The sequence below is a fragment of the Halosimplex rarum genome, assembly GCF_047715405.1.
GTDB classification, from domain to species: Archaea; Halobacteriota; Halobacteria; order Halobacteriales; family Haloarculaceae; genus Halosimplex; species Halosimplex rarum.
Window position 1 is genome coordinate 2790568 of the sequence record NZ_CP180412.1, and the last position, 449003, is coordinate 3239570.

Annotated in this window: 433 protein-coding genes, 1 tRNA gene and 1 pseudogene (2 of these 435 only partly in view); 234 read left to right on the forward strand and 201 right to left on the reverse strand. The window is 69.0% G+C overall.

What is annotated here, in order from left to right:
• From ACMGFH_RS13345 to ACMGFH_RS13355, 3 genes are all read left to right on the forward strand, one after another.
• Positions 1–73, forward strand: partial view of a glycoside hydrolase 43 family protein gene (locus tag ACMGFH_RS13345; protein WP_415378934.1) — the 3' portion only. It extends 1478 nt beyond the left edge of the window; the window shows 73 of its 1551 coding nt (coding positions 1479–1551); the start codon falls outside the window, past its left edge; its stop codon occupies positions 71–73.
• 96 nt (positions 74–169) lie between these two features.
• Positions 170–622, forward strand: a complete 453-nt coding sequence (locus tag ACMGFH_RS13350; RefSeq protein ID WP_415378935.1) for a DUF5814 domain-containing protein — start codon at positions 170–172, stop codon at positions 620–622.
• 151 nt (positions 623–773) lie between these two features.
• Positions 774–1019 (forward strand): UPF0175 family protein, encoded by a 246-nt coding sequence (locus tag ACMGFH_RS13355; RefSeq protein WP_415378936.1) that lies wholly within the window; start codon positions 774–776, stop codon positions 1017–1019.
• Between the two features lie 217 nt (positions 1020–1236).
• Here the strand turns inward: ACMGFH_RS13355 and ACMGFH_RS13360 are convergent, their stop codons facing one another.
• The 3 genes from ACMGFH_RS13360 to ACMGFH_RS13370 all read right to left on the reverse strand — a co-directional run bounded on the left by ACMGFH_RS13360 (position 1237) and on the right by ACMGFH_RS13370 (position 3540).
• The gene (locus ACMGFH_RS13360; RefSeq protein WP_415378937.1) at positions 1237–1674 is read right to left on the reverse strand and encodes a CopG family transcriptional regulator; all 438 of its coding nucleotides are present in this window, start codon (positions 1672–1674) and stop codon (positions 1237–1239) included.
• A gap of 297 nt (positions 1675–1971) precedes the next feature.
• On the reverse strand, positions 1972–2601 hold the full coding sequence (locus tag ACMGFH_RS13365; RefSeq protein ID WP_415378938.1) for an RPA family protein: 630 nt from the start codon (positions 2599–2601) through the stop codon (positions 1972–1974).
• Positions 2602–3540 carry a replication factor A gene (locus ACMGFH_RS13370; RefSeq protein ID WP_415378939.1) on the reverse strand — a complete coding sequence of 313 codons (939 nt, stop codon included), beginning with the start codon at positions 3538–3540 and terminating at the stop codon, positions 2602–2604.
• Between the two features lie 563 nt (positions 3541–4103).
• Between ACMGFH_RS13370 and ACMGFH_RS13375 the strand changes: the two genes are divergently transcribed.
• The gene (locus ACMGFH_RS13375; protein WP_415378940.1) at positions 4104–4385 is read left to right on the forward strand and encodes a hypothetical protein; all 282 of its coding nucleotides are present in this window, start codon (positions 4104–4106) and stop codon (positions 4383–4385) included.
• 50 nt (positions 4386–4435) lie between these two features.
• Positions 4436–5164 carry a helix-turn-helix domain-containing protein gene (locus ACMGFH_RS13380; RefSeq protein WP_415378941.1) on the forward strand — a complete coding sequence of 243 codons (729 nt, stop codon included), beginning with the start codon at positions 4436–4438 and terminating at the stop codon, positions 5162–5164.
• Positions 5165–5213: 49 nt separating this feature from the next.
• Here the strand turns inward: ACMGFH_RS13380 and ACMGFH_RS13385 are convergent, their stop codons facing one another.
• Together ACMGFH_RS13385 and ACMGFH_RS13390 are read right to left on the reverse strand one after the other, a co-directional pair.
• Positions 5214–5573 (reverse strand): hypothetical protein, encoded by a 360-nt coding sequence (locus ACMGFH_RS13385; protein WP_415378942.1) that lies wholly within the window; start codon positions 5571–5573, stop codon positions 5214–5216.
• Positions 5563–5943, reverse strand: a complete 381-nt coding sequence (locus ACMGFH_RS13390; protein WP_415378943.1) for a MarR family transcriptional regulator — start codon at positions 5941–5943, stop codon at positions 5563–5565. The genes ACMGFH_RS13385 and ACMGFH_RS13390 overlap by 11 nt, the downstream gene beginning before the upstream one ends.
• A gap of 187 nt (positions 5944–6130) precedes the next feature.
• Here ACMGFH_RS13390 and ACMGFH_RS13395 point away from each other — a divergent pair, with 187 nt between their 5' ends.
• Positions 6131–6943, forward strand: coding sequence for an alpha/beta fold hydrolase (locus tag ACMGFH_RS13395; RefSeq protein ID WP_415378944.1), 813 nt, complete (start codon positions 6131–6133; stop codon positions 6941–6943).
• Between the two features lie 66 nt (positions 6944–7009).
• Positions 7010–8023, forward strand: coding sequence for a mannose-1-phosphate guanylyltransferase (locus ACMGFH_RS13400; RefSeq protein ID WP_415378945.1), 1014 nt, complete (start codon positions 7010–7012; stop codon positions 8021–8023).
• 33 nt (positions 8024–8056) lie between these two features.
• On the opposite strand, the gene ACMGFH_RS13405 is transcribed toward ACMGFH_RS13400, so the two are convergent.
• On the reverse strand, positions 8057–9196 hold the full coding sequence (locus ACMGFH_RS13405; RefSeq protein ID WP_415378946.1) for a hypothetical protein: 1140 nt from the start codon (positions 9194–9196) through the stop codon (positions 8057–8059).
• A gap of 212 nt (positions 9197–9408) precedes the next feature.
• Complete coding sequence (locus ACMGFH_RS13410) at positions 9409–9744, reverse strand: hypothetical protein (RefSeq protein WP_415378947.1); 336 nt, start codon at positions 9742–9744, stop codon at positions 9409–9411.
• Positions 9745–9890: 146 nt separating this feature from the next.
• On the opposite strand from ACMGFH_RS13410, the gene ACMGFH_RS13415 reads away from it, so the two are divergent.
• Complete coding sequence (locus ACMGFH_RS13415; protein ID WP_415378948.1) at positions 9891–10121, forward strand: hypothetical protein; 231 nt, start codon at positions 9891–9893, stop codon at positions 10119–10121.
• A 30-nt stretch (positions 10122–10151) separates the two neighbouring features.
• Here ACMGFH_RS13415 and ACMGFH_RS13420 read toward each other — a convergent pair whose 3' ends face one another.
• The 4 genes from ACMGFH_RS13420 to ACMGFH_RS13435 form a co-directional block, all read right to left on the reverse strand.
• Positions 10152–10937, reverse strand: coding sequence for an SDR family oxidoreductase (locus tag ACMGFH_RS13420; protein WP_415378949.1), 786 nt, complete (start codon positions 10935–10937; stop codon positions 10152–10154).
• 58 nt (positions 10938–10995) lie between these two features.
• Complete coding sequence (locus ACMGFH_RS13425) at positions 10996–12756, reverse strand: lipopolysaccharide biosynthesis protein (RefSeq protein ID WP_415378950.1); 1761 nt, start codon at positions 12754–12756, stop codon at positions 10996–10998.
• Between the two features lie 102 nt (positions 12757–12858).
• Complete coding sequence (locus ACMGFH_RS13430; RefSeq protein ID WP_415378951.1) at positions 12859–13323, reverse strand: TRAM domain-containing protein; 465 nt, start codon at positions 13321–13323, stop codon at positions 12859–12861.
• A 110-nt stretch (positions 13324–13433) separates the two neighbouring features.
• Entirely contained in the window at positions 13434–13727 is a 294-nt protein-coding gene (locus ACMGFH_RS13435; RefSeq protein WP_415378952.1) for a hypothetical protein, read from the reverse strand.
• Positions 13728–13925: 198 nt separating this feature from the next.
• Between ACMGFH_RS13435 and ACMGFH_RS13440 the strand changes: the two genes are divergently transcribed.
• Positions 13926–14945, forward strand: coding sequence for an NADP-dependent oxidoreductase (locus ACMGFH_RS13440; protein ID WP_415378953.1), 1020 nt, complete (start codon positions 13926–13928; stop codon positions 14943–14945).
• A gap of 46 nt (positions 14946–14991) precedes the next feature.
• On the opposite strand, the gene ACMGFH_RS13445 is transcribed toward ACMGFH_RS13440, so the two are convergent.
• Together ACMGFH_RS13445 and ACMGFH_RS13450 are read right to left on the reverse strand one after the other, a co-directional pair.
• Entirely contained in the window at positions 14992–15846 is an 855-nt protein-coding gene (locus ACMGFH_RS13445; RefSeq protein ID WP_415378954.1) for a hypothetical protein, read from the reverse strand.
• 215 nt (positions 15847–16061) lie between these two features.
• Positions 16062–17432 carry an ATP-binding protein gene (locus tag ACMGFH_RS13450; protein WP_415378955.1) on the reverse strand — a complete coding sequence of 457 codons (1371 nt, stop codon included), beginning with the start codon at positions 17430–17432 and terminating at the stop codon, positions 16062–16064.
• Positions 17433–17564: 132 nt separating this feature from the next.
• On the opposite strand from ACMGFH_RS13450, the gene ACMGFH_RS13455 reads away from it, so the two are divergent.
• Positions 17565–17789 (forward strand): hypothetical protein, encoded by a 225-nt coding sequence (locus tag ACMGFH_RS13455; RefSeq protein ID WP_415378956.1) that lies wholly within the window; start codon positions 17565–17567, stop codon positions 17787–17789.
• A 65-nt stretch (positions 17790–17854) separates the two neighbouring features.
• Positions 17855–18994: a thiolase family protein gene (locus ACMGFH_RS13460; protein WP_415378957.1), complete on the forward strand. Its 1140-nt coding sequence runs from the start codon at positions 17855–17857 to the stop codon at positions 18992–18994.
• A gap of 107 nt (positions 18995–19101) precedes the next feature.
• On the opposite strand, the gene ACMGFH_RS13465 is transcribed toward ACMGFH_RS13460, so the two are convergent.
• On the reverse strand, positions 19102–19485 hold the full coding sequence (locus ACMGFH_RS13465; protein WP_415378958.1) for a DUF4260 family protein: 384 nt from the start codon (positions 19483–19485) through the stop codon (positions 19102–19104).
• Positions 19486–19539: 54 nt separating this feature from the next.
• Positions 19540–21399, reverse strand: a complete 1860-nt coding sequence (locus ACMGFH_RS13470) for a cation:proton antiporter (RefSeq protein ID WP_415378959.1) — start codon at positions 21397–21399, stop codon at positions 19540–19542.
• Between the two features lie 195 nt (positions 21400–21594).
• Here ACMGFH_RS13470 and ACMGFH_RS13475 point away from each other — a divergent pair, with 195 nt between their 5' ends.
• Entirely contained in the window at positions 21595–23403 is a 1809-nt protein-coding gene (locus ACMGFH_RS13475) for a formate/nitrite transporter family protein (protein ID WP_415378960.1), read from the forward strand.
• Between the two features lie 35 nt (positions 23404–23438).
• On the opposite strand, the gene ACMGFH_RS13480 is transcribed toward ACMGFH_RS13475, so the two are convergent.
• The 3 genes from ACMGFH_RS13480 to ACMGFH_RS13490 all read right to left on the reverse strand — a co-directional run bounded on the left by ACMGFH_RS13480 (position 23439) and on the right by ACMGFH_RS13490 (position 26974).
• Positions 23439–25613 (reverse strand): amino acid permease, encoded by a 2175-nt coding sequence (locus ACMGFH_RS13480; protein ID WP_415378961.1) that lies wholly within the window; start codon positions 25611–25613, stop codon positions 23439–23441.
• A gap of 314 nt (positions 25614–25927) precedes the next feature.
• On the reverse strand, positions 25928–26209 hold the full coding sequence (locus ACMGFH_RS13485) for a hypothetical protein (protein WP_415378962.1): 282 nt from the start codon (positions 26207–26209) through the stop codon (positions 25928–25930).
• A 432-nt stretch (positions 26210–26641) separates the two neighbouring features.
• Positions 26642–26974 carry a hypothetical protein gene (locus tag ACMGFH_RS13490; protein WP_415378963.1) on the reverse strand — a complete coding sequence of 111 codons (333 nt, stop codon included), beginning with the start codon at positions 26972–26974 and terminating at the stop codon, positions 26642–26644.
• 236 nt (positions 26975–27210) lie between these two features.
• Here ACMGFH_RS13490 and ACMGFH_RS13495 point away from each other — a divergent pair, with 236 nt between their 5' ends.
• The gene (locus ACMGFH_RS13495; protein WP_415378964.1) at positions 27211–31071 is read left to right on the forward strand and encodes a PAS domain S-box protein; all 3861 of its coding nucleotides are present in this window, start codon (positions 27211–27213) and stop codon (positions 31069–31071) included.
• Between the two features lie 30 nt (positions 31072–31101).
• On the opposite strand, the gene ACMGFH_RS13500 is transcribed toward ACMGFH_RS13495, so the two are convergent.
• Both ACMGFH_RS13500 and ACMGFH_RS13505 read right to left on the reverse strand, forming a co-directional pair.
• A complete protein-coding gene (locus tag ACMGFH_RS13500; RefSeq protein WP_415378965.1) occupies positions 31102–32013 on the reverse strand; it encodes an MBL fold metallo-hydrolase in 912 nt (303 codons plus the stop codon).
• Positions 32014–32083: 70 nt separating this feature from the next.
• Entirely contained in the window at positions 32084–32935 is an 852-nt protein-coding gene (locus ACMGFH_RS13505) for an alpha/beta fold hydrolase (protein ID WP_415378966.1), read from the reverse strand.
• Positions 32936–33569: 634 nt separating this feature from the next.
• On the opposite strand from ACMGFH_RS13505, the gene serS reads away from it, so the two are divergent.
• Positions 33570–34952: a serine--tRNA ligase gene (gene serS / locus ACMGFH_RS13510; RefSeq protein WP_415378967.1), complete on the forward strand. Its 1383-nt coding sequence runs from the start codon at positions 33570–33572 to the stop codon at positions 34950–34952.
• An 82-nt stretch (positions 34953–35034) separates the two neighbouring features.
• Here the strand turns inward: serS and ACMGFH_RS13515 are convergent, their stop codons facing one another.
• The 3 genes from ACMGFH_RS13515 to ACMGFH_RS13525 form a co-directional block, all read right to left on the reverse strand.
• Positions 35035–35187, reverse strand: a complete 153-nt coding sequence (locus ACMGFH_RS13515) for a hypothetical protein (protein WP_415378968.1) — start codon at positions 35185–35187, stop codon at positions 35035–35037.
• A 130-nt stretch (positions 35188–35317) separates the two neighbouring features.
• Entirely contained in the window at positions 35318–35653 is a 336-nt protein-coding gene (locus tag ACMGFH_RS13520; protein WP_415378969.1) for a nuclear transport factor 2 family protein, read from the reverse strand.
• A 68-nt stretch (positions 35654–35721) separates the two neighbouring features.
• On the reverse strand, positions 35722–37161 hold the full coding sequence (locus tag ACMGFH_RS13525; protein WP_415378970.1) for a redoxin domain-containing protein: 1440 nt from the start codon (positions 37159–37161) through the stop codon (positions 35722–35724).
• A gap of 213 nt (positions 37162–37374) precedes the next feature.
• Between ACMGFH_RS13525 and ACMGFH_RS13530 the strand changes: the two genes are divergently transcribed.
• The gene (locus ACMGFH_RS13530) at positions 37375–37884 is read left to right on the forward strand and encodes a DUF367 family protein (protein WP_415378971.1); all 510 of its coding nucleotides are present in this window, start codon (positions 37375–37377) and stop codon (positions 37882–37884) included.
• A 55-nt stretch (positions 37885–37939) separates the two neighbouring features.
• On the opposite strand, the gene ACMGFH_RS13535 is transcribed toward ACMGFH_RS13530, so the two are convergent.
• Together ACMGFH_RS13535 and ACMGFH_RS13540 are read right to left on the reverse strand one after the other, a co-directional pair.
• Positions 37940–38749 carry a DUF4870 domain-containing protein gene (locus tag ACMGFH_RS13535; RefSeq protein ID WP_415378972.1) on the reverse strand — a complete coding sequence of 270 codons (810 nt, stop codon included), beginning with the start codon at positions 38747–38749 and terminating at the stop codon, positions 37940–37942.
• Entirely contained in the window at positions 38746–38982 is a 237-nt protein-coding gene (locus tag ACMGFH_RS13540; RefSeq protein WP_415378973.1) for a hypothetical protein, read from the reverse strand. The genes ACMGFH_RS13535 and ACMGFH_RS13540 overlap by 4 nt, the downstream gene beginning before the upstream one ends.
• A gap of 36 nt (positions 38983–39018) precedes the next feature.
• Between ACMGFH_RS13540 and ACMGFH_RS13545 the strand changes: the two genes are divergently transcribed.
• Positions 39019–40086: a TrmB family transcriptional regulator gene (locus ACMGFH_RS13545; RefSeq protein WP_415378974.1), complete on the forward strand. Its 1068-nt coding sequence runs from the start codon at positions 39019–39021 to the stop codon at positions 40084–40086.
• Positions 40087–40122: 36 nt separating this feature from the next.
• Here the strand turns inward: ACMGFH_RS13545 and ACMGFH_RS13550 are convergent, their stop codons facing one another.
• Positions 40123–41199, reverse strand: a complete 1077-nt coding sequence (locus tag ACMGFH_RS13550) for a hypothetical protein (protein WP_415378975.1) — start codon at positions 41197–41199, stop codon at positions 40123–40125.
• A 131-nt stretch (positions 41200–41330) separates the two neighbouring features.
• On the opposite strand from ACMGFH_RS13550, the gene ACMGFH_RS13555 reads away from it, so the two are divergent.
• A complete protein-coding gene (locus ACMGFH_RS13555; RefSeq protein ID WP_415378976.1) occupies positions 41331–41480 on the forward strand; it encodes a 50S ribosomal protein L40e in 150 nt (49 codons plus the stop codon).
• 111 nt (positions 41481–41591) lie between these two features.
• Here the strand turns inward: ACMGFH_RS13555 and ACMGFH_RS13560 are convergent, their stop codons facing one another.
• Positions 41592–42203 (reverse strand): MBL fold metallo-hydrolase, encoded by a 612-nt coding sequence (locus tag ACMGFH_RS13560; RefSeq protein WP_415378977.1) that lies wholly within the window; start codon positions 42201–42203, stop codon positions 41592–41594.
• Positions 42204–42351: 148 nt separating this feature from the next.
• Here ACMGFH_RS13560 and ACMGFH_RS13565 point away from each other — a divergent pair, with 148 nt between their 5' ends.
• The 6 genes from ACMGFH_RS13565 (at position 42352) to ACMGFH_RS13590 (ending at position 49177) form a co-directional block, all read left to right on the forward strand.
• Positions 42352–43494, forward strand: a complete 1143-nt coding sequence (locus ACMGFH_RS13565; RefSeq protein WP_415378978.1) for a BMP family lipoprotein — start codon at positions 42352–42354, stop codon at positions 43492–43494.
• Positions 43495–43658: 164 nt separating this feature from the next.
• Positions 43659–45191 (forward strand): ABC transporter ATP-binding protein, encoded by a 1533-nt coding sequence (locus ACMGFH_RS13570; protein WP_415383251.1) that lies wholly within the window; start codon positions 43659–43661, stop codon positions 45189–45191.
• Positions 45192–45414: 223 nt separating this feature from the next.
• Positions 45415–46596, forward strand: a complete 1182-nt coding sequence (locus ACMGFH_RS13575; protein ID WP_415383253.1) for an ABC transporter permease — start codon at positions 45415–45417, stop codon at positions 46594–46596.
• On the forward strand, positions 46589–47758 hold the full coding sequence (locus ACMGFH_RS13580; protein ID WP_415378979.1) for an ABC transporter permease: 1170 nt from the start codon (positions 46589–46591) through the stop codon (positions 47756–47758). The genes ACMGFH_RS13575 and ACMGFH_RS13580 overlap by 8 nt, the downstream gene beginning before the upstream one ends.
• 138 nt (positions 47759–47896) lie before the next feature.
• Positions 47897–48226 carry a hypothetical protein gene (locus ACMGFH_RS13585; protein ID WP_415378980.1) on the forward strand — a complete coding sequence of 110 codons (330 nt, stop codon included), beginning with the start codon at positions 47897–47899 and terminating at the stop codon, positions 48224–48226.
• A 138-nt stretch (positions 48227–48364) separates the two neighbouring features.
• Positions 48365–49177, forward strand: a complete 813-nt coding sequence (locus tag ACMGFH_RS13590; protein WP_415378981.1) for an aldo/keto reductase — start codon at positions 48365–48367, stop codon at positions 49175–49177.
• A 102-nt stretch (positions 49178–49279) separates the two neighbouring features.
• On the opposite strand, the gene ACMGFH_RS13595 is transcribed toward ACMGFH_RS13590, so the two are convergent.
• Positions 49280–50422: a Vms1/Ankzf1 family peptidyl-tRNA hydrolase gene (locus ACMGFH_RS13595; RefSeq protein WP_415378982.1), complete on the reverse strand. Its 1143-nt coding sequence runs from the start codon at positions 50420–50422 to the stop codon at positions 49280–49282.
• A gap of 219 nt (positions 50423–50641) precedes the next feature.
• The gene (locus tag ACMGFH_RS13600) at positions 50642–52573 is read right to left on the reverse strand and encodes a S9 family peptidase (protein ID WP_415378983.1); all 1932 of its coding nucleotides are present in this window, start codon (positions 52571–52573) and stop codon (positions 50642–50644) included.
• Between the two features lie 338 nt (positions 52574–52911).
• Here ACMGFH_RS13600 and ACMGFH_RS13605 point away from each other — a divergent pair, with 338 nt between their 5' ends.
• A complete protein-coding gene (locus ACMGFH_RS13605) occupies positions 52912–53196 on the forward strand; it encodes a HalOD1 output domain-containing protein (RefSeq protein WP_415378984.1) in 285 nt (94 codons plus the stop codon).
• Positions 53197–53270: 74 nt separating this feature from the next.
• Here the strand turns inward: ACMGFH_RS13605 and ACMGFH_RS13610 are convergent, their stop codons facing one another.
• Both ACMGFH_RS13610 and ACMGFH_RS13615 read right to left on the reverse strand, forming a co-directional pair.
• A complete protein-coding gene (locus ACMGFH_RS13610; protein ID WP_415378985.1) occupies positions 53271–55670 on the reverse strand; it encodes a response regulator in 2400 nt (799 codons plus the stop codon).
• A 79-nt stretch (positions 55671–55749) separates the two neighbouring features.
• Complete coding sequence (locus ACMGFH_RS13615; RefSeq protein ID WP_415378986.1) at positions 55750–56178, reverse strand: GIY-YIG nuclease family protein; 429 nt, start codon at positions 56176–56178, stop codon at positions 55750–55752.
• 89 nt (positions 56179–56267) lie between these two features.
• Between ACMGFH_RS13615 and ACMGFH_RS13620 the strand changes: the two genes are divergently transcribed.
• On the forward strand, positions 56268–56837 hold the full coding sequence (locus ACMGFH_RS13620; protein WP_415378987.1) for a rhomboid family intramembrane serine protease: 570 nt from the start codon (positions 56268–56270) through the stop codon (positions 56835–56837).
• Between the two features lie 42 nt (positions 56838–56879).
• Here the strand turns inward: ACMGFH_RS13620 and ACMGFH_RS13625 are convergent, their stop codons facing one another.
• Genes ACMGFH_RS13625 through ACMGFH_RS13645 form a run of 5 tightly spaced genes read right to left on the reverse strand, consistent with a single transcriptional unit; the run spans position 56880 to position 61852 of the window.
• Positions 56880–57083 (reverse strand): hypothetical protein, encoded by a 204-nt coding sequence (locus tag ACMGFH_RS13625; RefSeq protein ID WP_415378988.1) that lies wholly within the window; start codon positions 57081–57083, stop codon positions 56880–56882.
• A gap of 2 nt (positions 57084–57085) precedes the next feature.
• The gene (locus ACMGFH_RS13630) at positions 57086–58288 is read right to left on the reverse strand and encodes an ABC transporter ATP-binding protein (protein ID WP_415378989.1); all 1203 of its coding nucleotides are present in this window, start codon (positions 58286–58288) and stop codon (positions 57086–57088) included.
• A gap of 3 nt (positions 58289–58291) precedes the next feature.
• Positions 58292–59242 (reverse strand): carbohydrate ABC transporter permease, encoded by a 951-nt coding sequence (locus ACMGFH_RS13635; protein WP_415378990.1) that lies wholly within the window; start codon positions 59240–59242, stop codon positions 58292–58294.
• The gene (locus ACMGFH_RS13640) at positions 59242–60219 is read right to left on the reverse strand and encodes a carbohydrate ABC transporter permease (protein ID WP_415378991.1); all 978 of its coding nucleotides are present in this window, start codon (positions 60217–60219) and stop codon (positions 59242–59244) included. Before ACMGFH_RS13640 ends, ACMGFH_RS13635 begins: the two co-directional genes overlap by 1 nt.
• A gap of 1 nt (position 60220) precedes the next feature.
• Entirely contained in the window at positions 60221–61852 is a 1632-nt protein-coding gene (locus ACMGFH_RS13645) for an extracellular solute-binding protein (RefSeq protein WP_415378992.1), read from the reverse strand.
• A 136-nt stretch (positions 61853–61988) separates the two neighbouring features.
• Between ACMGFH_RS13645 and ACMGFH_RS13650 the strand changes: the two genes are divergently transcribed.
• The 3 genes from ACMGFH_RS13650 to ACMGFH_RS13660 all read left to right on the forward strand — a co-directional run bounded on the left by ACMGFH_RS13650 (position 61989) and on the right by ACMGFH_RS13660 (position 64187).
• Positions 61989–62684 (forward strand): glycerophosphodiester phosphodiesterase, encoded by a 696-nt coding sequence (locus tag ACMGFH_RS13650; protein WP_415378993.1) that lies wholly within the window; start codon positions 61989–61991, stop codon positions 62682–62684.
• Between the two features lie 147 nt (positions 62685–62831).
• On the forward strand, positions 62832–63764 hold the full coding sequence (locus tag ACMGFH_RS13655; protein ID WP_415378994.1) for a hypothetical protein: 933 nt from the start codon (positions 62832–62834) through the stop codon (positions 63762–63764).
• A gap of 21 nt (positions 63765–63785) precedes the next feature.
• The gene (locus tag ACMGFH_RS13660; RefSeq protein ID WP_415378995.1) at positions 63786–64187 is read left to right on the forward strand and encodes a universal stress protein; all 402 of its coding nucleotides are present in this window, start codon (positions 63786–63788) and stop codon (positions 64185–64187) included.
• A gap of 29 nt (positions 64188–64216) precedes the next feature.
• Here the strand turns inward: ACMGFH_RS13660 and ACMGFH_RS13665 are convergent, their stop codons facing one another.
• Positions 64217–65344 carry an ORC1-type DNA replication protein gene (locus ACMGFH_RS13665; protein WP_415378996.1) on the reverse strand — a complete coding sequence of 376 codons (1128 nt, stop codon included), beginning with the start codon at positions 65342–65344 and terminating at the stop codon, positions 64217–64219.
• Positions 65345–65680: 336 nt separating this feature from the next.
• Here ACMGFH_RS13665 and ACMGFH_RS13670 point away from each other — a divergent pair, with 336 nt between their 5' ends.
• Complete coding sequence (locus ACMGFH_RS13670; protein WP_415378997.1) at positions 65681–66283, forward strand: 8-oxo-dGTP diphosphatase; 603 nt, start codon at positions 65681–65683, stop codon at positions 66281–66283.
• 75 nt (positions 66284–66358) lie between these two features.
• On the opposite strand, the gene ACMGFH_RS13675 is transcribed toward ACMGFH_RS13670, so the two are convergent.
• Complete coding sequence (locus ACMGFH_RS13675; protein ID WP_415378998.1) at positions 66359–66703, reverse strand: hypothetical protein; 345 nt, start codon at positions 66701–66703, stop codon at positions 66359–66361.
• A gap of 93 nt (positions 66704–66796) precedes the next feature.
• Between ACMGFH_RS13675 and ACMGFH_RS13680 the strand changes: the two genes are divergently transcribed.
• The 3 genes from ACMGFH_RS13680 (at position 66797) to ileS (ending at position 71395) form a co-directional block, all read left to right on the forward strand.
• Positions 66797–67114 carry a hypothetical protein gene (locus ACMGFH_RS13680; RefSeq protein WP_415378999.1) on the forward strand — a complete coding sequence of 106 codons (318 nt, stop codon included), beginning with the start codon at positions 66797–66799 and terminating at the stop codon, positions 67112–67114.
• A gap of 230 nt (positions 67115–67344) precedes the next feature.
• Complete coding sequence (locus tag ACMGFH_RS13685) at positions 67345–68061, forward strand: lysostaphin resistance A-like protein (RefSeq protein WP_415379000.1); 717 nt, start codon at positions 67345–67347, stop codon at positions 68059–68061.
• Between the two features lie 61 nt (positions 68062–68122).
• Complete coding sequence (gene ileS / locus ACMGFH_RS13690; RefSeq protein ID WP_415379001.1) at positions 68123–71395, forward strand: isoleucine--tRNA ligase; 3273 nt, start codon at positions 68123–68125, stop codon at positions 71393–71395.
• 39 nt (positions 71396–71434) lie between these two features.
• Here ileS and ACMGFH_RS13695 read toward each other — a convergent pair whose 3' ends face one another.
• Together ACMGFH_RS13695 and ACMGFH_RS13700 are read right to left on the reverse strand one after the other, a co-directional pair.
• Entirely contained in the window at positions 71435–71812 is a 378-nt protein-coding gene (locus tag ACMGFH_RS13695) for a hypothetical protein (RefSeq protein ID WP_415379002.1), read from the reverse strand.
• 1 nt (position 71813) lies between these two features.
• Positions 71814–73340 carry an aldehyde dehydrogenase family protein gene (locus ACMGFH_RS13700; protein WP_415379003.1) on the reverse strand — a complete coding sequence of 509 codons (1527 nt, stop codon included), beginning with the start codon at positions 73338–73340 and terminating at the stop codon, positions 71814–71816.
• 442 nt (positions 73341–73782) lie between these two features.
• Here ACMGFH_RS13700 and ACMGFH_RS13705 point away from each other — a divergent pair, with 442 nt between their 5' ends.
• Together ACMGFH_RS13705 and ACMGFH_RS13710 are read left to right on the forward strand one after the other, a co-directional pair.
• On the forward strand, positions 73783–75030 hold the full coding sequence (locus tag ACMGFH_RS13705; RefSeq protein WP_415379004.1) for an MFS transporter: 1248 nt from the start codon (positions 73783–73785) through the stop codon (positions 75028–75030).
• A gap of 459 nt (positions 75031–75489) precedes the next feature.
• Positions 75490–75771, forward strand: a complete 282-nt coding sequence (locus ACMGFH_RS13710) for a hypothetical protein (protein ID WP_415379005.1) — start codon at positions 75490–75492, stop codon at positions 75769–75771.
• A 21-nt stretch (positions 75772–75792) separates the two neighbouring features.
• On the opposite strand, the gene rimI is transcribed toward ACMGFH_RS13710, so the two are convergent.
• Both rimI and ACMGFH_RS13720 read right to left on the reverse strand, forming a co-directional pair.
• A complete protein-coding gene (gene rimI, locus ACMGFH_RS13715) occupies positions 75793–76311 on the reverse strand; it encodes a ribosomal protein S18-alanine N-acetyltransferase (protein WP_415379006.1) in 519 nt (172 codons plus the stop codon).
• Positions 76312–76640: 329 nt separating this feature from the next.
• Positions 76641–78605, reverse strand: a complete 1965-nt coding sequence (locus tag ACMGFH_RS13720) for an aconitate hydratase (protein WP_415379007.1) — start codon at positions 78603–78605, stop codon at positions 76641–76643.
• An 80-nt stretch (positions 78606–78685) separates the two neighbouring features.
• Here ACMGFH_RS13720 and ACMGFH_RS13725 point away from each other — a divergent pair, with 80 nt between their 5' ends.
• From ACMGFH_RS13725 to ACMGFH_RS13735, 3 genes are all read left to right on the forward strand, one after another.
• Positions 78686–79357: a deoxyuridine 5'-triphosphate nucleotidohydrolase gene (locus ACMGFH_RS13725; RefSeq protein WP_415379008.1), complete on the forward strand. Its 672-nt coding sequence runs from the start codon at positions 78686–78688 to the stop codon at positions 79355–79357.
• Between the two features lie 379 nt (positions 79358–79736).
• Positions 79737–80024 (forward strand): HalOD1 output domain-containing protein, encoded by a 288-nt coding sequence (locus tag ACMGFH_RS13730; RefSeq protein WP_415379009.1) that lies wholly within the window; start codon positions 79737–79739, stop codon positions 80022–80024.
• A gap of 90 nt (positions 80025–80114) precedes the next feature.
• On the forward strand, positions 80115–80501 hold the full coding sequence (locus ACMGFH_RS13735) for a methylglyoxal synthase (RefSeq protein WP_415379010.1): 387 nt from the start codon (positions 80115–80117) through the stop codon (positions 80499–80501).
• A 1-nt stretch (position 80502) separates the two neighbouring features.
• Here ACMGFH_RS13735 and ACMGFH_RS13740 read toward each other — a convergent pair whose 3' ends face one another.
• Positions 80503–82032 carry a hypothetical protein gene (locus tag ACMGFH_RS13740; protein ID WP_415379011.1) on the reverse strand — a complete coding sequence of 510 codons (1530 nt, stop codon included), beginning with the start codon at positions 82030–82032 and terminating at the stop codon, positions 80503–80505.
• 368 nt (positions 82033–82400) lie between these two features.
• Between ACMGFH_RS13740 and ACMGFH_RS13745 the strand changes: the two genes are divergently transcribed.
• On the forward strand, positions 82401–83357 hold the full coding sequence (locus ACMGFH_RS13745) for an aminopeptidase (protein ID WP_415379012.1): 957 nt from the start codon (positions 82401–82403) through the stop codon (positions 83355–83357).
• A gap of 6 nt (positions 83358–83363) precedes the next feature.
• On the opposite strand, the gene ACMGFH_RS13750 is transcribed toward ACMGFH_RS13745, so the two are convergent.
• Positions 83364–84365 carry a CPBP family intramembrane glutamic endopeptidase gene (locus ACMGFH_RS13750; RefSeq protein WP_415379013.1) on the reverse strand — a complete coding sequence of 334 codons (1002 nt, stop codon included), beginning with the start codon at positions 84363–84365 and terminating at the stop codon, positions 83364–83366.
• Between the two features lie 201 nt (positions 84366–84566).
• Here ACMGFH_RS13750 and ACMGFH_RS13755 point away from each other — a divergent pair, with 201 nt between their 5' ends.
• From ACMGFH_RS13755 to ACMGFH_RS13765, 3 genes are all read left to right on the forward strand, one after another.
• Entirely contained in the window at positions 84567–85220 is a 654-nt protein-coding gene (locus tag ACMGFH_RS13755; RefSeq protein WP_415379014.1) for an HVO_0476 family zinc finger protein, read from the forward strand.
• A 1-nt stretch (position 85221) separates the two neighbouring features.
• Positions 85222–85848, forward strand: a complete 627-nt coding sequence (locus ACMGFH_RS13760) for a protein-L-isoaspartate(D-aspartate) O-methyltransferase (protein ID WP_415379015.1) — start codon at positions 85222–85224, stop codon at positions 85846–85848.
• A gap of 83 nt (positions 85849–85931) precedes the next feature.
• A complete protein-coding gene (locus ACMGFH_RS13765; RefSeq protein WP_415379016.1) occupies positions 85932–86678 on the forward strand; it encodes a protein-L-isoaspartate O-methyltransferase family protein in 747 nt (248 codons plus the stop codon).
• Between the two features lie 20 nt (positions 86679–86698).
• On the opposite strand, the gene ACMGFH_RS13770 is transcribed toward ACMGFH_RS13765, so the two are convergent.
• Entirely contained in the window at positions 86699–87148 is a 450-nt protein-coding gene (locus tag ACMGFH_RS13770) for a carboxypeptidase regulatory-like domain-containing protein (protein ID WP_415379017.1), read from the reverse strand.
• A 166-nt stretch (positions 87149–87314) separates the two neighbouring features.
• Here ACMGFH_RS13770 and ACMGFH_RS13775 point away from each other — a divergent pair, with 166 nt between their 5' ends.
• Together ACMGFH_RS13775 and crcB are read left to right on the forward strand one after the other, a co-directional pair.
• A complete protein-coding gene (locus ACMGFH_RS13775; protein WP_415379018.1) occupies positions 87315–87707 on the forward strand; it encodes a fluoride efflux transporter FluC in 393 nt (130 codons plus the stop codon).
• Complete coding sequence (crcB, locus tag ACMGFH_RS13780) at positions 87704–88051, forward strand: fluoride efflux transporter CrcB (protein ID WP_415379019.1); 348 nt, start codon at positions 87704–87706, stop codon at positions 88049–88051. Before ACMGFH_RS13775 ends, crcB begins: the two co-directional genes overlap by 4 nt.
• A gap of 48 nt (positions 88052–88099) precedes the next feature.
• Here crcB and ACMGFH_RS13785 read toward each other — a convergent pair whose 3' ends face one another.
• Entirely contained in the window at positions 88100–89416 is a 1317-nt protein-coding gene (locus ACMGFH_RS13785; RefSeq protein WP_415379020.1) for a PQQ-binding-like beta-propeller repeat protein, read from the reverse strand.
• Positions 89417–89573: 157 nt separating this feature from the next.
• On the opposite strand from ACMGFH_RS13785, the gene ACMGFH_RS13790 reads away from it, so the two are divergent.
• The 6 genes from ACMGFH_RS13790 to ACMGFH_RS13815 all read left to right on the forward strand — a co-directional run bounded on the left by ACMGFH_RS13790 (position 89574) and on the right by ACMGFH_RS13815 (position 93653).
• Positions 89574–89750, forward strand: a complete 177-nt coding sequence (locus ACMGFH_RS13790) for an HVO_0416 family zinc finger protein (RefSeq protein WP_415379021.1) — start codon at positions 89574–89576, stop codon at positions 89748–89750.
• Positions 89751–90358: 608 nt separating this feature from the next.
• Positions 90359–90709 carry a winged helix-turn-helix domain-containing protein gene (locus tag ACMGFH_RS13795; RefSeq protein WP_274322473.1) on the forward strand — a complete coding sequence of 117 codons (351 nt, stop codon included), beginning with the start codon at positions 90359–90361 and terminating at the stop codon, positions 90707–90709.
• Positions 90710–90811: 102 nt separating this feature from the next.
• Positions 90812–91111: a hypothetical protein gene (locus ACMGFH_RS13800; protein ID WP_415379022.1), complete on the forward strand. Its 300-nt coding sequence runs from the start codon at positions 90812–90814 to the stop codon at positions 91109–91111.
• 102 nt (positions 91112–91213) lie between these two features.
• On the forward strand, positions 91214–93070 hold the full coding sequence (locus ACMGFH_RS13805) for a UvrD-helicase domain-containing protein (protein ID WP_415379023.1): 1857 nt from the start codon (positions 91214–91216) through the stop codon (positions 93068–93070).
• 86 nt (positions 93071–93156) lie between these two features.
• A complete protein-coding gene (locus ACMGFH_RS13810; protein ID WP_415379024.1) occupies positions 93157–93306 on the forward strand; it encodes a hypothetical protein in 150 nt (49 codons plus the stop codon).
• Positions 93307–93407: 101 nt separating this feature from the next.
• On the forward strand, positions 93408–93653 hold the full coding sequence (locus tag ACMGFH_RS13815; RefSeq protein ID WP_415379025.1) for a PRC-barrel domain containing protein: 246 nt from the start codon (positions 93408–93410) through the stop codon (positions 93651–93653).
• 63 nt (positions 93654–93716) lie between these two features.
• Here the strand turns inward: ACMGFH_RS13815 and ACMGFH_RS13820 are convergent, their stop codons facing one another.
• Entirely contained in the window at positions 93717–94742 is a 1026-nt protein-coding gene (locus tag ACMGFH_RS13820; RefSeq protein ID WP_415379026.1) for a lysylphosphatidylglycerol synthase transmembrane domain-containing protein, read from the reverse strand.
• Between the two features lie 2 nt (positions 94743–94744).
• Positions 94745–96298 (reverse strand): sulfatase, encoded by a 1554-nt coding sequence (locus ACMGFH_RS13825; protein WP_415379027.1) that lies wholly within the window; start codon positions 96296–96298, stop codon positions 94745–94747.
• Between the two features lie 260 nt (positions 96299–96558).
• On the opposite strand from ACMGFH_RS13825, the gene ACMGFH_RS13830 reads away from it, so the two are divergent.
• Complete coding sequence (locus ACMGFH_RS13830; RefSeq protein ID WP_415379028.1) at positions 96559–97605, forward strand: presenilin family intramembrane aspartyl protease PSH; 1047 nt, start codon at positions 96559–96561, stop codon at positions 97603–97605.
• Positions 97606–97695: 90 nt separating this feature from the next.
• Here the strand turns inward: ACMGFH_RS13830 and ACMGFH_RS13835 are convergent, their stop codons facing one another.
• Positions 97696–98070, reverse strand: a complete 375-nt coding sequence (locus tag ACMGFH_RS13835; RefSeq protein ID WP_415379029.1) for a NifU family protein — start codon at positions 98068–98070, stop codon at positions 97696–97698.
• A gap of 203 nt (positions 98071–98273) precedes the next feature.
• Between ACMGFH_RS13835 and ACMGFH_RS13840 the strand changes: the two genes are divergently transcribed.
• Genes ACMGFH_RS13840 through ACMGFH_RS13850 form a run of 3 tightly spaced genes read left to right on the forward strand, consistent with a single transcriptional unit; the run spans position 98274 to position 101178 of the window.
• On the forward strand, positions 98274–99452 hold the full coding sequence (locus ACMGFH_RS13840; RefSeq protein ID WP_415379030.1) for a metal ABC transporter solute-binding protein, Zn/Mn family: 1179 nt from the start codon (positions 98274–98276) through the stop codon (positions 99450–99452).
• Positions 99449–100186, forward strand: a complete 738-nt coding sequence (locus ACMGFH_RS13845; RefSeq protein ID WP_415379031.1) for a metal ABC transporter ATP-binding protein — start codon at positions 99449–99451, stop codon at positions 100184–100186. Before ACMGFH_RS13840 ends, ACMGFH_RS13845 begins: the two co-directional genes overlap by 4 nt.
• A 2-nt stretch (positions 100187–100188) precedes the next feature.
• Positions 100189–101178, forward strand: coding sequence for a metal ABC transporter permease (locus ACMGFH_RS13850; protein ID WP_415379032.1), 990 nt, complete (start codon positions 100189–100191; stop codon positions 101176–101178).
• Positions 101179–101225: 47 nt separating this feature from the next.
• On the opposite strand, the gene ACMGFH_RS13855 is transcribed toward ACMGFH_RS13850, so the two are convergent.
• The gene (locus tag ACMGFH_RS13855; RefSeq protein WP_415379033.1) at positions 101226–101564 is read right to left on the reverse strand and encodes a cupin domain-containing protein; all 339 of its coding nucleotides are present in this window, start codon (positions 101562–101564) and stop codon (positions 101226–101228) included.
• Positions 101565–102352: 788 nt separating this feature from the next.
• Between ACMGFH_RS13855 and ACMGFH_RS13860 the strand changes: the two genes are divergently transcribed.
• The 6 genes from ACMGFH_RS13860 (at position 102353) to ACMGFH_RS13885 (ending at position 108803) form a co-directional block, all read left to right on the forward strand.
• Positions 102353–102784, forward strand: a complete 432-nt coding sequence (locus ACMGFH_RS13860) for an HIT family protein (RefSeq protein WP_415379034.1) — start codon at positions 102353–102355, stop codon at positions 102782–102784.
• 145 nt (positions 102785–102929) lie between these two features.
• On the forward strand, positions 102930–103685 hold the full coding sequence (locus ACMGFH_RS13865) for a ParA family protein (RefSeq protein WP_415379035.1): 756 nt from the start codon (positions 102930–102932) through the stop codon (positions 103683–103685).
• Between the two features lie 254 nt (positions 103686–103939).
• Positions 103940–106099, forward strand: a complete 2160-nt coding sequence (nasA, locus tag ACMGFH_RS13870; RefSeq protein WP_415379036.1) for an assimilatory nitrate reductase NasA — start codon at positions 103940–103942, stop codon at positions 106097–106099.
• A 1-nt stretch (position 106100) separates the two neighbouring features.
• Complete coding sequence (locus tag ACMGFH_RS13875) at positions 106101–106673, forward strand: molybdenum cofactor guanylyltransferase (RefSeq protein WP_415379037.1); 573 nt, start codon at positions 106101–106103, stop codon at positions 106671–106673.
• Between the two features lie 208 nt (positions 106674–106881).
• Complete coding sequence (locus ACMGFH_RS13880) at positions 106882–108648, forward strand: nitrite/sulfite reductase (RefSeq protein ID WP_415379038.1); 1767 nt, start codon at positions 106882–106884, stop codon at positions 108646–108648.
• A gap of 2 nt (positions 108649–108650) precedes the next feature.
• Positions 108651–108803, forward strand: a complete 153-nt coding sequence (locus ACMGFH_RS13885; protein WP_415379039.1) for a hypothetical protein — start codon at positions 108651–108653, stop codon at positions 108801–108803.
• 53 nt (positions 108804–108856) lie between these two features.
• On the opposite strand, the gene ACMGFH_RS13890 is transcribed toward ACMGFH_RS13885, so the two are convergent.
• Positions 108857–109189 (reverse strand): hypothetical protein, encoded by a 333-nt coding sequence (locus ACMGFH_RS13890; protein WP_415379040.1) that lies wholly within the window; start codon positions 109187–109189, stop codon positions 108857–108859.
• Positions 109190–109436: 247 nt separating this feature from the next.
• Here ACMGFH_RS13890 and ACMGFH_RS13895 point away from each other — a divergent pair, with 247 nt between their 5' ends.
• The 8 genes from ACMGFH_RS13895 to ACMGFH_RS13930 all read left to right on the forward strand — a co-directional run bounded on the left by ACMGFH_RS13895 (position 109437) and on the right by ACMGFH_RS13930 (position 115720).
• Positions 109437–110243, forward strand: a complete 807-nt coding sequence (locus ACMGFH_RS13895) for an alpha/beta fold hydrolase (protein WP_415379041.1) — start codon at positions 109437–109439, stop codon at positions 110241–110243.
• A 62-nt stretch (positions 110244–110305) separates the two neighbouring features.
• On the forward strand, positions 110306–110794 hold the full coding sequence (locus ACMGFH_RS13900; protein WP_415379042.1) for a TM2 domain-containing protein: 489 nt from the start codon (positions 110306–110308) through the stop codon (positions 110792–110794).
• Between the two features lie 4 nt (positions 110795–110798).
• Positions 110799–111329, forward strand: a complete 531-nt coding sequence (locus ACMGFH_RS13905; protein WP_415379043.1) for a DUF2085 domain-containing protein — start codon at positions 110799–110801, stop codon at positions 111327–111329.
• A 50-nt stretch (positions 111330–111379) separates the two neighbouring features.
• Positions 111380–112123 (forward strand): type 1 glutamine amidotransferase, encoded by a 744-nt coding sequence (locus tag ACMGFH_RS13910; protein WP_415379044.1) that lies wholly within the window; start codon positions 111380–111382, stop codon positions 112121–112123.
• A 70-nt stretch (positions 112124–112193) separates the two neighbouring features.
• On the forward strand, positions 112194–112763 hold the full coding sequence (locus ACMGFH_RS13915) for a dihydrofolate reductase family protein (protein WP_415379045.1): 570 nt from the start codon (positions 112194–112196) through the stop codon (positions 112761–112763).
• Positions 112764–112804: 41 nt separating this feature from the next.
• Positions 112805–113974 carry an acyl-CoA dehydrogenase family protein gene (locus ACMGFH_RS13920; RefSeq protein WP_415379046.1) on the forward strand — a complete coding sequence of 390 codons (1170 nt, stop codon included), beginning with the start codon at positions 112805–112807 and terminating at the stop codon, positions 113972–113974.
• Positions 113975–114067: 93 nt separating this feature from the next.
• Positions 114068–114592 (forward strand): hypothetical protein, encoded by a 525-nt coding sequence (locus ACMGFH_RS13925; RefSeq protein WP_415379047.1) that lies wholly within the window; start codon positions 114068–114070, stop codon positions 114590–114592.
• Positions 114593–114742: 150 nt separating this feature from the next.
• Positions 114743–115720 (forward strand): phosphotransferase, encoded by a 978-nt coding sequence (locus ACMGFH_RS13930; protein ID WP_415379048.1) that lies wholly within the window; start codon positions 114743–114745, stop codon positions 115718–115720.
• 51 nt (positions 115721–115771) lie between these two features.
• Here the strand turns inward: ACMGFH_RS13930 and ACMGFH_RS13935 are convergent, their stop codons facing one another.
• From ACMGFH_RS13935 to ACMGFH_RS13960, 6 genes are all read right to left on the reverse strand, one after another.
• Positions 115772–116239: a cupin domain-containing protein gene (locus tag ACMGFH_RS13935; RefSeq protein ID WP_415379049.1), complete on the reverse strand. Its 468-nt coding sequence runs from the start codon at positions 116237–116239 to the stop codon at positions 115772–115774.
• Positions 116240–116303: 64 nt separating this feature from the next.
• Positions 116304–116468, reverse strand: a complete 165-nt coding sequence (locus ACMGFH_RS13940) for a DUF6757 family protein (RefSeq protein ID WP_006882760.1) — start codon at positions 116466–116468, stop codon at positions 116304–116306.
• Positions 116469–116578: 110 nt separating this feature from the next.
• Positions 116579–117391: a PHP domain-containing protein gene (locus ACMGFH_RS13945; RefSeq protein WP_415379050.1), complete on the reverse strand. Its 813-nt coding sequence runs from the start codon at positions 117389–117391 to the stop codon at positions 116579–116581.
• A gap of 72 nt (positions 117392–117463) precedes the next feature.
• Positions 117464–117874 carry a hypothetical protein gene (locus tag ACMGFH_RS13950; RefSeq protein ID WP_415379051.1) on the reverse strand — a complete coding sequence of 137 codons (411 nt, stop codon included), beginning with the start codon at positions 117872–117874 and terminating at the stop codon, positions 117464–117466.
• Positions 117875–117877: 3 nt separating this feature from the next.
• A complete protein-coding gene (locus tag ACMGFH_RS13955) occupies positions 117878–118564 on the reverse strand; it encodes an RAD55 family ATPase (protein WP_415379052.1) in 687 nt (228 codons plus the stop codon).
• Positions 118565–118670: 106 nt separating this feature from the next.
• Positions 118671–118985 carry a hypothetical protein gene (locus ACMGFH_RS13960; protein WP_415379053.1) on the reverse strand — a complete coding sequence of 105 codons (315 nt, stop codon included), beginning with the start codon at positions 118983–118985 and terminating at the stop codon, positions 118671–118673.
• Between the two features lie 109 nt (positions 118986–119094).
• On the opposite strand from ACMGFH_RS13960, the gene ACMGFH_RS13965 reads away from it, so the two are divergent.
• Entirely contained in the window at positions 119095–119949 is an 855-nt protein-coding gene (locus tag ACMGFH_RS13965; RefSeq protein WP_415379054.1) for a DUF4097 family beta strand repeat-containing protein, read from the forward strand.
• 64 nt (positions 119950–120013) lie between these two features.
• Here the strand turns inward: ACMGFH_RS13965 and ACMGFH_RS13970 are convergent, their stop codons facing one another.
• Entirely contained in the window at positions 120014–120925 is a 912-nt protein-coding gene (locus tag ACMGFH_RS13970) for an acyltransferase (RefSeq protein WP_415379055.1), read from the reverse strand.
• A 133-nt stretch (positions 120926–121058) separates the two neighbouring features.
• On the opposite strand from ACMGFH_RS13970, the gene ACMGFH_RS13975 reads away from it, so the two are divergent.
• From ACMGFH_RS13975 to ACMGFH_RS13990, 4 genes are all read left to right on the forward strand, one after another.
• Positions 121059–122198 carry a lysostaphin resistance A-like protein gene (locus ACMGFH_RS13975; protein WP_415379056.1) on the forward strand — a complete coding sequence of 380 codons (1140 nt, stop codon included), beginning with the start codon at positions 121059–121061 and terminating at the stop codon, positions 122196–122198.
• A 118-nt stretch (positions 122199–122316) separates the two neighbouring features.
• A complete protein-coding gene (locus tag ACMGFH_RS13980; RefSeq protein ID WP_415379057.1) occupies positions 122317–124578 on the forward strand; it encodes a CocE/NonD family hydrolase in 2262 nt (753 codons plus the stop codon).
• Positions 124579–124673: 95 nt separating this feature from the next.
• A complete protein-coding gene (locus ACMGFH_RS13985; protein WP_415379058.1) occupies positions 124674–124925 on the forward strand; it encodes a hypothetical protein in 252 nt (83 codons plus the stop codon).
• Positions 124926–125003: 78 nt separating this feature from the next.
• A complete protein-coding gene (locus ACMGFH_RS13990) occupies positions 125004–126068 on the forward strand; it encodes an aldo/keto reductase (protein WP_415379059.1) in 1065 nt (354 codons plus the stop codon).
• A gap of 374 nt (positions 126069–126442) precedes the next feature.
• Here ACMGFH_RS13990 and ACMGFH_RS13995 read toward each other — a convergent pair whose 3' ends face one another.
• Complete coding sequence (locus ACMGFH_RS13995; RefSeq protein WP_415379060.1) at positions 126443–127276, reverse strand: hypothetical protein; 834 nt, start codon at positions 127274–127276, stop codon at positions 126443–126445.
• Between the two features lie 212 nt (positions 127277–127488).
• On the opposite strand from ACMGFH_RS13995, the gene ACMGFH_RS14000 reads away from it, so the two are divergent.
• From ACMGFH_RS14000 to ACMGFH_RS14010, 3 genes are all read left to right on the forward strand, one after another.
• Positions 127489–129009, forward strand: coding sequence for a PGF-CTERM sorting domain-containing protein (locus tag ACMGFH_RS14000; RefSeq protein WP_415379061.1), 1521 nt, complete (start codon positions 127489–127491; stop codon positions 129007–129009).
• A gap of 267 nt (positions 129010–129276) precedes the next feature.
• A complete protein-coding gene (locus ACMGFH_RS14005) occupies positions 129277–130812 on the forward strand; it encodes a PGF-CTERM sorting domain-containing protein (RefSeq protein WP_415379062.1) in 1536 nt (511 codons plus the stop codon).
• Positions 130813–130912: 100 nt separating this feature from the next.
• Positions 130913–132475 carry a hypothetical protein gene (locus ACMGFH_RS14010; protein ID WP_415379063.1) on the forward strand — a complete coding sequence of 521 codons (1563 nt, stop codon included), beginning with the start codon at positions 130913–130915 and terminating at the stop codon, positions 132473–132475.
• A gap of 26 nt (positions 132476–132501) precedes the next feature.
• Here ACMGFH_RS14010 and ACMGFH_RS14015 read toward each other — a convergent pair whose 3' ends face one another.
• Positions 132502–134133: an amidohydrolase gene (locus ACMGFH_RS14015; RefSeq protein ID WP_415379064.1), complete on the reverse strand. Its 1632-nt coding sequence runs from the start codon at positions 134131–134133 to the stop codon at positions 132502–132504.
• Positions 134134–134244: 111 nt separating this feature from the next.
• On the opposite strand from ACMGFH_RS14015, the gene hmgA reads away from it, so the two are divergent.
• From hmgA to ACMGFH_RS14030, 3 genes are all read left to right on the forward strand, one after another.
• Positions 134245–135492 (forward strand): hydroxymethylglutaryl-CoA reductase (NADPH), encoded by a 1248-nt coding sequence (hmgA, locus tag ACMGFH_RS14020; protein WP_415379065.1) that lies wholly within the window; start codon positions 134245–134247, stop codon positions 135490–135492.
• A gap of 156 nt (positions 135493–135648) precedes the next feature.
• Complete coding sequence (locus tag ACMGFH_RS14025) at positions 135649–135822, forward strand: hypothetical protein (protein WP_415379066.1); 174 nt, start codon at positions 135649–135651, stop codon at positions 135820–135822.
• 134 nt (positions 135823–135956) lie between these two features.
• Positions 135957–136340 carry a hypothetical protein gene (locus ACMGFH_RS14030; RefSeq protein ID WP_415379067.1) on the forward strand — a complete coding sequence of 128 codons (384 nt, stop codon included), beginning with the start codon at positions 135957–135959 and terminating at the stop codon, positions 136338–136340.
• Between the two features lie 38 nt (positions 136341–136378).
• On the opposite strand, the gene ACMGFH_RS14035 is transcribed toward ACMGFH_RS14030, so the two are convergent.
• Both ACMGFH_RS14035 and ACMGFH_RS14040 read right to left on the reverse strand, forming a co-directional pair.
• A complete protein-coding gene (locus ACMGFH_RS14035) occupies positions 136379–136753 on the reverse strand; it encodes a hypothetical protein (RefSeq protein WP_415379068.1) in 375 nt (124 codons plus the stop codon).
• Positions 136754–136823: 70 nt separating this feature from the next.
• Positions 136824–137345, reverse strand: coding sequence for a DUF5817 domain-containing protein (locus tag ACMGFH_RS14040; RefSeq protein WP_415379069.1), 522 nt, complete (start codon positions 137343–137345; stop codon positions 136824–136826).
• A 117-nt stretch (positions 137346–137462) separates the two neighbouring features.
• Between ACMGFH_RS14040 and ACMGFH_RS14045 the strand changes: the two genes are divergently transcribed.
• Entirely contained in the window at positions 137463–139148 is a 1686-nt protein-coding gene (locus ACMGFH_RS14045; RefSeq protein ID WP_415379070.1) for a GAF domain-containing protein, read from the forward strand.
• Here the strand turns inward: ACMGFH_RS14045 and ACMGFH_RS14050 are convergent.
• Positions 139128–139868 carry a uracil-DNA glycosylase gene (locus ACMGFH_RS14050; RefSeq protein WP_415379071.1) on the reverse strand — a complete coding sequence of 247 codons (741 nt, stop codon included), beginning with the start codon at positions 139866–139868 and terminating at the stop codon, positions 139128–139130. The two genes, ACMGFH_RS14045 and ACMGFH_RS14050, sit on opposite strands and share 21 nt — an antisense overlap.
• 6 nt (positions 139869–139874) lie before the next feature.
• Positions 139875–140444: a metal-dependent hydrolase gene (locus tag ACMGFH_RS14055; RefSeq protein ID WP_415379072.1), complete on the reverse strand. Its 570-nt coding sequence runs from the start codon at positions 140442–140444 to the stop codon at positions 139875–139877.
• Between the two features lie 176 nt (positions 140445–140620).
• Here ACMGFH_RS14055 and ACMGFH_RS14060 point away from each other — a divergent pair, with 176 nt between their 5' ends.
• The 9 genes from ACMGFH_RS14060 to ACMGFH_RS14100 all read left to right on the forward strand — a co-directional run bounded on the left by ACMGFH_RS14060 (position 140621) and on the right by ACMGFH_RS14100 (position 148698).
• Complete coding sequence (locus tag ACMGFH_RS14060; protein ID WP_415379073.1) at positions 140621–141193, forward strand: DUF5810 domain-containing protein; 573 nt, start codon at positions 140621–140623, stop codon at positions 141191–141193.
• 24 nt (positions 141194–141217) lie between these two features.
• The gene (locus ACMGFH_RS14065) at positions 141218–141682 is read left to right on the forward strand and encodes a DUF5809 family protein (protein ID WP_415379074.1); all 465 of its coding nucleotides are present in this window, start codon (positions 141218–141220) and stop codon (positions 141680–141682) included.
• A gap of 69 nt (positions 141683–141751) precedes the next feature.
• Positions 141752–142207, forward strand: coding sequence for a hypothetical protein (locus tag ACMGFH_RS14070; protein ID WP_415379075.1), 456 nt, complete (start codon positions 141752–141754; stop codon positions 142205–142207).
• Entirely contained in the window at positions 142204–142797 is a 594-nt protein-coding gene (locus tag ACMGFH_RS14075) for an NUDIX hydrolase (RefSeq protein ID WP_415379076.1), read from the forward strand. The genes ACMGFH_RS14070 and ACMGFH_RS14075 overlap by 4 nt, the downstream gene beginning before the upstream one ends.
• The gene (locus ACMGFH_RS14080; RefSeq protein WP_415379077.1) at positions 142794–143360 is read left to right on the forward strand and encodes an NUDIX hydrolase; all 567 of its coding nucleotides are present in this window, start codon (positions 142794–142796) and stop codon (positions 143358–143360) included. The genes ACMGFH_RS14075 and ACMGFH_RS14080 overlap by 4 nt, the downstream gene beginning before the upstream one ends.
• Positions 143357–143959 (forward strand): NUDIX hydrolase, encoded by a 603-nt coding sequence (locus ACMGFH_RS14085; RefSeq protein WP_415379078.1) that lies wholly within the window; start codon positions 143357–143359, stop codon positions 143957–143959. Before ACMGFH_RS14080 ends, ACMGFH_RS14085 begins: the two co-directional genes overlap by 4 nt.
• Before the next feature lie 62 nt (positions 143960–144021).
• Positions 144022–144384, forward strand: a complete 363-nt coding sequence (locus tag ACMGFH_RS14090) for a rhodanese-like domain-containing protein (RefSeq protein ID WP_415379079.1) — start codon at positions 144022–144024, stop codon at positions 144382–144384.
• Positions 144385–144680: 296 nt separating this feature from the next.
• The gene (locus ACMGFH_RS14095) at positions 144681–147818 is read left to right on the forward strand and encodes a glycoside hydrolase family 2 TIM barrel-domain containing protein (RefSeq protein ID WP_415379080.1); all 3138 of its coding nucleotides are present in this window, start codon (positions 144681–144683) and stop codon (positions 147816–147818) included.
• 133 nt (positions 147819–147951) lie between these two features.
• Entirely contained in the window at positions 147952–148698 is a 747-nt protein-coding gene (locus ACMGFH_RS14100) for an MBL fold metallo-hydrolase (protein WP_415379081.1), read from the forward strand.
• Between the two features lie 6 nt (positions 148699–148704).
• On the opposite strand, the gene ACMGFH_RS14105 is transcribed toward ACMGFH_RS14100, so the two are convergent.
• Both ACMGFH_RS14105 and ACMGFH_RS14110 read right to left on the reverse strand, forming a co-directional pair.
• The gene (locus ACMGFH_RS14105; protein WP_415379082.1) at positions 148705–149028 is read right to left on the reverse strand and encodes a hypothetical protein; all 324 of its coding nucleotides are present in this window, start codon (positions 149026–149028) and stop codon (positions 148705–148707) included.
• Positions 149029–149131: 103 nt separating this feature from the next.
• Positions 149132–150511 carry an NUDIX domain-containing protein gene (locus ACMGFH_RS14110; protein WP_415379083.1) on the reverse strand — a complete coding sequence of 460 codons (1380 nt, stop codon included), beginning with the start codon at positions 150509–150511 and terminating at the stop codon, positions 149132–149134.
• Positions 150512–150598: 87 nt separating this feature from the next.
• On the opposite strand from ACMGFH_RS14110, the gene ACMGFH_RS14115 reads away from it, so the two are divergent.
• Positions 150599–151087 (forward strand): metallophosphoesterase family protein, encoded by a 489-nt coding sequence (locus ACMGFH_RS14115; RefSeq protein WP_415379084.1) that lies wholly within the window; start codon positions 150599–150601, stop codon positions 151085–151087.
• Between the two features lie 51 nt (positions 151088–151138).
• Here ACMGFH_RS14115 and ACMGFH_RS14120 read toward each other — a convergent pair whose 3' ends face one another.
• The 3 genes from ACMGFH_RS14120 to ACMGFH_RS14130 form a co-directional block, all read right to left on the reverse strand.
• Positions 151139–151471 carry a hypothetical protein gene (locus tag ACMGFH_RS14120; protein ID WP_415379085.1) on the reverse strand — a complete coding sequence of 111 codons (333 nt, stop codon included), beginning with the start codon at positions 151469–151471 and terminating at the stop codon, positions 151139–151141.
• Positions 151472–151534: 63 nt separating this feature from the next.
• Positions 151535–152200, reverse strand: a complete 666-nt coding sequence (locus tag ACMGFH_RS14125) for a helix-turn-helix domain-containing protein (RefSeq protein WP_415379086.1) — start codon at positions 152198–152200, stop codon at positions 151535–151537.
• 89 nt (positions 152201–152289) lie between these two features.
• Positions 152290–153123, reverse strand: coding sequence for an inositol monophosphatase family protein (locus ACMGFH_RS14130; protein ID WP_415379087.1), 834 nt, complete (start codon positions 153121–153123; stop codon positions 152290–152292).
• A gap of 162 nt (positions 153124–153285) precedes the next feature.
• On the opposite strand from ACMGFH_RS14130, the gene ACMGFH_RS14135 reads away from it, so the two are divergent.
• Together ACMGFH_RS14135 and ACMGFH_RS14140 are read left to right on the forward strand one after the other, a co-directional pair.
• Positions 153286–154128, forward strand: coding sequence for a coenzyme F420-0:L-glutamate ligase (locus ACMGFH_RS14135; protein WP_415379088.1), 843 nt, complete (start codon positions 153286–153288; stop codon positions 154126–154128).
• Positions 154125–155087, forward strand: a complete 963-nt coding sequence (locus ACMGFH_RS14140; protein ID WP_415379089.1) for a 5,10-methylenetetrahydromethanopterin reductase — start codon at positions 154125–154127, stop codon at positions 155085–155087. The genes ACMGFH_RS14135 and ACMGFH_RS14140 overlap by 4 nt, the downstream gene beginning before the upstream one ends.
• A 30-nt stretch (positions 155088–155117) precedes the next feature.
• Here ACMGFH_RS14140 and ACMGFH_RS14145 read toward each other — a convergent pair whose 3' ends face one another.
• Positions 155118–155339: a hypothetical protein gene (locus ACMGFH_RS14145; protein ID WP_415379090.1), complete on the reverse strand. Its 222-nt coding sequence runs from the start codon at positions 155337–155339 to the stop codon at positions 155118–155120.
• 217 nt (positions 155340–155556) lie between these two features.
• On the opposite strand from ACMGFH_RS14145, the gene ACMGFH_RS14150 reads away from it, so the two are divergent.
• Both ACMGFH_RS14150 and ACMGFH_RS14155 read left to right on the forward strand, forming a co-directional pair.
• On the forward strand, positions 155557–156966 hold the full coding sequence (locus ACMGFH_RS14150; protein WP_415379091.1) for a signal recognition particle protein Srp54: 1410 nt from the start codon (positions 155557–155559) through the stop codon (positions 156964–156966).
• Positions 156967–157082: 116 nt separating this feature from the next.
• Positions 157083–159203, forward strand: a complete 2121-nt coding sequence (locus ACMGFH_RS14155) for a CheF family chemotaxis protein (RefSeq protein ID WP_415379092.1) — start codon at positions 157083–157085, stop codon at positions 159201–159203.
• Between the two features lie 68 nt (positions 159204–159271).
• On the opposite strand, the gene ACMGFH_RS14160 is transcribed toward ACMGFH_RS14155, so the two are convergent.
• Positions 159272–159631 carry a hypothetical protein gene (locus ACMGFH_RS14160; RefSeq protein WP_415379093.1) on the reverse strand — a complete coding sequence of 120 codons (360 nt, stop codon included), beginning with the start codon at positions 159629–159631 and terminating at the stop codon, positions 159272–159274.
• 208 nt (positions 159632–159839) lie between these two features.
• On the opposite strand from ACMGFH_RS14160, the gene ACMGFH_RS14165 reads away from it, so the two are divergent.
• The 9 genes from ACMGFH_RS14165 to ACMGFH_RS14205 all read left to right on the forward strand — a co-directional run bounded on the left by ACMGFH_RS14165 (position 159840) and on the right by ACMGFH_RS14205 (position 167748).
• Positions 159840–160184, forward strand: coding sequence for a helix-turn-helix domain-containing protein (locus tag ACMGFH_RS14165; RefSeq protein WP_415379094.1), 345 nt, complete (start codon positions 159840–159842; stop codon positions 160182–160184).
• A gap of 1 nt (position 160185) precedes the next feature.
• Positions 160186–160581: a hypothetical protein gene (locus ACMGFH_RS14170; RefSeq protein WP_415379095.1), complete on the forward strand. Its 396-nt coding sequence runs from the start codon at positions 160186–160188 to the stop codon at positions 160579–160581.
• A gap of 108 nt (positions 160582–160689) precedes the next feature.
• On the forward strand, positions 160690–161472 hold the full coding sequence (locus tag ACMGFH_RS14175; protein WP_415379096.1) for an MBL fold metallo-hydrolase: 783 nt from the start codon (positions 160690–160692) through the stop codon (positions 161470–161472).
• Between the two features lie 130 nt (positions 161473–161602).
• On the forward strand, positions 161603–162592 hold the full coding sequence (sppA, locus tag ACMGFH_RS14180; protein ID WP_415383255.1) for a signal peptide peptidase SppA: 990 nt from the start codon (positions 161603–161605) through the stop codon (positions 162590–162592).
• Positions 162593–162714: 122 nt separating this feature from the next.
• On the forward strand, positions 162715–163803 hold the full coding sequence (locus tag ACMGFH_RS14185; RefSeq protein WP_415379097.1) for a mannonate dehydratase: 1089 nt from the start codon (positions 162715–162717) through the stop codon (positions 163801–163803).
• 114 nt (positions 163804–163917) lie between these two features.
• Complete coding sequence (locus tag ACMGFH_RS14190; protein WP_415379098.1) at positions 163918–165066, forward strand: DUF373 family protein; 1149 nt, start codon at positions 163918–163920, stop codon at positions 165064–165066.
• A 601-nt stretch (positions 165067–165667) separates the two neighbouring features.
• Entirely contained in the window at positions 165668–166402 is a 735-nt protein-coding gene (locus ACMGFH_RS14195) for a diphthine--ammonia ligase (RefSeq protein ID WP_415379099.1), read from the forward strand.
• Between the two features lie 138 nt (positions 166403–166540).
• A complete protein-coding gene (locus ACMGFH_RS14200; RefSeq protein WP_415379100.1) occupies positions 166541–166807 on the forward strand; it encodes a hypothetical protein in 267 nt (88 codons plus the stop codon).
• Between the two features lie 299 nt (positions 166808–167106).
• Positions 167107–167748 (forward strand): ThuA domain-containing protein, encoded by a 642-nt coding sequence (locus ACMGFH_RS14205; protein WP_415379101.1) that lies wholly within the window; start codon positions 167107–167109, stop codon positions 167746–167748.
• A gap of 76 nt (positions 167749–167824) precedes the next feature.
• Here the strand turns inward: ACMGFH_RS14205 and ACMGFH_RS14210 are convergent, their stop codons facing one another.
• The gene (locus ACMGFH_RS14210) at positions 167825–168787 is read right to left on the reverse strand and encodes a hypothetical protein (protein WP_415379102.1); all 963 of its coding nucleotides are present in this window, start codon (positions 168785–168787) and stop codon (positions 167825–167827) included.
• Between the two features lie 96 nt (positions 168788–168883).
• A complete protein-coding gene (locus ACMGFH_RS14215) occupies positions 168884–170326 on the reverse strand; it encodes an MATE family efflux transporter (protein WP_415383257.1) in 1443 nt (480 codons plus the stop codon).
• Positions 170327–170526: 200 nt separating this feature from the next.
• Between ACMGFH_RS14215 and ACMGFH_RS14220 the strand changes: the two genes are divergently transcribed.
• The gene (locus ACMGFH_RS14220) at positions 170527–171504 is read left to right on the forward strand and encodes an AEC family transporter (protein ID WP_415379103.1); all 978 of its coding nucleotides are present in this window, start codon (positions 170527–170529) and stop codon (positions 171502–171504) included.
• A 13-nt stretch (positions 171505–171517) separates the two neighbouring features.
• On the opposite strand, the gene ACMGFH_RS14225 is transcribed toward ACMGFH_RS14220, so the two are convergent.
• Complete coding sequence (locus ACMGFH_RS14225; protein WP_415379104.1) at positions 171518–172750, reverse strand: MBL fold metallo-hydrolase; 1233 nt, start codon at positions 172748–172750, stop codon at positions 171518–171520.
• Between the two features lie 145 nt (positions 172751–172895).
• On the opposite strand from ACMGFH_RS14225, the gene ACMGFH_RS14230 reads away from it, so the two are divergent.
• Positions 172896–174788 carry a histidine kinase N-terminal 7TM domain-containing protein gene (locus tag ACMGFH_RS14230; protein WP_415379105.1) on the forward strand — a complete coding sequence of 631 codons (1893 nt, stop codon included), beginning with the start codon at positions 172896–172898 and terminating at the stop codon, positions 174786–174788.
• A 45-nt stretch (positions 174789–174833) separates the two neighbouring features.
• Here the strand turns inward: ACMGFH_RS14230 and ACMGFH_RS14235 are convergent, their stop codons facing one another.
• The gene (locus tag ACMGFH_RS14235; RefSeq protein WP_415379106.1) at positions 174834–176783 is read right to left on the reverse strand and encodes an ABC transporter ATP-binding protein; all 1950 of its coding nucleotides are present in this window, start codon (positions 176781–176783) and stop codon (positions 174834–174836) included.
• 123 nt (positions 176784–176906) lie between these two features.
• On the opposite strand from ACMGFH_RS14235, the gene ACMGFH_RS14240 reads away from it, so the two are divergent.
• A complete protein-coding gene (locus ACMGFH_RS14240) occupies positions 176907–177257 on the forward strand; it encodes a hypothetical protein (protein ID WP_415379107.1) in 351 nt (116 codons plus the stop codon).
• A gap of 31 nt (positions 177258–177288) precedes the next feature.
• Here ACMGFH_RS14240 and ACMGFH_RS14245 read toward each other — a convergent pair whose 3' ends face one another.
• A complete protein-coding gene (locus ACMGFH_RS14245) occupies positions 177289–179235 on the reverse strand; it encodes an ABC transporter ATP-binding protein (protein WP_415379108.1) in 1947 nt (648 codons plus the stop codon).
• 126 nt (positions 179236–179361) lie between these two features.
• On the opposite strand from ACMGFH_RS14245, the gene ACMGFH_RS14250 reads away from it, so the two are divergent.
• On the forward strand, positions 179362–180003 hold the full coding sequence (locus ACMGFH_RS14250) for a TetR/AcrR family transcriptional regulator (protein WP_415379109.1): 642 nt from the start codon (positions 179362–179364) through the stop codon (positions 180001–180003).
• A 34-nt stretch (positions 180004–180037) separates the two neighbouring features.
• Positions 180038–180343 (forward strand): cupin domain-containing protein, encoded by a 306-nt coding sequence (locus ACMGFH_RS14255; protein WP_415379110.1) that lies wholly within the window; start codon positions 180038–180040, stop codon positions 180341–180343.
• A 434-nt stretch (positions 180344–180777) separates the two neighbouring features.
• Here the strand turns inward: ACMGFH_RS14255 and ACMGFH_RS14260 are convergent, their stop codons facing one another.
• Together ACMGFH_RS14260 and ACMGFH_RS14265 are read right to left on the reverse strand one after the other, a co-directional pair.
• Positions 180778–181779, reverse strand: a complete 1002-nt coding sequence (locus ACMGFH_RS14260) for an ornithine cyclodeaminase family protein (RefSeq protein WP_415379111.1) — start codon at positions 181777–181779, stop codon at positions 180778–180780.
• A gap of 113 nt (positions 181780–181892) precedes the next feature.
• On the reverse strand, positions 181893–182108 hold the full coding sequence (locus tag ACMGFH_RS14265; protein ID WP_415379112.1) for a hypothetical protein: 216 nt from the start codon (positions 182106–182108) through the stop codon (positions 181893–181895).
• A gap of 490 nt (positions 182109–182598) precedes the next feature.
• Between ACMGFH_RS14265 and ACMGFH_RS14270 the strand changes: the two genes are divergently transcribed.
• Positions 182599–182769 carry a hypothetical protein gene (locus ACMGFH_RS14270; protein WP_274322374.1) on the forward strand — a complete coding sequence of 57 codons (171 nt, stop codon included), beginning with the start codon at positions 182599–182601 and terminating at the stop codon, positions 182767–182769.
• Positions 182770–182988: 219 nt separating this feature from the next.
• Here ACMGFH_RS14270 and ACMGFH_RS14275 read toward each other — a convergent pair whose 3' ends face one another.
• Entirely contained in the window at positions 182989–183417 is a 429-nt protein-coding gene (locus ACMGFH_RS14275) for a DUF3054 domain-containing protein (RefSeq protein WP_415379113.1), read from the reverse strand.
• Between the two features lie 151 nt (positions 183418–183568).
• Here ACMGFH_RS14275 and ACMGFH_RS14280 point away from each other — a divergent pair, with 151 nt between their 5' ends.
• Positions 183569–184240 (forward strand): GNAT family N-acetyltransferase, encoded by a 672-nt coding sequence (locus ACMGFH_RS14280; RefSeq protein WP_415379114.1) that lies wholly within the window; start codon positions 183569–183571, stop codon positions 184238–184240.
• Between the two features lie 30 nt (positions 184241–184270).
• On the opposite strand, the gene ACMGFH_RS14285 is transcribed toward ACMGFH_RS14280, so the two are convergent.
• Positions 184271–185197 carry a hypothetical protein gene (locus ACMGFH_RS14285; RefSeq protein WP_415379115.1) on the reverse strand — a complete coding sequence of 309 codons (927 nt, stop codon included), beginning with the start codon at positions 185195–185197 and terminating at the stop codon, positions 184271–184273.
• Between the two features lie 107 nt (positions 185198–185304).
• On the opposite strand from ACMGFH_RS14285, the gene ACMGFH_RS14290 reads away from it, so the two are divergent.
• The gene (locus ACMGFH_RS14290; protein WP_415379116.1) at positions 185305–186819 is read left to right on the forward strand and encodes a hypothetical protein; all 1515 of its coding nucleotides are present in this window, start codon (positions 185305–185307) and stop codon (positions 186817–186819) included.
• Positions 186820–186911: 92 nt separating this feature from the next.
• On the forward strand, positions 186912–188141 hold the full coding sequence (locus ACMGFH_RS14295) for a hypothetical protein (RefSeq protein WP_415379117.1): 1230 nt from the start codon (positions 186912–186914) through the stop codon (positions 188139–188141).
• Between the two features lie 315 nt (positions 188142–188456).
• On the opposite strand, the gene ACMGFH_RS14300 is transcribed toward ACMGFH_RS14295, so the two are convergent.
• From ACMGFH_RS14300 to ACMGFH_RS14320, 5 genes are all read right to left on the reverse strand, one after another.
• Positions 188457–188738 (reverse strand): hypothetical protein, encoded by a 282-nt coding sequence (locus ACMGFH_RS14300; RefSeq protein WP_415379118.1) that lies wholly within the window; start codon positions 188736–188738, stop codon positions 188457–188459.
• A gap of 90 nt (positions 188739–188828) precedes the next feature.
• Positions 188829–189905: a class I SAM-dependent methyltransferase gene (locus tag ACMGFH_RS14305; protein WP_415379119.1), complete on the reverse strand. Its 1077-nt coding sequence runs from the start codon at positions 189903–189905 to the stop codon at positions 188829–188831.
• 90 nt (positions 189906–189995) lie between these two features.
• Complete coding sequence (locus ACMGFH_RS14310) at positions 189996–190556, reverse strand: SHOCT domain-containing protein (RefSeq protein ID WP_415379120.1); 561 nt, start codon at positions 190554–190556, stop codon at positions 189996–189998.
• A gap of 72 nt (positions 190557–190628) precedes the next feature.
• A complete protein-coding gene (locus tag ACMGFH_RS14315) occupies positions 190629–191771 on the reverse strand; it encodes a 60S ribosomal export protein NMD3 (RefSeq protein ID WP_415379121.1) in 1143 nt (380 codons plus the stop codon).
• A 97-nt stretch (positions 191772–191868) separates the two neighbouring features.
• On the reverse strand, positions 191869–192300 hold the full coding sequence (locus tag ACMGFH_RS14320; protein ID WP_415379122.1) for a hypothetical protein: 432 nt from the start codon (positions 192298–192300) through the stop codon (positions 191869–191871).
• Between the two features lie 157 nt (positions 192301–192457).
• Here ACMGFH_RS14320 and htpX point away from each other — a divergent pair, with 157 nt between their 5' ends.
• The 8 genes from htpX (at position 192458) to ACMGFH_RS14360 (ending at position 199025) form a co-directional block, all read left to right on the forward strand.
• Positions 192458–193339, forward strand: a complete 882-nt coding sequence (gene htpX / locus ACMGFH_RS14325; RefSeq protein WP_415379123.1) for a zinc metalloprotease HtpX — start codon at positions 192458–192460, stop codon at positions 193337–193339.
• A 92-nt stretch (positions 193340–193431) separates the two neighbouring features.
• The gene (locus tag ACMGFH_RS14330; RefSeq protein ID WP_415379124.1) at positions 193432–194307 is read left to right on the forward strand and encodes a M48 family metalloprotease; all 876 of its coding nucleotides are present in this window, start codon (positions 193432–193434) and stop codon (positions 194305–194307) included.
• A 61-nt stretch (positions 194308–194368) separates the two neighbouring features.
• Complete coding sequence (locus ACMGFH_RS14335; RefSeq protein WP_415379125.1) at positions 194369–195175, forward strand: aldo/keto reductase; 807 nt, start codon at positions 194369–194371, stop codon at positions 195173–195175.
• A gap of 60 nt (positions 195176–195235) precedes the next feature.
• Positions 195236–195841 (forward strand): PspA-associated protein PspAB, encoded by a 606-nt coding sequence (gene pspAB, locus ACMGFH_RS14340; protein WP_415379126.1) that lies wholly within the window; start codon positions 195236–195238, stop codon positions 195839–195841.
• Positions 195842–195872: 31 nt separating this feature from the next.
• Positions 195873–196325, forward strand: a complete 453-nt coding sequence (locus ACMGFH_RS14345) for a hypothetical protein (RefSeq protein ID WP_415379127.1) — start codon at positions 195873–195875, stop codon at positions 196323–196325.
• Between the two features lie 164 nt (positions 196326–196489).
• Complete coding sequence (gene radA, locus ACMGFH_RS14350) at positions 196490–197536, forward strand: DNA repair and recombination protein RadA (RefSeq protein ID WP_415379128.1); 1047 nt, start codon at positions 196490–196492, stop codon at positions 197534–197536.
• A 118-nt stretch (positions 197537–197654) separates the two neighbouring features.
• Positions 197655–198743, forward strand: a complete 1089-nt coding sequence (locus ACMGFH_RS14355; protein WP_415379129.1) for an ATP-binding protein — start codon at positions 197655–197657, stop codon at positions 198741–198743.
• 42 nt (positions 198744–198785) lie between these two features.
• On the forward strand, positions 198786–199025 hold the full coding sequence (locus ACMGFH_RS14360; protein ID WP_415379130.1) for a glutaredoxin family protein: 240 nt from the start codon (positions 198786–198788) through the stop codon (positions 199023–199025).
• 9 nt (positions 199026–199034) lie between these two features.
• On the opposite strand, the gene ACMGFH_RS14365 is transcribed toward ACMGFH_RS14360, so the two are convergent.
• Both ACMGFH_RS14365 and msrB read right to left on the reverse strand, forming a co-directional pair.
• The gene (locus tag ACMGFH_RS14365; protein ID WP_415379131.1) at positions 199035–199817 is read right to left on the reverse strand and encodes a hypothetical protein; all 783 of its coding nucleotides are present in this window, start codon (positions 199815–199817) and stop codon (positions 199035–199037) included.
• Positions 199818–200180: 363 nt separating this feature from the next.
• On the reverse strand, positions 200181–200588 hold the full coding sequence (gene msrB, locus ACMGFH_RS14370) for a peptide-methionine (R)-S-oxide reductase MsrB (RefSeq protein WP_415379132.1): 408 nt from the start codon (positions 200586–200588) through the stop codon (positions 200181–200183).
• 119 nt (positions 200589–200707) lie between these two features.
• Here msrB and ACMGFH_RS14375 point away from each other — a divergent pair, with 119 nt between their 5' ends.
• A complete protein-coding gene (locus ACMGFH_RS14375; protein ID WP_415379133.1) occupies positions 200708–201262 on the forward strand; it encodes a CBS domain-containing protein in 555 nt (184 codons plus the stop codon).
• 144 nt (positions 201263–201406) lie between these two features.
• Here the strand turns inward: ACMGFH_RS14375 and ACMGFH_RS14380 are convergent, their stop codons facing one another.
• Complete coding sequence (locus ACMGFH_RS14380; protein WP_415379134.1) at positions 201407–202066, reverse strand: DUF502 domain-containing protein; 660 nt, start codon at positions 202064–202066, stop codon at positions 201407–201409.
• Positions 202067–202273: 207 nt separating this feature from the next.
• Positions 202274–203308, reverse strand: a complete 1035-nt coding sequence (locus tag ACMGFH_RS14385) for a proline dehydrogenase family protein (RefSeq protein WP_415379135.1) — start codon at positions 203306–203308, stop codon at positions 202274–202276.
• Between the two features lie 141 nt (positions 203309–203449).
• On the opposite strand from ACMGFH_RS14385, the gene ACMGFH_RS14390 reads away from it, so the two are divergent.
• The 11 genes from ACMGFH_RS14390 (at position 203450) to ACMGFH_RS14440 (ending at position 214470) form a co-directional block, all read left to right on the forward strand.
• Positions 203450–203995: a CDP-2,3-bis-(O-geranylgeranyl)-sn-glycerol synthase gene (locus ACMGFH_RS14390; protein WP_415379136.1), complete on the forward strand. Its 546-nt coding sequence runs from the start codon at positions 203450–203452 to the stop codon at positions 203993–203995.
• 244 nt (positions 203996–204239) lie between these two features.
• On the forward strand, positions 204240–204677 hold the full coding sequence (locus ACMGFH_RS14395; protein ID WP_415379137.1) for a hypothetical protein: 438 nt from the start codon (positions 204240–204242) through the stop codon (positions 204675–204677).
• 105 nt (positions 204678–204782) lie between these two features.
• Positions 204783–206129, forward strand: a complete 1347-nt coding sequence (gene hemC / locus ACMGFH_RS14400; protein ID WP_415379138.1) for a hydroxymethylbilane synthase — start codon at positions 204783–204785, stop codon at positions 206127–206129.
• Positions 206126–206929: a uroporphyrinogen-III C-methyltransferase gene (gene cobA / locus ACMGFH_RS14405; RefSeq protein ID WP_415379139.1), complete on the forward strand. Its 804-nt coding sequence runs from the start codon at positions 206126–206128 to the stop codon at positions 206927–206929. Before hemC ends, cobA begins: the two co-directional genes overlap by 4 nt.
• Complete coding sequence (locus tag ACMGFH_RS14410) at positions 206926–207699, forward strand: uroporphyrinogen-III synthase (protein WP_415379140.1); 774 nt, start codon at positions 206926–206928, stop codon at positions 207697–207699. Before cobA ends, ACMGFH_RS14410 begins: the two co-directional genes overlap by 4 nt.
• Before the next feature lie 130 nt (positions 207700–207829).
• Positions 207830–208972, forward strand: coding sequence for an extracellular solute-binding protein (locus tag ACMGFH_RS14415; protein WP_415379141.1), 1143 nt, complete (start codon positions 207830–207832; stop codon positions 208970–208972).
• Positions 208973–208976: 4 nt separating this feature from the next.
• Entirely contained in the window at positions 208977–209948 is a 972-nt protein-coding gene (locus ACMGFH_RS14420; RefSeq protein ID WP_415379142.1) for an ABC transporter permease, read from the forward strand.
• 119 nt (positions 209949–210067) lie between these two features.
• The gene (locus ACMGFH_RS14425) at positions 210068–210895 is read left to right on the forward strand and encodes an ABC transporter permease (protein WP_415383258.1); all 828 of its coding nucleotides are present in this window, start codon (positions 210068–210070) and stop codon (positions 210893–210895) included.
• Between the two features lie 4 nt (positions 210896–210899).
• Positions 210900–211919, forward strand: coding sequence for an ABC transporter ATP-binding protein (locus ACMGFH_RS14430; RefSeq protein ID WP_415379143.1), 1020 nt, complete (start codon positions 210900–210902; stop codon positions 211917–211919).
• Entirely contained in the window at positions 211916–212965 is a 1050-nt protein-coding gene (locus ACMGFH_RS14435) for a metallophosphoesterase family protein (protein ID WP_415379144.1), read from the forward strand. The genes ACMGFH_RS14430 and ACMGFH_RS14435 overlap by 4 nt, the downstream gene beginning before the upstream one ends.
• A 77-nt stretch (positions 212966–213042) precedes the next feature.
• Positions 213043–214470 (forward strand): DHH family phosphoesterase, encoded by a 1428-nt coding sequence (locus ACMGFH_RS14440; RefSeq protein ID WP_415379145.1) that lies wholly within the window; start codon positions 213043–213045, stop codon positions 214468–214470.
• Positions 214471–214951: 481 nt separating this feature from the next.
• Here the strand turns inward: ACMGFH_RS14440 and ACMGFH_RS14445 are convergent, their stop codons facing one another.
• Positions 214952–216235: an AGE family epimerase/isomerase gene (locus ACMGFH_RS14445; protein WP_415379146.1), complete on the reverse strand. Its 1284-nt coding sequence runs from the start codon at positions 216233–216235 to the stop codon at positions 214952–214954.
• Between the two features lie 127 nt (positions 216236–216362).
• Between ACMGFH_RS14445 and ACMGFH_RS14450 the strand changes: the two genes are divergently transcribed.
• A complete protein-coding gene (locus ACMGFH_RS14450) occupies positions 216363–217436 on the forward strand; it encodes a Gfo/Idh/MocA family protein (RefSeq protein ID WP_415379147.1) in 1074 nt (357 codons plus the stop codon).
• 43 nt (positions 217437–217479) lie between these two features.
• Entirely contained in the window at positions 217480–218277 is a 798-nt protein-coding gene (locus tag ACMGFH_RS14455) for an IclR family transcriptional regulator (RefSeq protein ID WP_415379148.1), read from the forward strand.
• A gap of 31 nt (positions 218278–218308) precedes the next feature.
• Here the strand turns inward: ACMGFH_RS14455 and ACMGFH_RS14460 are convergent, their stop codons facing one another.
• The 3 genes from ACMGFH_RS14460 to ACMGFH_RS14470 form a co-directional block, all read right to left on the reverse strand.
• Positions 218309–220324, reverse strand: a complete 2016-nt coding sequence (locus ACMGFH_RS14460; RefSeq protein ID WP_415379149.1) for an ABC transporter substrate-binding protein — start codon at positions 220322–220324, stop codon at positions 218309–218311.
• A gap of 79 nt (positions 220325–220403) precedes the next feature.
• Positions 220404–221420, reverse strand: coding sequence for an ABC transporter permease (locus ACMGFH_RS14465; protein WP_415379150.1), 1017 nt, complete (start codon positions 221418–221420; stop codon positions 220404–220406).
• Positions 221407–222438, reverse strand: a complete 1032-nt coding sequence (locus ACMGFH_RS14470; protein WP_415379151.1) for an ABC transporter permease — start codon at positions 222436–222438, stop codon at positions 221407–221409. The genes ACMGFH_RS14465 and ACMGFH_RS14470 overlap by 14 nt, the downstream gene beginning before the upstream one ends.
• Positions 222439–222577: 139 nt before the next feature.
• Here ACMGFH_RS14470 and ACMGFH_RS14475 point away from each other — a divergent pair, with 139 nt between their 5' ends.
• Both ACMGFH_RS14475 and ACMGFH_RS14480 read left to right on the forward strand, forming a co-directional pair.
• Positions 222578–223657, forward strand: coding sequence for an ABC transporter ATP-binding protein (locus ACMGFH_RS14475; protein WP_415379152.1), 1080 nt, complete (start codon positions 222578–222580; stop codon positions 223655–223657).
• Positions 223650–224774 (forward strand): ABC transporter ATP-binding protein, encoded by a 1125-nt coding sequence (locus ACMGFH_RS14480; RefSeq protein WP_415379153.1) that lies wholly within the window; start codon positions 223650–223652, stop codon positions 224772–224774. Before ACMGFH_RS14475 ends, ACMGFH_RS14480 begins: the two co-directional genes overlap by 8 nt.
• 61 nt (positions 224775–224835) lie before the next feature.
• Here ACMGFH_RS14480 and ACMGFH_RS14485 read toward each other — a convergent pair whose 3' ends face one another.
• Positions 224836–227352: a beta-mannosidase gene (locus ACMGFH_RS14485; protein ID WP_415379154.1), complete on the reverse strand. Its 2517-nt coding sequence runs from the start codon at positions 227350–227352 to the stop codon at positions 224836–224838.
• Positions 227353–227656: 304 nt separating this feature from the next.
• On the opposite strand from ACMGFH_RS14485, the gene ACMGFH_RS14490 reads away from it, so the two are divergent.
• From ACMGFH_RS14490 to ACMGFH_RS14530, 9 genes are all read left to right on the forward strand, one after another.
• A complete protein-coding gene (locus ACMGFH_RS14490) occupies positions 227657–227947 on the forward strand; it encodes a hypothetical protein (RefSeq protein ID WP_415379155.1) in 291 nt (96 codons plus the stop codon).
• 32 nt (positions 227948–227979) lie between these two features.
• Positions 227980–228210 carry a hypothetical protein gene (locus ACMGFH_RS14495; protein WP_415379156.1) on the forward strand — a complete coding sequence of 77 codons (231 nt, stop codon included), beginning with the start codon at positions 227980–227982 and terminating at the stop codon, positions 228208–228210.
• 1290 nt (positions 228211–229500) lie between these two features.
• Positions 229501–229728, forward strand: coding sequence for a hypothetical protein (locus ACMGFH_RS14500; RefSeq protein WP_415379157.1), 228 nt, complete (start codon positions 229501–229503; stop codon positions 229726–229728).
• Between the two features lie 289 nt (positions 229729–230017).
• Complete coding sequence (locus ACMGFH_RS14505) at positions 230018–230296, forward strand: hypothetical protein (RefSeq protein WP_415379158.1); 279 nt, start codon at positions 230018–230020, stop codon at positions 230294–230296.
• A gap of 119 nt (positions 230297–230415) precedes the next feature.
• The gene (locus ACMGFH_RS14510; RefSeq protein WP_415379159.1) at positions 230416–230739 is read left to right on the forward strand and encodes a DUF5783 family protein; all 324 of its coding nucleotides are present in this window, start codon (positions 230416–230418) and stop codon (positions 230737–230739) included.
• A 127-nt stretch (positions 230740–230866) separates the two neighbouring features.
• Positions 230867–231787, forward strand: a complete 921-nt coding sequence (locus ACMGFH_RS14515; protein WP_415379160.1) for a metal-dependent hydrolase — start codon at positions 230867–230869, stop codon at positions 231785–231787.
• A 441-nt stretch (positions 231788–232228) separates the two neighbouring features.
• Entirely contained in the window at positions 232229–232516 is a 288-nt protein-coding gene (eif1A, locus tag ACMGFH_RS14520; protein WP_274322323.1) for a translation initiation factor eIF-1A, read from the forward strand.
• A 69-nt stretch (positions 232517–232585) separates the two neighbouring features.
• Positions 232586–233458 (forward strand): serine/threonine-protein kinase Rio1, encoded by an 873-nt coding sequence (rio1, locus tag ACMGFH_RS14525; RefSeq protein ID WP_415379161.1) that lies wholly within the window; start codon positions 232586–232588, stop codon positions 233456–233458.
• Between the two features lie 306 nt (positions 233459–233764).
• On the forward strand, positions 233765–237052 hold the full coding sequence (locus ACMGFH_RS14530; protein ID WP_415379162.1) for a PKD domain-containing protein: 3288 nt from the start codon (positions 233765–233767) through the stop codon (positions 237050–237052).
• A 42-nt stretch (positions 237053–237094) separates the two neighbouring features.
• Here the strand turns inward: ACMGFH_RS14530 and ACMGFH_RS14535 are convergent, their stop codons facing one another.
• The 4 genes from ACMGFH_RS14535 to ACMGFH_RS14550 all read right to left on the reverse strand — a co-directional run bounded on the left by ACMGFH_RS14535 (position 237095) and on the right by ACMGFH_RS14550 (position 241812).
• Positions 237095–238882 carry a PQQ-binding-like beta-propeller repeat protein gene (locus ACMGFH_RS14535; protein ID WP_415379163.1) on the reverse strand — a complete coding sequence of 596 codons (1788 nt, stop codon included), beginning with the start codon at positions 238880–238882 and terminating at the stop codon, positions 237095–237097.
• Entirely contained in the window at positions 238879–240144 is a 1266-nt protein-coding gene (locus ACMGFH_RS14540) for a PQQ-binding-like beta-propeller repeat protein (protein WP_415379164.1), read from the reverse strand. Before ACMGFH_RS14540 ends, ACMGFH_RS14535 begins: the two co-directional genes overlap by 4 nt.
• Positions 240145–240231: 87 nt before the next feature.
• Positions 240232–241017: an SAM-dependent methyltransferase gene (locus ACMGFH_RS14545; protein ID WP_415379165.1), complete on the reverse strand. Its 786-nt coding sequence runs from the start codon at positions 241015–241017 to the stop codon at positions 240232–240234.
• A 90-nt stretch (positions 241018–241107) separates the two neighbouring features.
• On the reverse strand, positions 241108–241812 hold the full coding sequence (locus ACMGFH_RS14550) for a PGF-CTERM sorting domain-containing protein (RefSeq protein WP_415379166.1): 705 nt from the start codon (positions 241810–241812) through the stop codon (positions 241108–241110).
• Positions 241813–241975: 163 nt separating this feature from the next.
• Between ACMGFH_RS14550 and ACMGFH_RS14555 the strand changes: the two genes are divergently transcribed.
• Both ACMGFH_RS14555 and ACMGFH_RS14560 read left to right on the forward strand, forming a co-directional pair.
• Positions 241976–242719, forward strand: coding sequence for a DNA polymerase sliding clamp (locus tag ACMGFH_RS14555; protein WP_415379167.1), 744 nt, complete (start codon positions 241976–241978; stop codon positions 242717–242719).
• Between the two features lie 358 nt (positions 242720–243077).
• On the forward strand, positions 243078–244088 hold the full coding sequence (locus ACMGFH_RS14560) for an AI-2E family transporter (RefSeq protein ID WP_415379168.1): 1011 nt from the start codon (positions 243078–243080) through the stop codon (positions 244086–244088).
• A 53-nt stretch (positions 244089–244141) separates the two neighbouring features.
• Here the strand turns inward: ACMGFH_RS14560 and ACMGFH_RS14565 are convergent, their stop codons facing one another.
• The gene (locus tag ACMGFH_RS14565) at positions 244142–247405 is read right to left on the reverse strand and encodes a methyl-accepting chemotaxis protein (protein ID WP_415379169.1); all 3264 of its coding nucleotides are present in this window, start codon (positions 247403–247405) and stop codon (positions 244142–244144) included.
• Positions 247406–247622: 217 nt separating this feature from the next.
• On the opposite strand from ACMGFH_RS14565, the gene ACMGFH_RS14570 reads away from it, so the two are divergent.
• The 8 genes from ACMGFH_RS14570 (at position 247623) to ACMGFH_RS14605 (ending at position 255736) form a co-directional block, all read left to right on the forward strand.
• Positions 247623–249428: a TraB/GumN family protein gene (locus ACMGFH_RS14570; RefSeq protein ID WP_415379170.1), complete on the forward strand. Its 1806-nt coding sequence runs from the start codon at positions 247623–247625 to the stop codon at positions 249426–249428.
• A gap of 68 nt (positions 249429–249496) precedes the next feature.
• Positions 249497–250108: a metalloprotease gene (locus tag ACMGFH_RS14575; RefSeq protein WP_415383260.1), complete on the forward strand. Its 612-nt coding sequence runs from the start codon at positions 249497–249499 to the stop codon at positions 250106–250108.
• Between the two features lie 442 nt (positions 250109–250550).
• Positions 250551–250958 carry a pyridoxamine 5'-phosphate oxidase family protein gene (locus ACMGFH_RS14580; protein ID WP_415379171.1) on the forward strand — a complete coding sequence of 136 codons (408 nt, stop codon included), beginning with the start codon at positions 250551–250553 and terminating at the stop codon, positions 250956–250958.
• 94 nt (positions 250959–251052) lie between these two features.
• Positions 251053–252270 (forward strand): enhanced intracellular survival protein Eis, encoded by a 1218-nt coding sequence (gene eis / locus ACMGFH_RS14585; protein ID WP_415379172.1) that lies wholly within the window; start codon positions 251053–251055, stop codon positions 252268–252270.
• 50 nt (positions 252271–252320) lie between these two features.
• Complete coding sequence (gene eis, locus ACMGFH_RS14590; RefSeq protein ID WP_415379173.1) at positions 252321–253547, forward strand: enhanced intracellular survival protein Eis; 1227 nt, start codon at positions 252321–252323, stop codon at positions 253545–253547.
• Positions 253548–253620: 73 nt separating this feature from the next.
• A complete protein-coding gene (locus ACMGFH_RS14595; protein WP_415379174.1) occupies positions 253621–254313 on the forward strand; it encodes a DUF502 domain-containing protein in 693 nt (230 codons plus the stop codon).
• A gap of 98 nt (positions 254314–254411) precedes the next feature.
• Positions 254412–254891 (forward strand): peroxiredoxin family protein, encoded by a 480-nt coding sequence (locus ACMGFH_RS14600; RefSeq protein ID WP_415379175.1) that lies wholly within the window; start codon positions 254412–254414, stop codon positions 254889–254891.
• 68 nt (positions 254892–254959) lie between these two features.
• Positions 254960–255736 (forward strand): SDR family NAD(P)-dependent oxidoreductase, encoded by a 777-nt coding sequence (locus tag ACMGFH_RS14605; protein WP_415379176.1) that lies wholly within the window; start codon positions 254960–254962, stop codon positions 255734–255736.
• An 18-nt stretch (positions 255737–255754) separates the two neighbouring features.
• Here ACMGFH_RS14605 and ACMGFH_RS14610 read toward each other — a convergent pair whose 3' ends face one another.
• On the reverse strand, positions 255755–256096 hold the full coding sequence (locus tag ACMGFH_RS14610) for an SgcJ/EcaC family oxidoreductase (protein ID WP_415379177.1): 342 nt from the start codon (positions 256094–256096) through the stop codon (positions 255755–255757).
• 103 nt (positions 256097–256199) lie between these two features.
• On the opposite strand from ACMGFH_RS14610, the gene purM reads away from it, so the two are divergent.
• Positions 256200–257216 carry a phosphoribosylformylglycinamidine cyclo-ligase gene (purM, locus tag ACMGFH_RS14615; protein WP_415379178.1) on the forward strand — a complete coding sequence of 339 codons (1017 nt, stop codon included), beginning with the start codon at positions 256200–256202 and terminating at the stop codon, positions 257214–257216.
• A 514-nt stretch (positions 257217–257730) separates the two neighbouring features.
• Here purM and ACMGFH_RS14620 read toward each other — a convergent pair.
• The gene (locus ACMGFH_RS14620) at positions 257731–258231 is read right to left on the reverse strand and encodes a hypothetical protein (RefSeq protein ID WP_415379179.1); all 501 of its coding nucleotides are present in this window, start codon (positions 258229–258231) and stop codon (positions 257731–257733) included.
• Between the two features lie 48 nt (positions 258232–258279).
• On the opposite strand from ACMGFH_RS14620, the gene ACMGFH_RS14625 reads away from it, so the two are divergent.
• Together ACMGFH_RS14625 and ACMGFH_RS14630 are read left to right on the forward strand one after the other, a co-directional pair.
• Positions 258280–258693 (forward strand): SCP2 sterol-binding domain-containing protein, encoded by a 414-nt coding sequence (locus tag ACMGFH_RS14625; protein ID WP_415379180.1) that lies wholly within the window; start codon positions 258280–258282, stop codon positions 258691–258693.
• Positions 258694–258771: 78 nt separating this feature from the next.
• Positions 258772–258960 (forward strand): hypothetical protein, encoded by a 189-nt coding sequence (locus tag ACMGFH_RS14630; RefSeq protein WP_415379181.1) that lies wholly within the window; start codon positions 258772–258774, stop codon positions 258958–258960.
• Positions 258961–258982: 22 nt separating this feature from the next.
• On the opposite strand, the gene ACMGFH_RS14635 is transcribed toward ACMGFH_RS14630, so the two are convergent.
• The 4 genes from ACMGFH_RS14635 to ACMGFH_RS14650 all read right to left on the reverse strand — a co-directional run bounded on the left by ACMGFH_RS14635 (position 258983) and on the right by ACMGFH_RS14650 (position 262822).
• Positions 258983–259447, reverse strand: coding sequence for a hypothetical protein (locus tag ACMGFH_RS14635; protein WP_415379182.1), 465 nt, complete (start codon positions 259445–259447; stop codon positions 258983–258985).
• A gap of 64 nt (positions 259448–259511) precedes the next feature.
• Complete coding sequence (locus ACMGFH_RS14640; RefSeq protein WP_415379183.1) at positions 259512–259937, reverse strand: hypothetical protein; 426 nt, start codon at positions 259935–259937, stop codon at positions 259512–259514.
• A 78-nt stretch (positions 259938–260015) separates the two neighbouring features.
• The gene (locus tag ACMGFH_RS14645) at positions 260016–261995 is read right to left on the reverse strand and encodes a DUF460 domain-containing protein (protein WP_415379184.1); all 1980 of its coding nucleotides are present in this window, start codon (positions 261993–261995) and stop codon (positions 260016–260018) included.
• 131 nt (positions 261996–262126) lie between these two features.
• Positions 262127–262822, reverse strand: a complete 696-nt coding sequence (locus ACMGFH_RS14650) for a class I SAM-dependent methyltransferase (RefSeq protein WP_415379185.1) — start codon at positions 262820–262822, stop codon at positions 262127–262129.
• 160 nt (positions 262823–262982) lie between these two features.
• Between ACMGFH_RS14650 and ACMGFH_RS14655 the strand changes: the two genes are divergently transcribed.
• A complete protein-coding gene (locus ACMGFH_RS14655) occupies positions 262983–263375 on the forward strand; it encodes a VOC family protein (RefSeq protein WP_415379186.1) in 393 nt (130 codons plus the stop codon).
• 1 nt (position 263376) lies between these two features.
• Here the strand turns inward: ACMGFH_RS14655 and ACMGFH_RS14660 are convergent, their stop codons facing one another.
• Positions 263377–263742, reverse strand: coding sequence for a hypothetical protein (locus ACMGFH_RS14660; RefSeq protein WP_415379187.1), 366 nt, complete (start codon positions 263740–263742; stop codon positions 263377–263379).
• Positions 263743–263896: 154 nt separating this feature from the next.
• On the opposite strand from ACMGFH_RS14660, the gene ACMGFH_RS14665 reads away from it, so the two are divergent.
• Positions 263897–264868: an aldo/keto reductase gene (locus ACMGFH_RS14665; RefSeq protein WP_415379188.1), complete on the forward strand. Its 972-nt coding sequence runs from the start codon at positions 263897–263899 to the stop codon at positions 264866–264868.
• Between the two features lie 27 nt (positions 264869–264895).
• On the opposite strand, the gene ACMGFH_RS14670 is transcribed toward ACMGFH_RS14665, so the two are convergent.
• On the reverse strand, positions 264896–266350 hold the full coding sequence (locus tag ACMGFH_RS14670; RefSeq protein ID WP_415379189.1) for an FAD-dependent oxidoreductase: 1455 nt from the start codon (positions 266348–266350) through the stop codon (positions 264896–264898).
• Positions 266351–266602: 252 nt separating this feature from the next.
• Between ACMGFH_RS14670 and ACMGFH_RS14675 the strand changes: the two genes are divergently transcribed.
• On the forward strand, positions 266603–267577 hold the full coding sequence (locus ACMGFH_RS14675) for an SDR family NAD(P)-dependent oxidoreductase (RefSeq protein WP_415379190.1): 975 nt from the start codon (positions 266603–266605) through the stop codon (positions 267575–267577).
• A 2-nt stretch (positions 267578–267579) separates the two neighbouring features.
• On the opposite strand, the gene ACMGFH_RS14680 is transcribed toward ACMGFH_RS14675, so the two are convergent.
• The 4 genes from ACMGFH_RS14680 to rnz all read right to left on the reverse strand — a co-directional run bounded on the left by ACMGFH_RS14680 (position 267580) and on the right by rnz (position 271017).
• Positions 267580–268491 carry a PhzF family phenazine biosynthesis protein gene (locus ACMGFH_RS14680; RefSeq protein WP_415379191.1) on the reverse strand — a complete coding sequence of 304 codons (912 nt, stop codon included), beginning with the start codon at positions 268489–268491 and terminating at the stop codon, positions 267580–267582.
• 86 nt (positions 268492–268577) lie between these two features.
• The gene (locus ACMGFH_RS14685) at positions 268578–269123 is read right to left on the reverse strand and encodes a hypothetical protein (RefSeq protein ID WP_415379192.1); all 546 of its coding nucleotides are present in this window, start codon (positions 269121–269123) and stop codon (positions 268578–268580) included.
• Between the two features lie 64 nt (positions 269124–269187).
• Positions 269188–269985 carry a class I SAM-dependent methyltransferase gene (locus ACMGFH_RS14690; RefSeq protein ID WP_415379193.1) on the reverse strand — a complete coding sequence of 266 codons (798 nt, stop codon included), beginning with the start codon at positions 269983–269985 and terminating at the stop codon, positions 269188–269190.
• 108 nt (positions 269986–270093) lie between these two features.
• Positions 270094–271017, reverse strand: coding sequence for a ribonuclease Z (gene rnz, locus ACMGFH_RS14695; RefSeq protein WP_415379194.1), 924 nt, complete (start codon positions 271015–271017; stop codon positions 270094–270096).
• Between the two features lie 357 nt (positions 271018–271374).
• Between rnz and ACMGFH_RS14700 the strand changes: the two genes are divergently transcribed.
• Positions 271375–272517: a DUF4382 domain-containing protein gene (locus ACMGFH_RS14700; protein WP_415379195.1), complete on the forward strand. Its 1143-nt coding sequence runs from the start codon at positions 271375–271377 to the stop codon at positions 272515–272517.
• Between the two features lie 45 nt (positions 272518–272562).
• Here the strand turns inward: ACMGFH_RS14700 and ACMGFH_RS14705 are convergent, their stop codons facing one another.
• The gene (locus tag ACMGFH_RS14705) at positions 272563–273090 is read right to left on the reverse strand and encodes a hypothetical protein (protein WP_415379196.1); all 528 of its coding nucleotides are present in this window, start codon (positions 273088–273090) and stop codon (positions 272563–272565) included.
• 206 nt (positions 273091–273296) lie between these two features.
• Between ACMGFH_RS14705 and alaS the strand changes: the two genes are divergently transcribed.
• From alaS to ACMGFH_RS14720, 3 genes are all read left to right on the forward strand, one after another.
• The gene (gene alaS / locus ACMGFH_RS14710) at positions 273297–276074 is read left to right on the forward strand and encodes an alanine--tRNA ligase (protein WP_415379197.1); all 2778 of its coding nucleotides are present in this window, start codon (positions 273297–273299) and stop codon (positions 276072–276074) included.
• A 135-nt stretch (positions 276075–276209) separates the two neighbouring features.
• Complete coding sequence (locus ACMGFH_RS14715; RefSeq protein WP_415379198.1) at positions 276210–276905, forward strand: hypothetical protein; 696 nt, start codon at positions 276210–276212, stop codon at positions 276903–276905.
• Positions 276906–276965: 60 nt separating this feature from the next.
• On the forward strand, positions 276966–277220 hold the full coding sequence (locus ACMGFH_RS14720) for a hypothetical protein (protein WP_415379199.1): 255 nt from the start codon (positions 276966–276968) through the stop codon (positions 277218–277220).
• 31 nt (positions 277221–277251) lie between these two features.
• On the opposite strand, the gene ACMGFH_RS14725 is transcribed toward ACMGFH_RS14720, so the two are convergent.
• The 3 genes from ACMGFH_RS14725 to ACMGFH_RS14735 form a co-directional block, all read right to left on the reverse strand.
• Positions 277252–277530 carry a ubiquitin-like small modifier protein 1 gene (locus ACMGFH_RS14725; RefSeq protein WP_415379200.1) on the reverse strand — a complete coding sequence of 93 codons (279 nt, stop codon included), beginning with the start codon at positions 277528–277530 and terminating at the stop codon, positions 277252–277254.
• A 90-nt stretch (positions 277531–277620) separates the two neighbouring features.
• Positions 277621–279501, reverse strand: a complete 1881-nt coding sequence (locus tag ACMGFH_RS14730) for a potassium transporter TrkA (protein ID WP_415379201.1) — start codon at positions 279499–279501, stop codon at positions 277621–277623.
• Positions 279498–280757, reverse strand: a complete 1260-nt coding sequence (locus tag ACMGFH_RS14735; protein WP_415379202.1) for a potassium channel family protein — start codon at positions 280755–280757, stop codon at positions 279498–279500. The genes ACMGFH_RS14730 and ACMGFH_RS14735 overlap by 4 nt, the downstream gene beginning before the upstream one ends.
• A gap of 166 nt (positions 280758–280923) precedes the next feature.
• Between ACMGFH_RS14735 and ACMGFH_RS14740 the strand changes: the two genes are divergently transcribed.
• A complete protein-coding gene (locus ACMGFH_RS14740) occupies positions 280924–282126 on the forward strand; it encodes an NAD-binding protein (protein WP_415379203.1) in 1203 nt (400 codons plus the stop codon).
• 39 nt (positions 282127–282165) lie between these two features.
• On the opposite strand, the gene ACMGFH_RS14745 is transcribed toward ACMGFH_RS14740, so the two are convergent.
• Positions 282166–283701: an HPP family protein gene (locus ACMGFH_RS14745; protein WP_415379204.1), complete on the reverse strand. Its 1536-nt coding sequence runs from the start codon at positions 283699–283701 to the stop codon at positions 282166–282168.
• A gap of 329 nt (positions 283702–284030) precedes the next feature.
• Here ACMGFH_RS14745 and ACMGFH_RS14750 point away from each other — a divergent pair, with 329 nt between their 5' ends.
• Positions 284031–284354 carry a hypothetical protein gene (locus ACMGFH_RS14750; RefSeq protein ID WP_415379205.1) on the forward strand — a complete coding sequence of 108 codons (324 nt, stop codon included), beginning with the start codon at positions 284031–284033 and terminating at the stop codon, positions 284352–284354.
• Positions 284355–284475: 121 nt separating this feature from the next.
• Here ACMGFH_RS14750 and ACMGFH_RS14755 read toward each other — a convergent pair whose 3' ends face one another.
• Both ACMGFH_RS14755 and ACMGFH_RS14760 read right to left on the reverse strand, forming a co-directional pair.
• Positions 284476–285201, reverse strand: a complete 726-nt coding sequence (locus ACMGFH_RS14755; protein WP_415379206.1) for a nucleoside phosphorylase — start codon at positions 285199–285201, stop codon at positions 284476–284478.
• A gap of 469 nt (positions 285202–285670) precedes the next feature.
• Positions 285671–286513, reverse strand: coding sequence for a DUF63 family protein (locus ACMGFH_RS14760; RefSeq protein WP_415379207.1), 843 nt, complete (start codon positions 286511–286513; stop codon positions 285671–285673).
• A gap of 142 nt (positions 286514–286655) precedes the next feature.
• Between ACMGFH_RS14760 and deoC the strand changes: the two genes are divergently transcribed.
• From deoC to ACMGFH_RS14775, 3 genes are all read left to right on the forward strand, one after another.
• Positions 286656–287345 (forward strand): deoxyribose-phosphate aldolase, encoded by a 690-nt coding sequence (deoC, locus tag ACMGFH_RS14765; protein ID WP_415379208.1) that lies wholly within the window; start codon positions 286656–286658, stop codon positions 287343–287345.
• Between the two features lie 535 nt (positions 287346–287880).
• Positions 287881–289140 (forward strand): tRNA (N(6)-L-threonylcarbamoyladenosine(37)-C(2))-methylthiotransferase, encoded by a 1260-nt coding sequence (locus ACMGFH_RS14770; RefSeq protein ID WP_415379209.1) that lies wholly within the window; start codon positions 287881–287883, stop codon positions 289138–289140.
• Between the two features lie 47 nt (positions 289141–289187).
• A complete protein-coding gene (locus ACMGFH_RS14775; protein WP_415379210.1) occupies positions 289188–289979 on the forward strand; it encodes an alpha/beta hydrolase in 792 nt (263 codons plus the stop codon).
• Between the two features lie 11 nt (positions 289980–289990).
• Here ACMGFH_RS14775 and ACMGFH_RS14780 read toward each other — a convergent pair whose 3' ends face one another.
• Complete coding sequence (locus ACMGFH_RS14780; protein ID WP_415379211.1) at positions 289991–291400, reverse strand: dihydrolipoyl dehydrogenase family protein; 1410 nt, start codon at positions 291398–291400, stop codon at positions 289991–289993.
• 157 nt (positions 291401–291557) lie between these two features.
• On the opposite strand from ACMGFH_RS14780, the gene ACMGFH_RS14785 reads away from it, so the two are divergent.
• The gene (locus tag ACMGFH_RS14785; RefSeq protein WP_415379212.1) at positions 291558–293420 is read left to right on the forward strand and encodes a glycoside hydrolase family 15 protein; all 1863 of its coding nucleotides are present in this window, start codon (positions 291558–291560) and stop codon (positions 293418–293420) included.
• Between the two features lie 33 nt (positions 293421–293453).
• Here ACMGFH_RS14785 and ACMGFH_RS14790 read toward each other — a convergent pair whose 3' ends face one another.
• From ACMGFH_RS14790 to ACMGFH_RS14805, 4 genes are all read right to left on the reverse strand, one after another.
• The gene (locus ACMGFH_RS14790) at positions 293454–294854 is read right to left on the reverse strand and encodes a carotenoid oxygenase family protein (protein WP_415379213.1); all 1401 of its coding nucleotides are present in this window, start codon (positions 294852–294854) and stop codon (positions 293454–293456) included.
• 59 nt (positions 294855–294913) lie between these two features.
• Positions 294914–295852, reverse strand: a complete 939-nt coding sequence (locus tag ACMGFH_RS14795; RefSeq protein WP_415379214.1) for a cation diffusion facilitator family transporter — start codon at positions 295850–295852, stop codon at positions 294914–294916.
• Positions 295853–295926: 74 nt separating this feature from the next.
• Positions 295927–297276 (reverse strand): erythromycin esterase family protein, encoded by a 1350-nt coding sequence (locus ACMGFH_RS14800; RefSeq protein ID WP_415379215.1) that lies wholly within the window; start codon positions 297274–297276, stop codon positions 295927–295929.
• Between the two features lie 116 nt (positions 297277–297392).
• Positions 297393–297944 (reverse strand): HIT family protein, encoded by a 552-nt coding sequence (locus ACMGFH_RS14805; protein ID WP_415379216.1) that lies wholly within the window; start codon positions 297942–297944, stop codon positions 297393–297395.
• 130 nt (positions 297945–298074) lie between these two features.
• Here ACMGFH_RS14805 and ACMGFH_RS14810 point away from each other — a divergent pair, with 130 nt between their 5' ends.
• A complete protein-coding gene (locus tag ACMGFH_RS14810) occupies positions 298075–298272 on the forward strand; it encodes a hypothetical protein (protein WP_415379217.1) in 198 nt (65 codons plus the stop codon).
• On the opposite strand, the gene ACMGFH_RS14815 is transcribed toward ACMGFH_RS14810, so the two are convergent.
• Positions 298267–298758: a GNAT family N-acetyltransferase gene (locus tag ACMGFH_RS14815; protein WP_415379218.1), complete on the reverse strand. Its 492-nt coding sequence runs from the start codon at positions 298756–298758 to the stop codon at positions 298267–298269. The two genes, ACMGFH_RS14810 and ACMGFH_RS14815, sit on opposite strands and share 6 nt — an antisense overlap.
• A gap of 110 nt (positions 298759–298868) precedes the next feature.
• Here ACMGFH_RS14815 and ACMGFH_RS14820 point away from each other — a divergent pair, with 110 nt between their 5' ends.
• Positions 298869–299111 carry a hypothetical protein gene (locus tag ACMGFH_RS14820; protein ID WP_415379219.1) on the forward strand — a complete coding sequence of 81 codons (243 nt, stop codon included), beginning with the start codon at positions 298869–298871 and terminating at the stop codon, positions 299109–299111.
• Positions 299112–299256: 145 nt separating this feature from the next.
• On the opposite strand, the gene ACMGFH_RS14825 is transcribed toward ACMGFH_RS14820, so the two are convergent.
• Positions 299257–299664, reverse strand: coding sequence for a universal stress protein (locus tag ACMGFH_RS14825; RefSeq protein ID WP_415379220.1), 408 nt, complete (start codon positions 299662–299664; stop codon positions 299257–299259).
• Positions 299665–299833: 169 nt separating this feature from the next.
• Between ACMGFH_RS14825 and ACMGFH_RS14830 the strand changes: the two genes are divergently transcribed.
• Positions 299834–300532: a DUF2270 domain-containing protein gene (locus ACMGFH_RS14830; RefSeq protein WP_415379221.1), complete on the forward strand. Its 699-nt coding sequence runs from the start codon at positions 299834–299836 to the stop codon at positions 300530–300532.
• A gap of 85 nt (positions 300533–300617) precedes the next feature.
• On the opposite strand, the gene map is transcribed toward ACMGFH_RS14830, so the two are convergent.
• The 3 genes from map to ACMGFH_RS14845 form a co-directional block, all read right to left on the reverse strand.
• Entirely contained in the window at positions 300618–301514 is an 897-nt protein-coding gene (gene map / locus ACMGFH_RS14835) for a type II methionyl aminopeptidase (RefSeq protein ID WP_415379222.1), read from the reverse strand.
• Positions 301515–301609: 95 nt separating this feature from the next.
• A complete protein-coding gene (locus ACMGFH_RS14840) occupies positions 301610–302563 on the reverse strand; it encodes an isoaspartyl peptidase/L-asparaginase (protein WP_415379223.1) in 954 nt (317 codons plus the stop codon).
• Between the two features lie 68 nt (positions 302564–302631).
• A complete protein-coding gene (locus ACMGFH_RS14845) occupies positions 302632–304800 on the reverse strand; it encodes an ATP-binding protein (protein WP_415379224.1) in 2169 nt (722 codons plus the stop codon).
• A gap of 204 nt (positions 304801–305004) precedes the next feature.
• Between ACMGFH_RS14845 and icd the strand changes: the two genes are divergently transcribed.
• A complete protein-coding gene (gene icd, locus ACMGFH_RS14850; RefSeq protein WP_415379225.1) occupies positions 305005–306282 on the forward strand; it encodes an NADP-dependent isocitrate dehydrogenase in 1278 nt (425 codons plus the stop codon).
• A gap of 121 nt (positions 306283–306403) precedes the next feature.
• Here icd and ACMGFH_RS14855 read toward each other — a convergent pair whose 3' ends face one another.
• Positions 306404–308551, reverse strand: coding sequence for an NHL repeat-containing protein (locus ACMGFH_RS14855; RefSeq protein ID WP_415379226.1), 2148 nt, complete (start codon positions 308549–308551; stop codon positions 306404–306406).
• Positions 308552–308704: 153 nt separating this feature from the next.
• Between ACMGFH_RS14855 and ACMGFH_RS14860 the strand changes: the two genes are divergently transcribed.
• The 3 genes from ACMGFH_RS14860 to ACMGFH_RS14870 all read left to right on the forward strand — a co-directional run bounded on the left by ACMGFH_RS14860 (position 308705) and on the right by ACMGFH_RS14870 (position 311547).
• Positions 308705–309922, forward strand: a complete 1218-nt coding sequence (locus ACMGFH_RS14860) for a hypothetical protein (RefSeq protein ID WP_415379227.1) — start codon at positions 308705–308707, stop codon at positions 309920–309922.
• Positions 309923–310030: 108 nt separating this feature from the next.
• The gene (locus ACMGFH_RS14865; RefSeq protein ID WP_415379228.1) at positions 310031–310681 is read left to right on the forward strand and encodes a PH domain-containing protein; all 651 of its coding nucleotides are present in this window, start codon (positions 310031–310033) and stop codon (positions 310679–310681) included.
• Positions 310678–311547, forward strand: a complete 870-nt coding sequence (locus tag ACMGFH_RS14870) for a PH domain-containing protein (RefSeq protein WP_415379229.1) — start codon at positions 310678–310680, stop codon at positions 311545–311547. Before ACMGFH_RS14865 ends, ACMGFH_RS14870 begins: the two co-directional genes overlap by 4 nt.
• A 21-nt stretch (positions 311548–311568) precedes the next feature.
• Here ACMGFH_RS14870 and ACMGFH_RS14875 read toward each other — a convergent pair whose 3' ends face one another.
• The 3 genes from ACMGFH_RS14875 to ACMGFH_RS14885 form a co-directional block, all read right to left on the reverse strand.
• Complete coding sequence (locus ACMGFH_RS14875) at positions 311569–311823, reverse strand: hypothetical protein (protein ID WP_415379230.1); 255 nt, start codon at positions 311821–311823, stop codon at positions 311569–311571.
• 285 nt (positions 311824–312108) lie between these two features.
• On the reverse strand, positions 312109–313047 hold the full coding sequence (locus tag ACMGFH_RS14880) for a branched-chain amino acid transaminase (protein ID WP_415379231.1): 939 nt from the start codon (positions 313045–313047) through the stop codon (positions 312109–312111).
• Positions 313048–313239: 192 nt separating this feature from the next.
• The gene (locus ACMGFH_RS14885; protein WP_415379232.1) at positions 313240–315225 is read right to left on the reverse strand and encodes a response regulator; all 1986 of its coding nucleotides are present in this window, start codon (positions 315223–315225) and stop codon (positions 313240–313242) included.
• 864 nt (positions 315226–316089) lie between these two features.
• Between ACMGFH_RS14885 and ACMGFH_RS14890 the strand changes: the two genes are divergently transcribed.
• Entirely contained in the window at positions 316090–316854 is a 765-nt protein-coding gene (locus ACMGFH_RS14890) for an IclR family transcriptional regulator (protein ID WP_415379233.1), read from the forward strand.
• 517 nt (positions 316855–317371) lie between these two features.
• Entirely contained in the window at positions 317372–317773 is a 402-nt protein-coding gene (locus ACMGFH_RS14895) for a PGF-CTERM sorting domain-containing protein (RefSeq protein ID WP_415379234.1), read from the forward strand.
• A 613-nt stretch (positions 317774–318386) separates the two neighbouring features.
• On the opposite strand, the gene ACMGFH_RS14900 is transcribed toward ACMGFH_RS14895, so the two are convergent.
• The 6 genes from ACMGFH_RS14900 to twy1 all read right to left on the reverse strand — a co-directional run bounded on the left by ACMGFH_RS14900 (position 318387) and on the right by twy1 (position 323435).
• Positions 318387–318812, reverse strand: a complete 426-nt coding sequence (locus ACMGFH_RS14900) for a plastocyanin/azurin family copper-binding protein (RefSeq protein ID WP_415379235.1) — start codon at positions 318810–318812, stop codon at positions 318387–318389.
• 67 nt (positions 318813–318879) lie between these two features.
• Positions 318880–319548, reverse strand: coding sequence for a 3,4-dihydroxy-2-butanone-4-phosphate synthase (ribB, locus tag ACMGFH_RS14905; protein ID WP_415383262.1), 669 nt, complete (start codon positions 319546–319548; stop codon positions 318880–318882).
• A gap of 1 nt (position 319549) precedes the next feature.
• Positions 319550–320257, reverse strand: a complete 708-nt coding sequence (locus tag ACMGFH_RS14910; RefSeq protein ID WP_415379236.1) for a DUF120 domain-containing protein — start codon at positions 320255–320257, stop codon at positions 319550–319552.
• A gap of 206 nt (positions 320258–320463) precedes the next feature.
• The gene (locus tag ACMGFH_RS14915) at positions 320464–322047 is read right to left on the reverse strand and encodes a methyl-accepting chemotaxis protein (protein ID WP_415379237.1); all 1584 of its coding nucleotides are present in this window, start codon (positions 322045–322047) and stop codon (positions 320464–320466) included.
• A complete protein-coding gene (locus ACMGFH_RS14920; RefSeq protein WP_415379238.1) occupies positions 322040–322336 on the reverse strand; it encodes a hypothetical protein in 297 nt (98 codons plus the stop codon). The genes ACMGFH_RS14915 and ACMGFH_RS14920 overlap by 8 nt, the downstream gene beginning before the upstream one ends.
• A gap of 118 nt (positions 322337–322454) precedes the next feature.
• Complete coding sequence (twy1, locus tag ACMGFH_RS14925; protein WP_415379239.1) at positions 322455–323435, reverse strand: 4-demethylwyosine synthase TYW1; 981 nt, start codon at positions 323433–323435, stop codon at positions 322455–322457.
• A 105-nt stretch (positions 323436–323540) separates the two neighbouring features.
• Here twy1 and ACMGFH_RS14930 point away from each other — a divergent pair, with 105 nt between their 5' ends.
• Together ACMGFH_RS14930 and ACMGFH_RS14935 are read left to right on the forward strand one after the other, a co-directional pair.
• The gene (locus ACMGFH_RS14930) at positions 323541–323960 is read left to right on the forward strand and encodes a DUF6069 family protein (RefSeq protein WP_415379240.1); all 420 of its coding nucleotides are present in this window, start codon (positions 323541–323543) and stop codon (positions 323958–323960) included.
• On the forward strand, positions 323957–325318 hold the full coding sequence (locus tag ACMGFH_RS14935; protein WP_415379241.1) for a nitroreductase/quinone reductase family protein: 1362 nt from the start codon (positions 323957–323959) through the stop codon (positions 325316–325318). Before ACMGFH_RS14930 ends, ACMGFH_RS14935 begins: the two co-directional genes overlap by 4 nt.
• A gap of 169 nt (positions 325319–325487) precedes the next feature.
• Here the strand turns inward: ACMGFH_RS14935 and ACMGFH_RS14940 are convergent, their stop codons facing one another.
• The 10 genes from ACMGFH_RS14940 to ACMGFH_RS14985 form a co-directional block, all read right to left on the reverse strand.
• Complete coding sequence (locus tag ACMGFH_RS14940; RefSeq protein ID WP_415379242.1) at positions 325488–325724, reverse strand: hypothetical protein; 237 nt, start codon at positions 325722–325724, stop codon at positions 325488–325490.
• A gap of 104 nt (positions 325725–325828) precedes the next feature.
• Entirely contained in the window at positions 325829–326326 is a 498-nt protein-coding gene (locus ACMGFH_RS14945) for an HTH domain-containing protein (protein ID WP_415379243.1), read from the reverse strand.
• A gap of 188 nt (positions 326327–326514) precedes the next feature.
• The gene (ppk1, locus tag ACMGFH_RS14950; RefSeq protein ID WP_415383264.1) at positions 326515–329217 is read right to left on the reverse strand and encodes a polyphosphate kinase 1; all 2703 of its coding nucleotides are present in this window, start codon (positions 329215–329217) and stop codon (positions 326515–326517) included.
• Between the two features lie 188 nt (positions 329218–329405).
• Entirely contained in the window at positions 329406–330143 is a 738-nt protein-coding gene (locus tag ACMGFH_RS14955) for a metallophosphoesterase family protein (protein WP_415379244.1), read from the reverse strand.
• Between the two features lie 175 nt (positions 330144–330318).
• Complete coding sequence (locus ACMGFH_RS14960) at positions 330319–331107, reverse strand: inositol monophosphatase family protein (RefSeq protein WP_415379245.1); 789 nt, start codon at positions 331105–331107, stop codon at positions 330319–330321.
• Positions 331104–332699 carry an ABC transporter ATP-binding protein gene (locus ACMGFH_RS14965; RefSeq protein WP_415379246.1) on the reverse strand — a complete coding sequence of 532 codons (1596 nt, stop codon included), beginning with the start codon at positions 332697–332699 and terminating at the stop codon, positions 331104–331106. Before ACMGFH_RS14965 ends, ACMGFH_RS14960 begins: the two co-directional genes overlap by 4 nt.
• Positions 332696–333883, reverse strand: coding sequence for an ABC transporter ATP-binding protein (locus ACMGFH_RS14970; RefSeq protein ID WP_415379247.1), 1188 nt, complete (start codon positions 333881–333883; stop codon positions 332696–332698). The genes ACMGFH_RS14965 and ACMGFH_RS14970 overlap by 4 nt, the downstream gene beginning before the upstream one ends.
• Complete coding sequence (locus tag ACMGFH_RS14975) at positions 333880–335349, reverse strand: ABC transporter permease (protein WP_415379248.1); 1470 nt, start codon at positions 335347–335349, stop codon at positions 333880–333882. Before ACMGFH_RS14975 ends, ACMGFH_RS14970 begins: the two co-directional genes overlap by 4 nt.
• 1 nt (position 335350) lies before the next feature.
• The gene (locus ACMGFH_RS14980) at positions 335351–336370 is read right to left on the reverse strand and encodes an ABC transporter permease (RefSeq protein WP_415379249.1); all 1020 of its coding nucleotides are present in this window, start codon (positions 336368–336370) and stop codon (positions 335351–335353) included.
• 185 nt (positions 336371–336555) lie between these two features.
• Positions 336556–338493, reverse strand: coding sequence for an ABC transporter substrate-binding protein (locus ACMGFH_RS14985; RefSeq protein WP_415379250.1), 1938 nt, complete (start codon positions 338491–338493; stop codon positions 336556–336558).
• 146 nt (positions 338494–338639) lie between these two features.
• Here ACMGFH_RS14985 and ACMGFH_RS14990 point away from each other — a divergent pair, with 146 nt between their 5' ends.
• The 8 genes from ACMGFH_RS14990 to ACMGFH_RS15025 all read left to right on the forward strand — a co-directional run bounded on the left by ACMGFH_RS14990 (position 338640) and on the right by ACMGFH_RS15025 (position 346932).
• The gene (locus ACMGFH_RS14990; protein WP_415379251.1) at positions 338640–339125 is read left to right on the forward strand and encodes a hypothetical protein; all 486 of its coding nucleotides are present in this window, start codon (positions 338640–338642) and stop codon (positions 339123–339125) included.
• The gene (locus ACMGFH_RS14995; protein WP_415379252.1) at positions 339122–340117 is read left to right on the forward strand and encodes a metallophosphoesterase family protein; all 996 of its coding nucleotides are present in this window, start codon (positions 339122–339124) and stop codon (positions 340115–340117) included. Before ACMGFH_RS14990 ends, ACMGFH_RS14995 begins: the two co-directional genes overlap by 4 nt.
• Before the next feature lie 170 nt (positions 340118–340287).
• On the forward strand, positions 340288–341520 hold the full coding sequence (locus ACMGFH_RS15000; RefSeq protein ID WP_415379253.1) for a phosphate ABC transporter substrate-binding protein: 1233 nt from the start codon (positions 340288–340290) through the stop codon (positions 341518–341520).
• A 59-nt stretch (positions 341521–341579) separates the two neighbouring features.
• On the forward strand, positions 341580–342710 hold the full coding sequence (gene pstC / locus ACMGFH_RS15005) for a phosphate ABC transporter permease subunit PstC (RefSeq protein WP_415379254.1): 1131 nt from the start codon (positions 341580–341582) through the stop codon (positions 342708–342710).
• Positions 342710–344281: a phosphate ABC transporter permease PstA gene (gene pstA, locus ACMGFH_RS15010; RefSeq protein WP_415379255.1), complete on the forward strand. Its 1572-nt coding sequence runs from the start codon at positions 342710–342712 to the stop codon at positions 344279–344281. The genes pstC and pstA overlap by 1 nt, the downstream gene beginning before the upstream one ends.
• On the forward strand, positions 344278–345195 hold the full coding sequence (gene pstB / locus ACMGFH_RS15015) for a phosphate ABC transporter ATP-binding protein PstB (RefSeq protein ID WP_415379256.1): 918 nt from the start codon (positions 344278–344280) through the stop codon (positions 345193–345195). The genes pstA and pstB overlap by 4 nt, the downstream gene beginning before the upstream one ends.
• A 5-nt stretch (positions 345196–345200) precedes the next feature.
• Positions 345201–345872, forward strand: a complete 672-nt coding sequence (gene phoU, locus ACMGFH_RS15020; RefSeq protein ID WP_415379257.1) for a phosphate signaling complex protein PhoU — start codon at positions 345201–345203, stop codon at positions 345870–345872.
• A gap of 31 nt (positions 345873–345903) precedes the next feature.
• Positions 345904–346932 carry an AbrB/MazE/SpoVT family DNA-binding domain-containing protein gene (locus ACMGFH_RS15025; protein ID WP_415379258.1) on the forward strand — a complete coding sequence of 343 codons (1029 nt, stop codon included), beginning with the start codon at positions 345904–345906 and terminating at the stop codon, positions 346930–346932.
• 36 nt (positions 346933–346968) lie between these two features.
• Here the strand turns inward: ACMGFH_RS15025 and ACMGFH_RS15030 are convergent, their stop codons facing one another.
• The 4 genes from ACMGFH_RS15030 to ACMGFH_RS15045 form a co-directional block, all read right to left on the reverse strand.
• Positions 346969–348090 carry a halo transducer protein gene (locus ACMGFH_RS15030; RefSeq protein WP_415379259.1) on the reverse strand — a complete coding sequence of 374 codons (1122 nt, stop codon included), beginning with the start codon at positions 348088–348090 and terminating at the stop codon, positions 346969–346971.
• A gap of 519 nt (positions 348091–348609) precedes the next feature.
• Positions 348610–350373 (reverse strand): arginine--tRNA ligase, encoded by a 1764-nt coding sequence (argS, locus tag ACMGFH_RS15035; protein WP_415379260.1) that lies wholly within the window; start codon positions 350371–350373, stop codon positions 348610–348612.
• A gap of 120 nt (positions 350374–350493) precedes the next feature.
• Positions 350494–351162 (reverse strand): AIM24 family protein, encoded by a 669-nt coding sequence (locus ACMGFH_RS15040; RefSeq protein WP_415379261.1) that lies wholly within the window; start codon positions 351160–351162, stop codon positions 350494–350496.
• 77 nt (positions 351163–351239) lie between these two features.
• A complete protein-coding gene (locus tag ACMGFH_RS15045) occupies positions 351240–352043 on the reverse strand; it encodes a MinD/ParA family ATP-binding protein (RefSeq protein ID WP_415379262.1) in 804 nt (267 codons plus the stop codon).
• A gap of 282 nt (positions 352044–352325) precedes the next feature.
• Here ACMGFH_RS15045 and prf1 point away from each other — a divergent pair, with 282 nt between their 5' ends.
• Complete coding sequence (gene prf1, locus ACMGFH_RS15050) at positions 352326–353570, forward strand: peptide chain release factor aRF-1 (RefSeq protein WP_415379263.1); 1245 nt, start codon at positions 352326–352328, stop codon at positions 353568–353570.
• 384 nt (positions 353571–353954) lie between these two features.
• On the opposite strand, the gene ACMGFH_RS15055 is transcribed toward prf1, so the two are convergent.
• The 14 genes from ACMGFH_RS15055 to ahaH form a co-directional block, all read right to left on the reverse strand.
• Positions 353955–354347: a DUF6276 family protein gene (locus ACMGFH_RS15055; RefSeq protein WP_415379264.1), complete on the reverse strand. Its 393-nt coding sequence runs from the start codon at positions 354345–354347 to the stop codon at positions 353955–353957.
• Positions 354348–354446: 99 nt separating this feature from the next.
• On the reverse strand, positions 354447–355136 hold the full coding sequence (locus ACMGFH_RS15060) for a V-type ATP synthase subunit D (RefSeq protein ID WP_415379265.1): 690 nt from the start codon (positions 355134–355136) through the stop codon (positions 354447–354449).
• A 240-nt stretch (positions 355137–355376) separates the two neighbouring features.
• Entirely contained in the window at positions 355377–356411 is a 1035-nt protein-coding gene (locus ACMGFH_RS15065; protein WP_415379266.1) for a Brp/Blh family beta-carotene 15,15'-dioxygenase, read from the reverse strand.
• A complete protein-coding gene (locus ACMGFH_RS15070) occupies positions 356402–357124 on the reverse strand; it encodes a lycopene cyclase domain-containing protein (RefSeq protein ID WP_415379267.1) in 723 nt (240 codons plus the stop codon). Before ACMGFH_RS15070 ends, ACMGFH_RS15065 begins: the two co-directional genes overlap by 10 nt.
• Positions 357125–357229: 105 nt before the next feature.
• The gene (locus tag ACMGFH_RS15075) at positions 357230–358012 is read right to left on the reverse strand and encodes a bacteriorhodopsin (protein WP_415379268.1); all 783 of its coding nucleotides are present in this window, start codon (positions 358010–358012) and stop codon (positions 357230–357232) included.
• Positions 358013–358219: 207 nt separating this feature from the next.
• Positions 358220–360214: a bacterio-opsin activator domain-containing protein gene (locus tag ACMGFH_RS15080; protein ID WP_415379269.1), complete on the reverse strand. Its 1995-nt coding sequence runs from the start codon at positions 360212–360214 to the stop codon at positions 358220–358222.
• A gap of 145 nt (positions 360215–360359) precedes the next feature.
• Entirely contained in the window at positions 360360–361775 is a 1416-nt protein-coding gene (locus ACMGFH_RS15085; RefSeq protein ID WP_415379270.1) for an ATP synthase subunit B, read from the reverse strand.
• Between the two features lie 2 nt (positions 361776–361777).
• Complete coding sequence (locus ACMGFH_RS15090; RefSeq protein ID WP_415379271.1) at positions 361778–363544, reverse strand: V-type ATP synthase subunit A; 1767 nt, start codon at positions 363542–363544, stop codon at positions 361778–361780.
• Between the two features lies 1 nt (position 363545).
• Positions 363546–363869: a V-type ATP synthase subunit F gene (locus ACMGFH_RS15095; RefSeq protein ID WP_415379272.1), complete on the reverse strand. Its 324-nt coding sequence runs from the start codon at positions 363867–363869 to the stop codon at positions 363546–363548.
• Positions 363866–364924, reverse strand: a complete 1059-nt coding sequence (locus ACMGFH_RS15100; protein ID WP_415379273.1) for a V-type ATP synthase subunit C — start codon at positions 364922–364924, stop codon at positions 363866–363868. Before ACMGFH_RS15100 ends, ACMGFH_RS15095 begins: the two co-directional genes overlap by 4 nt.
• Complete coding sequence (locus ACMGFH_RS15105) at positions 364921–365502, reverse strand: V-type ATP synthase subunit E (RefSeq protein ID WP_415379274.1); 582 nt, start codon at positions 365500–365502, stop codon at positions 364921–364923. The genes ACMGFH_RS15100 and ACMGFH_RS15105 overlap by 4 nt, the downstream gene beginning before the upstream one ends.
• 23 nt (positions 365503–365525) lie before the next feature.
• Positions 365526–365780: a hypothetical protein gene (locus ACMGFH_RS15110; RefSeq protein ID WP_415379275.1), complete on the reverse strand. Its 255-nt coding sequence runs from the start codon at positions 365778–365780 to the stop codon at positions 365526–365528.
• A gap of 181 nt (positions 365781–365961) precedes the next feature.
• Positions 365962–368196 (reverse strand): V-type ATP synthase subunit I, encoded by a 2235-nt coding sequence (locus tag ACMGFH_RS15115; RefSeq protein ID WP_415379276.1) that lies wholly within the window; start codon positions 368194–368196, stop codon positions 365962–365964.
• On the reverse strand, positions 368183–368515 hold the full coding sequence (gene ahaH, locus ACMGFH_RS15120) for an ATP synthase archaeal subunit H (protein ID WP_415379277.1): 333 nt from the start codon (positions 368513–368515) through the stop codon (positions 368183–368185). Before ahaH ends, ACMGFH_RS15115 begins: the two co-directional genes overlap by 14 nt.
• A gap of 228 nt (positions 368516–368743) precedes the next feature.
• Here ahaH and ACMGFH_RS15125 point away from each other — a divergent pair, with 228 nt between their 5' ends.
• Complete coding sequence (locus ACMGFH_RS15125; RefSeq protein ID WP_415379278.1) at positions 368744–369361, forward strand: methyltransferase domain-containing protein; 618 nt, start codon at positions 368744–368746, stop codon at positions 369359–369361.
• A 363-nt stretch (positions 369362–369724) separates the two neighbouring features.
• Here ACMGFH_RS15125 and ACMGFH_RS15130 read toward each other — a convergent pair whose 3' ends face one another.
• Positions 369725–371053, reverse strand: coding sequence for a hypothetical protein (locus ACMGFH_RS15130; RefSeq protein WP_415379279.1), 1329 nt, complete (start codon positions 371051–371053; stop codon positions 369725–369727).
• Between the two features lie 145 nt (positions 371054–371198).
• Between ACMGFH_RS15130 and ACMGFH_RS15135 the strand changes: the two genes are divergently transcribed.
• The 3 genes from ACMGFH_RS15135 to ACMGFH_RS15145 all read left to right on the forward strand — a co-directional run bounded on the left by ACMGFH_RS15135 (position 371199) and on the right by ACMGFH_RS15145 (position 374399).
• Positions 371199–372557, forward strand: a complete 1359-nt coding sequence (locus ACMGFH_RS15135) for a helix-turn-helix transcriptional regulator (protein ID WP_415379280.1) — start codon at positions 371199–371201, stop codon at positions 372555–372557.
• Positions 372558–372657: 100 nt separating this feature from the next.
• Positions 372658–373449, forward strand: coding sequence for an electron transfer flavoprotein subunit beta/FixA family protein (locus ACMGFH_RS15140; protein WP_415379281.1), 792 nt, complete (start codon positions 372658–372660; stop codon positions 373447–373449).
• Entirely contained in the window at positions 373446–374399 is a 954-nt protein-coding gene (locus tag ACMGFH_RS15145) for an electron transfer flavoprotein subunit alpha/FixB family protein (RefSeq protein WP_415379282.1), read from the forward strand. The genes ACMGFH_RS15140 and ACMGFH_RS15145 overlap by 4 nt, the downstream gene beginning before the upstream one ends.
• 247 nt (positions 374400–374646) lie before the next feature.
• Here the strand turns inward: ACMGFH_RS15145 and ACMGFH_RS15150 are convergent, their stop codons facing one another.
• A complete protein-coding gene (locus ACMGFH_RS15150; protein WP_415379283.1) occupies positions 374647–375861 on the reverse strand; it encodes a hypothetical protein in 1215 nt (404 codons plus the stop codon).
• A gap of 232 nt (positions 375862–376093) precedes the next feature.
• Between ACMGFH_RS15150 and ACMGFH_RS15155 the strand changes: the two genes are divergently transcribed.
• Positions 376094–376753, forward strand: coding sequence for an HAD family hydrolase (locus ACMGFH_RS15155; RefSeq protein ID WP_415379284.1), 660 nt, complete (start codon positions 376094–376096; stop codon positions 376751–376753).
• Positions 376754–376856: 103 nt separating this feature from the next.
• Positions 376857–377699, forward strand: a complete 843-nt coding sequence (locus ACMGFH_RS15160) for a polyprenyl synthetase family protein (RefSeq protein WP_415379285.1) — start codon at positions 376857–376859, stop codon at positions 377697–377699.
• A gap of 33 nt (positions 377700–377732) precedes the next feature.
• Here ACMGFH_RS15160 and ACMGFH_RS15165 read toward each other — a convergent pair whose 3' ends face one another.
• Together ACMGFH_RS15165 and ACMGFH_RS15170 are read right to left on the reverse strand one after the other, a co-directional pair.
• Positions 377733–377921 carry a hypothetical protein gene (locus ACMGFH_RS15165; RefSeq protein ID WP_415379286.1) on the reverse strand — a complete coding sequence of 63 codons (189 nt, stop codon included), beginning with the start codon at positions 377919–377921 and terminating at the stop codon, positions 377733–377735.
• Positions 377922–378010: 89 nt separating this feature from the next.
• Positions 378011–379387 (reverse strand): hypothetical protein, encoded by a 1377-nt coding sequence (locus ACMGFH_RS15170; protein WP_415379287.1) that lies wholly within the window; start codon positions 379385–379387, stop codon positions 378011–378013.
• A 146-nt stretch (positions 379388–379533) separates the two neighbouring features.
• Here ACMGFH_RS15170 and ACMGFH_RS15175 point away from each other — a divergent pair, with 146 nt between their 5' ends.
• From ACMGFH_RS15175 to ACMGFH_RS15190, 4 genes are all read left to right on the forward strand, one after another.
• Positions 379534–379926 (forward strand): hypothetical protein, encoded by a 393-nt coding sequence (locus ACMGFH_RS15175; protein WP_415379288.1) that lies wholly within the window; start codon positions 379534–379536, stop codon positions 379924–379926.
• A 214-nt stretch (positions 379927–380140) separates the two neighbouring features.
• Positions 380141–381811: a thermosome subunit beta gene (thsB, locus tag ACMGFH_RS15180; RefSeq protein ID WP_415379289.1), complete on the forward strand. Its 1671-nt coding sequence runs from the start codon at positions 380141–380143 to the stop codon at positions 381809–381811.
• Between the two features lie 308 nt (positions 381812–382119).
• Positions 382120–382284, forward strand: coding sequence for a hypothetical protein (locus ACMGFH_RS15185; protein WP_415379290.1), 165 nt, complete (start codon positions 382120–382122; stop codon positions 382282–382284).
• 94 nt (positions 382285–382378) lie between these two features.
• Positions 382379–383293: a DMT family transporter gene (locus tag ACMGFH_RS15190; RefSeq protein ID WP_415379291.1), complete on the forward strand. Its 915-nt coding sequence runs from the start codon at positions 382379–382381 to the stop codon at positions 383291–383293.
• A 56-nt stretch (positions 383294–383349) separates the two neighbouring features.
• On the opposite strand, the gene ACMGFH_RS15195 is transcribed toward ACMGFH_RS15190, so the two are convergent.
• Both ACMGFH_RS15195 and ACMGFH_RS15200 read right to left on the reverse strand, forming a co-directional pair.
• On the reverse strand, positions 383350–384399 hold the full coding sequence (locus ACMGFH_RS15195) for an AAA family ATPase (protein ID WP_415379292.1): 1050 nt from the start codon (positions 384397–384399) through the stop codon (positions 383350–383352).
• A 71-nt stretch (positions 384400–384470) separates the two neighbouring features.
• The gene (locus ACMGFH_RS15200) at positions 384471–386132 is read right to left on the reverse strand and encodes a sulfatase-like hydrolase/transferase (RefSeq protein ID WP_415379293.1); all 1662 of its coding nucleotides are present in this window, start codon (positions 386130–386132) and stop codon (positions 384471–384473) included.
• 120 nt (positions 386133–386252) lie between these two features.
• Here ACMGFH_RS15200 and ACMGFH_RS15205 point away from each other — a divergent pair, with 120 nt between their 5' ends.
• From ACMGFH_RS15205 to ACMGFH_RS15215, 3 genes are all read left to right on the forward strand, one after another.
• The gene (locus ACMGFH_RS15205; protein WP_415379294.1) at positions 386253–387818 is read left to right on the forward strand and encodes a hypothetical protein; all 1566 of its coding nucleotides are present in this window, start codon (positions 386253–386255) and stop codon (positions 387816–387818) included.
• Between the two features lie 99 nt (positions 387819–387917).
• Entirely contained in the window at positions 387918–388214 is a 297-nt protein-coding gene (locus ACMGFH_RS15210; RefSeq protein ID WP_415379295.1) for a CPCC family cysteine-rich protein, read from the forward strand.
• A gap of 76 nt (positions 388215–388290) precedes the next feature.
• Positions 388291–389772 carry an aryl-sulfate sulfotransferase gene (locus ACMGFH_RS15215; protein WP_415379296.1) on the forward strand — a complete coding sequence of 494 codons (1482 nt, stop codon included), beginning with the start codon at positions 388291–388293 and terminating at the stop codon, positions 389770–389772.
• A 48-nt stretch (positions 389773–389820) separates the two neighbouring features.
• On the opposite strand, the gene ACMGFH_RS15220 is transcribed toward ACMGFH_RS15215, so the two are convergent.
• Positions 389821–390108 (reverse strand): hypothetical protein, encoded by a 288-nt coding sequence (locus ACMGFH_RS15220; protein ID WP_415379297.1) that lies wholly within the window; start codon positions 390106–390108, stop codon positions 389821–389823.
• A gap of 109 nt (positions 390109–390217) precedes the next feature.
• Positions 390218–390898 (reverse strand): class I SAM-dependent methyltransferase, encoded by a 681-nt coding sequence (locus tag ACMGFH_RS15225; protein WP_415379298.1) that lies wholly within the window; start codon positions 390896–390898, stop codon positions 390218–390220.
• A gap of 168 nt (positions 390899–391066) precedes the next feature.
• Between ACMGFH_RS15225 and ACMGFH_RS15230 the strand changes: the two genes are divergently transcribed.
• Positions 391067–391285 (forward strand): hypothetical protein, encoded by a 219-nt coding sequence (locus ACMGFH_RS15230; protein ID WP_415379299.1) that lies wholly within the window; start codon positions 391067–391069, stop codon positions 391283–391285.
• Between the two features lie 54 nt (positions 391286–391339).
• On the opposite strand, the gene ACMGFH_RS15235 is transcribed toward ACMGFH_RS15230, so the two are convergent.
• The 5 genes from ACMGFH_RS15235 to ACMGFH_RS15255 form a co-directional block, all read right to left on the reverse strand.
• Complete coding sequence (locus tag ACMGFH_RS15235; protein ID WP_415379300.1) at positions 391340–392449, reverse strand: iron transporter; 1110 nt, start codon at positions 392447–392449, stop codon at positions 391340–391342.
• A gap of 130 nt (positions 392450–392579) precedes the next feature.
• Positions 392580–393893, reverse strand: coding sequence for a Tat pathway signal protein (locus tag ACMGFH_RS15240; RefSeq protein WP_415379301.1), 1314 nt, complete (start codon positions 393891–393893; stop codon positions 392580–392582).
• A 91-nt stretch (positions 393894–393984) separates the two neighbouring features.
• The gene (locus tag ACMGFH_RS15245; protein WP_415379302.1) at positions 393985–394497 is read right to left on the reverse strand and encodes a winged helix-turn-helix transcriptional regulator; all 513 of its coding nucleotides are present in this window, start codon (positions 394495–394497) and stop codon (positions 393985–393987) included.
• Entirely contained in the window at positions 394494–394832 is a 339-nt protein-coding gene (locus ACMGFH_RS15250) for a hypothetical protein (RefSeq protein WP_415379303.1), read from the reverse strand. The genes ACMGFH_RS15245 and ACMGFH_RS15250 overlap by 4 nt, the downstream gene beginning before the upstream one ends.
• A 73-nt stretch (positions 394833–394905) precedes the next feature.
• Entirely contained in the window at positions 394906–396393 is a 1488-nt protein-coding gene (locus ACMGFH_RS15255; protein ID WP_415379304.1) for a hypothetical protein, read from the reverse strand.
• Between the two features lie 104 nt (positions 396394–396497).
• Here ACMGFH_RS15255 and ACMGFH_RS15260 point away from each other — a divergent pair, with 104 nt between their 5' ends.
• On the forward strand, positions 396498–397721 hold the full coding sequence (locus tag ACMGFH_RS15260; protein ID WP_415379305.1) for a PQQ-binding-like beta-propeller repeat protein: 1224 nt from the start codon (positions 396498–396500) through the stop codon (positions 397719–397721).
• 21 nt (positions 397722–397742) lie between these two features.
• On the opposite strand, the gene ACMGFH_RS15265 is transcribed toward ACMGFH_RS15260, so the two are convergent.
• Positions 397743–398594, reverse strand: coding sequence for a ZIP family metal transporter (locus tag ACMGFH_RS15265; RefSeq protein WP_415379306.1), 852 nt, complete (start codon positions 398592–398594; stop codon positions 397743–397745).
• Between the two features lie 110 nt (positions 398595–398704).
• Here ACMGFH_RS15265 and ACMGFH_RS15270 point away from each other — a divergent pair, with 110 nt between their 5' ends.
• Positions 398705–399361 carry a rubrerythrin family protein gene (locus ACMGFH_RS15270; RefSeq protein WP_415379307.1) on the forward strand — a complete coding sequence of 219 codons (657 nt, stop codon included), beginning with the start codon at positions 398705–398707 and terminating at the stop codon, positions 399359–399361.
• Between the two features lie 95 nt (positions 399362–399456).
• The gene (locus ACMGFH_RS15275) at positions 399457–400758 is read left to right on the forward strand and encodes a glycosyltransferase (RefSeq protein WP_415379308.1); all 1302 of its coding nucleotides are present in this window, start codon (positions 399457–399459) and stop codon (positions 400756–400758) included.
• 31 nt (positions 400759–400789) lie between these two features.
• Here the strand turns inward: ACMGFH_RS15275 and ACMGFH_RS15280 are convergent, their stop codons facing one another.
• Complete coding sequence (locus ACMGFH_RS15280) at positions 400790–403123, reverse strand: xanthine dehydrogenase family protein molybdopterin-binding subunit (protein WP_415379309.1); 2334 nt, start codon at positions 403121–403123, stop codon at positions 400790–400792.
• Between the two features lie 142 nt (positions 403124–403265).
• Between ACMGFH_RS15280 and ACMGFH_RS15285 the strand changes: the two genes are divergently transcribed.
• Positions 403266–403490: a hypothetical protein gene (locus tag ACMGFH_RS15285; RefSeq protein ID WP_415379310.1), complete on the forward strand. Its 225-nt coding sequence runs from the start codon at positions 403266–403268 to the stop codon at positions 403488–403490.
• Between the two features lie 90 nt (positions 403491–403580).
• On the opposite strand, the gene ACMGFH_RS15290 is transcribed toward ACMGFH_RS15285, so the two are convergent.
• Together ACMGFH_RS15290 and ACMGFH_RS15295 are read right to left on the reverse strand one after the other, a co-directional pair.
• Positions 403581–404090: a 2'-5' RNA ligase family protein gene (locus ACMGFH_RS15290; protein ID WP_415379311.1), complete on the reverse strand. Its 510-nt coding sequence runs from the start codon at positions 404088–404090 to the stop codon at positions 403581–403583.
• Between the two features lie 95 nt (positions 404091–404185).
• Positions 404186–404368 (reverse strand): hypothetical protein, encoded by a 183-nt coding sequence (locus ACMGFH_RS15295; RefSeq protein ID WP_415379312.1) that lies wholly within the window; start codon positions 404366–404368, stop codon positions 404186–404188.
• Positions 404369–404527: 159 nt separating this feature from the next.
• Between ACMGFH_RS15295 and ACMGFH_RS15300 the strand changes: the two genes are divergently transcribed.
• From ACMGFH_RS15300 to ACMGFH_RS15365, 14 genes are all read left to right on the forward strand, one after another.
• Complete coding sequence (locus ACMGFH_RS15300) at positions 404528–405661, forward strand: helix-turn-helix transcriptional regulator (RefSeq protein ID WP_415379313.1); 1134 nt, start codon at positions 404528–404530, stop codon at positions 405659–405661.
• 154 nt (positions 405662–405815) lie between these two features.
• Positions 405816–406850 carry a hypothetical protein gene (locus tag ACMGFH_RS15305; RefSeq protein ID WP_415379314.1) on the forward strand — a complete coding sequence of 345 codons (1035 nt, stop codon included), beginning with the start codon at positions 405816–405818 and terminating at the stop codon, positions 406848–406850.
• A 395-nt stretch (positions 406851–407245) separates the two neighbouring features.
• Positions 407246–408505: an argininosuccinate synthase gene (locus ACMGFH_RS15310; protein WP_415379315.1), complete on the forward strand. Its 1260-nt coding sequence runs from the start codon at positions 407246–407248 to the stop codon at positions 408503–408505.
• A gap of 1 nt (position 408506) precedes the next feature.
• Positions 408507–410012, forward strand: a complete 1506-nt coding sequence (argH, locus tag ACMGFH_RS15315; protein ID WP_415379316.1) for an argininosuccinate lyase — start codon at positions 408507–408509, stop codon at positions 410010–410012.
• 216 nt (positions 410013–410228) lie between these two features.
• On the forward strand, positions 410229–410393 hold the full coding sequence (gene lysW / locus ACMGFH_RS15320) for a lysine biosynthesis protein LysW (RefSeq protein WP_123535776.1): 165 nt from the start codon (positions 410229–410231) through the stop codon (positions 410391–410393).
• Positions 410394–410395: 2 nt separating this feature from the next.
• Positions 410396–411295 carry a lysine biosynthesis protein LysX gene (lysX, locus tag ACMGFH_RS15325; RefSeq protein WP_415383266.1) on the forward strand — a complete coding sequence of 300 codons (900 nt, stop codon included), beginning with the start codon at positions 410396–410398 and terminating at the stop codon, positions 411293–411295.
• Complete coding sequence (gene argC / locus ACMGFH_RS15330; RefSeq protein ID WP_415379317.1) at positions 411292–412338, forward strand: N-acetyl-gamma-glutamyl-phosphate reductase; 1047 nt, start codon at positions 411292–411294, stop codon at positions 412336–412338. Before lysX ends, argC begins: the two co-directional genes overlap by 4 nt.
• A gap of 14 nt (positions 412339–412352) precedes the next feature.
• Complete coding sequence (locus ACMGFH_RS15335; protein WP_415379318.1) at positions 412353–413213, forward strand: acetylglutamate/acetylaminoadipate kinase; 861 nt, start codon at positions 412353–412355, stop codon at positions 413211–413213.
• The gene (locus ACMGFH_RS15340) at positions 413210–414343 is read left to right on the forward strand and encodes an aspartate aminotransferase family protein (protein ID WP_415379319.1); all 1134 of its coding nucleotides are present in this window, start codon (positions 413210–413212) and stop codon (positions 414341–414343) included. The genes ACMGFH_RS15335 and ACMGFH_RS15340 overlap by 4 nt, the downstream gene beginning before the upstream one ends.
• Positions 414336–415421, forward strand: a complete 1086-nt coding sequence (locus ACMGFH_RS15345; protein ID WP_415379320.1) for a [LysW]-lysine hydrolase — start codon at positions 414336–414338, stop codon at positions 415419–415421. Before ACMGFH_RS15340 ends, ACMGFH_RS15345 begins: the two co-directional genes overlap by 8 nt.
• Complete coding sequence (gene argF, locus ACMGFH_RS15350; protein ID WP_415379321.1) at positions 415418–416308, forward strand: ornithine carbamoyltransferase; 891 nt, start codon at positions 415418–415420, stop codon at positions 416306–416308. Before ACMGFH_RS15345 ends, argF begins: the two co-directional genes overlap by 4 nt.
• A gap of 611 nt (positions 416309–416919) precedes the next feature.
• The gene (locus tag ACMGFH_RS15355) at positions 416920–417198 is read left to right on the forward strand and encodes a hypothetical protein (RefSeq protein ID WP_415379322.1); all 279 of its coding nucleotides are present in this window, start codon (positions 416920–416922) and stop codon (positions 417196–417198) included.
• A gap of 103 nt (positions 417199–417301) precedes the next feature.
• Positions 417302–417535 (forward strand): hypothetical protein, encoded by a 234-nt coding sequence (locus ACMGFH_RS15360; RefSeq protein WP_415379323.1) that lies wholly within the window; start codon positions 417302–417304, stop codon positions 417533–417535.
• 79 nt (positions 417536–417614) lie between these two features.
• Complete coding sequence (locus ACMGFH_RS15365; RefSeq protein ID WP_415379324.1) at positions 417615–418004, forward strand: helix-turn-helix domain-containing protein; 390 nt, start codon at positions 417615–417617, stop codon at positions 418002–418004.
• Positions 418005–418430: 426 nt separating this feature from the next.
• Here ACMGFH_RS15365 and thrC read toward each other — a convergent pair whose 3' ends face one another.
• Complete coding sequence (gene thrC / locus ACMGFH_RS15370) at positions 418431–419711, reverse strand: threonine synthase (protein WP_415379325.1); 1281 nt, start codon at positions 419709–419711, stop codon at positions 418431–418433.
• 138 nt (positions 419712–419849) lie between these two features.
• Here thrC and ACMGFH_RS15375 point away from each other — a divergent pair.
• A tRNA-Arg gene (locus ACMGFH_RS15375) sits at positions 419850–419924 on the forward strand.
• A 284-nt stretch (positions 419925–420208) separates the two neighbouring features.
• Positions 420209–420964, forward strand: a complete 756-nt coding sequence (locus tag ACMGFH_RS15380) for a hypothetical protein (RefSeq protein WP_415379326.1) — start codon at positions 420209–420211, stop codon at positions 420962–420964.
• A gap of 39 nt (positions 420965–421003) precedes the next feature.
• On the opposite strand, the gene ACMGFH_RS15385 is transcribed toward ACMGFH_RS15380, so the two are convergent.
• Positions 421004–422467, reverse strand: coding sequence for a hypothetical protein (locus tag ACMGFH_RS15385; protein ID WP_415379327.1), 1464 nt, complete (start codon positions 422465–422467; stop codon positions 421004–421006).
• Between the two features lie 468 nt (positions 422468–422935).
• Complete coding sequence (locus ACMGFH_RS15390; RefSeq protein ID WP_415379328.1) at positions 422936–423709, reverse strand: creatininase family protein; 774 nt, start codon at positions 423707–423709, stop codon at positions 422936–422938.
• A 125-nt stretch (positions 423710–423834) separates the two neighbouring features.
• Between ACMGFH_RS15390 and ACMGFH_RS15395 the strand changes: the two genes are divergently transcribed.
• The 4 genes from ACMGFH_RS15395 to ACMGFH_RS15410 all read left to right on the forward strand — a co-directional run bounded on the left by ACMGFH_RS15395 (position 423835) and on the right by ACMGFH_RS15410 (position 427374).
• Positions 423835–424581, forward strand: coding sequence for a class I SAM-dependent methyltransferase (locus tag ACMGFH_RS15395; protein WP_415379329.1), 747 nt, complete (start codon positions 423835–423837; stop codon positions 424579–424581).
• 165 nt (positions 424582–424746) lie between these two features.
• Complete coding sequence (locus ACMGFH_RS15400) at positions 424747–425304, forward strand: (2Fe-2S)-binding protein (protein WP_415379330.1); 558 nt, start codon at positions 424747–424749, stop codon at positions 425302–425304.
• A 1-nt stretch (position 425305) separates the two neighbouring features.
• Positions 425306–426223: an FAD binding domain-containing protein gene (locus ACMGFH_RS15405; RefSeq protein WP_415379331.1), complete on the forward strand. Its 918-nt coding sequence runs from the start codon at positions 425306–425308 to the stop codon at positions 426221–426223.
• Positions 426220–427374 (forward strand): XdhC family protein, encoded by a 1155-nt coding sequence (locus tag ACMGFH_RS15410; RefSeq protein ID WP_415379332.1) that lies wholly within the window; start codon positions 426220–426222, stop codon positions 427372–427374. The genes ACMGFH_RS15405 and ACMGFH_RS15410 overlap by 4 nt, the downstream gene beginning before the upstream one ends.
• A gap of 12 nt (positions 427375–427386) precedes the next feature.
• Here the strand turns inward: ACMGFH_RS15410 and ACMGFH_RS15415 are convergent, their stop codons facing one another.
• Entirely contained in the window at positions 427387–428328 is a 942-nt protein-coding gene (locus tag ACMGFH_RS15415) for a hypothetical protein (protein ID WP_415379333.1), read from the reverse strand.
• A gap of 480 nt (positions 428329–428808) precedes the next feature.
• On the opposite strand from ACMGFH_RS15415, the gene ACMGFH_RS15420 reads away from it, so the two are divergent.
• The 4 genes from ACMGFH_RS15420 (at position 428809) to ACMGFH_RS15435 (ending at position 434407) form a co-directional block, all read left to right on the forward strand.
• Complete coding sequence (locus ACMGFH_RS15420; RefSeq protein ID WP_415379334.1) at positions 428809–430437, forward strand: DUF255 domain-containing protein; 1629 nt, start codon at positions 428809–428811, stop codon at positions 430435–430437.
• A 70-nt stretch (positions 430438–430507) separates the two neighbouring features.
• Complete coding sequence (locus ACMGFH_RS15425; protein WP_415379335.1) at positions 430508–431311, forward strand: TrmB family transcriptional regulator; 804 nt, start codon at positions 430508–430510, stop codon at positions 431309–431311.
• Between the two features lie 88 nt (positions 431312–431399).
• Positions 431400–432464, forward strand: coding sequence for a metallophosphoesterase family protein (locus ACMGFH_RS15430; protein WP_415379336.1), 1065 nt, complete (start codon positions 431400–431402; stop codon positions 432462–432464).
• Entirely contained in the window at positions 432461–434407 is a 1947-nt protein-coding gene (locus ACMGFH_RS15435) for an ATP-binding protein (RefSeq protein ID WP_415379337.1), read from the forward strand. Before ACMGFH_RS15430 ends, ACMGFH_RS15435 begins: the two co-directional genes overlap by 4 nt.
• 32 nt (positions 434408–434439) lie before the next feature.
• On the opposite strand, the pseudogene ACMGFH_RS15440 reads toward ACMGFH_RS15435, so the two are convergent.
• The 4 genes and pseudogenes from ACMGFH_RS15440 to ACMGFH_RS15455 all read right to left on the reverse strand — a co-directional run.
• Positions 434440–434676, reverse strand: a pseudogene (locus ACMGFH_RS15440) (type II toxin-antitoxin system HicA family toxin); the annotation flags it as partial.
• 1 nt (position 434677) lies between these two features.
• Entirely contained in the window at positions 434678–434962 is a 285-nt protein-coding gene (locus tag ACMGFH_RS15445; RefSeq protein WP_415379338.1) for a type II toxin-antitoxin system HicB family antitoxin, read from the reverse strand.
• A 68-nt stretch (positions 434963–435030) separates the two neighbouring features.
• Positions 435031–436899, reverse strand: coding sequence for an ATP-binding protein (locus ACMGFH_RS15450; protein ID WP_415379339.1), 1869 nt, complete (start codon positions 436897–436899; stop codon positions 435031–435033).
• Positions 436900–437156: 257 nt separating this feature from the next.
• The gene (locus tag ACMGFH_RS15455) at positions 437157–437369 is read right to left on the reverse strand and encodes a hypothetical protein (RefSeq protein ID WP_415379340.1); all 213 of its coding nucleotides are present in this window, start codon (positions 437367–437369) and stop codon (positions 437157–437159) included.
• Between the two features lie 136 nt (positions 437370–437505).
• Between ACMGFH_RS15455 and ACMGFH_RS15460 the strand changes: the two genes are divergently transcribed.
• Both ACMGFH_RS15460 and ACMGFH_RS15465 read left to right on the forward strand, forming a co-directional pair.
• Entirely contained in the window at positions 437506–438312 is an 807-nt protein-coding gene (locus tag ACMGFH_RS15460) for an endonuclease/exonuclease/phosphatase family protein (protein ID WP_415379341.1), read from the forward strand.
• A gap of 94 nt (positions 438313–438406) precedes the next feature.
• On the forward strand, positions 438407–438766 hold the full coding sequence (locus ACMGFH_RS15465; protein ID WP_415379342.1) for a hypothetical protein: 360 nt from the start codon (positions 438407–438409) through the stop codon (positions 438764–438766).
• Between the two features lie 27 nt (positions 438767–438793).
• Here the strand turns inward: ACMGFH_RS15465 and ACMGFH_RS15470 are convergent, their stop codons facing one another.
• The 10 genes from ACMGFH_RS15470 to ACMGFH_RS15515 all read right to left on the reverse strand — a co-directional run.
• Positions 438794–439177 (reverse strand): hypothetical protein, encoded by a 384-nt coding sequence (locus ACMGFH_RS15470; protein WP_415379343.1) that lies wholly within the window; start codon positions 439175–439177, stop codon positions 438794–438796.
• Positions 439178–439297: 120 nt separating this feature from the next.
• Complete coding sequence (locus tag ACMGFH_RS15475) at positions 439298–440203, reverse strand: ABC transporter permease (RefSeq protein WP_415379344.1); 906 nt, start codon at positions 440201–440203, stop codon at positions 439298–439300.
• Positions 440200–441240, reverse strand: a complete 1041-nt coding sequence (locus ACMGFH_RS15480; RefSeq protein WP_415379345.1) for an ATP-binding cassette domain-containing protein — start codon at positions 441238–441240, stop codon at positions 440200–440202. Before ACMGFH_RS15480 ends, ACMGFH_RS15475 begins: the two co-directional genes overlap by 4 nt.
• A 37-nt stretch (positions 441241–441277) precedes the next feature.
• A complete protein-coding gene (locus tag ACMGFH_RS15485; RefSeq protein ID WP_415379346.1) occupies positions 441278–441985 on the reverse strand; it encodes a helix-turn-helix domain-containing protein in 708 nt (235 codons plus the stop codon).
• Positions 441986–442049: 64 nt separating this feature from the next.
• Positions 442050–442862 carry a hypothetical protein gene (locus tag ACMGFH_RS15490; RefSeq protein WP_415379347.1) on the reverse strand — a complete coding sequence of 271 codons (813 nt, stop codon included), beginning with the start codon at positions 442860–442862 and terminating at the stop codon, positions 442050–442052.
• Between the two features lie 116 nt (positions 442863–442978).
• Positions 442979–444007 (reverse strand): lipid II:glycine glycyltransferase FemX, encoded by a 1029-nt coding sequence (locus tag ACMGFH_RS15495; protein ID WP_415379348.1) that lies wholly within the window; start codon positions 444005–444007, stop codon positions 442979–442981.
• Complete coding sequence (locus ACMGFH_RS15500; protein WP_415379349.1) at positions 444004–445197, reverse strand: GNAT family N-acetyltransferase; 1194 nt, start codon at positions 445195–445197, stop codon at positions 444004–444006. Before ACMGFH_RS15500 ends, ACMGFH_RS15495 begins: the two co-directional genes overlap by 4 nt.
• Positions 445190–446821, reverse strand: coding sequence for an alkaline phosphatase family protein (locus ACMGFH_RS15505; protein WP_415379350.1), 1632 nt, complete (start codon positions 446819–446821; stop codon positions 445190–445192). Before ACMGFH_RS15505 ends, ACMGFH_RS15500 begins: the two co-directional genes overlap by 8 nt.
• Before the next feature lie 301 nt (positions 446822–447122).
• Positions 447123–448511, reverse strand: coding sequence for a hemolysin family protein (locus tag ACMGFH_RS15510; RefSeq protein WP_415379351.1), 1389 nt, complete (start codon positions 448509–448511; stop codon positions 447123–447125).
• 262 nt (positions 448512–448773) lie between these two features.
• Positions 448774–449003, reverse strand: partial view of a DNA double-strand break repair nuclease NurA gene (locus ACMGFH_RS15515; RefSeq protein WP_415379352.1) — the 3' end only. It continues 1027 nt past the right edge of the window; 230 of the gene's 1257 nt are visible here — the last part of the coding sequence; its start codon lies off the right edge, out of view; the stop codon is at positions 448774–448776.

Below are 449003 nucleotides of genomic sequence, written 5' to 3' on the forward strand. Positions count from 1 at the left end.
GTTCGCAGTTCGGCCGGACGGCGCCGAAGCGACGGATGGATACTGCGACTTCGACTCCTTCCGGATCGAGTAGGTGTCGGCGGAGACGGCCGGCCGAACACCCCGCTCGCCCAGCGTCGGTCGCCGTCCGAGACGCTTTTCACGCCCTGGCGCCTCTCGGTAGATAGCCGTGGCCATCACGGACAAGATCTACGTCAAGAATCACCAGCAGATCGCCTCGCAGCTAGAGACGTCGTTCCCCAAGGGCGCGTTCAAGGGGGCGACGATGGACATGCTGTTCCAGGCGGAGAACCTCGCGAAGCTCGACGACGCGACCCAGGACCGCGTGCTCGACTTTGCGACAGACTTCATGGACTGCGCTTGCGAGGCCAACCCCCACTGTGGCCACCCCGAGGAGAAGTTCGTTAGCTACCTCCTCGAACTCCGCGCACAGGGCCTGGGCCCCGACGCCATCGTCGACGTGATGGGCGACGACTACATGCTCTACGCCTATCCGGGCGACGTGCTCTCCTTCCTCGACGGCGCCGTCCGCACGCTCGAAGCGGTCGAGACGCTAGCCGACGTCGACGGCCGGGACGGCGCCGCGAGCGACGCCCGGCGGAAGCGCGAAGAACTCCTGTAGCAGTATCGGGAACGCACTCGAATCGGAGTCTCTGTCGCCCGTACTATCGGTTTCGAGGTAGGATTGCTATCCAGTACAGACCGCGCCGGCGTGTATCGTAGTGAAGCGAACCGGCCAAACACTCAATGATCGGGTCATCAAATCCGTACGTATGTCTACTATCGAGATCGACGATGAAGTGTACGAGGCGATGCAGATCCCCGAACGGGAGCGTCCGCAGGTGATGAAGCGAGAGTTAGCTGTTTCACTGTATGCGCGTGATATTCTCTCGTTCGGTAAGGCACGCGCGTTAGCAGAGGTGTCCAAACGAGAGCTTCAAGAGCTACTCGGTAAGCGCGAGATCCCACGTCACTACACCGAAGTCGAACTCGCTGAAGATCTCGAATATGCCGAGTAACGAGGTTGTGGTCTCGGCTACGCCACTTCGGTATTGTTCACCGATATATGGCTGACTCCGCGTGAGCGGCCATTTGACACCCCGATACGCAAGAGTCACTCCACTATCGCCGTGACCATGTCGTGGAACGGCTCGTTCCGCGGTGGATGGCTAGACGCTGTTACTCTGGATAAAACGGAAGAGAAGAGCGCAAAGGGAGAGGTGCCGGTCGAGGGAATCAGACCGACTCTTCGAAGTTGCCCAGCCGGTAGGACGCTTCCTCGTCGTCCTCGCCGCCGTCGAGGTCTTCGAGCTGGACGACGTCTTCCTGGTCGTGCTCGTCGAGCTGCTGGCGGAGCTTCGTCACGTAGCGCTTGTGCTCTTCGAGCTGTTCGCGGAGGTGCTCGGCCTCGAGTTCGAGGCGCTCGTGTTCGCGGACGAAGCTCTTGGGCACCTCGACTTTCGGCGGGAAGCTCTCGGTGTCGCTGCTGCTCGCGCTCGACTCGTTCAGTTGGTGCTCCGGCACCACCTCGACCTGCCCGTCGTGCGCAACGAGCATGTCGACGTAGTCCCGGAAGACCGCCGACAGCGAGAGATCCCGCTCGTCGGCGATCTCGCGGAGCGTCTCGAACTTGTCCTCGCTCACGCGAAAGGAGATCGTCTTGTTCTTACTCATTGTCCACCACTCGAAGCGCATCCCACTTAATCATTTGTCAGACGCTGGCACGAGCGGCGTCCGACGTGAAATAAATCGATAGACGGCCTGAATCGTGCGTTTCTCAACTTGGGTGAGTATCAAATATGATAATGTAACCGGGTGTAGCGACCGATCCAGTCACCCGTCGGCGGATCGACGGGCGTTCCTGTTATTTCAAACGAAAAAATTGTCGCGATGTAGCGCGTGGTGGTGGACTGCATATCGGACCGATCGAAGCGGTCGGGCAGTCGCCCACCGTCGAGAGTGCGAGCGCTCTCAGGCGTCGCCGGCTTCGGCCGCGACGGCTTCCTCGTCTTCGAGGCTTTCGAGGGCCTCGACGACCTGGCGGCGGTAGTTCTCCACCGGGAGGTCGTACTCCTCGGCGGCCATCGCGACGTACTCGTCGACGGCGGCGCCGTCGCCCTCGTCGCTCGTCTGCTCCTTGTAGTGGCGGATCCGTTCGAGCGTCCGCTCGGCCGTCTCGACGACCCAGCGGTCCCGCGTGGCGGCGTCGACTTCGGTGATCGACTCCGGCCGGACGGAGACGTTCACTTCACCGTCGTCGGTCTCGTAGGTTCGCGGCTTGCCGACGACCGAGATGTAGGCCGGCGGCTCCAGCTCGCGCAGCATCGACGCCGCGTCGGGCTGGTACTGGCCGGCGTACATGTAGTAGCGGTCGCCGTTGGGGTCGATGACCTGGCCCTGCCAGTACTCGCTGTCGTCGCCGACGTCCTCGGTCTCCATGAGCGTCCCGACGATGAACACGCGGTTGGCCCGCTCGCCCGTCGGGAGCAGCAGGTAGACCGGCGCTCGCTCGTCGTCGCTCTCCTTGAACGTGTAGTGCGCGTCGTTGAACTCGCCCGCGAACACGCGGCGGGCGACCTCGCGCGTTGGTGTCGTCGCCATTTAGATCGACCTCGCTTTGATCAGCACGGCCTCTGCATCCGTCGGCTCGGAGAGTCGCTCCACGTCGTCGACCAGCACGTAGCGGCGGAACGTCGGCCCGGTGATGCGGTAGTACTTCCCGAGCAGGTCCGCGCGCATCTCGTCGGCGACGACAGACGTGTCCAGCGCGTCCATCGCCATCTCCTGGGCCTCTTCGAGCGTGATGCCCGTCAGGTCCTCGGTGGCCTCCTTGTTGAAGAGGACCTCGTGGACCTCCTCGCCGTCGTCGAGCACGCCCTTGATCCGCAGGTCGAACTCGCCCTCGACCTCGCCGTGCTCGTTGCAGCGGCCGTTCTGGAGGACGCGCGTGCAGTCCTCCTCGGGACAGCGCTTGATGAGCCCCGACCCGGACTGGATGTCGACGAGCGCGCCCTCGACGGTCACGTCGTCGCTCCCGACTTCGATGTCCTCGTCGCGCTCCTCGATCACCGTCGTCCGGTTGAGCTTGACCGAGAAGCGGCCCTCGTACTCGTCGGTGACGACGTTCCGCAGGTGGTAGACGTTGCCCTCCTCCAGGTCCGGGAGGTCGGACTTCGACCACTTCGTGAACTTGATCGTGCCCGTCTCGTCGCCGAGCAGGCCGACCTGTGCGACCGCGTCGGAGGTCGCGTCCCAGAGTTCGGTCACCTTCGCCGTCAGATCGACCCACTCTTCGGGCGCGTCGACGTCGGCGATCTCGACCTGCTCGTTGCCCGAGCCGCCGCCACCGCCGAGCTCGTCGCGCTCCATCCCCGCCTCGTCGAGGTAGGTGTTGGTGACGCTCCGGCGGGCCTCCGAGAGGGGGACCTTGTACTCGTTGACCAGCGTGTCGAGACGTTCCTCCACGTCGTCGACGGAAATGTCGAGCTGGTCTGAGAACTGTTCGTGTATCTCTGTCGCTTGTGTACGCAAATCCGTCATCTGTGTCGTTCCTGTCTCCACGTTGTTTTCGGTGGGAGACAGTCGTCTCTTGGTCGCCCCCGTATATAAACACTCGGCCAGCGGAGTGAAAGTGAAAAATCGAGGGATAGCGGCGGTGTGGATAGTGTACTGGTGAGCAGTGCGGTGCGGTGGCGCGCGCTGTCGCGAGTTTCATCTCGCGACAGCATCGTGCGAGGGATGAGGAGCGCAGGGAGCGAAGCGACCGAGCACCGCAGTCGGTTGGGGAGGAGTGAGGCACGGTGCTGTGCGGTCGGGTGGAATGAAAGGGGCGAGGCGTTCGAGAGACGAGGCGACGCAAGCACTGCAGGAGCGAACGGAGTGAGCGACGAAGCGCGCAGCGAGTGTCACGCGAGGCGGAGCCGAGCGTGACCTCGATAGACGAGCGAAGCGAGTCTATCGGTGCGCAGTCCTCGAACGCCTCGGGGCTTCCACGCTGTTCGAGGCGTCGTCGGCCACTTCGGCACTCACCGCTCCACCTCTCCCAGATCTACCAACTCGAAGGCCGACGGGACTTTGACCCACCGACTCCAACCCACGGACAGATGGCGGACGACCGCATCGAGCGCATCCTCCGGGAAAAACTCCGGTCGGCGGGCAAGCAGGTCGGCGAGGCCAAACGCGCGTACAGACGCGCCAAACGGGCCACGCAGGCCGACCTGCCGTTCGGCGACGACGGCCGCGCGAAGATCGTCTGTCGCCGCTACGCCGAGCGCCGCGCGGTGGAACTCGACCCCGAGTACAAGCCGGGCTGTTTCGACCCGCAGTCACAGGACTGTCAGGGCTGCGTCGAGGACATCCGCGCGGGCGAAATCGAGACGTGGTGAGTACGCTGTTTTCGACGGACACTTGACATCCCCGCTCGAGACCGAATCGTATGGCCCTCCGCGCCGAGTACGAGATCGGCTGCGACGCCCTCCCCCTAGTTGACGTGGCGGCGAGCGTTCCCGACGCCGATATCGAACTCGCGATCAGTCCGGGGATGAGCGAGCGGCCGCGCTTCACCGCCCACGTCCGCGGGAGCGACGAGACGGTCGCGGCGGTCGAGGCGGAGTTCCAGCGGACGCCGTTCGTCGGCGAGTACACGCTCGTCGTCCGCGACGACGAGGCCAGCCGCTACTCGATCCGGCCGGGAACGAGTATGGCCGAGCAACTCGGCGACCACCTCGACGATCTCGACGACCTGCGGGCGCTCTACGAGACGCCGACCCACATCGAACGCATCCGCGCGACGCCGACCGGGTGGGTCCAGTCGGGTCGCTTCGCCGACCGCGCCGCGTTCGACGAACTGCGGACGTTCTGGCAGCGCAACGTCCCGTTCCGCCTCCGCAAGCTCACCCGCGTCGGTGACGACGCGGACGACCGGTTCGCCGGAGCCGGTGGAGACTCGAACGGCGACAGCCTGACCGGCCCCCAGCACGACGCCGTCCGGACCGCCTACGAGATGGGGTACTTCGAGATCCCGCGGACGGCGTCGCTCGAAGACGTGGCCGCCGAACTCGGCATCTCCGCCTCCTCGTGTTCCGAGCGTCTCCGGCGTGCCCAGACCCATCTCGTCGAAACACACGTTGAGGCGGAACCGCGGCCTGTCGAACAGTCACGGTGAACGCTGCCGTCCAACACATCGCCGTCACTCGCCGTCAGTGACGGACGGCTCAGGATTCCGCAGGCACGTCACCGGAAAGGTACGAGACGCTCCGTTCGACGACCCGTTGGGTGAACGAATCGGTAACTGAACCCTGCGCACTCGCTACTGCATCGTGTTTGACCGTCGCCAGCACCCACGGCGAACAGTACGACGTGCGCTCGGGGTCGGACCCCACGGCCCAGTCCCCGTCGGTGATTTCGATGTTGTCCGGGAGATCACTCAGCGTCAGCCCCGCACAGACGTATTCCTCACCGGCGTACGGGACGGCGTCGGCGGCCAGCACCAGCCACGGTCTCGGGTCTCCACCCGCGTTGTACGGATCCGGCGCCCAGAACACGTCCCCGGCGGCGAACCTGTCAGGACTCATCGCGGTGCTCGCGAGGGTCGACGGCGTGGTCCCGCCAGGCTGCCATCTCCGGGGTCTCGTCGCCCGCTTCTCGACTCGCTAGCGCGGCTGCGGACTGACCGGCGGCTGCGTCCACGCTTCGCTCGTGGTCACTGACGCGCCAGTAGTGCCCCCGGTGGTCGACGCGGCCTCGCTCGCGTAACCGGACGAGCGTCGGCCCGACGGACCCCGCTTTCACGTCCGTCGCGTCCGCGATCTCGCTCTGCGTGTACGCCTTGTCAGGGTTATCCCGGAGAAACGCGAGGATCGCCGCCGCGTTCGTGCCCGGCGTCGGCCCGTCTTCCTCCCCGTCGGCACCCAGTTGCTCGAACCGGTCCGTGCTGATCGGCATAACGGAAATACCGTATCAAACGTATTCAATGTATTGTGTATCGATCGTATCGAACGTACTCTCGAACGCAGGCGAGAGAGGGTACGCGCGACTCGGCGTCGAAAACGGTGACACGGCGACTGGGAATAAAAAGGGCCGCACCACTGAGAGTCAACGATAGTCGCTCCGTCCGATACCATCGATCTCCATGCAGACGACACAGACCGCAGACGGCACCGAGATCGAGTACGAAATCCACGGCGACGGCCAGCCGCTAATCTGCCTCCACGGTGGGATGGCGCCGCGGGAGTACTGGCAACCCGTAATCCCCCACTTCGAGGAGTACGCCGTCGTCGTCCCGCAGCGACCGGGCTTCGGCACCTGCCTCGACAGTCTCGACGAGACCGGTCCCGAGGAGGTCCTGACCCGCGAGGTCGAATACGTCCGCGCGCTCGTCGACGCCGTCGACGGCACCCCGATCCTACTCGGCCACTCGTTCGGCGCGCTCACGGCCATCGAGACGGCGCGAGCGCTCTCGGCCGACGGGGAGCGCGCGGTCGAGGCCGTCGCCGCCTACGAGCCCGCGATTCTCCCCGAGGACTTCGCCGAGCACGCCGACCTGGCCGACCGCATGCAAGACCGGCTCGACGCAGGCGACCGCGAGGGGTCGATGAAGCTCTACGTCGAGCAGGTCGTCTGCGCCGGCGAGGTCGACGACCTGGACGCCTGGCTCGCAGACTGGCCGGTCTGGCCCGAGTGTGTCGACCTCGTCGAAGCGGTGATTCGGATGAACCGCGCCGTCGAGCGACACGAACTGCCCGAGCGGCTCGACGCGGGCCTGCCGGTGCTCGTGCTCACGGGCACCGAGGGCCCGCAGTTCCTCCGCGACAGCGCCCGTGCGGTCCACGAGGCGCTCCCGTCGAGTCGGCTCGTCGACTTCGACGGCGTGAGCCACAGCGGCCCCAGCGAAGCGCCGGCCCGCACCGCAGACGAACTGCGCGCGTTCCTCGACGCACGCTGACGGCGGCCGCGCGACGGCCCCCCGGAAGCCGCCGGCTATTTTGCCGCGCCGCTCGACCGCGCACACATGACCGACACCGTCGTCGCCGTCGTCCTCGCCGGCGGCACCGGCACCCGGCTATACCCCGCGAGTCGGAGCGACCGCCCGAAGCAGTTCCTCTCGTTCGGTAGCGACCAGTCGCTGCTCGCCGACACGGTCGACCGCGCCGGCTTCGCCGACGAGGTGTACGTCCTCACCAGACCCGACCTGGCCGACCAGGTCCGCGAGCACGCCCCGAACGCGGGCGTTCTCACCGAACCCGAGCCGAAAGACACCGGGCCGGCGCTGGCCTACGCGGCCCACCGCATCCGCGAGCAGGTGGGCGACTGCACGCTCGTCTGCCTCCCCAGCGACCACCACGTCGAGGGGGACTTCGCCGAGACCATGACCGACGCCGCAGCGGTCGCGGCCGAGACCGACTCGCTGGTGACTGTCGGCGTCGAACCCACCCGTCCCGAGACGGGCTACGGCTACGTCAAACCCGGCGACGAGCGGGAGACCGATAGCGGACGCACCTACTACCCCGTCGAGAAGTTCACGGAGAAACCCGACCAGGGCGCGGCCATGCGCTACCGCCACCACGGCTACTACTGGAACGCCGGGATGTTCGCCTGGACGCCCGACGCCTTCCTCCGCGAAGCGGCCGAGACGGACCTCGCCCCCCTCGTGGAAGCCATGGACGACGGCGATCCCGAGCGCGGGTTCGACGCCGTCGACCCGGTCAGCGTCGACTACGCCGTCATGGAGGCGACCGAGAACGCCGCGCTGGTCCCCGCGACCTTCGAGTGGGACGACCTCGGCGCGTGGGACGCCATCGAGCGCGTCCTCGACGCCGACGCGGACGGGAACGTGACCCTCGGCGACGCGCTGACCATCGACGCCGAGAACACCGTCGTCGCGACCGACGGCCACGTCAGCGTCGTCGGCGTCGACGACCTCGTCGTGGCCTCCTACGGCGATCGCACGCTCGTCGTCCCGAAACGGCAGGCCCAGCGAGTACGGGAAGTCGTCTCTGAACTGACGGACGACGACCTGTTCTGAACGGCGACCGAACCGTCGCCGGCCCGTTCTGCGTCAGGCAGGTTCCAGTCCGTCGACCAACCGGCGGAAGCCCTCGCCGTCGAGCGCTCTCGACGCGCCGGCGACGACGACGTATGTGACCCCGTTCTCGGTCCAGACCGCTTCCCACGCCCCGCGGTCCTCGGTCAGCGCCGCGTAGTGGACGGTCGTATCCCGCAGCGCAACGGACTCGCGCACTGCCGCGGGCTGGTCGGCCGGTTCGGGCGGCAACTCGGGCGCGAGCGCGCTGTCCGGGGCCGCCGCGGTGATCCAGAGGTGGTCGCTCCCGGTCGCTTCGTGGCGGTAGACCGCCTCGACGGCGTCGGCCCCGGGGAACGCCACCACCGAATCGAGGGCGAACTCTCCGCCGACGTCACGCTCGCTACCGTCACTCTCGCCGGGAACGAGCAGTTGCGGCTCCGCGTCGCCCAGCGCCGCGGGCGAGCACGGGACGCACTCGTGGTACGGCCGCGCGATGCCGTGGTCCCACAGCCCGTGAGGCACGCCGACCGACTCGAACCGATAGCGGGCCCAGTAGCTCAGCCGATGGAACGGGACCTGCCGAACGGCCGTGGCCCCCGAGTCCCGCGACGCAGGGTCAGTCGCCGGTTCCAGCCCGTCGAGCAGGGATTCGAGTTCCTCGTCGGTGAACTCGCCGGCGAGAACCGATACCTCGATCTGCGTGCGCGCCCGCTGGACGCAGGCGCCGCGGTTGTCCTTGTAGTCGGTCCCGAGGAAGCCGACCGCGTCGCCCGCGTCGACGGGTGTCGGGTCCTCGGTGCCCCACAGCGGCGCGATACTCGCCGCTGGCGGCGCCCAGTCGTAGAGGAACTCCTTGATCCGCAGTCGGCGGCCCTCTCCCTCGACCACTGCCCGGAGCGCGCACGGGTTCCCGTCGCTCCACGGCGTCTGTCCCAATTCCTCGGCGTCGACGCCTTCGGGCCGACCCGGCGGCTGCTCCGGCCGGAACGTGGTCTCGACGACCGCGCAATCGTCGGGCAGCCAGCCCGGTTCGAAGACGACGAAGTTCGCGCCGGCCTGTGCGTCGGTGAACGTCGTCTCCCGCGGTGGCAAGGCCGCCTCCGTGTCGGTCAGCCGGATCCACTCGCCCGCGGTTCGCCAGTCCGTCCCGCCGCTCGGCCGCTCGTTCGACATGACCGATCACCGGAGTGCCACCGTCAAAACGGTTCGCTGAACGGCATTTTTGTAAGCACGTCGACGATACGACGGGTCGAACGTGTTCAGGATAGGGTGTAGACGTACCGCTCTGTCTCAGGCTGTAGTCCTCGCAGGACTCCGTCGGACCAGTTCGGATGGATCGGTCCATCCCCGGACCCTGTGGTAGTCGTAGCTGAGGTATTGTCGCGTCAGTTCAGCCGCTCGACACGGATGCCTCCACAGGATCGGCAGGTGTTGATGTCGCTGTCGGGAGCGTAATACTTCTCGCCACACGACTGACACCGGTGACTGATCTTTCCCGTCCCTCGGTCGGGAACGGATCGTGTTCGGTCGTCTTCGGTCCCGCCGTCCCGTCCGAGAAGTGCATAGAGGAGAATGCCGAGAAATCCACCGAAGAGAGCGACGAGTCCCCAAAGAACCGCGCTTTGCGAGCTGTTCTCGGCTGCGTCGACGAAGACCCAGACCGTTCCGATGAGTCCGACGACAAGTATCAAGAATGCTAGGAAAATGAACCCGTTTGCCATGGTTCGGAATCTGTGTGTGAATATAAATGTCTTCTCGTAGACAGCAGTCTTATCGAGATCACGCGACTGTCAGGTCACAGGACTGGACACGATTCGTCGCGACCGCCGGAACGCTCATACGGCCCGGGGGACAACCGACTGCCAGCATGGACCCCGCAGTCCGGTTCTGGTTGCTGATCCTCGCCATGGCCGGGACGCTCTCGGGCGTCGCGCTGCTCGTCGTCTCCGCGTTCCTGCCCGGCGCGATCCTCGGCGAGGCCGGGACCGTCGGCTACGTCGTCTCCATCTTCGTCGCGCTCGCCTCGCTCGGCCTGCTCGTCTGGTCGCTGAGCGCCGGCGGCGACTCCTCGACCGGCGGCTCGCCCGGAACCCGCTGAAAACCGTCGAGACCGCAGTCGTCGATCGCCTCAGCTCCGCATCGACCCGCCGTCGATTGGCAGCGCCGTCCCGTTCACGAAGCTCGCCCGCGGGCTCGCCAGGAACGCCACCACGTCGCCGAGTTCCTGCGGGTCGCCGATCCGCCTCAGCGGGACGGACGACCCCTTGTCTTCCAGCCCCTCTTCGTAGCTGTCGTAGTCGCCGCGCTCGACGCCGTCCTCGATGAGTTCCTCGATGCGCGCGGTCTCGTGAGCGCCCGGCAGGACCGCGTTGACCCGCACCTCCGGCGCGAACTCCCGCGCCTGGGTCTTGACCATCCCGATGACCGCCCGGCGGACCGCGTTCGAGAGGACGAGGTCGTCGATGACCTCCCGGACCGACCGCGAGGTGATCGCCGTGACCGACCCCTGGTCGGACTCCTTGAGGTAGGGGTAGGCGAAGCGCGTCGTCCAGACCGCAGACATGACGAGCGTGTCGTAGGCACCGTACCAGTCTTCGTCGTCCATCTCCAGGAAGGCCCCGCTGGGCGGCCCGCCCGCGCTCATGACGACCTGGTCGATGCCATCGAAGGAATCGGCGACCTCCTCGACGTAGGCCTCGACTTCCGCCCGGTCGGTCAGGTCGACCTGGACCGCGAGCACGTCGCCGTCACCCAGGGCTTCGAGTTCCTCGGCCGCGGATTCGAGATGCGATTCCGTCCGGCCGCAGATAGCCACGTCCGCGCCCTCGCGGGCGAGCGACTTCGCGCTCGCGAGGCCGAGACCGCTCGAACTGGCCGTCGTCAGTGCCGCGCTGCCGTCGAGTTGCAGGTCCATACGCGTGTGGTCGGCGTCGAGGGTCAAAGAACCGGGAGGTTCCGGATCGTCTGGCGGGTCACGACCGGGCCAGCACGGCGCGATATCGCTCGGCGAGAGTCCCGGCGAGGCGGTGCTCTGCCGGCGTGAACCCGAGGGACCACAGCGTCGCCGCGTACGCGCCCAGCCCCACTGTCACGCCGACGACCGGCGCGGCGGGCCCCGAGAGGAGGGCCTTCGCACTCCAGGCGATCACTCCGAGGGGCACTGCGGCCGCCAGCGGCTTCCCGTGGAGCCACGTGAACGGCTGGAGGCGCTCGAAGTGGTACAGCACGGCGACTTCCAGCCCGTTGTTCAGCGTCAGCATGAGCACGTAGCTCGCGACCAGGCCGGACAGACCGAAGCGGATCGTCAGCGGCACGGCGACCGCGGCCAGCAGGAGCGTGATACAGACGTTGACGACGAGATACGCCCGCTGGTTGTCGGTCATCATCAGGAGGATGCCGACGCTCCCGACCGCGCAGGCGCCGAACTGCGCGAGGACGAACCCGACGAGCAGCGGCGCGTAGGGCACGAACGCGGGGCCGAACAGCGACATGACCGTCTCGCGGTAGACGATCACCGGGATCGCCAGGCCGACGACGCCGACGAGGACGAGCCGACTGGTGACGTGGTAGAACCGCGACAGCGCCGCGCGGTGGTCGTCCTCGTGGAGCGCGGCGGCCACGGGCGGGACGAACTGGTTGAGGCCGATGAGCGGCAGGCGCACGAGCGACCCGACGACCATCCCGACCGCGAACACGCCGCCCGCCACGTCCGTCAGGTACAGCGCGATGAGCGGGTAGAAGCCCAGCCGCTGGATCGTGGTGGCGATCCCCCCGAGGAACAGCGGGATCGTGTACCCCACGTAGCGCCGCCAGACCTCCCGCAGGTCGAATCCCTCGTCGCCGCCCGCGGTTTCGGCACTGTTGCCGTCCGCGGTTGCGACGTCGCCGTTCCCCCTCGCGCCGTCGAGCACGCCGCTGACGCGCAGGCCGAGCCCGCGCTCGCGGACCAGCCACGCGGTCGCGCCGAGCGCGACGAGGCCGGAGACGGCGACCACACCGACCGCCACGGCCACGAGGTCGCCGTAGACGACGGTCCCAACGACCCCGACGAGCAACTGTGCGACGGGGAACCCGACCCGGAGCGCGAGGTTCAGCGGGACGACTTCCTCCAGGCCGCGCAGGACCTCGGTGGCGGTGAACAGCCACACCGTCGCCGGGAGGCCGAGCGCGAACACGCGCAGGACCGTCGTGAACAGCGGCCGCTGGTCCGTTATTCGGGTGATCGCCGGCGCGCCGAGAAAGAGCGCAACTCCGAACAGCGCCGCGACGGTCCCCAGCAGGAGGCCCGCGACGGTCACGAGCGCGTCGCGCTCGGCCGCCGACTCGGCGTTCGGGAGGAATCGACTGAGCCCGCTGCGGAACCCCAGCGCGACGTGGAGCAGGAACTGCTGGAGCCGGCGCGCGACGGCGAAGACGCCGTACGACCCGGCGGCGAAGCCGTTGGTCAACACCGCGGTGAACGCGACGGTCAGCCCGCGCTGGACGAGGATGCTCGGCACCGAGACCGTCGCGCCGTGCGCGACCCGCTCCAGCGCGTCGTCGAGCTGCGCTTCCACCGGGTCGACGGGACCGCTCCCCGCGTCCGTCGACTCGTCCCGCTCCTCGCCCGAGCGAGCGGTCGAGTCGCCGGCCGCACCATCGGGCGCCTCGGATCGGCCGCTCTCCGACGGGTCGGCGGTCGCGTCGCCGTCGTCCGAGCCGGCGCCCTCGGACGCAGCGGGGTCGGGAACCACGACGCTACGTTGGCGGATCCGACGGCATAAAAGCGCTGAAAGCAGCGAGCGAAACGAACGGCGTCGAGACTGTCCAGGCGGAGGGGCCGGACGCGGTCCGGGTTACGAGCCCCAGAAGTTGTCGCGGCTGCCGAGGCGCTGGCGGTCGCTCTCCTCCTCGTCGGCCTCGCCGTCCGCCTCGTCGGCGTCGGGGTCGTCGGCCTCGCCATCGCCATCGGCGTCGTCTCCCGGTTCGTCCGGGAGGCGTTCGATCTCCTCGGCGCGGGCGTGGTTCGAGCGGACCTTGTTGATCTTCACCTTCGCGCGGGCCGGCGGCAGGACGCCGTCGACCATGATGATGAAGCCGTCCTCGGTGCGGCCGACGCCGGCGCCGCTCTCGTGGATGTCCTCCACGGTCACCTCGACCTCCTGGCCGGGCTGGACGGGTTGGCTCTTCAGGTCCTCGATCGGCTGATTGTAATGGTTACACCACTCGGCGCCGCCGCGGTCGCCGTAGTGCGTACAGCCCATCCCCTCGATGCGCTCCTGGAAACTGGGGCACTCGTCCGCGAGTGGACAGTCGGGCATGGAGTGAGTTACCGCTGGGGCGAATTAAACGCTTGCGCTCTGGCCGGCAGCGTCCGTCGGGCGCCCGAACTGCTCGCCGAGCACGCGCTGACGGGCCGGGCACCCCCGACTCAGCCGTCTGGACGGACGTCCTCGCCGGCCCCGTCGGGGTCGAGACCCAGCGTGTTCGACGTCTCGACGGTCTCGATCCCGCCGGTTTCGCAGACCGCGCCGACCCGCTCCTGGTCGACCGCCACCCGGAGCGTCCGGAACTCCAGTTCCTCCTCGACGGTCGCGCCGGCCTCGCGGACCGCCGACGCCACGTCCTCGACGGCCGCCTCGTCGGCGACCTCCAGCAAGAGCGTGACCGGTTCGCCCTCCATCGGGTCGTCGCGGATCGTCCGAACCGCCGGTGAGAGGTACATCACCGCGTCCGTTCGACCGTCACCGACGAAACCCTGACGGTCGCAGGCCCGACGGTCACGAGCCAGATGGTCACCGCAGTCGCCGCGGTCGCCGCGGTCGCTGTGGTCGTCGCAGTGGCGACCCCGCGGAAACTCCTCGCCCGTTTCTCGGGCGTCGAAGTCACCGGACTCTTCGGGCCGACCGCCGTACGGCTATGCATGCGAGACGAGAATCGGCAGTTCCGCCTGGCGAAGCGCCCCGAGGGGAAACCGGACCGCGACACCTTCGAACTGGTCGAGACCGACGTGCCCGAACCCGGACCGGGCGAGGCACTCGTCCGAACTCGCTATCTCTCGGTCGACCCGTACATGCGCGACCGGATGAACGCCGGCGAGTCCTACGCCGACCCGTGGGAGGTCGGCGACCCGCTCCGGGCGGGCGCCGTCGGCGAGGTCGTCGAGTCCAGCGGCGCCGGCTTCGAGGAGGGCGACGTCGTCGTCGGTAACCTGGAGTGGGCCGACTACACCACCGCACCGGGGACCGAACTCACCGCGGTCGACCCCGACGTGGCCCCCGTCTCGACGGCGCTCGGCGTGCTCGGCATGCCCGGCCGGACGGCCTACTTCGGCGTCCGCGAAGTGGCCGACGTGAAACCCGGCGACACGTTCGTCGTCACGGGCGCGGCGGGCGCCGTCGGCTCCGTCGCCGGCCAGATCGCCAAACTCGCCGGCGCCCGCGTCGTCGGCTTCGCCGGCTCCGACGAGAAGGTCGCGTTCCTCGAAGACGACCTGGGCTTCGACGCCGGGATCAACTACAAGACGACCGACGACTACCGCGCCGCGCTCGACGAGGCGGCGCCCGACGGCGTCGACGCCTACTTCGACAACGTTGGCGGACCCATCACCGACGCCGTGTTCGACCGGCTGAACGTCGACGCGCGCGTCGCGATCTGCGGGCAGATCGCCCACTACAACGCCACCGAGCGGCCGACCGGCCCGCGTAAGCTCCCGGCGCTCATCAGCAAACGCGCCCGCGTCGAGGGGTTCCTCGTCGGCGACTTCGCGCCCCGCTTCGCGCAGGCGACCAAGCAGCTCGGCGAGTGGATCGCCAGCGGCGAGATCGACTACCGCGAGACCGTCACCGACGGGCTGGAGAACGCCCCCGACGCCTTCCTCGGGCTGTTCGAGGGCGAGAACATCGGCAAACAGCTCGTGAAGGTCAGCGACGCCGACGAGTAACGCTCCCGCCGATCGGTCACCGCGCGGGTGCGCTTCTGCCTGTTCGTTACCGTGCAGCGCCCTCCCGGGCAGTCGCGGCCCAGGCCGGTTCCTCGACGTCGGTCGCGCCCACGTCCGAGAGCGCGTACGTGAACGACATGACGTAGGACGCGCCGTCTTCGTCGACGCCCTCGGCCTCCCAGCCTTCAGACCGCACGAGCCCGTCCTCGTCGACGAGGACGGTGAAGCGGAACTCCGTCCAGGTGAAGTTACCGTCGGCCGCGGCCTGGTTGGTGAGCCACGTCGGCTCCTGGGTCCTGACGTAGCGAGTCACCGTCACGCCCTCGTGGGTCTCGGTTCCCTCGTTCGCGAACTCCGCCAGGTCGTCCGCGTCGGCGACGTTGGTCGTCATCGCGGCCGACGCGGTCGGCCTGAACTCACCGTCCGCGACCGAGTACGTCGCGTCGTCGCCCTCGCCGTTGCGCTGGTAGGTCCGGCCGTCGGCGTGGTACGTCTCGTAATCCATCGTGACGGCGTCCGCGGACGCCATCCGCGCGGAGAAGCGGGTCCGGTCGCGGTCGTAGTCGACGGCCCAGGTGTAGGTCGTGTCGCTGGTCACGACGCCGCCCTCGGTGGCTCGCATCTGCCAGTAAGACGTGTAACTCCCGGCCTCGACGAGCAGCGCGGTGCGGTTCTCGGCGACGTAAGCGTCGTCGCTCCCGCCGTCCCCGCCCGCCGACGCTCCTTCATCGCCCGAAGCGCCGCCGGCCGCATCACCGTCAGCCACATCCCCATCCGTCCTATCACCGGTACCGGCGCCTGCTGCCGGGTCACCGTCGCCGCCGAGGCTCGGACCGCTCGCGCATCCGGCGAACAGCACGAGCATCGCCACTACTACCCACGTCGTCGACTGTCGAGACATGACACGTGTATGACCACCAAGTATATAGCGCGACCGGAAAAACCGCGCTGGCGCAAGCGGATGGGCCCGAGCGACGGGGGACAGCCGCGTGGCCGAATCGGCCGCGTCAGTGGTCGTGACTGTGGTCGTGGCCGCCATCAGAGCAAGCTCTGATGAGGTTCGCCTCGCTTCGCTCGGCTCACCGCCGTCGGAGGCCGCGCTCGACCCGTCGTCGTTCAGTGGTCGTGACTGTGGTCGTGGCCGCCGTCTGAAGCGGCGCTCGACCCGCCGTCGCTCGCGCCCGCGATGTCGCCGCCGGCGACGAGGGCGTCGTGATCGCCGTCGATCATGTCCATGTTCTTGAGGTTGTCCCGCTCCTCGAAGTCCTCGACGGCGTCGAGGAGGTCCTGCTGGGTGAGCGTGGTGCGCTCCTCGGTCAGCGCGTCGAGGACGGCCTCTCGGAGTACCAGCCGGAGGTCGCTGCCGGTCAGTCCCTCGGTCTTCTGTGCGACTTCCATCGGGTCGAAGTCGAGGATCTCCATCTCGCGAGTGACGACCCGGAGGATGTCCGAACGCATCTGGTCGTCCGGCTTCGGGAAGTTGACGATCTCGTCGAAGCGGCGCCAGGCCGCGGCGTCGAGCTGGTCGGGGTGGTTCGTCGCGCCGATGAGCAGCACCTCGTGCTCGATGAGGCTCACCTCGTCGATGCTCTTCAGGAGGGTGTTGACGGCGCGCTTGATCGCGGCGTGCTCGTCGCTGGCGCGGGTCTTCGCGACGAAGTCGAACTCGTCCATGAAGAGGATACACGGCGAGAGGCGCGTGGCGACCTCGAACACCTTCTCGACGTTCTTCGCGGTCTCGCCGAGGTACTGGGAGGTGATCATCGACAGCTTCACCTCGACGAACGGCAGGTCGAGTTCGCTCGCGAGGGCGCGGGCGATCGAGGTCTTCCCGGTGCCCGGCGGCCCGACGAAGAGGAGCTTGCCGATCTCCCGGAGGCCGATCTGGGCGAGGTAGTCGCGGTGCTCGATGGCCTTGACGATCTTGTGGATCTCCCCCTCCTGGTCGGCCGTGAGCACGAGGTCGTCCATGGTCATCTCGACCTCCTCGGGCGCGCGGATGTCGACGAGGTCGAGCATCTCCTGTTCGTCCTCGTCGTCCTCGTCGAAGTACTCCTCGAGGAGGTTGTCGATCCAGACGCGGTCGGCGCGGATCGGGCGGTTCTCCTCGCGGGCGAACTCGTAGTCGGCCCCCTCGAACTCCTCCGCGAAGACGCTCGCGAGGACTGGGTTCTCGTTCAGATGGTCGGCGTCCACGCGGTCGAGGTACCACTCCCTGGCCATGTCCTCGTCCGTGAAGGTGATCGTCCCCGAGAAGTCGTCGCGGTCGGTGAACATCAGGCCCGAGATCGCCTCCCACGGTTGCTGGACGTCCGTCGCCTGTCGGGCGGTCGTCGTCGTGGCCGACAGCGGCCGCTCTATCTCCCCATCGTTCCAGAAGACCGCCCGGTAATCGGGCGGCAGATCGTCGGCGTCGAGGTCGCGGTGTTCGCTGTACACCTGCGTCGTCAACACGAACTCCACGACCGCTAGCTCCGGATCGCTCATTCCCACCTAGATTCGCCTTTCGACGGTATAAGTCTCGCGAACTAGACCGAGCGGCGCCCGTCGAACCGCCGCCAGCGACGGGATCCCCCACACCAGACTTATGTCGGACGCGAAACCACACGTCGGACGGATATGGACGAAGTACTCGAAGTTGCGGAAGTCGCGGCCGACTTCGGGCTGGGCGGCGTCGTCAAGTGGTTGCTCGGCCTCGTCGGAGTCCTCCTGATACTCGGCGGCGCAGGCCTGTGGCTGTTGACCGACATGGGTCTGTTCGTGGTCCCCGCGGCGCTGATGGCGGTCGGCCTCCTCCTGGTCGTCGCGCCGGTCGTCCTCCTGTTCGCCGCCGAACTGTTCTGACAAACTCCGGACGACGCGTCCGACGTTTGTGAGGGTTTAACAGAGTTCGGACCCTCCCTCCACCCATGACGGACAGGACACCGGTTATCGTTCAGGCTCGCCGGACGGCGCAGGGGAAAGAGGACGGCGCGTTCGCGGACGTCCGCAGCGAGGACCTGTCGGTCCCGCTGATAAACGAGATGCTCGCCGACACGGGTCTGGCGAGCGAACGGGTCGACGACCTGCTGTGGGGGTGCGCCCAGCAGCGCGGCGAACAGGGCAACAACATGGCCCGCGTGATCGCGCTGCTCTCGGACCTCGGCGAGGAGGTCCCGGCGGCGACGATCAACCGCTGGTGCGCTTCCTCGGCGGAGGCGATCATGCGCGGCGCCGACGCCATCGCGGCGGGCCAGCGCGACTGCGTCATCGCCGGCGGCGTCGAGTCGATGACGCGCGTCGACCTCGGCGAGAACACCCACAACGTCCACCCGCGGCTCGCCGAACTGTACAACATCGGCGAGCTCCAGATGGGGATGACCGCCGAGAAGGTCGCCGAGGAGTTCGACGTCTCCCGAGAGGAACAGGACGAGTACGCCCTCCGTAGCCAGCAGCGGGCCGCCGAGGCGACGGACTCGGGCCGCTTCGACGACGAGATCGTCCCCATCGAGACCGAGGAGGGGACCGTCGACGAGGACGAGGGCATCCGCCGAGACACCTCCATGGAGAAACTGGCCCAGCTTCCGACCGTCTTCAAGAGCGAGGGGACGATCACGCCGGGCAACGCCTCGCAGATATCCGACGGCGCATCGGGGACGATGATCACCTCCCGGGCGTTCGCCGACGAGCACGGCCTCGACGTGCTCGCCGAGGTCGGGAACCACATGGTCGCCGGCGTCGACCCCACCATCATGGGCGTCGGCCCGGTCCCGGCGGTCCGGAAGCTCTGCGAGCGGACCGGTCGCGACCCCGACGACTTCGACCTCGTGGAGCTCAACGAGGCGTTCGCGAGTCAGGCGCTCTACTGCCAGCGCGAACTCGGCTTCGACGACGACAGCTACAACGTCAACGGCGGCGCCATCGCCATCGGCCACCCGCTGGGCGCCTCCGGCGCGCGCCTGCCCGTGACGCTGATCCACGAGATGAACCGCCGCGGCGACGACCTCGGACTCGCGACGGAGTGCGTCGGCTTCGGCCAGGGTGCGGCTATCGAACTGCGAGTGCCGTAGCGCGGAATCAGGGTACCGCGAGTCGCGAAGCGACTCGCGCTTTTTGCCCCATCTTTTTGGCCAAGTGGTACCCGCAGCGGCGCGAGCGGCCGGCTTTTCCGCCCGAGTCACTCGTCCGTCCTGAGCCGCGCGACCGGTGCGGGCTGGGCGCTCAGGTGCGTCCGTTCGAAGCCGGTCGAGTACTTCAGACCGAATCCGAAGAACCGGTCGGCACCGATGTGAGCGGCCCACACCGCGGCGGCCGCAACCACGAGCGGGGCGTCGGCCCAGTAGGCCACGCCGCCGACCGCGAGCGGGAGGGTGTACGTGTGGACGACGTTGTACGAGACGCTCCCGACGCGCGGGCCGGCCAGATACCCCAGCATCGAGAGGTCCGGCGCGAGCGCGAGAAGGGCCAACAGCCACAGCGGCGCGTCAAGTGCGCCGAAGAGCGCGAGCGACGCTACCAGCGCTGCTAGTCCCTCGACCCGGAGGTAGTGTCTCGGCTCCATGCCGGTCTATTGGTCGGGTCGGTGAAAAAGGCGGTTCCGGGGCTGGCCGACCGATCAGTCGGGGTTGACGAGTTTCATCCCGTCGGTGACCGCCTTGGTACGGCCGAGCAGCGTCACGTAGTCGCCACGTTCGATGACGGTATCGGCCGTCGGGACCTCGCCGGACTCGGGGTCGTCCTTGCTGAGCAGCGCGATGAGACACCCGTCGGGGAGCATCGGGCCGACCTCGCGGACGGTCTTGCCGACGAGTTCGTCGTTCGTGATTTCGATCTCCTGGACGTCGCCGGAGCGGCCCACGTCGGTCATCCAGTGGGCGATGGCGGGACGTTCGATCTGGTTGTCGATGGCCCACGCGGTCGCCATCGACGCGGAGATGGTCCGGACCCCCAGTTCCTCGAAGGCGTCGACGTTGTCCGGGTTGTTCACTCGTGCGATGACGGTCTCCACGTCGAACTTCGAGTTGACGAGCTGTGAGACGAGCAGGTTGGCGTCGTCGTCACCGGTGGCGGCGACGACAGTCTTGGCGTTGCTCGCGCCGGCCTCACGGAGCAGTTCGGTGTCCGTTCCGTCACCGATGACGGTCCTGTATCCCTCGTTGCGAACTCGCTGGCCGACCGACTGGTCTTCCTCGATGATCACGACGTTCTCTCCCCTGGCTTCGAGGCGTTCGGCGAGCGACCGGCCCACCTTCCCGCCTCCGACGATGATGACTCTCATTGGTATCACGTTCAGGTATTGTGCGATGTATCGCGCGAGACCGCCCTCGAAGACGGCCGTCAGCAGGATGGCGAGGAAGACGGTCCCGAGCAGGATGTTCGCCTCCTGCGCGAGACCGGCGTCCTGTAGTTGCACTGCGAACAGCGTCGCGACCGACGCCGGGATGATGCCCCGTGGACCGACCAGACTCATGAACGTCCGCTCCTGACGGGTGAACTTGCTGCCGGTCGTCGACAGGAAGACGAGGATGGGACGGACGACGAGCGCGATGGCCACGACGACGATCAGTCCTTCGAAGCCGACCTCGATGAGTGCGGCGGGTTCGAGCAACGCGGCGAGTCCGATGAACACGAACGCGAGGACGAGCAGCGTCACGTCGCCCTTGAACGCCTCTATCTCGTCTTCGTACGGGATGTCCGCGTTGCCGAGCAGGAAGCCGGCGGTCGCCGTCGCGGCGACGCCCGCCTCGGTCGCCTCGAAATTCGCGGCGGAGAACGCGACGAGCGCACCGGCGAGGACCAGCAGTCGGGCGTTGCGCGGCGCGTCGCCCGGCGAGAGGTCCACGTACCGGAGCAGGTAGTAGACGATGCCGGCGACGATCACGCCGAACAGCAGCCCCACGCCGAGGCGAACGACGAACCCCCGGACCAGGTCACCCCCCGCGGTCGCGGGATTGACGGTCTGGAAGAAGACGACCGCGAGGATCGCCGCCGTCACGTCGTTGACGATCCCTTCGACCTCCAGGGCCGTCGCCACCTGGTCGCGGACCGGGACGATCTTGAGGATCGGCGTGACGACCGTCGGCCCGGTCGCGACCAGCAGCGACCCGATGACCAGCGAGAGGTTCCAGGAGACGCCGAACGCGAACCTGACGGCGATGGCGGTCCCGGCGAGCGCGATCAGCGCACCGATTGTCACGAGCCGGAGCGCCGCCTGCGGCGCCGCCCGGATGCGTTCGATCCGCAGGTGGAACGCCCCCTCGAAGACGATGATCGCGACCGCGAACCCGACGATCGTCGGCATCGCGGTCCCGAACGTCTCCGCGGTGACGATCTGGAGTCCCGGTTGCCCCACCACCAGCCCCGCCGCGATGTAGAAGACGATCGCCGGGATCTGTAGCCTGTCGGCGAGTATCTGCGAGAGTACGCCGATACCGATGATACCGGCGACCAACAGGAGCAGCGGGCTCTCGGCCATGTATCTGCGGTACCGGAGGCAGGACGTAAAAGTACACGGTCTGCGGTCTCGATAGCCGGCGTCGCGATCGAGCCCTCGCGGGGTTCGCGGGCGTCATCGTGTTCGCCGAGACGGGCGCGGAGACGCCCCGCTCGGCCGCCGTGAGGCGGGCGCGGAGACAAACCTCTTAGTTCCTCGGTGACGCGGGTGTGGACGATGGCCGATTCCGAACTCGAACCGCAGGCTGGGAAGCCACCGGAGGAGTCGGACAACGGGGTCCCCGAGTCGGGGGAAGTCGTCCCCGGTCGGTTCTCCTCCGACGAGGTGTTCCAGCGGGTCGTCGCGGACGCCGACCACGAGATCACGTCGAGCTCGCGCGAACTCTTCTTCAGCGGGCTCGCCGGCGGGTTCGCGATCACGATCACCTTCCTGCTGTACGCCTCGATGTCCGCGGCGACCGAGTCGAAGATCGCCGCCGTGTTGCTCTACCCGCTCGGGTTCATCTACATCATCATCGGCGGCTACCAGCTCTACACGGAGAACACGCTCCCGCCCGTGGCGCTGACGCTGGAACGACTCGCCAGCGTCCCGGCCCTGTTTCGCCACTGGCTGATCGTCCTCGCCGGGAACTTCGCCGGCGGCGCTATCGGCGCCGTGGTGCTGGCCTACGGCGGCGTCTTCGAACCGGCTGCCGCGGAGTACGCTCTCGGACTGGCCGAGAACGGCGTCGAAACGCCGGTCACCGCCCTCTTCTTCAAGGCCGCGTTCGCCGGGCTGATCGTCGCCGGCGTGGTGTGGATGGACTTCGCCGCCCGCGAGACCATCTCGCGGCTCGCGATCGTCTACATCGCCTTCCTCGCGATCCCGCTGGGCAACCTCTTCCACGTCGTCGTCTCCTTCACCGAGGTCGTCTACACGATGCTCGCGGGCGACCTCGCGCTGACCACCGGCCTCTTCGAGTTCGTGATCCCGGTGCTGGTGGGCAACACGCTCGGCGGCATCCTGCTGGTCACCGTCGTCAACTACTACCAGACCAGCGAGCGCCGGCTCGAGGTCGACCAGTTCGAGAACGTCCGCCGGCTGTCGTTCCGGGAGATGCTGCTGGGCAACCTCGCGGGCCGCTCCTACGTCCCGCTGGTCGACACGCTGGAGGACTTCGTCCGCGACCCGGACTCCTACCGGATACTCGTCCCCATCTCGAACCCGCGGACGGAGGCGCCGCTCGTCGAGTTCGCCTGCGCGCTCGCCAGCACCCGCGAGAAGGGGACCGTCCACGCCGTCCACATCGTCCAGACGCCGACGGGGATGGCGCTCGACGAGAGCGGGAACCGCGACCGGATCACGCGCTCGTCGGAGCGGTTGCTGGACGGGCTGGAGGAGTCGGTCGCCCGGGACGACGTGGCCTTCGAGACGTCGACCATCGTCTCCTCGCGCTCGTTCGAGGAGGTGTTCGACCGGGCGCGGCGCACCCGGCCGGACCTCGTGGTGATGGGCTGGGGGGACGGACGGCTCTGGAACGCTGCCCGCGCCGAGCGCCCCCTCGACGAGCTGACCAATCGCCTCCCCTGTGACTTCCTCGTCGTCAAGGACCGCGGGCTGGACTGTTCGCGGGTTCTGCTGCCGACCGCCGGCGGCCCGGACTCCGATCTCAGCGCGGAGATCGCGAACGCCCTCCAGACGACGGTCGGCGCCGAGGTGTCGGTGTTGCACGTCGTCGACGACCCGAGCGAGCGCGAGTCCGGCGAGCGGTTCATCGCCGAGTGGGCAGACGACCACGACCTTGGAGGCGCGAGGATCGTCACAGACGAATCCGGCGACGTCGAGGCGGCGATCGAGCGCGAAGCCGCCGACCACACGCTCGTGCTCATCGGCGCGACCGAACGCGGGATGCTCGCGCGACTCGTCACGGAGTCGCTCCACCTCGACATCGTCAACGACGTCGAGGCGTCGGTGATGCTCGCTGAACGGCCCAGCGACCGCCCGCTCGCGGAGCGGCTGTTCGGTCGCGGGCGCCGCGAGAAGTAGACGGGTCGCGGCCGGGACCGGCGGCGAACGCCGCCTCAGAACACGACCCGTTCGAGCAGCCGGCGGAGGAATCCGGGCTGGCTGGACTCGTGCGGGTGGACGGATATCTCCGTACAGACGGCGGGCTCAGCGGAGCTCCGGTCGAACAGCGCACCGCGGAGCCGGTGGTCCGCGCCGCGACGGATACGGATGTCCGGCGACGACGACCCGCCGTCGGAGGCCGTCGATTCCGCGTCGCGGATCGGCACCGACAGCAGTTCGCCCAGTTGTTCGCGGTACTCCTCGATCGTCCGCTCGCGCTGTTCTGGCCCCTCGCCGGTCTCGGGGAACCCGATGCTCACTTCGCTGTCGTTCTGGCTCGCGATCGCTTCGGCCACGGCGACCTGGTCGGGATTGAACGGCCCGCCGTCGCCCACGAGCTCGACGTGTTTCGGCCGGTCGTACCCCTTGTTGTCGACGAGCAGGACGTCGCAGGGGGCGTGGCGGACGACCCAGTCGATGGGGTCGCCGACCAGCCGCGAGCGCAGCCGCAGGCGCTCGTGTTCCGCGAGGATCGTGTCGACTCGCCGGTGCTCGGCGAAGTTGACGATGGCGTGTTTCGTGTCGTGGCTGACGATCTCGCCGACGTCGACGTCCACGTCGAGGTCGACGGCGAGGTCGTCGGTCTGCTCCTCGAACTGGACTTCGGCCGGCGACTGGACCTCCGTAGCGGTCTCCAGCGGCGCCTGGTCGGGCACTTCCTCGAACCAGACGACGACGACGCGGCCGTCGTGCGGGCGGACGAGGTCGGCGGCCATCTGGAGCAGCGCCGCTTCGCGCTCGCGGCTCACCTCGGAGGTGAGCGCCACGAGCACCTCGTAGGTCTCGCCGCTGATGGCGTCCTCGGTCTCGGTGAGGACGTCATCGCCGACCCGACGACGAACGACGTCGGTCGCGGCGCCTTCTCGCTCGATACGCGGGCGGGCGTAGGCGAAGTACCAGACGGCGCTCCCGATGGTGATGACGACCGCGCCGGCGATGGCGATCCGCCCCATCTGCGTGATGAGCACGAGCCCCCCGAGGACGCCGAATATCTGGGTCCACGGGTACAGCGGTGACTCGAAGCTCGGCTCGTATTCGATGTCGCCCTTGCGGAAGGCGACGATGGTGAGGTTGATCAGGATGAAGACGAGAATCTGGAACGCGCTGGCGAGCTTGGCGATGTCGAGGATCGGCACGAACGCGATGAGCGTCAGCAACACCGCGCCCGTGAGCGTGATCGAGGTCGACGGCGTGCCGAAGCGCTCGCTGACGGCGGCGAGCGACTCCGGGACGAGCCCGTCGCGGGCCATCGCGAAGGGGTACCGCGACGACGATAGGATCCCGGCGTTGGCCGTCGAGATCAGCGCGAGAACGGCGGCGACGATGACCGCGCCGACGCCGAGCGCGCCGACGGTCTCCCGCGCGGCGTCGGCGACCGGGACGTCCGAACCGGCGACGACGCCCGCGTCGGTGACGCCGACCATGATGGCGACGATGAGGACGTACAGCAGCGTCGTGAAGGCCAGCGACCCGAGGATCCCGAGCGGGATGTTCCGGTCGGGGTCCTCGATCTCCTCGGCGATGCTCGCGACCTTCGTCACCCCGGCGTAGGACACGAACACGAGCCCCGTGGCGGCGAGCAGCCCGCCCACGCCGTCCGTCATGAACGGCTGGAAGTTGGTCTGCTGGACGCTGGAGGCGCTCCCGGCGACGAACCACGACAGCGCCGCGAGCATGATGGTGACGATTATCACCTGCAGCGTGCCGGTCTGTTTCGCGCCGAAGAGGTTGACGAGGATGAGGACCGCGGCGAGCCCGAGCGCGACGGGCTTGACCGGCAGGTCGAAGACGATGAGGAGGTACGGGACGCCGCCGACGAGCGCGAGGCCACCCTTGAACGCGAGCGCGAACCACGTCCCCACGCCCGCGATGGTACCGAGCAGCGGGCCCATGCCGCGCTCGATGTAGATGTACGTACCGCCAGCCTCGGGCATGGCGGTCGCCATCTCGGACTTCGAGAGCGCCGCCGGCAGGACGAACACGCCGGCGAGCAGATACGCGAGGATCACGGACGGCCCGGCGATGTCCAGCGCCAGCGCCGGGAGGATGAAGATGCCACTCCCGATCATCGCGCCGATACTGATCGCGAGCACCGTCGGGAGTCCGAGGTCCCGTTCCAGCGACTTCATCGGGCGATAGAACCGCCGTGTGGACTCCTGAGTCGGGTTTCACCCGCTCCCGACGGACCGGTCGGTCCGTCGTCTCCGGAAGCGGGGGCCCTGCGCTGGGACCGAAAACGGCGAGAGTCGGAACTGGTGGCGACAGTCACAGTGGTATCTCGTCCTAGCCCAGCGAACGAGTCGAAATAAACGTACGGATCTCCGCGAGGGACGAGTCAGTGGCCACAGCCGCCGATCATCGCTCCTCGGACGGACGGGATCGGCACCCGGAACCGCGTATCGTCGGGAACTGCGAATCGCCTCCCGTTCCCTCTCGCGAGCGGTCACTCCGCCGTCGATTCGTCGCCTCCGGACTCCCCATCGGAGGGGCCTCGGTTCTCGGACGCCTCGGTGGCGTCCCCGTCTCCGCGGGCCCGGTAGTACGCGTAGAACTCGTGGTCCGGGCAGTGTCCGTAGACGATCCCGTCGTACGGGCCCTCGATCCCGGCGTTCGTGGTCGACGTCTCGACGACGACCACACCGCCCGGGACGACCACCCGTGCGTCGGCGGAACAGCCCTCGTAGGGACACGCCGTTCGCTTGACGACCGGCTCGGCGTCAGTCACTTCGGCCTCTCGAACGTGGTGCTGTCGGTACTGCTGTGGTCCTCGATTCCGTGATGTCTCCGTCGTGACGTAGCATTGTGTCTCCTCGAACGCGCGGCCACCGGGTGCCGGTCCAGCGGATTCGGGAGTGAGCCACCGGACGAACGCGCAGCTGTGTCCAAGTGATACGTCACCTGGAGGCAAAAAGGTCGCGTCGTTGTCGAGGCGGTCGCTACAGCGTTACGTCCCAGTCGTGTTCGCACTCCGGACAGCAGAACACGACCCGGAGTCCCGTGTCGGGGTTGTGGGTCCTGTCCGCCACCTCGCCCTCCGCCGATCGGCAGTTCGGGCAGAGAGCGTTCACGGTCCTGGCCGGCGACGGCGTTTCGGGGGTGTGGGACGACGGAGTCGCGGTGGATCGCGGCTGACCGCCGAGAGCGTCGGCATGGACGCTCAGTCCGACGGCGTCGGCACGGTCCCGACCCGTTCGACGCGGTTCGCTGCCGGGTCGTAGTCGATCACGCCGTGGTCCTCCACCCGGGGCAGGTGGACGTGGTGGAGCGAGACGGCCACTCGCTCGACCGCGCCCACAGGCGGGGACGCGTCGTCCTCCTCCCGGGCGGCGACCGCCTCGGCGAGGTCTCCCAGCGCGACCGGCGCCGCCCGCTCCGCGAGTTCGGCCAGCGCGAGCCGGCGGCGCCCGTCAGCCAGCAGGTCGTAGCGCGCTTCCGCGGTCAGTTTTCCCTCGATTTCCCCACCGTCGACGTCGTGCGTTGTCTGTGACATAGATCGGGTCTCCCGGCATCGTCCGCGTACACAGGGAAAGTATCTGCCCACCGGTAAGGGATCGCTAGAAGTGATTAGGTTCGGTACCGGTTGCAGATGGTCGCCGACTAGCTACGTTTCGGCGCCCGATGGCCCGGATCGACAGCGGGGTACATCCCAGGTTCGTACCGGGCGCGTTTCGCTTTGAGACTCCGCCGGCGGAAGGTTGTAGTTGCCCCCGGACGAGAGTTGGGACGATGGAATCGCACGGGTTGACGGAGAGTCTCAGGGAGACGCTCGCGGTGTTCGACGGGGGTGTGGAACCGCGGACGACGAGCGAGGTGGCCGAGGCGCTCGACCTCGGTCGGCGGAGCACGTACGACCGGCTGGATCGCCTGGTCGAGCAGGGCCGACTCCGAACCAAGAAAGTCGGGGCGAGCGCACGCGTGTGGTGGCGCGTGCCCGGGGACGGGAGCCCGACCGCCGAACCCGACTGGCCGGCGGCGGCCGAATCGCTCGTCTCGGACGTGCTCAACCGGGCGGAGGTGGGGGTGTTCGTCCTCGACGAGAACTACGACGTGGTCTGGCTCAACGACGCGACGGAGCGCTACTTCGGCATCGATCGGGATCGGGTGATCGGTCGCGACAAGCGCGACGTCGTCGACCAGCTGATCGCACCGTCGGTCGACGACTCGGAGGGGTTCGCCGAGCGACTGCTGGCGACGTACGACGGGGACACCGGCGAAGAGCGCTTCGAGTGCCGCACCACGGTCGGGGACGGCCGCACGGAGCGCTGGCTGGAACACCGGAGCAACCCGATCGAGACGGGCGCCTATGCGGGTGGCCGGGTCGAACTCTACTTCGACGTGACCGAGCGCAAGCGCTCGGAGCAGGCCTACATCGCCCAGCGCGACCAGTTCGAATCGCTGGTCGGCGCCGTCGAGGAGTACGCAATCTTCCGCCTCGACCCGGAGGGTCGCGTCCGGACCTGGAACGCGGGCGCCGAGCGCCTGAAGGGGTACGAGACCGACGAGGTCGTCGGCGAACACGTCTCGACGTTCTACACGGAGGCCGACCGGGAAGCTGGCGTCCCGGAAGCGAACCTCGAGACCGCCGCGGAGAACGGGTGGGTCGAGGACGAGGGGTGGCGAGTCCGCGCCGACGGCACCCGGTTCTGGGCGAACGTCTCGATCACGTCGATCCGCGACGACGAGGGCGACCTCCTCGGGTACGCGAAGGTCACTCGAGACATGACCGAGCGCCGCGAGTTCGAGCGGGAACTCGAACGCGAGCGGGACCTGCTCGAACGCGCCCTCGACGCCATCCCGGCGGGTGTAGCCGTCGTCGACGAGGAGGGCGACCCCCTCCGGATGAACGAGCAGGCGCGCCGGTACCTCGGTGCGCTCGACGGACCGGAACCGGACCCGCTCCCCGAGGCCACGGTCTTCGACGAGGACGGCGACCCCGTTCCCCCGGGCGAGCGGCCGTACGACCGCGCGCGTCGGACCGGCGAGACCGTCGGCGACTGGATCGGGCGGTTCGACCTGCCCGGCGTCGGGGAGCGATGGCTCTCGGTCAACGCCGTCCCGCTGGCGGACGCCGACGGCGACGTCGAGCGCGTCGTCGTCTCGGCCGAGGACATCACGCAACTCAAAGAGCAGGCGCGCCTGCTCGAACGCAGCCGCGACGACCTCGAACACGAGCTGAACGAGGTGCTCGACCGCGTCGACGACGGCTTCATCGCGCTCGACGACGAGTGGCGGTTCACGTACGTCAACGATCAGGCCGCGGACCTGCTCGACCGTCCGCAGCGGGCGCTGGTCGGCCGGAACGTCTGGGACGAGTTCCCGGAAACCGCCGACTCGCGCTTCAGGACGGAGTACGAACGGGCCCGCGAGACGAACGAGTCCGTCTCCTTCGAGGCGTACTTCTCGCCCCTGGAGAACTGGTTCGACGTGACGGCCTACCCTTCCGAGAGCGGCCTGTCCGTGTACTTCCGCGACGTGACCGAGCGCAAGGCACGCGAGCGCGGCCTCGAACGCTACGAGACCATCGTCGAGACCGTCGACGACGGCATCTACGCGCTCGACGACGAGAACCGGTACGTCGTCGTGAACGACGCCTTCTGCGAGATGGTCGGCTACGAGCGCGACGAGCTGCTGGGCGCGGAGGCGAGCGTGCTCTACGACGACGAGTACGCCCCCGTCGTCGAGGAGCGCGCCGCGGCGGTCGCCGAGGGCGAGCGGGAGGTCGCGACCATCGAGTTCGAACTCGTCCGGAAGGACGGGTCGCGCGTCCCCGTCGAGACGCGCTACGAGCCGCTCTCCCAGGGCGACGGGTACGGTCGTTGCGGCGTCGTCCGTGACATCTCCGAGCGCATCGAGCGCGAGCGCGAGCTCCAGCGGCGGATCCGCCAGCAGCAGGTCGTCACCGACCTCGGCCAGCACGCCCTCGGAGACCGCGACCTGGACTCGCTGATGGCCGAGGCCGCCGAGCGGGTCGCGACGACGCTCGCCACCGACTACTGCGAGGTGCTCGACCTCGACGCCGACGGGGAGGAGCTCCTGCTCCGCCAGGGCGTCGGCTGGGAGGAGGGGCTCGTCGACTCGGCAGCGGTCTCCGCGACCGACGACGACTCCCAGGCGGCCTACACGCTCCGGTCGGGCGACCCCGTGGTCGTCGAGGACCTGACGACCGAGACGCGCTTCGGCGAGCGGGACCTCCTCGCCGACCACGGCGTCCGGAGCGGGATCAGCGTCGTCATCGGCCCGCCGGAGGACCCCTGGGGGATCCTCGGGACGCACGACACCGAGGCGACCGCGTTCTCGGAGCGGGACGTCAACTTCGTCCAGTCGGTCGCGACCATCCTCGCGACGGCGATCAACCGCCACCGCTACGAGGACGCGCTCGTCCGCCAGCGCGAGCAGCTGGCGGCGCTCAACAGCCTCAACGAGGCCGTCCGCGAGATCACCGGCGCGGTCCTCGACCAGTCGACGCGCGACGAGATCGAGCGGACCGTCTGCGAGCACCTCGCGGCCACCGACTCCTACGAGTTCGCCTGGATCGGCGACGTCGAGACGGGGTCGCAGACGGTCGCCGTCCGGACCGAGGCGGGCGCCGAGGGCTACCTCGACGACGTGACCGTCTCGATCGACCCAGACGACGAGCGCAGTCAGGGGCCCACCGGGCGCGCTATCCGGACGGGGGAGGTCCAGACGATCCAGCACATCCAGACCGACCCGCGCTACGAGCCGTGGCGCGAGGCTGCCGACGAGCACGGCTTCGCTTCCTCGGCGGCGATCCCGATCGGCTACCAGGGGACGACCTACGGCGTATTGAACGTCTACGCGGGTCGACCGAACGCCTTCGAGGGCCAAGAACGGACCGTGCTTGGCCAGCTCGGCGAGGTGATCGGTCACGCCATCGCCGCGACCGACCGCAAGCAGGCCCTGTTGAGCGACGAGGTCGTCGAACTGGAGTTCGGCATCACCGACCTCTTCGAGACCCTCGACGTCGAGGACAGCCCCGGCGGACGGTTCACCTTCGAGCACGTCGTCACCCTCGGCCACGACGAGTTCCTCGTCTACGGCGAGGCGTCGGCCGAGGCCGTCCCGACGCTCGAAGCGCTGGTCGACCGGCTCCCCCACTGGGCCGCGGTCTCGTTCACCGACGACGAGGGGGACACGCGGTTCGAACTCCGGATGGACGAGCCGCCGGTGCTCTCGACGCTGGCGTCGCTCGGCGGGTCCGTCGAACGGGCCGCCGTCGAGGACGGCGACTACCGCATGACGCTGCACCTCTCGCCGAGTGCGGACGTGCGGCGGGTCATCGACGCCGTCCAGGACGCGTACCCGTCGGCGACGATGCTGCGCCGACAGCAGGTGACCAAAGACGGGAGCCAGTCGCGGCCGACCGACGCGCTCCTCTCGGGGCTCACCGACCGCCAGCAGACGACCCTCGAAGCCGCCTACCACGCCGGCTTCTTCGAGTGGCCCCGCGACGCCTCCGGCGAGGACGTCGCCGAGTCGCTGCAGGTCTCCCCGCCCACGTTCCACCAGCACCTCCGCAAGGCCGAGGGCAAGGTCTTCGGCGCGCTGTTCGAGGCCGCAGACGGCTGAGCCCGCCCGGCGAGCGAGGGAGTCCCGCGCTCACTCCGCGCGGTCGAGCGCCGTCAGGACGCCCCGGACGTTCATCGCCACTTCCGCGTCGGCCTTCTCCGTCCCCCACAGCTCCCGCTCGGCGTCGGCCTCGCCGACGAAGTACTCGATCACCGCCTCGTCGTCGCCGCGCTTCGCTCGTTCCTCGGTGACCGCCGCGACCCACGAGTCGAGCACCTCGGCGTAGCGGTCGAGCTTCTCGCCAGTCTCGGTCGGGCCGAAGTGCGGGTAACAGAGGACCTCCGGGTCGAGCGACCGGATCGTCTCGACGTCGTCCCGGCACTGCTCCGGGTCGAAGTTCGGCGGCGGGCTCGTCGGGAACAGCTCGTCGACGGTCGGCGAGTAGATGCCCGCCGCGTCGGCGACGAACACCGCGTCGTTCGCGGGGTCGTGGAAGACGACCTGGTGGGGCGCGTGCCCCGGGGCGTGGGACACGTCGAGCGAGTGGTCGCCCAGATCGATGCTGTCGCCGTCCGCGATCTCGGTGATCCGCGACTCGGGAACGGGCTCGGGCTCCGTGTACGCCCGGATCTGGTTGCCGACGGCGCGTTTGGTCCCCTCCCAGAGGCGCTCGGGGTCGACCAGGTGGGGGGCGCCGATCCCGTGGACGTACACCTCGGCGTTCGGGCACGCCTCGACGAGGAAGCCCGCGCCGCCGGCGTGGTCGAGGTGGACGTGCGTCACCGCGATCACTTCGATATCAGCGGGCGCGAGGCCGGCCGCGTCGACGGCGTCGAGCACGCGCTCGTAGTCGGTCCCGATCCCGGTGTCGACGAGCGCAGGCCGCTCGGCGTCGAGGACGTACACCGCGCCGTACTCGGCCACGCCGTACATCCCGGTGTCGACGTACGAGAGGTCCGTGCACTCGCCGACCGTCGCCTCGAACACGTCGCCGATTGCCATACCCGATCCGCGGGCGGCGCGGACTAAATGGTTCGCGTCGCCGGGCCGTTGGGCACCGAGCGCCACTGGGCTACCGTGCGGCGGCGTCGAGGATCGCGCCGCGGTTGTTGACGTACGCCGAGTAGTGGGCGTCGTCGGAGAGGTAGAGGTCGGCGTCGGGCAGCAGGTCGCCGAACGCCCGCGCGAGGTCGACGCCGACGGTCGCGTCCGCGCGGCCGTGCCAGAGGTCGACCGGGAGCGGACACTCGCCGGCGTCGAACCCCCAGTCGTTGCCGACCAGCGGCAGGTCGTGGGCGGGCCCGCGCGACCCCATGCGGAAGGACTCCGCGCTGTCGTTCACGAGCGTCTCGCCCGTCGGTCCGTCGAAGACCGCACGGTCTTCCGGGGGCGATCCGGCCACCAGCGCGGTCCGGAACTGCGACCGGGCGTTCGCGGCCAGCCACGCCGACGACGCGAACGCCGCCTGCGAGAAGCCGGGCACGAACCGCGTCGCCGACAGCACCGCCTCGTTGAACGGGTCCGCGCTCGCCCGCGTCTCCGGTGGCGTGACGGAGCTCACCAGCGAGACGCCGCGGACCCGCTCGGGGACGGCGTCGGCGCAGGCCATCGCGTGCGGCCCGCCCCCGGAGAACCCGACGACCCCGAAGCGGTCGATGCCCAGGCGGTCGGCGAGCGCGCACGCGTCTTCCGGCCAGTCCAGTAACCGGCGGCCGGCCTGGAAGTCCGACGCGCCGAATCCCGGCCGGTCCGGTGCGACAACGCGAACGCCGCGTTCGGCGGCCTCCTCGTCACAGAGCGACCACATCAGTCGCGACCCGATGACGCCGTGGAAGGCGAAGACCGGCGTCCCCCCGGGATCGCCGTATTCCGCGTACGAGAGGGCGCGACCGTCCGAGAGTTCGATCGTCGACGGCTCGTCCATGTGTATGCGTTGTTGGACGCTGGACACTAACGCGTGTCGCTCCGGAGTGTGTGGGTTCTTGTAAGAGATCGGATAGGTAGTATCTGTGCCCGTACCGCTTCGACTACATCGACCGCAAACAGCGTGAAAGCCCCCGTCCGCTCCGGTCGAGGAGCTTGCTCCGCGTGGTTCGAGAGAGCGAAGCTCTCTCGTCATCTGCTCACGGGCGGCCTCGCCGCCCGTTCGCAGGTTCGTGGGACTCGGAGAGTCCCACGCTCATCACGAAAGACGGCGAAGCCGTCTTTCGAACGACTTCGCTCGCTCCAGTGCTTGCGGCGCTCGTCTTCCCGGAGCGGACGGCCCCTTTCATTCCCACCCGTGTCGGCTGGTCATCAGTCTGTGCGGGTGGGAATGAAAGGGGTCGCTCGCTCGTCGCCGCCCCGGCGACGTCAGCACTGGAACGAGCGGAGCGAGTGAAGCGCGCAGCGAGCCGCGGCGGTACGAGCGTGCGGGGGCTTTCACGCTGTTTGCGGTTCCACTTCGAGCAGCGGTCGCGGTCTCGCTCAGAGAGGCCACGAGTCCGCCCACGACACCACCCGACACGCACTCACAAAGGACCGACACGCCTACGTTCGGCCGTCGAGAAGCCGCGACCATGTTAAGCAGGCAGTTCGTCCGGGAGAATCCCGAGACGGTCCGCGACGCCATCGAGCGCAAGGGCGTCACGGGCGTCGACCTGGACGAGATCCTCGAGATCGACGAGGAGTGGCGCGAACTCAAGGCCCGCGGCGACGGCCTCCGACACGAGCGAAACGAGGTCTCCAGCACGATCGGCGACCTGAAACAGGACGGGAAAGAGGAGGAGGCCCAGGAGGCCATCGAGCGCTCCCAGGAACTCAAAGACGAACTCCAGGAGGTCGAGGACCGCGCGGACGAACTGGAGGATGAACTGGAGGAGCGCCTCCTGACGATCCCGAACGTCCCCCACGACTCCGTGCCGACCGGCGAGGACGAGAGCGACAACGTCGAGCGCTACCGCGAGGGGTTCGACGACCTGCGGGTCGACCCCGACGACGTGGTCCCCCACTACGACCTCGGCGAGGAACTCGACATCCTCGACTTCGAACGCGGCGCGAAAGTTTCTGGAGGTGGGTTCCAGTTCGTCAAGGGCGACGGCGCGAAACTAGAGCGGGCGCTCATCCAGTTCTTCCTCGACGTCCACGAGGAGCAAGAGTACGTCGAGGTCGCGCCGCCGATCCCGGTCAACTCCGCGTCGATGCGCGGGACCGGCCAGCTCCCGAAGTTCGCCGAGGACGCCTACCGCGTCGAGGCCCGCCAGGACGACGACTACGACGACGACGACCTGTGGCTGCTGCCCACTGCGGAGGTACCCGTCACGAACATGTACCGCGACGAGATCCTGCTGGACGACGACCTGCCCGTGAAACACCAGGCCTTCTCCCCCAATTTCCGCCGCGAGGCCGGCGAGCACGGCACGGAGACCCGCGGCTACGTCCGCGTCCACCAGTTCAACAAGGTCGAACTCGTCAACTTCGTCCGCCCGGAAGAGAGCTACGACCGCCTCGAAGGACTCCTGAGCGAAGCCGAGGAGGTCCTCCAGCGCCTCGGCCTACCCTACCGCGTGCTCGACATGTGCACCGGCGACATGGGCTTCACCCAGGCCAAGAAGTACGACATCGAGGTGTGGGCGCCGGCCGACGACATGGAGGAAGGGCCGGACGTAGGTGGCCGCTGGCTGGAGGTCTCCAGCGTCTCGAACTTCGAGGACTTCCAGGCACGGCGGGCGGGCCTGCGCTACCGGCCCGAGCGCCACGAGGGCGCCGAGTACCTCCACACGCTCAACGGCAGCGGCGTCGCCGTCCCGCGCGTGATGGTCGCCGTCATGGAGTACTACCAGAACGACGACGGCACCGTCACCGTCCCCGAGGCCCTGCGGCCGTACATGAACGGCCAGGAAGTCATCGAGGGCCACGAACCCGTCGGCGAGAGCGCCGTCGGCGCCGGCGACAAGGAGTAGCGGCGCTCCCGGCGCCGGTGTCCCTTCTCGACACTCGACGGCGACTCGATTTTCGACGGCGACCCGACGCGGTCGACGGCTGTCAGGGCTCGCCCGAGTACCCCTCGCGGAGGAACCGGCCCTCGGTCTCGTAGTGGCTGAGCACCTCGTCGAGGAACTCCTCGCGGGTCACGTCCGACTCGCAGTGCCGGTCGATGCGCTCTACGAGTTCGTCCGAGAGTTCGATGGTCGCCATCGCGCCCACTTCGGGTTCCTCGCTGAAAAGATGATCACGCGATGGACCGATGACAGGTCGCCGGCGGAGCCAGCGGCCGACCGCGTCCGTCTACCCCGGCGGTGCCTCACCGATCCCCGTCACCGTGCCGTCAGTCGGTGTACGTCTCGATACGGCGGATCGTCCCGTCGGTGAGCGAGAACACGTCGACGAACCCGGTGATCTCGGTTCCGTCGGCGGCGAGCAAGCGGCCGCGAACTGCGACGGAGCCGTCCTCGGACTCGAACACCGCGTCGATGGGGTGACTCGTCTCTTTCTGCGGGCGCTCCTCGCGCATGAACTGGACGAACCGCTCGCGCCCCTCCAGCGTCATATCCGGCCGGTCGTGGACGAACCCGGGAGCCAGCAAGTCCGCGAGCGTCTCGTAGTCGTGCTCGTCGAGCGCGCGGTAGTACGCGTGCGCCCGCTCGACGGCGCGGTCGGTCATACCCGGACTTGGCGGGGCCGGGGCAAGAACGCGGTGGTCGGGACGTCGCGCACGGCATCGCTCAGCGGTTATCGACCGGGGATGTCCCAGTCGGCGCGCCCGTCATCGTCGTCGTCCTCCTCGTCGTCGACTTCGGTCGGGTCCACGAGGTCGAGTTCCTCGACGTCGTCCTCTCCGTCCGATTCGGCGCCGTCGACACCCTCGTCCTGTCCCCCAGGTGCCTCGCCCTCGTCGCCCGTGACGGTGCTCTCGGCGGGCGCCTCCGCGGATCCGCTCCGAGAGTCCGCTCGGGCGTCTGCGTCCGACTCGTCGCCGTCCGCCGCGTCCTCGACGGCATCCAGGTCCATCTCCAGGTCGCCCTCCACGGTGTCCCCTTCGACACTGGAGCGGCCGGCCCCGCTGTCCATGTCGGCGTCGTCGACCGCCTTGACGTCCATCTCCAGGTCGCCGTCGACCGCGTCCGACTGGTCGCTCGCGTCGTCGTACGCGGCGTCCTCGCCGGCGACGGCGTCGTCGAGCGCGGCGTCGTCAAGTCCGAGGTCGGTGTCGACCGCGTCGGCGTCGTCGGCCTGCCAGTCGTAGCCGTCGTCCTCGGTCGGGTGGACGACGGCCGACTCGCCGAGTTCGACCCCGTTGTCGGTGAGCGCGAACGCGTCGGGGTCGGGCGGTTCCGAGAGGTCGGAGGCGGCGTCGAGGAGGCGCTCGGCGTCGTCGCGGTACTCCGAACCCTGTTTGCCGCGGCCGCTGGCGAAGGCGTCGGCCGAGTCTGCAAGCCACTTCGCCGCGTGCGAGAGCGTGTCCGCCTTCTCCTCGGTGCGGTCGACGACGGTCTCGAAGTCGTCGGTCTCGGCGAACCGGACCGCCGTGTCGAAGTGGTCGGCGGCTGTCGTGAACGCCGGTTCGGCCGCCTCGAACCCGCTCCGGGCGTCCATCCACTCGCGGTCCTCGTACTCGGCCATCGCCTCCGTGAACGCCTCGCGACCCTCGACGTAGTGGTCGTGACCCACGCGGTAGCGTTCGATGGCGGTGTCGTCGCCGCCGATGTCGCCGACCGCCTGCTTGACCGGCGCGACGTCGATATCGGCCTCCAGATCGTCGGTCGCCCAGGCGTACTGGACCGTTCCACGGTGGTCGACGACGAACACCGCGCGCTGGACGAGTCGCTCGCCGGTCTCGGTCTCCAGCGCCACGTCGTAGGCGGCGGCCGCGTCGCCCTCGCGGTCGCTCAACAGCGGGACGTGCAGGCTGTATCGCTCCGCGAACGCCTCGTGGCTGTAGGTGCTGTCCGGGGAGATCCCGAACACCGACACGTCCTTCTGCATCGTGAAGAGGTCGAGGTCGCCGAGGTCCGACGCCTGCATCGTGCACGCGGGGTTGAAATCCGCCGGGTAAAAGGCGAGGACGACGATCCCCTCGCCGAGGTACTCATCTAAGTCGATCGCTCGCCGCTCGCCGTCGACGTACGCCGGCAGGCTGACCGCGGGCGCGTCTTCCCCCTCCGAAAGCATTGTCCAATCTATCCGACGGTTCGTATAAAGGTGTTCTGAGCGTTTTCACGCGCTGTATCCACCGCATGCGCCGCGGTACCGTACGATATCCGACCGGTGTCGGCAAGGTCCCGCGGGCGCTCGCGGGCGCCTCGGACCGGCTATCGAACGGCCTGCGGACGACCTGGCGGCTGCTTCGAGCGCCTTTTGGTACCGCGGCGAGTACCGAGCGGCGTGGAGTTACACGTCCGGTACGAGGGCGACGACGACCCTGACAAGTGCTCGGCCCGGCGGCTCGCGCAGTTCGACCACGCCGAGTTACACCGCTCGACGCGGTCGACGCCGCCGGGCATCGTCCTCAACCCCTTCGCCGATCAGGCGCTCTCGCCCGCCGACCGCGAGGGGACGGGCAATCGCCGAGACCGGCTGGTCGCCCTCGACTGCTCCTGGGAGACCGCCGAGCGCGAGGCGTTCGACCTCGAAGGGATCCACCGCTCGCTTCCCTTCCTCGTCGCCGGCAACCCCGTCAACTACGGGACGGCGTTCCAGTTGAACACCGTCGAGGCGTTCGCCGGCGCGCTGTGCATCCTCGGCGAGCGCGAGCAGGCCGAACGCATCCTCGACCGGTTCTCCTGGGGCCACACCTTCCTCGAACTCAACGAGGAACCGCTCGCGCGCTACGCCGACTGCGCGGACTCGGCGGACGTGCTGGCCGTGCAGGACGACTACCTCGCCGACGAGTGACCCGGCGCAGACAGGGACGTCCCTCTTGAAAAAAGCCGCTCCGGACGTTCGCGAGCTAGTTCGATGCGGCGATCGGGCCCAGCACCGGCAGGCCGTAGCGCTCGCCCTGGTAGGCCTTGAGGATCAGCAACGCCCAGCCAACGAAGGCGATGAGCGCGACGATGCCGTTCAGCGGGAACACGAGTATCGCGAAGATGTCCCCGACCACAGGTATCGCGGTGAGGACGCCCATCACGACGCCCACGGCGACGTACGCGCCGATGACGGCCGCGCCGAACCCGATGCTCTGGATGGAGTGAAAGCGGACGAAGTCGTCCTCGTCGCCCTCGATCAGTAGCATGAGAACGCCCGTCAGCGGCGCGAACACGTACGCGATCGCTGCCGCGACGTTCGGCTCCAGGTCGGTCCCGCCCGCGGCCGGCCCGGTCATCGAGTCGCTCGGTTGCACGCCGCGACCCGCCGATCCGGCACTCTGCCCCGTGTTTCGCCGGTCTGGCTGCCCGGCGCTCTGCCCACCGGTCTGGCCGGGACTCTGTCCGCCCGCCTGCCCACCAGACTGTCCAGCACTTTGACCGCTGGTCTGCCCGGCGTCCTGTCTGCCGGTCTGGCCGGCACTCTGTCCGCCGGTCTGGCCAGTACTCTGTCCGCTCGCCTGACCGCTGGACTGACCGCCCGACGGCTGCCCACCCGACTGTCCGTCGGCGGACGACTGGCCGCCTGTGGACTGTCCACCCGTAGACTGACCGCCCGTGGACTGACCGCTCTCGACCGTGGCCTCGACGGTCCGCTCGTCGATGGCCGACTGACCGTCGGCCTGCCCGTTCTCGCCCGGGTCCTTCTCGTCGTCGGAGCGTCCGTCGCTCATCGCGCGACCACCCCGGCGTTCACACCGCGTTCGTGCCCAATCTCCCTGGTTCGGAGTTTCCCAACCATGTCAGCAAGAGGGAAAGCCCCGTTTGTAATACTTTCCACTAGGATGTAACATTTCGGCACCGGGTAGTTGACGAGATAGGCACGCACTCGGATATTCCCGTCGCTCCCGTCGTCGAACTGCTCTCGGATGCCGTGTGAGACGCGGGCGTTCGGGTCGGTGGGCACGACAACGTTTTACTCGGCCGGGCGGCACCAGTGGGCATGGAGACGGATCGACTCCGCGAGGCGCTGGAACGCGCGGGCCTGACGGAGTACCAGGCGGCCGTCTACCTGGGGCTGCTCGACCAGGGGACGGCGCCGGTGGTCGACGTCGCCGAGCGGGCCGGGGTACCCACCTCGCAGGTGTACGACGTGGTGCGGACGCTGGAGGACCGCGGGTTCGTCGAGACCGTCGAGCGCGACCGCCTGCACGCGCGAGCGGACGAACCCGGCGAAGTGCTCGACGAACTGCGCTCGACGGGAGAGCTACTCGCCGACGCGGCCGACGAGATCGAGGACCGCTGGGAGCGGCCGGACCCCGAGGAACACCGCGTCAGCGTCGTCAAGCGCCAGCGGACGGTCATCGAGAACGCCCGCGCCGCCATCGACGAGGCGTCTGTCTCCGTCGAGTTCGGCGGCACCGCCGAGCAGTTCGCCGACCTGCGCCCCGCGCTGGAGACGGCGGCCGAGCGCGGCGTCGTCGTCCACGCCCTGATCGGCGGGTCGATCGACGGGCCGGTCGAGATCCCCGACGACCTCTCCGAGAGTCCGATCACCGAGATCAGACGTCTAGGCAAGCCCGCCTCGTTCCACACCGCCGTCGACCGCCGTCAGGGGTTCCTCTCGCCGAACGTCCACGGCGACGAGGAGTACGGCGTCCAGGTCGGCGACGACCTGATGACCTTCCACTTCCACTGGACGTTCCTCACCTGTGACTGGGTCCCCGGCGAGCGGGTCCACCTGGCCGACCCGGACGAGGCGGTCTACGTGAGCATCGAGGAGTTCATCCGCCACGCCGCGGTGCTCCGGGAGGAGGGCGCGACGCTCACGATCACCGTCCACGGTCGTGACACCGACTCCGGCGAATCGGTCACCGTCCGCGGCGAACTCGTCGACGTCCGGTTCGGCGGCCGCGAAGAACAGGTGAGTCGCCCCACGTACGACGAGCTCGGCGGGACGGTCAGTATCGTCGTCGGGACCGACGACGGCGAGGTCGAGATCGGCGGCTGGGGCGCCATCTGGGAGGACGTCGAGGCCGAGATCGTCCGCGTCGACGGCTTCACCGAGTGACGGACCGACGGCGGCCGGACCGCCCTTCCGGGGGACTTACTCGCGTGACCAGCGCAGCCCCTCCGGCTCCGCGGGCGGTTCGAGCGGACTCGCGGGCACGTCGGAGTAGGGTTCGGGCACGTGGTAGGCGCTCGGCGCGATGTCGTTCGGACCCTCAGGGTAGAACGCCGACGCGACGGCGTGGAGGTGCTCGCGCCCGACGCCGAGTTCGTACTGCCCGCCGCCGTACAGTGCGATGTCGCGGTCGAGGCAGTACTCGATCGTGTCGAGCAGGTCCGCGACCGTCCCGAACCGCGATGGCTTGACGTTCAGCCACGACGGCTCGATCGGCAGCGCCTCGACGCTCTCGACGTCGGTGATCGGGTAGTCCCACGAGAGGCGGTCCTCGTGGCCCGACAGGACCGGGCGCGTCTCGTCGGTGAACTTCGCATCCTCGACGACGGCGTCGGGGAACGCTTCCAGGACCTGCCGGTAGCGCTCGGGGTCGGCGTCGGTGTCCACCTCGGTGCCCTCGTAGTAGCTCTTCAGGTCGAGGATGCGCACGCTGTCGGTCGCGGCGAGGTCCTCCATCAACTCGCGCGTCCACGCCGCCGTCGGGTCGAGTTTGAACTCCATCGAGGGGTCGACGTCGAGCCACCCGTGGATCCGGTCGGTCGACGGCTCGCCCTCGGTATCGAGACGCGTCGAGACGACGAATCGAACGGGGTCGTAGCGCCGGTCGAGCGCTTCCGCGAACGTGCTGTCGGCCTGCCGCAGCGCCAGGTCCAGCGCCGCGCTCTCGACGGCCCACCGCCGGTAGTGACGCGACGCCTCGCGCTCCGGGGACTCCGGGAACAGGTCCACCTCGTCCAGCGCCGCTGAGAAGGAGTCCAGCGTGTACTCACCGGCCAGGTCCCAGTCGAGGTCGCCGTCGGCGTGGGCGTCCCGCAGTCGGTCGTGGTCTTCGGTGTCGTAGATGACGTCCTCGCCGCGGCCGCGCTCGCCGTCGCCGCTGAGTTCGACGACGGTCGTCACGCGCGTGAACCCGGCGGAGGTGTCCATCTCGTGGCGGTCGAAGTCGAACCCGCTGACGGTAAGCGGCAGATCCGCGACGCGGTCGTAGAGGTCGCTCATACTCCATCGATGGGACGCGAACGGCTTATAACGGTGCCCACGCGGCGAGCCGCGTGTTCGGGATCGGCAGCTATCGACTCCCGGCGAGTCGGAGAGGCAACGCTTAAACGCGCCGACGAGGAAGACCGGGTATGCCCAAGTTCGAACCTGCGGAACGTCGCGTCCTCGAGAAACAGATCTGCATGCGCTGTAACGCCCGCAACTCCGTCGAGGCCGAGAGCTGCCGCAAGTGCGGCTACAAGAAGCTCCGACGGAAGAGCAAAGAGCGCCGCAACGCCTGAGACCGGTCTCGCTTTCTCTCTGCTCTCCGAACGGCGAGCGACTGCGCCGGTTCGACCGGAAACGGCCCCCGCTCGCCGAGCGGTCGCGGTTCGGCGTCTCGCGCCGTGATCTTACTCCTCGGGGTACTTCGGTTCGCGTCGCTCGGCGCGGTCGAGCGCCCGCTCGACGACCTCGCGCACGTCGCCGTGGAAGACGCTGCCGTGGCCGCTGTACATGTCTTCGACGGTCTCCGGCATCCGGTCGAGCAACTCGCGGATCGACTCGATGAGGCGCTCGCGCGACTGCCCCTCCATGTCCGTCCGGCCGAAGCTCCCGTCGTCGAACGCGCCGTCGTCGTGGACGACCACGTCGCCGGAGAACAGCGACGACGCCGAGACCAGCGAGACGTGGTCGTCGGCGTGACCGGGCGTGTACACGACCTCGCAGGACTCGTCGCCGACGGCCACCGTCTCGCCGGGAACGAGTTCGCCCGTCCGCCGCGGGTGGTCGCCGTAGGCGTACAGGTCGGCGTCGAACCGGTCGAGCACGGCGTCGAGCTGGGCGACGTGGTCGCCGTGCTGGTGGGTGAGGACCACCCGGTCGAGCTCGTCGGTGTGGTCGGCGACGACCTCGGCGACGCCGGTCATCGCCCCCGCGTCGACGAGCGTCGGCGTCTCGCCGAGCGCGAGGTAAGCGTTGCAGGTGAACGTGTCCGCGTCCTCGGTGACGTTGATGACGTCCATACCCGGCGGATCGGCCGCCCAGCGCTTGAGTCTGGTGGCGGACCGGCCGGCGCCACGGACCGACTCCCGCGGACGATCGGACAAAAACCGGTCGCCGGAGATATCGGTAGGCACAATTTTTACCCCTACCGCGGCCGTGAACAGTGACATGTCCCTCGACAGGCGGCGATTCGTCAGAGGCGTCGGGACCGTTGGAGTGCTCACGCTCGCGGGCTGTACCGGGGACGGGAACGACGGCGGCGGCGACGGAGACGGTGACGGCGGCGCCGATGGAGACGGCGACGGCACCGGAGGCACCGACGGCACCGCGGGCGGTGCCACCGACGGCGGCGACGGCCCGACACAGGTCGGCGTCGTGTACGCGACCGGCGGGCTGGGCGACGGGTCGTTCAACGACCAGGCCCAGAGCGGCATCGAGCGGGCCGCGGAAGAGTTCGACATCGAGTACAACGAGGCCCAGCCAGAGGGGACGACCGAGTTCTCGAACTTCCAGCGGCAGTTCGCCCGCGAGACGGACCCGAACTACGACCTGGTCTGCTGTATCGGCTTCCTGCAGGCCGACGCGCTGGGTAGCACCGCGAGCGAGTACCCCGACCAGCGGTTCATGATCGTCGACGAGACGGTCGACGCCGACAACGTCGCTTCCTACGTCTTCGCCGAGGAACAGGGGTCGTTCCTCGTCGGTCACCTCGCGGGCGCGCTGACGACGATGGACTTCCAGGCGGGCACGGGGTCGACGAACCCCGACACGTCGGTTGGGTTCGTCGGCGGTGTCGAGTCACCGCTGATCAGACGCTTTCAGGCCGGCTACGAGGCCGGCGTCGCCCACGCGAACGAAAACGTCGGCGTCCAGACGGCCTACGTGGGCGGATTCGACGACCCATCCGGCGGGAAGGAGGCCGCGCTCTCGATGTACCAGTCCGGCGCCGACATCGTCTACCACGCCGCGGGGAACTCGGGGACCGGCGTCTTCCAGGCCGCCCAGGAGCAGGAGCAGTTCGCTATCGGCGTCGACCGCGACCAGTCGGTCACCCGCGAGTCGTTCAGCGACGTGATCCTCGCGAGCATGGTCAAGCGCGTCGACACGGCGGTGTTCAACTCGGTCCAGGCCGTCGTGAACGGGTCGTTCGACGGCGGATCGACGACGACGCTCGCCCTCGAGGACGACGGCGTCGAGGCCGTCTACGGCCAGCAGCTCGGCTCGGAGATCCCGCAGGACATCAAAGACGCCATCGGCGAGGCCCGTCAGGGCATCGTCGACGGCGAGATCGACGTCCCCGAGGAACCCTGACGACCCCCACCGATGACTGGCCTCGCCGACGCGAGTGACGACCGCGACCGAGCGGCGACGGGCGCGCCCGAGCGCGGAGGCGACCCGTGAGTGACAGCGCAGACGGCGGCCGAGCCGCGACAGACGGGACCGAGGGTACCGCGTCCGCGGCCGACGCGGTCCACCTGGACGGGATCACCAAGCGGTTCCCGGGCGTCCTCGCCAACGACGACGTGGACCTGCGAGTCGAGCGCGGTACCGTCCACGCCCTGCTCGGCGAGAACGGCGCGGGCAAGACCACGCTGATGAACGTCCTCTACGGCCTGTACGAGCCGAACGAGGGGCGCGTCGTCGTCGACGGCGAGCCCCGCGAGTTCGACTCGCCGCGGGACGCCATCGACGCCGGGGTCGGCATGATCCACCAGCACTTCATGCTGGTCGACCCGATGTCGATCGCCGAGAACATCACCCTCGGCAACGAGCCCGAGCGGTGGTTCGGGCTCTCGGTCGACCGCGAGCGGGCACGCGAGGAGGTCGTCGAACTCTCCGAGCGCTACGGCTTCGACGTGGACCCCGACGCCCGCATCGAGGACGTCGGCGTCGGCGTCCGCCAGCGCGTCGAGATCCTCAAGGCGCTGTATCGCGGCGCCGACGTGCTGATCCTCGACGAGCCGACGGCGGTTCTCACGCCCCAGGAGGTCGAAGATCTGTTCTCCGTGTTCGCGGAGCTGACCGACCAGGGGAAGACGATCATCTTCATCACGCACAAGCTCGGCGAGGCCATGACCGCCGCCGACGAGATCACCGTCCTCCGCGGCGGCGAGAACGTGGGGACGGTCCCGGCGGCCGACGCCTCCCGCGACCGACTGGCCGAACTGATGGTCGGCCGCGAGGTCCTGCTCGACGTCGACCGGTCGGCGGCGACGCCGGGCGAGAGCGTCCTCGACGTGCGCGACCTGGTCGTCGAGGACGCTCGGGGCGTCCGTGCGGTCGACGACGTCTCGCTGACGGTCCGCGAGGGCGAGGTGTTCGGCATCGCGGGCGTCGACGGCAACGGCCAGGTCGAACTCGTCGAGGCGGTCGCCGGACTGCGCGCCGCGGACGGGGGAGCGGTGTCCTTCGACGGGCGGGACGTCACCGGCTGGAGCCGGCGCGACCGCATCGACGCCGGGATGGCCTACGTGCCCGAGGACCGCCAGGAGCGCGGGCTAGTGATGGACTTCGACCTCGTCAGCAACGGCCTGCTCGGCAGCCAGCACGCCCGACCCTACGCGTCGAACGGGCGGATCGACTGGGACGCGGCCCGCGACCACGCCGAGGAGATCGTCGCCGACTACGACGTTCGGCCACCGAACGTCGACGCGCTCGCCGAGTCGCTCTCCGGGGGCAACCAGCAGAAGTTCGTCGTCGGCCGGGAGTTCGCGCGCGACCCGCGGCTGGTCGTCGCCTCCCACCCCACCCGCGGCGTCGACGTCGGCTCGACCGAGTTCATCCACGACCGCATCAACGAGCTCCGGACCGACGGCCGGGCCGTCTTGCTCGTCTCCTCGAAGCTCGACGAGGTCCAGTCGCTCTCTGACCGCCTCGCCGTCATCTACGAGGGGTCGTTCGTCGACGTGGTCGACCCCGAGGCGGTGACCGAGGAACAGCTCGGCCTCCTCATGGCCGGCGAGCGGCCCGAGGCCGACGTGAGCGTCGACCGGGAGGTTCCGCGATGATGGGCGACCGAGGGCCAGCGATGAACGCCGACCGAGGGCCAGCGATGAACGCCGACCGAGGGCCAGCGATGAACGCCGACCGAGGGGCCCCGATGAGCGTCGACCGGGAGGGCCCGCAATGAGCGACGGTTCGGACGGCGACCAGCCGCGGGCGGGTAGCGATGACGACGACGGATCGCGGACCGACACCGTGCTCCAGCGCGCTCGCGGCTACGCGGTGGCGATGGCGGGCACCTCCGCGGGCGAGCGACTCCTCATCGCCGTCGCGTCGCTCGCGCTGTCGATACTGGTCGGCACCGTCATCGTGCTGGTCGGCGGCCTGCTGGCGACCTGCCGGTCGCCGGTGTTGACGATGGGCGAGGTGACGCTCTGTTACGATCCGATCGCCGTCTGGGACCGCCTGTTCCTCGGGGCGCTGGGTGACCCGTTCTCGGGCGAGTGGTCGCCGCTGAACGCGCAGTTCGCCGTGACGCTCCGGGAGACGACGATCCTGATCTTCACGGGGCTGTCCGTCGCGCTCGCCTTCCGCGCGGGCATCTTCAACATCGGGACCCAGGGTCAACTCGTCGTCGGCGCGCTCGCCTCGGCGCTCGCGGTGCTGTGGGCCGCGCCGGCGTTCTCGGGGCTCGTCGGCGCGCTCGTCCTCGTCCCGCTGGGGCTGGCGGCCGGCGCGGTCGGCGGCGGGTTCTACGGCGCGATCCCCGGCGTGCTGAAGGCGTACGCGGACGCCAACGAGGTGATCACGACGATCATGCTGAACTTCGTCGCCACGCTGGTGGTCCGGTACCTGGTGAGCGACCACTTCCAGGACCCGACGAGCCAGGCCATCCAGACGGCGTCGGTGCCGGAGTTCGCGCGGTTCCCCTCGATCCTGTTCGACCCGCGGCTGGACTTCTCGCTGGTCGCGCTGGCGCTGGCGCTGGCGGTCGTCGGCGGCGTCTACTACCTGCTCGAACACACGTCGTTCGGGTTCGACCTGCGGACGGCCGGGCTCCAGCCCGCGGCCGCCGAGTACGGCGGCGTCGACTCCGCCCGGACGGTCGTCGCGTCGTTGACGCTCTCGGGCGCGCTCGGCGGCGTCGGCGGCGCGGTGTACGTGCTGATGATCCTCGGCCGGTTCCAGACCGGCGTCCCCTCCTACGGGTTCGACGGCATCACTGTCTCCATCCTCGCCGGGAACCACCCCATCGGTGCGGTGTTCGCCGCGTTCCTGTTCGGCGTCCTCCAGTCGGGGTCTTCGGTCGTCGACTTCGCCACCGACGTACCGCCGCAACTCGTCGGCGTCCTCCGCGGGCTGATCATCCTCTTCGTCGCCATGCCGGAGTTCTTCCGGCTGATCGGTCGCCGGATCGAATCCGACGAACCAGAGGTCGCCGCCTCGCCGGGAGGTGCCGCCGATGACTGACCGGCGCGACCGCGGCACGGACGGCCGAGACGAACGCGACCGCGGTACTGACGGAGGTGACGACCGCGGCACGGACGGGGGCGTCGAGACCGGGAGCGAGCGCACGGACGACGGCTCCGGCGGTCTCCGCGGGCTCTCCGGGCGCCTGTGGGTCGCGCTCGCCGCGGTGGCGCTGCTGGCGCTGCTGGGCGTCGCCGCCGTGGTCGCCCCCGAATCGTCGGGCGGTCGGCTGTTCGGTGTTATCGTCTCGACATCGACGCTGGCGGCGACGCTCCGACTGTCGGTGCCCATCGTCTTCGCCGCGCTCGGGGGGATCTTCGCCGAGAAGTCCGGCGTCATCAACATCGGGCTCGAAGGGCTGCTCATCATCTCGGCGTTCGCCGCCATCTACGGCACGGACGTCACGGGCTCGCTACTGGCGGGCTTCCTGATCGGCGTGCTCGCGTCGACGGCGCTGGCGGGACTGTTCGCCGTAGTCTGCATCGAGTTCCGCGCCGACCAGATCATCGCCGGGCTGGCCATCTGGCTCATCGCGCTCGGGCTGGCGCCGTTCCTCTCGCAGGTGGTCTACGGCGGCCCGAACACCGACAGGGTCGACACGCTCGGGACGTGGACGGTCCCGGTCCTCGCGGACGTGCCGCTGCTGGGCGCCGTCTTCGACGCCGCGCCGCCGGTGTACCTGATGTTCGTCGCCGTCGCCGCCGCGTGGTACGTCCTCAACCGGACGGCCTTCGGTCGGTGGGTCCGCGCCTCCGGCGAGAACCCGCGCGCGCTCGACACCGCGGGCGTCGACGTCTCGCGCGTCCGTTACGCCGCCGTCCTCCTCTCGGGCGTGCTCTCGGGGTTCGGCGGCGCCGCGCTCGCGTTCAACATCGGGCAGTTCACCGGCAACGGGCCGACGATGGTCAACGGGAAGGGGTTCATCGCCATCGTCGCCTACCTCTTCGGCAACTACAACCCCGTCGGCGCGCTGGGCTCGACGATGCTGTTCGCCGGGCTCGACGCCGTCCAGCTCCGCCTGCAGACCCAGCAGATCCTCGGCGTCCCCGACGCGCTCGTCCAGACGATCCCCTTCGTCGCCGTCATCGTCGTGCTCGCGCTCGTCGGCCGCACTCGCATCCCCGAGGCCGCGGGCGACCACTACGAGTCCGGCGAGGAGTGAGCCGCTCCGCGCCCCGAGCGGGGCCGACGTCGCCGCCGGACGCCCTCGTCGGCTCGTCGTCTGTTCCCGCCGCGGGCACGTGATGGGATGCCGCACCGAACCGGATGATTTTTCATGGCCAGGGGCCTGGTCTGTGACATGTCCACACGACGCTCTGTCGACGGGGCGGTCGGGCGCGGGGAGAGCGGGCTCCCCGACGCCGTCCCCGTCTCGCTGGAGCGAACGACGCGGCTCAGCTGGGAACTGGGCGAGCGCGTGACGCGGGGTGCGGACGCGACCCTGTCCGGTCGATGGGAGTGCGCGACCGCGCCGTGGGAACTGGCCGTCTTCGACGTCGCCGACCACACCGCCCTCGTCCGCGTCCGGACGCCGGTCGGCCGGGAACTGTTCTACGAGACCGCCGCGAGCGCCCTCGACACCGCGCGCGTCGGACTGGCCGACGCGCCCGAGTGGGAACCCCGCGACTAGTTCGTCCAGCCGTTTCGGCTCCCAGTTACTCGGTGTTCGCCAGCCGCTCTCGACGGCGATTTCGCCGTCGAGAGTTCGTCCCGACCGCCCTGCGAGCACTGGCCGATCCCTTTTCGCCGGCGGCGCCGAACCGATCCCATGGAGTACGTCACCGCGAACGGCGTCGACGTGCCGGCACTGGGATTCGGGACCGCCCGGATGGACACCGACGAGGAGCGCCGGCGGGCCGTCGAGACGGCGCTCGACGCGGGGTACCGCCACGTCGACACCGCCCAGAGCTACGGGAGCGAGGGCGCCGTCGGCGACGCGCTCGCCGCGTCCGACGTCGACCGCGAGGACGTGTTCGTCACGACCAAGCTCTCCGGCGACAACCGCGCCTACGACGACGTCGTCGAGTCCACCGGCGAGAGCCTCCAGCGGCTCGGCCTCGACGCCGTCGACCTGCTGCTCATCCACTCGCCGAACGACGACGTGCCCCACGAAGAGACGCTGGACGCGATGAACGAGCTCCGCGACGACGGGTTCGTCCGCCACCTCGGCGTCTCGAACTTCTCGGTCGACCAGTTGCGCGAGGCCATGGAACTCTCAGAGGCGCCGATCCTCACGAACCAGGTCGAGTACCACGTCCGCGAGCGCCGCGACGACCTGCTCTCGTTCTGCGTAGACGAAGACGTGATGCTGACCGCCTACAGCCCGCTCGACGTCGGAAATCTGGCCGACGACCCGATGCTCGCGGAGATCGGCGACCGCGTCGGCAAGTCGGCCGCCCAGGTCGCCATCCGGTGGCTGATCCAGCAGCCGATGGTCTCGGCCATCCCGATGTCCTCCTCGCCCGAGCACATTCGCGCGAACTTCGACGTCTTCGACTTCCAGCTGACCGACGACGAGATGGAAGAACTGGCCGAACAGGGCGGCACCGTCGACGCGATCAGGTCGAAGCTCGGGTGGTAGCGGCCCTCGCAGTCGGCCGTCGCCGCTCGTGCTCGTCGCCGACTCTCACTCGATGGGGAACCGGAGGAGCGCGCCGTCGCCGCTCGTGCTCGTCGCCGACTCTCACTCGATGGGGAACCGGAGGAGCGCGCCGACGCCGCCGAACGCCTCGCGGAAGCGGGCGCCCTGGTCGAACCCGTCGGGGACGACCACCGTCTCGCCGCCCTCCTCGTCGGTCCGCGCTTCCCACTCGCGGATCTCCTCCGCGGGGAGCGCGGCCGAGCAGAGCATCGTCTCGACGGCGCCGTAGTCCAGCGCCTCCGCGGTTTCCTCGGGACCGTAGACGACCGGCTCGTCCGCGCCGAGCGCGTCGAAGAAGTCGTCGAGGGCCTCGCGAGCCGGTCGCTCGGCGGCCGCCTCCAGGTCGTCGCTCGCGCGGTCGACCAGCTGGTGCAGACCCTGCTCGCCGGCGTACTCGACGGCGTAGTGGCCGCCGACGATGGCCTCGTCGAGCCGGTAGTCGAGGTTATCGCCCTCCAGGAAGTCGTCGACGGTGACGGCCGTCCCGCCGACGAGCAGCCCGTCGACGGCGAGGGCATCGGTGTCCGCGTCGTCGGTCGCGTCGCCGGCCGCGCCGCCGTCGGTCGCTCCAGCGTCGGCGATGAACGCCCGTTCGGCCTCGGCCGCGACCTCCTCGAAGAACGCCTCCTTCTGGCGCTCGCGCTCGCGGGCGAACCGCTGGGCGGACTGGCCGCCGGCGCGGGTCTTGCCCATCACCGCGCTCTCGATTGACTCGACGAGCGCGACGGCGTCCCCGTCGAGTCGGCCGAGCACTGCGCCGCCGCGCTCGACGACGAGCAGGCCGTAGGTCCGGGAGTCGCCGGTCGTCCGCTCCAGCGGCGCGGTGTCGAACGATCGGTCGAGGCGGTAGACGGACTCGGTCACCGGCGTCGGGAGGTCGTCGAAGATCCAATCCTGGGTCTCGCCGTCGACGGTGCCGACGTAGAGGACGAGGCCGCTCTCGGGCGTGCCCGACTCCTCGTAACGGTGGAGCAGGTGTCGGGCCTGCGACAGGGTCGAACGGGCGGCCTCGTCGGCGTCTTCGGAGTGGATGTACTCGGCGTCGGCGTGGGCCTCCTCGACGCGTTCGAGCGCCGCGCCGACCGGTTCGTCGGGCGGCACGGCCACCGTCAGCAGGCGGTCACCGGCGGCGTCGATCCCGGACAGTTCATCGATTCGGTCGGCGAGTTCGTACGCTGTCGTCATCGGTGAGAGACGTCCCGACCGGCCCCGCCGTCGGGTGGTATCTCGGGTTGGGGCCGTGCCGGAAAGGCGCCGAGGTCTGCAAGTGAAAGGCCGGGTCGACGGGCCGGTCTCACGGAGTGAAAACGCGTTCTCGGGCCCGCGCAACGCCTCGCGGATCACCGCCGCCGCGCGGTTGGACGCTGTGTCGCGCCGCTCCATCGGCTCCGACCGCCGGGTGTTTCAGTCGTCGGCGGTCGCCTCGGCGGGGGCACCGACCCGGCGGTCGAGGAAGTCGTCGAGCAGCCGGAACAGCCGTAACTTCTGCTCCTGGTCGGAGGAGGCGTGGCCCTCCTCGCCGAGTTCCTCGTACTCGAAGTCGCCGTCATCGGCGCCGCCGTCTTCTCGTGACTCCTCCGGCGTCGCGCGCTCTTCGTAGCCCGCGTCTTCCAGCGCGTCGCGGACGATGCGGGCCTGGGAGACGGGGACGCGGCGGTCGTTGATGCCGTGGACGACCAGCAGCGGGGCGTCGACGTTCTCGACGTGTGTGACCGGCGAGCGCTCCTCGTAGAGGTCGGGGTTCTCCTCGGGCGTCCCGAGGTACTTCTCCATGAGCTCCGTCTTGAAGTGGGGCATCGTGTTCTCGTACATGTCTCCGAGGTCCGAGATGCCGATCCAGGCGACGCTCGCGTCGTACAGATCGGGGTACTGGACGGACTGCCAGTAGGCGGAGTAGCCGCCGTAGGAGCCGCCGAAGACGACGACGCGGTCCTCGTCGATCCAGTCGTAGCGGTCGAGGACGGCCTCGGCGGCGGTCGCCACGTCGCCCTGCTCGGCGCCGCCCCAGTCGTCGAGCAGTCGCTCTTTGAACTCGCGGCCGCGACCGGTCGACCCGCGGTAGTTGACCTGCAGGACGGAGTAGCCGCGCATCGCCAGCACCTGCGTGTAGAGGTCGAACGACTTCGCGTCGCGGGCCATCGGGCCGCCGTGGGGGTTGACGATCAGCGGCGAGGGGCGTTCGCCCGAGTCGTACAGCAGGGCGCCGATCTCCAGTTCGTCGGCGGGATCGTGCTCGACGGCCCGCTGGGGAGTGTCGGGGATCCCGTCGGACTCGACGGTGAGGTACTCGGCGTCGGCGAAGTCGTCGGGGTCGAAGGGACCGTACTCCGCTTCGAGGAGCACCTCGTACTCGTCGGTATCCAGGTCGTAGGCGAGCAGTTCCGTGCGGCGGGTCGGCGTGGTGTGCTGGATCAGGACGCGGCCGTCGCCGAGGACGGCGTCGCTGTAGGCCCACCCGGTCGAGGCGACTCCCTCGGGCAGGTCGAGTTCGCGCCCCTCGCCGCTCGCGAGGTCGTAGACGACGGGCATCGTCACGGCGTCGCGGTCGCGACTCGCCAGCACGCGGTCGCCGTCGACGAAGGCGACGCCGCTCTCGTCGTACTCGCCGTCGCCGAGCCAGGTCACTTCGTCCGCTTCGAGGTCGTAGACCCCCGCTCGCCCCAGGTCCGGCGTGTTGTCGCTGACGAGCAGGCGGTCGCTCTCCGGCCCCCAGCCGGCGGGACCGCACTCGGCGCCGACCTCGCCGAGTTCGAGGTTGTGCGGGTTCGACCCGTCCGCGTCGGCGATGTAGGCGTCCTGGTTGTCGAAGTCGTCGGTCTCGTTAGTGGCGTAGGCGAGGCGCTCGCCGTCCGGCGAGAGGTGCGCGCCCCAGACGGCCCGGTCGTAATCGGTGAGTTTCCGCGTCTCGCCCGAATCGAGGTCGCGGGCGTACGCGTTCATCTGACCGTCGCGGGAGGAGCCGAAGACGACGCGGTCGCCGGACTCGGCGACGCTGGTGAGCATGCACTGCCCCTCCATCTCGACGACGGGTTCGACGCGCCCGTCGCGGTCGATGGCATAGACGTCGTTCTGTTCGTCGCCGTCCTCGTCGCGGTGGAAGAACACGCGGTCGCCGTCGGCGCTCCACTCGACGAACCAGCGAGCGTTCCGTGGCACCTCCCCGTCGGACCACTGTTCGAGTTCGCCCGTCTCCGTGTCGAGCACGGTGAGTTCGTTACGCCCGGTCACGTCGTAGTAGAACGCGATCTCCGTGCCGTCCGGCGAGACCGTCGGGTGCGCCACCGTCGGTAGGCTCGCGAGCGCTTCGAGGACGTCGATGTCACCAGTCGGGGACATGCCCGACGGATCGACCGGGAGCCCCTTCAACGCTCGCAGAAGAACGCTTCAGTACGGAATTCGAGAGACGGCCGGTCGCGCGGTTCGGAGACAGTCGCGCAGCGGGCCCACAGACGACCGCCCGACCCAGCGAGGACCGCACCCCGACAGTTCGATCCGCGCGACTCCAGCGCGGGACCCGTCTCGACCGGAGTACATGTAATCTACAAAACCTTAATGCTAGATTAGTTCGTAGAACTTGAAATTGGCGAAACCTGGAGCGACAGCGGCCATTCCTCGGAAATCTTGCAAGTGCATCGCCACAATTAAGCCGATTCGTATCGAGGCGACGCACGGTGATGGGTGAAATGCTGAGTACCAAGGTAACCAGGCAGATCGCGGCGCGCGAGGGCGTCGATCCGTTACATCTCGACGAACCGCTCTACGACGTGATAGACGTTGGCGCGTTGGAGACGATGGTCGAGTCGGCCGGGGACCGAGATGGGGGAACGCTCGAAGTCACGTTTACGTACTACGGCTACGAAGTCGTCGTCGACGAGACGGGCGAGGTCACCGTCGCGCCGACGGCCACCGCCGGCAACCCCGGCGACGAGTCCGCGAACCGAACTGCCGCAGGCAAGTAACGACGCCGGCGCCTCCGGAGGCGCGGCCGGGTCCGGAGTCGAGGCCACCGCCTGTCGGGCGGGGGAGACGACGGTCAGTCGGCGACGTCGACGTCGGTGATCTCGAAGCGAGCGCCGCCGGACTCACTCTCCGTGACAGCGACCGACCAGCCGTGGGCCTGCGCTATCTGATCGACGATCGAGAGCCCGAAGCCCGTCCCTTCCGGGTCCGTCGAGTACCCGCTCGCGAACACCTCGTCTCGCCGTTCCTCGGGGACGCCGGGGCCGTCGTCGGCGACGAAAAAGCCCGGCCCGTCGTCGAGCGTCCCGATCCTGACCGTCACCCCCGGGCCCGCCGGGTCGCCCCACGTAAGCCCGTCGCCCCGGATCGACCGTGCTCCCGACTGCCCGTCCGCACGGCCGTCGGGATTCAGTTCGTCGCCGCTCTCGGGAGCGTGCGAACGAGGGCTGGCCGAACCGTGCTCGACCGCGTTGCCGAGCAGGTTCTCGAGGAGCTGCTGCAGTCGGCGCCGGTCGGCGCGGACGCTGCCGTCGGTCTCGACGACGAGGGAGCCCTCGGCCGTGCCGACGGTCTCCCAGCAGGTCCGGGCGACCGAGTCGAGGGCGACGGGTTCGATGTCGAGGACGGTCTTCCCCTCGCGGCCGAGCGTGAGGAGGTCGTCGATGAGCGCTTCCATGCGGTCGTGGGCGCGCTGGACGGCGGTCAGGTGCTCGCTGTCGACCTCCTCGGCGAGGAACTCGGCGCGGGCGGTCGCGATCTGGAGCGGGTTGCGGAGGTCGTGGCTGACGATGCCCGCGAACTCGTCGAGGCGCTCGTTCTGCCGTTCGAGCTCCCGGCGGTGCTCGCGGGACTCCTGCTCGCGGGCCGCGCGGTCGAGGGCGGCCTCGACGGTGTTGGCGAGGATCCGGGCGAGCGAGACGTCCACCTCGTCGAAGGCCGCCAGTTCGGTCGCGCCGACGGCCATGACGCCGTACTCCCCGAGCGGGAGGATGATCTCGCTCCCGAGCGGCGTCTCTGGGTTGTAGCGGTCAGGCTCGGTCTGGAGGTCGTCGCAGACAGTGACCTCGCCGCTCCGGAAGGCGTCCCACGTCAGGCTCTCGCCGCCGGTGTACGTCGGGAGGTCGCCGATCAGGGCTGCCGCCGCGTCGGTCGCCGCGACCGGGCGGAGCGCGGACCCGTCGTCGTCGACGAACCAGAGGCCGCTGGCCTCCTTGTCCAGCACCGCCACCGCCGTCTCGACGGCGTGATCGGCGACGGTCTCGCGGTCGGGGGCGTCCATGAACTGCCGGGTCGCCTCCGTGAGCGCGCTCAGGGCGTCCTCGCGGCGCTTGCGCTCGGTCACCACGCGGGCGACGCCGACGACCCCGTCGAACTCGCCGTCGATCTCCAGTCGCGCCAGGCGGTACGCGACGACCGCCTCGCCGTGTGCCGGAAACGACGTCTCGACCTCTCCCTGGAACTCCTCGCGGTCGCCCGTCACGAGTTCACCGAACGGGTCCTCGTCCGGCCCGGCCCCGGCGCGGATCTCCGCGACGAGCGCGCTCTCTCGCCCTTCGAGGCCCTCCGGCGACGTTCCGAAGAAGTCGGCGAGGTAGTCGTTCGCGATCGCGAATCGGCCGTCCGCGTCGTAGATGCAGGCCGCGTCGGGCATCGCGTCGACCATGGACCGGTAGCGTTCGAGCGTCTGCGCGCGCTCCCGACGCTCGGTCACGTCCGTGATGAACCCCTCGATCCGGGCGCCGTCCTCGCCGATGGCTCGCCCCCGTTCCCACATCCAGCGGACCTCGCCGTCGGCCGTTCGGATCCGATAGCTCACCTCGAACGGGTCGCCCGCGTCGAGGGCCGACTGCACCGTCTCCCACATCCGGTCGCGGTCCTCCGGGTGGAGCACCTCTTCGCCCCAGACGACCGCGCCGCGTTCGAGTTCGGCCGCGGTGTAGCCGATGAGTTCCTCGCACTCGCCGGCGACGAACTCCATCGGCCACGGGGGTTCGTTCCGACACCGGTAGACGACGCCCGGGAGGTTGCTGATCAGCGTCTCGAGGCGCCGGTTGCGCTCCTCGAGTGCGCTCCGCGACCGCGCGGCCGACACGGCGTTGTCGATCCGGTTGGCCAGCAGCGCGTACTGGTCGGTCCCAGTCCCCTTCTGGAGGTAGTCCGTCACGCCCGCCGAGATGGCCTCGCTCGCGACCTCCTCGCTGCCCTTTCCGGTGTAGAGGACGAACGGCAGGTCGAGGTCGCGCTCGCGGACCGTCTCGAGGAACTCGATCCCGGTCATCCCGGGCATGTCGTAGTCCGAAACGACACAATCGACGCGCTCGTCGGTCAGCAGGGCCAGCGCGTCGTCGGGGTTCGTCGCCGTCAGCACGTCGAAGCGGTCGTCCTCGCGTTCGAGTGCCGCCGCGACGAGTTCGCCCAGGTCCCGGTCGTCGTCGACGTGGAGGACCCGGATCGCCGTCGGTGTGCCGCTCATGTCTCGTGGCCGGTCTACACCCTCTTTCGTGAGGGGGACCTTAAGCCTGTGAGTTTATTTCGACCTGGCTACACATAGATTAACGATACATGCGCTGTACTCGCTCGACCGCCCGGCGGAGGGACTCGCCGTCGGCCTCGTACACCAGGTGCGACTCGCAGTCACAGTCCGACGCGCCGAAGCCCGCGACTCGTTCGCGCTCGGCTGCGAGCGCCCGGCTGACCTCGCACTCGACGTCCTCGTCCGGCGTGCGGACGACCGCGTCGACGGTCACGTCGGGATGGCCGAGCAGGTAGTCGACGTGCCAGTGGCGGGCGTCGCGCTCGCCCGCACAGAGTTCCCGGTGGCGCTCGACCCGCGCGAATCCGCCGGGGCCGAACGCACTCCCGGTGTAGGCGTACCCGCCCGCTGCAAACTCGCGGGCGCCGAGGGCACCGACCTCGATAGTTGCCGGTTCGAACAGGTCGAGGACGAGCGTGTACGTCCCCTCCGCCGTCGATTCGGTCATCGACTCCGCGGTTCGGCGACCGCCGGCAAGTGCGTTCCGCCTCCGTTCGCCCCCGACCTTTCTTGTAGTCGGTGGCCGAACCTCCGGACGTGTCGCGAAGTCCGACGCTGACGCTGGTAGGTGTGATCGTCGTCGTCTTTCTGGTCCAGCGAGCGGTCGCGTTCCTCCAGCTACCGCTGGCGTTCGCCCTCTCGGCGCCGGTCGGCCGCCAGCCCTGGACGGTCGTCACCAGCGTCTACGCCCACGTCAGCGTCGGCCACCTGGTCGCCAACGTCGTCGTCCTGGTGCTCGTCGGCCTCTACCTCGAACGCCAGACCTCCAGACTGCGCTTTCACGCCTTCTTCCTCGCCACCGGCGCGCTGTCGGGCCTGACCCAGGTGTGGGTCAGCGACCTCGTCGGGCCCGGCGTCGCCGTCCTCGGCGCCAGCGGCGGCATCGCCGGCCTGGTCGGGTACCTGCTCGCCGGCAACCGCATGAGCGATACGATCCTCGACCGTACGCCGCTCAGCCCGCGCGCCCAGCTGGTTATCTTCGTGGTCGTCGCGGGCGGGATCACCGTCGCGACCGCGGGACGGGGCGTCGCGCTCGTCGCGCACTTCACCGGCCTGCTGATCGGCCTGCTCGCCGGTCGGGCGCACCTGCTGCGGCCGTCCAAGTGAGCCGGGAGCCGGCGCTATCGAAAGTGCGTGGCCGACGTCGACTCAGTACAGTTGCTTCTCGCGCTCCTCGCGTTCCTGTTCGCGTTCCTGCTCGGCCTGTTGCTCCCGACGACGGGCGAGCCAGCCCTTGAGACCCGGGATGTACGTCTGTCGGCAGTCGCGGACGAACGCGTAGATGCCGTAGACCCAGAAGAAAAAGAGCAGGGTCCCCATCCCGAAGTACAGCAGGAGGGCGGTCGAGACCACGGTTAGCTCTCCTCCCGGGCGCCGGGGTGGCCGCCGCCCATCGCCTCCGAGCGGACGATGTCGTGGCAGACGGCGTCGCCCGTCGCGGTGTCGAAGACGTGGATCTTCTCGCGGTCGAGGACGACTTCCAGGTCCTCGTCGGCGGCCAGATCGCTGTCGGGTTCGACGCTCATCAGGAGTTCGTCGGCGCCGTGGGCGCTGGCGGCGCCGGCGGTGCCGGTGTCGGCGCCGCTGGCGTCCTCGCCCTGGAGGACGAGGTAGACGAAGATCTGATCGCCCATCGGTTCGAGGACGTCCGTCCGGGCGCGGATGCGCCGGGTGGGGTTGACGAGTTCGCCCGCCTTGCTCGCGGGGTAGACGTCCTCGGGGCGGACGCCGACGGTCACGTCGTCGCCCTCGGCGAGTTCGGCGACCTGCGCGGGGTCGAAGTCGACGTCGAACCCCTCGGTCTGTATCTCGCCGCCGCGGACGGTCCCCTCGACGAAGTTCATGCTGGGCGAGCCGATGAACCCGGCGACGAACAGGTTCGCCGGCTCGTCGTAACACACGAGCGGCGGGGCGATCTGCTGGAGGTGGCCCTCGTTCATGACGGCGATGCGGTCGCTCATGGTCATCGCCTCGGCCTGGTCGTGGGTGACGTAGATGATGGTGGTCTCCAGTTCCTTGTGGAGGCGCTGGAGTTCCGTCCGCATGTGGACCCGGAGCTTGGCGTCGAGGTTCGCGAGGGGTTCGTCCATGAGGAACACGGCGGGCTCGCGGACGATGGCGCGGCCGATGGCGACGCGCTGGCGCTGACCGCCGGAGAGCTCGTCGGGCATCCGTTCGAGGAGTTCCTCGATCTGGAGGATCTCGGCAGCGCGGGCGACCCGGCGGTCGATCTCGTCCTGCGGGAAGTCGCGCAGGCGGAGCCCGAAGCTCATGTTGTCGTGGACGTCCATGTGCGGGAACAGCGCGATGTTCTGGAACACCATCGCGATGTCCCGGTCCTTCGGCGGCTTGTTGGTTACGTCGTCGCCGGCGATGGTGATCTTCCCCTCGGAAGGGATAGTCAGGCCGGCGATAGTTTCGAGCGTGGTCGACTTGCCACAGCCCGACGGGCCGACGAGTGTGACGAACTCGCCGTCCTGGATGTCGAGGTTCATGTCGTCCACGGCCGTGACGTCCGCGTAGCGTTTCGTGACGTGTTCGAGGATGACGTCTCCCATGATTTACTCCTTGAGTGCGCCTGCGGTGAGCCCGCTGACGATGCGTTCCTGCGCGACGACGACGAGGATCACGACGGGGAGGACCCCGACGATGCTCGCCGCCGCCATCAGGTTGTAGAAGGCCTGGTACTGGCCCTGGTAGTTGACGACGCCCCAGACGATGGGCGCCCAGCTCTGCGCCTGCCCGTCGGTCATCAGGAAGGAGATGAAGAACTCGTTGTAGACGCCGATGAAGGTGAGCACGCCCGCGGTGGCGACGCCGGGGGCCGACAGCGGGATGATGACCCGGAAGAGCGCGCCGATGCGGGTGGCGCCCTCGACCCGGGCGGCGTCCTCCAGCCCGTCGGGGATCTGGCTGTAGAACGTGGTGAGGATGAAAATCGAGAGCGGTAAGAAGAGCGCGCTGAACGGCGTGACCATCGCCCCAGGCGTGTTGAACCAGTTGGGACTCTCGATCGTCCCGAGGACCGGCAGCGTGAGGATCTCGACGTTCCCGGTGAAGAACTGGAAGAGGGGGATGATGAACGCGGCCGGCGGGAAGTACGAGATGGCCAGCAGGACGAGCAACAGTGCCGTCTTGCCGCGGAAGTCGAGGCGGCCGAACGCGTAGCCGGCGAAACTGGCGACGAGGAGGACGATGATCGTCGTCGTCAGCGCGATGACGATGCTGTTGAACATGTAGACGTGGAACGGCAGCCGCTCGAACATCTCGACGAACGAGTATGGATTGAACCCGTTGGGGAACAGGCCGATGTCGGTCATCCGGTTGCTCGGCGTGAGCGCGAGTACCAGGAGCCAGTAGAACGGGAACAGCGTCGTCACGAGGAAAAAGGCCGTGACGACGTAGAAGAGGAACTGGTAGGCGTCCCCGGGGTTCCGGATGGCCGCCTGGACCCGCTCCTGCAGCGGTCCGTCGCCGTCGCTCTCGTCTTCGTCGACGGTGGAGGAGGCCATCAGGTCCCCACCTCCAGGTCAGCGAACTTCACGATGTAGATCATGGCCACGAGCGCGACGATGCCGGCGGTGATGAACGCGACGGCGGCGGCGGTGGCGTAGCGGCCAGACCGGAAGGTGTCGACGACCATGCACGTCAGCGACGGCAGCGTCGAACAGCCGCCGGTCGTCTCGATGATGCCGTAGACGCGCATCGACTGGATCGTCCGGAACAGGAGCGCGACCAGCAGCGCAGGGAGGACCAGCGGGAAGGTGATGTAGCGGAACTGCTGGATCCGCGACGCGCCGGCGACCCGCGCCACGTCGTAGAGGCTGCGGTCGACGCTCTGGAGGCCCGCCAGGATGAGCAGGGCCATGAACGCCGAGGTCTTCCAGACGTCGGCGAAGATGACGATAATCAGCGTGTCTGTGGTGTTGATCAGCGGGTTCTGCGAGAAGATTCCCAGGCCCTGCATCACGTCGGTGCCGACGCCGATCCCCGGCTGGAAGAACAGCCAGAAGATGAGCCCCTGGATGGCGATGGGGACGGCCCACGGGATGAGGATGGCCACGCGGACCCACCGGCGGCCGCGGAAGCTCTGATCGAGCACGAGCGCCTGGCCGAACCCGATGATCGTCTCCAGCGTGACGGCGATGGCCACGTAGATGAGCGTGACCGTCAGCGCGCTCTGGAACGGTTGGCTGAAGTCGACGAAGGGGCTGCCGAGGATGGCGTTGCGCTGGCCGGTCAGCAGTTCGACGTAGTTCTCCAGGCCGACGAACTCGCCGACATACTCGCCGCTGAACAGCGCGTCCGCCCGCAGCGACATCTCGAAGGTGCTCACCAGCGGCCACAGCGCCATCGTCGAGACCAAAAGCAGGGTCGGGACGAGGAGCACGTACGCGAACTGTTGTTCGGTCAGCCGCTCGGTCCAGTTGGCCGGGGCGACGGCTGCCGACCGCACCCGACTCCGGGAGTGCTCGTCGCGAGTCGCCATACTAGACGCTCTGTTCTATCTCTTCGAGGCTCTGTGCGAGCGCGGACATCGCCTCGCCGGGGGCCTGTTGCTGAGCGATCACGCCGTTGACGCGGCTGGCGACCTGCGAGGACTGGTCGGGCCAGACGACCGTCACGGGGCGAGGGATGGCGTTCTCGCCGGCGATCTGGAGCGTCTCCAGGTGGGGACCCCAGGGTTCGACGTCGCCGACGTTTTCGGGGTCGAACAGCCGCCGGTCGCCCGTCAGGTAGCCGAGTTCGCTGAACTGGAACGACCGGAAGCTCTCCTGCATCGTCGCCTCGATCACCTGGACCGCCGCGTCGACGTTCGCGGAGTTGGGGTTGACCGTGAGGTGCCACCCGCCCAGCGCCGAGGCGGTGCCGCCGATGCCCTCGTACTCCGACTCGTCCTCGGAGACCGCGTAGGGGATCGGCATCGTCCCGAGCGCGTCCGGCGAGAGTCCGTCGGCCTCCTCGAAGGCAGTCGCCGCCTCGAAGATGCCGCTTGGCCAGTAGCGCAGCGCGACGGCGTTGCCGTTCGTGAACGGGGACAGCGACGGTCCCTCGGTCCACTCCAGGACGGCGTTGGGCGATATCTGCTGGTAGCCCTCGAGGGCCTCTTCGTCGTCCGAGCCGTGGATGAGCGTCCGGATCATCCGCAGCGCCTGGAGGACCGGCTCTTCCTCGACGGTGATCGGCCGGTCGCCGACGGGGCCGAAGAGGTTGTCGCGCCCGCCGAAGTACGCGCCGCCCCAGGTGGTCATGAACTCGTTGAACGTGCAACAGGAGAGGCCGACGTAGTCGGTCCCCTGCCAGTTGAAGCCGTACTCGACGTCCGAGTTGCTGTGCGTCTCGGAGATGACCTCCGAGAAGCGCTGCCAGGTCATCGGCTCGGTCGCCCAGTTCTCGCCTTCGGGGTCGAAACCGGCCTCCTCGACGAGGTCCTTGCGGTACTGGATCGTCGGGAAGCCGACCTGCCAGGGGACGCCGTAGAGTTCCCCCCGCGGACCGCCGCCACCGCCGGTCGCGGTGTCGGTGTCCGTCGCGCCACCGCCGACCGCCTGGGCGGGGGCGCGGGCGCTCTCCAGCGGCGCCTCGAAGTAGTGCTCGTCGAGCATCGACAGCGCGTCGTCCGAGAGGTGCTCGCTGAGGTTGACCAGCTGGTCGCGCACGATGAAGGGGATCGTCCACCCGCTGTCCATCCGGAAGATGTCGGGCGTCTCCCGACCGGCGTTGAGCCAGCTGCGGTACTGCGACTGGACGTCGCCCGAGATCTCCGACGTCGAGAGGAACGTCACCTCGATGTCCTGCGAGAGCCCGGCGTCGTACAGCGCCTCGCGAGTGTCCTCGGCCCTGTCGGTGACGTTCGACGGCATCGCCATCTCGACGGTCGCCCCGTCGCCGCCGTCGCCGCCACCGCCGCCGGGCGTGCCACCGCCTCCGTCGCCGGTCCCGTCACCGTTCCCGTCTCCGTCTCCGCCTCCGCCGCCTCCGTCTGCCGTCCCGTCGTCGCCACCGCCCGGGCAGCCGGCCAGTCCGACCGCCCCGGCGACGCCGACCGTCTTCACGAACCGTCGCCGCGATCGCGACGACGCGCTCTGTTCCCCGTTCGACGACGCGGATTCGTCCGGCATATTCCGGATGATCCGGCCTTGCAGACTAAGGTATAGTCCGGCATCCGTTGACATTCGCGGAATAACGTCGAATTACCGGCGCCCCCGCTGGCGAAACCGTCGCCGCCGCTTTGATGACGGCGCATCGACATAGGCCATGGAACTCGTCGGTCACCGCGGTTGCGCCGATCACGGCCCCGAGAACACCCCCCGAGCGGTCGCGGCGGCCGCCGACCGCCTCCCCGCCGTGGAGATCGACCTCCGGCGGTGCGCCTCGGGCGAACTCGTCGCCGCCCACGACGAGCGCGTCGACGGTTTCACCGACGGAAGCGGCCGCGTCGCCGACCTCGACCTGGCGGCGCTCCGAGAGTTGCGCGTCGACGGGTCGGACGAGCGGGTCGCCACCTTCGGTGAGATCCTCGACGCCGTCCCCGCCGAAACGACCCTCCACGTCGAGCTCAAGGAACCGGGCCTCTTGGGCGACGTGCGAGCCGAACTGTCCGAGCACGACGACCCGCCGGCCCTGCGGATCACCAGTTTCTCGGCGCCGGCGCTGGCCGAGATCGCGCGGTCGGACTGGGCCCCCGAGGTCGGGTGGCTGTTCGGCGACTATCCGGACGCGAATCTCGATCTGGCAGCCGTGTTGGGCTGTGCGAACGTCCACCCGCACGCGCGCCAGTGCCTCGACACGGACGTCGTCGAGCGGGCGCACGACGACGGGTTCGGGGTCTACGCCTGGGGACTGCTCGACGCGGCCGGCGAGCCGTCGAACCGGGCCGCGACCGTCCGGGCGCTCGCCGACCGGGGCGTGGACGGCGTCACGACCGACACGTGGGACATCCCGGAGCCGTGACCTCTGAAAGCGAACGTACAGTAACACTACCGCAACCGCCCGGAACTGTCACTCAAGGAACCATAACTGGCGCCTAGAGACGGTAACCCTGCCCTACGTCGCGAAACCGACGACACCCTCAAACGGGCGTCCGCCGAACTGTCGGCGATGCGACCCTCTCAGTCGGCGATCCGCCGGCCGGCCCACACCGGCGCCGACCGGTGCTGGCCCTGCACGGCGGTCAACCTCGGCCTGCTCGCCATCGGTTGTCTCGCGCTCGCGGTCGTCTCGCCGCCGGTGAGCGCGGTCCTCGCTATCGCCGGAGCGGCCGCGATCTGGCTCCGCGGGTATCTGGTGCCGTACACGCCGCAGTTCGCGCCCCGGTTGGTCGAACGCCTGCCGTGGAACCCCTTCCCCGCCGGTACCGGCCACCCGCCCGGGCCGCGGGCCGCGCCCACCGATTCGTCGTCGGGCGGTAGTCGGACGGCGTCCGGCGACGGTCGACAGTCCACGGACGATGACGACGACGCCCATGGCGGAGACGTCGACCGAACCCCGGCGACGCTGGCCGACGCGACGGCCGCCGACGGGGAAGCGGTGCTGAACGACCTCGTCGCGGCCGGCGCCGTGCGGGCGAACGGCGACGAGGTGCGTCTCGTCGATCCCTTCGAGGAGCGCTGGCAGACCGAGATCGGCGACCTCCGCGAGCGCTCGCCGGCTGCCCTCGCCGACGCGACACTCGCGGCGGCGCCGGCCGCGAGCGACGCGAGCGCGGTGACCGAGCGCGACCGTGCCTACGTCGTCCTTTCGGACGGGTCCGGTGAGCCCGCGGGCGAGGTGTGGCTCCGGCGGCCGGTCGCGGTCGCCGAGACGGCCGCGGCGCGGGCACTGGCCGAGGCGACCGACCTCGACCCCGACCGGCGCGCGGTCGCCGCCCACGGGCTCGCGGTGTTCCTCGACGACTGCCCCGTCTGCGAGACCCCGCTGAGCGAAGGAAAGGCCGGCGGCTGTTGCGGCCCGCCGCGCACCGACGCCGAGGGACACCCGCTCCGGGCGCTCGTCTGCCGGGACTGTCGGACGCAGTTCGCCGCCTTCGAGTGAGTCGGGGGCGACAACTCGCGTATGACCCGTTACCTGCTCGCGACGGCGTCGGTCCACACGACCGCCGCGGCCGCCGACCACCTCGCCGACCGCCTCACCGCCGACGACGAGGTGCTCGTGGTGACCGTCGCCGAACCCGACCTCGACGAGCGGGACGCCGGCGACGCCGCCAACGTCGCCCGGACGCGCCTGCTCCCCGCGACCGTCGAGGTGCTCGAACGCGAGGGCGAACCCGCCGAGGAGATCCAAGCGGTTCTCGCCGAGCGCGACGCGGACGTGCTTCTCGTCGGCCCGCGCCGCGGCGATCCAGAGAAGAGCGGTTCGACCGGTTCCGCGGACCGCGACGGTCCCGGATCGACCGTTCGCGCGCTGCTGGGGAGCGTGGACGTGCCCGTCGTGGTCGTGGCGCTGCCGGAGTTGTAGAATAGCGCTCTCGTGACCGTCTCGCCCCGCTACAGCCGTTCGAGGACGGCGTCGGCGTCGTAGTTGAGCGTCAGTTCCCGGGAGCGCCCGCGGCCCTCCACGTCGGCGTAGCTGGCGGTGATGATGCCCAGCTGGTCGAGCTTGTTCGTGACCTCGGAGTAGCGGGTGTAACCCAGCCCGGTCTCGTCGTTGAACACGTCGTAGATGTCGCCCGCGCGCTTGCCGTCGTGCTCGGCGATCACTTCGAGCAGCGCGCTCTCGGACTCCGAGAGCTCCTGCAGGCGCCGCGAGAGGTGGACGTACTTCGACTTGTCGTAGGCCTCCTCGACGTCCTGCCGTTCGACCTTGCGGCTGGCGCGCATCTCGGCGTTCAGCCCCGCCCGCCGCAGCAGGTCGATGCCCACGCGAAGGTCTCCGCCCTGCTCCTCCGTGCACTCGGCGACCCTGTCGAGGACCGGCGCGGTCATCACGCCCTCGTGGAACCCCCGATCGACGCGCTCCTGGAGGATGTCGACGATCTCCGGCTGGTCGTACTTCGGGAAGTAGACGTCCTCGGGTCGGAAGACGCTCTGGACGCGCGTGTCGAGTTCGTCGATGACGTCCAGATCGAGATCCGAGGAGATGCAGAGGACGCCGATCTTGGCGCCGCCCTGCTCCTCGTGTGCGCGCAGCAGCGAGTACAGCGTGTCGGAGGCCTCGTCCTCGTAGAAGAGGTAGTTCACGTCGTCGAGCGCCACGGCCAGGACGCGGTCGTCGGCGACCAGCTGGTCGGTGATCTGCGAGAACAGTTTCTTGAACGAGATGCCCGACGACGGCGGCTCGTAGTCGAAGACGCCCTCGAAGAGCCGCGAGAACACGGAGTAGCGCGTCGAGTTGACCTGACAGTTGACCCGCACCGTCTTCACGTCGGTCTGGGCCCGCAATTCGCCGAACATCTTCTGGACGGCGGTGGTCTTCCCGGTACCAGGCGGTCCGCGCGCGACGACGTTCAGCGGTCGCGACCCGCGCACGGCGGGGCGCAGCGCGTACTTCAGCGTCTCCATCTGCGTGTCGCGGTGGAGAAACGTCTCCGGCAGGTAGTCGATCTCGAAGACGTGTTCGTCGCGGAACACCGATTCGTCCCACGACAGCATCCCCTCCTCGGGGTCCTCCGTCATTACTTTCACCACGCTCCGCGCACCACTTAACCGTTTGCCAGTCGCGGCGAAAGTGGAACGCGACCGGTAGTTCCCGGTCCGTTTCAACCACTCGTGACGCGAAATCTGACTCGCGTCCCGCGGAATCGCCGGGCCCGGCTCGTCGAGCCGAGTCTCGTGATCCTCCCGGAGCGGAAGTGGAACCGGGCGGATCGGTTCGGTGACGTCCGACGATCGAGCGCTCGCCGCGGACGGCGTTCTCGTAGCGGGCGGACCACTCGTCCCGGACTGCCCGGCGCCGGTGGCGCCCGGTGGAGTGAAGTCACCGCCGGGTGACACTCCGGCGATCAGTGACACATGCAGGTGACCGAAGCGACGCTGTGCCATCCGATCGTCGACGGCGAGTTGCTCTTCATCCGGAAACAGCGCGGGCTCGGGGCGGGGAAACTGGTGGGTCCCGGCGGGAAGATAGAAGACGGCGAGACGCCGCGGGAAGCGGCTCGCCGGGAAGTCCGCGAGGAGTTGCGCGTCGACCCCGTCGGGCTGGAGAAACGCGGCGAGTTCGACTTCCACTTTCGGGATCGCGAGGCCGAACGGAGTGAGGCCTCGGACAGAGCGAGTAGCGCGGAACGAAGTTCCGCGGACCATTCGAGCGGGCAAAGCCCGCGAGAAGACGGGGACGAAGGACCCGCGAGCGGTGACGTGGACGACGACTCCATGCACGTCCACGTCTTCGCCGCCGATGGCGTCGAGGGCGACCCCGAGGCGACCGAAGAGGCAGTGCCGGAGTGGCACCCCGTCGGTGAGTTGCCCTACGACGAGATGTGGATCGACGACCGCGTGTGGCTGCCGCACCTGATCGAGGGGGAGACGTTCGTCGGAGAGTTCGTGCTGAGCGACGACGGTGAGTCGCTGGTCCGCTACGAGATGGAGATCGGCGTGGGGGTGAAGAAACTGTGAGCGTGCGTGTCGATCGAGTATTCAACCGACCGAAGCATCCAACGGTAACCGATCGTGGCACCGCTTCGGCGAGGCCTACTCACCCGCGGTATTCAGCGCGCTATTGAGTTCGAAGAGTTCCCGAACGACGTCGCTCTCGGCGACTCGGTAGCGACGAGGCGACGTGTCCGGGACCGGTTCGACGACGTCGAGTTCCAGGAGGAGGTCGATGTAGTTCCCGACGGTCTGACGGGTGACACCGGCGTGGTCGGCGAGCTCGCTCTTGTTGAACTCCCTCCCCGGCGGGAGATCGAGGAGCGCGTCGAGGAGTATCGGGACGCTCTCGTGTTTCGTCAATTTGAGAAACCCGCTGGGATGGGAGAGACGGGCCGCCTTCGTATCCCGTTCGGACATAGATGGGCCGGGCGTCGATTCGCTCATGGTATCAACACGGCCGCGGATGCATATACTATTTTCCATCAGTGTAAACTCGGGTTAACACCATTTAATACGGTTGGCTGGGAAATCGGCTCTATGCGAAAGCCGTCGGTGAAGTGCGCGCTGTTGGCAGCGATGGTCGCGAAGCATCGCTGGGGGACGCCGATCGGCGAAGACGCACTGCTTTCGATCGCGGCGATCGACTCGAACGAGTATCCCGCCGCGAGCGCGGCCTTCGACGATCTCCGCAGTGAACCGTACATCACGTCGAAGGGAAACCGCGGCATCGAACTGAACAACGGCGCATTCGGCGCGCTCGCCGACGTGCTCTATCGCGAGTGCGAGTGGGAACCGTTTCACATCCGGAGTCGACTGAAACACTACGAGGGATGGGACCGACACGACTGGGCCTGACAGCGCCGGTGCTGTCTCGACCGCTGGTTCGCTCACTCGCTCACCAGATACAGGGCACGTAATCGAAGTCCCAAGAGCGTCGGGCGGGTTCGTGGCGGCGATCGGCGCGACTTCCGGATGCGTTCCCGTGAGCGACGCCAGAATCGTTATGTCTCCCTGACGAGTTCGCCGCAGTATGTGCACAGTCGATTCAGACGGTGGTGGCTGTCTGTGATCGGAGGTGAGGGCGCGTGCAGCTGAACGATATCGTCACGGCTGTCGTCCTCTCCGTGTTGCCGCTCGTCGTGATCGTTCCGATAGGTGCGCTGGCGTACTCCGCGGTCGGAGAACGCGTCCGCGGCCTCGTCCCGGGTATCGTCCTGATGGAGGGGTCGTTCCTGCTCGTCGCGGTGGGGTATCTGTGGTTCGTCGGCGGAGTAAACGTTCGGCTCGGCCTCCTCAGCGGCCCCGAACTCGTGCTCGCGCTCGCACTCGTCCCGGCGCCGTTCGCACTCTCGGTCGCGACCGAGCGCGTCCGTTCGCTGCTCGACGCCGAAGGAGAGAAGACGCTCAACCTCTCACGAGAGTCGGTCCCGGCAGCCCTGATCGTCGCACTCGTACTCGTCGGTCCGGCCGAAGAACTGCTCTATCGCGGTATCGTCCAGCCACTCCTCGTCGACTCGCTCGGCGCGGTGGCGGGAATCGGCGTCATGGCCACCCTGTTCGGTGCAGTCCACTATCCGAGTTACGGCGCAGACTCGCCGCTCGACGTCGATCGCGGCGTCGTGATCGGCTGTCTCAGCACCGGCCTCGTCGGCGCAGGACTAGGAGCGCTGTTTGTCGTCACCGGGTCACTGCTCGCACCGATCGTCACGCACTCGCTGTACGATGCGGCCCTGTTCGCGAAAGCCGCGGTCGAGAACGACGAGACGGGTGAGGGACCGCGCAGTGACGTCGGGCGGCAGTGACCCGCTCCCGTCGGGCCACGTAATCGAAGTTTCCAAGAGCGTCGGGCGGGTTCGTCAGTGTATGAGCACGGACGACGCCGACGGAGACGGGGAACCCGCGGCCCGCACGGAGCGGTTCGCGGACGTCCCCGACCAGTACGACCCCGACGCGGTCGAGGACCGCGTCTTCGACTACTGGGACGCCGTCGACGCCTACGAGCAGACGGTCGAGCACCGATCCGACGGCGAGGACTACTTCTTCGTGGACGGCCCGCCCTACACGTCTGGGTCGGCCCACATGGGCACCACCTGGAACAAGACGCTGAAGGACTGCTACATCCGCTATCTCCGGATGTGCGGCTACGACGTGACCGACCGGCCGGGCTACGACATGCACGGCCTGCCCATCGAGACCCGCGTCGAGGAACGGCTGGACTTCGAGAACAAGAAGGACATCGAGGAGTTCGGCGAGCAGAACTTCATCGACGAGTGCAAGGCCTACGCCGACGAGCAGCTCGAGGGCCTGCAGAGCGACTTCAAGTCCTTCGGCGTCTGGATGGACTGGGACGACCCATATAAAACGGTCACGCCGGAGTACATGGAAGCGGCATGGTGGGGCTTCGAGAAGGCCCACCAGCGCGGCCTCGTCGAGCAAGGGCAACGGTCTATCTCCCAGTGTCCGCGCTGTGAGACCGCCATCGCCAACAACGAGGTCGAGTACGAGGACGTCGAGGACCCCTCGATCTACGTCAAGTTCGACCTCGAAGACCGCGAGGGGAGTCTCGTCATCTGGACGACGACGCCGTGGACCATCCCCGCGAACACCTTCGTCGCGGTCGACGGCGAGGGCGAGTACGTCGGCGTCGACGCGGAGAAGGGCGGGAGCACCGAGCGCCTGTACGTCGCCGCGGCGAAGGTCGAAAGCGTCCTCTCGGCCGGTCGCTACGACGACTACGAGGTCGTCGAGGAGCTGACCGGCGAGGAGATGCTCGGGTGGACCTACGAACACCCGCTCCGCGAGGAAGTCCCCGACGCGCCCGACGGCGAGGGCGCGCTCCAGGTGTACGCGGGCGACTACGTCGACACCGAGGGTGACGGCACGGGACTCGTCCACTCCGCGCCGGGCCACGGTGAGGAAGACTTCGAGCGCGGGAGCGAACTCGGTCTCGATATCTTCTGTCCCGTCGGCGCGGACGGCGTCTACGACGACAGCGCAGGCGAGTACGCCGGCGAGTTCGTCAAGGACGCCGACCGCGAGATCATGGACGACCTCGACGCGAACGGCGCGCTGCTCGCCGAGCAGACGACGTCCCACAGCTACGGGCACTGCTGGCGCTGTGACACGGGGATCATCCAGATCGTCACCGACCAGTGGTTCATCACGGTCACCGACATCAAGGACGAACTGCTGGAGAACATCGAGGACTCCGAGTGGTACCCGCAGTGGGCCCGCGACAATCGCTTCCGCGACTTCGTCGAAGACGCGCCCGACTGGAACGTCTCGCGACAGCGCTACTGGGGCATCCCGATCCCGATCTGGATTCCGAGTGACGACTGGGACGGCACGATGGAAGAGGCCATCGTCGTCGGTGATCGCGAGGAGCTCGCCGACCGCGTCGACCAGGACATCGACCCCGACAGCGTCGACCTCCACAAGGACACCGTCGACGACCTCACCATCACCGAGGACGGCGTCACCTACGAGCGCGTCCCGGACGTCTTCGACGTGTGGCTGGACTCCTCGGTCGCGACGTGGGGGACCCTCAATTACCCCGAAGACGAGAGCCGCTTCGACGACCTCTGGCCCGCCGACCTCATCATGGAGGCCCACGACCAGACCCGCGGGTGGTTCTGGTCGCAGCTCGGGATGTCCACCGCCGCGACCGGCGAGATCCCGTACAAGCAGGTCCTGATGCACGGCTACGCCAACATGCCGGACGGCCGCGGCATGTCGAAGTCGAAGGGCATCCTCGTCGACCCCCACGAGGTCATCGACGAGTACGGCGTCGACCCGATGCGCCTGTTCCTGCTCTCGGTCACGGCGCAGGGCGAGGACATGAACTTCTCGTGGGACGAGACCCAGGAGATGCAGCGCCGGCTCAACATCCTCTGGAACGTCGCGCGCTTCCCGCTGCCGTACATGCGCGCCGACGACTTCGACCCCGACGCGGTCTCGCTGGAGGACGTCGAGGACGACCTCGAACTCGTCGACGAGTGGGTGCTCTCGCGGCTCCAGAGCGTCGAGGCGGAGATGACCGACGCGATGGAGGACTTCGAGAACGACCGCGCCGCGAACGCCCTGATCGACTTCGTCGTCGAGGACGTCTCCCGGTTCTACGTCCAGGTCGTCCGCGAACGTATGTGGGACGAGTCCGACTCGCCGAGCAAGCGCGCGGCCTACGCGACGCTCTACACCGTCCTCGAAGAAGTCGCGACCCTGTTCGCACCGTTCACCCCGTTCGTCGCCGAGGAGGTCTACGGCTCGCTGACCGGCGACGCCGGCCACCCGACGGTCCACATGGCCGACTGGCCCGAACCCACGGAGCAGTGGCTCGACACCGACCTGGAGCAGGACGTCGAGGTCGTCCGCGCCGTCGAGGAAGCGGGGTCGAACGCCCGCCAGCAGGCCGAGCGCAAGCTCCGCTGGCCGGTCCAGCGCGTCGTCGTCGACGTGGACGACGCCGGCGAGGCCGACGCCGCGGCCGTCGCCGACACGGTCCAGCGCCGCGCGGACATCCTCGCCGACCGGCTCAACGCCCGCGACATCGAGGTCGTCGGTCCCGACGGCGAGTGGGGCGAGCTCGCCTACTCCGCCGAGGCCGACATGAGCCTCCTGGGGCCCGAGTTCGGCGACGACGCCGGCCGCGTCATGGGCGCGCTCAACGAGGCCCGGGTCAGTGAGCCGACCGTCGAAGCGCTCGAATCGGCGGTCGCCGACGCGCTCGGCGAGTCGGTCGACCTCGACGCGGAGATGGTCGAGTTCGTCCGCCACACGCCCGACGGCGTCGCCGGCGCGGAGTTCCGGGCGCTCGACAGCGAGGGCGTCGTCTACGTCGATACCGCCCTCACCGAGGACATCGAGAGCGAAGGCTACGCTCGCGAGGTCATCCGCCGCGTCCAGGAGATGCGCAAGGAGCTCGAACTCGACATGGAGGAGTCGATCCGTCTCGAATTCGAGGTGCGCGACGACCGCATCGCCGACCTCGTTTCGGAACACGAGGCCCTCATCGCCGACGAGGTGCGCGCCGAAGAGGTCGGCGCGGTCGCCGACGGCCACCGCAAGACGTGGGACGTGGAGGACATCGAGGTCGAAATCGCGATTGCGCCGATCGCCGCCGCCGAGGCCTCGGACTGAGGGTCGGCATCGTCGAAGCGTCGGACTCAGAGGACTCGTCTATTTCGACGTCTCGGGCAGCGTAACGGCCGCGGGGTCGGTCCACCGGCTCACTTCGCCGCTGGGGTGGTACGCCACGGCGACGGAACCCGCGTCGTGCGATCGGGCGAATCGCCTGACGATGGCCCCATTCGCGAAGCCGTCGGGGGCGTCGACGTTCACCCGGTCGGTCATCCCGTCGCTCTGCAGCGAGGCCCACCCGGCCAGCGCGAGGTCGACCTTCGGGTCCCCCGCTCGTTCGCCGGTGTCCGACACGACCGCGTCCCGCAGCCGCTCGTGCATCCCCGACGGGACGACGTAGGCCGTCCCGTCGGGCGCCACCGAGACGTGCCCGGCCCGGATCCGACCCGGGGACAGCTCCGGGAAGGGGACGGTCACGCTACCGCAGCGAGATGTTGGCGGTCTTCGTCTGCGTGTAGTGTTCGACGGCTTCCTGGGCGGTCTCCCGGCCCATCCCGGACTGCTTGTACCCGCCGAAGGGCTGGCCCGCCGGGAAGTCGTTGTAGGTGTTGACCCAGACGTTGCCGGCCTCGATGTCCTTGACGGCCTGGTGAGCCTTCGTCAGGTCCTCGGTGAGGACACCCGCCGCGAGCCCGTAGTCCACGTCGTTGGCCAGTTCGATCATCTCGTCGTAGTCGCTCCAGGTGAACACCTCCTGGACCGGCCCGAAGATCTCCTCCTGGACGGCCCTGTTGTCGTGGTCGATGTCGTCGATGAGGGTCGGCGCGACGAAACAGCCGTCCGAGAGGGCTTCGTCGTCGGGCTGGCTCCCGCCGGTGACGAACGCCGCCCCCGCTTCTTCGGCTTCCTGGATGTAGCCCATCGTCCGTTCGACCTGCTCGGCGGTCACCTTCGGACCGAGGTCCGTCGACTCCAGCAGCGGGTCGTCCACGGTCAGTTCCTCTGCCGCGGCCGCCAGTTCGTCCAGGAACTCGTCTTTGACGTCTTCGTGGACGAACAGCCGCGACCCGGCACAGCAGCACTCCCCGGTGTTGAAGAAGATGGCGGTGATGGTCGTCTCGACGGCCCGTTCGAGATCTGCGTCGGGGAAGACGACCAGCGGGCTCTTTCCGCCCAGTTCCAGCGTGAGGTCGATGATGTTGTCCGCGGCGCTCTTCATCACCTCCCGGCCGACTTCGGTCGACCCGGTGAACGCGAGTTTCCGAACGTCCGGGTGTTCGGAGAGGGGTGCGCCCGCCTCCGTGCCGAATCCGGTGACGACGTTGACCACGCCGTCCGGAATCACGTCTTCGGTGACCTCCATCAGTTTCAGGATGGTCATCGGGGTCTCCTCGGCGGGTTTGAGCACGACCGTGTTGCCGGCCGCCAGCGCGGGGCCGAGCTTCCAGGCCGCCATCAGCAGCGGGAAGTTCCACGGGATGATCTGCCCGACGACACCGTACGGCTCACGGAGCGTCTGGACGTGTCTGCTGTCGTCGGTATCGACGGTCACCCCCTCGTGGGCGCGCGCGATGCCGGCGAAGTACCGGAAGTGGTCGGCGACGAGGGCCATGTCGATGCGCGCCTCGGTGATGGGTTTGCCGTTGTCCAGGCTCTCGAGGCGTGCGAACTCCTCGCTGTGTTCCTCGACGACGTCGGCGATGGATTCGAGCATCGCCTGCCGCTCGGCCGTCGACGTCTCGCTGTACGTCTCGTCGTAGGCCTCCCACGCGGCCGCGACGGCCCGGTCGACGTCCTCGGCGTTGCCGGCCTGCACCTCGGCGAGTGTCTCGCCGGTCGTCGGATCGGTCGTTTCGAAGGTCTCCCCGGAGGCGCTCGGAACCCACTCGCCGCCGATGAACAGATCCCGGTGATCCGGGAGTACCTCGTTCGCTGCCTGCTCGTGGCGCGTCCTGATCGCCGACTTTCGCTCCGCCGGGTCTTGCGATCCGCCCTCTGTAGACATACATTATCAATTATGATCTACTCCGACTTAGTGGTTTTCGTGTTAAATGATTCACACCATCTGGCGGACACGGGCGACGGCGATCGAATCGGGCCATGCGCCTCTCTAGTGCGTCATCGCGAAGGCGGTCACGCTGCAACGGGCGAGTGCAGTCGGGTCGAGCGTCCCGCTCTCGATCGTGTCCGGTCTCTCCGAGCAGCGCGATGGCCGTACTCCCAGAGCCCTGATCTGGACGTGGCGCTCGTCCCCATCGATCGAGATCGTGCGGACGATCTGCGACCGTGATCAGACCTCGTACGACTCCGCCGCGGCACGGAAGCGGCGACAGTACATCGCTGGCGCTGGGAGCGATACGCTCCGATCGTCGCCGACGTGTCGCTCGTGGAAGAGAATTTTTCGACTATCGGAACTCCTTTTTACGCGTATCGCAACCGCCCGATCAGTGACTGATACGGGAAAGCAACTACGGGCGCTCTACTTCACGAGATTCGCGAGTTCGTTCGGGCTCGTGACGCTCTTGACGCTCCTGCCGACGTTCATCAACGAACTCGGCGCGGAGGGCTTTGTCCTGGGACTGTTCGCGACCGGTCTGACGTTCGCGCAGGCGGTCGGGATCATCCCCATCTCGTGGGCGGGCGACCGCTACGACAAGCGGACGGTCCTGCTGGGCGGGCTCGGCCTCTCCGTGTTCGTCTACGCCGGGTTCGCCGTCGTCGACACGAGCTGGCAGTTCATCGCCGTCCGAGCCGTCCAGGGTATCGCCGCCACCGCGGCCGGGCTCATCGCGCTGGCGCTGGTGGGCGACCTCGCCCGCGAGTCCGAGCGGGGCAACACTATCGGGACCTCTAACGCCTGGCGGTTCGCGGCCGCCATCGGCGGTACCTTCTCCGCGGGTGCGCTCTACGACCTGTTCGGGTTCGAGGCCGTCTTCGCGCTGCTGATGGTCATCGCCGCGTCGGCGTTCGTCGTCGTCTGGCTCTGGGTCGAGCCCGACGACACACGGATCCACGGCTTCCCCTTCACCGACCTGGCGCTGAACAAACGCATCCTGACGATAACGAGCTTCCGCGCCCAGTACGCGGTCGCGGTGACGCTCGTCCGGACGTGGGTCCCCATCTACGCCGGTCTCGCCGCCGTGGACGGCGGACTCGGCTACGTCAACAGCGCGACCGCGGTCGCGGTCATCATCGCCGCCGAGAAGTTCACCAACATGGTCTGCCAGCCCTACACGGGCGGGCTCTCCGACCGGTTCGGCCGCGCCCGCTTCGTCTTCTTCGGCGGCCTCTTCTACGGGACCGTCGCGCTGGTCGTCCCGTTCACCCCCGCTATCGGCAGCGCGCTCGGCCTGCCAGCGACGTTCCCGTTCCTCGGGACCCTCTCGGCGGCGTTCCTCCCCCTCGTGGCGCTGAACGCCCTGCTGGGAGTCGCGGACTCCATCCGCGAGCCCGCCAGCATGGCGCTGTTTGCCGACGAGGGCAAAGGCCAGGGCGTCGCCTCCAGCTTCGGCGTCCGCGACCTCGTCTGGCGGCCCGGATCGGTCCTCGCGCCGCTGGCCGGCGGCTGGCTCACCAGTAACGTCGGCATCGACTGGGTGTTCTTCCTCGGCGGCGCCTTCGCCTTCACCGGCGTTTTCGCCTTCCTCGGCATCCTCTCGTACAGCCACGGCCGTGATGCACTGGCTGCGTGGTGACGAGTACTGGATGACCCCACTAGAAACGATGCCGCTACCGCGACCGCCCACTCGATCAGCGCCGAGAACAGCGTGAAAGCCCCCGCCCGCTCCGGTCGCGCGCCTCGTTGCGCGCTTCGGTCGCTCCGCTCCCTGCAGTGCTTACGTCGTCGTGCTTCCCGGAGCGGGCGGCCCCTTTCATTCCCACCCGCATAGACTGTTGAGAAGCCGATACGGGTGGGAATGAAAGGGGCCGCCGTCTCGACGAACCCGGACGAAGTAAGCACCGCAGGGCGAAGCCCGAGGAGCGCAGCGAGGCCCGGAAGTCGAGACGGCGGGGGCTTTCACGCTGTCTGCGGTTCCGATCACGAGAGCGGTCGCCGTTGCTGATCACTCGCTGGCAGCAGACTCTCGTGGAAAATCATCCGTTCCAACTCGTCGACCACAACGTACACGGCGGACCCCGACGACGACCACACCATGTCACCGACAGTCCACGCCCTGCGCAACGAGATCCGCGTCTCGGTCGGCCGCTACGAACGGGAGGTCTCCAGCGCGTTCACCAAGGAAGCGCTCGCGGCCATCTGCGACGCCGTCGACGCGGATATCGACACGAGCGGTCAGCCGTCGAAACCGGCGATGCGGACCGCGATCCGGGCGACGGTCGACGGGCTGGACGGCGATAGCGAAGACAGCGGCGACAGCTTCAGGAAAGGGGACCTGCAGGCGATAGCGGAAGCGCTCAGGGACGAAGCGCAGTAGCGCCGCGCCGGCTGCCGTCGGTCAGAACTCCCGGACCATCACGAGGGCGTCCTCGCCGTTGGCGTAGTAGCCGGGGAGGGTGCCGTGATGTTCGAAGCCGAACCGGCGGTAGAGGTCCATCGCGGCGTCGTTGGACTCCCGGACTTCGAGTTTCACGGAGGCGACGTTCTGCGTCGCGAGGGCGGTCAGCGCGCGCTGGAGGAGGCGCCGGCCGATGCCCTCGCTCCGGCGCTCCGCGGCGACCGCGATGTCCTTGACGTGACCGAGGTCCTCGCCGTGGTTGGGCACGACGTCCGCGACGACGTAGCCGACGACGCGCCCGTCGTCGCCGACCGTCGCCGTCTCCCGGGAGTCCTCGGCGTCGCGGACCTGCGCGACGAGAAAGCCCGGTTCGTCGAGGAATCGCTCGAACGCCGAGAACGGCCACGGCTGAGGAAACGCCTCCTGTTCGATGTGGAAGACGGCGAGCAGGTCGGCGCGCTCGGCCTCGCGGATCCGAACGTCCGGGCCCGCGGACTCGTCCGGTGCGACGGTGGTCACTGTCGCCGGGTAGGATGGCGCCGTACAAATGTCTACTGCCCGGCCGGGTAGCGACCGGAGCGGCGCGAACTGCGGGCGCCGCCCACTGTCGGACTTCGGTCCACAAAATTCTTAACCTGGCAACTCACACCTCCCGATGCACCCCAGATGGGTGCCACTCCACCCTCCCCACCCCACTCTCTTTCCGTGCGGCAGTTCGGACGCTCGCAGCGCCCTTCTCGATAGCCGCTGCGTCGATCTCACTCGGTGTCCGAAGCGTGTCGGAGCGGTGAGCGCGGCGGTGCCGTCGCTCACCGGGCGCCGAAAAAACGGAGAAGGTGCGGATCCGATCAGTCGTCGGCGGGCGCGCCGGAGCCCTCGGACTCGTACTGCTGTTTGACGTGGGTGAGCTTCCCACCGTCGGCGAGGATCTCGCGCTCGCGCTCGGAGGCGTCGAGGTACGCGGAGGCCTCCCAGTCGTCGTTGACGCGGATGGTGAACTCTTCCTGGCCGGTGCGGACCGCCTCGGCCACGTCGTCGACGATCTCGACGTCGTCGCCCTGCTCGATCTCCTCGTAGGTGGACTCGTCGATCGTCAGCGGGACGATGCCGAAGTTGAAGAGGTTCGCCTTGTGGATGCGGGCGAAGCTCTGTGCGAGGACGGCGTCGATACCGAGGTACATCGGGCACAGCGCCGCGTGCTCGCGGGAGGAGCCCTGCCCGTAGTTCTCACCGGCGAGCAGGATGCCGCCGTCGGACTCGAGCGCGCGCTCGGGGAACGTCTCGTCGACGCGCGTGAGCGTGAACTCCGAGAGCTTCGGGATGTTCGACCGGTACATGAGCACGTCCGCGTTGGCCGGGCTGATGTGGTCGGTCGTGATGTTGTCCGGCATCTTCAGCAGGGTCTCGCCCTGCAGGTCGGCCGGGAGCGGGTCCTTCAGCGGCACGTCGCCGATGTTCGGGCCCTTGATGAGCTCGTCGTCGACGGCCTCGTCGGGCGTGATGAGGTCGGAGCCGCTGACGCCGACGTAGTGGTCGGCGAGCTCGAAGCCGGGGTCCTCGACGTCGTCGAGGTCGCGCGGGTCGACGATCTCGCCCTCGAGGGCGGCCGCCGTCGCGACTTCCGGCGAGCAGAGGTACACCGAGTCGTCCTCGATGCCGGAGCGACCCTCGAAGTTGCGGTTGAAGGTGCGCAGCGACACGGAGTCCGAAGCGGGCACGTGGCCGTTGCCGATACACGCGCCGCAGGTCGCCTCGGAGAAGTTGACGCCGGCGGCCATCATCTCGGCCGTCCAGCCCTCGCGGGCGAGCATTTCGGAGGCCTGCTTGGAACCGGGCGCGACGATCATCTCGGTCGTCTTGTTGATCTCGCGGCCCTCGAGCATCTTCGCGGCCGGGAGGATGTCCTCGTAGGCGCCGTTCGTACAGGAGCCGATCATGACCTGGTCGACGTCGACGCCCTCGACCTCGCGGACGGGGACGACGTTGTCGGGCATCGACGGCTCGGCGATGAGCGGTTCGAGGTCCGAGAGGTCGACTACGATCTCGTCGTGGTACTCGGCGTCCTCGTCGGGCTCGACCTGCTCGAAGTCCTCGGGGCGGCCGACCGCTTCGAGGTACTCCTCGGTCTTCTCGTCGGTCGGGAAGATGGAGGAAGTCGCGCCGAGTTCGGTCCCCATGTTGGTGATGGTCGTCCGCTCGGGAACCGAGAGCGTGTCGACGCCCGGACCGGTGTACTCGAAGATCTTGCCGACGCCGCCTTTCACCGAAAGGCGTCGCAGGAGCTCGAGGATGACGTCCTTCGCGGTGGCCCACTCGGGGAGCTCACCTTCGAGGCGGACGTTGACGACCTCGGGCATGTCGATGTAGTAGGCGCCCCCGCCCATCGCGACGGCGACGTCGAGGCCGCCGGCGCCGATGGCGAGTTCGCCCATCCCGCCGGGCGTCGGCGTGTGGGAGTCCGAGCCGAGCATCGTCTTGCCCGGCGCGGCGAAGTTCTCCTTGTGGACGTTGTGGCAGATGCCGTTGCCCGGGCGCGAGAAGTGCGCGCCGAACTTGCCCGCCGCCGAACGGAGGAAGCGGTGGTCGTCCGTGTTCTTGAAGTCGAACTGATAGGTCTGGTGGTCGCAGTACTGCGCGGCGACCTCGGTCTGGACGTCGTCCAGATCGAGCGCCTCGAACTGCAGCCACACGAGCGTCCCGGTGGTGTCCTGCGTGAGGACCTGGTCGATCTCGATCCCGATCTCCTCGCCGGGTTCGAGCTCGCCTTCGACGAGGTGCTCGTCGAGAATCTTTTCCGTGAGTGTCTGTCCCATAACGTCCGACAATGGCACACGAGTGGATATAAAACCCGCGAGTTACCGCGAGTGTTGTCAGTTGGCACCCCGTCGCGGTCTTGCGGTTTCGATCTTGGCACCGCGCCGACAGTTCTGGAGAGTCGCGATCGCGTTCGGCTTCGACGAACGCCGTCAGGCAGTTCGACGATCCACAGAACCCGTGCGACGGCCGGCCTCGAGCGCTTCGAAGGGACGATCGGGGGAGACTCCCGCAGTCGCGAGAACGAAACGACTATGCTGGCGAGCGGACCACGCCCGGTATGTTCGAGAGCGGGCGGTTCGTCGCGGACGTCCTCGGCGACGTGGACGACGACCAGATCCAGCCGAACGGCGTCGACCTGCGGCTCGGCGCGGTGTACGAGCAGGTCGAGCCCGGCCGTATCGGACGGGACGGCAAGACCGTCGGCGAGCGCCGCGAGCGCGAGCCCGAGGCCGACGGGGACGTCTACCGCCTCGACCCCGGCGGGTACGTCGTCGAATACGCCGACACGGTCCGGATCCCGGAGGGCCACGTCGGCTTTCTCTACCCGCGTTCGTCGCTGCTGCGCAACTCCTGCATGCTCGACACGGCCGTCTGGGACGCCGGCTACGAGGGGCGCGGCGAGGGGCTGCTGGAAGTGTACCACCCCGTCGAGCTCGAACGGGGCGCGCGAATCGCACAGCTCGTCCTCGCCGAGGCCGAGCACGCCGACACGTACGACGGGTCCTACCAGCGCGAAGGGCTCGAGTGAGCGCTACCGTCGCGGCCACCGGGCCCGGCCAGCACCGGCGACCCTGCTAGACCAAGCCGTAAGATTAATCGAGACAGTAGTGAAACGTACACCTGGTGTTGGGGGGGAGATCGACCGGCCCGTGCCTCTGACATCCAACACCGGACGACGCCTCCAACACCGGTGTATCGGGGGTCTCCCCGATTTCTCTGACCGCCGACGCCGAGACGCGAGTCCGTTCCGCTGACTCGGTCGACGGCGTCCGCGAACGCGGCGCTCGCAAAAACCCAGCCGTTCGGGCGCGCGTGAGCGAGCGAATCGATGGACGGGACCGGGCAGTTCTTTCAGAGCGTGAAACCGCACTCGCGGTTCTATATACCGTTCCGGTGACGTAGGGAGTATGCCAGCAAACGGAGATCTGTACGTGCTCGCCCCCGGGGAGGGCGACGCGGAGAGCGACGGGTGGGTGAGTCCCCGACCGGTAAACGAGGCCGTCGGCGCGGCTGTCGCCGACGCGACAGACCTGTCGGCCGACGACGTCGACGACGCCGATGCGTACGTCGACATCGAGCAGATAGAGACGCTCGTCGACGGCGGGGACGACGAGGCCTCGCTGACGTTCACCGTGGAGGGACACGACGTCACCATCGACGGTGGCGGCCACGTCACGGTCGATCCCGACGAATGAGGGCCTCCGCGGGCGAGTGAGCACCTCCGCGGGCGCGTCCGGGGCGGGCTCGCGGGACAGGCCTAACAGCACGGAGCGCGATTACTCCGTATGACGCGTCTGGCGCTCATCGCCCACGACGACGAGAAGCCCGAGATGATCGACCTCGCCGAAAGCTACGAGTCGCTACTCGCGACTTTCGACCTCGTCGGGACGGGCACGACCGGCAAGCGAGTCGCCGACGAGACCGGGCTGGACGTCGAACTGAAGGAGTCGGGTCCGATCGGCGGCGACGCGCAGATCGCCGCCGAGGTCGCCGAGGACCGCCTCGACGGGATCATCTTCCTGCGGGACCCGCTGACCGCCCAGCCCCACGAGCCCGACATCAGCGCGCTCCTGCGGATCTGCGACGTCCACGACACGCCGCTCGCGACGACGCGGACCAGCGCCGAGTACGTCCTCGACGGCCTCGCTGCCGACGCGGACCGGATGGAGTGAGCTACGTCGAGAAGACGTACACCGCGCCCGTCTCGTCCGTTCCCTCGCTTTCCTCGTGGATGGCGCCGACGAACCCCCGTCCGTCCGCGAGCGCGGCCGACGTGCCGAACAGATCGCTGTCGGTCCCCTCGTCGGGGAGCAGCTTCGTCCGCTGGGCCCACTCGCCGCTTTCGGGTTCGAACAGGTACGCCGACCCCGCGTTGTCGCGCTCCGTGTCGTCGTGCTCGGCGCCGACGAGAGCGGTGTCGCCGTCCAGCGCGACCGAACTCCCGAACACCTGCTCACGCTCGCCGTCGTCGGGGACGAGCTTCGTGTCCATGATCCACCTACCCTCGATCCGCTCGAACACGTAGGCCGACCCCGCGTAGAAGCCGTTCGGGTCGTCGTCGCCCCAGGAAGCGACGAGCGCGGTAGTACCGTCCAGCGCGACTGAACTCCCGAAGTAGTCCTCGTGGTCGTGATCGGCTGTCGGCGTCAGCGTCGTCCGGTGGCCCCATTCGCCGTCGGCGCGCTCGAACAGGTAGGCCTTCCCGACGTTGTCCCCATCGGACGTCTCGAAGTTGTAGGCGCCGACCAGGGCGGTCTCGCCGTCCAGCGCGACCGAGCAGCCGAACCGGTCGTGGTCGCCGCCGTCCGGAGGGGCGAGCTTCGCCCGCTGGGTCCACTCGCCGGCCGCTGGCCCTTCCTCGACCGCCGAGCGCTCGCTTTCCGAGGACCGATCGGCGGTGTCCGTCGCCGAACGACCGTCCGCAAGTGCGTACGCGTACGCGACCCCCGTGCCGGTCCCGTCCGCGCGATCACCGTAGGGGGCGCCGACGAGGATTCGGTCGCCGTCGAGTGCGACCGACCGGCCGAACCCGTCGTGCTTCTGGCCCGCGCCGGACCGCAGTACCGCCGTTCGCTGCCACTCGTCGTCCGCTCGTTCGTACACGAGCGCCCCACCGTCCGGGAGCTCGTGGGTTCCCACGGCTTCCAGCGCACCGACCACCGCCCGGTCGCCCGAGACCGACAGATCGGTGCCGAACTGATAGTCGAACGGGAGCGCCTCGGCCTCCGGAACGAGTTTCGCCCGCTGGGTCCACTCGCCGTCGACGCGGTCGAACACGTACACTGACCCGTAGGCTCCCCCCACGTCCGGATGGCTGTCCTCGGGTGCAGCGACGAAGAGCGTCTCCCCGTCTGCCGCGACCGACTGGCCGAACTCGTCGTACTGCTGGGAATCCTCGCCGGAGAACCTGGCGACTCGTTCGCCGTTCGCAGCCGTCGGCGTAGCCGTGGCCGTGGGTGTCGCCGTCGGTGACGGCTCCGCGGTCGTCGGAACAGGCGATGGCGTCCTCGTCGGCGTCGGCGACGCCCCGTTCGCCGGGGTTCCCGTCGGTGTCAGCGTCGCGGTCGGTGTGACCGTCGCGTCTGCGGTCGTTTCTCCGTCCGATGCGGGCGATTCGTCGTCGCTGGACTCGAAGGAGCACCCGGCGAGCGCGCCTCCGACCCCGGCGATCAGGGCAGCGAGAACCGATCTGCGAGAGGGCATACCGAATGCTGTTACGAATCGAACAAATGCTTTCTGGACCGGTGCGAACGCGTCGCTGACGGGACTCGATTCTCGCCAGCGGGGCGGCGGCGACGACTCGGTCCGTCGGCAACGTTGCGAGGCGGGAGAAGCGAACGGCGAGCGGAGGCGGAGAACGGGGACGGAGTGGGTGGAGGGCCGACCGTCCAGCGGACAGGGTGGGTTCGGAAGGCACCCGTAGATACACCCGGCCGTCTTATACTCCTTGTCGAGACTCAAAGAGCGATTGTAGTTACCGCCGATGAGTGGTCCGCGGGGAGTGCGGCCGGCCACAGGCGGCCGGCGGCCGAGGGTAACTCATAACCGGCGGCCGCGCTTCGGGTTCTGATATGAGCGATTCATCGCTACGCGCGCCGGCCGAGACCGCCGTGAGACAGTGCATGGACCTGGGGAGCGACGAGTCCTGCGCCGTCGTCACCGACGACGAGCGGCAGGCCATCGGCGAGGCGCTGTACGCCGTCGCGAGCGAGATCACCGACGACGCGGTAATCGTGCGCTACCCACCCGGCGACCAGCACGGCGGGGAACCGCCCGAACCCGTCGCAGCCGCGATGGCCGGCGCCGACGTGGTGCTCGCGCCGACCACCAAGAGCCTCACCCACACGCAGGCCCGCACCGACGCCAACGAGGCGGGCGCCCGCGTCGCGACGCTTCCGGGGATCACCGACGGCGTCTTCCTGATGGGCCTGGACGCCGACTACGAGTCCATCGCCGCCGAGTCCGAGCGCCTCCTCGAACAGGTCGAAGGCGCCGACGAGATCCGCGTGACGACCGACCTGGGCACCGACATCACGTTCGAGCCCGGCGACCGCGAGTGGGAGCTCGACACCGGCATCGTCCACGAGCCCGGCCAGATGTCGAACCTCCCGGCCGGCGAGATCTTCCACAGCCCCGAGGACGCGAACGGCCGGTTCGTCGTCGACGGGACGATGATGCCACACGGGAAGCTCGAGGACGGTCAGACCCTCGAATTCGAGGTCGAAGACGGCTACGTGACCGACATCTCCGACGACGCCGTCCGCGCGGACATCGAGGAGGCCGCCGAGGAGGTCGGCGACGACGCCTACAACCTCGCGGAACTCGGCATCGGCACCAACCTCGCCGTCGAGGACCTCGTGGGGTCGGTCCTGCTCGACGAGAAGGCCGCGGGGACCGTCCACATCGCCATCGGTGACGACCACGGCATCGGCGGCGACACGCACGCGCCGATCCACCTCGACGGGATCATCACGGGCCCGACAGTGTATGCGGACGGGGAAGCGATCGATCTGCCGAGCGCCGAGTGAGAGCGGTCAAACGCGTTCCGCGCTCCGTGCTGCGGCCTCGCGCTCTCCTGGCAGGAGCCACTCGGTCCGGACGAAGAGGATGGCGGCGACGGCGAACCACGGGACGACGCCGATCAGCCCCACGGGCGTCGGGCCGAACACCTGGTTCGGGATGGCCGTCGCGAACAGCGTCGCCAGCCCGGCGCTGCCGTTTATCATCGCGTGGCCGACGACGGCGGGGAACACGCTCCCGCTCCGGAGGGTCACCCAGCCGAGGAACACGCCTAGCCCGACCGTCGCGACGACCATAGCGAGCAGGCCGAGCCACGGTGCACCGGCGTAGTCCGTCCCGTAGTTGTACCCCATCGCGATGACCGGCCAGTGCCAGACGCCCCAGACGACGCCGTGGGCGACGAGCGCCCGCCGCCAACCCAGCGGCGCGAGTTTCGGCAGGAGGTACGCCCGCCAGCCGAACTCCTCGCCGAAGGTCGCGAGGCTGTTGAGCAGCGGCGCGGCGACGACGGCCTGGACGAGTTGCAGTCCGAGGAACGCCGTCGGCGAGAGCGGGATCTCCTGGCCGGTTTCGGCCTCGACGGTCGCGAGCAGATCCGCGACCGCCTCCAGCCCACCGAACCGCCCGGGGAACACGAGGAAGTAGAGCCCGGCACCGGCCAAGATGAGAACGAGCGGCCCGAGCCACCCGATCACCCACGGCAGTGGGCGCGTCCGGACGCGCAGGAGCATCGCCCCTCGGTCGAACCCCTCTCCCGTGAGCCAGCGGGCGGCGACGTGACCGAGCGCCGGCCCCCACATGTACGGCCCCGCAAGCAGGACGAGCCACAGCGGGATCCCGAACCCCAGCGTCGGGCCGGCGCCGATACCCCCCAGCGCGTAGATGACCGCGGCCGTCGCCCACGAGACGCCGAACGCGACGGCGAGAAAGATCGCGAGTCGACGGCGTTCCAGCCCGTCCCCACCGCCGGCCGACTCGACTGCCGGCCCGTCCGGTCGTCCGTTTTCGGTCGCCATTGCGCGACTGTTCTGCTCGCAGCCACGTCAAGATTCGCCAGCGGATCGGCCGTGATCGCGCGGCCGCGGTCGGCCGCTCCGAAGCGGTGCTCCGTCGGCGGTCGGACCGCACGCGACTCGGTACCGTCCGGACGTCGGGCCAGCGCGGCCGAGCGGGGGCGACTCAGCGGACTTTTACGCGCTCGCCGGCAACGGACGGACATGACCGAGACCACGGAGCGGGTCGCCGTCGCCTGCCCCTCGTGTTCGCCGGACCTCGAGACGGTCCACGAGGTGCTCACGACGGGCGGCGGCCACGCCACGATCCGCTGTACGGAGTGCGGCCACACCCACAAGGACCAGATCGAGTCGACGACGGAGTTCGAACGCGAAGTCGTCGTCTCCCAGGGCGGCGAGTCGTTCACCGCCACGGCCGACGTCCCCGAGGGCGAACAGCTCGCCGTCGGCGAGGAGTTCCTCCTCGACACCGAGGAGGCGATCATGACCGTCCGGATCACCAGCCTCGAACTCGACGGCGACGAGCGCGTCGAGGAGGCCAGCGCCGAAGCGGTCCGGACCATCTGGACCCGCGCGGTCGGTAACGTCGGCGTCAACCTGACGCTGCACCCGAGCGACGGCCGCCGCGACGAGACGCGCTCGATGACCGTGCAGGTGCCCGGCGACTACGAGTTCACCGTCGGCGAGGAGGACGAACTCGGCGGCGAGGAGTTCACCGTCGAGGGGATCCACATCCGTGACGACGCCCACGGCTACCACCAGGAGAAACTGGACTTCGACGGCGACACCGCGTTCGCGAAGGACATCAACCGGTTGTACGCGCGCGACGAGTCTTCTTCGGCCTGGTCCGCGTGGTAGCATGGATCCCGAGGCCGCCCGGCAGCGGTTGATCGAGCGTCTCGCCGATCAGGGCCGCGTCGACGACGGACGCGTCCTCGACGCGATGGAGTCCGTCCCACGCCACGAGTTCGTCCCCCAGAACCAGCGCGAGGAGTCCTACCGCGACAGCCCCCTCCCCATCGGGGAAGGACAGACTATCAGCGCGCCGCACATGGTCGCGATCATGGCCGATCTGCTCGAGTTGCGCCCCGGTGACGAGGTGCTGGAGATCGGCACCGGTTGCGGCTACCACGCCGCCGTCACCGCCGAACTCGTCGGCCCCGAGCACGTCTACTCCGTCGAATATCACGATAGCCTCGCGGAACAGGCACGCGAGCGCCTGAACCGGCTCGGATACGGAGACGTGTGGGTCCGCGCCGGCGACGGGAAGGGAGGGTGGCCCGACCACGCCCCTTACGACCGGGCGTATCTGACCTGCGCCGCCCCATCGATCCCGGATTCCGTGGTCGAGCAGGTCCGCCCCGGCGGCTACGTCCTCGCCCCGGTGGGCCGCGGTCGCCAGACACTCGTCCGCGCTCGCCGCCGCGCCGACGGCTCGCTCGACCGCGAGGAGCACGGCGGCGTCCGCTTCGTCGAGTTGCAGTGAGCGGCGCCCGCTGACCCCCGGACAGGTCGGGGGCGACCCGGCGAGTCGCGCCATTCATTACCATCGAGGGCGGACGGAAACCCATGGACCTAGCGGTGTTGCGCGACGATATGGTCGACAGCCTGGAACACGAGAGCAAGGGCTGTCTCCGGAGCGACCGGCTGTCCGTCGCGATGCGGGAGGTCCCGCGCGAGGCGTTCGTCGCCGAGGACGGCGGCGCCTACGCCGACCGCCCGTTCGAACGTCTCGGCACGCGCGTCCTCGCGCCGAGCACCGTCGCGCGACTCCTCGAAGCGCTCGACGTCCGCGATGGCGATTCAGTCCTCGTCGTCGGCGCCGGCGTCGGCTACACCGCGGCCGTCGTCGCCGAACTCGCCGGCGAGCGCAACGTCCACGCCATCGACATCGCCCGCCGGCTCGTCGTCGAAGCGCGCGGAAACCTCGCTGACGCCGGCTACGACGGCGTCCTCGTCGACCGCCGGAACGGCGCGGACGGCCTCGCCGAGTACGCCCCCTACGACCGCATCCTGCTCGAAGCCGCGGCCGTCAGCCCGCCGTCGGCGCTGGTCGACCAGCTCGCCGACGACGGCCGACTGGTCATGCCCCACGGCGCCGGCGACCAGCACCTCGTCGCCGTCGAAGACGGCGAGATAACCGAGCGGCTCGGCGGCGTGGCCTTCCAGCCGATGCTCGTCGAGGGCGAGCAGGCCGACACGGTCGAGCGCAACCGGACCCGCCGCGAGGACCGCGAGTTCGCCCGGCGCAACGCCCAGGGCCGCACCGGCTGGGAGCAGGAGTGGATCGACTGGGACGACGCGCCCGGACGCTGAACGACGGGCCCGGCCGACCCTTACGTATCGTCGACCACCAACACCTCCGTGTTCCCGCGGTCGTCGGCGTACTGTCCTCCCGCGGGCGGTTTCACGTCGAACTGTATCGTCCCCTCCTGTTGATTCGGGCCCAGCGAGGGCGACAGCGACAGTTTCGCTGTCCCGTTCGCGTTCGTCCGCGCGGTGGTCACCGAGCCGAGCGTCGCGGTGCCGCCCGTCGCGACGACGGTGGCGTTGGCGACGCGGTCGCCCTGCGGGCCGACCACCTCGACCGAGAGGTCGGTCGCGCCGTCCTCGATGACTTCCGGCGTCGGCCGGACGTCGAGTTCGGTGACGCCGAGCGTCTGGATCCCCCCGAGCGTGTTCATCATCACGCTCAGGCTCGCGACGCCGACGACCAGCGCGATGACGAGCCTGATCGGCAGTCCTTCGATTGCGCGTTCGTCTCCCGTGAGCGCTCGTGGCTCCATGGGCGGCCCTGGTCCGGGTCTACTTGATAAACGCTCGTGCGAGGGTTTACGGACGAGAGGGCGGCGATCCACTGGTTTGGCGATCGGATCTGGACCGGTGGGTCGGCGGGGACGCGGCCGAACGGAAACGCACGAGTACCCTGGGGCAGTCGGTATTGGCGAACGGATGCTCGACGACCACGCGCTGGGCCGGCTGGAGCCGCTCGTCCTCATCGCTGTCGGCGGGTTCGCGGGCGCGGCGGCCCGACACTCGGTCGCGCTCGCGCTCCCCGGCGCCTTCCCCTGGGGGACGCTCGCGGCCAACGCCCTGGGGAGTTTCGCGCTCGGTGTCCTCCTGTACGAACGCCACTTCGCCGACGCGCTGAGCACGGAGACGCGGCTGATCGTCGGGACCGGGTTTCTCTCCTCCTTTACGACCTACAGCACGTTCGCGGCCGAGACCGCGGGGCTGGCCGGCGGACAGGCACCGGTGCTGGCCGCCGCGAACGTGGTGGCGAACTACGCGCTGGGTCTCCTCGGCGTGCTCTGTGGTCGCTGGCTCGCGAGGTTGCTGTCGTGAACCCGCTCGTCCTCGTCGGGCTGGGCGGAGTCGCGGGCGCGCTGGCCCGGCACCTGTTGGGCGAGCGAATCGACGCGCGGACGGGCGACACGCTGGCGGTGAACGTGCTCGGAAGTCTCGCGCTCGGCGCGGTGCTCGCGGCGCCGGCCGGCGACTCGCTGGCGCTAGCCGCGGGCACTGGCTTCTGCGGCGCGTTCACGACGTTCTCGACCTTCGCGTTCGAGACGGTGCGGCTCTACGAGACGGGCGAGCGCCGGCGTGCGGCGGCGAACGCGCTCGTCAACCTGGTCGGCGCGCTGGTCGCGGTGTGGCTCGGGTCTGCGCTGGCCAGTGCGGTGTGGTGAGTGGGTGGACGGAGCGCCGGCCGCGTCCCGGCTGCGCCGTGCTAGTTCTCACTCGCTGAGTGCGTAGAAGGTGCCGTCCTGGCTGCCGATGTAGACGCGGCCGCCGGCGACGATGGGGGCGGCCTCGTCGATGTTGTTGCCCGTCTCGAACGACCACTCCTGGTCGCCGTTGTCGGTGTCGACGGCGTAGACGGAGCCATCGCGGCTCCCGACGTAGACGGTGCCGTCGGCGACGACGGGAGGGGCGGTCACGCCGTCGCTCGGGCCGGTGAACCGCCAGTGCTCGACGCCGCTGTCCGCGTCGACGGCGTAGAGGGTGCTGTCGCGCGTCCCGACGAACACCCGGTCTCCGGTGACCGCGGGCGTGGAAGCGATCCCGGCGCCGAGTGGTCGCTCCCAGTCGGTGCTCCCGCGGGTGTTGATCTGCGCGAGCGTCTCGGCCTCGGTAGTGACGTAGAGGCGCCGGTCGCGGTACGCGACGCCGTTGACGCTCCCGTCGAGGGTCTTCTTCCACTCCACGCTGCCGCCGGCCGTGAGCGCGTAGAGGCTGTGGTCCGCGCTCGGCGCGTAGATCATCCCGTCGGCGAAGACGGGGGAGGCCGTGATGGCGCCGTAGGTGTCCTGGTTCCACTTCTGAGTGCTGTCGAGGGCGTCGAAGTCGTAGACGCGGCTGCCCGTCGACCCGACGTAGATTTCGCCGTCCGCGACGACCGGGGCGGTGAAGTCCTCGGTCGAGGTGAGGTCGTAGTCCCAGAACTCCGACCCGTCGTCGGTGTGCAGCGAGTAGAGGACCCCGTTGGAGGTGCCGACGAAGACGAAGCCGTTGCCGACCGCCGCGGCACTGGTGACCGGCGCCGCGGTCTCCTTCGACCACTTGGTCTCCCCGGTGACGGGATCGAGCGCGTGGAAGGAGCCGTCCGAGTCCCCCCCGCCGCCCGCGCCGACGTACAGCGTCCCGTCGGCCAGCACCGCCGTGGCGTTGATCTGGTCCTGGTCGAACGACCGCTTCCAGTCGACCGACACGCCGTCGTGGGGACCCCGTGCGTCCGGGTGGTGCCCCCAGTGCTCGTTGTTGCCCATGAACGCCGGCCACGACGCGAACGACGACGCGTCGGGCGTGGGCGTCGCCGTCTCGGTGGGCGTCGCGGTGTCCGTCGGCGTCGCCGTCGGCGTGTCCGTCGGCGTGTTCGTCGGCGTGTTCGTCGGCGTCGCCGTCGGTGTGTCCGTCGGTGTCCCTGTCTCCGCCCGTCCGTCCCCTGCCGTCGCCGTCCCGCCGTCGTCGGAACCGCACCCGCTCAGCCCGACGGTCGACGCGCCCAGCATCGCTGCCAGGTACGTGCGGCGACTCACCCGCTTCCGTGCCATAGCCGACGTATCGGTGAACTGGTTCATATGTTCTGGGGTTCGTGCGAATCGCGCTGCGCGCGAGCGACCGGTTCGCCGCCCCCGGCGGGCCCGTGAAGTGTGCAAAGGTTTCGCATACCAATAGACATATATGCCGGTGTGGTATACCTTAGCACGTATGGCGTCCGCACCGAGCACCGACGACATGTTCGACGAGTTTCTGACCGACCGTGGACACGACGTCGAGGCGACGGGCTGGGAAGAGAACTATAACAAGAAGCAGTGCCCCGACTGCGGGGGACTGCACGACTCGGCCGCCACAGAGTGCTCGGTATGCGGCTGGGACCCGGCGTAACGCGCGACGACCGATTTTTTCGTGAGCGAATGCGGAGAGCGACTGCTCCGAAATCCTGACGGACCGCGTACTCTCGCCGACGCGACCGAGATCTCGCACGACATCGAAATCCCGCGAGACACCCGTCTCACGAGCGGGTACACTGGACGGAAAGGGGGAACGTTGGGGGAATAGGGGGGGGAAGTCCACCGGAAAGCGGGCAACGGAGGCCGGTAAGGGGGATAACCGGCGGGTCGGGGGACCCGTTCGTTCCCGGGCCGCGTCGGGGGGATGACGCGTTTGGGGGGGAATGCGCCGGGAACGACCTCCGGCAACGCGCTCGTGCCGGCGAGGACCGCATGCGAGCCCGGAGACCCCGGCCGGTCCGCGGAGGAGCACAGGGCGCCGTCGGGCGCTGTCCCGGGCTCCAGCCGCGGACCGGGTGAACCCACACCCCACCACTGGCACACACGGATGCGCACGGTGCGATTCGGGGTTCGCCGGGCCCGCACTTGGTCCGCATCCGATACTACTGGGGGCACTCACATAATGGGGCAGGCGCGTTTTCTGAGGCTGAAAGAGCCGACGCTCGAAAGGCCTATGTAAGAGGTCGAGCGATCACACCGATAGTGGACGAAGAACGGGCCATCGAGGAGATACTCGACACCATCGGCGACGAACACGCCCGCCGGGTGCTCGCCGCGATCAGCCGCGAGCCCCAGTCGGCGAAGGACCTCAGCGAGGAGTGCGACCTGTCGCTACCGACTGTGTACCGCCGCATCGAAATGCTCAGTCAGTACGACCTCGTGAAAGACCAGACGCTCGTCGCCGACGACGGCAATCACTACAAGGTATACGAGTCCAACTTCGAGTCGACGGTAATCTCACTCGAGGACGACGAGTACAAGGTGCGCATCTACCGCGAGGAGAACCTCCCCGACAGGTTCAGCCAACTCTGGGACGACCTCAACCCGGAGTGAACGGCTGCGAGCGCCCGCACAGACCGCCCGAATCGCGAGAGGGCGTCGGCGGACCGGCGAAACTATATGTGAGAGCGTGCTGTCGGACAGACGACGCGAACAATGGTAGAAGTCGTCGCGGTGATGCGGGGGATACTGGCGTTGATGCGCATGGCGGTGTTCGGGCTCTCGCTCGGGATCACGATCATCAGCTTCCAGGCGTATCGACAGCGGCCCTCTGAGCGGCTGCAGTACGCGTTCATGGGCTTCGCGTTCATCAGCATGGGCGTCGCGAGCACGGTGATCGCCCAGGTCGGCGCCCGCGAAGCCGCCGAGACGGTCCGCCTGTTCTTCCGGATGACGGAGTCGATCCCCTTTATCATCGGCTTCACGATGCTGTACATCTCGCTGTACCGGGACTGAGCGACGCGAGTCGCGGCGGTCGCCGGATCGCAACCGGTGGTGCGGTTTCCGGCCGTCGTCAACCCACGTCGTTTATGCGTGTGTAGCCCCTTTCGTGGGCCAATGACTGAAGCGTCCACCCAGGTGACGCGCCTGTTTGGTGGTCCCGGGAGCGGGAAGACGACGGCACTGCTCGACAGGGTCGAGACCCTGCTCGAAGAGAACGACGACGTGGAGTTCCGCGACGTGCTGGTGGTCTCGTACACGCGTGCGGCCGCCGCGGAGATCCGCGAGCGCCTCGCCGAGCGACTGGGGGAGTCGCCGCGAGCGCTCAAGGGCAACGTCTGCACGATGCACGCGAAGGCCTACGAACTGCTCAACCTCTCGCGGGGCGACGTCGTGGGCGAGTCCGACAAGGAGGACTTCTGCGACGAGTTCGGTATCGAGTACGAGGACGAGTACGAGGGGTCGCGGCGGCGCAGCGCCCGCTCGACGACCATCGGCAACAAGATCATCGCCACCAGCCAGTGGCTCCAGCGGACCCGCCGCGACGTGGCCGACTGGTACGACGTCCCGTTCAAGTGGGACGACGAGGTCGTGCGGCTCCCTCCGGACGTCGACGAGAACGCCCAGACCGGCAACAAGTACACGCCGACCTGGCCCTCCGACGACGACCGCATCAGCGTCCCCGAGACGATCCGCGCCTGGCGCGAGTACAAGGGCGAGAACGACGTCGTCGGCTTCGCCGACATGCTCGAACGCGTCGCCCAGCGCTCGCTGTTGCCCAGCGTCGACTACCTCGTCATCGACGAGTTCCAGGACATCACGACCCTTCAGTACGACGTCTATCAGGAGTGGCGCCCCCACATGGAGACGGTCCTCATCGCCGGCGACGACGACCAGGTCGTCTACGCCTGGCAGGGCGCCGACCCCGACCTCCTCCTCGAAGAGGACGTCACCGACGACAACATCCTGCCCAACTCCTACCGCCTGCCCTCGCGGATCCTCAACGTGGTCAATCGGGAGGTCAGCCACATCGAAAAGCGCCAGGAGAAAGACCTCAACCCGCGCAAGGAGGGCGGCCGCGTCGAGGGCGTCAAGAACCCCTCGATGATCGACCTGGTCCGCAACGTCCGCCGGACCATCGAGCAGGACGAAGAAGGAACTGCGATGATCCTCTTCCGCGCGCGCTACCAGATGTTCCAGTTCATCGACGAGTTCATCGACGAGGGGATTCCCTTCACCTGCCTGACCGACCAGCGGATGTGGACCGACCGGCTCAGCCAGTACGTCGAGGCCATCGAGGCGCTCGACGAGGGCGAACCGGTCACGGGCCTGCAGGCCCGCCGCCTCGCCGACATGCTCGCCGACTCCGCCTTCGGGACGAGCGAGCGCGACGAGCTGTTCGACGAACTCGACGAGATGGAGGAGGCCGCCGACGTCGAGGACCTCGAAGAGCTCTCCGTCGAGCCCGACACGATCCGCGACTTCGCGCCGTTCGTCCCAGAACCGCGCGCGGCCGCAGACATGCTCCGGAAGGTGACGAGCTTCCAGGAGCGCAGCGTCGAGGCGTACTTCGGCGGCGAGTACGCCGGGATGCAGACCGACCGCGTCCGCGTCGGCACCATCCACAGCGCGAAGGGTCGTGAGGCCGACCACGTCTTCGTCGCGACAGACCTGACCGAGAAGGTCGTCGAGCAGATGGCCGCGACGGTCGACCAGTCCGACCGGGAGGTCCCCGGCGACGAGGAGTTCACCAAGCACACCTCGCCGGTCCCCACCCTCACCGACAACGAACGGCGCGTGTTCTACGTCGGGATGTCCCGCGCCCGCGAGCGCCTGATCATCATGGAGAACCTCGTCGACGGCGCGCCCACGCTCCCCATCGACGTGCTCCTCAACAACGAGCCGACGGGCGACTCCATCGACGACGTCATCGCCGCCGCCCAGGAAGTCGACGACGCCGTCGCAGCGGACTGAGCGGACGACATCGCTCCGGTCGGCCCGCGTTCCGACCGACCCACAGCTTCTTTGCGGCATGTGACATATCCACATAGAGAGCGACCGTGCCCGAGGAGTGTGGTATCTGCGGCGAGACGGTCCCCTTCGGCGAGACCGTCCACCTGATCGTCAACACCCAGAGCGACGCCGGCGCGTTCGATCGATACGTCTGCCGGCCGTGTTACGAGGCGGAGCTCGAACCGATCCTGAAGTGACCGACCGGTCGTGAGCGGCGGAATCGCCGTACTGCACGGGCGCGGGGCCTGCGCTAGCAAGGCGGAGTTACAGGTCGCTCACCCCCGTATCCGGAGAAGCGATGGCGTCAGATATCAACCTCACAGAGTCGGACGAGGGGAAGAAAGTAGTCGACAACGGCGGCGAGGAGATCGGCCGGGTCGCCGAGGTCAGTGGCGGCCAGGCGCACGTCGAGCCGGACCCGGGCGTTTCTGACACGGTAATGTCGAAGCTCGGGTGGGGGAGTCGCAGCGAAGACAGCTTCCCGCTCGACGAGAACCACATCGACTCGGTCACGGACGACGAGATACGGCTCGGCTCGCTCTGACCGCGCTCAGTCCGTCCGCCGTCTCCGTCGGATTCGAGCAGTAGCGGCGCACCCCGACATTTCTCAGGAGCGCGTGACCACGTAGATCGCGGCGGCGCCGCCCAACAGCACGGCGAACACGTAGCTCGCGAGGCGGTAGACGATGGCGATCGAGAGGCCGGTCGCGAAGGAGAACCCGCCGAGCGTCCCTAGCAGGCCGGCGAGGGCGGCCTCGACGCCGGCGAGCCCGCCCGGTGAGGGCGTCAGCCCGGCGAGCGTGCTCGCGGGGACGATGAAGAAGACGAGGAAGAGCGAGATGGACTCGCCGATGGCGCGGACGGCGAAGTACAGCGGGAGCGCGAAGAACAGCCAGCCGACGTAGGAGTAGACGAGCGCGTGGGCGAGCGCTCGCGGGTCCGCGGCGATGCGCTCGAAGGCCGTGTTGAGTTCGCGCAGGCGCTCGCGGATCCCCTCCAGGGTGACGAACCGGACCCGCCTGGCGACGGGAGCAACCACCCGGAGGACGAACCGGCCGACGCGCCGGCGGGAGCGCCAGCCGAGCATCGCGACGACGGGCGCGCCGACGGCGAACACCACGAGGATGCCCGCGACGCCGCGGACGCGGCTCGACAGCGTCGTCTGCAGGACGAGGACGACTGTCCCGAGCGCCGCGAACGTGAAGAAGGGGAGCAGGTTGAGGAGGTCGGCGGTGACGACGGAGGCGAGCGAGTCCTCGTAGCTGGCCTCCGTGTCCCGCGAGAGGACGTACGCGATGAACGGCTCGCCGCCTGCCTGTCCCAGCGGCGTGACGTAGTTGGCGAACGTCGCCGCGTAGTAGGTGACGACGAGCTTTCGGAACGGGACGCGGTAACCGACGACGCGGAGGACGACCTGCCAGGCCTTCGCCCAGGCGACGAGGCCGACGGCGGTCGAGAGACAGCCGGCGGCGAGCCACCGGATGTCGGCGCGGACGAGTTCGCGCTGGATCTTCTCCAGGCCGATGCCGTAGGCGATCAGGCCGAGAACGGCCAACGCGATGGCGAACCCGCCGACGATCTTCAGCGCCGTCTGACGGTCGGCGAGGTCGGTGAACCCTTCGGAGCGGCTCACGATTACTCGATGTATCCCAGGTCCGACAGGCGGTCTTTCGCCTCCTCACCCATGTCGTCGAGGACGTCCTCGTCGGTCACGTCGTCCCACTCGCCGTCCATCTCCGACTCGAAGGAGACCAGCGCGTCCTCGGTCGCGGCGACCACGTCGTCGTCGGCGTCGACCACGTCCTCCAGTTCCTCGGGGTCGGTGTCGATCCGGTAGGCCTCGTCGGGGATGCGCTCGTTGCGGATGTACTTCCCGTCGGTCCGTCGGGCGGCGCGCATCCGAGAGTAGAAGCGAGAGTCGGTGTCGAGTTCGATCCCGGCGGCCTCGGCCTTGCTCTCGAGCTGGTTCAGCTCGACGATCGGTCGGTGGTAGTCGACGAACCCGTAGCCGTCCAGTTCGCCCGCGTCGTGGGCCGCGGAGCGCGATTCGGCGCCGGTCGGCGCGTCGACGCCCGCGAACTCGCGGTAGTCCGCGCGCAGGAGCGACCGCGCGGCGTCGAACGGTTCGCCACCCGTCGCGGCCGAGACCCCGGCGTGGTCCAGGACGGTGTGGTAGAGGTCCTGCAACTCGACGGTGGTCTCGTCGTCGCGCTCGGCGTCGAGTTCGGGGTGTTTGACCATGAGCGGGACGTTCACCAGCGGGTCGTAGATGCAGAACTCGTGGCCGTAGAGGCCGTGTTCGCCGTGGAGTTCGCCGTGGTCGGCGCAGACCACGACGAGCGTGTCCTCCCAGCGGCCGGTCTCCTTGAGCCAGTCGAACAGGCGGCCGAGGTGGTGGTCGATATGGGCGATCTCGGCGTCGTAGAGGCCCTCGATGGCCTCCCACTCGCCGTCGTCGATGTCGCGGGCGCCGGAGTTGTACTCCTTGGAGTTCTGGCAGACCTCCGTGGAGTCGACGCCGGGGGCGAACTCCGCGGCGAACTCGTCGGGTGGGTGGTACGGCAGGTGCGCGTCCATCAGGTTGACGAACGTGAACCATTCGTCGCCGTCGGCCTCGGCGTCCGCGACGAAGTCCTGAACGCGCTCGACGATCTCGGGGGTCTTGGAGTCGCCGCCGCCCCCCTCGGCGAAGTACTCGTGGGCGGTGTTGCCGAGTTCGACGAGTTTGTCGGCGAGTTTGCGGAGGGCGTCGTTGTCGTTCATCGTCTTCCAGGCCTTCGAGAGCGGGCCCGAGAGGAACTCGCCGGGCATGACCTGGAAGAAGTTGTCCTGGTCGTCGAACCCGTCGGTCAGGTTGGTGTAGGGCGTGATCCAGGCGTTCGAGGAGTAACAGGCGGTGGCGTAGCCGGCGGCGTCGAGGGATTCGGCCAGGGTGGTGGCTCCCTCCAGGTAGGGGTTCTCCTGGGTGGCCCCGTGCTGGGTGGGGTACAGCCCCGTGAACAGCGAGGCGTGGACGGGGAGGGTCCAGGGCGCCGGCGCGACGGCGTGCTCGAAGACCCGCGCATCGTCGGCGAAGTCTTCAAGGTTCGGCGTCGTCGGCCGGTCGTAGCCGTACACGGAGAGGTGGCTCTTCCGGACCGTGTCCGTGACGACGAAGAGGACGTTCCCCGGACCGTCTGTCTCGCTCATGGATCGGGAAGCGCCGTCCACGGAATTAAACTCCGTGATTCCACGTTCGAGAATCTGGATGGGGCTCTCCCGCACGAGCGGCTTTCGTGCTGTGCTGGTCTTCCAGTTCGACGCCGTGCTGTCGCGAGCCGACGGTCTGTCCGCGACAACACCTCGCCGGAGTCCGAGAGGTATTTGCACGCGGTGGCCGTCCGACCCGAACATGCAACGGCTAGCGGCACACGGGGGCCGACGACCGCGGTCCGTTCGGGAGGCCACCGATGAGTGAGCAGACCGCTGGAGCGACCGGGGAGCCGACCGGGATCCCGTCGGGGACGTACGCCTACGTCGGGATCGTGGCGCTGTACGCGGCCACCATCGTCCTCGGACTCGCGCTGACCGACGAGGTCGCGGGGATGGGACTGGCGATGTTTCAGGATCCCGGGGACGTCGGGAACGTGGGCGTCTTCGCGGTGATGCTGCTGGTCGCGACGGGCGTCATGGTCGCCGCGTTCCGCTACGGCTACGGCGAGGCGCTCGTTCGCGTGTTCCTCCTCGGGTCCGCGAGCACGCTCACCGCCGTGGCGTTCGTCGCTCTGACCGGGATCGGGGAGATCGCGGCGAGCGGGAGCGTGCTGATGGGGCTCCCCACGAGCCCCGCCTCGATCGCCGTCGCAGCCGTCACCTTCGCCGTCCTCTGGGTCTACCCCGAGTGGTACGTCAACGACGTCGCCGCCATGATATTCGGCGCGGCGGCCATCCCGATGCTCGGCCTCGGCTTCGGCCCGTTCCCGGTCGTCGTGCTCCTTATCGCCTGGGCCGGCTACGACGCCTACGCGGTCTACGTCTCCGGCCACATGCAGGAACTCGCCGCCGGGCTCGGCGACCTGAAGGCGCCAATCGTCTTCGTCGTCCCGCACTCGCTCGACTTCTCGATGCGCGATCCCGACTTCGACCTGATGGGCGGCGACGAAGCGGACGAGAACGCGGACGACGGGACATCTACCGAAGACCAGTCCGCCGAGAGCCCGGCACGCGCCGAGATCGCGCTTCTCGGGCTCGGCGACGCGCTCATTCCGGGGATGCTCGCAGTGAGCGCGGGCGCGTTCCTCGACGCGCCCGTTGTCGTCCCCGCGCTGAACGCCAACGCGCCGGCCATCGGCGCGCTCGGCGGCGGCCTCGTCGGGATGGCCGGCCTCCTGTATCTCGTCCACCGGGTCGAGGGCGCTCACGCTGGGCTCCCGCCGCTGAACGCCGGCGTCCTCGGCGGCTATCTCGTCGGCGCGGTCGCGGCCGGGATCCCGGTCACGACGGCGCTGGGGCTGTAGTCGGCCGCGTTTTCGGGCGTTCGAACCCCACCGGCAGCGTCGCGACTCGCGAGGTGGAAAAAGACGAGAAGTCGACCGAGGAGCGGGCGTTCAGAACGGCGCTTCGGGGCCTTCGTCGTCGTCGCCGCCGATGTCGCCGCCGCGGGAGTCGCCCGGCATCGAGGGGCCGGTGTCGGCGCCCATCATGCCTTCGCCGCCGCCCATGCCGCCGCCGGTGCGGGCGTTGACGGTCTCGATCTCCGGAATCTCCTTGGTCATGCGCGTCTTGATGGCCTGGATGGTCATCGGGGAGATGCCACAGCCCGAACACGCGCCGCCCAGCTGGATGGTGACCGAGCCGTTCTCGCGGTCGATCTCTTCGATGGCCGCGCTGCCGCCGTGCATCTGGATCTGCGGGAAGTTGCGCCGCAGGAAGTTCGAGATGCGCTCCTCCAGGTCGTCGCCGCCCTCGGTTTCGGTGCTCATAGTGTCTCGACGTTAGCGACGACGGGGCTTAGACCTTTGGACTCGCACGTTCGGGCCGCCGCTCTGTGAGGCGCGTTCGCGGCCCCGCGAGCGCCTCTATCGCCCGGCCCACGACTCCGTCGCCGACCTGCGCCAACAGCCAGTTAACAATCTAACCCACCTAGTTCACAACTCTTATTAGAACTAGGTAGAAGATTAATAATATGGCGCGACATACGAGGCGGATGTTTCTCGGAGCGGTGGCGGGAGTATCGAGTCTGGGCGCTCTCGCGGGCTGTATCGACGGGGGGTCTGGTTCGGGCGGCGACGGACCGACGGAGACATCGGACGGCCGGCCGGTCGCACAGGCGTCGTTTTTTGTGTTCGGCGACTTCGTCGCGGAGGTCGCGGGCGACGCGGCGGTCGCCGAGACGCTCGTCCCGATCGGCCAGCACGGTCACGGCTGGGAACCGGGGCCGCAGATCCGCCAGTCGGTCGCCGACGCCGACCTGTTCGTCTACGGAATGGAGGGGTTCCAGCCCTGGGCCGACGACATGGTCCGGGACGTCCGGGCCGACGGCCAGGGCGTCCACCCGGTCGCCATCGGCGCCGACGTGGACCTGCTGCCGGCCGACCACGACGCGGGCAGTCACGACGAACACGACGGAAACGACCACGGCGAATCAGACCACGGCGGGAGCGACCACGACGAACACGGGGGTGACCACGAGGGAACGCACCACGACGAGATGAATCACGACGAACACCAGGGAACGGATCACGAGAGGACTGACCACGAGGGGACTAACCACGCCGAAACGGACCACGAGGAAAGCGAACACGGCGAAGACGCCCACGATCACGGCGAGACGGACCCCCACTTCTGGCTCGACCCGCGGCGAGCGCAGACGGCCGTCGAGACCGTTGAGCAGGCGTTCGAGGAGACAGATCCGGACGACGCGTCCCGATACGCGGAGAACGCCGCGGACTACCGTGACCGACTCGTCGACCTCGACGAGCGGTTCGAGTCGCGCCTCGCGGGGGCGACGACGGACGTCGTGCTCGTCGCCGGCCACGACGCCTTCGGGTACCTCGGCGCCCGCTACGGGATCGAGTTCGTGACTCTGACCGGCCTCTCGCCCGACGAGGGGCCGACCACCCGCGACATCGAACGCGCCCAGGAGGTCATTGCCGAACACGACCTGCGGTACGTCTGCGCGGACCCGCTGGAGTCCCAGCGCGCGGCGAGAGAACTCGTCGCCGAGACCGACGCCGAGGAGGTCCTGCCGCTCACCTCGATCCCGGGCCGCCGCGAGTCGTGGGTCGAGGACGACTGGGGGTACGTCGACGTCATGGACTCGGTGAACCTGCCGACGCTGGAGCGGGCACTGGGGGCCGAATGACCGTCCTCGAAGTCGACGACGTCTCGTTCTCCTACGGCGACACCCCGGTCCTCGACGGCGTCTCGCTCACCGTCGAGGCCGGGGCGTTCCTCGGGCTCGTGGGCCCGAACGGGTCGGGGAAGACCACGCTACTCGAACTGCTGATCGGCCTGCGTCACCCTGACGAGGGGAGCGTGCGGCTGTTCGGCCAGCCGGCACACGAGTTCGCCGACGGCGAGCGGGTGGGCTACGTCGCCCAGGACGTCACCAGCGCGGGCCACGCGATGCCCGTGACCGTCAGGGAGGCGGTGACGATGGGCCGGTATCCCCGGCGGCTCTTCGGCCGGTTCAGGCCGGACGACCGGAGAGCGGTCGACGACGCGCTAGACCGGGTGGGGATCGCGGACCTCGCGGACAGGCGGGTCGGCCGGCTCTCCGGCGGCCAGCGCCAGCGGGTGTTCATCGCGCGGGCGCTCGCGGCCGAGGCGGACCTCCTCGCGCTCGACGAGCCGACGGTCGGCGTCGACGCCGAGTCCAGAGACGCCTTCTACGACCTGCTGGGCGCGCTGAACGACGACGGGCTGACCGTCCTGCTCGTCGAACACGACATCGGCGTCGTGACGAGCGAGGCCAGCGAGATCGCGTGTCTCAACCGCGAACTGTACTTCCACGGCGACCCCGGCCGGTTCGTCGAGACCGACGCCCTCGCCGAGGCCTACGGGACCGACCGCCACGTCGTCGCCCACGGTCACTGACCATGACCGGAGTGACTTCCGTGACGGGGACACGGCTGGTGGCGAAGGCGGACGGGTGGACGGAGATCGCGCAAGTCGGCGGCGGACCGACGGGCGTCCGCGACTGGCTGCTAGACGACGCGTACGGTGTGGCGATGGACAGACTCGCGGACCTTTCCGGGATCGACGTCCTCGGGTCGCCGTTCATGCAGCGGGCGTACCTCGCGGCGGTCTGCGTCGCCGTGATCGGGCCGCTCGTCGGGACGTTCCTCGTCCATCGCGAGATGGGGCTGATCGGCGATACCCTCGCCCACGCGGCGTTCGCGGGAGTCGCCGTCGGGCTGTTCCTCAACGCGACGCTCTCCCTGTCGCTGTCGCCGCTGCTGGTCGCGCTGGTCGTCGCCGTCGTCGCCGCGGTACTCGTCCAGGCGCTCGTCGAGCGGACCGGGATGTACGCGGACACGTCGCTCGCCATCGTCCTGACGGGCGGGTTCGCGCTCGGGAGCGTTCTCATCACGGCCACCGACGGGGGGATCGCCGTGGGGATCAACGCCTACCTCTTCGGGTCGCTCGCGACCGTCTCCCGGGCCAGCGTCGGCGTCCTGCTGGCGCTGACCGCGCTCGTCGCCCTCGTCGTCGCCGTCACCTACCGGCCGCTCCTGTACGCGACGTTCGACGAAACCGCCGCCCGAGCCGCCGGCATCGATGTGGGGCTGTACAACTACCTGCTGGTCGTGCTGACAGCGGTGGTCGTCGTCGGCGCGATGCAGATCATGGGCGTCATCCTCGTCGCCGCGATGCTCGTCGTCCCCGTCGCGACCGCGACGTCGGTCAGCGGATTCAAGCGGTCGGTCGCCGCCGCGGTCGTCGCGGGGCAGATCGCCACCGTCTCCGGCGTGACGCTGTCGTACTTCTTCGGCGTCGCTGCCGGCGGGACCATCGTCCTCGTCGCGATCGGCTGTTACGTCGCGACGAAAGTCGGTGTCCGCTCGTGGCAGCTCCGCCGCGCGTGAGAACGACCGCACTGTCCCGTTCGTCTCGGACGGCCTGCTCGTTTCGTTCAGTCCTGCCAGTCAGGGTTCGCCCGCGGCGGCGCGAACACGTCGATGCCGTCGAGCGGTTCCTCGCCGGTGTTCTCTAAACTGTGCGGTTCGTCGGCGGCGAGGTGATAGGAGTCGCCGGAACTGACCGGGAACTCCTCGCCGTCGACGACGAACACGCCCGACCCGCTGGTGATGTAGCCGACCTGCTCGTGCTCGTGGCTGTGCTCGGGCACGACCGCGCCCGGCTCCATGTGGACGTGCTGGACGCTCGTCCGCTCGCCGACCGCTAGCTGTGTGAGGTGGACGCCGTCGACGACTTCGACCGTCTCGTTCGCCGAATGTGCTTCGACCTGCATGGGTTGGTGATGGGCGCGCGCGCACCTAAGCGTGGGTGGTCCTCCGGACGAGGATGCGCTGTGGAGTGTGCATACTGAGTGGTGGTTACACGGCGTTCCGTCTTGAATCGAAGTCGGAGCCGAGTGATCACAGCCACCGCAGGATACACTGAGAGTTGAAAGCCCTCGGCGCGCTCGCTAGCAGTCGGAGCAACCGCAGGAAACAACAGGCGCTGAAAGCCCTCGGCGCGCTCGCTCACGGGTCGCTCCGCTCCCCGTTCGCGTGTCGAGGTACTCCCTTCGGTCGTACCTCGCTCTCGCGGTCGCTGCACGGGATATTCTCGCTCGCTGCGCTCGCTCGAATAGTGCCCGCGCAGGCGACTCCCCGTTCGGCGCGAGCGCGCCTCGCCCTTTCAGTCCACCAGGAGAGCAAGCTCTCCTGAGCCCTGCCTCGCTCCGCTCGGCAGGACGCCGGGAAGACAGCAACCGTACAGCACCGCGCCTCATGCCTCCCCAACCGATTCCCTCGGTCGCGACGCTCCCTCAGTCATCCACTGTCAGAGCAAGCTCTGACAAGCCCTCGTTCACTCCGTTCACGAAGACAGCGAGGGACCGAAGGTCCCTCGGGCCGTGCGAACGGGCGCGTTGCGCCCGTGAGCAGACCTCGCACGGCTTCGTCGCGGCACGGAGGCCGCGACAGCGCGCGCCACCGCAATCGTTCACGCTACGGGCTGTACCGAGCGTTCCCACCGCCGGTCGGAAACGCTGGTGCAGAAACCTTGATTTACGCGGGCGCCGACGCCTCGCACATGAGCGACGACTGCATCTTCTGCTCGATCGTGGCCGGGGAGATCCCGAGTCGCACCGTCTACGAGGACGACGACGTGCTCGCGTTCCTCGACGCCAACCCGCTGGCGCCGGGGCACACGCTCGTCATCCCGAAAGGCCACCACGAACACGTCCAGGACATGCCGAACGACCTCGCGAGCGACGTCTTCGCGGTGATGCACCGACTCGTCGACCCGATCGAGTCGGCCGTCGACGCCGACGGGTCGACGGTCGCGTTCAACAACGGCGAGGTCGCCGGTCAGGAGGTCCCTCACACGCACGGGCACGTCGTCCCGCGCTTCGACGACGACGGCGGTCACCCCATCCACTCGATCTTCGGCCAGTGTCCCGATCTCGACGACGACGAACTCGACGACATCGCCGCGTCGATCGCCGAGAGCACCGACGACTGACGCGCATCGGCCGGCGACAGGCGACCACGCCGGCGGATCGGCGCACCACTGCACGAGCGCACTAGCGCCGCGTCGGTTTCTCGGTGCCGAACGGTTCGTCGAGCAACACGTATCTTTTTCAAGTGGTAGGTGACAATGGCGCCACATGACCGGAACGCAGGGGAGCGGTGAGGTGTACGCGGTGGTGAGCGCGGTCGGCGGCGCCGGGGCGACGCGGCTCTCGGTGGAGTTCGCGACGGCGTTGGCGCGGGAGGGCTACGACGCAGCGGTCGTGGACGCGTCGTTCACGACGCAGGGCCTGGCGGCGCTCGTGCCCGAGCGGATCGACCCGGACGTGACGCGCGTCCTCACAGACGACCGACCGCTGCGCGAGGCCGAGACGACGCTGTCGCTCGACCTGCCAGGGTCAGTGACCGTCGCGCCCGCGCTGGCATCCTTCGAGCGACTGGCGCGAGCGAAGACCAGCGAGTGCGCTCGTCGGCTGGCCGAGCGGCTGTCGGCGGCGGCCGACCGGTACGACGCGGTCTTCGTCGACGTGCCGCCGGTCGGTGCTAACCAGGCGGTCGCCGCGGTGACCGCCGCCGACGCCGTCGCGCTGGTCGTGCCCGACAGCGAGCGCGGCGTCGACGCCGTCCCGCGCCACTGCGACCGTCTCGGTGACGTCGACGCCGGCGTGGACGCCGTCGTCGCGAACCGGGGCGACCCCGACAGTCCGGCCGTCGACGCGGCCGACGTCGTCGTCCCACCGAGCGAGACGGCCGCGCTCTCCGGGGCCCCGGCCGCCGTCGAGCCGACGGCCTTCTCGATCGCGGTCGGGGCGGCAGTCGAAGCCGTCACCGGCGTCGAGGTCGACCTGCCCGAGCCCGACTCCTCCTCCGTGACGGATTATCTGCCCGGATAGCGACCCGGAACGGTCGCCGTCGCCGCGGAGCCGCTCCCGTCGCGCCCGGAACAGGGACGCCCGAGCGCTAGCTCCGGCGAGCGGAATTGGCGGATCCGGAACGATCGCATGATATCATGTTTAAATTGTTCAAGGGATAGCGTTTTGTGTGGCGGACATGCGCTACGATACGACAGAATGGTTTGCGTTCGTCTACGAAATCCGAGTAGATCAGTACGATCCTGCAATCCCTCTCGACGGGCGGTGAACGGCCGATGAGCGACTGGGTTCCGACGACGTGCATGCGGTGTGCGGTCGGCTGCGGGCACCTCCAGCGCGGCGCCGACATCGGCAACGGCATCGACGTCGTGCGCGGGGACGCCGCGCACCCGGTCAACCAGGGGCTGGCCTGCCAGCGCGGCGTCCGGGAGACGTCCGATCCGGAGGGGGAGTGGCTGACCCGGCCGATGGTCCGTCGCGACGGCGAACTCGTCTCGACGACCTGGGACGTGGCGCTGTCAGAGGCGCTCCAGGCGTTCCAGGGCGCGGCCGACGCCGACGGCGAGGTGGCAGTGCTGGGGAGCGGGCAACAGACCAACGAGGCCGCCTACGCGCTGGGGAAACTCGCTCGCGGGGGGTTCGGGACCCGCTACTACGACGCGAACACGACGCTGTGCATGGCCAGCGCCGTGACGGCCTACTACCAGGCGTTCGGCAGCGACGCGCCCCCCTGTAGCTACGACGACATCCCCGAGGCCGAGGCCCACGTCGTCTGGGGGGCGAACCCGGCCGCCGCCCACCCGGTGATGTTCCGGTGGATCCGACAGGCCGCGAGCGAGGACGGCGTCGAGTTGCTCGCCGTCGACCCCGTCGAGACGGAGACGGCCGAGGCAGCGGACGCTCACGTCGCGCCGGATCCGGGCCAGGATCTGGCCCTCGCGCGGGCGGTGCTCGCGCGCCTCGTCGAGACCGACCGGGTCGACGAGGGATTCGTCGCCGAGGCGACCGAGGGGTTCGACGACCTGCGGGACGCCCTGCCCGACAGCGATGTCGCGGCCGAGCGCGCGGGCGTCTCGACCGCAGACGTCGACAGGCTCGCCGACGCGTTCGAGCGCGACGCCCTCTGTTACTGGGGGATGGGCGTCAACCAGCACGTTCAGGGCACCGACATCGCGCGGGCGCTCATCGACCTGTGTCTCGCGACGGGCAACCTCCGGCCGGGGAGCGGCCCGTTCTCGCTGACCGGCCAGGCCAACTCGATGGGTACCCGCGTCTGCTCGTGCAAGGGCACCTGGCCGGGCCAGCGGCCGTTCGCCGACCCCGACGAGCGCCGGACCGTCGCCGAGGAGTGGGACATTCCGGTCGAGCGTCTGCCCCCCGATCCTGGCCCCGGACCGGTCGGCATCGCCGACGCGCTCGGCGACGAGGTCGAGGTGGCCTATACGGTCGCGACGAACCCGGTCGCGGGGATGCCCGACGCGAGCACGGCCAAGGAGAGTCTCGAAGACGTCTTCCTCGTCGCCCAGGACGCCTTCCGGACGGAGACGACCGATCTCGCGGACGTGATCCTGCCCGCGGCGACGTGGGGCGAGTCCGAAGGGACCGCGATGAACATGGAGCGGACCGTCTCGCGCGTCCGCGCGGCGACCGAGGCGCCCAGCGGCGTCTGGAGCGACCTGCGGATCGTCTCCACCATCGGCGCGCGCCTGTTCCCGGAGCTGTTCGACGACCCGGACCCCGACCCGGAGACTCTGTTCGACGAATTTTCGGGACTCACCGCCGGAACGAACGCTGACATGTCGGGGATCACCTACGACCGCCTCGAAGACCTCAAGGCGCTCCGCTGGCCGGCGCCGGACGCCGAAGCCGACGCCGGCTACCGCTACTACGACGGCGACGACGGCAACCGCGGGTACGTCCCGCGCGACGATGACGACGACACGGCGGTCGGGACGGACGGGGACGGCGACGAGTCCTGGGCGTTCCCGACCGCGAGCGGACGGGCCGGCTTCTCGACCGCCCGACAGGAGGGACTCCCCGAACCCGTCGACGACGAGTACCCGCTCACGCTGACGACCGCCCGCGAGTCCGGCGCCTACAACACGGGCGTCCGCTCGCGCCGCGTAGACGACCCCGATCCAGTCGTCGCGCGGATCAACCCCGAGACGGTCGCCGAGAGCGACGCGATCACCGACGGCGAGGTGGTCGTCGAGTCCAGACGGGACGCAGTCTCCGCGTCCGTCGATCCCGATCCGGCCGTCCCCGAGGGGCTCGTCTGGCTCCCGATCCACCACCCCGCGACGAACCGGCTGACGATCGACGCGCTGGACCCCCAGTCGAAGGAGCCGAACTTCAAGCAGTGCGCCGTCCGCCTGGTCGCACCCACCGACGAGGCGGCCGCGACTGCCGGCGCGCTCGTCCCGGGAGACGACTGAGATGCGGTCGGCAGTCCTGCTGGCCGGGGTCGACGACGCGCTCTCGGCGAACGCGTCCGACGCGACCGTCCCGCTCCGGGAGGCCGCCGCGGCCGTCGAACCGGTCGTCGACGAGGTCGTCGTCGCCTGCCGCGACGGCCACCGGGCCGCGGTCGCCGACGCGCTCGGTGACGTGACGCATCGACTCGCCGTCGATCCGGGTGCGAACGAGGGACCGGTCGCATCAATGCGGACCGGCGTCCGCGTGGCGAACGGCGACGCGGTCGCCGTCGTCGCCGGCGACGTGCCGACCGTCGACGCCTCGCTGCTGGGGGCCCTCTTCGACGCGTGCGACGCCGCCGCGGTCCCCCGGAGCGACGGTCGGCTCCATCCCCTCCACGCGGTCTACGAGGCCGACGCGGCTCGCGTCGCCTGCGACCGCACGCTCGCGTCCGGGTCGGGACGCCTCTACGACGTGCTCTCGCGGCTCGATCCGGTCGTCGTCGACGCGGACGCGCCCGACGTCGACGCCCATCCGCTGACCGTCGGCTCGCACGCGGACCTCGCGACCGCCTCCGACCGACTGGGCACCTGACCGCCCGGTCAGCACCGCCGCGTGACCACACCCAAATGCGTTTAAGGTCTTTGTATTTCGAGCGTTCGTCCGGATATCTCCACTGAATTCAGATTTTGTAAACGATTACGCTTATGCCCGTCGCAGTTCGCTAGTTGAAACGTAAATCAGAAGACGTGCGTTCGGATATTCGCCGAAATTGCGGACAAATCCAAACGGGAGAAAACCAATGCCACACAAGAAGGAAGCCTGGAAGGACGAACTGTACGGCGACGCGGTGCGCGAGAAACTCGAGGAGTTCGCGGAGAAGGGGTGGGAGTCGATCCCCGAGGAGGAGCGCGACGAGTGGTTCGCTCGCTTCAAGTTCTGGGGCGTGTTCCACCACCGCGGCGGCCAGGAGAGCTACTTCATGATGCGGCTGACCAACTGCGGCGGCGTGCTGGAGCCGGGGCAGCTCCGCGCCATCGGCGAGGTCGCCCGCGACTACGCGAGGGGGCCCGTCGAGAACCCCGAGTTCGGCAACGGCTGGGTTGACTTCACGACGCGGCAGTCGATCCAGCTCCACTGGCTCAAGCTGGAGGACGTCCCGGAGATCTGGGACAAGCTCGAAGCGGTCGGCGTCTCCTCCCGGTCGGCGGGCGGGGACACGATGCGGAACATCTCGGGGTGTCCCGTCGCCGGCAAGGCCGAGGAGTACGTCGAGAGCCGCGAGCTCCTGGACGAGATACAGGCCGACATCCGCGACGACGACGACCTGTGCAACATGCCCCGGAAGTTCAACATCTCGGTGACCGGGTGCAAGCAGGGCTGCGCGCAGGACTCGATCAACGACATCGGGCTCGAACCCGCTCGCAAGCTCGTTGACGGTGACGAAGTCAAGGGGTTCAACGTCCGCGTCGGTGGCGGACTCGGCGGTCGCGAGCCCCGCGAGGCCCGTCCGCTCGACATGTTCGTCACTCGCGACCAGGCCAAGGAGACGGTTCGCGCGTTCGTCGAGCTCTACCACGAGGAAGGCAACCGACAGAACCGCTCGAAGAACCGCGCGCGCTTCTTCGTCGACGAGTGGGGCACCGACGATATCCGCGAAGCGATGGACGAGCGCCTGGACTTCGAACTGGAGCGCGCGGGGACGGACCTCCGCGGCGAGTACACCTACAACGCGGGCAGGTCGGTCGAGCGCGGCGCCCACGACCACGTCGGCGTCTACGACCAGAACGACGACAGGAACTACGTCGGCCTCTCGGTGCCGGTCGGGCGGATGCCCGCCGAGGACGCCATCGAACTCGCCGACCTGGCCGACGCCTACGGCTCCGGCGAGATCCGTCTCTCGCGCCGGCAGAACCCGCTGATCATGGACGTTCCGGACGGCCAGCTCGCGAACCTCCTCAACGAGGACCTGCTGGAGACCTACCAGCCCGAGCCCACTCCCTTCGAGCAGGGCGCGATGGCCTGTACGGGGACGGAGTTCTGCTCGATCGCGCTCACCGAGACGAAGACGCGGATGGCCCGCCTGCTGCAGTGGCTCGGCGAGGAAGTCGACCTGCCCGCCGACGTCGACCGCATCAAGATGCACTACTCGGGCTGCACGGCCGACTGCGGTCAGGCGATGACCGCCGACATCGGCATGCAGGGCATGCGCGCTCGGAAGGACGGCGAGATGGTCGAGGCGATGGACGTCGGCGTCGGCGGCGGCATCGGCGAGGACCCCTCCTTCATCGAGTGGGTGCGCCAGCGGGTACCGGCCGACGAGGTGCCCGGGATGATCAAGAACCTCGTCGAGGCCTACGCCGCGCTGCGCGAGGAGGGCCAGACCTTCCGCGAGTGGGTCGACGCCACGGGTCACGAGACCATCGTCGAACTCGCCGAACCGGAGGAGGTCGAGGGCTACGAGGACCCGTGTCTCACCGACGCGAAGCAGTCGTGGTACCCCTTCGCCGACGGCGAGAGCCCCGCACCCACCGACGCCGAGGGCCAGCCCCTCTCGGCGGACGACTGACCATGCGGGACGACGAGCGCCCCGCCGAGCGGGAGTCGAATCGCCGCGACGCCGACGCCGCGCCCGAGGCGGCCTTCGACGTCGCGCCGGAACTGTTCGGTGCGAGCGCGGCTCCCGACGACCGCCGTCGGATCGCGGACGACACCGCCCGGTAGAGCGAGCGAGAAGTGCGTCGAACTGCTGTTCCGGCGACCGAACTGACGCGATTTCAGTCCGCGCTTGCGGCGTAGCCGGAGGAGTCGTTCGCCGACTCCGCGCTGTCGGAACTCGCCGCGCGGGCCGCTGCGCCGTCCGTGGGGTTGTACCGGTGGGGCGACCGCAGGAGCGCGATGAGCGACCACATCGTGGCCGCGGCCGTCGAGCCGACCGCGGACATGGTCATCCCGAGCGTGAAGAACGTCGTCCCGTAGACGAGGCCGATACACGCCGAAGGGAGCGCAGTCCCCAGCGGCACGCGGGCGCTCGCGTCGCGCAGCGTCGGGAGCAACACGCACAGCGAGAAGACGCTCCCGCAGAGGAAGACGAGGTCCTGCCAGATCATTTTCCGTCACCGTTCGAGTCGTTGGAGAGCTGCGTCGTCATCGACCTACCGTAGGATAGGGCGATCATAAAAGTCTTACTCGGATTCGAGTAAACAATTAATTACGTTTCGAGACGGTACCGCGTGCCATGCCAACTGACTGCACGCGATGGCGGGCAAACGGGGCCCTCACGGCCGGAGAGCGTTCGAAAGGCGATCCTATCGCGAATCGGGAGCCCCTTACCGCGCCTGTCCGTACGTCGGGGAAATGGCAGTGGTCACCAACGGCGGCGTCGACCTCTACTACGAGGCGAAAGGGGAGCCAAACCCGGCAGACGAGGTCGAACGCGAGGCGGACACGGTCGCGTTCGTCAACCCGGCGGGCTACGGGGCGTGGGTGTGGGGCTGGCAACACGCCGCGCTGTCCTCCGGTTTCGAGACGGTCGTCTGGGACCTCCGGGGAACCGGCCGGTCGGACGCGCCCGATGGACCGTACAGCGCCGAGACGCTCGCGGGCGACCTCGAAGCGGTCCTCGCGGACCACGGCGTCAGCGACGCGCACGTCGTCGGCGCGGGCCTGGGCGGGATGGTCGCACTTGAGTACGCCCACCGCTACGGCCGCGCGGCGACGCTGACGCTGTTCGGCACCGCCGCGAGCGGCAACCGCGTCGACGTCGACGCGCTCGACTCGCTGTTCGCGCCACGGGACGATCCCGCCGCGCTCCAGGCGTCACTTCGCAACGCGTTCGCCGCCGATATCGACGCCCACGAGGACGTAGCCGACGAAATCGTCGGGTGGCGCCGCGAGGAGGACGCCGACAGGGAGGGATTCGAGGCGCAGGCCGCCGCAATGTGCGACTTCGACCGGTCGGACTCGCTCTACGAGATCACGACGCCTGCGCGGGTCTACCACGGCGTCGACGACGCGGTGGTTCCCGCGGATGCGGGTCGGGACCTGGCCGACGGCCTTCCCCGCGGGGAGTTCACGGCCGTCGAAGGGGGGCACCTCTGCTTTATCGAGGAGAGCGCGGCGGTCAACGACGCGCTCCTGGCGGACTTCGACGCCCGCGCGTGACCGCGAGGTGGGGGCCACAGGTATCCGCTGGTTTTACACTCGTGACGCCCCTCTTCTGGGATATGTCAGGCGACGATTCGGGAGCCGGGAGGGATGGTCCAGACGACTCCGACGACAGTTGGGTCAGCGACAGCGTGGACGGCGACACCGACGCGTCCGGAACCGGCGGCGGCCAGTCCTCCGACGCCGGCGGCGCCGAAAGGTCGACGGGCGCCAGCGCGTCCGGAACTCGCGAGAAAGGTCCTGGGGAGAAGTTCTGCGCAGAATGCGGCGCGATCATCAACGAGAAGGCGGAGATCTGCCCCGAGTGCGGCGTCCGTCAGCCGGGTATGGGGTCGACTGGTGACGACGAGCGGCTCATCGCCGCGCTGCTCGCGATATTCCTGGGCATCTTCGGTGCTCACAAGTTCTACATGGGCAAGACCGGACAGGGGATCCTGTATCTCTGTTTCTCCTGGACTGGGATCCCGTGGATCATCGGTCTCATCGAGGGCCTGATCTACCTCACGAAGAGCGACGAGGAGTTTCACCAGCAGTACATGCAGGACTGAGCAGGTGCCACGTCGTCGTTCCCGCCGACGCGCCGAATTCCGAACCGGCCTCGCACGCACCCGCCGGTACCTCTTCTCCCATCACGAGCCGAGCGAGTACTATCGCTGTCACTCGCTCTCGCTCCGCGGTCGGAACGTCCATCTCTGCGCGCGTTGTAGCGGCGTCTACCCAGGGATACTCGTCGGCGCCGCGCTCGCCTTGACCGCGACAGTCCCCGCAGTGTGGCCCTGGCTGGTCGTCTGCGGACCGGCGCCCGCGCTGGTCGACTGGGCGGCCACGACGTTCACCGACCGCCGCGGCTCGAACGCCCTCCGGACAGTCTCGGGTGCCTTGCTCGGCCTCGGGTACGGCGTCGCCGTCCCGTGGTTCCTGATCGGCCGACCGCTGTGGCTCCTCGGCGTAGCTGCGGTGTACGGGGGCATCGCAGCGGTGTTGCTCGTCCGTTCGCTGGGTGGCGAGAGTTCCGACGGACGCGCAGACGGCGACAGCGGTGGGGACGACGACGACCACGGCGCCCGTTCGCACGGGCCGTAGTACTGCCCCGGTGGACAGCCTTTTACTCGGCGAGTACGTCGTCTCTGACGATGACACGGCCGCGCATCGCCCTGTTGAACGCAGCCCACGAGGCCGAGGGCAACCGGCGGAACTTCCGCCGGGAACTGGCCGCCGACCTGACGGAGTTTCACCTCCCCGGCGGCGACCTCCCGGAGACGTACGACTTCGACGGCGTCGTCGTCACGGGCTCTCGCGCCTCCGTGTACTGGGACGAAGAGTGGATCGAACCCACGAAGGAGTGGGTCGAGGCGGCGATCGACCGCGGACTCCCCTGTCTGGGCGTGTGTTACGGCCACCAGCTGCTCGGCGACGTGCTCGGCGGGACGGTCGAGTCGATGGACGAGTACGAGATCGGCTACCGGACCGTCGAGCGGACCGGCGACTCCCGACTGCTCGACGGCCTCGACGACGAGTTCACGGTCTTCACGACCCACTCGGACGCCGTCGTCGAGCTCCCGCCGGGCGCCGAGCGCCTCGCGACCAACGACTACGGCGTCCACGGCTTCCGCAAAGAGCGCGTCTTCGGCGTCCAGTTCCACCCCGAGTACGACATGCAGACCGCCGAAGAGGTGACGAAAGGCAAGGACCTTCCCGAGGAACGGATCCAGTCCGTCCTCGACGGGATCACCCCCGAAAACTTCGACGCCGCCTGCGAGGCCAAGCAGGTCTTCGACAACTTCGTCGACTTCGTCAGCGAGATCGACGTCCACGGAGCGAACGCGGCGAGCATCGACGACGCCGCTGGCGAGGACGCCCTCGCCGCCGACGACTGAGCGGCGTGGCTCTCTCGGTCGCGACGCCCTCGGCGAAGGGCGCTACTACCCTGCGGACGAAGACACCATCATGAGCGACGGCCGAATCACACTGTACGTCGCGGCGAGCGTGGACGGGTTCATCGCCGCGGAAGACGGGAGCGTCGCGTGGCTCGACGAGTTCGAACGGGGCGGCCGCGACGGGGAGGAAGCGGGGAGTTACGACGAGTTCATCGCGAGCGTCGATTGTCTCGTGATGGGAGCGACGACGTACGAACAGGTGCTGGACTTCGGCGACTGGCCCTACAGTCAGAAGCCGACGTACGTCGTCACCAGTCGAGACCTGCCGCGCGCGAACGACGCGGTCGAACTGTTCGCCGGCGACGTGGGCGACCTCGCGGAACGACTCAGGGGAGAGTACGACCACACGTGGGTAGTCGGCGGCGCGCAACTCGCGCAGTCGTTCCTCCGCACGGACCAGATCGATCGCCTCCGGTTGAACCTCGTCCCGGTGCTCCTCGGCGACGGTATCCGACTGTTCGGAGACGGCGGCGTACGGAAACACCTGGAGCGACGGGAGACCACCGCGTACGACAGCGGCATCGTCGAACTGCAGTACGAAGTCGGCTACCGAGCGAGCGCCGAGCAGGACGCCGGCTGATCCCAGCGAGTGTTTTTCACGGAACCCGCCTAACGTCCACTATGCTCGATTACGTGGATATCGAAGCGGATCTGACCGACGAGGAGCGGCTCATCCGTGACACGGCCCGCGAGTTCGTCGACGAGGAGGTGCGGCCGGACATCGGCGACCACTTCGAGGCCGGCACGTTTCCCGAGGACCTGATCACCGAGATGGGCGATCTCGGGTTCTACGCGCCCAACCTCGACCACGAGTCGACGGCGAACGTCGGCGAGCGCGCCTACGGCCTCCTGATGCAGGAGCTGGAGGCCGGCGACTCGGGGATCCGCTCGATGGCGTCGGTCCAGGGCGCGCTGGTGATGTACCCGATCCACGCGTTCGGGTCAGCGGACCAGAAAGAGCGCTGGCTCCCGGACCTCGCCGACGGCTCCGCGGTCGGCTGTTTCGGCCTCACGGAACCCGACCACGGCTCGAACCCGAGCGCGATGGAGACCCGCGCCGAGCGGGCCGACGACGGCGAGGGCTACGTCCTGAACGGCTCGAAGACGTGGATAACGAACGCCCCCATCGCCGACGTGGCGCTCGTGTGGGCGAGAGACCGCTCCGCGGACGGGGTTCCCGTCCGCGGCTTCCTCGTCGAGACCGACCGCGACGGGATCGAGACGAACCACATCGACGGGAAGCTCTCGATGCGCGCGTCGGTGACCGGCGAGATATCGCTCTCGGACTGCTACGTCCCCGCGGAGAACGTCCTCCCCGAAGTCTCGGGGATGAAGGGGCCGCTCTCGTGCCTCACGCAGGCTCGCTTCGGCATCGCGTGGGGCGCCGTCGGCGCGGCACGGGACTGCTTCGAGGTGGCCCGCGAGTACGCGACAGACCGCGAGCAGTTCGGTGGTCCCATCGCTCGATTCCAGCTCCAGCAGGGCAAGCTCGCGGAGATGGCGACCGAGATCACGACCGCGCAGCTGCTGGCCTACCGCCTCGCCGATCTGAAGGAGCGCGGCGACCTGCGGCCCCAGCAGGTGTCGATGGCCAAGCGCAACAACGTCGCTGCCTGGCGCGACGTGGCCCGGACCGCCCGCGAGATGCTCGGTGGCAACGGCATCACGACCGACTACTCGCCAATGCGCCACCTCGCGAACGTCGAGACCGTCTACACCTACGAGGGGACCGACGATATCCACACGCTGATCCTCGGGGAGGACCTGACCGGCATCGCGGCCTTCGAGTGATCGGCGTGCAGGAGTCGGCGCGATGACGGTCAGCAACCGTCATCGCGGCCTCCCTCCCGGGGACTTATAGGGGAACACCGCGACCACCCGGCGATGGCAAACGGGTACGTCGGGCTGCTGGCGGTGTTCGTCTACTTCGGCTTCGCCCTCGCGTCGCCGGTCGTCGCGCTCGTCGCGTGGGGGCTCTCGAAGCGCCGCGACTCGTTCGGGATGGCGTTCGGGACCGTCGCGGCTGGGTCGGTCGGGCTCCTCGCCGCCGTCGCCACCGCGCTGGCGCTGTTCGTCGACCCGGTCGTCGGCCTCACGTTCGCGCTGCTGGTCGTCGCGGCGGCGCTCGTGCTGGCGGGATTCCCGCTCCTCATCGGTCGGCAACTGCTCGACCGGTGGACGCTGCTCGGCCCCGACGAGGCCCTCGAGTACGCGACGCTGGGCTGGCCGGTGGCGATGGTTCTGAGCGCCGTGCTCTTCGTCGCGCCGGGCGGGCTCGGTCGCGACAACGTCCTCTTCCTCTCGGGCGGCGCCGCGGCGGTCGCGTGGCTGGCGCTCGCGCTCGTCGTCACGCTCGGGCCCGCCGTGGCCGGACTCGCCTTCTACCACGCGGTCGAGCGCTTCGCCTGACTGGACGCGTCACCGCTCCCTTCGGGTGACTGCACCCGTCCGGCGGCGCAACGTTTTTGTCCGAGAGCGTCCCAGCGGTAGTCGTCTTCTTCCCTGGCCGGAGCCGCGGCACCGCTCCGGCCGGTCGCCGCCCGTCATGCGGCGAGATCCATGACACAGGACGTATCCGACGCGCTCGCCGCGAACTTCGAGCGCTACGAGATCCGCGAACAGCTCCACGACGTCCCTCCCCACGCCGTCTGCGAGGTCCGCGTCGACGGTCGACGGGCCGTCTGCAAGGTCGCCCGCGGCGACACCGCTGACCCCGGGACCGAGGCCGCAGTCATCGACCACGTCGACCGCCACACCGACCTGCCCGTTCCGAGCGTGCTCGCCGCCGGCGACGGCTACTTCGTCGCCTCGTGGCTCGACGGAGTTCCGGGGGAAGACGAAGCCCCCGATCCGGACGAGATCGGCGCCTCCTACGCTCGTGCTTTGGGAACCGTCCTCGCCCGCCTGCACGACGCGACGGCCGGGGCGTTCGTCAGACCGGGATTCCCCCGAGCCGGTGGCGGCGACGGCGACCCGCTGAGGGTCGACGCGCGTGATCGCTGGGTCGCCGTCGTCCGGGAACGCCTCGACGAGGTCGCTGCCTACCTGGCCGATACCGAGTGGGTCGACCCCGTCCAAGCGGTGCGAGCCCTGGTCGAGGACTACCCCGGCCTGTTCGCCGGCGCCGGCGACCCAGTGCTCTGCCACGGGAACGTCCTGCCCGACCACATCGGGTTCACGGCGGACGCGAGCGGCGGCCCCGCCGACCTCGCCGCGCTCGTCGACTTCGAGCACGCGCTGGTCGCACCGGGGGAGTACGACTTCTGGCGGACGGCGATCCCACTCTTCGGTCGGCCCGACGCCGCCTCCCCGCGACACACTCTCTCGACGTTTCGCGCCGGCTACGAGTCCGTCCGGCCGCTCCCCGACGGCTTCGAGCGGCGACGTGACGGCTATCGGCTCCTGAATCTCGCGTCGTACTTCGTCGCCCTCGACGTGCAGAACGGCGAAATCGGTCCCGACGAGCGTCCCCAGGCGAACGGAATGGCCGAGGCGGTCTCCGAGACGGTCGAGTCGGTACGCGGCCGGCGACGATAGTCCGCCGCGACCGCTGTCGGGACTGTCGGCGTTCGACTGGCGCTCGACAGTTCAGGTGAAGCGACCGGTCTCTGTCCCGCAGTCCGTACAGCGCGTCACCAGCGCATCGCGGTCGTCGGCCATCTCCACCGTGTTCTCGGTGCGGCCGCTGCAGTCGGGGCACTCCCGGAGCATCTCGGTCCGGCGGGCGTCGAGGGGCGCCCCCATCGCGAGCGCGACGCAGCGCTCGTCGCCAGCGTTCCGCCCGAGCTGCCACTCGCCGGGAGCGAAGCGGACGGCCTCGCCCGCCGAGACCGCCACGTCGCCGTCCTCGGTCTCGAACGTGGCGGTCCCCTCGACGACGTAGAAGACCTCCTCCTGTTCGGGGTGGCGGTGGTAGCCGAACCCGAAGCTATCGCCCGGTTCGAGTTCGTAGTAGTTGAGGGCCAGTTCCTCGGCGTCGAGGGCGGCCGAGAGGGCGCGCTTGTCCGTAGCCGGTCCCATCCGGCGCTCGCAGTCCTCGCGGGAGACGCGTTTCATACGGAGAGGTAGCGCGGCGAGTCAGTAAAGTCTCGCGGGGACACGGAGGGGACCGAGCGGGGCGTCACTCGGCGCGGTCGATGTCCAGGTCCTCTTCGATGCCGTCGAGCCAGTCCGAGTCAGCGATCTCTTCCATCTGCTCGCGGAAGTGCGTCTTGCAGACCCCGACCTTGACGCCGTCTTTCTCGACCGCGATCTCGGCCTCGCGGTCGCAGTAGTGACACTGCATACCCGACCTTGGACCCGAGGGGCATTGAACCCTGCGACACCGGACGCCGCGCGTCTGACGCCGTGGCGCACCTGTCCGTTCCCACGAAGGAACGAACGGGACCGCGGCGCTCACGGAGCGATGCCGAGCGCGGCGGCGACGCGGCCGTACTCCGGGGCGGAGAGGCCGGCTTCCCCGAGAGAACGGTCGTGCGCGTCGCTCCCTCCGGTGGCTAAACAGTCGTTGCGGTCGGCGACTTCCCGGACGTCGGCCTCGTCGAGGGATCCGGTCGATTGCGTGTGTCCGCGGGCGCCGTACGGGTAGACGACTTCGAGGGCGTCGAGCCGCGGCGCCAGTTCGAGCGCCGCTTCGGGGTCGGGGTAGCGCAGCGGATGGGCCAGTCCGACGACGTCGCACGCCTCGGCCAGCAACTCGCGACCGCGCTCGAACGAGGGGACGTCCCGGGCGACGTAACAGGGGTCGCCGTCGCCGATGAGGTCGTCGAAGACCTCCGGGATCGCGTCGTAGTCGGCGTCGCTGGCGACGACGGCCCGGGCGATGTCGGGCCGACCCAGTCCCGGCCCGGGATCGATCCCGAGGTCGACGCCAAGGCGGTCCTCGATGCACTCGACGATGGCCCGGCCGCGGGTGACGCGGTCGCGCTGGAGCCGGTCGATCTCGGTGACGAGCGCGTCGGTCGGCCGCACGCCGTACCCCAGGATGTCGACGCGCTGGTCGCCGGTCTCGACGCGGAGTTCGATCCCGTGGATCAGCGTGACGCCGTCGCGTTCGAGGACCGGGGCGTCGAGATCGGGGTGGAGTCGGTCGTGGTCGGTGATAGCGACGGCGTCGAGACCGGCGGCTCGCGCCGCGGGCGCGACCTCGTCGCAGCGAAAGGTTCCGTCGGAGTTCGTCGTGTGGACGTGGAGATCCGCGGCGACCATACATCCGTATGTCACCGAGACGGCAAGCCGGTTGCGGTCCGTCCAGACGTTGCCCCGATCGGTGTCGGCCACCTACTTGTCGAGGAAGTCGGGGCGGTCGGTGGCGTCGATCTCGTCGGGGTCGGGCTTCTCGATACCGCCGAACTTGTCGACCGCCTCGGGCAGACCGTCGCGGCCACCGGTCGGCAACTCGTCCTCGTCGACCGTGACGACCTCACCTTCGACGAGCTCGTCCCACACCGCCTCCTCGTCGGCGTCGCCGGTGGGAGCGGCCTCGCGGCCCTCGTTTTTCCCCTCGCGGAACGCCAGCTCGACCATGCTCTTGGCGTAGGCGGTGTCCATCTCGTCGTGGACGGCCTCGAACTCCTCGCGGTCGTACTCCCCGAAGGACTCGGCGACCCCCAGGGCGTAGGCCCGCTCGGTCGCCTCGTCCTGGTCGAGCGCCGACCACGACGTGCCGTACTTCTCGTCGTACAGTCCCATGGGTCAGGCCTCGACCTTTGTGTCCGGCATCACCCGCAAACCCCTGTCCGAGAAGTCGATCGCGCGGATGTCGCAGTCGATGGCGGTCCCGCGCATCTTGATCACCTGCACGCCGCGGGTCATCCCGCCCGACTCCAGGTAGTTGTGGAAGAAGATGACCCCGTGAGCGAGGTAGTGCTCGTCGGCGTACGAGGAGGGGTCGGTCATCTCCGAGATGAGGACGACCGTCGTGCCGGTCTGTTTCAGCGCCGAGAGGAAGCCCGTGATCTCGTCGGAGACGTCGTTGAAGAAGTGCTGGAGGAGCATCGTCGAGTCGATGACCGCCCTGTCGATGTCCTGCTGTTCGAGGAAGGCGACGATCCGGTTCGTGAGCCCGCCCTCGGTCCCGAACTGGGTGATGGTCCGCTTGCCGCTGTCGGTCATCAGGTTGAGGAACTGTATCTTCCCGGAGGCCATCACCTGGTCGAAGCCGAAGTCGTACCCCGACATGTCCTGCATGAGCTCCTCTTTGGTCTCGTGCATCGTCACGTAGAGGCAGTTCTCCCCCGCCTTGGCGCCCTGCGTGATGAACTGCGAGGAGAAGGTCGTCTTCCCGCTGCCCGGAGGGCCACTCACCACGTAGAGCCTGTCTTTCAGGAGGCCGCCCTGGACGATCTCGTCGAACCCAGGGACGCCGCTTGAGACGCGCATACAGAGGAATGCCCGGTCCGTGTATAGACCTTTATCCCCTATTTTTCACGGCTGATAATCGTTCCAATAGGCGACCGGTCGCCCGCAGTGGCCGCGCCGAGCGCGCTCAGCGGAGCTGGGCGAGGCACTTCCGGCAGTAGGTGTAGGTCGATTCGTCGGCGTTCGGCGCGCCGCAGTGCGGGCAGTGGACGCCGTCGGTCTCACCGTCCCCGTCGTCCCCCTCGTCGACCTCGTCGCTCCCGAGCGGACGGCCCGGGTCTCCGACAGAGCGACCGGGATCGCCGGACTGCGGTGGCGAGGCCTCGTTCGACTCCAGCGAGACGCCACCCAGCGTCCGGTCGTCCGAGAAGTACCGCACCAGCAGCAGCTGGAAGAGGGTGAACCCGACGAGGTAGACGAGTATCCAACCCCAGGGTTCCATATCGTGCTATACGTTGCCACGACACTTGGGTGTTTGGCCGGCGGGTGCGGCCCGCCGGCGCCGGTGCGACCGTCACGTTTTTGCGCGCCTCTCGTGTCACTCCGGGCGAATGGTCTCCCCACCCACCCAGCGGCCGTCTCGTCGCCGATTCCTCCGCGCGGGCGGCGGCCTCGCGGCCGCGTTCGGTCTCGCCGGCTGCGTCATCTCGATGGAGCCGTACACGGAAACCGTCGACCGCTCGTTCGACTCCGGCGACGCGGAGGAACTGGTCGTCCAGACCGACTCCGGCGACGTGTCCCTCACTGCCAGCGACGGCGACGCCGTCTCCGGGACGATCCGGAAAGAATCCCGCTCCGGCGAGGACGCCCTCGACCGGGTGACCGTCGAGGGTCGCGTCGAAGACGGCACGCTGACGATCGCCCCCCAGCGCCCGAATCCCCGCGTGAACGTCACCGTCTCGCTCGACCTCGCCATCCCCGAGGGGCTCCCCGTCGCCGAGGTCGCCTCGGAGAACGGCGACGTGAGCGCCGACGGCGTCACCGGCGACGGGACGTACCGGTCGAGCAACGGCGACGTCGACGTCGAGTCGGTCGACGGCTTCGTCGCCGTCGAATCGACGAACGGCGACGTGTCCGCGAGCGAGGTCGGCGGCCTCGACGGGGCGCAGACGTCGAACGGCGACGTGACCGTCGACGTTCCCGCCCTCCGCGGCGACGTGACCTGCCGGTCGAGCAACGGCGACGTGACGGCGGCCGTGCCGGAGGACCTGCGCGCGGCAGTCAGCCTCCGGACGAGCAACGGCGACGCCGAGGTGTCCGGCGTCTCGCTGACGGTCGACGAATCGACGGAGCGCCGGATCGAGGGCCGACTCGACGGGAGCGGCGACGGCGGAGACGACGGGAGCGCCGAGCACACGCTCGAACTCCGGTCGACGAACGGCGACGTGACGCTGTTGCGCCTGTGAGAGAAGCGGCGTTCGTCCGGTCCGCGGCCGGTGGTCAGACGCTCGGCAGTTGCAGATTCGGCAATCAGGCGCCCGGCGGCTGGCGGTCGCGGCCGAACTCGTCGAAGACGTTCAGGTTCTCGGGCAGGTCGTAGTCGAGTTTCCGCGACTCGCGGCGGTCGACGTTGGCGTCCTCCAGGTCGTCGGCGACGGGCTCCCAGCCGTCCTTGACGGCGATGCTCCTGGCCGGCGTGCCCGCGGCGATGTGGTGGGCGGGCACGTCTTTGCCGGCGATCGACTTGGCGGCCAACACGGAGTTCTCCCCGAGGCGGACGCCCGCGCGGACCATCGAGTCGTAGGTGACGCGGGCGTCGTCTTCGATGACGGTGTGGTAGTTGTCGACCGCGGTCTGGTCGTTGACGTCGTGGTCGTGGCTGTAGACGTGGGCGTCGTCGGAGACGGAGACGCGGTCGCCGATGGTCAGTTTCCCGCGGTCGTCGAGGTGGACGTCGTCGTGGATGACGACGTTGTCGCCGACGGAGATGTTGTGCCCGTAGGTGAACGAGATACCCTTGAAGAAGCGGCAGTCGTCTCCGCACTCGGCGAAGAGGTGGTCGGCGAGCATGCGGCGAAAGCGCAGCGCGAACTCGACGTTGTCGGCCATCGGGGTGGCGTCGAACTGCCGCCAGAGCCACTGGAGGTACTTCGTGCGCTCGAACTCCCCGTCGGCCATCCCTTCGACCTCGGCGTAGTACTCGCTCTCCAGCGTGACGTTACAGGGGTCGTACCCCTGGAGGCGGACGCGCTCGGCGGGTGAGACCGACTCGCCGGACTGCCAGCGCTCGTAGGCCACCCGGTCGCCGAACAGGTCGACCAGCACGTCCTCGACCACGTCGCAGGTGTCCTCGTCGCCGCGGAGGCGCTCGTCGACTTCCTCGATGAACGCGTGGATGCCTTCCTCGCCACCGGGAGGGAGCGAGACGTGGCGCTTTGTCATACCCGTCGATCGGTCCGGCCGACAATAGGGGTTTCTGTACCGGACAACCGCCGTCCGCGGCGGGGAGCACCCGTCCGACCGTCGGCCGCCCGCGTCCCCGGCGCTTATGCCACGCAGAACCGATCGGGGAACTATGGCTGCTGCTCGCACTCTGCGCGGCCTCCTCTGGAACGACGACGAGGACCGGCCGCGGGCGATCTGGCGGCTCGGTCTCGCCGCAGTCCTGCTTCTCGTCGGCGGGATCGCCGGCGTCGCCCTCGCGTCGGGACTGGTGGCGCTGGCACCGAGCACGGCACCCCCGACCGTCGTCGCGCTCGTCACCGTCGCGGCGCGAACGCTCGAGATGGCGGGTTTCGTCGGCGGGATCCTCGCGGCCGCGTGGCTGATCGACCGCCGTCGCCTCGTCGACCTGGGACTGGGACGCTCGCGCGACTGGTGGGCGGACCTGGCGTTCGGCCTCGCGCTCGGCGTCGCCCTCCCGGCGCTCGTGTTCGCGCTCGAACTCGCGGCCGGGTTCCTGCGGGTGACCGGCACGCTCGTCTCCCGGGCCGACCCCTCGCTGGCCGTCGGGCCGGGCGTTCCTGTCGCCCTCGCGCTGGCGCTCACGTTCGCGTTCTTCGTCGGCGTCGGCCTCTTCGAGGAACTCCTCTTTCGCGGCTACCTCCTGACGAACGTCGCCGAGGGGCTCGACGGCTGGCTCGGCGTCGGCCGGCGCGGCGCGCTCGCGGGGGCCACCGCGGTCTCCAGTCTCGCGTTCGCCGTCGGGCACGGGATGAACCCGAACGTGACGCCGCTCGCAGTGGCGAACATCGCGCTGTTCGGCGGCCTGTTTGCCGCGAGCTACCTCCTGACAGAGCGCATCGCCGTCGCCGTCGGCGTCCACGTCACCTGGAACTTCTCGATCGCCTCCGTGTTCGGCTTCCCCGTCAGCGGGTTCACGACCCCTGCGACGGTCGTCGCCGTCGAGCAGTCCGGCCCCGAACTGGTGACCGGCGGATCGTTCGGCCCGGAGGGCGGCCTCGTCACCCTCGTCGCGTTCGTCGCCGGCGCCACCGCGCTGGCGTGGTGGGTGCGGCTGCGCGAAGGCGCGCTCCGCTGGCGAGCCGCCGTCGCGCGACCGACGCTGCGCCGCTCCGAGCGCGCGGACCACCGAAGCGATGCGGCCGCGGACGCCGACAGTGACGGCCCCGGGACCGCGGATGTCGACGACGAGACCGCGGATACCGCCGACGGCGACGCGGCGACCGGCGGCCCCGAACCCGACACGGAGTAGCCGTCAGCGGGTCGCCCGCACCCGAGCGGCTGACCGCGACGACGGTGGACGGACCGTTACATAAAAACGGGTTTGACCTTCCGAAACGGCGATAGGTCGACCGTCGGTACCCCGACGTATGTCGAACGAGGACAACGAGGTGGACGCCGGGGCTCACACCGGATCGACGGACGTGGAAGCCGTCTCTCGGCGGCAGATGCTCGCGTCGGTGACCGCGACGACTATCGGCGCGAGCGCGTTCGCCGGCCGGTCGGTCGCAGCGCCGGTCAGGGTCGACGGCGCGGTCGGGGACGCACGCGATACCGACGGGGTCGCGGCGGTCCGGGACGAGGCCTGGGTGGAGACCGACGTCGACACGGATGAGGACGACGAGTCCGACCGGATCCACGTCAGGGTGTCGCGGCCGGAATCGACCGACGAAGGGGACCAGCTGCCGGTACTCGCGGTCGCGAGCCCGTACTACGGCGAACAGACCCACAGCGACGCGACCGAGGAGATGTACTACGACCGGGCGATCGGACCGTCCGCGAGCGCGGGGGGCGACGGAGCCGAGGGGACCACCGCCGGCGCGAGCGAGGCCCGAGCGGCGGCCGGCGTGAGTGAGAACCGGCGGCACTCGGTCGGCGACGCGACGGGGCGCGCGGACGCCTTCGAACGGCGGTATCTCCAGCAGGGGTACGCGATCGCGCGCATCTCCTCGCTCGGGACGGCCAGGTCGACGGGCTGTTACACCGCCGCGGGGCCGCCGACGATCGAGGCGCTCGAATCGGTCGTCGACTGGTTCAACGACCGCGCGACGGCGTACGACGCGCCGACCGGCGGGGAGGCTGTCACCGCCGACTGGACGAACGGCCGGACGGGGATGATCGGCGCGTCGGCGCTCGGCGAACTCGCGAACGGCCTGGCCACGACCGGCGTCGACGGGCTCGAAGCCGTCGTTCCCCAGGCCGCCAACATCGGCCAGTACGGGCTGTTTCGCGCGAACGGGACGCCGATCTCCGTCGTCCCGGACGGGAGCCCGGGGATGACCGACCTGGGGACGTGGGTGCAGGCCAGCAACGCCCAGCGGCCCGACTGCGAGCGCTGGACCGGGATCGTCGAAGACGGCCAGGACCACGAGACCGGCGACTACAACGACTTCTGGCACGAGCGGACGTTCCTCACCGACGCCGATTCGGTCGAGTGCGCCGTCCTGCTGACTCACGCGGTCGACGACCCAATCGTCAAGCCGAACAACGTCGCGGACTGGTACGAGACGCTCGGCGAGCGCGACGTGCCGCTGAAACTCTGGCTGCACGAGGGCGGGCACACCTCGCCCAGGGGCCGAGCCTGGGAAGCCCTGCTCGACCGCTGGTGGGCGCACTGGCTCAAAGACGTCGACAACGGCGTCATGGACGAGGACCCGGTGACGGTCGTCCGCGGCGGCCCGTCGCCTGCCGAGGACTCGCCGGAGACCTACGAGGAGTGGCCCGTCCCGGGCGCCGAACCGACGACCGTCCGGTTCGGCCCGGGAGGTGCGACATCTGGCTCCGTGACGATGGACGAGTCCGAGACGGGGACGGAGTCGCTCGTCGACGACCCCTCGGTTCTCGCATCGGACCTCGTCGAGGCCGCCGAGTCCGACCACCGGTTGCGCTACGAGACGCCGCCGCTGTCGGAGTCGGTCCACGTCAGCGGCCGGGTCGTCCCCTCGCTGTCGCTGTCGTTCGACGAGCCGACAGTCGTCAGCGCGGCGCTCGTGGAGTACACCGACTCGGGGGCCGAGATCGTCACCCGCGGCTGGGCCGACCCGCTCAACCGCCCGAGCTACGGCGAGTACGACGCGCCGCTGGCCTACCGCGAGTCGCTGCGCGAATCCGAGCCGCTGGGTCCCGACGAACAGGTGAACGTCGAGTTCCCGTTGCAGGCGACCGACCACGTCTTCGAGTCGGGGTCGCGGATCGGCGTGGTCGTCTACGCGAGCGACCGCGAGTTCACGCTCCACCCGCCCGGGAACCGGTCGGTGGAGCTCTCGCTGGCCGACAGCGCCGTCGACCTCCCGGTCGTCGGCAGCGAGTCCGCACTCGCCGCGGCGATGGGCGACGAGACCGGCGACGGCACGGCGACCGACGAGACGGCGACCGACGAGACGACGACAGACGAACCGACGACCGAACCGACGGAGACGACCGCCGCCTCGACGGACGAGGAGCCGTCCGAGACGACCGACCGGTCCACCGAGACGGCGACGACCGGCGACAACGAGCCGGCCGACGGCACCGACGAGCCGTCCGGGGCGACCACGAGCGACGGCGGGCCGGGCTTCGGCGTCGGCGCCGCGCTGGCCGGCCTGGCCGGACTCGGCGGGTTACTCCACAGAGACGCCGACGACGGGGACTGAGCGACGGCACGAGCGCGGTTGGAGGGTGCGATCGATTCTTTACTCGGACCCGACTCAGAGGGGGCTTATGTGGACGGCCATCCACGTTCCTGGTAATGACAGAGCTGTACGCGATCCAGCGCGAGATACTCGAGTTCCTCGACGAGCAGTCCACCGCGGACACGACCGCGATCCGTCGACGACTCGCCTACGACGCCGACGTGACCGTCACGTACGACGCGCTGGAACCGCACCTCGACCGACTCGAAGCGAGCGGTCACATCGAGTCGGCGGGTGCCGACGAATCCGGGGCGACCTACTACCGCCCCAGCGAGTCGGCCGTCCAGCCCCGGACCGCCAGCGACTGAGTCGACCCCGGCGAGCCGACGCACCGAGGCCCGCGCGCAACCGCGGCGGCTAAGTGAACCGACTCCCAATTCGCGGACATGGACCACCGCGAACTCGGTTCTTCGGGCGTCGAGGTCAGCGAAGTCGGCTTCGGCGCGTGGGTCGTCGGCACCGACTGGTGGGGCGACCGCACGCGCGATCAGGCCGTCGACATGCTGCACCACGCGATCGATCAGGGAATCACCTACTTCGACACGGGCGACGTGTACGGCCACGGCGACAGCGAGGAACTCGTCGGCGAGGCCCTCGGCGAGTTCCGCGACGAGGTCACCGTCTCCACGAAGGTGGGATACGACTTCTACAACAACCCCCAGGCCGGCCACGGCGAACTCCCCAAGCGGGTCGACCCCGACTGGATCGAGACGGCGCTCGACCGCTCGCTCGACAGACTGGACATGGAGTACGTCGACCACCTGATGCTCCACAACGTCAACGTCGGCGAGATCGGCACCGACGTGCTCGAAGTCCTCGACCAATTGCAGGACTCGGGCCGCGTCGACTCCGTCGGCTGGGCGCTCGGTCCCTCGATCGGCTGGCTCGCCGAGGCCGAGATGGCCGTCGAGGAGGGCTTCGACGCCGTCCAGCTCGTGTTCAACGTCTTCGAGCAGGTGCCGGGCCGTCACGCCATCGAGACGATCCGCCAACTCGACGCAGACACGAGCGTCATCCCCCGAGTTCCCCACTCCTCTGGACTCCTGAACGAGCAGGTCACCCCCGAGACCGAACTCGGCGAAGGCGACCACCGCGCCCACCGGCCCGACGAGTGGTACGAGACGGGCTGGGAGAAGGTCGAGGCGCTTCGATTCCTCGAGGATCCGGACCACGCCGAAGGCACGCGCACGATGGGCCAGGCGTCGATCCAGTGGCTGCTGGGCCACGACGAGGTTGCGTCGGTCACGCCCACCTTCCGGACGACCGACGACATCGACGAGTGGGCCGCGGCCCCGGACACCCCCGCGCTCTCCGACGCCGAGATGGAGCGAGTCGAGGAACTCTACCAGAACAACTTCGGGATCGACCGCGACGACGGCATGGACGCCCTGCGTTCGTCGGTCGGCGGCGCCGACCTCGAAGACACCGGCATGAAGTCCGCCGGCGACTGAGAGCGCTCCCCCACTGCTCCGTCACCGGCGTCTCCGAACGGTCCGACTCTCGCCCGTCGGCGCTCACCGACCCGCCGGCGCGTCGCGACGAGCCCAGACCGCGGCCGATACGTGCGAGGGACCCTCCGTTTCGACACCAGTTCGCAACCCCTTGGTTTCCACTGAACGGGCCGCTATGGCCCGTTCTCGGCCGAACCCCTCCGTTTCGAGTCGAACCCCGCTCACGTGATGGGATTTCTGCAGCATACTTCCACTTTCACTCGCGGCGTCAGACGGTCGTCATACGCGTCGTGTACTGCGATCGGCCGCTCACGGGCGTCGAACGGGAGTTCCAGTCGAAATGGCGGTCGTGTGAACGGTCCGCACGCGGCCGGTCAGTCGAGTCGCTCGAACGTTTTCTCGGCCCACTGGACGGCGTATTCGGCGCCGTATTCACGGTAGGCCTCGGTATCGAGCGCGCCGAACGGCGTCGGTAGTTCCGTTCCGCCCGCGCGAGTTTGCGAGTGAGGGCTCGTGGAGCTTCGATCCACAGTGTGTTTGACGGCGGCGCAGGCCAGTTCCGCGGCGTCACCGAAGTCGGTCCGGCCGCGCGCGAGGTCGGCCGAGAGGTCGGCCAGGCGGGGTTCGAGGCGCTCACCGGCGTCGACCCACGCGTCGAACAGGTCCGGATGCGTTTCCTCCCAGTCGGCGAAGATTTCGCGGGTGTGCAGGCCCAGATAGGCGTCGTAGAGCGCGGCCGCGAGCTGGTAGGTCCCGGTGGGGTCGAGGCGCCCCTCGACCGCCGTCGCGAGGTCGCGGTAGCGCTCGCCGAAGAAGCCCAGGAAGTGTTCGGGCACGTCGAGGCCGACCTCGACGAGCGCTTCCGCGACGAGGAGGTCGACGAAGGCGTCCGGCGACCCCTCCAGCCGGGGTTTGACGAGGACCACCGGCGGCTGGGTCTGGTGCGTCCAGGCGACGCCGCCGTCCCCGGGCGCACCGACGGTCAGGTCGTCGCTCGCGTAGCGCCGGAGTATCTCGGGGGTGTCGGCGGGAAGCCACTCCTCCGGGTACGACCGGGGTTCGAACGAGTCGGTGAGCAGGGCGAGGTCCTCGGCCTGCGCGGAGGGGAGCGTCTCGAAGTCTCTGGCGCAATCGAGGACGACCGCGCCGGGCGCGTGCTCGTCTCGCACGGCTTCCAGGGCGGCCGACAGATCGCGTTCGCTGAACATCAGTCGGCCCCTGCGAGCGTTGTGACCGCGCGTGCGTCGCGCTCGACCGCGGCGAGGTCGCTGTTCGGCGAGGGAGTCATATCCGTCGAGAGGGGTCGTCCGGAGTAAACCCCACCGGTCCGGACCGCCTTCCCGTCTCGACCGCGACCGCTCGCCGCCCGGGGATTTCGGCGCGAGGGTTTATCAGTGAAGGCGGGGCCACGCTCCGATGTATGGTGGACGACGTTTCGCGGCGGGGCGTCCTGCTGTCGGCGGGCGCCGCGCTGTCGGGGGGTATCGCGACGGGAATCGGGTCCGGAACGGTGACGGCCGGGACCGACGGACGGGGCCAGGACGAGGTCCCGCCAGTCCGCTGGCACGAGACCGTCGACAACGACAACATGGACAAACTGATCGGGATCGGCACCGCGGAGGGGCAGCTCACCGTCGACGGGTACAGCGGGGTCGTGTACGAATCGGTCGATCCGTGGGCGGCCACGGTCGACGCCACCGACGGATCGCTCCGTTCGCAGACGCGAGTCGACGTCGACGGGCAGTTCCTGACGCAGGCGTCCGCGCCGCTCGCGGAGGGCGGTCGGGTCTTCCTCGGGAGACACACGGAGGAGCCCGACGCCGACGACGCGACCACGGAACCGACGCTCGTCGGGACGAACGGGGACGGCGGGACGGCGTGGCGCAGAGCCTTCGAACCGCCGTTCGAACTGTTTCAGGTGACCGACCTCGCCGCCGACCCGACCGGCGGCGCGGTCTTCGTCGGCTACTCCCTCGACATCGACAACCCGAACACGTGGGCCGCGGCCGTCGACGCCGAGGGGGAGACCCGATGGGAGCGGCGACTCGCCGGGTTCTTCGCCACGTTCGCGACCGGCATCGAACCCACGGGAGACGGCTATCTCGTCTACGGGAACGCGATGCGAGGCGAACAGTGGGACTTCGACCGACAGGACGGCTGGGCGGCGAAGATCGGACCGACGGGCGACCCGCAGTGGTCAGAGCGGTATCGGCAGCGCTCGGGGGGCGGCCAGAGCGAGTATCACCGCTTCACCGACGTGGTCGAGACGGAATCGGGGTACCTGCTCGTCGGCGATCTCGCCCCGAGCGCCGACGACGCGGCGGCTCGCGGCTGGGCGGTCACCGTCGACTCGGACGGCCAACGGCTGTACACCGCCCTCGACCGCCCCGGGACGGATGGCGGCGGCGAGTTCGTCGCTGCCGTCCCGTACGGCGACGGGTACGCGCTCGTGGGATCGACCTACCGGAGCGAGGAACGGCTAGTCGAGATACCCTGGGTCCGTTGCGTCGACGCCTCGCTCTCGAATAACTGGGAGGCGCTCGACCCGCTCGGGCGGCCCGCCATCGTCCGCGACGCGGTCGCGACGAGCGACGGAGGCGTCGCGCTTACTGGCAACCACGACACCGTAGACGGGTGGACCGACCCGTTCGTCGCGAAACTCGGCGGCGACCCAGTCGAGACGCCCACGCCGTCCCCGACGCCGACGCCTACACCGACGCGAACGCCGTCACCGACACCCACGGCCACGCAGTCGTCGGCGCCCACCGAGTCTGGCGCGCAGCCCTCGACCCGGACGCCGACCGAGGCGGACGAGGCCGCCGCGGGCCCCGACACGACCGCCGGTGACGGCCCGGGGTTCGGCGTCAGTGGCGCGCTGGCGGCGCTATGCGGCGGGACGCTGCTCTCTCGGTGGCGACGGGAGCCGACCGACGAGGAGTGACCCCGACCGGAGAACCGCGCGCTCCCGGTCGCCCCCCTACGAGAGGAAGACGAGGACGAGCGCGATTGCCAGGGCGGCGGCGATGCCGATCGTACCGAGCGTGAACTTCGTCGCGTAGCTCATGGACGGCGGTTCAGTGGCGAGCGACCTAAAGCCCTCGTTCCCGGTCGGCCCTCGGCGGTCCCGACGGTGGACAATGAATGAGCACGCAGTCCGACCCCCGGGAAACGGCCCCGTTTATCTACGGCCCGACACAACGATGACAGTATGACGCGCGATCTGTCGCGACGGAGTCTGCTCGCATCGGGGGGTGCGCTGTTCGCGGGGTCGGCGGTCGCGGCCGGCGTCGGAGCGGCCGACGCCCACGAGTCCGCGACGGACCCCCCACCGCTCCGGTGGTCGAACACTTACGACGGCGCCACCGCGGACGCCGTCCAGGGCGCGCTCCGGACGGCCGACGGGAACTACGTCGTCGTCGGTCAGTCCGGGGAGGGGACCGACAGCGTCGCGCCGTGGGCGTTCGCCATCGACGAGCGCGGCCGCCGCCGCTGGCAGCGGCGGGTCGACACCGACGACGTCGCGGGGTTCAACGCGGTCGTCGAGACTGACGACGGCGGCCTCCTCCTGGGCGGGTACCGCGGTCAGCCGAGCCAGAGCCAGGAACCGCTGTTCGTCAAGCTGGACGCCGACCGCGAGATCCAGTGGCAGCGGACGGTCGAATCGCCGCGGCAGGGCGGCAACGTCGCCTCGCTCGTGCCCGCGGGTTCGGGGCGGTTCGTCGCCATCGGACTCGCTCGCGGCGACTCCCTTCCCGACGTCTCCGGATGGATCTTCGCGGTCGACGGCGCGGCCGAGCGGCAGTGGAGCCGGACGTACGGGCCGCGCCACACCAACTTCGTCGCGAGCGTCGCGTCGACCACGGACGAGGGGTACGTCGTCGGCGGAGGGACGCGGGCCGAGCCGACGGAGAACGAACAACCGCCGTTCGTCGGGTGGCTGTTCGAAGTCGACGACGAGGGGAACCAGCAGTGGTCGTCGACCTATCGCGAGTCGACCGAGGAGACCGACCACCGGCTGAACTTCTTCTACGACGTGCACGCGACCGATTCGGGATGCCTGGCCGCGGGCGGGACGTCCCGGGATCGGCTGGGGCGGGAGCAGTACGGCTGGGTCCTCTCGGTCGACGGGAGCGGCGAGCGGCAGGGACAGTTGCAGACGCGACCGGCGGAGATGGACGTCGGACAGTTCCAGGGGATCCGGCCCTTCGAAGGAGGGTACGCGCTGGTGGGCGTCGGACGGCCGACGGCGACCGACCCCACCAGCGTCTGGGCGGCCGGTATCGACGGCGAACTCGCGCGCCAGTGGTCCGCGGTCCAGCAGTTCGCGAACGGGAGCCAGGCGACCACCGCGCTCGGGACCGACGACGACGGATTGGTGGTGTTCGGGAACGCCAACGTGGAAGGCGGACGGACGGCGACGGACGCCCTCGCCCTGCAACTCGGGGGCGACCCCGTCCCCACGGCGACAACGGGCGTGACGACGGGGGAGACGACGACCGCGACGGCCACGCCATCGCCGACACCGTCTCCGACCGCGACGGCGTCGCCCTCGCCGACTGCCACAGCGAGCACCACCGAAACCGAATCAGTCACGCAGGCGCCGGCGGTCGGGGACGGCGCCGCGGGGACGACGGCGGACGACGGCCACGGGTTCGGGGCGGGCGTCGCGCTCGCCGCGCTCGGCGGGAGCGCCCTCCTTCGACGCACTCGCCGGTCGCACGGCCACGGGTCGGACGAAGCGTAGGGTCGAGGTCGAACGAGGCGGGGAGGCGACGACGACCGTTCGCACGCTCTCGACGGAACATAGTGTCACTTATCTGTTGGCTCGTCGAACTCGCGCCCGTATGGACAGCGATCTGACGCGACGTCGCCTGCTGGCGTCGGCCGGACTCGCCGTCTCGGCCGGCGCCGCTTCCGTCGCGGGAGCGACGGGGACGGACCGGCTCGAAGCGCCCTCCAGCCGCGCAGCGAATCAGCCGGAGGTCCGCTGGAACCGGTCGTACGGACCGCGCAGTTACAACAGCGCCACCAGCGTGCTCGAAACCGACGATGGCGACCTCGTCGCGCTCGGGAGCGTCCAGGAGTCGCAGTACGGCTCCGGGGCCGGCTGGCTGTTCTCCGTCGACCGGGCGAGCGGCGAGGGCCGGTGGAGCCACTTCATGGAACGCGGCGAGGAGTCGTTCGCGGCCACTGCGATCGCCGAGGCCGACGACGGGTTCGTCCTGCTGGGCGGGGGACTCCAGGGGGAGCAGATCGCCCTCCGGAAGGTCACGGCCGACGGCGAGCGGTCCTGGCGGCAGACGTACGGACCCTCGATCGACGGCGAAACCCCCAGAATGGCCGGCTTCGAGTTACAGGCCGTCGACGACGGCTACCTCGTCGGCGGCTACGTCCTCCAGCAGACGGAGACGACGACCGCCGAGTCGGCGACCGCGTTCGCCCTCAAGGTCGACGCCGAGGGGACCGAACAGTGGCGCCACCGGTTCTTCGAGGACCACCTCTCCGGGCTCCAGTCGATCGTCGTCGACGGCGACGGCTACGTCGCGAGCGGCGTGATCCAGAACCCGCCCGAGAGCGACGGCGACCGACCTACCGTGAAGACCGTCCTCTTCCGGTTCGACGAGAGCGGGTCGATCGACTGGCGGACCCAGATCACCGAGGGGACCGAGGGGGAGCCGAACCAGTCGAACCAGGTCGTCGACCATGCCGCGACGGCGGAGGGCTACCTCCTCGTCGGGCTGACCGGATCGAGCTTCGAAACGTCGGCCTGGGTCGTCGCGACCGACGAGTCGGGGTCGGTCCGGACCTCGCGGACCGTCGATCCCGAGGAGTCGGATCAGCGGCTCACGCTGGGGAGCGTCGCCGGTGACGGCGACACCGCCTACGTCACTGGGTCGCTCGTGAACCGGGCGAGCCAGGAGTCGAGCGCCTGGCTGGGCGAATTTAGCGAGAGCACCGAACTGAACTGGTCGGTCGAACCGGCTCGCAAACAGACCAACGCGTTCCAGGACGTCGTCGTGACGAGCGACGGCGGCATCGCGGTGGTCGGCCGGGCCCTCACCGACGAGGAGAACGCTGACACGCCGGGCGAAGCCTGGCTCGTCAAACTCGGCGGCGAGCCCGCGCCGACGCAGGCGCCCACCACGGACTCGGAGGACACGCCGACGCCCTCGCCGACGCCGACCGCCTCGCCCACCCCGACCCCGACGGCCGAACCGACCGCGACGCCGACCGAGATGGCGACTGCGACCGCGACGGCGACCCCGGTCCCCGAGGACGACCAGACCGAGACGACCTCCGGCGGCGGCCCCGGATTCGGGGTCGGCACCGCGCTGGCCGCGCTCGGCGGCGGCGCGCTCGCGCGAAAGTGCGGGCTGACATCCGGTTCGAACGCCGACGAGGACTGACCGCGGGGAAGGGACCTGACTGCCCGCTACGCGGTCCGGTCGAAGACGACCTCACCGCCGACGATCGTCGCTCGGACGTCGACGTCGGCGATAGCCCCCGGATCGACGGCCCACGGCGACCGGTCGAGGACGACGAGATCGGCGAGCTTGCCGCGTTCGACGGACCCGAGACGGTCCTCGTCGAAGCCGGCGTGGGCGGCGCCGCTGGTGTAGGCCCGCAGCGCGTCGGTGACCGAGAGCCGCTGCCGGTCGTCCGGCGCGGTCACGGCCTGCTGCACCCCGTAGAGGGGGTCGAGCGGCATGCAGTCGCTCCCGAACGCGAGCGCGGCGCCCGACGACAGCAGTTCGGCGAAGCGGTTCGAGGCCAGGCGGCGCTCGTCGCCGAGTCGCTCGGCGTACAGCCCGCCTTCGCGCGCCCACTTCAGGAAGTTCGGTTGCATCGAGGCGACGACGTCGCTCTCCGCGATCCGGGCGACGAGGTCGTCGGTCAGCACCTCGGCGTGTTCGATCCGGTGGCGCTTCCCGTCGGCTGACTCGAAGGCGTGCAGCGCGGCCCGGATCGCCTCGTCGCCGATCGCGTGGGCGGCGACCTGCAAACCAGCGTCGTCCGCGCGAGCGACGACATCCCGGAGTTCCTCCGGGTCGACGACCCACTGCCCGCGGTGCTCGTCTTCGATATCGAACTCACCGCCGTCGTTGCCGCCTGCACCGGAGTCTCCGCCGTCGTTGCCGTCGGCATCGGCGCTGCCGCCGTCGGCGTACGGTTCGGAGAGCTTCGCGGTGCGGCCGCCGATAGAACCGTCGGTGTAGGTCTTGATCGCGCCGGTCCGCACGCGCTCGCTCCCGTGGTTCGTCCGGAGGCCGAGTTCTTCCACTGCGTCGAGGTGGTCGGCCCAGTAGTTGATCCGGACCCGCAGGGAGAGTTCGCCGACGCGGTCGAGTTCGCGGTAGACCGCCGGCGCTTCCGACCGGCGGACCATGTCGTGGACGCCGACGACGCCGAGTTCGTTCGCGCGCTCTGTGGCGGCGTGGACGGCCCGGCGCATCGCGGCGCGGTCGGGTTCGATGGCCGCCCACAGGGCGTCGAGCGCGTCCTCGACGACGACCCCCGTCGGTTCGCCGCCGCGCGTCTGCACGTCGCCGTCGGGCATCTCGCCACGCAGGCGGTCGAGCGCGACCGAATTCAGCGACGCGAGGTGCATGTCCTCGCGGACGGCCGCGACGGGTCGCGCCTCGCTCACTTCGTCCAGATCCTGGGCGGTCAGGTATCGAGAGTCGTCCCACGCGCTCTCGTCGTACCCGAAGCCCAGGACCCACTCGCGGTCGGGACCCGACGTTTCGGGGTCGGTCTCGGCGGCGTAGTTCACCAGCAGTTCAACCGCGTCGGCCGGCGACTCGGCGGCGGCGAGGTCGGCGTTGACGAGCCGTCGGCCGACCATCGGCAGGTGCGTGTGCGCGTCGACGAACCCCGGGAGGACGACCCGGCCGCCGCAGTCCCGGACGGTGGTCTCGACGCCGGCGAGGTGGGTCACGTCCTGGGCTTTCCCGACCGCGACGATCCGACCGTCCCTGACCGCCAGCGCCTGGCTCGTCTCGTCCGGGTCGGTCAGCGCGTGTACCTCCGCGTTCGTGAGGACCAGATCCGCGGCCGCTGTCATGGTCGGATCGCGGGTCCGTGTCGGCGTAAGCGTTCGGGGATGTCGGCGATTCGGGCGGCGACCCGGTCCGGGACAGCAACTGTTAGGGGCGTCGACCGCGAGCCTCCGGGCATGACCGACGACTCCGACGCCGCGGGCGCGTCCGGCGAGGCCGACCCAGAAACCCTCGCCGACCGCGTCACCGACGGCGACCTGCGCCTCTACGAGCTCGAAGACCACGCCGACGCCGAGACGGCCGCGACCGCCCGCCGACTGATCGTCGAGCGCGAGACGGGCGTCGACCTCTCGGCCACGGGCGACTACACGTTCGCCGCCGAGAACACTGAATCCAACATCGAGAACCTGATCGGCGGTGCCCAGTTACCGGTCGGCATCGCCGGACCCGTTGCAGTTCACGGCGAGTCCGCCGACGGCGATTTCTACCTCCCCATCGCGACCACCGAGGGCGTACTCGTGGCGAGCGTCAATCGCGGCTGTTCGGCCATCTCTGCCGCGGGCGGCGCGACGACCCGGATCACGAAGCGGGGGATGACCCGCGCCCCGGTCTTCCGCGTCGCCGGTGTCTCCGAGGGCGCGGAGGTCGCCGAGTGGGTGGAGGCCAACGAGGACCGACTCGCCGAGGCCGCGGAGTCGACGACGAGCCACGGCCGCCTCCAGTCGGTCACGCCCTACCTCGTCGGTGACTCCGTCTTCCTGCGGTTCTCCTACGACACCGGCGACGCCAACGGGATGAACATGGCGACCATCGCCACCCGCGCCGCGGCCGAGGTCGTCGAGGAGGAGACCCCCGCCTCCCTGGTTGCGCTCTCGGGTAACCTCTGCGTCGACAAGAAACCAGCCGCCATCAACGCCGTCGAGGGCCGCGGCCACACCGTCACGGCCGACGTGACCATCCCCCGGGAGACCGTCGAGGAGCGGTTCGGCACGACCCCCGAAGCCATCGAGGAAGCCAACACGCGCAAGAACCTGATCGGCAGCGCGAAGGCCGGAAGCCTCGGGTTCAACGCCCAGGCCGCCAACGTCGTCGCCGGCGTCTTCATCGCCACCGGTCAGGACGAGGCCCACGTCGTCGAGGGGAGCAACTGCATCACGACCGCGGACGCGCGGGAGGACGAACTTTACGCCAGCGTGAACCTCGCCAGCCTCCAGGTAGGGACCGTCGGCGGCGGCACCGACCTGGCGACCCAGTCGGAGATGCTCGACGTGATGGGGTTCGCGGGCGGCGGTGACCCGGTGGGCTCGAACGCCGACGCGCTCGCGGAGGTCATCGCCGCCGGCGCGCTCGCCGGCGAGCTCTCCCTGCTCTCGGCGCTCGCCTCCCGGCACCTCTCCAGCGCCCACGAGGAACTCGGCCGATAGCGCCGGGAACGGCGCCGATTGTTTTTCGCATATTATTTCGTGGCAGAGAGTACGCTTTACTTTCACTTCCACTCCGGTGTTGGCTGGCGTTTACCTTCCGGGCGCCGGTAGTTCGGGTGCGTCCGGCCGGGAGCCCCGGCGGGCGCATCCACACCCATGCGCCGCAACACAGCCGCGGACGCGAACGTCCGCACGACCGACACCGGTGAGAGCGAAAGCGACGACGGGCGACCCGTCCGTCGAGCGACGCGGATCATGCGCCTGGCGAAGCTGACGGTGACGACGCTGGCCGCCCTCGTCGGCGTCGCGAAGGCGCTCGGCCTGCTGTAAGGGGGAAGCGATATCCAACCCGGGTCGCCGCGGCGGTCCGGGGAGTCACCGCCGTCCGATGACGTCACCGCCGCGGTTCGGGGGAATCACCACCGGAGAAAACCCTTTACTGGTCGCTTCCGTCGGTTCGGACCATGGACGACAGAGCACCGATCTACGCGGCGGCCGCGGGCGTCGTCGCGCCGGTCGCGACCGTCCGCCTCGTCGGCGTGGCGATAAACGCCGGCGTCTTGCACCCGATCGTCGGCCTCGTCGTCCTGTTTCTCGTCCCCGTGATGGGCATCCTCTGGATGGTCTCGGCGGCCTGGAACCTCGGCCTGACGGGCTGGGACCCGCTCGACCGGTTCCGCGACCGCGCGACCGTCCGGGAGGACATCCCCTCGCAGTTCCACGACGCCATGGATCACGAGGCGCTCGACGAGCCCAAGCACGAAGGGAAGATACCGACGAACCTGTTCCTCTACGGGATCGCCTACTTCGTCGGCGTCCCGATATTCGCGATCGTATTCATCATCTGAGGGGGCCGGCGCGACGGACGGTCGGCCGATCAGCCGGATCAACCGCTTAGCGCCGACCGGAGGCGTTCGCCGTGGTCGACCCACACCCCGATCGTCGACCCGACGACGGCCAGCGCCATGCCGCCCCAGAAGAGCACGTCCGAGTAGTCCCGGGCGACGCCGACGGCGACGACGGCCAGCCCCGTGGCCGCGATCACCTGTCCCACCGCGTTCAGCCGCTCGCCCAGCACCAGCGAGACGACGCCGAAGCCGACGAACAGGACCGAAAGCAGCGCGTACACCGCGACGAGCCACGCGTCGTCCGGCCCGATTATCGCGAGGGCCGCGGCGACCGCCCCGAGGCTCGCGAGCAACGCGACCGTCCAGGCGTACCAGAACCGCCGGCCGAGCGCTCGGATCGCCTCCGGGTCCATGCGAGTCGCGTTCGCCCGGTCGCCGCAAGTGCTTTTCCCTCCGGTCGGATTACATGACGGTCCCGCGAGCTCACAGCGCCCGGTAGACGCCCCGACTCTCGGTCGCCTCGCCCGCCCGGACGAGTTTGTCGAGCGCTTTGCGTGCGTACTCGGCGTCGACGCCGCGCTCGCCGGCGTACTCGACGACCCCGTCCTCGGTCGCCTCGTCGAGTTCGCGCAGCGCCTCCCGGACGATCTCCTTGCGGCTCTTGCTCGTTCGCGTCTCCGTCGCGCGCTCGCCCGCCTCGGTGACGGCGTCGGCGTCCAGTCCAGAGCCTTCGAGATATTCCGCGTCGGAGGGGCCGACCTCGTCGATCTGGGACTCCATCTCGGCGAAGGAGTCGAGCTCTGCGAAGGCCTCGCCGTGGCCCTGCCGGTTGGCGAGCATCGACGCCCGCACCTCGCGAGCGTGGTTCCTGTCCTCGGTCGAGACGAACTTCTTGCGCTTGGCGTACTGGCGAGTCGTCCCGCAGCGGGGACACTTGCTGGTCTCGGGGCGCCCCTCGACGACCCAGAGCATCGAACAGTCGCTACACCCGACGACGGCGTACATCGGCGGTGGGTTCGCCCCGCTCGGCAATGAACCCTGGGGCATCGAGACTCGCGACCGGTTATCAGCCGTGGATCGCCGGGCGACAATATTTACCCGCCGATCGGCTTGGATAGACCAATGGACCGCGTCTCGAACGAGGCGGGAGGGGGTGCGCTCGCACTCGCGGGCGTCGCCCTCACCGTCTTCCACCTCGCGGAGCTCTACGGGTTGCGGGCGTCCCCCGGACAGTTCACCGTCCAGTTCCTCCCCCCGGCGCTCTCGCTGGCGCTGGCGGCGGTCGGCGTCGAACTGGCCCGCGGACGGCTCGCCACGGACGGCCTCGCCGGCCGGCTGCTGGCGTGGACCGCCGCCGGCTCGGTCGCCCTCGTCGCGCTCGGCGCCTGGGTGTTCGCCGGCGTCGTCGTCAGGGGCTTCCCGCTGATGGACCCGCTGGCCGCGCTGCTCGCCCTCGCCACGTTCGGGGCGCTCGGCGGAGCCCTGGTCGGCGTGTACGACGTAAAGCGACTGGAGCAGGCGCGCTTCCTCGAACGGCTCAACCGGATCAACGACACGCTCCGCATCGCCACCCAGGCGCTGGTCGACGAGACGGACCGGGAGCGGCTCGAACAGACCGTCTGCGAGCGGCTGACCGACTCCGACCCCTACGACGCGGTGTGGCTCGGTCGCTACGACGAAGGCGACGCCGAAGTCCGCCCGGTCGCGTGGTCCGGGTTCGACGACGAGTACGTCGAGTCCATCGTCGTCACCGTCGACGACAGCCCGACCGGCAGCGGCCCGGGCGGCCGCGCGATCAAGACCGGCGAGATCCAGAGCGTCCCCGACGTGTTCGCCGACCCCACGATGGAGCCGTGGTGGGACCTCCTGGAGAGCCACGGGATCACGTCGCTCGCGGTCGTGCCGATCCGCCACGACGACACCGTCTACGGCTTCTTCAGCATCTACACCGAGCGGGACGACGTCTTCGACGACCGCGAGCAGGAGGTGCTCTCGGAACTCGGGGAGACGATCGGCCACGCGATCGCTTCGATCGAGGCCCGCGAACGCCTCGCCAGACGCGAGCGCGAACTCGCCCGCCAGAACGAGCGTCTGGAGGAGTTCGCCGGGGTCGTCTCCCACGACCTGCGCAACCCGCTGAACGTCGCCGCCGGGCGCGTCGAGATCGCCGGGAACGAGCACGAGAGCGAACACCTCGCCGTCGCGACCGACGCGCTGGAACGGATGGAGGAACTCATCACAGACCTCCTGTCGCTCGCCCGGCAGGGAGCGGCCGTCGACGAGCGCGAACAGGCGGACCTGGGCGCCCTCGTCGACCAGGCGTGGGCGACGGTCGATGCCCCCGAAGCGACGCTCCGCATCGACGGCGTCCCCGGGAGCAACGCGACCGGGGGCTCGTCGGAGAGCGGCCCGCAAGAGCGGACCGACGGCGTCCCCGGGAGCAACGCGACCGAAGACGAGCTCGGCGCAGTCGAGTGCGACCCGTCGCGAGTGCGTCAGTTGCTGGAGAACCTCTTCCGCAACGCCGTCGAACACGGCGGCGCGGACGTGACCGTCACCGTCGGTCGGACTGCGGACGGGTTCTTCGTCGCCGACGACGGCCCCGGCGTCCCCGCGGACAGCCGCGACGAGATCTTCGACGTCGGGTTCTCGACCGACGACCGCGGGACGGGCTTCGGGCTGAACATCGTCGAACAGATCGCGCGAGCCCACGGCTGGGACGTCTCCGTCGGCGAGAGCGCCGACGGGGGTGCCCGCTTCGAGTTCACCGGCGTCGGGCCGAACCCGTCAGTCGCCGACCGCGTCTGAGTCGGCGTCCGCCTCCGAGCGCCCCCCTGCGCCGGCGAGCCGCTCCCGGATCGCCTCCACGTACTCCCCGTAGGAGTACCCGAGCCGGCCGATCCAGACCTCCTGGTAGGAGGGGTGGACCAGCGGGAGGAGCGTCGTTTCGAGCCCCTCGCAGTGGACCGGCTCCAGCACCGCGTCGAGGAAGCCGTCGAGCTCGCGGTCGTCGACCGCCAGCACGGACTCGGTCGCGTGTTTCCCGGTGGCGAGGACGGCCACGGGGTCGACCTGCCGGATCTCCTCGACGAGATAGGGGCGGCAGTTCGCTCGCTCTTCGGGGGTGGGCTCGCGGTTGTCGCTGGGGTCGTCAGGGTCCGGCGGGAAGCACTTCACCGCGTTCGTGTAGTAGGCGTCGCCGGCGTAGCCGACGTCGGCGACGAGTTCGCGGACCTTCCGGCCGGAGCGACGCGAGGTGTAGGCCATCCCCGTCAGGTTGCCGCCCCGCCAGCGGTCGGCGTCGGGATCACCCTCGCTCGCGGGTCGTTCCGCTCCCCGCTCGCCGTCACGAGACGCTCCCTGTGGTCGCGTCTCGCCCGCGGCCGGCGCCTCGCCGACGACGACAAGGGCTGCGTCGTCGGGGCCGTTGCCCCACGAGATACACTGGCGGTGCTCGACGAGCGCCGGACAGCGCCGACAGTCCTCGGCGAGGACGTTCCGGTCGGCGGGGTCGGGAAACGAGGGCATGCGTTCTCAGTCGGCACCGATGACGCCGCGCCAGGCGCGGACCGGCCAGGACGCGACGGTCGCGAGGCCGGGGTAGCCGTCGGAGCGCCAGAGGACGAGCGCAGCCGCGGCGAGCAGGAACTCGAAGTACAGTTCCGGCGAGGGCTCGATCAGCGCGAAGTGGGCGGCGAAGCTCTGTTCGACGTCGTACTCGGCCGCCGGGATCGCCGGCCAGAGCAGGAAGCCGACGTGGTGGAACTCCAGGTCGACCAGCGAGTAGAGGGCGTCGCCGAACAGGTGGGTGAGCGCGCCGACCGCGAACGCCACCGCGAGCGGTTCTTCGTCCTCTCCCCTGATCCTGGCGAGACTGTAGAGGAGGGCGACGACCGGGCCGACGACCAGCAGCGAGTGCGACAGCGACCGCCCGGTCGGCAGGACCGAGAGCGTCCACGCGAGCGGCTTGTCCACGAGGTCTGGGGCCTGCGAGGCGACGGCGACGACGAGGGCGGTCGCCGCGGTCGGCCGATGGCCGCGACGGAGTCGCGAGTACAGCGAATAGACGAGGTAGGCCATCGCGAGGTGTCCCCAGGGCCACATCACCGGAGGAGACGGCCGTGGCCTCCTTACGTGTGTCGACTCGCTAGCACGGAGCGGCGACGCCCGGTCGCGGCCGTCGGGTGAGTCGACGTCGAGCGAACGCTCCGGTCGGGGACCGCCGCGACCGCTCGCCCGCTTCTGAAAGGCATATGCGCCTCGCGGCCGTCGGGGCGAGTATGGGCTACGCGTGTCCCGTCTGCGACGATCCACAGGCCGACGCCGAGCACCTCGCCAACCACCTCGCGTTCACGGCGATGCTCCGCGGGGCCGGCCACGAGGCGTGGCTGGACGAGCACGTCGACGACTGGAGCGATCGTTCCCCCGAGGAACTCGCCGAGCGAGTCAGCGAACACGCCGACGAGGAGGAGTTCCCGCAGGTCTTCGAGGACACGACCGGTGGTCACAGGTCGGGCCACGGACACGACCACGGCGCAGGCGGCCACGGACACGGCGGCCACGACCACAGTTCGGGCGGCCACGGACACGGCGAACAGTCGATCGACGCCGTCGAGAACGCGGTCCCGGGCGGTATCGCCGACCTCGACGACGCCGACGGGGACCAGGAGGACGTGCTCGCCGAGGCGCGCGAGCTGACGCGCCGGCGCCGCGAGAACGCGGCGGGCGACGGTGAAGACGCCGGATCGGACAGCGCGGACGGCGGATCAGACGGTGAGGACGGCGATGGCGACGGGGGCCATGGCTCCGACGACGCCGCTCGCGACGGCGACGAGGAAACCGGGAGTTCCTAAGTCCCCGCGGGCGAACCGACGGGCATGGACACCGAGGGGACGATCGCGCCGGCGACCGCCGAGGAGGCGCGCGAGCGCTACCGGGCGCTCGGGTCGACGGCGCAAGTGGTCGTCAAGGAAGTCGCGAAGGCGATGGCGATGGACGCCGACGAGTACGGCGAGCGGGTCACGAGCGACGTGGTCGAGACCGCCCGCGACGCGCTGTTCGCCTCGATGCTCGAAGTGCACGTCGGGACGCGCGAGGAATTCGACGAGTGGACCGCCGAGCACGACGCGTTCGCGGTCACGGAGGTCGGGAGCGAACACGTCGACAACGCCGTCTGGCACGTCGCGCCGGCGGCGGAGACCGTCGTCGCCGCGACCTTCCAGGACGAGCGCGAGGCCGCCGTCGGGACGCTCCGCCGGCAGGCGTTCGGCCGCGTCTATCGAGATATCGTCGCGAGCGACGGAGACGACGGGTCCGAGAACGCGTCCGAGTCCGACGAGTGAGCGGCCGGACGGCGCTCGGCCGTCGGCGCGTATCCGTGGCGTTTTCACCGGCTCGTCCGTAGCGCCGGTATGCGACCGGTCACCCGCAACGCTGTTCTCCTCATTCTGGCCGTGCTCGTCGCGCTGCTCGCGCTGGGTACCCTCCCCTCCTTGCTCGGGAGCGGCGACCCCTACTATCTGACCGCAGAGCCCGTCGACGGCGGGAACGCGTCGGCGAACGAGTCAGCGGGAACGAACGGCTCCGCGGCGGTGAACGGCTCTGCGGCGGCCGTCAACGCGAGCGCCGCGGTGAACGGCTCGGCGCTCTCGGAGCGGCGCTTTCCCTACACGACCGAGGCGCTGCGCAACGGCACGTCCGAGCCCTACCGCAAGGGACCGTGGGGCATCAAGGAGACGTTCACGCACTCGCCGTTCGACGAGCGCGACGCGTTGGCGGCGCGCAACGCGACAGCGGTCACCGAAGACGGCGTCCTCGTCTCCTACAACGGCACGCTTTACCGGGTCGCGGTCGGACAGCGCGTATGAGCGACCGCGACGACGCCGATGGATCCGACCGTGCGGACGCCGACGGCCCGACGCGCGAACCGGCCCACGAGTGGCGAGTCGTCGACCGCGAGACCGAGTACGAGACCGACTGGTACGACGGCGGCTACGATCGCGTCGAACAGCCGGACGGCACCGAGAAGGACTACTACTGGGCCGAGTTGCCCGACGCGGTCGTCGTCGTCGCGCGCACCGGCGACGAACTCGTCCTCGTCGACCAGTACCGGCCCGTGATCGGCGAGCAGTGCCTCGAACTCCCCGCCGGCATCGTCGAGGACGGGGAATCGTTCACGACCGCCGGCGCCCGCGAGCTGCGCGAGGAGACCGGCTTCGACCCCGCCGGCGTCTCCCTGATCGAGGACTTCTGGTGCGCGACCGGCGTGCTCCGCCACCGCCGGGGCATCGTCTTCGCCGAGGGGCTCGAACCGACCGAGCGCGACCTCGACGGCAACGAGTTCCTCTCGGTGACGACCGTCCCGATCGACGACGCGCTCGACGTGGCGCGGCGCCAGCCCGCCAACGACGCCACCATCGAGGGGGTGCTCCTCGCCCGCGAGGAGGGGCTGTTGTGACGCTGCCAACCCCGCCCTGGGAGGACGACGATCCCGCGTGGCCGGTCCGCGAGGAGGTCGTCGCGTGGGAGACGCCGTTCTGCGAGGCGGGCTACGACCTGATCGAGCGGCCGGGCGGCACCGAGGCCGAGTACTACTGGCTTTCCTCGGCCGACGCAGCGGCCGTGGTCGCGATCACCGAGCGTGGAAAACTCGTGCTCGTCGAACAGTACCGCCCCCGATACCGGCAGCGGTCGCTGGGCCTCCCGGGCGGGTTCGTCGAGGACGGAGAGGACCCCGCGGCCGCCGCCGCGCGCGAACTGCGCGAGGAGACCGGATACGTCGCGGAGGACCTCTCCCATCTCGAAACCCACACGCTGTCGCCGTGGACGCGCTACGTCCGCCACGTGTTCGTCGCCGACGGCCTGGACCGGGCCGAGCGAGACCTCGACGACGGTGAGTTCATCGACGTCGAGACCGTCCCGGCCGACGAGGCTATCGACCGATTGCGCGAGCGCGAAGGTCCGTCGAAGGGGATCACGCTCACCGCGCTGCTCCTCGCCCGCGAGGAGGGGGTGCTGTGAGCGGCGAGGACGGCGTGCCGACTCGGTCGAGCGCGGAGGCGCTGGCCGACCCGCCGGCGGACGCGGGCGCCGACTGGACGCACCTGGACACCGAAATCGTCTGGGAGAACCCTTACTTCATCGCCGGCTACGACGAGGTCGAACAGCCCGACGGCGAGCGGGGCCGCTACTACTGGATCGACCCCGGCGACTTCGTCGCCGTCGTCGCCGAGACCGACGCGGGCGAGGTCGTCCTGCTCGAACAGTACAGTGTCCGACTCGACCGGTCGCTGCTGACCTGCCCCGGCGGTGCGGTGGACGAGGGCGAGTCCTTCGTCGAGGCCGGGGTGCGCGAGTTGCGTGAGGAGACCGGCTTGCGCGCCGGCGAGGCCGAGTTCCTCGAAGCCTACGAGCCGACCGCCTGGACCCGGATGACGCAGGCCGTCGTCTACGCGACCGACCTCGAACCCGGCACCCCCGATCTAGAGAGCGGCGAGGACATCGACGCGTTCACCGTCCCCGCCGACGAGGCGGTCGCGGCCGTTCGGGCCAGGGAGTGCCCCTTCGGCGGCGGTCTCACACCGCTGCTCGTCGCCCGCGAGGAAGGACTGCTGGACTGACGGGACTCGGTCGAGAGAGTCCGACGAACCTATGGCGGCCGGTCACGGATCGGGATCCAACGATGGACGGCGAGATCTCCGGCGAGGAACTGCAGGAGTTTCTGGACGAGGCCGAAGACGGCGACCTCCGGATCGTGGACATCCGGAACCCCGGCTCGTTCGAGCGCGGCCACATCCCCGGCAGCGAGAACATCCCAGCGAACCAGCTGACCGACCGCGTCGAGGAACTCGACGGCGCCGAGCGCGTCGTGACGGTCTGTCCGATGGGCAAATCCAGCGTTCAGGCCGCTCGCCTCGTCGGTTCGTACGAGGGCGTCGACGGCCCGGTCGAGAGCCTCGCGGACGGGCTGAACGCCTGGGACGGCCCGCTCGAAGCCGCCGAATCGACCGGCGAGTCGGGCGACGAATCGACTGCTCCGTTCTGAGCCGCCTCGTGGCTCGCCGCACGCGCCGACCCCAGAGCGGCCGCTCTGGGGTCGGAGAGACGGTGGCTCGGGAAAACGCCTCGTCACAAGGGGCTCAGTGGGGGTAACTGCTCGTCATCGCCACCAATTCGGTGTAGACGTTCCCCAGTGAAAAGCGCAAGTATGTGCGGCCGCCGGCAGTACCCGGAGCAGACGGCCCCAGTGCGGGAGGGTCCTACGACCGCGCGTGGCTGTCGGCCGTCGAGAGTCGGCCACCCGGAAGAATAAACCCCCCTCGCTCGCACACCACGCACGACATGGAAGACTGGATCGACCCCGAGACGGTGGGTCGGAACCGACTCGCACCGCACACCGACGTGCTACCATACGCGGACGGCGAGAGCGCCCGCGACGGCGCCCGTGCGGCCTCGCCGTGGATCACGCTGCTGAACGGCGAGTGGCAGTTCGACCTGGCACCGACGCCGTCCTACGCTCCCGAGGGGTTCGCCGATCCCTCGTTCGACGCCAGCGACTGGGACGACATCGAGGTCCCGCTGAACTGGCAGGCGGCGGGCCACGGACGACCCCACTACACGAACGTCGAGTACCCGTTCCCGGTCGACCCGCCGCACGTCCCCACGGACAACCCGACCGGGTCGTACCGCCGGACGTTCCACGTCGACGAGGACTGGGACGGCCGCCGCGTCCGCCTCCACTTCGAGGGCGTCGACTCGGCGTTCCACCTCTGGGTGAACGGCGAGCGCGTCGGCTACAGCGAGGGCGCACGCCTCCCCGCAGAGTTCGACGTGACCGAGCACGTCGAGCCCGGCGAGAACACGATCGCGGTCCGCGTCTACAAGTGGACCAACGGGAGCTACATCGAAGACCAGGACATGTGGTGGCTGAGCGGCATCTTCCGGGAGGTCTACGCGTACGCCGTCCCCGAAGCCCACGTCGCCGACGTCGACGTTCGGACGGAATTGGACGACGAGTACGAGGACGCGACGCTGCGCGCCGACGTGGAGATCGCGAACGACGGGGCGAGCGAAGTCACTCGAACCGTCGCCGCGACGCTTCGCGACGAGGACGGGACGGCCGTCGCCGAACTCGGCGGGACCGCGGAGATCCCCGCAGACGAGGCGGCGACCGTCTCACTGGAGACGACCGTCGCCGACCCCGACAAGTGGACGGCGGAGACGCCGACCTGTTACACGCTCGAACTCGCGCTGACCGACGGCGACGGCCGGGACGCGAGCGCTGGCGACTCGACCGAGGTCGTCACGGAGACGGTCGGCTTCCGCGAGGTCGAGATTGCGGACGGGCAGTTCCTCGTCAACGGCGAGGCGGTAACGATCCGCGGCGTCAACCGCCACGACTTCCACCCCGACCGCGGCCGTCACGTCCCGCTGGACGCGATGCGCGAGGACGTCGAACTGATGAAGCGGCACAATATCAACGCCGTCCGGACGGCCCACTACCCCAACGACTCCCGCTTTTACGACCTCTGCGACGAGTACGGGCTGTACGTCCTCGACGAGACGGACATCGAGTGCCACGGGATGGAGAACGCGCCGGAGACCCCGCACATCAGCGACGCCTCCGAGTGGTGCGACACCTACGTCGACCGCATGGTCCGGATGGTCGAACGCGACAAGAACCACCCGAGCGTCGTCGTCTGGTCGCTCGGCAACGAGTCCGACTTCGGCGAGAACCACGTCGCGATGGCCGACGAGACCCGCGAGCGCGACCCGACGCGGCCGATCCACTACGAGCCCGACACCGAGCAAGAGGTCTCGGACATCGTCGGGCCGATGTACCCGCCGTGGGATCAGTTGGAAGCGTGGGCCGCCGAAGACGACTACGACCACCCCGTCATCATGTGCGAGTACGCCCACGCGATGGGCAACGGGCCCGGCAGCCTCGGCGAGTACTGGGACATGATATACGAGCACGAACGCCTGCAGGGCGGGTTCGTCTGGGACTGGCTCGACCAGGGCCTGCGCCAGCGGACCGACGACGGCGAGGAGTGGTTCGCCTACGGCGGCGACTTCGGCGACGAGCCCAACGACGGGAACTTCAACATCAACGGCCTCGTGTTCCCCGACCGCGAGCCCTCGCCCGGCCTCCTCGAGTACAAGAAGGTCATCGAGCCGGTGACGCTCGCCGCAGGTGACCTCGACGACGGCGAGGTCGTCGTCGAGAACCGCTACGACTTCCGCTCGCTCGACCACCTGGCCGCCTCCTGGCGCGTCGAGGCCGACGGCGAGGTCGTCGAGAGCGGCGCGCTCGACCTCCCCGCGGTCGCGCCCGGCGAGCGCGAATCCGTCGAAGTCCCCTTCGAGGACGCCGACCGCGGCGACGCCGAGTACCTGCTCACTGTCGAGGTGTCGCTAGCGGGCGCGACCGCGTGGGCGGACGCCGGCCACACGGTCGCGACCGGGCAGTTCGAGCTCCCCGACAGCGGCGAGCCGGCGACGCCGCGCGTCGACACCGGACCGCTCACCGCCGAGCGGACCGACGAAGGCATCGTCGTCGCCGGCCCGGAGTTCGAACTCGCGTTCGACGACACCCACGGCGTCGTCGACTCGCTGACCTACCGCGGGACGGAACTCGTCGCGGACGGACCGCGGGTCGACCTCTGGCGAGCGCCGACCGACAACGACCGCGGGCTCCCGCTCGACGGCCAGCTCCTCTCGCGACTGACCGAGCTCTCCGAGCGGGAAGCGACGCTGGAACCGGGCCAGTTCTGGACGATCGGCTTCGCGCAGCTCTGGCGCGAGTACGGCCTCGATAGCCTCCAGTTCCGGACCGACGAGGTCACGCACGAAGCGAGCGACGACGCGGTCGAGATCACGGTCACCGGTCGCCTCGCCCCGCCGGTGTACGACCACGGCTTCGCGACGGAGCAGACCTACACCGTCTCCGGTGACGGGTCGGTGACGGTCGACACCCGACTCGAACCGGAGGGGGACATGTCCGTGCTGCCCTCGCTCCCCCGCGTCGGCCTCGACCTGACGCTGCCCGGCGACTTCGAGACGGTCACCTGGTACGGGCGCGGCCCCGGCGAGTCCTACGCCGACAGCAAGCGGTCGTCGCTGGTCGGCCGCTACGAGCGCGACGTGACCGACCTGCACACGCCCTACGTCAGGCCGCAGGCCAACGGCAACCGGACCGACGTGCGCTGGGCGACGTTCACCGACGAGCGCGGCGTCGGCCTCCGGGTGACCGGTGACTCCCCGATCGACGTGACCGCCCACCGCTACACGACGGCGGACCTGGAAGCCGCCGACCACGTCCACGAACTGCCCGAACGCGACGAGGTCTCCGTCTCGCTCGACCACGCCCACTGCGGGCTGGGGACGGGGAGTTGCGGCCCTGTGACGCTCGAGCAGTACCGCGTCGAACCCGACGGGTTCGAGTTCTCGGTCGAACTCCGCCCGTTCGTCGCGGACTGACCGTCTCGCGTCGGTCGCCGGCCACCGATCGATCGGACGTGTTTTTGGTGCGTATACGACAGATCACACTGAATTCGTAGTGGCCGGCCGGCAAGCACCCGACTTATGTGGGCCGGGGAGCGTAGTACTCCCAATGACCGTGCGCCACGACGGGATCACCGTCGAGTGGCTCGGCTACGCCACGCTGCGCTTCGCGGGCGAGGACACCGTGGTCTACACGGATCCGGGCCGATACGGCGTCCTCACCGGCGAGTGGGAGCCCGACACCGACGGGGTCGGCCACCCGCCCGCAAAGGACTACCGACCGGAGGACGCCGACGTGGTCTGTCTCACGCACGTCCACCACTACGACCCCGACGGCGTCGAGCGGGTCGCCGGCGAGGACACGACCATCGTGGCGTACGAGGCCATCGAGGAAGGCGTCGAAGACCGGGAACTCCCGCCGCTGTCGTCGCTCCCGTACGACGTCGAGACGGTGAGCGATCGGGACAGCCTGACCGTCGGCGACGTGCCCATCTGGACGGTCCCGGCCTACAACGAGGAGAACGGCCCGCACACCCGCCCGGACGGCACGCCGTTCCACCCCGAGGGCTTCGGCTGCGGGTTCCTCGTCGACGTCGAGGGCAAGCGCGTCCTCTACCCGGGCGACACGGACGCCCTCGGGCCGCACCAGAACGTCGACGTCTCGGTGTTCTGCCCACCGATCGGCCCGCGGTTCACGATGAATCGCCACGAGGCTGCCGCCCTCGCCGTCGCGATGGCGCCCGAACTGGTCGTCCCAGTCCACTACAACACGTTCTCGACGCTCGAAACCGATTCCCGGGCGTTCGCCGCCGACGTGGCGGAATCGGGTATCCCCGTCGCGCTCGACGAACACTGACTGCGGTTAGCTTTCGCCGTCCCGTGCCGACGCTGTCTCGTCGTCGCCGCCCTCTTCGTCCGCCGTGACGAACGTGAACTCGGTTTCCTCGCCGACTCGGTCGCCGCCCTCGACGGCTTCGACCGTGAGCGTCACGTCCCGCGTCGCCCCGCAGCCTCGGCTCACGAAGTGCTCCCACTCGTCGCCCGCGGCGACCGGCCCGGCCTCGGCGCTCCGCAGGTAGGCGCTGTACCGCGACGCCGAGAGTTCCTCCGTGACGCGGTCGGTCACCGGCGCGTAGCGGAGCACGACCCGCTCGGCGACCGCGTCGGTGGTTGCGCTGGCTGTCACGACACGAACTGACGAGGGTCTCGGTGAAAACGGTTGCGCGGACGGGCGCTAGAAACGGACGACGTGGGTTCTCCGTCCGCCCGCCAGCGCTCGAGGCGTCGGGCTATCGGTCCCAGTCCGCCAGCGCGCGGTGCTCGGCCGCGACCCTGGCGACGCCGTCGGCGTCGAGGACGCCGCGTTCGGTCACGAGCGCGTCGATCCGGTCGGCCGGCGTCACGTCGAAGGTCGGGTTGGCGACCCGCAGGTCGGCGTCGCCGTCGTACACCTCCGCGGGGTCGCGCTCCTCGCGGTCGACGGCGGCGACGGCGTCGCCCTGCCGGTCCGATTCGGGCGCGATCTTGTCGCTCGCGGCGACGACGAGACAGTCGATCCCCTCGCTCGCGGCCGCTGTCGCCGCGGCCCGAGTCCCGACCTTGTTGAGGACGCTCCCGTCCGATAGAACCGTGTCTGCGCCGACGACGAGCGCCTCGATTTCCGTCGCCGCAAGTCGATCGGCCAGCGCCGCGTCGGTCGTCAGCGTCACCGTCCCGTCGGTCGTCTCGACCAGTCGCTCGGCGGTCGCCACGCCTTCCCGACCCGGCCGCGACTCGGCGACCAGAACCTCCCTCGGGTTCGCCCGTCCGAGCGCACTCGCGACCGTCCCAGACCGGGAGAGGGTAGCGACGCCGTCGGGGATCTCTTCGGCAGCGATCTCCGCTGTATCGTCGTCTGCGGCGGTCGCCCGATCGATTCCTACGTGGGCAGCAGCTTCGAGCGACGCGGGCGTCGCGGAGTCGCCCGCGCGCTCGACGGCTCTGTTGACCCGATTCGTCACGACGGCCATCGCCGGGCGAGCGTCGAGGAGGTCGCGGGCGACGCCGGTGAGGTGTGACCACGCGCCGTCGGTGTCGTCTCCGCGCTCGGCGGCGACGGCCGCCTCGTCGCGCAGTACGTCGAGCGCTCGCACGGAGAGGTAGGCGGCGCCGTGCTCGCGGTCCGCGGCGATCGATTCCGCCGTCGGTCGCACCCGGTCGTAGGAGGTCCACAGGTCCGGGACCGTCTCGCGGCGGCGGATCTCGGTCGGCGCCGCCCACTCGAACTCGGTCGTCTCCTCGTTGGCGTCGACGGTTCGCGACGCGCAGTCGAACAGGTAGGGGTGGACGACCCACCGCGTCCCGAGATCGGTATCGGTCACCCCGAACGGGTCACCACGCCGGACGAGCGTGACGTCGGTGTCGGGATCGACGCCCGTCTCCTCGCGGATCTCCGTCAGTGCGGCCGCGTCGGGGTCGCCTTCGGCGTGCCCCGCGACCGCGCCCCACCGACCGCTGTAGGAGCCCACCGCGTCGCTCCGTTCGAGGAGGAGCACGTCGCTGTCGTTCCGCAGGAAGACCGTGACGACGTGTGTCTCGTCGAGGTCCTCACCCTCCGATATCTGGTCCCCGTCGCTGTCTCGGGACATCGGTCGCTCGTGTTCGCGTTCGTCGTCGTGCAGTATGAGCATCGGGGTCGACGCCGCGCAGTGAGGCGGAACGGATCGGCTGCGTCCCGCGGGGCAATCGACTTGGGGACGCCCGTCGAATCCCCGCGTATGGAACTCGTCCTTATCAGCGACACGCACATCCCCTCCCGAGCCCAGCGGATCCCCGACGCGTTCCGCGAGCGGATCCGCTCGGCCGACCACGTGATCCACGCCGGCGACTTCGACTCCGAGGGCGCGCTGGCGGACGTCCAGGACCTCGCCGGCGAACTGACCTCCGTCGCCGGGAACACGGACCCGCGCGTGGGACTGCCCGAGCGCGTCGCCGTCGAATTCGGCGGCGTGACGTTCGTCGTGACCCACGGCGCCGGCTCCAAGCGCGACTGGATCGACCGGGTCGCGCGGACGGTTCGCGAGGAAGCCGACGAACCCCGTGTCGGCGTCGCCGGCCACACCCACCAGGTCGTCGACCGCGAACACGGCGGCGTCCGAGTGCTGAACCCCGGTAGCGCGACCGGCGCGGCGCCGGCAGACCGGCCGACGATGATGACCGCCACACCGGTCGACGGGGACGTCTCCGTGACCGTTCACGAAGCCTGATCCGGGAGCGACGCTAGCTCGATCCGGCGCGCCGACAGCGCCGCCGGACGTTCACTCCTCGCCGATCGGGATATCGACGGCTGGATCCGGCCGTTCGCCGGAGCGGCCCGTCACCTCGACGACCTTGGCCTCGGCGTCGTACTCGATCAGCCCCGCGTCGGCGAGCTTCGGGAGATGAATGTGGTGGAGCGCGACGGCGGCGTCGCGGCGCTGCTCGTCCCCCGCGGGACCGTCGTCGGCAGCGAACCGGTCGCTGAGCGCCGACAGCGTCGTTCGGCTTCCCGGTTCGAGCGTCCCGAGGGCGTCGAGTAGTCGACGGCGACTGGAGTCGGCGAGTATCGCGAACAGCGCGTCCCGTTCAGACGGAGTGCTCTGGGAATCCATTGCGTTCTCGCCCGTGCTAGACGAGTTTCCCGGGTAAGCCGACGGGTGAGATAGCGAAGGCGTTCAAGTACCCCGTTCCGGATCACCTGTGAGCAGCGCGTGTTCGAGGAGGTTTGCGATCCCCCGGTCGAGCCGCTGCGAGAACGCCTGCTGGGAGATGTCGAACTCCCCAGCCAGGTCCGTGGCGGACGCGCCCCTGGGCGCGTCGAAGTACCCGGCCTCGTAGGCGGCGACGAGCGCGTCGCGCTGTTTCGCGGTCAGGTTGAACGTCCCGCTGTGTGGGTCGCTCGGCGAGAACAGCTGGTGGAGGGTCACGTCGCCGCTGTTCTTGAAGTGGGCGTGGAACTGGCCGAGGCGCTCGCGGTCGCCGAACCGGACGCGCAGTTGCCACTCGTCGGCTTGACCGGTCGCTTCGAGGACGACCCCTTCGTGGTCGAGCACGAGGTCGACCACGCGAGCGACCTCGCGGCTCCACGTCATCTTGTAGAGGCGCGCCTCGGTGAACGCGTCCGTCGCCTCGAACGCCGCGACGGAGGGGTCCACCGCCAGCGCCCCCTCGAACGGTTCGAAGGCGTCTTCGGGCGCCGACGCCCAGAGGAACGGCATGATCCAGTCGCGGCTGTGGGCCACGACCCGGTCGAACTCGACGGTGATCGAGGGGACGGCCCCCAGGGAGTCGCCGAGCGCGAAGGCCTCGGCGGACACGGTGAAATCTCCGACGACACTCATTGCGACCGGTAGAGCGATCCGCGCGATGAACCTTTCGGCCCCGCCCCCGGTCGGTGATACCGACAGCGCGCCCGACCGCTGCGAACCGGTCAGAGCGCGCCAGAAGCCGCGTCCCAGAGCGTGTCGCAGATCGCCTCGTCGGCGCCGAAGACGGTGAGCGGCCCGTCGGCGCGCTCGACGGCGCCGGCCTCGCGGGCGAGGAGTTCGCCGGCGACCTGCTCGCGCTCGGCGGGGTAGTAGCAGACGAACCCGTCGAGTTCCCCCCGAGCGAGCAGGCCCCAGTACACCACCGGCGCCCACGTCTGGATGGCGCGCTTGCACACGGGTTCGACGGCGTCGGTGATCGCCTCCCACTCCCGGCGCTCGGCGCCGCCCGAGACTACCCGGGGCCCGATTATCATCCCGACCGTCGCCTTCTCCGGCGGGAGCGACACCCCGTCGGTGACCTCGACGCTCCGTCCGTTGTACCGGACGCCCCCGCCCCGCTCGGCGACGTACGTGTCGTCCAGGACGGGCACGTGAACGGCCGTCGCGACCGGGTCGGCTTCCGGACCGGCCGGCTCCTGTCGGTCGCAGGCGGTCGCAGCGACGCCGAACGTCGGGATGCCGACCGTGAAGTTGTTCGTGCCGTCGAGGGCATCGACTACCCATCGGTACGCGCCGTCGCCGGGGTGGTCTCCCGACTCTTCGGCCGAGATGCGGTGGTCGGGGTAGGCGTCGGTGACGGCGTCGAGGACGCGCCGCTCGGCCTCGCGGTCGGCCTCTGCTTTCACGTCCGTCGCCGTGTAGTCGGCAGGGGTCCCCCCGTCGCGGAAAGTCTCGCGGAGGTACTCGCCCGCGGATTCGACCGCTCGGACGGCGGTGTCGGCGAGCGCTGCGGCGTCGGCGCCAGTTTGACCGGCGCCAGCGGGGTCGTCGGTCATGCTTCATCCTGTCCCGGCGGCGGCCTACCAGCGTTTCGGATCGGCGCGGGGCGGAGCGGGCTCGTCGGTCCGGACGAGACGGGCTCCGCCGCCGCCGTCACCGGTCCGGGCGAAGCCTGCTCGTAGCGGGGTGTTTTTGACCGGGCACGACCCAGGGCGGGTATGGAACTGTTCGCGGTCGAGGACATCCCCGAAGTCCGTCCCGGCGACGACGTCGGCGAGCTGATCGCCGAGCGCGCCGACCTGCGGGAGGGCGACGTCGTCTGTGTCTCGCACTCTATCGTCTCGAAGGCGGAAGGCCGCCAGGCCGACCTGAGCGACTTCGAACCCGGTCCGCAGGCCGAACGGATCGCGGAACGCATCGGCGCCCTCGCCGGCGAGGAGAAAGACCCCCGCTTCGCCCAGGCGGTCATCGACGAGAGCCGGGAGCTGCTCACCGAGGAACCGCTCATGCTCGCGGTCACCCGCTTCGGTCACATCTCCGTCAACGCGGGCATCGACCGCTCGAACGTGCCGGATTCCGATCTGTTACTGCTGCCCGAGGACCCGACCGCCAGCGCCGAGCGGATCCACGAGACGCTCGGCGTGCCCGTGATCGTCACCGACACCTCGGGTCGACCGTTCCGACAGGGCCAGCGCGGCGTCGCTATCGGCTGGGCCGGCATGCCGGCCGCCCGCGACTGGCGCGGCGAGCGCGACCGCGACGGCCGCGAACTCGGCGTCACCGTCGAGGCGGTCGTCGACGAACTCGCCGCGGCCGCCAACCTCCTCACTGGCGAGGGGGACGACGGACTGCCCGTGACCGTCGTCCGCGGATTCGAGTTCGGCGACCACGAGCCCCACGACGGCCTCTTCCGCTCGGAGAACGCCGACTACGTCCGCGACGCGCTCCGGGAGTGGGACTACGACCGCGACCGGCTGCGAGACGAAGACGAGAGCGACGAGGGAGACGGTAGCGAGGGAGACCGAGGCGAGGCCGACGCCGTGAGCGGGGAAGCGAAATGAGAGCCGTCGAGCTCACCCCGGAGCATCCGGTCTCGACGCTCGCCGAGTTCGGCGCCACCGCGGAGGAAGCGGGCTTCGACGCCGCGTTCGTCAGCCACCACTACAACAACCGCGACCAGTTCGCGGCGCTGACGGCCATCGCCGCCGCGACCGACGAGATCCGCGTCGGCCCGGGCGTCGCGAACCCCTTCGAGACCCACCCGGTGACGCTCGCCTCGCGGATGGCGACGCTCGACGAGTACAGCGGCGGCCGCGGCGTCTTCGGGATCGGGCCCGGCGACGCCTCGACGCTCGCCAACCTCGGCATCGACCCGGACCGACCGCTCCGCAGAGTGCTGGAGTCGTTCAAAGTCGCCCAGCGGCTCTGGACCGGCGAGCGCGTCGACCACGACGGGACGTTCCGAGCGGACGACGCCGGCCTCAACTACGACGCGGGGGAGATCCCGGTCTACGTCGGCGCGCAGGGCCCGCACATGACCCGTATGGCGGCCAAACACGCCGACGGCGTGCTGTTCAACGGCGCCCACCCGCGCGACTACGAGTGGGCGAGCGAGCGAGTTTCGGAGGGGCTCGCCGACCGACCGGACGAGCGCGGCGAGTTCGACTTCGCCGCCTACGCGTCGGTCAGCGTCGCCGAGGACGGAGAGGCCGCCCGTGAGGCCGCCCGCTTCCCGGTCGCGTTCGTCGCTGCCGGCGCGCCCGACCCGGTACTCGACCGTCACGGTATCGACCGCGAACAGGCGGGGGCGGTCGGCGAGGCCGTGTCGGCCGGCGAGTTCCGCGACGCCGCCGAGCAGGTCACGGACGCGATGCTCGACGCCTTCTGCATCGCGGGGACGCCCGCGGAAGTGGAGACGGAGATCGGGGCGGTGCTCGACTACGCGGACAGTTTCGTCGCGGCCGCGCCGCTCGGTCCCGACGTCGATCGGGCCATCGAGCTACTCGGTGATCCGGAGTGAGCCGCGAGAGTCCCGGCCGGTCGTGTCGGTCTACCGCGCTTCCGGCGGCGGCGAACTCGTGCCGGTGAACAGCGAGAAGAAAGCGCCCAGCGAGAGGTAGCCCAGCACGCCCGACGCGGCGGCGACGAAGAGGGCGCCGAACGCTATCAGGACGTAGTTCAGCGGGTCGTGGGCCGCGACCTCGGCGAACTTGCCCGGCATCGCGATGGTGTCGTTAATGAGTCTCGTCAGCGAGCTTGCGAGGTCTGCCATGGCCGGCAGTTCGAACCCCCCGTACTTCGAGGTTTCGTGTGCGAATCGCCCCTAGTCGCCGGAACGTCCGCGACCGGACCGCGATCGTCGAACCGTCCGCGGTATCGGCCACCTCGCGGCGAGCGCCTGGTCCGCGGCTCCGCTCCCGTGCCCGAACGGCGGCCGCGCTCGCGGGAGTACAAAGTCTTTAACGGACCGGTCGCGTACTCGCCTGCAAATGGTACTCGACGATCTGGGCACGTCGCTCCGGAGCACGCTCAACGACCTCCGGGGACAGTCCCGCATCTCCGAGGAGGACGTCGAGGAGGTCGTCAAGGACATCCAGCGCTCCCTGTTGCAGGCCGACGTCGACGTCGACCTCGTGATGGAGCTATCGGACAGCATCAAGACCCGCGCCCTGGAAGAGGAGCCGCCCGCCGGCACCTCCGCCCACGACTGGGTCCTCCGCGTCGTCTACGACGAACTCGTCGGCCTCGTCGGCGAATCGACCGAACTCCCGCTGGAATCGCAGACCATCATGCTCGCCGGCCTCTACGGGTCGGGGAAGACCACCACCGCCGCCAAGATGGCGTGGTGGTTCTCCAAGAAGGGCCTCCGCCCGGCGATCATCCAGACCGACACCGACCGGCCCGGCGCCTACGACCAGTCCAAGGAGATGGCCGAGCGCGCCGAGGTGGACTTCTACGGCGACCCAGACGAGGACGACCCCGTGAAGATCGCCCGCGACGGCCTCGACGAGGTCGCGGACGCCGACATCCGCATCGTCGACACCGCCGGCCGCGACGGGCTCAACGAGGAGCTCATCGACCAGATCGAGGACATCGAGGCCGAGGTCCAGCCCGACACCGACCTGCTCGTCCTCGACGCGGCGATGGGCCAGTCCGCCAAGGACCAGGCCCAGGAGTTCGAGGACTCCATCGGCGTCGACGGCGTCGTCATCACGAAGCTCGACGGGACGGCGAAGGGTGGGGGCGCCCTGGCGGCCGTCAACGAGACCGGCTCCTCCATCGCCTTCCTCGGGACCGGCGAGACCGTCCAGGATATCGAGCGCTTCGAGCCGTCGGGCTTCATCTCCCGGCTGCTCGGCATGGGGGACCTCAAGCAGCTGACCGAGCGCGTCGAGCGGGCGATGGAGGAGACGGGCGAGGAAGAGGACGACTGGGACCCCGAGGACATGATGGAGGGGAAGTTCACCCTCTACGACATGCGCAAGCAGATGGAGACGATGAACAAGATGGGGCCCCTGGACCAGGTGATGGACATGATCCCCGGGATGGGCGGCGGGCTCATGGACCAGCTCCCGGACGACGCGATGGACGTCACCCAGGAGCGCCTCAAGGACTTCGAGGTCGTCATGGACTCGATGACCGACGAGGAACTGGAGAACCCCCGCACCGTCGGCAAGAGCCGCATCGAGCGCATCGCCCGCGGCTCCGGGCAGCCCGAGGAGCGCATCCGCGAACTGCTCGAACAGTACAACGCGATGCGCCAGATGCTCGACCAGTTCCAGGGCATGGGCGACGCCGACATGGAGCGGATGATGAAGCAGATGCAGGGCGGCGGCGGCGGCGGTGGCGGCATGGGCGGGATGGGTGGCATGGGCGGCGGTGGCGGCCCGTTCGGCTGATCTCGGGTACCGCTCGACCGCCGAGTTCCTCGCTCTCGCGCCACGTCGCGTCCGGTTCTCACTCCTGAAACTGCGCCGGCAACAGCTATGTGTCAGGACGGAACACAGAGGTGCGTATGTCCGACTGGCCGCCGCTCGACCGGACGCTCGATCCGGGCGCCTTCTACTCGCTCTACCGGGGCGCACTCGCGGCCGAGAGCGTCCAGCGGCGGCTCGGCCGGTGTTACGCGGTATTGCTGGCCGGACGCCTCGGCCTGCGACCCGACGAGATCGTCCACTGCCACGAGGGGTGGATCGACTGGGGCCGCGGCGAACTCCGCGTGCCGGCGCTCGACCCCTGCGCCTGCCCGACGTGCTGGGCCTCGGCCAGGGCCCGCCAGGCGACCGGCGACGAGCGCCCGCTCGAAACCGTGCTCCGCACCGAGCAGTGGTCGCCCCACGCGGAGGCGGGCCCGCGGACCGTCGCGTTCGGCTGGTCCGAGCGGATCACCGCCGTGCTGGCCACCTTCTTCGACTACGTCGACCACCTCGACGGCGACGTGACGACGGTCCGCGAGCTGGTCACCGAGACCGCCGCGGCCGCCGAGGGGATCGACCCCGACGGGCTGACGCCGCAGGTCCTGCGCGCGACCGGCGGCCGGTTCCTCGCGGAGGTCGGCTTCGACGCGACGACGGTCCGGCAGACGCTGGGCCTGGACGAGCGCGAACCGGCCGAGGCGTTCGTCCGCTACGCCGGCCAGCGGACGAGCGCGGCCGTCTACCGCGCGTTCGACCGGGGGGCCGTCGGCCCGGAGGTCCCGCCGGCCGACCCGGCGCGGACGTTCCCGGTCGTCTGCGACCCCGCGCCGTTCTCGCGGGAGCCGTTCGACGCCGCCGACTACGGCCCCGACGCCCGCTTCGAGCGGGCGAAAAACGAGGCCGGTCGTCGGGTGCGCAACCCGCGGCCGGACCACGTCCCCGACGGACTCTCCTACGACCCGGACGAGCACGTGATGGCCGAGCAGGCCGACCCCGAAGGGGGCCAGTACTCCCGGTCGGCCGGCGCGGACGCGAAGGACATGGCCGCGCTCCGCGACTGGGTCAGACGGAAGGACGCGTCCCTGCGACCCGAGAGCGAAGAGAGCGACAGCGACGCCCCCGTCGCGCCCGGCGTCGACGGCGACTGGGACGACCCGGGCGGCCCCGGCGAGGGCCCGCCCGCCGAGCCGGTACCGCTCGACGCCGCCGCCGACGGAGCGAGCGCCGAATCGGGCGCACGCGGTGCCGCGAACGGCGTCGACGCCGGAGGGGGCGTCCCGCCGGCCGAGCCCGCGACCGTCGAGGAGGCGGTGACCCAACCGCTCGTCGCCCGGGTCGGGACCCACTTCGTCACGCCGGGCGTGGCGGACGGCCATCCCGTCGAGGGACAGGTCGTCCTCGGGCAGAACGAACTGCTGCTCGTCTCGCCGGCGACCGGCGGCGACCTGACGGGCGACGGCGTCGCCTTCGACTTGCTTTCGCTCGACGGCGTCGTCGACGTGATCCCGGATATCGACGAGGCGACCGACGTGCCGTTCGACTCGGCGCTCGGCGTCGTCGTCCGCCGGGGCGGCGACCACGAGGTGACGGTCGTGGAACTCGACCCCTCCCGCAAGTGGGACTTCTGGCTCGCGCTCTTCCGCAACGCCCTGCACGTCTCCCGGATGGCCGTCACTCACCCCGCGCGGGTCGGCGGCCGCGTCACCGAGGAGTCGGCGACGCCCGGCATGCTGTACCTCGACCGCGACCGGGTGCGTTTCACCCCCCTCGGCTCCGACGCGACCATCCTCTCGGTCGACCTCGACGACGTGCTCCACGTCGAGCGCACCCAGCAGTCGGTCGGCGGCGAGCGCCGGCCAGCCCTCGCCGTCCAGCAGTTCGTGGAGGGAGAGGCCATCACGTCGCTGGTCGGCAGCGAATCGACGCACACCCTCGCGCTGTTCGAGCGGTTCGTCCGCCGGGACTACCAGGACCGCCTCGACGAGGCGCGCGCGCTCTCGATCCCCGACCGCGAGAAAGAGGTGCTCGTCGCCCTCTACTCCATCGGCGAGGGGGTCGACCTGTCGGCCGCCTTCGCCCGCGACGGAGAGGTGCTCCGTTCCCAGCTCGCCTCCCTCGCCGAGAAGGGCCTCGTCACCGGGACCGAACCGGACGACACCGGGCTGACGGCGACCGGTCGCCTCGTCGTCGGCGACCGTCTGGAAGCCGTCAACGATTGAATCGGCGGAGACCGTCGGCCGTCGGACGGTCGGTCACCGTCGACCGCCCGGCACGGTCGACGGCCCGGTCACCAGAGATTCGCGGCGACGACGGCGGTCTGGCAGAGACAGAGCGACGCAAGGAACAGGTGGACCAGCGCGTCGTAGAGCCGCCGGTCGCGGGGAGCGTCGAGCGAGATCAGCGCCCGGACGGTCCGGAGAGCGGCGTAGCCGACGACCGACAGCGCCGGGAGGAGCGCGACGCCGAGCGCGCGCGGACCGATCGTCCGCGAGACGCGGCCGTCCAGACCGACGTGCCACCCGACGACCATCTCCGCGGGGAGTCGCGGATAGGCCGCCGCCGCGATCGCGGCGGTCGACGCCACGAGGACTACCGCGGTCACGTCGGTCCAGCGCGACCCGAGCCTGCGGGCGATGGAGGCGCTCACGGGTGAACCACCTCCGCGACCGGGATGCGACCGCATCGGTGGCGGCGATCAGCGGGTTCGACGGGCGATGCGAGCGGTCGACGGCGAGCGGGACGCGTCGTCGTCACACTCGGACGGTTGGCCCGAACCCATGTCGTTCCGCCACCAGCGCTTCAGCGAGTGAAGTCCCGGGCAGGTTTATAAGCGGAGTGGTCGTGTAGCCGCCACCGTGAGTGAGGACCCCGATCTGGAGACCGTCGCCGGCCTCCTCGAAGACGAGACGGCGCGGGCCATCCTCACCGAGACGAGCCAGGAACCCATGTCAGCGAGCACACTCGAAGAGCGGTGCGACGCGTCGGGCCCGACGATCTACCGCCGCCTGGAGCGCCTCCGGGACTGCGGGCTTGTCGTCGAGCGAACCGAACCGGATCCCGGCGACGGCCACCACCGGAAGGTGTACGCGCCGAACCTCCGCCGGGTGACGGTCGAACTCCGGGACGGGTCGTTCGTCCTCGACATCGATCGCTGCGAGGACGTGGCCGACCGCTTCACCCGACTCATCGAGGGGATGTAGCGTGTCCGGACTCGCCTCCTTCGCCCCGGTCGCCGGAGTCATCGCCGACGCAGTCACCCCCATCGTCGGTTCGGTCGCCGCGTCGGTCGGCCCCGTCCTCCAGTCGGGACAGTTCGACTCGACGGCCGAGGTCCTCCTGCAGGCCGCCGAACTGTTCGGCGCGCTGCTCGGGCTGTACGTCGCCTACCAGGCCTACCGCGGCTACCGGCGCAACGACAGCCGCCCGATGCTGTTCATCGCCGTCGGGTTCGCCGTCATCATGGGCGTCCCCGCGCTGCTGTTCGTCCCCGCCCTCTTCGTGCCCGGGGTCCCCCTGCTCGGCGTCCAGAGCGTGATCCAGGCGTTCGAGATCGTCGGTCTCCTCTGTATCATCTACGCGCTCCGGATGGAGCCGTGAGACCGCTGGACGGCGGAGACGGCTCCACCGAGGCGGCAGCGACGGGAGCGAACACGTTCGGATACTGATACACGAAACGGGTTTCGGGCGGTCGGCCCAAATGTGAGCATGCGCGTCACCCTCATGGGCTCTGGCGACGCTGTCGGTGTCCCCGCGCCCCTCTGTGACTGCGAGTACTGCGCCGAGAGCGACCGTCGCCGGCGCCCGGCCGTCCTCGTCGAGGCCGCGGGACGGACGGTGGTCCTCGACATCGGCCCCGACATCGCGGGCCAGCTCCACGAGGAAGCGGTGTACGACGTCGACGGCTTCTTCGCGACCCACGCGCACTTCGACAACTACTGGGGCATCAACGAGCTCAACCAGGCCGCCATGGACCGCCACGTCGCCAACGAGGACGACTTCGACCATCCCACGTTCGGCAAGGACATCTCCGTCTACGGCAGCCGCCCCGTCAGGACGTTCACCGAGGACACGTTCCCGCACATCCTCGACCACGTCGACTACGAGCCCCTGGACCCCGGCGAAGCGGTCCAGACGTCGGGGTTCACGGTCCGCGCCTTCGACATCGACCACGGCACGCGCGCGTTCCCGACCCAGGGGTACGCCCTCTCCGCGGAGGGGACGACGGTCGTCTACGCGCCCGACGTGGACAGTATCGAGTCGGTCCCCGACTACTGCACCGGAGCGGACCTGCTCTTCTTCGACGGGTCTGTTCTCGGTGCGGAGTTCCACGGCGACGCCGAGAGCCTGCGCGTGAGCGCCGAGCGCTTCCACGCCGACCGGGTGGTCGTGACCAACGTCTCCGAGCACATGCTGGAGCGCCACACCGGCGACCTCGACGAACTGACAGAGTACGAGGTGTGGAGCGACTTCGACCACGCGGCGTTCTGAACCGGACGGGGCGCCGGCGGTGTCGACGGGCAACGGGCCCGCCGACAGACTTTCCCCCCGACCGGGAGAGGACGGGCACGGAGGCACTTCAGTGAGCAGTACATCGAACGACAGCGAGACCGTCGGGACCATCGAGGGGACCGTCGTCCCCCTGCTCGTCACCGGACTGGTCGGCGCCGTCGGGTTCGTCGTCGCGTGGTACGCGTTCGTCCGCTACCCCGGATCGATCCTCGACCTCGCGGGCGTGCTCGTCGTCGCGGTCGTCACCCTCGTCGCGCTGTGGATCGGCAGCCGACTGGCCGGGTCGCTGGTCACGTCGTACACCGTCGCCGAGGTCGCCGTCGAGGGACCGATCGCCCGCGAGAGCAAGCGCGGCGTCCCCGGGTCACCAGTCGGGGCGAGCGCCGACGACGTCGTCGAACAGATCGAACGCGCCGACGCGGATCCGGACGCACAGGCGCTGCTGGTGAAACTCAACACGCCCGGCGGGGAGATCGTCCCCAGCGAGGACATCCGGCTGGCCGCCGAGTCGTTCGACGGCCCGACCGTCGGCTACGCCACCGACGTGTGCGCCAGCGGCGGCTACGACATCGCCACCGGGTGCGACGAGGTCTGGGTCCGCGAGGGCACGCTCGTCGGCTCCATCGGCGTCATCGGCTCGCGGGTCAACGCGAGCGAACTCGCCGACCGCCTCGGGCTTTCTTACGAGGGGTTCACCGCCGGCGAGTACAAGGACGCCGGGACGCCGCTGAAGGAACTCGACCCGCGCGAGCGCGAGTACCTGCAGGGCCTCGTCGACGACTACTACGACCAGTTCGTTGACACCGTGGTCGAGGGCCGCGACGTCGACCGGGAGGTCGTCGAGGACACCGAGGCCAGGGTGTTCCTCGGTCCTGACGCGCTCGAACGAGGTCTCGTCGACCACCTGGGAACCCGGGAGGAGGTGGAGGCGAGCCTCGCCGACCGGCTCGACGACTCGGTCGTCGTCCGGGAGTTCGAACCCGTCCGCCCGCTGCGCGAGCGGGTCCGGATCGGCGCCCAGCAGGCGACCTACGCGTTCGGCGCCGGCCTCGCCGGCGCGCTCGACGGCGACGCCGACGGGGTACGCTTTCGTCGGTAGCGACCCTGTTTCCGCTCGCACCGACCGGCGTCGGTCCGAGCGATGCCGGTCTGGGCGAGGCCGATCCGAGCGAGTTCGGCCGCGGCCGGTGGGTATTTTGCCGGCCCCGTCCACGTCCGGCTATGAGCGAGACCCGCGTGCGAGACGACGGTCGCGCCGACCGAGACGGCGACGTCGCGGGCGTCCGCGTCGGCGTCCGCAGTCGGAATCTCTCGGACGGGCGACTCCGGTATCTCCGCCAGCTGGGCGCGACCGACGTGTTCGTCGACCACGCCGACACCGACGAGGAGCCCGACGAGTTCAACGACCGCGAGGCGACCCACACCGTGGCCGTCGGCCCCGACTCGATCCCGAGCGTCGAGGAACTCGTCGCCGCCCGCGAACAGGTCGAGTCCCACGGGCTCCGACTGGCCGGCATCCAGTCGCTGCCCTACTCGCTGTACGGCGATATCATGTTCGATCGCGAGGGCAAGGAGGACGCCCTCGACCAGATCGAACGGCTGGTCCGCAACCTCGGCGAGGCCGATATCCCCATCCTCGGCTACCAGTGGAATCCCAGAGGTGTGGTCCCGATGCGGACCGACCCGGTCGAGATCCGCGGCGGCGCCGTCGGCACCGCGTTCGACCTGTCGGAGATCGACGACCCCCACGAACTGGCCCCGGGCCTCGACCGCGAGTACACCGAGGCCGAGTTCTGGGACAACTACGAAGTCTTCCTCGAGCGGATCCTCCCCGTCGCCGAGGAGGCGGGCGTCGACCTCGCGCTCCATCCGGTCGACCCACCGAGCCTCGAATCGCTCGGGGGGATCCCGCGGCTGTTCCGCGACGTCGAGAACTTCGAGAAGGCGATGGAACTCGTCCCGAGCGACAACCACGGCCTGAAACTCTGCCTGGGCTGCTTCTCCCAGATGGGCGAGGACGTGACGGAGGTCCTGCGCACGTTCGGCGAGCGCGACCAGATCGTCTTCGTTCACTTCCGGGACGTCGTGGGGACGGTGCCCCAGTTCCACGAGACGTTCGTCGACGAGGGGAACTTCGACACGGTCGACGCGGTGCGCACGCTCCACGAGGTCGGCTTCGACGGCGTGGTCGTCCCCGACCACGTCCCCGAGATGGAGGGCGACACGGACTGGCGCCACCGCGCCCGCGGGTTCACCGTCGGCTACCTCCGCGGCGTCGTCGACACCGTCCGCGACGAGCGCGGTGTGTAGGCCCGACTGAGCGCAGCGACCGGCCCTGTCGGCCCCGTCGAACCGACCCGCTTTCGGCGAATTTCGCGCGAACGGTCGCGAGGATTTTTATCCCGGCGTCGCTTCCGTCGAACTGTGACAACGCTGGTCGTCTGTATCGATCGCGCGGGCGACCTCGTGCAGGGAACGGATCCCCCGGTCGTCGGCCGGGACGCCGTCGAGTCCCTCGTCGTCGACGTCGGCGTCGAGGACCCGGAAGACAGTCAGGTCAACTGTCTGCTCGAAGCCCTCCGCGTCGCGCGCGATCTCGATACCGGCGGTGACGAGACGGTCGTGGCCGTGCTGGCCGGCACCGACGACACGATCAGTGCCGACAGGGCCATCGCCCGCCAGGTCGAGGGTCTCATCGACGACCACGACCCGGACTCGGCCGTCGTCGTCGTCGACAGCGCCGAGGACGAGCGCCTCGTCCCCATCGTCGAGTCCCGACTCACGGTCGACGCCGTCGACCGCGTCGTCGTCCGCCAGGCCCGCGACATCGAGTCGACCTACTACCTCCTCAAGCAGTTCCTCGCCGACGAGGAACTGCGCAAGACCGTCCTCGTCCCGCTCGGCGTCGCCCTCATCGCCTACCCGGTCCTGTGGTCGGTGACGAGCCCCGGCGTCGCCACCGGCGCCATCGTCGCCGTCGTCGGCCTCTTCCTCCTCTACAAGGGCCTCGGCGTCGACGCCTACCTCGCCGCCCTCCCCGGCCAGATCCAGGAAGCGCTGTACTCCGGCCAGGTCGCCCTCGTCACCTACGTCGTCGCCGCCGGCCTCTCGCTGGTCGGTATCTTCGCCGGCGCCATCGGCGTCTCGGCGACCGGCTCGGAGAGCCCGCTCATCCTCGCCAGCCGCTTCGCCTTCGACGCCATCCCGTGGCTGACCGGCGCCGCCCTCGCCGCCAGCACCGGTCGCCTGCTCGACGAACTCATCCGCCACGAGGGCGTCCGCAGCGCCTACCTCAACCTCCCCTTCGGCGCCGTCGCCGTCGGCCTCGTCGTCCGCGGGTTCTCCGCCTACTTCCTCGAACTCGCCGACGTGTTCGACCCGTTCCGCCTCGGTGCCATCGAGGTCGGGCCGCTCGCCTTCGAGGGCGCGAAACTGGAACCCCCGGGCGCTCGCCTCGCGCTGTTCATCCTCGGCGGCGTCCTCGTGAGCCTCGCCGGCGTCCGCTTCGCCGCCTACTTCAGCGGCACCACCGTCGAACAGGAGTTCGCCCACCAGCGCGAGAAGAGCGACTAGAAGATCCGATTTCGCCGGTCGAGGGAGTTTGCTGGCGTTCTTCAGGACCGGACGATCCAGTCGAACTGACGAGCGCTTGGCGCACACTCCGACCCGCTCACCTAGCAGTGGTTTCTGTGGGTTGTGTCGTGGAATGAAGCGGAGTTGGAGTGGCCGCAGGATACACTGAGAGTTGAAAGCCCTCGGCGCGCTCGCGGTCGCTGAGTCGGATATCCTCGCTGCGCTCGGATAGTGCCGACTCAGGCGACTAGATGAACGCGAGCACACCTCGCCCTTTCAGTCCACCAGGACCGCAACCGCACAACACCACGCCTCACACCTCCCCAACCGATTGCGGTGCTCACTCCGTTGCGCTCCTCATCCCTCGCACGACTTCGTCGCGAGACGAGACTCGCGACAGCGCGCGCCACCGCAATTGGTCACGCTGTGAGCTGTACTGAGCATCCGCGCCGAACGGAGTGAGGCGCGGTTCACCGGAACCGAGCGGAGCGAGGTTCCGGCCTTTTTCACCCATGTTTTTGGCTCGGGGGTCGCGCTGCGCGCGACCCCCGAGCGAAAAAGATGGAAGGGCGTAAATGAGCGAGCCCGCCTATCGAGGGGTATGACAGACGACGCCGGCGACGCGGGAAGCTGGGTTTCGCTCTTCTCGGGCGGGAAGGACTCCTCGTGGGCGCTGTACCGGGCGCTCGAACGGGGACTGCCCGTCGAGCGCCTCGTCACGGTCCACCCCGAGGGCGACTCGTACATGTATCACGTCCCCGCGACGCGACTGGCGAGCCTCGCCGCCGAGAGCATCGGGATCCCGCTCGTCGAGGTCGAACCCGAGGACTTCGCGGCGAGCGAGACGGTCGATTCGGGAGCGCAGGGAGACGCGGAACTCGAACCGCTCGAAGCGGCGCTGGAAGAACTCGCCGACGAACTCCCGGGCGGGCTCGCGGGCGTCACCGCCGGCGCGGTCGAGAGCGAGTACCAGACCTCGCGCATCGAGGCGATGGCCGACCGGCTCGACGCCGACGTGTTCGCGCCGCTCTGGCAACAGGAACCCCGCGAACTCGCCGACGCGATGCTCGATGCCGGCTTCGAGATCCGGATCATCCGCGTCGCCGCTGGCGGCCTCGACGAATCGTGGCTCGGCCGCCGTCTCGACGCCGACGCGCTGGACGAACTGGAGGACCTGAACGAGCGATACGGCGTCCACATCCTCGGCGAAGGCGGCGAGTTCGAGACGCTGGTGACCGACGGCCCACACATGGACCGGGAGATCCGACTGGACTACGAAACCGAGTGGGACGGGACGAGGGGGACGCTGCGGATCGAAGACGCCTGGCTAGAGTGAGCGGTCGTCGTTAGGGGAGCATTCGGCGCCGCGGGCGCCGATTCGACGGACGCGAGCGAACGGAGTGAGCGAGGACGCCCCCTCGCAAAACGGTGGGAACCGAATAATTTCAAGGGATTCGCCGTCGATCGGTTCGGTGTGAACCGGGATCGGCTGGAACGGGAACTCGAACGCTTCGAGGGCGACGCCGACGCGCGCCGCGTGGTCGCCAGGCAAGCGCGCGATCTGGCGGACTCCGGCTTCGTGGAGGAGGACCTGGGGTTCGAACTCGACGTGGACACGGTGCTCGACAACCTCGCCGACGCGCCCGCGGACCACAGCCTCGTCGAGCGGTGGAACTGGTGGGTCGGCTCCCTAGAACTCTCTCACGGCGGCTACGAACAGTTTCAGGTCAGAGTCTACTGATGCGCCGGCCCAGCCCGAACCGGCGCGCCGACTCAGAATACGCTCAGTCCGTGCGTTTCCCGCGCGTGCTCGAGAAGGTCGTCTGTGGTTTCGAACTGTTTCCCACAGCTGCACGTGTGATATGTCGGAGTCGGGTCCGACGTGGACTGGCGTGTTGCCATACGAATACCTTGGGCACCTACCTTAATAATTGTTTATCCGGTATGTGTTGACGAGGCATACGCCCAGTGTGAACGGTCGACAGGTGCCGCTTCCGGGACCGGTGGAGCTATCCGGCCGACCGGCGAATCGATCGCTCGATGACACGCGTTCTCGTACTCGGGGAGAACACCTTCCCGTTCCACGCCATCGACGACAAGCGCCCGCAGTTCGAGGCCGCCCTCGACGGCTACGACCTGACGGTGACCGACGACCGCGACGCGCTCACCGGCGAGTACGACGTGCTCGTCGACTACCTGACCGACTCGACGCTCACCGACGAGCAGCTCGACGCCCTGCTGGAGCACGTCGAAGACGGCGGCGGCTACGTCGGCGTCCACTGCGCCTCGGACCTCACGTCGGTCGCTCCCGACGACCCCGACGAAGTGATCGATCACGTGGACGAGCCGTTTCCGGAATTCCGCGAGCTGATCGGTGGGCACTTCCTCACCCACCCGGAGGACTCCGAGTTCGGCGTCGACGTCGTCGCCGACCACGCTATCACCGAGGGCGTCGACGATTTCACCGTCTTCGACGAGCCCTACCAGGTCGAGTGGGACGACGACGTCCAGGTCCTCGCGCGGATGGACCACCCCGACCTCGACGACTACCCGGTCGTCTGGACCAACCAGTCGGAGGGCCGCGTCGCCTACATCTCGCTGGGCCACACCGACGAGGCGCTGGAACACGAGTCGTTCGTCGCGCTGCTGCGCAACGCCGTCGACTGGGCCGACGAGAACTGACCGCGGAGCGAACGGCTCGCGGCGCGAATCGTCGAAAGCGCGGACTAACCGCGACGACCCCCGTCTTCGGCGGCACTCAGTCCGCCGGGTTGACGTACAGCCCGTAGCGGTAGTACTCGCCGTCGAGCGCCAGACGCAGGCCGTTCTCGGCCTCGGGCGCGTCGTCGGCCGAGGCGTCGAGCAGGTCGCCGAGTCCGAGGTCGGCGAGCAGCGCTCGATAGCCCTCGGAGAGCGGCGTCGTCTCCTCGTACTGGTCGCGGTAGAGCATCAGCCGCTGGTCCTCCGAGAGGGCGGACGGGTCGATCCGGGCGTCGACCGTGTCGCCGTCGAGCGCGCGCTCGAACTGCGCTTCGGAGTCGGCGACCGGGATCGCGACGCCCGTGTACGCGGGCTCGGCCAGCTCGCGCCGCTCGACAGAGACCGCGAGGACGACGCCGCTGTACTGGACGTAGTCGTGGAGGGGTTCCGGCGCGAGGGCGCTATGGGGTCCCTCGTACCCCCGGCGGTAGACGTACCCGCCGTCCTCGACGAAGTCGCGGAGCGGTGGCCCTCCGATCTCGCGACGGTGCGCGGCGAGGTAGGCGATCTTCACGGCACGGCGGTCGATGCGGGTGAGCGACTGGTGGCGGGCCCGGTCTGGCGGGTCGTCGAGGTCGTCGAGCTTCCCCACCCACTCCAGGGTGAGGACCGGCCGCTCGATCCGTTTCAGGTCGGTCGTGACGACGGACAGCCGGTAGTAGGTGCCGTCGCGCTCGACGTACTCGCCGTCGGGAACCGGCTGGTAGCCGTAGGTCGTCGGGCGTTCGCCCGCGACCGCGGCGTCGACCGTCTCCGCGTAGTCGGCGGTCCACGGCCGCGGCTCCTCGGGGGGTTCCCAGAGCGCGAGTTCGGCGAGCGAGGCGTCGAGCCGGTCGGCGTTCAGCGTGTAGGTGAACTTCTGTTCGCCCGAGAGCGCGTCGACCCCGGCGCAGCCGGCGAGAGCGGCGCTCCCGGCGACGCCGGCGGCCGCAAGGAAGGCGCGACGAGTGGAGGAGGGCACGTCCTCCAGTCGGCGAGTCTCCGACAAGTGCCTTTGGGTCGGTAACGAGCGGATCTGCGACCGGACGGCCCCGACGTTCGAACCGAGTCGCTCCGCTCAGTCGCCCGGTGAGGCGTCGGGTCGGTAGTCTCGACTGACGACCTTCCAGGTGCCCGAGCGGTAGCGGTAGTAGGCGATGCACGCGGGGACGGCCATCTCGGCGAGGACGGCCGCGTACAGCGCGGTCTGGCCGATCTCCGGGACCGCGATACCCAGATACGCGACGGGGAGCGCGAACACGTACAGCCCCGTGAGCTGCGCGTACAGCGGCCACCGAGTGTCGCCGCTGGCGCGCAACGGCCCGGTGGACCCGCCGTAGACGCCGCTGAAGAGGACGCCGAAGCAGGCGACGCGGATGAAGGTGACCACCGTCGGGAGGATCTCGGGTTCGTCGACGAACACGCGGCCGATGGGTCGCGCGAAGACGAACACGCCGACGGCGATGAAGGCGTAGACGGCGACCGAGAAGCGGACGATGTCGTGCGCCCATGCGCCCGCGTCGTCCTCGTCGTCCTGCCCGAGGGCTTGTCCAACCAGGGACGACGATGCCATGCTGAACCCCCAGTTGGGCGTGTCCATCAGCCCGCGGACGCGCATCGCGACGACGTACGCCGCGACGACGTTCGGGCCGAACAGCCCGACGATGTACAGCTTCGGGAACTGCCCGCCGCTGCGGGCGAGGTTGGTCCCGATGAGGGGGGTCGCCATCTCCACCAGATCGCCCAACAGCGACCGGTCGACGTGGGGGCCGGTGAGAGGCACCTGCACCGGGAACTCGCCGACGTACGGGAGGCCGCCCCGTGCGAGACCGACGGCGAACGCGACCGTCACGAGCACGTTCGAGAGCGCCGTTCCGATGGCCGCGCCGGCGACGCCCCAGCCGAGGCCGAAGATGAGCACCGCGTTGAGGACGATGTTGACGACGGCGCCGCCGCCGCGGAGGATCATCGGCGTCCACGCGTCGTCGGCGCCGACGAGCGTGCGGCTCCCGATGAGGTTCAGCGCCGCGAACGGGACGCCCAGCGCGACGACCCGGAGGTAGTCGGCGCCGAAGCCGACCGCGTCGTCGCCGGACCCGATGAGTCCGATCAGCGGCTCGGCGAAGAGGCCGTAGACGGCGACCAGCGGCACCGTGATCGCGGCCGCGAGGAGGGCGCTGACCTTCACCGAGAGGGCGAGTTCCTCGTAGGCCTCGGCGCCGAACCGCTGGGAGACGAGGCCGATGGTCCCGCCGGCGACGCCGCCCCCTAGCGCGAACGCGAGGCCCCAGAAGGGACTGGCGTAACCGACGCCGGCGATGGCCGGCGGCCCGAGCGCGATGCCGACCATCGCCACGTCGGCCGTCGAGCGGGACATCCGCGCGAGGCCGGTGATGATGCGCGGCCACGAGAGGTCGGTCGCCCGTTCGACGCGCTCGCGGTCGATGATGCCGAAGTGCGCGACGAGCGACCCCACCGCGAGGAGGAGCGCTCGAACGGGGTTATACCGGGACCAGGACACCACGCCCCGGGTTTCGTCCGGACGGTGAAAACGGTTTAGACTCCGGTCGGACGCTCCGGTTGGGGTGTGTCGGCCCGTCACAGACGGGTCGCGCCGACCGGCAGTTCGCGCGGCGACTGGCGGCGGCTCGCGAACGCGGCGGCCCGTCGGCCCGAGTCGTCAGGACTTTCCGAGGCGATCGCGTCCCCGTAGCCGATACCGTGCAGGCACTCGACGCGATCGGCTCGCTGCCGTCGATATTTCTCTCCTCCGTCGCGCCGCCGCTCTCGATCGCGGTCGTCGGCTACCTGCTCGGCCGCGTCCGCGAAGTCGACACAGACGGACTGAGCGCCGCCGCCATCTACGTGCTCCTGCCGGCGCTGGTGTTCGAGACGCTCGTCACGCTCACCGCCGACCTCGAAACGGTCACCGCCGCCGTCGCCGCGATGGTCGGGTTCACGTTCGCGATGGGCGTGCTCGCGCTCGGCGTGGGCCGGCTCCGTGGGCGGGGCGGTCCCGTCGCCTACGGCGCCGCGATGGCCGCCGCCGTCCCGAACGCCGGGAACTTCGGCATCCCCGTCGCCTCGTTCGCCTTCGGCGCCGTCGGCCGCTCGACCGCGGTGCTGTTCGTCCTCGTCCAGAACGTCCTCCTGCACACCCTCGGGATCTACCTCCTCTCCACCGGCGGTGACGGGGAGGCGTACGTCGACGGACTCAGACGCGTCATCAGGCAACCGGTCGTCTGGGCGCTGGTCGCCGCCGGCCTGGCGACCGGTCTCGGCATCGTCCCGCCCGCGGACGGGACCGCGATGGGAACCCTCCGACTGGTCGGCAACGCATCGATCCCCGTCTTCCTCCTGATCCTCGGGCTGCAGGTCGAGTCGATGGATCTCGCGGCGACGGTGCGGGAGACGCTGCCCACGGTCGGGCTGAAACTGTTCGTCGCGCCGGTCGTCGCGCTCGCCGTCGCCCTGCTGGTGAACGTCGGCGACCCGACGGTGACCGCCGCCTTCGTCGTCCTCGCGGCCGGTCCCGCCGCGGTGACGCCGCTCGTCCTCTCCATCGAGTTCGCGGACGACGACGACGCGGCGGTCTCGACCGCCGACTACGTCGGTACCGTCGTGTTTCTCACGATCCTCGGTTGCCTCCCGATCGTCACCGGGCTGATCCTGCTCGCCGAGCTCGGCGTCCTCGGGTGAGCGACGCGGGCGATCAGACCTCGACCTCGTCCCCGACCGCTGGGGCCGACGCCTCGAACCCGTCTCCGTCGAGTTCCGCGGCGAACGCCTCGCAGCGGTCGCCGTGGTTGACGAGGATCTCGGCGTCGTGGTAGGCGTCGAGGAAGTCGAGGATGCCGTCGCGGTCGGCGTGGGCCGAGAAGTCGTACTGCTCGACCTGTGCGCTGATCGGCATCCGCCGGCCGTCGATCTCGGCGCTCCCCGTCTCCAGGAGGTCGCGACCGGGCGTCCCCTCGACCTGATAGCCGGTCATCGCCACCTTGTTGGTCGGACTGTGGCGGATAGCCGGGATGTAGGTCATCGCCGGCCCGCCCGAGAGCATCCCGCTCGTCGTGACGACGACGGTGTTCTGGTCGGCGATGCGCTTGCGCTGGCCGTCGCGGCCGTCGACGAACCGAGCCGCCGACGTCGCCCGCCGGAGCGCGTCGGCGTCACGGACGAACTCCGGGTGGCGCCCGAGCATCCGCGTGACTCGCTTGCCCATCCCGTCGACGTAGCAGTCGACGTCGTGGGCCTCGCAGACGAGCAGCATCTCCTGGGTGCGACCGATGGCGAACGCCGGGACGACGACGGTGCCGCCCTGCCAGACCGTGGTGCGGACGCTCTCGGCGAAGCGGTCCTCGATGGCCGCGCGGCTCTCGTGTTCGACGTCCGAGTAGGTCGACTCGCAGAGCACCACGTCGGCGTCGGGTCGGGCGGTGGTTCCCGAGACGAGCCGTTGATCGGCGGTGTGGAAGTCGGAAGTGTAGAGCAGCCGGGTGTCGCCGTCGTCGACGAGGACGTGCGCGCTCCCGGGGATGTGCCCGGCGTTGTAGAACGTGATCTCGTGGCCGGCCGCCTCGAACGACTCGCGGTAGCCGTGGGTCTCGGAGACCTGGGTGACTCTGCGGACCTCGGTCTCGGTGAACGGGCAGCCGTAGGTCCCGCCGTGCAGTTTGAGCGTGTCGCGGGCGAGCGTCAGCGCGAGTTCGCGCGTCGGCGGCGTCCAGTGGATCGGCGGTCGACGGTCGCCCGAGCACAGCGAGGGGACGGCGCCGACGTGGTCGAGGTGGCCGTGGCTCACCACGACGGCCTCGGGCTCGACGCGCTCGATCGGGAACCGGGGCGGGTTGCCGGTCAGCATCCCGTAGTCGAGGAGGAGCCGGTCGTTGACGAGGACGGCGCTGCGACCGACCTCGCGCGCCCCGCCCAGGAACCGGACGTTCATCGCCCGTGTCTCGCGGCTCCGGCCGCTTGGGTCCGTCGGTCCGTCACCGATCGCCTCGGTTCGGCGGCCGTCGCGGCGGCCGGCGCTCGCACGGATCCGTGTCGGCGGGAACGTTTTTACCATGGACAACTGTTTATGGGATATCGTGGTTTCTGAGAGCGTCTACCTCTGGCTCGTCGCCGTCTCGACGGTCGTCGCCGCGGCGGTCGCGGTCTGGCTGTGGGACGACGACGACGACGGAAACGCCCCGGGGCGGCTGTTCGCCTGGGTCGCGGCGCTGTACGCGCTGACGGGAGTGTTCGTGCTGGGAGAACTGCTAGCCACGTCGCGCGAGCTATCGGTCGCTCTCTTCGGCGCCCACAGCGCGACGGCGACGCTCGTCCCGCTCGCGTGGTTCCTGTTCGCCCTCGCGTACACGGGGAACCTCCGGCGACTGTCGCGGGCCGCGTTCGCCGCGGTCGGCGGCGTCTACGTCGTCTACGCCGCCCTGCAGGTCACCAACCCGTACCACCGCCTCGTCTGGAGCGGCTACGAGGTCACCGCCGCGCCGTTCCCCCACGTCACGGCCGAACCGGCCACGGTCGCGTTCGTGTTCTTCCTGCCGCAGACGCTCGTCTACTACGGCGTTCTCGGGCTGCTCGGCGCGTACCTCCTCTTCGGCTCGGGCGTCCGGCGCACCCAGACGGCCGCGCTGTTCGTCGGCTACCTCTCGTCGTTCGTCGTTCTCAACACCTGGTTCTTCGGCGTCCTCCCGGGCCCGCTGGACGGGGCGCTGGTCGTCGGGTCGACCTGGTCGCTCGCGCTGGCCTCGTGGGCGGTCTTCCGCCACCAGCTGTTCGACCTCGCGCCGCTGGCCCGCGAGACGGTCCTGGAGATCCTCGACGACGCCGTCGTCGTCGTCGACAGCGACCGGCGCCTGCTCGACTACAACCGGAGCGCCGCCGAGAGCTTCCCGGCGCTCGTCGGCCACGAGGGCGCGCCCATCGACGCGGTGATCCCGAGACTCGTCGCGACCGAGGGCGACCGGCGCGGTGACGGCGGAAGCGTGGCAGACGGGGGTACCGACGATGCTGGCGCGACCGACGGAGCGGGCACGACCAGTCAGGTCACGGGCGGCGCCGGCGACCGGGTGGGGCCCGGACCGTTCGCGTCGTCTTTCACCTGGTTCGACGCCGAGAGCGTCCGCGAGTTCGACGTCACCGCATCCCCGCTGACGATCCGGGGCGCCGTCGAGGGGCACACCCTCGTCCTCCGGGACGTGACCGAGCGCCGCCAGCACGTCCGCGACCTCGAACAGCAGACCACGCAACTGGAGCAGTTCGCGAGCACGCTCTCCCACGATCTCCGGAACCCGCTCAACGTCGCCCACGGGCGGGTCCAGATCGCGAGAGAGGCGGACGACGACGAGCACCTGACGAAGGCGAGCGAGGCGCTCGAACGGATGGACCAGATCATCCAGGACACGCTCACGCTGGCACGCGAGGGGGAGACGATCGAGGAGCGCGAGCGGGTCGACCTCGCCGTCGTCGCCCGCGACGCCTGGGAGACGACCGAGACGGGCGACGCCACCCTGGAGATCGATCCCGGAGTCGAGACGCGGGTCTATGCCGACGCGACGCGCCTCCAGTCGGTCTTCGAGAACCTCTACCGGAACGCGGTAGAGCACGGCGGCCCGTCGGTGACCGTCACCGTCGGCCGGACGGCGGACGGCTTCTTCGTCGCCGACGACGGCCCCGGCGTCCTGCCCGACGAGCGCGACCGGGTGTTCGAGTACGCATACAGCACTGCCGAGGACGGCACCGGCCTCGGCCTCGCCATCGTCGATGCCATCGCCCGCGCACACGGCTGGGACGTCGCGATGATCGACGGCGATCCGGGTCGTCGCACGGCGGACGGCGGCTCGAAGCGCGGCGAACCCGAGGAGCGGGAGCGAGTCGGCGCGACGGTCGTCTTCTCCGGCGTCGACCTGGTCGAGGGCGTCGCCGAAGCGGAGCGAGAGCGCAGTGACGACCGCGAAAGCGGTCGCGTCGACCTCTGAGACCGCGCACCGCCGCGGCGGCGGCCGCCGGCGCTGGACGGTCGATCAGTCGTCCAGTCCGGCCCGCTCGCGCTCGGCGGTGCGCTCGACGAACTCCTCGGGCAGGGCGTCGACCTCGCCGACCTGGACGCTCCAGAGGTTCGCGTAGAGCCCGTCGTTCGCCAGCAGTTCCTCGTGGGTGCCCTGCTCGACGACGCGGCCGTCGTCCATGACGAGGATCGCGTCGGCATCGCGGATCGTCGAGAGCCGGTGAGCGATGGCGAAGGTGGTCCGCTCGGCGGTCAACGCCTCCAGCGAGCGCTGGATCAGCACCTCGGTCTCGTTGTCGACGTGGCTGGTCGCCTCGTCGAGGACGAGGATCTCCGGGTCTTCGAGGATGGCGCGAGCGATGGCGATGCGCTGGCGCTGTCCCCCTGAAAGCTTCACGCCGCGCTCGCCGACCGTCGTCTCGATGCCCTCGGGCAGGTCGGCGACGAACTCCATCGCGCCGGCAAGCCGCAGGGCCTCCCGGATCTCGTCGTCGCTCGCTTCGAGCCCGTAGGCGACGTTCTCCTCGACGGTCCCGTGGAACAGGTACGGCTCCTGGCTGACGTAGCCGACGTGGCCGCGCAGGCTCGACAGCGACAGGTCACGCACGTCCGTCCCGTCGACGCGGATGACTCCCTCCTGAGGGTCGTACAGACGCATCAGGAGCTTGAGCAGCGTCGTCTTACCCGCGCCCGTCGGGCCGACGAGGCCCACGAAGTCCCCGGGCTCGGCGGTGAAGCTCACGTCCTCGATGGAGTCCTCGTCGGCCTCCGGGTAGCAGAAGCCGACGTCCTCGTACTCGACGAGGCCCTCGACGCCGTCGAGGTCGTGGGCGTCGTCGGACTCGCGGATGCGCTGGGGATCGTCCATCAGGCCGACGACGCGCTCGGCGGCGGCGAAGGCGTAGCGGTAGTTGTTGACGACGTTGCCGAACTGGCGCATCGGCCAGAGGAACCGCCGGGAGTACAGCAGCATCGGTGTGAGCGTCCCGAGCGTCATCCCGCCGGCGAAGCCGACGGTCGTCCCGCCGACGGCGACCTGTGGCGGGCCGAACAGGAGCCAGTAGCCGCCGACGAGGAAGGTGAACATGTAGCCGAAGCCGGTGATCACCCTGAGCGACGGGAAGAACTTGATCCGCGTCGTGATGGCGTCCCAGTTGGCGTCGAGGTAGTCCTCCGACGCTGACTCGACGCGGTCGCGCTCGAAGGACTCCCGGCCGTAGGACTTGACGACCTCGATGCCGCCGATGTTGTTCTCCAGGCGCGAATTGAGCGCGCCGACCGAACTCCGGACGCGGCCGTACTTCGGGCCGATCCGCTGGACGAAGACGTAACTCGCGACGGCGAGGACGGGGATCGACAGGAGGGCGACGGCGGCCAGTTGCGCGTTGAGCCAGACCATCACTGCGCCGGTCCCGAGGACGAGCACGCCGATACGGATGCCCGCGTTGAGGTCGTTCGTGAGGAAGCTCTCCAGCTGGTTCACGTCGTTGTTGAGGATGGACATGATCTCGCCGGTCTGCTTCGAGTCGAAAAAGCGCATGTCCAGGCGCTGGACCACGTCGTAGGTGTCGACGCGGACCTCGTGCTGGAGGCGCTGGGCGAAGCGGTTCCACGCCCAGGAGTTCACCCAGTTGAGGCCGGCGGTGAGGACGTACACCACGGCGACGACGCCGACCGCGAACCAGAACTGCGCCTCCTGACCGACGGGAACGACCCGCTGGGGGATCAGCGGGAGCGTGAACTGCTGGTCGCCGACGAACAGCGAGTCGATGGCGACCCCGAGAACGAGCGCCGGCACCAGTTCGAGGAAGCGCGCGACGACGCTGGCGACCGCGCCGAGCGCGAACTCCGCCTTGTACCCGCGCCCGTAGTCGCTGAATAGCCGCCACATCGGGCGCTCGGCCCCCTCTCGGAGGTCCTCGAACGCGTCCGCGTCGTCGTTGCCACCTGAGAAACCCCATGACATGGCGTCGCGTACCGACCGCCCACTTAAATAACTGACTCTCGTGTTAGTCCAGCTCGGGGGATGGGGGGGCGAGTAACGGAGCGGCCCCCAATCGTTATCAGGAACTAATGTAAACGCAACAGTATGTCGCTCCGCGAGGTCTCACGGTACGTCCTCCGGTACACGGTCGTCGCGGCCGGCGCGACCGTCGCCCTCCTGTTCGGCGTCGCGGCGTGGGCCGAGTTCCCGCTGCAGTTGCTCACGATGATACTCCTGGTTCCGGCGATGGCCGGATCGTTCCTCGTCCTGCGGGGAACGGATATGGAGATGGAGACGGCCGCGGCGGGCGTCGACGCGGGGTTCGTTCCCGACGATCCGAACAGCCTCCGGGCCGGTCTCGGGGCGCTCCCCGGGCAGTACGCGGTCGGCTTCTTCCTGGTCGGACTCGGCGTCGACGCCCTCCTCGCGGTCGGGGTCGTCTCGGTGCTGACCTGATTCGTGGCGCGTACGCCGGCCCGGCCCTTCCTCAGTCCAGATCGCCGGGCTGTGCCTGCCCGCCCGTGGCGCGGTCGAGGAACTCCTGTGGGAGCGCGTCGATCTCGCCGACCTGCACCTGCCAGAGCGTGGCGTAGAGGCCGTCTTCGGCGAGGAGTTCGTCGTGCGTCCCCTGCTCGACGAGTTCGCCGTCGTCCATGACGAGGATGGTGTCGGCGTGGCGCACCGTGGAGAGGCGATGGGCAATGGCGAAGGCGGTGCGGTCCTCGATGAGGTCGTCGAGACTGTTTTGAATGACGGCCTCGGTCTCGTTGTCGACGTGGCTGGTCGCCTCGTCGAGGACGAGGATGTCGGGGTCCTTCAGGACCGCCCGGGCGATGGAGACGCGCTGGCGCTGGCCGCCCGAGAGCTTCACGCCGCGCTCGCCGACCTTCGTGTCGTAGCCGTCCTTCAGGTCGGCGATGAACTCGTGGGCGCCGGCGACTTTCGCCGCCTCCTCGACGTCCGCGTCGTCGGCGTCGGGGATACCGTAGGCGATGTTCTCCCTGACTGTGCCGTAGAACAGGTACGGCTCCTGGCTGACGTAGCCGATCGACTGGCGGAGGCTGTGGAGGGTCACGTCCCGGACGTCGTGGCCGTCGACCCGAACCGCACCGTCGTCCACCTCGTAGAGGCGCAGGAGGAGCTTCATCAGCGTCGTCTTGCCCGCGCCCGTCGGGCCGACGAGGCCGACCATCTCGCCGGGCTCGACGTCGAAGGAGACGCCGTCGAGCACCTGCTCCTCGCCGTCGTCGGTGTCGTAGGCGAAGTGGACGTCGTCGTACTCGACTGCGCCCTCCAGGTCGTCGAGTTCGATCGCGTCCGACCGGTCGGTGATCCCCGAGGGAGTGTCCAGCAGACCGACGATGCGCTCGCCGGCGGCCTCGGCGTACTGGTAGTCGTTGATGATCTGGCCGAACTGGCGCATCGGGTAGACGAACCGGCGGGAGTAGGAGAGGAAGGTCACGAGGAGGCCGGCCGTCAGCGGACCGTTGAAGAAGGGCAGCGGCTCGGCGACGAGACCGTTGTTGGCCATCACCCAGTAGCCGCCGACGAGGAACGTCGCGGTGTAGCCGGCGGCGGTCACCAGCCGGAGCGTCGGCCAGAAGGCGATCCGCGTCGTGATGGCGTCCCACTGGGCGTCGAGGTACTCCTGTGAGGACTCCGCCACCCGGCCGGTCTCGAAGCGCTCGGTGGTGTAGGACTTGACGACCTCGATGCCGCCGAGGTTGTTCTCCAACTGGGAGTTGAGCTGTCCGACCGACGAGCGGACCTCCTGGTACTTCGGGTGGATGCGCCTGACGAAGACGAGGCTGGCGTACCCCAGCGCCGGGATGATGATGGTCGGGACGATGCCGAGCCGCCAGTTCAACAGCAACATCGCGGCGCCCATCCCGCCGACGCGGAAGACGATGCCGATGCCCTGGTTGAGGCTGTTGGTGAGAAAGCCCTCCAGCTGGTTGACGTCGTTGTTGAGGATCGACATCACTTCGCCGGTCTGCTTGTCGTCGAAAAAGGAGAGTTCCCGGCGCTGCATCGCGTCGTAGGCGTCGACGCGCATCTCGTGCTGGAAGTGCTGGGAGAAGCCGTTCCACGCCCAGGAGTTGACCCACCCCAGCGCCGCGCCGAGGACGTGCGAGGCCCCGAGCAGCCCGATCAACAGGAGGAACTGGTCGAGCGCGCTCGTCGGGATCCACGCGTCGGGGACGAACGGGAGCCGCATCCGCCCGAGGTTCGACCCGAAGAACGAGTCGATGGCGACCCCGAGCAGGAACGCCGGGACGAGCTCCATCAGCGTCGAGAAGACGCTCGCCAGCCCGCCGACGGCGAAGCGCGCGCGCTGGCCGCGGCCGTACTCGCCGAACAGCCGGACCATCGCGTTCGACTCCTCGGCGCGCAACTCCTCGAACTCGTCGTCGTCGGGTCCACCCGGTGGCATGCCACACCGTATCGGTCTATCACACATAAGACTGACTCTCCTGTTAGTCGCCAGAGGTCGGCCCACCGGATCGCCGGGAGTCCGTTCGCGCGGAAGATTTTTGGCCGGGCCGGATAACTCGTGGATATGGCTTCGGAGGTGGACGTGCAGGGAGACACGCACGAGGCGATCATGGGCGCGACGTACCACGCGCTGTGTAAACACGGGTACGCCCACCTCACGATGCAGGACATCGCCGACGAGTTCGACAAGAGCCGCTCGCTGTTGCACTACCACTACGACACGAAAGAGGAGCTGCTGCTCGCGTTCGTCGACAACATCGTCGGCTGGATCGGCGACCGGTTGGCCGAGTCCGAGACCGAGGAACCGCTGGAGCGCCTGGAGGAGTTCATCGACCGGTTCGTGATCGAGCCCGGCGAGGAGGACCGCGAAACGTTCGCGCTCGCCCTGCTCGAACTGCGCGTCCAGGCCGTCCACAACGAGGAGTTCCGGGAGAAGCTCGCGGTCCACTACGAAAAGAACGTCGAGGCGGTCGCCGACATCGTTGCCGACGGCATCGACGAGGGCGTCTTCCGCGAGGTCGACCCCGAGGCGACCGGAGAGGCCATCTACACCGCGCTCGTCGGCGCCCGCATGTACCAGGTGACGCTCGGCGCCGAGCACGCCAGCCGCCGGATGCGCGACCAGCTCGCCGCGTTCGTCGTCGACGACCTCCTCACCGACGGCCGCGAGCCCGCGGCGTACGCCGGCGACGACCCGGAGAACTAACGGGGCCGGCCCGCGAATCGGCGGGCGAGCGCCAATGAAACGAACCAGCCTCGACTTCGAGGGATTCTTCGACGTCCGCCTGACGACCGACGACGCCCAGGCCGCCCAGATGACGCTCTCGCCCGGCCAGTCGACTGGCGGCCCGGACAACCTCCACGCCGAGAGCGACCAGTGGTGCTACGTGGTGTCGGGAGCGGGCCGCGCGACCGTCGACGGCGAGGACGTGCGGTTCGACGCCGGCGACCTCCTCGTGATCGAAGCCGGCGAGACCCACGAGATCGAAAACGACGGCGACGAGCCCCTGGAGACGCTCAACCTCTACGTCCCGCCGGACTACTGAGACAGTCGCTGGCTCGTATCCGGGGGCACGAACCTGATTTCGGTCGAACGAGCTTGAAAGAACTGACCAGTAAAGCCCGCAGTGTGAACAACTGCGGTGGCGCGCGCTGTCGCGAGTCTCGTCTCGCGACAGCCTCGTGCGAGGGATGAGGAGCGCAGCGGAGCGAGCACCGCAATCGGTTGGGGAGGTGTGAGGCGCGGTGCTGTGCGGTGCTGTCCCTGGCGGACTGAAAGGGCGAGGCGGGCTCGCGTTCATGTAGTCGGCTGAGTCGGCACTATCCGAGCGCAGCGAGGATATCCGACTCAGCGACCGCGAGCCCGCCGAGGGCTTTCAACTCCCAGTGTATCCTGCGGTCACTCCAACTCGACTTCATTCCACAACGAACCCCACAGAAGCGACCACTCAACAAGCTGGCTCTCCTGATCGCTCCCGACCTACGAATCGAACGCCTCGCTCGCGGGGAGGAATTCGATCTCCCGGCCGAGACCCGCCTCGCGCGCTCGCTCGTAGCACATGTGTGCGGCGGCGACCGTCTCGATGGCCGTGCCGCCGCTGTCGAACAGCGTCACCTCGTCGACGGCCTCTCGGCCGGATTCGACCCCGGCGACGACCTCGCCCAGTTCGGCGTGGACGTGGTCGTCGCCGATGGCGCCCTCCTCGCGGGCGAGCAGGAACGCGCCGGCGTCGCGCTCGACGCGCTCGCGGAGGTCGGGGACGTACTTCGCCCGCGCGACGGTCTCCGCGTCGACCTCGCGCTTGTTCGGATCGTACTGGCCCATGCAGGTCACGTGCGCGCCGTCGTCGAGCGCGTCGCCGTCGAAGACCGGCTCGGAGGCGTTCGTCGCGGTGATCACCACGTCCGCCCCGTCGACCGCGTCGTCGCTGGACTCGACGGCACGGACGGCGGGGTCGAGTTCCGCGTCCATCTCGTCGGCGAACGACTCTCGGTGTTCGCGTGTGGGCGAGAAGACGCGAACCGTCTCGAAGTCGCGGACGGTGACTGCCGCGCGGAGCTGGCCGCGGGCCTGCGCGCCGCTGCCGACGATCGTGAGGTCGGTCACGTCCTCGCGGGCGAGGGCGTCGACGCCGACCGCGCCGGTCGCGCCGGTCTTGAAGGGGTTCAGGCTCGCGCCGTCGAAGACGGCCAGCGGCGCGCCGGTGTCCGCGTCGAACAGCGGGAGGACGAAGTGGGCGTCGCCGGAGCCGAAGCCGCCGGTGTACATGTACCCGCCCATCGCGCCAGTCTCCGGGAGCATCGCGGTGTAGCCGGTGAGCATCCCCGGCGGGTCGCCGCCCAGCAGTCTGGTTCGCGGGCGGGCGGGCGCGCCCTCGCCGCGCTGGCGGTACCCCTCGCGGACCGCGTCGACGTACTCGGCGGGCGTCGCGAGTCCCGTCACGTCCTCGCTCGACAGAAACAGTGCGGTGCCGTCGGTCATACCCGCCGGTAGGGCGAGCGCGAGTAAAGGCGTGGGGGAATCCCACCGAGAGGCACGGGAGAACGGAGAGAAGCGACAGAGAGAAACACCGCAGAGAGGAGAACGGTCGCCGATCAGTCGGCGGGCTGGAAGCCGCCGTCGTCGGCCGCGGGGCGGGCGCCGTCGACGGGACCGTTGACGAACATCGCGTGACCGATGAGGCCGACAGCGACGACGGACGCGAGCGGGACGGCGGTCGTGAGCGCGAAGCCGAAGACGGTGAGCAGCGCCGTGATGCCACCGAGTGCGAGCGGGATGAGGCCGAGAACGAGGTCGTAGTATCGCGTCATAATCTATCACAAACTACAGGACAGTAATACATAAGTGTTTCCCGAAACCTTCCTGTATCATTTCTCGTCACCCCTGCATAGTTACCTCGTTCCCACTGTGGATTATTCTCGTAACTTATAGAGATTATCCTGACCGTTATCCGGCGTGCGCACCCTTCGAGCGCGCTAATTTCGGCGCTTTTCACAGAGAAGAAGCCCGGCGATCGACGAGGGGCGTCTACTCGTCGCGGCGGTCGGGAGGGGCCGACCGCGAACTCCACCGAGCGGCGATTCGGGACCGACGGACTCGCGTTATCACCGTGAAGAACCTGGCAACCCCCCGAAGCCGAACCGCCGATCGTCCGCACGCACAAACCCCAGACGGCCCCGATCTAGGGAGGGCACACCACCAATTATACGAAGTGATATTGGAGGAGGTGCGCTTATGGTATCCCGCTGGAAAGTGAGGATCGGAGGGATAGCGAGTCGGCGCGGGCCGGCTCGAGACACCATGACGCCAAACGCCACGGACGACAGCGACGGACGGCACGCAACGGGCGAGGAGCGGCCGCGGTACGCCGAACTCAACATCGGTGACGAGGAGTTCGTCATCTACGACCGCGAGAACCACGAGGCGTGGATTCAGTCCACTGAAGCCGTCCCGGTCGAGGAGTCGTGTTGACGATGGATCGACGGACAGGCAGCGGCGCGAGCGAACAGTCCCTCCGGTATCGTGGGACAGCCTGATCGCTGACCCCACTGACCCCCACCACCCCCCACCACTAACCCCCCATTCCAACCCCCCACCCCGACGTGCGTTGGAGTCTCTTTCGGCGCGGCGACCCCCCTCGTCGCGCCGTTGGTTTTCACACCCCACAGCGACGCGTCGCACCGCAGTCGTTCAGTCGTCCGAGAGGACGGCGACCGCGACCCGCCACGGCACGAGCAGCGCCAGGACGACACCGACCGAGACGAGGAAGAAGGTGAGCGCAGCACCGCCCGGGAAGACCGGCGTCGCTCGCAGTCCCTGCGCGACCAGCGCCGCGCCGATCCACGCCGGAATCGTCCGCGCGACCGCGGCCGTCGGTGACGCGCGCGCGTCGACCGAGTAGAGCCCGCCAGCGACCGACGTGACCGCCCAGCCGACGGCGAACGACAGGAACGTGAGCGCGACGCGGCCCGGCCGCGCCAGCGGGTCGATGCTCTCGTGGCCGACCGTCACGCCGAGGAGGACGAACGCGGCGATGCAGACCAGATCGCCCAGTGCCACCAGCGCCGTGAACGGCGCCGGATCGACGCGGTGTCGGACCGCCCTCGCTACGGATGTCATGGGCCGAACCAAGGGCTCGCCGACCCTTCACTGGTTCGATGCCGGTCGCAACGCGGGAGTCTCGCGCCGGCGGCGGGCGGCGATCGGCGTACACCCGTCCAGTGGGAGCCCACCGCGTCGTACAAGGGGCCACGCTCGGTACGTCCAGCCGATGGAGTACGTGCTGCTGGGGTGGCCCGCGGAGGGACCGACGCTCACGCTCGACTACCGCGAGTTTAGCTACGCCGGCAAGTTCGTGATGTCGAACACGGGGAAGGCGCTCGTCCGCGACCCCGCGGAACGAGCGGTCGCTGCGGAGGGCGAGGCGAACCCGGACGAACCCGCGGGACCGCCCGTCACCGCGGACGGCGACGCCGCAGCCGACGTCGTCGCCGCCGCCGCGTTCAACGAGGACCGCACCGACGCCGGGACCTGCTGGATCCGGTACATCACCGTCCGCGAGGACCGCCGCGGCGACGGCATCGGCCCCCGACTGGCCGCGTTCGTCGCCGACCACGCCCGCGAGCGCGGCTACGACCGCGCCCGCATCGCTGTCAACAATCCCTTCGCCTACCAGGCGCTGTACCGCGCCGGCTTCCGGTTCACCGGCGAGGAGACCGGCGTCGCCGAACTCGTCCTCGACCGGGTGCTGGGCGGCGCCGCCGGGGACGGTGACGGGGCCGCGTCCGCCGACCGTTCGCGCGAGACCTACCAGACGGGTCTCGACGTCTATCGCGAGCGTGAGGACGACTCCGAGGCGCCGGACCTCTCGGAGGCGGAACGAGCGTTTCTGGAGGAGAAACGCGGGGCGGATCCGCCGGACCCGCTCGAATCGCCGGCGTGAGCGGCGCGGATGCCGGACGGTTCGCGTCGGTCAGGCCGCCGCCTGCCCCTCGTCGACGGGCGACTCGAAGACGCGGGCGTCGCAGTCGTCGCAGGTGACCGCCGCGACGGTGCGGCTGGAACAGCAGGACTCGACGGTCTCGGTCCCGAAGGAGACGGGACCGCCGCAGCCAGGACAGGTCTCCAGGAAGATGCGGAGCCCGTTGCAGACCTGTCCACGCGCGTGCGCAGGCAGCGACTCCCACTCGGCGACGCGGTCGGCCAGCAGCGACCCTGCTGCCAGATCCGCCTCGAAGGCCGGTCGCGACGCCCAGGTGCCGACGCGTCGGGTGTTCACGTCGACAGCGAACGCGCCACCTCGATCCATCGTCGCCACGTCGCCGCCCTCCAGTCCGAGCTGCTCTAACCACGGCGACAGGTTCTCGGCCTCCCGGACGGCGTCGGTCTCCTCCCGCCAGGCCCGGGCGAACTCGTCGGTGAGACAGCGGTCGTCCCCGCGGCACGGTTCGATGGCGTCGGCGCGTTCGAGGAGCGCTTCGACGTCGAGGGACTCGGCCGCGTCCGGGTCGACGGTCGCGTCGGCCGTCTCGGCGCTCGTCGCGGCCGAGCGTTCGGTCTGCCCGTCCCGCCCCGCGCCCGCCTCGATGCCGTCGGGCGAGTCCGGCGGCGCCTTCCCGAACGCCGCGAGGACGGACGCGGGGAGGTAGCGCTTCGTCAGCGTCGGCGTCCCGGGGACGAGGTATCCGCGCAGCCAGATTGCGGCGAGCGAGACGGCGAGGAGAGCCGTGCCGACCCACAGCGCGGCCGTGGGGTAGCCGGCGGCGGTGAGCCACGCGGCCAGCAGCGTCGTCCCGACGGAGGCGATTGCGACGTTGAGTATCGTACACGGGAGACAGCGGTTCTCCCCGGTGTACTCCGGTCGACGGAGGCGATCGAGGGGCGAGCGGGTCCGGGCCATACCCCCGCTTCGCGGAGCGGCGAGTTGAAACTGACGGCGGGTCGAGCGGTCGCGGCGCGCTGGGAAGCCCGCGCCTTTGAAGTATCGTGGCGGTCGAACGACGTGGTATGTCCGGCTCCGAGCTCGCGGCGCGGGTCCGCAAGGCGCTGTCCGTCGACGCGGAAGAATTCGACCGACGCGCCGCCGAGGAGGCCGAACGGCTCGTCGAGGAGGTGCGCGACGGCACCTTCGACAACACCGAGGCCATCGTCGGCCTCGAACTCGAACTGTACGCCGTCGACGCGCGCTCGGGATCGCTCCGGCGGGTCCCCCGCGGGCTGCTCGGTCTCATCGGCTTCGAGAAGGAACTGGGGCTGCACAACGCCGAGATGCAGACCAGTCCCCAACCGCTCAACGAACACGGCCTCGCCGCCCAGGAGGCGGAGCTGAAGGCCAATCTCGCGCCCGCCCTGAAGCGGACCGCCCGCGACGACATCCGGCTGGTCAGCGACGGGATGTGGACGGTGCCGCCGACCGGCGAGACGGCGACCGACTACCTCTGTGACTCCGTCGAACAGGGCGGCGTCCGCATCGCGACCAACATGTCCGACGCCGCTCGCTACCACGCGATGGCCAACACCGACTACCCCACCGGCATGCGCGTCGAGGCGCCCCACGTCTCCCTGCGGGCCGATACCGTCATGCCCGAGAGCCTCATCACCTCCATTCAACCGCACTACCAGATCCCCCACGCCCCCGACCTCCCCGAGTACTTCCGCTACGCCCTCCGGGTCGCCGGCCCGCTGCTCGCGCTCGGCGTCAACGCGCCCTTTTTCCCCCCGGACCTGTACGACGACGCCGACGACGAGGAGATCGTCGCGGACGCCTGGATGGAGAACCGCATCACCGTCTTCGAGGACGTGCTCAACCCCGCGAGCGACGAGGCCCCGGACAAGGTGCGGTTCCCGCCGGACTTCGAGAGCGTCGAGGAAGCGATCCGCGACATCGTCGACGACGAGACCATCGTCCCGATGGACGTCGAGGGCGGCGGTCGCTTCGACGACGCGTTCGCCCACCTGCGCCACAAACACGGCAGTTACTGGCGGTGGGTCCGTCCGGTCTTCGACGGCGCCACCCGCTCGTCGGCCAACGCCCGCATCGAGTTCCGCCCGCTACCCGCACAGCCGACGGTCCGCGACGCCGTCAGCTTCCAGGCCGTGTTCGCCGGCCTGCTGACCACGCTCACCAGCATCGAACACCCCGTCAGGGGCATGGACTGGGAGACCGCTCGGGAAAACTTCTACGCCGCCAGTCGCGACGGCCTCGCGGCCGATCTGACGTGGATCACCAACGACGGCGCGGAGACGACCAACCTCGACCGCATCTACGGCGAACTCTTCGAGGCGGCCCGCCAGGGCCTCGAAACGCAGGGCCTCCCGACCGAAGCGGCCCGGCGGTACGTCCGTCCCCTGCGCGAACGCGCCGACCGCCGGACGACGCCCGCCCGCTGGAAACACGACCACGTCGCCGCCGCGGTCGACGAGAACGTCCCCCTCGCGGAGGCCATCTGGGGGATGCAGTCGGCCTACGTCGACAACCAGAAAGCGACGCTGCTGGACGGGTCGTTCGTCGACTGGCTGTGAGCGGTGGCGGCCACGTTCCCACCGCCCAGTGAGATCGCCGTCGTCACGGCGAAAGATTCGTTATCCACGGTGTCCCAGCACCGACAGCGCCGATGGTGGAGTACGACCACCGCAGCAAACACTACGACGAGGTCGGGATCGAACTCGACTTTCCGAACGCGATCCGGGTCGGTCAGACCGAACTCCGAACACCGGGTGCGATCGGGACGAGCAAGCAGGTGGACGGCGGGGTCGTGGTCGCTCTCGACCCGGAGAGCGAACCGCCACCACGGACGGATTTCGAGCTCCCCGACCCCTCGCGGAGCGTACTCAGGGTCGATCCGCCGGGAGAGGTCGTGTGGTTCGTCGAAGGGATCTCCCACCCCGATGTGGATAACTTCCATCACGCCACTGTCAACCTCCGGAACAGCTACGGTCCGGTCGACGACGACGCGCTCGTCACCGAATCGAACGTCGGGGGATATTGCTACCACGTGAATCCGGACACCGGTGCGATCGTCGACTCCTGGCGGTCTGACGACTGGAACGGCCTCACGATCGCTTCGATCGCCGGGCTCGTCGAGTGCGACTCGGGAGCGGTTCGACTCCCCTGGGACGTTCCCGATACCGCGGGGAGGTACGCGGAATTCGACACGGGGATCGTCGTCAGACTCGACCCGAACACCGCGGGGAGCGCCCGCCCCGATTTCGAACCGACAGACCCGGCACGGAATCTCGTCAAGATCACCCGCGACTGCCGCATCGAGTGGGTGGTCGAGTCGTCACCGGGTCTTCCCGACGGAGACTACCACGAGCGACACTGGCGCCACGGCGACCGCCTGATCACCCGGACGACCGACGGCGGGTTCACCGAAGTAGACCCCGCCACCGGTTCGGTCCTCGCTACGTGGGGCGCCGAGGAGTTCGTCTGCGGGGACGTCTGCCACGCCCTCGACGGCAGCGTCGAGTCGTTCGCGAAAGTCGACGGCGTGACTCGGGTGCGGACCGACCGACGTCTGTACTGGCTCGACGACGAGGGCCGGAAACTCGGAACGCAAGCGTTCGACACGTCCATCAGGGACGTGCGAACGTTCGCGGACAGGACAGTCGTCAACACCGAGAGCGGTTCGATCTACGGGATCGACAGCGACTGTTCGCTGGCCTGGGAGTTCGACGACGGCAACGACTGGCTGCTCGGCCCGGGAGAGGACGGGTTCTACCTGTTCTTCGACGGGGGCGGGAGGCGACCGTACAGCAAGATGAAGTTCGAGTTCGATCCCCGCCGGGGCGAACTCGTCCGGTCGGTCACCGCGCCGGACTGGCTCGTCGACGAGGTGCTCTGACACCGGATTCGACGAGCGACGGTCGATCTCCTCACCGGCACCGGCTACCCGCCTCGTCCCACGACCGAGACTGCACCCCCCTATTGGCCACATCGCGTCATTGTAACAAGCCAGCGTTCGCCGCGGGCGAGCATCGACGGTCGAGCGGCGGCGACAGCCGAGCGACACGGACTGAACAGTCTCGCAGCGATCGCCGCATCGAACTGATCGGGAGGCCGTGGCTGACGCCGTATGTATCGCGGGAGTACCTGCTGGTTCGCCCGGTAAAAGCGGCGAAACCGGGGGCAACCGGATCGCCCTCTCGCCCGGATCGGATCAGTCCTCGCCGACCTGTGCCTCGACGCGGTCTCTGAGCGCGTCCGCATGCTCCTTGGCCGTCGCGGCGTGGGTCGAGTCCTCGGTCTCGACGAGGCGCTCGACCGCCTCGCACAGCGCGACGTAGTGGTCCGGATCGCTCTCGAAGAACTCCCCCAGTGTGGCGACGAGCTCCTCGGCCGCCGTTGCGTTGGTCTCGTTGTAACCGACTTCCAGCCCTGCCAGTCGAGCGTCCAGGTCTTCGAGCGTCTCCAGCACCCGTTCGTAGGGCCCCCGCGCCATGTTCGGACCTTTCCCGCCCATGGGATAAAAACTACCGTGGTGGCGGCGGCCGTCGGACCGCTCGCGTCGTGCCAATTGGTACCGTATCAGTCACTCGACGCGGGCGTCGACGACGACGTGCGCGACGCCCTCGCTGTAGCCCTTGACGCGCCGGGTGTCGAGGACGTCGACCGAGCGGCCGCGCTCGGCGGCCGCGTCGCGCAGTCGCCCCACGGGGCGGCCCGGGACCAGCCCCTCGGGCGTCGCCTCGTGCACGTGGACGACGCCGCCCGGTTCGAGCGCCCCGAGCGCGCTGTCGAGGTACTCGTAGGAAGCGTCGGAGGAACTCCGACTGTCTTCCGAGCGTGGCTCGGAAGCCTCGTAGTAGCCCATCACGACCCGGTCGGCGGTCACGTCCGTCGCCGGATCGGTCTGGGCCACGACGTCCCGACAGTCCGCGCGATACGGCTGGACGCGGTCGGTGACCCCGTTGCGCTGGACGTTCTCCAGCAGGTATCGGAACGAGGCCGGGTTGCGCTCGATCGCCGTCACGTCGGCGCCCGCCCGGGCCATCGGCAGCGTGAAGTAGCCGATGCCGGCGAACATGTCGACCACCCGCTCGCCCTCGGTCACGACGTCGCCCATGCGCGCACGTTCGGCCTTGTTCCCCGGCGAGAACATCACCTCGGCGAGGTCCATCGCGTAGACGGTGCCGTGCTCGCGGTGGACCGTCTCGGTGTCGCCCACGCCTGCCAGGACGGTCACGTCCGGCTCGCGGTGGGCGCCCGAGATCCCGCCCCGGGCGAGGACGGTGTCGGCCGCGCCGTGGAGGGCCAGCAGCGCCTCGCCGACTTCCTCCGGGCGGGGCGCGTCGCCTACGTCGACCAGGACGACCGTACCGAGGACCGCCCACGACGAGGGGGCCAGGTCGATCTCGTCGTCGGACCAGCCACGCTCGCGGAGGTGGTCGGCCAGGTCCCGCAGGCGCGGCTCGCCGACCTGCCGGACGACCTCGCTGTACTCGACCGTCCCGGGAATCGCCGTCACCGGGACCGAGACGCTCCCCTCGTCGTACTCGCGGACCGACCGGTCGGCGTCGTAGACGCCTTCCGCCTCCAGTTCGGCGATCACCGCCTCGGTCCGCGGCTTGTCCACGACGACCGCGAGTCGCTCCTCGCTCTCGTCCATCTGTCTCCCGGAACGCCCCGGACGGCCGAAACGGTTTCGAGTCGACGTCGGCCCGGTCGGGGCCGGGCCGCCGTCCGCGTCACCGCCCGCTCAGGACGACTCGGGCTCGCGGTCGCGGCGGACGGTCGATCGGCCCTCGGTACCCCCGCGGTCGCTCGTCCGCGCTGACCGCCGGTCCGTCCCGTCGCGGCGGCCCGGCGCGTCGCGAGGGCCGTCGGCCGCGGCGGTTTCGCTTTCGAGCAACTGGTCGAGGCGACGCTCGAACGCCGCCTGGTCGATCTCGCCGCGCGCGAACCGTTCGCGCAGGACCGCGACGGCGTCGTCGCCGTCCGCGTCGGAAGCGGACCCCGATCCGAGCCCGGATCTCGCGCCGGATCCGGAACTGGTGGCGACCGCCGGCAGGTCGATCCCGCGGTCGGCCAGCGACCCCGGTAAGTCGACCGGCGAGAGGTCGAGGACGACCCACGCGAGGAGCACGGCGACCGGCGTCAGCAGGAGCCACCCGGTCACCGCGACCTCCAGCGCCGTCACGACGCCGGCGTTCAACAGCGCCAGGAGCGCGATCGGCAGCGTCGTCACGGCGATCAACACCGGCGCGAGCGCGACGAGCCGGCGGAGGACGGTCCCGAACGAGTGGAGGGGGGCGCGCATGCGTCGTCTCACCGGCCGCTCCGCGAAAAAAGTTGCTCTCCGGCGGTCAGAAGACGGCGAGCGGCCACCGATTCAGGCGTCGCCGAGTTCGGCGTCGCGCTCGGGAAGCACGTGCAGTCCGGCCCGGCTCTTGATCACGGGTACCTCGTCGGCGTCGGGGTCGAAGTAGTCCGGCCGGGAGATAGTCTTGGCCTCGTACGTCTCGGGGTCGAGCACCTGCACGGCGTTCTCGTCCTCGACGGCGACGACTGTCGTCCGCTGGGCGTCCTCGCGAGTGCCCAACCGCCGGGCGTCCGGCGCGTCGCCCTCCTCGAAACTCGCCTCGTAGTCCTCACCCGTCGCGAGTCGGGTCCCCTTGAGGTTCCCGCGGACGCTCCGGACGAGCACCGGGCCGTCGCCGTCCTCGGGGTCGATGACCTCACCGGGGCGATAGCGGGGGAGTCGCACGGCGAAGGTCACTCGATAGACCTCGTTGCCGTCGCCGTCCTCGGTGACGAGCGTCTCGTAGTCCTCGAAGGTACCGCCCTGCTGCTCGACGATGCGCTTCGCGATCCCCTGGCCCAGCTGGTTCGTGGAGATCTTCATGTTCAGCCCCTCGTCGACTTCGGTGACCTCGGTGACGAACGCGTTGCGGTCGCCGGTTGCTTCGCGCTCGGCGACGAACGCCTCCGCCGTCTCCTGGGCGCGCTCCTGCTCTTCTTCGGTGGGGGTCCGCTCCTCGGCGCGGATCTGCACGATGGCCGCGTAGGACCCGCCGGCGATCCGACCGCAGCGCTCGCAGGTCTGGCGGGCGATCTTGACGGGGACGACCACTTCCTCGGAGACGAGCGTCCCGCGGACGACGCCGGAGAACTGGCAGTGCATCCTGATGTTGTTCTCGTCGACCTGCTCGGGGGCGACCTCCCAGCTCACGTCCGTGGCGTCGAGGTGGACGCCCAGCGCCTCGGAGACCTCCTCGACGGCGATGTCGGTGTAGTCCTGGGCGCCGACGTCGACCCAACGGTTGCCGCGGTGGACCGCGCCGCACTGCGAACAGACGCGCACGTCGATCCGGTCGGGCGCCTCGACGAGGTCGAACTCCTCGAAGTAACAGCCGTCGCAGAGCACGCTGTCGGGGTCGCGGACGCCGTCGGCCCCCGGCCGTGCCGGGCGGGCGTCGAGGTCCGCTTCGATGACGTCCCCGCAACGGGGGCAGAACTCGCCGGAGCGACTCATTATCCCGTGGTACTGGCCTGCGCAGTATAAGGCCCGCGTTCCCGTCCGGCGGCCCCGGATGCCCCGGAGGCCCGGAGCGCTCGGAGCGCGAACCCGCTCAGTCGTAGACGTACGGAACGATCCCGAACAGAGTAGCGAAAACGCCGACCACCGAGAGCAGCCCACCGGCGTAGTAGAGCCACGTCTCCGGCTTGGGACACGCGGCGGTGCGCACCTCCGTGACGTATCGCTCGTCCTCGTGGACGACCACCGTCCCGTCGAGACGCGCGAGCGACTCCCTCCGACCGACCGATCGGTCCGAACCGGTCCGTCCGGCGTCGAAAGCGCGCCGCTGGCGGTCGGTAAGGTTCCCGTACTCGACGGCCGGTCCGGGTGGGTCCGCCACCTCGTCGGCGGGCTGGACGGAGACGACGTAGTTCGTTCCGCAGGTCGAACTCAGCGAGACGTAGAGGCCCAGTCCCATGAGCGAGAGGCCGACCAGTAGGGCGAGGGCCCCGCCGCCGACGAACGCGACCGTTCGAGCCGCCATCGACCGGAGCGTGACGCGGTCCGATAGTGAGCGTTTCGGAGGCGGACGACGACTGCCCGACGATCGTTCGGCGATCGATCCCGAAACTCGCCGAGACGGACCGACACGCTGCCGCGACGCGAGTCATTGATATGTCCGCCCGCCCCTATCGACTGGTATGGAGTGGAAAACCGACTGGGGACTCCGCGGCCGGATGTTCTTCACGATGTTCCTCCTCGCGGCGCTCTACATCGCGTTCCTCGGTGTGTTGACGCTGTTCGTGGAGTCGTTCCTGGTCATCGTCGTCTTCATGAGTATCTTCCTGTTCGTCCAGTACTTCTTCAGCGACAAACTGGCGCTCAAGAGCATGGGCGCCCGAAAAGTCGAGGAGAGCGAGTATCCCGAGTTGCACGGCATGGTGAGCCGTCTCTCCCAGCAGGCCGACCTGCCGAAGCCCACGGTCGCCGTCGCGGACACGCGGACGCCCAACGCCTTCGCGACCGGGCGCTCGAAGAAGACGGCGACCGTCGCCGTGACGACCGGTCTCCTGCAGACACTCGACCAGGAGGAGATAGAGGGCGTCCTCGCGCACGAGCTCGCTCACGTCAAGAACCGCGACGTGATGGTGATGACCATCGCGTCGTTCCTGTCGACCATCGCGATGTTCATCCTCCGGTGGGGATTCCTCTTCGGCGGCGGCGGCCGCAACCGCCAGGGCGGCGGCGCGCAGGTCATGGTCGCTATCGTCGCCTCGCTGGTGGTCTGGATCGTCTCCTTCCTGCTCATCCGCGCGCTCTCGCGCTACCGCGAGTACGCGGCCGACCGCGGCGCCGCCGCGATCACCGGCAAGCCCGCCGCGCTCGCCTCGGCGCTCATGGCTATCGACAACCGCATGGACAAGGTGCCGAAAGAGGACATGCGCTCGCAGTCGGAGATGAACGCGTTCTTCATCATCCCGCTCGACAAGGGCGTCATCGCGCGACTGTTCAGCACCCACCCCTCGACCGAGCGCCGCATCGAGCGGCTCCAGCAGCTCGCCGGCCAGCAGGAAACCGCCTGATTGCGGCCGATCTACTATCAGACGGCGCCAGCCCGTTCGTCACCCACCCGTCCGACCGAAGGCCTATTACTCGGCCGACATGAACGGCCGGTATGGAGTGGCAGACCGACAGCCGCCTCACCCGGCGGATGGTCCTCGCGCTCGCCCTCTCGGCAGTCGGGTACGCCGTTCTCCTCGGCCCGGTGTTCCTGCTGGTGCCGCTTCCAGTCGCGCTGGTGATCTGCGGCGTCTTGCTCGCCGTCCTCGGCGGGCTGGTTCTCGAAGCCGACCGATTGGCCTACCTCGCCACGAAGGCCATCGCCATCGACCGGTCGGACCACCCCGACCTGTTCGACGCCGTGGACCGGCTGGCCGCACAGGCTGATGTCCCGCGGCCGCCTGTCGCCGTAATTCCCAGCGACGAGCCGAACGCGCTGTCGGCCGGCACCGGCGACCGGACCGTGATCTGCGTGACGCTCGGCCTGCTCAAGACCCTCGACGACGAGCAACTCGACGCGGTGCTCGCCCACGAACTCGCTCACGTCAAGAACGGCGATTCGACGGTGCTGACCGTCGCGGGCTTCCCCGCGACCGTCGCGCTCGCCGCGCTCGGGAGCGCCCTCGACAGCTTGAACGGGATGGCGGTCCTGCTCGGTTACTTCGGCGCCGCCGTAGTGGTCGCCGTCCTCAGTCTCCCCCTTCTGGTCGTGAGCCTGCCCGGGACGCTCATCCTCTCGCGATACCGCGAGTACGCGGCTGATCGCGGTGCCGTGGCTATCACGGGCGATCCCGTCGCGCTCGCGGAGGCCCTCGGGGAGCTGTACGGACTGTCGGAGCCGCCGGACGAGGACATGCGCTCGATGGCCGGCTTTAACGCCTTCTGCATCGTCCCGACGCGCTATTTCGGCCTGCCCTGGACGCATCCGCCGACGCACAAGCGCATCAGGAAACTGCGCGAACTCGCCGCCGAGATGGAACGCCAGACGTAGCGGGAGACTCTCACCGGTTCCCCAGCCGTTAGGGTCGTACAGTCGAACATCGGGACTCGACATGAGCGAACTCGACTTACACCGGCTCGGACTGGGAACCTGGCAGAACACCGACCCGAAGCAGTGCGCCGAGAGCGTCCGGACGGCGCTCGAACTGGGCTACCGAAGTATCGACACCGCGCAGGCCTACGAGAACGAGGAGCACGTCGGCCGGGGCATCGCCGAGGCGGACGTGCCGCGCGAGGAGGTCTTCCTCGCCACGAAGGTCAGCACCTCGAACCTCGCCCACGACGACGTGCTGGAGACCACGGAGGAGAGCCTCGACAAACTGGGGACCGAGTACGTCGACCTGCTGTACGTCCACTGGCCGACGGGGACCTACGATCCCGAGGGCACGCTCTCGGCGTTCCAGCAACTCTCCGACGAGGGCAAAATTCGGCACGTCGGCGTCTCCAACTTCGAGCCCAAGCACCTCGACGAGGCCCGCGAGGTCCTCGACGCACCGGTCTTCGCGAACCAGATCGAGATGCATCCGTACCTCCAGCAGACAGAGCTGCGCGAGTACGCCGCCGAGCACGGCCACACCGTCGTCGCGTACTCGCCGCTGGCGCGGACCGAAGTCCTCGACGACCCCGTGTTGCAGGACATCGCCGAGAAGCACGACGCGAGCGTCCCGCAGGTGACGCTGTCGTGGCTCCTGTCGCTGGAGCACGTCGCGGCCATCCCGAAGGCCACGGGCGCCGACCACATCGAGGACAACTGGCGGGCCTACGACGTGGACCTGGACGACGAGGACCTGAAGCGCATCGCCGAACTCGACCGCGGCCAGCGGGAGATCGACCCCGACGGCGCGCCGTGGGACACCTGAAACGGGGCCGCGCATCCGCGGAGGGAAGCGTCTTTTACCCGCTCGCCCAAACGGAGGGACATGGGACTGCTGGACGGCCTGAAGTCCGCGCTGGGGATGAAAGCGGAGGCCGACGCGACCCGGGACGCCGACCCGGAGGATCTCTTCGGGATGAGCACGGCCTACATGACGATGGAGGCCGACCTGGGCTTCGCGCCGGCCGACGCGGCCGCGCTGTGTTTCGCCGACGTCGACAGCACGGACTTCGAGGACGCCGTCGAGAACGTCGAGGCCATCCTCGAAGCGGGGGAGGTCGAGACGGGGACGAAAGCGCGGTTCACGACCGACGACCACGGCTACGAGTGGGTCGTCCTCGAAGACGACGACCCCGAGGACCTGGTGACGAGCATTCACTTCGCCGCCGACGAGTTCATCGAGCGGGGCTACGGCTCGCGACTGCTCGCCGCGCTGTTCGCCTTCGAGAAAGACGGACAGCAAGCGTACTGGGTGTACTCGTTCCGCCGCGGGAAGTACTACCCCTTCGCGCCCGAGGGCGACCACGAGCGCCACAGCCAGACGGAGATCAAACTCCAGAGCGTGCTCGACGGCGAGCTCACCGTCGAACCGGACAAGGAGTACTGGTACCCGCTCTGGCCGGACCGACCCGGCGGCCACCCGTGGGAATAGGTTTATTTGCCGAACGGGCGACACGCCGCCAATGCCGCCACTGCGCTCCGATATTTCGGTGTACGACCACCTCCGGTCGACAGACGACGGGCCGGTCGACCGAGGCGTCTATCGCGTGGTCGGCACGGACGACGAGCGCGTCACGCTCCTCCGGGTTGGCGACGCCGACGGCCGACGGATCAACACCGGCGACGTGTTGACGGTCGACCGCGACGCACTCGACGCGTTCGAACCGGCCGATAACCCCGACGGGAACCGACCGGCAGGCGAGACCGTCTCTGGGTTCCTCGGCGACTTCGGCTGGCAACTGCGAGCGTTCGCCGCCGGCCTCCGGGCCCGGCCGCTGGCCTCGCTCGCCGCTATCGCACTCGTCGTCGTCGGCCACCAGGGCCACCGGGTGCTCTCGGTCCCCGAATCGTGGCTCACCGCCGTCTACTTCCTCGGCGTCTTCGGTGTCGTCTACCTCGGCGCCCGCGGCGGCTGAGAGCCCCCCGCCACTGTCGCCCGATATTCGCTCACCGCCGTCGCTCCGCCCGTTCGCCTATCAACCTTCGGACCAGTTCGATCACGAGCGGTCGCCGTGCGCCGGTTTCACTTTCACTTTGGTGTTAACGAGGGTTTATATGATGGGCGGCGCAATCGCTGTCCATGGCGACAGACGACCTCGAAGAACTGTCGGGCGTGGGCCCGGCCACCGCGGAAAAGCTGAAAGACAACGGCTTCGACTCCTACCAGGGCATCGCGGTCGCGAGCCCCGGCGAGCTCTCGAACTCCGCCGACGTCGGCGAGTCGAGCGCCGCCGACATCATCAACGCCGCGCGCGAGGCCGCCGACATCGGCGGGTTCGAGTCCGGTGCGACGGTCCTCGAACGGCGCGAGCAGATCGGCAAGCTCACCTGGAGTGTCGACGAGGTTGACGACCTCCTCGGCGGCGGCATCGAAACCCAGTCGATCACGGAAGTGTACGGCGAGTTCGGCGCCGGCAAGTCCCAGGTCACCCACCAGATCTCGGTGACCGTCCAGCTCCCCAGCGAGCACGGCGGGCTAGAGGGCAGCGCGATGTTCATCGACTCCGAGGACACCTTCCGCCCCGAGCGGATCGACCAGATGGTCAAGGGCCTCTCCGAGGAGGTCCTCGAGGACACGATGGTCCTCCACGGCGTCGTCGAGGACGCCGAACAGGCCGACGCCACCGACGAAGCGCTGCTCGACGACCTCGTCGAGACGATGCTCGACAACATCCACGTGGCGAAGGCGTTCAACTCCAACCACCAGATCCTGCTCGCCGAGCAGGCCCAGGAGCTCGCCAGCGAGACCCAGGAAGAGGAGTTCCCCATCCGCCTGCTCTGCGTCGACTCGCTGACCGCGCACTTCCGCGCGGAGTACGTCGGCCGCGGCGAACTCGCCGAGCGCCAGCAGAAGCTCAACAAGCACCTCCACGACCTGATGCGCGTCGGCGACCTCCACAACACCGCCGTCGTCGTCACCAACCAGGTCGCCTCCAACCCCGACTCCTTTTTCGGCGACCCGACCCAGCCCATCGGTGGCAACATCCTGGGCCACACCTCCACCTTCCGCATCTACCTCCGCAAGTCCAAGGGCGACAAGCGGATCGTCAAGCTCGTCGACGCGCCGAACCTCCCCGACGGCGAGGCCGTCATGCGCGTCGAGGAAGACGGCCTGATGAACGAGTAACGACCGACATCTGTCCGTTCGACCGCGACCGGACGCATCCATCACCCTCGGCAAGAGAATCAGCAGTGAGAACCGGGCAGACGGCTTTTATCCCGTGGCGCTCCAAAATCGGGCAGCGATGGCCGACCAGAACGGGAGCCACCGGCGCTCGACCGAGCGCGAACGGGGGCTCGTCGCGGCGACGTTCGACGCCCTGCCGGCGCAGATAGCGGTCGTCGACGCCGACGGCGTGATCCGGGAGACGAATCGCGCGTGGCGGCAGTTCGGTGCGGAGAACGGCGTCCGCGGGGAGCGCGACATGGTCGGCGAGAACTACCTGGCGGTCTGCGACGGGTCCGACGACGAGTCCGCCACCGGCGCGGCCGCGGGCATCCGCTCGGTCCTCGCGGGCGAACGGACGGAGTTCTCCCTCGAGTACCCGTGTCACTCGCCCGACAAACGGCGCTGGTTCTTGATGCGCGTGATCGCGCTCTCGGAGTACGACGACCCACATGCACTCGTCATGCACATCGACATCACCGACCGAAAGGAGGTCGAGCTCCGCGTCTCGGCGAACAACGAGACGCTCTCGACGGTCGCGAGCGTCCTCAGCCACGACCTCCGGAACCCGCTGAACGTCGCGATGGGGCGCGCGGAATACCTCGCCACCGACCCCGCCGTCGGTCCGGAAGTCGTCGCTGAACAGACCGAGTCGATCCGTTCGTCGCTCGACCGGATGAACGCCATCGTCGACGACGCGCTCGTGCTCGCGAGCGGGTCCGAGCAGATCGACACCGAACACGTCTCGCTCGGCGCGCTCGCCCGCGACGCCTGGTCGCACGTCGAGACCGGCGGAGCGACCCTCGACGTTTCCGCCGACGGGACGCTCGTTGCCGACCCCGGCCTCCTCGAACAGCTGCTGGAGAACCTCTTCCGCAACGCGATCGACCACGCCGAGGGCGTCGAGACGATCGCCGTCGGCACGACCGACAGCGGGTTCTACGTCGCCGACGACGGGCCGGGGATCACACCCGAAGACCGCGAGCGCGTCTTCGAGACCGGTTACTCGACCGGCGAAGCCGACGGGAACACGGGCATGGGCCTCGCTATCGTCCGAAAGATCGCCGACGCGCACGGCTGGGACGTCGCCCTCACAGACGCCCGCGACCGGACCGACACCGATCGGCCCGGGGCGCGCTTCGAATTCGAGGGCGTCACGCGCCGATAGGAGGCCGCAACGCACTTGCCGGTCGCTTCCGAACGTGGAGGTATGTCGTTCACGCTCTACCAGCTCGACGGGTGCCCGTACTGTGAGAAGGTCGCCGATCGCATGGACGAACTCGACCTCGACTACGACTCCGTCTGGGTCGACGCGCTCCACTCCGACCGCAACGAGGTCAAGCGCGTCTCCGGCCAGCGCGGCGTCCCCGTCCTCGTCGACGACGACCGCGGCGTCACGATGGCCGAGTCCGAGAAGATCGTCGAGTACCTCGACGCCAGCTACGCCTGAGACGGCGTCTCAGTTCTCGCGTCTGTCCAGATACACCAGTCCCGCACCGAGCGTCGCGAATATCGTCGGGTAGGCGAACCCGAAGACGACGAGCAGGTACCGGTCGGGCAGGATCGTGACCGCGCCGGCGATCGAGCTGTGCAATACGGCGGTGAACAGCACGGACCCGACGAACAGGACGACGAGATAGCCGGCCGCGATGGCGATGCCGAACCGCGCGACCTCCGCCAGCGACTCCGTCGTCGTCTCCTCCCAGTAGCTGTCCGCGAACTCGTAGCCCGCGCCGACCAGCGCTATCGGCGGGAGGAGGTAGTAGACCAGCTTCGGCACGTCGGTCTCACCGAACCCCTCGATGAGACTGAGGTGACCGAGCTCCGCCGTCTGCCCCCCGACGATACCGCCGGCGTGCGACAGCGGCGTCGCGTGGCCGGTCCCGTACGTGAACAGCCCACGCAAGAGCCGACCGACCCCGGGGATGCCGGCCACGGGTTCGGCCACCGGGGCGAGCAGCTGTGGCACCGCGCCGACCGTCGCCGGGATGTTGTGAGCGTTGAAGACGACGATTCCCAGAAGCGAGACGCGCCGCTGCAGCGTCCCGGATCCGAACCCGCCGATCGCGGCGACCGCCACCGTCAGGACGAAGGCCGCGACGAACGCCGCCGGCGCCCGCGCCATCCCCGCACGCCACGGGAACGACGCGAACGCCTCCTCTACTACTACATCCGTCCCGAGCACCGAAACCGTCCGCTCGCCGGACTCGTCCGCCGATTCCTCCGCGTGTTCGGGCGTCACACCTGTGCAACCGCTCACGAGTTCAAAAAGGCTTCCGGCCGGTTCGATCGATTTGATAGTCGGCCTCGCGGCGCTCGCCAGGTCGTGATCCGCCCGGTGGTCGAACCGCACTGCTCGCGGATCGCTTCGCTCCCCGATCGCTCTACCGTGGTCCTCACGTCGTTCGGACCACGCTACTCACGGTTCCCTACGGTCACCGTTCGTCATAACGGGACTCGACCGCAGGGAGAGCCACGCTGCTCGCGGGTCACATTCGTTCCCCGCTCGCTAGAACGTGGCCCTCACTCCGGTCGGGCCACGCTACTCACGGCTCCCTACGGTCACCGTTCGTCATAACGTGGTCCTCACTTCGTTCGGACCACGCTACTCTCCAGCGTCGAAATCGAGCGCCGCCGAGTTGATGCAGTAGCGCTTCCCCGTCGGCTCCGGGCCGTCGTCGAAGACGTGCCCCAGGTGCCCGCCGCACGTCGCGCAGACGACTTCCGTCCGGCGCATCCCGTGGCTGGTGTCCAGCCGCGTCTCCACGTTACCCTCCTCGACGACGTCGAAGAAGCTCGGCCAGCCGTGTCCCGAATCGAACTGGTTGTCCGTCGAGAACAGCTCCGCGCCACAGCCCGCACAGGTGAACTCGCCCTCGTCGTCGACGTCGAGGAACTCGCCGCTGAACTTCGGTTCGGTCCCCTGCTCGCGCAGGATCTTGTACTCTTCCTCGGTGAGGCGCTCTCGCCACTCCTCCTCGGAGTTCGGCAGCGTCTCCTCGGTGTCTGACATACCACCCGATAGCCGCTCCAGGCGTTTATATCGACCGCTGGCGGATGCCGCCCCCACCGCCCGATCGACGCCGCGCACCCGGCGGTGGTTTTTTATATTACCCTAAGTTATCTCGACGCATGGATTTACCGACGCCGGCGGATCTGCGGGAGCGGCGGAACGAACTGGGATTGACCCAGAGCGATCTGGCGGACAGAGCGGACGTCTCGCAGCCGCTGATCGCGCGGATCGAGGGCGGAGACGTCGACCCGCGGCTGTCGACGCTCCGGCGGATCGTCAACGCGCTGCAGGAAGCGGAGGGGGCGATCCTGCGGGCGGAGGACCTGATGAACTCGCCGATCGTGAGCGTCCAGCCCGACGACTCGGTCCACGAGACGCAGGAACGGATGAACGAACGCGGATTCTCGCAGGCCCCCGTCATCCGCGACGGGACGCCGCTGGGCCTGATCAGCCACTCCGACATCCGCCAGCTGTCGGACTCCTCGGAGGCCGACAACGTCGGTGACTTGCCCGTCGACGAGGTCAAACGCGAGTCGATCGCGACCGTCGAACCCGGCGCGACCATCGACGAGATAAACGACTACCTCAACCACAACGACGCCGTGCTGGTGGTCGAGGGCGGCGAGACCGTCGGCATCATCACCGAGGCCGATATCGCCGCACACATCAGCTGATCGACGGCGCAGCGGAGTTCACTCACCCCGAGTCCACGTCCGCCCCAGTTCGCCATTCGCCGCTCGCGACCACTGTAACCCGCCGCTCAGGCCCGCCGTACCTCGCTGCCTCTCTGTCTCCGCCGCCGTACGCGTTTCCCGCCGTCAGTCCTCGTTGTCGGCCGCCGATCCCTCATCCTCCTCGTCGTCGGGCGCCATCGGGATCGACGTCTGGTCGGCCTCCCCGAAGCCGGCGCTGAGGACGCGCGTCAGCGCTTCCTCGACGCGTTCGTTCGTCTCCTCGTAGGAGTCGGGATCGACTTCGACGACGAAGCCGGTGGTGATGTTCGGTGCGGTCGGGAGAAAGAGCACGTCGCGGCCGTCTTCGGTCGATTTGCCGGTCTTGAACGCCGTCATCCGCATCCCCTGCCACGTCTCGATCTTGACGGGCTCCTGAAGTTCGTCCGCGCCGGAGACGACGGTTTCGACCGCCATCTTCGAGGCGTTGTAGACGACCCGGAGCCCCGGGAGTTGGTTCATCGTGCGGTCGATAGTCCCCTCGATGAGGTCGCCGAAGGCCGTCCGCATCAGGTACCCGAGCGAGAACACCACGAGTACGAAGATGACGAGCGTCAGCACGACCCGGAGCGGGTCCGCGAGGTCGATGTTCTCCCAGATCCAGAAATCGATCTCCTGGCTCTCGACCGGGAGCGGGACGCCCGCGAGTGCGAAGTACAGCCAGAGGATGATGTACGCCGTCACGAGCAGCGGCACCAGGATGATCAACCCGCTGGCGAAGTCACGCTTCCAGGATGCCGAGGTCATCTGGGCCAATCTGGCCGTCGGAGCGTACTAAGCGTGTTCCTTCCGGACGGAGAACACGTACATTCCGCGGCTCACCGACGCGCCGAACCCACGACCCCACCGCTCGCTCCGACGTGATTCTCACTCCGATCGATTCGCGGCCCGCCCACGCGGCTCGCGGCTCCGCCGCTCGCTCTGACGTGATTCTCACTTCGTTCGAATCACGCGTCACCCGCTCACGACGGCCCGAAGCGCGAAGGTGAGGTTCTCCTTCCGTTCGAGCACCCGCCGGTAGAAGTACGAGAGCCACTTCGACCCGTACGGGGCGTACTGCCAGACCTCGCAGTCGTCGGTCAGGGCTACCTGGGCGTCCTCGCGCACGCCCATCAGCATCTGCACTTCGTAGGGCGTCCCGTGCTCGTCGTGCAGGTCCGCGGCCAGGTCGATCATCTCGGGGTCGTGACTCCCGACCGCCACCCCGTCGTCGAACGCCCGGAACATGAACTCCAGCAGGTCCCGGTACTCCTCGTTCACCCGCGATTTCTCCCGGTAGGCGACCTCCGCGGGCGGATCGTAGGCCCCCTTGACGAGCCTGACCTTCCCCGGCAGGTCGGCCAGCCGTTCGAGGTCCTCGCGCGTACGCTTGAGGTTCGCCTGGACGCAGACGCCGACGCTCGCACCCGTCTCGCGGGTCGCTTCACTCCCCGCTCGATCCTTCGCCGGCGCCTCCCGTCGGTCGGCGTCGGCCGTCTCGCGGGTCGCTTCACTCCCCGCTCGATCCTTCGCCGGCGCCTCCCGTCGGTCGGCGTCGGCCGTCTCGCGGGTCGCTTCACTCCCCGCTCGATCCTTCGCCGGCGCCTCCCGTCGGTCGGCGCCGCCCGTCTCCCGGGCGTGATACTCGAACGCGTCGAGTGTCGCGTCCGTCGTCGTGTGGTCCTCCATGTCGATCCAGACGAACTCGCCGTGCTCGTCGGCGCGCTCGACCACGCTGGCGAGGTTCTCGCGGAAGACGTCCTCGCCCACGTCGAGGCCGAGCTGGGAGGGTTTGACCGAGACACAGGCCCGCAGGTCCGTCTCCGCGAGGTCGTCGATGAGGTGACAGTACGCCGCGGCGTCCTCGTCTGCGGGCCCGCCCTCGTGGTAGTGCTCGCCCAGCAGATTGAGGATCACCCCGACCCCGCGCTCGTTCGCCTCGCGGGCGTGTTCGAGCGCCTCCGGGACCGTCTCGCCAGCGACGAAGCGACTCGCGATCGGCGGAATCATGCCCGCAAGTATTGCCGCCAGTGTGAAAGTGGTATCGACACCGGGCAGCGCGACACGCCTGTGTAGTGGTGTCTCCTCGATCCGCGGGCACGCACGCAACGAAACACCGTGATTAAGGGCCACGGGGCAGTCGGCGAGCATATGAGTCTGTTCTCGGCCATCGCGACGGCGCTGTGGGCGATGTTGCCCGCGTACGTCCCGAACAACGCCGCGGTGCTGGCCGGCGGCGGCCGCCCCATCGACGGCGGCCGGACGTGGGGCGGCCGCCGCGTCCTCGGCGACGGCAAGACCTGGCGTGGGACCGCCGCCGGCACCGTCGCCGGCGTCGCGCTCGCCCTGCTACTCAACGCCGGGTCGGATACCATCGCCGACTTGCTCGGCGTCGCACCCGTCGAGTTCCCGCTGCCCGCCGCGCTCGGCCTCGCGCTCGGTGCGATGTGCGGCGACATCGGCGCCTCGTTCCTCAAGCGGCGGACCGGCCGCGAGCGCGGCGCCCCCTTCCCCGGCCTCGACCAGCTCGACTTCGTCGTCGGCGCGCTCGCGCTCGCGGCCCTGCTCGACTTCGACTGGGTCGCCGCGACGTTCACGCCGTCGGTGCTCGCAGTCGTCCTCGTCGCGACCCCGCTGTTGCACGTCGTCACCAACGGCATCGCCTACGTCATCGGCGCGAAAGACGAGCCCTGGTAACCCCGCACCCATCTTTTTGCCGCCAGAGTTTCCTTGCTCGCTTCACTCTGACGACCCCTCGTTCGCTTTGTCTTCGCGCGGCGGAGCCGCGCGAACGGTCCGAGGGAGCTCCGCTCCCTCGCTACTCACGAGGAAGGCCGCATCTCGGCCTTCGGCCCCGGTGCGGTGAATCGCGCTCACTTCGTTCGCGCGAATGCCCAGTACAGAGAATAGAGTTATCGCCAATCACCTACAACAATACCATATGTCTGCCCTCCATCGATGGTTCGCGTCGTCGGGAACGTGGAAACGCTCCATCGCTATTAGCACCGCTGTCACCCTTCTCTACTCAATTAGTGTGTTCGGGTATAGCCTACTGCCCTTCTCGAATACCTCGATCTCAGGGACGCTCTGGGACGCGCTTGCGCTATCTGTGGGGTTTGGATTGGTGACGATAGGGGTTCCTGTCTTTCTCTGGCTTCGGTATGAGATTCGCAGTCCGGGGGCGCTGTTGGTTGGCATCCTCATTTTCTGGCATATACTGGTGTATATTCCACCGATTGGAAGTGGACAAGGTGATTCGCCCGGATTCCTCTTCGTGTTCGTGTGGGCACCGATGTATCTCGTCGCCTACGTATTGCTGGCCGTGATAGAGTACTGGCTTCGAGGTCGTACCGTTTCAGCGTCCTTCTCGACTCCGTAATCAGGTTCCATTTCTATCGGAAGCCGATAGATATGCACGCGAATCGAACCGTAGCCGCGAACGGAAGTGGTGTGCTTTTCACGTCGGCGCGTCCACTGAGAGACAATGAGTACAACGTTGCGGCTGGGGACGCGGGGGTCGACGCTCGCGATGCGGCAGGCCGCCGCCGTCAAGGAACGCCTGGAGAACCGACGCTTCGACGTGGAACTCGTCGAGGTGGAGACCACGGGCGACCAGATCACGGACGAGGCCATCCACGAACTCGGCAAGACCGGCGCGTTCGTCCGCGCGCTCGACGAGGAAGTCCTCGACGGCGACTGCGACGCCGCCGTCCACTCGATGAAGGACATGCCCACGGAGATGCCCGAGGACCTGATCGTCGCGGGCGTCCCCGAGCGGGCGGCGCCCCGCGACGTGCTCGTCACCCGCGAGGGCACCTCCCTGATGGGACTCCCCGAGGGCGCGACTGTCGGCACGTCGAGCCTCCGGCGAGGCGCCCAGTTGCTCGCCGAGCGGCCGGACCTGGACGTCCAGCCGCTCCGCGGCAACGTCGACACGCGCGTCGAGAAACTGCTCGCCCCGCCGCTCGTCCGCGAACACGAGCGCCGCGTCGAGGCCGAAGCCGACGAAGAGGTCGAGTCGTTCGCCGCGTACGACGAGACCGATGGCGACGACGAGGCGGACGACCAGAGCCGCTCTACCGACTACGCCAAGTACAACAAGCCGGACGACGCGGACGACGACGAGACGGGACCGGGCACGGACGGAGACGGCGGCGACAGCGACGACGGAGACGGCGACGCGGACGACGACTCCGAGTTCGACCGCACCGTCGAGGAGTGGTTCGAGGACCTCTCGGAGCTAGAGCGGCGGGCGCTCGAACGCGACCCGGACGTCGAGTACGACGCCATCGTGCTCGCCGAAGCGGGATTAGAGCGTGCCGGCCTGCTCCACCACGTCGAACACACGCAGCTCCGCCCAGACCAGTTCGTTCCGGCGCCGGGCCAGGGGACGCTGGCGGTCACCGCTCGCGACGGCGACCTGGCCGACGACATCCGGAGCGCGCTCGACCACGCGCCGACGCGAGTCGAGGCGACCGCCGAGCGCACGGTACTGGAAGAACTCGGCGGCGGTTGCGTCGCGCCCGTCGGCATCTACGCAGTCCTCCAGGGGTCGGTCGTCCGGACGAGCGTCCGCGTGCTCGACCGCGAGGGCGACGAGGAGGTCCGCGAAACGCGCGAGCTTCCCGTGGAGCGCCACCCCCACGCCGCCCGCGAGTTCGCCTCCGACCTCGCCGACGACGGCGCCGCCGAAATCATCGCGCAGGCGCGTCGCCGTACCGACGAGGAGTCGGGCGCCGGCGGCGCCTCGCCCGACACCCCGGACGCCATCGAGGGCGGTGACGGCGGCGAGGACGACGAGGACGACGCAACCGGGGGAACCGACGCGTGACCGGGACCGTCTTCCTCGTCGGCTCCGGTCCCGGCGACCCCGACCTGCTGACAGTCAAGGCCCGACGACTCCTCGACGAGGCCGACGTCGTCCTCCACGACAAGCTCCCGGGCCCGGCGATCATCGATCTGGTCCCCGAGGAACGCCGGGAGGACGTGGGCAAGCGCGCTGGCGGCGAGCGTACCCCCCAATCGGCCATCAACGAGCGACTCGTCGAACTCGCCCGGGAGGGCAAAGACGTCGTCCGGCTGAAGGGCGGCGACCCGTTCGTCTTCGGCCGCGGCGGCGAGGAAGCGGCCTATCTGGCCGAGCACGACGTCCCCTTCGAAGTCGTCCCGGGCGTCACGTCGGCGATCGCCGGCCCGGCGGTGGCGGGCATCCCCGCGACCCACCGCGACCACGCCTCCTCGGTGTCGTTCGTCACCGGCCACGAGGACCCGACCAAAGACGAGTCCGCCGTCGACTGGGACGCCCTGGCCGCCACCGGCGGTACCATCGTCGTCCTCATGGGCGTCGGCAAGCTCCCCGACTACACCGCCGCGCTCCGCGAGGCCGGGATGGGCCCCGACACGCCCGTCGCGCTCGTCGAGCGCGCGACCTGGCCGGACCAGCAGGTCGCGACCGGGACGCTGGAGACCATCGTCGACGCTCGCGACGAGGTCGGGATCGAACCGCCGGCGATCACCGTCATCGGCGACGTTGCCGGCGAACGCGAGCGCGTCGTCGAATTCCTTCGTGGGTACGGCGGTGACGAACCGGCCGGCGAGGAGAGCGCGGTCGGCGAGGTGACCGACCGATGAGCGCGGCCGACCGCCCGCGAGTCGCGGTCTTCCGCCCGCCCGACGACCGCCTCACTGCGGCGGTCGAACTGCTCGAATCGCTCGGCGCCGACCCCCTCGCCGATCCGATGCTGACGGTCGACCCGACGGGCGCCGTCCCCAGGAGCGACGCCGACTACGTCGTGTTCACCAGCAAGACCGGCGTCGAGCTCGTCGCCGGCGAACGCGCCGACGAGGGCGGGCCCGACGAGCGGTGGGAGGCCGGCGACGCGACCGTCTGCGCCATCGGCGAGCCGACGGCCGAGGTGCTGTGCGACCACGACTATCCCGTGGACCGCGTGCCCGCGGAGTTCTCGTCGACGGGCCTCGTCGCGGCGCTCGAAGACGAGGTGGCCGGCGCCCGCGTCGAGGTCGCCCGCAGCGACCACGGCTCGGCCGTCCTGCTGACCGGGCTGGAAGACGCCGGCGCGTACCTCCACGAGACGGTCCTCTACCGGCTGGACCGGCCCGCCGACGCGGGCGAATCGGCGGAGGTCGCCGCCGCCGGCGACCTGGACGGCGCCGTGTTCACCTCCTCGCTCACGGTCAGGCACTTCCTCGCCGCGGCCGACGAACGCGGCGTCCGCGAGGAGGCGCTGGACGGACTCGCCGACGCCGTCGTCGGCGTCATCGGCGATCCAACCGCCGAGACTGCCGCCGACGCCGGCGTCGCGGTCGACGTGGTGCCCGAGGTCGCCGACTTCGAAGCGCTGGCCGAGGCCGTCGTCGAGGCCGCCTCCGACGGCGCCTGACCGGCTCGCTATATATCGCCAATAGCCATCAGTAGCTCCTCCTACCGGACAGCCGTGAACGTACCGCTCGATACCACAACGAACCTGAAATATAAGCCGTATTAACCGTCGTCCGCGGCCGTTCTCCCGTATGAACACGTCACGACGGCGATTCCTGACAGGAACGGGTGCGGCAGTCGCCGGCGGTCTCGCCGGTTGTACCGGCGCGCTCGGCGGTGGGGACGGAGGATCTACCGACACCGACGCGGCCGAGGGGTACGAGGTCGGCCACGGCGACTACCAGACGACCGTGAGCGCCTCGTCGTTCCCGGAGACGCTCTACGTCTACTGCGTCCAGTCGAACTGGTCGAACTGGCCGGCGCTGATGGAGGCCTTCGAGGAGCAGTACGGCGTCCCGCTCAACGACGACGACCGCTCGTCCGGCGAGGCGCTCAAGCACATGCGCTCGCACGCCCAGAACCCCGACCACTCGGCGTACAACGGGGGCTACACCTACGGCATCATCGCCAAGAACGAGGGCTTTCTCACCGGCTACAAGCCGAAGAACTGGGACAAAGTGCCGGCGAAGCTCAAGACCGACGACGGCCAGATGACCGCCACCCGCCGGATGACGACGGCGGTCACCTACCGCGCGGACGTCTACGAGGAGCGGGGACTCGACGCCCCGGAGACCTGGGACGACCTGCTCCACCCCGACATCGCGAAAGACATGGCGCTCCAGACGCCGACAGCGGCCGTCGGGCTGGCCTGCGCGCTCTCCATCAACAACGCCCGCGGCGGGTCGCTCGACGACCTCCAGCCGGTGATCGACTACTACAAGCGGCTCAAAGAGAGCGGCGCCGAGTTCACCGACAACTTCCAGGCGCAGTTCACCAAGGGCGAGTACACCACGTTCGTCCGCTACGACTACTCCGGGCTGAACCTCAAGTACAACAACGAGGACATCGCCGAGGACAAGGTCGACGTCGCGCTCCTGAAGGGCAAGAACGGCAACAAGGGCGCGTTCAACCAGCCCTACGGCTTCGGGCTGATGGAGGGCGCCCCGAACCCCGAGGCGTGCAAGCTGTTCATGGACTACGTCCTCTCGAAGGAGGGCCAGCGGAAGTTCCTCGACGCGTACGTCCGCCCGATCCGCGCGCCGGAGCTGGAGATGCCCGACGAGTTCCCCGACCAGTCGACCTACGACGAGACGGAGTTCCAGGTCGACTACGGGACCATGGTCGACAAGCAGGAGGGTATCATCGACGAGATCGAGCGCTCGGCGGGCCTGTAGGCCGATGGCGGCCGACGAAGCGACCGACGGGGTTCGCGGCCGGCTGCAGCCGGTCGCCGACGCGGCGGAAACCGCCGTCCGCGGCGGCGTCGAGCGGCTTCCCGACCCCGCCGAGCGAGTGATCCTGCCGCGAACAGAGCGCGACCGCGAGCGCCGGCGCATCGCCGCGCTGTGTGCGCCCTTCCTCGTGCTCGCGACCGTCGCGGGGCTGTACCCGCTGAGCGAGATGCTCCGGATCAGCGTCTCAGAGGCCAAGTACGTCACCGAGGGGTTCTCGCTGTCGGCGTACCGGCGACTCGTCACCGACCCGTACCTGCGGGCTTCGGCGATCAACACGCTCTGGTTCTCGCTCGCGACGACCGTCGTCAGCCTGGCCGTCGCCACCGCGACCGCGCACGCCCTGGAGAAGTACGACCTGCCGTTCCGCGGCGCGCTGGTGACGCTCCTCTCGTTCCCGATCAGCCTCCCCGGCATCGTCGCGGCGTTCATGATCATCGTCCTCTTCGGCAACAGCGGCCTGGTGACGAACCTGGCCGCGTGGTTCACCGGCCGGAGCAACCTCGACCTGGCCATCGCGACCAGCGTCGGCGGCCTGTTCGTCGCGTACTGTTACTCGATGATCCCGCGGGCGCTGCTCCTGTTGCGAGGCAGCTACGCAGAGGTGAACGAGCGCACCGAGGAGGCCGCCCGCTCGCTGGGCGCCACACCCGCGCGGACGTTCTACCATGTCACACTCCCGCAGATCAAGCCGGGACTCATCGGCGCGTTCATCCTCACCGTCCGGACGGCGCTGGCCATCTTCGGCACCGTCCTGATCCTCCAGGCGCTGCGCGTCTGGACCTACGAGATCGATTACGCGCTGTCGAACGGCTTCGACATCCAGCTCGCGGCGGCGATGGCGACCGTCTGGTTCGCCTTCGTGCTCACGTTCACGGCGCTGGGCCTGCGCTACACCAGCGCGGAGGTGGGGATGTGAGCGAGCGCGACGACACGGGCTCGGCAGAGACCCCGCGCCCGGACGGCGGCGTCGCCGTCGAAGACACGGGGGCTCGCTCGTGGCGCCCCTCGCCGTCGGGCGTCCTCGGTCGTCCCCTCGTGACAGCCGTGTTCGCGCTGACGTTCGTATTCCTGATCTTCCCGGTCGTCGCTACCTTCGTCGCGTCGTTCGCCCGCGAGTGGACCGGCGTCCTCCCTTCCGGGTTCGTGACGTTCGTTCACTGGAAGCAGGTGCTCGGGCTCGGCGGCGACGCGCTCTACTCACTGCAACTCGGCGCGGTCCTGCGCACCCTGCCCGAGAACCCCCTCGCCGCGCCGGGCCAGAGCCCGCTGTTCCGCAGCATGTGGCTCGCGCTCGGCGGCGTCCTCGTCAACCTCGTCGTCGGCGTGCCCATCGCCTACGCCGTCGCGCGCTACGAGTTCCGCGGGCGAGACCTGCTCAACGCCGTCGCCGTGTTGCCGCTGGCGCCGGGGATCGTCCTCGGCGTCGCCTTCCTCCGGGCGTACCCGCAGCTCTCCGGGACCGACTTCGGGCTCATCGTCGGCTACTCGCTGCTGAAGGCGCCGTTCATGGTGATGGCCGTCCAGTCGAGCTTCGAGTCGATGCCGCTGCGCCAACTCGAGGAGAGCGCCCGGTCGCTCGGCGCCTCCTGGCCCCGGACCTTCATCTCGGTCATCGTCCCGAACGCCAAGCGCGGCATCGTCTCGGGGGCGATCATCTGCTGGGCGCTGGCCGCCGCGGAGTTCAACTTCTCCTACGTCGTCTCCCCGCGGGGCGCGCGGCCGCTCGCGCTCTTCCTCAAGGCGAACATCTCGAACAGCTCCTTCCTGACGACCGCCGCCGCGGTCTCCGTGTTCTTCGTCCTCATCGCGGGGGTCACGGCGGCGCTGCAGTTGCTGGGCAACCGGGGGTTCACGACCGACTGACACCATGGCAGAGATCACACTCGACAACGTGACGAAGCGGTTCGGCGAAGCGACCGCCGTCGACGACCTCTCGGTCACGGTCGGCGACGGCGAGATACTCGGGGTCGTCGGCCCCTCGGGCTGCGGCAAGACGACGACGCTACGGACCATCGCCGGCTTCGAGACGCCCACTGAGGGCCGCGTGCTGTTCGACGGCGAGGACGTGACCCGCGTGCCTCCGGAGCGACGGAACGTCGGCCTCGTCTTCCAGTCGTACGCCCTCTTCGAGAACATGACCGTCCGGGAGAACGTCGAGTTCGGCCCGAAGATGCGCGGCGTCTCGAAGACCGACCGCCGCGAGCGCGCCGTCGAGCTGCTCGAACTGCTCGACATCGCCGAGCTGGCCGACCGCGACCCGACGACGCTCTCGGGCGGCCAGCAACAGCGGGTCGGCCTCGCGCGGGCGCTCGCCATCGAGCCGACCATCCTCCTGCTCGACGAGCCGATGACCGGCCTCGACGCGCAGTTGAAGACCCGCCTCCAGCGGGAACTCGTCGAACTCCTGGACGACCTCGACGTGACGGCGCTGTACGTCACCCACGACCAGACCGAGGCGATGGCGGTCTGCGACCGCATCGCCGTCATGAACGACGGGTGCGTCGAACAGGTCGGGACGCCGGCGGAGGTGTACGAGGCGCCGGTCAACGGCTTCGTCGCCGACTTCGTCGGCACGTCGAACCGCCTGCCCGCGACCGCTCGCGACGGTCGACTGGACTTCGGACACGCGACGACGCCCGCCCCGAACGGCGACGAAGGGGAGGTGACGGTCGTCGCCCGCCCGGAGGCGTTCGAACTCGGGGACGGCCCGTTCGAGGCGACCGTCCGCGAGCGGTTCTACCTCGGCGAACACGTCCGCTGCGTCGCCGACCTCCCGAACGAGGAGTCGGTCACGCTCCGGGTCGACCCGAGCGAGGCGCCGGCGGCCGGCGAGCGAGTCGCACTGGAGCTCGATACCGACCGCGTTCACGTCCTCTCCGAATCATGACGCCACAGACCGTCGCCCCCGGCCCCGTGTTCGCCCGACTCGACCGCCCGCGCAGCCACTCGCCGACGACGCTCGCCGTCATCGCGGACCCGCACGTCGCGCTGACCGCGCGCGGGACCTGGAAGGTGTACCACCGGACGCTCGACCGCTTGCGGACGGCCGTCGCCGTCGCGAACGAACACGCCGACGTCGCCCTCGTGGCCGGTGACCTGACCCGCGACGGCCACTCCGCGGAGTTCGACGCCGTCGACGACGTGCTCGGCGATCTGGATGTGCCGTGGTACGCCGTCCCCGGAAACCACGACGTGCCCAAGGCGTTCGACGACCACACGACCCCGCCGGTCGAGCGCTTCGCCGAGCGGTACGACCCGCTCCCGTTCGCGCGGGAGGTGGGCGAGTTGACCCTGCTCGGCGTCGACACCGCGACGAGCGGCGTCGCCGGGCTGGTCGACGGGCCGGCCGTCGATAGCGATTCGGCGGCGGCCGACACTCGACCGGACCAGTCCGTCGCAGAGCCGGCGACGGCGAGCGAGAGCCGTGAATCCGCCGCTGACGACCGCCGCGACGACCTCGGCGACCTGCGCGACACCTGGGGCGGCCGCGTCGGCCCCGCCCAGCGGGCGTGGCTTGGCGAGCAACTGGCCGCGGCCGACCGGCCCGTGGTCGCGCTCCACCACCCCGCCGCCAGGCTGCCGGACTGCCCGGAACGGGGCCGCTGGCGAAACTTCTCTCTCCGGGACGCCGACGCCGTCTCGGAACTCCTGCGCCAGCACGACGTGCCGCTCGTGCTGTCTGCGCACCACCACGTGCCCGCGCTGTGCACGCACGGCGACACCGTCGAGGCGCTCGCTCCCGCCGCGTGTTCGTTCCCGCAGGCGTCGCTCCACGTCGAAGTCGGCCCGGACGGGGCGACCCTCCGACTGGTCCCGCTGGCCGACAGCGCCGGCGTCGCCGAGGCTCACGGACTCGCCAGGAACGGCTCGCCGCTCGGGCAAACGGTCGTCGAACTGGTCGAACGGCGGCTCTCGGCGCGTCTCGGCGACTGACCGCAACCCCGGCGGAACGCCGCCGGTCACCGGGAACCCCTTAGGTTTAAACCCGGAGCCGCGATAAGAAACGCTCGATGAGCACGACCGGGCCGGTCCCCGACCTCGCCGGGCGCGCGGACGCTTGCGCCGACAGATTGCTGGACGCCGACGAACTGCTGCTGGCCTCGCACATCGACGCCGACGGCCTCACGAGCGCGGCCGTGGCGTCGACGGCGCTGGAGCGAGCCGGCCTGGACTTCGAGACCGTCTTCAAGAAACAGCTCGACGAGACGGAGATCGCCTCCATCGCGGCTCGCGAGTACGACACCGTCCTCTTCACCGACTTCGGCAGCGGCCAGCTCGACGCCATCGCCGCCCACGAAGAAGCGGGCGACTTCGACCCGGTCATCGCCGACCACCACCAGCCCGCCGACGCCGAGACGGAGTACCACCTCAACCCCCTGCTGGAGGGGATCAACGGCGCCTCCGAACTCTCGGGCGCGGGCGCGGCGTACGTTCTCGCCCGCGCGCTATCCGAGCGCAGCGGGCAGTCCGAAGACAACCGCGATCTAGCCGGGCTGGCGGTCGTCGGGGCCGTCGGCGACATGCAGGCCGTCGGCGGCGAACTCGTCGGCGCCAACCGCGGTATCGTCGAGGAGGGCGTCGAGGCGGGCGTCCTCGCCGAGGGGACCGACCTCACGCTCTACGGCAAGCAGACCCGCCCGCTCCCGAAGCTCTTCGAGTACGCGACGGACGTGCAGATCCCGGGGGTCTCCGGCGACGAAGCGGGGTCGATCCGCTTTCTCGAAGGGCTCGACGTCGACCTGAAAGATGCCGGCGAGTGGCGCACCTGGGTCGACCTGACCGACGACGAACGCCAGACGGTGGCGAGCGCGCTGGTGAAACACGCCGTCCAGCGGGGCGTCCCCGCGTCGAAGATCAACACGCTCGTCGGGACGACGTACGAACTCGTCGACGAGCCCCACGGCACCGAACTGCGCGACGCCAGCGAGTTCTCGACGCTGTTGAACGCCACGGCACGATACGAACGCGCGGACGTCGGCCTGGGCGTCTGTCTCGGCAATCGCGACGGCGCGCTCGACCAGGCCCAGACCCTGCTCTCGAACCACCGCCGAAATCTCTCGGAGGGCCTGGAGTACGTCCGCCAGCAGGGCGTCACCCACGAGGACACCCTCCAGTGGTTCGACGCGGGCGAGGCCATCCGCGAGACCATCGTCGGCATCGTCGCGGGGATGGCGCTGGGCACCGAGGGCGTCTCGGCGGACAAGCCGATACTCGCCTTCGCACGGAAGAACGAGGAGGAGACGAAGGTCTCGGCCCGCGGGACCGGCGTGCTCGTCCGCGAGGGGCTCGACCTCTCGGTCGTGATGGGCGAGGCCTCCCGGTCAGTCGGCGGCGACGGCGGCGGCCACGACATCGCCGCCGGCGCGACGGTGCCCGCCGGCGAGGAGCAGGCGTTCGTCGACGCCGCCGACGAGATCGTCGCCGAACAGATCGGGTGACAGTTACCGTCCCCTTCTACCCGTTGCAGTTCCGACCTCGACCACACTCGCCGCGGCCAGAGACGCGACCGCTGTCGAGCGATGAGTTGCGGCCACTGCATCAATGACAGATATAGTATAGTATGTCCCAAGTATACAATATCAATTAATTACGCCGCTGGGCTCTCGACCCCTCGGCCACGTGACTGAAAATCCACCACAAACCGCCAGTAACGGCGAAGTACCCAACTATAGCGAGTTCGGGACCAAGGATTCGGCTGTTCGTCCGACCAGAGCGGGCAGCGATCTCAGTCTGTCGGCGTAGTCGATGATTGGTTCCCCTCCGGGCACGTATCATCCGCATTCGAGGCCTACTGACGAAAATTTCAACGCCGTTACTACCAGCAGCGGAACTGGCCGACCCGACGCGTCATGGCGGCATCGGCACTGTTACTTCGATCGAGGAGACATAGTTATCAATTTCATATCTTGTATTAGTATATTATACTTCTGTGTCCGTCGACGTGAGTCGGTCGATCGTCTCGATGCATTCGACGAGCGCCCGGCCGTTGTGGTAGGCGCCCTTGTAGACGGCGCCCTTGCGGCCGACCGGTTCGAGGTCGTCGGTGACGCCGGAGTGCCACTCGCCGCGTTCGCGGTCGATCTGGTGTTCGTCCAGGAACTCCCATGTCTCCGCGAACACGTCGAGGTACCGGTCGTCGCCGGTGCGTTCGTACGTCCGGAGCGCGCTGGTCATGCACTCGGCCTGCACCCACCAGGCCTTCACGCGGAAGCTCGCGGGCTCGTCGAACCCGCCGTAGAAGTAGAAGCCGCCGCGTTCGTCGTCGTAGCCGTACTCCAGCGCGTAGTCCCACAGCGTCTCGAAGAGGTCGCGGTACAGATCCGTCGACAGCCCCAGCGCGTCGGCGGCCTCCATCGCCAGCCACACCCCCTCCAGGTCGTGGCCGTAGGAGACGATCCGGAACGCCTCGTCGTCGAGTTTCGGCGTCCAGTCGGGCTCGTACTTGTCGGTGCAGAAGCGCCGACCGTTCCGGTAGACGGTGTTCGTGACGATGTCGAACAGTTCGTGGAGCCGGCGGCGGCCGGTCTCGGTGCCGAACACCTCGTAGTAGGTGGTGAACGCCTCCAGCAGGTGGAGGTGGGTGTTAGTGAGCTTCAGCGTCGGGTCGAGGACGGCGTCGTCAGACTCCTTGGGCGACCAGTCGGGTTCGATGTTCTCCAGGTAAGTCTGACCCTCGGTGATCGGGTCCCACTCCGGCGTGAAGTACTCGACGTAGCCGCCGTGGACGTCGTCTTTGGCGTGTTCGTCGAGGAGGGCGACGAGGTCGTGGGCGTACTCGGCCGGGCGCTCGTCGTCGGTGACGCGGGCGAGTTCCGAGCAGGCGTAGAGCCCGAACGCCTGCCCGTAGAGGTGCTTGTTCGGCTTGCTCGTCGTCCCGTCGCGCTCGACCTCCCAGTAGAAGCCGCCGTGCTCGTCGTCCCACATGGCGTCGACGAGGAAGTCGAACCCGTCCTCGGCGATCGCGCGGTACTCGTCGCCGTAGCCCGCGCGGGCGATGCGGGCCGCGACCCACACCATCCGCGCCTGCGTAACGACCTGCTTGCGGCCGTTGCCGGCAAACGCGCCCTCGCGGTCGTAACTGGTGAGAAAGCCGCCGTGCTCGTCGTCGACCGACCGCGGGAACCAGAAGTCGAGGACGTTGTCGGTGAGGGTCGATTCGAGCGGCTGTCGGTACTGGTCGAGCGGCGTGGCTCGGTCTGCCATTGCGTTCACGACTGCGGCGATCTACCCCATAGTCCTACCGGAGCGTGGGCCGCGCGGTGTGGCGGACCGGTCGGGGCCGTTCGCCGAGAAAGCGTTAACTGGCGGCCGGGTGGAGACCCAAAGCGCCATGGACGAGACTGTGACGGTGGGAATCGTCGGGTTGGGAACCCACGGTGCCAACCACGCACGGCTGCTTCGAGAGATGGGCCACGAGGTGTTCGGCGTCGACGCGGACCCGACCGCTCGCGAGCGGTTCGAACAGCGATTCGACAGACCCGCCTACGAGAGCCCGGACGACCTCTTCGGCCGGGACGTCGACGCGGTCGTCATCTCGACGCCGAACAGGTTCCACGAGCCGTCGGCGCTCGGCGCGCTCGAAGCCGGCCTCGACGTGCTCCTGGAGAAGCCGCTGGCCCACGATCTGGAGAGCGCCGAGCGCATCGCCGAGGCCGCCGAACGGACCGGCAACGTCTGCATGGTCGGGTTCCACCACCGCTACCGGGACGTCTGTCGCGTCGCCCGGTCGTACGTCGAGAGCGGCTACCTCGGCGAGATAACGCACATCGACGCGAAGTACGTCCGCCGTCGAGGGGTCCCCGGCCGCGGGACGTGGTACACCTCCGAGGACATCGCCGGCGGCGGGGCGCTGCTGGACACCGGCGCGCACTGCCTCGACATGCTGCTGTACCTCTCCGGGTGGCCCGAACTCGACTCCGTCAGCGCCGCCGTCGACTCGTACTTCGGCCACCGCGACGACTACGCGTACCTGGAGATGTGGGGCGAGGACGACCAGACGAAGATGTACGACGTCGAAGACACCGTCACCGCCTTCTGCGAGTTCGAGGGCGGTCTGACAGCGACAGTCGAAGTCGCCTGGGCCGCCAACGACGAGGGGAGCCACTCCTACCGGATCAAGGGGACCGACGCCGGCGCGAAACTCGACGTCACCAACTCGCTCGACGCGGTCGAACCCGTCCCGGACCAGCGCAACGACCTGACGCTCTACGAGGTCCGCCAGGGCGGCCGCGACCACTTCGTCGACTCGACGGTCCACGTCAGGCCGAACGACCCCTACACCGACGAACTGGAGACGTTCGTCGACGCCGTCGTCACCGGCGAGCGGCCGTCGCTGACGAACGTCCACGAGGCGCTGGACGTCCAGCGGGTCATCGACCGCATCTACGACGCCCAGACCGGGTGACCGGCCGGGACGATTTATATCCGCGGGGTGCGTTCGGCGTCGTATGACCGGCACCGACGGCGAGACCGGCAAGACCGTCCAGTCCGTCGAGACCTCGCTGCGCGTCGTCGACGTCATCCGCGAGCGCGACCGGGCGGGCGTCACCGAGATCGCCGAGGCGCTCGACTGCTCGAAGGCGGCGGTCCACCACCACCTCACGACGCTGCGCAAACACGGCTACCTCGAACGCGACGACGGCGAGTACCGCCTCGGCCTCGGCTTCCTCTCCGTCGGCGGCCAGGTCCGCGAACACCAGCCGCTGTATCACCTCGCGAAAGCCGACGTCGAGGACCTGGCCGCCGAGACCGGCGAGCAAGCGCGACTCATCGCCGAACACGACGGGAGAGGCGTGACCATCTACCGGACGAGCGGGGACCGGACCGACCACCCGCGGATGCACCTCGGGAGCGACGAACCCCTCTACTGCACCGCCGCCGGGAAGGCGTTCCTCGCGGAGCTGACGCCCGAGGCCCGTGACCGCTACCTCGCCGAGACGACGCTCGAACCGTACGCGCCGGCGACGGTCACCGACCCGGACGCGCTGCGCGAGGAGCTATCGACGATCGCTGCAGAGGGCGTCGCGTTCGACGACGAGGAGCGCTACGAAGGCGTCCGCTGCGTGGCGGCGGCCGTGGACTCGCCGGACGGCGAACTCCTCGGCGCGATCAGCGTCTCGGGGCCGACCGAGCGCCTCTCGGGCGAGCGGTTCCGCTCGGAGCTACCCGACCGACTGCGTAACGTCGTCGGCGTCGTCGAACTCCAGAACACCTACTCGACGTGGACCGAGCAGTTCTCGCAGTGACGCCGACCCGCGACGACGGGCGGCGCCGGACTCAGTTACCCGCGCCGTCCACGGCGCCGTGGAGCATCCACTGCCAGTGGTTGCGCAGGTGGTAGACGTCCTGGTCGGGGTTGGGGAAGACGAACTTCTCGGTGTTGCCGTAGTGGGTGAACACCTCGTCGAACAGTTCGAGGTTCGGGACGGCCCAGTTGGCGTACCACGCGAACTCGGCGGCGAGGTCTTCCAGTTCCTCGCGGGAGGTCGTCCGACGCATCGAGTCGTTGAGGACGAACGGCTCCAGGGTATTCGTCTCGGAGACCTGCGAGAGGTCGAGCGTCTCCGTCCCGACCTCCGCGGGGTACTCCGGTCGGATCGGCTGTCCGAGCCGGTCGTCGACTTCCTTGCCCCCGGAGATCTCGAGGGGCCTGGGCTCGCAGGAGTCGGCGCTCTCGCCGGGGTTGGCGAGCATGTTCAGTCCCCAGCCACGCAGCTCCTGCCAGCCCTTCCCGTTGCGGCCGAGGCTGTACCAGACCGCCGGGTGGAGCCCCGACTGAAACCACGTCATCACGTCGAACTCGAAGGTGTTCTGCCACTTGTTCATCAGCCCCGAGTACGATAGCGACTGCACCTTCGTCTGGATGCCGAACTCGCCGAGCTTGTTGCTGAGGTAGTCAGAGATGAACTTGTACTTGTTCCACGGCGGCGTGATGTGGGTGAGGTTGACGCTGCGCCCCTCCTCGTCGGTCCACGTCCCGTCCTCCTTCGTGTAGCCGGCGGCTTCCATCAGCCGGGTCGCCTCGTCCAGTTTGGCCGTCGACCCGTAATCGATCATCTGCTCCAGCGCGCCGTCGGGCAGGTAGTTGTTCTCCATCTGCCGCGAGGTCATGTTCTGCGTTCGGACCGTCATGGCGTTGACGCCGAGGCCGCTGTCGAGCGCGGTGGTGATGTCCTCGTAGTTGATCGCGTAGGCCAGCGCTCTGCGGACGCGCGGCTTGGCGAGGTGCGGGTTAGCCTTGTTGAGCTTGAGGCCGATCTGGGCGCCCGTGGGGACGCTGTGGACGACTTCCATGTTCCGGTTCGGGACCGACGTGCCGGAGATGGCGCCCACGTTCCCGGCGTCGACCTCGCCGTTGGAGATGGCCTGGGTGATCTTCTGGTTGCTGCCGAGGAGGTCGATGGTGAACTGCTGGAGGTTGGTGTTGTCGGCGCGGGGGTGGTCGTCGACCTTCTCGTGGACGATCCGCTGGGTGTCCCAGTCTGCCGGTTTCCAGAGGCCGCAGCCGTACCCCTCGTCGACGACGGTCTGGAGCGACAGCGACTCCTCGTTGAACTCCTTGGTGACGCTCTCGATCGCCGACTCGCTGGAGGCGTCGCGGTAGCGCTCGAACCACGGCTCGTAGAACTCGTATCTTGGGAAGTTGAGGCTGTTGCGCTGGTTCAACAGCGCCAGGTCCGGGTTCGTCGGGCACCGGTAGTTGAACCGGATCTTCGCGGGCTGCTCCTGGAGGACCTCGGCGGGGTTGTCCGGGTGTGTCTCCTGGTAGTGCTGGGTGAAGTTGGTGTAGGTCCGCGTCGTGAGGAGGTCCTTCGGCCGGACCGGCGTCCCGTCCCACCACTGGTAGGCCTCGCCGAGGGTGAGGGTGGCCGACGAGCCGTCGTCGGCCACCTCGAAGGAGTCGGCCATGAACGTGATCGGCATCCCCTGGAGGTTCGCCTGGATCGTCAGATCGCCCCAGATCCGATTGAAGAACCACTCGGAGTTCGAGTTCGGGCTCTGGGGATTGAAGTTCCCCTCGACCGGGTTGAAGTCACTCTTGACCACCCAGTTGAAATTGGGGTCCCGCGCTTCGACGCCCTCGTCCATCGCCGTCTGCTTCGCGACCGTCTCAGTCGAGGCGCTCGACGCGCTCGTCTCGCCGTCACCGTTCGTCGGCCCTCCGCCGTCGCCGCCGGTCGGCGTCGACCCCCCGCCGCTGCAACCCGCCAGCGCCGACGCCCCGACGCCCATGACCGCGGACAACCACGTCCGGCGGCTCAACTGGTCGTGTCCACCGCTATCGTCCTGCATGAGTACCTGTGTCAATTCATCGCCACTACAAAATAGTTTTGGAACAAATATGATATTCAGCTGATCGGCGGGACCGCGGTCAGTCGGCGTCGACGGTGGTCTCCTCGCCGTCGCCGAGCTGGCGGGCTCGCAGGCGGACGTTCCAGAGGCGGTCGAGCGACTGCGCGGTCAGGATGAGTCCGAGGACGAGGAGGACGATGGTCAGCATGGGGAACACGAGCCAGTGGAGCTGCGAGACGGCGGTCAGGTCGGAGTTGTTGTACGCCTCTTGCATCATGATGCCCCAGTTCTGCGTCGAGGTGGGGAGCAGGCCGAGGAAGTACAGGCCGACGGCCTCGAAGATGATGCGCCGCGAGCTGTTGGCGAAGTTGATCGATATGTACGGCATCAGGTTCCGGACGACGTACTTCCGGACGATCCGCGCGTCGGAGAGCCCCATCACGCGGGCCGCCTCGACGACGTCGTTCTCGCGGATCGAGAGCACCTCCGAGCGGACCGTGCGGGCCAGCCCCGGCCAGTTGTTGATCCCGAGGATGAGCCCGACGACGTAGGGGTCCTCGGGCACGTAGACGGCCACGAGGACGACCACCAGCGCCAGCGCCGGGACCGTCATCACGGTGTCGGAGAACAGCATCAGGACGTAGTCCCACCGGCCCGACTTGTAGCCGGCGACCGTCCCGATGGCCGTCCCGAGGACCATCGACAGCAGCGCCCCCGAGAGGATCATCTTCAGCATCGCCGGCGTCGCGTGGACGATCTGGCGGTCGATCTGCTGGCCGAGTACGCCCGTCCCCAGCGGGTACGCAAGCGACTGGAACGGCGGCGCGAAGATCGGCGCCTCCATCGTCGTCGGCTGCGGGTAGACCACGACGCCGACGGTCCCGAGGAGGGTGAACGCCGCCAAAATCGAGATGCCGACGACGCCGCGAGGGTCCTCGGCGACGATCTGCAGCGGCGCGATAACGTGCTCCCGGATCCCGTGACCGATCCTGTCGGCCAGCGACTCCCGCTGGACCGACGTGTCGGGGGAAAACAGGTCCTCCTCGGCGGTTCCTCCGTCAGAGCGGAGTTCCGAATCGGCCTCAGAAGGCCTCACGGTCGCCACCCCCCTTGACGCGCGGGTCGATGATCCCGTAGGTCAGGTCCGCGAGGAGGATGCCCAGGAGCGTGATGGCCGTGAAGAACATGAACGAGCCCATCAACAGCGGGTAGTCGCGGTTGAGCAGGGCCTCGTAGGTCACGTAGCCCATCGCGGGGTAGCCGAAGATCGTCTCCAGGATGATCGAGGACGAGAACACCGTCGCGATGGCGAGCGTCAGGCTCGTGTAGATGGGCAGCAGGGAGTTGCGCCCGACGTAGCGGATGGCGATACGCGCGTCGCTGATGCCGCGCAGGTGGCCCACCCGGATGTACCCCTTGCCGAGCTCCCGGATGCAGTTGCCCCGGTAGGCGAGCGCGCCGCCGAACCCGGCGATGAACGAGGCGAACACCGGGAGCGTGGCGTGCCTGACGATGCTGACCATGAAGTCGACGTTGAGCCCCGGCGTGTAGGCGCGGTCGTAGAGGCCGCCCGAGGGGAACCAGCCGAGGTTGAACGAGAAGACGATCAGGACGACGATGCCGACGATGTAGAACGGGACCGTCCGGTTGAGGATGGAGAAGCCGGTCAGCACCTTGTCGAAGCGGCCGCCCTCCTTGTAGGCCATGCCCGCCCCGAGCAGGAGCGAGGTCGTCCGCCCCAGCGCGATGCCGTAGACGCTGATGAAGATGGACCACTGCATCCGCGTGGCCAGGACCTCCGTCACGGGCTTGCTGAAGTGAAACGACCGCCCCAGGTCCTGGTGGACGATCACCTGTTCGAGGTAGTCGACGTAGGCGAGCGGGATCGGTCGGTCCGGGTTGATGTTCGTGTACGTCTCGACCATCGTGTTGATCCGGTCGAGCTCGGCCTGACTGAACGACCCCGAGGTGCTCATCTGCTGCATGAGCCGGAGCCGGACCATCTCGACCGGGCCGAACGGCATCAGCCGGAAGATGGCGAACGCCAGCGACGTGACGATGGCGAACACCAGGACGGCGTGGGCTGTCCGCTTGAGGAAGTAACTCGACGCCATGTGTTCGCCGTCGCAAGTATCCCGTTTATGTTTTTCGGCGGCCACGTTCCGAACCACCTCCGGGATCCCGGCGGTATCGACGACGCCCGACTGCCGGCCCGAGCGTAAATTTTTATATCAGGATAGAGAACCCCGGCGCATGACAGTTGCCGAGTCAGCGGAGCGACCGGCGGGAGACGTCGTCTTCGAGGTCAGGGACGTATCGGTCACCTTCGACATGGACGCGGGCGAGTCGCGCGTCCTCGACGGGGTGGACTTCGACGTCTACAGGGGCGAGACGCTCGGCGTCGTCGGCGAGTCCGGGTCGGGCAAGTCGATGTTCGCCTCGTCGCTGCTGAACGCCGTCGTCGAGCCCGGCCGCGTCGGCGGCGAGGTCACCTACTACCCCGAGAACGGCGAGCCGCTCACCGTGACGGACATGAGCGAGTCGGAACTCAAAGCGGGCGTCCGCTGGCAGGAGATGGCGTTCGTCGTCCAGTCGGCGGGGAGCGCGTTCAACCCGACGATGACCGTCCGCCAGCACTTCCTCGAAACCTTCGCCGCCCACGGCGTCGACGAGCGCGAGGGGCTGGAGCGCGCCCACGAGATCTGCCGCGACCTCTACCTGAATCCCGAACAGGTGCTGCCCTCCTACCCGCACGAGCTGTCGGGCGGGATGAAACAGCGGGTGCTCATCGCGCTCGGGGTCGTCCTCGACCCGGAGGTGGTCGTCCTCGACGAGCCGACGGCGGCGCTGGATCTCCTGATGCAGCGCGCCATCGTCTCCCTGCTCTCGGACATCAAAGAGAAGTACGACCTGACGCTCGTGTTCGTCACGCACGACCTGAACCTGATCTCGCTCATAGCCGATCGGCTGGCGGTCATGTACGCCTTCGAGTTCGCCGAGGTCGGGCCGACCGAGCAGATGCTGACCGAGCCCGAGCACCCTTACACCCGCGCCCTGCTGAGCGCGGTCCCGAACGTCTCGGCGCCGCTGTCGACGATGACGGCGATCCCCGGCTCCACGCCGAACCCGAACGACGTACCCAGCGGCTGTCCCTACCACCCGCGGTGTCCGGTCGCCGACGAGCGATGCACTCGCGAGGCCCCCGCACTCGACGTGTTCGACCGAGAACACGCCGCCGCCTGCCATTACCCCGACGCCGCCAGGCGGGAGGTCCGGATCCCGACGACGCCGGGACCGGCGGAGACTGACGAGGAGCGTGGTGTCGATGAGTGACGACGTGGTCGTCTCCCTGGAGGACCTGCACGTTCACTTCGAGAACAGCCGGCTGTTCGGGCTGAAGGGCGCCGAGACGGTCAGGGCGGTCGACGGCGTCTCGCTCGATATCCACGAGAACGAGGTCGTCGCGCTGGTCGGCGAGTCCGGCTGCGGCAAGACGACACTGGGCAAGGCCGCCATCGGACTCCACCGACCGACCGAAGGGAGCGTGCGGTACCGCGAGACGGACGTCTGGGAGGCCAAGGACGCCCGCGGCCTGCTCGGCGGTGGCGACCTCGACCACGACTTCGAGGAGATCCGCCGGGCGCTCCAGATCGTCCACCAGGACCCCGAGGCGTCGCTCGACGCGAACTCCCGCATCGAGTCGATCCTCGCCGAACCGCTGCGCCGCTGGGAGCCAGAGATGAGCCGCACCGACCGGCGCGAGCACGTCTACGGCTTCCTGGAGTACGTCGGCCTGGACCCGGCGGCCGACTTCGCCGACCGGTATCCTCACCAGCTGTCGGGCGGCCAGCAACAGCGAGTCGCCCTCGTCCGCGCGCTGTTGATGAGCCCCGACCTGATCCTCGCCGACGAGGCCATCAGCGCGCTCGACGTGAGCCTCCGGATCAACATGATGGACCTGATGCTCAGACTCCAGGAGGCCGTCGATACCGCCTACCTCTACATCACGCACGACATCTCCAACGCCCGCTACGTCGCCAAGAAGTCCGGCGGTCGCATCGGCATCATGTACCTCGGGAAGCTCGTCGAGATCGGCCCCGTCGACCGGGTCATCGAGAACCCCCAGCACCCCTACACGAAGGCGCTGCTGTGGGCGACGCCGGACCTCGCCTCGGGTGAGCGGGCGAGCGACGCCCACGGCATCGAGGACGCGCCGCTCCGCGCGATCGACGTCCCCGACGCCGCGAACCCGCCCTCGGGTTGTCCCTTCCACGACCGCTGTCCCGAGGCACGCGAGGTCTGCACCGACGAGATGCCACCGTCGACGGCCGTCGAGTCCGGCCACCGGACCCGCTGTTTCCGCGCCGACGACGATCACGGCTACTGGGAGAGCGCGCCCCTGCCGGACGCCGACGAAGGGTCGGCCGCGAAACGATCGGCCGGCGATTGACCGGTCAGACGAATACGGCGTTTTCGGCGACGGTGCTACCGATCGGATAGCTCGCTGCCCGTCAGTACGTCTCGCGCAGGTGTCGGACCGAGAGTTCGTCGGCGAGGTGGGTCTCGACGAGCGCCTCCCGTCGGTCGTCGTAGGCCTCGAACGAGAGCGTCCGCTCCTCGCCGGGAACGAGGTGGACGTAGTTGTCGGCGAAGGCGCCCGGCAGCGCGCCCGGGTCGAGTTCGACGAACAGCGCCGCCCGGTCGGCGCCGATCGTCACGTCGGACCCGTCGATCTCGACGGCCAGATCCGTCTCGGGCAGGGCGAGTCGCTTGTAGTCGGCGAAGAAGGCCGTCGACGGGTAAGACTCGCTCGGGCCGTCGAACGCGGCGCGGACCATCACTTCCGAGGGGGCGACGTCCTCCGGTAGTCCCGCGCGTTCGATAGTGGTCAGCGCAGTGCTCTCGTGGGCGTCGATATCGACCGCGACCGACTCCTCGCGGACGAGTTCGCCGTCGAAGGTGACGACGTCGAGGTCGACCGTTCCGGTCAGCGACCTCGTCTCGTCGCTGGTGATCCACAGGGTCTGGGCGGTCACGTCGCCCCAGTCGGCGTCGCCGGGGTCCTCGGCCTGCGCGTTGTCGACCCCGTCGCGGCCCTCGAACTCGGGATGGAACGAGAGGAGGACGGGGGCGAACTGTCGACGGGCCGCGTACTGCTGGGCCTTCCACTTGCCGTCGTACTCGATGGACGACCAGGAGGCGACCGGCCAGAGGTCGTTGAGTTGCCAGTAGAGCGCGCCCATCGTCGTCGGTTTGCGTCGGCGCCAGTACTCGATGGCCGTCGACATGGCTTCGGCCTGGAGCAGTTGGGAGACGTAGACGAAGTCGCCGAAGTCGAAGGGGATGCGGAAGTAGTCGGCCATCCGGCGGAGGATGGTGGCGTTGCCGCCGGGGTTGCGCTGGTGGTGTTCCATCATCGGCGACGTAGGGTTGAAGTCGCCAGGGTCGAGGACCGTCCGGAGCGAGTCGAGCGACGGGAACGACTGGTAGCCGAACTCGGAGACGAAGCGGGGTTCCGTCGTGTAGTAGTCCTCGAAGGGCTGGCCCCTGTGCCAGACGTCCCAGTAGTGGATGTCGCCCTTCTCGAAGACGTAGGGTTCGAGTTCGCCGGGGCCGCTCGAAGGCGAACCGGGCCAGTAGGCGCGGGAGGGGTCCTCCTCGCGACAGGCCGGTTCGACGGTCTCTTCGTAGAGGGCGCGGTAGTCCTCGCGGTGGGACTCGTGGCGCTCGTGGTCGCCGTACCAGTTCTCCAGCGCCTCCTCGTTCTCGTTGTTGGCGCACCAGACGGCGATCGAGGGGTGGGTCGCGAGGCGGCGCACCTGGTAGCGGACCTCCTCCTCGACGGTGTCGAGGAACGCGTCGTCCGCGGGGTGCAGCGAGCAGGAGAACATGAAGTCCTGCCAGACGAGCAGGCCGTACTCGTCGCACAGGTCGTAGAACCGCTCGCCCTCGTAGTAGCCGCCGCCCCAGACGCGGAGCATGTTCATGTTCGCGTCGGCGGCGCTGCGGATCAGGTGCTCGTAGCGCTCGGCGGTCACGTCGCCGTACAGCGGCGCCGTCGGGATGGTGTTGGCCCCCTTGGCGTAGACGGGTTCGCCGTTGACCTCGAAGTAGAAGGACGTGCCCGCCTCGTCGGGTTCGACCACCAGGTCCACCTCGCGGAATCCGATCCGGTCCGTATGGGTGTGCTCGCCGAGAGAGACGGACAGGTCGTAAAGTGGCTGGTCACCGTACCCGTTGGGCCACCACAGCACGACGGCCCCCTCGTCGACGGGAACGACGAGTTCGACCTCCTGCTCGCCCGCGTCGAGCGCGACGGACTCCGTGACGTCGGTCTCGGCTACCTCGACGGCCAGGTCGTACGTGCCCGCGGTCGGCGCGTCGACGCCGACGGTGACGGTGAGGTCGATCCCCTCCCCGGAGTGGTCCTGTTCGGTCTTCGCGTAGCGGATCCGCGGCTCGGAGTAGCCGACGAGCGAGATGTCGCGGTAGATGCCAGAGGTCGGCAGGCAGGGGCCCCAGTCCCAGCCGTAGTGACACTGGGCCTTGCGGACGAACGCGCGGCCGGGCTGGTCGACGGGATAGCGGATCGACGGCACCTCGTGGGGGTACTCGGCGGCGCGCTCTCGGCCGTGCTCGACGGGCGAGCGAAACCGGACGGTGACCTCGTTCTCGCCCGGTTCGAGCGCGGCACCGGCGTCGAACTCGTTGCCGACGTGCATGTTGACCGACTCGCCGACGACCCGGCCGTTGATCAGGACGGTCGCGACCGTGTCGAGCCCGTCACACCGCAGGACGACGCGCTCGTGGTCGAGGAGCCGCTCGTCGACGTCGACGGTGCGGCGGTAGACCCAGTCGGTCGTCCCCACCCACTGCACGTCGAGTTCGTTGTCCGCGACGAACGGATCGGGGATCACACCGTCGTTCAGGAGGTCCGTGTAGACCCCGCCGGGTACCTCGCCGTCGAACCATGACTCCCCATCTGATCGACGGAACCGCCACTGTCCGTTCAGCGACTGAGTTCGCATACGGTCTACAACGCCGGCTCTGGCCCTTAACAGTGTCGCCACCGGCCACCTCGTGGCCCCCGATTGCGCCTCGCCGACCGGCAACTCCCTCCGTTCGTTTCCACACCTCGTTTGATTCCTGCAAACACGTTCGGCCGTCGTCGAAGCTAGTTTGCTCCACGGAAACAGCAGTCGATGCACGCGGAGATCCGTCCGGACCCCGGCAACCACAGAATTGCTCCAGTTCGACCGCAGACCGGGGGCGGCGCTCCCGCAGGACCGTGACGACCGAACACTGATTACGGATCGGCAACAGCGGGGCAGTATGGCGGAGACGTTTCGACAACAGCTCCTGATGCACGTCTGTGCGAATCAGCTGGTCGTGGCGCTGCTGTTCGCCGGTAGCGTGCTCGCGCTGGTCCTCGACGTCGCGATTCTCGTGTTCGTCAACGAACCCGGCGGGCCGGGCGCGACGGTAGGAATCATGAGTCTGCCCGGCCTCCTGTTCATGATCGGTTGGACGGGCTACGGGCTCTACCGGTGTCGCGACGACATGCCCTACGGCCGGTCGGGCCCGACGCTCGACGCGGGCGACGACGGGCCGCCATCGTTATAACCCTGGATCGCGCGTTTGAGGACGTGCCCACGATGACTGACAGCCTGGACTCCGGTACGGACGAGTATCACCCGCTGCTCCGGCCGCTGGTCGCGGTACGGAGTTCGTTCCTCAACTTCATCGTCGCCCTCGGCGTCGCGATGCTCGCAGCGGCGATCGCGGTCTCCGGCGCGATCGCCGGCATCCTCGGCGTCCTCGGTATCAGCGCGATCGGCTACGCACTGCTCGGCGAACTCGGACTGCGCGCCATCGGCTACAAGTGACCCCGTGGCCGCGGCCGGCGCGCGCGAAATGGCTGTGTCGACCGTCCGTTCGTTTGTAGAGAGCAAACAGAGGATTACAGTCGTACTGTTGTAATCACGGGGAGACCACCCTGGAACCGACCGAGGTGACGGGAGCGGGAGTCACAGAGCTCGACTGGAGACGGGAGATCGGAGGTACGGCGAGTAATTCCATCGAGATATAGTGGCAGGTGTATTTTACTTCGGATAATACCACATGAATCTGTTATTTCTGTGGGGGAGTCGCTGTATCGCGGATGGTTCGATAGATATTCAATGCAACAGCCCCCATATCCCCGATCTGTCGCTTCTCCAATTCAGTTGTTGTGTCGAGAGAATTGTTTCGACTATCGGCCCCGTACTGTCGATACCGGCCCTCAAGAGCTGTTTGCGGCACCGCTGATCACCTCAATAGTTCTTGCCTAACTCAAAAGGGTCACAGTATCATAATTCGTCCTATATTGAATACGATCTGATGTATTTCCTATCGAATCTGCTGTCTGGGGCCGGAGTGAAACGCCTCGCGCTCACCGGGCCGTCTACCCAGTCGAACGATCGCCACCGATCAGAAGTATTCGCACGCACTTCATATAGCGGTATATGATTCACAACCTCAGAGGATAGCGGGACTACGATCACGTCCAGATCGAGAGATAGCGACACAGAGAGGATCATCGTCGAAATTTCTCGACCAACGGTCGCGCCGATAGAATTCTCCGGACAGAGAGCGTCACGACTACCATCGGCGGTCGACAGCCACGCGACGAACGGACCGGCATCCATCGTGACGGGGTCCGGCCCAGAGTGAGAACGGAAGCGAGCACAGCCGACCCCGGGGTCAAACTTCGGGCCCGCATCTCGGCGACTACCGTAATGACCGCCGACGAGCTTGGGCCGGGACTGACCGAGTGACACGCTCGGTTCGACCGGGCCGCAGAGTCCGTCTCGGACGAATACGACTAGAAGTCACGAATCGGTGTCAGGTGAGCGCGACTGATGAATTGGGAGATTGCGCGCGCGATGACGTCGACTCGAAGCGGCAGCCGGTGCCACCACTGCGGCGACGGACGACTCGCCTATCTCGACCCGTTCGACAGGGCACACCTTGAGGAGTGTACCTGCGCCGACGTCACGGCGGGGTGCTCGGCAACGGGCGGCCGTCGCGGATTTCGGGCCGGCGGAGGGCCCGTTCGTGGGCTTGAACCCGGGGGTGTCGGCGGAGAGAACGGGCGGTCGTGGCAACTATGGGGGTCGGCCGCGAGAGATCCGACGATGGTAATCGAGGAACGGGACGCCTTCGACCTGGTGCTCGTCGCGACGGCCCTGGCGCTGGTCGTCGGGTCATCGGTCGAGGCGTCGAACCCCGTTTCGGTGGTCGGCTCCGTCGTCGGCGCGGTCACGTCCGTCGACCCGATCGCCTATCTCGTCGTCGTCGGCGTCGGCGGCGTGTTGTTCATGGCCTACGCCATGCTGTATCTGCCTTCCCAGAGCAGACACTGACAGATCACTCGATAGGGCCGTCCGGTCGCACGTAGACCCCACCCGTTTCGCAGAGTCATCGCCGAGGCGCCTGATTGAGGCGGTCTCCGGCGGTAGGCCGCCCCGTAGCTGCTTTCGTCGACCCGCTCGTCAGTGCCATCGCCACTATCATAAACCACATGCAGATATATCAAAACGACACTGCTAGAGCGAACTGCAGGCTTCGGGCGCTGGGGAACGCAGAGTCCGCCCGAGAGGTCGCGGGGCGGGTGGCAAATATTTAAGCGGGAGGAGCCAACGGGGAAGAACGATGCACACCGACGCGACGGACGCACTGACCGACGACGGGAAGCTACTGTTCGGGGCTGGGTTCGTCTTCGGGGTGATGGCGTCGCTGGTGTTGCTGGGCGTCGTGATCGCGGTGATCGCGTCGAACGGCCAGTCGGTTCCGGTGACGGTCGCGGCGACGGTCGTCGCCGGCGTCGTCTTCGCGGCCATCGTCGGCGGCGGCCTCTATCTGCTGGCGTTCCCGGAGAACCGGATGCGGATCCCGGTCGACGACTCCGACTTCGGCCTCGACGAGGAGTGAACGAGTCGGGACGAAGGGACGGTACCGAACTGGACGAGCGCACGACGGGGCGGACACGCCGGTCCGGCGTCGTCACGAGACGGACGACTTTTTGTCGGTGGTCGTCGTCGGTCCGGACAATGGCCGAATTCGACCCCGAGAAGTTCGAAGACAAGTACGCGAACTACTTCACGGAGCTCCAGCGCGCCTACAAGCAGGCCTTCGAGACGATGAACGACCGCTACGACTCGGAGCTGATCCACGCAATCGACCAGCAGATCCTCGCCGAGAGCGAGCCCTTCTACGAGGGTGAGGGGGAGTTCCGCGTCGAACTGCCCGACGATCCCACCGACCGCCTCTCGGGCGTGCTCGCCGCCGACGACGAGAAGGTCGAGACCATCCTCGACCGCTACGTCGAGGAGATCGAGGCGGAGATCCGCTCGGTGTTCGGGCTGAACGACTGAGCCGGGCGTCCGTCCGCAGGGTGACTGACTCTCGACACCGCTAGAGGATCCGCCCGTGTCGACGGCACCTGGGTGTGCGACTGCGTCGCGCGAGACACTTATCTTCGGGCGCGGCGAAACGCGGGTGATGTTCGTCGGCCACGCCTGCCTCGCGTTCGCGGTCGCCGCCTTCGGCGCCCATCGACTGGGCTGGAGCCGAGCGACCGCGCTCCGCGTCGCGGTGCTGGCCGGCCTCTTCGCCGCGCTCCCCGACGTCGACGTCGTCTACGGCCTCGCTGGACTCGTCGCCCCGGCGCCCGGCGCCGGCCCCATCCCCGTCGAATCCTTCTGGGACGCCGGCAACCAGGTCCACCGCGGCGTCACCCACGCCCTCCCCGTCGCCGCAGTGGCGACCGTCGCCGTCGCACTCTCCGCTCGTTCGGAGTTACACTTGCGGGCAGTCGGTGGTGGCCTGCTTCTCGCGCTTATCCCCGGCGTGACACTGCTGAGTGGCCTGCTCGCGGGCGCGGTTACCGCAGTGTTCGTCGTCGGTGCGGCCGCGCTGGTCGTCGCCGCTCGCCGCCGAGACGTGTCGCCGCGGGTCGTGGGGACAGCGGCCCTCGTCGGCCTGGTCACCCACCCCTTCGGCGACCTGCTCACCGGCGAGCCGCCCGCGTTCCTCTACCCCTTCGACATAACGCTCGTCGCAGAGCGGGTCGTCCTCTCGGCCGACCCGACGCTCCACCTGCTGGGCGCGTTCGGCGTCGAACTCGCGACCGTCTGGCTGGCCCTGGCCGCCTACTTCCACATCTCCGGGAAGCGTCCCCACTCCCACGTCGACCGCCGCGCGGTGCTGGGCGTCGCCTACGCCGGCGCGGCGCTCGCCCTGCCCGCGCCGACCCTGGAGGTCTCCTACCACTTCGTGTTCAGCGTGCTCGCCGTCGGGTTCGTCGGCGCCGCGCCGCCTTCGTTCGAGCGTCTCCGGACCTGGCGGGCCGCCGTGACGGGACTGGCAGCCGTGAGCCTGGCCGCCGTCGCGTACCTGATGGTGTACCTGATCGTCGGCTGAGTTCGAGCCGTCAGAACCGATCGCACGCGTTGACGGTCTTCGACCCGCTCGCTAACAGACGGATCGGCTGTGGGAGACAGCAAGCGCTGAAAGCCCTCGGCCCGCCAAGAGACAACGACCACCCAGAACGGCACCGCAGACGGCCAAACGCCTCCCCAACCGACTGCGCTTCTCGCTACGCTGTCGCCGAAAATCGAAGATTTTCGAGATCACGAGAGAGCTTCGCTCTCTCGGACGACGATGCTCGTCCACCGTCAGAGCAAGCTCTGACGAGCCTTCGTTCACTCCGTTCACGAAGACCTCGCGCGGCTTCCGTCGCGCGCATGAAAGCGCGCTCCAGCGGGCGCCACCGCGTCAGTTCCCGTTTCCGGGCCGGACTGCCCCCGTTCCCGCTCTCCAAGTCTGCAAAACTTAAAACGTCTCCCGAGACAACGGACGAGTATGAGCGACAACGAGGGACGAACCGACCTGCGGATGCCCGACGACGACGAGGTGTTCGCAGTCGTCACGGAGATGCTCGGAGCGAATCGAGTGGAAGTACGGTGCATGGACGGGACGACGCGAACGGCTCGCATCCCGGGCAAGATGCAGAAACGCATCTGGATCCGCGAGGACGACGTCGTCCTCGTCGAGCCGTGGGACTGGCAGGACGAGAAGGGCGACATCACGTGGCGCTACGAGAAGCAGGAAGCCGACCAGCTGCGAGAGGAGGGACACATCCAGGAGTAGCATGGAGGACCACACCACCGCCGAGTGCGCCCGCTATTTCTCCTCGCGCGCTCGGTGGAGTCGCTGACCATGGCGGAGTATCGCCTGCTCGACACCGACGACGTCGATTCACCCGGGGACGAGTGGGAAGAGGTCGACGTCTACGACACCGAGGCGGACAAGATCGCTCGCCAGCGCGACCGCGAGTTCAACGAGTTCCGCGAGCGCATCAAGAACACCGAGCAGTTCAAAGTCGAGGCGTCGGTGTTCGACGACGCCACCTTCGCCGCCCTCTACAAGCTCGTCCAGGACGACTACATCACCGCCTTCGGTGGCCCCATCTCCACCGGCAAGGAGGCCAACGTCTACACCGCGCTGGCGCCCGAAGACACTGAGGTCGCCGTCAAGGTCTACCGCATCAACGCCTCCGACTTCACCGACATGCGGGGGTATCTCGACGGCGACCCGCGCTTCCAGGGCATCGGGTCGGACAAGAAGAAGGTCGTCCTCGCGTGGGTCCGCAAGGAGTTCGCTAACCTCAACCGCGCCCGACAGGCCGGCGTGCTCGTGCCCGAGCCCATCGCCGTCGAGCGCAACGTCCTCGTCATGGAGTACCTCGGCACCGACGAAGGCCGCGGCAAGCGCCTCTCCGAGGTGAATCTGGAGAATCCCGAGACCGCCTACGAGGTCGTCCGCGAGTACATGCGCCGCCTGCACGGCGCCGGCCTCGTCCACGGCGACCTCTCCGAGTACAACCTGATCGTCCACGGCGACGAGATATACGTCATCGACCTCGGACAGGCGGTGACGGTCCACCACCCCAACGCCGAGGAGTTCTTAGACCGGGACTGCGAGAACGTCGCTGCGTTCTTCGGCCGGCAGGGCCACGACGTGACCGCCGACGACCTGAAGGCGTATATTCTCGACCAGGACGACGACGAGGACGAAGCGGACGAGTTCTGAGCCGCGAGACAGCCAGGTAGCGTGGGGACGGGCTCCGTCTCGTTCGGCGAAAGTATTCGGTAGTCGGAGAAGTCACGGCGTGGGCCCGTTGTCAGCCGAGAATTTTCGCCGGCGTAGTGCAGTGAGCCCCGGAATTTTTGTAAGGGTACACTGTATCAGCGGACGACAATGGTGTGGGTTGGAGGACACGAGAGCGGGGCGAGTCGAGGCGGACGCCGGACCGGCGTCGGGGTAGCTTGGCGAGGTGTCGATCCGCGAGTCGACCGGATCGGGTGGCAGAACCGACCGCGACGGGAGCGCCGGTAAATGCGGCGTGCCGTCGCGGCGGTCGCCGCCGCCCTCGTCGTCGTGTCGCTGACCGTCGGCGCCGTCGTCGTCTCGGGAACGACGACAGCGGCCGCTCCGGAAACGGTCGACAGTGCCGACGGCGCGCGGTCGGCCCTCCTCGATTCGGCCGATGCGAGCGCGGCCTCGGATCGCGAGAACGGGTCGGCGAACGCGGCCGGCAGGGTGGGTGCCGTCCGGACCCTCGACGCGGACAAGCGACCGGCGCCGCTGGTCGAGCAGTGGAGCGAGACGGTCGACAGCGAGCGCGGCGACGTGATTGCCGACATCGAGCGGACAGACGACGGGTCGGTCGTGTTCGCGGGGCAGACCCGGCTGGCCTGGGACGACTCGCCGACGACGCAGGCGTGGGTCGGGCGGGTCGACTCGCTGACCGGCGACCTGGAGTGGGAGACGGCGTGGGGCGACGGAGAGACGACGGTCTGTCCGGACGGAGGGAGCTGTTCCACGTCCTACCCAGACGACTCGGCGGTCGACATCGCGCCCGACGGCGCGGGCGGCTTTCTCGTCACTGGCCACACGGAGACGCTCACGACACGTTACGCCGAGCGGACCGGGAAGCGCGAGTGCCGCTACTCGATCATGCTCATGCGCGTGAGCGCCAGTGGGGGTCCGAACGTCGACGGCGCGGGCGACTGCACGAGCTGGATCGGCGGCGCGAGCGCCGGCGCGCCGGGAGCCGTGGGAACGGTCGTCGCCGGCCAGCACCTAGCCGAGTACCGCGCGGGCGACACGCAACCCCAGTGGACCGCCTTTCAGGGGTCCGGGGTCGGCTTCACCGACGTGATCGCCGTCTCGGACGGCTACGTCGCGGTCGGACACGAGCCGAACGGCCTCGGAACGATCGCGAAAGTCGGGCCGAGCGGTTCAGTCGAGTGGTCCCGCACTATCGGACCGGGTTCGGTCGTTCTCCAGAGCGTCGTCGCGACCGATGACGGCGACTACGCGTTCGCGGGGTGGACCGAGCGCGGCGGCGACCTCGACGCGCTCGTCGGGGAGGCAACCACCGACGGCGCGATCAACTGGACGACCACCTACGGCGGCGAGGGCTACCAGTCAGGCCACGACCTCGTAGCGGTCTCCGGCGGCTACGTCGTCGCGGGCACCAACGCCGAGACGCGACCGGCGGGCACGATCGCCCCGCCGTACGGCGACGGCTGGCTGTTCAAAGTGAACGCGAGCGGGCAGGCCCGCTGGGAACGCAACTTCACGCGGGAGGATCAGGTCGGCGGGTTCGGCGCCATCGCGAAGACGGACAACGGCTTCGTGATGGGCGGTGGCGTCAAGGACTCCCAGGGACTCGACGAGTCGACGCTCGAATCCCGCGACGGCTGGGTCGTGCGAGCGCTGCGCTGCGTCGACACTGACGGCGACGGCACCACCGACGACGACGGCGACGGGCTCTGTGACAACTGGGAGGACGAGGGGATCGACGTGGACGGCGACGGCCACGTCGATCTAGACCTGGCCGGGATGGGTGCAGACCGGGAGCGCAAGGACGTGTTCGTCGAGGTCGACTACATGGACTGCGGCGCCGAAGGGAGCGAGTCCTGTCTGACACCTCACGACCACGAGCCGACGGCCGAGTCGCTCGACCGCATCGAAACGGCGTTCGCCGACGCGCCGGTCGAAAACCCCGGCGGCGGACAGGGGATCGACGTGCATTTCCAGGTCGACGACGCCGTGCCCGAGGACCGGATGATCGACTTCGGCGGTTCGTACGACATGGAGGAGTTCTTCGCGATCAAGTACGGCGACGACCGCTGTGGAACCGGAACGAACGGCGGTCACTTCGGCACGACCGAGGACCGCGAGTCCGAGAACTGCGAGAAGCGCCTCGAAGCGCGACTGCTCGCCTATCACTATCTGCTGGCCGCGCACAACAACTCCGTGGGCGCGCTCGGACTCGCGCCGACCCCCGGAAACGACATCATGTCGTTCGCGAGCGGGCCGAAGGCCGACGACGCGGTGCGAGAGCGGGCGCGCTACACCCATCTCCGAGACGACCTCGAAGACACGACCGTCCACGAGGAACGCGTCTGGCTCGAATCGGTGACGACGATGCACGAACTCGGCCACAACCTCGGCCTGCGACACGGGGGCGACGAGAACAGGAACAACAAACCGAACTACCTGAGTCTGATGAACTACCAGTACGCCCACAACTACGTGGGCCGGGCCACCTCGCTGCCCGGAGTCGACGACGACACGTGGGCGCGTCCCGAGTCCGACCTCGACTTCTCGCGCGAGCGGCTGCCGGCGCTCGACGAGGAGTCTCTCGCCGAGAACGCGGGTCTCGGGGGACCGAGCGACGAACGATCGATCTTCGTTCGCAACGGGAGCTCCGAGGAGGTGCCGCAACGGTTCGTGATTCCGGGGGCGGGCGGGATCGACTGGAACCGCAACGACCGGGTCGCGGGGTCGGTCGCGCTCGACGTGAACGACGACGGCGAGACCACCGAACTCACCGGTCACGAGGACTGGTCGAACCTCCGGTACGACTTCCGCGAGACGGAGTGGTTCAGACAGCAGTACGAGAAGCTCTCGGACTTCGCCGTCGGGTGGACGCTCCGCGCCCACCTGAACGCCGGGCTCGGGTCGGCCGACGTCGACGGCGACGGCGTCGTCAACATCGCGGACAACTGCCCGCTGGCGGCCAACGCCGACCAGGCCGACGGCAACGGAGACAGCACGGGCGACGCCTGCACGCGCGACACCGAGGCGCCGGTCCCGCAGTTCACCGCCGAGCAGGTGACGGTCGACGGCGAGCCGGCCGTCCGATTCGATGCGTCGAACTCGACGGACCCCGAGGGCCGCGGCGTGATCGCCTACGTCTGGGACTTCGGCGGCGAGACGGACGGGTACGGGCAGGCGCCGACACACGTCTTCTCCGAGGCCGGCGAGTACACCGTTGCGCTCACCGTCGAGGACTTTGACGGCGACACCGCGACCGTCGAACGGTCGGTGTCCGTCGCGGCGAGCGCCGACAGCGAGGCCGACGCGGACGACGGCGACGGTGATTCGGCGAGCGGTGGCCCGTCGAGCGGCGACGGAGACGCGAAGTCGGCGGGCGACCCGTCGTCGAATATCGACTCGCCGGCCGACGGACCGGTCGCGGTCGGCCCGCTCTCGGCGCTTCCGGGCGGTTTCCCCGGACTCGCGCTCGGATTCGGCGGGGGTGTCGCCGGCGTCGTCGTCCTGGTCGCTGCGCTCGCGAGTATCGGCGTCCTGCGCAGGAAAGAGTCCTGAGCGGAGCCACCCACCGGGGTCGCAGTGCGGTCGGTACCGTCGTCAGAACCGGTAGCGCCGCCCGACCAGCAGGCCGCTCGTGGCGATCCCGAGGGCCATCCCCGCCAAGACGGCGACCGGCGCGCCGAGCGGGCCGCGCCCCGCGAACAGGCCGGGCAGGGCGGGGCCGGCCGACGGGTCGCCGGCGGTATCGGTCCCGGCGCCGACGCGCTCGCGTCCGTCCGTGGCGCCGGACGGGTCGGCGTCGCCGGTGGACTGCGAGGCGGCGGTCGGCACCGTCCCGGGGTCGACCGCCTCGTAGGCGCGTATCGCGCCGGCGGTTTCGAGGTAGACGGTGCCGTCGGCGACGGTCATGTACGGTCTGACCCCCTCGACCTCGAACTCGTAGCGGCGGTCGCCCTCGGTCGCGTCGAACGCCGACACCGCGACTGCCGTCGTCGTCGTGCGGAGTTCGTAGAGCGCCCCGTCGACCTCGGAGATCTCTCGCACGTCCTCGAAGTCACCGTAGGCCCGGCTCCAGGCGGGCTGCGGGAAGAAGCCGTCCGTGTCCGGGCCGTGGAGGGTGTCGCCGGCGTACGCGGAGAAGCCGCCCGCCGAGTAGACGTAGAGGTTGCGCTCGCCCGTGTGGACCGTCCACGTCGGGCCGAGTCGGTTCGAGGAGACCGCCCAGCGGGTGTCGCCGGTCGCGTCGTCGATCCCCTGGATCTTCGGCGCGTCCGACTCGTCGACGGGCGACCAGGTCTGGGCGACGACGGTCTCCGACGCGGAGTAGACCGCGACCGGGTCGATCCGCGAGTTGCCAGAGGCGAGTTCCGTCCAGATCTCCTCACCGGTGGCGGCGTCGAGCGCGTGCAGGTTCGCGACGGCGTCGTTCCCCAGCGGTCCGCTTCGAGCGGCGTACACGCGGCCGCTCGAGACGAGCGACACGCGCTGCTGGCCGTAGAGGTCGCCGTTCGGTCGGGTCCAGACCGTCTCGCCCGTCGCCGGGTCGAGCGCGATGACGGCGCCGGCGTCGTACTCGTCTTGTCCCTCCCGGTAGCCCGCGTAGATACGCTCGCCGTCCGTCCCGACGCCCGCGGCGATCCCCTTCTGGCGCCAGGCGACGTCACCGGACGACGAGTCGAGCGCGACGAGCGTCTGGAGCCCGGTGTCGACGGTCAGCGTGTGGACGCGGCCGTCGACGACGTAGATCGGGTGATAGCGGTCGTGGGTGCCCCACGCCTCCCCTCGGCGGTCGTACAGGACCGACCCGAGTTCGTGTTTCCAGAGGCGGTCGCCGCTCTCGGCGTCGAACGCGTGGAGGAAGTAGGTGTCCGGCCGGGTTCCGTTCCCCTGCTCGTACATGACGACGTACGCGGTCCCGTCGGCGACGACCGGGCGACCGTGGAGTCCGGCGGTCTCGAACTCGACGCGCCACTCGACGTCGAGCGTCTCTCCGTCGAGCGCGTACAGCGCCGAGAAGAAGCGCTGTTCGCCCTCGTCGCCGGCCAGCTTGTTGCCGGTGAACACGCCGTACACCTGCCCGTTCGCGACGACCGGCTCGTCTTCCATCGACGAGTAGGCTCGGTTCGTCTCGTCCGCGATACTGAACGCGCCTCGACGGACGATCGTCGCGTTCTCCCCGCGGTGGACGACCGTCTCGTTGCCCGACTGGAGCGACGCCGCGGCCGCGACCTCGCCCCGCGGAGCGTCGGCGCTGGCAGGCGGGGCGGCGACACCGCCCCCACCGGCCAGCGCGGCGGCCGCGGCGCCGGAGAGGGGGGCCACGACGAGCAGCCCCGCGACTGCGACGAGGACGAGCGCACCGGCGCTCGACGTGTCGCCGGTCATCGCGCCCCCAGCGCGTACAGCGTTCCCTCGGTGTTCCCGAGTTCGAGGCCGGCGACGTAGATCCGGTCGTCGGTGACGACCGGCTGGACGTTGAGATTCCCCTCGAAGGAGACCCGCCAGCGGTCGCTCCCGTCGCTCGCGCCGAGCGCGCGCAGTTCCGCGTACTCCTCGTCCACGCAGTAGACCGTGTCGCCGGCGACGACCGGGCTGCCGGCGACGGTGATAGATCGCTGCCAGGTCCGGTCGCCGCTCTCGGCGTCGAAGGCGTGGAGCGCGTCGACGAGGTTGACGCCCGTGTAGACGGTGCCGTGCGCGACCGCGGGTGACCCGTATACGACCTGGTTCAGCGTCTCGGTCGACCACAGGTGCTCGCCCTCCGCCGCGGGGTCGTAGGCGTAAACGTGCGACGGGCCGCCGACGTAGAGCCTGCCGGCCCGGTACACTGGAGCGGTCACCGGCGGCGTCGCGCCCTCGGGTTTCAGCGCCCACAGCTCCTCGCCGCTCGCGGCGTCGACCGCGATCAGCCACGCCTGGGCGGTCAGGTAGAGGGTGTCGTCGACCACCGCCGGCGGGTTTCGGATCCGAACCCCGGTCCGGAGCGCCCACTGGCGCGACCCGTCGGGGTCGATGGCGAACAGGAGTTCACCAGCGCCGACGTATATCGTCCCGTCGGCGACGACCGGCGCACTCGCCGGCGTCGAGACGTCGAACGTCCACCGCTGTTGCCCGCTCTCCCTGTCGATCGCGTGGACCGCCGTCGTCCCGCCGACGTACGCCGCCTCGTCGTCGAGCGCCACCGTCCGGACGCCGAGTTCGAGTTTCTCGACCGCGTCGTACACCCACCGTTCCTCGCCGGTTTCGGCGTCGACCGCGCGGACGGCGCCGTTCTCGCCCTCCGCGAGATAGAGCGTCCCGTCGTCGGCGACGATCGTGTTCACGCCGCCGACGGGGGCTTCCCACTCGACCGCCGGCGCGCCGTCGAATCCGAGCGGCGCCGTCCGGTGGCCCGTGTTCCAGCTGTCGTAGTGATAGCGGGGCCAGCCGCCGTGTTCCTCTTTCGGCCCGTCCATCCCGTCGGCCGTCGGCGTCGACTCGTCGGTCGCGCCGGTGTCGCTCCCGGCCGCGTCCGTTCCGACCACGCCGTCGAGGATGTCGGCGCTACAGCCCGACACCCCCGAGATCGCGGTCACGCCGACCGCCGACAGAAACCGGCGCCGGCCCGCCCGCGACCGCCCCGAATCACCCCGTTCCTGACCCGTCATGTCAGCACTGTTGCTACCGCGTGATATCAATCCCCAGGGTAGAACGCGGTTCGTTCCCCGCTCACACCGGAGAAATTCGTCGGCCGGTCACTCGACTGGCTGGGCGAACCCGAAGTTCGGTTTCACGTCGTCGACGCGGACTTCGAGCGTCTCTCCTTCCTCGACGCCGGAGACGAACAGCGTGTAGCCGTCGACCTTGGCGACGCCGTCGCCGTCGCTCCCGATGTCGACGATGTCGACCTCCAGCGTGTCGCCCTCGCGGACGGGCGACGTCAGGTAGCCCTTCGCGACGAGGTAGAGCTCCGACGAGGAGTCCCGTGAGGCGTCCGGCCGGACCTGCCGGACGTACTCGAACTGCTCCTCCATGTCTTCCTGGAGCGGTTCCACGTCCTGTCCGTCGAAGACCTTCACGGCGAGGTCGCCGCCGGAGTCGAGCACCTGGTCGGCGACCTCGAAGGCCTGCCGCGCGAGGTGGACCGATCGGGCGTGGTCGAGGTCGTAGTCGCCGGTCATGTTCGGCGCCATGTCCGAGATGACGACGTCGACTGGGCGCTCGTCGCCCGCGGCGCCGACGCGCTCGACGATCTCCTCGATCGTCGACTCCTCGGTGATGTCGCCGCGGACGTACTCGACGTTGTCGTGGTCCTCCAGCGGGTCGATGCGCTGACGGTCGACGCCGACGACGGTGCCGTGTTCGTCCACTTCCTCGGCGGCAACCTGGAGCCACCCGCCCGGCGCTGCGCCCAGGTCGACGACCGTGTTCCCCGACCCGAGCAGCCCCGCGGTCCGGTCCAGCTGCTGGAGCTTGTACGCGGAGCGGGCGCGATAGCCCTCCTGTTTGGCCCTGTTGTAGTACTCGTCCTTACCGCTCATTGACGCCGAATAGCCAGCCGACGCGGTTAGGGGTGTCGTTCCGGCCGTCCCGTCAAGGACGGGTACGGCGGAGCGCTCACCGGACGGCGGTCACTCCTCAGTGTCGCGCCACCGCAGGAGCGCGCCGCCGCCGGCGAGACCGGCCAGGGCGGCGAGCGCCCCGAATCCCGGGCCGCTGCTGCCGAATCCGCCGCCGTCGCCCGGCTCGGTCGTGGCGACGGTGGCCTGTCCGCCACCGGCGCCGCCGTCCGCCTCACCGTCGACCTCGATGTCCGAGCGACCGATCTGTTCGAGCGTCACGCCGACGAAGCCGCTACCGCAGCGGTTGAAGCGATTGATGATGTAGAGCGTCCCCGGAGCCACCTCCGCCGAGTCGCCGATGTACAGCGTCGTCTCCTCCTCCTCTGGCGTCCCCTCCGTCTTCCGGTTGATGAGGTGGACCTCGTAAGCGAGCATCGTGTCGGGCGGCCACGTGTCGCTCCCGGGCACGTCGCAGTCCTCGGCGATCCGGACCTGCGCCGGCGAGGTCGACCCGCCGACGTGGATCATGAAGCCGGCGATGTTGTCGTTCTCCCACCGCGTCACCTCCGGGATCGCCGCGGCCTCGGTAATCTGACCCGCGGCGACGCCGCTCGCGCCCGCGAACCCGGCCGCACCGACGGCGCCAGCCCCGATCGCGACACCGGTCCCCGCGAGCATCGACCGCCGCGTCAGTTCCGGCCCTCCCGTAGAGTCACCGTTCGCCGCGTCCCCTCGGTCGATCCCTCGACCGTCGCCGCTCGATGGTGCCGGCATACGGATGTCGTAGTGGTCTCCCGGGCCTAAGACCGGTGGGTGCATTCGCAGGCAGTGGCCGGCCGCTGCCGCCGAAGCGAGCGCCGTCCATCACCGCGACCGCGCGTGCCCTCGCGGGCAATGAAGGGACTTTTTAATGGATGGGGGCATAGCTCCGGCCAACATGTTCAACGCTATCGTGAGCGCGGACACGCTCCGGACAACGCTGGACTCCGTGAGCGTACTGGTGGACGAGTGCAAGATCCACCTCGAAGAGGACGGTCTGGAGATCCGGGCGGTCGACCCGGCCAACGTCGGCATGGTCGACCTCACGCTGTCGGCCTCGGCCTTCGAGTCCTACGAGACCGACGGCGGCGTCATCGGCGTCAATCTCTCCCGGCTGGAGGACATCGCCGGCATGGCCGACGCCGACCAGCTCGTCCACCTCGAACTCGACGAGGAGACCCGCAAGCTCCACATCGCCATCGACGGCCTGGAGTACACGCTCGCGCTCATCGACCCCGACTCCATCCGTCAGGAACCCGACCTCCCCGACCTCGACCTCGCCGCCGAGATCGTCATCGAGGGCCGCGACATCGACCGCGCCGTCACGGCAGCGGACATGGTTTCCGACCACATCGCACTGGGGGTCAACGAGGCGGACGAGTACTTCTACGTCGACGCGGAGGGCGACACCGACGACGTCCACCTCGAACTCACTCGCGAGGACCTCATCGAGCTGACGGCGGGCACCGCACACTCGCTGTTCTCGCTCGACTACCTGAAGGACATGAACAAGGCCATCCCGAAGGACGCCGAGGTGCGCATGGAACTCGGCGAGGAGTTCCCCGTCAAGATGCACTTCGACATCGCCGAGGGTGAGGGCCAGGTCACGTTCATGCTCGCGCCGCGCATCCAGAGCGAGTAAGCAGCCGTCCGCGCTCGCTTCCCGAACGGCGTCCCGATATCGCGCTCGTCGCGTCTGTCGACTCTTCTCTTCGCACGGTCGCGTTCTCCGCTCGGTCGCGTTCTCCGCCGCATCGAACGCTCGTCGCACGTCGGGTGCCCCGGGCGTCGCGGTCGACGGCGATCGTTCCCGATCGCCGGGGACCGAGTCCCTTCCCGTCGACGCAGGAAATGAGCACGGAACCCGCGATCAATCCGAGGTATCTGGAATCAAGGCCCTTTGGCCCGAGACTCGTGTGATCGAGCGTGCGAGTGCGTAACCCCGCCGGCCCGGTCGGGCCGAACCGCGTCCGATCGGGTTCGACCAGCCGGTGGTCGTGATGGTCCGGTCGGAGACCCTCCGGGTCGGCTTCTTCGTGGCGCTGCTGGCCGTGTTCGCGTACCTGATGGTGCTGATCGTCCGCCCGTTCCTGACGGCGCTTCTGGCCGCGCTCCTGCTGGCCGTGCTGCTCGCCCCGGCACAGCGGCGGCTCGCCCCGCGGGTCGGCGAGAGGGTCGCCGGCTTCTCGCTCGTCGCGTTCTCGCTGGCCGCGGTCGCGGCCATGGCCGGGATACTGGTCGTCGCGGCGCCGTCGGGGCTGACGGACCTGTCGACGGTGCTGGAGCGGTTCCCCGCCGGAGACAGGGCCGAGCGGCGGATCGAGAATCTGCTCGGGATCGAGGTGCCGCTGGAGTCCATCGTCGAGTCGGTTCCCCAGCGGGTGGCCGAACTGCTGTTCGGCGACGTGTCGACGCTCGTCAACGCGACGACCGACCTCTTCCTGGGTGCCGTGCTCTTCCTGTTCGTCCTCTACTATCTCCTCGTCGACGGCGACAACCTGATCGACTGGATCGAAGCGCGACTCCCGCTGGACGACGAGACGACCGACGACCTCCACGAGGAGGCCTACGAGACGACCTGGGCCGTCCTGAAAGGCCACGTCTTCGTCGCCGTCGTTCAGGGCGCCGTCGCGGGCGTCGGCCTCTTCGTCGTCGGTATCCCCGACGTGTTGTTCTGGGTGTTCGTGATGATGGTCCTCGAGCTGTTCCCGGTGCTGGGCGTCGCCGGGGTCCTCGGCCCGGCGGCCGTCTACCTCGGCCTGCAGAACAGGCTGCTCGCGGCGGCGTTCCTGGTCGTCTACGGGATGACGGCCGTCGCCGTCGTCGACGACTACCTGCGGGCGCGCGTCGTCGACCGGGAGTCGTCGCTGCACTCGGGGACGATCCTCGTCGGCGTCTTCGGCGGCGTCTACGCCTTCGGCGTCATGGGACTGTTCTACGGCCCGATCGTCGTCGGGCTGTTCAAGACGCTCGCCGCGGTGTTCGACGAGCGGTACATCGCCGACTCGTAGACTGACACGCGAGAAAACCCCACTCAGCGGCGCGAAAAGTAGTGTTCGGCGACTCAGCGACCGTCGCCGGCGTCGCGCCCGCCGTCCGTGCTGGCGGGGAGGTCGCCGGTGCCGTCCGCCGCGTCGAGGTCCGCCGCGTCGGCGAGCGAGTCGACGGCGTCCGGTCCCGAGTCGTCGTCGTCCACGTCGACGCCGTCGGCGTCGCTCACCTCGAACTCGTCGACCAGTTCCTCCAGATCGGCGGCGAGACCGGCCATCTCCTGGACGTTCTGGGAGACGCTGTTGATCGAGGCGGCCTGCTCCTCGGAGGCCGAGGAGACGTTCGTCGCCTCCGCGGCGGTCTCCTCGCTGACCGTGCTCACCTCGTCGACCATCGCGACGACCTCCTCGGTGGAGGCGGCCTGGTCGTCGGTGGCGTCGCTGATCTCCCGGACGCCGCTCTCGGCGGCCTCGACGGCCTCGGCGATGTCGCCGAACATCTCGATGGCCTCCTCGATGGTGTCGACGCCGGACTCGACGCGCTCGCGCATGCTGTCGATGTCGGCGACCGTCTCGCCGGTCGTCGACTGGATGTCCGTGATGCGCCGTTCGACCTCCTCGGTCGCGCTGCTAGCCTCGGCGGCGAGGCCCTTGATCTCGTCGGCGACGACGGCGAACCCTTCGCCGGCCTCGCCGGCGTTGGCCGCCTCGATCGACGCGTTGAGCGCGAGCATGTTCGTCTGCTCGGCGACGTCGTTGATCATACCGACGATCTCGCTGATCTCGTCCATCTCGGCCTGCAGCGCCTCGACCTGCTCGGCGGCCTGTTCCGTCTCGTCTTCGATCTCCCGGATCTCCGTCGAGGCCTCGGCCGCCTGGTCGCGGCCCGCGTCGGCCTGCTCGGCGGCCTCGCGGGCGGTCTCGGCCACGTCGGCGGACGAGGAAGCGATCTCCTCGACCGTCGCGGACATCTCGTTCATCTCGTCGGCGGCCTCCTCCAAGTTCTCGGCCTGTCGGTCGGCGCCGTGGGAGATCTCCTGGACGGAGCCCGCGACGTCCTCGCTGGCGGCCTCGATCTCCTCGGTGCTGGCGGCCACGTCGCCGCTGGCCGTCCGGACTTCCTCGGCGATCGCCTGGACGCGGGCGACGCTCTCGTCGACCGAGTCCAGCCCCTCGTCGATGTTCTCGAGCACGTCGCCGTAGTCGCCGGGCAGGCCCGTCTCCAGGTCCTGGGCGAGGCGGCCGTCGCGGAGGTCCGCGCTGACCGTCTCGAGCTGGTCGAAGCTCTCGGAGAGCTGTTCGAGCCCCTCGTCGAGTTCGGTCATCACGTCGCCGTAGTCGCCGGGCAGGTCCGTCTCCAGGTCCTGGTCGAGCTGGCCGGCGCTGACGTTCGCGCTGGCGCGGCTGATCTCCGCGAAGCTCGTCTGGAGAGCGCCCATCCCGGCCTCGAGCGAGGTCATGATGTCCCCGAACTTGCCGGGCAAGTCCGTCTCCAGGTCGTCGTCGAGGTCGCCGTTCTGCAGGGCCTCCCCGACGGCCTCGATCTGGTCGACCTGTCGGTTCATGTTCGCCTGCATCTCGTCGAAGGCCTCGACCATCTCGCCGATCTCGTCGTTCCCGGCGGAGATGTCCGTGTCGTCGTCGAACCGGCCCCGCGACATCGCGGCGGCGCGGGCCTTGATCTGGACGATCGGTCGAGAGATGTACCGCGCCGCGCCGTAGCCCGCGCCGGTGACGACGACGGCGGCGATCGCGATCAGTCCGATCATGAGGTTGCGCGCGCCGTCGGCCCTGTTCTGGAGCGACGCGCCGAGCGCGGCGATCGGCTCGTTCACGTCGGACTCGGGCACCGTCGCGACGAGCGTGTACTGCCTGTCACCGAAGTTGATCGGTGCGAACTGGACGTATCGGGTCACGTTCTCGCCGTCGACCGTCTTCGTGTGGGTCGCCATACCGGACTCCCCGGCGAGCATCCGCTCGGTGACGACCTCGCCGAGTTCCGCGCCGTACTCGCCGGCCGCGGCGTCGGTCCCGGACGCGACGACGGAGCGGTCCGGGTGGCTGACTACCTCGCCGTCTTCGTCGAGGACGTAGAGGTAGCCGCTGTCGCCGACAGTGACCGAGCTGGTGGTCTCGGTGATCAGCGAGTAGTTGAACTGCGCGGCCACGACGCCCTTGAACTGGCCGTCGTAGTAGACGGGTGTCGAGATGGCCATCCGCTCGGCGCCGTCGATGGTCCGAACGTCGCCGAAGTACGTCTCACCGTCCGACATGGCCTTCGCCCGCTGGAACCACGTCGCGTCCGCCTCGGAACCGAGGCTGGAGGTCGACGTCTCGATCTGGTCGCCCGAGCGTTCGGTCTCGACGACGCCCTCGCCGTCGGCGTCGACGTACGTGATCGCCTCGAAGACGGGCCGCTCGGTGTCGCCGACGGTCAACGTCTGGGTCTCGAGGGTCCGTTCGAACGAGGAGGCGGTGCGCTGTTTCGCGTCCTCGAGCGCCGTCTGCTGGAGTTCGTAGTAGTAGACGCTCGGCGCCAGGATCCAGTCGAACGGCTCGTAGTAGGTGTAGGAGATGAACTTCGTCTCGACCGGGTTACCCTCCTGGGTCGTGTCCTCCCAGTCGTACTGGGCGACGCCCCACTCCTCGCCGGAGCGGACCGCCTCGTCGGTCTGGATCCGCTCTTTGATGTCCGCGAACACGGTGAGCGTCCCGCCGGTGTCCTCCTTCAGATTGTGCCCCTCGTCGAGGCTGTGGTGGACGATCACGTTCGACTCCAGGTCGGTGATGTACGCGTACCCGGTGTCGCCGATGTAGCCCGGCTGGAACGTATCGTACATCGTTCCGTTGGGGGCGGTCCCGACTCCCGCCGTGCCACCGACCTGGGCCTCGACGCGGCGCTCGACCTCGGCCTGTTCGGCCTCGGAGAGGTCCTCCCACGCGCGCCCGTCGTACTCGGATTCGAGGATCGTCCGGCGGGCGTTCTCGACCGAGCTACGCATCTGTAGCGCCACGTACCCGACCTGGTCCTCGCTCATCTGCTGGACCAGGTCCATCTCCCCCTCGCTCGCGGCGAGGTAGTTCTCCATCGTCGCCGACGACGCCATCGACCTGACGCCGACCGCGCGCTCGTCGACCTGATTCTGGATGCCGTCCTGTCTCGCCTCGACCGTCGTGTCGAGCTGCCTCGTGATCTCCGTGCGCAGATACTCCGAACTCTGCTCCTGGGCGTGCTGGTTCAGGTCGCCCATGTTCGTCGTCGCGAGCGCCCCGACCGCCGAGAGCGGTATCAGTGATATCGCGAGAAAGAGCGCCACGAGCTTGATTTTCAGGTTCATATCGAGAAACGATAATTGCACTATTTAAAGCTTACCGGCGAATTATGCCCATTGATAGGCGCTATCGCGGACGTCCGAACGGTTTCGGGAGCCTATATTTCCGGATGATACTTACGCCTCTGCGTCACCTCGCCGCTCGGCTCGGGGGCGACGGGCGACCGGCCGACCCGTCGTCGTCCCGACAACGGTAAACCCGACGCCCGTGTAGCGGGGGTGAATGACCGAGCGCGTCGCTGGTGACGACCTCGGAGACGTCGACGGGGACCTGACGCTGCCGCCCTCTCGCGATGCGGGCGAGGGCGAGGTACACGTTCTCGGCACCGCCCACGTCTCCCAGCAGAGCGTCGAGGACGTCGAGCAGACCATCGCCGAACGCAAGCCGGACGTGGTCGCCGTCGAACTCGACGAGGGCAGATATCGCCAGCTCAAAGGCGAGACGCCCGACGATATCGACCCCGGCGACATGCTCCGGGGCAACACCGTCTTCCAGTTTCTGGCCTACTGGATGCTCTCGTACGTCCAGACGCGGATGGGGAAGAAGCTCGGCGTCGACCCCGGCGCCGACATGCTGGCGGCCATCGACACCGCCGAGGAGCACGGGCTGGGCGTCGCCCTCGTCGACCGCGACATCCAGATGACCGTCCAGCGCTTCTGGGCGCGGTTGAGCCCGCTCCGGAAGCTCTCGATGCTCGGCAACCTCACGCTGGCCGTCGGGTCGCCCGTCGCCGTCGGGGCCGGCATCGGCCTCTCGATGGGCGCGTTCGCCGGCTTCGCCGTCGCCATGATCGCCGCGGGCGCGCTCGGATTCGCGAGCGCGGACATCGTCGCGGCCCTCGGCGCCGATGTCGTCGCCCTCGCCGGCGGCCTCGTCGCCGGCGCGATCGGCGGCGCCGTCCTGTGGTCCCTGTTCGATTCGGCGTTCGCGCGCCTGCTCGCCGGCCTCCCGGTACCGAATACGACGTACACGCGGATCGTCGCGGGGGTCGGCGCCGGGTCCGTCCTCGGCGTGGCCGTCGCCGCGAGCGGGGGCCTGGCCGTCGGTCCGCTCTCGCTGTCGGCCGAACGGCTCACCTCGCTCGGCGGGTTCGTCCTCCAGACCGGGACGGGTCTCCTCGGTGGCGCGCTCGTCGGCGGCGGCCTGGGCGTCCTCGGCGGAGGGATCCTCGCGATGGCTCTCCCCGAGGAGGAGGACCTGGACGAGATCGACATCGAGGAGCTGACCGACGCGGACGTGGTGACGGCGATGATGGAGGAGTTCAGACGGTTCGCACCGGGCGCCGCCGAGGCGCTCATCGACGAGCGCGACGCCTTCATCGCCCACCGCCTCGTCGCGCTCCGCGAGGCCGGCTACAGCGTCGTCGCCGTCGTCGGCGCCGGCCACCGCGAGGGGATCCAGCGCTACCTCGACGACCCCGAGAGCCTCCCGCCGATGGAGTCGCTCGTCGGCGAGGCGTCGGGGACCGGCCTCTCCGCGTACCTCTACAAGGCGCTGGGGTACGCGATGACCGTCGGCTTCCTCGTCTTCTTCGTCCTGCTGGCGCTCGGCGGGGCGAGCAACGGGTTCCTGCTCGAACTGTTCGTCGCGTGGTTCCTCGTCAACGGGATCCTCGCCGGCGGGCTGGCGAAACTGGCCGGCGCGCACTGGCCGAGCGCGCTCGTCGGCGGCGGCGTCGCCTGGCTGACCAGCGTCAACCCGCTGCTGGCCCCCGGCTGGTTCGCCGGCTACGTCGAGTTGCGCTACGTCGACGTGAACGTCGCCGACATCGGCCGCCTCAACGAAATCCTCGACGACGAGGAAGCGCCCATCGCCGACATCTTCGCCCGGATGCGCGAGGTGCCGCTCTTCCGGCTGATCCTCATCGCCGGCCTGACCAACGTCGGGAGCATGATCGCGAGTCTCGTGGTCTTCCCCGCGATCTTGCCGCTGCTGTCCGCCGACGTCGGCGGGGTCAGCGCCATCGGCGAACAGCTGCTCCGGGGCGCCCAGACCGGCTGGGACATCGTCTGGAGGACGCTGACGTGAGCCGGTCCTCGGTCGGCGGCCGAGGCGGTCGGAGCGGCCGCGGCGGCCCCGGCGGCGGTCGCGGCGGCATCTCGTTCAGCCGCCGCGAACTCCGCGACCTCGCGGTCGCGTGGCTCGCGCTCGGCGTCGCGTTCACCATCTTCATCGACCGAACGCTCGCCGAGGCGGCCCTGCGCGGCGCGGTCGACCCGACGGCCGTCGGCCTCGCGGTCGGCGTCTCGCTCGCCACCGTCGGCGTCGCCTTCCTGCTGCACGAGCTCGCGCACAAGGTCGTCGCCGTCCGCTTCGGCCAGGTCGCCGCCTTCCAGGCCGACTACGGCATGCTGTTCCTCGCCGTCATGTCCGCGCTCGCGGGTTTCCTGTTCGCGGCGCCCGGGGCCGTCGTCCACCGCGGCCGCATCACCGCGCGGGAGAACGGCCTCATCGCGCTCGCCGGCCCGGTCACGAACCTCGGACTCGCGGCCGTCTTCCTGCCGGTCATGCTGTTCGGGCCGGGGCTCCTCGGACTCGTCGGCGCCCGCGGCGTCAGCATCAACCTCCTGCTCGCCGGGTTCAACATGATCCCCTACGGCCCGCTCGACGGGAAGAAGGTGATCGGCTGGAGCAAGCCCGTCTACGTCGCCGTCGCCGTCCCGAGCGTCCTGCTCGCCGTCTTCGCGCTGTTCGGCCTCGGGCTCTGACGGAGTCGTGTCGGTTTTCGGAGTTTCATTTGTTGTGTCCGACAGTCACCGACGAAAGCCCTCGGCCCGCTCGCTCACGGGTCGCTTCGCTCCCCGTTCACATGTCGAGGCGCGCTCGCTTCGCTCGCGCCTCGCACTCGCGGTCGCTGACCGGCATATCCGCGCTCGAACAACCGCACAGCACCGCACTCACGCGGATAGTGCCCGCTCAGGCGACTGAACTGGACGCGAGCGCGCCTCGCCCTTTCAGTCCGCCAAGGACAGCGACCGCACCACACAGCACTGCAGACAGCCTCACACCTCCCCAGCCGATTGCGATGCTCACTCCGTTGCGCTTCTCATCCCTCGCGCGGTGCTGTCGCGGGACGAGACCCGCGACAGCGCGCGCCACCGCTCCGAAAAAGAGGATAGTGCACTTCCGCGTCCCGACCCAATCGCAGACATGGCCCAGACAGTCTCCGAGGAGGTCGAAGAACTCCTGACCGGCGACCCCGTGGCGGCGCACCTGGCGACCTGTGCGGAGGGGCGCCCCCACGCCGCGCCGGTCTGGTTCCGCTACGAACCCGCCGAGGGCGACGAGCGGCCCGTGATCGAGGTGATGACCACCGGGAAGAAACTCGCGAACATCCGCGAGAACCCGCGCGTCGCCCTCTCGATACAGAAGAGTGAGGCCGGCCACCCCGAGTGGACCATCACCGTGCGCGGGACCGCCACCGTCGTCGAGGACGAGGAGGAAAACGAGCGGGCGAACCGACGGATCAACCGCCGCTACGGCACCGACCCGGACGACTGGTCCGAGAACACGCTCGTCCGAATCGCCGTCGGGTCCGCCTCCTCCCAGACCTATTGAGCGGGCGGCACCGGATCCGCGGCCCCATCTGCCAAGTGTTACCGACCAACACTGCCACCCAACGCATATCGGTTCGCCAATCGCGGGAACAGGCATGTCGAACGCCACAGACCGAGTCAGCGTCCGTCCGCTCGGCTCGGAGGACGCCGCCGAGTTCCGCGCCATCGCCGACCACTCGTTTCACCCGGAGAGGGGCCCACAGGAGTACGACGAAACGACCGAGTGCGACCGGATATCGGACCCCTACGGCGCCTTCGACGGCGAGGAACTCGTCAGCGTCTGTACGCACTACGATCTCACCGCGAACCTGCGCGGTGAGTGGACGCCGCTGGCCGGGCTGGCCTCCGTGGCGACACCGCCCGAACGCCGGCGACAGGGCTACGCCGAAGCGCTCGTCGACGACGCGCTGGCGCGGTGGCGTGGCGAGTTTCCGCTCGCCGCGCTGTGGGCGTTCTCGCCGCCCTACTACCGACAGTACGGCTGGGCGACGGCGAACCGGTACGTGAAGTACACCTGTCCGCTCGACCAGCTCTCGTTCGCTCGCGGGTCCGTCGAGGGCCGTGCGCGACCCGCGACAGCCGAGGAGTGGGCCGACCTGAGAGCTGTCAACGAGGCGTTCGCCGACGAGCGCTCGCTGGTGCTCCGTCGCGAGGACGAGCAGTGGTGGCGCGACCGCCTGCTCTCGGCCGACGAGGACGACCGCCCGTGGGCCTGCGTCTGGGAACGCGACGGCGAGGTGGTCGGGTACGTCGTCTACGAGTTCGGGGAGGGGTCGAAATTCGCCGACGGGCGGGTGAGCGTCGAGGACGTCGCGTACGCCGACCACGAGGCGCTCCAGGGACTGCTGGGGTTCCTCGCCGAGTACGACTCGCAGGCCGACGAAGTCGTGCTCTCCGGCGATTCGAGCGCCGACCTGCTCGACCTCGTTCCCGACTCGACGACGGTCGACTCCAGGGTCATGGCCGGGCCGATGGTCCGCGTCGTCGACGTGGCCGACGCGCTCGAAGCCTGCCCGTATCCCGCCGACGCGACCGGCGACCTCGTCCTCGACGTAACCGACGGGACCGCGGACTGGAACGACGACCGGGTCCGCTTCGAAGTGGCCAACGGCGAAGGCACGTGCTCGTCGTCGACCGGCGGCGAGCCCGACGTGACCGTCGACATCGGGACGCTCTCACAGCTCGTCGTCGGGTACCACGACGTGACGGCAGCGCGTCGACTCGGCGACCTCTCGGTCGCCGACGAGGCGACCGCAGACACGCTCTCGACGCTGTTCCCGCCCGAACGGGTGTTCCTGCGGACGTACTTCTGACAGCACCCGAGTGCCGAAGCTATAACGGCGCGGCGCGCCCGAAGGGAGGTATGACAGACGACGCGGACGCGGACGTGCGACCGCTCTCGGCCGAGCAGTTCGCCGACTTCCGGGCGATCACCGACTACGCCTTCAGCCCGGGCGACGGTCCCCAGACCTACGACGAGGAAGAAGACCGCATCGCCGACCGCTACGGCGCGTTCGTCGGCGACGACCTCGTCAGCGTCTGCGGCCACTACGACCTCTCGGCGAACCTCCGCGGCGAGTGGGTCTCGCTCGCCGGTCTCGCCGCCGTCGCCACGCCGCCCGAACACCGCCGGGAGGGGTACGTCGGCGCCCTGATCGACGACGCGCTAGAGCGATGGCGCGGGAGCTTCCCGCTGGCCGCGCTGTGGCCGTTCTCGCGGTCGTACTACGAGCAGTTCGGCTGGGCGACGGCGAACACTTACGCGAAGTACACCTGCCCGCCGGACCAGCTGGCGTTCGCCCGCGGCGCGGTCGACGGACACGCCCGCCCCGTCTCCGCCGACGAGTGGCGCGAGCTACAGGCTGTCCACGAGACGCAGGCCGAGGAGACGACGCTCGCGCTCCGGCGGTCGAGCGAGAACTGGTGGCGCGAGCGGGTCCTCCGCGAGGGCGACGACGACCGGCCATGGGCGTACGTCTGGGAGCGCGACGGCGAGGCCCGCGCGTATCTCGTCTACAGCTTCGAGGACCTGGGCGGTCCGAAACACATGAACCAGCGACTGACGGTCGCCGACGCGGCCGCTGCGGACCACGACGCGTGGCTCGGTCTGCTGGGATTCCTCGCCGACCACGACTCGCAGGCGAGTGAAGTCGTCGTCTACTCGGACGCGCGGACCGACCTGCTCGACCTCGTCCCCGACCCGGACGAGGTCGATTGCGAGGCGAAGACCGGCCCGATGGTCCGGATCGTCGACGTGGCCGACGCGCTCGCGGCGTGCCCCTACCCGGCTGACGCGAGCGCGGCGGTCACGCTGCGGGTGGCCGACGAGACGGCGCCCTGGAACGACGGGCAGTTCCGCCTCACCGTTTCCGACGGCGACGGGACCGTGGCCGCCGACCCCGACGCGGCTGCCGACGGCGACGCCGATGCGACGGTGGGGATCGGGACGCTGTCGCAACTCGTCGCCGGCTACCACGACGTGGACGCGGCCCGTCGGGTCGGGGACCTCTCGGTGGCGGACGAGTCGACGGCGGACGCGCTCGCGGCGCTGTTCCCGCCGGAGCGGACGTACCTGCGGACGTTCTTCTGAGCGGGAGGGCGTCCGTCTCGCGGCCGTTCGCGGGCCGACCAAAGCACTTCGGTCTCCGGCCCCAACCGTCGACATGTCCGGACCTGACGTCGACGACATCGCGCACGTGGCGGCGGAAGAGAGCCAGGCTGTCAGGCGCGACCTCAGGCAGACGTTCCTCTCGGGGCTGGCGCTCACCGTCCCCTTCTTCATCACGGTCCTCGTGTTGCTGTGGGTGCTGGGGACGGTATCGAGCGCGCTGACCCCGCTCGCGGACGCCATCGTCGCGCTCGGTCCCGGCCGGGAGATGAGCACGTGGGTCGTGGAACTGCTCGCCGCGGCAGTCGTGTTCGCCGTCATCTTCGCCGTCGGATTCGCCGCCCAGCACGGTCCGGAGACGGAGATCGCGAGTCGCTTCGACGTCCTCATGGAGGACCTGCCCGGCGTCGGCTCCATCTACACCAGCGTCGAGCGGATGAGCGACGTGATGGTCGACGGCGACACCGAGAGCTTCCGCGAGGTGAAAATCGTCGAGTTCCCCCGCGAGGACTGCTTCGCGCTCGCGTTCCTCACCGCGGACACGCCCCACCAGATCGAACGGGCCGCCGACAGCGCCGACATGCAGACCGTTTTCGTCCCGATGGCGCCCAACCCCGTCATGGGCGGCCACCTCATCAACCTCCCCGAAGAGCGGATATTCGACGTCGACCTCTCGGTCGAAGAAGGGATGCAGGCCATCATGACCACCGGGATGGCCATCGACGAGAACGTCGAGGAAACGGACTGACGACCCGTCCGAACGCGGCGGACCGGCACGACGCGGCCGGGTGCGACCCGCACACTGCCGGCCGGCGACTTACCACGCTCGCGTCCCTCCGGTGAGACATGAGTCTCGAAGGCGAATCCGCTCCCGAGTTCGAACTCCCCAGCACCGCGGGCGACGCCGTCTCGCTGAGCGACGAACTTGACGAGGGGTCCGCTGTCGTCCTGATCAACCGCGGCGTCTGGTGTTCCTTCTGCGCCGAGCAGCTACAGACGTTCAGCGAGGTGTCTTACGACATGTGGTTCCACGACGACGTGAGCGTCGTCCCGGTCGTCCCCGACCCCCTGCCGGAGGTGACCGAGATGCGCGACCGCTACGACCTGCAGATCCAGCTTCTGGCGGACCCCGATGCCGAGGTCTGCGACCGCTACAGCGGCACGGAGGAGACCGATCACGGCCTGACCGGGAAAGCCGCGACGTACGTGATCGACGAGAGCGGGACGGTCCGCTACGAACAGGTCTCCGACACGCCGGCCGACCGCACCTACGGCAACTGGGTTCGCTACTACGTCCGCAACGACTACGAGCCGCCGTTCGAGTGACGAGCACTGTCGAACCCCGCGGTCGGGCGGGCGCCCGATTTATCGCCCGCTGGCACGTAGAGCGGTAGATGGTAACACTCGATACCGGCGACGTGATCGTCGTCACGGGCGCGAACGAGGGGATCGGCTACCACCTGTCGCGGGCGCTGATCGGGGACGGCTACCGAGTCGCGGGCCTCGACGTGAACCGGGACGGTCTCGACTCCCTCGCGGAGGTCGCTCCGGAGCGCGTCCACGTCGCCGAGTGCGACGTGACCGAAGACGCGGACGTCGAAGCGGCGGTCGACGCCGTCCTCGACCGATGGGGACGGATCGACGTCCTCGTGAACAACGCCGCCGTCTTCGATTTCGGCCTGTTCGCCGACCGGACGCTCGCGGACACGCGGCGCGAGTTCGAGGTGAACTTCTTCGGGTACCTCCGGACGATCCACGCCGTCCTGCCGCATATGCGCGCCCGGGGGACGGGGATCGTCCACAACGTGAGTTCCGGCGTGGCGAGCGTCGGCCACCCCGGGCTGTCGGGGTACACCGCCACCAAGGGCGCCGTCGAGGGGCTCACGCGCACGCTCCGGGAGGAGCTCCGCCACGAGGACGTCTGGTGCACGCTGCTGTACCCGCCGGCGACGCGGACGCGGTCGGCGGCCGTCCTGAAGTACCCCGACGCCGCGACGAGCGAGCCGGCCGACGTGGGCCGCAAGCTCGCCCGGAAGATCGACTCCACGGGGCCCGTGATCTACGCAGACTGGCAGACGCGGATCGGGATGAGTCTCGTCGAGCGCGTCCCCTGGCTCGCCAGGAGGGGAACCGAGCGGTTCCTCGAACCGGACGAGCCCGGCGGTCGGTGAGCGCCGGAAACGCGGTCGTCACTCGTGACCGAGCCAGAGGTTCTGGATCGCCCCGTCACGGACCTCGTAGACCGCCAGGGCGTCCATCGGCTCGTCCATCCCGGTGATCCGCTCGCGGCAGGCGTCGAACGGACCGACAGTGAGACGATCCTCGAACACACAGTCCAGCTCTGGATACGCCTCGAAGAGGTCGGCGTACTGCGCCCGGATGGCCTCGCGGCCCTCTGCGGTCGTCTCGTCGCCGGAGAGGGGCGCGATGACCGCGTCCTCGGCGAAGTGAGATGCGAACGCTTCGGCGTCGCCGTCGTTGTAGGCGGCGAGTTGCCCGTCGACGACCTCGCGAGTCACGGAGTCGACCATTCCATCGCTGCTGTGTGACCGAACTGTCAAACTCGTATCGGATCTGCTGCCCCGTTCCACCCGAAACGGTGGCCTTTTGCTCGCGCTCCGCGGGGGATTCAACATGACCGACGGGGACGCGACCGACGGATCGGACGACGCGGCCGAGGACGAAGCGGAGGGACTGACCTACGCCGACGCGGGCGTCGACATCGCCGGCCAGGAAGCGGCAACGGCGGCGCTGGTCGGCGCCACCGGCGACTTCGAGGGCGACTACGCGGGCCTGCTCGACATCGGCGACCGCTACCTCGCGCTCGCCGCGGACGGTGTGGGTACCAAGCTCCTGGTCGCCGAGGCGCTCGACGACTACTCGACCATCGGCATCGACTGCATCGCGATGAACGCCAACGACCTGGTCGCCGCGGGCGTCGACCCCGTCGCCTTCGTCGACTACCTCGCCGTCGAGGAACCCGACGACGCCACCGCCGAACAGATCGGCGAAGGGCTGGACGAGGGCGCCGAGCGGGCCGGCGTCGCCCTCGTCGGCGGCGAGACGGCCGTGATGCCTGACGTGATCAAAGGCCTCGACATCGCCGGCACCTGCGCCGGCCTCGCGCCCAAGGACGCCATCTTCCCCGGCGAAGCCGAAGCCGGCGACGTCGTCGTCGGCTGGCCGTCCTCGGGTATCCACTCGAACGGTCTCACGCTCGCCCGCGAGGCCGTCACCCGGAATCACGAGTACACCGATCCGTTTCCTCCGAACTCGGATAGATCGATCGGCGAGGAACTGCTCGAACCGACGCGCATCTACAGCGACCTCCTCGGCCCGCTGCGCGAGGTCGAGACTCACGCCGCCGCTCACGTCACCGGCGGCGGATGGACGAATCTGACCCGGATGGGCGCGTTCCGCTACGAAATCACGGACCCCTTCGACGCCCAGCCCGTCTTCGACTTCGTCCAGCAGGAGGGCAACGTCGACGACGAGGAGATGCACCGCACGTTCAACATGGGCACCGGGTTTGTGGCGGCGATGTCCGAGGACGACGCCGAAGCGGTCGTCGACGCCACGGACGACGGTCGGATCATCGGTCGCGTCGAAGACGGCGAGGAGTCCGTCGCGATCCACGGGCTGGAACTGTAACGGGTGCAGACTGCGGATTTTCTTCGGTGGCGCGCGCTGTCGAGTGTCCCGAGCGAATGCGAGGGCACGAGACGGACCCGTGCGAGGGATGAGCGAGGGAGCGCAGCGACCGAGTGAATCGGCTGGGGAGGCGTGAGGCGCGGTGCTGTGTGGTGCGGTCCTGCTGTTCCTGGCGTTCTGGCGAGCGAAGCGAGCCAGGGCTCGGGAGACGAGCAAAGCGAGTCTCCTGGCGGACTGAAAGGGCGAGGGCCGGTCGGTGGCGTCCTCGTGAACCGTGCGAACGAGGGCTCGAAAGAGGAGCGAAGCGAGTCTTTCGGCGCCCCGGCGAAGTAAGCACGCGGACGAAGTGAGTGCGCGCAGCGAACGCGTGGCGCGACCGACGGGAGCGCCACGGTCGCTCGAACGGTGAGCGAAGCGAACCGTGAGAGCCGCGGCGTCCCGAGCGGGTCGAGGGCTTTCATCGCTTGCTGTCTCCTATGCCGAACTCAATTGCTAGCGAGCAAGATGAAACTGGTCAGTCTGCACGACCAGACACGATCACTCGCTCACGAAAACGAGGGCCGACACGCCGAATACCGGCGCCGAGGAGGAAGCCGGCGACTCCGAGAGGCACTCCAACCAGAATTCCGATCCGGGTACTCGCGACGAACTGCTCGACGAGCGTCGGCGCTGATGCGTACGCGAGGTGCAAGAGGAGATAGCTGATACTCGGGCCGACGGCCATCGAGAGACTGCCGAGAAGACCGCCGTTCCTGACGGAGACCGCCGTCGACAGCGCGAGCGGGACGAGAGCGAACGCGAACGGGCTACCCAGAAACGGTGCCCACCTGTCGAGGACGCTGACGCTGGCGACCAGGCCGAGATAGAGCCCCACGGAGACCAGCGCGGCGAGCCCGAGAATTCGAACGGTCTGCGGAAGAGACTCGCCGAACAGGACCGCTCTCGCACGGGAACCAGCCATATTGCTGTCAACTCGTCCCGGCAGGATAAATCGTTTCACGGGATCGACGACCACGACTAGACCCGAAACGCCAAAGTCGCCGACCGAGCCACACCAGACAAGATGACACCGACGTTGCCGGGCGACGCGGACGAGTGGGCCGACCAGTTGCAAGCGAGACTCAACGACCGGGAAGCGTTCACCGAAGCCGCCGAGGGCTTCGACGCCACCTTCCGGTTCGACATCCTCCCGGACGACCGCTACGACGGGAACCCGATCACGCTGACCGTCGTGATCACCGACGGTGCGTGCGTGGCCGCGCGGGGGAGCGACCCGAACGCGGAGTACGACTTCGGGCTGCGGGGACCGTACACGGCGTGGGTCGACCTGCTGGAAGACGAGATCGAGGTCACCGAAGCGGTCATGGGCGGGGCCTTCGAGTTCGAGGGCTCGGAGATGCAACTGCTGAGCAACCGGGAGGCCGTCACCGAACTCGTCCGCGCCGCCCAGAACGTCGACACCGAGTACGCGTACTGATTCTCCATCGCCGGCAGTTCCCGGCACCTCACGCCCGCGACTGAAACCGTTAAGTCCCGGCGCGGAGCACGGGGAGACGTGATCGACAAACTCGGCGCCGCCGGAATCGTCGGCATTCTCGTGATCCTCGGCGGCATCGGACTGCTCGCCTGGGTGAACCCGCTGATCGCCGCCGGTATCGGCCTCGTGGTCGCCGGACTCGGCCTGATCCTCTACGGGCTCGTCACGAACGTCCTCGCCTCGTTCGGCATGGGCGGGATGGTTTAGAGCCGCCGCGTCAGCCGTCCAGTCACCGCGGACGTCGGCCGTCCAGATCGCCGACGGCGCTTCTCAGACCGCGACCGACGGCGTACCCGACCCCGCAGACGACGAGGACGAACGCGACCGACGTGAGCAGTTGTTGGACGACGAACCGCGTCTCGGCTGGCGGCGCGAGCAGGCACGTCTCCGACGCGCCCGCCCGCGGGAAGCAACCAAAGTGAAACGCCCAGTACTCGCTGCGGAACGCGAGCGCCAGCCCGGGCGCGCTCGTGGCGACGGCGCCGGCGGCCGAACCGAACCCGCGATAGCCCGCGCCCGCAGCGACGACACCCAGCAAGCCGGCGACGGAATAGGGAACGCTCGGCCACAGCCAACCGGGCGGAAGAGACAGCCAGTGTGTGACGAACACGGCGACGCCGAGCGCGAGGAGGACGCGGACGTGCGCTCGCTCCTCGCTCGCCCTGCTCGCCCAGATCCGTCGGCGCGGCCGCATGCGGAACACCGGGTCGCCGGGCGGCAAAAAGCTGCGTGTCCGTCACCGTCCCCCAGGCGGCGTCTCAGAGGAGGTCCTCGCGCTCGAACAGCACGTGGAACGCGATGACGTAGCCGAGAAAGGCGAGGACCGAGGAAAGCGGGCTGAGGAGGTACCCGACCCCGACGCCGAACGACGAGGAGAGCAGGTCACCGAGGATGGACTCGAAGAGGTCGGCGCCGTAGACGACTCCGACGGTCTTCACGAGGAGTTCCTGGCTGGTGCCGCGGTCGAAGACCAGCATTACGGACCCGATCACGGCGGCCGTCGAGATGTGGCCGATCGCCGTGCCCTGGATCCGACCCACCGCGAACGCGCCGACGACGTCGCCGTACAGCAGCGAGTTGACGACGCCGAGAAGCACGCTACCGCAGACGACCGCGAGTACCGCCAGCCCGGTCGCGACGGTGATCGATTCCACCTGCACCTGCCCGTGTTGGCTCCCTGCCATGTCCGGTCTGGCTCGCCCGACACACAAAAAGCTTGACAGAACTGACGGCGGTCCGGGGCGGCGTCGGCCCGGCGAAACTCAGTCGCTCTCGCCGCGGTCGCCGGCGCGGTGTTCGCTGATGAGGCGGTCGACCATCTGGGCGTTGCGCTCGCGCTCGCGCTCCTCTGCGCGCTCTTCCCAGTCGGCGATGGCCTCGTCGATCTCTCGCTCGCGGGCGACCGCCAGTTCGTCGACCTCCTGGACGGTCACCAGGTCGGCGGGCGCGACGGGGATGTCGTGCTTGAAGAGGATCTCGTCGGCGACGTCCGAGAGCCCGCCGTTACGGAGGACGATCTGCGGGTCGATGTCGACGATCTTGTCGGCCGTCGAGGCGCCGGCGCCGGAGGCATCACGGAACAGGATCACGTCGTCCTCGGCGAGGCCGAAGCGCTCGTGGGCGTCGTCGATGGCGTCGCTGGTGAACTGCTCGACGACCTTGACCGGCGTCAGCCCCTGTTTCTTCTCGGCGACGTCCGCGAAGTTCGAGTGGTCGAGCTTCCAGAGCGCCTTCAGCCGCTCCAGCTTGCCTTCCAGTTCGTCGATGCGCTCGTCCTTCTCGTCGATCTCGCCCTTCAGGCGGCGGTTTTCCCGCTCCAGTCGGGTGACCTCGCGGTCCTTGCGGGCCTCGACGCGCGTCTCGCTGCGGGCCTCCGAGAGCTTGCGTTCGTAGTCGTCTATCTCGTCGTCCTTCTCGGCGATGGTCCCCTCGAGGTTCTCGACGTGGGACTGCAACTGCGCGACCTGCGACTCGAGCTGGGAGATGCGTCTCTGCTCGGGCGACTGCTCGTTGTCGGGCTGCTCGGCCTCGTCGCTGTCCTCGCCGCCGTCGTCGCGCAGGTCGTCGAGGACCGTCTCGACGCTCTCCTCGTTGGCGACGACGCGGGCGACGACCGGACCGACCTCCTGCCCGGGCGGGACCTTCGCGGCGATGCGGTCGAACTGGTCTTTGTGGGCGTCGAAGGCGCCGAAGGCGGCGGCCATGGCGTCGCGCTCGTGGTCGTTGTCGTAGCCCTCCTCGCGCGTACGATGTTGCTTCACGTCGACGGGGAGGTCCCGATCCGGCACCCAGCCGGCGGCGTCGAACGACCGGCGGAGCTTCTCGACGGTCTCGGGCATCGGCGTCACGTCGGCGGCGACGATGACCGGCCGACCGCGTTCGACGATCCACTCGGTCACCTCGGCGCTGTCGGCCGTGCGGGTGCTGAGGACGTCCAGCACCTCGCCGTCGAGCCCGACGATGGCGACCGCGGTGGTGGTCCCGGGGTCGACCCCGACGACGACGTGATCCCGCCGCTTGGCGAGCGGGCGGAACTCGATGCCGTCGCGGCGGACGCGCTCGACCTCGACGCGCACGTCGCCGGCCCGCTCGTTGGAGACCGGGATGTCCCGCGGGCGGCCCTCGACGGTGAATATCGCGTTGGAGAAGCCGCCGTACTTCTCGGTCTCGTCGCGCTCGAAGTCCAGGCCGGCCTCCTTCAGGTCGGCCTCGACCTCGCGGGTCCGCTTCTTGACCGAGCCGTGGATGCGGCGGGTGTAGCGGTCCTCGGACCAGCCGCCGCCACCGCCGGTCGAGCGGCCGCGGGAGACCTTGATCTCCGTCTCGTCGGTGAACGCGGAGACGACCTGGCCGACGTTGCGGGCGGCGAGGCGGGCGGCGGCCTCGGCCTCTTTCATCGGGTCCTTGCCGTAGGGCACGTCGTGGCGGTTGGCGACCCGGGAGAGGGGTTCAGGCCGCTCCGCCCCGGTGACCTGCACCAGCGTCGTCTCGTCGGGGAGCTCGCCCAGAAAGTGGACGAGGGCGTCCTTGTTCTCCGCGAGTTCGTACATGTTGTCCGTGGCGACGATGGCGGGTTTCTCGTCGCGGATCAGCCGGCGGAGCTTCCGCCGGGAGACCACGTCGCGGTCGACGTGCTCGCCGTCGAACGCGACCAGCGCGTAGGAGACGTCCCCGCGCACGTCGCCGCTCTGGACGTCCACCCCGAAGACGACCGCGTCCAGCGCACTCGTTCGCGTGCTCACACGCCTGCGTAGGCAACAGTCGAATATAAACCCGGCGCGGGATGGGGCTCCGCTCACCCGGCGCGGGATCGGACTTTGCCCACCCGGCGTGGGAGCGGTCTCCGCTCAGGCGTCGCGGGTTCGGCCCCCGCTCACCCGGGCTCGGCCCGGATCGCGGTGATCACGCCGAGCAGCTTCGTGGACGACTCGCGGAGCGCGAGGTCGGACTGCGAGACGAGCGCCAGCGGATTCTGGTTCCACCGACAGCGGTGTTTCTCGAAGTGCGCGTCGGCGCGCCAGTCCTGGAGCCGACCGAGCAGTTCCACGCTGCTGCGGCCGTGTTCGAGGAGCAGGACCTGCCCGTCGGGCTCGCAGACGCGGTTCATCTCCCCGAGCGCCGCCAGCGGGTCGGGGAACGTGCACGTCGACAGCGACGAGATCACCGTCTCGAAGCTGTCGTCGCGCACGGCCAGCGACTGGGCGTCCATCTCCGCCAGCGTCCCGCCGCGTCCCAGTCGGCGAAGCTCCGCGTCGGCCTCCCGGAGCATTTCCGGGCTGACGTCGACGCCGACGTACTCGGCCGTCTCGGGCACGTACTCGGCGTTAGTCCCCGTCCCGCAGGCGACGTCCAGGACCCGGCCGGTCGCCCGCCCGAAGAGTCGACGCCGATACCGCCCCACGAGCAGTCGGTCGAGCCGGCGCAACCGGGCCATCGTGCTGGCCTGCTCCGCGTACGTCTCCCGGATGTCGTCCAGGGAACCCCGCCGACTCCCCTCGTGTTCGGTCTGGCCCTCTCCGGCAGGTCTCGCCGTTCGCGCCGATCTGTCGCGGTTGGTGCTGTCTGTCATCGTGTGTCACTATTCGGTCCGAGTGAAGTAGTCGTACTGCCGGCGATACCGGAGGGCGGTTGCTGCGGGTCGAACCAGGGCACCGCGGACGCGACGAACGACCGCCGTATCTGTCTCCGGATTCACAAGACCGAAATGACCGCCCCCGGAACCGGTCGCCATGGAAGCGACGGCGATCGACCACGTCAACGTTCGCGTCCCGGAATCGGCAATCGAGGCCTTCGTCGGCTTCTACCGCGACGACATGGGCTTCGGCACGGAGTACTACGACGAGTACCGTGCCGGCGAGCGGGAGTTCTTCTACGTCCGCCTCGGGCCGTCCTGTATCATCCACGTCTCCCCGCGGGAGACCGTGCCCGAGCCGACTGGCGAGACGATCAACCACTTCGCCGTGTTCGTGGACGCGTCGATGGACGAGGTGATGGAACGGGTCGAAGCGTCCGACATCGAGGTGCTCACCGAAGCGGTCCGCGAGGGCGCGACGGGCGAATACCCCTGCGTCTACGTCGAAGACCCCGTCGGCTATACGGTCGAGTTCAAGACCGCGGCGTGACTCAGAGGAACTCCGTGCACGTCTCGGCGAACGTCGCGAGAGGCAGGTCGGCCTCGGAGTCGACGCTGACGAACAGGCCGGTGAACTCGCCGGTCGCGAAGTGGAAGGCCGTCAGCTCCTCGAAGCGGTGGATCGAACACTCCAGTCGCCCCGCGGCGAAGAGGTCTTCGAGGTGGCCCCGGCCGAGCCCCTGGAGGACCAGTTCGTCGTGGACGCGGTCGGCGTGCTCCTCCGCGCGTGCCTCGACCTCCGGCCGCGAGTAGAACACCTCGTAGCCGTCTTCGTCGTAGGTCGCGGCCAGTCTGAGGTCGTCGCCGACCGCGTCCCGGAGGGCGTCGACCAGGGCGCCCTTGTCACCGGCTACCATGACAACTCCTTGTCGGTCTCCCATTGTCAAAGTAGGGGGCGATTCGACCGTCGAGCCTGGTGCGCCAGGGGGCCCGGGTCAGGCGGTGAGACTGTCGCCCGTCTCGGACTTCCGCGAGCGGTCGTTTTACGTCCTATCGCGCCGTCTCTCCGCTATGGAGTACACCACGCTCGGTTCCACGGGCATGGAAGTCTCGAAAATCTGTCTCGGTTGCATGAGCTTCGGCAGCGGCACCGACTGGATGCTCGACGAGGACGACAGCGAGGAGCTGATCGAGCGCGCCATCGACCTGGGCGTCAACTTCTTCGACACCGCCAACACGTACTCGGCGGGCGAATCGGAGGAGATCCTCGGCGACGTGCTCGCCCACTACGACCGCGACGAGCAGGTCGTCGCCACCAAGGTCCGCTTCTCCGGCGCGAACGAGCACAGGAACGCCGAGGGCCTCTCGCGGAAGACCATCGAGCAGGAGCTCGAACACTCCCTCGATAGGTTAGGGATGGACACCGTCGACCTCTACCAGATCCACCGCTGGGACTACGACACGCCCATCGAGACGACCCTGCGCGCGCTCGACGACGCCGTCCGCCGGGGACAGGTCCGCCACATCGGCGCTTCGTCGATGTGGGCCCACCAGTTCCAGGAGGCGTTGCACGTCAGCGACCGCGAGGGACTGGCCCGCTTCGAGACGATGCAGAACCTCTACCACCTGACCTACCGCGAGGAGGAGCGGGAGATGTACCCCGTCTGCGAGAAGGAGGACGTCGGCGTCCTCCCGTGGTCGCCGCTGGCCGCCGGGTACCTGACCCGTCCCCACGAGGAGTTCACCGCCACCGAGCGCGGCGAGACCGAAGAAGACTACGGCGTCCCCTATCACGAGGGGCCGGGCAGCCGGGAGATCAACGAGCGCGTCCAGGAACTCGCCGCCGACAAGGGCGTCACGATGGCGCAGATCGCGCTCGCCTGGCACTTCCAGAACGACGCCGTCGACGCCCCCATCGTCGGCACGTCGAGCGTCGAACACCTCGAAGCCGCCGTGGAGGCGCTGGACGTGTCGCTGTCGAGTTCGGACGTGGCCTACCTCGAAGAGCCGTACGAGCCCGTGCCGATCTACGGCCACGAGTAGTCGGTCCGGTAGTTCTGACAGTTCCGGCTACGGGGACGGCGGCTCGGCGGCGCGTTCGTCGTCGACGGTCGCCGAATCGTCGCTCCCGGGCGGAACCCGCGTCCTGCGCTCCGGGTCGGGGTCGACCCAGTCGCCGCCGACGGGGAGGAGCACGCGGGCGAGAATCCTCGGGCGGAGCAGCGCGGTCGGCGAGCGCTCCAGCCCGACGACCTCGCCGTAGGCCTCGGCGAGGACGCCGTCGTCGTGGGCCTGTCGGAGCAACCGGGAGAAGTACCGGTTGAACAGCGTCGTCGCGACCGACGGTTCGCCGTCGGTCTCCTCGTACCGGTAGTCGGCGCCGGTCGCCATCTGCCACGGCGTGTCCAGCACCGGCGCCACCGCGCCGAAAAAGCGCGGAGCCAGCCGGTCGAGGCCGCCGTCAGCGAGCGCGTGGTGGAGCACCAGCGCGTCGAGGGCCGCGATCGACATCCCCTGCCCGTAGACGGGGTTGAAGCTCGACACGGCGTCGCCGGTGACGACCAGGCCGTCGGGGAAGCGATCGAGCGCCTCGTAGCGGCGGCGCATGCTCGCCGGGAACGGGTAGCGCTCGACGCCGTCCGACACCCACGGCTGGGCCCGCAGGAGGTCCGCGATCAGGTCGATCGGCAGCGAGTCGGCGAAGTCGAGGACTTCGTCGCGGTCGCCCGGCGCGCCGTCGCCGTGCACTCCGGCGAGGATCACGTCCCACTGGCCGTCCTCGATCGGGAGCGCGACGGCGCCGCGGGTCCGCGGCGCGTCGAGGGGCACGTTGATCATCCGCCGGTCGCCCGGCGGGCGCTCGACCCGGAGCGAACTGTACTGCAAGTCGATCTCGACCCTGTCTTCGGGCGGGGCGCGGTAGCCGTTGTCGGCGAGCCACTCCGGGGTCCGACTCGCGCGACCGGTCGCGTCGACGACGAGGTCGGCGTCGATGGCCTCGGTCGGGCCGCCCTCGCGGACTTCCACGCCGGTCACCGCCGTCGCGCCGTCGTCGGTCAGGTAGTCGACGAACTGGCAGCCGCCGCGGAGGCGGACGGGGTCGAGGTCGCGGACGCGTCTGCGGATCACGTGTTCGAACAGGGGCCTGCTTGCGCAGTAGGAGGGCGTCCGCTCCGGGCCGTCGGCGACGAAGCCGCCGTGCTGGAACTCCACGAGCTGGCGCGTCACGTCGATTATCAGCCCGCCGGCGGCGACCAGGTCCTCGCCGAACCCCGGGAAGAAGTCTTCGAGGGTCGCCTGGCCGGCCGCCAGCAGCGCGTGGGGGTGGCTAGTCTGGGGCGCGCCGTCGCGCGCGACCGGGGCGTCGGGGAGCGGGTCGCGCTCGACGACGACCACCTCGTCGAACCCGTCGGCGAGGGCGCGCGCGGCGCAGAGCCCGGCGACGCTCCCTCCGACGACCACCGCGCGGTCGCCGACGGTGCCAACCCCGTTCGGTCCGTACCGGTCGACGGCGTCGAGCGTCATTCGGACCGCCCCCGCGTCGCCGGGCACCGATTCGACCGCCGACCGCACCGCCCGTCGGCCGCGGCGGCACCGAACGCGACCGACCGACCCGTTCGAGTGACACACCCCGCCGCTGCGCTGGAGACCACGTCGTTCACGAAAGGACTGTCAGTCCCGATCCACAAAGCTGTCTCCCCTCACCCGTCGTGGACGTTTATGTACCGGGCCGGTGGCGGGGTGGGAGTTTTCAGGCGGGGGCGGGAAGAGAGGCCAATGACAGACGCTGCGACCGACGACGGAGCGGCGCTCGGGAGGGGAGACGTGGCGCTGGTCACCGGTTCCACCGACGGCATCGGCGCCGAGACGGCACGCAACCTCGCCGAGACGGGCGCGACGGTGCTCGTCCACGGCCGGGACCGCGCGAAGGGCGAGCGACTGGCCGCCTCGCTCTCCGGCGACGACCACCGGTTCTACGCCGCGGACTTCGCCGAACCGGCGGCGATCCGGGACCTGGCCGACGCGGTGTGCGCCGACTTCGACCGGCTGGACGCGCTGGTCAACAACGCCGGGACGTTCCAGAGCGAGCGCCACCTCGTCGACCTGCCCGGGAGCGACGCCGGCGTGGAGTTGACCTTCGCCGTCAACCACCTCGCGCCGTTCCTGCTGACGAACCTGCTCGCCGACCGCCTCGCCGCGACCGGCGAACGCCGAGCGAGCGACGCCCCCGAAAGGGAACGGGACCCCGCCCGCGTCGTGACGGTCTCGTCGGACCTGCACCGCGGTACGGAACTCGACCTCGACGGCGTCCGCGGCCCCGACGGACCGACCGGCATGGACGCGTACGGCCACTCGAAGCTCGCGAACGTCCTGTTCACGGCCGAACTCGCGCGGCGGCTGCCAGACGGCGTGGTCGCCAACTGCTGTCATCCGGGCGTCTCGCCGACGACCGGCCTCACCCGGGACAGCTCGCGGTTCATGGGGATCGCCTGGAAGCTGTACGGCGTCGTCGGCGGCGCGCTCGGCCGGACCGACTCGGCGGCGGAATCCGCCGAGACGCCGACCTACCTGGCGCGCTCGCCCGCCGTGGCGGGCGTCTCCGGCGAGTACTTCGACGACCGCGAGCCCGTCACCCCGGGGGACGGTGCCACCGATCGCGACGCCCAGCGGCGACTCTGGCGAGCCAGCGCCGAGTGGGTCGCGATCGGCGAGGAAGAAGAAGTCGGCGCCGAACGGGCGCAGCGCGCCTGATCCTACAGCAGCGTCCCGCGGGCGACCGCCCGGACGGCCCCGCCGACCTCGACGGTGATCCCTTCCGAATCAGCGGTCTCGCGGGCTCGCAGGTGGACCAGCGACGGCCGTCCCATCTCGTAGCCCTGTTCGACGCGAACGTCGAGGTCGTCGGTGGCGTCCCGGTCGTCGAGTCCGTGGCGGACCAGATACGCCGCGAGGCAGCCGTTCGACGAGCCGGTCGCGGGGTCCTCGGGGACGCCGTAGTACGGCGCGAACACCCGGACGGCGAAGTCGTTGGCGTCGTCGCGGGGCTCGGGACAGACGGCGAGGACGTTCTTCGCGTCGCGGTCGCCCGTGACGGCGTCGTACGCCGCGCGGTCGACGTCGATCGCTTCGAGCGCGGCGCGGTCGGCGAGCGGGACGATGATCGTCGGCAGCCCGGTGGAGACGACCGCGACCGGGTACTCTCGGTCGAGGTCGGTGGGATCGAGCCCGAGAACGTCCGCGAGGTCGTCGTGTGCGAGTTCGTCCCCGAACGCGGGCGGCTGCTGTGTCATCCACAGCGTCTCGCCGCCGTCGTCCCGGTCGCGAACCGCGACGGGGACCTCGCCCACGTCGAGGTCGAGAACGACCTGGTCGGGCCGGCCGTCGGCGAGGTGTTCGCGGATCACCTGCGCCGTCCCGAGCGTCGGGTGGCCGGCGAAGGGGATCTCGGCCTCCGGCGTGAAGATGCGGACAGGCCAGGTGCCGTCGGGCTGCGGTCCGTTCTCGGCGTCGGTCTCGACGTAGGTCGTCTCCGAGAAGCCGATTTCGGCGGCGAACGCCTGCATCTCCTCGTCCGACAGGTCGGCCGCGTCGGTGACGACCGCGAGCTGGTTGCCGGCGTAGCGCTCGCGGGCGAACACGTCGACGAGGTGGAGGGGTCGGTCCATGACGCCGGATGGAAAGGCGAGCGAGAAAGGCGTTTCCCGACCGTGGTAACCGATGGCAACGCACGCGCCGCCGCTCGACGGCCGTTTCAGTCGGGAGTCGCCGTCGAGACGGGATCGGCCATCTTGATCGAGTACGTTACCGTGACGCTCTCCCGGCCGGGTTCGGTCGACTGCTCGGTGCAGTCCAGCGAAAAGATGAACTGGCCCTCGGGGAGCTGTTCGACGACGTGCGCTTCGGAGACGTCCGTCCGGCTGAACGCGGCGACTGGCGACGCGTCGCGAGCGCCCTGCTCGTAGGCGTCGTACTCCTCGCGCCGGAAGACGAGGCAATCGACCGTCCCCTCCCCCTCGACGGCGACGTCGTAGTCCACGTACTCCCCCGAGTCCTGCGGCGTGTTCGTGAGCCCGATCGCCCTGAACTCGCCAGCCTCGATCGTTGTCGTCCCCTCCGAACTGCTCGACCGGAACGCCCGACGGTCGTCGTTCGGGTAGTCGTCCACGTCGTCCGGGACGCCGTCACCGTCGCTGTCGGGACGATCGGTCGGCGTCGACGACTGCGCGGGGCCGAGTCCGAGACAGCCGCCGCAGACCGCCGCGAGACCCGTCGCGAACGCGCGTCGAGTCGGTGACACACCGGACCTTTCAGCGAGGCTGCAATAAGCGTTCTCCACTGCGTCGCGCGCCGACCGGTCCGCTCTATCCCGTCGTGATCGTCGCGCTGTCCGCCGGTTTCAGGAATCGCAGACAGAGGAAGTTCGGGGGGCCGTCGCGAAACTCGGCGGCGTGGTCCGGCGCGATATCCGCGAAGACGTCCGTGATCTCGGGTTCGAGGACGCGCTCGACGAGCAGTCCCGCCTCCGTCGCCGGCTCGAAGGCCGCCTGCAGCGGCCGGCGGTAGAACGGGACGACGAACGGGTCGCCATCGTCGCCCCAGTCGCGGTCGACCCGTTCGGTGTCGCCGTAGGTGGCGCTCTCGGCGAGGACGTGGTCGCGGACGAAGAACTCGGCGTCGACGTAATCCCGGACCGGGTGGCTCGTCGAGACGACGACGCGACCGCCGGGTCGCAGGACGCGAGCGAACGCCGCGAAGACCGCCTCCCAGTCCCGCACGTGTTCGAGCGCGAGCTGACAGAGGACGAGGTCGACGGCCTCGTCGTCGAGGAACGGGAGTCCGTCCGTGAGGTCGGCCTCGTGGACCGGTATCTCGCCGGCGAACCGGCCGTCGCCGAAGCGTTCGCGCGTCCGTCGAACCATCGCCGGGCTGGCGTCGACGCCCACCGGGTCGGCGCCCGCCTCCGCCAGCCGCTCCGTGTAGAAGCCGTCGCCGCAGGCCGCGTCGAGGACGCGCTTGCCGTCTAGCGGAGGAAGCAGTCGCTCGACCGTCGGCCACTCGTAGTACTCGCGGATCGCCGCGTCGGTGATGTCCTCGTACCCCGGCGCGAGTTCGTCGTACGTGCTCCGCGAGATGGGCTGATCGTCGTCTTCGGCGGGCACTGTACCAGTGGTGTGGTCCGTGTCCGTGATATAGTTTCCCAGGGCCGTCGTTCGAGTGCGCTCCTGCGGAGGCGTTTCGGCCGCGACAGCGCGCGCCACTGCGGACGTTTAGTCTTCGTCGGGGAAGGGGACTGCCAACTGCTCGCCGTCGTCGGGGACCCACGCCTCGCCGTCGAAGTGCTCGCGGGCCTCGCGCTCGATTGGCGAGTGGTCACCGGCGTATCGGGTCGAGATGTGGGTGAGCGCGAGCCGTTTCGCGCCCGCTCGCTGGGCGACGACGGCGGCCTCGCGGGCCGTGGAGTGGGCTGTCTCCTTCGCGCGGTCGGCCCAGTCGCTGGCGAACGTAGCGTCGTGGACGAGCAGGTCGGCGTCCTCGGCGGCGGCGACGACCGCGTCGGTGGGTCGCGTGTCGCCGGTGTAGACCATGCGGCGGCCGGGCCGCGGCGGGCCGACGACTTCCTCGGGCCGGATCGTCCGCCCGTCGTGTTCGACGGGTTCGCCGCGGTGGAGCTTTGAGTACTTCGGGCCCGGCGAGACGCCGAGTTCAGTTTCGGCCTTCTCGCGGTCGAAGCGGCCCTTGCGGTCGTCTTCGACGATCGCGTAGCCGACGGCGTTGGTGCGGTGGTCGACGCGGACGGCGCGGACCTCGTACTCAGAGCGGTCGAGGACGGTGTCGCCGGCGTCGACCTGGTGGATGCGGACGGAGAAGGCGGGGTCGTTGCCGCCGGCGTGGACGAGGTCCTCGACCTGGCCGCGGGTACCGCTGGGGGCGTGGATGGCGAGCGGGTCCTCGCGGTCGTTGAAGTCGAAGGTCTGGATCAGGCCGGGGATGCCGAGGACGTGGTCGCCGTGGAGATGCGTGACGAAGATGTGGTCGACGGCGAAGCCGGTGTTGAAACGCATCATCTGACGCTGGGTGCCCTCGCCGCAGTCGAAGAGGAGGCGGTCGCCGTCGCGGTTGACCAGCAGCGCGCTCGTGTTGCGCTGGGTGGTCGGGACAGCGCCGCTCGTCCCGAGAAACGTCACGCGCATGTCCGCCTCTCGGCGGGCGCCCGGTAAACGCGTGTCGGATCCCGATCCGCGGACCGAACCGACTCAGCGCCCGACCGCTCGCCGACGGCTCCCGATCGCCGACCACCGCCAGACCACGTATAAATTCTTTTCGCCCGTTCATCCCGAGTGTCGTTCGTTCGCGGGGAGAAACGACGGACTGCACCGGTATCGAAAGAGCTGGAAATCCGGATTGATCGATGTTAATCCGGCTTCAGCGTCGCCTTTATATATGGGTCCGGGGGTGATAGGTGAGAGTACGATGCCACGGACAGACCGACAGTTTGCGAAGTGCGGGCGGACGAACGAACGCCGGACGCGGCGGACGGGGGTGTCCGGATGAAACGCGCCGTCCTCGCGCTCGCGACGGCGCTACTGGTCGTGACCGCCGGCTGTGCGGCGACTCCCGGAACGGGGACGCCGGCCGCCGACGGTGGCGACGGCGCCTCCGGGGACGACACCGACGGTGACGCCAGCGGGACGGACAGCGGCACCGAAGACGAGGACGCGTCCGATTCGGGAACCGTCAACTTCTACGTGAGCGACGAGCCCAACGACATGGACGACTTCGAGCACCTGAACGTCACGATCACGAGCGTCCAGTTCCACCTCGTCGACGCCGCGAACGAGTCGGCCGACGAGGAGAACGCGTCCACGGCCACCGCGACGGCGACGGCCGTGAACGCAACGGACGCCGACGACAGTGACGCCACCGAGACCGACGCCGACGAGGAGAGCGAAGAAGACGAAGAGCGCGAGGACGAAGCGGACGAGATGGACGACGAAGACGAAGGCGAGGACGGTCGCTGGGTCACCCGCGACGTGAACGCCACGAGCGTCGACCTCTCGCAGTTGCGCGGCGCGAACGCCACGTTACTCGAACAGTTCGACCTCCCCGCGGGCGAGTACGACAAGATCCACATGGAAGTGAGCGAGGTGAACGGGACGCTGAAGAACGGCGACTCCCAGCGGGTCAAGCTCCCGAGCGGGAAACTCCAGCTCAACAGCCAGTTCACGGTCGAGAACGGCAGCGAAGTGGACTTCGTCTACGACGTGACCGTCCACGAGGCCGGCAACAGCGGGAAGTACATCCTCAAGCCGGTCGTGAGCGAGTCCGGGACCGACGTCGAAATCGAACGAGTCGACGATGACGACAACGACGACGATCGGTCCATCAGCGCGTCGTTCGTCGGCAACGTCTCCGCCGGCGAGAACGTCACCGTCCTGGTGACCGAGAACGGCAGCGCCATCGAGAACGCGACGGTGAGCGTCGACGACGGAGCGGCCGGGACCACCGACGCCGACGGCGAATACGTCGTTAGCGTCCCGAGCGACGCCGAGGAGCTCGAAGTCGAAGTCGAATCGGGCGACGCCGAGGCCGAACTCGAAGCGGAGTTCGAAGACGGCGACGAGACAGACGACGAGACCGAGGACGCGGCGGGCGGCGACGGCGGTGCGAACGACCAGGCCGCCGCGGCCTGACTCGGTAACGCGGTCCGACGCGGTGTCGCGGCCCGATGCGTCGAATCAGTTTTCGCGTTCGTCCGCGCACGGGACGTCGCGCTCGGCGACGCCGACCGTGCGCGAGGCCGTGGCGGCGGTGGTCTTCTCGGTGGAGACGACCCCCTGGACGGTCACCGAGTCGCCGCCGTCCAGCGACGGCGGCCGCTCGTCGATCGTGAACAGGGTCACCCGCTCGGAGCCGCCCGTCGAGAGATTCACGGTATCCGTCTGGACGAGTCCTCCGTCGCCGACGGTCACGTTCACGCGGAACGTCGCCTCGGGCGGGCCCTCATCGCCGACCGGCCGTTCCAGGACGAGCGACCCGCTCAGCCCGGCGTTACCCGGCAAGGGTCCCCGCTCGTTGCAGGTGACGACCTCGCCGGATCCGGTGCGGGCGTCGTCGGACTGGTTGCCGACCGCGACTCGCGGTTCGAAGGCGGAGACAGTCGCGTTGGCGGGGCGGTCCTCGGAAGTGATGGCCGACAGCGCGACGGTGGCACCGACGACGACGGCGAACAAGAGGACGATCCCGGCGATGGCGAAGCGGCGCATACGTCGCCCGCCGTCCGGCGCCGTAATGTGCTTTCTTATCGACGTGTCGACATCGAGCGGAGGGCGACCAGCGAGACGAGCTGGGGGCCGACGATCACCGCGAGACGGCTCAACCACGACCGAGCGTGAGCCGCCGAGGGCCGCGAGTACGGGGGCCGTACCTTCGGAACTGTTTTACGCGCCGCTGGGCGACGTTGTACCAACAGATGAGCGACCTCGAAGCGGAGTATCGACTCGACTATTTCGAGGAACACGGCTTCCACCGCGAGCAGTGTTCCGAGTGTGGGGCTCACTTCTGGACGCTCGACGGGGACCGGGCGACCTGCGGGGAGCCGCCATGCGAGGAGTACGGCTTCATCGACGACCCCGGGTTCGACGAGTCCCTCTCCCTGGAGGAGACCCGCGAGCAGTTCCTCTCCTTTTTCGAGGAGCGGGGTCACGAGCGCATCGACCCCTACCCCGTCGCCGCCAACCGCTGGCGCGACGACGTCCTCCTGACGCAGGCGTCTATCTACGACTTCCAGCCGCACGTCACTAGCGGCGAGTCGCCGCCGCCCGCCAACCCCCTCGTCGTCTCCCAGCCGTGCATCCGGATGCAGGACATCGACAACGTCGGCAAGACCGGCCGGCACACCATGGCCTTCGAGATGGGCGGCCACCACGCGTTCAACGCCGACGAGGGCACCGACTACGCCTACGAGGGCGAGGTCTACTGGAAGGACCAGTGCGTCGAGCACTGCATGGACCTGCTCGCCGAGGTCGGCGCGCCCCGCGAGGACGTGACCCTCATCGAGGACCCGTGGGTCGGCGGCGGTAACGCCGGCCCCGCCTTCGAGGTCATCTACCGCGGGCTCGAACTCGCGACGCTCGTCTTCATGCAGTTCGAGCAGGACCCCGACGGCGACTTCGAGATGAAAGACGGCAATACGTACAGCCGGATGGACCGCCGGGTCATCGACACCGGCTACGGCATCGAGCGCTGGGCGTGGATGTCCCAGGGGACGCCGACGGTCTACGAGGCCGTCTACCCCGACATGATCGACTTCCTGAAGGACAACGCCGGGCTGGACTACTCCGAGCGCGAGGCCGAGATCGTCCACCGCGCCGCGACGCTCGCGGGCCACATGGACATCGACGAGGCCGAGGACATGGAGTCGGCCCGCGACAACATCGCCGACAAGCTCGACGTCTCCACAAGCGAACTCGTTGACCTGCTCGAACCGCTGGAGGACATCTACGCCATCGCCGACCACTGCCGGACGCTCGCGTACATGCTCGGCGACAACATCGTCCCGTCGAACGTCGGGACGGGCTACCTCGCGCGGATGGTCCTCCGTCGGACCAAGCGACTGGTCGACAACGTCGGCGTCGACGCGCCGCTGGACGAACTCGTCGACATGCAGGCCGACCGGCTGGGCTACCAGAACCGCGACACCATCCGCGACATCGTCCGCACGGAGGTCGAGAAGTACCGCGAGACGCTCGACCAGGGCGGCCGCCGGGTCCGCCGGCTCGCCGACGACTACGCCGAGCAGGGCGAGCCCATCCCCGTCCGCGAACTCATCGAGCTGTACGACTCCCACGGCATCCAGCCGGACATGGTCGAAGAGATCGCCGCCGAGAAGGGCGTCGACGTGGAGACGCCCGACGACTTCTACGCCCTCGTCGCCGACCGCCACGGCAGCGGCCAGGCCTTCGACGAGGAGGAGGAGCGGCCCTACGCTGACCGCCTCGAAGAACTACCCAACACAGACCGGCTGTACTACGAGAACCAGCAGCGCACCGAGTTCGAGGCGGTGGTGCTGGAGGTCTTCGAGCGCGACGACGGCACCCACGACGTGGTGCTCGACCAGACAATGTTCTACCCCGAAGGCGGGGGCCAGCCGCCGGACCACGGGACGCTCTCGACCGACGACGTGACCGCCGAGGTCTCGGACGTGCAGATCGTCGACGGCGTGATCCTCCACACCGTCGACGCCGACCCCGGCAAGGGCGAGTTCGTCCGCGGGCAGATCGACGCCACGCGCCGCCGGCGCCTGATGGCCCACCACACCGCGACGCACGTCGTCGTCCACGCCGCCCGGCAGGTGCTCGGCGAGCACGTCCGCCAGGCCGGCGCCCAGAAGGGCACCGAGTCCTCGCGCATCGACGTGAGCCACTACGAATCCGTCTCCCGCGAACAGGTCCGGGAGATCGAACACCGCGCGAACGACATCGTCCGGTCGAACGTGCAGGTCAAACAGGAGTGGCCCGACCGCCACGAGGCCGAGGACGAACACGGCTTCGACCTCTACCAGGGCGGCATTCCGGCGGGCGAGAACATCCGCCTCATCCACGTCGCCGAGGACGTCCAGGCCTGCGGCGGCACCCACGTCGCCCGCACCGGCGACATCGGGACGATCAAGGTGCTCGGCACCGAGCGCGTCCAGGACGGCGTCATCCGCATCGAGTTCGCGGCGGGCGACGCGGCCGTCCAGGCCACCCAGGACACCGAGGACGCCCTCTACGAGGCCGCGGAGACCCTCGACGTCGCCCCCGACGAAGTGCCCGAGACCGCCGAGCGCTTCTTCACGGAGTGGAAAGAACGGGGCAAGACCATCGAGCAACTCAAAGAGGAACTCGCCGAGGTCCGCGCAGCGGCCGGCGGCGACGAGGGCGAGGAGGTCGCGGTCGGCGACGAGACCGCCGTCGTCCAGCGCCTCGACGCCGACATGGACGAACTCCGGGCGACCGCGAACGCCCTCGTCGAAGAGGGGACGATCGCCGTGCTCGGATCGGGACGCGACGGTGCGACGTTCGTCGTCGCCGTCCCCGACGGCTCGGCCGTCAACGCCGGCGAGGTCGTCAGCGAACTCGCCAGCAAGGTCGGCGGCGGCGGCGGCGGTCCGCCGGACTTTGCGCAGGGCGGCGGTCCGGACGTCGATGCCCTCGACGACGCCCTCGACGACGCTCCCGACGTCCTCCAGCAGGTCGCCAACGCCTGAGTTTCGACACCCTTATCCGCCGAATCAGCCGTTTTGCCAGTTGATCCGGTCAGACTCGGCTGGATCATCCGATAGTCCGTTCCCTGTCATGAACGGTAACGCTCATGTATCGGAGCCGTCAATCAGTTATCGAACATGAGTGGGATCGAGTACGACGCACCGGGGGTAGAGTCGACAGCGTCGCGGAGCGTCTCGCGGATCGCGGGTATCGGGGCGGGACTGGTCGCGCTGAACATCGTGTTGATGCTGGCGTTGAGCTACACGCCAGTCGCCGGCCTGGGCGCGGCGTTGTTCCGGAACTTCTTCATCGGCATCGCGACGTTCGTCGTGACCGTCGGGGGCGGGTACTGGCTGGCGAACACGGGCATCGAGAAGGGTAGTATGGGCCTGGCCGGCGTCGGCGTGGCGCTCTCGCAGTTCGGCTACGCCCTGCTCGGGTCGGCCATCCTCTTTCGGGTGGCGTCGTCGATGCGCGTCACCGCCCTGGGGATCACCGCAGTCGTTACCGGGATCATCACGGCCGTCGTCGCCGTCGTCGTCTTCAAGACCGACCACTCCTTCGAGCGCTGGCAGCTGTACTCCTGGGTGTGCTTCGGCGGCGGGTTCCTCGTCGGCGCCATCGGCTTCTTCGTGAACCCGACGATCATGCTCGCCGCGGGCGCGCTCTTCCTGCTCGGGTTCATCGTCGACCTGACCTACGAGATCTGGGCGGTCCGCGAGAGCAAGTACGGTGACCTGCGCAGCGCCATCGGCATCTACATCGCCGTCATGGGCGTGTTCATCCATATCCTCCAGCTCGTTCTGCGCGTGCTGGAGATGCTGGACGCCTGATCCGCGCACTCCCTACCCGCCATCGGCAGACTGAAAAAGTAGGAACAGTAACACTTCGCCGTGAGTCCGACGCGACTCCGCCAGGCGGTCGGTAACTGGCGACACTGGTGGGATCTGGCGGAGGTCGCGTTCGCAGGCTGGTTGCTCGTCGTGTTGCTCGGCGGTCCGGACAACGTCGGACGACTGACCGGACTGGGGGCGATAACGCCGGTTTTCGAACTCGCCGCGAACTGGGGATTTCAGGCCGCGCTCGCGTCCGTATTCGTCGGCTTCGCGCTCCTCCACCTCCGGCAGGAGAGCGATTTAGCCGACTGATCGGTCTCTGCGGACGGAAACGGAGTGGGTTCTAGCCGCCGCTGACCGGCGGGAACAGCGCGAGTTCGTCGCCGTCCTCCAGCGCGGTCTCGAAGCCGGCTTCCTCGGCGAACGGGTCGCGCCCCTCGTGAAGCAGGCGGACGTGCTCGTAGAGGTCGCCGTCGTCGTCGAGCACCTCGTCTTCGAGCGCGGGGTAGGTTTCGAGAAGCGCATCGAACGCGTCGCCGACGGTCGCGCCGGCGTCGACGTCCACCTCGACCTCGGTGTCCCCGGCCGTCTCGGCCAGCGTCGCGAAGAGCCGCCAGTGCATATCTGACGGTGGACGCCGACACTCAAAGAGCGTTCCGCACTCGATGCGATTCGACCGGCAGCCGAGCGTCGCCGGACCCGCACACGTTCGCTACCGGCCCGTGTCCTCGTCCCGGCGCTCGTCGACGGCCACGGTCCAGCCGTCGTCGTCACCGGTGTCGTCCGCGCCGTCTGCCTCGCCGCCCTCCTCGGCGCCCGCGGGTTCGTCGGCAGCCGGGTCGTCGGCAGCCGGGTCGTCGTCCGCCCCGCTGGAGGCAGCGGTGGCCCCGTCCTCGGCTCCGTCGGCGGGTTCGTCCGACGACTCGCCGGGCTCGCCGTTCGCCTCGACGGCGACGTCGGTGCCGGTCAGGTCGTCCACGTCGACACCGGCGAGGTCTTCCAGGTCGTCGCGGGTCGGTTCGCCGCCCGTGCCGTCGTCCGCCGCCGGTGCCTCGGCGGTCGAATCGCCGTCTCCCGCCGTCGACTCCTCGGGCGAGCCGTCGTCTTCGAGTGCCTGGATGCCGGGCGCGTCCGCGTCGGAGAGGTCGTCCGCGCCGGCGGAGCCGTCTCCTCCGGGGGACGTCTCGGTCGCGGGACCGTCGTCGACCGACTCCGCCGCGTCGGTGGCGCTGGCGGAGTCCGCGGCACCGTCGGACGGGGAATCCGCCGTTTCGCCGGCGACGGGTGTCGTCGCGTCGACCTGTTCCTCCGGGGCGAGCCGCGCCCCGCTCTCGGCGGTCGGGGCGGTCGAGGCGGATGGATCCGCCGCCGAGGGCCCGACGCTGGAAGTCGCGGCCTGTTCGACCTTCCGGATGGCCTCCGGTGCGGCGACGAGGTAGAGCGCGTCGGTGGCGGCCAGGACCCGGTCGCGGGCGGGGAGCGGTTCGACGGGTCCCTCTCGGGGACGGATCGCGACGACGGTCACGTCGACGGCGCCGACGGGCTGGCCGACCAGCGGGCTGCCCTCGGCGACGGTGACGGCTGCCATCGTCTCGTCGGCCGCGCGGAGCACCGAGGCGAACTCGCGGTCGGGCCGGGCCTCGACGGGGAGCGTCACCAGTCGATAGCTGGCCTCGGCGTCGAGTTTTCGCGTGTCCGCGGCGTCGACCGCGAGGGTCACCACGTCGTCGACCGTCCCGCGGACCTCCGCGGTGAGCACGCGCTCGGAGGGGTCGGTGCGCCACACCTGGACGAGGTCACCCGCGCTCGCGGCGAAGGCGGGGTCGGCCTGGACGGCGACCGCGGAGGTCTCCGGCGGGAGCGTCGGGCCGATACCGGCGGCGCGGGAGCCGACGGCGAGGAACTCGACGCTCCCGTCGTCTGCGAGTTCCACGTCGACGTGGCCGACGGCGTAGTCGGCCTTCAGTCGCGTCACGAGTCGGTCGCGGAGTTCTTCGACGGTCAGCCGGCGCGGGAAGACGAACGTCTTGCCGGCCAGGGCTTCCTTCGTCTGGAGGGGGACCGGGTCGTAGCCGACGATGTCCTCGATCTCCTCGGGGAGTTCGACGGTGATGACGCGACCGACCGCCTGGACGAGTCGGCCGACCTCCGCCTCGACGGCGCGCTCGCCGGTGGCAACGGTGAGGTCGCTTCCGATGCGGTCACCGATATCGGCGCCGACGCGGGTCGCGCCGAGGGCGACGAGTATCGCGGCGATGTGGAACAGCGCCATCGCCTCGGTCGGGAGGGTACCGCCCTCCGCCGGGTCGATGACGTTCTGGAGCAGGTCGGTGGCGCCGAGCAACGGCACGATCGCGCTCAACCCGAACAGCGCGGGGAGTCCGCCAGGGACGCGTTCGCGGACGTACCACCGGTAGAGGAGGGCGACGACCGCCGCGACGCCCGCGGCGATCAGCGAGACGCCGAGGATCCGCGCCGCCCCGATAAGGACGCGCTCGGTCAGCGGCCGCGACTGTGCGACGATAGCCGGTGCCTCGACCGCCAGTGCTTCGACGGTGCTGGCGAGCGGTAGTCCGAGCGGGCGTCCGCTCACGCCACCGCCTCCCGGAACGCGTCGAGTTGCTCGCGCGTCCCGACGGCGAACACCTCGTCGCCGGCCGAGATGGTGGCCGACCCTCGCGGGGCGACGACCCAGCCACTCGCGCCGCGGACGGCCATCACGGCGACGCCGTAGGTCTCGCGTACGTTCGCAGTGCCGACGGTCGCCCCGTCAAGCGGCCCGCCGGACCCGACGGTCACCCGCTGGAAGCGCCGGCCGGCCCGCCGCAGCAGGGAGACGAGTTCGTACTCGCGGCGGACGCCGCGGGACTCGACGACGACGCGCGCCCGGTCGGCCCGCAGGAGCGGCTCGGCGTCGGTCCGCGTCACGGCGACGGTGATCCGGCCCTCGCCGCCGGTCGTCGTCGGCGCCCGCACCGGCTGCGGGACGGCGTCCTCCTCGTCTCCATCGTCCGCGTCGTCGCCGTCCGCTCCGGCGTCGGCTCCCGTCGACTCCGGGTCGGGACCGGCCTCCGCCGTCGGTTTCCGCGTCTTCGCGCTGACGACGGTGCCGCGGACCTGCGCGTCGGGCGTGATGAGCGTCACCTCGTCGTTGCGGGCGACGCCCGTCGGGACGAGCGCGTTCACCGACACCGCGCGCTTGCCGTCGGGGACGCGCTTCGAGAGGCCGGAAAAGGGCGGTGCGGCGACGACCGAGGCCCGTCCGCGCTCGTCGACGGTCACCGCCGCGTCCCCCAGGTCGTACTCGGTCTTGAGCCGCTCGGCGAGGCGGGCTTCGAGTTCGGAGATGCGGAGATCCGCGGGGAAGGTCCACTCGCTGTCGCGGATCTCGGCGCGCAGGTCGTCGGCGAGCGGCGGGTAGCCTTCCATGTCGGCGACCTCGCCGACGATGCGGATGCGGGCCTCGTCGCGGCCGGCGAGCGCGCCGCGTACGTCGGCGGCGAGCGTCCGCTCGCGGAGCTGTTTCAACGAGAGCCGTTTGGGGAACGTCGCGCCCATCGTGTCGCCGCGGTTGTGGGCGTACAGCGAGATCATCAGGACGACCATGATCGCCGTCGTGATCGTCACGGCGTTCGCGTTCTGGGTGATCGTCGGGTCGGCCAGCGCGAGCAACCCGCCGTTGACGCCCGCGAGCGCGACCGCGAGGACGACCACACCGAACCCGGGGATGGTGACGCCGGTGAAGTACTTGAAGAGAAAGCCCAGCGACCACGCGACGAGTCCGGGGATGATCCCCGTGAGGATGCCGAGATAGATGCCGAACAGGATCTCGACCGGGAACGCAGCCATGCACGGTGTCACGGAATCCACTCTTAAACGTGTACCGGCGCGACCCGTCCGAGGGCGCCCGTCGGCCGCGGCGACCCCGCTGGCGCCGACCGGCGCCTGTGACCTCGCCGACATCTATCACGAAGGGTCGGCAGGATTTTACCCGTTGGCACACCTCCCGGAGGACATGGATCCGAGGCGGGCGATCGACGAGCCGCTGACGGTGTTCGTCGGGACGCGGGCGGCGATCTGGTTGCCTACGGTCGTCGCCATCCTCTCGTTCGGGACTGGCGTGGCGAACATCAGCGCCACGACCGTCAACCCGCTGCTGGAGACGTACTTCGATATCCCTCGCGAGGTCCAGCGGGCGGCGGGGTTCACCGGCGCGCTGACCGGCTTCCTGATGCTGATGAGCGCGTGGGGGATGCGCCGTCGGTTGCGCGCCGCGTGGGTCTCGACGGTCGTCCTCCTGCCGGTCACCGCCGTCCAGGGGCTCGCCCAGTCGAGTCGCTACTCGCTCCCGCTGATCGCGCTGTCGCTGCTCTCGCTGCCCACCGTCATCGCGAACTACCGGCGGTTCGACCGCAGCGCGGATCTCTCCGCGACGCAGCTGGCCGCCGTGGCCGCACTGACGGGGACGCTCGTCTACGGCACCGCCGGATCGTACCAGCTCAGAGACGATTTCGGCGGACTCTCGACGCTCACCGACGCCATCTACTTCACCATCGTCACCGCGAGCACCGTCGGCTACGGCGACGTCACCCCCCAGAGCCAGCAGGCGAAGCTGTTCGGCATGTCGGTGGTCGTCCTCGGCGTCGCCAGTTTCACCGTCGCGCTGGGATCGCTGCTCGGCCCCGCCATCGAGGCCCGCCTCTCGCAAGCACTCGGTACCATGAACGACTCAGAACTCGAACTCCTGGACGACCACGTGGTCGTCCTGGGCTACGGCGATCTGACCGAACCGCTGCTGGAAGAACTCGCGGCCGTCGTCGACTTCGTCGTGATCACGCCCGACCACGAGCTGGCGGCGACGCTTCGCACGCGCGACCTCCGCGTGGTCGTCGGCGACCCCAGCGACGAGGAGCCGCAGAAACAGGCCGGGATCGAACACGCCCGCGCCATCATCGCGGCGACGAACGACGACGCCCAGGACGCCCTCTCGATCCTCACCGCCCGGCAGTTCCACCCCGAGGCGCGCATCGTCGCCGCCGCGACGGACCGGGAGAACACCGAGAAGCTCCGCCGCGCCGGCGCCGACGCCGTCATCAGCCCCGCCGTCATCGGCGGCCACCTCCTCGTCGAGTCCGCGCTCGGGAGCGCCGACATGGAAGGACTCGCCGAGCGGCTCCTCGACGGCGAGGGCCAGGAAAACCCGGCGGCGGACGACTGACGACCGCGTTCGAACGGACCACGGCGGTCGCGGCCTCGCTCACGAGCGGTCGACGATGGCCACGTCGGCGTCGAGGTCGTCGATCCGTTCGAACGTGGGCGGCGAGATCAGTCGCGAGGCAGCGCTCCGGTCGGTGCTGGCGCCCATGAAGACCAGATCGAACTGGGCGGCGTTCTCCGCGAGATAGCGCTCGATCGATTCGGTCGCGACGCGCGTCTCGAAGTTCCCGTCGAACGCCTCGACGAGGTCGGCGAGCATGTCCTCGGCGCGGCGGCGCTCGCGTTCGCCCGAGACGCACGAGCAGACGCTGACGCGGCCGCTCCGGCCGACGAGCCGCGTCGCGAAGTCGATCATGCCGTGGGCCACGTCGCTGGCCCGCCTGACGGGGACCATGACCCGCTTCCAGCGGGTCCGCCCGTCCGACGACCGGTGGACGAGCACGTCGACGTCGCCGCGGAAGAGGTCCCGGACGTACGGCGAGAGCGCCCCGTGGCGCCGCTCGTAGGCGGCCGCGACGAGGTCGCAGTCCACCTCGTTGGCGGTCTTCAGGACCGTCGCCGCGGGCGACCGACCGCCGACGGCGACGACCACCTGACAGGGGACGCCGACCCGCCGCTCGATCCCGTCCGCCCGCGATTCGAGGCGGTCCGCCGCCTCCGCGACGGCTCCACCCGATTCCCGTTCGTCGGGGTCGCCGGTCGCGGCGTCGTCAACGAGCTCCCGTCCGGCGGCCGCAGTCTCGCGTCCAGCGCTCGGACCGCTCCCCCGGTCGCCGGCGATCCGACTGTCGAGCCGATGGCCGTCGTCCAGCGCGTCGCGTTCGGCGCTGGCGACGGCCGCGTCCTCGACCACGTCGAGGAGGACCACCTTCCCGGCTTCGTGGGCGGCGGCGAGCCCGGCGCCGAGCATCGCGGTCGCGTCGGGGTTCTCGCCGCGCATCGGGACGAGGACGCGGTCGTCGCCCCACGTCGACTCGTAGAGGAACTGGGCGCGGCGCTCGTAGAACCGCTCGCGCCAGACCGTGAACACGAGCGCGACGATGCTGCTGGCCAGCAGGATGCTCAGCGTGAACTCGAACTCGGTCCCGGGCCGCACGAGCAAACCGAGCAGCGCCGTCGCGTACGCCGACGGCTCCTCGACGTCCAGCGTCCACGTGACGACGCCGACGAGGAAGACCGCGACGGCCGCCTCGACGGCGCCCGCTGCGAACGCGCCGGATCCGCCGCCGGCGACGCCCAGCGTCGTCGCCACCACGAGCGCCGCCCATCCGCAGAGGGCGCCGACGGTCAGCCCGACGACGAACCGCGTCGGCGAGGCGTAGCGCCCCCCGGGGTTGGCGAAGAGGGTGTACGTCCCCGACGCCAGCGGCGGGAACAACAGGAACGACAGCCGCGGCTCGACGTTCGACAGCGCCGTCACCAGCGCGATGAGCAGCGGGACGAACACGAGGATCGACAGGTGGACGAGCGTGCTCGTCCGCTCGGCCCACCGGCGAAGCGCGCGCGCCTCCCGGCGCTCGAGTCGGCGGAGCCTGGCGACCGTCGCGTACAGCCGGTCCCGCAACGACCCGCGCATGGTCGCTACTATCCCCGCCACCGCACAAAAGGGCGTTCCCGCGGCCGTCGGCGCCGCGCTCGTGGGCCGGCGTCGGTGACGCTCCCGACGGGGTTGATAGTAACACGGTTTCGTTCTTTCGTTCGATGAGTGAAAACCGAACCTTGGATTCGGTCAGTACAGGCGATCAACTCTCCGAACTCGAAGGTCGTTCCACCGAGGCTTCGGCAGTCTCCGTCCCCGCCCGAATCGGAATCGAGTCCAAAACGAGAAGCACGGCCACGCAATATGAAGGCTTGAGACGTTCTCTCCACCACAACATTTACTTCGCTGACACGAGGTGCTACGGTATGGGGGAACGAGGACAGCGGGTCCGTTCAGTGACTTTGAGTGCGGCCCAGTGGCTGCTACGCAGAGCGCTATTGCTCGCTGTCGTCGCCGCGATACTGCTCGCTCTCATCGGCGGCTTCGTGGTCGTGCTGGTCGCTATCGACTGGTTCGCCGTGAACGCCCTCGGCGGACAAGGCGGACGGGACTACTGGGTTGTCGATCTCCTGACCGTAGTCAGCCTCCCCGTGTACCTGTTCGTCGTTTTCAGGTTGTTCTCCGGGGGGTACCCGAGTCCAGGCGAGAGAGCGAGCAAGTACGTAGGTTTCGGCGACGACCTGCTGTAACTCGGATCCGCGTCGATCGCGGCGATTGTACGGTACCCTCGCTGCTGTTCAGTCCGCACGCGATACTGAACGCCAGTTTCACGGCCAACTCTGATTATAAAAACCGAATTACCAACTACTGTCAGAGCTGCGTCGCGGCGTCCAGCGAGATACCGATGGCGCGCTCGACGTTGTTCCTCGCCTTCTCCGGGAGTTCCTCGTCCTCGGTCTCGCCCTTCTGGGTGCCCTCGACGAGGTTGCCGTCGACGGTGCAGATGGCGCCGGCGCGCAGGCCCTTCCGCCGCGCGAGCGTGAACACCGCAGCGGCCTCCATCTCGACGGCGAGCAGGCCCGCCCGCTCCCAGTCGTCGACGTACTCGTCGGTCTCCGCGTAGAAGGCGTCGTCCGTCGCGATGGGGCCGACGTGAACGTCTTCGTCCCTGGACTCCGCGCTGTCGACGAGCGCGGAGAGCGTCTCGTAGTCGGCGACGGCGGGATACTCGACGTCCTCGTAGCGCTTCGTGGTGCCCTCGTTCTTCGCGGCGCCGGTCGCGACGACCATGTCGCCGATCTCGATGTCGGACTGGAGCGCGCCGGTCGTCCCGACGCGGACGAACGTCTCGACGCCGACGTTCGCCAGTTCCTCGACGGCGATGGTGGCCGACGGACACCCGATCCCCGTCGAGCAGATGGTCAACTCCCGGCCCTCGTAGGTCGCGTTGACGAGTGTGTACTCGCGGTTCTCGGCGACTTGCTCAACGTCCTCGCAGTGGCCGGCGATGCGCTCGACGCGTCCGGGGTCGCCCGGGATCAGCGCGATGTCGTTGACGTCGCCCGGTTCGACCAGCAGATGCGGCTGTTTCGCCATACGCCCCCGTCCGACCGGCAGCGGCAAAACGGTACCCGTTCGACCGGCCGAGCGCGTCCCGCGAGGGGAGGGGCCGACAGACACGAACAGGCAGGATCCGAGGCTACCGACCGCTCCCTATCGCTCCCCACCCCTCTACAGCCGAACACCGGACCGTTTCGTTAGCGATTCGATCCGACGGAATCGCCGGAACGAGACTCGATTCCAGGTGAAAGAAGGGGGTTTCCCCTCGTGCGCCGGCCGAGGGAGTCCCGCGAGGAGACCACCCAATACGGGGTCTCCCCGGCGCTACGGAGCGGTCGCTATCGCTCCCCACCCGAACAGAGGTACGTTTCGGGAGCGGCGGTCGAGGGTGAAATCGAAGTACTGCGACCGGATTCCACGCGAAAGAAGGGGGTTCGAACGAGGGTGCGGCGAGGGGGTTTCAGAGGCCGGTCGTCGGCACCGGTCAGCGCCGTCGGGCGGCGGCTCAGATCGCGGGGCCGAGCAGGAACAGGAAGAGGTTGTTCGCGGCGGGGCCCATGCCGACGGCGGCGACGAACGCGAGGAGGATGTTCCCCTCCGTCGGGCTCTCGTCGACGATGTCCGCGAGGAAGACGACGATGGCCATCGCCATGACGAGCTTGACGACGGCGAACAGCCACCCCTTGCCGATGTAGGGGTACGTCGGGAGCGTCTCGGCGAAGTCCATGATCCGGCGGGGGATCGGGGTTCGCTCGCCGGTGCCGATCACGTCGACGCCGATGGACGTCGAGAGCCCGTCGAGCGCGTGAGCGAAGACGACCAGCGGCCCGCCCCAGCCCGCGCGGTCGACCGCGCCCGTCCACCGGATGGCGAGCAGGTAGTAACACGGCGCCGTGAGTACGGCGGCGCCGAGGAATCCCAGCGGCAGCCAGACGAGCGCGACGCTCGCCTCGACGCGGCCGATCGCGTAGGTGTAGCTGAACACGGTCAGCCCGAGGACGAGTAACCCGCCGGCGACGCCGAGGTTGCGGGCGATCCGCCCCACGTCGTCGACGGTCTGTGCGCGGATGACCGACGGCAGCCACACCGCCGCGGCGAGGAGGAACGTCGTCACGTAGACCGCCGGCGCGCCGAAGAAGGGCTCGGCGACGCCGGGGATCAGTCCCGCCTGGTAGAGCGCGTGGAAGGCGCCGCCGGCGACCATCCACGGCGCGAAGGCGACCACCTGTTTCGTCGTGACCGGCGGGCCGAGCAGGTAGAGCGCGGCGAGAGACGCCGCCGTCAGCACGACCAAAACGATCGCGTAGGGCAACGGTGGGATCGCCAGCCCGCTCGGGAGGAACTGCATACCCTGTGGGGGTGCGCGGACCGCCGAAAGGGTTCCGGTCGATTCGAGGCTCCGGTCGATACGGCGCGGAATCGGGAGCGCCGGCCCGAGACGCCTCGACTGATCCGAACGGGCTTTTAGGTGGGGGTGAGACAGGTGAGCCATGAACACGGACGCGGCGGCGGTGACGGGCCGTATCGAGCACACGGTCCTCGGGCCGGAGACCACGCCGGACGACGTGATCGTGGTGCTCGACGCAGCCATCGAGTACGGGTTGCGCGCGTGCATCCCTCCCTGCTACCTCGAACTCGCGGACGGCTACGCGCCGACGGTCCCGCTGTCGACGGTCGTCGGGTTCCCCCACGGCCAGCACACCACCGCGACGAAGGTCGCCGAGGCCGAGGACGCCTGGGAGGAGGGCGCCGACGAACTCGACATGGTGATCAACGTCGGTCGGTTGAAGGCCGGCGAGGACGACGCGGTCACCGACGAGATCGACGAAGTCGTGGCCGCCGTCCCGATCCCCGTGAAGGTCATCGTCGAGACCCCGCTGCTGTCCGACGAGGGGGAGAAACGGCGAGCGGCTGAATGTGCGCTCGAAGCGGACGCCGATTACCTGAAGACCGCGACCGGCTTTTCGGACGGCGGGGCGACGGTGCCTGACGTCGAGTTACTGGCCGAGTACATGCCCGTGAAGGCCTCCGGTGGTGTCGGTTCGTGGGCAGAGATGGAGGCGATGCTCGACGCCGGCGCGGAGCGGATCGGTGCTTCGAGCGGCGACGCGATCGCCCGGGAGTATCTGGACCAGCACGAGACGGCGACTCGCGAGGACGTGAGCGGCTGGGACGACTGATCGGGAGTTTCGCTTGTCGTCGTTTTTGATGGAGCCGAGTTCTGAGAGTGGTTTCCGGAGAGAAAGATCGCTGTCGCGGAGATCACACGATGAAAGCCCTCGGCCCGCTCGCTAGCAGTTAGTTCCACCTCGGACGCCAACAGGCGGCGAAAGCCCTCGGCCCGCTCGCGGTCGCTGAGCGGCATATCCACCCTCGGACAACCGCACCGCGCCGCACTCGCGCGGATAGGGGCCGCTCAGACGACTACAGTGAACGCGAGCGAGCCTCGCCCTTTCAGTCCGCCAGGGACAGCACGACACCGCGACCGCTCCGCACAGCACCGCACCTCATGCCTCCCCAACCGATTCCCTCAGTCGCTCCGCTCCCTCGGTCATCCCTCGCACGATGCTGTCGCGCGATGAAACGCGCGACAGCGCGCGCCACCGCACCAGACGAATAGCCCGTGCCACTCCGGATAGATGACATCGAACCGTTCCAGCGCGCGAACCGATCCGTCGCGCTTTTGCCCGCGAGCGCCAAGAGAGAACTAACGAGATGGCCCGCTATCACATCGAGACCTACGGTTGCACGGCCAACCGGGGCGAGAGCCGCCAGATCGAGCGGGCGCTCCGCGACGGCGGCCACCACCCCGCCGACGGCCCCGAGGAGGCCGACGTGGCGATCCTCAACACCTGCACCGTGGTCGAGAAGACGGAGCGTAACATGCTCCGCCGGGCCGAGGAACTCGACGCCGAGACGCCCGCCGACCTCGTGGTGACCGGGTGCATGGCCCTCGCGCAGGGCGAGGAGTTCCAGCAGGCAGACCTCGAAGCCGAGATCCTCCACTGGGACGAGGTGCCCGAGTACGTCCGCAACGGCGAGTGCCCGACGACGACGCCCGACACCGAACCCGTCCTCGACGGCGTCGTCGGCATCCTCCCCATCGCCCGCGGCTGTATGAGCGACTGCTCGTACTGCATCACCAAGCAGGCCACCGGCCGGATCGACTCTCCCTCCGTCGAGGAGAACGTCGAGAAGGCCCGGGCGCTCGTCCACGCCGGCGCGAAGGAGATCCGAATTACGGGGCAGGACACCGGCGTCTACGGCTGGGACCGCAACCAGGGTGAGAGCCTCCTGCCGGAACTCCTCGATCGGATCTGCGATATCGACGGCGAATTCCGGGTGCGCGTCGGGATGGCGAACCCGAAGGGCGTCCACGGCGTCCGCGAGGAACTCGCCGAAGTCTTCGCCGAGAACGAGGAGATCTACAACTTCCTGCATGCGCCGGTCCAGTCCGGGAGCGACGACGTGCTCGCGGACATGCGCCGCCAGCACGAGGTCGGCGAATACGTCGAGGTCGTCGAGACCTTCGACGAATACCTCGATGAGTGGACCCTCTCGACGGATTTCATCGTCGGCTTCCCCACCGAGACCGACCACGACTTCCAGCAGACGATGGCGCTGCTCCGGGAGACCCGCCCGGAGAAGATCAACGTGACCCGGTTCTCGAAGCGGCCGAACACCGACGCGGCCGAGATGAAGGGCCTCGGCGGCACCGTCAAGAAGGAGCGCTCCTCGGCGATGACCGACCTGAAGATGGAGGTCATGGACGAGGTCTACGGGTCGATGGTCGGCGACACCCGCTCCGTACTGCTGACCGAGGACGGTACCGACGACTCCCTGGTGGGCTACGACCGCGCCTACCGCCAGGTCGCGATCCCCGGCGCGCAGACCCAGGGCGCCGAAGTCGGCGACACGGTGGACGTGGAAATCACGGGCCACAACACCGTCTACGCGCTCGGCGAACTGGCCTGACTGCCGCGACCGAAAACCGTTTTCCGACACCGGCCGACCAGCAGGCCGTGACCGACGTGATTGTCGACCGAGACGTCGTCTTCCACCGGCCGCCCGATCGGGAGTCTCCGCTCGAACTCGACGTGTACCAGCCCGACGACGGCGGGACGGACCGCCCGGCCGTCGTCGTCTACCACGGCGGTGCCTGGATCGAGGGCGAGAAGGGGCAGCTCGAAGCGCTCGAACGCGGGCTGGCCGAGCGCGGCTACGTCTGCTTCGACGCGAACTACCGCCTGAGCGGCGAGGCGACGTTCCCGACGCCGATCGAGGACGCGGCCGCCGCGGTCCGTTTCTCGAAGGAGCGCGCTGACGAGTACGGGATCGACCCCGACCGGGTCGCGACGACGGGCCACTCGGCGGGCGGCCACCTCGCGGCGCTGATCGCCGCCGCCGACGGCGGGTTCGACCCCGAAGACGCGACCGTCTCCTCGGCGGTGGCGGCGAGCGCCCCGATCAGCGGGGCGTACGACATGCGCGACCGCGATCCAGAGACGGCCAACGACCTCGAACGGCAGTTCCTCGGCGGCGGCCCCGACGAGGTGCCCGAGCGCTACGAGCGCGTGTCCCCGGCGGCCCACGTGGACGAGGCGACGCCGCCGACGCTCGTCCTGCACGGCGACGACGACGACCTCCTGCCCGCCGACGGCGCCCGCGAGTACGCACGGGTGCTCGCCGAAGCGGAACGGCCGGTCGAACTCGGCATCGTCCCCGGAGGCGGCCACGGCATCGTCGTCGAACCCGAGGGCTGGCAGGACCGAGGGATCGAGACGGTCGCGGACTTCCTCGACCGCCGCCTCTGAGCGAGACCGACTTAGATCCCGCTCGGCGCCACGTCGCACACCTCGCGGAAGGCGCCCTGGACGACCTCCGAGAGGGCGGGATGGACGTGGATCGTCTCGGCGATCGTCGCCGCGTCGGCGCCGGCCGCGACCGCCGTGCTCACCTCGTGGATCAGCGTCGAGGCCTCCGGCCCGACGACGTGACAGCCCAGCACCTCGCCGTCCGCGCCGACGAGGACCTTCGCGAACCCGCCCTCGTCGTCCAGTGCCGAGCCGAGCGCGGTGTCGTCGTACGCGAAGGCCCCGACCTCGTAGTCGCCGTCCTCGACGTCTTCGTCGGCGTCGAGTTCGTCCTCTGTCTTCCCGAGGCTCGCCACCTGCGGGGAGCCGAACACGGCGTGGGCCATCCCGGGGTACTCGACGGCAGCCTCGCCGCCGTGGACGGCGTTTTCGACCACGTATTCGGCCTCCTTGTCGCCGGAGTGTTTGAACATGTAGTTGCCCGCGATGTCGCCGATGGCGTAGACCCCGTCCGCGGTGGTGCGCAGATACTCGTCGGTCTCGACGAATCCCTCTTCGGTCGTCTCGATCCCGGCCGCCGAGACGTTCCAGGTGTCCGTGTTCGGTCGCCGTCCGGTCGCCAGCAGAAGCCGGTCGCCAGAGACCTCGATCTCGTCGCCGCTCTCGCCCTCGGCGGTGACGCGCTTCTGCCCGTCGACCTCGGCGATTTCGGTCGCGCTGTAGCCGAGCCGGAGGTCGTGTCTCTCCCGGTAGACCTCGGTGAGCCGTTCGGCGACGTCGCGGTCCTCGCTGTCGAGGAGGCGGTCGCCGTGACCGACGATGACCACGTCGGTCCCCATCTGCGAGAAGAAGTGGCTCAGCTCGACGGCGATGTAGCCGCCGCCGACGATCACCAGGCGGTCCGGTCGCTCCGACAGCCACAGCGCCTCGTCGCTCGTCAGGAACGCCGTCTCGTCGGTGCCGTCGATGGCGTCGGGGACCGTGGGCCGGGAGCCGCCGGCCAGGACGACCGTTTCGGCGGTGAGACGGTCGCCGCCGGACCCGTCGTCGGCGACTTCGACGGTCCGTTCGTCGACGAAGCGGCCCTCACGCTGGAAGACCGTCAGGTTGTCGTGCTCGCGGGCCCGCTCGGCCTTCGCCGCGGCCCGTTCCCGTATCGCGGTCCGGACGTCGTCGACGATCCGTCCGAAGTCGACGCGTTCGACGGACGCCTCGATGCCGAGCGCGTCGGCCCGCCGCACCGTCTCGGCGACGTTGGCTCTGTGGATGAGCTTCTTCGAGGGGTTACAGCCGCGATTGAGGCAGGTGCCGCCGAGTCGGCCGCGCTCGACGAGCGCCACGTCCTCCCCCTCCTCGGCGGCCGCCGAGGCGACGGCGTTTCCGGTGCCACCGCCGAGGACGACGAGATCGAACTCGGGCATACAGATCACACGGGGTAGGAGTTCGGCGCTTTTGTCCCTTGCGCGCACCCCGGCCGGTCGCTTTTCCGCGTCGGTCCCGACGTGATACCCATGTGCACGGAATCGTCTGTGATCGCCCCCGGTGTCGTCGCGATTCGCCGTCGCAGAGGTGGACCGCGTGGTTGAGGGTCGATACACACCCATCGAGGACTACGGCGTCGTCGGGAACCTGGAGACGTGCGCGCTCGTCGCGCCGAACGGGTCCGTCGACTGGTTCCCCTTCCCCCACGTCGAGTCGCCGAGCATCCTCGGCGCGATACTGGACGCCGAGGACGGCGGTCGGTTCCGGATCGGCCCTGCCGAACCGTTCGAGGGCACGCAGGCGTACGTCGACGGGACGAACGTCCTGGAGACGACGTTCGAGACGAGCGGCGGGACGGCGACGGTGACGGACTTCCTCCCGCCGGCCGGGCACGTGGACCACCCGAAGAAGGTCCTCTACCGGAAGGTCGCCTGCACGGGCGGCGCCGTCGACTTCGACGTCGCGTACGAACCCCGGTTCGACTACGCTCGCGCGTCGACGGCGATGACCGAGACAGACCGGGGCATCCACGCCGAGGGAGGGGGCGAACGGACGCTCCTTGAGAGCCCGGTCGACCTGGTTCTCGACGGCGAGCGAGCGACCGGGACCCTCTCGCTGGACGCGGGCGAGACGGCGTGGTTCATGCTGCGGTGTACCGGCGCCGAGGACGCGTCCACGGACCCCGAGGCAGCGCTCGCGGAGACGGTCGAGTACTGGACCGACTGGACCCACGCCTGCGGCGACGGGGAGGGCGACTGCGCCTTCGCCGGGCCGTGGCACGACCTCGTGGTCCGGTCGGGGCTCGTCCTGAAACTCCTCACGCACGCGGAGACCGGCACCATCGCGGCCGCGCCGACAACCTCCCTGCCCGAGGACGTCGGCGGCGTCCGCAACTGGGACTACCGGTACAACTGGGTGCGCGACGCCGGCTTCTCCATCCAGGCACTGATGAACCTCGGTCACGTCGACGAGGCGGTCGACTACTTCGAGTGGTTCCTCGACCTCTGCCACGTGGACGAGCCGGCCGATATCCGCCCGCTCTACGGCCTCCACGGCGACAGCGACCTCACCGAACGGGAACTCGACCACCTCGACGGCTACCGCGACTCCAGGCCAGTCCGGATCGGGAACGGGGCCGCCGAGCAGACACAGCTCGACATCTACGGGGAACTGCTCCTCGCCGTCGACGAGATGCGCTGTTACGGCCGCGCGCTCGGCGACGACGACTGGGCCGCGGTCCGCGACATCGTCGACTACGTCGTCGACGTGTGGGACGAGCGGGACGCCGGTATCTGGGAGGTTCGCGGCGGGGACGAGCACTTCGTCTACTCGAAGGTGCTGTGCTGGGCGGCGCTCGACCGCGGAATCGCCATCGCGACCGAGACCGGCCGGGAGGCCCCCGTCGCGTCCTGGCGGACGACCCGTGAGCGGATCCGGACGGACGTCATCGAGAGAGGTTACGACGAGGACCTGGGTGCGTTCGTCCAGTCGTACGGGGCCGAGGCCCTCGACGCGACGGGACTGCTGTTGCCCGTCGTCGGCTTCCTGCCGTTCGACGACGAGCGCGTGCAGGGGACGATCGACGCCATGGAGGACCGACTGGTCGAAGACGACGTGCTCGTCCGCCGATACGACGGCGACGACGGCTTGCCGGGCGACGAGGGCGCGTTCGTCCTCTGTTCGTGCTGGCTGATCGACGCGCTCGCGCTCGGCGGGCGCGTCGACGACGCCAGGGAGCGCTTCGAGGCGCTGGCGGACTACGTCGGACCGCTCGGCCTCGTCGCCGAGGAGCTCGACACCGAGACCGGGGACCACCTCGGGAACTACCCACAGGCGTTCAGCCACATCGGGATCATCAACAGCGCCCTCTATCTCGGGTTCGCGGAGGGCCGCGAGACGGCCGGGCCGCCGCCGATGGGCGTTCGGCTCGGCGATCCGGTCGTGACGCACGGGTCGTGACCGGCGCGTCGGAACGGACGAGTGTCGGCCCCGTCACCACTCCTCGAAATACCGGCCGTGAAACCCGAACGGGACCGCGTGCGGGAGCGGCGCTCGCGCCCGTTCGTCGAGCGTCTCGCCGTCGAGGACGAGCAGGTCGGTCCGGCCCTCGTCGGTGTTCAGCGCCGTCACGAGCACGCACCCCTCGTCGCTCGGTCGCTCGGCGTCGGGCGCGCGGACGAACACCGGTTCTTCCGCGAAGAGACCCGATTCCTCCCAGCGGTCGGACTCGCCGGTCGTCACGTCCACTTTCGCGACGTGGTTGCCGTCTGGCTCTGCTGCACCTTGTGTGTAGACGTAGCGGTACTCCCTGGTGCGGTCCTCGCGGGCGATCCGGGGGAGTTCACAGCCCCCGTACAGCGTCTCGCTCGCGACGGCCTGCCCGTCGATCTGGACGCGAAACCGGCGGAGGTGGCCGTCGCTTCCGTGCTCGAACCAGTCGCTCGCTTCGGACAGGTAGAGCCCGTCGACCACGTCGGCGTTCGGGTAGGCGACGAGGTCGACCACGAGTTCGCCGTCGGCCTCGAAGGCGTTGACGTGGTGGAAGACGAACCACGGATCGGTGACGGCGGTCGCGACCCGCTCGCCCGTCTCGCGGTCGAGGACGTGAAATCGCGTCCCCCGTTCGGGTTTCCACTCGTAGTGGTCCACGAAGCTCTCGCGACCGGGCAACAGGAACGACGCGGGGGTCGTCACGAACGGGTGCTCCGTGAGGACGACGAATCGCTCGGTGAGGGCGAAGCTGTGGAGGTACGCGGGGCTCTCGGTCGCGACCGAGCCGATCCGCTCGCGTGAGCGCGAGCCGTCGGGGAGCCGGTAGAACGTGTGCTCGCTGGGGCGACCGAACGTGGTCAGGAGCCCGACCGTCTCCCCCCGGTGGGGGTCGGGGAGGACGTGCGCGCAGTTGACGTGTCCGGTGAGCGCGTCGGCGAAGGCGAACTCGCCGCGGGTTTCCAGAGTATCGGGGTCACAGGCGACGTACCGGGGGACTTCGGTCATCGCGACGAGCGTCCCGTCGACGCGGGCAACGTGGACGTTGCAGTTGTCGGTCGGGTCGCCGAACAGCAACTGGCGGACCCGCCGGAGGTAGCCGCCGCCGGTCGCGAACTGACCGGATATCTCGCCCGTCGCCATCGCCCGGCGGTAGGTCTCCGAGCGGAGCGAGCGGTTGGTGTAGGAGACGGTGTCGCCGCGCCCGTCGAACGCGAAGCGGTGGAGCATCGCCAGGCCGTCGAACCAGTGGTGGACCCGCTCGCCGCCCGCCTCGAAGGTCGCGGGCCCGTTGCGGACCAGCGCGCCGTCGAGCCAGTCCGGGAGGGTGCCCTCGACCGGGAGCGAGCGGTCGCGGACCTCGTTCGAGAGCGAGGCGAATCCCAGTTCGAAGCCGGCCTCCATCGACATACCCGCCGTTGGGGCGCGAGCGGGGAGTCACTGACGGTGGATCGCCTCGCGGACTACTCCTCTCGTGAACGCCAGCGGCCGCCCGCCAACTGGTCGACCTGCTCGTCGGGCTTCCACTCGTCGAGTTCGCGCGGGTCGACGTGGACGAACACGTCGTCGACCTCGGGGAGGTCGCGGATCGACTCGACGACGGCCGACTCGATGTCGTGGGCCTCGAACAGCGTGCGGTCGCCCTCGACCTCGATGTGGAGCGAGACGTCGATCTCCGGGCCGACGTAGTGGGCGATCACGTCGTGAGCGCCCTCGACGTCCGGATGGACGAGCGCCCGGCGGACGATCTCCCGTCGGAGGTCTTCGGGCGGGGCGCGGCCGAGGAGATAGCCGAGGTTGTCGCGAACGACCTCGATCCCGGTGTAGACGATGCCGACCGCGACGACGACCGCCGCCAGCGGGTCAAGGATGGGGTAGCCGGCGCCGGCGCCGAGGACGCCGACGATGGCGGCCGAGGCCGTGAGGATGTCGTTGCGGTTGTCCAGCGCGGTCGCGGTCAGCGCCGGCGAGTTGTGGCGCTCGCTCGCGGCGAGCACGTAGCGATAGAGGAGGTACTTCGTGACGGCGGCGACGGCCAGCACCGCGACCGCGGTCGGCCCCCGCGAGACCGACACGTCGCCCGACAGCAGGGCCATTCCCGACTGATAGAGGACAGTGCCGCCCGCGGCGAAGATGCCGAGCGCGACGAACAGGCCGACGAACGGCTCGATGCGCTCGTGGCCGTGCGGATGCTCGAAGTCGGGCGGGCGCGTCGTCAGGTAGAGGCCGGCGACGGTCACCAGCGAGTAGACCGAGTCGGCGGCGCTGTTGACTGCCTCGGACTCGACCGCGAGGCTGCCGGTGGCCAGCCACGCGGCGCCCTTGAGCGCGACGAGGCCGAGGTTGACCGCCAGCAGGAGCAGCCCCACCTTGCGGAGCACTCGCGGCCGGTCGTCTGTCATCGTCCGGGATTGTCGGTCCCGGGTCAAAGCGGTGTCGAACGCGGCGGCGGACCCGCCAGGGCCGGTGTCCGCCCTCAGTCCCGCTCGATCGGTCGCGCCCGACTCGTCTCGGCGACGAAGACGAGGCCGTCGAACGCCAGCGGCAGCCGGAACTCGTCGTGCAGCCGTTCGTGCTCGTGGTCAGGGTCGTACACTGCACCGACGGAACGAACCGCCCGCTCGGCGTCGAGGTACTCGGACAGTTCCGAGTCGCCGGTCACCTCGTCGAGGTCGCACCACCAGAGGGGGCCGTCGACGGCGGCGAACAGATTGGTCGCGGCGTCCTCGGGCGGCGGACCGAGCGAGCAGGACTGCAGTTCGTAGCCGTCGTCGGTCTCGACCATCGCCTGGAACTCGCCGTCGGCGAAGTCGAACCCGAGGACGTAGTAGTCGTCGCCGTAGCGGTCGGCGACGTGCGCGCCCATCGGCGTTCCGGTACCCCAGTGTTCGTCGCGGCCGTCGCGCTGGAGGTGCGCGTCGTGGGCCCAGACCGCGATCCTGTCGTGCGATTCGTGGTCGAGTATCCACGACAGGTTCTCGGCCATCGCGCGGTCGCGGCGCCGCGCTCTGGTCTCGGTATCCTCCTCGTGCGCGGCGCGGTTGACGTCGACCGCCTGTTCGAGTGTCCGGAGGTGCTGGCGGTGGAGCGCGAACGCGTCGTCGGCCGAGTCGGCCGATTCCCGCTCGAACCACTCGTCGAGCGCGTCGACGAGCGCGTCGGCATCGGCCAGCCGCGACTCCATCTCCTCGGCCGGTTCGTCGTCTTTCAACCCTTTTTCGGCGAGCATCTCCAGCGTCTCGCCGTGGACTTCCAACAGGTCGGCGTCTCGCTCCTCGAAGAACTCCAGCAGTGCGGTAGCCGGCCCCGCGGTGAACTGCGCGTCGACCCCGTAGAACCGCACGCGGTCCTCGACGGGGCGGCCGTCGTTGAACTCGCGGAGCCACTCGATCAGTTCGAGCACCTCCTCGGTGTCCCACGTCCAGAAGTAGATCCCGTCGAGGGCGTCATCCGGGTCGCCGCGGCCGTGGACGACGTACTCGTCGATGGCGAGCGTCTCCGAGAAGTTGGCTTCGAGCGCGAACAGCCGGTAGCCCAGTTCCTCGACCAGTAGTCGGAGGAGGCGGTGTTTCAACTGGAAGAACTCCCGCGTGCCGTGCGTCGCCTCGCCGAGGCCGACCACTCGAACGTCGCGGAGTCGCTCGACGAGCGGGTCGAGATCAGCGATCGGTGCGCCCGGATCTGTCGTCTCCAGCGAGTGCGTCCGCTCCCGGAGGCGGTCGGCGATATCCTCCAGTCGGTCGTCGGTCGGCGGCCAGTCCGCGTCCGCCTCGGTCGTCGTGCGTTCACCGGTCGATTCGTCGGTAGCTGTCGTGTCGTCCGTCATCGTGTTGTCGTCGGTGTGCAGTTGGCGAGCGGGGCGAAGTCGGGAGTCGGCTCACGTGTGACGGACGACTCTCATACTCGCGAGTCAATCGGTCGACAGGTGAGCGTTTCGGGCGTTCAGTCGGCGAACTCGACGGCGCGGTCCTCGCCGGTCACCTCTGCGCCGTCCTGTTCGGCGAAGGCCTCCCAGAGTCGGTCGTAGGAGTCGTCGACGGCCTCGACGATGACCTGGGTGTCGGCGACGACGGGCATGAAGTTGGTGTCGCCCTCCCAGCGCGGGACGACGTGGGTGTGGAGGTGGTCGTCGATGGAGCCGCCGGCGGCGCCGCCGCCGAGGTTGAGGCCCGCGTTGTACGCGTCGGGTCCCATCCCGTCGTCGAGCGCGTCGAAGGTCCGCTGTTTCAGGCGGGCGTGGTCGAGCAGGACCTCGTCGTCGAGGTCGCGGTAGTCGCCGGTGTGGTCGTGGGGGATGACCATGACGTGACCGGGACTGTAGGGGTAGTTGTTCAGGAGGACGAACGAGTGCGGCGAGCGAGCGACGACGAGGCGGTCGCGGTCCCGGTCGCGGTCGCCCTCCGCGAAGGCGCAGAAGACGCAGCCGTCGACGTCGTCGTTGCCGCCCTCGCGTTCGACCCAATCGATGCGCCACGGGGCGAAGACCTGGTCCATGCCCCCTCTGTGACGCGGACGCACTAAATCCCGGCGAGGCAGCGGGACCGCCGCGCGACGGTCGGTCGGGTGACGCGGGCGACGGTCGAGAGAGAAAAAGGTATTCGCCCGGGCGAGAGATGTCTGAGGTATGGCACCCGCCCTCCAGACGACTCCCCCTCAAGCGGCCGCGGTGGCGTTCGTCGCCGGTGTCCTCGCCGTGACGGTGTTCGGCGTCGTCGTCGCCGGCGACTCCGTCGAGCGAGCGGCACTCGGCAGCCTCGGTTACGCCGTCGGCGGCGCAATCGGCGTCTACATCGCCTACGCCGCGCCAGGTATCGACCTATAGTTCGCGCTCCATCACCTGCCCCCACACCTCCACTCCCTCCGCCTCGTAGAACGCTCGTCCGGCGTCGTTGTCGTCGTGACACGCCAGCGCCAGGTTCCGACAGTCGCGCTCGCGGGCCCACTCGTCGAGCCAGTCAAACAGCGCGCTCCCGAAGCCTTCGCCGCGCCGGGGTTCGTCGACGACGAAGTCGTGGACCCAGAGGTGGCGCTCGTGGTGGAGCACCCGCTGGATCGAGACGCCCGCGACGGCGACGAGCGTCCTGTCGTCGGCCGTAATACCGTCGTCCGCCGTGATACCGTCGTCGGCCGGGACCTCCTCGCCAGCATCGCCGCCTTCGACCTCGTACAGCCCGAACATCCGGTAGTCGTCCTCGTCGCGCCAACCGCGGACGAACGCCTCGTCGACGTCGCTCCACAGCTGTCGGACGATCGGCACCGCCTCGTTCCACCCCTCGTCGGACGTCACCTCCCGCACGCGCGTCTCCATGTGCAGGCCCTGCCGAGCGCGACGCAAAAACCGTTTCCCAGGCCCGTCACGCTCCCCCACGGCCGCGACCGCCGGAACGGCTTTGGCCGCCGCGCGCGTCTACTCGCGGCATGGGCCTCCTCGAAGCGGTACTCGTGTTCGCCGTCGGGTTCGTCTGCGGCGCCGTCACGCGGCTGTTCGCCGGACTCGCCGCGGTCGCCGCGCTGGTGCTCGCGATCCTGGGGATCGCCCTCCCGCCCTCTATCGTCGGCATCGTCGATCCGATCCTCGGCGTGTACCTCGGCAACGAACTGCTCTTCCTCTCCGGGTTCCTGTTCGCCATCGCCCACGATCCCGCCGAGTCCGAGGAGTGAGCGTCGATCGACGCACAGCACGTCGCGGCCGCCGATCGCGAGTCTCTCGACGACCCATCGGTCCGAGCGACCGAGTCCGCCGGTGAGGATCGCTCGTGACGCATCTGTAGCGAGCGGCAGGGGGAATAGAGCCGGAGAACGCGGATCAGACGGGAACGAGCAGGACGGGGACCTCTCGCGTTTCGAGGACGGCCTCGGTCATGCTCGGCAGGACGAAGCTCTCGACGGCGCCGTGTTCGACCTCGCCCATGACGACGTAGACGAACTCCCGGTCGCTCCCGACGATCGCGTCGGTCAGCCGCTTCTGCGCCGAGACGTTCGTGTTGTCGGACTCGCCCTTCCCGGACTCGATGACGACTTCGGCGGGGACCCCGAGGCCCGTCCGGTCGAGAGCGGACTCGATCTCCGCGCGGATCTCTCTGGTCTCCTCGTCGGCGACGTCTTTCGTGTGATAGACGTACAGGTCGTGGCCGGCGTCGGCGGCGCGCTTGGCCGCGTATTCGAGCACCGACTCGCGGCCGTCGCCGCCGTAAGCGACGAAGATCGTTCCCATGGCGACCGGTTGCACCGCGGGTCCCTTCAGTTCACCGACGACAGACGCGTTGACGCCACGGAGTCCCGACGACGGCCGCGGGTCCCGGCGGGCCTCGGCGGCGAGTTCCGCCGCCACACTTGGGCCTGCGCGGCGAAGACCCACGTCCGCGGCGACCGTAGCGACGTGTATGTCAGACCGCACCGATTCGGACGACACGAACGCTGAGACTGACCTACTGGGGGAGTTCGAGGAGAACGTGTCGTCGCTGCTGGGCCACTTCTACCGGGCCGAGATGGACCGTTCGACCACGTGGCGCGGCCGCCTCGACAACACGACCAACTGGGCGGTGACGATCATGGCCGCGCTGCTGACGTTCGTCTTCTCCAGCAGCGACAACCCCCACTACCTGCTGCTGATCGGGATGGTGACGGTGGCGGTCTTCCACGTCGTCGAGACGCGCCGGTACCGCACCTACGACGTGTGGCGCTCGCGCGTCCGCCTGCTCGAAGAGGACGTGTTCGCGCCCACCGTCGACCCGGACGGCGGGTTCGAACACAGCGACTGGCGCCGCGACCTCGGGGAGGACCTCCGCCGCCCGGCGCTCAAGACCTCGTTCTTCGAGGCCTATCGGCGGCGGCTCCGACGGATGTACCTCCCCTTGCTCCTCGTGTTGCTCGCGTCGTGGATCGCGCGCGTCACGGTGTTCGCCCCGGAAGGCAGCGCGGTCGAGAGCGCGGCTATCGTCAGCGTCCCCGGGACGGTCATCATCGGCGCCGTCGCGCTCTTCTACGCGGCCGCCGCCGCCGTCGCCCTCTGGCCGCAGGACCGCGAGTCGAAAGGCGAGTTCTACGAACGCGACCAAGAAGGGGCGTGGAAGGAGGACTGAGAGCGAGCGGCTCCCAGGGAACCCGCCCGACAAAAATCTGGACCAAAAAGCGGCGTCCTCGCTCCGCTCGGACGCCGTCAGTATCTTAGCGGCTCCGCGTCGTCACTTCCGCGCCGTCCTCGGTCACGATGACCGTGTGCTCCTTCTGGCTGACCAGGAAGCCGTCCTCTTCCTTGAGGACGGGGTAGCCGTGGACGATGTCCTGCCGTTCGAGGCGGCGCAGGGCCATCGACGCGCGGGAGTTATCGAGCCAGCGGGTGGCGAACGGGAGCGTCTTGAACTCCTCGGTGATCTGTTCGAGGGCCTGGCGCGCGTTGCGGTCGCGGACCGACCCCTCCCGTTCGAGCGCCCAGATCTCTTCGTCGCTGCCCTCCTGAACCTTCCCGCCGCCGTCGGTGGCGAACGGTTCGATGGCGACCACGTCGCCGGCTTCGAGTTCGACGCTCTGGGCGACCGCCCGGTTGGGGATGTTCGGCGTCGTGTGCTGTTCCCAGTGGCCCAGGCCGTGACCGGTGAGGTTGACGACCGGGTTGTAGCCGTAGCCGTCGATGACCTCCTCGATGGCAGCACCGATCTCGCCGGTCTCGACGCCCGGTTCGATCAGGTCGATGGCGGCGTCGAGCGCTTCGGCGGGCGCCTCGGCGAGTTCCGGGTTCCCGGAGAGGTCGACGGTGACGGCGGTGTCGGCGAGCCAGCCGTCGACGTGGACCCCGATGTCGAGGTTGATCATCTCCTCGCCGAAGGTCTCCTCGTCGTCGACGCTGGGAGTGGCGTGAGCGGCCTCCTCGTCGATGCTGATGTTGACGGGGAAGGCGGGCTTGCCGCCGAGTTCGCGGATGCGGTCTTCCACCCACTCGGCGAGTTCGAGGTGGCTGGCGCCGACCTCGACGCGCTCGGCCGCTTCGTCGCGCACCTGCGCGAGGATCTCGCCGGCCTCCCGGCACTTCTCGTACTGCTCGGACTCGAAGTCCACGTCGCTCATGGCAGGCGGTTTGCGCCCTGCGGTCAAAGGGTTTCTGTGTCGCGGGGCGGGAGTCGCCGACCCGGGGCCGATCGCATGGTCACCCGTTCGCGGCGTCATCCCGTTCGCGCCGTCTGCATCGCCGGGCTGTTGAACGCCTCGCCGACAGTCCCGTCGGCACCGACGACGATGATCCCGGCGTCCCCGTCCGCGGCGTCGTCGAACTCTTCGATCGCGATGCGCGCGGCGGTCTCGGCGTCGGCGCCCCGTTCGAGCAGGGCCACGGCCCGCCGGGCCAGGCCCTCCCGGGCGATGTCCTCACCGGCGCCCGTCGCGCTCGCGCCGCCGGCCGCGGAGGCGTAGAAGCCGGCGCCGACCTGGGGCACGTCCCCGACGCGGCCCGACAGCGCGCACCAGCGTCCGCCCGTGGAGGTGGCTGCGGCGATCTCGTCGCCGTCGCGGGCGACCGCGCCGACGGTGTCGTGGTCGTGTGGATCTGCGCGCGCCGAGGCGGCCGACTCCGCGTCGCTCGTCGGGTCGTCAGCCGCTGCGCTCCCATCGTCTGCCTCGCCGGTCGCCCCGGACTCCTCGCCGCCGAAGCGGTCGCGGACCCACTGGAGGTGGGCCTGGGGGTCGTCGACGGGCGGGTCGGCGTCGGCCCAGCGCTCCCGGGTGCGGTCGGCCCAGAGGTCGATCCCCGTCTCGACGTCGACCGCGTCGGCGAACGAGACCGCTCGCTCGCCGGCGAGCATGACGTGGGGCGTCTCCTCCATGACGGCGCGGGCGACCTCGACGGCGTGGCAGACGCCGGGCATCGCGCCCGCGGCGCCGACCCCGCCGTCGGCGGTCATCAGGCCGGCGTCGGTTCGAATGATGCCGTCGCTCTGGACGGCACCGCCGACGCCGGCGTTGAACGCCGGGTCGACTTCGAGGACGCGGACCGCCGCGCAGACGGCCGCGACCGGGTCTGCGGCCTCGGCCCCGCAGGCGGCGGCCTCGTCGAGCACTGCCTGGCGGTCGGCGGGCTCGTCGGGGGGCGATCCCGCGCCGCCGTGGGCGATGATCTGCATACCCGTCTCTGTCCGCGCCGACGGCATAAGTTCGGTGCCCCGGCGGCGACGGACGGCGCTCCCGTCCGTCACTCCTCGACGAGTTCGGCCGCGGTGACGTCCTCGAACACCGCCTCGCAGTAGGCGCCGATCATGATGCTACAGGCGGCCAGGCCGACGCAGACGGACTCGCCGAGCGCGACCGACCGCTGGTCGACGGCGTACCAGTCCTCGCCGTCCGTCGAGAGGAACGCGGTGACGCGGTCACCCGTCCGCTCCAGCGCGAACCACTCGAAGCTTCGCTCGCCGCTCTCCAGCAGCTGCCGGCGGGTGGGATCGCCAGCCTCGCCGCGCCAGAGCACTTCCGTGCGGCCGTTGCCGGCGACGCCCACGTAGCCGAACGTCGCGTGTTCCGTCGCGGTATCGCGGATCATGACGCCGGCCTTGCTCCAGTCTGCCGGCGAGTCGAACGCGTCGAGGCGCGCCTCGATGCGGCAGGGGCCGCGGATCGCCGCCCACCGGAAGTGGAACTCGTTGGTCTGGCCGATCAGGTTGTCGCCCGCCGCGCGGAGCGTCCACCGACCGGTCGCCGCGTCGTGCGAGGACTCGCCGGTGTTGAGCGCGTCGCCGACGTCCGTTCCGGTCGTGAGCGGCCGGGGCGGCCCCGTCTCCCCAACTGACACCGGGTCCGCGACCAGGAGCACGTTCCCGAACTCGAAGCGCACGCCGCCCGAATCGCCGGGCTCGGCCGTTCCGGAGTCGTCGCCGGTGGCCCGCTCGCCCGTTTCGGGCGCGGCGTCTCCGTCGGCGGCTCGCTCGTCCCCGCGCTCGCGGATGCGGAAGTCCCAGCCGTGCGTTTCCGCGATCTCGGAGACGATCGCCAGCCCGGTCCCGGCTCCCGTGGGCGTGAAGGTGTAGCCGTCTTCGAGCACCGCTTCGCGCTCCGCCTCGGGGATCCCGGGGCCGTCGTCCTCCACGTAGAAGCCGTCGCCGGTGAACCCGACGCGGACGGTCACGTCCGGGCCGGCGTGCTCGACCGAGTTCTCGAAGAGGCTCTCGAACAGGGGTTTGAGCTGCAATCGGTTCGTGTACAGCCGCGTCGCCGGCGGCATCTCGATCTCGAGCGTCGCCCGCGCGGTCGCGACCTCGTCCCAGGCGACCTGGAGGAACGAGTGGAACTCGACGCCGCCGACGGGGGCCGGCGCGGTCCCGCCGGAGGCGGCGAGTTCGCTCATGTTCTCGACCTGTTCCTCCATTCGTTCGAGCGCGTCCGCGACCGTCTCGGCCGCCCCCTCCCGGCCCTCGCGGGCGAACTCGTGGTAGGCCATCGCGACGTGGAGCGGGTTGCGCAGGTCACGGGCGACGAACGAGGCGAAGTCGTCGAGCCGGCGGTTCTGCGCGCGCAGGTCGCGGATCGTGCGCTTCTCGTCGGAGACGTCCTGGGTGATCCCGATCAGCCCGCGGACCTCGTCGCCGTCGCGCCAGGGGACCTTCGTCGTCTTGAGCCAGCGGGCGGCCTCCGGCGGCCCGTGGCGCTCCTCGCGCTCGCGGATCGACTCGCCCTCGTCGATGACCAGCCGGTCGTCGCCCAGCGCCTCGACCTTCGACTCGTCGTCCCACGAGTACAGCTCCCAGTCCGTCTTGCCGATGGAGTCGGTCGGGTCGGGCGCGCCGTGGACGTCGGCCATCTTCAGGTGGCGAGCCTTGTCGTCTTTGACGTACAGCGGGACCTCCAGGTCAGCGAGCATCGCGTCGAGCATGTCGCTCTGGACCGCGGCGCGGTGGCGCCGGTCGTGGACGGTCAGCGCCTCGCCGACGGTGTCGAGCAGGTCTCCGTGGTCGGGGACCGCCACTGCGTCGGCGGGCTGGGGGAGGTATGCGAACGCGCCCGCCCGCGTTGCCGCGCTCGCGAGCGCCTCGTCGCCGTCGGCCGCGTAGACGACCACCGGCAGGTCCGGGTGCTCGTTCACGATCGACGCGACGCAGTCGGGGACCGACTCGTCCGCGAGCGCGTCGTCCACGACGACGCACCCGACGCCATCGGCCGACGCGAGACACTCCAGCGCTTCCGCGCAGGACTGGCGGGTAATCGCCTCGACGTCCGGATCGTGGTCGGTCGCGTCGGCCGCGCGGACCTCCGCGCTGGTGACCGGCGAGGGAAACGGCCGCCGCTCGACGGCGGTCGCGACCGATTCGCCCAGCGCGGGCGCGCCGGCGGCGATCAGCACTGCCGATGGTCCCCCCAGGAACTTCCCCATCACGAAACCCTGATCGGCACCGATGTTCTCCAGTCTCGTTGATAAGTGTTCCCCCGTCTGCGGGGATCGTCGACACACCGCTCGGGCATCGTCGAAATCCGTTCGGTGATTCCGAACAGATTCGGGTCTCAGGGCCGACCGGACACCGGATAATCGTTCACGGAAAACGGCAGTCCTTTAGGCCCGAACGCAGAAGGGCGGCGTATGGGATATCAGTACGACAAGGTCGAGGTTCCGGCTGACGGAACGGCGATCGAGGTTATCGACGAGGAGTCCGACGAGCTGGACGTGCCCGAGAATCCGATCATCCCGATCATCCACGGGGACGGTATCGGGAAGGACGTCGGCCCGGCCGCCCAGAAGGTGCTGGAGGCCGCCGCGAACGCCACGGGCCGCGACATCTCGTGGATGCGCGTCTACGCCGGCGAGTCCGGCCGCGAGAAGTACGACGAGAACCTGCCCGACGACACGGTCAACGCCATCGACGAGCACCGCGTCGCCATCAAGGGCCCGCTGACGACGCCCGTCGGCGCCGGGTTCCGCTCGCTGAACGTCGCTCTGCGCCAGACGCTCGACTTCTACTCGAACGTCCGCCCGACCTACTACCTCGACGGCGTCCCGTCGCCGATGAAGGCGCCCGAGGAGATGGACATGGTCACCTTCCGCGAGAACACGGAGGACGTCTACGCCGGCATCGAGTGGGAGGAAGGCACCGAGGAAGTCGAGCAGGTCCGCGAGTTCGTCGAGGAGGAGATGGGCTTCGACGACGTCATGCACGACGGCCCGATCGGCATCGGCATCAAGCCGATCACCGAGTTCGGCTCCAAGCGCCTGGTTCGCAAGGCAATCGACTACGCCCTCGAACACGACCGCGACAAGGTCACGCTGGTCGGCAAGGGGAACATCATGAAGTTCACCGAGGGACAGTTCACCGAGTGGGGCATGGAGGTCGCCGACGAGGAGTACCCCGACGAAGAGGTCTTCGCCGCCCCCGACTCCCTGTGGGAGACCCAGGACGAGATCGACATCCCGGACGAGGCCGTCATGGTCGAGTCGCGACTCGCCGATGCGATGCTCCAGTGGATGCAGCTGCGCACCGACGAGTTCTCCGTGCTCGCCATGCCGAACCTCAACGGCGACTACCTCTCGGACGCCGCCGGCGCCCAGATCGGCGGCCTCGGCATCGCGCCGGGCGCCAACTTCGGTGACGCCCGCGTGCTCGCCGAGCCGGTCCACGGTTCCGCGCCCAAACGCGCCGGCCAGAACATGGCCAACCCGACCGCGCTGATCCTCTCCGGTCGTCTCATGTTCGACTACATGGGCTGGAAGGACACCGCCGATCTCGTCCGCGACGCCGTCGAGGAGACCATCTCCTCGGGCAAGGTCACCTACGACCTCGAACGACAGCTCGACGACGCCGAGAAGCTCGGCACCGACGAATACGCCGAGACCATCGTCGAGAACATCGAAAAACTCTCGTAGAAGTTTTTCGTGCTCTGGCGGCTACGCCGCCAGAACATCGAGCAGTTGTCCGAACGAATTCGAAAACACACGCTTCCGGTTTTTCGCGCTTTCGCCGCGACCGACAGTCAATCACGACAGCTCAGGCACCGTCCGACCACGTGTAGTGCTGGGCCACGTGCAGCGTCGAATCGGGCACGACCACGTCGGCGCCGGTCGCGTCCGAGACGTCGCCCACCGACAGCAGGTAGGGCAGCCAGAGGCTCCCCGAGGTGGGGTCGCCGCCGAAGGCACGCAGCGAGGCGACGTGGCGTAGTCCGCCGTCGGCGTCGCCGTCCTCCGCGAAGACGCAAACGGCACGAGTGACCAGGTCGAGTACGAATACGTGGCCGTCGTGGGTATCGACGGAGATGGGAAGCAGGAACTCGTGGCCCGACCCGTACCCGGGATCCCCGACCGCGTGCCACTCGTCGCCGTCGTAGCGCTGGATCCGGTGGTTGTTCTCGTCGGCGACGTACACGCCCCGCCGGCCGACCGCGACGTCCGAGGGGTTCCAGAAGCCGCCCTCGAAGTACCCGAAGCAGCCGCGGTCGCCGAGCGGCGTGGCCGCGTCGCACACCCAGTCGTACTCCCAGACGCCGATCCGGCCGTTGCCCGAGTCCGCCGCGTAGACGCGCGCTCGCTGGTCGCCGACCGGGTCGACCGCCACGCCCCGTGGAAGCTTGGCCTCGCCCTCTCCGAGTCCCCAAGAGCCGAACGAGTGGACCAGCGAGAGGTCGACCGACGCGCCGGAGTCGCTGGCGTCCTCGTCGACCGCGTAGACGTGGATCTGCCCGCTCTCGTCGTCCTCGCGGTAGTGCGCGGTGTAGTCCGTCACGAACAGCCGGCCGCCGCCCCCGACCGACGGCCAGAACGCGAGTCCGAACGGGAACCGCGTCGCCGGGAGGGGGACCGACGTGAGCGCATCCGCGTCGCCGTCGCCAGGGGCGGACCCGTCGCTCGGGCCCCTGCTATCGAGCGGGAACCGCTGGAGGCGACCGTTGGCGCCGTCTGCGACGAGCGCGGACCCCGCGAGGGGGCCGCCGTCGGCACCGACGAGCGTCGAGCCCGTCGGGACCGAGAACTGGCCGGGGTCGTCGCGCGCGCCGCCGACCATCCCGAAGCGACGGCCCGTCTCGCGGTGGGTGTCGAGGGCGTAGGCGCCGACCCGCTGGGAGAGCGCTTCCGAGACGAGCACGGCCAGCGTCGGGTCGTCGGCGTCGCTGTCCTCGACCGAGACGCCGTCGAACGCCCGGATGCCGACGGGGCCGCGGAATCGGCGCTGTGCGCCGGCGTCGCCGTCGTCGGCGTCGAGTCCACGGTCCCGGGGGAGGCCGACCCCGTCTTCGAGGCCGGCGTGGGCCCGCAGGTCGTCGTCGCTCTCGGGGACGACGCCGTCGGGGATCCCGACGCTGGTGTAGACGTGGACGCGACCGGTCGCCGCGTCGGGGACGAATATCTGGGCGTCGCGGCCCGAGCCGACGACGGCGACGTCCCGCGGCATCGGCAGGTCGTCCAGCACCGCGCCACCGCACCCCTCGAAGGGGACGGGTTCGCCCCGCCGGTCGCAGCGGACCACCGACGCGAGCTTCGGGGGCCCGGTCGGGCCGTCGTGGAGGACGCCGTAGCCCGTGTTGGCGACGTAGAGTCGCCCCTCGTCGTCGACATCGAGGCCCTGCGGCCAGTACAGCGGCGTCGGGTTCTCCTCGCCGACCGCGCGGATCGAGCGCAGTTCGGTCCCGTCACCGTCGAAGACGACGAGTCGGCCGCGCAGGTCGTCGCCCTCGCGGTAGAACTCGTCGGCGGCGACGACCCGGACGCCGTCCCAGTACTCGTGGGCGACGACGCCGTTCGGGTGGAACTCGCCGGTGGCCGCGAAGACGTCGACGCCGGTGACCTGCGGCACGTCGCCGTCGTACTCGTAGTCGAGCCGCTGGACGCGCCCGTTTCCCGTGTCGGCGACGTAGACGGCCGCCGCGGTCGGGTGGTGCGCGAGCCGTAGCGGCAGGTCGAACGAGCCCGGATCGCCGCCCGCCGTGCCGACCTGACCGAGCAACCGCTCCAGCGTGTCGTCGACGACGAGCAGGCGGTTGTGGCCGGCGTCGGCGATCCAGACGTTGCCGCGGCGGTCCTGCGCGAGGCCGACCGGCGACGCCAGTTGCAGGTCGCACTCGGCCAGCGGCGTCGGCGGCCGCGGCGAGCAGACCGGCGACCGCGATCCGTACGACCTCCGGAACGTGAACCCACCCATACAGGCCAATTGACACCAATCCACATGTCGTTTACTGTTCGGGCGACGTGGCGGCTCACGGCCCGATCGGCCGCGCCGGTGCGCTCTCTCGATCGGTCGGTGTCCCGCGGGGAACCGAAATCGACTATACGGACCGGCGCGGCCGGTCGGTGTATGCGACGTGACTGGGGGATGACACTGGTCGTGGCGGCGGTCGTGGTCCTGTCGGGCTGTGCGGCGATCGGCGGCGGGACCGGGACGCCCGATGCGACGGCGACGGAGCGGACAGAAGGGACAGCGAGCACGACGCCGGCCGACGACTCGGCGGCGACCGAGGGACAGGCCGACGGCGACGGAACGCCGGACGCGACAGAGACGGGCGGACCGACCACGACTGGACCGGCGGCCACGGCTGAACCGACGACACCGGAACCGACGCCTACGGAGACGCCGATGCCGACGCTCACGCCCGAGGCGCTCGCGACGCCGAGCGACGGGGAGTCGCTCCCACCTGGGGTCGGGGCGAACGGCCGCGTCAACGAGACCGCCCTGCTGGTCGCCCACCTCGAAGCGATCAACTCGTCCGGCTGGCGACTCGACCACCGCAACGGCAACGACACGCGAGTGACCTACCGCGTCGGCGGGACGAGTTACGAGCGGACGGCGGAGGGCGTCACCTGGTACCGCGACGGCACCACGGTGACCAACCGGACGTTCTTCGGATCGTCCTACGAGATGACGGCGACGCACAACACGACGACCGGGCTCAGCGACCCAGCGGGGACCGTCGTCTTCGCGCTCGCCGTCCGGCTGTCGACTGGCAACTACGAGTGGACCGGCACGACCGACGTCGACGGACGGACGTTGCACGAGCTCCGGATGACCGGGACCAGCGGCGGCGGGTCGACGCTCGACCACTACACCGGCCGAATGCTCGTCGACGACAGCGGGCGCATCCACCGCCTGCACGGCGAAGTCGGCGAGAACGAGTCGGTGGCCGACGCCTACGAGTACGACTACGAGTGGGGTGTCGAGACGGTCCCGCGGCCGCCGTGGTTCGACGGCGTCCCCCGCGGCGTCGTCGAGAAGACCCCCGGCGGCACCGCGCTCAACGTGACGATGACCGGCGGGCCGGCCGTCCCCGCCGGTGCCGAGTTCGAGTTCAGCCACAACGGCACTGCAGAGACCGTCACGCTGGACGACCCGCTCGAACCGGGCGAGTCGCTGTACGTCGGCCTCCGCGAGGAGGGCGGCGAGCGGTCCGTGACCGTCTCGCGCGAGCCGCTCGACGGCGAGGGACTCCGCGGCAAACAGACCGACCTCTCCGGGACAGTGACCGTCGGCGGGACCGAGATTGACCTCTCGTTCACGGCCGGCCAGTGGGACATCTGACGGCGGCATTCGTCCGGCCGCGGCGACAGCGACTGCGGTAGCGGGGGCTCCGGATCCGTGGGCGCTGGTCCCGTGGTTTTATCTCCCCGACAGTGCGACCCACGCGATATGACAGCCGAACTGGAGTGGCTCTCGCTCGACCCGGGCGAGGAAGTCGTCTGGAGCGGCCGGCCCCGGGTGTGGCGCATCGCGGGCACGGTCGCCGGCGGCGCGGTCCTGACGCTGCTGGCGTTCGGCGGCGCAGTCGCCGTCAGCCTCGGGGCCGTCCCCGGTCTCGACGGGCTCGCGGGGAGTTCGAACGCGGTCGTGTGGGGGATCGCGGTGCTGATCGCCCTCTCGCAGATCGGATCGGTGGCGTTCGCGTATCTCAGAGTCCAGCACACCGACTACGTGCTGACCGACCGCCGGATCTACCGGAAGACGGGCATCTTCTCGGAGACCGTCACCGGCGTCGGCGTCGACCGCGTCCAGAACACGACGCTGCGAAAGGACGTGGCCGGCAACCTCTTCGACTACGGGACGGTGTCGATCAGCACCGCCGGCAGCGGCGGCACCGACCTCGCGATCACCGACCTCGACGACCCCGAGACGTTCCGCGACCGACTGCAGGAGCAGGTCCGCGCCGCCGACGAGGCCCGCGAGGACGACCGCGCGTCCGCCGCGGAGGCGGGCGCACTCGACGCCGAGGCGATGGACGCGCTCCTGACCGAGGCCCGGCGGCTCCGCGCCGTCGCCGAGCGGATGGAGGAGCACGCATGAGCGGTCGAGACGGGCCGCAGACCAGTCACGGGTCCCCCGACGACAGCGACGGAGGAGTGGCCGACGCGTCGGTCGTCGACCGGGCCGCGGCGGCGGCCGAGTCGGAGGTCTCGCAGTGGCTCTCGCTGGAGCCCGGCGAGGAGGTCGTCTGGGTCGGCGAACCGACGAAGCTGCGGATGGTCGGGACCGTCGCGACGGGGGTCGTCCTGCTTCCCGTGCTGATCGGGTTCGTCATCCTGCTCGCCGCGTCGGCGTCGTACCTGTCGATCACGCACACCGACTATGTGGTCACCAACCGCTCGCTGTACGTCAAACGGGGCATCCTGAGCACGAACATCGAGAGCGTCGACCTCGACCGCATCCAGAACACGGAGTTCACGCAATCGTTCTGGGGGAAACAGCTGGGCTTCGGCACCATCGAGATCAGCACCGCCGGCAGCTCCGGCGCGGACATCTCCTTCGACGACGTGGAAGACGCCCGCGAGGTGCGCGAGCGGATCTCCAGAGTCCAGCGGGAGTTCGGCGGCGGCCGCGGCGCCCGCGACGGTACCGGCGGCGACGGCGCCCCGGCCGACGGCCGTGCCGCCAGCGCCGACCAGCTGGACGAACTCGTCGCCGAACTCCGGGCGACGCGGGAAGCGCTGGAACGGGTCGAAGCGCGGATGGCCGGAGACGATCCGACCGGTGGGGCGGAACTCGCGGACGAGACGGAGCCCGCCTCCGACCCGTTCGGCGCGGCGAGTGACGGCCGCGAGGTGGACGAGCGGGACGGTCGCGGGGCGGACCGGGACGGGCGTGGAGCGGACTGGGACGACCGCGGGGCTGATCGGGGCGGCCGTGGGACTGACCGAGACGGGAGCGACTGATCGGCGGAGAACAGCGCGGCGTTACTCGCGGGAGAGCGTCGACGAGACCTGCTCGACGTCCTCGCCGCAGGTCGAACAGGTGGACTTCTCCCGGGCGACGTAGACGGTGTCGCAGGTGGAACACTCGTAGAGGTTCGTCTCCGGGACGTCCCTCGATTCGGTGCGGTCTACGGTGCCCGGTCCGTCGGGTCGGGTCGCGTCGTCGGAGTCGTCGCCACCTGCCGCTCGCTCCCGGGCGTCGCTCAGCACGGAACGCAGTCGGGCAGTCAGTGCCATCGTGGCGTCACCCCCGGCGCCAGGTCGTCTTCGCCGATCCGTACGCGCCGGCCGTGACTACTGGGCTGACTCGTCGGTTGCATCTACCGGACATCGGGTGAGAAGACCCCTGACCGTTACCCCTAACTGTTTAACCTATCCCCCCGGGAGCCCGCCGATATCACGGTCGAGCGCTCGTTCGAACAGGCGCTATCGCGACCGGTACGTGCGAGAGAGGTTGCAGTTGCAAGAGCTCGAACGAACGACGCGACCCGCCGACGTCCGCGAAATCCACCGTGAGAACGTTCAGACGTAGGTGAACCAGTCGTCGTAGCCGTCGAGGCGGCCCTCGACGAGGTCGAAGAAGTGGGACTGGATCTCGTCGGTGACCGGGCCCTTGGTTCCCTCGCCGACGACGTTGTCGTCGACGCTGCGGATGGGCGTGACCTCCGCGGCGGTGCCGGTGAAGAACAGTTCGTCGGCGGTGTAGAGTTCGCCGCGGGAGATAGTGGCGCCGTCGTGGACGGTGTACCCGAGGTCCTCCGCGAGGTCGATCGCGGTCTGGCGGGTGATCCCGTCGAGGATGGACTCGGCGAGCCCGGGCGTGTAGATCTCGCCGTCCCGAACGAGGAAGATGTTCTCGCCGGGCCCCTCGGCGACGTTGCCCTCCTTGTTGAGGACGATGGCCTCCGTGTAGCCGTTGCCCTTCGCCTCCTCGGTGGCGAGCAGGGAGTTGACGTAGAGGCCGGTCGTCTTGGCGTTGGTCGGGATCTGGCTGGAGGCGTGCTTGCGCCACGAGGAGACCATCACGTCGACGCCGTTCTCCAGGGCGTCCTCGCCGAGGTAGGCGCCCCACGGCCAGGCGCCGATGGCCACCTTCGTCGGGCAGTCGCCGGGGCTCACGCCCAGGGAGTTGTAGCCGTAGAAGGCGATGGGGCGGATGTAGCAGGACTGCAGGTCCTCGCGGCGGATGAGTTCGACGGTGGCCTCGGTGAGTTCCTCGGGTTCGAAGGGAATCTCCAGGTCGTAGGGCTTGCCGGACTGGTAGAACCGCTCCAGGTGTTCCTCCCAGCGGAAGATTGCGGGGCCGTTGGCCGTGTCGTAGCAGCGGACGCCCTCGAAGACCCCCGACCCGTAGTGCAGGCCGTGGGTGAGGACGTGGATCTGTGCGTCGTCGAAGTCGACGAACTCGCCGTCCATCCAGAGTTCGTCGACCCCCTGGAACATCTCTGGGCGCTCGGTCATGGGTCGTACCTCCCGGTGATGGGCGCCCCCGATTTATACGTTGCCAGTCCGCCGGCGGCAGCGTCGCTCGGTCCGTCCATGTCGGAGTGTTGCGACCCTGCTGTAAAGAGTGTTGACGGTCTGTGCGGATCCGTGACAACCCACGCGGCGAGTGCAGCCGGTCCGCCCCGGCGGAGTGGTCCGCCCGGCCGGTCACAGCCCACCGGACAGCTCCAGCGCCTGGATCTGGTCGAACGTGCTCCGGCAGCGCTCCCCGGGGAAGCGGCTGCAGACGACCAGGCCGACGCTGATCGGGCCGTCGAAGGAGATCCGCTGGCGGCCGATGGGGCGCCACTCCGAGCCGTCCTCCGAGTCGTAGGCCATCACGATATCGCCGGACCGGTCGATGCGGTACCAGCAGGGCGGGCTCGCTCTGGCCCTGGCGACGTGGCCCCAGGCCTTCTCGCCGGCGGCCGTCCGACGGATCACTTCGGTCCCGACGGCCTCGGTCAGGCCGACGTAGTAGAAGGGCGCGTCCGGTCCGAGGCCGCCGCGGACCATCAGTCCTAGCTTGCCGAAGCGGTGGTCCGAGTCGTAGCCGACGAGGCGACCGGAGACGGAGATGTCGTCGTCGGTCTCGCCGTGGACGAAGTAGAACTCGTCTTCGTCGCCCCAGACGTCCCTGCCGCCGCCGTCGATCACCCAGGTCTCCGACGCCTCGTCGTAGGCGGCGCTGCCCGGCGGCGACGCGTTGCCCACGTCGGTCCGGTCGGTCAGCGCGACCGCCTCGGTGTCGGTGGGGTCGGGCCGCTCGAAGGGCGTCATGATGTGGCAGTCGTCGAAGCCGAAGCGGGTCTCGCCGGCGGGTCCGTCGGTGACGGTCACCGTCCAGCCGTGGGCGTCGGCGACGCGGTTGACGACGGCGAGATCGGGTCCGGCGTCCGCCGGGGCGGTATCGGCGCCGGCGCCGCCGACCCGTTCGTCGCGCTGCGCCGAGGGGAGGCCCGATCCCCGGCCTTCGACGTAGAACCCGTTCTCCGTGTGGCCGACCGTGATCTCCGCTCTGGCGTCGGCGCTCTCGGCGCAGTAGGCGAACAGCACTTCGAGCAGCTCGCGGAGCTGGTCGCCGTCGCCGGTGAGGATCGTCCCCTCGGGGACCTCGTTCGCGAGCGCGACGTCGCCGGTCTCGACCGCACCGAATGCGGTCCGTGCGACACGGCGCAGGCGATTCATGCTGATCGACGGCATCCCCGTGGAGGGGTCGCTCCCCGTGGTCTCCGCGTCGATCTGTTCGTCCATCTCCCGGAGCGCGCGTTCGATCTCGTCGAGGACCGCTTCGGTGTCGCTGTCGGGCTGGCGGGCGACTTTGAGGTAGCCGAGCGCGACGGTCAGCGGGTACTGTTTGCGGGCGTGGTCCGCGAGGCGGTCAGTGAGGTCCTGGATTCGCTCCTGGTAGTGGGTGATGTCGCGCGTGATGCCGACGAGGCCGCGGAGGTCCCCATCGTCGTCCACCCAGGGGACCTTCGACGTGTGCGACCAGTGGTCGTGGTCCTCGCTGTACTCGTGGCGCTCGACGAGCCCGATCAGCGGTTCGCGCTCCTCGACGACCTGCAGGTCTTCGCGATAGCTCTCCTCGACACCGTACAGGTCCCGGTCGGTCTTGCCGATCGGGTCCTCCGGGACCGAGGCGACGAGCCAGTCCGATGCTCGGACGTGGCGACCGTCCGCGTCCTTCGCGTAGATAGAGTACGGGAGGTGCGTCATCGCCGATTCCAGGATTGACGCGTCGGCGAGCACCCGTTGCTGACGCCGATAGCGACCCGTCGCGTCCGTCACCCGCTCGAAGAGGCGGTCGACGCCGTCGTCGAGCGGTCGTGGCAGGTAACTCGCCGCACCGTACGCAGTCACCTCGGCGGCGAGTCGGTCGTCGCGCTCTCTCGGATACAGCACGAACGGGAGGTGTTCATCGCGTTCGCGGATCGCCTCCAGCAGTTCGATCCCGGTCCCGTCAGCCAGGCTGGCTGCACTCACCACGCAATCGCACGGGCGCCCCTCCTCGATGCCGTCGAGCACCGCGTCGCCGTCGGGGACCGCCTCGACCGAGATGTCGCCGATCGCTTCCAGCGCGGCCACGACGCGGGAGCGCCCCCCCGGATCGCCGTCGGCGTAGACGACCTCGATCGGTCCCGTCTGCTCCATGACCCGTCGCAAGATATCCAACAGCAAAAGTCCGGCGGCAACGCACCGAGCGAAACGACGGTCGCGGCCGGAAGCGATATCCCCCGTCAAATAAAAGTATCGTCATAGAAATTATTTTTATATATTCGAGATCGCTATGACGATACGTCGTTCGAGACCAGTTTCAGTAATACCCCAGAATTCGGCCTTTCGAAGAGCTAACTATCGTAAATTCGAATCTCTATCGACCGCACAGAGGAGGGATGGGTCGCGATCGGACGTGCTGAAGTGCATTCGAAAATGTCGTACTAAATACTCAGTAGAGGTGCCCAGATGCCGAAATTTTCACCCCACCGTTCGGCCAGAGAGTCGAGCAGTCATAGACTCCCTATATCATAAAGTAGCCGTTGATAACCCATACCCGACAGTATCCCATCATGAAATGGAACGAGGTCGGTCACGTTCGACCGAACGCCCGTCGGTCGAGGTCACGAGAGAACAAATTACAGGTATATAGCCGTAATTAATTCGGCAGCCATAGGATCGGAACCGCGATCGCTGTCGAACTGTCACACCGGACCGATATCGGTTGAAGTATCTATTTATAGAATTCAACTATCAGTTGAAACCGAATCACCGTGACACGAAGTTTCTGAGTCGCCTCCAGTCGCCCACACATATCGGCGCATTCGAGCCCAGATACGACCGATCCGGACGTCGAACGGCCGGAACCCCGGTCGAACGCCACGTGTGAGACACCAGAAGTGCGAAAGAAGCGGCAATGCATGCGTCACTACCTCGTATTCGGACGGGACTTTCAGTATCAATTGATCTTCTACAACCAGAGAGGAACTCTTATAGTGATCAAGTGGAAATGAAATCTGTATGAGTGAACAGGATGGAACGGTCGGAGCGGTCGAAAACAGCTACCGGATCCTGGACATCGTCGCCGAGAGCGACGGGGTGACGCTGACCGAGATCGCCGAACGGGTGGATCTGTCGACCACGTCGGTCCACAATCACCTGCGGACGCTGGTCGACCAGGGGGCGGTCAGGAAAGACGGCGACCGCTACCGGGCGGGATTCCGCTGTCTCACCGTCGGCGGCCCTGTCCGCGACGAACATCCGCTCTACGAGAACGCGCGGCAGGCGGTCGACCACCTGTACTCGACCACCGGAGAGCTCTCGCTCATCCTGACCGAACACCGCGGAAAGTCGCTCGTCCTCTACCGCCGGGAAGGACAGGACTCGGTGAGCCTCGACATGCACCTCGGGACCCGACAGCACCTCCACGCGACCGCGGGCGGGAAGGCGATGCTCGCGCACTTCGACCCGGAGGACGTCCAGTCAGTCGTCGACCGACACGGGCTCCCGGCCCGGAACGGGAACACGATCACCGACGAGAGCGAACTCAGAGAGGAACTCGCCGTCGTCCGGGACCGGGGGTACGCGCTGGACCGCGAAGAGCGGATCAACGGGGTCCGCGGCGTCGCCGCACCGATCCGCCATCGCGAAGACGACCGCGTGTTCGGCGCGATCGCCGTCCTCGGTCCCGTCACCCGGGTCACCGGTGACCGGTTCACCGACGAGATCCCGGAACTCGTGACGCGCAACGCCGAGACGATCGAAGTCGACATCACCTATTCGTGACGACGGCGCCGCGGACGACCCGAAGTCCGACGCCGAATACGCCGACCTGCGGCGGGCCTCGTCCCGGTATCGACCGATCGCGGCAGACATATGTGACGGATGTTCCAAAAGTTTTAATGCCGATGTTCGCTCTTCGAGGTAACGCGGGCAGACTCAACCAGCCAGTGATCCTTGCCATGACTCACAGTGGGGATTCATCTTGCCACGGAGAGGGGTCTTGTGCCGACCCCGCGCTCGCGGTTGAGCGCTGTCTGCGTATCCCTACCCGCTCGCTCGAGTGGTACCCATCTGACGGTCCCGCCGTTCGGGCCGCACGTCGGGTAGGCGCAGTCCGCCTCTGACACACGAGGTGGAGTGGGTGGAGTGGATCGGCGGGACCATACGTCCTTTCGGACGACGACTGGACTTCTCTCGCGACGGGCGACACGGACGCCGACGAGCACAGCTGCCGCCCGTCACGGCCGTGCCGTCCCACAGATTCCGAAATGATCAACAGCGGATATCGGAGACAAGGGCCATGAAACGCAGACGGTTTCTCGCTGAGCTATCGGTGCTGGCGTCTCTCAGGGTGGCGGAGTGTCCGGGCGAGGCCGACGCCCCGTACTCGGTCAACGGCACCACCGTGACCGACAGCGCGGAAGTCACTGTCGGCAACGCGACGCCGACCCCGACCGCCACTGCCACCCCGACGGCAACCCCGACGGACGCGGCGACTCCGACCGACACCGCGACGGCCACGGCGACCCCGACGGACGCGGACTCGGGCACGGCGATGCCGAACGGGACGGCTGCTGACGACGGTAACGAGACGGACGCTCCGGAGGAGACCACCGCCGACGGTGGCCCCGGCTTCGGCGTCACAGTCTCGCTCGTCGCTCTGCTGGCTGCTGCGCTCCTCACGGCGCGCCGCCGCGACTAAGGCAGAACCATCGGGCTGACGCCCGACTCGATTCACTCGATATTTTTCCGACGCCACGCTGTCAGCGACTGCCCGACAGGTGTCACGGGATCGGCTGGGCCGCCGCTCTGACCGCCTCGGGAGTGCTATCAAGTACCCCTCATTTAGTCCAAATTATAATCCATATTTTGTATCTCGCGCAATCGAGATGTGAACGGTCTGCACTCGACCGAGCGCCCGGCCCGACACATCTCGAAAATTCCATTTTTGCTTCGACAGACTCCAACAGAGGTGGACAGAAGATAGACGGTTTGCCACAGCCCGATCGACAAGCCGTTCCGAGACGGGCGACAGTACCGGAGCGCTTCGATACGTACAGAACTCGCTAAACATATGCGTTACGAGTTATATCGGACAGATACGACAGAATCCCGTGAGATAGGAGATCTGATCGCAGTCGGTCGAAAATACGGAGATCCGGAATAACGTAATCGAACGATCTATCTCACGTCTCTTATACATACTCCGTGATCACGAGATCGATCACGTCGTGAGCGACATCTACCTGCTCGCGGGGTACTCCGTTCTCCGCTCGCATCTCTGGAGACCGCTCACCCCGTTCGCGGTCACCCGCCTATTCCACCACGACCGTCCCGACCATCCCCTGTCGGGAGTGGGGAACACAGACGTATGTGTACTCGCCGGGCGTCTCGAACGTGTGCTCGTAGGTCGCGCCCTGCGAGAGGGTCTGGCCCGGACTGCCGTCCTCGTAGCTCGCGAACGGTTCGGCGTCGTCGGGCAGCGACACCCGGCGGTTGTCCTCGGGAACGCAGGAGACGTTGTGGCGCGGGCTGGCGAACGACCAGGTGACCGTTTCGCCGACCGAGACGGTGTACTCCTCGGGGTCGTAGACGTACGCGCCTCCCGGGCCGACGACGATGTCGCCCGCGGGCGTGTCAGTCGGCTCGTCGCCTGACGCACCGCTCGAACAACCTGCGAGGGCGCCGACAACCGCGAGGCCGCCGGCTCTGACGAACGACCGCCGTGAGACGTCTCTCATCGTCGGGTCTGCGGGTCGGGACACCTTCAGTGCCGCGAAGTCCGGCGCGTGAGAACGGAGCGAGCGGCTACCCGAGGCGGTCGATGACGGCCGACCCCTCGACGTAGACGAGCCCCTCGCGGTCGGCGTAGCTCCGTGCGGCCGCGGGCGAGAGGGCACCGCCGGTATCGTCGTCGAGCATCTCGCAGACGACCATCGCGGGCGGGAGGGCCGCGGCCTCGGCGAGCGCGACGGCGAGTTCGGTGTGGCCCTCGCGGTCGGCCAGCAGCGCCGGCGCGGCGCGGAGGACGTGGACGTGGCCCGGCGCGCGGAACTCGGTCGCGAAGTCCGTCCCCTGCGGGTCGGCCGCGGCCGCGGCGAGTTCGGTGATCGTCAGCGCGCGGTCCTCGTCGGTGATCCCCGTGTAGGTGTCGCGGTGGTTGACGGTCAGCGAGAACGACGAGCGGTCGTCGTAGCCCAGTTCGTGGTCCGCGGCGGCGGGATGGTCGATCACGTCCTGCACGTACGGCAACTCGAACGCGGAGGCGACGGCGTCGCCGAGCGCAACGCAGACCAGGCCGCCTGCGTCGTTGCGCATCCGCGCGACGGCTTCGGGCGTGACGGCACCGGCCGGGTAGACGAGGTCGATCTCGCCCTCGCGGTCGGCGGCGTCGTGGACGAGGATCGGTTCGCCGCGGCGGAGCGCGTCCATCGCGCGCTCGACGCTCGCTGCAGCGGTCGATGCGTCGCCGGTCATGCTATCGCTGTTCGGTGACATCGATGGTGAGAGGGGCGCCGTCGTCCAGACCGAGTTCCTCGCGGAGCTTCACCGGCGCGATCACTTCGAGTTTGTCGTCGCCGTGATGGGTTCGCTCCGGCGTGATGACGTGCGCGTCCGCGAACGCGTCGCCGTCGCTGTTCTCGACCGTCGCCGGGTAGCAGTACGCCGGGCCGTAGGTCCGCTCGTCGTCCTCCCACCCCTCGATGGTGATGGGCTCGAACGACGAGAGCCGACCGCGCTCGCGGACGCTCTCCTCGGAGAGTTCGACGTTGAGCGTCCCCAGGAACGGCTCGTAGCCCAGTTTTTCCTCGAACTGGCGCATGTAGCCCGGCAGCGAGATGTAGTGGCGACCCTCGCCCATCCCGCTCGTGATCGACCCGTGGAGTTCGACGCTCGCGTCGCGCTCGAAGATGCGGCGATAGTCCGCGTACTCACGCTGGAGCGCCCGCTGGCCGGCGTCGGTGACCGTCACCCACTGGCCGTCGCTGACGATCTCCCGCTCGAGGAGGTCGGCTTCCTCCAGCCGCTGGAGCCGCCGCGAGGCCGTCTGCGTCGAGGCGTCGAGCCGGTCCGCCAGCGCCGAGCACGACACTTTCTGGTCGCCGTCGAGCCCGCCCTGCAGCGCCAGCGCCTTCAGCGTCGCCAACTCGGCGTGGCCGACCGCCGACGCCGTGATGCCTGTCATACCTGCGAGTAGTCGACACTGGCCGATAAGTATACCGAATCCGGAATGCGTCTCAGAAGTGGAACGGTGCGTCGGTTTGAAGGCGTTGTCGACCGGCTATCCGGAGGTTCGGAACGGACAGGGAAAACGGCGTCGGCATCGTCGCGGCGGGTCCGGCCGTCCGCGGAGCCGAACCGCGAGGGTCGCGCTGGCGGGCAGGGCAGGGATCAGGCGCTCGGACCGCCGTCGGGAGACGGGCCGCCGTCTGTCGCTGCACGGGGCGACGCGGTGTCCGCGTCGAGGCCGTCGCCGACGACGAACTCGTCGAGGAGGTCCCGCAGGTCGTCCGCGCGGTCGGACATCGAGTGGGCGTTCTCGGTCGCCTGCGTGAGCGAGGCGGTCTGTTCCTCGGCGGCCGCGGAGACCTGGTCGGACTCCGCGTCGATGCGACTGGCCATCTCGGAGACTTCGTCGATCATACTGGCGACTTCCTCCGTGGAAGCGGCCTGGTCGTCGGTGGCCTCGCTGATCTCGCGGATGCTGTCGTGGGCCGTCCGGACCGTGTCGGCCATCTCGTCGAGCGCGTCGAGTGCTTCGCCGGTCGTCGCGGTGCCGGCGTCGACGCGGTCGCCCATCTCGCGGATGTTGACGACCGTCTCGTCGGTCGACGCCTGGATGTCGGAGATGAGCTGTTCGACCTCGTCCGTGGCGTCGGCGGCCTCGCTGGCCAACCCCTTGATCTCGTCGGCGACGACGGCGAACCCCTCGCCGGCCTCGCCGGCCCGCGCCGCCTCGATCGACGCGTTGAGCGCCAGCATGTTCGTCTGTTCGGCGATCTCGGCGATCATGTCGACGACCTCGCCGATCTCGTCCATCTCGGCGGCCAGCGAGTCGACCTCGTCGATCGTCTCGTCGGCCTTGGCCTCGACGGCGTCGAGTTCGTCGAGGGCCTCGCTGGCGGACTCGCGCCCGCGCTCGCCGACGTCGACGGACTCCTCGGTCGCGTGGGCGAGTTCGTCGGCGGAGGCGGCGACCTCCTCGACCGCCCCCGAGAGCGTCCCCATCTCCGTCGAGACGGACTGGAGGCGCTCGTTCTGTTCGTCGGTGTCCGCGGAGACGGTCTGCATCGAATCGGCCACCTGCTCGCTGGCGGACTGGCTCTCGCTCGCGCCCGCGGAGACCTCCTCGCTCTCGGTCCGGACCTCGTCGGCGAACGATCGGATCTGGACGAGCGTCCCCTCAAGGTCGTCCATCATCGCGTTGAACGACTCGGCGATCTCCGTCATTGCCTCGCTGTCGGCGTCGGGATCCATCCGCCGAGTCAGGTCGCCCGCGGCGGCGGCGGCCATCACCTCACCGAACTCACTCGCCTTGTGCTGGAGCGTCTCGCTGAGCCGCTGGGCCTGCTCGCGCTCTCGCTCGGCTTCCTCGCTGGCCCGCTCGGCCTCCAGCCGAGCGTCCTCGGCATCCTCCTGGAGTTCGACGGCCTCCGCTCGCGCGCGGTCGGCTTTCCCGTTCGCCGTTTTCATGTCGTCCACGACGGCCATCGTTCCCGTCGACCCGACCGCGTAGACGCCGATGGTCGTCCCGAGCAGCATCACGCTCAGCGCGTCCATCATCGTTGGCGCCACGCCGAGCCACTCGAGCAGGACCGACCCCGTCCACAGGCAGCCCAGGCCCGCACCGAAGGTGAAGTTGATCCAGAACCCCCGTTCGAGGTCCGTGTCCCGCCAGTTCAGGAGACCGAGCGCGACCGCGCCGGCGAACCCGACGGTCGCGACGAAATCGAACAGAACCGTGATCTCAACCATCGTCGATCCCTCCGCGAGCCGTCAACCGCTGCCGATGGACGTACGCCGCCGCCAGGAACGCCAGCCCGGCGCCCATCAGCCCGATCCCGTGTTCAGCGAGGTTCAGCAGGTCGCCGAGGAAGAGGTTCTCCAGGTTCGTCGCCAGCGCCGCGACGACGAGTAGCGCGTAGCCCACGGCGAACCACTTCGCCTGATCGCGGTACTGAACCGCGACCGGGATCGTCCCTAATAGAGCAATTATCGCCATCGCGACTTTCATCGGATCCATCGCCGTGAGTAGTCCCGTCATTTCGATTCACCGGTGTAGCGAGACTCCTCGGGGACTACATCAAGATATCTACCCAGGTATAACGGATGATAATTAGGGTCGGACTATTCGAGACCGGCGCTCGCGCGAGGGGCGACCGTCACTCGGCGGTGGCGTACGGGTCGCGCTCCCAGAACTCGCTGTCTTTCCGCAGTTTCGGCACCCACGTGTCCTCGGTCTTCGAGAGGAGCGTGACGTGAGAGACGGGCACGTCGTTGAGGTAGTCGTGCTCGGGCATGTGTTCCATGACGTCCTCGGTGAACTCGCGGACCTCCTCGTGTTCGGGCATCGAATCGCGGTCGAGTCGGCCGCGCGAGTGGCCGACGTGCATGTACGCCTTCAGTTCGACGAAATCGGGGTCGGCCCGCTGGAACATCGACGCGTACCACTCGGGGTGGTGCATGTTGTTGCCCTTGACGAGCGTCGTCCGCAGTACCGTCCGAGTCTCGTCCTTCTCGGCGAGCACGTCCAGCGTGTCGATCAGCCGCTCCCAGGCGTCGTCTTCGACGGCCTTCACAGTATTATCGAACGTCCAGCGGTCCGGGGCGTCGACACTGACGTACAGCTGCGTGGGGTCACACTCCGCGAGGACCTCGGGCTTCGTGCCGTTCGAGACGAGGAAGGTCGTGATGTCGCGGTCGCGGAACTCCTCGATCAGTTCGGGGAGGTAGGGGTAGAGGGAGGGCTCGCCGTCGAGCGAGATGGCGACGTGGCGGGGTTCCATCGCTTCCTCGAAGCGCTCGCGGGGCACCTCGTCGTTGCCGCCGAATCCCGAGAGGAGCTTCTTCTGGAGTTCCAGCGAGGCGTCCGCGACGGCGCTTGGGTCGTCCCACTCGACATCGCCGAGTTCGTATGCATGACCAGCGTGATCCCGCCAACAAAAGACGCAGCGCTCGTTGCACTTGACGACCGGCGTCATCTGGATGCAGCGGTGCGACTCGATCCCGTAGAAGGCGTACTTGTAGCACTTTCCCTCCCCCCGGAGCGAGTTGGCCGTCCACCCGCATGTCTGGGCGGCCGTGTGGTTCTCGCTGTGGTAGTCCGGGTCGTCTACCTGTTTCGGACCGTCCGATTCGCTCATTGAAAGGGTGCAGGTCGGGGACTCGTATACATCTGTTCTTCAACGCGACGGCCGTCGGCCGGCCGCTCGTGACAGTATATCCGTCTGGCCGTCGTAGAGACAGCCATGGCAGCCACGAACACCGATTCGGGTGCCGTGCGGACTCGGTCGCTCCCGGTGCGCGCGGTACTGGCAGCGATACTCGCGGCCGCCGCCAACGCAGCGCTCGTCGCGGTCGTCCAGGCAGTCGGGATCGCGCCCGAGTTCCGTGCGCTGACGTATCCGCCGGTCGTGTTCCTCTCCGTGCTCGGCGCGCTGGGAGCGGCGGGCGTCTACGCGTTCGTGCGCAGTCGCGTCGACGAGCCGGCGGCCACCTTCCGGAAAGTCGCCGTCGCCGTGCTCGTCCTCTCCGTTCTCCCGGACCTGGGACTGTTAGTCGGCGACCCGGCGGCGACCGTCGCCGGGGTAGTCGTCCTAATGCTCATGCACGTCGTCGTGGCGGCGATCGCCGTCGAACTGCTCGTCTCGTGGCGGAGTGACACGTGACCGACCGGATCCTGGTCACCGGGGCGACCGGGACTGTTGGCCAGCACGTTGTCACCGAACTCGCCGACCGCGACGCGACCGTCCGGGTCGCGACGCGAGACCCTGAGGCGGCCCGCGAACGGTTCCCCGGCGCCGCCGAACACGTCGCCTTCGACTTCGACCGGCCGGAGACGTGGGGGGCGGCGCTGGCCGACGTGGACGGCTGTTTCCTCATGCGGCCGCCGACAACTGACACCGGAACGGTCGGCGAGTTCGCTGCCGCGGCCGACCGCGTGGGCGTCGAGCGGGTCGCCTACCTCTCGACGATCGGCGCCGAGAAGAACCCGCTGATCCCCCACCACCGCATCGAGAAACGCATCGCCGAGACGGACCTCGACTACACGTTCCTGCGTGCGTCTTTCTTCGCGCAGAACCTCTCAGAGGTCCACGGCGAGGACGTCGTCGAGCGCGACCAGATATTCGTCCCGGCGGGCGACGGCGCGACGAGTTTCGTCGACGCCAGGGACGTGGGAGCCGTCGCGGCGGTCGTCCTGACCGAATCCGGTCACGAGAACCGCGCTTACGACCTCACTGGGCCCGAGGCGCTCACCTACGGCGAGGTCGCGACCGTGTTCAGCGACGCGCTGGACCGACCGATCACCTACGCCGACCCGTCGGTTTTCGCGTTCGGCCGGCGGATGCGCTCGCGGGGCGAGCCGCTTCCATTCGTCGTCCTGATGGTCGGCATCTACACGACGGCCCGGCTAGGTCTCGCGGGGCGGGTCACCGACGACGCGGAGCGGCTACTGGGCCGGCCGCCCCGCGACGTGGCGACGTTCGCCGCCGACTACGCCGACGAGTTCCGCCCTGCCGACGACCGCCAGTACGTCGATACGCGCGGCCCGCCCGTCCCCGACGCCGCCTACCGTGTCATAAACCCCGTCGTCGAGCGAGTGTTACGCTCGCCGCGACACTCCCTGATGAGCGACTCGCTCATGCTCCTGACGTTCACCGGTCGCAAGAGCGGTCGGGAATACACCATTCCCGTCGGCTACTGGGTCGACGACGGAACCCTGATCGTCACGACCCACAGCCCGTGGTGGCGCAACCTCCGGGACGGCGCGCCCGTCGACGTACTGTTGCGCGGCGAGCGACACGAAGGGGTCGCGACCGCTCGGCCCGACTCCGCGGACGTGGCGAGGTACATGGAGAGGTTCATCGAGCGCAACGGCGTCGACGCGGCGCGACGCCTGGGCATCGCGGTCGCGGGGGACCGAGCGCCGACGCGGGCGGAACTGGAAGCGGGCGTCGAGGGGACCGTCGTGGTCGAGATCGAACTGGAGCGGACGGAGGCGGTCGTCGCGGCCGCGACCGCGTAGCCGACCGACTCGGAGGTCGTCGGTCGACCGCACTCGGCCCCGCTCAGTGGGTCCGAACGGCCGGGATCGTCGGTCCGGAAACGACTTGGCGGCGAGCTCGTCGGGACGCTCGGAGGTATCGGTGGCCAGCACTTCGACGGCGCCCCACGGGGTGCGAGCGACGGCGGGGCTACACCCGCAATCGGATCGCGTTCTCCCGAATGTTCGAGACGTAACGGTCGTTCAGGGTGTGTTCCTCCCGGTTGGTCCGCACGTCCCAGTCGAGGTGGTCGACGACGTCGTTGTTGTTCCCGACCGTGACGCGCACGACCAGCGAGCCGTCGTCGATGCCGCTCACCTCGCCGATCTCCGCGCCCTCCTGGGAGACGACGCGCTTGCCGACCTGTTCGTCGGAGTATTCGGCCATACCGTCCTCAGGTGCCGACGCGCCGTAGGGATTCTGTCGGCCTGGTTGCGCGGCAGTGGCCGGTCGCCTTCGGCGGTCGTCGGCCGTCGGATCGGCCGCCAGGGTCAGTCGCCGCGGACTCCGCGCATCGCTCCGATGCGGTCGAGGGCCCCCTCACTGCCGCCGCGGTCGAGGCGGTCGAGGCGGTCCGCGACCGTGCAGATCGCCTCGCCGGTGCTGTACGGCGCGACGTGGGCCAGTTCGTCGCCCTCGTACTCGGCGAGACAGCACACCGGCAGCCGGAGCGCGGCGAACTCCTCGCCGGTCATCGCCGAGGAGCGCTCGCGGGCGTCGAAGAACGGTTCCATCGAGACGCCGCGCTCGTCGGCCCACGCGCGGAAGTCCGCGACCCGGTCGAGGACGCACTGACCGGCGCGAGTCCGGCGCGCCCGCGTCGAGAGTTCGATCTCTCGGCCCCAGACGGCGACCGACGCGTCCGCGACGCGGCCGGCGTCCTCCAGGTCGCGGACGCGCTCGACGTGACTGGTCGCGGGCGTCTCCGTCGGCGACAGCGAGCGGACGAACAGTACTACCGAACGACGGCCGGGAGTTGCTGTGGCCATGGGTGGGCGTCACGCGGAGTGTCGACCCCTGCCGTCTAATAATTTCCTTCGATTGATACGTTATTTCACAGTAATCTATATAGTCGGGGCGGAGGAGTCGCGCTCACGCCGGTCGCGGCGGTCGGCGCCCTCGCGGCGCTGTACGAGAGATACGTCGCGTGACCCGCGCGCGGCCGCGGACCTCCCGCTCACTCGCAGTAACGTTCGAGCGCGCTGGCGGCGCCCTCGGCGGTCTTCCGGTAGACGGTCCCATCGGGCGTCCTGACCGCGAAGGCGTAGTGGTCGCTGTCCGGTCGATACCAGGCGTCGGGGTTCGCCGCGAGATCCGCGGGCAGGTCGTCGGCCAGCCCGGTCGCGGCCGCCGTTTCCTCGGGTTCGGCCGCCGTTGCCTCGGGCTCGGCTACCGTCCCGCCGGATTCGGTCGCCGTCGCGCCGGGTTCGGTCGCCGTACCGCCGTCGGACTCGATCGCCGACGGATCAGCCGTTTCCGTCTCCGTCTCCGTGGTCGAACCCTCGGACTCGGCCGGTGCCTCCCGTCGGCACGACCCGGCCGCTGCCGAACCGTCAGCGTCGGGGGCACCCGCCGGTCGGGGTCCGTCCTCTGTGTCGTCGGCGCTCTCGTCGCGGTCGCGCGCGACCGGCTCGACGAGCAGGTCGGTCTCGGTGGTGTCGCCGACCGGGATACCGCGGTCGACGTCGTCGGCGGCGGCGGCGCGACGGGCCCGGTCCATCAGGATCGCTTGCGTGTCTATCGCCGGCTCGCCGGGGTCGGGCTGGCGCTGTTCGTAGCTCCCGTCGGCGTTCATCTCCCAGCACTTCCGGTTGTCGCGGAGCAGCAGGTCGAGGACGAACCGCAGCTGTTCGCGGATGGCGGTGTCCTCGACGGGCGCGACGGCCTCGACGCGGCTGTCGAGGTTGCGGGTCATCCAGTCGGCCGAGCCGATGTAGTACTCGGGCTCGCCAAGTGCCGAGTCGTCGGCTCGCAGGTCCGGGTCGCGCGCACCGTTCTCGAAGTAGTAGATCCGCGAGTGTTCGAGGAAGCGGCCGACGACGCTGTAGACGCTCACGTTGTCGCTGACGCCCTCGATTCCCGGCCGGAGCCGGCAGATGTCCCTGACGACCAGGTCGACGTCGACGCCGGCCTGCGCGGCCTCGTAGAGTTCGGCCACGAGAGCGGGGTCTTCGAGGGCGTTAACCTTCGCGACGATGCGGGCCGACCGGCCGGCGCGGGCGTGTTCGGCCTCGCGACGGACGTACCGTGTCAGGCGGTCGCGCATCGTCACGGGGGCGATGAGGAGCTTCCGGAACTCCTCGTCGAGCGAGGGACCGGTGAAGAAGTTGAACACCTTCACCAGGTCCTGACCGATGTCGCGGTCGGCGGTCAACAGTCCGAGGTCGACGTAGCCCTTCGCCGTCTCGGAGTGGTAGTTGCCGGTGGCGACGTGGGAGTAGAGCTCGACACCGTCGTCCTCCTGGCGGACGACCAGCGCCGTCTTGGTGTGGGTCTTCAGGCCGATGGTGCCGTAGGCGACGTGGATGCCGTTCTCCTCCAGCCGGCGCACCCACTCCAGGTTGTTTTGCTCGTCGAAGCGGGCCTTCAGCTCGACCATCACGGCGACCTGCTTGCCGTTGTCGGCGGCGTCGATGAGCGACTGGATCACCTGTGAGTCGCTAGCGGTCCGGTAGATGGCCGCCTTGATGGCGAGCACGTCGGGGTCGGAAGCCGCCTCGACGATGAACCGCTGGACCGTGTCGGTGAAGGAGTGGTAGGGGTGGTGCAGCAGGACGTCGTCTTCGCGGATGCGCGCGAAGATGTCGCCGTCGTCGTCGCTGCCGCCGTTCAGCGCCGTCCGCTGGCGCTGGAGGCGGGGGTGTGGCTGGGGCGTCCACGCCGGGAGTTTCAGGTCCGGTCGGTCCAGGTCGAGCAGGGTGTCGAACTCCCGGTAGTCCAGCGGGCCGGGGCGCTCGAACACCTCCCGCTCGTCCAGGTCGAGTTGCTCGACGAGCGTCTCGCGGACCCGCTCGGAGGTCCCGGCTTCGACCTCCAGGCGGACGGCGGTCGCGAACCGCCGCTGTTCGAGGACCTCCTCGATCATGTCGATGAGGTCCTCGGCGACCTCCTCGTCGCGGCGGACCTCGGCGTTGCGCGTCAGCCGGAACAGCGACGCCTCGACCACCTCGGCGTTCGGGAAGAGGAGATCGAGGTTCGCGCGCACGACCTCCTCGATGAGGACGTATCGCTCGCCCTCGGCGATCTCGACCAGCCGCGGCAGGTTCTGGGGGATCTTCACCCGCGTGAACGTCGGCGACTCCTCGTCGTCCTCGCGGGTCAGCACCGCCAGCGACAGGCTCAGGTTCGAGATGAAGGGGAACGGGTGGGCCGGGTCGAACGCCAGCGGCGTGAGCGTCGGGAGCACCGATCGCTCGAAGTACTCCCGCATCGACGCCCGCTCGTCGGCCGAGAGGGCGTCGTAGTCGACGACGCGGATCCCCTCCTCGGCGAGCGCCGGTCGGATCACCGACTCGTAGCAGTCGGTCTGGCGCGCGAACATGGGCCGCGCGGCGTCGAGGACGGCCTCCCACTGCTCGCGGGGCGTGTGGCCGTCGACCGTCCGGTCGGTGATGCCCGCCTCCATCTGCTGTTTGAGGCCGCCGACCCGCTTCATGAAGAACTCGTCCATGTTGCGGGTGAAGATGGACAGGAAGCGCACCCGTTCGAGCAGCGGGTTGCGCTCGTCGAGCGCCTCGTGGAGCACGCGGCGCTGGTAAGCCAGCTCGCTCAGCTCGCGGTTGAGGTAGTACTCCGTCGCCGAGCGGTCGAACGCGCCCGGCAGGTCGCCCGCGTCGTCGCTCGCCCCGACGTCGTCCGTCCCGCCGTCGGTCCCGAGCATCGCGACCGGTGCCGGGCCGTCGTCCAGGATCGAGACCGTCCCGGCCTCGACCGCGCCGTCGTCTCCAGTTCCGCCGCCTGCGGTCCCGTGACCGCCGTCGCCTGCGGCCCCGCGGCCGCCGTCGCCGTTTCCGTCGTCGGCTACGCCTCTGGTACCGCCGTCGTCGCGGCTGCCTCCCGTCATGTGTCTCAGCCGCTCGCCCGGGGAGTCACGATGCTGTCCGCGCTGCGCTCCTGGTGGGTCTCCGTCGGCTCCACGGTGACGAACTCGCCGGTGTCGACGTGGTAGGCGGTCAGCGCGCCGCCGTAGACACACCCCGTGTCGAGGCCGACCGCGCTCGGCGACTCGAAGGGCTCGGCCAGCACGGTGTGGCCGAAGAACACCCGCGGGCGCCCGTCGTACTCTTCGAACCAGAACGGCCGGTCGTAGCTGCCGCCGGGGGCGAGCGAGCGCATCGTCAGCAGTTCCGCCGCCTCGTGGTCGGCCAGCGCCTTTCGAGGGTCGACCCCGCCGTGGACGACGAGGTTGCCCTCCCAGGAGATGGCGTGCGGGAGCGACTCGACGTAGGCCAGGTTCGCCTCGGTGAGCCCCGGCAGGCGCTTGTCCCCGCGGATCAGTTTCGCCTCGTTGTTACCGCGGACGCTGATCACGTTGTCGCGCTCGCGGACGAACTCGACGACGCCGCGGCTGTCCGGGCCCTTCCGGACGAGGTCGCCGACGGTCACCAGCAACGTCTCGTCGTCCGGGTCGATGCGCTCGACCAACCGTTCGAGCGCCGGCAGGCAGCCGTGGACGTCGCCGACGACGTAGATGTCCTCCCACTGGTCGGCGTCGATCCGCCGGTGGTCGTCGCCGTCGCTTCCGAGCAGTTCCTCACTCGTCACCGCGGGCCACCCCTGCGTCCGTCCGTGACATGGCCGGAGCATCCCGATCCACGGTATAGGTGGTTTATATGAGTGTTCCCCGGCGCGATATATCGCTCTATAGCGCTACTGACCGGTCCGTAGACGGACACGAGACGGGACCGCGGAGGCCGCGGCGGCGACGCGTCTCACGGTGGGCGGTCCGCGAGAGGAATCGCCGTCCTGCCGGATCCGCCGGTCAGATCTCGACCGCGGCGTCGAGGACGGCGTCGTGGACGCCGCCGTTGGAGGCGACGAGCCCGACGGAGTCGTGGCGCCAGCGCTCGCCGTCGAGGTCGGTCACGCGACCGCCGGCCCGCCGGACGAGGTGGACGCCCGCGACCGTGTCCCACGGATGGGCGTCGACGTTCGTGTACACGCCGTCGAGTTCGCCGGCAGCGAGCCGGGCGAGCGCGGTCTGGACCGATCCCGGGCGACGGACGTCGCCGAACCGGGTGACTGCGGCCCGGGCGGCGGCGGCGAACTCGTCGCGGCGGTCGTGGGGCCACCAGACCGTCGGCGCGACCATGCACCGCTCCGGGTCGGTCCGGTCGCTGACGGTGACCGGTTCGCCGTTGCGCTCGACGCGGCCGTCGGCCGCGACGACGGCGTCACCGACCGCGGGACAGACCGTCGCCGCGGCCACCGGTTCGCCGTCCTCGACGACGCCGACGCTCGTCGCCCACGTCCGCCCGCCGCGGACGAAGTTGTGGCTCCCGTCGATCGGGTCGACGATCCACGCGGCGCCGCTCTCGGGGACCACCTTCGCCGCGTCGGCTTCCTCGGCGACGACCGGTTCGTCGGGGTAGTGCTCCCTGATTACCGCGAGCGTCTCCTCCTGGGCCTCCCGGTCGGCGCGGGTCACGTAGTCCGTCTCGTTTTCCTTCGTCTCGACGGCGATATCGCGGCGGAACAGCGACTCGGCGACCGACCCGCCGGCGCGGGCCGCGCGCTCGGCGACGGCCGCCCGTTCCCGGGGGTCCGTCATCGCTCGCCCCCGTGCTCGCGGGCGGCGATGGTCTCGCTCACGTCGCGGTAGTCGGCCTCCCCGCGGAAACAGCGGCTCTCGACGTCGCCGACCGCGACGGCGTCGGGCGCCTCGCGGTCACAGCGGGAGCCGAACGCCTCGCGCAGCCTGTCAGCCGCCTCGCGGTCGTCACCGCCCTTCGCCAGGCCGGCCGCCTCGTCGACGACCCGCTCGGCCCCGGACGGGAGCGAGTGGTCGCCGAGCAGTTCGTCGACGGCCTCGTCGACGGCGTCGGCGTCCACGTCGAGCCCGAGCGCGGCCTTCGTGCGGGCGAGCGCCGAGTCGTCGCCGCGGGCACGCGTCCGGAACACGACTCTGAGTTCGTCGAGCGCTCGCCAGGTCGCTTCCGGCAGGTCGAACTCGTCGGAGCGGATCTTCGCCGGGCAGCGCGTGGCGAACGAACAGCCGTCGGGCGGGTCGCGCGGGCTCGGCGGCGTCCCGCGCAGGGTCACCCGCTCGCCGTCCCACGGCGAGCCGCTGCCGGGGATCGCCGACAGCAGCGACAGCGTGTACGGATGCGAGGGGTCCCGAAACACCGACTCCGTCGGCCCGAGCTCGACCACGTTGCCGAGGTACATCACCGCGACGCGGTCGGCGATGTGCCGGACGACGGAGAGGTCGTGGGCGATGAACAGGTAGGTGAGACCGAACTCGGCCTGCAGCTGTTCGAGGAGGTTGATGATCCGCGCCTGGACGCTCACGTCCAGCGCGCTCACGGGCTCGTCGAGGACGAGGAAGTCCGGTTCGAGCGCGAGCGCCCGAGCGATGCCGACCCGCTGGCGCTGGCCCCCGGAGAACTGGTGAGGGTATCGACGGACGTGTTCCTCGTTCAGGCCGACCCGGGTGATCAGGGCCTCGGCGCGGTCGCGGCGAAGCTCGGCGACGGACTTCTCGACGGTCACCGAGACGGTCGGCCGCCCGCCGCGGTCGACCGAGACGCTCACGTCCGACGGGTCGAGCGGGAGCCGCTCGCGGACGGCCACCTCGTGGTCGCTCCCGCCGAGGTCGACCGTGATGTCCGCGCTCTCGGCGTCGTCGACCGACTCGCCGGCCGTCCGGTCCTCCACCGGGCCGCTCCCGGCGACGGACGCCTCGTCGACGCCGGTGACCGCGACGGTCAGCGTCGGCCAGTCGTGCGCTTCCAGCGGTTCGCGGACGATCTGGCCGACCGTCTGGCGGTCGTTGAGACTCTCCTGTGGGTCCTGGAACACCATGCCGACGCGCTGTTGCCACTCGCGCGCCTCGTCGCCCGAGAGGTCCGTCACGTCTCGACCCTCGGCGGTGATGGTGCCGTCCGTCGGCTCCTCCAGGCCGAGGAGCGTCCTCCCGAGCGTCGTCTTGCCGCAGCCGGACTCGCCGACCAGGCCGATCGTCTCGCCCTCGAACACGTCGAAGGAGACGCCGTCGACGGCCTTGACCGGCGGCGACCGCGAGAAGATCGAACGCTCGTCGTAGTAGGTCCGCAGGTCCCGCACGGACAGCAGGGGTTCCCCGCGGCTGTCGGGGTCGCTCGTCCGGTGGCCGGCCGCCGCGCCGGTCGCGGGGTCGGTCATACCTCACCACCCCCGCCGCCCGCGTCGTCGACGTCCCCACCGCTACCGCCGCCGAATCCAGCGCTCCCCGAGGAGTCGCCGACCCGCGTGCCGCTCCGGTCGGTCGACCCCTGACGGGTGTTCGCGTTGGTTCGCCCGCCGGGGCCGACGCCGTCGTCGTCCGGGCGGTCCCGCCGAACCGGGTCGCCGTCGAGATCCGTTTCGTCGGGATAACGGTCGTCGTGGAGCAGACAGGCCGCTGTCCGGTCGACGCCGGCCTCGCCCACGTCCTCGTGTTCGGGGTGGACCTCCCAGCAGGCGCCGAACGCCTCGGGACAGCGGGCAGCGAACCGGCAGTCGCTCGCCGGGCCGGTCGGCGTCGGCACCTCGCCCTCGATGGTCGGCAGCTGCTCGTCGGGCGGCGTCCGCCCGGGGATCGACCGCAAGAGCGCCTCCGTGTAGGGGTGTTTCGGGTCGTCGAACAGCGCCGCGGTCGGCGCGCGCTCGACGACTTCGCCGGCGTAGATGACGTTCACGCGGTCGGCGGCGTCCTCGATGACGCCCATGTCGTGGGTGATGAGCAGGATGGCGAGGTCCTCCTCGCGCTGGAGGTCGTCGAGCAGGTCGAGGATCTGCGCCTGGATGGTCACGTCGAGCGCGGTCGTCGGCTCGTCGCAGACCAGCAGGTCGGGGTCGCAGGCCAGCGCCATCGCGATGACGGCGCGCTGTTGCATCCCGCCGGAGAGCTGGTGGGGGTACTCGTCGACGCGCGTCGCCGCGTCGGGGATACCCGCGTCTTCGAGCAGTTCGACGGCACGCTCGCGGGCCTCGCGCCCGCGGAGGTCCTGGTGGATCTTCAGCGCCTCGCGGATCTGATTGCCCACCGTGTAGACGGGGTTGAGGGCGCTCCCGGGGTCCTGGAAGACGATGGCGACGTCGCCGCGGTGGCGCTCCCAGTTGTCGTCGGTGAGGTCCTCGCCGCGGAAGCGGATGGACCCCTCCTCGATCCGTCCGGGGCGGTCGACCAGCCCGAGGATCGACCGGGCGGTGACCGACTTGCCGGAGCCGGACTCGCCGACGAGGCCGACCGTCTCGCCCGCGTCGATCTCGAAGGAGATGCCGTCGACGGCGTGGATCTCCTCACGCTCGGTGTGGAAGACCGTGCGGAGGTCCTCGACGGCCAGCAGGGGCTCGGCGTCGCTCACGCGCCACCACCCCGCCCGGCCGCACCGCCGCCCTCCGCGTCGGACTGCGGGTCGATGGCGTCGCGGATGCCGTCGCCCAGCGCGTTGAACCCGGTGACGACGATGGTGATCAGCAACCCGGGGATGAGCGAGATGTGCCACGAGCCCGTGGTCACGTAGTCCTGCCCGAGGTTGATCGCCCGGCCCCACTCGGGGGTCGGCGCCGAGACGCCCAGGCCGAGCCAGGACAGCCCGGCGATGGCGATGATCGCGCCGCCGAGCGTCATCGACCCGTAGATGAGCAGGTAGCCCGTGATGTACGGCAACATGTGTCGACGCATGATGACACGGGGTTTCTGCCCGAAGCTGCGCGCGGCGTCGACCCACTGGCGTTCGGACACCTGGAGTGCGGGCCCGCGGACCGACCGCCACATGTAGGTCCAGCCGGTCCCCGCGAGTATCAGCGCGAGGACGAACGCGCCGCTGTATATCCCGCCGACCCACGTGTCCGCGAGTACCGTCGTGAGCATGATGAGCAGCAGTAACTGCGGCATCGCCATCACCGCGTCGGAGACGAGCACCAGCCCGAGGTCGACCCGGCCCTTGTAGTAGGCGGCCGCCAGCGCGAGCGACCCCGCGAGGAGGACGCTCAGGCCGACCGAGAGCACGCCGATCACCAGGGAGATGCGCGATCCGGCGGCGATGAAGGTGAAGAGATCGCGGCCGGTCGGGAGCGTCCCGAACGGGTGATAGCGGTCGTAGTCGTCGTAGCTGAACGGCAGGACGCGCGACTGGGTCCCGGTCGACTGGGAGTTGACGTTCGCGTCGCCGACCAGCGTCGTCTCGACGCTCCCGGTCTCGGCGTTCCAGTAGGTTAGCTCGTGGGAGTAGGAGTTGCGCATGTTCTTGTCGACGGTCGTCGGCCCGAGCGCGGGCGCGAACACGGCCATCACGACGAACATGAAGACGACAACGAGACCGAACAGCCCCCACGTGTGCGAGCGGAAGCGGTCGACCATGTCGTCGCGAGGCGTCCAGGCGATGTCGCGGATCTCCCGGCGGTAGAGCCGGTAGCCGAGCATCGCCCACCCCGCGCAGGCGAACGCGTAGGCGTAGACGAGTATCACCCGGAGGGCCCACGCGAAGGCGGGCTCCAGCCCGAGGAACGTCCCCACGTAGCGCTGGCCGTTCCAGTAGCCCTCGTTGGGGACGGTCTCTCGCGAGAGCAGCGTCGGAACCGACTCGGCGGCCGAGCGGGCGGCCTCCAGCGCGTCGACGACCGGGGCCGCCGCGGAGGCGACGCCGGCGAGGTCTACCGCCGTGGCCAGGAAGTCCGCGAGCATCCCGATGACGAAGGCGGCGAGCGCGCCAGCTTCGAGCGCGAGCAACGCGGCGCCCGCCGCGAGCCAGACCAGAAGCGGCGAGCCGGTGGGGAGGACCGTCGATTCGCGCCCGGCGGTCGCGTCGGCGTCGTGTGCCCCCGCCATCTCAGGCGCCCTCCAGCCCGACGCGCGGGTCGATCACCGTGTACAGCAGGTCTTGTAGCAGGTTGATACCGACGATCATGAGGATGAAGACGTACATGAGTGTCCCGACGAGCGGCAGGTCGCCCTGGATGGCCGCCTGGAAGAACAGCCAGCCGATGCCGTGGATGCCGAAGACCGTCTCGACGAGGACCGATCCGCCGATGAGCAGGAACGCCTCGCTCGTGATGATCGGCACCAGCGGCACCAGCGCGTTCCGGAAGATGTGCTTCCAGACGAGGGCCCGATCCGAGACGCCCTTGGCCTTCGCCATGTCGACGAAGTCCTCGTTTCGCACTTCCAGCACCGCGGTCCGCCCGATCCGCATCTCGTTGCCCATCGAGGCCGACCCCAGCACGAGCGCCGCGGGCAGGACCTTCTTGGTCGCCGCGAGGAACCCGTCGACCGTCCCGACCCGTGACATGTCCGGGCTGCCGGAGATAGCGTCGATCGGGACGAGTATCTCCTCCCAGCTCACGCCGAAGATGGCCTGGGCGCTGCCCAGCACCGCCAGAAGCATGATCGCGAGCCAGAAGTTCGGCATCGCCCGCCAGACGATCCCGCCGAACGAGGCGAAGTAATCGGAGACCGTGTTCGACCGGAGGCCGGCGAAAAAGCCCAGCGGGACGCCGATCAGCACGGCGATGAGCACCGACCAGAAGCCGAGCCACAGCGTCCGCGGCAGGAAGTCGAGGATGAGCGCGTTGACGCTCGATCCCTGATAGAGCAGGAACGTCTGGCCCAGGTCGAACGTGTAGAGGTCGATCAGGTAGTCGACGTAGTGTTCGAGCGGCGGCTGGTTGAGTCCGAGGCGCTCCTGTGCGGCGGTGTAGGCGTCGGTGTTGCGCGTCTGGCCCTCGCTGAGCAGCCGCGCGGCCGGGTCGATGGGACCCATGAAGATGACGAACCACGTCAGCGACGTGCCGAGCCACACCACCGGGATCGACAGCAGGAGCCGCTTGCCGAGGTACTTCAGCCGGCTCATCGACGGACGCCTCCGTCAGCCGACGGTCGCTGCCGCTCGTCGCGGTGGCCACACCCGCAGGGTCGAACCCGCGTGCAGTCGTTCGCGTTCATCGTGATCGGATAGGGGGGGAAAGCGTCGACGGCCGGTCGCCCGCGGCCGTGCCCGTCGCGGCCGCGATAGCGAGGCCGTGGGGAACCGCCTCGTTACCGGTCGAGCGTGACGTCGTCGAACGCCTGGTTCTCCATCACGCCGTACATCTCGACGTTCACCCCGTCGTGCCAAAAGCGCTGGCTATTCGGATGGAGGAAGGGGAGTTCCTGCACGGACGCCCAGTTCATCTCCTCGATGGTCTGGAACGCCTCCGCGTGGTCTTCCTCGGTCGTCCCCTCGGCGGCGTAGTTGCTCTCCCACGCCTCGATGGCCGTATCGCGGTACTCCTCGGTGTAGTTGCTTCCCTCGGCGCCCCAGCGGGTGAACTGCGTGCTCGGGCTGTCGCCCCAGAGGAAGCGGAGGAAGTTCTGCGGCCCGGGGTACTCCATCCCGTCGCCGAGCCCGAACACCTGCATGTCGCCGGAGATCGCCTGGCTGATGATCGTCCCGAACTCGGCCTCGGTGATCTCCATGTCGATGTACGCCGAGCGGAGCTTCGGCTGCAGGCGGGTGAACACCTGTCGGTAGAGGTCGTTCCCGGATATCGTCGTCGCCGTCACCTCGAAGCGGTTGTTCTCGCCGTAGCCGGCTTCTTCCATGACCGAACGGGCCTCGTCGAGCAGCCGCTCGCCGTAGCCGTACGGGTAGCCGTCGGCCGCGAAGTCCGTGTTGGCGTTGGCGCCGCTCTCGGCGTGGGCGTCGTAGGACTCCTCGCCGGACTGGCCGTCCTCGAAGGTCGGGTACGGCGCCGGCGGCGTGATGTGGTAGGCGGGCTTGCCCGTGCCCTTGGCGACGCTCTCGGCGATCTCGTGTTGGTTCATCGCGTAGGCGAACGCCCGGCGGACCGCCAGCGGGACCTCCTTGGTGTTGAAGACGATGTACTCGGTCGTCAGCGCCGGGATCTCGCCGTAGTTGACCTCGTCGCCGTTCTCGAACTGGTAGGTGCCGACCTCCCGGTTGCCCTTGCGCTCCTCGATCGAGACGTTGTCCGGGTTGAACGAGGAGGTCGGCATCCCCTCGAGGATGTCCGCGTTGCCGTTGCGGAAGCGGCTGAGCCGCGTGTTTCCGTCGCCGACGACGGAGAACGTGATCCCGTCGATATCGGGCTGTTCGCCGTAGTAGTCGTCGAACGCCGTCAGCTCGATGTTGCTCCCCTTGGTCCAGGAGTCGACCGCGAACGGGCCGACCCCGGCGAAAGTCGGGCCGTCGCCCTCCGTGCTGAAGAACTCGTTGTAGCTGTACTCGCCGTCGTAGCCCTCGATATCGCCGACCGCGCCTTCCGGGAGGATCGCGAACGTGCCGCCCGCGATCTGGAAGAGCGTGTACTGGAACGGCGAGGCGAGCGTCATCTCGAAGGTGTAGTCGTCGACGGCCTCGACCGCCAGCGAGTCCGGGACGACGTCGCTGAGGGTCTCCTCGTCCGTCGGCTCGCTCAGGCTCGCGTCCTTCTCGTGGTCGATCGTCATCGTCTCGCCGATGATGTCGTCCCGGTTGCGGGAGTTCTCGGACTCGGCGAGGCGCCGGTACGTGTAGACGACGTCGTCGGCCGTGAGCTCCGTCCCGTCGTGGAACGTCACGCCCTCACGGAGCGTGAACGTGTAGGTCAGCCCGTCCTCGGAGACGTCGTAGCTCTTCGCGATGGCCGGCTCGGGCGGGTACTGCCCGTCCGGGAACTCCATCAGCGGCTTGTTGTACTGGTTGTACCCCGCGCCCGACCCCTTTGCGTTGATCGGGTCGAGCGTCTGGATCGACCCGGTCGCCATCAGCTGGAGCGTTCCACCGGCGCTCCCGCCGCTCTGGGTGTCGTTCGTCTCGCTGTCTCCACCGTCGCCGGACGACCCGTCGCTCCCGTCCACTCCGTCACCGCCGTCGCTTCCGTCGCCGCCGTCGGCCGGCGTCGATGTATCGTTGCCGGAACAGCCGGCGAGCGCGGCGGCCGCACCGGCGCCCGCGGCGGTGAGGAAGCGTCGTCGGGTCTGTTTCTCTGGCATCGGTGGAACCGTTCGATGGAACGCAGATATAGGTTATGAATCGTTTTATAGACAGTTATGGTGAGGAATTTTAGGTATATAGTGAAAATACCCGGGAAGAAGTGGGCATCCGGAACTGACATGAGGCGGTAGACGGAGGTGGAGGTATGGCCGCTGATACGGACGACGAGCGCTCGCCGTGGGGCCGGACCGTACTGGAAGCCAACGAGATGGCCGAGGACCTCCGCGCCGAGGGCTGGGAGGTCGTGACCGTCCGCGCGGGCCACGTCGCGCCGGTCACGCCCGACCGCGGCGAGACCGACCGCTTCGGGCTGGTGTACGTCGCGCCCGACGGCGTCGCCGAGTCGCTGCCGGCCGCCGTCGACGGCGCCGAGTTCGACCGTTCGACGGCCTTCCGCCAGCGGGTCGGGTCCGACCTGTTCCTCCTGACACGCGTGGAAGCCACCGACGCGCGCGTCGCCGTGTTGCTCGTCGGCGCCGTCAACCTGAGCCGACCGGCAGCGAGCGACCTCGCGAGCGTCGCCCGCGACCGCGGACACCTCGGTTCCCACGTCGAACTGCTCGACGGGACCCACCTCGCGACGTTCCGCCACGACCACCCCGCGGACTTCCTACCGGAGGAGGGGCGATGAGCCCCGCGAACCCGGACGGAGACGCCAGGAACGGCGACGGTCCCGGGTCCGTTCTCGCCCATCTCGACCGACCGGCCGGCGAGCGCGCGCGGATCGCCGTCGTCGCCGACCCGCACGTCGCGACGCGGGCCGAGGGCACGGCGAAGCTGTTCGAGCTCACGCTGGAGCACTTCGAGGCCGCGCTCGCCGACATCGGGACCCGGGACGTCGACGCGGTGCTGTCGCCGGGCGACCTGACCAAGGACGGCGAGCGCTGGAACTACGAGGCCGTCGACGACGCCCTGGCCGCCCTCGACGCGCCCTTCTTCGCCGTCCCCGGCAACCACGACGTGCCGAAAGAGCGCGACGAACACGAGACGCCCGGGCTCGGCCGGTTCACCGAGCGGTACACGCCCGACGACCCGATCTCGCGCGGTCCCGACGGGCTGTCCTTCCGGACGCGCGTCGGCGGACTGGACGTGTTCGGCCTGAACAGTTCGGGGACGGCCGAGCGACTGTTCGACTCCCACGAGGGCCACGTCGAGGACCGCCAGCGCGAGTGGCTGGCCGACGAACTGGAGACGGCCGAGAGGCCCGTCGTGCTCGTCCACCACAACCTCCCCGCGATCACCGAGCAGCTCGACGCTCACCGCGAGGCCGTCGAGCCGGAGTTCGCCGACATCCCCGCGATGGCCGACCCCGAGCCGTTCGTCGAGACGCTCGCCGACGGCGACGCGGAACTCGTGCTCGCGGGCCACTACCACGTCCCGGCGACGGGCGTCTCCGGAGGGGTGCGCGAGGTGACCGTCCCGACGACCTGTTCGTTCCCGCAGGCGTACCTCCTCGTGGACGTGACGCCCGACGGCACGACGGTTCGGCTGATTCCGGTCGCCGACGACACGGGGCTGGAGTCGGCCCACGCCCGCCGCGTCGACGACTCGCCGACCGCGCGCGGGCTGACCTCTGTGGCCGCGGCCCGACTGGCCGCGTTCCCGCTGGTTGACGAGCGCTGAGGGGGCCCGATCCGTCTCCCTGCGCGTCCCGGACGCGGATATATATCTCTCCGTACGGAATTGTGCCAACTATTCTCACTGCGTGCCGAACGGACGGGACAGTGGCCGGACGTACCTCGTCATACCCCTATTATAAACCCGTTTAGTTTGCTCCCCTATCCGTTCAGGTGATGACGCACGATTCGGAGCGTCCGGCAGACGGGGTATCGCGGCGAAAGTTCCTGCTCACGTCCGGCGCGATCGGGGCCGCGGGGCTGGCTGGCTGTACGGGCGGGGGCGACGAGTCGACGGACACGCCCGAACCCGAGGACGACGTCTCGGAAGACAGTGGCTCGTCGGGCGACGGGAGCGACGGGTCGTCCGGTGACGGCGGCGACGGGTCGTCCGGCGACGGATCGAGCAGTGGCAGCGAGGAGCCGTCCCTGCTGACCGCCGAGGGGTCGTCGACGGTGTACCCCATCTCGAACACCGGCGCCTCCTACTGGGTGTCCAACGCGCCGCCGAGCGACGGCGAGTACTGGGGCTCGAACGACGAGAACACGGTCCCCGGCTGGGAGGATCTCGGGAAACCCGACATGAAGATCGCGGACTACTTCGCGAGCCTCTACGGGTTCGAGCCGACCGACGAGCGCTCGAACCCCCCGTTCGTCACGAACGTCGGCCTGAGCCACTCCGGGACCGGCTGTAAGGCGGTCGTGGACGAGCTGGTCGACATCGGCAACTCCTCTGGCCCGATCACGGCCGAGCTCGACTGGAAGGAGGAGAAGGCCAGCGAGGAAGTCGTCGACCACGTCGTCGGCCGCGACGGCCAGCCCGTCGTCGTCAGCAAACAGATCTACGACAGCGGCGTCGACACGCTCACCGGCGAGCAGATCCGCGGCATCTACCAGGGAGACATCACCAACTGGAGCGAAGTCGGCGGCCCCGACAAGGAGATCTTCGTCGTCGGTCGTGCCGAGGGCTCCGGGACGGACACCGCGTTCCGACTCAACATGCTCGGCGACGCCAAGGCGAAGATGGACGTCGACACCCGGAAGGGTCAGAACCAGCAGGTCAGGACGGTCATCGGGCAGAACGACAACGCCATCGGCTACATGGCGCTCGCGTTCACGAACGACAGCGTCGTCCCGATCGCCATCGACTTCGACGGCACGGTCTACAAGCCCGACAAGGACGCCGAATACACGATCTTCGACTCCGAGTACCCGCTCAACCGCGACCTCCACATGTACACGAAGATCTCGGAGGACACGCCGGAGGGGACGGACATGCGCGAGGCCGCGTTCATCAACATGTTCCTGACGACGTTCGGGCAGAAGATCTTCGTCGAGGGTGTCAACTACATCCCGCTGCCGACGAAGGACATCAAGGCCGAGAAGGACAAGCTGCCGGACCAGGCCTGAGGCGGTCCCGGTCCCTTCGTATCGCTCGCTGACTACATCGAACAGTTATCTTTCAGTACATGACAAACAAACCGATATCGGTGGCAAGGTGGCAAGCGACCGTCGGGCGACGGGTCGCACGAGCGCGGCGCTTCTTCGAGGAGACGGAACCGGAAGCGGTTGCCGTGGTAGGCCTCGTCCTGGGGTCGATACTGCTCGGGTTCGTGGGCTTCCTGCTCACGGCCTCCTGGACTGCGGTGCCGTTGGCCGTGGCCCTCCTCGCGTCGACGTACGGCTGGTTCAGACATCAGGGGTTGCTCGCACGGGCGCTCACGTTCGGAATGACGACCGTGACTATCGTCACGCTCGGGCTCATCGTCGTGTTCATCTTCGCCGAGTCGATCCCGGCGTTCCGCTACGAGTCGGTGACCGTGTTCGGCGTCACCGTTCCCGGGCTCCGCATGTTCACGCAGACGCGCTGGGACGCCGTCACGGACCCCGTCCGGTTCTCGCTCCTGCCGATGATCCACGGCACGGTCCTCGTGACCCTCATCGCGACCGCGGTCGCGGGCCCGATCGGCGTCGCGGCCGCGCTCTTCATCAGCGAGATCGCACCCCCGACAGTCAGGGAACTCGTGAAGCCGGCCGTCGAGATCCTGGCCGGGATCCCGTCGATCGTCTACGGGTTCATCGGGTTCACCATCGTGAACCCCTGGGCGGGCGACGCGTTCGCACTCAACGGCGGGGCGACGTACCTCTTCGTCGGCGCGATGGTCGGCCTCATGGCGCTACCGACGGTCGTCTCCGTCGCCGAAGACGCCCTCACGAGCGTGCCCGACTCGATGAAGAACGGGTCGCTCGCGCTCGGCGCGACGGACTGGCAGTCGATGACGTCGATCACCGTCCCCGCGGCGTTCTCCGGCGTGTCGGCAGCCGTGCTCCTCGGCGTGGGTCGCGCCATCGGCGAGACGATGGCCGCGACGGTTATGCTCCGGAACGTCCCCCGCATCAGCGAACCACTGTACAACGTGTTCTACGGGTACGAGACGTTGACCTCGGTCATCGCGTCGGATTACGGCAGCGCGAACGGCATCCACGAGCACGCTCTCTTCGCGGCCGGAGTCATCCTGTTCATCACGGTCATGTTCCTGAGTCTCGGCTCCCAGTACATCCAGGTACGCATGGACCGGAAGCTCGGGGGTGAGAGCTGATGGCGACGGAACCGGGGAACGTCCTCGTCAGGGACGCGACGACGGGATACGAGCGGCTGGCCGCCGCGACGGCTGGTCTCTCGGGCGCCCTCTTCGCTGTCGCGCTCGCTGCCCTGCTCGAGATCGTCCGCATAACCGACCCCGTCGCCGGGATCCCGATGGTGGCGGTCCTCGGCGGCCTGGTCACTCTCACCGGACTGGCGGTGATCGGGTTCGGCCTCGCCTCCCGATGGGACTACATCGCCACGGCGCCCCAGGAGAGCGCCGGCATCGTCGCGGCGGTCGCGTTCACCGGTATCTGGTTCTGCGGTGGCGGGCTCGTCGCCTCCCAGACCCTCGGCCTGTCGTGGCCGCTCTGGCTCGTCCCCGCGGTCGCGGCCGGCGCCGTCGCGTTCGCCGGGACGGCGCTCCCGCGGGAGGATATCGGATCGACCGCCCCGGCGGGCGCCGTCGCGGTGCTCGTAGGCGCGTCGCTGCTCACGGGGTTCATCGGGTCGACCTGGTCGTGGCCGCTCGACGGGTTCAACGCGACGCTGTTCGCGGACGTCGTCGTTCCGTTCCTCGTCATGACGTCCGCGCTCGTGACCGGCTGGGCGGCGGCGAAGACGTACGGCGGCTACGGCGCCCGCGGTCGCCACGTCGGCGCCTACGTCCTCATCTACCTCGTCGTCCTGGCTATCCTCGCGGTGCTCGTCGGACTCATCCTGTTCGTCGTGCTGAAGGGGGCCCCCGGTCTCTTCCGCGGCTTCGGCCTGCTCACCGACGGCGCGCTCATCAGGTGGCCGTTTCTGACGAACGGGGCCGGACTGCTCGCGGACGTGAAGGGGATCTTCCCGGCCATCGTCGGCACCGTCTGGCTCGTCGTCGGCGCGGTTCTCGTCGCCGTCCCCACGGGCGTCGGGGCGGCCGTCTTCCTCGCCGAGTACGCCGAGGAGGGCCGGTTCACGCAGGTCGTCGAGGTGGCGACCAACGGCCTCTGGAGCACGCCGAGCATCGTGTTCGGCCTCTTCGGGGCGGCCTTCCTCATCCCCCGGTTCGGGAACCAGAAGTCGATCGTCGCCGGCCAGCTGACGCTCGGGTTCATGCTCCTGCCGCTCGTGCTCATCACGAGCCGCGAGGCGCTGCTGGCCGTGCCCGACGAGTACCGCGACGCGAGCGCCGCGCTCGGCGTCTCCAGGTGGCAGACGATACGCAGCGTCGTCCTCCCGGCCGCGATCCCGGGCGTCACCACGGGCGTCATTCTCGGCGTCGGACGGATCGCGGGCGAGACGGCACCCATCCTGCTCACGACCGGCGGCGGCGTCCTGCCCGGGAAGGGGAGGGCCGCAGCAGTGCTGGGGAGCTTCCAACTGAGCGCGTCCCCGCCGTTCGTCTCGAACCCGGCTCTGCTCGACGCCAGCAGCGCGCTGCCCTACCAGCTCTTCGCGCTGATCACCGCCGGACTCGGCGGCGTGCCCAACCCCGAACAGTTCGCCTGGGGCGTCGCGTTGACACTCCTGCTCGTCGTGCTCTCGTTCTACGCCATCGGCATCGCGACGCGCTACTACTTCCGCAGCAAACTCCACCAATGAGTCAACCGAACACCACTACGCCGAACGAGGGGAACAGCACCGACGACCGCGGCCTCACCACGACAGCCGGCGAGAGCCGGGAGGAGGGCCGCGCGGAGTGGACCGACTACTCCTTCGCCGGCGATCCCAAGCTGTCCGTCGAGGACCTGAACGTCCACTACGGAAACGACCACGCGCTGAAGGGCGTCTCGATGGACATCCCGAAAGAGAGCGTGACGGCGCTCATCGGCCCGTCGGGCTGCGGGAAGTCCACGTTCCTTCGGTGTCTCAACCGAATGAACGACCGGATCAACGCCGCCCGCATCGAGGGTTCGGTCGAACTCGACGGCGAGGACGTCTACCAGGACAGCACTGACCTCGTCGAGCTGCGCAAGCGCGTCGGCATGGTGTTCCAGGCGCCCAACCCCTTTCCGAAGTCCATCCGGGAGAACATCGCCTACGGCCCGCGCAAGCACGGCGACGTCGAGACGGGACTGCTCGCGCGGCTGACCGGCCGCGCCGAGCCCGGCCGCGAGGAGCGGCTCGTCGCCGACGCGCTCGAGCGGGCCGCGCTGTGGGACGAGGTCAAGGACCGACTGGACGACAACGCCCTGGGGCTGTCGGGCGGCCAGCAACAGCGGCTCTGCATCGCCCGCTGTCTCGCGGTCGACCCCGACGTCATCCTGATGGACGAACCGGCCTCCGCGCTGGACCCCGTGGCCACCTCGAAGATCGAGGACCTCATCGAGGATCTGGCCGAGGACTACACGGTCGTCGTCGTCACGCACAACATGCAGCAGGCCGCGCGCATCTCCGACCAGACCGCCGTGTTCCTCACCGGCGGCGAGCTCGTCGAGTACGACGACACCGAGACGATCTTCGAGAACCCCGAGAGCCAGCGCGTCGAGGACTACATCACCGGCAAGTTCGGGTGAGTCCAGTGACGCGCGATGGCTACCAGACGGACCTGTCGGACCTGCGCGCCGCCGTGCTCGATCTCGGCGCGGACGCGGTCGGCCAGCTCGAAGACGGGCTGACCGCCCTCGAGAGCGGCGACGAGACGATCGCCCGCGACGTCATCGACGACGACGACGAGATCAACGACCGCTATCTCGCCCTGGAGGGCGACTGCGTCGACCTCCTTGCCCTCCAGCAGCCCGTCGCCTCCGACCTGCGCTTTGTCGCCGCCTCGTTCAAGATCCTCACCGATCTGGAGCGGGTCGGCGACCTCGCGACCAACCTCGCGCGGTACTCGCTGTCCGCCGAGCGCGGAGCCGACGAGGTGGACGTCCAGACCATCGGCGCCGACGCGTGCGACCAGCTCGAAGCCGCCCTCGCGGCCTACGAGCGCGAAGACGCCGCGGCCTGCCACGCGGTGGCCGAGCGCGACGACGACCTCGACGCGCTCTGCCAGCGCGCGAGCGAGCGGGTCGTCCGCGACCTCCTCGAACGGGAGGCCGGCGACGACTCCTGGGCGGTCGAGCGCGTCCTCGACGACGTCTCGCGCGTCCTGCTGACGATCCGCGACCTGGAACGCGTGGGCGACCACGCCGTCAACGTGGCCGCGCGGACGCTGTACATGCTCGAAAGCGATCCGGAGCTGCTCTACTGATGATCCAACACGACCGACGGGTGTTCGACTGATGCACACGCGCAAACTCCAGCAGGTCGGCGGCGGGACGTACACGGTGTCGATCCCCAAAGACTGGGCGAACGAACACCGCCTCGAAGCGGGGATGGAGCTGTATCTCACGACGCACATCGACGACTCCATCGTCCTCCGCGCGGCCGAGAAGGACGTCGACGACCTCGGGACCGCAACCGTCGCGATCGACGGCGACGACCCCGCGCTCGTCCGGCGCGCGCTCCGGGCCGCCCACGCCACCGGCTTCGAGACGGTGACGCTGGAACCCGCTGACGCCTTCACCGACGAACAGTGCCGGGTCGCCCGGGGGGTAGTCCGAAACCTCGTCGGGACCGACCTGCTCGTCGACTCCGCCGAAGAGATCACCGTCCAGCACCTGCTCGACGCGGCGAACGTCTCCGTCAGGCAGTCGGTGGTCCAGCTGCAGTACACGGCGCTGTCGATCCATCGCACGGCGACCGACGCGCTCGTCGACGGCGACGCCGAGGCCCACGAGCGTCTCCGGGCGCGCGCGGACGAGGCCGAGCGGCTCTCCAGGATGGTCGCGCGCCACGCGTCGCGCTCGCTCGTCTCGCTCGAAGAGATCGACCGCCTGGGCCTGACGCGGCCGACGCTGTTCGACTACCACGCGACCGCTCGCCACCTGGAGACGGTCGCCCGACGGGGCGTCGGCGTCGCCCGCGCCGCCGAGCGCCTCCCCGACCCCCTCCCGGACCCGGTCGACGAAAACGTCCGCGAGGTCGCCACGGCAGCCCGCGACGTCGTGGACGACGCCACAACCGCGGTCCTCGACGACGGAGACGACCTTCGCGAAACGAACGCGCTGGCGCGCTACGACGACGCCGTCACCGGGATCGACGCTATCGAGGGCGCGCTGTTCGACGACGCGACCGCTCCCTTCGACGGGTCGACCGTCGCGGTCGTGGCCCTCGCTCGCGCGCTCGACCACCTCGCGCGGACGGCCGACGCCGGCGTCGCCGTCGCCGACGTCGCCACTCGCGCCGCGATCCGTTCGGAAAACGTTTGAGCCGCGATCGTCCGCTGTTCGCTCGAACGTCCTCGACTACGTCGACGACTCGGTCTCGGTCCGGCGACCCTCCAGCGCTCGCTCCACCGCGCCCCACTCCACCGGCGGGGCGAGCCCGTCGAGGTCACGCTCGAACCCGTCGATGCGGTCGCCGAAGCGGTCGCGCCAGTCCGGCTCCGCGAGACCGTCGAGTCGGTCGGCGAGCGCCGCCCGACGAGCCTCGATGTCGTCGAGACGTGCTTCGACGCCCTCCAGTCCGCCGTCGACCCCGACATTCGCGCCGTCCACGTCCTCGCGGTCGGCCCACGTCCGCAGGTCGGCGAGTTCGGCCCGCAGGTCGGCGACAGTGAGACCGATCACCCGGACGCGCAGCGTCGCGTCGAACCAGGTGTTGCCGAAATCGGTGCCGGGCTCGGTCGCGCCGTCGCTCGCCTGGCCGGCCGCCGTCTGGTCGGCGTTCGCCAGCGCGTCGGCCAGGTCGTCGACGGCCGCCGCGAGGGCGTCGAGCGACGAGTCGAGGGCGTCGACGTCGTCGCCGAGTTCGCGGACGCGCACCTCGTGGCTGTCGAGCCAGCGCTCGAAGTCCTCGAGGTCGAACTGGAGGTCGTCGGCGGTCCGCTGAACGGTCCGCGAGCGGGACTCGATCCGGCGGATCCCGTCCGCGACGGCGAACCGAGCGGTCGGGTCCTCGCGGTCGTCGACGACGGACTGGACGGCTTCGCCGAGAGCGGCCGCGCGCTCCTCGACGGCGGACACCTCGGCCGCGAATCGGTCGAGGCGGGCGGCGACCGTCGGGAGGTCCGCCACCGGTTCGGCTGCCTCGCGGGCGTCGTCGAGCGCGATCCCGGCGAGTTCGGTGCGAGTCTCGGCGGTGGCGACGAGTTTCGACGTCTCCTTCAGCGCGTCCGCGACGGCCGCGCCGCTGACGACCCCGTCCTCCGCGACGTGCTCCAGGGCCGCCCGGACGGTCTCCGGGTCTCGCTCGCCCTCGCGGGCGACGACGCGTTCGACCGCCTCGTCGAGCGCCAGGCCGTCGATCGGCTGCCTGCCGGTCGCGTCCGCTCCGGCGGCATCGACCGTCTCGCCGGTCGCGCCGCCCCTCGCCTCCGCGTCGGTCGTCTCCTCGGTCGCGTCGGCGTCGTGCGTAGTGTCTGTCATGGTGAGTCTGGACCCGGCGGTCCCGCCCCGCCGCGTCGGTTGTCCGTCGGTACCCCGTCTGCGGGGAAGACGGTAACTAAGTCCACTATATCGACGTGCCGAACGCTATATATCGCTATGTACGGCTGCCTGTCGCGGCGACGGAGGCGACCCCTCGACCGGGCCGCTCCGACCGACTGTGGCGACCACCGGGCCGGGTCGACTCGAACTGCTGGGGCGGCCGGACAGTCGCGGTGAGAACGGCGTCCGTCTGCGGACGCGCCACCACCTATTTGTCCGTTCGACGCCAATTATTGCCGATGGCAACACCCACAGCGAACGCGGCTCGGGCCGGTGACGCGTCGGGGGCCGACCGATGAGCGCGCGCGACAACCCCGGCGACGAGCCCGTCCCCGGCTGGTGGGTCTTCGTCTTTCTCGCGCTCGCGCTCGCCACGCTCGGCGGCGTCCTGATCGCGCTCGGCAGTTTCTGATCGCGGCCGGACGGCGGGGGACCGACCCGCATCGAACCGGGGCCGACTTACATCGAGTCCGGCGCGGCGACGCCCAGCAGGTGCAGGGCGTTGCCGACCGTCTCGCGAGCGGCGGCGACGAGCGCGAGGCGCGCCCGCCGGGTCTCCTCGTCGTCGGCCGTGAGGACGGGACACTCGCGGTAGAAGGCGTTGAACTGCTCGGCGAAGGAGCGGGTGTAGGTGGCGACGCGGTGCGGTTCGAGTTCCTCGGCGGCCTCCTCGACGACCGCCGGGAAGCGCGCGATGGTGCGCAGGAGGTCGCGCTCTGCGTCCGTGTCGAGCAGGTCGGCGTCGATCGAGTCGGCGGGGTCGAGTCCCTCGCCCGCGGCCTCGTCGAGGATGCCGCAGGCGCGCGCGTGGACATATTGGACGTAGGGTGCCGACTGCGCCTCGAAGTCGAGCGCGCGCTCGAACTCGAAGGTGATCGACTTGGTCGGCTGCTTCGAGACGATGTCGTAGCGGACGGCGCCGGTACCGACCTGTTCGGCGATGCGCTCGATGTCGTCCTCGTCGAGGTCGTCGTCGCGGATGCGGTCGTCGAGGCGGTCCTCCACCTCGGCGCGGGCGCGGTCGATGGCCTCGTCGAGCAGGTCGTCGAGGTCGATCCCGGTGCCCTCGCGGGTGCTCATCCCCTCGCCGCCGGGGAGGTTCACCCACGAGTAGAACACCTGGTCGAGCTGGTCGGTGTCGTGATCGAGGAGTTCGAGCGTCCGATCGAGTTGCTCGAAGGTGAGCTGGTGGTCCTCACCGATGACGGTGACCGCCCGGTCGTAGTTGTCGAACTTCCACTCGTGGTGGGCGATGTCCCGGGTCGTGTACAGCGTCGTGCCGTCAGAGCGCAGGAAGACGAGGTTCTTTTCGAGGCCGAATTCGGAGAGGTCGAGCTGCCAGGCGTCTTCCTCGTAGACGGCCTCGTCGAGGACCTTCAGGCGCTCGACCACGTCGTCGGTCGAGCCGTCGCGCATGAAGCGGCTCTCCTTGACGAACTCGTCGAACGCTGCGGGCAGGCGGTCGAGCGTCTCGGTCATCCCGGCGAGTACCTGGTCGACGACGCGCGCGACGCGCTCGTAGACCTCCTCGTCGTCGTCCTCCAGCCCCTGCATGATCGACTCGATCTCGGCCTCGGCCTCCTCGACCTCCTGGGGGTCGCCGTCTTCGAGGAACGCGTTGCCCTTGCGGTAGTAGCGCACGAGTTCGTAGTCGGCCTTCTCGCGTTCGGGCTCGGGGAGGTCGTCCTCGTCGAAGGTCTCGTAGGCCCAGGTGAACACGGCGACCTGGCGGCCGGCGTCGTTGACGTAGTAGTGGGTGTCGACGTCGTAGCCGGCGAAGTCGAGCACGCGCGCGACGGCGTCGCCGACGATGGGGTTGCGCGCACGGCCGACGTGGACCGGCCCCGTCGGGTTCGCGCTGGTGTGTTCGACGACGACGGACGTGTCGCGGTCGGGCAGGCGGCCGTACTCGTCGGACTGCCCGCGCTCGACGGTCTCGGCGAGGTACCGGTCGGTCGGGTAGAAGTTCAGGTACGGGCCCTGCGTGTCGACGCGTCCGAGGTAATCGTAACCCGCGGGGTCGATCTCGGCCGCGACGTCGGCGGCGACCTTCGGCGGCGGCGCGCCCACCTCGTTCGCCAGCCGGAAGGCGACGCTGGAGGCGACGGCCGCGTCGACGTCGTCCGGCGGGCGCTCGATGCCCAGGTCCGCGGTCGGCAGGTCGAGGGCGGTCAGCGCCGCCGCGATGGCGTCCTCGACCTCCGCGCGCAGGGAGAGATACATACCTCCCGGTTTTCGAGCGGCGGATATATGAATGACGAATGGACGCGGCGCGGTCGCGGTCCGGTGGCGGTCGCCGCCACCGACGGCCGCGGGGTCGTGCGACCCGCTACGGACCGCTCGTCACTGCGGGCCGACGCCTTCCTCGTAGGGCTGGACGACGACGAACCCCTCCGATCCCTCGAAGGAGAGCTGGTAGGTCTCGCCGGAGGACTGGCCGATGGCGTCGCTGAGGCTCCGGTCGGTGTTGATGCTCGGCGAGAGGTTGCTGCTCCACGCGACGGTCGCGTCGGGGTCGGTCCGGACCGGCGGCTCCAGCACCAGCGGGTCGCCGTGGGTGGTGATCGCGACCGTGCCCGGCCCCGAGAGGAAGACGTTCGTGAGCCCGGCGGCGGAGGCGCCGCCGATGCTGCCGATCGTCCCGATCTCGTAGTCGACGCGGTCCTCGAAGGCGAGCACGTCCTCGCCGTTGACCGAGATGGACTCCTCGGGACCCAGCCGGAGCAACTGGATCCGCTTCTCCCGGTCGGCGACGTAGACGTGTCCCTGCCCTTCGACCTCCATCACGGGCGTCCCCTCGCTGGTCGCCGCCTCCTTGATGAAGCCGGTGAGCCCGCCTTCCGCAGAGGACTTGCCGGTGAACGAGAGGTCGCCCTCGTAGGCGACCATCGCGCCGGCCTTGGTGAGGACGGTGCCGTCAACGTCGATGTCGAGTAGCTTGCTGTTCTCCAGTTCGAAGCGCTCGCCGCCCTCGTCGGGGGCGTTCGCGCTGACGAATTCGTCGAGTTCCATGGACCAATCCAGAGCCGCGTGCGCGACTCTACGCCCGGATTCGGCCGCCCGCGTGAAATAAGTGTCCGATGGGTCGCTCAGCCGAACAGTCCGAACCGACCGCCCGAATCGTCGTCGTCCTCTTCCTCCGCTTCGTCGACGAACCAACTCGGCTCGACGGCGGTCTCGACCTCGTCGATCTCGACGCCCTGGAAGAAGACGCCGATCAGCCGCTCGGTCAGCTGGCGGTAGGCCTCGGCTGCCGCGCTGTCTGGGGCGTTGAGGACGAGCGGCTCCTCGGCGGTCGCCTCGATGTCGTCGGGGACGACGGCGAACAGTTTCGAGTCGAACCGGTCGGCGATGGCCTCCACGTCCGTCTCGGTGGTCGTCCGGTTGAGGACGGTGCCGATGACCTCGCCGTCGACGCGGTCGGCGAGTTCGGCCGTCTTGATGGCGTCGCCGACGGCCACGTCGTCGGGCGTGGTGATGAGGACGACGCCGTCGGCCAGTCCGAGGGGGACGGTCGTCTCGTGGCTCAGCCCGGCGCCCGTGTCGATGAGGACGACGTCGTAGGCGTTGCGCAGCGTCTTGATCACCTTGCTGAGCTTCGCCGGGTCGGCGTCGGCGAACGCTTCGAGGCTCTGCTCGCCGGGGACGATGGTGATTCCGCCCTGGACGTCCGTCAGGGCGTCGCTGACGGCGCGCCCACCCGCGAGGATCTGGTGGATGCTCGTCTCCGGGTCGACGCCGAGCATCGCCCCGAGGTTCGCCATCCCCAGGTCCGCGTCGACGACGACGACGTCGTACCCGTCCTGTTCCATGGCCGCCGCGACGTTGACCGCCGTCGTGGTCTTGCCGACCCCTCCTTTACCGCCGGCAACGGTACACACGTAACCCGCCATTGTGTACGTCCAAGTGACGGGTCACATATAAACCCGCCGTCCGTTCTGACGCGCGTCGGACGGTCACTCGTGCGGACGGCCGAAGTCTACGGCGATGGGGCCGAATCTGTTCGTCCGTTCGATTGCGCGTTCGTTGCAGCCGACAGCCCGTTCGACTGTGTCGACCGAGTCCCCCGCCGGTCGGGAGCCACGGCGACCGACCACCTGCCGCGCCGGCCCTGCGCGCTCGGGCACTCCGACAGGTCAACACTTACTTAGCCCCGACAGCCCGACACAGACACAATGAGCGAGCAAGAAGGACAGTCGGACAAACAGAAATACGAGTTCCGCAAGGTCATCGAGGAGCTCAAGGGGTACGACGGGTCGGGAACGCAACTCGTCTCAATCTACATCCCCGAGGACCGTCAGGTCAGCAGCGTCGTCGCCCACGTCACCCAAGAGCACAGCGAGGCGGCGAACATCAAGTCCAAGGACACTCGAACCGCCGTCCAGGACGCGCTCACCTCGATCAAAGACCGCCTGCGCTACTACGACACCTACCCGCCCGAGAAGGGGATGGTCGTCTTCTCCGGCGCCATCGACACCGGCGGCGGCCGCTCGGAGATGATCACCCGAACGCTGGAGAGCCCGCCCCAGCCCATCGAGTCGTTCCGCTACCACTGCGACTCCGATTTCCTCACCGAACCGCTGGAGGAGATGCTCGCGGACAAGGGCCTGTTCGGGCTCATCGTCCTCGACCGGCGGGAAGCCAACGTCGGCTGGCTCCGCGGCAAGCGCGTCGAACCCGTCAAGTCCGCCTCGTCGCTCGTCCCCGGCAAGCAGCGCAAAGGTGGCCAGTCCGCCCAGCGATTCGCCCGCCTGCGCCTGGAAGCGATCGACAACTTCTACCAGGAGGTCGCGGGGATGGCCGACGATCTCTTCGTCGACGAGCGCCACGACATGGACGGCATCCTCGTGGGCGGCCCCTCGCCGACGAAAGACGAGTTCCTCGACGGCGACTACCTCCACCACGAGCTCGGCGACATGGTCCTCGGGAAGTTCGACGTCTCCTACACGGACGAGTCTGGGCTGTACGACCTCGTCGACGCCGCCCAGGACGTCCTCGACGAGCACGAGATGCTCCAGGACAAGAAGTACATGGAGCGCTTCTTCGACGAACTCCACGACGGCGACCTGGCGACCTACGGGTTCGGCCCCACCCGCGAGAACCTCAACATGGGCGCCGTCGAGACGCTCCTGCTCAGCGAGGACCTCCGCCAGGACGTGGCCATCTACGACTGCCCCCAGGGCCACACCGAGCGGGAACTCCTCGGGCAGAGCGAGAGCCTCGACGACGAGCGGTCCTGCGACCGCTGCGGCGAGTCGATGGAGGGCGAGCGCGAGGACGCCATCGACCACCTCATGGAACTGGCCGACCAGCGCGGCACCGAGACCTACTTCGTCTCCAGCGACTTCGAGAAGGGCGAACAGCTCCTCTCGGCGTTCGGCGGCGTCGCCGGCATCCTCCGGTACTCTACTGGCGTCTGATCCGACTCGGCGGACCGCTCACTTCTCCGCACGCTCTCGTCGTCGCTGACTGGACAGCCGAGTGGCTGTTCGCCGGCGGTATCGCGGGAGAATCGCCAGTAGCCGTTCGCTACGAAACGGGAGAGAGAGTGTCGCCGGCGTACCCGGGAGGCGGGGGGGAGAGTGCCTCCGTCGGGCCACCACCGGCGACGCGAATTGGGTGCTGGTGGTTAGGGGGGGATTGGGGGGAGACGACGACGGGTCCTAAGTGTCGTCGCGGCGGCACCTGGCATCGATGCCGCAATCATTCCTATTGCCCCCGGGTGTAAATGCGGTGTACCTAACAGAGTAGGTCCGAGGCGAAATGGGAATATATTCGGCGTCGATTCGCCGGACGGCGCGGGGTCACAGCAGCTGTTCGAGCTGGCGGCGACGGGTCCGCAGGTCGGCCTCGGGGTCGACGGCCGGGTCGTCGGCGAGGCGGTCGAGCGCGAGCAGCGGGTCGGTCCCCGCGCGCTCGACGCGCTCCAGGAGCGCCGAGATCTCCGAGCGATTCGTCGCCAGGGAGGGGACCAGTCCGACGAGGAGGACGAACGGGAGCGCCGCGTCCGGGTTCGAGGGGATCGCGTCGCTGATGGCCGTGAAATCGGGGAGATCCGCTGGCGGGTCGTCGACCGGACGGAGCGCGAGGCAGCCGGTGCAGACCTCCGCGCCGGTCGCATCGGCGGGCAGGTACTCGCGGTACTCCGGCGGGACGGGAAAGGCGAGCGTCGGCGCGCCGCAGTCGGGACAGTCCATACCGTCGGTGGCGCCGCTGGCGACTAAACGGTGCCGACCTGGGAGAAATCGCAGAACGGAGCGTGGACGGGAACAGGGGCGGGGTGGGTGAGAGGAACGTCAGTCGTCGGCCGGGACGGGTTCCTCTTCCTCGTCCTCCTCTTCCTCGGCTTCGGCCGCTTCCTCGCGCTCTTTCTTGTCTTTGATCTTCTTCATGCGGAAGATCTCCTCGCGCTCCTGCTCTTCGAGCTTCTGCTCGATGTACTCCTCGTTGGCGCGGAGTTCGGGGAGGAGCTTGAACTCCAGGGCGTTGACGCGGCGCTTGGTCGTCTCGATCTCGTCGAGCATCTTCTTCATCGCCGTCTCGACCTCTGCGGCGAGGATGATCTGGTCGAGCAGTTCCTCGTAGGCCGAGGCGGCCTCGTCGATGCGAGCGCTGGTCCCGAGGACGCCGTAACCGCGCTCGTCGAGGTTCTTGGAGACCTTCGTGGCGTCGATCTGGGGGATGTAGACGCCCATGACGCTCTTGGACTCCGTCGTGATCTCGGGGTGTTCCTTGAGTGCTGCGGCGGCACCGCGGACGGCTACGTCGCCGTCGAGCGCGCGGGCCATGTTGATCGCGTTCTGGGCCTCCTCGTACTTGTCGTCGAGGTCGGATCGGACGTCCTGGGCCTCGTCCAGGATGTCCATGAACTCCATGATGAGGCCGTCGCGCTTCTGCTCCAGCGTGTCGTGCCCGCGCTCGGAGAGCTCGATGCGCTCCTCGATCTGCATGAGCTCCTTGCGAGTGGGTTTGACGTCCTCGGCCATTTGATCCGGGTTTGTCGACGTAGGCAGTTAACCGTTTTCAGTCGGAGCGGGCCGCGAACATCGTGAGCGGCCCGGAAATGCGAGCGGGGAGCGGAGCGACCCGCGAGTAGTGCGGCGCGAACGGAGTGAGCACCGCCGAACGAGTGAGCGGTGACCGCAGGGAACCGCGAGCAGCGAGGTGCGAGCGAAGCAAGCACCTCGAAAAATGCGAACGGCGAGCGGAGCGAGCCGCGGAACCGCTCACCAGTACCCGGCGAACCGGTCCATCCACGTCACGACGACGACGTGCGGGAGCGTCAGCACCGCGATAGCGACGAGATACACGGCGACGGCCCCTTCCAGCGTGAGATCGGGCGAGGGCGCCAGCCGCCAGAGCGCCGCACAGCCGACGAGCGCGACCAGCGACGGGACGGCGGCCTCGCGGGCGAACCGGGCGAGCGGGCCGACGAGGCTCCCCCGCGAGAGCGCGTCGAGCGACTCGTCGTCCAGCGCGAGCACGCGCGCGACGTGGCGCGGCGCGTGCCAGCAACAGAAGTACAGGCCGATCGCGAACACCGGCGGGACGGCGAGGAAGTACGCCCACAGCAGCGCGGTCTCGCCGGCGTCGAGCGCCCACGACCGCAGATTCGATGACGTTCGATATCCCGCGGCGAGCGTCCCGATGGTCAGCGCGACGAGGGCGCCGGCGAGCGCGAGGCGGGCGTCGGCGCCGAAGGGCCAGGCCGGGACGGTCCCGCCGAACGGCGCGACGAACGAGTCGAGGACCGTCCGGTACCGGCGGGGGAACGCCACCAGTGGGACGCCCATCGGGAGCGCGCCGCGGACGGTGACAGTCAGCGCCCGTCGCCAGCGGGCGTCGAGGTGGTCGGCACCCAGCACGTCGCGGAGCGGGTGGAGTTCTCCCTGGCCCCAGTGGAACCACGTCAGCGCGAGGAAGACGCCGGCCGCGGCGACCGGCGCGAGGAACCAGCCCGCCGCGTAGACGGCGCCGAGCCCGAGGTAGAGGATGCCGACGACGGCGAGCCAGCGGGGAGCCAGCCGGCCCGTCGCCGCCCGCGGGAGCGCCGCCCAGTCGACGGCGCCGTGGGGGAGGCCGAAGGCGACGACGCTGACGACGAGCGGCACGTAGCGCCATTCGCGGGGAATATCGACGCCGAGCGCGAACGCGATCGCCGCGGTAGCGACGGGGATCCACGGCAGCCAGACGACCAGTACCCGGAGCGGGCGGCGGGCGGACGCCGGGAGCCCGGCGCTCTCCTCGCGGGCTATCGCCATCGGTGGACCACCCAGCGGAAGAGGACGACCCCCTGGACGACGAAGCAGTTCGTCACGACGAAGAAGACCATCTCCTCGACCGGCAGCCCGGCGACGGCCAGTCCAGTGGTGTACGTCTCCGAGATGGTCCAGACGCCGGCCCTGATGGCGAGGCGGTCGACGACCCAGAGGTACGCCGAGGGGACGAACACCGCGACGGCGACGCGGCCGCGCACGCGCCAGAGGTACCGCCAGCCGACGGCCCACTGGATCGCCAGCACCGGCCCCGCCCACGCGAGGATCGCCCCCAGGTAGGTCGTCGGCCGGGACGCGAGCAGGGCGAGGCCGACGAGTCCGACGGCCAGCCCGGCGGCGGCGCCCGCGAGGCGGTCGCGCCGGCTGTGTTCGACGCCCGAGACGACCGGGCCGACGACGTGCACGGTCCACAGCGTCGTCAGCGCGGGCTGGAGGACGAAAAACAGCACCTCCTCGTAGGGGACGCCCCAGAGCCGACCGGCGACCGTCTCGGCGCCGTAGGTCCAGACGCCCATGCCGATGAGCAGGCGGTCCCAGGGTAACGTATAGGCCACAGCGAGGACCGTGACGACCGCCAGCCCGCTGGCGACGACACGCCAGTCGGCGCGGTCGCGGCGGCGGTGGGCCGTCGCGGTCAGCGCCGCCAGCGCCGGCAGGACGTACAGCGCGTGGAACTGGACGTAGGTCAGCGAACTCATCGGTTCTGTCTCGTGGGACCGCGCCTGTAGTTGATTCGGGCCGATTCTCGACCGTGATACTCCCTGGTTCCGAGGGCGGGCCGCGGTGACCGGACGGGCTCGCCGTCAGTCGTCGGCAGTCGCGGCCGCACCGGTGCCGGACGCTGCGGCCACGTCGTCGAGGACCCGGCGGCTCGACAGCAGCAGGAAGCCGAAGCCGACCTTCGCGACCAGGTCGAGCACCATGAATCCCGCCGTCTCGACGAAGAGAACGCTCCCGCCGACAGACGGGAGCAGTCCCATCCCTTCGGTCCCGACCAGCCACCACACCGGGTAGACCAGCCAGACCACGACGATCAGGTTGCGTAGCTGGGCGAACTTCGCGCCGACGTCGCTCCCGAGCTGCTGTGCTTGCTCGGTGAGCGTCCCGAACAGGAAATACAGCAAGACGAGCAGGAAGCCCGTGCTGATACCCCACCAGATCAGCCGGCGTGCGCCGTCGTCGAGCCCCGCCACGACGTAGTTGCCGCCGACCAGCGTCGCCACCGCCCCGGTGGCGATCATCAGCGCGTCGAGACTGACGAGCGTCGCCAGCTGATTGCGGTTCGCCCGCGCCAGCAGTCCAAGGTCAATCAACAACAGCGGCGTCGTGAACAGCCAGTCCGTGTAGCGCGCCCAGTAGATGGGGATCTCCTCGCCGGCGACGTCGACCGTCGTCAACCCGAACCCGGTCGCCATCGCGAGGTAGTTCACGAAGGCGATCGCAGTGATCAGTATCGTCACGATGTAGAACTCCTGGCGCTTCTGGTCCTGTTCGCCCCAGCCGCGGGCGATGAAGTACAGCATGCCCAGGAACATCCCGAGCGTCCCGATCCACAGCCAGATTTGTTCGCTTCCTGGTGATGGCATGACTCTAGTAGAAACTGCGGTTTTTGCCGGAAAAGAAAATCGCCAAACTAGTTAGACGATCGGGGTGGGTCGCCGGTGGAGTCGAACAGATGCGCCCGCTCCACGCCGGGGAGACGGGATTTCCGGTCGGCCGTAATCGTCCGCCGTCGGCGGGCCGGCCCTCCGGCGGGACGGAGTCGGATACAAAAACGCGCGACGGGGACAGCCTCAGCCGTACAGTTCCTCGAAGACCTTCCGCTGGGCGGCGCGGAGGTGCTGGTGGAAGGTCGAGCGGCCGATGTCCATGGCGTCTGCCAGGTCTTCGCCGTTGGTGTCGCGCGGCCACTCGAAGAACCCGCCGACGATGGCCGTCCGGAGCGCCGTGGACTGGCGGTCGGTGAGTCGGTCGTCGATGCGCGCGCGGACGTCCGTCCGGGTGCCGGCCGGCCGCTCGTGTTCGCGGTAGGCCGTCAGGTCGGCGCCGGGCACCCCGGCCTCGACGGCGTCGACGACGGTCCGCGGCCGGGCATCGGGCGGGATCTCGGCGGTCAGTTCGCCCGTTCCGCTCGACGCCGACGCCGCCGTGAGGCGGCCGCCGCGGTCGAGCAGCACCCGGACGAGCGGCGCCTCGGTGACGGTGAACTCGACGATAGCGCGGCCGTCGCCGCTCGTCACCGGCGTGCACCCGCGGACGTCCGCGCGTGCCGCGGCCGCCTCGACCACGGCCTCGGGATCGGCGTCGGTCTCGAAGAAGAACGTCGTCGGCCCCGCTTCGCGCGTGATGGTCCCCGAGTGGACGAACTCGGCGTCGAGTGCCGCCGAGAGCCCGACGAAGAACGGCTCGTCGCCCGACAGCGAGAACGTCAGTTCGCTCACGTCGTCGGACCCGAGCAGCCGCCGGGAGGTCAGGACGTGCAGCGCCATGGCGGTCGACTGCGCGACCGCGGAGAGGACCCGCTCCTCGGGTTCCGAGAGCGACGCGTCGGCCCGCAGGACGACCACGAGGACGCCGTAGCTCACGTCGCCGTACCGGAGCGGGAGCGCGGCCAGCCCGCCCGCGCCGTCGGCGAGCGCGTCGGCGTAGACCTGCGGCACCGCGCCGGCGCCGACCACCTGCACCTCCCCCGTCCGGACGGCGCGTGCGACGGGGTCGTCGGCGTCGGCCGCCAGTTCGAGCGCCGGCGGGTCCGCGAGGCCGGCCCACGTGCCCGGCGCGATGGTATCCGTCGCGGGGTCCTCGTCGCCGATCCACGCCACGGCGTACTCGTCGGTCTCGACCAGTCGCTCGGTCACCGCCGTCTCCGCGGCCGCGCGGGTCTCCGCGCCGAGCAGCGCGCTCGTCACGTCGGTCACCAGCCCGTCGAGCCTGTCGAGCAGCGCCTCGACCGTCTCGCGCTCGGCCCTGGCCGTCTCGGCCTGGCGCCTGGCCTCGCGCTCGGCCTCGACGCGGTCGGTCACGTCCATCTGGAAGCCGACGTAGTGAGCCGGGTCGCCGTCGTCGTCGCCGACCGGCGCGATGTCCACCCGGTTCCAGAACTCCTCCCCGTCGCGCGTGTAGTTGCGGAGTTCGACGGAGACGGGTTCGCCCTCGTCGATCGCTCTCGCCATCTCGGCGACCGGTTCCGCGGCGGAGTCGGGCCCCTGCAGGAGGTTGCAGTTGCGGCCGAGTACCTCGGCCTCGTCGTAGCCGGTGAGCTCCTCGAAGGCCTCGTTGACGTAGATGAGCGGCGTGTCCCGGCGCTTCCCGTCGGCGATGGTGATCCCCACCGGCGCTTCGTCCATCGCCCGGTCTTTGAGGGTCTCGGTCACGTCGGCGAAGCGCCGATCCGCGTCCGCGAGCGCGGCTTCGACGGCGTCGACCAGCACGCCCCGCTGCTTCTCGGGCGGGTCCCGTGGCACGTAGTCGGTCACGCCGGCCGAGATAGCCGCGCTCGCCAGTTGTTCGTCGCCGGCCTCGGTGAAGAGGAGGAACGGCAAGGACTCCCACCGCTCGCGGACCTCGCCGAGGAGTTGCAGTCCCGTTCCGTCCGGCAGATCCTGCTCGCTGACTACGCAGGCGGGCGGATCCGTCACGATCGCGTCACGCGCCGCCTCCGCGGTGGAGGCGCGCTCGGCGGTGAATCCGGCCTCGCGGAGGGCGTCGAGGACCGGCATCGCTCGCTCCGCGGCGCCATCGACGTAGAGGACGCGGGCACCGGACCGGTCCCCGCTCTCGGTCGTCATGCGACCATGTACCCGAGCCCCCCAAAAGAGCGTTACTCCGGAGCGGTGTCGGGGCGGCGAGTCGCCGGTTCGGAGGACGACTGACCGGCGCCGCCGCGAGAGCGAGCGCTATCCGGGTGACGAAACGGAAAGAGAGACCGCGGCGTCAGTCGGCAGCGACTTCGGCTTCGACGTCCTCGCGGTAGTACTCCTCGATGTTCTCCTCGTCGATGCGGTTGAGCTCCTCCTTCGGGAGCATCGAGAGCAGGTCCCAGCCGATGTCCAGCGTCTCGTCGATGTCGCGGTCGGTGTCGTAGCCCTGCTCGACGAACTCCTCTTCGAACTCCTCGGCGAAGTCGAGGTACTTGTTGTCACGCTCGGAGAGGGCCTCGCGACCGACGATGTTCACGAGGTCGCGCAGGTCTTCACCTTCCGCGTACGCGGCGTAGAGCTGGTCGGAGACGCCGCCGTGGTCGCCGCGGGTCAGCCCCTCGCCGATACCGTCGTCCATCAGGCGCGACAGGGACGGCAGCGGGTCGATCGGCGGCTGGATGCCCTGACTGTTCAGGTCGCGGTCGACGAGGATCTGCCCCTCCGTGATGTACCCGGTCAGGTCCGGGATCGGGTGGGTGATGTCGTCGGACGGCATCGTGAGGATGGGGATCTGCGTGATCGACCCCTCCTCACCCTTGATGCGGCCGGCCCGCTCGTAGAGCTGGGCGAGGTCGGTGTACATGTACCCCGGGTAGCCACGGCGGCCCGGGACCTCTTCGCGCGCCGCACCGATCTCGCGCAGCGCCTCACAGTAGTTGGTCATGTCCGTGAGGATGACCAGCACGTGGTACCCCTTGTCGAAGGCGAGGTACTCGGCGGTGGTCAGGGCCAGTCGCGGCGTGACCGTCCGCTCGACGGCGGGGTCGTCCGCGAGGTTCATGAAGACGACCGAGCGCTCCAGCGCACCGGTGCGCTCGAAGTCGTCCATGAACTCGTTGGCCTCTTCCGCGGTGATACCCATCGCGCCGAAGATCACCGCGAACTCGGTATCCTCGTCGTCGCCGCCGTCGCCCTCTTCCTCCGGGACGGAGGCCTGCCGTGCGATCTGGAGTGCCAGATCGTTGTGGGGCAGCCCCGAGCCCGAGAAGATCGGGAGCTTCTGTCCGCGGACCAGCGTGTTCATGCCGTCGATGGCCGAGACGCCCGTCTGGATGAAGTCCTCCGGGTACTCGCGGGAGTAGGGGTTGATCGCTGCGCCGACGATGTCGCGGCGTTCGTCGGGAACGATGTCCGGGCCCCCGTCGATCGGGTTGCCGGACCCGTCCAGGACCCGCCCGAGGAGGTCCTCGGTGACGGGCATCTTCATGGTCTCGCCGAGGAAGCGGACCGAGGAGTTCATGTCGATCCCCTCGGTGCCCTCGAAGACCTGGATCGCGACGTGGTCGCTGGAGGTGTCCAGCACCTGGCCGCGACGCGTCTGGCCGTCGCCGGTCTCGATCTCGACGATCTCGTCGTAGCCGATGGGCTCGTCCGTCTCGACGTGAACCAGCGGACCGCTGATTTCCGTGATTGTCTGGTATTCTTTCATTGTTAGTACAGGGAGCGCAGTTGCTCGGCGATGTCCGCTTCGAGGTCGTCGACGAAGTCGTCGACCTCGTCGTCGGGCGTCGTGCCGATACGGTTGAGCCGCGGCGCGGCGTCGATAGCCGTGATATCGTCGATCGGGACGCCCGCTTCGAGCGCGTCCTCCGCCTCGTCGTTGAACGTCCGGATCGCGCCGAGGATGCGGTAGGTCTTCTCCGGCGGGCAGTAGCGGTCGACGTCGTGCAGCGCGTTCTGCTGCAGCCACGCCTCCTTGATGAACCGGGCGACCTCCAGCGTCAGCTGCTGGTCCTCCGGCAGCGCGTCCTTGCCGACGAGCTGGACGACTTCCTGCAGTTCGCCGTCCTCGTCGAGGACGTCGATCGCCCACTGGCGCTGCTCCGGCCAGTCGTCGGCGACGTTGTCCTCGAACCACGGGTCCAGCTGATCCCGGTACAGCGAGTAGGAGTCGTTCCAGTCGATCGCCGGGAAGTGGCGCTTCTCGGCGAGGTCGGAGTCGAGCGCCCAGAACGTCTTGACGATGCGCAGCGTGTTCTGGGTGACCGGCTCGGAGAAGTCGCCGCCGGGCGGCGAGACCGCGCCGATGGCCGAAATCGAGCCCTCGGTGCCGTTGATGTTGTCGAAGTAGCCGGCCCGCTCGTAGAACTGCGAGAGGCGCGCGGCGAGGTACGCCGGGTAGCCCTCCTCGCCGGGCATCTCCTCCAGACGCGAGGAGATTTCGCGCATGGCCTCGGCCCACCGCGAGGTGGAGTCGGCCATCAGCGCGACGTCGTAGCCCATGTCGCGGTAGTGCTCCGCGATGGTGATCCCCGTGTACACGCAGGACTCACGGGCGGCGACGGGCATGTTCGACGTGTTCGCGATGAGGCACGTCCGGGCCATCAGCGCGTTCCCGGTCTGCGGGTCGGGCAGCTCCGGGAAGTCGTCGATGACTTCCGTCATCTCGTTGCCGCGCTCGCCGCAGCCGATGTAGACGACGATGTCCGCGTCTGCGAACTTGGCGAGGCTCTGCTGGGTGACGGTCTTCCCGGAGCCGAACGGACCCGGGATCGCGGCCGTCCCGCCCTTCGCGAGCGGGAACAGGCCGTCGAGGATGCGCTGGCCGGAGGTTAGCGGTTCCGTCGGGGTCTGCTTGTCGAGCGTGGGTCGGGCCTCGCGGACCGGCCACTCCTGGCGCATCTGCACTTCCTCGCCGTTGTCGAGTTCGGCGACCGTCTCCTCGACGTTGAAGTTGCCGGACTCGATGGAGACGACTTCGCCGCCCTCGTAGCCGGGCGGCACCATCACCTTGTGGTCGATGCTGGGCGTCTCCGGCACGGAGCCGACGATGTCGCCGGCCTCAACCTCGTCGCCTTCCTCGACCTCGGGGGTGAACTCCCAGGTCTTCTCCAGGTCGATACCGGGGGCGTCGACGCCGCGGTCGAGGAACGCCGACCCCATCTTCTCCTCGAGGACGTCCAGCGGGCGCTGGACGCCGTCGTAGATGGAGTCGAGCATCCCCGGACCGAGGTCGACCGACAGCGGCGAGCCCGTCCCTTCGACGGGTTCGCCGGGCGAGACCGCCGAGGTCTCCTCGTAGACCTGGATGGTCGTAATCTTGCCCTCGATCTCGATGACCTCGCCCATCAGTCCCTCTTCGCCGACGTAGACGACGTCGTTCATCTTCGCGTCGAGGTTCTTGGCCGTGACGACCGGCCCCGACACGCTCTCGATGACGCCGTCCTCGCGAACGGTCGTGTCTGTTGCTTGGCTCATGTTAGTCTTCCTCCATCAGGTCGATGCCGATGGCGCGTTTGATCTGCTCGCGGAGTCCGCTGGAACCGGCGGGGCCACCAAGGGTGACCAGCACCGGCTCCACGCTCGTCTCGACGTCGGACCGAACGCCGCGGGAGAGTCGCTCCAGGTCGTCGTCGTGCATCACGAGGATGCCCACGTCGTCGTCGTCCAGCATCTCCCGGACCGCCTCGTCGAACTGTTCGTCTGGGTCGTCGTCGCGGACGTCGGCGAACCGCCGGACGCCCGCGAGCCGGAAGCCCGTCGTGAAGTCGGGGCTCCCGACGACGCCGATCTCCTGGCTCATATTGTCACCAGCTCCTCTTCGATCTGGTCCGGGCTCAGGCCCGCTTCGCGGCCGCGGGCGATCGCCCTGACGTTGTCGACCTCGCGCTCCTTGGCGAGGACGAACGAGAGCACCGGACACACGGATAGGGGATAGCGGTTGGAAAGGGTGTCGGCGTACTCGAGCAGCGCCGAGTCGAGCGCGTGTTCGAACTCGATGAGGCTCTCGGCGTCGTCGAGGACGCGAAGCGCCTCCGAGAGGTCGTCGCCGTAGGTGCTCTCCCGGATCCGCTCGACGAGCAGCGCCTCGTCGTCAACCAGCTGGCGGATCTCGACGGGGTCGAACAGCCGCCCGCCGTCGATGAAGTACTCCGCCGGGTCCATGTCCGTGTCCGTCCGAGCCAGCCGGAGCGCGTTCCGGAGGTTCCGGAAGTCGATCTCCGCCCGCAGGAACTCGATGTACAGCTCGGTCGGCCGGTTGGGGTTCGCCGGGAGCCCCTCGATGAGCGTCTCGTAGAACGTCCGGTCGACCGCGTTCTCCAGCGGGACGAGCAGCCCGGTCTCCTCGTAGTCATCGAGCGCCGCCGCGAGCGGGTCGCCGAACATCGTCCCGTCGAGTTCGGCGACGACGTCGTCGATCGACTCCGCCGCGACGAGCGCCTCGAGCAGCTCCTCGGAGAACTCGCCGGCCCGGATGAGGTCGTCCTCGATGTCGCCGGCGCCGGCCTCGGAGTAGATGCCACGGAGGACCGTCTTGACGTTCCAGGCGTCGAACTTCCGCAGGTAGCGGGCGACGTAGTCGTACAGTCGCCCCTCGCACCAGCGGAGCAGGTCCTCGAAGTGGTTCGCCAGGTTCTGGTTCAAGGCGTACTCGACGAGGTCGACCCCGGAGTGTCGGGACCCGAGGCGGTTCATTTCCTCCTCGTACTCCGACTCCTCCATGAAGCGGGCGATCTCGCCGGGCCCCATCCGGACCAGCTTCCGGTAGTCGTCGTCGTCGAACAGCGACGCCCGCCGGGACCGGACCCTGGCGTTGACGTACTCGTAGTTGCTGGTTTCGTAGTCGGGGGCACTCATTGTGCTTCGAACAGCCGGTCGCTGATCTCCCGGAGGTTGTCCTCCCAGACGTCTTCGAGGAGCGAATCGAACGTGTTGTTGATCCGGACGCGCGAGGTGTCGCTCTCGACGACGACGCCGCCGAGACAGTCGCGCTCGCCGGCGTGTTCGTAGCCGAAGTCCGCGGCGAGCTCCTCGAGCAGTTCCGCGTCGTCCGCGCGGCCGTAGACGTTCACGTCGTCGTCATCGTCGAACTCGGTGCTCGCGGCCTCGAGCAGCGTGCGGGTGAGCTCCTCGCGGCGGTCGCCCTCGAGCGAGGCCAGCTCGTCCTCGACGGCGTCGCGGACGTCCTGGAGGACGTCGCGACGCGCTTCTAGTCGCGCCTGCTTGGCCTCGAGTTTGGCGCTCGACAGTTTCTGTTCGCGCTCCTGCTCGATGGTGGCCTCGACCTCCCGCTCGCGCTCCTCGCGGATCGCTTCGGCGTCGGCCTCGGCCTCCTCGGTGATCTCCGCCGCCTGTGCCTCGGCGTCGGCCCGAATCTCGTCCGCACGCGCGCGGGCCTCGTCTCGAATGTCCTCTACGACAGTATCGAGGCTCATGTGTAGTGAAAGGGGGAGGAGTGTTAGTTCGCGATGAAGATCGTCACGAAGGCGATGATGATCAGCGTCTCCGGCAGCGCTGTGAAGATCAGCGCCGGAACGAACATGTCATCGTCCTCCGCGACCGCGCCGACGGCGGCGGACCCGATGCCGCGCTGCGCGTAGCCCGTCGCGAGGGCGCCGAGCCCGACTGCGATGGCCGCTGCGCCCTGGTTGTTGAGAGCCGGACCGCCCTGCTGCAGTGCAACTTCCGCCAGCTGTGAGGTGGTTTCGAGCATAGTTGTAATCGAACTCGCGGTTGGTTTCCGTACAGGTGTTGTATACTCTATCCAGTTCATAAAGGTTCTCAAATACGTCGATAGACATTCCGAATCCAGACAATTCTCAGCGCTGGCGAGTCCGGGCGCGGGGCCAACGAACGTGGAAGAAGCCGCGACGAAACGAAAGAGTCGGCGCGCGTTACCGGTCGCGGGTGAACACGCGCTCGCGACCGAACGGCGAGTAGTCCTTGCCGTCGCCGTCGTAGAACTTCTCGAAGAACTCGAAGAACTCCAGGCGGATGGACTGAATACCCGACGACGTCACCCCGAGGATGAGCACGACGATGTGCCCGACGATCAGCACGAGGATGCCGAACACCAGCATCGCCGGACTGCCGTGGTACATCCCGCCGAAGATGATCGACGCCCCCTCGTGGTGTTCGAGGACGTACTCCGGCCCGTGAGCGAGCATGTAGTGGTACTCGCCGTGGGTCTCGTAGGCGCCGAAGAACAGGAGATTGACCGCGAAGGCCATCCCCGCCTTGGCGAGCAGGACCGCGGCGATCCGCAGGTACGACAGCGCGTGGGCCAGCACGACGTGGATCTCGATGAGTTCGTGGGCGGCGGGGCCGAGCGCCAGCAGCGCCATCCCGGCCAGCACCAGCCCGGCGCCGAGCATCCCGACCTCCGTCGGGAACCCGGCGAAGCCGAGTTCGAAGGCGGCGCCCTCGCCCTCGTTGAACACCTGATAGATGAAGTCCGGCTTGGGGTCCGCGAACCAGCGACTGAAGATGAACAGCCAGAGGCCGTTCAGCGCCAGGATCCACGAGCCGCTCTCGAATATCGCCTCCTTGACCCCGTGCAGCGAGTAGTTCTCGATGAAGTTGAGAACGTACGCCGTGTTGAGGTGCAGGATGCCGAACAGCACGCTCACGACGAACCAGGCGCGAGCCCAGTAGCTCGTCGCGGGCGAGAGCCCCTTCTCGATGGGCGCGTGTTCGAGGCCGACGACGCCGACCCAGAACTGCGACGTGATCTGGTGCAGCCCGAATATCTCGCCGTAGAGGATGCCGAACACCGTCGTCGAGATACCGGCGGCGATGGTGATGACGCCGAGGTTCTCGAAGGCGTCGGAGTCGAAGTTCTTGTAGATGTAGTAGCCGATGGCCGTGTAGATCAGCCCGTACCCGGTGTCCCCGATGATGAACCCGAACATCAGCGGGAACGTCAGGAAGAGGATGATGGTCGGGTCGAACTCAGAGTAGTTCGGGCGCCCGACGGCCCGCGTCAGCAGTTCGAACGGACGGATGGTCGAAGGGTTGTCCTGGACGACCGGCGGGTCGTCGTGCTCGTTCATCGCCACGGTTCCGCCGTCGGAGCGGACCTCCTGCGTCGGCGGCTCTTCCTCGGCCGCCGCGTCGTCGTCGACCTCGCCGTCGGCCGCGGGCTCGGGGTCGATACCGCCGGCCGTCTCGGTCTCGGGAGCCTTCGCGTCGGTGTGGCCGTGACCGTGGCGGTCGTACGCGGCCGTCTCGAGCACCTCGACGTGGACGTGCCCGTCGACGGACTCGTCGACCGCGCGCTCGAACGTCTCGACTTCCTCGCTCGGGAGCCAGCCCTCGGCGACGAACGCGTTGTCGGTCGTCGCGAAGGAGAGCGGCGCCTCGGCCTTCTGGGCGCGGATGGCGAGTTTCTCCTCGGCCGCCAGCAGGAAGCCAGCGACGTCGTAGCGCAGGTCCTCGAGCTGTCCCTCGACGGTCGAGCGGTTCGACTCCAGGGACTGGCGCTCGTGGCGCAGTTCCTCGAGGTACTCGGCGGGGTCGCCCTCGCCGTCCGGGACTTCGAGGACGGAGAAGTCCGCCTCGACGAGCGCACTCTGGAGCGTGTCCTCGTCGGTGTGCGCGAACGCGGCGACGACGCCGTCCTCGGCGAACACCTGCGTCGCGGCGTCGACGTCCGCGAGCGCTCGCTCGACGGTCTCGGGGTCGCCTTCGCCGACCTGAACGGCCAGCGAGTCGTAACCGTAGAGGAGATCGAGGTCGATACCGAGCCTCCCGAACGGCTCCAACGCGTCGATGCGCTCCTCGATCCCACGGAGCTCGTCCCCGATCTCCGTCCGGCGGTCGTCGAGCTCGTTGACCTCGGTCCGGATCTCCTCGAGTTCGGTCTCCAGTTCCTCGTCGTCGAGGATGCGGTTCGGGCCGGCGTCTTCCTCCTCGACGCCGAGGACGCTCTTGAGCGAGCGAATGGTGACGAGCTTCTCGGAGGCGTCGTCGGCCCCCTCGATGGGGTCGCCGTTGGCGAAGCCGTCCCAGCGGCCGTCGTACTCGTTGAGGTGCAACACGCGCAGCTCGTAGGCGGCCTCGATGACGTCGTCCATGACGGACTTCGCGCCCGTCACGGACACCTTGCTCATTCGCTTAGGTCTGAGCATGCACCGCCTCCTCGAACTGTGTCACCACGTAGTCGACGACCTCCTCGGTTCGTTCCTGTGCGCGCGCTTCGAGGTCCTCACGCTCCTCGGCTCCCCCTTCGAGGATGCGTTCGCGCTCGGCCTCGATCTCTTCGCGCGCCGCCTCGAGGCGCTCCTCGGCCTCGGCGTCGGCGTCTTCGCGGGCCTGCTCGCGGATCTCGTCGGCCTCGTCGCGAGCCGCCGCGATCGTCTCCTCGGCCTCCTCCTCGGCCTCGGCGACGATCTCGTCCGCCTCCTGTTCGGCGTCTTTGACTCGGTCGAGAACCTCTGGCCTTGGCATTTGCTAATCGTGGAGAGATCCGTTCAGGGCCTATTTGGTAGTTGCGAAGTGGGGCCGGCCGAACGCGCCGCGAACCCGCTCGTCGGCGCGCCGCGGCGATTCGGCTCGTCGACCGCGGCGGACAGCGGCGTTGCCACCGACTGTCTGCCGTCCCTCGCCAGCCGTTCGCTCGCCGGCGAAGCGTCGGAAAACAGGGGAATTATGCCCGACTGGGACGAACGATCGGCAATGGCCGTCCAAGACAAGACGCGGGCTCGCCTGTTCTACAAGTATCTCTCGAAGGTGTACGACCAGATCAACCCGTTCATCTGGAACGAGGAGATGCGGACGGAGGCGCTCGACCTCTTGGACATCGAGGAGGGCGACCGCGTCCTCGACGTCGGCTGCGGCACCGGGTTCGCCACCGAGGGCCTGCTCGAACGCACCGAGAACGTCCACGGCCTCGACCAGAGCGTCCACCAGCTAGAGCAGGCGTGGGCGAAGTTCGGCAAGCGCGGCGCCGTCCCGTTCTACCGCGGCGACGCCGAGCGGCTCCCGTTCAGAGACGACACCTTCGACGTGGTGTGGTCCTCGGGATCGATCGAATACTGGCCCGACCCCGTGGCGGCCCTCGCCGAGTGTCGCCGCATCGCGAAACCCGGCGGACAGGTGCTCATCGTCGGCCCGAACTACCCCTCTAACACCGTCTTCCAGAAGCTCGCCGACGCGTTCATGCTCTTCTACGACGCCGAGGAGGCCGACCGCATGTTCCGCGAGGCCGGCTTCGAGGAGTTCTACCACGTGACGATGGGGCCGTCCTACAGCCCGGAAGTCGCGATCACGACGGTTGCGGACGTCCCTGAGTGAGTGGACCGCGAGCGGAGCGAGCGGTTTTTCGCCCACGTTTTTCGACGAGCGGTGCCCGCAGCGAGCGATGCCGAGCGGAGCGAGGCCTCGATGCGAACGGGGAGCGAAGCGAGCGAGGACACCCGAGGAGAAAAAGGTGGATGCAGGGCCGTCCTACAGCCCGGAAGTCGCGATCACGACTCGCCCAGGTGCCCGAGTAGGCGGTCCGGATCGATCCCCGCGTGCGGACGCAGATGAGCGAGCCGTTTTGCTGCAGTTTGGTGCGCGAGCGACACTCGCAGCGAGGCCGAGGCTCGAACGGAGTGAGCGACTCGCTGCGAACGAGAGTAGCCGAGCGGAAACGGTGGACGCAGTACGACTCGCTCAGTTGGCGAAAAAGCGCTCGGTGACGGTCCGGCCGTCGTCGGTCGTGACCGTGATGCGAACGGCCTGGTGGGGCGTCAGCGTCCAGAGGCGCCCGTCGTCCCCGGTCGAGCCGACGTCGTCGCCGTTGACCGTGACGGTCGCGTCGATCGGCTCGTCGGTCTCGTTGTCGGTGACGGTGAGATGCATGGGTCCGGTGGCGTGGGTACGGTTAACCCGCAGATCGAGACCGTCACTGGAGTTGGTCGTCGTCTGCACCGGTAGCATAGCGAGTGGTTTGGTCTGGAACTCGCGGAAAACGGACTCCGTGCGGCCGTCGAGGTACGTGTCGAGCGAGCCGTGGGGGTGGCTAGTTCGGACGTAGTAGATGGATGTGTTTCCGATCGTCTCGACGTTAGGCCCCTGGCGGGCGTTACTACTGGCCCATGGATAGAGTTCGGCCATCCGACTGACGGCGGCTCTGACACCGAGAGGAGTGCTGTCCGTGACGAAGCGGTCGGGACCGACCTTGTCGCGGTTGTCACCGATGTACGCCTCGCGGTGATAAAGCGAGTCTTCTATCGACGAGAGCACGATACCGGTTGGCGAGGTGACCGAGTAGACCGACACCGCGTCGCTTTCGCCCGTCATCGCCTGCGCGATCTGCTGGCGAATCGGCCCGTGCAGCGAGAGCAGGTCGCCTTCGAGGTTGTTCATCTTCGTCTTCAGGTCAGAGGGAAGCGCCAGCCCAGTGGCTTGATTGATCCTGTTGAATTGTGATTCAATGGCACGCGCAGACGCGTCTATCTCCGCCAGTTCCCGGTAGAACGCTTCGGTGTCCAGGTCGCCGCTGTTGTAGTCGTCGATGACGCGGTTCCGGCGCAGTTCGAGTTGCTGGACGCGGCGTTCGAGCCGGTCGACCTCCGAGCGGAGCACGTCCATCCGCGCGTCGCGACCGGTGGTGTTCCCGAGCCGCTGTTCGAACGTAAGCGACGCGTACTCGCCTCTAAGTTCAGTAACGTCCTGTTGAACCGCGCCGCCGATGTTCAGCGAGGCGCGCTCGTGGTCGCTCCGTTCGACCGCCTCCTCGCGGATCCCGAGGTAGTTCGACGTGTTCGCCTGCAAGCGCGCGCTCGCGAGCACGCCGTCAGTCGTCGCGGATGGCCCCTCGACAGGGGACACGAGGGCCGTCATTCCATCTGCCGTCGGGCCGGCGGCCGATCCGGCGGAGGGCGCGGCCGGGCTCGCCGCCGGGGCCGGCGTCGTCGAGACAGCGGCGACGTGGGTCACCGGTGCCAGAACGAGGGCTGCGGCGAGGAGCGCGAGGAGGACAGGGCGGTTCCGTGACATCGTCACGGACACTTTCATCCCCGATTACAAAAACCCATCTACTCTCAACGAGCGTGCGAGGGGTCGAGAAGGGCGCAGACGTTTCAAAAGCACCGGAGACGTTTTAATGGAAAGCGTTTTCCCCGAGGCCAGGGATGAGTCGAATATGTCCCCGCGGTCGTTCGTCGCAGTCGTCACAGCCCTCCTCCTTCTGGCGGGGGTCGCACCAGCGGCTGCGCTCGTCGGGGCGCCGACGAATCCGAGCGGCGGTGGCGCGGTCGCCGACGCGGCCGCGCTCCCGCACAACAGTTCGCTCGACCCGGGCGACTGGGAGATGCGGATCGACATGGCGGCGAACGGCGACGCGCAGTGGCGGGTGAAGACCGTCGTCCCCGTCGAGGACGGCGACCGGCAGGCCTTCGCGGATCTGGTCGAGCGGTTCAACGAGAGCGAGGACCCCCTGGGCCTCGACACCTTCAGGATGGCCGCCACGAACGCGAGCGAGGCGACCGGCCGATCGATGGAGATCAGAAACGTCCAGCGCCACCACGCGCGACACAACGAGACCGGTGCGCTGTGGATCACGTTCACGTGGACGAACTTCGGCCGCACGAGCGGCGACCGCCTCGCTGTCGGCGACGTCTTCAACGCGAGTTCGAGCAATCCGCTCCCCGAACTCAAGGTGGGAGAGACGCTCGTCATCGTCCCGCCCGATGGGTACGGCGTCACTAGTGCGCCGACGGGAGGCAGCTCCGCCCCATCGAGCCTCTCGAACGGGGTCGCGCGCTGGAGCGGACCGCAGGACTTCGTCGACCGCGGGCCGTGGATCGTCTACTCCGGCGACGCGCCGACGGCGACGCTGACTCCCACGACCGCACCGCGGAACGGTACGGTGACACCGACCGGCGACGGCCCGGGCACGTCGCCCGGAGGCCCGGGAGGCGACGGCCTGCTCCAGGGCGCGCTCCCGATGGTCGTGCTGATCGTGCTGGCGGCGGCGAGTGCCGCGGTACTCGCGGCCTACATGCGCGGCGACGACGACGGATTCGATGGACTCGGCGCGATCGTCGGATCCGGCGGGGAGGACGGCGGGTCGAGCGCGACAGCCGACTCCGACGGCGCGCCCGATCCCGATACCGGCGTCGAGGTGGACGCGTCCAGCGGGAGCACCGCCGCGGCTGAGAACGGGAGCGGGGCCGGGAACGCCGCGTCCGCCGGCGGGAGCGCGGCGGGCGCGAGCGCGACCAGTACGAGCGAAGCCGCAGACGGCGCCGACGACTCGGCGGACGAGGAGATCGACGAGGAGTTGCTCAGCGACGAGGAGCGCGTCGAGCGGTTGATCGAGCACAACGGCGGGCGGATGAAACAGGCCGCCATCGTGCAGGAGACGGGCTGGTCGAACGCCAAGGTGTCGCAGTTGCTCTCCGCGATGGACGACGACGGCCGGATCGACAAGCTCCGGATCGGTCGGGAGAACCTCATCTCGTTCCCCGACGAGGACGTCGCCGACCTCGACTCCGAGTGAGCGGCGGACCGGCCGGAGCGGGATTCACGACGGCGAAAACGGCGAACAACGGGCTGATCCTCGGAAACGTTTAACCCGCGACCGGGCCAAGGGTTCCTGCATGAAAGTCCTCGTCACAGTCACGGACGTGGCAGTCGTCGACGACGAGTTCGAGATCGACGGGCTCGACGTCGACGAGCGCTACCTCACTTACGAGCTCAACGAGTGGGACGACTACGCCGTCGAGGAGGCCGTCCAGATCGCCGAGGCCGGGGACGACGTGGAGGTCGTGACCGTCACCGTCGGTCCCGAACGCTCCGAGGAGGCTATCAGGAAGGCGCTGGCGAAGGGCGCCGACCGCGCGGTCCGCGTCTGGGACGACGCCATCGCCGAACGGGACCTGCTCGACGCCGAGACCAAGGCCGACCTCCTCGCGGGCGTCGCCCGCGAGGAAGATCCCGATCTGGTCCTCTCGGGGGTCCAGAGCGGTGACGACAGCTTCGCGGCCACGGGCGTCGCGCTCGCGGAGAAGCTCGATATGGAATGGGCCGCGGTCGTCAACCAGCTCGACCTGGACACGGGCGGGGGCGTCGCTTCCGTCCACCGCGAGCTGGAGGGCGGCGTCGACGAGTTGACCGACGTCGAGCTGCCGGCCGTGCTGACCATCCAGACGGGGATCAACGAGCCCCGCTACGCCAGCCTCCGGGGGATCCGCCAGGCCCAGAACAAGCCGCTCGACGTGAAGTCGCTGGGCGACCTCGGTCTCGACGAGGGCGCGCTGGAGACGCCGCTGCGGTGGACGGCGACCTACGAGCCCGAGAGCGAAGGCGACGCCACCGTCTTCGAGGGCGGCCCCGACGAGACGGCCGGTGAACTCGCCGGCGTACTCCGCGACCAGGGGGTGGGTCAATGACGGTCCTCGCCGTCGCGGAGCACCGCCGCGGCGAACTGCGAGACGTCAGTCACCAGTTGGTCACGGCCGGTCGCGAACTCGCGGACGCGGTCGGGTCGGAACTGCACGTCGCCGTCGTCAGCGGCGACGTCGAGACCTTCGGCGAGGCGCTGACCCGCGAGGGCGTCGACGCCGTCCACACCGTCGACTACGGCGAGGAGTTCAACCACGACGTGTACGTCCAGGCCGTCGAGGCGCTGGCGACCGACCTCGACCCGGCGTACCTGCTCCTCCCGCACACGGTCAACGGGCTCGACTACGCGCCGGCGGTCGCCGAGCGTCTAGGCTACCCGCTGGTCACCGACGCCGTCGATCTGGCCGTCGACGGGGCCCTGGAGGTCACCCGCGAGATGTACGGCTCGAAGGTCGAGACGACCATCGATATCGAGAGCCAGCCCGCAGCGGTGACGGTCCGCCCGGCCGAGTGGCCCGCCGCGCCGGGCGGTGGCGACGCCGTCGTCGAGCCGTTCGACGTGAGCATCGACGAGAGCGCCGTCCGCTCCACCGTGACCGGGTTCGAGGAAGCGGCCGGCGGCGACGTGGACATCTCGGAGGCAGACGTGCTCGTCTCCGTCGGTCGCGGCATCGAAGAGGAGGACAACCTCGACATCATCTACGACCTCGCGGAGGCGATGGACGCCACGGTCTCGGCGTCGCGTCCCGTCGTCGACAACGGCTGGCTCCCGAAGAACCGGCAGGTCGGACAGAGCGGGAAGGTCGTGACCCCCGACGTGTACCTCGCTATCGGCATCTCCGGCGCGGTCCAGCACGTCGCCGGGATGAAAGGCGCCGACACGATCATCGCGATCAACAAGGACCCCAACGCGCCGATCTTCGACATCGCCGACTACGGCATCGCCGACGACCTGTTCGAAGTGGTGCCCGCGTTGACCGAGCAGTTCGGCGGGTAGCGTCCGGCGAGGCGCGACGCGTCGAGCCGGTTCGCCGCGCCGAGCGAAGCGAGGGGCGGGATTTTTCACCCATGTTTTTGCACGAGCGGGTCGCGAACGCAGGGAGCGACCCCGAGTGGAAAAAGATGGTACTGGCATCGCCGACGACCTGTTCGAAGTGGTGCCCGCGTTGACCGAGCAGTTCAGCGAGTAACGTCCGACGAGTGAAGTCGGGGATCCAGAGTGGTTCGCCGCGCCCGAAATCGTCTCAGAGTCGGCTGTGTTCGCGGAGTAGCGGGAACATCCCGTCTCTGATCTGAACGAAGACGAACTCCTCGAAGGTGGACGTCTGCTCGGGTAACTCGTTGACACCGTACGTGAGCGTCCGGTCGCCGACGTAGGAGAGATAGAGCGTGTCCCCTTCGCCCACGGACTCCGAGACAGAGCCGCGACCGAAGCCGGTTCGGCTGTCGAGGAGCACGTCCAGCTGCTCGACGGCTGCGCCGTTCGTCACGTCGAGTCGGAGGACCTGGCCGTCCTCGACGACCTCCGATTCGAACCGGTATCCGTTCTCGACGGCAGTGTCGTACCACTCCGGTTCCGACACGTCGGTTTCGCCGACGCCGCTGAACGACACGGTGAGTGTGATGCGCACGGTCTGGTCGCCGTCGGTGGCCGTGATGTCGTACTCGTACCGGCTCAGATAGCCAGCCTGCGTGAGAAAGAGCCGCGCCTGAAACTCTTTGACGGCGTCCCCGCCGACGAGGCGAAGGGCGGACTGCTCGTCGGCAGCCGCCGCCGCCACGTATTTCGCGACCGGCATACCGTTCTGTTCCACGACCTCCTCGACCCCGCCCCACTCTCCGGCTTGAAGAAGGAGTTCGAGCTGCTCGGTGCCGAGCGCCTGGTCCGGTGACGGGCCGCTGGAGTCGATCCGGTATCGCTGCTCGAAGCCGGCGTCCATCTGGACGAAGGCGTTCGACTCCGACGCGGGGGCCCACAGCGTTTCGGTCACGTCGCCCGTGTCCCGCTCCTGAAAGACGCCGGCCGAGCCGACTCGCTTGGTCACGTCGATCTGGCTGGCAGGACTGTTCGAGCGGTCACGCTGTCCGCCCTCCGTGATAGTGACCGATCCCGCGTCGGTGATCGCCCCGCTGTGGGCGGAGAGGACCGACGCCGAGATGCCGTCCGCTGTCGCCCCGTCTGCGTACTCGAACTCCTCGACGGTGGGGAGCGGTTCCTCGGTCGGCGTTGGCGTGGCCGTCGGCGTGGGCGTGGCCGTGGGGGTCGGCGACGGGGTGGCGGTCGCTGTCGCCGTCGGTGTCGGTGTCGGGGAATCCGTCGCGGCCGGCGGCGTGTCGGTGCCCTCACCGCCACCAGAACACCCGGCGATCACTGCCGCCGCCAGGATGCCACTACTCCGTAGAATCGCTCGTCGACTAACTGACTCGTCGTCTTCGCCGTCTAACTCGTTGTCGACCATCAGGCTGATTCTCTGGAGTGGCCGTAAATAGGTTGCCAACTGGCCAGAGTTACGTACCGATTGCACTAATTATTGTCAACGTTAACGATATAGTTGATCAGAACCACAGGGTGGGGACGCAGATAGCGCGTCTTTCGGGGTGACGCACGCCGCGTCCCGGACGAAAAGAGCGGTACCGGATCCGGAGGGTCGCACACGCCATCTTTATCAGCCCGCGTTCATAATTGCACGTATGACTTACGATACCGTCGTGTTCGACAACGACGGTGTCCTCGTCGGCCGGACGCATTTCGACGTTCTCCGCGAGGCTACCGAAGAGACGTTTACACAGTTCGGCGTGACCGACCCCGACCCCGATCACGTCGAGGACATGACCATCGGCGCGACGCCCGAGCAGGTCCAGGCCGTCAGCGACGTGTACGGCTTCGAACCGGACCAGTTCTGGCGGGCTCGCGACAGCACCGTCTCGGGCGCCCAGCAGGAAGAGGCGCGCGCGGGACGGAAGACGCCCTACGACGACGTTCACACGCTCGAAGACCTGGACGTGGCGACGGGGATCGTCAGCTCGAACCAGCAGGAGACGGTCGACTTCCTGCTGGAGCACTTCGAGATCGACGGGCTGTTCGAGACGGCGTACGGCCGCGAGGCGACCATCGAGAGCCTCACCCTGCGCAAGCCCCACCCGCACTACATCGAGCGCGCGCTGTCAGATCTGGACGCGGAGTCGGCGCTGTACGTGGGCGACAACGAGTCCGACATCGAGGCCGCGGAGAACGCCGGCATCGACTCGGCGTTCATCCGCCGGCCGCACCGCCACGACTGGGACCTCAACGTGTGGCCCACCTGGGACCTCGACTCGCTGGACGACCTCCACGACATCTGCGCCGTCTGAGCGCGGGCGAAATCCCGCAGACCGCTCCGCCGTCGAGGCTCGCTTCGGGACCGGTGGCTGGGCTTCGTCAGCTACAAGCCGCAGCGAACCCGAGTCCCCGGTGATGGAGTACCTGGAGAGTCGTCGGGGACGCGTCGAGGAGCGGCTGGAGGAGGTTCTCGACGGGGTCGAGCCCGACGAACTCGGCGAGGAGGTGCGCCACGTCGTGCTGTCGGGGGGCAAGCGGGTGCGACCGACGGTGACGGTGCTGGTCTGCGAGGCGCTGGGCGGCGACGTCGACACGGCGGTCGAGTTCGCGGTGGGGATCGAACTCGTCCACAGCGCGTCGCTGGTCGTCGACGACATCATCGACCGCTCGGAGCTTCGCCGCGGGACGCCCAGTGCCTGGGCCGAGTACGGCCACGGCCCGGCGATCATCGCCAGCGACGGGCTGCTCGGCGAGGCGTTCGCCCTCTTCTCGGCCAACGAGCGCGCGATGCAGGCCGTCTCGGAGTCGATGGTCGAACTCGGCGAGGGCGAGGCCACGGAACTGGTCGCCCAGCCGGCCAGCGAGGACGACTACATGGAGCTCGCGCGGCGGAAGACGGGCGCGCTGTTCCGCGCGGCGGCGGAACTCGGCGCCATCGCGGCGGGAGCCGACGCCTACACCGTCGAGAACTTCGGCAAGTACGCCGAGCGCGTCGGCGTCGCCTTCCAGATGCGCGACGACGTGCTCGACGCGACGGCGGACGCCGACGAGCTGGGCAAGCCCACCGGCCACGACGCCGCGATGGAGCGCCCCTCGCTCGTCCAGGTGGCCGACCTGACGCCCGAAGAGGCCAACGAGCGCGCCCGCGAGCAGTCCCAGGTCGCGCTCGACGCGCTCGCGGCCGTCGACGCCGACGACTCGAAGGCGATGGACTACTTGCGCGACCTCGCGGAGTTCGTCGTCGTGCGCGAGCGGTGAGCGCCGGTCGGATTTTTGCGGTCGTCCGAGTCGCTATTCGTCGTCCGACGTCTCCGCCGTCTCGACGACGGCCTCGGCGCCGCAGTCGGGGCAGTAGTCGTGGTTCGTCGTGAACCGCGCGTCGCACTCCTCGCACCGGTAGTCGTACTGCTCCTCGGCCGACTCCACGGCCGTCTGTTTGAACTGCTCGACCTCCCGGCCGAGCCGGTTGAAGATGCCCATCTTCTCTGAGCGGAGGGGACAGAGCGGGATAAGCGTTCGCTGGGGCGCCTCGCCGAGAGAGCTTCCGCTCGGGATGCTCCGACTTCTCGTCACCGAACAGCGTCTTCGGCGCCCGGCACGTCGTCGGTCGGGCCCTCTGTCGCTCCGTCCCCGGCGAGTCGAGTCACGAGCACGCCGCGGAGCGAGTGCGGGCTGTGCTCGCGGACGACCAGGAGCATGTTGCCGGCGAAGAGTGCGAAGCCGACGGTCGCGAGGGCGCCCGCGCCGGCGGTGACCGCGGAGGGGAGTCCCAGCGCGTCGGCGAGGACGAGGCCGGTCGCGCCCGCGAGGATACACGCGAAGTCGGCGGCGGCGACGCGGTCGTCGTAGAGGTCGTCGATCATGGGAACCTGTTCGTACCCCAGCAGGTCGCTGTAGCGGTGGACCCAGACGATGAACGGGACGACGTGATACAGCGTCCCGAGGACGACGAAGCCGACGACGCCGAAGACGAGCAGGTGCGGCGGGCCGCCGCCGAATCGCGCGGTCGGCGCGAGCGGGTCGACGAACCAGGCGCGGGCCGCGAGGAGCGCCCACGCAGCCATCGCGGCGGCAACGACGGCGTACCGCGAGAGCATCGGCGTCCACTCGACCTGCGTCTCGACCAGTCGGCGGGCGAGGACCGCGGCGAATCCCAGGAGCGCGGCGGCGACGAGGAGCCCGCCGACGCGAGCGACGGGGGCGGACCCGAGGAGTCGGCCGCCGGCGAGCACAAGGACGCCGACGGGGTACCCGACTTCCTCGAACCGGCGGAGGTGTCGGTCGACGCCGTGTAATTCGGTCTGGGTGAACATCGTAGCGAGCTGGTAGAGCGCGCCCAGCACCGTCGTGAGGACGGCGCCGAACACGGCGAGCGTGGCGTGGGCGGCGGTCAGTCGCGGCGGGCTGACGGGCGTTCCGGCGAGAAACGGGACGGCGTAGTTCATCGCGAGCGCGAATCCCATCGGCGGGACGACGGCGAAGAAGCCGAGGGCGAGCGCGAAGTGGCGCTCGGTCACGTCCCAAGGGCGCGCGGGCAGGAGCGTGCGCCCGAGATTGTAGACGAACGTCCAGAAGCCGAGCAGGGCGAGGCCGCCGAAGGCGTGGACCCACCCGAGCGTCCCGGTCGCGAACGTCGCGGCCATGCCGCCGACGCCGGCGGCCACGAGCCACAACTGCGCGGTGGCCAGCCGCTGGGAGTGCAGCGGGGCGTTCGACCACACGGGCACGAACTGCGTCATCGCGCCCATGATCGTCACGCAGACCCAGCCCGCCAACAGGAGGTGGACGTGCGCGAGCGCGGACAGCCCCGGCAGGGCGCCGACAGCGTCGAGCACGCCCATCGCTCCCCCCGCGACGAGCAGGGCCAGCCCGACCAGGAAGTGCCGGAGCGGGACCGTCATCGGCGGCTGCCGGTCGGTGTCGACCTCGCCCGGAATCGCGCTCATGGGCGACCGTACGCCCCCCGCGTTCCTCGGCCTGTGGCCGAACACGTTCGCATCGGGACGCCGATGGATCCGGTAGCGACTGGCGGGCGACCGGGCGACGCGACAGCCGCCCGGACATATAAGCCAGTTGCAACCCACGGATCGGTATGGGAGACCGCCGTCCCAACTACGCGCTCGTCCCGTTCCAGCAACACCTCGGGCAGAACGAGGAGAGTCTCGCGGTCCCGTGGGCCGAGTTCGTCGGCGACGAGACCGACGAACTGGAGTTCACCGTCCCGACAGACGACGCCACCGACGCGTACCTCGAACTGCAGGCCTACGACGTCGAGGAGTACGGCCACGAGATCCGGGTCAACGGCGCCGCGCTGTCCGGGTTCGACATCCCGCCCAACGAAGGGTGGCAGCACTGGATGGACACACTCTCCGGGATCGAACTCACCGAGGGAACGAACACGATCAAGATCGAACGCGACGCCACGACAACCGACGCGTTCGTCGTCGGCGTCGTCACCATCCACTGGAAAGAACCCGTGGACTGAGCGGCCCCGCGAGCCCTCGCGTTTGTTCTCACTCGACAACGTATAAACCCCTGTGGTACGCGGTCGCACACGTCGGTAGCTGGTGACGCACTCGAAGCGGTCAGCGGACGCGATATGCCGGTTATCGGGAGGTACACGACGGCTCCGGCCGGCTCGTCCGTCGCCCTCGAACACCCACTTTTATATAGAAGCACATTCATACTTCCGTACGAATATGAGTCAGCAGCGAATGCAGGGTCAGCCCATGATCATTCTGGGCGAGGACTCCCAGCGCATGAAGGACAAGGACGCGCAGAGCCACAACATCTCGGCGGCCCGAGCGGTCGCCGAGTCGGTCCGCTCCACACTCGGACCGAAGGGGATGGACAAGATGCTCGTCGACTCCCTCGGCGACGTGACCGTCACGAACGACGGCGTGACCATCCTCACCGAGATGGACATCGACAACCCGACGGCCGAGATGATCGTCGAGGTCGCCGAGGCCCAGGAGGACGAGGCCGGTGACGGCACGACCACCGCCGTCGCCATCGCGGGCGAGCTCCTCAAGAACGCCGAGGACCTCCTCGAGCAGGACATCCACCCGACCTCGATCATCCGCGGCTTCAACATGGCCAGCAAGAAGGCCAAATCGGAGATCGGCGAGATCGCGACCTCCGTCGACCCCAGCGACGAGGAGATCCTCGAGAGCGTCGCCGAGACGTCCATGACCGGCAAGGGCGCCGAGCTCAACAAGGACGTCCTCGTCGACCTCGTCGTTGACGCCATCCAGGCGGTCACCGTCGAGGCCGACGACGGGAGCCACGTCCCGGACCTGCAGTTCCTCAACATCCAGACCCAGACCGGCCGCTCGGTCGCCGACTCCGAGCTGCTGACCGGCGGCACCGTCGACAAGGACGCCGTCCACAGCGACATGCCCTCGACCGTCGAGGACGCCGAGGTCCTCCTGCTGGACACCCCCATCGAGGTCGAGGAGACCGAGACGGACGCCCAGCTCAACCTCGACAGCCCCGACCAGCTCCAGGACTTCATCGAGCAGGAGGAACAGCGCCTCCAGGAGATGGTCCAGACCATCAAAGAGGCCGGCGCCAACGTCGTCTTCTGCCAGAAGGGCATCGACGACATGGCCCAGCACTACCTCGCCAAGGAGGGCATCCTGGCGGTCCGCCGCGTCAAGAAGTCCGACATCGAGTTCGTCTCCGAGGTCCTCGAGACGAACATCGTCTCCGACATCGACTCGGTCACGTCCGACGACGTCGCCAGCGGCTCCGTCCGCCGCGACGAGGACGACGACATGTTCTACGTCGAGGGCAGCGGCCACGGCGCGACCCTCATCCTGCGCGGCTCGACCGACCACGTGGTCGACGAGCTCGAGCGCGGCATCAACGACGCGCTCGACGTCGTCGCCTCGACCGTCGCCGACGGCCGCGTCCTCGCGGGCGGCGGCGCCACCGAGGTCGAACTCGCCGGCCGCGTCCGCGACTACGCCGACTCCGTCGAGGGCCGCGAGCAGCTCGCCGTCGAGGCCTTCGCCGACTCCCTGGAGCTCGTCCCGCGCGTGCTCGCCGAGAACGCCGGCCTCGACTCCATCGACACCCTCGTCGACCTACGCGCCGCCCACGAGGACGGCGACGAGCACGCCGGCCTGAACGTCCACTCCGGCGACGTCGTCGACACCTTCGAGGCCGGCGTCGTCGAGCCGGCCCACGCCAAGGAACAGGCCGTCTCCTCGGCCTCCGAGGCCGCGAACCTCGTCATGAAGATCGACGACATCATCGCTGCCGGCGACCTCTCGACCTCGGGCGGCGAGGAAGAAGGCGCGGGCGGCCCCGGCGGCGCCCCGGGCGGCATGGGCGGCATGGGCGGCGGTATGGGCGGCATGATGTAGGACCATGTTTTTGCCGCTCGGGTGTCCTCGGCGCGCTTCGCGCGCCTGTGGGCACCGCTCGCGGCAAAAACATGGGTGAAAAAGGCCGGTCGCTCCCTGCGGTCGCGACCGGTGTCTCGCGGAGTGTAACGACGCGAGGCTCGTCAGAGCGGAGCTCTGACGGTGAACCGGCGGCCTGACGGCCGCCGGACGCTTACCCGTCGACCGCTGCATCGTCTCCGCGAACCGCCGACGGCTCCCGACACCTCCCACACGTCGGCTTCCGCGACGCCCGATACTTTTTGCGCGCTCGCCGCGTTTCGTCGCGTATGTCTCCCGCCAGTTACACCTGTCAGTGCGGGGCGACGCTGCGGTACAAACAGGACCTCGTCAAGGAGCAGGGCGACGTGTATCCAACGTGGAAGTGTCGCGACTGCCTCTCAGAAGTGCCGAGCGTCAGAGCCGAACAGATCAAACACCAGCACCCGTCGTAGGTCGTGCGGTGACTGCCGTAAGCTGCGACAACGCCCGTCGGACTCGGTGGTATCTCCCCGTTACTTAACACCGCGTGAGAACTGGTCGAGCGGTATGTCCCGGTCGCGAACGCTGGCCCTGTTCGCCGTCGTCACGGTGGTCTACGGGACCGCGTTCCCGGCGGTCAAGACGGGGCTCGACTTCCTCCCGCCACTGCTGTTCGTCGCGGCGCGGAACTACCTCGCCGCGGTGCTCCTCCTGGGGTACGTCGGTCTCACCGCGGAGTATCGGACCCCGCGGACCCGGGGGGACTGGGCGGCCGTGCTGACCGGGGGCGCGTTCCTGATGGGCGGGGTCGGGTTCGGATTCGTCGGCCAGCAGTTCATCACGAGCGGCGTGGCCGCCATCATCTTCAGCCTGTCCCCGATCGTCACCGGTCTGCTCGCCTGGCCGCTCCTCCCAGACGAGCGACTCGCCGGTCGTGACTACCTCGGGGTGCTCCTCGGGTTCCTCGGCGTCGCGATCATCGTCCGGCCCGACCCGTCGGCGCTCGTCGACCCGGCCGTCGTCGGCAAACTGCTGGTGTTCGTCGGCGTCAGCGTCGTCGCCCTCGGAACGGTCCTCGTGAGGCGGAGTCGGCCCGAGATGCCGATCCCGGCGCTGACCGGCTGGGCGATGGTGATCGGGGCGACGATCCAGGTCGGGTTCGCCGTCGCGATCGGCGAGTCGCTGGCAGCCGTCCGCGTGACGCCGCTGGCGATCGGGATGGTGGGCTACCTCGGCGTCTTCCCCGGCGCGATCGGGTTCGTGCTGTATCTCACGCTCATGGCGGAAGTGGGTGCGCTGAAGGCGAACCTCGTGACGTACCTCACGCCAGTCGTCGCGCTCGTCGTCGGCTGGCTGTTCCTCGCCGAGCGGGTGCAACCGGTGACACTGCTCGGCTTCGGCGTCATCGTCGCCGGGTTCGCGTTACTGGAGAGTCGAGAATTGGCCGGCGAACTCGCGAAATATCGCGGGCTCGTCCGGTGAGTCGGACCGCCGTGCCACCCGGATCCCGTCGCGGGCGCCCGGGGTGACCCGGGTCGCTATCGACCCATCCCGAACCGCCGGTGGCGAAGTTCGGGCGTGATCTGGATGCGGTCGATCTCCTGGCCGGTGCGGTACCAGACGAACGCGGCGCGGGTGAACAGCTCGCGGCACTCGATGCGGACCTCCCGCGGGATGCCCTCGCTGCGCTCCCCGACGTCTCGGATGGCTGCCTCCGTGAACAGTTCCGCGGGCTGGTCCTCGTAGGGCTCGCCGCGGAAGTAGGCGAACGAGCGGGCGATGTACTCGGCGATGTCCTCGGCGTCGAACGGCTCGATCCCCTCGTAGTAGCGCAGTCGGGAGTCGAGCGTCCCGCGGAGGTCGGCGACGCGCTCTTTCCCCTCGGGCGTCCCCATCAGGAAGAGTCGAACGCCCATGTCGCCCGCGACCTGCAACGTCGAGAGAATCTCGGCGGGCAGGACCTCGATCTCGTCAACGAGGAGCAAGATGGTCTTCCCGTCGGCGCGGACCTCCTCGACGAGTTCGCGGGCCGCTTCTTTCGCGTCTTCGGTCGCCCACGGGACGCCGTCGCGGGTCTGCCAGTAGTCCCGGTCCTCGATCTCGTAGCCCGCCGCCTCGATCGTCGTCTGGATCGTCGCGTAGAGTTTGCGGGGCGTGGTCTCGCGCGGGTTGTCGAGGATGGCGACGACGAAGTCGTCGTGTTCGCCCAGGTCGCGGCGAACGATCTCGCGGAAAGCCGTCTTGCCGGTGCCGTAGTGGCTGACGAGGCCGATGTGCTGTTCCTGAAGCAGCCAGCCGGTCACCTGGTTGAGCATCTCCGTGTCGTGGCGGACGTAGAGCGGTTCGGGCATCTGGTCGGTGCCCGCCTCCTCGGTGAAAGGGAGGTCCGCGACGGTCTCGGGGTCGCCCCCCAGCGCCCGTCCGAACGCGAGCAGGCGCTCTTCGACCTCCGAGAGCTGGTCCAGCAGGATCCCCTGGCTGCGTTCCTCGTCGTCGTCGAGCGACCGTATCTTCTCGACCAGGTCCCCGACGGATTCGGTGTCCCCCGCGCGCCCGTCCGCCGTCAGCCGGTCAGTGTCGTCTGTCATGCTGTTCGTCCGATCGGTCTTGGGTTTGCCGCGCGGACGGATAGCTTTTCTGACGGCGACTCCGGGAGCGCTCACTCCGCGACCGTGAACGCCCCCACCTGCGGCTCGCTCTCCTCGAACCCGTACCGGACGGCCTTCGCGCGGACGATCGTCTCACCCGCTGGCAGGTCGACCGGACCGGTGTAGAGGGTCCACTGCGGGTCGCTGCCGTCGTCGTCGACCAGCTCCTCCGAGAACGCGTAGGCGACGGAGGCGCCCTGCGTGGCGCAGTAGAGTGAGAGGGTCGCCGGTGCTTCCAAGCTCAGCCCGTCTGTTCTGGCCTCGCGCTCGTCGTGGTCGGGCGCGTTGACGACGAACCGCGGCGCGGCGGTCTTGGGCTGTTCCTCGCCGCGGTAGCGCTCCCACACCATCTCGGCCTCGGCGACGTCGCCGGCGTCGTCGACCCGCTCACGCCACTCGTCCAGTGCGTCGCGGAACCGCTGGAGGGTGTCCGAATACTCCGAGTCACCTGCGAGGTTGTCGACCTCGTGGGGGTCCGCGCGGAGGTCGTAGAGTTCCTCGGCGGGCCGACGGGCGTCGAACCACTGCTCGGCGCCCTCCAGTTCGCCCTCTCGGGCGCGCTCCAGGATCTGGCGCATCACCGGGTGGCGGTTCCGGAAGGGGATCCACTGGCGGTAGGGGGTCCCCGGGCGGTAGTGGCGGACGTACTTGAACCGGTGGTCGCGGACGGCCCTGACCATGTCGTAGGACTCGTCGTAGCGGTCGCGCGTGGCGAAGACGTACTCGCGCTCCGTGGCGTCCGGGCCGAGAAACTGCCGACCGCCCGCGTACTGGGGCACGTCGAGGCCGCAGGCGGCCATCGTCGTCGGACCGAGGTCCATCATGCTCACGAGTCGGTCGTCGACACCCCCGTCGTCAACCTCGCCCGGCCAGCGGACGACGAGGGGGACGTGGATCCCCCCGTCGTATGGCCAGCGCTTGCTCCGGGGGAGCCCCTCGCCGTGGTCGCTCCAGAGCACGACGATGGTGTCCGCTGCCAGTCCGTCCGCGTCGAGCCGGTCGAGGAGATCCCCGACCCACTCGTCCGAGCGGGCGACGTTGTCGTACTGCCGGGCGATGGCCAGACGCGTCTCCTCAGTGTCGGGCAGGTAGGGCGGCACCTCGACGGCGGCGGGGTCGGTCTCGTGGTCGGCGACTGCGCCGCCGAACTGGTCGTCGGTGCCCGGTTCGGTCGGGTCCCACTGGCCGCTCTCGTGGGTGACGCCGTTGGTGAACATGGCGAAGAAGGGCTGGTCGGGGTCGCGGGCGTCGTCCCGCCAGTCGGCGCCCGACCCGTGGTGATCCCACATCGTGAACGGGGTGCCGAACTGGTAGTCGGCCTTCTCGTCGAGCGTGCAGTAGTAACCGGCCTGCCGGAAGTACTCGGGGACGGCGGTGACGTAGTGGGGCGGCACGGCCTCGTAGGGCGTCGGGAGTTGGGGGGCGTCGTCGTTGGTGTGGGTCGTCCGCATGTGGTGGGCGCCGACGGCGTTCTGGTGACAGCCGGTCATGATGGCGGCACGGCTGGGCGCGCAGACCGGCGCGGTCGAGAACGCGTTGGGGTAGCGCCGACCGTCGGCCGCGAGACCGTCGATGTTTGGCGTTCGGGCGAGGTCGTCACCGTAACACCCCAGGCGCGGCGTCGTGTCTTCCATCGCAATCCAGACGACGTTCGGCCGGTCGGCGTCGGGCATACCGGATCGCCGCCTGCCGCGGCCCTAAAGGTACTTGCGGGATGTTCAGCGGGCTCGACCGGGCGACGCGCCGCCGGCGTCGCCGACAAGTACTTGGCTACCAATCCGAATTGTCCGACGATGCGACGACCCACGGTCGCGCTGGTCGCCGTCCTCGTCGTCGGCGCGGCGGCGGCACTGGTTCTCACCGGCGCGGTCCCGCTCGACGACAGTTCCGCCGCCGACAGCCCCTCCGCGGAATCGCCGGCCGACGCCGAACTACCGGCGCCGACCACCGCCACCGCGACCGTCGATACCGCCCCGGGCACGCCGACCGCAACCGCGACCGCTGTCCCCACGGCGACACCGGTCCCCGATAGCGACGGCGACGGCCTCGACGACGCCGCCGAACGCGACGAGTACGACACCGATCCGACTGTCGCCGACACCGACGGCGACGGCCTCGCGGACGGTCGAGAGGTCGAACTCGGCACCGATCCGACCGTCGCGGACACCGACGGCGACGGACTGACCGACGGTCGCGAAGCGGAGACTGGCACCGATCCGACCGCGGCCGACAGTGACGCCGACGGCCTACCGGACGCCCGCGAACGCGAACTCGGCACGAACGCGACGCTGGCAGACACGGACGGCGACGGACTCGCTGACGGGACCGAGGTCGACCGCGGGACCGACCCGACGGTCGCCGATACGGACGGCGACGGCCTCTCCGACGGCCGCGAGGTGGAACTCGGGACGAACGCCACCGCGGTCGACACCGACGGGGACGGCCTCTCGGACGATCGGGAGGTCGACCGGGGGCTGAACGCCACCGCCGCGGACAGCGACGCCGACGGCATCGACGACGCGCGGGAACTCGAACTCGGGACGGACGCCACCGCGGCTGACACCGACGAGGACGGCCTCGCGGACGGGCGGGAACTCGACCTCGGTGCGGATCCGCTGGTGGCCGACACCGACGGGGACGGCCTCGCGGACGGTCGAGAGGTCGACCTCGGGACGAATCTGACCGTCGCCGACACGGATCGGGACGGGTTCTCTGACGGCGAGGAAGTGGCCGGCGTCGCCGAGAGCGGGGCGCCCCTCCCTGACGCCGACCCGGCGCGCGCAGACCTCTACCTGCAGGTCACCGTGAGCGAGAACGCCGCGGCGTTCGACGAGGGGGAACTCGACCGCTTCGAGGAGGCGTGGGGGTCGATGCCCGTCGGCAACCCCGACGGCTCGACCGGCGTCGCCCTCCACGTCGACCAGAACCGGATCAACGAGTCGATCACCGTCTCGAACGACCGGGACTACTTCGACCTCAAGCGGCGCTACGGCGGCGACGCGATGGGCAACCGGAGCGGCGCGTACCACCGCATGCTGCTGGCCGACGTCGACGCCGAGTTCGCCGGCCGAGCGGCCACCCCCGGCACGTTCTCGCTCGTCGCGACGCAGTATCACACCGAGTTCGACGGGACGAGCTACCGCACGTTCATCGCCGTCCACGAACTCCTGCACAACGTCGTCGGACGCCTGGACGAGGACAACCAGTGCCCCGACGAGTTCGACGGCGAGGCCGCCGCCTACCACGCCTGCGACGGGTGGCTCAGCTACGACAGCCCCGCCGACTCCCAGTTCCTCCCCGAGGGCGTCGCGGCCGAACTGGAACGCGACGGCCTCCTGAAAACGCGCGACGTCTCGTGACTCGCCGGCGACGCGCTACCGCGATCGCGGCGCCGCCGAGCGGGGGCGCGAGCCGGAGGCGGCGTCACAGATATCGGTCGAGCGACCGTACGATCGGCCATGGCTGACCTGCCCGGAAACCCGGCGGCCCGGGAGTTGGGATACTGCCCGTGCTGCGGGTACCAGACGCTCCCGCCCGGTCGGCCCGGTTCGTACGAACTGTGTCCGGTCTGCGACTGGGTCGACGACCCCGCCCAGTTCGGCGACGCCGAGCACGTCAGCGACGCCAACAACGTCGCGCTCAGCGACGCCCGCGACAACTTCCGCGAGCACGGCGCCTGCGTCGAGGGCGCGGCGCCCAACACTCGCGACCCCGACGAGCCCCGAGACCCCAACTGGCCCTACGAGTCCGCGTGAACCGTCCCCGGATTCGACGAGCATGAATCCACTACCCGAAGGCTTATTCGCCGACGAATCGGACACACGTGCCACGATGGACGTCTCGCGCGGTAGTGCGCTGGTCTTGCTCGGCGTCGGTCTCGTCGTCGCGACGATGGCCGTCGGCGCCGCGACCGCTCCCGACCGTTCAGTCGGCGGCGTCGGCGCGTCGACCCCGACCCCGTCACCCTCCGACGGAACGCCGATACCGGACGGGTCGGACGGCTCGACCCCGACGGACGCCTCCCTCCCCGACTCGCCGCAGACGCTCGTCGGCGTCCAGGGCGGGTGGGTGACCCACGGGAGCGTCCTCGGCTACGACGGCGGGGACGTCGCGTGGCGCAACACGCAGGCGGACGGCTACTTCGAGGTCTCGATGCTCGACAACGGGAGCGTCCTCGCCGCCTTCGCCAACGAGAGTTCCGACGAGTGCGGCGACCTCACGGCCCCCTGTGCCCGGACGGGCTACCGGATCATCGATCCCGGAAGCGGCGAGATCCTCTCGGAGTACAGCTTCCCCGTCGGGACCATCACCAACAGCGAGGTCCACGCGATGGACACGACCGGGAACGGCGGCATCGTCTACACCGACATGGACGCAGAGCGCGTCGTCGTCGTCGAGAACGGCACCGAGGTCTGGGAGTGGCGCGCCAGCGAGTTCTACGAGGCGCCCGAGGACCCGACCAGCCGCGACTGGCTCCACATCAACGACGTGGACACGATCGGCGACGGTCGCTTCCTCGTCTCGGTGCGCAACGCCAACCAGATCCTCGTCGTCGAGCGCGGCGAGGGCGTGGTCGAGGTGATCAACGAGGACACCGGGACGAGCGACGACAACTGCCTCAAGAGCGACCGACTCGTCGACGCCGACGGCGACGGCGACGTGCGCTGTGGCGACCCCGACGTGATCAAGGAACAGCACAACCCGCAGTGGCTCGGGAACGGAGCGGTGCTGGTGGCCGACAGCGAGAACGACCGCGTCGTCGAACTCCACCGGACCGAGAACGGCAGCTGGGAACCCGCGTGGGTCGTCGACGAGGCCAGCGGGCTCGAACTCTTCTGGCCGCGCGACGCCGACCGCCTCCCCAACGGGAACACGCTGATCACCGACTCGCGCAACATGCGCGTCGTCGAGGTGAACCCGCAGGGCGAAACCGTCTGGAGCGTTCCGGTCGACGAGCACGTCGAGACCGGGTCGGGCATCCCCTACGAGGCCGACCGCCTGCCGTACGGCGAGTTCGCGGGCAGTTACGACGGCGACAGCGAGACGCCGGCCGACGGGAACGGCACCGCGACCCCGACGAGGACCCCGCTCCCGCAGATGAACGCGTCCGACTCGGTCGGCGGTCCGACCGGCGACGGGATCCCGGTCCTCTCGCTCGCGGTGGCCGGCATCCAGGGGAGCGTCGCGCAGGTGCCGTTCTGGTTCCGCGAGACCCACCTCGCCGTGTCGGCCCTCGGCGTCGTCCTCGTCCTCGTCGGCGGCGTCGACCACCTGCGCTCGACGCGAGCCGTCCCCCTGATCGGCGGCGAGTGACGCCGTCGCGTCCCGCGCCGGGACCGTCCGCCCTACTGCCGTGCTCACTCACTCGGTGAGCGCCCGCCAGCAGATCCACAGCCCCCCGACCGCGGCTATCGGACCGACGGCGAGAAAGAGCGCGCGCGTCGCCGCCGGCACGACGGCGGTACAGCCGTGGGGCCACGCGCCCTGTTCCACGCAGGCCTCCGCGGGCACCGCCGTGAGCGTGACGACGAGCCCGCCGAGTACGAGCACCGCGCCGGTTCGCAGCCGCCTCGCGGCGCGCCGCCGCCGCTCTACTTCCTCCCACCGCTCGCGGACGGCCCGCTGCTCCCACTCGGCGCCTCGTTCCATCCCGATCGGAAGTGTGGTATGGTATCACAAAACAGTGCTTTCCGGACCGTTGCCGAGTACTCAGCCGGCGTGGATCCGCCGAGTACTCAGCCGGCGTGGGTCCGCCGACTCACTCGGGGACCGTGCCGACGGCGAGATAGTACTCGTGGCGGGGTTCGCGTCCCCACAGCACCGGGTCCACGAGCGGTTCGTGGTCGACCGACCGGAGGCCGCAGGATTCGAGGCTCTCGCGCATCGCCGCGGGCGGTCGCCCGTCGTACATCGGCAGGTCGCCGTGGACCTCCTCGTACTCGTCCCACGGCTCGTCGTGGTCCCAGAACCCCTCGACCAGGAGGATTCGCCCGCCGGGCTCGACGACACGCCGCCACTCACGGATCGCCGCTTCGGGGTTCGGGAGCGTCCACACGAGATGACGAGCGGTGAGGAGGTCGACGGCGTCGTCCCGGACGGGCAACCGCTCCGCGTCGCCGCGAGCGAACGCGACCGAGAGGCCCGCTCGCGCGGCTTTCGCCCGCGCCCGTTCGAGCATCGCCGGCGCGAAGTCGACGCCGGTGACGTCGTGGCCCAGCGCCGCCAGCAGCAGCGAGACGACGCCCGTCCCGCAGCCGACGTCGAGCGTCCGAAGCGGTTCGTCGCCCGTCCACCCACGGAGGGTCGACAGCCAGCGCTCGCGCTGGGCGTCCGTGTGGATCCCGTGGTAGCTCTCGTCGTCGAACGTCGCCGCCCGGCCGTTCCAGTGGCGCCTGACGAGCGCCTTGACGTCGCCATCGTCGCGATCCGGTCCCGTCATGCGATCAGTCGCTCACTCGTCCCGGGGGTTCCGCCGGTTCCGACAAAAGCCTACGGGACGGATTTCGTCGCCGGCGTGCGACGTTCCACGAACTCCCGGACGGGAGCGGCCGTCCCAAAACGTTTTGGAGGGACCGTTATCGACCGGGGTGTCGAAGTACGGAGCAAGATGTCCGCACTCGAACGCGGCTCCCGGGTGGACAGTGCCAGCGCGATCACCAGCGAGATGGTCTCGTGCCCGGACTGCGAGCACCCGACCGGGGTGCCGCTGCCCGGGGGCAGCACCGTCGTCGACGACCCCGCCGACGCCGACGGGGAGTCGCCGACCTGCTGTCCGGCCTGCGACACCCACTTCGACGTCCAGTATGCGTTCGAAACCGGTCCGTAAGTCCGTGACTCGACGCATCGAGTAGAACCGCGCTCGACGTCCCAGCGGTGACCGCTATTCTCCGACGGTCATCGACATCTCCGAGAAGTCGACGAACGCCGTCTCGTAGCCCTCGTGACGAGATATCTTCGGCGGCGCACCGACCGAGAGCGTCAGTTCGTCGCCCGACTGGACGTCGGCGACGGCGCCGTAGTGGTAGCCCAGATCCGGGTCGAACGTCTGGGCGAGGTCGTCGTCGAAGACCGCGTCGCCGTCCCGGGTGACCGTCGCCGACACCGTGGCCGCGGGGATCGGATAGCGGTTGTACGGCGTCCGCACCGAGACGGCGAGGTAGGTGCCTTCGCCGCCGTCGGTCGACGGGGCGTCCGTGCCGTCGGACTCCCCGGACTCGACGAACCCGGCGGGCGGCGATTCCAGCCGCGTCGCGACGAAGACCGCGTCGCCGCTCGTCGCCTCGCCGACGACCGTCCCCGGCAAATCCTCGGTCGCAGGCGCCCGCGCGAGAGGGACCATGTCCATCTCCATCGGTTCGAGGGCGGCGCGCTCGCCCTGTCTGTCCTGCAGTCGCTCGAAGGAGACCTCCTCGAGCGTCGACTGCGAGAACTCCATCGTGAACGAGGCGGTCGCGAGCTCGTCGAAGCGGTCGCGGAACGCGCCCGTCCGCCGGGCCGAGAGCGGGGGGACGGACACCTCCACGTCGTAAGTGCCGTCGCCGTCGAGTTCGAGGTTGTCGCCGGCGTGCACGCCCATGTTCTGCGAGAGCATCAGCCAGAGCGTCTTCCCGCTGGCGAGCGTCTCGCCGTCCTTCGTGATCGTCGTCGTGACGGCGCCGTTCGGGACGACGGCCCCCGTCTCGGGGTCCCAGACCGTCGTCATGAGGTGGACGGTGTCGCTGCCCTGGATCTCGATCTTCTCGAACCCGTCGCCCTCGGCGCGCCAGAAGCGGTGAGGGAAGCTGTAGGTGAGCGCCACCTTGCACTCGCCCGCGTCGGCCATCCCGACCATCTCCATGCCCTCGACGTGACTCGGGATATAGACGGCGTCGGGCCGGTCCTCGACCATCGGGGGCGACCGGGCCGAGCGAGTCTGAAAGAGCGACCGACAGCCCGCGAGGCCCACGGACGCGGCGGCCGCGCCCGCCGCGAGAAAGCGTCGTCTGTGCATGTCCGCTCGTAACGGCCGTACCTAAAAGCGACTTCTGGTAGGGCTCTCGAAACGGCGGTCCGTCGTCCGGTGATTTCGAGCGGGCCGGGGTGATTTCGAGGGGACGAGGTCACTCGGACGGCCGCGGCCCTCATTCCCCGGGCCGCGGGGAGGGCAGCGCCCGGTACTCGCGCGGCGGGAGCAGGTAGTTCCCGCGCCGGCGGACAGACATGTACTGGAGAATGCCGTTGTTCGCGCGCTGGCGGACGGCGGTGTCCTCGGCCAGGTCGCTCCCGTTCATCGCCTCGCGGGTCCGGACGAACGCCTCGATGCTCGACTGCAGCGAGAGGAAGTGGAGGCCGGCCTGCCCGCCGTCGGTCGAGTCGAAGTCCCGGCGGAGGATGATGGGGGAGCCGTCCTCGCGGACGGTCGCGGTCTTCTGGGAGTGGCCGACGACGCCCTTCTCGCGCGCGTCGCTGTCCAGGTCCTCGGCGCAGGCCTCGACGCCGGTGTCGGTGCCGAGGTTGTCGCCCACGCCCTCGATTCGGTCCTCGTCGGCGTGGGCCGGGCAGAACATCGTCGCCTCGCGCTGTTCGCGGCTGTCCTGCTCGTACCACTGGCCGAGGTTGAGGTGGATCTGCGAGACGTGCTGGGTGGTTCCGCCGGCGAAGGGTCCCTCGGAGATGGTCACGCGGTCCTCGCTGGCCTGGTTGCCCTCGAAGCCGGACTTGAACCCCATGTAGAGCGGGCTGTCGTCCGGCACGGGTTCGGAGTCCGGGACCCCGTTGACGTCCTGGTTCTCGGCGGGGAGGCCCGCGCCGATGAACCCCGTCCGGCGGTTCGGGCCGTCCTCGGCGAGCGACGCCCGCTCGAAGACGCCGGAGAAGTCGGCGTCCATCTCGCGGCCGTTGAGCGTCGACTGCTCGCCGAGGAGCGCCTCCTCTGCGGCGAGAACGACCGATCCGTAGTCGCTGGCGAGGTGGACGACGGCGTCCGGTTCGTCCGGCGCCGGGTCCTCGAAGGGCGCGAGCGGTTCCGGCGCGGGCAGGTCGACGCCGTCGGGGAGCCCGTCGTCGAACCGCTCGAAGTACGCCGGCGAGTACCCGACAGTGGACAGCAGACCGACCTCGCCGTCGTCCGTGCGCCGCGGATAGGACCGCTCCAGCGACCGGAGCGCGGACTCGACGGTGTCGCGGTCGCCGTCGGAGGGCGGCCCGTCGCCGGCGTAGTCGAGGTACAGGAGGAGGTGGTGGCGCGGCTGGAGGTGGTTGCCGTGGTCGTCGGTCGAGAGGGAGGCGTTCCAGGCGTGCTGGCGGCGCGGGGTGCCCGAGAGGTCGTCGGGGCCCTGCGGGAGATCCGGGTCCTCCCGGTCGAGACAGGCCGACAGCGCGGACGCGCCGCCGATGGCGACGGCCGCCTTGACGAACTCCCGGCGTGAGACGCCGCGGGAACGGCTGGGTGGCATCGCCGGGTCTAGCGACCGGTGCGACAAGGGGGTTCTGGTCGGTGCCTCGAAAGCCGCGCAAGTGGCACGGATCAGTCGCGGAGCAACGGCGTCACTCCGCCAGCAGCCGGTCGACCAGCCTGGTGAATCGGTCGACCAGCCGGTCCGGCAGGGACGGCTCGACGGTGCGGAGTAGCCGCGCCGTCTCCTCGGGCCGTTCGAGCACGAGCGTCACGCGACCGCGCTCGTCGCGGCGCTTGGCGACGATCCCGAGGTCGGTCAGCCGGTCGAGGTGCCACTCCAGCGTGCTCCGGGCGACGTCGATCGCCTCGGCGACCTCGCCGGGCGGGCTCGGCCCCCGGCGGAGGAGCGTGACGACGACGTCCGCGGCCGTCTCCCGGGTGAGCGCCGCGAGCGCGCGCCGCTCGAAGTCGCCGCAGTCGGGCGGGTAGTAGTGCGTTCGTCCGTAGAGTTCCGCCGAATCGACCCGGTCGTTGAGCCGGCGCAGGTGGTACTGGACCTGCCCCGGCGCGAGGTCGAGCTGGCGGACGAGTTCGCTGAAGTACACCCCCGGGTTCTCCGTGACGTGGGCGGCGATCCGGGCGCGCGTGTCGGTCCCGGTCATCGGGGGTCACCCGGCGCGACCGGCTCGGTCGTCCGCGCGTAGTAGATGGCGCCGAGCAGGAAGGTCGCGAGCATCGCGTCGAGGGCGTGCTCGGCGAAGTGGTGGAGTTCGGGGCCGAGCGGCCCGAACATCGCCAGCCCGGAGACGACAGTCCGGGCGAGGAGCGCGACCAGCGCGAGCACGACCAGCAGGTACGAGCGCGAGCCGCGCTGGCCGAGCGCCGCGACGCCGAGCGCGAGCAACAGGCCGGAGCCGACGCCCGCGAGCAGGTGGACGCCGAGGAGCATCGGGTCCGGGGAGGGCGGGGCGTGGGCGACCGGACGGAACGGTGTCACACCGCTGCTAGTCGCCGTCCGTACCTAAGTCGGTCGCTTCTCGACCGGTTCTGATCCAGACGGGTCCTCCGAGTCACCCCGCGAGCGGCCGGGAGACGATCCACAGCGAGAGCACCGTGTAGCCGACCATGACGACGACGAACGGGGCGTGACCGCGGCGAGCGGCCGACCCGGTCCCGTAGCGCTCGGTCGCCACCTGATGCGCGGCGACCACCGCGACGAGGTGGCCGACGACGACGAGCGCGACTTGCGACCCCCAGAACAGTTCGACCGACACCCCGGCGAGCAGCCTGACCGCGTCGCCCTCGGTGCCGCGGGCGAGATCTCGGACAACGGCGACGGCGCCACTGAGGTTCGCGGCCACGAACGGGTAGTTGTGAGCCACCTCGTAGGCCGCCGCGATGGGGACGACCGTCCCGCCGAAGCCGACCGCGGCGTCGAGCCACCGCGGTCGCGGGGACGCATCGGCCGCCGGCCCGGCGCCGAGTCGCTCCGCGAGCGCCGCCGCGAGGGCGAAACTCAGGAGAAAGGCGACCAGCCCGAGCGCGTAGAGGGCGACGCTCGCGACGCCGATCCCGAGGGCGTCGCGGGTCGCCGCGAGGAGGGCGCGGTAGGTGCGCGTCGCGGTGAACCCGTCGAAGCTGACCGTGTACACCGCCGCGACGACGAACGCGGCGAGCGACGGGTCCGCGAGCGGGGCGCGGACGCCCGTCCACGGCGCGCGGAGGGCGACGGCGAGGGCGCCTCCGTCGGTCCGACGGATAGAAGTCGGGGCGACCCGGCCGAGGAGGGCGAACAGGACCGCGAGCGCGTCGGCCCGGGCGAACCACTCCCTGCCGAACGCGGCACCGCCGGCGAGCATGACCGCGGCGTAGCTCGCGGCGACGACGACGGTCGTCCCCGGCGAGCGCGTCGCGACGGTCAGGTTCTCCAGGACGCCGACGCCGAGGACGAAGCCGGCGACCGCCGGCCAGGCGCCGAGTCGGTCGGGGTAGTCCCCGAGAACGGCGATCTCCCGGCCTTCGAGCGCGACGAGGCCGTCGTAGCACGTCTCCCACGGCGAGAGCGCGCGCCACGGCGACCCGGCGACGACGGCGACCAGCCCGACGCCCTTGAGGACGAGCGGCCAGAGGACGAGCGTCGCGAGGTTCTCCGCGGCGACCTGTCGGCCGACCAATCCGTGGACGAGCGCGGCGAGAAAGAGCGCGAGGAAGCCGACGCGGGCCGCGAGGGCGACGGGGCGGACGAGCGCCGCGGGGAGCGTTGCGACGGTCCGCCGCCGCGAATTGCGTGACGGCGCGGACTCGTCGCTGGCCGGCTCCGGCCCCCCGGGGGACCCCCGGTCGGCGACGCCCAGCCAGAGCGCGGTGAGCGCGACCGTCGCGCCGGCGCCGGCGAACACCAGCGGGAGCGGGACCGGAGTGGTGAACTCGCGGGCCGCGAGTTCGTGGGCGCTCGCGACGCCTGCGGCCGCGGCGAGCGCGAGCGTCGCGACTGCGGCGGCGACCGTGCGGCGGGTCGCCTGGCGAGTGGCGCGCCGACTGCCCCGGGGTCGAGCCATTGCCGGAGGTTCGGCCGAGCGCGGTCAAAGGGGCTCTGGTACGGCGCTCGAATCCCGCGACGGCGTCGGAAGGGCTTTGCCCGCTGGACGGCGATGCGGGGACGATGCGAACCCGCACGGTCGCCGCGCTGGTCCTCCTCCTCGTCGCCTTCGCCGGCGCCGGCGCCGTCGCGTTCTGGACCCTGCCCGGGGGCGGGGCCGCGCTGACCGAGCTGTGGGTCAGCGACACCGCGCGGGACAACGACTTCAACCACCACGGCGTCGGTGCCGCCGACGGTGTCGTCGTCGCGCCCGTCACCGGACTCCAGGGACAGGACGACCTCACCCGCCGCTCGTGCTCGCTCACCAGGCTCGACGCCGCCGACGGGAGTGTCCGGTGGTGGGCGGGCGTCCCGCCGGCGCGCTGTTTCAGCCACGCGCTGACGAAGCCCGCGGTCGCGGACCTGGACGGCGACGGGGAGCCGGAAGTCGTGGCGGGGACGACCGAGAACGCGACCGTCGCGTTCGCGGCGAGCGACGGCCGAGAGCTGTTCCGAATCCCGACGCGCGCGTACGGCTACGCGCAACCGGTCGTCGCAGACGTGGTCGGCGATGCACGTCCGGAGATCGTCGCCAGCGACGTCTCCGGCGACGTGGTCGTCGCGGCCGCAAACGGAACCGTCCGCTGGCGCGGCAACGTCTCCAGTCTCGTCTACGCGTCGCCGGTCGTGACCGACCTCGACGGCGACGGCGCCCGGGAGGTCGTCGTCGCCGGCAGGGAGGAGACCGTGGCCTACGACGCCGACGGGTCGGTGCTGTGGCGGCGCGGCGTGGGCGCGAACGACGCCGCGGCCGCGACCGTCGACGGCGAGGTCAGGATCGTTGTCGCCGGGAACGACGGCGTCGTCGCGCTCGACGGGGCGACGGGCGCCCGCGCGTGGCACCGCTCGGCCGAGGGATCGCCGTCGATGGGTGCCCTCGCTGACGCCGACGACGACGGCGCGCCGGAGGCCTACGTCGGCGAAGCCGGGAGCCTCCTGCGGGCGTTCGACGCCGCCGACGGGAGCGAGGAGTGGCGGACGCGGCTCGCGACCGCCGACGGGTCGGTCACGCCGCCGGCCGTGCTCGCGGACCTGGACGGCGACGGAGAACCGTCGCTCGTCGCAGTGACCAACGGTGGAACGGTCTCGGTCCTCGACCCGGAGACGGGGAGCGAACGCGCGACCTACCAGCGCGACGTCCCGATCTGGACCGGCGCGACGCCCACGAATCTCACCGCTACCCCGGGCGAGGAACTGCTCGTCCGCTACGGCGACGGCCGCGTGGTCGCGCTCGAATACGGGGAGTGACCGAACCGGCCGAGAATCCCATCACCCCAGCGAGATGTCGAGGTAGAGCATGACGACGACGCCGACGATGGTACCGAGCGTCGCGACCCGCTCGTTGCCGCGGAGGTGCGTCTCGGGGACGATCTCGTCGCTGATGACGAACAGCATGGCACCGGCCGCGAAACCCATCGCGTAGGGGAGGATCGGCGCCGCGAGCGTGACGGCGAGCGCGCCCAGCAGGACGAGCGGGATCTCGACCAGCCCCGAGCGGATCCCCGTGACCATCGCGTAGAAGCGGCGGTCGAGGCCGGCGTTGACGGCGGCGACCGACACCGCGAGTCCCTCGGGGATGTTCTGGATGCCGATGGCGAGCATGAGCGCGACCGCGCTCCCGATGGACGCCTCGCCCGCGGCAGCCGACCCGAAGCCGACGCCGACCGCGAGTCCCTCCGGCATGTTGTGGAGCGTGATCGCGAGGATGAACAGGACGACCGACGTGAGGCGGTCGCTGTCGACGGGCAAGTCGCTACTGGGGTTGGCGGCGTCGTCGCGGCGCTTGCCCGTCAGCAAGTAGTGAGCGTGGGGGACGAGCACGTCCGCGCGGTCGAGCGCGAGCGCGCCGAGCAGGACGCCGCCGAGCACGGGCAGCGGGTTCTCGCCCGGCGTCGCCTCGATGCCGGGGAGGATGAGGCTGGTGAAACTCGCCGCGAGCATGACGCCCGCGGCGAAGCCGAGCGCGCCGTCCAGCGCCCGCTCGGAGGGGTCTCGCCAGACGAACACCAGCGACGCGCCGAACAGATTGAGCCCGGCGATGACCAGGCCGCCGACCAGCGCCTGGACGAGCAGCGACTGCGCGCCCAGCGCGTCGACGAGCATCTCGACGACTCCCTGCATGCTGTGTCTCGGCCACGGCGGGCGGGGACATAAAGATCGGCCGCGCCGATCCGCGAGCGGTCGCGTGCCCCGGCCGTACATATACCTGCACGGCGCCCCAACGACGGGTCATGAACGGCCAGGAACTCGTCGACGCGGTCCGCGAGGAGCGGGCGACGGAACTCGACCGGCTCGGGTCGGACAAGTACCTGATCGCCGCGACCGACGCCGACCTGGAACGGGCACCCGTCCTCCGCACGGTCGCCGAATCAGCGGCGAGCGGCCGCGGCACGTTCGAGCGGTGGGCCGAGGAGGAAGTGGGTGACCCGGCGTCGGCCTTCGAGACCGCCGCCGAGCGCGAGGGCGACCACTTTCGCCGCGTCGTCGAGTCGCTCGCTGCCCTGCCGAACGACGACGCCGACGCTGCCGCGACTATCGACGCCGACGACGACCCGCTGCACGCCGCCCTGGCCGAGACCGACGGGACCGTCGAGCGGCTGGCCGCCTGCTTCGTCGGCCGTCCCCTCGTCGCCGACCGGACGCGCCTGCAGGCGATCAACTTCTTCGTCAACGAGGCCGACGAGGGCCGAGCGGAGCTGATCCGGGACCTGCGGTCCGGCGCGCAGGCGAGACTGCAGGAGGGGATCGGCCTGATCGATTCGACCTGCGAGACCGACAGCGACTGGGAGCACGCCGAACGGGGCGCTGTCCGGGTGATCGACGCAGCCTACGACGACTACGTCGGCGCGCTCGAAGCGATGGGCGTCGACCCGAAACCGGTGTGCTAGGTCGGTGGCGACCGGCGCGGAGGCGTCCAACCCTGTGGCCAGGTGACGCCCACAAGACATATGCCGGGATCCCGTGACGCTCCGGTAGAGATGCAATGCCACCGACAGTAGCCGTGGCGCACTACCCCGAGGGAGCGGGGCACGCGACGCGGATGTTGGCCGTCGCCGAGGCGATCGAGTCCGCCGGCGGCTCGGTGCGGATGGCGGGCGGCGGCGCCGGCCGGGAGTTCGTCGCGCTCAACGGGTACGACGAGTTCGAACCGACCACCGTCGACTACATCGACACCTATCAGGGCGGGTCGCTGTGGCAGGCCGCGACCCAGAGCCTGCCGGCGAGTCTCGGCCGGATCGCCGACTACCAGGCGTGGCTCTCGGCGACCGAACCCGACGCGCTGGTCACCGACGACATGTTCGCGGCGATGGCGGCCACCCGCTGTGACGTCCCCCTGTACGTGCTGAAACACGACATGCCGGGGCTGTACGACGACGCCGTCGAGCGGGCCGGCGCCCGATTCCACACCCTGTTCCAGCTCTCGGCCGCCCGGGAGTTCTTCTACCCCGTCGTCTGGCCGGGATCGGCGGCGGACCCCGAGCGGGCGACGCGGATCCCGCCAGTCGCGCTGGACGGCGACGCCTCGGCCCGGGACGACGCTGACGTAGTGGTCGTCCCGAGCCACTACTCGTCGCTGTCGCGCATCGCGGACCACCTCCGCCGACAGGGGTACGACGTGCTGGACGTGGCCGACGAGGACTGGGACCCGGTCGCCTCCCTGTTACCGTACATCCGCGGGGCCGACGTCGTCGTGTGCTCCGGCTACTCGACGATCATGGACGCGGCCGTCGCGGGGACGCCCTGCGTCGTCCACCCGGCGACCGACGAGCAGGAGGCCGTCGCCGACTGGCTGGAGCGCTTCGACGTCACCGGGTTCGCGGTCGCGCCGGACCAGATCGACGTCCTCGACGCCGTCGCGTCGCCACCCCCGGAACCGCAGTTCGACAACGGCGCGGAAGTCATCGCACGGCGGGTCCTGGCCGACCTGCGGAACCCCGATCCCTACGCAACGCCGAGCGCCGACGAGCCGGGAGCGGCCGCGGGGGCCGTCCCGCAGGCGTCCCGCCTGCGGTCGATCGCGACCGTCTCGACGCTCGCCGCAGTGTGCCTGATCACGACCACGAGCCTCCTCTCGCCGTCGCGGTGGCGCCGGAAACTGGGCGCGGTCGCGTCGCGGTCCGCGACCGCTGGCCGCGCCGCCGCGAACCGTAGTCGCCGCCTGGGTCACACCGCTGCCGACGCCGCCGCCGGGGCCATCTCGACCGCGGCCGACGGCTGTCGCCGCGTGCTCGACCGGTGTCGCCGCGTCACCGCCGACGCGAGGGTTCCCGGACTGTCCCGGTGACCGGATCGGTCCTGATGACAGAGCCGTACTCTCACCCTTCGGCGTCCCGGATCGCCGTCCACACCCGCTCTTCGGTGAGCGGCATGTCGACGTGGGAGATTCCCAGGGGTTCGAGCGCGTCGCAGACCGCGTTGACGACGGCCGGCGGCGCGGCGATGGTCCCCGCCTCGCCGATGCCCTTCACGCCCAGGTCGTTCGTCGGGCTGGGCGTCACGGTGGCTTCCGTCTGGATGTCGGGGACGTGGAACGAGCGCGGGACGGCGTAGTCGAGCATCGAGTCGGTTTCGAGGGTGCCGTCGGCGGCGTAGACCGCGCCCTCGTAGCGCGCCTGGCCGATGCCCTGGGCGACGCCGCCCTCGACCTGACCCTCGACGATAGTGGGGTTGACCCGCTCGCCGCAGTCGTCCAGCGCGACGTAGCGCTCGATGTCGACGGTGCCGGTCTCGGGGTCGACGGCGACGGCGACGGCGTGCGTCCCGAAGGTGTAGGCCGTCTCCTCCTGCTCGAAGAACGTCGTCGCTTCGAGCCCGGGGTCCATGTCCTCGGGGACGCCCCAGCCGTAGGCCGCCTCCGCGACGTCGGCGAAGGTGCAGGTCTCCCCGTCGGGCGCGGCGAACTCGCCGTCGTCGTACTCGACCGCGTCTTGGGGGGCGTCGAGCAGGTTCGCGGCGAGTTTGCGGGCTTTCTCCCTGACCACGTGGGCGCTCTCGGCGACCGCGTTGCCGCCGGTGATCGTGGAGCGACTGCCGAAGGTGCCGGTCCCGGTCGGCGTCGCGTCCGAATCGCCCTCGTTCACGTCGATCGCGTCGTAGTCGACGCCGAGTTCGTCGGCGACGATCTGGGCGTAGGTTGTGCCGTGGCCCTGGCCGTGTGAGTGGGTGCCCGCGTAGACCGTGACCGTGCCGTCGGGGTGGACGCGCACGACGCCGCTCTCGTGGCCGCCGCCGGTCGACTCGACGTAGCAGGCCAGGCCGACCCCGAGGTAGCGGCCCCCGTCGTCGCGCTCAGGGCGCTCGCGGAGGTCGTCCCAGCCCGCTGCGTCGAGGGCCTCGTCCAGCCCAAGCTCGTAGTCGCCGCTGTCGTAGGTAGCCCCGACGGCCGTTTCGTGGGGGAACTCGGAGATCTGGTTCTCTCGGCGCAGTTCGACGGGGTCGAAGTCGAGTTCGCGCGCGGCGGCACCGACGAGGCGTTCGATCACGTAGCCCGCTTCCGGTCGGCCCGCGCCGCGGTAGGAGTGGATCGGCGTCGTGTTCGTGAAGACGGCGCGGGTCTCGCAGTGGATGGCCGGGATGTCGTACTGACTGGAGAGGAGCGACCCGTACCACCCGGGCATCGAGAGGCTGCCGCCGAGGCCGTAGCCGCCGACGTTGGCGTCGGTCTCGACGCGCAGGCCGCGAATCCGGCCGTCGTCGTCGACGGCGAGTTCGGCTCTGGTCCGGTGGTCGCGGCCGTGGGCGCCGGCGAGGTAGTTCTCGCCACGCGTCGCTGTCCACTTCACAGGCCTGTCGAGGTCCATCGCGGCGAAGGCGGCCGCGGCCTCGCCGGGGTGGTGGTGGCCCTTGTGGCCGAAGCCGCCGCCGACCGACGGCGCGACGACGCGGATGTCGCTCTCGGGGAGGCCGAGCGTGGTCGAGAGCTTCCCCCGATGGCCGTGGGGCGACTGGCTCGTCAGCTCGACGGTCAGGCGCTCGTCGCCGGCGTCCCAGCGGGCGACCGCTGCTCGAGGCTCCAGTGCGTTCGGGATGAGCCGGTTGTTCGTCAGGTCCACCTCGACGACGTGGTCGGCCGCGGCGACGGCCTCGTCGGCCGCGTCGGCGTCACCGAGTTCCGAGGTGACGGCGACGTTGTCCGGCGCGTCGTCGTAGACGGTCGGCGCGTCGGCCTCCTGGGCATCGCGCTGGTCGACGACAGCCGGGAGCGGGTCGTAGTCGATCTCGACCGCGTCGGCGGCGTCGCGAGCGCGGTAGCGGTCCTCGGCGACGACGGCAGCGACCGGCTGGCCCTGATAGCGCACCCGGTCGCGCGCGAGCACCGGGTGACCCGGCGGGTCGCAGTCGAGGCCGTGCGTCGAGATCGGGAGCACGCCCGGAACGGCCGAGGCGGCCACGTCCTCCCAGGTGTAGACGGCGAGGACGCCGTCCATCGACTCCGCGGCGGTCGCGTCGACGGACTCGATCTCGGCGTGGGCCTCGTCGCTCCGTGCGAAGGTGAGATACGCCAGGTCCGTCGCGTCGATGTCGTCGGTGAACGTCGCCGCGCCGGTGAGCAGGGCCGCGTCCTCGCGGCGGGCGACGCCCTCGCCGACGAGGTCACCGGAGTCCTCCGTTCCGCGGTCCGGCGGGTCCGCGGGTGCGTCGTCGGTCATAGGTGTCACATCTGCCGACAGCGGCTAAACTGTTGTCCCGATCCAGGGGAAGAGGACGCCGCGCCGAGCGGTGAACCATCCCACCACGTTTAGCCTCCGGGGAGCGACCATCGATCGTGACTGGACGCTGGGGGCGGATGGGATGAGAGCCCGATCGCGGGCCGCGACGAACCGAGCCGTCGACTGGGTGGTGGATAGCGAGCGCCGCCGCGGAGCGGTCGCCGTCCTCGTCCCCGCCCTGTTCTGGCTGGTGCTCGAACTGGAGGCGAACCTGCGTGTCCTCCCGCTCGTCGCCGCCGCGGCGCTGAGCGCGTTCCTCTACACGCGGGCGACGACGCGTCTCACGCTCGCCGCCGGCGCTGACTGAGACGGTCGCGGGACTCGCCGGATGGTTCCTGATAGGTGCCGCCCTGGTCGCACTGGGGGCCTGGATCCGCGGATCGGGTCGCTGAACGATTCAGGCGGGCAGCGAGACGGAACTGACGGACTGGCCGCGCTCGGCGTCCCAGAACTCCACGCGTTCGACGGCCCACTCGACGGGATCGAACGGTGTGTCGCGAAGATCGGCCGCGCGCTGGACGGAGCCCCCGCGAGCGACGGTGACGTGCGGGACGTACTCGTCGCCCTCGATCGCCTCGACGGGGTCGAACACCTCGCAGAGCCGGTGGTGGAGGGCTTCGAGACCGGGGCTCTCGACGGCGAGGTAGACGACTGGACCCTCGCCTCTCGGCACGTCGGTGAAGACGTCGACGCCGTAGACGCGGACCTCGAAGGGGGGTTCGCCGGCGAGGACCTCGCGGGCGCGGGCTTCGATCTCGTGGTAGGTGGCGGCGTCGCCGGTGCCGAGGCGCTTGGCGACGAGCGTGTGCTCGCCGCGGCGGCGGACCTCGGCGGTGCCGAGGCGCGTTCCGAGGTCGCCGGCGAGCGCCGCGACCGTCCCGGGGACGGGGACGTTGAGACTGTACACGCGCTAACGGAGGGGACTGGCGCCGAAAAGACCGTCGAACGACGTCCGCGGGTCGGAGTCGACAGCCGACCGCTCCCGGGGCCGCGCCGGCCGGATCAGATCCGGTCGAGCAGCCAGAGGACGATCAGGACGACGATGACCAGTCCGAACACCGGTTTCAGCGGCCCGAGGACCATCGAAATCGCGGCGTCGAGTATCTCGATCGCGATCCAGACGACCACGAGGACGAGGACGATCTTCAGCAGGGTCTCGACGTCGAGGTCTGCCCGTGTATCCATGGCCGAGCGGTCGGCGGCCACTCGCAAAGGCGTTCCGGCCCACTGCGACGCGGCGCGGCCGGACGTGCGATCGTGGCACACGCGGCCGACCGTGGGACCGCGGGGCACGCGGCGGCTACTACCCAAAGCATATCGCCGTTCGGACTAACCCCAGTGACGATGCAAGGCACGACGCGTCGGATCGCCGTGTCGGTCGCGGTCGCACTGGTCTGTCTGTCGACCGTCGGGCCGGCTCTCGGGGCAGCGGGACAGGCCCACTCGGGGGGACAGCAGTCGCTCGACGGACAGGGCGCGACCGCGCAGGCGCAGGCACCGCCGGGCTTCCAGTCGGCGGTCGATCCGGATGCCGTCGTGTTGCGAGCGGCCGTCGACGAGGACGGGACCGCCGCGTGGACGGTCGAGTTCCGGGTGCGCCTCGACGACGAGAACGCGACGGCCGCCTTCGAGTCGGTCCAAGAGGACGTTGAGGCCAACGAGACGGCCTTCACCGAGCAGTTCGCGACCGGGATGGCGCGCACGGTGGCGAGCGCCGAGAACCGGACCGGCCGCGAGATGCGCCTGGAGAACGTCACCGTCGACGCGAGCAAAGAGCAGCTCCCGCAGGAGTACGGCGTCCTCACCTACCGGTTCACGTGGACGAACTTCGCCGCGACCGACGGCGACCGACTGCGCCTCGGCGACTCGCTGTCGGGCTTTTTCCTCGACCGCGAGTCGTCGCTCGTGCTCGCGTGGCCGGCCGGCCACGAGCGCCAGTCGGTGACGCCCGACCCGGACGCGACGGGCAACGGGTCGGTCACCTGGCGCGGCCCCGCGGAGTTCGGGCCGAACGAACCCCGCGTCGTCGTCGCGCCTGGTGGCGGCGGCGATAGCTTCCCCACGACGCTGCTCGCAGGGGTCGCTGTCCTCGTCGTCGCCGCGGTAGCCGCGGTCGGTTGGCTCTACCGCTCGCGCGGCAGCGCAGACGCCCCCAGCGAGTCAGGCGCCGGTTCCGGTGGCGCGGCCGCGGGAGCGGCTGCGGCCGGCAGCGCGACTGCAGCGGCCGCCGACGAGGAGGCTGATTCCGGCGGAGCCGACGACCCGCCGGAGGAACTCCTGAGCAACGAGGAGCGCGTGATCCGGCTGCTCGAATCCAACGGCGGCCGGATCAAACAGCAGCAGATCGCCGGCGAGTTCGACTGGACCGACGCGAAGACCAGCCAGGTCGTCGGCAACCTCCGCGACGAGGAGGCGGTCGAGACGTTCCGGATCGGTCGCGAGAACGTCGTCGCGCTCCCCGAAGAGAGCGACTTGTAGCTTTCGGTCGTTCATCCGGTCGCTCCGCAGTTTTCCACCGCGTACCGCCACACAGCGGGCCGGTCGACAGCGATCGAAAATCGGCTTAATCGGGGTTGAACCGGGTTGTTGATTGTGGGTTTATATAGGGTAACGGGGACAAGGAGGAGGCAAGATGGTCGAATCATCACCCGTTGCCGCGGCGCTGCTCGTCGTACTGGGCGCCGTCGGGGCGGTCCCTGTCGCCGCGCTGACGGACGCCGGCGTCGGGCCACAGCAGACCGCGGCGGACGGGGCGGAACCGAACGAGACGGCAGCGAACGAGTCGCTGGCGCCGGGTGAGCGGTTCGCCGGGGTCGTCGGCGTCGAACAGGCCGAGATTTCGGGCGAAGTCGAGGCGCGGGCGTTCGGCCAGCGAGTGGCCGCCGCACGGTCGAACGCGTCGGCCGCCGGGGTCGTCGCCGCGGAAGTCGACGACCTGGACGAGCGGCTGGCCGAACTCGACGCGCGAATGGACGAACTGGAGCGAGCGCACGAGAACGGCACGCTGAGCGAGGGCCAGTACCGCGCTCGCCTCGCGAAGCTCCACGCCGAACAGCGCGCCCTCCAGCGGCAGATCAACCAGACCGAATCCGTCGCCCGCGAACTCCCCGCGGCGGCGCTCGAAGCAAAAGGCGTCAACGCGACGGCGATGGCGACGCTGCGGTCGCAGGCCGGCGAACTGAGCGGGCCCGAGGTGGCCGCCATCGCGCGGAGCATCGCCGGGAAGAACGCCGGCAAGGGCATGGGCGGTCCGCCCGACAGCGCCGGACCGCCGGCGTTCGTCGAGAATCGGACCGACAGACCGGGCGCGCCCGGTAACGGCAGCGCCAACGGGCAGGGGAACGGCGGCCCGCCCGAGAACGCTGGGCCCGGGAACGAGACCGGCCCACCCGAGGACGCAGGCGCCGGCAACCAGAGCGGTCCGCCAGGAAACACCGATGCCGGCAACGAGACCCGCGAGTCCGAGAACAAGGGTCCGAGGAACGAAACCGGACAGGCCAGCGACGACGGCCCGGGGAACGAGACCGGGCAGGCCAGTAACGGCGGCGACGGAACCGCAGACGACAACGGGACTGGCGGTGCGAACGACGACGCCGGAGAGTCGGAGGACGCCGGCGGTGACGCCGGCGAGGGGACGACCCGGTCGCTCGCCGCCCCGGACAGGTAGCGACGCGGCGCCAAGCGGGATCGAACTCGGTCCGCCGAGAGCGGGCGCGGATCTGCGGCCGCAGATTTTGCCGCCGACGCGGATCGATTCCGGGCCGCACCCGTCCGCTCGACGGCGGTTCGGAAGCTTTTAGTACGGAACTGCTGGTAGTAGCAGGTACATGGCTCCGACCCGCGCTCCCGGCACGCAGGCCGTTTCGAGCCGCGGGTCCGCCGACCGACTTTTCGCGCGTCGGCGCACGGCGCCGACCGGCGTCGACGCCCGACGACCGCGGCGACGACGACCGGGCCGTTAGGCCCGAAACTACCTCTCCCATCGTCGCCACGTCTCGTTTCCAACTGCCGCCACCGTCGGGTTCCGGGCGGACACCTCACCCGACAGTCACCACACAACACATGACATCCGACCCATCCGGCACGGTCGCGCTCGCCTTCTCCGGCGGGCTCGACACCACAGTCTGCGTCCCGCTCATCAAGGAAGAGTACGGCTACGACGACGTCATCGGCGTCACCGTCGACGTCGGCCAGCCCGCGAAGGAGTTCGACGAGGCGGCCGAGACCGCCGAAGCGCTCGGCCTCGAACACTTCGTCGTCGACGCCAAGGAGGAGTTCGCCGACCTCTGTCTCCAGTCCGTCAAGGCCAACGGCACCTACCAGGGCTACCCGCTGGGCACCGCGCTCGCGCGCCCGGTCATCGCCAACGCCATCCTGGAGGTCGCCGAGGAGCAGGGCTGTACCGCCCTCGCCCACGGCTGCACGGGGAAGGGCAACGACCAGCTGCGCTTCGAGGCCGTCTGGCGCGCCTCGGACCTGGACGTCCTCGCGCCCGTCCGCGAACTCGGCCTCACCCGCGAGTGGGAGAGCGAGTACGCCGAAGAGAAGGGCCTGCCCGTCGAGGGCGGCGACGGCGGCCGCTGGAGCATCGACACGAACCTCTGGAGCCGCTCGGTCGAGGGCTCCGAACTGGAAGACCCGGCTCACGTCCCCGGCGAGGAGATCTACGACTGGACGCAGGCGCCCGGGAACGCCGAGACCGAGACGCTCGAACTCACCTTCGAGCAGGGCGACGTCGTCGCGCTGGACGGCGAGTCCCTCGACGCGGTCAGCCTCATCGAGGAACTCAACGAGCGCGCCGGTGCGCACGGCATCGGCCGCTCGGACATCATGGAGGACCGCATGCTCGGCCTCAAGGTCCGCGAGAACTACGAGCACCCCGCGGCGACGGTGCTGCTGAACGCCCACGAGGCCCTGGAGAGTCTGGTCCTCACGCAGGAAGAGCGCGCGTTCAAACAGCAGGTCGACCAGCGCTGGGCCCAGAAGGGCTACGAGGGTCTCGTCGACGCGCCGCTGACGAAGGCGCTCGAAGGCTTCATCGAGCAGACCCAGACGAAGGTCTCTGGTACTGTGACCGTCAAACTCGACGGCGGACAGGCCCGCCCGGTCGGCCGCGACAGCGAGTACGCGGTCTACAGCGAGTCGGCGGCCTCGTTCAACGAGGAAGCAGTGACGGACGACATCGAACAGGACGACGCCACCGGCGTCGCGAAGTACCACGGCTTCCAGTCGCGCCTGGCCAACCGCGTCGCCGAGAACGTCGCGGCCAAGCAGGCCGAGGCCGCCACGGACGGTGGCGAGACCACCGACTCCGACGAATAAGATGACAGACGGCGAGGACACCCCCGAGGCGGACGAGACCGACGGAGAGAGCGGTGGGACCGCGATCCGCCGTGATCGCTTCTCCGGCGGCCCCGCACGTGGGTTCATGTCCTCGCTGGCCGCCGACGACCGTATCTTCGCGGCGGACCTCCAGGTCGACCGCGCCCACGTCGTGATGCTCGCCGAGCAGGGAATAATCGACGACGAGGACGCGAGCGCGATTCTCGACGCGCTGGACGACGTCGAGGCGGCGGGCCACGGCGAGTTGCCCGACGCCGAGGACGTCCACGAGGCCATCGAGACCGCCGTGATCCAGCGCGTCGGCCCGGAGGGGGGACGGATGCACACCGCCCGCTCGCGCAACGACGAGGTGGCGACCTGTATCCGGTATCGCCTGCGTTCGGACCTGTTCGAAGCGCTGGAGACCGTCGTGGGCGCGCGCGAGCAGTTGCTCGACGCCGCCGCCGAGCACACCGAGACGGTGATGCCCGGCTTCACGCACCTCCAGTACGCCCAGCCCGTGACCGTGGCGCATTGGATACTCTCCTACGAGGGACCGCTGGCCCGCGATACGGAGCGGCTGTTCTCCGCGTTCGATACCACGAACCAGTCGCCGCTCGGCGCGGCGGCGTTCGCGGGCACCCCGTTCGACGTAGACCGCGAACGCACCGCCGAGCTGCTGGGCTTCGATAGCACGGTCGCGAACTCGATGGACGCCACGTCCTCACGGGACTTCCTCGTCGAGACGACGAGCGCCCTGACAACGCTGGCGACGACGCTGTCCGGGCTAGCCGAGGACCTCGTGGTCTACAGCGGCCGCGACTATCTGGAGATCAGCGACGACTACGCGTCGACGTCGTCGATCATGCCCCAAAAGAAGAACCCCGACACCCTCGAGATCGTCCGCGCGACGGCCGGCGAAACGCAGGGCGCGCTCCAGCAGTTGCTGACGACGCTGAAGGGGCTGCCCCGGTCGTACAACATCGACCTGCAGGAGGCGACGCCCCCGGCGTGGACCGCAGTCGACGCGGTGCCGCCCGCGCTGGAGGTGGCGACGGGCGCACTGACGACCGCCGAGTGGAACGAAGACGTGCTCGCCGCGGAGGCCGCGGCCGGGTTCTCGACGGCGACCGGCGTCGCCGACCGGCTGGCGATGGCGGGCGTCCCCTTCCGGACGGCGCACGAGGTCGTGGCGAGCGTCGCCGAAGACCTCGAACCCGGACAGGACGCCCCCGACCTCGACGCGCTGGAGGCGGCGGCCGAGGAGATACTCGGCGAGCCGCTGACGGCGTACGTGGACAGGGAGACGCTGACGGCGACGCTGGATCCCGTCGAGAGCGTGGCGATGCGCGACTCGGCGGGCGGGCCCGCGCCCGAGGCGGTCGTCTCCCAGATCGACGGCGCTCGCGAGCGGTTGTCGGCCGACGAGGCCTCGGTCGCCGAGCGCCGCGAGGCCGTGACCGGTGCACTCGACGCGCTGGAGACGGAGGTGGACCGCTATGTCTGAGCGTTGCCACGCCCGGACCGGCGTCGACTGCACTCCGCACCACCGACCACAGCCGCTCCCACGACCCCCGCGAGGGGAACTACCACAAACTTGATACAGTGAACGGACTGTCCGCGAATTTCGGCTTTCGACGCGCTTAGAGCGGCGTATGCGTAACCCTTCTTGCTTGATAGGTTCGAAGCCTTTAAGTAGATAGCACTGCGAGTTGCGGGTACAATGGCAGAATGCGTCGAGTGCGGAGCGGAGGTATCTCTGCACGACGGCATCGAGATAGGAGAGATCGTCGACTGTGGCACCTGCGGTGCGGAGCTGGAAGTCGTCGACACCGAACCTCCAGTCCTCGAGACGGCACCGGAGCTCGAAGAGGACTGGGGTGAGTGAGAGTGCGGGTCGGCATCCTCTACTCCCGGATCCGCCGGGACGAGAAGCTCCTGCTCAACGAGTTGCGTGAGCGCGACCACGAGGTCGTGAAGGTCGACGTGCGCAAGCAGCGCTTCGGGCTCTCGGACGTGCCCGAGGACATGCAGGACGTCGACGTGCTCGTGGACCGCTGTCTCGCGACCAGTCGCTCGCTGTACGCCACCCAGTTCGCCGAGGCCTACGACATCCCGGTCGTCAACGCGGCCGAGACGGCGGAGGTCTGCGCGAACAAGGTGAAAAACAGCCTCGCGCTCGAGCAGGCCGGTGTGCCGACTCCGTCGACGGACGTGGCGTTCACGAAAGACGCGGCCCTCGAGAGCATCGAGGACTTCGGCTACCCGTGCGTCCTCAAGCCGGTCGTCGGCTCGTGGGGCCGCCTGATGGCCAAGATCGACTCGCGTTCCGCGGCGGAGGCGATCCTCGAACACAAGGAGACCCTGGGCCACTACGAGCACAAGGTCTTCTACATCCAGGAGTTCGTCGACAAGCCGGGCCGCGACATCCGTATCGTGGCCGTCGACGGCGAGCCGGTCGCCGGCATGGTCCGCTCGTCGGACCACTGGCTGACCAACGCCGCCAAGGGCGCCGACACCGCGGAGATCGAGATCACCGACGAGATGGAGGAGCTCGTGCGGAAGGCGAGCGACGCCGTCGGCGACGGCCTGCTGGGGATCGACCTCATGGAGACCGGCGTCGACGAAGACGGGAACCCCTCCGGGTACACCGTCCACGAGGTCAACCACACCGTCGAGTTCAAGGCGCTCAACGAGGTCACCGACGTCGACGTGCCGGCGACGGTCGTCGACTGGCTGGAGACCCAGGTGGGCGCCGGAAGCGAGGAGACCGCAGAGGCGACGACATGAGCGACGCGAACTACACCGCATCGGTCGTCGGCGGCTCGGGCTTCACCGGCGGCGAGCTGTTGCGCCTCCTCGCGGGCCACCCCGAGTTCGAGGTCGCGCAGGCCACCAGCCGCTCGAAGGAGAACAAGACGGTGGGCCACGCCCACCCGAACCTCCGCGACCTGGACCTGCGCTTTTCCTCGCCCGAGGACCTGGAGAGCGTCGACGTGCTGTTCGCGGCGACGCCCCACGGCGTCTCGATGGAACAGATCGACGCGTTCCAGGACGCCGCCGACACGGTCGTCGACCTCTCGGCCGACTTCCGTCTCGATACAGAGGACCAGTACGACGAGTGGTACGACGGGCACACGCGTCCGGAGTTGCTGGAGGAGTCCGTCTACGCGCTCCCCGAGGTGACGCGCGACGAACTGCCGGGCGCGGATCTGATCGCTTCGGGCGGGTGTAACGCGACGGCGACCATTCTGGGGCTCAAGCCGCTCGTCGAGGACGGCATCCTCTCCGGTGACGAGCAGGTCGTCGTCGACGTGAAGGTCGGCTCCTCGGAAGGCGGCGCGGGCGGCGGGGAAGCGTCCTCGCACCCCGAGCGCTCGGGCGTCGTCCGCCCGTACGCGCCGACGGGCCACCGCCACGAGGCCGAGATCGAGCAGTTCCTCGGACTCGACGTGTCGTTCACGGTCCACGCGGTGGACATGATCCGCGGTGCGAGCGCGACCTGCCACGTCTTCCCGGGCGAGCCCGTCTCGAAGGGCGACCTCTGGGGGGCGTATCGCGGCGAGTACGACGAGGAGCCGTTCGTCGAGCTCGTCGCGGGCGGCGGTGGCGTGTATCGCTACCCCGAGCCCAAGGCGGTCGCGGGGACGAATCGTGCGGAGGTCGGGTTCGAGCTCGACCCCGGAAACAAGCGCCTCGTCGTCTTCTCGGCGATCGACAACATGATGAAGGGCTCGGCGGGGCAGGCGGTCCACGCCGCCAACGTCGCGCTCGGCATCGAGGAGACGGCGGGACTGGAGTTCGGGGGCCTCCACCCGGTCGGCGCCCCCTGAGCAGGTGATTTTTCGTGACTACAGTCGTCAAGATCGGCGGCGCCCGCGCGGTCGACCCCGCGGGCGCACTGGCGGACGTTGCATCGCTGCGTGAAGACGGAGAGGACGTCGCCGTGGTTCACGGCGGCTCCACGGCCGTCGACGAGACACTCGAACGGCTCGGGATCGAGCCGGAGTACGTCGAGACGCCCTCGGGCGTCGTCGGCCGGTTCACCGACGAGGACACGATGGAGGTGTTCGAGATGGTGTTCGGCCACCTCAACACGCAGCTCGTCGCGGGCCTCCAGAGCCAGGGCGTCGACGCCGTCGGACTCAACGGCGTCGACGGCAAGCTCCTGTACGGCCCGCGGAAGTCCGCGGTGCGCGTCATGGAGGACGGCAAGCGCAAGATCAAGCGCGGCGACCACTCGGGCACCATCAAGCGAGTCAATTCGGACCTGCTGGAGACGCTCTTCGCCGACGGCTACACACCGGTGGCGTCGCCGCCGATGGCCGGCAAGGACGACGAGGAAGTCGTTCCGGTGAACACCGACGCCGACCGTTCGGCCGCCCACATCGCGGGCGCGGTCGAGGCGACGCTCGTCCTGCTGACGGACGTCGAGGGGATCTACGCGGATCCCGACGACCCTTCCACCCTCATCGAGTCCGTCGAGACGGCAGCCGAGTGGGCGGACCTGGAGGACGCTGCCGAGGGCTTCATGGAGCGCAAGGTGATGGCGATTCAGGAAGCCATCGAGGGCGGCGCCGACGAGGTAGTGGTCGCGGACGCCAACGCTGACGACCCCATTCTGTCGGCCCTCTCGGGCGGCGGCACGCACGTCCACGCGTCGGCACTTTCAGATACTGCGGAAGCGGACACGGAGGAGACACAATGAGCGGATTCGTCTTTTCGGAGAAACCCATCCAGATCGAATCGGGCGACGGTACAGTGCTGTACGGCGACGACGGGACGGAGTACCTCGACATGGGCGCTTCGTACGCCTGCGTCCCGCTGGGCCACGGCCACGAGGCCGTCCACGACGCCGTCACCGAGCAGTTCGAGAAGCTGACCTACGTCCAGGCGTCGTACCCGAACGCCGCGCGGACGGCGCTGTACGAGCGCCTCGCCGACTCGGCGCCCGACCCCATCGACAAGACGTGGCTCTGCAACTCGGGGACCGAGGCCAACGAGGCGGCGCTGAAGTTCGCCCGCTCGGCGACCGGGAACTCGAAGATCGTCGCGACGATGAAGGGGTTCCACGGCCGGACGATGGGCGCGCTGGCGACGACATGGAAGAGCAAGTACAAGAAGCCCTACGAGCCGCTGATGGGCGACGTGGAGTTCGTTCCCTACGACGACGGCGACGAGCTGGCCGACGCCGTCGACGACGAGACCGCGGCCGTCATCGTCGAACCCGTTCAGGGCGAGGGCGGTATCAACCCCGCCTCCGCGGAGTACCTGCAGCGCGCCCGCGAGGTGACCGAGGAGTCGGGCGCCGCGCTCATCTTCGACGAGGTCCAGACGGGCATGGGCCGCACGGGAACGCTGTGGGCCTGCGAGCAGTCGGGCGTCACGCCCGACATCCTCACCGCCGCGAAGGGCCTCGGTAACGGCTTCCCCGTCGGTGCGACGCTGTGTCGCGAGTGGATCGCCGACAACTACGGCAGCCACGCCTCGACGTTCTCGGGCGGGCCGGTCATCTCCGCGGCCGCGGGGACGACGGTCTCGACCGTCGTCGAGGAGGACCTGCCGGGCCACGCCGGCGACGTGGGCGCGTACATGCAGGAGCGCCTCGAAGACGAGATCGGCGACCAGGTGCGCGACGTGCGCGGCGAGGGTCTGATGGTCGGCGTCGAGGTCGGTCGCGGCGCGAACCGCGCGCTGAAACAGCTCGCGCTGAACCACGGGATCCTGGCGCTGCCGGCCGGCCGGACCGTCGTCCGGTTCCTCCCGCCGCTGACCGTCAGCGAGGAGGAGGTCGACCAGGTCGTCGACGCCACGGCGGAGGTCGTCGGCGATGAGTGAGAGTGAGGGCGAAAGCGCCGACGGCGACTCGGTCGATATCGCGCCCGACGAGGACGCTCGCGAGTTGCTGATCGACGTCGTCGACACGCCCTCCGTGACCGGTGAGGAGAGCGAGGCCGCGGGGGTCCTCGTCGACTTCTTCGAGGCCCACGACCGCGAGGTGTGGGTCGACGAGGTCGGCAACGTCCGCGCGCCAGCGGACGACAGCGTGCTGCTGACCTCCCACATCGACACCGTGCCGGGCGATATCCCGGTCCGCGTCGAGGAAGACGACGACGGCGAGGAGCTGCTGTGGGGACGCGGCAGCGTCGACGCGAAGGGGCCGCTGTGTTCGATGGCCGTCGCGGCCGTCCGGACGGGCGCCTCGTTCGTCGGCGTCGTCGGCGAGGAAGTCGACTCCCGGGGCGCTCGCCACCTCGTCGAGGACCGCGACGCGGAACCGGGGGCCGTCGTGAACGGCGAGCCGTCGGGCTGGGACGGCATCACGCTCGGGTATCGCGGCCTGCTCGCGGGCACGTACGTCGCCACCTCGGAGTCGGGCCACTCCTCGCGACCGGAGAACAACGCCATCCAGGACGCCATCGGCTGGTGGTCCGACGTGGAGACGGAGTTCGGCCACGACGAGTGGGTGCCCGTCTTCGAGCGGGTGACGGCCAAGCCCATCAGTTTCGAGGGCGGGATCACCGACGACGGCCTCTCCGTGGAGGCGACGGTGGACGTACAGCTGCGCGTCCCGCCGGAGTACACCACCGAGGAGGTCCGCGAGCTGGCCGACGGCCACCTCTCAAACGGGACCGTCCACTGGCACGACGCGGTCGAGCCGGTGATGCAGAGCCCGCGGACGGCGGCCGGCCGGGCCTTCCGCGTGGCGATCCGGCAGACCGGCGGCGACCCCCGACTCCTGCGGAAGACCGGCACGAGCGACATGAACATCTACGCACAGGAGTGGGACTGTCCGATGGTGACCTACGGTCCCGGCGACTCGGATCTGGACCACGCGCCGGACGAGCACGTCTCGCTGGCCGAGTACGACCGCGCCGTGGCCGTCCTCGAAGCCGCGACGGAGCAACTACAATGAACTTCCTCGACGTCGACGACCTCACGACCGACGAACTGGCGACCGTCCTCGACCGCGCGGCCACCATCAAGGCCGACCACGAGACGAACGGTGCGAGCGACCTGCTCGACGGCCAGACACTCGGGATGATCTTCGAGAAGCCGTCGACGCGGACGCGGGTGTCCTTCGAGACGGGGATGACCCAGCTCGGCGGCCACGCCGTGTTTCTCGGGCCGGACGACATCGGGCTGCACGGCCGGGAACCGGTGAAAGACATCGCGCGGGCGCTGGGCCGCTACGTCGACTTCGTGATGGCGCGCGTGTTCGACCACGAGGACGTGGTGGAACTCGGCGAGTACGCGGAGGTGCCGGTGGTCAACGCGCTGACCGACGACGCCCACCCCTGCCAGACGCTCGCCGACCTGTTGACCATCCGCGAGCACTTCGACGACGACGTCTCCGTGGCGTGGGTCGGCGACGGCAACAACGTCTGCCAGTCGTTCGTGCTCGGCGCGGCGATGTGCGGGCTCGACCTCTCCGTGGCGACACCCGAGGGCTACGAGGTCGACGGCGACGTGCTGGAGCGCGCCGACCGACTCGGGTCGCGCCCCGCGGTGACGACCGACCCCGAGGCGGCCGTCGCGGACGCCGACGTGGTGTACACCGACGTCTGGGTGAGCATGGGCCAAGAGGACGAGCGCGAGCAGAAGCTCGCCGACTTCGAGGGGTTCCAGATCACGCCGGAGTTACTCGGCGACCGCGCGCTCATGCACTGTCTGCCCGCTCACCGCGGCGAGGAGGTCACCGATGCGGTGCTGGAGAGCGACAACGCCATCGTCTGGGACCAGGCGGAAAACCGCCTGCACGCCCAGAAGGGGCTCATGGCGTGGCTGGCCGAACAGGACTGAGGTCCGCGAGCGACTGCAAGGAGCGAGCGGCTTTTTCGCCCACGTTTTTCGAGGAGTAGTCGCGAACGTAGTGAGCGACTCGACGAGAAAAAGGTGGCTGCCGGACCAGGCGGAGAATCGCCTGCACGCCCAGAAGGGGCTCATGGCGTGGCTGGCCGAACAGGAATAGTCTCCGCGCGAACGCAGTGAGCGCGGTTCCCCGGGCGTGACCGCAGGGAACGCCCGGTTTTTTCACCCATGTTTTTGCGCGAGTGGGTCGCGAGCGGAGCGAGCGACCCCGAGCGGAAAAAGATGGTAGCTGGCTCATGGCGTGGCTCGCTGAGCAGGAACACAGACGGCGTTCTGTCCGCGCCGAGCGGAGCGAGGCGCGGTTCTCCGCATCGAGCGAAGCGAGATGCGGCTTTTTCACCCATGTTTTTGGCCGGGGGTTCCCGCAGCGCTCGCAGAGCGCGAGGGGACCCCCCGGCGAAAAAGATGGTCGTGAAACGTTTGACGAGTTTTATCTGATTTCTCCCGACGTGCGTTCACGAACACAAACACAAGATGTGTGGATAGTTGACGCGTATTCAACCTCATGATTTATAATGACGTAGGGGAATGGGTGTGGTACGATGCGAATCACAGAGACGCGGGAGTTGTTCAGCGAGTCGTTCGACTATCCGATGGACGCGACGGCGGTCGCCGAGGAGTTCGGCGACGTGGAGATCGAGGCGCCGACGGGCGACACGACGACGGTCGAGACGGTGCTCGCGCGGTCGAACGTGACCGACTACCAGTCGGCGGACGACGTCTTCACCGCGATGATGAGCAACGTCGACGAGGCCTTCATCGGCCGCAAGTACTACGACGACCGCGGCGACAACCAGCCCCACCCCAAGCGGAGCTGGTAATCGGCACGCGGTCGGTCCGGCGGTTGCGGTCGACGCAGTGGCCGTGCGCCGCTCGCGCGGCCGCGACGAAGACTGATTATCTCGGCGGTCGAACGCGGACGTGATGGCCGACCCGCCAGTCGTCGTCGCCGGCGACCTGAACGCGGACGAGTTGCTCGCCCGGATCGTCGACGAGGGGCGGGTCCGCGTCCGCACCGAGTTCCTCGACGCGGAGCACGAGGTGGTCCTCCGCTGGGACGGCGACGTCTTCTACTGCGACACGCCGACCCGCCTGCACAGACACGAGTCCGAGTCGGAGATGCGCACCTGCCTGGAGAAGCAGGGCTACGCGCGGTAGCCGACGATCCAGTCGCGTCCGCGGCCACCGCACCGCATCGCACCCGTTTATGCGTCGGGGGGCTGTAGTCGCCGGTACGATGGTCGAGGCGGACCCTTCGCCCCAGCGCTTTCGCGAACTGATGCTCGACGAGGAACCGGGATTCGCGGACGTGCTCGCCTGTGTCTTCGACATCCAGGAGCACGAGGTCCGGACGTTCCTGACGCTGCAGGACCACCCGGGCAGCACCGTCGAGGAACTGGCCGATCAGCTCGACCGCGACCGCAGCAACGTCAATCGCTCGCTGTCGACGCTCCGCGAGAAGGGGCTGGCCGAGCGCGAACGGAGACTGCTGGACGGCGGCGGCCACGTCTACCAGTACTCCGCGACGCCCCTGCCCGAGGCCCGTGAACTGATGCACGAGACCCTCGACGAGTGGACCGCCTACGTCCACGACCGGATCGACGAGTTCGGCGAGGAAGACCTGTAACTGTTCGCCGATCAGTCGTTCGTCCTGTCTGCGGTGTCCCGGTGATGTGCTTTGGTTCGTTCGACAGCAAGCGATGAACGCCCTCGGCTCGCTCGCTAGCAGTCGACTCGACCGCGGACGCCGGGAAGCGATGAAAGCCCTCGGCCCGCTCCGGTCGAGGGGCTCGCTGCGCTCCTCGTCACTCGCTTCGCTCGTTCCTGCGGTGCTTTCGTCGCCCGTCTTCCCGGAGCGCGCCTCGCCCTTTCAGTCCACCAGGCAACAGCGACCGCAACCGCACAGCACCGCGCCTCACACCACCCCAGCCGATTCCTTCGGTCGCTGCGCTCCCTCAGTCATCCCTCGCACGGCTCCGTCTCGCGCCCCTCGCAGTGCTCGGGGACGCTCGACAGCGCGCGCCAGAAGAACGAGCGGAAAGCCGAAACGGCGTTACTCGCCGAGGTGGTTGAGGACGGCTTCGGTGTCGTTGGGGACGGTCTCGGGCTCGCCGCCGGCCTCGTAGGCGGCGTCGGGGTCCTTGAGCAGGTGCCCGGTGGTCAGACAGACGACGTCCTCGTCGGCCTCGATCTCGCCGCTCTCGCGGAGTTTCCGCAGGCCGGCGATGGATGCGGCGGAAGCGGGTTCGACGCCGACGCCTTCCTCGGCGAGCGAGCGCTGGGCGTCGGTGATCTCCTCGTCGGAGACGGCGACGGCGGTGCCGCCGGTCTCGCGGATGCCCGGCAGGGCCTTCGGGGCGTTGACGGGGTTGCCGATGCGGATGGCGGTCGCGCGGGTCTCGACGTCCTCCCAGCGGCGGACCTCGTCGTTGCCCTCCTCGATGGCCTCGACCATCGGTGCGGAGTTCTCGGCCTGGACGCCGGTGAGCTTGGGCACCTCGTCGTCGTCGATTGCACCGACCTTCCGGAGTTCGCGGAAACACTTGTAGAGGGCGGCGGTGTTGCCGGCGTTGCCGACGGGCAGGACGATCCGGTCGGGGTAGCGGCCCTCGTCGGCGTGGAAGCGCTCCATGATCTCGAGGCCGATGGTCTTCTGGCCTTCGAGGCGGAAGGGGTTCAGGGAGTTGAGCAGGTACGCCTCGCCGCGGGCGGCCAGATCCTGCACGATGTCGAGGCAGGAGTCGAAGTTGCCGTCGACTTCGAGGATGCGGGCACCGTGGAGGCTCGCCTGGGCGACCTTGCCGGCGGCGACCTTGCCGGCGGGGAGCAGGACGAGCGTCTCCATGCCGGCGCGGGCGCCGTAGGCGGCGAGGGCGGCGGAGGTGTTGCCGGTCGACGCGCAGGCGAGGCGGTCGACGCCGACCTCGCGGGCGACGCGCACGCCGACGGTCATCCCGCGGTCTTTGAACGACCCGGTGGGGTTCATCCCCTCGTGCTTGACGCGCAGGGAGTTCACGCCGGTCTCCTCTTCGAGACGGGGGACGTAGTGTAGCGGCGTGCCGCCCTCGGGGAGGGAGACGCCCTCCTCGAAGGGGAGCGCGGCGGAGTAGCGCCAGACGCCGTAGGGGCCGCTCTCGGGCGTGCTGGCGCCGCCGAAGTCGTCCCACGTCGGCAGGTCGGCGTAGCGGACTTCGAGGAGACCGTCGCAGTGGTCGCAGGTGTAGCGGACGTCGTCGAACGGCGCGAACGTCTCGCCGCACTCGATGCAGGTGAGCCAGACGCCGTCGTCGGCCACGGCGGGCTCGGACTCGTTCAGGTCCAGGTGCGCGCTCATTGGTGGTGCTGGACGCCCGGCGACCAAAAGAGGGGCGGTTGTGCCCGGACTACCGTTGCTCCGGCCCCGGAACCGGCGGTGCCCGCGACAATCAGAACCCGGGCCGCTTTTTAATCGCGACCGCACAATTCCGAACGAGGGCACGTAGCTCAGTCCGGATAGAGCGTCGGACTTCTAATCCGACGGTCGTGGGTTCGAATCCCACCGTGCCCGTCCATCTTTTTCCCGCTCGGGTGTCCTCGCTCACTTCGTTCGCTGCGGGCACCTCTCGCGGCAAAAACATGGGTGAAAAAGGCCGGACGACTCGGTCGCTCCGCTCCCTCGCGTCCGGTGAAACGGCTCGCTACGCTCGCCGTATGCTGACACCATGAGATCACCCAAGAGCAGCGTTTGGCCGGCGGCCGGAACTAGACGATCCGGTCACCGGGCGGCCTCGATGCCGCCCCGACTACATCAAGGCGCTCGAATTCACTGAGAAGGGCTATCCACACCTGCACGTGCTATTCTTCGACGTTCCCAAACGGGAGAGTGACGCCATGCCGTGGCTGTGCGACAAGCCGGAGCTGGCGAAGAAGTGGGCCGACTACGGACAGGGCGAGATCGTCGATGCGTATCCCCTGGTTTATCGGGACGATCTCGATGACCTCGCTCCCGAGTTCCAGGACGACGAAGGATTCGTCGACTGGTATCGGTTCGGTGAGCATGGGCGTGATGAGGACTGGATTCGAGAACGGACTCGAGTTCACGACCTGATCGAGTTTGACGACGAGACAGAAGAGATGGAATCTACTGCCGGCGCATATCTCGGGAAGTACCTCAGTACGACGTTTGGCTCGCTACTTGATTCCACCGAATCACTTGAAGAACGTAATCAAGAAGAACAAGAACCCTTGGGAGATAAGGCAACTACTTGGAAGCTCGCACTATATTGGGCAACCGATCGACGATTCTGGTCTTGTTCTAAACCAATAACAATTGGTATTGACATAAGTGAATACGAACATAAAGCGTTTATTCAGGATACAGTACGATCGTTTTCAATCGATTCCATCGCAATGGCTTGCGATTCGCAGTTTGAGAACGAATTCCTCCCCAGTTGTTGGGATACTCATGAAGAACAATTCTTTGCGATCAATTCCACCCTGCAACGAATTAATAGCGTAATATTTGAGACGATATTTTCCGAAAACCCACCGTTTAGAACTGTTATTGAATATCTTGGTGCCTATTCATATTGGGACTTACCATCTTAGGAAGGTTACATTTTATAGTTTCTTGATATCTAGAAACAATTAGTTTATATCCGGATCTACGGAGAGAGCTAATTCATCCACCTCTTGATTTGTTTCTGAAATACTGTTGTTGCAATCTATTTTCTGCCTCATATAGAAAATTATTAATTTCGAAAACATTCTCCTTGATAATTTAGTTACTTTTAGAGGGTCTGGGTCGGCAACCAATGGTTCATAATTACCTTCCTCTATTATGTCCGCTAATACCTCATCTTTATGAACGATCTGGCCCCTGGCAAAGTAGAGATTCTTGAAGAATCTGTGAATTTCTTCCCGATCTAAGTCAACCTCTTGATCTAGTATAGTTCCCCCTCTCAATATCATACGGAAGGTATAGGAAGACTGTGTTCCGAGATCTTTCAATAGTGTCCCTTCAAATCCAATTGAGCAATTAAGTATGTGATCTTCTGGGAAGAGTGATGAATACATCTGATCGTACCTATGTAATGCATTCGAAAATTTAGTTTCTCTATTAACATTCGCTAAATTGCAGTATTTCTGCCAAAAATCAACGAAATCAGAGACGTTTTCTGGTTTTAGGTTATAGTCTTCATGCCTCCTTAGCCCTTGAGCACGTCTCGTATATTGTGTTCCCACCGTGAATTCTTGTGGGGAACCACCACCAACGGTTGGAATACCTAATCTTTCACTTGTCCATCGATCTCGTAGGTCATATGCAGGACCAAGCCGAACATTCCCTTCTTCTGGTTCAAAGAGACGTAGACAATTGGTGAGAGATTTCAATATCTGTCGTTCATATATTGTTCCAGCAACGGTTTTTCGTTTGACTTCTACAACGTGACTCCAAGAATTTCTTGGTAGGGTCCTCCCTTTTACCCGTTTTTTGCTATCAGAATATAATGCCGCCCGTTCTTCAGGAGAGGGTTTCTTTATCACCAAATCCTGGACCTCAAAATGACCTCGTAATCCTACTGTTTCAAACTGAGACGTAGGGAGAGATATCTTGTCTGTATCTGAGATGAAATTCAAAAGAGGGCAGATACTCCTTATTTCTCTAGGCTCTGCCCTGTAGTCGCCTAGCATGTCATCTATGATCTTTTCTGTTCTTTCTGGAAGTGATTCGACCCCACCTGCATACTCTACAACTTCGATTAAGATCTCCAGAATAACACAGACACAGCCATATTTATTGGCTATATTCGGCTGTTTGAATTCAATATCACTTATATCAAACCCCCAATATTGAAGCTCAGATCTTACGCTGTCTGGACCGAAATCTCTCTCGGAATCATCATTCATTCTATCAGCAATTTCTAATATCCTTTCGTCATCTATATCGACAAAATCGATTACGTGGTTAGAATATATGTCTACATCAGTTGTAACTAGCTGACCCTCATCATCTGGTATGAGATATTCTTCTTTTGTTGTGGAATCCGGCTCTGAGGCCTCAGATATGATTTCCTCAAACAAGTCTACAAGCTCTTCAGAGAGGTTTGACATATCCTCTAATGGTAATTCAGCTACAAACAGTTTTCGTCCATGAACTACTGGAGATTTGTATTAATATCACAAATCAAGTATCCTCAAATTTGAATAGGTCGACTTGATCGTTGATTCATCCCGTATTAAAGGAAGCAAGAAATCCAGTGCCATCTGGTGATTTGCTCCTTCTAGTAAAGCCGCCAGTAGTATAGCATGCAGTATGGCAACCCAAGATACCCCGTCTTTCGACGACCTCGAAACTGTCGAAGCGAGCGACGAATCGGACGACTACGACACTGACTGGCTCGTCCCCCAAACCCGGCGAGAGCGTCGTCGGGGAGATCCGCGCGATCAAACCGAACTGTGGCCAGTACGATACGACCGTCATCGAGCTGGCCCGTGGTCTCGGCGACATTGTGGCGATGTGGTCCAACGGCCAGATCGGTCGCACTCTGAGTCGGATATTGCTATCAGAATCAACTCAGCTTACACGTGCTCCCGCGGCATCAGGTCCTCGTACGCCTGCTCGTCTAGCCACTCCGCCAGCCGAACCAACTGATCACTCGCGGCTTCGAACAGCTCCGCGCCTTTCTCCCGGGTCGCATCGGTCTGGTCGCCGATGACGCCGCACTCGGTGTTGTCGATGGCGTCGTAGAAGGTGCGGGCGCCGAACTTGCGGATGCCCTCGTAGTCCTCGAAGTTGCGGATGCCGTCGTCGCGGGCACGCTCGAACTGGTCTTCACGCACTAACTCTTCGGCGATGTGGAGCATCATCGCGGTCTCCTTCGGGCCGCCGTGGGGGCCGTTGTGCTCGAAGAGGTCGTCGACCAGATCCGGAATCGATTCGTCCCACATCCACTCGATGGCGTAGGCGTCGCCGTCGTCGCGGAGGCGACGACCCACCTCGCGGAGGTGCTGGACGTTGCCGCCGTGGGCGTTGACGAAGATCACGCGGTCGATGCCGTGATAGGTGAGATTCCGCGTCAGCGACTCGACGTAGTCGCGGAACACGCCGGGCTCGACCCACATCGTCCCGTGGAACTGCCGGTGGTGGGGGCTCACGCCGACGTTGACGGTGGGCGTGCAGAGGAAGCCGGTGCGCTCGGCAGCCTCACGAGCGAGCGCCTCGGCGATGCGGTGGTCGGTGGACTCGGGGAGGTGCGGGCCGTGCTGTTCGGTCGACCCCAGCGGCACGAGCGCCAGCGACTCCTCGGCGAAGTACTCGCCCAGTTCCGGCCACGTCCGATCTGCGAGGTACATGTCCCGACACGAGGACCGCGCACCCGTCACTGTTTCCCCTCGTTCGTTCTCTCCGTCCCCCACAGCGTGCGGAGCGGTACCACGGTTTCCCCGACGTTTAGGGCTCCGGCCACGTCAGCAGGTCCATGGACGAATCGGACGCCTTCGGAGCGGCGATGCGGGACTACCACGCGGGCGAGGACGCCGTGGAGATCATCGAACGCGACGACGGCTGGATCGGGGTCAACGGCGTCGAGGGCTACTTCCGCGACCCAGACGAGTGGCCCGACATCGTCACGCGGGCGCTGGACCGCGTCGAGGGGCGGATCCTCGACGTGGGCTGTGGCCCCGGCTCGCACGCGCTCCACCTGCAGGAGCGTGGCCACGACGTGACCGGGATCGACGTCTCGCCCGGCGCCATCGAGGTGGCCCGCGACCGCGGCGTCGACGACGTGCGCGAGGTAGACGTGGCCGACGTGGCCGACGCCTTCGAACCCGACACCTTCGACGCCGTCATCATGATGGGCAACAACTTCGGGCTCGTCGGCACGGCGGAGACGGCGCCCGAGCGGTTGCGCGCCCTCGCCGAGGTCGCCACCGACGACGCGGTCCTCGTCGGGCAGAGTCGCGACCCCACGGCGACCGACCACGAGCACCACCTCGCCTATCACGAGCGCAACCGCGAGCGCGGTCGACTCCCCGGTGCGCTCCGCATCCGGGTCCGCTACGAGGTGTACGCGACCGCCTGGCACGACTACCTCATGGCCGCTCCCGACACGATGGCCGAACTGGCCGAAACGACTCCGTGGGAGTTCGTCGAGGCGATCGAACCCGACGAGCAGTTGACCGAATCCGGTGGCGACTACGTCGGGATCTTGCGAGCTGGGGAGTGACGCCGTCGGGAAGCGACGAGTGAGGGTTTTCACGCTGTTGGCTGCTGGATCGTCGGTAGTGGTCGCTGTGGCACGAGATCCTCGGAAACTCACTCCCGCACGTCCCCGAGACCAACACTTTACTCTCCGTGGGCCGTTGTCGGCACAAGCTACGGACCCTCGCCCATGGCAACACACGATATCACGCTCACGGTGAACGGACGGGAGGAGTCGCTCGCCGTCGAGTCACGGACGCTGCTGGTCCACGCGCTACGGGACGAACTGGGCTACACCGGCCCGAACGTCGGCTGCGAGAGCGGCAAGTGCGGCGCTTGCACGGTCGAACTCGACGGCGACGCGGTCAAGTCCTGCACCCTCCTCGCGGTCCAGGCCGACGGTAGCGAGGTGACGACCGCCGCCGGCTACGCGACGGACGGCCTCGACGCCGTCCAGCGGGCGTTCCACGACGAACACGGCCTGCAGTGTGGCTACTGCACGCCCGGCATGCTCGCGACGACCCACCAGCTGCTGGACGAAAACCCCGACCCCTCGCGCGCGGAGATCCGGAAAGCGCTCAAAGGCAACGTCTGTCGCTGCACCGGCTACGGGAACATCGTCGACGCGGTCGAGACTGCGGCCGATCGACTGGCCGACGCGGACGGCGAGTCCGATCGAGATACTGGGTCCACGGGCGACGAGACCGGCCGGCGCGCCGACCCGCCGGAAGTGGAGGCCGAAGACTGAGATGTTTCCCGACGCCTTCGACTACGAGCGAGCGACCTCCGTCGGCGAGGCGCTGGACCTGCTCGACGACCACGCCGACGCGGAGGTCGAGATACTCGCGGGCGGCCACAGCCTCGTCCCGGCGATGAAGACCGAGGGGCGCAGTCCCGACGTGGTCGTGGACCTGGACGTGGCCGCGCTCGACGCGATCAACGCGCTCGACGACCGGACCGTCGTCGGCGCGCTGACGACCTACGCGGACATCGCCGACTCCCGCGCGGCCCGGGCGAACGCGCCGCTGCTGGCGGAGACGGCCGCCGAAGTCGGTGACCTGCAGATCCGCAACCGAGGGACCATCGGCGGGAACCTCGCCGAGGCACACCCAGGCGCTGACCCGCCCGCGGCGGTGCTGGCGAGCGACGCGACGGTACTGCTGCGCCACCGCGACGGCAAGCGCGAGGTGCCCGCGACGGACTTCTTCCGCGGCGACGGCGAGACGGCCGTCGAGTACGGTGAACTCGTCACCGGCGTCCGCGTCCCCCACACGGGCGACGCCGGCGTCGCGTACGCGAAGAAGACCCACCCTGCCACGGGCTACGCGATGGTCGGCGTGGCGGCCGTGGTCGAAACCGATGTCGTGGACGGGAACGGGGACGAAACCGCGGAAGGAACCGTCTCGAGTGTGCGCGTCGCCGCGACCGGCGCGGTCGACCGAGCCGTCCGCCTGCCGTCGGTGGAGAATGCGCTCGTCGGCGAGCGACTGGACTCCGATGCTATCGACGCGGCGGCGGGCGAGGCGCAGGCCGACGTCGAACCCGATCGACTGCGCTCGGACCCCTACGCGTCTGGCGATTTCCGCCGCGAACTGCTGGAGACGTACGTCGCTCGCGCCCTCGAATCAGCTGCCGAGCGTGTCGCCGGCGACCCCCCGACGGCATGACCGACGATAGCGGAACGACGGGGGACGGCGCCGCCGATCGAACGGCCGACTGGACCGCACCGGACCGCGAGGTCCGCGCGACGGCGCGGCGATTCCTCGACTCGGGCGAGCACGCGGTGCTGGCGACCGTCGTCGCCGTCGACGGCCGAGCCTACAGGCGACCGGGCGCGAAGATGGTCGTCGCGCCCGAATCGGGCGGCGTCGGGTCGGTGACCGCCGGCTGTCTGACCGACTCGCTGGCTCGGCTGGCGGATGACGTGCTCGCCGACGGCGCGGCCTGCCTGGAACGGTTCGACCTCCGCGAGGACGACACCTGGGGCCTCGGCGTCGGCTGCGACGGTGTCGTCGACGTGTTACTCGAACCGCTCGATGAGTCCCATCGCCCGGTGCTCGCGAGCGCCGACGAACTGGACGGCGGGCGGATCGCCGCGGTCGCGGTCGAGAGCGAGGACGACAGCGTGGATGTCGGCGCGCGATGGGTCGACGAGGGAAGCGACGCGAGCGACGACCTCCCCCCGGACGTGACCGCGGCGGTTCCCGCCGACGTGGACGGGACGGCGACGGTTCGAGTGGAAACGGGGGGCGGATCGGTCCGGCTGTTCGTCGAGCGCGTGACGCCGCCGCCGCGACTAGTGGTCGTCGGGAGCAACGCCGACGTCCGCCCCGTCGTCGACCTGGCGCGGTCGGCGGGATTCCGCGTGACCGTCGTCGGCTTCCGCGGCGGGCGCGCGACGACCGAACGGTTCCCGCGGGCCGATCGCGTGGTCTCGATATCGCCGCGAGACCTGCGCGACGCGGTGAATTTCGAGTCGAGCGATTCAGTGGTCCTGATGAGCCACAACTTCGTCGACGACCGGCTGGCGCTTGGGGAGGTGTTGGAGACCGCTGTCGAGTACGTCGGCGTGATGGGGCCGCCCGACCGGTTCGAGCGACTCCGCGACGCGCTCGCGTCGGACGGCCTGGAACTGGATCAGGGGGACAGAGGGCGGATCTACGCGCCTGTGGGCCTCGATTTAGGTGGTGGGAGTCCTTACCAGGTCGCCCACAGCATCGTCGCCGAGGTCCTTGCTGTTCAGAATGATCGGGACGGCGGCCACCTGCGTTCGAGTTCGGGACCGATCCACGCCCGATCCGACGGGACCGCGCAGTAGAGCGGTGACAGATTATCGGTCAGTGGCCGTCTGCGAGTCGGTCGCGGTTCCGTCGGCCGCTTCGAGCGTCCGTTCCATTCGCGTCTCTCGGTAGCGAAGGACGACGGTCGCCGGTTCGTCGTCGCCGTCGTTCCAGACGTTCTGGAAGCGAACCCGTCGCGTCACGGTACGCGTCTCGCCTGCGGGAACTTCGACGGCCAGTTCGGGCTGGTCGGACATCGCCGCGTCGCCCACCTCCGCGAGGAAGGTCCCGTCACCGGCGCCCGTGTTCGCGACCGTCAGCGTCACCGCGACCTCGTCGCCGGGGGCGTTCTCGACCCCGAACTCACGGAGGTCGAACTCGGGCGGTCGCGCGATCGTCGCGAGTCGGTCGTCGGAGAGCACCCACCGGACTTCCGGCCCGTCGTCTGGGGTCCAGACGATCGCTCCCGCCGCCGGCGCGGGCGAAGCCGGGACTTCGAACCCGATTCGCTGGCGGACGTCGTCGTCGTTCGAATCCGCCGCGACGAACACCGGTCCGCTCCCGTCGGCTGCGTCGGTTCGGCAGGTGACGTGCAGGTCCGCGGGGTCGGGGGCGTCCTCGCCGGAGACTGCGACGTCTGCGACGACGAACTGACCCTCTTCCGCCCAGTTCGGGTCCCAGTGGGTCGGTCCGTACTCGACGACAGCTATCTGGACCGCGACGCGCTCGACCGTCAGTTCCCAGCCGGTGTCGGTGGCGTAGGACTCGCCCGGTTCCAGGGTGACCGGCCCGGGTGCCGTGGTCTCCGTTTGCGTCGCCGCGTTCGTTCTCGTCGCCGTCTCCGTCCGCGTCGCCGGCGTTTCGGAGGGCTGTGAGCGGTCGGGCGTCCGTCCGGCGGTGTCCGCGTCGCTCTCGGGTCCCGAACAGCCGGCGATCGACGCCGACAGCGCGGTACCGAGCGCGGCCAGGAGGGCTCGGCGGGACCGGTCCATACCGGACGAGACAGCGGATTCGGGATAAGTCTTCTACGTAAGTGGTGGTGTGATTATTTGCTGGCGCTCGCTAGCAGTCGAAACGGCAGTCCGCAACACGCGATGAAAGCCCTCGGCCCGCTCGCGGTCGCTGAGCGACATACCCTCGCTGCGCTCACGGGTCGCTCCGCTCCCCGTTCGCACTCGAGGTCTCCCTTCGGTCGACCTCGCACCGCTCGGATAGGGGTCGCTCAGACGACTGAAGTGAACGCGAGCCCGCCTCGCCCTTTCAGTCCACCAGGACCCGCAACCGCACAGCACCGCGCCTCACACCTCCCCAACCGATTCCCTCGGTCGCTACGCTCCCTCAGTCATCCCTCGCACGGCTCCGCCGCGCGGCCTCGCTGTCGCTCGGCACGCGCGACAGCGCGCGCCACCGTCGAATTCACCCCGGTCAGAGAGAGTTGAAAGCCCTTATCGGCGCAAGCACGTAGTTCGGGTATGGACGATTCAGCGGTCGAGACGAAAGTCGAGTGGCGCGAGTGGGGCGCGGAGGCGTTCGCCACCGCCGAGCGGGCGGGCAAGCCGGTCCTGCTCTCGCTGTGGGCGCCCTGGAGCGAGGACTGCCTGGAGATGGACCGCACCACCTACTCCGAGCCCCGCATCGCCGCGAACGTCAACGACGGGTTCGTCCCCGTCCGGGTGAACGTCGACCGCCACCCGCGCATCCGCGACCGCTACAACATGGGCGGGTTCCCCTCGACGGTGTTCACGACGCCCGACGGCGAGGTGATCACCGGCGCGACCTTCCTCGGGATCGACGGCTTCCGCGAGATCCTCGACGCCGTCCGCCGCACGTGGGACGGCAAGGGCGCCGACGCGGGGTCGATCCCCCGCCAGCTCGGCGACGCCGACCCGCCGGGCGGCGAACTCTCCGCGCGCGTCGAGGAGCACATGGTCGAGCAGTTGCTCGCGGCCTACGACGACGAGTTCGGCGGGTGGGGCACGGACGTCAAGTTCCCGCTCCCCCGCACCATCGAGTTCGCGCTAGTGCGGGCCAGGGATCAGGCGACCCGGACGCTCGAAGCGGTCCAGAACCGGCTGTTCGACACCTACGACGGAGGCTTCTACCGCTTCTCGCACAACCGCAACTGGGCGTCGCCCCAGCGCGAGAAACTCGTCGACGAGAACGCCGCGCTCGTGCGGGCGTTCGCCCACGGCTACCGCTACACGGGCGAGGACGCCTACCGCGAGACCGCCGAGGGGACCGTCGAGTACCTGACGACCGACCTGTGGACCGGCGACGCCTTCGCGGCGAGCCAGGGCGGCGACGATTCGTACTACCGACTGGAAGCGACCGAGCGCGAGGACGCCGACGCGCCGCCGATCGACCAGACGGTCTTCGCCGGGCACAACGGCGTCGCCGTCGACGGACTGCTCACGTTCGCCGCCTACACCGACGACGAGCGCGCCCGCCGCTACGCCGAGCGGGCCCGCGACCACGTCCTGGCCGAACTCGTCGGCGAGGACGGCGCGGTCGTCCACTTCGGCGATCCCGAGACCGGCGAAGTCGGGGAGGCCGGTCTCCTGTCCTCGCAGGCTCGGGTGCTGTCGGGACTGACGACGAGCGCGTCGGTGCTGGGCGAACCCGGCCCGATGCGGGCGGTGGCCGACTACGCCCTCGACGCGCTGCGCGACGAGTCCGGCGCGTTCGCCGACGGGACGAGCGAAGGGACGGGACTGCTCGACCGCCCGCTGTATCCCCTCGACACGAACGTCGACGTGGCCGACGCGCTGATCGACTGCTGGCTGCTGACCGACGACGACCGCTACCACGAGGCCGCACACGACGCGCTCGCGGCCTTCGCCGGCGCGACCGACCGGATGGGCGTCGAAGTCGCCGCCTACGCCTCGGCCGTGGCGCGACTGCGCGACCCGCGCGTCGTCGCCGTCGGGACCGACGCCGGTAGCGACCTCCACCGCGCCGCGCTCCGACTGGCGGACCACGAATCCGTCGTCTCGCCCGACGACGGCCGTGCCGAGGACGGCGAAGCGGTCGTCCTCGCCGACGGCGAGCGCGAGGGGCAGGCGACCGACCCCGCGGCCCTCGAATCGCTGCTCACCGGGTGAGCCGCCCGAGCGACCCGCGAGTCGTAAATTTACCCGTTGTTTTTTGTTGTCGCGGTTCGAGGTGCTGGCAATGGCGAGTCTCAGAGACCTCGGCCTCTCGGAGTACGAAGCGCGAGCCTATCGCGCGCTCCTGGAGGCGGGACCGACGACGGCGAAGGACCTCTCGCGGGCGAGCGACGTACCGATGGGGCGTATCTACGACGTGCTCAACAGCCTGGAGACCCAGCAACTGGCACGGAGTCAGACGGCGAGTCGGCCGAAGAAGTACGTCGCCGTCGAGACAGACACCGCGCTGGATCGGCTGCTGGAGAACAAGAGGCGCGAGCTCGAAGAGCAGGCCGAGCAGTACGAGGACATCGTCGACGACCTGGTCGACGAACTCGACGACGGCGAGCCGGTGGACGAACCGTTCTGGACGGCCAGCGTCGGCCAGCAGGAGGCTCTCGACCTGCTGGTCGAGCGGCTGACCGCGGCCGACGAGCGCATCGTCGTCGTCGCCTCCGAGCCCGTCCAGCAGTTCGACATCGACGACGTGTCCGCTCGCATCACCGCCGCGCTCGAGGAGGCGCTCGAACGCGGCGTGTCGGTGTCGGTCCTGCTCACGCCCGAACTCGTCGACACGCTCCCCGACGCGGTCGGGACGCGTTACCGCGAGACGCTCCAGCCCCACGACAGCTTCGAGACGCGGACGAGCGCGAACGTCACCGGGACCTTCGAGATTATCGACGACACCGAGGTCTGCATCGAGGTGCCCCACCCGCTCATCGAGGACGAGACCTTCGCCGTCATCGACCTCAAGGACCCCGAGTTCGCCGCCGACGTGGGGAGGGAGTTCGCCCCGCGCTGGGACGAGGCCGAGGTGCTGCGGCTCTGAGTCGCGTCCGGACCCGTCGATCCGCCGGAATTCTGTCGGTCTCGTAACCAATCCTTAAGTCGCTTGCCGCCACCAGACGGGGGTACGGATGAGGTTACTCCACACCGCGGACCTCCACCTCGGGCGCGGCGGCCAGCGGTCGGTCGACGCGCTCGACGCCCTCCTGGACGCCGCGGCGCGCGAGGAGGTCGACGCCCTGACCGTCGGCGGCGACTGCTTCGACTCGGCCGCGGCCGCCGACGAACTCCGCCCCGAACTCCGCGAGCGGTTCACCGACAACCCCTTCGACGTGCTCGTCGTCCCCGGGAACCACGACGTCGCGGCCTTCCGCGAGAACGTCGAGTTCGGCCCCGACTTCCGGGTCCTCTCCGCCGACCCGTTCGAAGTCGCGGAGGTCGACGGCGGCGAAGTCGTCGGCGTCCCCTACCGCGAGCGACTGGGCGACGATCTGTTCTTCGAGTTGCGCGAGCGCGCCCACGAGGACGCGGTCCTCTGCCTACACTGCACGCTCGACGCCGGGTTCGGCGCGGGCGCGACCGGCGGCGAGGAGGCCCCCAGCTACTGCCCCGTCCAGACGGAGACGCTGGGCGAACTGGGCTACGAGTTCGTCCTCGCCGGCCACGTCCACGCCGAGCTCTACCAGCGCAAACTCCCCAACGGCGGCCTGTTCATCTACCCCGGATCGCCCGTCTCCCACTCCTGGGCGGAGACCGGCCGGCGCCACGCCGTCGTCGTCGACACCGACGACGCGAACGTCCAGCCGGTCGCGCTCGACACCTACTATCGCGACCGCTTCGAGGCGACCGTCACCCCCGGCGAGGGCTACGAGGTCATCGACCGCATCGAGGGGTGGATCGACGGCCAGGACACCGACCGCAGCGACCTGGAAGTCCGAGTCGACGGGTTCACCGAACTCGACGAGAGCACCTTCGACGAGCGCCTGCACGCGGCCGCCGGACCCGCGACCGTCGTCAACGAGACCCGCGGCGTCGCGGCGGTGCTCGACCACCCCATCTACGCCGACTTCGTGGACCGCCTCGACGACCTTGACCTCGATCGCTGGGAGCACGTCGACGACCGCGAACAGGTCGAGCGGCGGCTGGTCGAGTCGCTCGCCGAATTGCTCGCCGCGGGGGAGGTGACACACGCGTGAAGCTCAGCGAGGTCCACGTCGACCGCTACGGGCCGCTCCGCGAGACGCTCCAGTTCGACGACGCCCACGTCGTCTACGGCCCCAACGAGTCGGGGAAGACGCTGTTGACCGAGTGCCTCCTGCGGACGCTGACGGGCGACCGCCGCGTCGCCGGTCCGCGTATCGACGAGCGGCCCGAGGGCTACGTCGTCCTCGACGGCGACGAGGGCGAGCACAAGCTCTCGAACGGCGAGACCCTGCTCGATCGGTACGCCGAGCGCTACAACTTCGAGCTGACGCCCGCCGAGTTCCGCAACGTCTTCGTCGTCCGCGACGGCGACCTGGGCGTCCTCGACGAGGGAGCGTTCTACCGGCAGGTCACCGACCGCATCGTCGGCATCTGGACCGGCGACATCGAGACCGTCCGCGACCGCGTCCTCGAACGCGGTCGGCTCACGCCCGAGCGGCGGAACCTCTCGAATCAGCACGACGACGCCGCCGAACAGCACGAACGCGCCGCGTCGCTGCTCGACGATGTGGAGTCGTACCTGGAGCGCGCCGACTCCGAAGACCTCGACGCTATCGAGCGTGACTACTACCGGGCGGCCCGCGAGCGCGAGCGCGCCGAGGCCGACGTAGCGGCGCTCGAAGCCGCGCAGGCCCGCGAGGAGTACGAGGAGCTCGTCAAGACGAAGGGCGCGCTGGAGCGCAGTCTGGAAGAGCGATCGGTGCTGCCGGGCGACGCCGAGCTCTCCGAGCTGGAGTCGCGGCTGGACGACCTGGCGACCGGGAGCGAAGACGAGTTCGAGCGCCGGAAGGTCTGGTGTCGTCGCGCGACGCTGGCGGCGCTGACTGCGGGCGTCGTCGCCGGGGCCGTCCCGCTGGCGCTGGGGATCCGCGACCCACCGCTGGTGGCCGCCGGACCGGCCGCCTTCGGCGTCGTCGCGCTCGCCGCGCTCGCGCTCTACCGGTCGGCCAGCAACGCCGTCGCGCGGCTCCACGCCGACCGCGAGGCCGTGGTCGAACGCGCCGCGGAGGTCGGTATCGAGGCCTACGACCCCACGGAGGTGCGCGCCTCCATCGCCGACCTGCGCGACGAGCGCGAGAGTCACACCGAGGTCGTCCAGACGAACACGGGCGTCCTGCGCAAGTGGCTCGACATCGACGCCGAGGAGCCCCGCGAAGTGGTCGACGCCGCCGCGGACGCCCTGGAGGCGCGCCGCGCCGAGATCGACTTCGACGCCGACCGCGAGTTCACAGAGGAGGAGCTCGAAGACGCCCGCGAGCGCGCCGAAGCGGCCGACGAACGCTACGAGGAGCTCGAAGCCGCCTTGCGAGAGCACCGTCGACAGCTCGACCGATTCGCCGAGCGGACCGCGGAGATCCGCTTCGAGTCGGTCTGCGGGGAGCCGCTGGACCTGGCGGTCGCCAACCTCGGCGCGCTGGCGGACCTCGGCGACCGGCTGGAGGGGTTCGTCGACGCCGTCGAGACCGACGCGGACGTCTCGCGGGCCGCCGCCGCGGTGCTGGAACAGATGGCCGAGTCGGAGAACGAGAAGATGGCGTCGCTGTTCGCCGACGGCGAGGCGGCGGACGTGTTCCGGCGGGTCACCGACGACCGCTACGTCGACGTGGGCCTGACCGACGAGTCGCGGCTCGCCGTCGAACTCGCCAACGGCGAACGGCTCTCACCCGCGGAGCTAAGTCGCGGGACGCGCGACCAGCTATACCTCTCGGTCCGCGTCGCGCTCGGCCGCCGACTGATGGAAGGGCGAGACGGGTTCTTCCTCATGGACGACGCCTTCCTGTCGGCCGATCCCCAGCGGCTCCAACGGCAGGCCGAGGTGCTCGGCGATCTGGTCGACTCCGGCTGGCAGGTCGTCTACCTCACCTGCAAGCCCGAGGCCCGCGAGGCGCTCACCGAGGCGACCGACGCGGGCGTGACCGAGCTGACGCCGTTGTGATTAGAGGGCCGAACACCGATAGATCGGAGCAGGTCTTCGATCCACTCGCACCACGCGTCGAACTCGTCGGCGCCGCACTGATCTGCGATGGACCGGAGCGTCCCGGAGTTGACTTCGCCGTGAATAGGGACAGTCACGTTCCTGACTTCGCCAGTTTCGGGGTGGACGTATCGAAGTTTCAGATGACTGCCCGTCCGGTCGACGGGAACGTACCCCATCTCGGTCAGTGCCTTCGAAATCTCTCGGCCGGAGAACGTCGACCGTGCCACGTTACTCCGCTGCGTCGAACCACGGCGCGTCCGGTTGACCGGGATCGCCCGGAACGGAATCCGGGTCGATACCCAGTTCTTCCAGATCCGCGTCCGTGACGGGACGGCCGGCCTCGCCCTCGTGGAGCGCGACGGCCTCGTCCAGCATCTCCAGCGCTTCACCGCGAGAGTCCCCCTGGCTCGCGACACCCGTCTCTACGTCTTTCGCGATCCAGACATCCCCCTCGCGCCAGAGATGGACCTCGTCGCTCCGCTCGTCCCCTCCGGGTTGCGTCGTGCTCGCCATTACGAATGGATAGGTCGATATCTCGGAAAAACGTTCGGACGAGGTCGGTGGTCAAACCCGCATTCGTCCTACTCGTGGTTCGTCAGGCACTTCGAGAGGCCAACGAGTTCGACCGGTTCGGAGTTGTCGGGCGAGTAGACGACCTTCTGGCCCTTCTCCATGTAGGGGACCTTCTGTTCGAGGCTGGCCGGGATGTTCACCGCCGAGATGGCGTCGTCGTCCCCGAGATTCAGGACGACTGTCGAGTTGATCTGTTTGAACACCGGGTCAGCGATGTCCTGGGGGTCCTGGGTGATGAGGAACAGCCCGAGGCGCTCCTTGCGGCCCTGTTTGGCCGCCTCGGTGAACTTGCCGATGATCTGCTCGCCCTGGACGCTGTCGACCTCCGAGAGGAAGTTGTGCGCCTCGTCGAGGCCGAGGACGAGCGGCGTGTGCTTGATGCGCTCGTACTCGGGGTCGTTCGAGAGCTTCTGGTCGACGATGAGCGCCGCGAGCGCGAGGACCACGGTGACGGTCGTCCGCGAGTTGTTGATGTGGTACGTCGGGACGACAGAGATGCCGCCCGCGCGGACGAATTCGTGGATGCGGTCGGTGATCGGGCGGGCGTCCTGGTCGAAGATGCCGTCGAAGCCCAGCGCCCGGCGCTTGACCGCGTTGAACGTCGCCTCGTGGACGCGACCGGTCTCGTCGAGTTCCTCCCGGAGCGCGGGGTCGTCGAGGAACGTCTTGAACTGCTGGTAGGTGCCGTCCGCGCCGTAGTCCCGGGAGAAGCGGTCGAGCAGGAGGCGGAGGGCGTTGTACTGGTTGCCGTTGAGGCTGGAGCCGGCGATGAGCCAGGGGTTGCCCTGCACCATCGAGAAGGGGATGGTGAACTCCACCTGCTCGGCGCGGTGGTCGCTGGTGGCGTAGGAGGCCCCCTCGACCTTCGGGACGAACGCGACGGTGTCGTCGACGCCGCCGTAGGCGATGCCCTCGCGTTCGAGCCGGCGGGCGAACGCGTCGTCTAGGTCGGGGTTGTCGTCGTGCATCTGGGCGTACTCGTCCTGCGGGTCGAACATCACGAGCCCCGGTGACACGTCGCGAGCGCCGTCCTCGACGGGATACGTTCGATCCTCGGCGAGGTACTGCCGGAGGACGTTCTTGGCGCTGTGGGTCTTCCCCGACCCCGTCCCGCCGGCGACGAGCGTGTGCCGGAAGACCAGCGGGTCGCCGTCCTCGTAGTCGTCTTTCAGCCGGTAGTCGATAGTAGGAGGTTCCGCCGCCGTCTTGACCTTCTCGCCCCCGACGGAGAGGTGCCCGAGGAAGACGCCGTCCTCCGGGATCTTCAGCCCGGTCTTGATCTCCGATTTGTCGGTGGCCTCGCGGACGACGGTCTCGGGCTTGGGCACCCGGTCGGTCATCCGCCGCTTGAGTTCGCCGTCCTCCGAATAGAGGACCGCGACGGGGTCGAGCGTCGCGACGAACTTGAAGTCCTGTTCGTCGATGTCGCCCCGTCGCATCGCACGGCGGGCGTGGATCTCCGTCGCGTCGTCGGCGCGGAACTCCTGTGCGTACTCCAGCGCCGTGATCCGACAGAACAGCCGCTCGTCGTCCTGGTACGGGACGAGCAGGTACTTCCCGATGCGCACGTCCGAGCGGTTCTCGACGGTGACGTACGCGCGGAGTTCGGTCTCCTCGCCGTCCTCGCTGATGCGCAGGCCCTCGGTCGCCGACACGACGCCGACGCCGTGGTCCTCACCCGCCGGCGTCACGTCCATCTCGGCGAAGTCGTCGTCGGTGTCGTCGCCGTCGCTGGCCGCGTCGAACAGGTCGGCGTCGGTCGCGGCGCCGTCCGCGTCGGCCGTCGAGGCCGACGATGTCGCCGCTTCCGCGGCCTCGCTCCCGTCGTCGGCGTCGTCGTCGCCGTCGAAATCAGTGAAATCCCCGAGGTCGGACATATCCGCCACGTCGTACTGGGAGGTGAAACGCTTTCCGCCCATCTTTTTCCCGGAGGGATGGGCGCTCGCGCCCACCCCTCCGGCAAAAACATGGGTGAAAAAAGCCGGACGCTCACTGCGTTCGCGTCCGGTGTCCGCGGGAGTGAGCATCGCGAACGACCGCGGGCTCGTCAGAGCTTCGCTCTGACGGTGAAACGCCTCGCTTCGCTCGGCGTATGCTCAGTACAGGGGGCAGACGTAACACGCCGGACGGCGGGTTAGCGGTTGAGCCTATCTTCGACAATTCCCTCAACTTGTCTCAAAGTCACATAGACAGCGAGGAACAACGCAAGGACCACGATTGGCAGTCCGAGTGCACCCCATGTAAGGCTAAATACCGCTACGAGATAGAGTACCACCAGCTGGAAAAACAGGTACGCAGACCTTCGTGGGACTCCAGTGATATCGAACGTCTCCTCTGTTGAAGTCATACTGAGACGACAACATTCCTACAAATGTGCTTTGTGGTCTAAGTGTTATCTTCGCACAACGAACTGAACGGTATCTCACGCACGGTCGACTCCGGCGCTCGGTACCCTGAAGGTCCCCCACGCCCGACAGTGCGGTATGGACCGCGACGCCGTCCGCGTACTCACGTACAACGTTCGCCGCGACGTGGCGAGCGACGGGGAGTTCGACTGGGCGGCAAGACGCGACGCCGTCGCGAGCACGCTCCGCTTTCATCGCCCCGACGTGATCGGGCTGCAGGAACCGCTGGCCCACCAGTACGCGGACCTCCGCGCGGCGCTGCCGGACTACGAGTGGGTCGGCGAGTCGCGCGAACGCGGGGACGGCGAGGGGGAGTTCTGTCCCGTCGGCTACCGCCGCGACCGCTTCGAGCGCGTCGACGCCGGGACGTTCTGGCTCTCGCCGACCCCCGACGAGCCCGGCAGCGTCGGGTGGGACGCCACCTACCCACGGATCGCTACGTGGGCCCGACTGGAAGACCGCCGGACCGGCGAGCCGCTGTTGTTCGCCGGCACGCACCTCGACCACGAGGGGCCACAGGCCCGCCGCGAGGGCGCGGCGGTGCTCCGCGAGCGGGTCGCCGCACTCCGCGATGCCGACCGGCGGGAGGCCACCGTCGTCGCCGGCGACCTGAACTGCCGAGCGGGCGACGAGCCCCACGGGATCCTCGCGGGCACGAGTGACCGTTCGAGCCCGTTCGCCGACGCGCGCGAGGCGAGCGCGCACCCGCCCCACGGTCCGTCGACCACGCGGACCGACTTCGAGTCGCTCCTGCCCGAGCGGCAGATCGACCACGTCTTCGTCGCCGACTGCGCCGTCGCGGGCTACGGCGTCGCCGCCGACGTAGTGGGCGACGGGTGGTTCCCCTCCGATCACCTCCCCGTCGTCGCCGATCTCGAGTGGTGAATTCGGCGACTGCAGTCACAGCGACTTCGAGCACGCCGGTTCCACGCGACATCCCCGGCGTGCTTTTGCCGGTCGGCCCCGTAGTATCGGGGATATGCTACTGATTCGCGGCCACGCGGGCGGGACGACGCTGACGGGGACCCTCTACGAGCGCGGCGAACGGCCGCCGACCTTCGAGGGCGCGCCGGACGAAGGCGCCCCGTTCGTCTGGATCTGCGACGAGTTCTACGAGGTCGAGTCGGGCGGACAGCTCCAGCGGATCGACGGCCAGGAGCGGCGGGTGGCCTTCGAGGCGCCGACGACCCGCGGGTTCGACACGCGCGAGGCGGCGCTGGCGGCGGCGGAAGAACACGTGCGCACGCAGTTCGCCCGACTGGGACTCGCCGGTGACGACGTCGAGGTCGAAGTCGTGGATGACCCCGACGCGGACGACCCGGACTTCGACGGCGTCTGAGACCGACGGACCACGCTGGCCGGCCGCTCACTGCTGGGTGACGTCGGGATCGGTCGCTTCCCCCCGCTCCAGGTCGGCGGCGGTCTGCTCGCCGGCCCGTTTCGCCGCCTCGGTCTGGACTGGGGTGGACCCGCCGCGGTCGGAGTAGTTCGTCCGCCCGCCGGTACCCCGGGGCATCTGTCCGAGGAGCGTCTGTCGGAGCTCCCCTTCGGACTCGAACGTCGCGTCGCCCATGTAGGAGAACAGTTCCCCGACGGAGATGGGGTCGGCGTTGGTCCGCGGGAGCTCGCGGTCGCCGTGGTCGGCGACGAACTCGCCGGTCGACACCGGGTACGACAGATCTTCGAGCACGGGGTTCATCTCGGTGAAGTCGACGCCTTCGAATCGGTCGTGACCGCCGTCGTCTGTCATACGATCCGCAGACGTGCGAGGTATAAACACGCTCTGCGTGAAGGGGCAAGCGACCTCGATAGAGCGGTTCTGCGGGCCGATACGGACCGGGAGAGTCGGCGGCGGGGAGCGCCGGACAGATCACTGCACCGACGAACTCGACGCGCGGTTGAGCAGGTAGACCATGGCGCCGCCGAGTACCAGATCGAGCGCGAGGAGCACGGCGATCGCGGGGACGAGCGTGTTCCAGATGCCGGTGAACCGGGTGACCTCGACGACAGTCATGACGTCTTGGTCGAGCATGAGGGCGCGGGCGGCGTCGACGCCGTAGGTGATCGGGTTGTACGTCGCGACGACCTGGATCCAGTCGGGCATCGCGTTCAGCGGGAGGAAGGCGGTCGAGACGAAGAGGAGGGGGAACTGCAGGAGGTTCGCGCCGATGATCGTCGACTCCTGGTCGCGGGTGACGATCGCCATGATGTTCGAGAGCGCGATGAACCACAGCGAGAAGAGGATGCCGACGCCGAGGATGCCGACGGCGCCGGGCAGTCCGGTCGCGACGTTCGCGCCGAGCACCGAACCCAGCGCGAGGATGATGGCGATCTGGACGACGATCCGGAGGATCTCGGCGGCGGTCTTGCCCAGAAACATCGCCGAGCGGCTCATCGGCATCACGAGCGTCTTCTCGAACATCCCCTCCTCCATGTCGTTGACGAGGCCGATCCCCGACCCCGCGGCGGCGGCCAGCGACACCTGCATCGCGATGGCGGGCAGGAGGAACGTCTCGTAGGTGATGCCCCCCGCGCTGCCGCCGCCGATCGCGCTCGTCGCGATCTGGCCGAACACCTGCGTGAACAGGACGAGGAAGATGATCGGCTGGACGAGCGACCCGACGACCACGAACGGGTTGCGCACCGCCTTCAGGTTCCAGCGGACGAAGTTCACCCAGAAGTCGCTGACAAAGGAGTTGCTCGACGGCGTCGGCCGAGCGTGCCCACCGTCGGTTCGGGCTTCGTCGGCGGCCGCGTCCCCCGCGGCGTCGCTCATTCGGCGCTCACCTCCGGTCCCGTCACGTCCGCGGCGTCGGCCGACCGGTCCTCGGAGTCGAGTTCCTCGCCGGTGATCGCGAGGAAGACGTCGTCGAGCGTCGGCGCGCGGATGTTGAACCCGGTGACGGTGAGCCCGGCGTCGCGCAGGGCGACCAGGAGATCCGTCCCGTGTTCGCGCGCCCGCTCGGCCGTGACGCTGATCCCGTCGTCGGTGACAGTCACGTCCGCGTCGGCGTCGAAGACGTCGCCCTCGCGGGCGATCGCGGCGGCCCGCTCGCGGGCGTCCTCGCCCGCCGGAATATCGACGTCGAGGATCTCGCCGCCGACCCGCCGTTTCAGCTCCGCGGGCGAGCCCGTGGCGACGATCTCGCCGTCCATGATGACGGCGATGCGGTCGCAGAGCTGGTCGGCCTCTTCGAGGTACTGCGTGGTGAGAAAGAGCGTCGTCCCGCGCTCGTTGATGCGCTCGAAGTACTCCCAGAGGCGATTTCTCGCTTTGGGGTCCAGCCCCGTCGTCGGCTCGTCGAGGAAGACCAGCGGCGGGCTGTGGACCAGCGCCGTCGCGGCGTCGAGTCGCTTCTTCATCCCGCCGGAGAACTCGCCGGCGCGCTTGTCGCCCACGTCGGCGAGGTCGACCAGATCGAGCAGTTCGTCGATCCGGTCCTCGCGCTCGCTCTTGGGGACGCCGTAGGCCCGCGCGGCGAAGCGGATGTTCTCGCGGGCGGTGAGCTCCTCGTCGACGCTGGTCTCCTGGGCCATGTAGCCGATGGTCTCGCGGATCCTGCGGGGTTCGCGTCGCACGTCGAAGCCGTTGACGGTGATCGACCCGGCGGTCGGCGACAGCAGCGTCGCGAAGGTCTTGATCGTCGTGGTCTTTCCGGCGCCGTTCGCGCCGAGGAAGCCGAAGAACTCGCCCTCGGGGACCGTCAGGTCGATCCCCTTGACCGCCTCCGTCCCGTCGGCGTAGGTGAGTTCCACGCCCCCGGCCTCGATAGCGGCCCCGCGCCCGTCCGTCCGTAGCGTGTCGTCGGTCACAGGAACCCGTAGTGACCACGTCCCCGTAGCCTGTGCCCTAATTTGTTCGGGGTTTTATCCCGTCGTCGGCCCGGCGGAACGCCGCGACGAGGTGGTTCTGCGCGCGACGCAACCGCTCGGAGAGCGACGCGGACGCGACCCCGAGTTCGTCGGCCACGTCGGCCATCGTGGCGGTCCGCGGCGTGTCGAAGTAGCCCATCTCGTGGGCGGTAACGAGCGCTTCCCGCTGGGCGGCGGTCATCTCGCGCGGCCGCGAGCGGTCGCCGGATCCGAACGGACCCGCCGCCCGCCCGTCCGGCCCCTCGTCGGCCTCGACGAGGCGGTCGAGCCGGAGTCCGTAGTCGTTGGCCCGGCAGAACGTCCGGAACTGGTCGAACTCCTCGCGGTCGGCGAACCAGCGCCGCTCCTCCCAGCCGCTCGGCGTGGCGAGCACCCGGTCGGGGATCGATCCGTTGTCCGCGAGCAGTTCGAGGTCCGTCGGCGGGCCGCCGGTCGGGCGACAGCGGTAGCGCCGCGTCCCTCCGTCGGCGACGACCAGCGAGTGGTCGCTCACCGAGTCGGCGTCGGCGAACGCCGCCTCGACCGCGTCTGCGTCGGCGCCCGCGACCCGCACGATGAACGTCGGCGCTCCCGACGGGCGCCCCTGGACCGACTCGAACTCGACGGTCGCCTCGGGCACCCCCTCCGCTACGTCGACCAGCGGCAGCCGCTCGGAGGTCATCCGGAACTCCGCGATCAGTCCCATGGGGAGTCACAGGGCCGACGGACAGTTAGCGCTGGCGGGCGACACTGTCGGTCGAGCCGAGTCGTTACGACCCCGCCGTCGCGTTCGCCGCCCAGTCCGGTTTCTCGACGTCGGTGCTCCCGACGTCCGACAGGGTGTACGACTCCGCGATCCTCCGGGTGTGGTACTCGGTCCAGACGAATTCGTACTCGTAGTGGCGGATGACGCCGTCCTCGTCGAGCAGGAGCGTCGCCGAGAACTCCTCGTACCACGAACTCGCGTTCTCGCCTCCCGCCCACGAGTCGGACAGCGCGTCGACGCCGGTGGCTTCGTACCGCATCACCGGAACGCCCCGGAACGTCTCGACGCCTTCGCGCTCGAAGGTGGCGTCGATCGCCGCGTGATCGTGTTGGGTTCCGCTGTCGTTGTTGAACAATCCACGCCAGAGATAGTGCTCGCCAGACTCGTTGAATATCGACCGGTGGGTGAGATCCCGCACTTCCGTCCAGTCGTTTTCCCGCGACAGCACGTACGCCACGCTTCCGTTCGAATAGGTGCTTCCGTTCCCCGAGAAGTAGCCGCTGGTGTGTCCGAGGTACTGAGAGGCGCCGGGCTCGGCGAGAATCCGGCCCGTATCGTTCATGTGCGTGAAGTTCTCCTCCCTGAACGGGGGACTGCGGTCCGTCCGGTTTTTCACGGTCGTGAGCGTGAAACTCGTATTGCCCATCGCAGTCGCGTGTCTATCGAACACCGACTGGTCGATGGCCGACGCGTTCGGGAAATCGCTGGGAGACGCGTCAGGTGTCGGTTCGTTCTCACCCGTGCCTGGAAGTCCACTACAGCCCGCGAAGACGAGGAGGGCGGCGACGGCGATCGCTGAGAGCGGAGACGCACGCATGAGATAGTGTTATCCACGATACAGTTAACGCTTCCGTCCCGCCCACCTACCAGATAGAGTATGATTGCCACCCGAGTCCAGTGCTGTGACGCTCGGGAGAATCAGTCCCGAACCGATCACTTCACTCGCGTGTACAGGCCGAGCAGCGCGTCCATCGCGAGCGACGAGCGCTCGACGCTGTGGAACGTCTCGACCGAGGGCCCGAACTTCGCCTTGTAATCGTTGATCCGCGGGTCGCCCGCGCCGACGAGGTCGTAGGCGTCGAGGCCGCGCTCCATCGCGTCGGTCATGACCGTCCAGTCGAGGTTGTCGTTCACCGGGAAGTCCACGTCGGGCGTCACGCCGCCTTGCCAGCGGTGGATCCACTCGTCGGTCTCGTAGGTGAGGATCCCGCCGACGAACTCGCCCTCGTGACGGCAGACGTACGTGCGCATCGCGCCCTCCGGCAGCGTCTCGTAGAGCTCGCGTGCGAACCCGCGAGGGAGGGTGAACGGCTCGCCCTGTGCGTCGAAGCGGTCGCGCACGTGGTCGACTATCCGCTCGACATCGGCGGCGTCACCCTCCTCGAAGGTCGGACCGGCGTCGCCCTCCTCGAAGACGGCGTCGGCGTCGAGATTCCGAATGTTCGACCGGGCGTCGCTGCTGAAGATCGCAAGCAGGTCCTCGCGGCCGTCCGGCAGGTCGACGACGTAGGTGAACTCCGGGGTCACGTCCGCGTCCGCCCACTTGAACGGCCGCAGGTCGGCGAACGTGCACTCGGTCTTCACCCGGAGGAGGTTCGGGCTGCACTCGTCGTCGAGCCACTCCAACACGCCCTCGACGAAGCGGCGGATGCGCCGCTCGGCCTTGCGCTGGGAGAGCTTGTCGACGTTCAACAGCGCCGGGCCGAGACGGTGGATCCACAGCGGCGGCGGCGGCGAGAACGCGGCCGTGATCGGCCCCTTCGACCGCTCGAAGACGGGGAAGATGCCGACCGGTTCCTGGCCCTTGTAGCCGACGAGGCGATGGCAGGTCGTCCCGGAGTACGCCGCTTCGACGGCCAGCGCCTCGGCGCGATGGAAGGGATTGGCGTCGGCCGAGCGCTCGACGTAGCGGTTCCACTCCGCGGCGTCGCGCTCGTCGAGGATTTCGATCTCGACAGTCATGTGTCCGGATAGGCGTATCGCTGGTAGCCCCGGCGCGCGAGTCGGTAGGCGTTCCAGAGGACGGGAGAGTCCCCACGCTCCCAGCGGAGCGTCGGCACGACCCGGGCGCCGTACTTCTCCTTGTACTTGAACGTCCCGTCGCGGAACGTCGACCCCGTGGACCCGAAGTCGTAGTCGTCGTAGCCCCGCTCGCGCGCCCACTCGACGACGTGACTGTGCAGGAGTTCGGTCGGGTTGTACTCGTAGTTCGCGGCGTCGCCGATAGCGGAGAAAAAGTAGTGGACGGCGGACTGCTCGTCGTCGAGCAGGTAGACGTACTGCCCGGCCGCCACTCCGTCGACCTCGGCCGAGAACACGCGCGTCCGCTCGGGGAGATCGGCGGCGAGCGCCGCGAAGAACGAGCGCGGGTAGGGGTCGCCGCCCGCCCGCTCCATGTCGCGGAGATACCGCTCGTAGGTCTCGTCGAGCGTCTCCGCCAGCGGGCGCTCGGTCACCGCGTACTCGCGCTCCCGGGCGTCGCGGACGGCCTTGCGCCGCTCCTTGGCCATCCCGTCGAGCACCTCCTCGAAGGGGCGGTCCGCGTCGAGCACGAACCGGCAGTCGAGCAGGGTCGGGGCGTACCCCCGCCCGGCGAGGAACTTGCCGTAGCGCATGAACGCCGGCTCTTTCGCCCTGACGACGTGACAGAGGGTGGACTCGGAGAGCGCGTCCTCGAGCGCGTCGAAGAGCATGTCGAGACAGTCGGCCTCGTCGGTCAGGACGATGGGACCGCCGAAGCCCGGCGCGGTCGAGCAGAGGCGCTCGACGGGGAGCGAGCCGAACGCGTCCGCGCTCACGTCGGCCGGTGCGCCGGCGACGGTCGAGAGGGCGCCGAGCGCGCCGGTGGGAAGGCGATCGACGGGGCTCGGGGAGTCGAAGCGGTCCGCGAGCGACGATTCGAGGGCGTCCCGCAGGGTCGACCGGTCGGGCAGGTCGACGGGCACCCGAAAGTTCGGGAGGACGGCGACCGGGTTCGACCCCTTCCGGACGACGAAGTGGGCCGCCCGCCGGTCGAGGCCGCGTTCGACCGCCCGGAGCCACCCGTGGCGGTGGAACACCGAACCCAGGTCCGACTGGCGGACCAGCGTGTCCCACTGGGTCTCGCCGAAATCGTCGACCGTCTCGTGGCCGGTGACGGTGAGTTCAGTCATCCCGTGTCCATTCGATGTAGCCGAGGTCGGTCAGCGTCTCGGCAACGCTCTCGTCCTCTGTGCCGACCCGTTCGCGCGCCTCGCGCGACGGGTATCGTCGTTCGTCGGTCGGTTCCACGAACGGGAGCGGCGACCCGTCCATCCTGTCGCTGCGGGGGATTCCGAGCGCGGCGCACACCGTCGGTGCGACGTCGAAGAGGTGCGGGCCCCCCGCTCCCGCCTCGGCGTCGACGGCGTCGCCCGCGGCGACGACCAGCCCCGTGCGCTTGTGCGTCCACGGCTCCGAGGGCGTCCCGAACTGGTCGCCGTAGAGTTGGGCGACGAGGGACTGGTCGAAGTCGGTGGGGACGGTGACCACGTCGACCGCGCGCTCGGCCTCGGGGCCGTGGAAGTACGCCTCCCGGGGCGCGACCTCCTCGAAGACCGGGTCGCCGTCGGGCGTCCGCACCGACCGGAGCGCCTCGATCAGGTCCCTCCGGACCGACTCGTAGTCGTCCGGGTCGACGACCCCCTCGGGGTCCCGGCCGGCGAGGTTGATCCGGACGCCGAGTTCGATCGGATCGCGCACGTACGCTGCCGACGCCCGGAAGTCGACGCCCTCGGTCCCCGCCCGCTGGAGGTCGTCGGGGACGACTCGCGAGACGGTCTCGGTGAGCCCCAGCGCGTCCACCAGTCGCGCCGCGCGCTGGGTCGTGAATCCGGCGCGAGCCGCGAGCGCCATCGCCGACGTCAGCGCCTCCGAGACGGCGCCGACCCGGTCGCTGGGACCGGCGCCGCCGCGCAGGTCGTCCTCGCGGATCGACACCCACGTCGGCATCCCGTCGCCGTCGGTCGCCGTCTCGACGAACCCCTCCTCGCGGAGGAACTCGTTGACGCGGAACTCGCGACCCTCGCAGGGGCCGATGCCGTGGTCGCTGGCGAGGATCACGGTGTCCGGGTCGCAGGCGTCGAGGATCGCGGCAATCTCGTCGTCGACGGCCTGGTAGACCTCGCCGAGGAGGGCGTCGTCGCCGGGGAACTCGTGGCAGACCGTGTCGGTCTGCTGGAACTGGACGAACCCGAACTCGGGGTCGAAACGGTCCGCGAGATACCGGAGGGCAGCGCCGCGCGAGCGGACGAACGCGCGGTAGTCGTCCGCGGCGGACTCGCGCTCGACCTCGCCCTCGGAGTAGAGCCGGTAGTCGCCGACCCGGTCTCGGACGTCGTCGAGGATCCCCGGGGGGTGGCACTCGGGGTCCTCGGGGGCCGTGTAGCCCGGGACGAGCGCGCCGTCGAACGACCGCGGCGGGTGGGTCACCGGCGCGTTCACGACGACGCTCGTCAGCCCGTGGCTGTCGGCGAGTTCCCAGACCGGGCGCGCGCAGAGATCGGTCGCGTTGACGACGTCCCAGTCGTAGCCGTCGAATCGCAGGAACCCGAAGACCCCGTGCTTGCCGGGGTTCGTCCCCGTGTACAGCGAGGGCCAGGCGCTCGCCGTCCAGGGCGGGACAGCGGATTCGAGCGACGCGGCGATCCCTCGATCGCCGAGCCGGTCGATGGTCGAGACCGCCGATCGGTCCGGCAACCGCTCTACGACCGGCCAGCAGGCCGCATCGACGCCGACGAGTAGCGTGTTGAGTCCCACTCGAGTGACACCCCTCCGGAAGTGACGTTGATGGCCGCTTGAATTGTTATTCAGTAATTATCAGAACCGGGTGCCTATTTCCGACGAACGCCGCGCTGGCCCGACGCCCGTCCAGCCGGGGCGCTCCGTCGTTGCTGTAGACCGACGTGAACTTACCGGCGATAACAGCCGATTACGGCGAAGCGGGCGAGGCCCGACGCGCCGGGTTCCGGGCGACAGCTGCGAATCGCGACCGGTAGCGTCGAATTTTCGCGGGAACTGCAGTGTGCGCTCGGCGCCTCAGCCGCCGGGACGCCGTCGATCAGTCGGTTTCGCCCACTTCGGCGAGGGACTCCTCTTCGTCCGGGTCGACGGTGTCGCGGTCGACGGTCACCCGGACCTCCTGGATTCGAGTGTCTTCGACCTGTTCGGCCCGCAGCGTCACGTTCTCGTAGTCGAACGCCTCGCCCTGTTCGACGAGGCGGCCCGCGCGGTTGAAGATGAAGCCCGCGATGGTCTCGAACTCCTCGCCCTCGGGGAGACGGATGTCCAGCACCTCGTTGACCTCGTCGATGGTGACCTCCCCGCGGACCAGCACCTCGGTGTCGTCGACGAACTCGACCGGGTGGTCCTCGTCGCCCACCAGAATCTCGCCGACGATCTCCTCGACGATGTCCTCTATCGTGATGAGCCCCTCGGTGGCGCCGAACTCGTCGACGACGATGACCATGTGCACCCGCTCGTCGCGCATCTCCAGGAGCAGTTCGTCGACGTTCTTGGACTCGGGCACGTGGAGCGTCGGGCTGACCACGTCCGCCACGTCGAGGTCGGCGGCGTCGTAGTTGGTATCCCGGTCCAGGTCCCGGATGTCGAAGACGCCGATCACGTTGTCCAGCGATCCCTCGTACACCGGCAGACGGGCGTGCCCCGACTGCATACACTCCCCGATGGCCTCCTCGACGGTCGCGTCGTTGGAGATTGCTTCGACGTCGAGGCGAGGGGTCATCACCTCCTTGGCGGTGGTGTTTTTGAATCGCAGGGTGCGCTGGATCATCTGTCGTTCCTCCTCGTCGAGGATGCCCTCGCGCTCGCCCGTCCTGACCATGTTCCGGATCTCTTCGCGGGTGACGTACGACGATTCGATGGACGAGCCGCCGCCGGTGACCTTGTTGACCAGCTTCGTCAGATAGTAGAACAGGGTGATGAGCGGCCACAGCACTTTCCCGACGATCGTCAACAGCGGAGCGACGGTCCGCGCCCACGAGTCGGTGTTCTCGACGGCGTAGGACTTGGGGGCGCTCTCGCCGAACAGCAGGACCATCGACGTGATACCGAACGACGAGACGAGTACCGCCGTGCCGGCGTCCAGATAGAAGCCGATGATGGTCGTCGAGATCGAGGACATCGTGATGTTGACGAGGTTGTTCCCCACCAGGATCGTCACGAGCAAGCGGTGGGGGTCGTCCTTGAGTGACTTGACCGCCCGCGCGCCGCGCTTGCCCTCCTCTACCATCGCGTCGATCTGGTGGGCCGACAGGGAGAACATCGCGATCTCCGACGAGGAGAAAAAGCCCGACCCCATGATCAGAAACAGGATCAGGAGGACGCCGATCGCGGTGAGCGCCGTCTGCCCCAGTTCGATACCGACGATCGGCACAGCGGACTGTATGATACCAGTCCCAGATGCTGCTGTGAGCACGGATAATCCCATCAACGTCGCCTATTATTAGAGCGGGAAATTAACCCTTGTGCAGTGGATCGGGAATTTTCCGAATACCGTTCACGCGGTGCGTGGTACGACTGTCGTGTTGTCTCGTCCTCGGACGCTACGGACCGCGGTTCGAAATTCCAGATCAGAGACGTCAGCGGCGGCGATCGTGTGTCTATCCGGCGAACGCGGCGATAGCGACGGCCTCCGACGGAAGCGAGCAGACGGACTCGACTGCTTGGACCCCAGGGGAAACGCGGCGGCGTTAGACTAGCTCCTCGACGTCGACGCCCCAGCGCTTGTCGTCGTACTCGCGGTGGCGGTCGCTGCCGAGTTCGCGCTCGATCCGGCGACGGAGTTGCTCGTTGGCCTGGCGGTCGATGTGAGCGAGTTCGTCGGCCTTGGCGACGGCCAGCGGCGGCCCCTGCTCGCCGGCCACGTCGTGGAGCACCTGCAGGCGCAGCGCCTCGCGGGTGTCCTCGTCCTCGGTGAACG

Bases quoted from the DNA above. Each gene is read 5' to 3' on its own strand.
- ACMGFH_RS13355 (WP_415378936.1), top strand. From the start codon at position 774: ATGTCTACTATCGAGATCGACGATGAAGTGTACGAGGCGATGCAGATC.
- ACMGFH_RS13360 (WP_415378937.1), bottom strand. From the start codon at position 1,674: ATGAGTAAGAACAAGACGATCTCCTTTCGCGTGAGCGAGGACAAGTTC.
- ACMGFH_RS13365 (WP_415378938.1), bottom strand. From the start codon at position 2,601: ATGGCGACGACACCAACGCGCGAGGTCGCCCGCCGCGTGTTCGCGGGC.
- ACMGFH_RS13370 (WP_415378939.1), bottom strand. From the start codon at position 3,540: ATGACGGATTTGCGTACACAAGCGACAGAGATACACGAACAGTTCTCA.
- ACMGFH_RS13375 (WP_415378940.1), top strand. From the start codon at position 4,104: ATGGCGGACGACCGCATCGAGCGCATCCTCCGGGAAAAACTCCGGTCG.
- ACMGFH_RS13380 (WP_415378941.1), top strand. From the start codon at position 4,436: ATGGCCCTCCGCGCCGAGTACGAGATCGGCTGCGACGCCCTCCCCCTA.
- ACMGFH_RS13385 (WP_415378942.1), bottom strand. From the start codon at position 5,573: ATGAGTCCTGACAGGTTCGCCGCCGGGGACGTGTTCTGGGCGCCGGAT.
- ACMGFH_RS13390 (WP_415378943.1), bottom strand. From the start codon at position 5,943: ATGCCGATCAGCACGGACCGGTTCGAGCAACTGGGTGCCGACGGGGAG.
- ACMGFH_RS13395 (WP_415378944.1), top strand. From the start codon at position 6,131: ATGCAGACGACACAGACCGCAGACGGCACCGAGATCGAGTACGAAATC.
- ACMGFH_RS13400 (WP_415378945.1), top strand. From the start codon at position 7,010: ATGACCGACACCGTCGTCGCCGTCGTCCTCGCCGGCGGCACCGGCACC.
- ACMGFH_RS13405 (WP_415378946.1), bottom strand. From the start codon at position 9,196: ATGTCGAACGAGCGGCCGAGCGGCGGGACGGACTGGCGAACCGCGGGC.
- ACMGFH_RS13410 (WP_415378947.1), bottom strand. From the start codon at position 9,744: ATGGCAAACGGGTTCATTTTCCTAGCATTCTTGATACTTGTCGTCGGA.
- ACMGFH_RS13415 (WP_415378948.1), top strand. From the start codon at position 9,891: ATGGACCCCGCAGTCCGGTTCTGGTTGCTGATCCTCGCCATGGCCGGG.
- ACMGFH_RS13420 (WP_415378949.1), bottom strand. From the start codon at position 10,937: ATGGACCTGCAACTCGACGGCAGCGCGGCACTGACGACGGCCAGTTCG.
- ACMGFH_RS13430 (WP_415378951.1), bottom strand. From the start codon at position 13,323: ATGCCCGACTGTCCACTCGCGGACGAGTGCCCCAGTTTCCAGGAGCGC.
- ACMGFH_RS13435 (WP_415378952.1), bottom strand. From the start codon at position 13,727: ATGTACCTCTCACCGGCGGTTCGGACGATCCGCGACGACCCGATGGAG.
- ACMGFH_RS13440 (WP_415378953.1), top strand. From the start codon at position 13,926: ATGCGAGACGAGAATCGGCAGTTCCGCCTGGCGAAGCGCCCCGAGGGG.
- ACMGFH_RS13445 (WP_415378954.1), bottom strand. From the start codon at position 15,846: ATGTCTCGACAGTCGACGACGTGGGTAGTAGTGGCGATGCTCGTGCTG.
- ACMGFH_RS13450 (WP_415378955.1), bottom strand. From the start codon at position 17,432: ATGAGCGATCCGGAGCTAGCGGTCGTGGAGTTCGTGTTGACGACGCAG.
- ACMGFH_RS13455 (WP_415378956.1), top strand. From the start codon at position 17,565: ATGGACGAAGTACTCGAAGTTGCGGAAGTCGCGGCCGACTTCGGGCTG.
- ACMGFH_RS13460 (WP_415378957.1), top strand. From the start codon at position 17,855: ATGACGGACAGGACACCGGTTATCGTTCAGGCTCGCCGGACGGCGCAG.
- ACMGFH_RS13465 (WP_415378958.1), bottom strand. From the start codon at position 19,485: ATGGAGCCGAGACACTACCTCCGGGTCGAGGGACTAGCAGCGCTGGTA.
- ACMGFH_RS13470 (WP_415378959.1), bottom strand. From the start codon at position 21,399: ATGGCCGAGAGCCCGCTGCTCCTGTTGGTCGCCGGTATCATCGGTATC.
- ACMGFH_RS13475 (WP_415378960.1), top strand. From the start codon at position 21,595: ATGGCCGATTCCGAACTCGAACCGCAGGCTGGGAAGCCACCGGAGGAG.
- ACMGFH_RS13480 (WP_415378961.1), bottom strand. From the start codon at position 25,613: ATGAAGTCGCTGGAACGGGACCTCGGACTCCCGACGGTGCTCGCGATC.
- ACMGFH_RS13490 (WP_415378963.1), bottom strand. From the start codon at position 26,974: ATGTCACAGACAACGCACGACGTCGACGGTGGGGAAATCGAGGGAAAA.
- ACMGFH_RS13495 (WP_415378964.1), top strand. From the start codon at position 27,211: ATGGAATCGCACGGGTTGACGGAGAGTCTCAGGGAGACGCTCGCGGTG.
- ACMGFH_RS13500 (WP_415378965.1), bottom strand. From the start codon at position 32,013: ATGGCAATCGGCGACGTGTTCGAGGCGACGGTCGGCGAGTGCACGGAC.
- ACMGFH_RS13505 (WP_415378966.1), bottom strand. From the start codon at position 32,935: ATGGACGAGCCGTCGACGATCGAACTCTCGGACGGTCGCGCCCTCTCG.
- serS (WP_415378967.1), top strand. From the start codon at position 33,570: ATGTTAAGCAGGCAGTTCGTCCGGGAGAATCCCGAGACGGTCCGCGAC.
- ACMGFH_RS13515 (WP_415378968.1), bottom strand. From the start codon at position 35,187: ATGGCGACCATCGAACTCTCGGACGAACTCGTAGAGCGCATCGACCGG.
- ACMGFH_RS13520 (WP_415378969.1), bottom strand. From the start codon at position 35,653: ATGACCGACCGCGCCGTCGAGCGGGCGCACGCGTACTACCGCGCGCTC.
- ACMGFH_RS13525 (WP_415378970.1), bottom strand. From the start codon at position 37,161: ATGCTTTCGGAGGGGGAAGACGCGCCCGCGGTCAGCCTGCCGGCGTAC.
- ACMGFH_RS13535 (WP_415378972.1), bottom strand. From the start codon at position 38,749: ATGAGCGACGGACGCTCCGACGACGAGAAGGACCCGGGCGAGAACGGG.
- ACMGFH_RS13545 (WP_415378974.1), top strand. From the start codon at position 39,019: ATGGAGACGGATCGACTCCGCGAGGCGCTGGAACGCGCGGGCCTGACG.
- ACMGFH_RS13550 (WP_415378975.1), bottom strand. From the start codon at position 41,199: ATGAGCGACCTCTACGACCGCGTCGCGGATCTGCCGCTTACCGTCAGC.
- ACMGFH_RS13555 (WP_415378976.1), top strand. From the start codon at position 41,331: ATGCCCAAGTTCGAACCTGCGGAACGTCGCGTCCTCGAGAAACAGATC.
- ACMGFH_RS13560 (WP_415378977.1), bottom strand. From the start codon at position 42,203: ATGGACGTCATCAACGTCACCGAGGACGCGGACACGTTCACCTGCAAC.
- ACMGFH_RS13565 (WP_415378978.1), top strand. From the start codon at position 42,352: ATGTCCCTCGACAGGCGGCGATTCGTCAGAGGCGTCGGGACCGTTGGA.
- ACMGFH_RS13575 (WP_415383253.1), top strand. From the start codon at position 45,415: ATGGCGGGCACCTCCGCGGGCGAGCGACTCCTCATCGCCGTCGCGTCG.
- ACMGFH_RS13580 (WP_415378979.1), top strand. From the start codon at position 46,589: ATGACTGACCGGCGCGACCGCGGCACGGACGGCCGAGACGAACGCGAC.
- ACMGFH_RS13585 (WP_415378980.1), top strand. From the start codon at position 47,897: ATGTCCACACGACGCTCTGTCGACGGGGCGGTCGGGCGCGGGGAGAGC.
- ACMGFH_RS13590 (WP_415378981.1), top strand. From the start codon at position 48,365: ATGGAGTACGTCACCGCGAACGGCGTCGACGTGCCGGCACTGGGATTC.
- ACMGFH_RS13595 (WP_415378982.1), bottom strand. From the start codon at position 50,422: ATGACGACAGCGTACGAACTCGCCGACCGAATCGATGAACTGTCCGGG.
- ACMGFH_RS13600 (WP_415378983.1), bottom strand. From the start codon at position 52,573: ATGTCCCCGACTGGTGACATCGACGTCCTCGAAGCGCTCGCGAGCCTA.
- ACMGFH_RS13605 (WP_415378984.1), top strand. From the start codon at position 52,912: ATGGGTGAAATGCTGAGTACCAAGGTAACCAGGCAGATCGCGGCGCGC.
- ACMGFH_RS13610 (WP_415378985.1), bottom strand. From the start codon at position 55,670: ATGAGCGGCACACCGACGGCGATCCGGGTCCTCCACGTCGACGACGAC.
- ACMGFH_RS13615 (WP_415378986.1), bottom strand. From the start codon at position 56,178: ATGACCGAATCGACGGCGGAGGGGACGTACACGCTCGTCCTCGACCTG.
- ACMGFH_RS13630 (WP_415378989.1), bottom strand. From the start codon at position 58,288: ATGGGAGACGTCATCCTCGAACACGTCACGAAACGCTACGCGGACGTC.
- ACMGFH_RS13635 (WP_415378990.1), bottom strand. From the start codon at position 59,242: ATGGCCTCCTCCACCGTCGACGAAGACGAGAGCGACGGCGACGGACCG.
- ACMGFH_RS13640 (WP_415378991.1), bottom strand. From the start codon at position 60,219: ATGGCGACTCGCGACGAGCACTCCCGGAGTCGGGTGCGGTCGGCAGCC.
- ACMGFH_RS13645 (WP_415378992.1), bottom strand. From the start codon at position 61,852: ATGCCGGACGAATCCGCGTCGTCGAACGGGGAACAGAGCGCGTCGTCG.
- ACMGFH_RS13650 (WP_415378993.1), top strand. From the start codon at position 61,989: ATGGAACTCGTCGGTCACCGCGGTTGCGCCGATCACGGCCCCGAGAAC.
- ACMGFH_RS13655 (WP_415378994.1), top strand. From the start codon at position 62,832: ATGCGACCCTCTCAGTCGGCGATCCGCCGGCCGGCCCACACCGGCGCC.
- ACMGFH_RS13660 (WP_415378995.1), top strand. From the start codon at position 63,786: ATGACCCGTTACCTGCTCGCGACGGCGTCGGTCCACACGACCGCCGCG.
- ACMGFH_RS13665 (WP_415378996.1), bottom strand. From the start codon at position 65,344: ATGACGGAGGACCCCGAGGAGGGGATGCTGTCGTGGGACGAATCGGTG.
- ACMGFH_RS13670 (WP_415378997.1), top strand. From the start codon at position 65,681: ATGCAGGTGACCGAAGCGACGCTGTGCCATCCGATCGTCGACGGCGAG.
- ACMGFH_RS13675 (WP_415378998.1), bottom strand. From the start codon at position 66,703: ATGAGCGAATCGACGCCCGGCCCATCTATGTCCGAACGGGATACGAAG.
- ACMGFH_RS13680 (WP_415378999.1), top strand. From the start codon at position 66,797: ATGCGAAAGCCGTCGGTGAAGTGCGCGCTGTTGGCAGCGATGGTCGCG.
- ileS (WP_415379001.1), top strand. From the start codon at position 68,123: ATGAGCACGGACGACGCCGACGGAGACGGGGAACCCGCGGCCCGCACG.
- ACMGFH_RS13700 (WP_415379003.1), bottom strand. From the start codon at position 73,340: ATGTCTACAGAGGGCGGATCGCAAGACCCGGCGGAGCGAAAGTCGGCG.
- ACMGFH_RS13710 (WP_415379005.1), top strand. From the start codon at position 75,490: ATGTCACCGACAGTCCACGCCCTGCGCAACGAGATCCGCGTCTCGGTC.
- ACMGFH_RS13720 (WP_415379007.1), bottom strand. From the start codon at position 78,605: ATGGGACAGACACTCACGGAAAAGATTCTCGACGAGCACCTCGTCGAA.
- ACMGFH_RS13730 (WP_415379009.1), top strand. From the start codon at position 79,737: ATGCCAGCAAACGGAGATCTGTACGTGCTCGCCCCCGGGGAGGGCGAC.
- ACMGFH_RS13735 (WP_415379010.1), top strand. From the start codon at position 80,115: ATGACGCGTCTGGCGCTCATCGCCCACGACGACGAGAAGCCCGAGATG.
- ACMGFH_RS13740 (WP_415379011.1), bottom strand. From the start codon at position 82,032: ATGCCCTCTCGCAGATCGGTTCTCGCTGCCCTGATCGCCGGGGTCGGA.
- ACMGFH_RS13745 (WP_415379012.1), top strand. From the start codon at position 82,401: ATGAGCGATTCATCGCTACGCGCGCCGGCCGAGACCGCCGTGAGACAG.
- ACMGFH_RS13750 (WP_415379013.1), bottom strand. From the start codon at position 84,365: ATGGCGACCGAAAACGGACGACCGGACGGGCCGGCAGTCGAGTCGGCC.
- ACMGFH_RS13755 (WP_415379014.1), top strand. From the start codon at position 84,567: ATGACCGAGACCACGGAGCGGGTCGCCGTCGCCTGCCCCTCGTGTTCG.
- ACMGFH_RS13760 (WP_415379015.1), top strand. From the start codon at position 85,222: ATGGATCCCGAGGCCGCCCGGCAGCGGTTGATCGAGCGTCTCGCCGAT.
- ACMGFH_RS13765 (WP_415379016.1), top strand. From the start codon at position 85,932: ATGGACCTAGCGGTGTTGCGCGACGATATGGTCGACAGCCTGGAACAC.
- ACMGFH_RS13770 (WP_415379017.1), bottom strand. From the start codon at position 87,148: ATGGAGCCACGAGCGCTCACGGGAGACGAACGCGCAATCGAAGGACTG.
- ACMGFH_RS13775 (WP_415379018.1), top strand. From the start codon at position 87,315: ATGCTCGACGACCACGCGCTGGGCCGGCTGGAGCCGCTCGTCCTCATC.
- ACMGFH_RS13785 (WP_415379020.1), bottom strand. From the start codon at position 89,416: ATGGCACGGAAGCGGGTGAGTCGCCGCACGTACCTGGCAGCGATGCTG.
- ACMGFH_RS13790 (WP_415379021.1), top strand. From the start codon at position 89,574: ATGGCGTCCGCACCGAGCACCGACGACATGTTCGACGAGTTTCTGACC.
- ACMGFH_RS13800 (WP_415379022.1), top strand. From the start codon at position 90,812: ATGGTAGAAGTCGTCGCGGTGATGCGGGGGATACTGGCGTTGATGCGC.
- ACMGFH_RS13805 (WP_415379023.1), top strand. From the start codon at position 91,214: ATGACTGAAGCGTCCACCCAGGTGACGCGCCTGTTTGGTGGTCCCGGG.
- ACMGFH_RS13815 (WP_415379025.1), top strand. From the start codon at position 93,408: ATGGCGTCAGATATCAACCTCACAGAGTCGGACGAGGGGAAGAAAGTA.
- ACMGFH_RS13825 (WP_415379027.1), bottom strand. From the start codon at position 96,298: ATGAGCGAGACAGACGGTCCGGGGAACGTCCTCTTCGTCGTCACGGAC.
- ACMGFH_RS13830 (WP_415379028.1), top strand. From the start codon at position 96,559: ATGAGTGAGCAGACCGCTGGAGCGACCGGGGAGCCGACCGGGATCCCG.
- ACMGFH_RS13835 (WP_415379029.1), bottom strand. From the start codon at position 98,070: ATGAGCACCGAAACCGAGGGCGGCGACGACCTGGAGGAGCGCATCTCG.
- ACMGFH_RS13840 (WP_415379030.1), top strand. From the start codon at position 98,274: ATGGCGCGACATACGAGGCGGATGTTTCTCGGAGCGGTGGCGGGAGTA.
- ACMGFH_RS13845 (WP_415379031.1), top strand. From the start codon at position 99,449: ATGACCGTCCTCGAAGTCGACGACGTCTCGTTCTCCTACGGCGACACC.
- ACMGFH_RS13850 (WP_415379032.1), top strand. From the start codon at position 100,189: ATGACCGGAGTGACTTCCGTGACGGGGACACGGCTGGTGGCGAAGGCG.
- ACMGFH_RS13855 (WP_415379033.1), bottom strand. From the start codon at position 101,564: ATGCAGGTCGAAGCACATTCGGCGAACGAGACGGTCGAAGTCGTCGAC.
- ACMGFH_RS13860 (WP_415379034.1), top strand. From the start codon at position 102,353: ATGAGCGACGACTGCATCTTCTGCTCGATCGTGGCCGGGGAGATCCCG.
- ACMGFH_RS13865 (WP_415379035.1), top strand. From the start codon at position 102,930: ATGACCGGAACGCAGGGGAGCGGTGAGGTGTACGCGGTGGTGAGCGCG.
- nasA (WP_415379036.1), top strand. From the start codon at position 103,940: ATGAGCGACTGGGTTCCGACGACGTGCATGCGGTGTGCGGTCGGCTGC.
- ACMGFH_RS13875 (WP_415379037.1), top strand. From the start codon at position 106,101: ATGCGGTCGGCAGTCCTGCTGGCCGGGGTCGACGACGCGCTCTCGGCG.
- ACMGFH_RS13880 (WP_415379038.1), top strand. From the start codon at position 106,882: ATGCCACACAAGAAGGAAGCCTGGAAGGACGAACTGTACGGCGACGCG.
- ACMGFH_RS13885 (WP_415379039.1), top strand. From the start codon at position 108,651: ATGCGGGACGACGAGCGCCCCGCCGAGCGGGAGTCGAATCGCCGCGAC.
- ACMGFH_RS13890 (WP_415379040.1), bottom strand. From the start codon at position 109,189: ATGATCTGGCAGGACCTCGTCTTCCTCTGCGGGAGCGTCTTCTCGCTG.
- ACMGFH_RS13895 (WP_415379041.1), top strand. From the start codon at position 109,437: ATGGCAGTGGTCACCAACGGCGGCGTCGACCTCTACTACGAGGCGAAA.
- ACMGFH_RS13900 (WP_415379042.1), top strand. From the start codon at position 110,306: ATGTCAGGCGACGATTCGGGAGCCGGGAGGGATGGTCCAGACGACTCC.
- ACMGFH_RS13910 (WP_415379044.1), top strand. From the start codon at position 111,380: ATGACACGGCCGCGCATCGCCCTGTTGAACGCAGCCCACGAGGCCGAG.
- ACMGFH_RS13915 (WP_415379045.1), top strand. From the start codon at position 112,194: ATGAGCGACGGCCGAATCACACTGTACGTCGCGGCGAGCGTGGACGGG.
- ACMGFH_RS13920 (WP_415379046.1), top strand. From the start codon at position 112,805: ATGCTCGATTACGTGGATATCGAAGCGGATCTGACCGACGAGGAGCGG.
- ACMGFH_RS13925 (WP_415379047.1), top strand. From the start codon at position 114,068: ATGGCAAACGGGTACGTCGGGCTGCTGGCGGTGTTCGTCTACTTCGGC.
- ACMGFH_RS13930 (WP_415379048.1), top strand. From the start codon at position 114,743: ATGACACAGGACGTATCCGACGCGCTCGCCGCGAACTTCGAGCGCTAC.
- ACMGFH_RS13935 (WP_415379049.1), bottom strand. From the start codon at position 116,239: ATGAAACGCGTCTCCCGCGAGGACTGCGAGCGCCGGATGGGACCGGCT.
- ACMGFH_RS13940 (WP_006882760.1), bottom strand. From the start codon at position 116,468: ATGCAGTGTCACTACTGCGACCGCGAGGCCGAGATCGCGGTCGAGAAA.
- ACMGFH_RS13945 (WP_415379050.1), bottom strand. From the start codon at position 117,391: ATGGTCGCCGCGGATCTCCACGTCCACACGACGAACTCCGACGGAACC.
- ACMGFH_RS13950 (WP_415379051.1), bottom strand. From the start codon at position 117,874: ATGGGACTGTACGACGAGAAGTACGGCACGTCGTGGTCGGCGCTCGAC.
- ACMGFH_RS13955 (WP_415379052.1), bottom strand. From the start codon at position 118,564: ATGCGCGTCTCAAGCGGCGTCCCTGGGTTCGACGAGATCGTCCAGGGC.
- ACMGFH_RS13960 (WP_415379053.1), bottom strand. From the start codon at position 118,985: ATGGAACCCTGGGGTTGGATACTCGTCTACCTCGTCGGGTTCACCCTC.
- ACMGFH_RS13965 (WP_415379054.1), top strand. From the start codon at position 119,095: ATGGTCTCCCCACCCACCCAGCGGCCGTCTCGTCGCCGATTCCTCCGC.
- ACMGFH_RS13970 (WP_415379055.1), bottom strand. From the start codon at position 120,925: ATGACAAAGCGCCACGTCTCGCTCCCTCCCGGTGGCGAGGAAGGCATC.
- ACMGFH_RS13975 (WP_415379056.1), top strand. From the start codon at position 121,059: ATGGCTGCTGCTCGCACTCTGCGCGGCCTCCTCTGGAACGACGACGAG.
- ACMGFH_RS13980 (WP_415379057.1), top strand. From the start codon at position 122,317: ATGTCGAACGAGGACAACGAGGTGGACGCCGGGGCTCACACCGGATCG.
- ACMGFH_RS13985 (WP_415379058.1), top strand. From the start codon at position 124,674: ATGACAGAGCTGTACGCGATCCAGCGCGAGATACTCGAGTTCCTCGAC.
- ACMGFH_RS13990 (WP_415379059.1), top strand. From the start codon at position 125,004: ATGGACCACCGCGAACTCGGTTCTTCGGGCGTCGAGGTCAGCGAAGTC.
- ACMGFH_RS13995 (WP_415379060.1), bottom strand. From the start codon at position 127,276: ATGTTCAGCGAACGCGATCTGTCGGCCGCCCTGGAAGCCGTGCGAGAC.
- ACMGFH_RS14000 (WP_415379061.1), top strand. From the start codon at position 127,489: ATGGTGGACGACGTTTCGCGGCGGGGCGTCCTGCTGTCGGCGGGCGCC.
- ACMGFH_RS14005 (WP_415379062.1), top strand. From the start codon at position 129,277: ATGACGCGCGATCTGTCGCGACGGAGTCTGCTCGCATCGGGGGGTGCG.
- ACMGFH_RS14010 (WP_415379063.1), top strand. From the start codon at position 130,913: ATGGACAGCGATCTGACGCGACGTCGCCTGCTGGCGTCGGCCGGACTC.
- ACMGFH_RS14015 (WP_415379064.1), bottom strand. From the start codon at position 134,133: ATGACAGCGGCCGCGGATCTGGTCCTCACGAACGCGGAGGTACACGCG.
- hmgA (WP_415379065.1), top strand. From the start codon at position 134,245: ATGACCGACGACTCCGACGCCGCGGGCGCGTCCGGCGAGGCCGACCCA.
- ACMGFH_RS14025 (WP_415379066.1), top strand. From the start codon at position 135,649: ATGCGCCGCAACACAGCCGCGGACGCGAACGTCCGCACGACCGACACC.
- ACMGFH_RS14030 (WP_415379067.1), top strand. From the start codon at position 135,957: ATGGACGACAGAGCACCGATCTACGCGGCGGCCGCGGGCGTCGTCGCG.
- ACMGFH_RS14035 (WP_415379068.1), bottom strand. From the start codon at position 136,753: ATGGACCCGGAGGCGATCCGAGCGCTCGGCCGGCGGTTCTGGTACGCC.
- ACMGFH_RS14040 (WP_415379069.1), bottom strand. From the start codon at position 137,345: ATGTACGCCGTCGTCGGGTGTAGCGACTGTTCGATGCTCTGGGTCGTC.
- ACMGFH_RS14045 (WP_415379070.1), top strand. From the start codon at position 137,463: ATGGACCGCGTCTCGAACGAGGCGGGAGGGGGTGCGCTCGCACTCGCG.
- ACMGFH_RS14050 (WP_415379071.1), bottom strand. From the start codon at position 139,868: ATGCCCTCGTTTCCCGACCCCGCCGACCGGAACGTCCTCGCCGAGGAC.
- ACMGFH_RS14055 (WP_415379072.1), bottom strand. From the start codon at position 140,444: ATGTGGCCCTGGGGACACCTCGCGATGGCCTACCTCGTCTATTCGCTG.
- ACMGFH_RS14060 (WP_415379073.1), top strand. From the start codon at position 140,621: ATGGGCTACGCGTGTCCCGTCTGCGACGATCCACAGGCCGACGCCGAG.
- ACMGFH_RS14065 (WP_415379074.1), top strand. From the start codon at position 141,218: ATGGACACCGAGGGGACGATCGCGCCGGCGACCGCCGAGGAGGCGCGC.
- ACMGFH_RS14070 (WP_415379075.1), top strand. From the start codon at position 141,752: ATGCGACCGGTCACCCGCAACGCTGTTCTCCTCATTCTGGCCGTGCTC.
- ACMGFH_RS14075 (WP_415379076.1), top strand. From the start codon at position 142,204: ATGAGCGACCGCGACGACGCCGATGGATCCGACCGTGCGGACGCCGAC.
- ACMGFH_RS14090 (WP_415379079.1), top strand. From the start codon at position 144,022: ATGGACGGCGAGATCTCCGGCGAGGAACTGCAGGAGTTTCTGGACGAG.
- ACMGFH_RS14095 (WP_415379080.1), top strand. From the start codon at position 144,681: ATGGAAGACTGGATCGACCCCGAGACGGTGGGTCGGAACCGACTCGCA.
- ACMGFH_RS14100 (WP_415379081.1), top strand. From the start codon at position 147,952: ATGACCGTGCGCCACGACGGGATCACCGTCGAGTGGCTCGGCTACGCC.
- ACMGFH_RS14110 (WP_415379083.1), bottom strand. From the start codon at position 150,511: ATGCTCATACTGCACGACGACGAACGCGAACACGAGCGACCGATGTCC.
- ACMGFH_RS14115 (WP_415379084.1), top strand. From the start codon at position 150,599: ATGGAACTCGTCCTTATCAGCGACACGCACATCCCCTCCCGAGCCCAG.
- ACMGFH_RS14120 (WP_415379085.1), bottom strand. From the start codon at position 151,471: ATGGATTCCCAGAGCACTCCGTCTGAACGGGACGCGCTGTTCGCGATA.
- ACMGFH_RS14125 (WP_415379086.1), bottom strand. From the start codon at position 152,200: ATGAGTGTCGTCGGAGATTTCACCGTGTCCGCCGAGGCCTTCGCGCTC.
- ACMGFH_RS14130 (WP_415379087.1), bottom strand. From the start codon at position 153,123: ATGACCGACGACCCCGCTGGCGCCGGTCAAACTGGCGCCGACGCCGCA.
- ACMGFH_RS14135 (WP_415379088.1), top strand. From the start codon at position 153,286: ATGGAACTGTTCGCGGTCGAGGACATCCCCGAAGTCCGTCCCGGCGAC.
- ACMGFH_RS14140 (WP_415379089.1), top strand. From the start codon at position 154,125: ATGAGAGCCGTCGAGCTCACCCCGGAGCATCCGGTCTCGACGCTCGCC.
- ACMGFH_RS14145 (WP_415379090.1), bottom strand. From the start codon at position 155,339: ATGGCAGACCTCGCAAGCTCGCTGACGAGACTCATTAACGACACCATC.
- ACMGFH_RS14150 (WP_415379091.1), top strand. From the start codon at position 155,557: ATGGTACTCGACGATCTGGGCACGTCGCTCCGGAGCACGCTCAACGAC.
- ACMGFH_RS14155 (WP_415379092.1), top strand. From the start codon at position 157,083: ATGTCCGACTGGCCGCCGCTCGACCGGACGCTCGATCCGGGCGCCTTC.
- ACMGFH_RS14175 (WP_415379096.1), top strand. From the start codon at position 160,690: ATGCGCGTCACCCTCATGGGCTCTGGCGACGCTGTCGGTGTCCCCGCG.
- ACMGFH_RS14185 (WP_415379097.1), top strand. From the start codon at position 162,715: ATGAGCGAGACCCGCGTGCGAGACGACGGTCGCGCCGACCGAGACGGC.
- ACMGFH_RS14195 (WP_415379099.1), top strand. From the start codon at position 165,668: ATGACAGACGACGCCGGCGACGCGGGAAGCTGGGTTTCGCTCTTCTCG.
- ACMGFH_RS14205 (WP_415379101.1), top strand. From the start codon at position 167,107: ATGACACGCGTTCTCGTACTCGGGGAGAACACCTTCCCGTTCCACGCC.
- ACMGFH_RS14225 (WP_415379104.1), bottom strand. From the start codon at position 172,750: ATGAACGTCCGGTTCCTGGGCGGGGCGCGCGAGGTCGGTCGCAGCGCC.
- ACMGFH_RS14235 (WP_415379106.1), bottom strand. From the start codon at position 176,783: ATGTCATGGGGTTTCTCAGGTGGCAACGACGACGCGGACGCGTTCGAG.
- ACMGFH_RS14240 (WP_415379107.1), top strand. From the start codon at position 176,907: ATGTCGCTCCGCGAGGTCTCACGGTACGTCCTCCGGTACACGGTCGTC.
- ACMGFH_RS14245 (WP_415379108.1), bottom strand. From the start codon at position 179,235: ATGCCACCGGGTGGACCCGACGACGACGAGTTCGAGGAGTTGCGCGCC.
- ACMGFH_RS14250 (WP_415379109.1), top strand. From the start codon at position 179,362: ATGGCTTCGGAGGTGGACGTGCAGGGAGACACGCACGAGGCGATCATG.
- ACMGFH_RS14255 (WP_415379110.1), top strand. From the start codon at position 180,038: ATGAAACGAACCAGCCTCGACTTCGAGGGATTCTTCGACGTCCGCCTG.
- ACMGFH_RS14260 (WP_415379111.1), bottom strand. From the start codon at position 181,779: ATGACCGACGGCACCGCACTGTTTCTGTCGAGCGAGGACGTGACGGGA.
- ACMGFH_RS14265 (WP_415379112.1), bottom strand. From the start codon at position 182,108: ATGACGCGATACTACGACCTCGTTCTCGGCCTCATCCCGCTCGCACTC.
- ACMGFH_RS14270 (WP_274322374.1), top strand. From the start codon at position 182,599: ATGACGCCAAACGCCACGGACGACAGCGACGGACGGCACGCAACGGGC.
- ACMGFH_RS14275 (WP_415379113.1), bottom strand. From the start codon at position 183,417: ATGACATCCGTAGCGAGGGCGGTCCGACACCGCGTCGATCCGGCGCCG.
- ACMGFH_RS14280 (WP_415379114.1), top strand. From the start codon at position 183,569: ATGGAGTACGTGCTGCTGGGGTGGCCCGCGGAGGGACCGACGCTCACG.
- ACMGFH_RS14285 (WP_415379115.1), bottom strand. From the start codon at position 185,197: ATGGCCCGGACCCGCTCGCCCCTCGATCGCCTCCGTCGACCGGAGTAC.
- ACMGFH_RS14290 (WP_415379116.1), top strand. From the start codon at position 185,305: ATGTCCGGCTCCGAGCTCGCGGCGCGGGTCCGCAAGGCGCTGTCCGTC.
- ACMGFH_RS14295 (WP_415379117.1), top strand. From the start codon at position 186,912: ATGGTGGAGTACGACCACCGCAGCAAACACTACGACGAGGTCGGGATC.
- ACMGFH_RS14300 (WP_415379118.1), bottom strand. From the start codon at position 188,738: ATGGCGCGGGGGCCCTACGAACGGGTGCTGGAGACGCTCGAAGACCTG.
- ACMGFH_RS14305 (WP_415379119.1), bottom strand. From the start codon at position 189,905: ATGGACGAGAGCGAGGAGCGACTCGCGGTCGTCGTGGACAAGCCGCGG.
- ACMGFH_RS14310 (WP_415379120.1), bottom strand. From the start codon at position 190,556: ATGCGCGCCCCCCTCCACTCGTTCGGGACCGTCCTCCGCCGGCTCGTC.
- ACMGFH_RS14315 (WP_415379121.1), bottom strand. From the start codon at position 191,771: ATGAGTCGCTCCGGCGAGTTCTGCCCCCGTTGCGGGGACGTCATCGAA.
- ACMGFH_RS14320 (WP_415379122.1), bottom strand. From the start codon at position 192,300: ATGGCGGCTCGAACGGTCGCGTTCGTCGGCGGCGGGGCCCTCGCCCTA.
- htpX (WP_415379123.1), top strand. From the start codon at position 192,458: ATGGAGTGGAAAACCGACTGGGGACTCCGCGGCCGGATGTTCTTCACG.
- ACMGFH_RS14330 (WP_415379124.1), top strand. From the start codon at position 193,432: ATGGAGTGGCAGACCGACAGCCGCCTCACCCGGCGGATGGTCCTCGCG.
- ACMGFH_RS14335 (WP_415379125.1), top strand. From the start codon at position 194,369: ATGAGCGAACTCGACTTACACCGGCTCGGACTGGGAACCTGGCAGAAC.
- pspAB (WP_415379126.1), top strand. From the start codon at position 195,236: ATGGGACTGCTGGACGGCCTGAAGTCCGCGCTGGGGATGAAAGCGGAG.
- ACMGFH_RS14345 (WP_415379127.1), top strand. From the start codon at position 195,873: ATGCCGCCACTGCGCTCCGATATTTCGGTGTACGACCACCTCCGGTCG.
- radA (WP_415379128.1), top strand. From the start codon at position 196,490: ATGGCGACAGACGACCTCGAAGAACTGTCGGGCGTGGGCCCGGCCACC.
- ACMGFH_RS14355 (WP_415379129.1), top strand. From the start codon at position 197,655: ATGGCCGACCAGAACGGGAGCCACCGGCGCTCGACCGAGCGCGAACGG.
- ACMGFH_RS14360 (WP_415379130.1), top strand. From the start codon at position 198,786: ATGTCGTTCACGCTCTACCAGCTCGACGGGTGCCCGTACTGTGAGAAG.
- msrB (WP_415379132.1), bottom strand. From the start codon at position 200,588: ATGTCAGACACCGAGGAGACGCTGCCGAACTCCGAGGAGGAGTGGCGA.
- ACMGFH_RS14375 (WP_415379133.1), top strand. From the start codon at position 200,708: ATGGATTTACCGACGCCGGCGGATCTGCGGGAGCGGCGGAACGAACTG.
- ACMGFH_RS14380 (WP_415379134.1), bottom strand. From the start codon at position 202,066: ATGACCTCGGCATCCTGGAAGCGTGACTTCGCCAGCGGGTTGATCATC.
- ACMGFH_RS14385 (WP_415379135.1), bottom strand. From the start codon at position 203,308: ATGATTCCGCCGATCGCGAGTCGCTTCGTCGCTGGCGAGACGGTCCCG.
- ACMGFH_RS14390 (WP_415379136.1), top strand. From the start codon at position 203,450: ATGAGTCTGTTCTCGGCCATCGCGACGGCGCTGTGGGCGATGTTGCCC.
- ACMGFH_RS14395 (WP_415379137.1), top strand. From the start codon at position 204,240: ATGTCTGCCCTCCATCGATGGTTCGCGTCGTCGGGAACGTGGAAACGC.
- hemC (WP_415379138.1), top strand. From the start codon at position 204,783: ATGAGTACAACGTTGCGGCTGGGGACGCGGGGGTCGACGCTCGCGATG.
- ACMGFH_RS14410 (WP_415379140.1), top strand. From the start codon at position 206,926: ATGAGCGCGGCCGACCGCCCGCGAGTCGCGGTCTTCCGCCCGCCCGAC.
- ACMGFH_RS14415 (WP_415379141.1), top strand. From the start codon at position 207,830: ATGAACACGTCACGACGGCGATTCCTGACAGGAACGGGTGCGGCAGTC.
- ACMGFH_RS14420 (WP_415379142.1), top strand. From the start codon at position 208,977: ATGGCGGCCGACGAAGCGACCGACGGGGTTCGCGGCCGGCTGCAGCCG.
- ACMGFH_RS14430 (WP_415379143.1), top strand. From the start codon at position 210,900: ATGGCAGAGATCACACTCGACAACGTGACGAAGCGGTTCGGCGAAGCG.
- ACMGFH_RS14435 (WP_415379144.1), top strand. From the start codon at position 211,916: ATGACGCCACAGACCGTCGCCCCCGGCCCCGTGTTCGCCCGACTCGAC.
- ACMGFH_RS14440 (WP_415379145.1), top strand. From the start codon at position 213,043: ATGAGCACGACCGGGCCGGTCCCCGACCTCGCCGGGCGCGCGGACGCT.
- ACMGFH_RS14445 (WP_415379146.1), bottom strand. From the start codon at position 216,235: ATGGCAGACCGAGCCACGCCGCTCGACCAGTACCGACAGCCGCTCGAA.
- ACMGFH_RS14450 (WP_415379147.1), top strand. From the start codon at position 216,363: ATGGACGAGACTGTGACGGTGGGAATCGTCGGGTTGGGAACCCACGGT.
- ACMGFH_RS14455 (WP_415379148.1), top strand. From the start codon at position 217,480: ATGACCGGCACCGACGGCGAGACCGGCAAGACCGTCCAGTCCGTCGAG.
- ACMGFH_RS14460 (WP_415379149.1), bottom strand. From the start codon at position 220,324: ATGCAGGACGATAGCGGTGGACACGACCAGTTGAGCCGCCGGACGTGG.
- ACMGFH_RS14470 (WP_415379151.1), bottom strand. From the start codon at position 222,438: ATGGCGTCGAGTTACTTCCTCAAGCGGACAGCCCACGCCGTCCTGGTG.
- ACMGFH_RS14475 (WP_415379152.1), top strand. From the start codon at position 222,578: ATGACAGTTGCCGAGTCAGCGGAGCGACCGGCGGGAGACGTCGTCTTC.
- ACMGFH_RS14480 (WP_415379153.1), top strand. From the start codon at position 223,650: ATGAGTGACGACGTGGTCGTCTCCCTGGAGGACCTGCACGTTCACTTC.
- ACMGFH_RS14485 (WP_415379154.1), bottom strand. From the start codon at position 227,352: ATGCGAACTCAGTCGCTGAACGGACAGTGGCGGTTCCGTCGATCAGAT.
- ACMGFH_RS14490 (WP_415379155.1), top strand. From the start codon at position 227,657: ATGGCGGAGACGTTTCGACAACAGCTCCTGATGCACGTCTGTGCGAAT.
- ACMGFH_RS14495 (WP_415379156.1), top strand. From the start codon at position 227,980: ATGACTGACAGCCTGGACTCCGGTACGGACGAGTATCACCCGCTGCTC.
- ACMGFH_RS14500 (WP_415379157.1), top strand. From the start codon at position 229,501: ATGGTAATCGAGGAACGGGACGCCTTCGACCTGGTGCTCGTCGCGACG.
- ACMGFH_RS14505 (WP_415379158.1), top strand. From the start codon at position 230,018: ATGCACACCGACGCGACGGACGCACTGACCGACGACGGGAAGCTACTG.
- ACMGFH_RS14510 (WP_415379159.1), top strand. From the start codon at position 230,416: ATGGCCGAATTCGACCCCGAGAAGTTCGAAGACAAGTACGCGAACTAC.
- ACMGFH_RS14515 (WP_415379160.1), top strand. From the start codon at position 230,867: ATGTTCGTCGGCCACGCCTGCCTCGCGTTCGCGGTCGCCGCCTTCGGC.
- eif1A (WP_274322323.1), top strand. From the start codon at position 232,229: ATGAGCGACAACGAGGGACGAACCGACCTGCGGATGCCCGACGACGAC.
- rio1 (WP_415379161.1), top strand. From the start codon at position 232,586: ATGGCGGAGTATCGCCTGCTCGACACCGACGACGTCGATTCACCCGGG.
- ACMGFH_RS14530 (WP_415379162.1), top strand. From the start codon at position 233,765: ATGCGGCGTGCCGTCGCGGCGGTCGCCGCCGCCCTCGTCGTCGTGTCG.
- ACMGFH_RS14535 (WP_415379163.1), bottom strand. From the start codon at position 238,882: ATGACCGGCGACACGTCGAGCGCCGGTGCGCTCGTCCTCGTCGCAGTC.
- ACMGFH_RS14540 (WP_415379164.1), bottom strand. From the start codon at position 240,144: ATGACGGGTCAGGAACGGGGTGATTCGGGGCGGTCGCGGGCGGGCCGG.
- ACMGFH_RS14545 (WP_415379165.1), bottom strand. From the start codon at position 241,017: ATGAGCGGTAAGGACGAGTACTACAACAGGGCCAAACAGGAGGGCTAT.
- ACMGFH_RS14550 (WP_415379166.1), bottom strand. From the start codon at position 241,812: ATGCCGGCACCATCGAGCGGCGACGGTCGAGGGATCGACCGAGGGGAC.
- ACMGFH_RS14555 (WP_415379167.1), top strand. From the start codon at position 241,976: ATGTTCAACGCTATCGTGAGCGCGGACACGCTCCGGACAACGCTGGAC.
- ACMGFH_RS14560 (WP_415379168.1), top strand. From the start codon at position 243,078: ATGGTCCGGTCGGAGACCCTCCGGGTCGGCTTCTTCGTGGCGCTGCTG.
- ACMGFH_RS14565 (WP_415379169.1), bottom strand. From the start codon at position 247,405: ATGAACCTGAAAATCAAGCTCGTGGCGCTCTTTCTCGCGATATCACTG.
- ACMGFH_RS14570 (WP_415379170.1), top strand. From the start codon at position 247,623: ATGACCGAGCGCGTCGCTGGTGACGACCTCGGAGACGTCGACGGGGAC.
- ACMGFH_RS14580 (WP_415379171.1), top strand. From the start codon at position 250,551: ATGGCCCAGACAGTCTCCGAGGAGGTCGAAGAACTCCTGACCGGCGAC.
- eis (WP_415379172.1), top strand. From the start codon at position 251,053: ATGTCGAACGCCACAGACCGAGTCAGCGTCCGTCCGCTCGGCTCGGAG.
- eis (WP_415379173.1), top strand. From the start codon at position 252,321: ATGACAGACGACGCGGACGCGGACGTGCGACCGCTCTCGGCCGAGCAG.
- ACMGFH_RS14595 (WP_415379174.1), top strand. From the start codon at position 253,621: ATGTCCGGACCTGACGTCGACGACATCGCGCACGTGGCGGCGGAAGAG.
- ACMGFH_RS14600 (WP_415379175.1), top strand. From the start codon at position 254,412: ATGAGTCTCGAAGGCGAATCCGCTCCCGAGTTCGAACTCCCCAGCACC.
- ACMGFH_RS14605 (WP_415379176.1), top strand. From the start codon at position 254,960: ATGGTAACACTCGATACCGGCGACGTGATCGTCGTCACGGGCGCGAAC.
- ACMGFH_RS14610 (WP_415379177.1), bottom strand. From the start codon at position 256,096: ATGGTCGACTCCGTGACTCGCGAGGTCGTCGACGGGCAACTCGCCGCC.
- purM (WP_415379178.1), top strand. From the start codon at position 256,200: ATGACCGACGGGGACGCGACCGACGGATCGGACGACGCGGCCGAGGAC.
- ACMGFH_RS14625 (WP_415379180.1), top strand. From the start codon at position 258,280: ATGACACCGACGTTGCCGGGCGACGCGGACGAGTGGGCCGACCAGTTG.
- ACMGFH_RS14635 (WP_415379182.1), bottom strand. From the start codon at position 259,447: ATGCGGCCGCGCCGACGGATCTGGGCGAGCAGGGCGAGCGAGGAGCGA.
- ACMGFH_RS14640 (WP_415379183.1), bottom strand. From the start codon at position 259,937: ATGGCAGGGAGCCAACACGGGCAGGTGCAGGTGGAATCGATCACCGTC.
- ACMGFH_RS14650 (WP_415379185.1), bottom strand. From the start codon at position 262,822: ATGACAGACAGCACCAACCGCGACAGATCGGCGCGAACGGCGAGACCT.
- ACMGFH_RS14655 (WP_415379186.1), top strand. From the start codon at position 262,983: ATGGAAGCGACGGCGATCGACCACGTCAACGTTCGCGTCCCGGAATCG.
- ACMGFH_RS14660 (WP_415379187.1), bottom strand. From the start codon at position 263,742: ATGGTAGCCGGTGACAAGGGCGCCCTGGTCGACGCCCTCCGGGACGCG.
- ACMGFH_RS14665 (WP_415379188.1), top strand. From the start codon at position 263,897: ATGGAGTACACCACGCTCGGTTCCACGGGCATGGAAGTCTCGAAAATC.
- ACMGFH_RS14670 (WP_415379189.1), bottom strand. From the start codon at position 266,350: ATGACGCTCGACGCCGTCGACCGGTACGGACCGAACGGGGTTGGCACC.
- ACMGFH_RS14675 (WP_415379190.1), top strand. From the start codon at position 266,603: ATGACAGACGCTGCGACCGACGACGGAGCGGCGCTCGGGAGGGGAGAC.
- ACMGFH_RS14680 (WP_415379191.1), bottom strand. From the start codon at position 268,491: ATGGACCGACCCCTCCACCTCGTCGACGTGTTCGCCCGCGAGCGCTAC.
- rnz (WP_415379194.1), bottom strand. From the start codon at position 271,017: ATGCGCGTGACGTTTCTCGGGACGAGCGGCGCTGTCCCGACCACCCAG.
- ACMGFH_RS14700 (WP_415379195.1), top strand. From the start codon at position 271,375: ATGAAACGCGCCGTCCTCGCGCTCGCGACGGCGCTACTGGTCGTGACC.
- ACMGFH_RS14705 (WP_415379196.1), bottom strand. From the start codon at position 273,090: ATGCGCCGCTTCGCCATCGCCGGGATCGTCCTCTTGTTCGCCGTCGTC.
- alaS (WP_415379197.1), top strand. From the start codon at position 273,297: ATGAGCGACCTCGAAGCGGAGTATCGACTCGACTATTTCGAGGAACAC.
- ACMGFH_RS14715 (WP_415379198.1), top strand. From the start codon at position 276,210: ATGAGTGGGATCGAGTACGACGCACCGGGGGTAGAGTCGACAGCGTCG.
- ACMGFH_RS14725 (WP_415379200.1), bottom strand. From the start codon at position 277,530: ATGCACTGGCGGCTCTTCGCGACGCTGGCCGAGACGGCCGGGGACACC.
- ACMGFH_RS14735 (WP_415379202.1), bottom strand. From the start codon at position 280,757: ATGGCTGCGTTCCCGGTCGAGATCCTGTTCGGCATCTATCTCGGCATC.
- ACMGFH_RS14740 (WP_415379203.1), top strand. From the start codon at position 280,924: ATGGATCCGAGGCGGGCGATCGACGAGCCGCTGACGGTGTTCGTCGGG.
- ACMGFH_RS14745 (WP_415379204.1), bottom strand. From the start codon at position 283,701: ATGCGCGGGTCGTTGCGGGACCGGCTGTACGCGACGGTCGCCAGGCTC.
- ACMGFH_RS14750 (WP_415379205.1), top strand. From the start codon at position 284,031: ATGGGGGAACGAGGACAGCGGGTCCGTTCAGTGACTTTGAGTGCGGCC.
- ACMGFH_RS14755 (WP_415379206.1), bottom strand. From the start codon at position 285,201: ATGGCGAAACAGCCGCATCTGCTGGTCGAACCGGGCGACGTCAACGAC.
- ACMGFH_RS14760 (WP_415379207.1), bottom strand. From the start codon at position 286,513: ATGCAGTTCCTCCCGAGCGGGCTGGCGATCCCACCGTTGCCCTACGCG.
- deoC (WP_415379208.1), top strand. From the start codon at position 286,656: ATGAACACGGACGCGGCGGCGGTGACGGGCCGTATCGAGCACACGGTC.
- ACMGFH_RS14770 (WP_415379209.1), top strand. From the start codon at position 287,881: ATGGCCCGCTATCACATCGAGACCTACGGTTGCACGGCCAACCGGGGC.
- ACMGFH_RS14780 (WP_415379211.1), bottom strand. From the start codon at position 291,400: ATGCCCGAGTTCGATCTCGTCGTCCTCGGCGGTGGCACCGGAAACGCC.
- ACMGFH_RS14790 (WP_415379213.1), bottom strand. From the start codon at position 294,854: ATGGAGGCCGGCTTCGAACTGGGATTCGCCTCGCTCTCGAACGAGGTC.
- ACMGFH_RS14795 (WP_415379214.1), bottom strand. From the start codon at position 295,852: ATGACAGACGACCGGCCGCGAGTGCTCCGCAAGGTGGGGCTGCTCCTG.
- ACMGFH_RS14800 (WP_415379215.1), bottom strand. From the start codon at position 297,276: ATGACGGACGACACGACAGCTACCGACGAATCGACCGGTGAACGCACG.
- ACMGFH_RS14805 (WP_415379216.1), bottom strand. From the start codon at position 297,944: ATGGACCAGGTCTTCGCCCCGTGGCGCATCGATTGGGTCGAACGCGAG.
- ACMGFH_RS14810 (WP_415379217.1), top strand. From the start codon at position 298,075: ATGGCACCCGCCCTCCAGACGACTCCCCCTCAAGCGGCCGCGGTGGCG.
- ACMGFH_RS14815 (WP_415379218.1), bottom strand. From the start codon at position 298,758: ATGGAGACGCGCGTGCGGGAGGTGACGTCCGACGAGGGGTGGAACGAG.
- ACMGFH_RS14820 (WP_415379219.1), top strand. From the start codon at position 298,869: ATGGGCCTCCTCGAAGCGGTACTCGTGTTCGCCGTCGGGTTCGTCTGC.
- ACMGFH_RS14825 (WP_415379220.1), bottom strand. From the start codon at position 299,664: ATGGGAACGATCTTCGTCGCTTACGGCGGCGACGGCCGCGAGTCGGTG.
- ACMGFH_RS14830 (WP_415379221.1), top strand. From the start codon at position 299,834: ATGTCAGACCGCACCGATTCGGACGACACGAACGCTGAGACTGACCTA.
- map (WP_415379222.1), bottom strand. From the start codon at position 301,514: ATGAGCGACGTGGACTTCGAGTCCGAGCAGTACGAGAAGTGCCGGGAG.
- ACMGFH_RS14840 (WP_415379223.1), bottom strand. From the start codon at position 302,563: ATGCAGATCATCGCCCACGGCGGCGCGGGATCGCCCCCCGACGAGCCC.
- ACMGFH_RS14845 (WP_415379224.1), bottom strand. From the start codon at position 304,800: ATGGGGAAGTTCCTGGGGGGACCATCGGCAGTGCTGATCGCCGCCGGC.
- icd (WP_415379225.1), top strand. From the start codon at position 305,005: ATGGGATATCAGTACGACAAGGTCGAGGTTCCGGCTGACGGAACGGCG.
- ACMGFH_RS14855 (WP_415379226.1), bottom strand. From the start codon at position 308,551: ATGGGTGGGTTCACGTTCCGGAGGTCGTACGGATCGCGGTCGCCGGTC.
- ACMGFH_RS14860 (WP_415379227.1), top strand. From the start codon at position 308,705: ATGCGACGTGACTGGGGGATGACACTGGTCGTGGCGGCGGTCGTGGTC.
- ACMGFH_RS14865 (WP_415379228.1), top strand. From the start codon at position 310,031: ATGACAGCCGAACTGGAGTGGCTCTCGCTCGACCCGGGCGAGGAAGTC.
- ACMGFH_RS14870 (WP_415379229.1), top strand. From the start codon at position 310,678: ATGAGCGGTCGAGACGGGCCGCAGACCAGTCACGGGTCCCCCGACGAC.
- ACMGFH_RS14875 (WP_415379230.1), bottom strand. From the start codon at position 311,823: ATGGCACTGACTGCCCGACTGCGTTCCGTGCTGAGCGACGCCCGGGAG.
- ACMGFH_RS14880 (WP_415379231.1), bottom strand. From the start codon at position 313,047: ATGACCGAGCGCCCAGAGATGTTCCAGGGGGTCGACGAACTCTGGATG.
- ACMGFH_RS14885 (WP_415379232.1), bottom strand. From the start codon at position 315,225: ATGGAGCAGACGGGACCGATCGAGGTCGTCTACGCCGACGGCGATCCG.
- ACMGFH_RS14890 (WP_415379233.1), top strand. From the start codon at position 316,090: ATGAGTGAACAGGATGGAACGGTCGGAGCGGTCGAAAACAGCTACCGG.
- ACMGFH_RS14895 (WP_415379234.1), top strand. From the start codon at position 317,372: ATGAAACGCAGACGGTTTCTCGCTGAGCTATCGGTGCTGGCGTCTCTC.
- ACMGFH_RS14900 (WP_415379235.1), bottom strand. From the start codon at position 318,812: ATGAGAGACGTCTCACGGCGGTCGTTCGTCAGAGCCGGCGGCCTCGCG.
- ribB (WP_415383262.1), bottom strand. From the start codon at position 319,548: ATGACCGGCGACGCATCGACCGCTGCAGCGAGCGTCGAGCGCGCGATG.
- ACMGFH_RS14910 (WP_415379236.1), bottom strand. From the start codon at position 320,257: ATGACAGGCATCACGGCGTCGGCGGTCGGCCACGCCGAGTTGGCGACG.
- ACMGFH_RS14915 (WP_415379237.1), bottom strand. From the start codon at position 322,047: ATGGTTGAGATCACGGTTCTGTTCGATTTCGTCGCGACCGTCGGGTTC.
- ACMGFH_RS14920 (WP_415379238.1), bottom strand. From the start codon at position 322,336: ATGACGGGACTACTCACGGCGATGGATCCGATGAAAGTCGCGATGGCG.
- twy1 (WP_415379239.1), bottom strand. From the start codon at position 323,435: ATGAGCGAATCGGACGGTCCGAAACAGGTAGACGACCCGGACTACCAC.
- ACMGFH_RS14930 (WP_415379240.1), top strand. From the start codon at position 323,541: ATGGCAGCCACGAACACCGATTCGGGTGCCGTGCGGACTCGGTCGCTC.
- ACMGFH_RS14940 (WP_415379242.1), bottom strand. From the start codon at position 325,724: ATGGCCGAATACTCCGACGAACAGGTCGGCAAGCGCGTCGTCTCCCAG.
- ACMGFH_RS14945 (WP_415379243.1), bottom strand. From the start codon at position 326,326: ATGGCCACAGCAACTCCCGGCCGTCGTTCGGTAGTACTGTTCGTCCGC.
- ppk1 (WP_415383264.1), bottom strand. From the start codon at position 329,217: ATGCTCGGGACCGACGGCGGGACGGACGACGTCGGGGCGAGCGACGAC.
- ACMGFH_RS14955 (WP_415379244.1), bottom strand. From the start codon at position 330,143: ATGCTCCGGCCATGTCACGGACGGACGCAGGGGTGGCCCGCGGTGACG.
- ACMGFH_RS14960 (WP_415379245.1), bottom strand. From the start codon at position 331,107: ATGACGGACCCCCGGGAACGGGCGGCCGTCGCCGAGCGCGCGGCCCGC.
- ACMGFH_RS14965 (WP_415379246.1), bottom strand. From the start codon at position 332,699: ATGACCGACCCCGCGACCGGCGCGGCGGCCGGCCACCGGACGAGCGAC.
- ACMGFH_RS14975 (WP_415379248.1), bottom strand. From the start codon at position 335,349: ATGGCGGGGGCACACGACGCCGACGCGACCGCCGGGCGCGAATCGACG.
- ACMGFH_RS14980 (WP_415379249.1), bottom strand. From the start codon at position 336,370: ATGAGCCGGCTGAAGTACCTCGGCAAGCGGCTCCTGCTGTCGATCCCG.
- ACMGFH_RS14985 (WP_415379250.1), bottom strand. From the start codon at position 338,493: ATGCCAGAGAAACAGACCCGACGACGCTTCCTCACCGCCGCGGGCGCC.
- ACMGFH_RS14990 (WP_415379251.1), top strand. From the start codon at position 338,640: ATGGCCGCTGATACGGACGACGAGCGCTCGCCGTGGGGCCGGACCGTA.
- ACMGFH_RS14995 (WP_415379252.1), top strand. From the start codon at position 339,122: ATGAGCCCCGCGAACCCGGACGGAGACGCCAGGAACGGCGACGGTCCC.
- ACMGFH_RS15000 (WP_415379253.1), top strand. From the start codon at position 340,288: ATGACGCACGATTCGGAGCGTCCGGCAGACGGGGTATCGCGGCGAAAG.
- pstC (WP_415379254.1), top strand. From the start codon at position 341,580: ATGACAAACAAACCGATATCGGTGGCAAGGTGGCAAGCGACCGTCGGG.
- pstA (WP_415379255.1), top strand. From the start codon at position 342,710: ATGGCGACGGAACCGGGGAACGTCCTCGTCAGGGACGCGACGACGGGA.
- pstB (WP_415379256.1), top strand. From the start codon at position 344,278: ATGAGTCAACCGAACACCACTACGCCGAACGAGGGGAACAGCACCGAC.
- ACMGFH_RS15025 (WP_415379258.1), top strand. From the start codon at position 345,904: ATGCACACGCGCAAACTCCAGCAGGTCGGCGGCGGGACGTACACGGTG.
- ACMGFH_RS15030 (WP_415379259.1), bottom strand. From the start codon at position 348,090: ATGACAGACACTACGCACGACGCCGACGCGACCGAGGAGACGACCGAC.
- argS (WP_415379260.1), bottom strand. From the start codon at position 350,373: ATGTATCTCTCCCTGCGCGCGGAGGTCGAGGACGCCATCGCGGCGGCG.
- ACMGFH_RS15040 (WP_415379261.1), bottom strand. From the start codon at position 351,162: ATGGAACTCGACGAATTCGTCAGCGCGAACGCCCCCGACGAGGGCGGC.
- ACMGFH_RS15045 (WP_415379262.1), bottom strand. From the start codon at position 352,043: ATGGCGGGTTACGTGTGTACCGTTGCCGGCGGTAAAGGAGGGGTCGGC.
- prf1 (WP_415379263.1), top strand. From the start codon at position 352,326: ATGAGCGAGCAAGAAGGACAGTCGGACAAACAGAAATACGAGTTCCGC.
- ACMGFH_RS15055 (WP_415379264.1), bottom strand. From the start codon at position 354,347: ATGGACTGTCCCGACTGCGGCGCGCCGACGCTCGCCTTTCCCGTCCCG.
- ACMGFH_RS15060 (WP_415379265.1), bottom strand. From the start codon at position 355,136: ATGGCCGAGGACGTCAAACCCACTCGCAAGGAGCTCATGCAGATCGAG.
- ACMGFH_RS15065 (WP_415379266.1), bottom strand. From the start codon at position 356,411: ATGGCGATAGCCCGCGAGGAGAGCGCCGGGCTCCCGGCGTCCGCCCGC.
- ACMGFH_RS15070 (WP_415379267.1), bottom strand. From the start codon at position 357,124: ATGAGTTCGCTGACCTACGTCCAGTTCCACGCGCTGTACGTCCTGCCG.
- ACMGFH_RS15075 (WP_415379268.1), bottom strand. From the start codon at position 358,012: ATGCCATCACCAGGAAGCGAACAAATCTGGCTGTGGATCGGGACGCTC.
- ACMGFH_RS15080 (WP_415379269.1), bottom strand. From the start codon at position 360,214: ATGACGACCGAGAGCGGGGACCGGTCCGGTGCCCGCGTCCTCTACGTC.
- ACMGFH_RS15085 (WP_415379270.1), bottom strand. From the start codon at position 361,775: ATGAAAGAATACCAGACAATCACGGAAATCAGCGGTCCGCTGGTTCAC.
- ACMGFH_RS15090 (WP_415379271.1), bottom strand. From the start codon at position 363,544: ATGAGCCAAGCAACAGACACGACCGTTCGCGAGGACGGCGTCATCGAG.
- ACMGFH_RS15095 (WP_415379272.1), bottom strand. From the start codon at position 363,869: ATGAGCCAGGAGATCGGCGTCGTCGGGAGCCCCGACTTCACGACGGGC.
- ACMGFH_RS15100 (WP_415379273.1), bottom strand. From the start codon at position 364,924: ATGAGTGCCCCCGACTACGAAACCAGCAACTACGAGTACGTCAACGCC.
- ACMGFH_RS15105 (WP_415379274.1), bottom strand. From the start codon at position 365,502: ATGAGCCTCGATACTGTCGTAGAGGACATTCGAGACGAGGCCCGCGCG.
- ACMGFH_RS15110 (WP_415379275.1), bottom strand. From the start codon at position 365,780: ATGCTCGAAACCACCTCACAGCTGGCGGAAGTTGCACTGCAGCAGGGC.
- ACMGFH_RS15115 (WP_415379276.1), bottom strand. From the start codon at position 368,196: ATGCTCAGACCTAAGCGAATGAGCAAGGTGTCCGTGACGGGCGCGAAG.
- ahaH (WP_415379277.1), bottom strand. From the start codon at position 368,515: ATGCCAAGGCCAGAGGTTCTCGACCGAGTCAAAGACGCCGAACAGGAG.
- ACMGFH_RS15125 (WP_415379278.1), top strand. From the start codon at position 368,744: ATGGCCGTCCAAGACAAGACGCGGGCTCGCCTGTTCTACAAGTATCTC.
- ACMGFH_RS15130 (WP_415379279.1), bottom strand. From the start codon at position 371,053: ATGTCACGGAACCGCCCTGTCCTCCTCGCGCTCCTCGCCGCAGCCCTC.
- ACMGFH_RS15135 (WP_415379280.1), top strand. From the start codon at position 371,199: ATGTCCCCGCGGTCGTTCGTCGCAGTCGTCACAGCCCTCCTCCTTCTG.
- ACMGFH_RS15140 (WP_415379281.1), top strand. From the start codon at position 372,658: ATGAAAGTCCTCGTCACAGTCACGGACGTGGCAGTCGTCGACGACGAG.
- ACMGFH_RS15145 (WP_415379282.1), top strand. From the start codon at position 373,446: ATGACGGTCCTCGCCGTCGCGGAGCACCGCCGCGGCGAACTGCGAGAC.
- ACMGFH_RS15150 (WP_415379283.1), bottom strand. From the start codon at position 375,861: ATGGTCGACAACGAGTTAGACGGCGAAGACGACGAGTCAGTTAGTCGA.
- ACMGFH_RS15155 (WP_415379284.1), top strand. From the start codon at position 376,094: ATGACTTACGATACCGTCGTGTTCGACAACGACGGTGTCCTCGTCGGC.
- ACMGFH_RS15160 (WP_415379285.1), top strand. From the start codon at position 376,857: ATGGAGTACCTGGAGAGTCGTCGGGGACGCGTCGAGGAGCGGCTGGAG.
- ACMGFH_RS15165 (WP_415379286.1), bottom strand. From the start codon at position 377,921: ATGGGCATCTTCAACCGGCTCGGCCGGGAGGTCGAGCAGTTCAAACAG.
- ACMGFH_RS15170 (WP_415379287.1), bottom strand. From the start codon at position 379,387: ATGAGCGCGATTCCGGGCGAGGTCGACACCGACCGGCAGCCGCCGATG.
- ACMGFH_RS15175 (WP_415379288.1), top strand. From the start codon at position 379,534: ATGGGAGACCGCCGTCCCAACTACGCGCTCGTCCCGTTCCAGCAACAC.
- thsB (WP_415379289.1), top strand. From the start codon at position 380,141: ATGAGTCAGCAGCGAATGCAGGGTCAGCCCATGATCATTCTGGGCGAG.
- ACMGFH_RS15185 (WP_415379290.1), top strand. From the start codon at position 382,120: ATGTCTCCCGCCAGTTACACCTGTCAGTGCGGGGCGACGCTGCGGTAC.
- ACMGFH_RS15190 (WP_415379291.1), top strand. From the start codon at position 382,379: ATGTCCCGGTCGCGAACGCTGGCCCTGTTCGCCGTCGTCACGGTGGTC.
- ACMGFH_RS15195 (WP_415379292.1), bottom strand. From the start codon at position 384,399: ATGACAGACGACACTGACCGGCTGACGGCGGACGGGCGCGCGGGGGAC.
- ACMGFH_RS15200 (WP_415379293.1), bottom strand. From the start codon at position 386,132: ATGCCCGACGCCGACCGGCCGAACGTCGTCTGGATTGCGATGGAAGAC.
- ACMGFH_RS15205 (WP_415379294.1), top strand. From the start codon at position 386,253: ATGCGACGACCCACGGTCGCGCTGGTCGCCGTCCTCGTCGTCGGCGCG.
- ACMGFH_RS15210 (WP_415379295.1), top strand. From the start codon at position 387,918: ATGGCTGACCTGCCCGGAAACCCGGCGGCCCGGGAGTTGGGATACTGC.
- ACMGFH_RS15215 (WP_415379296.1), top strand. From the start codon at position 388,291: ATGGACGTCTCGCGCGGTAGTGCGCTGGTCTTGCTCGGCGTCGGTCTC.
- ACMGFH_RS15220 (WP_415379297.1), bottom strand. From the start codon at position 390,108: ATGGAACGAGGCGCCGAGTGGGAGCAGCGGGCCGTCCGCGAGCGGTGG.
- ACMGFH_RS15225 (WP_415379298.1), bottom strand. From the start codon at position 390,898: ATGACGGGACCGGATCGCGACGATGGCGACGTCAAGGCGCTCGTCAGG.
- ACMGFH_RS15230 (WP_415379299.1), top strand. From the start codon at position 391,067: ATGTCCGCACTCGAACGCGGCTCCCGGGTGGACAGTGCCAGCGCGATC.
- ACMGFH_RS15235 (WP_415379300.1), bottom strand. From the start codon at position 392,449: ATGCACAGACGACGCTTTCTCGCGGCGGGCGCGGCCGCCGCGTCCGTG.
- ACMGFH_RS15240 (WP_415379301.1), bottom strand. From the start codon at position 393,893: ATGCCACCCAGCCGTTCCCGCGGCGTCTCACGCCGGGAGTTCGTCAAG.
- ACMGFH_RS15245 (WP_415379302.1), bottom strand. From the start codon at position 394,497: ATGACCGGGACCGACACGCGCGCCCGGATCGCCGCCCACGTCACGGAG.
- ACMGFH_RS15255 (WP_415379304.1), bottom strand. From the start codon at position 396,393: ATGGCTCGACCCCGGGGCAGTCGGCGCGCCACTCGCCAGGCGACCCGC.
- ACMGFH_RS15260 (WP_415379305.1), top strand. From the start codon at position 396,498: ATGCGAACCCGCACGGTCGCCGCGCTGGTCCTCCTCCTCGTCGCCTTC.
- ACMGFH_RS15265 (WP_415379306.1), bottom strand. From the start codon at position 398,594: ATGCAGGGAGTCGTCGAGATGCTCGTCGACGCGCTGGGCGCGCAGTCG.
- ACMGFH_RS15270 (WP_415379307.1), top strand. From the start codon at position 398,705: ATGAACGGCCAGGAACTCGTCGACGCGGTCCGCGAGGAGCGGGCGACG.
- ACMGFH_RS15275 (WP_415379308.1), top strand. From the start codon at position 399,457: ATGCCACCGACAGTAGCCGTGGCGCACTACCCCGAGGGAGCGGGGCAC.
- ACMGFH_RS15280 (WP_415379309.1), bottom strand. From the start codon at position 403,123: ATGACCGACGACGCACCCGCGGACCCGCCGGACCGCGGAACGGAGGAC.
- ACMGFH_RS15285 (WP_415379310.1), top strand. From the start codon at position 403,266: ATGAGAGCCCGATCGCGGGCCGCGACGAACCGAGCCGTCGACTGGGTG.
- ACMGFH_RS15295 (WP_415379312.1), bottom strand. From the start codon at position 404,368: ATGGATACACGGGCAGACCTCGACGTCGAGACCCTGCTGAAGATCGTC.
- ACMGFH_RS15300 (WP_415379313.1), top strand. From the start codon at position 404,528: ATGCAAGGCACGACGCGTCGGATCGCCGTGTCGGTCGCGGTCGCACTG.
- ACMGFH_RS15305 (WP_415379314.1), top strand. From the start codon at position 405,816: ATGGTCGAATCATCACCCGTTGCCGCGGCGCTGCTCGTCGTACTGGGC.
- ACMGFH_RS15310 (WP_415379315.1), top strand. From the start codon at position 407,246: ATGACATCCGACCCATCCGGCACGGTCGCGCTCGCCTTCTCCGGCGGG.
- argH (WP_415379316.1), top strand. From the start codon at position 408,507: ATGACAGACGGCGAGGACACCCCCGAGGCGGACGAGACCGACGGAGAG.
- lysW (WP_123535776.1), top strand. From the start codon at position 410,229: ATGGCAGAATGCGTCGAGTGCGGAGCGGAGGTATCTCTGCACGACGGC.
- argC (WP_415379317.1), top strand. From the start codon at position 411,292: ATGAGCGACGCGAACTACACCGCATCGGTCGTCGGCGGCTCGGGCTTC.
- ACMGFH_RS15340 (WP_415379319.1), top strand. From the start codon at position 413,210: ATGAGCGGATTCGTCTTTTCGGAGAAACCCATCCAGATCGAATCGGGC.
- ACMGFH_RS15345 (WP_415379320.1), top strand. From the start codon at position 414,336: ATGAGTGAGAGTGAGGGCGAAAGCGCCGACGGCGACTCGGTCGATATC.
- argF (WP_415379321.1), top strand. From the start codon at position 415,418: ATGAACTTCCTCGACGTCGACGACCTCACGACCGACGAACTGGCGACC.
- ACMGFH_RS15355 (WP_415379322.1), top strand. From the start codon at position 416,920: ATGCGAATCACAGAGACGCGGGAGTTGTTCAGCGAGTCGTTCGACTAT.
- ACMGFH_RS15360 (WP_415379323.1), top strand. From the start codon at position 417,302: ATGGCCGACCCGCCAGTCGTCGTCGCCGGCGACCTGAACGCGGACGAG.
- ACMGFH_RS15365 (WP_415379324.1), top strand. From the start codon at position 417,615: ATGGTCGAGGCGGACCCTTCGCCCCAGCGCTTTCGCGAACTGATGCTC.
- thrC (WP_415379325.1), bottom strand. From the start codon at position 419,711: ATGAGCGCGCACCTGGACCTGAACGAGTCCGAGCCCGCCGTGGCCGAC.
- ACMGFH_RS15385 (WP_415379327.1), bottom strand. From the start codon at position 422,467: ATGTCAAACCTCTCTGAAGAGCTTGTAGACTTGTTTGAGGAAATCATA.
- ACMGFH_RS15390 (WP_415379328.1), bottom strand. From the start codon at position 423,709: ATGTACCTCGCAGATCGGACGTGGCCGGAACTGGGCGAGTACTTCGCC.
- ACMGFH_RS15395 (WP_415379329.1), top strand. From the start codon at position 423,835: ATGGACGAATCGGACGCCTTCGGAGCGGCGATGCGGGACTACCACGCG.
- ACMGFH_RS15400 (WP_415379330.1), top strand. From the start codon at position 424,747: ATGGCAACACACGATATCACGCTCACGGTGAACGGACGGGAGGAGTCG.
- ACMGFH_RS15405 (WP_415379331.1), top strand. From the start codon at position 425,306: ATGTTTCCCGACGCCTTCGACTACGAGCGAGCGACCTCCGTCGGCGAG.
- ACMGFH_RS15410 (WP_415379332.1), top strand. From the start codon at position 426,220: ATGACCGACGATAGCGGAACGACGGGGGACGGCGCCGCCGATCGAACG.
- ACMGFH_RS15415 (WP_415379333.1), bottom strand. From the start codon at position 428,328: ATGGACCGGTCCCGCCGAGCCCTCCTGGCCGCGCTCGGTACCGCGCTG.
- ACMGFH_RS15420 (WP_415379334.1), top strand. From the start codon at position 428,809: ATGGACGATTCAGCGGTCGAGACGAAAGTCGAGTGGCGCGAGTGGGGC.
- ACMGFH_RS15425 (WP_415379335.1), top strand. From the start codon at position 430,508: ATGGCGAGTCTCAGAGACCTCGGCCTCTCGGAGTACGAAGCGCGAGCC.
- ACMGFH_RS15430 (WP_415379336.1), top strand. From the start codon at position 431,400: ATGAGGTTACTCCACACCGCGGACCTCCACCTCGGGCGCGGCGGCCAG.
- ACMGFH_RS15445 (WP_415379338.1), bottom strand. From the start codon at position 434,962: ATGGCGAGCACGACGCAACCCGGAGGGGACGAGCGGAGCGACGAGGTC.
- ACMGFH_RS15450 (WP_415379339.1), bottom strand. From the start codon at position 436,899: ATGTCCGACCTCGGGGATTTCACTGATTTCGACGGCGACGACGACGCC.
- ACMGFH_RS15455 (WP_415379340.1), bottom strand. From the start codon at position 437,369: ATGACTTCAACAGAGGAGACGTTCGATATCACTGGAGTCCCACGAAGG.
- ACMGFH_RS15460 (WP_415379341.1), top strand. From the start codon at position 437,506: ATGGACCGCGACGCCGTCCGCGTACTCACGTACAACGTTCGCCGCGAC.
- ACMGFH_RS15465 (WP_415379342.1), top strand. From the start codon at position 438,407: ATGCTACTGATTCGCGGCCACGCGGGCGGGACGACGCTGACGGGGACC.
- ACMGFH_RS15470 (WP_415379343.1), bottom strand. From the start codon at position 439,177: ATGACAGACGACGGCGGTCACGACCGATTCGAAGGCGTCGACTTCACC.
- ACMGFH_RS15475 (WP_415379344.1), bottom strand. From the start codon at position 440,203: ATGAGCGACGCCGCGGGGGACGCGGCCGCCGACGAAGCCCGAACCGAC.
- ACMGFH_RS15485 (WP_415379346.1), bottom strand. From the start codon at position 441,985: ATGGGACTGATCGCGGAGTTCCGGATGACCTCCGAGCGGCTGCCGCTG.
- ACMGFH_RS15490 (WP_415379347.1), bottom strand. From the start codon at position 442,862: ATGCGTGCGTCTCCGCTCTCAGCGATCGCCGTCGCCGCCCTCCTCGTC.
- ACMGFH_RS15495 (WP_415379348.1), bottom strand. From the start codon at position 444,007: ATGACTGTCGAGATCGAAATCCTCGACGAGCGCGACGCCGCGGAGTGG.
- ACMGFH_RS15500 (WP_415379349.1), bottom strand. From the start codon at position 445,197: ATGACTGAACTCACCGTCACCGGCCACGAGACGGTCGACGATTTCGGC.
- ACMGFH_RS15510 (WP_415379351.1), bottom strand. From the start codon at position 448,511: ATGGGATTATCCGTGCTCACAGCAGCATCTGGGACTGGTATCATACAG.